This is a genomic window from Sphingopyxis terrae subsp. terrae NBRC 15098, from assembly GCF_001610975.1.
In the GTDB taxonomy this organism is placed as follows: Bacteria; Pseudomonadota; Alphaproteobacteria; order Sphingomonadales; family Sphingomonadaceae; genus Sphingopyxis; species Sphingopyxis terrae_A.
On record NZ_CP013342.1, the window covers coordinates 3,268,995 to 3,716,778 of the forward strand.

Sequence of the window (447,784 nt, forward strand, 5' to 3'; positions counted from 1 at the left end):
TCCTGATGGAGGCAATTATAGTCGCCGGCGCGGTACCGTAGCAGCAGCGGCGTCGGCCGAACCTGACCCGACGCGTGGCAAAGGCGTGTGAAGGCGGACAGATCGGCGGGAAAGGAAGCGCTCGCTCCCAAACGCGCCGCCCATCGGTTCGCAAGCGGCGCCAGGCTTTCATACAGGCGCTGCCGCAACCGTTCGACGACAGCGGGCAAGGGATAAGCAAAGTAGCGATATTCGCCGCGGCCAAAACCATGACGCTGCATCGTCACCGTGCTGCGAAAGCGCTCGTCGGCGTCGAACATCGCGCAAAGATCGGCGCAATCGGAGGGGGTGAGCAGCTTCGGAAGCCGGTGCCACCCCTGCCCCTCCAGGTCGGCATCAAACTGCGGCGTCCGTATTTCCGGCTCGGCGGTCATTGGCATTCTTCCCCTTCGTCGTGCGGTGAGACGCGGCGAATAGCGGGACCGTGCGTCCGATCCGTTCCGTTTCTTGCGGCCAAAAGCCGGCGCGCGACTTTTTTCCAAGGTCGCGCGCGGCGCGCTCCGTCTTGTGTTCGGTTCCGGGCCATCGACCCGGGGGGACATCAAAAGAGGAACTTCATGCGCAAGACCCTGCTGGCATCGACCTGCCTGGCGACGATCATCGCCATGCCCGCATACGCCGAAACGAGCATCACCACCGCGACGACAACGCCGGTCAGCACCTCGACCGTCAAATCGGGCGCAGCCGACGATATCAAGATCGGCTCTGCAGGCTCGATCAAGCCGACGAGCAGCACGGCGGTCACGATCGACAGCAACAACAAGGTCACGAACGACGGCACGATCCAGATCACCAATTCGGACAGCACGCGCGGCATTTTTGCCAATGCGGGCGTGACCGGCACGATCACCAATTCGGCGACCGGCAAGATCATCATCGACGAAAGCTATACCCCCACCGACATCGACAATGACGGCGATCTCGACGGGCCCTTTGCGGTCGGATCGAACCGCGTCGGCATCGCAACCGGCGGCGCTTTTACCGGCAATATCGTCAACAGCGGCGAAGTGACGGTCGAGGGCAATGATTCGGCGGGCATCCGGCTTGGCGGACCGCTCACCGGCAATTTCACGACCGACGGCAAGGTATCGGTCATCGGCGACCGCGCACTCGGCGTCGGACTGCAGGATGTCACCGGCAATGTCCGCCTCGCCGGCACGATTACCGCGCAGGGCGTGGATGCAGTCGCCGCGCGGCTTTCGGGCAACATCAACGGCGCGCTTGTCGTGCAGGGCACGCTCACCGCCACCGGCTATCGCTACACGGCGGCGCCATCCGACCCGGCGAAGCTCGACGCCGACGATCTGCTGATCGGCGGCCCGGCGCTGTCGATCGAAGGCGATGTCAGCGGCGGCATCGTCCTGGCTGTCCCGCCCAAGGACACGAACGCTGCCGACAAGGATGAGGACAAGGACGGCATCGACGACGACAAGGAAGGATCGGCGGTCGTCCGCTCCTTCGGTTCGGCCCCCGCGATGCGGATCGGCTCGGCGGACCGCGACATCGCGATCGGTGCCGTTGCCGGAACGGGAACCGGCTTCGGCCTGATCATCGACGGTTCGGTGCAGGGAAACGGCCTTTATGCGGGCAAGGACGCGACGGCGATCCAACTCGGCGGCATGGGGCATAATGTTACCATCGCCGGCGGCGTGGGTATCAGCGGCAGCGTTCAAGCCACGTCGAAGGATGCGTCGGCAACCGCGATCCGCGCCGGTGCGGGAACGATCACGCCGGAAATCCGCAACGCGGGCAAGATCGAGGCGACGGGCGGCAGCAGCGCGACCTCGTCGATCACCGGCATCCTGGTGGAAGCGGGCGCCGACGTGGCGCTGATCCGTAACAGCGGGTCGATCTCGGCCAAGGCCGGCGGCGATGCCGCGACCGCGCGCGCGATCGTCGATCTGTCGGGCAATGTCGACATGGTCGAGAACAGCGGCGCGATCAGCGCCAGCGGCGCGCTCGCGTCGTCGGATCGCAATGTCGCGATCGACCTGTCGGCCAACGGCGGCGGTGCGACCGTCAAGCAGACGGCGGTTGCATCGGGTGTCACCGCGCCGTCGATTACGGGCGACGTCCGCTTCGGTACCGGCAACGATATCTTCGACATCGCCGACGGTTCGGTGAAGGGGAACAGCTATTTCGGCGCCGGCGACAACCGCCTCGCGCTGTCTGGCGACGCCACCTATGCCGGCAATGCGCGCTTCGGCAGCGGCAATGACACGATGGCGCTGACGGGAACGTCGGTGTTTACCGGCAATGCCGACTTCGGCGGCGGCACGGACATCTTGTCGATCGGCGGCACCGCCCGCTTTGCGGGGCAACTCGCCAATGCGCAGGGTCTTGCGGTGTCGGTCGACGGCGGCACCTTCGACATTGCCAGCGCGGCCACCATCTCGTCGCTCGCGGTGACCAACAAGGGCATCGTCGCGGTCACGCTCGACAGCGGCAGCACCGGCACGGCGTTGCAGGTGACCGGCACGGCCAGCTTTGCCGCCGATTCCAAGCTGGCGCTGAAGCTGTCGAGCATCGAGGATGCCGAGGGTGACCACGTCGTCCTGACGGCAGGAACGCTGACCGGCGCGGACAATCTGACGGCCACATCGACGCTCGTGCCCTTCCTCTACAAGGGCACGCTGACCTCGACGGCGAACGAGCTGCGCGTCAACATCGCGCGAAAGAGCACGAGCGAGCTTGGCCTCAACCGGTCGCAGGCGTCGGCGTTCAACGCGGTCGTCGATGCGCTTTCGGCCGACCAGGTGGTCGAAGGCGTCTTCCTCGACATCGTCGATGGCGACCAGTTCCGCAATCAGCTCAACCAGATGCTGCCCGAACATGAAGGCGGCGTCTTCGAAACCGTCACCTCGGGCTCGCGCGCGCTCGCACGCTATCTGCAAGACCCCAACGCGCCGTTCCAGGACGAGGGCAAATGGGGCTATTGGGTCAACCAGGCCGTATGGGGCACGTCGAAGAGCATCGGCGATACCGCGGGTTATGATGTCAGCGGCTGGGGCATTTCGCTCGGCGCCGAGATCAAGAGCGGCATCGGCAATTTCGGTGCGTCGGCGGCCTTCCTTAGCGGTAAGGACGGCAACAGCAGCAACGACAGCGAGGTCACCTCGACCCAGTGGGAAGGCGCGCTCTACTGGCGCCTGAATTCGAACGACTGGCTGGCCCATGCGCGCGTTTCCGGCGCTCCGATCCGGCTCAAGGGCACACGCGTGTTCAGCGCCGAAGCCGGTGCCGAGGATATTCGCGAAACGATGCGCGGCAAATGGGATGCGACGCTGTGGTCGGCATCGGGCTCGATCGCGCGCGACGCGCAGCTTGGCGGGATCAGCTTCCGGCCCACGCTCGCGGTGGATTATTTCAAGCTCAAGGAAGACGGCTATGCCGAAACCGGCGGCGGTGACGCGCTCGATCTGACCGTCGCCGGCCGCAGCAGCGACGAATTGTCGGTCAGCGGCACCGTCGCGCTTGGGCTCGAGTTCGGGGGCGCCGACGAATATGACGGCTGGACACGCTTCGAAATCGAAGGTGGCCGCCGCCAGATCGTCAGCGGGTCGCTGGGTGCGACGGTCGCGTCGTTCAAGGACGGCACGCCGTTTACCCTGGTCCCCGATGATCGCACGAGCGGCTGGGTCGGCCGCATCCGCGGCATCGTCGGCAATTCGGCCTTTCAGGCCGGCGCCGAAGTGTCCGCGGAAGAACAGCAAAGCCATATCGGCTGGGCGTTCCGTGCAAGCCTGCGCGTCGGCCTCTAAGCCCCCCATCGGGGCCGGTCGCAGCCGCAAGGGGGAGGCACTCCCTACCCCCGCCTCCCCCTTGCAAAGGCCGACAGAATGACAACCCCCGGAACCATGCCGATGCGCGCGTTCGCACTGGTACCGGTGCGTGGCCGCGCTCGACCGCGGTTGCAAGCCTCCTCGCTGCCGCTATATGGCGGCATCAGCGGGGGGGCGTATGGTGCCGGTCGGGCGGGCCGGGATCGAAAAGGAATGGCGTTCCGAAACAAGTTCAGAATGACCGAGGCAAATGACCGATCCGACGCGGCCCACGGCATCGAGGGCGTCCTGCTCGCCAACCGCGACCGGATCATCCGGTTTCTGACGGTTCGCGGCGCGGGCGATGCTGCCGAAGATCTGTTTCAGGATTTGTGGATGCGCCTGACCGAACGCCACAGCGGCCCTGTAGCCGACCCGCTCTCTTATGTCATGCGCGCGGCCAATAATCTGATGCTTGACCGCTATCGTTCGGTGCGTCAGAGCCAGTTGCGTGACAAGGCGTGGGGCGAAGCGAGCGCGGCGCAGAAACCCGGCGCCGAGGCGGTGCTTATCTCGCGCGAGCAATTGGCAATGACCGAGCGCGCCATCGCTGCGACCGGCGATCGCCCGGCACAGGTCTTTCGTCGATTCCGCTTCGACGGGGTATTGCAACGCGATATCGCCGCCGAAATGGGCATCAGCATAAGTACGGTGGAGGCCGATCTCCGCAAGGTCTACGCCGCGCTCGCTGCCGTCAGGAGGCAATTCGATGCCGGCTGACCATGTGACCGCGAGCGAAGCCCAGGCGATCGACTGGATCGTCCGCCAACGCGCGCCCGACTTTGCCGATTGGGACGGCTTTGCCGACTGGCTTGCCGAGGACCCAGGACATGCCGAAATCTACGACGCGTTGGCGAGCCTCGACCTCGATCTCGATGCGTTGCCCCCCGCTGCGCCGTCGGTATCCCCGGCGAATGATCCGGCTGAACTCGATCGGGGCATGCCGCGTCGCTGGTGGCTTGGCGGAGCGGTCGCCGCGGCGATCGTCGGGGTCGTCGCCCTCCCCTCGCTCGACCTGTCGGGCGGCCGGAACGTGATCCAGACCGCCGCGGGTGAGCATCGCACGATCACCCTTGCCGACGGCTCGCGGATCGAGATCAACGGCGGCTCGACCCTGCGGCTCGACAAGGACCATCCGCGCTTTGCCCGGCTGGAAAGCGGCGAAGCGATGTTCCATGTCGTGCACCGCACCGACAGCCCTTTCGTCGTCGAAACGGGCGGAACGCAGATCATCGATCTCGGGACGGCCTTCAATGTGGTGCGCGCCGGCAATCGGACCGCGGTCGCGGTTTCGGAGGGCGTCGTGCTCTATTCCCCCGATCGCAGCAAGCTGCGCCTGGTGGCTGGGCAAGCGATCGACGCGCGCGACGGCGATACGCAGCCGCCACGCATACGGCGCGTCGGTACGGCCACGGTCGGTGGATGGCGGAGCGGCCTGCTGGTCTATGACGGCGCGGCGCTTCAGACCGTCGCCGACGATCTGAAGCGGACGGCTGGGATATCCGTGCAGATCGATCCCTCGGCGTCGCGCTTGTCGTTCCGCGGTACCCTCGTCGTCGACAAGGCGAGCGATCGCACCGTGGCCGACCTTGCGGCGCTGTCGGGCGCCAAAGCCGAGCGGCGCGGCGATGGCTGGGTGGTCAGCCGCTGACGATGCACGCGCGCCTGTCTCTTGCGCTGGGACTCGCGACTATCATCCTGCCCGCGCAGGCGATGGCGGCTGAAGAACGCGCGTTCGACGTGCCGCGCGCCAGTCTTTCGACCTCGCTTCCGTTGCTCAGCCGTCAGGGCGGTGTCAGCATCAGCGTCAGCGACCCGGCGCTGTGGCGGACGCGGATGCGCCCGGTGCGCGGGCGGATGTCGGTCGACGAAGCGATCCGGCAGATGCTCGACGGCACCGGCGTGCGCGCAGTGCGGGTCAGCGCCACAAGCTGGCGAATCGAGAAGCAGGTCGCCCCGCGCTCCGTACGTCGCCCGCCCCCGCCTGCGGTGCCTGCGGCAGCGCCGCCACCCGAAGCGCCGCCGTATGAATTCATCGTGACCGCGACAAAGGCCGACCTGCCCTATTCCAGTTTTGCGGGCGTCGTCACCCGGATGGATGGCGACGATCTGGCATTCGGCGGCGAGCGCGGTACGGAATCCATCCTGTCGCGAATGGCCACCGTGTCGTCGACCCATCTGGGCTCGGGCCGCAACAAGCTGTTCATCCGCGGAATCGCCGATTCCAGCTTCACGGGGCCGACACAGGCAACCGTCGGGCAATATTTCGGCGACATTCGGCTGAGCTACAACGCCCCCGACCCCGACCTGCGCCTCTATGACATCGACAGCGTCGAGGTGCTCGAAGGGCCGCAAGGCACCCTCTACGGCGCGGGATCGCTTGGCGGCATCATCCGCGTCGTGCCGCGCGCACCCGACGCGCGAGAGGCGAGCGTACAGGCGATCGCCGGTCTGACCGCAACCCAGCATGGCGAACCGGGCGGCGACATCGGCGCCATCGCCAATGTCCCGATCGGCGACAGCGGCAGCGCACTGCGCCTTGTCGGCTATATGATCACCGATGGCGGCTATATCGACAATTCGCTGCTCGGCCAGAATGACGTCAATCGCGTCACGGTGCGCGGCGGCCGCGGGACATTGCGCCTTGTCCCGGCGGCCGACTGGACCGTCGATATCGGCGGCGTCTATCAATCGACGACCGCCGACGATGCCCAGTATGCCGACAAGGATGCACCGCCGCTGACGCGCAATTCGCTCGTCGAGCAGAATGCGCGCGGCCGTTACGGGATGGGCACGCTCGTCGTTACACGCGACTGGGACAATCTGCGCCTGCAATCCTCGAACGCCTATATCGATCACCGGCTTTACGAGCGCTTCGACGCCACCCCCGCGGGCGGCGACCCGCGCGTTCTGGACCAGTTCAACGATACGCGCATGTGGGCGAGCGAGACGCGATTGTCGCGCCCCTATAGCGATGGTTGGGGTTGGGTGGTCGGCGCGAGCATCGTCGACAATGAAACGCAGCAGCGCCGCGAATTCGGCGGCATCCAGATGCGGTCGGCACTGACCGGCGTCACCAACCGCGTTACCGAATATACCGGCTATGGCGAGCTGACGGCCGAACTTTTGCCCGATGTGATTGCTACGGCGGGGCTGCGTTACTCGCACGCACGCTTGGGCGGAAGCGGCGAAGACGTCGCCCTCGCTCTGGCGCTCGCAGCGTCGGGCAAGGCGATCACCGCGCATCGCAACGAAAGCGACCTTCTTCCTTCCTTCGCCATTCTCGCGCGGCCGCTATCGAACCTGACGCTTTATGCGCGGTATCAGGAGGGGTTTCGGCCCGGCGGCCTTGCCGTCGACGGCAATTTCGTCCGCCGTTATCGCAACGACCGGGTTCATACGTGGGAAGGCGGCATAAGGCTCGGCGAGCGCGGCCGCACCCCGTTCGATGCCAATATTTCGGTATCGCACACGCGCTGGTTCAACATTCAGGCCGACTTCATCGACGGCAACGGCTTTCCGACGACCGCCAACATCGGCGATGGGCGTATCACCAGCATCTCGGGTTCGCTCGCCGTCCGCGTGACGCCCACTCTCTCCTTCGATCTGGGCGCGGTCTATAACCATAGCCGCGTCGATGATCTGGCTCCCCAAATCGCGCTGGTTGCCGATTTTGCGCCGGGCCGGCTGGGGCGGATCCCCAATGTCGCAAGCCATGCGGTGCGCGGAGCGATCACCTATGCGGCGCCCGTCGGCGACGACGAGGAAATCCGGATCAACGGCTGGGCCAACTATATCGGACCGTCGCGGCTCGGGATCGGACCGGTGCTTGGCGAGGGCCAGGGCGATTATGTCGATACCGGCCTTGCGATGCGGCTCGGCAACGGGCGGCGCGGCCTGTCGGTGACGCTGACCAATCTGCTCGATTTAAAAGGGAATCGGTTCGCGCTCGGAACGCCCTTCGTCGAGGGGAGCCCCGGCTATCTGACGCCGCTGCGGCCGCGGACGCTGCGGGTCGCCGTCGACATCGCTTATTGAGCGCGATGCCGACGGCACACCCTCATTCGGCGAGGGTCAGTTGCTCGAACCTGTCGAGGTGATAGTCAGCGCTGCCGAACTGCCCCTCGATCATCGTCGCACGCTTGAAATAATGGCCGATCGCCAGTTCCTGCGTGATGCCGATGCCGCCGTGCGTCTGGATCGCATTCTGGCCGACGAATTTCGCGCCGCGGCTCACCTTCGACTTGCACGCAGAAACAGCCGCCTTGCGCGCATCGGCCGCGAGGTCGAGCTTCAGCGTGCCCATGATCGTCATCGACCGCGCCTGTTCGACTTCCATGAACATGTCTACCATGCGGTGCTGCAGCACCTGGAACTTGGCGATCGGAACGCCGAACTGCTTGCGTTGCTGGGTATATTCCAGCGTGCCTTCGTGCAGCTTCTGCATCACGCCGGTCGCCTCGGCACAGACCGCGACGGTCGCTTCATCGACGATCTGTTCGATCAGCGGCAGCGCGGCGCCTTCGCCGCCGAGCAGCGCATCGCCCGGGACCGCGACATTTTCGAAATAGATTTCCGATGCGCGGTTGCCATCGACGGTGGGATAATCGCGGCGCACGATGCCGGGAAGATTGGCGTCGATCAGGAACAGCGACACGCCATCCTGGTCGCGCTGGCCGCCGCCGGTCCGCGCCGTGACGAGCAGATGGGTCGCCCAAGGTGCGGCATAGACGACGCCCTTGTGACCGTTCAGGACATAGCCCGCTCCATCCTTCTTCGCAGTCGTGCGTAGATTGGCGAGATCATAGCGCCCCTGCGGTTCGGCGTATGCAAAGGCAACGATGGCGTTGCCGCCGATGATTTCGGGGATCATCGCATCGGCCTGCGCGCCGCCAACGGCCTTCAACGCGCCGCCCGCGATCACGACGGTCGGCAGATAGGGCTCGATCCCGATGACCTTGCCCAGTTCCTCCATGACGATCGCATTTTCCAGCGCCCCGCCGCCAAGGCCGCCCTGTTCTTCCGAAAAGGCAGCGCCAAGCATTCCGAGTTCCTGCGCCAGCGCCGTCCAGATCGCCGGATCGCGCCCGCTGTCCGAATTGATGAACTTCTGACGCGTCTCGAAATCATAGGTGTCCGAGAGGAAGCGCGACAGCGTGTCGCGGATCATGTCCTGCGTTTCGGTATAGGTGAAATCCATTGTCGTTATCCTCGATTTCATCGTCATCCCGGCGAAAGCCGGAATCTCACCGCCGCATCATGGCAACAGGTCGAGATCCCGGCCTCCACCGGGATGACGTTGATTATGTGATCAGAGTCCCAGAACCATCTTCGCGATGATGTTGCGCTGGATCTCGTTCGACCCGCCATAGATCGTGGTCTTGCGCATGTTGAAATAGGTCGGCGCGGCGCGGTGTGCATAGTCGGGACCGATCGGGTGCTCGTTATCGCCTTCCCCGAAGCCGCGGAAATAGGGCGCCCCGTAATGGCCGACCGCTTCCAGCGTCAGTTCGGTGAGCCGCTGCTGGATTTCGGACCCCTTGATCTTGAGCAGGCTCGATTCCGGTCCCGGTCCCTTGCCGGCATTGGCGCCGGCCAGACTGCGCAGTTCGGTGAATTCAAGCGCGGTCAGGTCGATCTCCAGTTCCGCGACCTTGCGCTTGAAGAAGGGGTTCTGAAGCAGCGCCTTGTCGCCGTCGAGTTCGGTGCGCGCGATCGCCTTGACGCGTTCGACGCCGCGCTTCGACGAGGCGACACCGGCGATGCCCGTGCGTTCGTGCGCGAGGAGGAATTTGGCGCAGGTCCAGCCTTTGTTCTCCTCATAGACGCGCTGCTCGACCGGCACGCGCACGTCTTCGAGGAAGACTTCGTTGACCTCATGCTCGCCGCCGAGCGTGATGATCGGACGCACGGTGATGCCGGGCGACTTCATGTCGATCAGCAGGAAGGAAATGCCCTCCTGCTGCTTGGCGTCCTTGTCGGTGCGAACTAGGAAAAAGCCCCAGTCGGCATGCTGCGCCATCGTCGTCCAGGTCTTCTGGCCGTTGACGACATATTCATCGCCGTCCCGCACCGCGACGGTACGCAGCGAGGCAAGGTCCGATCCCGAACCGGGCTCCGAATAGCCCTGGCACCACCAATCCTCGCCCGACAGGATGCGCGGCAGGAAGCGCGCTTTCTGTTCGGGGGTTCCGAAGGTGTAGATGACCGGGCCGACCATCGACAGGCCGAATGGCATCAGGCGGATACAATCGGCGCGCGCGGTTTCTTCCGAAAAGATGAAACGCTGCGTCGGGGTCCAGCCGGTGCCGCCATATTCGACCGGCCAGGCCGGCGCGACCCAGCCCTTTTTGAAGAGAATCTTGTGCCACGCAAGGAAGTCTTCCTTGGTCAGTTCATCCCCTTCGTCCTGCTTGCCGCGCAGCTCGGCGGGGTAATTTTCGGCGATGAAGTCGCGCACTTCCTTCTGGAAAGCGAGATCTTCGGGGCTGAACTCCATGTCCATTTTCTGATTCTCCCTTGGGCTATGGCGCCCTTATAGAAAGCGCTCACGTTTACGTAAAGGTAAGTTGCGCGACGAAACGCAGTCGTCCGGAGACTGCGCCGAACATCGGCCCTTGTCCAGACGCCCGCGTCGTCGCATGAAAGGAGCGGACCAAGGGGCGGGAGAGGAAAATGCGGAAATCTTTGCGGCTGCTCGTCGCGCTTGCGGTGCTGATCGCGCTGTGCGGCGGCGCGGCAATGCTGTTCCAGCAACAGATCGGCATGTGGGTGTTCAAGCGCGGCGTCGAGCGCGGCGTCGGCCGCGACCATCTCGCCGGTCTGCCCGACGGTCTGCATGTGGCGCTGTGCGGCACCGGATCGCCGCTCCCCAACCGCGATCGTGCTGGCGCCTGTACGGTGGTGATTGCCGGCAAGGCGATGTTCGTTGTCGATGCCGGCGAAGGCGGCGCGCGCAACATCTCGCTGATGGGGCTGCCCAATGGCCAGATCAAGGCGCTGTTCCTGACCCATTATCATTCGGATCATATCGACGGCATGGGTCCGATGATGCTGCTGCGCTGGACGGGCAGCGGCAACAAGGCGCCCCTGCCCGTCTACGGCCCGACGGGACTCGATCAGGTGATCGGCGGCTTCGACGCGGCCTATGCGCTCGACAATGGCTATCGCACAGCGCACCACGGGCCGGTCGTGACCCCGCCCGCCGCGGCGGGTGCGACGGCCCTCCCCTTCGCGACGCCCACCGAACCGGTCGTCGTCTATGAAGCGGACGGCCTCCGCGTGACCGCCTTCCCGGTCGATCATCGCCCTGTGCAACCCGCGGTCGGCTATCGCTTCGATTACAAGGGGCGCAGCGTCGTGCTGAGCGGCGATACGGCGCCATCGAAAATGGTAGAACGGGTTGCCAAGGGCGCCGATCTTCTGGTGCACGAAGCGCTGCAACCCGAAATGGTCAAACTGATCGCTGCGCAGCTCAAGGCGTCGGGCCGACCGCAGACCGGGCAGATCATGGACGACATCCTCGATTATCACGCCAGCCCCGCGCAAGCGGCGGACAGTGCGAAGGTCGCCGGGGTGCGAATGCTCGTCCTCAGCCACATCGTCCCGCCCTATCCGTCGCGCTACCTTGACGCCGCGTTTCTAGGTGATGCGAAGCGGCGCTATCCGGGGCCGATCGTCGTCGGCGAAGATGGCGACTTTTACTCGCTTCCCGCGGGCAGCACCGCGATCACGCGGGGGAACTGGTTCTAGCAAATCGGGGACGGGAGTCGGAATGGCGGAGAGCGACCGGTTGCGGACGATGCCAGATGGCCGCGCCTATCGCCTCCGCTGGTGATACATCACGATAACCAATTGTAGCTTGCCGTCATCTGTCCAGCCGTATCGATCTACCATGTTCTGCGGCTGCGGGAGCTCGTTAAGAAAGTGGGCCACAACTTCAAAAGAGCATTCCGGCGCGGCGATGTAATAGTCGCACCGCACATTATTCACAGACACTAAAACGGGCTTCTGCGACGGGCGAGACGCAAATCGAGCAAATCGTGGGCCGTAGTCCGTTTCCCACTGCAAGCGGATATAGGCGGCAACCTCGTCAGACGTTGGAAGCCTCTCTTCTGCACGAGCCTGCTCCATCGAGATTGCATAATTTGCACACCCGGAAAAGCAAAGCAGGGCGAGGACCATTGGGACACTCTTCATTCGCCTAGATGTAGCAGGCATAGGCCGACTTTCCACCCAGTAACCGCCGTTCGCCGCCGATTTGGAGGGAATGACCGGAATCGATCGTTATCGACCGCTCACCCCGCCCGCGGCGACCTTGGTACCGCCACGACCACCGCGCCATCGCTGGCATAGGCGCCGCGCCGTTCGGCGATCGACAAGGTTACGGGCACCGCCTCGCCTTCGCGGCTGATCAGCTCGGCCTCGACGCGCGCGGGTTCGCCGGTGCGGAATACGGTTTCGAGCGCTTCGGCAAAGCAGCGCCGCGTCGCGATCGACAACAGCGCCGAAAAGCGCACGCGCCGGATCGCCAGCGCGTCGACGCCTACCATCGAAATCAGCGCAGAATTGGCGTCCTCGATCGCCTCGCGCACCGAAAGGCGGGCGTGGCCGATCATTCCCTGCGCCTCGATCGCCGCAATCGTCGCGGCGCGCGTGTCGCCTTCGACCGCCCCCTCGAAGGTCGCGCTTGTGTCGCGAAGGATCATCGCGCCGCCCGCGGGAACCGGCACCAGGTCGACGCGCAGCCACTGGCGCGGATGCAAAAGACCAGGCACCTCGCCCGCAAAGCGTTCGCGGCATTCGATCAGCCGGGCGACATGGCTCGCCGCCAGACTTGCCCCGAAACCCGGAAATATCTCGACCAATTGGCGCCCGAGCAGATCGTCATCACCGGCGACCAAATCGCGCGCGGCGGGGTTGAGCGCCACGATGCGCCGGTCGCGATCGAACAGCAGCACCGCATCGCGGATCGCCTCGACGAGGTTCGCAAGCGAGGCCTGCAGCGCGTCGACCGCTTCGCCGCTCGCGGGCTTGCGCAGCCGCCGGTAATCATCGTGCGAGATCAGAACGTGCGCGTCCTTTCCATGGTGTGTCACTACAACCGGCCGCCGCGCCGACCGGAGCCGCCAGCTTGCAAATCCCCGGATGAAGTCCGCCGCCGATACCCGTTCGGGTTCCTGTGCCGTCGCCAAATTCGCCTCCCCTTCGAAGCCATGGACATATTATGGGAGGAACGCGGGGCGGCTGGCGGCGCGGCGTACCGGCAATGGCGCCGAAACGGAGCGATCAGACCAATCGCGCCTTGCCGCACCGCAGCGCGTTGACCCGCGCATCCGCCTCGCCCAGATGCAGCCCCAGCGTCGCGGTGACGCTTTCAAGCACGCCGTCGAGCACGGGCGCGGCCAGCCCGACCGTGTCGCCGACAAGGCTGGTCAGCGCCTTGGCGTTCAATCCGATCCCGAGGATGTTGACCGACAAATCCATCCGATCGGCGAGTGATTTGGCGGCGCCCGATACCAATCCGCCGCTTTCGACCGTCTTGACGCGGCCAACGTCGATGTCGTCGCGCGTGAAGCGTGCGGGCTTTTCGGAAAGATCGGACAGCACCAGTTCGGCCTTTGCGTTTACGCTCGCGAGCGGCAGGCTGAGCAGCTTGACCGGCTGCGGGTTCAGTGGGCGCTGTATATTCTGAAAATCGATCGCATTGACCTTGCCGATCGACAAGGTTGCGGGGGCCGTCTTGATCCCCAGTGTTACCGCGTCGCTGCCGTGGTGGCAGTCGATGTCCGAAATGCGCGCTTCGGCCGATCCCAATTCGGTATAGACCGGGATATCGATTGCGGCGAGCGGCGTGTTGACGCTCGCCGCCAGCTTGAGCCTGACCTGCGCAGTGCGCACGATGACGTCCTGCTTTTCGGTCACCGAGATCAGCGGCGAGTTGGCCGGCGGCTCGCCGATCATCAACGCCACATCGATCCCCGAACCCCCGGGAATGGTGACGCCGGTCGCAAGATCGAGCTGGCGATTGGCGTTGGCGAGCAACAGCATCGTTCGCACCATGCTGAGCGCGTTGACCTTCACCGGATTGGCTGGGTCGATCCGGATGCTCGATGCGCGCGGGCCGAGGTCGATTGCGCGCGACGGCAGGAGGCTACGCGGCAGTGCCGCATCGGCGAGCGTGCCGATCGCTTTTGCCGCCTGCCCGTCGCTTGCCTTGGCGAGCGCGCCCAGCACTTGTGGTAAGGTCGCCTGGGTATCGAGCGTCTGGCCAAAGGTCAGCACGTCGGCATCGAGTTCGGTGCGCAGCGCGTCGGAAAAAGCGAGCAGATCGATGTCGGCATCGGCCAGCGCCTTACAGTCCATTAGGTTCAGATTGACCTGACTCCCCGTGAGCGCCGACAGCAGCGCATTGCGCAGACCGCCGTGCACCGCGGCGACGCGCGAGCCGAGCGAGAACGCGGCATAGCCCTGCCGCGCGGCGGTGGCGCTGGCATATATGACGCTATGGTCGCGTCCGGTCAGAAAGCGCCCGAAGAACAGCGGACGCTCGCGGGTGAGCACGACATGGATTGCGTTGGGAGTGTAGCCGCCGCGGGCGAAGCGCTGTTCGGCGGCTATGCCGGGATCGGCGGTATAGGTTCCGGCTTGGAAGGCCGATATGGTGATCGCGCAATTGCAGTTGGCGGCGATGATCCGGTCGGCCGCCGCCCGTTCGTTGCCGGGGCGTCCCGCCGCCGCCAGCGCGGCGGCATCGGCGATGCCCTGAAGCTTGCGGCGGTCGAGATAGAGCGATCCGAAGTCGACCGCCAGCGCCGCCGAGCCGATCAGCATCGTCATCGCCAGCGCCGATGCGATGCTGATCCCGCCGCGCGTATCGCGCGCCAGCTTTGCGAGGATGCGCCGGCGCATCGTCAATCCGCCGGCAGTTCGAAGGTCGCGCGGGCGCTGATCACATGGCCGGGCGCCGGAACGAAGGAGGAGCGGAGGAAATGGTCGGCGGGAACGGTGTAGGTCAACGCGACGGTCACCGCCTCGCTTGTCTCACTGACCGCTATCGTGCGGTTGGCGGGGCTGTAATCGCCGATGCTCGCCATGCTGCGATCAACCGCGCGGATCGCCACCGCCCGGCGATCGGCGGCGTCGAGGCCGACAATCGCGGCGCGCGCGCCATCGTTCGCAGCTTGCTGCACATTATGTGCGAGGAGGAAATATTGCCCGTAGATCAGGATGCCGATGAGCAGCGTCAGAAACAGCGGCAGCACCAGCGCCATTTCGACGATCGCCGCCGCCCGCTCGTTGCGGGCCAGACGCAGAACCTCGCGAATGACCGTCGGGCGGCGGGCGATGTTTTGGGGGGTATGGACCTGTCATGCGGCCAACATGACCGCTGCGCGTCAAGCATCGCTCAAAGGCGGCGTGTGGGAATTTTGCGCAATTTACCGAATATGGGCGCAGCGGTCGGCGGCGAAATGCACGGCACGCGGGCAGAAGTTAACGATCGCCCGCGCGCCCCGCATGCAAAATGCGCAAAATTATCCGTTCGCTGCCTGCAGCTTGTCCTCAGTGCGGAGGTCGAAATCCGACGCATCGTGGCGTTCGCGCAGCTGGGACGCGGGGTCGCCCATCACCCGATTGACCATGCGCCCGCGCTTGACGGCAGGGCGCGCCGCAAGCTGATCGGTCCAGCGCTGGACATTCTTGTAGTCCTGCACCTGCAGGAACTCGCCGGCGTCATAGATCAACCCCTTGGCAAGCGCGCCGTACCAGGGCCAGATCGCCATATCGGCAATGCTGTAATCGCTGCCGGCGATATATTCATTGTCGGCCAGACGGCGGTCGAGCACATCCATCTGGCGCTTCACTTCCATCGCATAGCGGTTGATCGGATATTCCTGCTTGAAGGGCGCATAGGCATAGAAGTGGCCGAAGCCGCCGCCGAGAAAGGGCGCGCTTCCCATCTGCCACATCAGCCAGGACAGCGTTTCGGCGCGCTGCGCGGGATCGGTCGGCAGGAAAGCTCCGAACTTTTCGGCGAGATGGATCAGGATCGCGCCCGATTCGAACACCCGGATCGGCGTGTCGCCGCTGCGATCGACGAGCGCCGGGATCTTGCTGTTCGGATTGGCGTCGACGAAACCGCTCGAAAACTGGTCGCCCTCGCCGATGTTGATCAGCCACGCATCATATTCGGCGCCCGAATGACCCGCCGCGAGCAATTCCTCCAGCATGACGGTCACCTTCACCCCATTGGGCGTACCCAGCGAATAGAGCTGGAGCGGATGCTTGCCGACTGGCAAATCCTTGTCGTGGGTTGGGCCAGCGATCGGGCGGTTGATGTTGGCGAAACGTCCGCCGCTTTCCTTGTCCCAGCTCCACACTTTCGGCGGCACATAGTCATTCTGGTCGGCCATCGGACACTCCTGCGCTAGATTTCGGTTGTGGTTCGCAACTTAGGAAGGCGATGTTACCCCGTCCACCGCAAGGCGGATCAAATAATCCTTTGCGCGCGCAAAGCGGAAATGCTGGCGGCATCATAACCAAGCTCCGCAAGGATCGCGTCGCTATGTTCGCCCGCCTGCGGTGCGCGCTGCGCTGTGACCTTTGCCGCATCCGACAACCCGATCGGCGCGCGAATTACCGGCGCCGGCGCGGGAGAGCCGGGATAGGCAAGCGGCTCGATCAGGCCCATCGCGGCCACCTGCGGGTGCGCCAGCGCTTCGCCGGGCTTCAGGATCGGCGCGGCAGGAACGCGCGCGGCGCCAAGCTCGGCAATCGCCGCGTCGGTGCTGCGTTCGATGCACCAGCTCTGCATGATCGCGCTTAGTTCGGCACCATTATCGCCGCGGTCGATGTCGCTTGCGTATCGCGGATCGTCGACCAGTTCGGGGCGCCCGACCAGCGCCGCCCAGCGCGCGAAGATCGCGCCGCCGACGATCTGGGTAACAATCCAGCCGTCGCGGGTGCGAAACAGATCGGTGGGCGCCGAGCTGAAACTGCGATTTCCCATCGGCTGACGTTCGATCCCGTTGATCGCATGATCGATCGTCAACGCATTCGAAAAGGCCAGCGCGGTGCCGAGAAGCGAACCCGAAACGCACTGCCCCCGCCCCGTCCGCTCGCGTTCACGCAGCGCCACCATGACCCCGAAGGCGCCGTGGAGCGCAGTGCCGAAATCGACGTAATTGACCTGCGCGCGATAGGGCTGGTCGGGCGTGCCGGTCAGGTGAATCGTCCCCGACATTGCCTGACCCACCGCGTCGAAGCCCACGCTCCCCGAAAGCGGCCCCTCGCTGCCGAAGGCCGACGCGGTTGCAAGAATGATGCGGGGATTGATCGCCGACAGGCTTTCATAATCCAGTCCAAGCTTGCTCAGCACATCGTGCGGCAGGTTGGCGATCACGACATCGGCGCCGGCGACCAATTTGCGTACGATCTCGCGGCCCTCGGGCGTTCCGGGCTTCAGGCTCAGGCTCCGCTTGCCGCGCGCCATCTGCATGAACATCGCGCCCGATCCATCCTCGGCGACGGGCACGGTAAAACGGTCATCATTGCCGCCGGGCGCCTCGATCCGGATGACATCGGCGCCATAATCGGCGAGCAAGGCGGCACAATAGGGGCCCGCAATATAGCGCCCGAAATCGAGCACGCGTATTCCCGTCAGCGGCACAAATCTCTCCCAGTCCTTTATTGCTACCTATCGCGCTAGCAGCCGTCCGTCGACGCCGCCAGCGGCTTCGTCGAAAGCGGCGGCTTGCGCTTTGCGGGGAGCGCCATATGCTCACAGCATAATTACAACAGGGGATAATTTCATGGCGCGCATTGCACTCGCCCTGGCCGCGACTCTGGCCTGTTCGACATCGGTTTTCGCTCAACAAGCAGCCACGCCTGCGGCCGACGCAAAGCCCGAAAAATGGGACGTCAACGCGCCGCCCGGAATGGTAACGCACAAAGTGCCGATCGCGGTCGACGAAGGCAGCTGGATGAACATCGATGTCGCGCCGGATGGCAAGACGATCGCCTTTGACCTCCTCGGCGATATCTACACCATGCCCATCGCGGGCGGCACGCCCACCCGTATCGCCGAAGGGCTCGCTTATGAGCATCAGCCGCGGTTCTCGCCCGATGGCAAGCGCATCGCCTTCGTCTCCGACCGCGGCGGCGGCGACAATATCTGGATCATGAACCGTGACGGCAGCGACAAGCGCCAGCTGTCGAAGGAAGAATTCCGCCTGCTCAACCAGCCGAGCTGGAGTCCCGACGGTGAGTTCATCGTCGCCAAGAAGCATTTCACCACCGGGCGCTCGCTCGGCACCGGCGAAGTCTGGCTCTATCATGTGTCGGGCGGGGCAGGCGTTCCGCTGGTCAAGCGCCCGAACGAGCGGCATCAGAAAGAGCTGGGCGAACCGATTTTTGCGCCCGACGGCAAGCATGTCTATTACACGCGCAACGTCACGCCGGGGCCGATTTTCGAATATGCGCAGGACAGCAACACCGACCTGTTCCATATCGAACGCTATAATCTCGACACGGGAGAGGTCGACACCGCCGCATCGGGCGATGGCGGCGCGGTGCGCCCCACCCCCTCGCCCGACGGAAAGAAGCTCGCCTTCGTCCGCCGCGAGGGCGCGCAGTCGAAACTCTACGTCAAGGATCTGACCTCGGGCGCCGAGAAGAAGGTCTATGACGCGCTCGATCAGGATGTGCAGGAAACCTGGGCGGTCACCGGCGTCTACCCGAATATGGCGTGGACGCCCGATAGCGGAGAAATTCTGTTCTGGGCCGGCGGAAAGCTGCGCCGCGTGGCCCCCGGAGGTGGCGATGCGCGGATCATTCCCTTCCAGATCGACGATGACCGCGTGATCATCGATGCGACGCATCCCGTGGTCAAGGTCGCACCCGACAGCTTCCAGACCCAGATGCCGCGCTGGGCCGAAGTCTCGCCCGACGGCAAGCAGGTGGTTTTCGAGACGCTCGGCAAGCTTTGGGTCAAGCCCGCGACGGGCGGCACCGCGCGCCGGTTGACCGCGGACAAAAGCGCCGCGTTCGAACTCTGGCCGAGTTGGTCGTCCGACGGCAAGCAGATCGTCTTCGTGCGCTGGACCGACGCCGGTCTTGGCGAAATCCATACCATCGCTGCAGGCGGCGGCGCGTCGCGCAAGGTGACGAGCGTCCCCGGCCACTATGCCGAACCGCGCTATTCCCCGGATGGTAAGCTGATCGCATTCGAGCGCCGTTCGGGCGGCGGCTTGACGTCACAGCGCTGGGGCGACGACCCCGGCATCTACAGCGTCGCAGCGACCGGGGGCGCCCCCGTCCGGATCACCGACAGTGGCGCCAAGCCGCAGTTCGGCACCGATAGCGACCGGATCTTCATGGTCGCGTCGGGCGACGGCAAGAACCAGCTGGTCAGCACTGACCTCAACGGTCAGGACAAGCGCGTTCATGCCAGCGGCGACCTGGTCAGCGATTATGAAATTTCGCCCGACGGCCGCACCCTCGCCTTCCGCGAGAATCATGATGCCTATGTCACCCCGCTGATGCCCGGCGGTCAGGACGTATCGCTTTCGACCAAGAGCGGCGCCCTGCCCGTCACGCGGATCAGCGGCAGCGGCGCCGACTATATGCATTGGTCGGACGGCGGCCGGCGTCTCCACTGGACGCGCGGCGCAACGCTGTTCAGCGCCGACCTGGGCGCAATGTTCGCTGACGCTCCCGGCGACGACCGCGCGGTGAAATTCACGCCGCCCACCGAAGGCGTTTCGCTTTCGATGACCCAGGCTGCAGCGAAGCACAAAGGCGTCGTGGTGATCACCGGCGCCAAAATCGTGACGATGGCGACCAAGGACGGCGGCATCATCGACAATGGCGCGATCGTCATCGACGGCGACCGCATCGTTTCCGTAGGGCCCGCGGGCGCCGTGACCGTTCCGGCAGGCGCGGTGACGGTCGATGCGACGAGCAAAACGATCGTTCCGGGCTTTGTCGATGCCCATGCCCACGGCCCGCATGGCGATGACGAGCTGGTGCCGCAGCAGAATTGGTCGGAGATGGTCAACCTCGCGATGGGAACGACGACCAGTCACAACCCGTCGTCGCGCGCGTCCGAAATCTTCGTGTCGTCGGAAATGCAGCGTGCCGGCCTGATCCTCGCGCCGCGCATCTTCTCGACCGGCGAGATCATCTACGGCGCCAAGGCGGCAGGCATCTATGCCGAAATCGACGGCTATGAAGACGCTCTGGCGCATGTCCGCCGCCTGAAGGCCCAGGGCGCGCATAGCGTCAAAAACTATAACCAGCCCCGCCGCGAACAGCGACAGATGGTGGTCAAGGCCGCGCAGGCCGAAAATATGGCGGTCGTGCCCGAGGGCGGCTCGCTCTACACGATGGACCTGACGCTCATCCAGGACGGCAACACGACCGTCGAGCATAATATTCCGCTGCACACCTTCTACAAGGATCTGGTGCAGCTGTGGGGCCAGACGAAGACCGACTATACCCCGACGCTGGTGGTGACGTACGGCGGCCCTGCTGGCGATCCCTATTGGCGCGCGCATACCAATGTGTGGGAACAGCCGATCCTCGCGCGCCACATCCCGCCTGCCATTCTGGCGGCGGACAACAAGCGCCGCGTGATTGCGCCCGAAAGCGACTATGTCGACGATGATTCGGCGCGCGAGGCGGGCAAGATCGCCGCGGTCGGCCGCAACGTGTCGATCGGCGCGCACGGCCAGCAGGCCGGCGTCGGCGCGCATTGGGAGATATGGTCCTTCGTACGCGGCGGTTGGAGCAATATCGATGCATTGCGCGCCGCAACGATCATGCCGGCCACGGCGCTCGGCTATGCAAAGGACGTCGGCTCGCTCGAGGCCGGCAAGCTCGCCGACCTGCTGATTCTCGATGCCGATCCGACCGAAAATATCCGCAACACCGAACAGATCCACCGCGTGATGCTCGGCGGACGGCTCTACGACCCGATGACGCTCAACGAAGCCGAAACCGGCAATCGCAAGCGCGATCCCTATTGGTGGGAGGCCGACCGGCCCTGATGCACCGGTGAAAAATGGCGGCGGGACGCAATTTTGTGACGAAGGGGTTGCAACATATGCGGACCGCCGCTAGGGGCAACCGCCTCAGCGAGGAGAGTTGGCTGAGTGGTCGAAAGCGTCGCACTCGAAATGCGAAGTGCCGGCAACGGTACCGAGGGTTCGAATCCCTCACTCTCCTCCATTTTTCCCCATGTTTCGACCCGTGGCGCGGGCCGTCGCGGGACTGGGGAATGGACTTGAATCCCCCGCGGATCGTCATAAGTTAACGACATGACGATCAAGAATACTTCCCTGCCCGATACGCCCGCCGCCGCTATATCCGCGCCGCTGATCGAACGCGCGCGCTTTGCGCCGGGCGATATCGTGCGGCACCGGATGTTCGATTTTCGCGGCGTCGTGTTCGACGTCGATCCGGTCTTCGCGAACAGTGAGGAATGGTATCAGGCGATCCCCGAGGCGATCCGCCCGGCCAAGGAACAGCCCTATTACCACCTACTCGCCGAAAGCGAGGACAGCGCCTATATCGCCTATGTCAGCCAGCAGAATCTGGTGGCCGACGGCGACGAAGGGCCGGTCGATCACCCGCAGGTCGAGGCGATGTTCGACGGGCTCGATCGCGGTCGCTACCGCGTCCGCTCGATCCACCGCCACTGACCTGACCGGCCCTCGCGGGTCGGTGCGGACTCTTCAGGCCTTGAGCTTCCAGCCTGACGCCAGAAGACGATAGGTGATGACGCCCAGCAGCGCATTTACGCCGATAAGGAACAGCGCTGCGGTCGCGACCGGATTGGCAATCGTCGAATCGACCGTGCCGATGAAGCCGTACCGGAACCCCATGATCGCATAATAGACGGGGTTGCCGTGCGCGACCGACTGGAACCAGGGGGCGAGCTTGTCGACCGAGTAGAACGTCCCGGACAGCAGCGCGAGGGGCGTGACGACGAAGTTGGTGACCGCGGCGGCATGATCGAATTTTTCGGCCCACACCGAGGTCAGCAGCCCGAGGAAGCCCAGCATCATCGCCCCGAGGACGCCGAACAGCGCGACCGCCCATGGATGCTGCGGGGCGACGTGGACGCCGGGCCAGAACAGCATGGCGGCCCAGAGCGCGATACCGACAAGGATCGCGCGCGTCACCGCGGCGCCGACAAGCGCGATAATCAGCTCGCCCACGGCGAGTGGCGGCATCAGATAATCGACGATTGTGCCCTGAATCTTGCCGACGAGGAGCGAGAAGCTCGAGTTGGCGAAGCTGTTCTGCAGCATCGCCATCATGATCAGGCCGGGGGCAATGAAGTCGGCAAAGGGAACGCCGATGACGCGGCGACCCGCACCGCCCAGCGCGACGGTGAAAATGACGAGGAAAAGGAGTGTCGTGACCGCCGGAGCCCAGATAGTTTGGAGCTGGACCTTGAAAAAGCGCCGCACCTCCTTGACATATAGCGCCTGCATCCCCGGAACATTGAGCGTCCGGATATGCGGGACACCGGGTTCCGCGAAATGCGGCGCGGCACGGAAATCGCCTGAGCCTGTGCCCGACTCCGGGCGCGAAATTTGGGGCTGGTCGTTCATGGCGTTCTCGCCTATCGCCTCCCCGATCTTACCGCAAGCTGGGCTGTGACTGCGCGCGTCCTTTCGGGAATGCGATCCGCCCGCGGCGTGGAATGATGAGGAATAAAGATGTCATGGACTGATGAGCGCATCGAACAGTTGCGCAACATGTGGGAAAAGGGCCTGACCGCCAGCCAGATCGCCGACGAGCTCGGCGGGGTCAGCCGCAATGCCGTCATCGGCAAGGCGCACCGTCTGGGGCTGAAATCGCGCCCGTCGCCGGTCAAGGCCACCGACAAGCCGGTAAAGGCGCCCGCGCCCAAGGCGGCGGCGCCCGCTGCACCCAAGCCGGCGGCCGCGCCTGCTGCACCCCGTGCTGCCGCACCGGCGGCTCCGCGTCCGGCAGCTGCACCGCCCAAGGCCGAACCGAAGCCGGTTGCCTCCGATGCCTCGGCCCCGGAAACCGACGCGCCATCCAAGCCTGATGCGCCGCGCATCGTCTCGATCGGCCCGGGAGGCTTCATTCGTCAGGGACCCGGCGACCAGCAGGCTCCGATTCCGCCGGCGCCGCCGCGCCGCCTTGTGCCCGCAAAGCCGAGCCCCGAGATCGCCGACAAGACCAGCCTGCTCGATCTCAACGATCGTATCTGCCGCTGGCCGATGGGCCATCCGGGCGAGCCCGATTTCCATTTCTGCGGTGAGGCGGTGAACCCCGGCTTCCCCTATTGCGTCGAACATTGCGGACGCGCCTATCAGGCACAACTGCCGCGCGGGACGCGCCGCCCGCCGCCGCCGCCGCCCTTCGGGGGGCCGCGCGTCCGGTGAGGCCGTTCGGACAGGATTTCGAATTCGCGCGCTTCATGGGGTTCGAAATGGTCGAACGCGGCGATGGTCGATGCCGGATGGCGATCGACATCGACCGCGCGCGGCACTTCAATCCGCAGGGCGTTGCGCATGGCGGCGTCGCCTATTCGCTCGCCGATACGGCAATGGGCGGGGCGCTGACGAGCCAGATGCCCGACAGCAAATGGTGCGCGACGCTGGAAATCAAGTTCAACTATCATGTCGGCGTGCGCGAAGGCCGGCTGATCTGCGATGCGAGCGTGCTGCATCAGGGCAAACGCATCGCCAATATCGATGCGCGTCTCTATCAGGACGACCGGCTCGTCGCGAGTGCCAACGGTAATTTCGCAATCTTCGACGCCCCGCTCGACCGATAGACTGACCTACGAAAAGGCGCCGGATCGCTCCGGCGCCTTTCCTTCATTTCCAGCCTGTTAAAAACGGAAGCTCAACGTTCCGCGAACGCTGTGCGTCCGGAAATGCGGATCGCTGCGCTGGATATTGGTGCCACCGCCGTTGAGGAGGAACGGGTTGGTTGCGGGCGCGCTGCCCGCGCCGACGTTCACCACATAATCATCGTCCTTCACGTCGGTGTAGAGATATTCGAGCCCGACCGCGATGTTGTTCGTGACCATCACCTCGGCGCCGCCGCCGGCGGCATAGCCCCAGGCGTTGGTCTTGCCATTGTCGGCAAAGCTGTTGGCGGTGTTGGTCGTCGTAAAGCGGTTGTCGAGCCGCGCATAGGCCGGACCGCCAGTGACATAGAAGAGCGCGCCGCCGCCGGGCGTATAACCCGCGCGCAGGCGGGCGCTGGCCTGCCAATCGGCTTCGCGGCTCATCGTATAGCTCGCGGGGGTGGTCGAAAAGCCGGTGACGCTATCGCGGGCGACGCTGTGACCACCCTCGATCAATGCGCCGACGACGAAATTGCCCATACGCTTGTCGAGCCCGAGCCGACCGAAGAATTCGGGGCCGTCCTTGTCGTTGCGGCAGCCGACGTTCGCGGTGCCTGTCGCGGCGCCATTGCAGAAACCGGGGGAGAAAGCGTCGGCGCCGGTCGAAGTCGTGACCTGATCGCCGTAGGTGCCGTCGCGATCGGTATCGAAGACGAGCGTTTCACCGCGATCGCTGCCCTGCAGCGTCGCGCCGCCGCCGACCGAGACATAGGGGCCGTTGAAATCCTGCGACCTGTCGCGCACGGTGGATCCGCTGTCCTGAGCCATGGCCGGGACAGCCAGCATCGTCGCCGCCGAAGCGACGAGGAGAGAGGCGAGTTTCATATATTTTCTCCACTTTTTGAGTGACTTTGCAGTCACCCGATCAACCCGCCGGCTTTCGGCGAAGTTCCTGCCTGTGCTGAAAACGGGATGAGCCGAGCGGCAGGAAATCGGTCCGCGCCGCGCCCTGGATCGCCCGAAAACCGCGCTTGCCAGCGCCCTTCCCAGCCCCCTATAGCAAGGCCATGAGTCACGATTTGTTCGACAGCTCCGCCCCCGCTACCGAAAGCTACAACGCCTCCCAGATCGAGGTGCTGGAAGGGCTCGAACCCGTCCGTCGCCGTCCCGGCATGTACATTGGCGGCACCGACGAGCGTGCGCTGCATCACCTTGCCGCCGAAGTTATCGACAACAGTATGGACGAAGCCGTCGCGGGCCATGCGACGCGGATCGAGATCACGCTCGACGTCGGCAACCGGTTGACCGTAGTCGACAACGGCCGCGGTATGCCGGTCGATCCGCATCCGAAGTTTCCGGGGAAATCGGCGCTGGAAGTCATATTGACCATGCTCCATTCGGGCGGGAAGTTCGAGGGCAAGGCCTATGCGACGTCGGGCGGCCTGCACGGGGTTGGGGTCAGCGTCGTCAACGCGCTTTCGATCGAAACCATCATCGAAGTTGCACGCTCCAAACAATTGTATCGTCAGTCTTTTTCGCAAGGCCTGCCCTTGGGCCCGATCGAGGAACTGGGGCCCACGCCGAACCGCCGCGGTACCAGCGTGACCTTCGTGCCCGATCCCGCGATCTTCGGCGAACATGGCCGGTTCAAGCCGCAGCGGCTCTATCGCATGGCGCGATCGAAGGCCTATCTTTTCGCGGGGGTCGAAATCCGCTGGAAATGCGCGCCCGAACTGATCGGCGACGACACGCCCGCAGAGGCGGTGTTCCAGTTTCCGGGCGGACTCGCCGACCATCTGAAGGAACAGATCGGCACACGCGAATGCGCCACCGCCGAACCTTTCGTCGGGCGGCAGGAGTTCCCCGATGAACAGGGACGCGCCGAATGGGCGATCGCCTGGCCGCTGTGGTCGGATGGCAGCTATAGCTGGTATTGCAACACCATTCCCACCCCCGCAGGCGGCACGCACGAAGCCGGGCTGCGCGCTGCACTGACCAAGGGGCTGCGCGCCTTTGGCGAGTTGATCGGGCAGAAAAAGGCGGCACAGATCACCGCCGAAGATGTCTTCAACGGCGGCGAGATGATGCTGTCGGTCTTCATTCGCGACCCCCAGTTCCAGAGCCAGACCAAGGATCGGCTGTCGAGCCCGGAGGCCGCGCGCCTCACCGAATATGCCGTGCGCGACCATTTCGACCATTTCCTCTCGGACAATATGGATCGGGGCCGCGCGCTCCTCGGGCTGATCCTCGAACGGATGGACGAGCGGCTCAAGCGCAAGGCGGAACGCGAGGTCAAGCGCAAGACCGCGACCAGCGCGCGCAAGCTGCGCCTGCCCGGCAAGCTGACAGATTGTTCGAACAACGGCCCGGAAGGCACGGAATTATTTATCGTTGAGGGCGACAGCGCCGGCGGTAGTGCCAAACAGGCGCGTGATCGCAAGACGCAGGCGATCCTGCCCATTCGCGGCAAGATATTGAATGTCGCCAGCGCCAGCGCGGACAAGATCCGCGCCAATCAGGAAATCGCCGATCTTGCGCTCGCGCTCGGCTGCGGGATGCGCAAGGATTGCGATGCCGACCGCCTGCGCTACGACAAGATCATCATCATGACCGATGCCGACGTCGACGGCGCGCATATCGCGACGCTGCTGATGACCTTTTTCTTCCAGGAAATGCCCGACATCGTCCGCACCGGCCATGTCTATCTGGCGCAGCCCCCGCTTTACCGCATCACCGCGGGAGCAACGTCGGCCTATGCGCGCGACGACGCCCACCGTGCCGAACTCGAAGCGACCCTGTTCAAGGGCAAACGCGTGGAGGTCGGACGCTTCAAGGGGCTGGGCGAGATGAATCCCAACCAGCTCAAGGAAACGACGATGGACCCGGCGACGCGGTCGTTGCTCAAGGTCACGCTGCCGCAGGAGTATGAGGAGCGGCAGATCGTCAAGGATCTGGTCGACCGGCTGATGGGCAAGCATCCCGAGCATCGATTCCAGTTCATTCAGGCCAATGCCGCGACACTGGACGAGGCGGCGATCGACGCCTGAAGCGAATTTTTCGCCTCCCCTGTCAGAAACACGCGCCGCCGGCGACTAACCGGATATTGGCACGGGCTTTTGGGAGATCGGGGTGACCGGAAAGGCGCAAGACAGGCTGTTCGAAGAGGCGATCGACCGCTTCGGCGGCGCTATCGCCCGCATGGCGCGCGGCTATGAAGCCGATCCCGAACTGCAACGCGACCTTCTCCAGGAGTTGCAGGTCGCGCTTTGGCAGAGCTTCGCCCGCTTCGATGCCCGCTGCGCGATGAGCACTTGGGTCTGGCGCGTGGTGCATAATCGCGCCGCCTCGCACGTCGCCGCCCAAGCCCGCAAGCGTCGGCGGCCGTGGGTCGATATCGAGGATCTGGCGCTTGCCGATGAAGCCCCCTCGCCCGCCGAGCGCGCCGAGACCCATCAGGCGCTCGCCTTGATGCTGGCTATCATCGACCGGCTCGGACCGCCCGACCGGCAGATATTGCTCCTTTATCTCGAAGGGATGCCAGCGGCCGAAATCGCCGACGTCACGGGCGTGTCGTCCGAGGCCGTCGCAACCAAGGTCCATCGCTTCAAATCCATGCTCACGCGCCGTTTCGTCGGCCTGGGAGATGCAACATGACCGATTTTTCCGACGACATGACCCTTCACACCCTGTGGCAAAGCGATACGGCCGCGTTCGACCCGATGCCGGTCGAGGAAGTCAGGCGCCGCGCGTCGCGGCTCGGCGACATCGTCGCCCGGCGAAATCGCCGCGAATATATGGCCGCCGCCATCGTGATTGCGGGTTTTGCCGTCTATGCCGTGCTCCTTCCCGGCCTGCTGTTCAAGCTGGGCAGTCTGCTCGTGATTGCCGGGACACTGTTCGTCAGCTGGCAGCTAACCCGCCGAACCTCGCGTCCCGATCCGGCGGCAGAAGCCGCGGACATCCGGTCCTATTACCGCGCGCGCCTCGTTCGTGAAGAGCATATGCTGTCGCGCGTCGGGCGCTGGTATCTTGCACCTTTGCTGCCCGGTATGCTGCTGTTCATGACCGCACAGGCGCTGGATGACCGTTATGGCATGGTTGGTAGCACGGTGCTGATCGGCGGGCCGTTGCTGCTTTTCGGGGCCATCTGGCTCCTCAACCGGCGCGGCGCCGCGCTGCTGCGACGTCAGATTGCGCGGATCGATCGCGATCCGCCCGCCCCTGTTCCCGAACAAGGAGAATGATATGAACCGCCTGCACCGCCTTGCTGCAGCTGCCCTGCTCGCCGTCCCCTTGGTCGCGCTGCCTGTCGGCACCGTCCATGCTCAGCCGGGCACAGCCGCACGCGCCGAACAGAGCGCCTTCGACCGCCGCGCCGGTCAGCTCGTCGCCCTGTTCGAAGGGCGGGTGCCCTATGCCGAATATTTTGCGCCTTCCTTTCGCGCGGCGATCCCAGAAGCGCGATTTCGGGAGATCAGCGAAAATCTGGTCGGCCAATATGGCAAGCCGGTCGCGGTCAAGCGAGCGACATCAGACGACGGTCAATCGGGCACGATACTGCTCCGCTTCGAACGCGGGACCGCGACGATCCGCCTGGACGTCGGCCCGGCCCCCGAAGGGCTGGTGCTGGGACTTCGAGTAACCGGATTTGTGGCTGCCAACGATAGCATCGCCGCAGTTGCAGCGGAAATCGCTGCTTTACCGGGCGATACCGGGTTTCTTGTCGCCGAAGTTGACGGCGACAACATTCGTCAGATTGCGGGTTCGGGCACCGATCGGCAGTTTGCTGTCGGATCGATATTCAAACTCTATGTGCTCGACGAGCTCGCTGCGCAGGTGGCGGCGGGTAAGCGGCATTGGGACGATGTCGTCCCGCTTGCCTATCCCAGTTTCTCGTCGGCGGCGACCGCCAACTGGCCGCTCGACACGCCGGTTACGCTGCAAACGCTGGCGAACTGGATGATCTCGGTCAGCGACAATGGCGCCGCCGACACGCTGATTCATCTGCTCGGCCGCAAGGCGATCGAAGAACGGATGCGCGCCGCGGGCAATAGCGCCCCCGCACGCAACACGCCCTTTCTGACGACGGTCGAGGCCTTCGCGCTCAAGGGCAACAATTTCGCTGATCTCCGTTCAGCCTTTCTCTCCGGCAGCGAAGCGGAGCAACGCAAGATCGTCGATGACAATGCCGATCGCTTCACCCTCGCCAATGTTGACGGCGTCAGCTTCGAAGGAAAACCGCGCTTTATCGACAGCCTCGAATGGTTCGCCTCGCCGATGGATGTGGCGCGGGCCTTTGCCGATCTGCGGGCGCGCGGTTCGGCGCCGACGATGGCGGCGCTGGCGATCAACAATGGCGTCGGCCCCGCAGCGGCGGCGGACTGGTCCTACCTTGGCTACAAGGGCGGGTCGGAGCTTGGCGTGGTGTCGATGAGCCTGCTCGGCCAGCGCAAGGCCGACGGCAAATGGTTCGTCGTCACGGCAAGCTGGAACAATGCGGCCTTGGACCTCGACGGCAACAAGTTCGCCGGTCTCGTCACCCGGCTGCTCGCGCTCGCAGCCAAGGAGGGCGTTACGCCGTCAGCGCCGCCACCAGCGCCTTGACCTTCGCCTGCCGCCATTGCGGGGTCGGCGCGACGAGCCAATAGCCGCGTTTCGTATCCATCGCCTCACCCACTTGGCGCACCCGCCCGGCGGCAATATCGGCCTCGGCGAGCATGGCCGGGACGCAGGCTTGCCCCAGACCGTTGGCTGCGGCGTCGATCGCAAGCCCGGCATCGCCCAGCCGCAACGCGGGCTCACCCTCGGCGACGGGGCATCCCGGCCACGCGATCCGCGTGTCGTTGCCGCCGCCAGGCCCCGCAACGGTGACCATCGATGCCGCCGACAGCGCGACGCCTTCATGGTCGCCGGCCCCATCGGTCCAGAAAATCGCGAGATCGAGATTGGCCTCGGTAAAATCAATGCCGCTATCGGCTGACACAAGCGTGAACCGCACGTCGGGCGCCTGCTGGCTGTACCGCGCGAGACGCGGCGCCAGCCATTTGGCGGTCAGGTCGCGCGGCGCGGCGATGGTCAGCGATTGCGACGACTGCCCCGCCTGCATTGCGCGGACCGATTCCTCGAACTGCAAAAAGCCCTGCCGCAGCGCGTCGAGCCCGGCATGTGCTTCCCCCGTCAGTTCAAGACCCTTAGGGGTGCGGCGGAACAGGACGACGCCCAGCATGTCCTCCAGCGCGCGGATCTGTTGACCGACCGCCGCCGGGGTCACCGCCAGCTCGTCGGCGGCACGGGTAAAGCTGAGATGGCGGGCAGCGGCGTCGAAGACGCGCAGCGCGTTGAGAGGCAGATGGGTGCGCTTCATGACGCGGTCGCGGGGGCCACGAGCGGAAAGGCCGGAATTGCCGCCAGCATCTGCGACCCGTCGGTCATTTCCATCACATAGGTGCCGACCATCCCGCCTTCGGGCGTCGGCAGCGGGCATCCCGAAACATAGTCGAACGACCCGCCGGGCGCGATGAGCGGCTGTTCGCCGACAACGCCTTCGCCCTCAACCTCGCTCACCTGCTCGCGGCCGTCGGTGATCCGCCAATGCCGCGTCAACAGCTGCACCGCGGCCTCACCGTGATTTTCGATGCGGACATGATAGGCCCAGAACCAGCGCCCCAGCGCCGGATGCGACTGTTCGGGCAGGTAGCTGACCGACACGCGCACCGTGATCGGCCCGGTTGTCGCGGCAAAGGGGAAGAGGGAGTCGATCATCGCGCCGCCAGCGTCGCTCAAAGCCCGACCTTGGTCAATGCCTGGTCCAGATCGGCGATCAGATCGCGCGGATCCTCCAGCCCGATATTGATGCGCAGCATCCCCTCCTCGATGCCCATGTCGGCGCGCGCCTCGGCGCTGACGCCATAATGGGTGGTCGACGCAGGATGGCAGCACAGGCTGCGCGCATCGCCGATATTGTTCGAAATATCGACGAGTTCGAGCGCGTTCAGAAACGCCATCGCTTGCGCCCGATCCTCGAGGAAGAAGGAGAAGATCGGCCCGCAGCCATCCATCTGGCGCATCGCCAGATTATGCTGGGGGTGGCTGGCCAGGCCGGGATGCAGAATGCGCCGCACGCGCCCCTCGATCGCCTTGCCGACCGCCAGCGCATTCTCCGACTGGCGGCGGGCACGCAGGTCGAGCGTTTCCAGCCCCTTCAGAACAACCCATGCGTTGAACGGCGACAGGTTCGGGCCGGTATTGCGCTGGAACGGCAGCAGCACCTCGTTGATGAATTTTTCCGTTCCGCACACCGCTCCGGCGAGGACGCGGCCCTGCCCCTCCATCAGCTTGGTCGCTGAATAGGCTACGACGTCGGCGCCGAATTCCAGCGGGCGCTGAAGCGCGGCGGTCGCGAAGGCATTGTCGACGACGGTCGTGATGCCATGCGCCTTGGCGAGATCGCACACCGCCTGCAGGTCGACGATATCCATCGTCGGATTGGCGGGGGTTTCGAAAAAGAAAAGCTTGGTGTTCGGCTTGATCGCTGCCTTCCACGCGTCAAGGTCACGGCCATCGACGACGCTCGTCTCGATCGCGAAGCGCGGCAGCAACGTATCGACGAGCCAGCGGCACGACCCGAAGGCCGCTTTCGCAGCAACAACATGGTCGCCAGCGGACAATTGACACAGGAGCGCCGTCGTCATCGCCGCCATGCCGGTGGCTTGCGTCCGGCACGCCTCGGCACCTTCCATCAACGCGATGCGTTCTTCGAGCATCGCAGCAGTGGGATTTTGCAGGCGCGAATAGGTCATGCCCTGCGCCTCGCCGGCAAAGCGGGCCGCGACTTCCTCGGCGCTGTCATAGGTATAGCCGGAGGTCAGGAACAGGGCCTCGGACGTTTCGCCATGTTCGCTGCGCCACGTCCCGCCGCGCACCGCCTGCGTGGCCGGACGCCAGTTCCTCGTCTTGCTGCGATCGAATCCCGTCGTCTTTTTCATCTCGCTCTATCCGTTCAAAGCCGCGACAACCGCATCGCCAAGCGCTGCGGTGCCCATCGATCCGCCCAAATCGGCGCCGCGGCATCCGTCGGCAAGGATTTTCGCTACCGCACTCTCGATGCGCGCCGCGCTCGCCTCGTCGCCGCCCGAATGGCGAAGCAGCATCGCAAGCGACAGGATCATCGCGAGCGGGTTGGCTATCCCTTTACCCGCAATATCGGGGGCGCTGCCGTGAATGGGCTCGTACAGTCCCTGGCGGCCTTCGCTCAGCGAGGCCGATGCGAGAAGACCGATCGAGCCGACGCACATCGATGCCTGATCGGACAAAATGTCGCCGAACAGATTGCCCGTGACGACCACGTCGAACTGCCCCGGATTGCGCACCAACTGCATCGCGGCATTGTCGACATACATATGACTGAGCTCGACGTCGGGATAGTCGGCCGCAACCTCGATCACGACGTCCCGCCAGAGCTGCGAGGTTTCAAGGACGTTCGCCTTGTCGACCGAGCACAGCCGCTTCCGGCGCCCTTGCGCGGCGCGGAACGCGACATGCGCGATACGCCGCACTTCGCTCTCGCTATATGCCATGATGTCATAGCCTTCGCGCTCCCCGGTCGCGGTCGTGCGCATGCCCTTTTCGCCGAAATAGACGTCGCCGTTGAGTTCGCGCACGATCAGCAGGTCAATCGCCGAGGCGACTTCGGGCCGTAGCGCAGAGCTGTCTTCCAGTCCCGCGAACAGCTTGGCCGGACGAAGATTGGCGAACAGGCCGAGTTCCGACCGGAGGCCGAGAATAGCCTGCTCGGGCCGCAAATGACGCTCGACAGCATCGAAGCGCGGATCGCCGACCGCACCGAACAGGATCGCATCGGCCGCCTTGGCCTTTGCGAGCGTCTCGGGCGGCAGCGGGTGGCCGCTGGCGGCATAGGCCGCACCGCCGACAAGCGCGCGGTCGATCGTGATGGGCAACGCCAGCGCGGCGAGAGTCTTTTCGGCCTCGACCATGATCTCCGGTCCGATACCGTCGCCAGCCAGCAGCAGGATTTGCACGTGCGTCGCCCTTTCCTATCTTCGCGAGCCGCTTAGACAGCGGCGGCCCCTCACGCAACCGCCCTGCCCAGCCTGCCGAGCAATCTTTCCCTCACCGCCAGCAAGTCGCGGTTTCGGCCATCGAGAATGTCGCGGTCGAGGAAATGGCCGGTGATGGCAAGTCCGGCGATGACGTCGGCAATCGACGGATCGGCATCGCGGCCGCGCAAAAAAGGCGGCAGTGGCATCAGCCGCGCTTCATATCCAGCCGCGGCGGCGCGGCCGACCGCCCCGCCTGACTTGGGGCTGACAAAGGCCAGATCGTCGGCGGTGCCGGTCGCCACGCATTCGTCGAGGCTGAGCCCGAAACCGAGCTCGGCAAGCAACAGCAACTCATAGCGCGCGAGCGCCGCTGCCCATAGCCGCGCCGCCGGCGCCACCGCAATCGCCTCCAGAAGCGCCGACAGCGCGGCGTAGAGCGACGGGTAGGGCTGGCTTTCGGGAAGCGCCGCCGCGGTCAGGCTGGTCGCCCAGTCGATCGCGGCGGCCGCCAGCGGTTCGGCGAGCAGTGGCGCGCGGCTGGCGATCATTTCAACCGTTGCGCCGCCAAGCTGATCCTCGGTCCGCGCCCGCAGGTCGAGCGCGACGAGGTTTCCCGGCATAAGTATCGGGCGCAGGCGCCGCGATCGCCCCCCGCGCACATAGCCGGCGACAAGGCCGGCGCGTTCGGTGAGGGCGCGCAGGATCGCGCCATGTTCGCCATGCGCCCGAACCGCGCAGACGATGGCATCGGCGGTCAGGCCGGCCAAAGCACCATCTGCGTCTGGGTGACGAGCGCGACCTCTTCGCCCCCTTCGGTGCGGATACGCGTCTGCCAGACCGACAGGCGCTTCCCGATCTTGACCGGCGTCGCTTCGCCGACGAGCACCGACCCGACCGGGCCGGCGCCAAGGAAATTGGTCTTGCTTTCGATCGTCGTCGTGCCGCTTGCGCCGTCGGGCAAGGTCAGGAAGGCGCCGACCGCGCCCAGACAGTCGGCAAACGCCATGATGGCGCCGCCGTGGACGATATTGCCCGCGGTGCAGATGTCGGGCCGCACGGGCAACCGCCCGGTAACGCGCTCTTTCATCCCTTCCTGTATCGTCACGCCCAGCGTTCCGGCGAGCGGCATGGCGGCTGCGAAATCCACGTTCTTCTCCTCAGCTTCCCGGATTGTAGAAATCATAAACGGCCTGCGCGACCGCCGCGCTGACGCCCGGCGCCTTTTTCAGATCGTCGAGGCTGGCGCTGCGGATCGCGCGCGCGGTGCCGAAATGCATCAACAGCGCCTTCTTGCGAGCCGGTCCGATGCCCGGAACCTCGTCAAGCGGCGAGCTGCCCATCGCCTTCGCGCGCTTCTGCCGATGCGCGCCAATGGCGAAGCGATGTGCCTCGTCGCGCAATCGCTGAATGTAGAAAAGCACGGCATTGTTCGGGGGCAGCGTGAATTCGCGGCCGTCGGGCAAATAGAATGTCTCGCGCCCGGCGTTGCGATCCGGTCCCTTGGCGACGCCCACATAAGGAAGATCGTCGATACCGAGTTCCGCGAGCACGGCGCCCGCTGCGGACACCTGCCCTTTGCCGCCGTCGATCAGCACCAGATCGGGCCATTCGCCCTTGTTGCGTTCGGGATCCTCCTCGAGGGCGCGCGCGAAGCGGCGCTGGAATACTTCGCGCATCATCGCGAAATCGTCGCCCGGCTGCGTTTCCGGGCGCTTGATGTTGAACTTGCGATAGGCGCCCTTGATCCAGCCTTCCGGCCCCGCGACGACCATCGCGCCGAGCGCGTTGGTGCCCTGAATATGGCTGTTGTCGTAGATTTCGATCCGCTGCGGCGGTTCGTCGAGATCGAACAGATCGGCAAGTTCACGCCCCAGTTTCGCCTGACTGCTGCTTTCGGCAAGGCGGCGGTCGAGTTCTTCGCCGGCGTTACGCACCGCCTGTTCGAGCAGTCGCTTGCGATTGCCGCGCTGCGGGACGCTGATCTCGACCTTGCGGCCCGCCGTTTCGCCGAGCGCTTCGGCAAGGACCGCGGCGTCCTCGGGCTCGCGATCGACGAGGATCAGCTTGGGGGGCGGCACGCCCTCGTAAAATTGCATGAGGAAGCTCGCCATCACCTCAGGTTCGGGCACCCCCGCGACATGCGCGGGAAAGAAGCTGCGATGCCCCCAATTCTGCCCGCCGCGAATGAAGAAACCCGCAATGCAGAGCTGCCCGCCCTTTGCGGCCAGCGCAAAGACATCGGCATCGCCCAGCCCGTCGGCATGCACCGACTGGCTACCCTGGATGAAGGTGAGCGCCTTCAACCGGTCGCGGAGCACCGCGGCGAGCTCGAAATCCATGGCTTCGGCCGCGCGCGTCATCGCATCGCCCAGTCGCTTCTGCACCGCGGTCGAGCGGCCTTCCAGAAAATCCTGCGCATCGCCGACGAGTTCGGCATAATCGGCCTTGTCGATACGATCGACACACGGCGCCGAACAGCGCCGGATCTGATAGAGCAGGCACGGCCGCGAACGATTGGCGAAGAAGCTGTCGGTGCAACTGCGCAACAGAAAGGTCTTCTGGAGCGCGTTGAGGGTGCGGTTCACCGACCCCGCGCTGGCGAACGGGCCGTAATAGCGTCCCTTGGCACGGCGGGCGCCGCGATGCTTTTGTACCCGCGGGAAGTCATGATCCATGCGGAGCAGGATGAAGGGGAAGCTTTTGTCGTCGCGCAGCAGGACATTGTAGGGTGGACGATAGCGTTTTATGAGCTGTGCCTCGAGCAGCAGCGCCTCGGCCTCGCTTGTGGTCGTCACGATCTCCATAGCGCGCGTCTGCGCGACCATGCGCTGCAACCGCTGCGGCAGCCGCGCGACCTGGGTGTAGTTGGTGACGCGGTTCTTCAGCGCGCGGGCCTTGCCGACGTACAGAACGTCGCCGCGCGCATCGAGCATCCGATAGACACCGGGGCGCACCGGCAGCTTGCGCACGACGCCGCGAATGACCTGGGCACCGCGCTCCAGATCGGGCTTGTCGGCCCCCTCACCCTCGCCGCGGACGACATAGGTGGCCTTCTCTTCGTTGAATCGTTCGGGAGCGTTGGGACGGACCATCATTTCCATGTAGGCGATGGCCGCACGGCCCGCCATAGTGTGGCAGGTAAAAGCATGGAGGGGGCGATGGAATTACACGGCAAACTGGCGCTGGTGACGGGCGGAAGCGACGGAATCGGGCGCGAAATCGCGCTGCAATTGCAGGCGGCGGGTGCCGAGGTGGTCGTGACGGGCCGCTCACCCGAAAAACTGGCGGGGATGCGGGCGCTGGGTTTTGAAACGATCGCCGGCGATCTGTCCGAGCCGGCGGGAATCGATGCCGTCGTCGCGGGGGTCGCAGGGCGACCGCTGGCGCTTCTGGTCAACAATGCCGGGGTCGGTAGCGATTATGAGCTGGACGAGCCGGCGACTCTCGACAGCGCGGCGCAGTGCATCCGTACCAACCTCGACGCGCCGATCGCACTCTGCACGCGGCTGCTGCCGATCCTGCGCGCCCAGCCCGCCGCCGCGATCGTCAATGTGACCTCGGGGCTCGCGATCGCACCGCGCGCCGGCGGTTCGATCTATTGCGCCACCAAGGCCGGGCTGCGCGCCTATACGCAGGCGATCCGCCACCTGCTGCGCGACAGCAATGTGGCGGTGATCGAGGCGCTGCCGCCGGTGGTGGAAACCAATATGACCGCGGGTCGCGCCGGGAAGAAGATGAGCGCGCACGATTGCGCCGCCGAAATCGTGCGCGGCATCCGCACCGGCAAGCGCGAGGTGAATGCGGGGGCGGTGAAGCTGTTGCAACTCGTCAACAGCGTCTCACCCGCCCTCGCCCGCCGGATCATGATCAAATATTGAGGCCGCCAATTTCGGCTTTGCGCGCCTGAACGGCTGTGGCAGGCCGTGCACGGGGCGCACCATCAGGGGGATATTATGCGCATGATTTTTGTGGCGGCCACGCTGTTGCCGCTCGCCACGCCGGCTGCCGCCGCCGAATGGTATCTGGTCGGCGGCAATGATTCGACCCGCACCTATGTCGACCTTGCGAGCTTGCGCGCGCTGAGCGGCAAGATCGTCGGCGACGTGCTGAGCGTCTATGCCAAACCGCTCAACGGCGGACCGATCGTGGGTGCAAAAATTCGCGAGGAGCTCGATTGCGGTGGCAATTCCTTCCGCACGCTCGAATATAGCTATTACCGCGCCGACGGCAGCTTCATCGAGAGCGAACCGTCCGAGACGATCACCGAACACAAGACGCCCGCCGCCAACAGCATCAACGAGGCGATCATGGATTTCGCCTGTTACCGCAAAGGCGGGACCGCTGTCAGCGATCCGTTCAGCGATGCGGCCGACAATTTCGACGAGTATTGACACGAAAAAGCGGGCGTCTCGCTTAGACGAGACGCCCGCTTTTCATGGCCCGATCGGGAAAGATCAGCTCTTGGCGACGGCCGCGATCGCCTTATCGATCAGCGCCTTGTCGGCGCCCGCGTCATGCTTGGCCGCGATCAGCGCTGCGGCCGCATCGGTCGCCGCCTTGGCCGCCGCGGCACGAACCTCGGCAACCGCGTTGGCTTCGGCCGCCGCGATGCGGTCTTCGGCCATCTGCTTGCGGCGAGCGATCAGCGCGGTCGCATCGCCCTTCGCCTTGGCGACGAGCGCTTCGGCCTCGGATTCGGCACGGGCGCGGAGCTCGTCGGCTTCTTTCGCCGCATCGGCAAGCTTGGCCTCATATTCGGCCTTGAGCGATTCGGCATCGAGGCGAAGCTGTTCGGCTTCGCCGAGCTGCTTCGAAATCTCTGCGATCTTCTTGTCGAGCGACGCGCCGATCATCGCCGGCACCTTCTTCCAGACAAGAATGCCGAGGAAGGCGAGCATCGCGATCGACACCCACACGGTAGCGTTAAGCCCGAAAGCCGTCGGATCGGCATGCGCCTCTCCGGCAGCGCCGGCAGCTTCGGATAGGATCACCAGGAAATCAGCCATGCAGCACCGCCTTCACCGCAGCCTTTGCGTCGGTTGCGGCAACTTTCACGCCCGACAGCTTGGCCACTAGGTCGGTCGCCGCTTCGGCAGCGACCGATTCGATTTCCGCCATTGCCGAGGTACGCGCAGCGCCCACATCGGCTTCGGCCGCTGCCAGCTTTTCCGAAAGCTCGGCATCGACCTTTGCCAGACGCTTTTCGGCGTCGCGAGCGGCCTTGTCCTTGGCGTCCGAAACCGCCTTCTGCGCCGCAGCGCGGCTCGCCTCGCTCTGCTGGCGATAGCTCTCCTCGAGGCCGTCGGCGGCCGCGTGTGCGGCCTTGGCCGCCGCCAGATCGTCGGCGACCTTGCGATCGCGCGCGTCAACCGTCGCCTCGATCTTGGGCAGCATGCCGCGGCCGATGACGATGTAGATGCCGGCAAAAACGACCAGCAGCCAGAAAAGCTGCGAGGCGAGATACCAGTTATCAGCGGTTAGCTGGGCTATCTGGGGCATGAAAGGCGAACCTTAAACTTATGAAAAACCTGCAAATCGGTGCAGCCGGTCCCCATCCGAGAACCGGCCACGCCGGATCGTCCGAAATCAGACGACGAAGAGCAGGATCATCGCGACGACGAACGCGAGCAGGCCGAGAAGTTCGGCAGCCGCGAAGCCGATGAACAGGCGACCCTGCTGGCCGTCTGCGGCCGCGGGGTTGCGCAGCGCGCTTTCGAGGAAGCTGCCGAAGACGTTACCCACGCCGATGGCGGCCATGCCGGCACCGATAGCGGCGAGACCAGCACCGATCAGCTTTGCTGCTTCTGCGTCCATTGTAATACTCCTTGGGTGTAAGCGTTTGGTATAAACGGGATTAGTGAAGGTTGACCGCGTCGTTGATGTAAAGCGAGGTCAACAGGGCGAAAACATAAGCCTGGATGCCGGCGACGAGCAGTTCGAGCGCGCTGATGCCGATCATCAGGATGAAGCTGAGGACCGAGACGATCGAGCCGAGCCAGACGGTTTCGGCGTTGAAGCCGTTGATGACGAAACCCGACAGCACCTTAAGCAGAACGTGACCCGCCGTCATTGCGACGAAGAGACGCAGGCCGAGGCTGAAAGGGCGGACCATGAAGGACACGAACTCGATGGGCGCGATGATCGGAATCATCGGCAGCGGCGTGCCGTGCGGCACAAAGAGCGAGAAGAAGTGCAGGCCATGGCGCCAGAAACCGACGACGAGCACGATCGCAAAGCTGACCAGCGCAAGAACCCCGGTGATCGCGATATGGCTGGTCACGGTGAAGGGATGGATGCCGAAAACACCAAGCGGCAACATGCCGAGCAGGTTGCAGAACAGGATGAACATGAACAGCGAGAAGACATAGGGCGTGAACTTGCGCCCTTCGCTACCGATATTCTGCGTCATCATGCTGGAGATGAAACCCGTGAAGCCCTCGACGGCGGCTTGCCAACGGCCGGGAACGAGCTGACGGCGCATACCGCCCCACATGAAGATGCCGAGCGTGATGGCCGCGACAACCATCCACAGCGCGCTGTTGGTGAACAGGATTTCGTGCCCGCCCAGATGGAAACCGCCGCCGAGCGGGGTCACCTCGAACTGGTGCATCGGGTCGATCTTGCCGGATTCCGCCGCCACTCTTCACTCCACGCGCATTGCGGGGCGGCTCATCGGGCCGTCCCGCCAGAAATTCCCTTTGATCCGCGCTACTTGCGTGGACCCGAAGCGATGCGAATGATGTTCCGGAACGCCACGACGATCCCCATGAACAACATTCCCAACAACCCCCAGGGCGACGTGCCCGCGATGCGGTCGATCAGCCAGCCGAACAAGGCGCCACCGATCAATCCACCCAGCAGTTCCGCCAGCACCCGGTTCCCGAGCCGGTAATTGGCATCGGATTCCGGACTGGCGGCGCCTGCGGTCCGTTTCGCTTCTGCGGCTTCGGCCCGGTCCAATCGCTCTTCGAGCGAGACCAGGCGCGAATCCTCCGAAGTTTGATCCGGATCGCTGCCCTTCCCCGTCATCTTCCGCCATCCTCCTGAAACAGAACCGAAAAGAATCGGTGCCGCCCGCGAAAAAGGCCCGGAAAAAGCCGGGGGACCCCTAAGGCGCGGCCCGTTTAGGAACGCCGCCCGATTAAGTCAATGCCCGTGCGCAGGCGCACAAAAATGCCGCCGCGTTTAGGGGCGCGGCGGCATAATGAGGCACGAAGGCCTGCTGCTAATTCGTCAGTTGGCGGCGCAACGCGGATCGCGCACCGGCGGGCTGCTGTCGCGCGTCAGCCATTTGCCGTCGGGCGTGCGGTATTTCTCGCCCGGCGCGGTCTTCAGGATCAGATTGCAACCCGTCACAAAGGCGAACTGTTCGATCGTGCTGCCCGCCGGCGCGTTGCGCGTATAGGCGTCCTTGCGCTTGATATTGATGTCGCTGACCAGCTTGCGCACTGCATCGGTCGGCGTGGTCACAAAGCCGAGGTAGCCGTCGGGCTGTTCGCCGATCAGGCCCGCAGCGCGCGCATTTTCATAGGCGGGGTCGCGCTGTGCCAGCGCCGGCGTGACCAGCGCGGCGACCGCTCCGGCGGCGGCCAGCGCGGCGATTGCGGGTTTGAACATCTGCTTCATCATCTTGTTTCGTCCCTGTCAGAAGATAGAGCCATTTTGTTCGATCAGCTTTTTCGCGTCGCCGTCGATCCTGTACACCACTTCCTGCTGGATGCGGATATTCAGGTTGATCTCGATCGGCTTGTCGGGCGCTGACACCTGAACGCAGCCGCCGAGGCCCATCGTTCCGATCGTCAGCAACAGACACCGACCGCCTATGGCCGCTCTCCTCATCTTTCCTATCTTCCTTACCGTCATTGCACGGGCTCGCTTGCTGGAGGCTGAACGGGCGCCGCCTTCGCCGCTGCGGCGGCTTCGGCATCGCGCTGGGCTTGCAAGAGCTGCGACAAATTCTGCTCCACCAGGACCGATGGATCGTAAAAGCTCTTTGCAGAGAATATCAGGCCGCGGAAAGGCCCTTCGACACGAATGTTGAAGATCAGCGGGATTTTGGCGACCTGATCGACCAGGAAATTGCGCTTTGCGCCGATACCCTGCCCGATCCCGCCGAAGCGGATTTCGGTCACCATTTCGCCGTCGAGGTTGCCGTTGAGGACAATCGTCAGATCGTCATATTTCAGCGATCGCAGCGCCCCGAACGCAAAATTGGCCATCGTGCCGAGGTTGTGATTGGAAAGTTCGCCAACATAGGCGAGCGTGCCGCCGCCGTCGCGCGCGTCGATCCGTCCGTTGACCACGCGCCCGCCGAGCCCGTCGAACTCGACCGGCAGCGTCCCGTCGAACTTGCCCGTCGCGTTGATATTCTCGAACCCGAACTGCTGAAGGAAAACCGCGGCATCGACGCCGACGACATCGAACATCAGGCGGCGCGGCTGGGTGGCGCTGAAATCGAGCGTAGCGGGGTGCAGCAGAAGCTCGCCGCCAGCGAACGGCCAGCGCCCACCCTCGATCCGCACCCGATTGCCGCCGAGGAGCTGATAGTCGATCTTGCCGTCCACGACAGGAATGCCCGGATTGACTTCCTTCAGCGCGACGGTCTGCCCCGGCGCCGAATGGAGCCCCAGCAGATCGTCGAACGTCAGCGTCGACGTCAGTCCGGTCACCGGGCCGAAAGCCGCGGCGAGGTCGGTATTGGCGGTCGCAAAGGTGCCCCCGCTCGTGACGCCCTCGGCATTCCACTCGATCCGCCCGTCGCCGACGACCGAACCCTGGACATTGGCCACGACGCCTTGCGCAAGCGTCGTGAGCTGTTCGGGCTGGAAATTATCGTCAAAGCGCAATTCCTTGACGATCAGATCGGCGGCGCCGCTGCTGTCGGCAAAGCGATGGCGGATCACCGTATCGAGAATCTTCTTGCCGCTTTCACGTTCGTCGAAACCCGCCCTTGCGTCGATCACGCCGTCGGCGAAACGGAGATGCGCGTCGCGGCTGATCAGCGGCGCAAAGCGCTTGTCCGCCGCCGCATCGGTCAGCACCAGCCCGCCGTCGAGCGTCAGCGCGCCGTCGGCCCAGCGCCAGTTGCCGGCAATCTCGCTCATGCCGAGCGGGACGGCACCGATCTTGCCCTGCGCATCGGCAAGCGTTCCGGCCATCCCCTGTCCGCCCGCCGCGCCCGAAAGGCGTCCGGCGGCGAAATGCGTCATGCTGTCCCCGGCCCCGATCCGGACATCGGCGTTGGCAAGCGACCAGCGCCACCGCGCCAGATCGACCTCGCCGGGACCGCTGTCAAAAGCAAAGGGTGACGCCCCGCTGGTGCCGCGCAGCTTGAGGCCCGGAAGCCGGACGGCACCGCGCACCCCCGCGGATCCCACGCTGAACAGCGGCGCACCGGGGGTGCTGCACAGGTCGATACCGTTATTGACAAGGCGCAGCCCCGACACGTCGATCTTGTTCGCGGTGACACGGTGGCAGCCGCCGTTGAACGCCATCCCGCCGGTCGCGGCGATGGCACCGGCAATCGGCACGCGCAGCCTCTCTACGCGCCCGCCCGCAAGCGGCCCCGACAGGGTGGCGCTAGTCGAAAAGCGCATCGCGGCGCCCGGCGCGCTCGAAAAACGCACCGGATCGAGCGCCAGACGCGCGCCGCCCGCCTGATAGGCGTCGATTTGCGCCAGCCCGGTCATGTGGCCGTCGGCACGGCGGTCGAGTTCCATCGCGCCGACCGGAAGGCCACCGCCGCCGAAGGTCCAGCGCCCCGTTGCGATGACCTCGGGCCGCGGCGCGGCGAAGAGATAGCCGATGCGGCTGTCGGCGCTGCTCGCGAAGCGTGCGCCGCTGCGGCTCGACAGGCTGGGCGCGGCAAGCTCGAAACGGAGCGCCTCGCCCTGCCCGGTCAGCGCGATCGCCGCTTCGCCGCTTGCACCCGCGAGCGCTGCGGCGAAGGCGGTCGCCGCGCGGTCGCCGATCGGGCCGAGCGGGGTACCGCCCAGCGCCGCGGCGCTGTCCGCGACCGACCGGCGCAGACGCGCGCTCGCGCTTGCATCGGCGAAGCGCAGCCGGCCGTCGAAATTGGGGGTGACGTTGCCGACCGCGCCCTTGCCCTCCAGATGCACGCCGCTCGCCGCAAAATCCGGCCCGGCCAGCTTGGCAACATCCGCCACCAAGGTCAGCCCGGTGCGATCGGCGGTGCCGGTGAAGCGGCCCTTCACGCCGACCCGCTCGGCGGCGAGCGCGGGCATCATCAGGCGCTGGACCAGCGCGTCGGCGGTGCCGTCCCATTGCTGCAGATTTTCGGCAAGCGAGACGTCCAGCGCGATCTGCGGCGCGGCGACCGCGACCGGCTGCGCGCCGCCGCAAGTCACGGCCGCGCCGCGCAACGGCCCAGTCAGCCGCGGGCGCACATCGCGCACCGCGAGTTTGCCGTAGAAAGTGATTCCCGTGCCGCGGCAATCGGCAGCGGCGATATGCGGGGCCACGAGCGCGAGGGTTCCCGCAAAATCGCGGCGCAAATTGCCGCCGCCGTTCAGCGCCGCGCCGACATTGCCCCACGGCGTTTCGAGCCGCGCCCGCGCGTCGCTCAGCCGGACCGCCATGTCGGGCAATGCGAACGGACTCTTGTCGGTTGGGTCGCGAAATTTGTCGAGCGCGCCGAGCGACAATTGCCCATCGACGAAGCGGCCGTAGAGCCGCAGGCCGTCGGCGCGCACCGATGCGACATAGGGCCCGGACAAGCCGAGCCCGACCGACACCTCAAGCACCCGCGCGGTCAGGTCGGGATGCGCCGGATTACCGATAACGACATTGCTGAGCCGCTGGGTCGACAGGCCGATGCGTTCGATCGTGTAGCGTGCCGGCACGCCCTTCTTCGCAAGCTGGTCCTGAATGAAACGGTCGGCGATCGGGGCGCGGGCAACCCAAAGTCCGAGCGCCAGCGCACCGAGCGCGCCCCCGACGATCCACGGCGCCTTGCGCCGTCGCCGCGCGCGGACTGTCTCTGCCTCGCTCACCCGCGGCCGAACCCATCGACCGCCTGTGACGTCACGCCGTCATCATATGCCCGGCCAAAGCTCACTGCGCCTACCATTGCTGTCCCATGCCCATCGGCAACGCAGGGCAAGGCCATTCGATGCAGGAAAAAGCGCCGCGACATAGGCGCTTGTGTCTATGAGCGTTGAGTGGTGCCCACAAGGCGGTTATTGCCTTGACGATGGCCGACGCGCCCGCCCCCCTTCCCGATCATGCGGGCCACCGGTCGCGGCTTCGCGCGCGCCTGCTCGGCGGCGATGCCGACGGTATGGCCGATTACGAACTGGTCGAATATCTCCTCGCGCTTGCGATCCCGCGGCGCGATACTAAGCCGCTCGCCAAGACATTGCTGCGCGAATTCGGTTCGTTCGCACAGCTCGTCAGCGCCGATCCCGAATCGCTGCGCCGAATCGACGGCATGGGCGACGGCACGATCGCCGCGCTCAAGATCGTCCAGCAGGCCAGCCTCCGGATGCTGAAAGGCGAGTTCCGCGAAAAGCCCCTATTGTCGAGTTGGGATGCGCTGCTCGACTGGCTGCGCGCCGACATGGGTCCGATCGAGGTCGAGCGGGTGCGGGTGCTGTACCTCAACTCGCGCAACATGCTGATCCGCGACGAGGTCGCGAGCGAGGGGTCGATCGACCAATCGGCGATCTATGTGCGCGAAGTCGTCAAGCGCGCACTCGAACTCGGCGCCGCGGCGATCATCATCGTCCACAATCACCCCAGCGGAAATCCCGAACCGAGCCGCCAGGATATCGCGATCACGCGCGACCTGGCCGATGCCGCAGGGCGGCTGGGTATCGCGCTGCACGATCATATCATCATCGGCGGCAGCGGCCACCGCAGCCTCCGCGCGCTCGGGCTGCTCTGAATCAGGAGGCCGGAAAAGCCGGGCTTTACTTGCCCGGCCTCAGGCGACATCATCGCGTCATGCAGATTCGGCAGCGCCATCTTCGCTTCCGCCTTCACGCGGGTCAGCTTCTCGCGGGCTTCTAGCCCCGGGCTGTGGCGTGCCATGCCCCGGACCGGGGCAAGATTTCCGAACCATCCCGACAGGAGCGCGGCCGCGCCCTGCCCTTTCCATGCGGAAAGCCAATAGAATGACAGTAGCCAAGACCACCTTGACCAAGGCGAGCAAACGCCCGCCCATTCACATGATCGATTCGGAGGCCGATGCGCTTACCGATCTTGCCCTCGGCATCGAAAAGCGCATGCCGCAGGTCAGCGTACTGCTGATGCGCGAGATCGGCCGTGCGACCGTTCACAAAGAACGCCACGTCCCGCGCGACGTCGTGACGATGAACAGCGAGGTCGATTTCGTCGACGAAGCGAGCGGCGCGGTGCGCAGCGTCCGGCTGGTCTATCCGTCGGATGCCGACATCGCGTCGGGACGAATTTCGATCCTGACGCCCATTGGCGCCGGATTGATCGGGATGCGCGCCGGCAGCGCGATCCTGTGGCCCGATCGCGACGGCCACGAACGGGCGTTGACGATCCGGGCGGTCATGCAGCCGCCGCGCGCGGCTTGACGGCCATGGCGATGCAGCCGCCGGATCGCTCCGACGGCTGCATCGCCCCAAGCGGGGAGGACTGCGAAATCAGGCGCCGCGCGAAAGGAACGCGACCAGTTCTTCCTTGGTAACGCTGCCCGACTTGTCGGCGTCGGCCGCGCCATAAGCCTGATCGATCCAGCTCTTCACATCGGCCGATTCGGGATCAACGGCGGGGTCCTGCGCGGTGCGCAGCTTCTTCATCCATGCGCCGAATTCAGCGGCGCTAAGGTCGCCCGACTTGTCGCCATCATAGGTCGGAAATTCGGTTTCGACGATTTGGGCGATCTGCGCGGGGGTCGCGGCCGCGATGCTCGACGGCGCAGGGCTGGCGGGCGCGGTCTGCGCAGGCGCCTCGCCGGCCGGGGCCATCGTATCGGTGGCCGGCTCGATGGGGACGGGAGCTGTCGTGTCGGTCGGTGCCGGCGCACTATCGGGCATCGGCGCAGCCTCGGGCTGCTCGGTCGGCGGCGTGGTCCCCGGCGACGGCGGTGCTTCCTGGGCCAGCGCGGGGAAACTGATCGCGGCGGCGCCGATCAAAAGAACTTGCTTCAACATTATCTATCTCCTGTATCGACGGCGGACCCGCATCTGTTTGCGATCCGCCGCCTTTTCTGAAGGGGCATGGGGGCAACCGTCCGCGTTCGCTGGAAGTTGCGGCGCGCGGGTGATTGGCGAAGCGGTCGACCCCTGCTAGGGGGCGCCCCATCGTGATTCCGCCGCGGTTTTGCGACAAGGCGCCGAACAGCGGCGCACAAAAGGAAGGTATATCAATGGTTCCGCGCTACGCCCGCCCGGACATGACCGCCATCTGGTCGCCGGAAAATCGCTTTCGCATCTGGTTCGAGATCGAGGCGCATGCGACCGACGCGCTCGCGGAACTGGGGACGGTTCCCCAATCCGCCGCGAAGGCGCTGTGGGACTGGTGGGCGACGAACCCCGTCATCGACGTCGACGCGATCGACGCCATCGAGGCGGTCACCAAGCATGACGTCATCGCCTTCCTGACCTGGGTCGCCGAAAATGTCGGCGAAGAAGCGCGCTTCATGCATCAGGGCATGACGTCGAGCGACGTGCTCGACACCTGCCTCGCGGTGCAACTCGCGCAGGCCGCCGACATCTTGCTCGCAGACCTCGACGCGCTGCTCGAGGCGATCAAGCGACGCGCATACGAACATAAGCTGACCCCGACGATCGGGCGCAGCCACGGCATCCATGCCGAGCCGGTCACCTTCGGCCTCAAGATGGCCGAAGCCTATGCCGAGTTCGCGCGCTGCAAGGCGCGGCTGGTCGCAGCGCGCGCGGAAATTGCGACCTGCGCGATTTCGGGCGCGGTTGGCACCTTTGCCAATATCGACCCGCGCGTCGAAGCGCATGTCGCGGCGAAGCTGGGCCTCGCGATCGAACCCGTGTCGACGCAGGTCATTCCGCGCGACCGCCATGCCATGTTCTTCGCAACGCTCGGCGTGATCGCCTCGTCGATCGAACGCCTGTCGGTCGAGGTCCGCCACCTTCAGCGCACAGAGGTGCTCGAAGCGGAGGAATATTTTTCGCCGGGGCAGAAGGGCTCGTCGGCCATGCCGCACAAGCGCAACCCGGTGCTCACCGAAAATCTGACCGGGCTCGCGCGCATGGTGCGCAGCGCCGCCATCCCGGCGATGGAAAATGTCGCACTGTGGCACGAGCGCGATATCAGCCATTCGTCGGTCGAACGCTTCATCGGTCCCGACGCGACGATCACGCTCGACTTCGCGCTCGCGCGACTGACCGGCGTGGTCGACAAGCTGCTCGTCTATCCCGAGCGCATGCAGAAGAATCTCGATCGCATGGGCGGCCTCGTCCATTCGCAGCGCGTCCTGCTCGCGCTGACCCAGGCAGGGGCGAGCCGCGAGGACAGCTATGCGCTCGTCCAGCGCAATGCGATGAAGGTTTGGGAAAGCGACGGCCAGCTTTCGTTGCTCGAACTGCTGAAGGCCGACGCTGACGTGACTGCGCGTCTGTCGGCCGAGCAACTGACCGCGCTGTTCGACCTCGACTATCATATGAAGCATGTCGATACGATCTTTGCGCGGGTGTTCGGCGGCTGAACGCGCCGGGCCTCGCCCAGAGACTCGCATCATGCGCCAAAGTCGCTTAGGGTTCGATGCAGAGGCCGGTAAAGGAGCGCAATAACGTGGGAATCGTGCGAACCGTCATCTGGGTGTTGCTGACCATCATCCTCGTCGTCTTTTCGATGGCCAACTGGAATCCTGTCACCGTGACCATATGGCCGGGACAGGTGCTCGACACCAAATTGCCGGTGCTGATCTTTGCCGCCTTCCTGATCGGCAGCCTGCCGCTGTGGATCGCGCTGCGTACCTCGCGCTGGTCGCTGAAGCGCCGTATCGAAACGAGCGAACGGCAACTTGCCGATTTGCGCGCCATGGCCAACCGCCCGGCCGAGACGCCGCTCACCCCCGAACCGGCGCCGCAGTCGAAGCCCGTCAACGACATCCCACCCTCGCCGCTGGATCCGCAATGAGTTCGCCTGTCTATCTTGCCATCGACACCCCCCACCTCGATGCCGCGCTGACGCTGGCGCAGCGGGTGCGCCACCATGTCGGCGGGTTGAAGCTCGGCCTCGAATTCTTCTGCGCCAACGGCCATCACGGGGTGCACGAAATGGCGAAGCTCGGCCTGCCGATCTTCCTCGACCTCAAGCTGCACGACATCCCGAACACCGTTGCCAAGGCGATCCAGGCGCTGCGTCCGCTCGAACCCGCGATCCTGACCGTCCACGCCGCGGGCGGCCGCGCGATGATGGAAGAGGCCAAGGCAGTCGCGGGAAGCGCGACCAAGGTGGTCGGCGTTACCGTGCTCACCAGCCTCGACGCGCCCGATCTCGATGATATCGGCGTCGGCGGCACCCCGCACGACCAGGTCGTCCGCCTTGCCGCGCTGGCCCGCGAATCGGGTCTCGACGGCATCGTCTGCTCGGGCCAGGAAGTGAAGGCCGCGCGCAAGGCATGGCCCGGCGGCTTCTTCGTCGTACCGGGGGTGCGCCCTGCTGACGGCCGTGCCGGCGATCAGAAGCGTATCGTTACCCCGGCGCAGGCGATGGCTGACGGCGCCTCGATCCTCGTCGTCGGCCGACCGATCAGCCAGTCGCAGGACCCCGACCTCGCGGCGCGCGCGATCGAAGCGACGCTGTAAACACACTTTCATTCAACCATCGTAATTGCGAGGGGCCGAAGGCGACGAAGCAATCTCCAGCTATCGGGATTGTGTTACGCCGATGGCTGGAGATTGCTTCGCTTCGCTCGCAATGACCTAAATGATCGAACCCTGATATATGCCCCCACTTGTCAAAATCTGCGGCCTCTCTACGCCCGAAACGGTTGACGCCGCTATCCGGCTCGGCGCGACGCACATTGGCCTCGTTCACTATGAACCGAGTCCGCGCCACGTCGATCTGAAGACCGCTGCCGCGCTTCGCCAGCGCGCCGGGGGGAAAGTGAAGGTTGCGCTCCTTCTCGTGAATGCCTCGCGACAGGTGACCGGCGAGGCGCTCAGCGCGGTGCGCCCCGACATCGTCCAGTTTCATGGCAATGAAACACCCCAATGGCTCGCCGCGGTCAAACGGCTCGTTCCCGCCGAAGTCTGGAAGGCGGTCGGCCTGAAGGATGCCGGAACGCTGGAACGCGTCCGGCAGTTTGAAGGTGCGGCCGACCGCATCTTGTTCGATGCGCCGGCAGCGGCGTTGCCCGGCGGCACCGGCGCCCGCTTCGACTGGTCGCTGCTCAAGGGCCATCGCCACTCGATCGATTGGGGCGTCGCAGGCGGACTGACCCCGGCCAATGTCGCACAGGCGATCGCCGAAACCGGCGCGCCGCTCGTCGATGTGTCGTCGGGGGTCGAAAGCGCACCGGGCGTCAAGGATATGGACAAGATCGCCGCTTTCCTTAAAGCGGTCGGCAGATGCTGACACCGCAGTTCCTCATGATGCGCATCGGAAAACGATGGCGCTGACCGCTTGAGACCCGATCTTCAAGTGCGCGCCCACCCGTAACCGATGGAAATGACCATGACCGAAGCACCGACCCTGCCCAACAGCCTCCGCACCCAGCCCGACGCGCGCGGCCATTTCGGCGCCTTCGGCGGCCGCTATGTCGCCGAAACGCTGATGCCGCTCATCCTCGACCTCGAACGCCATTATCGCGCTGCGCAGGCCGACCCTGCCTTCAAGGCCGAGTTCGACTATCTGCTCAAAAATTATGTCGGCCGCCCGAGCCCGCTGTGGTTTGCCGAGCGGCTGACGAACGATCTGGGTGGCGCGAAGATCTATTTGAAGCGCGAGGATCTGAACCACACCGGCGCGCACAAGATCAACAATTGCATCGGTCAGATCCTGCTCGCCAAGCAGATGGGCAAGACCAAGATCATCGCCGAAACCGGCGCCGGCCAGCACGGCGTCGCGACCGCGACCGTGGCAGCGCTCTTTGGCCTGCCCTGCACCATTTTCATGGGCGCGGTCGACGTCGCGCGGCAGCAGCCGAACGTCTTCCGCATGAAGCTGCTCGGCGCCGAAGTCGTCGCGGTCGAAAGCGGCGCGAAGACGCTGAAAGATGCGATGAACGAGGCGCTCCGCCACTGGGTCGCGAACGTCGAGGACACCTTCTACATCATCGGCACCGTCGCGGGGCCGCATCCCTATCCCGAACTGGTGCGTGATTTCCAGTCGGTGATCGGCGAGGAAGCGAAGGCGCAAATTCTCGAAGCCGAAGGGCGCCTGCCCGACATGCTGATCGCCCCCGTCGGCGGCGGGTCGAACGCCATCGGGCTGTTCCATCCCTTCCTCGATGACACAGACGTCGAGATCGTCGGCGTCGAAGCCGCGGGCGAAGGATTGGGCGGCAAGCACGCCGCCAGCCTCGCCGGCGGCAAACCCGGCATCCTCCACGGCAACAAGACCTATCTGCTGCAGGATGAGGACGGCCAGATCACCGAGGCGCACAGCATCTCGGCGGGGCTCGACTATCCGGGCATCGGCCCCGAGCATAGTTGGCTGCATGACATCGGCCGCGCGCGTTACGAACCGGTCACCGACGAAGAGGCGCTCGCAAGTTTCCAGAAACTGACCAAGCTCGAAGGCATCATCCCCGCGCTCGAAAGCGCGCACGCGATCGCCGCTGCCGAACGCATCGCGCCGACGCTGGGCAAGGACAAGATCATCATCGTCAATTGCTCGGGCCGCGGCGACAAGGACATCTTCACCGTGGCGGAAGCATTGGGGGTAAAGCTGTGACCCGCTTCGCCGCCGCCTTCGCCAAGCCGCGCCCTGCGCTCGTCGCCTTCATCACCGGCGGCGATGGCGACACCGCCGCGAACCTTGACGCGCTCGTCGCGGGGGGGGCCGATGTGATCGAACTGGGCATGCCCTTCACCGATCCGATGGCCGACGGCCCCGCGATCCAGGCCGCAAACCTGCGAAGCCTCGCCAAGGGGACGACCACCGCCGACCTGTTCGGTATCGCCGCCGCCTTCCGCCAGCGCCATCCCGACACGCCGCTCGTGCTGATGGGCTATGCCAATCCGATGACGATCCGTGGCGCCGACTGGTTCGCCGCAGAGTGCGCGAAAGCAGGGGTCGACGGCGTCATCTGCGTCGATATTCCCTCGGAGGAAGATCCCGAACTCGGCCCCGCGCTCCGCGCTGCCGGGGTCGACCTGATCCGCCTCGCAACGCCGACGACCGACGCGGCGCGCCTGCCAGACGTGCTGAACGGCGCGGGCGGCTTTCTCTATTATGTTTCGGTTGCCGGGATCACCGGGATGCAGCAGGCCGCTCAGGCGAGCATCGAGGATGCGGTTGCGCGCCTGAAAGCCGCGACCGACCTGCCGGTCGCGGTCGGATTCGGCGTTCGCACCCCCGCGCAGGCGGCCGACATCGCCAAGGTTGCCGACGGCGTCGTCGTCGGATCGGCCTTCATCGACATCATTGCCGAGCATGGCGACGCCGCGTCGGCGCATGTCGAGGCCTTCACCCGTTCGCTCGCCGATGCTATCCACAGCGCAAAGGAGATCGCCGCATGAGCTGGCTCGACCGCGTTCGCAACGCCCTGCCCTTCACCGCCAAGCGCGACACCGCCGACAACCTCTGGCACAAATGCCGCCAGTGTCAGCAGATGGTGTTCGTCAAGGAGTGGGAAGACAATCTGAACGTCTGCCCGCGCTGCGACCATCACGACCGCATCGGCGCCAAAGAGCGCTTCGCGCAGCTTTTCGACGGCGGCCTGCACGAGTTGATCGCCGCCCCCGCGGCACCCGAAGATCCGCTGAAGTTCCGCGACACCAAGAAATATGTCGACCGCATCAAGGCCGCACGCGCGCAGACCGGCGACCGCGACGCTTACCAGAACGCCTTCGGCCGCATTTCGGGCCAGGGCGCCGTGATCGGGGTGCAGGATTTCGCCTTCATGGGCGGATCGATGGGCGTCGCGGTCGGCGAAGCCTTCGTCGCCGGGGTCGAGGCCGCGATCAAGCGCGGCGTCCCCTACATCGCGATCACCGCCGCGGGCGGCGCGCGGATGCAGGAAGGCACGCTGTCGCTGATGCAGATGCCGCGCGCTACGGTTGCGCTCCAGCGGCTGCGCCGCGCGGGCCTGCCTTATGTGGTGCTGCTCACCGACCCGACGACGGGCGGCGTGACCGCGAGCTATGCGATGCTGGGCGATGTGCAGATCAGCGAGCCCAATGCGCTGATCGGCTTTGCGGGCCAGCGCGTGATCGAAAATACGATCCGCGAAAAGCTGCCCGAAGGATTCCAGCGCGCCGAATATCTGCTCGATCACGGGATGATCGACATGGTGGTGCATCGCAAGGAGCTGCCCGCGACGCTCGGCCGCCTGATCGGCTATCTCGCGCCCGAAAAGGCGGCTTGATCCCTCCTCCTGACGGACGGAGGGAGAATCCATGCCCGACCACGCGCACAGTTCCGATCCCGCCGTTCAGGCGCAGCTCGACCGCCTCGCGGCGCTGTCGCCGGGTCGCGACATATTGGGGCTGGAACGCATCGGCGAAATGTGCGCGCGCCTCGGCGATCCCCAAGACCGGCTGCCGCGGACCTTCCATGTCGCAGGGACCAACGGCAAGGGATCGACCTGCGCCTATCTGCGCGCAATACTGGAGGCGCAGGGGCGCAGGGTCCACGCTTATACCAGCCCGCACCTCGTCCGGTTTAACGAGCGCATCCGACTGGCGGGCACCCTGATCGATGATGCGGCGCTCGCCGCCTTGCTTGGCGAAGCCCTCGACGTCGCGGAAGGGCTGCACGCAAGCTTTTTCGAGGTGACGACGGCGGCGGCTTTCCTTGCCTTTTCGCGCATCCCCGCCGACGATTGCATCATCGAGGTCGGGCTGGGCGGACGACTCGATGCGACCAATATCATCCCGGCGCCGGCGGTGTGCGGCATCGCCTCGCTCGGCATCGACCATGAGGCCTTTCTGCTCGCGCCCGAAGACGGCACCCCGACGCGCCCTGCCGAACGGATCGCGTGGGAAAAGGCCGGCATAATCAAGCGCGGCGCCGCGCTGGCGACGCTCGCCTATCCGCCGCCGCTGGCGCGGGTGATCGCGGACCGGGCCGAGGCGGCGGGCGTGGTCCCGTTCGTCGAGGGCGAAACCTGGTCGGTCGAAGCCGTCGGCGACGCCTTTCGCTGGCGGTCGATGGACGGGGAACTCCCCGCCTTGATGCGCCCGCGCATGGCGGGCGGGCATCAGATGCGCAACGCGGGCCTTGCGATTGCGATGCTCCATCTCGCGCCGGGACCGAAACCCGATGCGGGCGCGATCGAGCGCGGCATCGCCGCGGCTTACTGGCCGGCGCGGTTGCAACGACTGGAGAGCGGACCGCTCGCAAAGCTGCTCCCGCCCGCCACGACGGTGTGGCTCGACGGCGCCCACAATGCCGATGCAGGGCATCAACTCGCGCAGCATTTTGCGGGCGATGCGCGCCGCATCCATCTGGTCACCGGGATGCTCGCCAACAAGCATCCCTCGGCGTTGATCGATCCCCTCGCCGGCAAGCTCGCCTCGATCACCGTCGTGCCGGTGCCCGGGCACGAGCATCATGGCGCCTCAGCCTTCGGGCCGGAAGCGCTCGCGGCCGATACCGTCGAGGCTGCGCTGGCCGGATTGGCCGTAGACCCTGTGACCGAGATCGTCCTGATCGCCGGCTCGCTTTACCTTGCGGGCGAGGTGCTGCGCGCGAACGGCGAATTGCCCGATTAGGCCGACGCCTCGCGCGCATGCCGGGTACCCGCCGTGCCGACCGATTGGTCAACGAGCCCGCTGCGCATCATCAGCCAGAATAGGACAATACCCGGCAGGGCCGCGGCGACGGTGAACAGATAGAAGTTCACATTGCCCATATTGTCCATCATCGCGCCCGCCGTGGTGCCGGTCAGGAAACGACCGACAATGCTCGCTGCGGAGGAGATCAGCGCATAATGCGCCGCAGTGAAGCGCAAGTCGCAGAGTGCCGAGAAATAGGCGACGACGACGACGCCGCCGATGCCGCTCGCAATATTTTCGAACCCGATCGCGCCGGCGAGGCCCCAATTGCTGTGGCCCGCCGCCGCGAGCAGCGCGAAGCTGAAATTGCTCACCGCCATCAGGATCAGGCTGAGCAGTACCGACTTTTTCATGCCCATCCGCGCGTAGAGAATCCCGCCGATGAAAATGCCGATCAGATAGGCCCAGAAGCCGATACCGACGTCGTAGATCGCAATCTCGTCATTGCTGAAGCCAAGATCGTTGAGCAGCAGGCGCAGCGTCAGATTCGCGAGCGTATCGCCGATCTTGTGGAGCAGGATGAACAGCAGCACCAGCCAGGCGCCATGGCGACTGAAAAACTCGCGGAAGGGACCGATGATACCCGCGACAAGTCCTGGTTTGCCTTCGCGCGAGAGTGCCGCGCGGTGCCGCTCGGGCTCGCCGACCCAAAAGCCCGCAATGACCGCTGGCAATGCAAAAAGCGCACATGCCAGATAGGCCGCCTCCCATCCTTGCCGCGCGGCAAGAAAGAGCGCGAGCGCACCGGCGCCCGCCGATCCGATCCGCCAGCCATATTGCGACATGCCCGATCCGACACCGAGTTGTTCGGGCTTCAATATCTCGATCCGGTAGGCGTCGATCACAATGTCGAACGTCGCGCCCGCTGCACCCACGAGAACCGCACCGACCGCCATTTCGAACAGCGCGGCGAATTCGCCTTCATGGCCAAGCCCGAACCGCTGCATGAGGTGCCCCACGGGGGACTGGCCGACCTGCTGCGGATCGACCAGCGCGAGATTGCCGACCGCCAGCATGACGAGCATGGCCGTCAGGATCAGCCAACTGATCCGTTGGCCGACCACCCCGGCCCCCGGAAGGCGGATCGTATCGACGATCCAGGCCCACAGCGGTTTGAAATTATAGACGAGAAAGGCGAGCGAAAAGGCGGTGATCGATGATTTTTCGAAACCGTCCTGCGACAGTCGCGTCGTCAAGGTGGCACCGATCATCGCATAGGGAAATCCCGACGAAATGCCGAGCAGCAGCGCCGCCAGCGGCGCGCGTTCCAGATAGGGCCGGATGCTGTCCCACCAGCTTTGCGGTGGCGGCGGCGCCATATCTGCCTGCATAGATCCTCCCTGTCGCGCTCGGCTGACCGGCGACGCATCGAACCGTTCGGCCTAAAGCAACAGGACCAAATTGGAAGCATCTATTTGGCGGGGCGCCCGATCCAGCGGACGGCGTGCACGCGCCCGCCGGCGCGGTCCTGCAACAGCACCGCCCAGCGGTCGGCGCCGCGCTGGCCCGCGATCGCTGCGGGTATTGCAGCCGCGCAGGCGCCGCTTGCGGGGCAAGGAACCGCCGCCTCGGCCAGCACCACATTGGTATAGCCCAGCGTCCGGTTGCCATTCTCGCCGCGGGCGACGTCGACCGAGGCGCGGTGCGCGATCGCCAGGAAGCGCAATTCGGCACCCGCTGCGGACCGCGAAGCGACCACACGGCCGCCGTCGAGGCGAAGCGCAGCGTCGCTTGGCGCGGCGCCGAGCATCCGGCGCAGCGCCCGCTCGTCCGATCCGACGGCGGCCGCGCTCCCCTGCACGACGGTTTCGGGGGTATAAACGCCCGCCCCCGGCAGCCCGCGCCGCGCATAGCGGTCCTGAAGCGCATCGTTCGCGGCGCGCGCGAGCGTATCCTTCCATCCCAGCCGGTCCCAATAGGTAACGGGGCGGCTGACCGCGACCACGGAGCCTTCGGCATCCAGTCTTTCGAGCAACCGGTCGGCGGGCGGACAGGAGGAACAACCCTGGCTGGTGAACAACTCGACCAGCACGGGCGCCGCGGGCGGCGTCGAAGCCGCGATGGCGGCGGACGGTCGATCGGATGGCCCGAACAGGAGCGCGGCGGCCGCCCCCAAAGCCAAGCTGAACAGCGGAAGCAATATCTTCAACGGGATCCTCCTCGCGCATCGGCACTCAACCGCCGGTTCGGTGGAGGCAGCGGGCCGGTTACGCGGCCTCGGGACGCCAATAGGTTTGCATCCCGCTCACCTTGCGCGGCATCTTGTGCTTGCACACCATCGTCTCGACGGCGCGAACCGCGTGGAGAAGCGCCGCCGCCCCGTGCGGCTTGGTCAGGCAGGCGAGCGCGATGTCGCCCGCATCTTCGGGACATTGCCCCGTTACCAGCAGTACGGCAACGCCGCGGTCGCGCGCGAGCCGCGCAACCTCGCGTCCCGTCATGTGCCCCGCGAGCTTGAGGTCGAGGATCAGCGCATCGATCGTCTTGTCTGCCAGCATCGCGACAGCCGCTTCGCCCGAATCGACCGTCGCAACGACGTCATAGCCACCATGCTTCAGGGTCCGCTCATTGTCGAAAGCGACCAGCGGATCATCCTCGACGATCAGCAGCCGTTTGAAGCAGGACGGGCGGGACGCGAAGAGCATTTTACCTACCTTCCGTCCGCCGCATGACTCTGCGTGCGCGTCCTCGCAAGATTGCTTTTGCTTGCCATCGACGAAGCGACACTTTTCCGGCTATGAGCGTGGCCATATTACAACATCCCTTTTCCCGAATAACGATATGAAAGCCGCATCCGTTCCGATGACGACACGCCGCCCACCCCGTTCGCCGTCCCGCCCGCCCGCTTCCCCGCAGGGCGACGCTCCGCGTGGCCGCCGCAGCGCGCGCGCTGCACAACCGCCGCGTAAGGCTCCGCCGAAGGAAGAGGAGCGCGAGGACGGGCCGCAGCGCATCACCAAGCTCCTGGCGCGCGCTGGCGTCGGGTCACGGCGCGATGTCGAACGAATGATCGAGGAAGGCCGCATTGCACTGAACGGCGCGGTGATCGTGCAACCGGCGCCGCTGCTCTCATCGCTCGAGGGCTTGACCCTCGACGGCAATCCGGTCGCAAAGCCCGTATCGACGCGCCTCTATCGCTTCTACAAGCCGGTCGGCTGCCTGACCGCGGCGCGCGACCCCAAGGGACGCAAGACGATTTATGACGTGCTGCCCAAGGGGCTGCCGCGGCTGATGCCCGTCGGGCGGCTCGACTATAATACCGAGGGCTTGCTGTTGCTGACCAATGACGGCGAATTCAAGCGCCAGCTCGAACTGCCCGCCAGCGGGGTCGAGCGCACCTATCGCGCCCGCGCGTTTGGCGACATCAGCCAAACGCAGCTCGAGGAACTGGTCGAGGGGGTCGAGATCGACGGGGTCCGCTATGGCAAGATCGACGCCAATCTCGAACGGCGGACGGGGCGCAACCAGTGGATCGAGCTGACGCTGACCGAGGGCAAGAATCGCGAGGTTCGCCGCGTGCTCGAACATCTGGGGCTGCAGGTGAGCCGCCTGATCCGGACGCGATATGGCGCTTTCGAGCTCGACGGCCTCGATGTCGGCGCGGTCGAGGCCGTACCACGCGATGCCTTGTTCCAGTTCCGGCGGCGGATGAGCTGATGCGCGTCATTTCCGGCAAATGGCGCGGTCGCAAGTTGATCGCGCCCAAGAATGATGCCACTCGCCCGACCGCCGACCGCACGCGCGAGACACTCTTCTCCATGCTTGCAAGCCGGCTCGGTAGTTTCGAGGGCTTGTATGTCGCCGACCTGTTCGCGGGGTCGGGCGCGCTGGGGATCGAGGCCTTGTCGCGCGGCGCCGCGCAGTGCCTGTTCGGTGAGCAGGATCGCGAGGCGATCGACGCCCTGCGCAAGAATCTGGCGGCGCTCGGTGCGGCCGGACACGCCGAGGTGCGGGCCGGTTCGGTCCTCGCACTTGGGCCAGCGCCACGCAGTTTCGATCTGCTGCTGCTCGATGCGCCCTATGCAACCGGCGCGGGCAGTGTCGCACTCGACAAGCTGGCGCGGCTCGGCTGGGTCGATACCGATAGCTGGATCTCGATCGAAACAGGCGAGAAAGAAAGCGTCGACGTCGCGGGCTTCGCGATCGAAGCGGAGCGAAAGGTCGGAAAAGCTAAGCTGACGCTGCTCCGTGCCGACTAAAGATAGGGCTTCAGATTGAACTGCGCGTGACCGCGCTTCCCGTCGCGTTCATAATCGAACGCGACTTGATCCCCGGGCTTGCCGCCCAGCCGGCGCAACATCGCGTTCCATTCGACCCCCACAAGCGTATCGCCCGGTTGCAGCCCGGCGTCCTTGGCCGGGCTGCCGTTGCCAACATCCTCGATCACGATACGCGTACCTTTGCGGTCAAGCCACAGCCCCGACATCGGATAGCGCTCGGTTCCTGCAAAACCGAGTCCGTTGGGCGCCATCCATAGCTGTTTGCGCTTGGGATCCGTCGACAGGTGGAAATGGCGGATCATGTCCAACCCGACCAACCCCTCGACATTATCGAAATTGCCGTTCCGCGGGTCGGGCTCAGCAAGTGTGACCAGCGCGCGCGGAAAGGCGAATTTGTGAAGAAGGACCTTGTCCGCCCGGAACATACGGGTCCGCAGACTTCCTTTGCCGAAGCCGCTTGCACGCACGGGAACATAGGGTCGTTCGCTATCCCACCAACCGATGTCGCGCGCCGCCTTGCCATCGAGCAGGATGTTGCGGGGTGCGCCTGTGTCGATCAGGAAGCGCCCAGAAAAATCGCCGATCTGCACGGGCGTGGTCAAACCGTAGCTCGCCCGGCGGGGCATATAGCTTTCGGGTATCAGATACATGCCAGGCCGCTCGCTACGGCCATCGGGATAGATGCGCCACTGGTTCGCCACGAAATCAAGATCGCTGTCCATATCGGTAAACAGCGGCGCGCCGATCAATCCCCGGGTGCTCGAGTCGACGACTGACTTGGTGCCGTGAAATTCCATATAGGGGATGCGAAAGGTGCCGCCGATCACCACATCCTCGACGCGCAGGACCGACGTCCGCTCTACCCCGCCCAGGCCGCCGATAATGCTCGCGCCGCGTTCGCGCAGCTTGACGGAGTTCGCCCAGCTATCCGAAATCAGGCTTTCGGTGGTACCGGTGTCGAGAATGAACGATTCGGGAGGCAAGCCTTCCACCGACACATCAAGCCAGACGCGATTGCCCTGCAGCCTGATCGGTGCGGCGAAGACCATTGGCGCCAAAGCGGCTGCGGAACCCGGCAGCATGAGGCCGGCGATGACCGGCCATGAGGCGATGAAAGAACGCGTGCGATCAAGGACATGGGCAGATCTCGCGATGGTGGGAGACTATCCGTTTGTTAGAGATTCAATGATGACGCCGCAATGACATTGCGCCTCACGCGTCACCGCGTTCAATTTTTGTCACCAAGGCCAGGCCGCAAAAGCTGACCAGTCCGGCGAGCGCCAGATAAAGGCCGACGACCTCGGTTCCGCGCCAGTCACCGAGCGCCTGCGCCGCGATCGGCGCGGCTGCGCCGCCCAATATGCCGCCGACATTGAAGGCGACCGACGCGCCGGTGTAGCGGACGCGCACGGGGAACAGGCCGGTCAGCCAGCTCCCGAGCGGGCCGTAGACGAGGCCCATGACGAACAGCGATGTGGCGAGACCTGCGAAGATCGTCAGCCAGCTCCCCGAGGCCAGCGCCGGACCGAACAGCAAGCCGACGAGCATCGTCGCGCCGCAGCCCCAGCGCAGCACGCGCTGCGCACTCGACGCATCGCTGGCATAGCCCGCAAAGATAATGCCGCCCGCCATGAACAATATCGCACCGAGCTGGATGAGCAGAAACTCCTCCTTCGGATAGCCGAGCGTGGTGGTGCCGTGCGCAAGGGCGAAGCTGGTCGCGAGATAGAAGATCGCGAAACAGGCGACGACCGCGAAGGTGCCGGCAAGCGTCGCGACGAAGTGGCCGCGCAGCAACTCGCCGATCGGCACGCCGACAGGCGCGTCGCGCTCCAACGCCTCCGAAAAGGCCGGCGTCTCACCGATCTTGAGCCGCACCCACAGGCCAAGGCCGACGAGCACGGCGGAAACAAGAAAGGGGATACGCCAGCCCCACGCCGCAAAATCGGCATCGCTCAGCCAAAGGCCGAGGAGCAGGAACAGTCCGTTGGCGGCGATGAACCCGACCGGCGCGCCAAGCTGCGGGAACATGCCGAAGCGCGACTGCCATCCCGGCGGCGCATTTTCGACCGCGAGCAGCGCCGCACCGCCCCATTCCCCGCCCAGCCCGAAGCCCTGCCCGAACCGCAAGATGCACAGCAGCAACGGTGCGACCCAGCCGACCATCGCATAGGTCGGCAGAAAGGCGATAAGCAGCGTCGAGGCCCCCATCAGCATCAGCGAGGCAACGAGCGTCGACTTCCGCCCGATCCGGTCGCCGAAATGGCCGAACACGACGGCGCCGACCGGCCGCGCGAAAAAAGCGAGCCCGAAGCTCATGAAGCTGAGCATCAGCTGCGCCGACGGCGATTCCGAAGGAAAGAAAAGCGGCCCGAAGACCAGCGCAGCCGCGGTGCCGTAGATATAAAAATCATAAAATTCGACTGCGGTGCCGACCAGACTTGCGGTCAAAATTCGGCGATGTCTGCGATATGGCTCCAGATTCACAGTCGCCCTCCCCCCCGGTCAAATCACCCCAGTTATCATCTGTTCCGGTGTGCGATTGCCGACGCGATGTCAAACCGGCGCGGGGCATCGGGGCCCGAGCGCACTGTCGCTACCGTGCAACGCCCCTTGCACTCATCCTCCGAATCGGTCACACCTTTACGTGAACGTAAAGGTAAAGACCGCGAGAGGATTCTTCCCTATGACCGACATACCGACCTTCGACACGATCAAGCTCGCGTGCAGCGACAATGTCGCGAAGATCACGCTCAACCGTCCCGAACGGCTCAATTCGATGCCGCCCGCGATGGCCGACGATATCCGCGCCGCGCTCGACTGGATGGGCGTCCTTGGCGCGCGTGCGCTGCTGATTACCGGTGAGGGTCGCGGTTTCTGTTCGGGCGCGGATCTGGCGGGCGATCGCAGCGCAACCGCTGTCGGCGGCGGCGCGAACAGTCGCAAGGCGCTGCGCAACCATTATAACCCGATGCTGCTCGCGCTCGCCAATCTCGACATTCCGGTCGTGACCGCGGTCAACGGCCCCGCCGCAGGGGTCGGATGCAGCTTTGCGCTGTCGGGCGATTTCGCGATTGCTGGCAAAAGCGCCTATTTCCTCCAGGCTTTCGTCAATATCGGCCTCGTCCCCGACGGGGGATCGTCGTGGCTGCTGCCACGGCTCGTCGGCCTGCCGCGCGCGACGCAGATGATGATGCTCGGCGAGAAAATCTCGGCCGAACAGGCCGCCGATTGGGGACTGATTTACAAGGCGGTCGAGGATGACGCGCTGATGGCTGAAGCCGAAGCGCTCGCAAAGCGGCTGGCCAGCGGACCGACGGTTGCGCTCCGCACGATGCGCAAGGTGCTGCGCGGCGGGTTGACGCAAAGCTATGCCGACACGCTCGACGCCGAGGCGATGGGCCAGTATCTGGCCGGCAACAGCGCCGATGCCGCCGAGGGCATCGCGGCCTTCCTTCAGAAGCGCACGACCGAGTTCAAGGGCAAGTGAACTACTAGTGCTCCCCGGCGAAAGCCGGGGTCCTTTTGCGCGCCTTCTGACCCCGGCTTTCGCCGGGTATTACCCATGAACGCTGGGGCTTACTCCGCCGCTTCTTCGACCATAATCTTCTTGTAGATGCTCGTGCGCGGATAGGAGCAGAGACGCATCACCATCGGCTCGAAGAATTCCAGCGGCTCGCTTTCATAGTCGGGGTCGAACGCTGGCGCGTCATATTTTTCGCAGAATTCGGCGCACGCCGCGTAATAGGGATGGTCCTTGAACTGGTCGCGCATGTCGCGGTCGAGCCCGAGATAGTGGAAGAAATAATGGCCCTGGAAGATGCCGTGGTGCTGGACGATCCAAAGATTTTCTTCCGACAGGAAGGGCTTGAGGATCGCCGCCGCGACATCGGGATGGTTGAATGCGCCCAGCGTGTCGCCGATGTCGTGGAGCAGCGCCATCACCACATATTCCTCGTCGCGCCCATCGCGATGCGCGCGCGTCGCGGTCTGCAGGCAATGCTCGAGCCGAGCAACGGGAAAGCCGCCATAATCGCCGCCAAGCAGTTTCAGATGATCGAGGATGCGCTTGCCGTTCTGCGGCGCGAATTCCTTCTGCTCGCGCGCGATGATATCCCAATCTTCCTGTGTGCCGTCGATCATCGAACGGAAGGACGCGTGATCGTGCGTCATGTCGGTCATGGCTGGCTCTCCCATATATCGGCGGCCAGTCTATGCGTTTCGTTGCGATATGCAACGCTGTTCAGCCGTCGCTATTCTACCGCGTAGGTCACGCCATATTTCAGCGCTTCGTCGAGCGTCAGGCAGCGGCGCGTCGATTTGTCCGGGCCGCTGCCCCTCACCGCCTTCTGCCGATACATGATGTCGGTCAGCAATTTGCGCGACACGCCCATCTTGATCAGGAAATCATTGTCCTCGCTCGCCAGCAGCGCGCTGTCCTGTTCGACGTCGCCGATCAGCTCGGTCGTCGCATCGGTGCCCATCGCCACGCTTTCGTCGATCAGCGAGCGGTCGCCGGTGCTGGTGAACATATGGACGATGAACTCGCCGCCCGGCTCGATCAGCCGCGGCGCGCCGCCCATGAAGACGAAATTGCAGGCGCTGAAACAGGCCCAGCCGCTCGGTATGCGCGTCGCAAGGCCGGGGTTCGACCGGATGATGCGCCCCGCGGCGTTGCCGGCGCGCGCATCGCCGCCGGGCGAACGCAGCCATATCTCGGATACGTCCGGATTGGCCTTCAGCGCGGCGCTCAGCCGGTCGGGCAGTCCCGAATCAACGCGGCCTTCGGCGAGCATCACCTTCATCGCGCCGCGCTTTTCGACCGTCAGCTTCATCGTCGGATTGGCCGACCAATTGGGGTTGAGCGGACAGGTCGGATTGATCGGGTCCATCTCGGTCGCCGCGGTCAGGCTGACGACCGCAAGCGCCGTGAGGGCGAGCTTCGGCAATTCAGGCCGCAAGAACATAGCGCGTATCACCCGGCCCCTTGCACATGCGTTTCGACACACGGGTTTCCTCGCCATCGACGATCACGAAGTCGTTGACGGTCATGCACTTCCTGCCGCCGTCCTCTGTGTTGATCGAAGCCACGGTCGACGACCCGCTGACATTGTCGCGCGTTTCGCTGGTCCAGTTCGACGTCGTGCCGACCGCTTCGCCGCGTGTCACCTCTTCGGTGGCCTTGGCGGCCTGCACCTGTTCGGCGGGGTCGAGGCGGCAAGCGATGGCGTCGGTCAGCGTTCCGCTGACCTCGGCGATCGGGACATAGGAATAGACGCCCGCCTTGCTGGCCGCGTCGCCCACCGCATCGCGGATCACACCGCCCAATATGCCGCGGCCGACGCTGCTGCCCTTCTTGCCCTTGGGACAACCGCCGTTGTCGCTTTCGCTCGACGTCGGGGCGGGGGTCGGCGTCGTGACCTTGCGCAGCAGCCCGCCGAACTGTGCCTGCGCGGGCGCCACCGCCAGCAGGGTGACGGCGGCCCAGGCGGGGACCAACATGATTCGCTTCATATGCGGCTCCAAAAAACCCGTGCCAAAACCTGTGATCGCGACCCCGCTTATCGCCGCGAAACTACGCCGCGCTGTGATTTCAATCAATGGGGCTGGCGCTGAGGCGATAATTGTCATGTCGGGAGGTTGAAATTATCGGCAAAGTGGATCAGACAGCGCGCCATGCTCTCGCAGAAGACCCGCTACACGATACGTGCCTTTCAGCATCTTGCCGATCATTGGGGCAAGGGTCAGGTCCAACTCGCGGACATTGCCGAGGCGCAGAATATCCCGCCCAAATTCCTGACCGTCATCCTGTCGGAAATGGCGCGCGAAGGGTTGCTCATCTCGCAGCGCGGACGCGATGGCGGCTATCAGCTTGCGCTGCCGCCGGTCGACATCAGCTATGGCGATCTTGTCCGGCTGACGCGCGGGTCGCTCGCGCTGGTCCCGTGTGCCAGCCGCAATGCCCACGAAACCTGCAAGAATTGCCTGCCCGAAGCCGAATGCCGGATGCGCACGCTGATGCTGAAGGTGCGCGACGATACCGCCGCGATCCTCGACCGGATCAGCCTGGCCGACCCGATCGGCTTCGAACCCTTGTTCGAAAAGGAAGAAATGGCGCTCTGACGCGCCACGCCAACCGGCACGGCAAAGAAAAAGGCCCGAACGCCGGTGCGTCGGACCTCTTGTTTTCGAGGAAATGGTGGAGCCTAGCGGGATCGAACCGCTGACCTCTACAATGCCATTGTAGCGCTCTCCCAGCTGAGCTAAGGCCCCGTGCCATTTCGTCTGGCCGCCCTGGGTGGTGCGACCGGGACGCCGCCTTTAGCAGCGCCTGCGTTCGATGCAAGGGGCCAAATGCATCTCCGCGATGCTTTTTTGGCCCCTCGCCGAAAAATCAGCTTTCGTCGTCTTCGTCGTCGCCGGTGGCGACGCCCAGATCGTCATCGCCGCCCAGATCGACATCGTTATCCGGCGAATCGCTGTCTTCATCGACATCCACGTCCAGATCCAGATCCTCGTCGATGGCCTCTTCCTTGACCTTGGTCGGCTTCTCGACTTCCTCGAAGGGCATCGGCTGCTTCGATTTCAGCACCGATTCCGGAATCCAGGAATAGCCGCAATTGATGCAGCTGACCGGATCATCCTTGGTCAAATCGTAGAATCGGGTGGCACATTTCGGGCAGCTACGCTTCGTGCCCCATTCAGCCTTTACCATATAAGCCTCGTAACCTTTTGGAAATCGGTTGATATTTCGGAAAAAGATGGGCGCCGGGCCGGCGATCCGTCAAATCGGCGTGCGCCTTGCCAGATTGTCGGGCCGCTGTCAAAAGCCGCACGCCATGACTGACCAGAATGCCCGCCCCCGCAGCTTCGCCGCGTCCGCTCCGCTTAAAGGTAGGATCGCGATTCCCGGCGACAAGAGCATTTCGCATCGCGCCCTGATGTTGTCGGCGCTCGCGGTCGGCACCAGCCGCGTGAGCGGGCTGCTTGAGGGGCATGATGTCCTCGCCACCGCCGCGGCCATGCGCGCGATGGGCGCGAATATCGACCGCACCGGCGACGGCGAATGGGTCATTGAAGGCGTCGGTGTCGGTGGCCTGCTCCAGCCGCGCGAAGCGCTCGACATGGGCAACAGCGGCACCTCGACGCGCCTGCTGATGGGCCTTGTTTCCAGCCATCCGATCACGACCACTTTCGTCGGCGATGCCAGCCTGTCGGGACGCCCGATGGGGCGCGTCATCGATCCGTTGTCGCAGATGGGCGCTGACATCTCGGCCTCGCCGGGTGGCCGCCTTCCCTTGATGGTGCGCGGCCTCGCGCCCGCGGTGCCGATCGAATATCGGCTTCCGGTCGCCTCGGCGCAGGTCAAGTCGGCGATCCTGCTCGCCGGCCTCAATACGCCGGGAATCACCACCGTGATCGAACCCGTGCCGACGCGCGACCATAGCGAACGGATGCTCAAGGGCTTCGGCGCCACGCTGGACGTCGAAGTAGAACCCGACGGCACCCGCTGGATTTCGGTGATGGGCGAAGCCGAATTGCGGCCGCAAACGATCGTCGTTCCGGGCGACCCCTCGTCGGCCGCTTTCTTCATCGTTGCGGCGCTGCTCGTCCCCGGATCGGACGTCACTATTGCCAATGTCGGCCTCAACCCGACCCGCGCCGGCCTGGTCGAGGTGTTGAAGGCGATGGGCGGGGATATCGAACTGCTCGATGCGCGCGAAGTCGGCGGCGAGCCCGTCGCCGACCTGCGCGTCCGCCACAGCCTGCTCCGCGGCATCGCGGTCGATCCGGCAGTCGCGCCGAGCATGATCGACGAATATCCGATTCTCTTCGTCGCCGCCGCGCTTGCCGAGGGGACGACCGTGACGACCGGCCTCGACGAGCTGCGCGTCAAGGAAAGCGACCGGCTGTCGGTCATGGCCGCGGGCCTCGCGGCGATCGGCGTGCGGGTCGAGGAGAGCGAGGACGGCCTCGTCATCCACGGCACCGGCGGCGACCCGCTGCCCGGCGGCGCGACCATCGCCGGCCACCTCGACCACCGCATCTGCATGAGCTTCGCCATCGCGGGCCTCGTCAGCAAGGCCCCCGTGACGATCGACGATATGGCACCGGTCGCAACGAGCTTTCCCAATTTCGAGGCGTTGCTGGAGGGCCTGCAGCGATGAACCGTCGTCCCATCCTGTCCATCGCGGCCCCGATCGCGCTCCTCGGCCTAAGTGCCGGCGCGGCCGGCGCGCAACAGGGCGCCACCCTTCCGACAACCGCCGACACGGCGGGCGCCTTTGCCGATACAGCGCGCGCGCCGGACCCGACGGCATCGGTCACCAGCGCGACGTGCGACGGCGACGTCGAATATTGTCCGAGCGGTGCGCAGCTTCGGGTCGACCGGAGCTTTTCCGATTATCCGATCGATAGCCGTGCGGCAGACGCCGGCAGCGGACTTCGGCCGATCGACGACGAGCCCTGCATCCCCGACGAGGGCTGCGAACGGCGCGACGCCGCCGGTGTGCGTCATTTTCTGTACGGAGACGGCGCCGACGACCTCCGTGTCATGATCAAGACGGTGGAGGCAAGCGAGTTCGAAGGGCGACCGATCGGCGCGCTCGATATCGGGGCGGCGCGCGACCAGTCCGAGGTGAGGGCCCGGGTTCGCCGCTTTCTGCCCGATGTGGCGTTCGACTGCGATCCGTCGCTCGTGTCGGGAAACGTCGGCCCCGTCGAATGCGGCGCGACGCTCAACCCCGGCTGGGTCGAAATCGGCTTCGACCACGATGGCCGGCTGCTCCGCGTGCGATTTGACGGCTATCAATTCGTATGAGCGCCTATATCTCCTCCTTTGCCGCGAACGCGATCGGCATCATCGGCAGCATCCTGTTCATCGCTGCGTTCGCCTATGCAAACATGGCCAAGATGCTGGATCAGTTGCTGTTCAATGCGGTGAACCTTGTCGGCGCGATTTTGCTGCTGATCTCGCTGTCGGTTCATTTCAACTTGGCGGCGTTTCTGCTCGAAGCGGCTTGGGCGCTGATCGCTTCCTGGGGCTTGCTGCGCGCCCTTCGCGCGCGCCGTACCCGCGGTGATTCGGCATGATTATCGCGGTCGACGGCCCTACTGCGTCGGGCAAGGGCACTATCGCCAAGGCGCTTGCCGAGCATTTCGGCCTCCCCGTGCTCGATACCGGGCTGCTCTATCGCGCTGTGGGCTATCAGACGCAGCTCAATTATGGCGATCCGGACAAGGCGGCCGACGCCCTCGTCGCCTGCGATTTTCCGGACGCCTTGCTCGACGATCCCGCGCTTCGCTACGAAAGCACGGGCAGCCTCGCCAGCCGCGCGTCGGTGCATCCTGCGGTGCGCAAGGCGCTGTTCCAGCGGCAGGTCGATTTCGCCAACCAGCCTGGCGGCGCCGTGCTCGACGGGCGCGATATCGGCACCGTGATCGCGCCGCACGCCGACGCCAAACTGTTCGTGACGGCAAGCGCCGAAGAACGCGCCCGCCGCCGCCATGCCGAGATGCTGGGGCGCGGGGTCGAAATCGGCTATGACGCCGTGCTCGCCGACATCCACGCCCGCGACGCCCGCGATATGGGCCGTGCCGACGCCCCCCTGCTCCGCGCCGACGATGCGATGCTGCTCGACACCTCGGCGATGGACCGCGATGCCGCGATCGCCGCCGCCATCGCCTTCGTCACCGAACGGACAAAGGCGCGCGGCTGACGGGAGTCCGCGGCCGACAGGGCTTTTCGCCTTGCCGAAAGCCGCGTTCGCGACTATACGCGCGCCGTCCGACGGGCCTTGTGGCCGGTCGAGGCACGGACGAACCGTCGCTCTCTATCGAGCGTCGGGCGTGATGGGCTATCCCCGTCGCGCCCTTTTTGCTTTGCCCGTGCTTCTGCCGCCAACCGGTCTTGAGGATGTTCTGCTTCGCAATCGGCGGGCAGGACGGATCGGCCACAAGACCAGCGGAACCAACCGCTTGGCCGGAACAAATGAAGTAAGGAAGAACCCATATGGCCTCTACGGCTTTTCCGTCGCGCGACGATTTCGCCGCGATGCTCGACGAATCGCTGGGTGGTGCTGATGGCGGCTTTGAAGGCCGCGTCGTCAAGGGCACCGTGACCGCGATCGAAAATGACCTGGCAGTGATCGACATCGGCCTGAAGAGCGAAGGCCGCGTGCCGCTTCGCGAATTCGCGATGCCCGGCCAGAAGGCCGACCTCAACGTCGGCGACGAAGTCGAAGTCTATGTCGACCGCGTCGAAAACGCCAATGGCGAAACCATGCTGTCGCGCGACCGCGCTCGCCGCGAAGCCGCCTGGGACCGCCTGGAAGAAGAATTCAACAAGGAAGCCCGCGTCGAAGGCGTTATCTTCGGCCGCGTCAAGGGCGGCTTCACCGTCGACCTTGGCGGCGCCGTGGCGTTCCTTCCCGGCAGCCAGGTCGACATCCGCCCCGTGCGCGACGTCGGCCCGCTCATGGATCTGCCGCAGCCGTTCCAGATCCTCAAGATGGATCGCCGCCGCGGCAATATCGTCGTGTCGCGCCGCGCCATCCTTGAAGAAACGCGCGCCGAACAGCGTTCGGGCCTGATCCAGAACCTGGAAGAAGGTCAGATCATCGAAGGCGCGGTCAAGAACATCACCGATTATGGTGCGTTCGTTGACCTCGGCGGCATCGACGGCCTGCTCCATGTCACCGACATGAGCTACAAGCGCGTCAACCACCCGAGCGAAGTCATCAACATCGGTGACACGGTTAAGGTGCAGATCATCCGCATCAATCGCGATACGCAGCGCATCAGCCTCGGCATGAAGCAGCTCGAAAGCGATCCGTGGGAAGGCGTCGCCGCCAAGTATCCGGTCGGTGCGAAGCTCACCGGCACGGTCACGAACATCACCGACTATGGTGCGTTCGTCGAACTCGAACCCGGCATCGAAGGCCTGGTCCACGTCAGCGAAATGTCGTGGGTCAAGAAGAACGTCCACCCCGGCAAGATCGTTTCGACGAGCCAGGAAGTCGACGTCATCGTCCTCGAAGTCGACAGCGACAAGCGCCGCATCTCGCTTGGCCTCAAGCAGGCCCAGTCGAACCCCTGGGGTGCCTTCGCAGAAGCGCATCCGGTTGGCTCGGTTGTCGAAGGCGAAGTCAAGAACGCGACCGAATTCGGTCTGTTCGTCGGCCTTCCGGGCGACGTCGACGGCATGGTTCACATGTCGGACATCGCGTGGGGCATCTCGGGCGAAGAAGCGCTGCACCTCCACCGCAAGGGCGAGAATGTGCAGGTCGTCGTTCTCGACGTCGACGTCGAGAAGGAACGCATCAGCCTCGGCATCAAGCAGCTTGAAAAGGGTGCTCCGGCCGTCGGCGGCGGTGTCGCCGCTTCGGGCTCGCTGAAGAAGAACGATGTCGTCACCGTCTCGGTCCTCGAAGTCCGCGACAACGGTCTCGAAGTCCAGGCCGGCGAAGATGGCGCCACCGGCTTCATCAAGCGCGCCGACCTCGGCCGCGACCGCGACGAACAGCGTCCCGAACGCTATCAGGTCGGTCAGAAGTTCGACGCGATGGTCACCGGCTTCGACCGTTCGAAGAAGCCCAGCTTCTCTGTCAAGGCGATGCAGATCGCCGAAGAAAAGGAAGCCGTCGCACAATATGGTTCGTCGGATTCGGGTGCGTCGCTCGGCGACATCCTCGGCGAAGCGCTGAAGGCCGGCAAGAAGGATTAATCCTTCCCCGCTTTTGCGGTGAAACAAAAGACCCGCAGAGTGTCCCTCTGCGGGCCTTTTTCTTTCAGCGATATGTTTTGAAAGAACCCTGAATCATGATAGGTTCGATGCCGCGTTGGGAGGGGTCCTCACGCTGTGGAACCGGCAAAGACCGGATGGCCTGCGCCCGTGGGGCGCGCGTGATAACTAGGGGAAGCTGATGATCCGGTCGGAACTGGTTCAAATGATCGCGAGTGAAAACAGCGATTTGCGCCTCGAAGAGGTGGAACGCATCATCGATGAATTCTTCGACGCCATCGTCGAGCAGCTTGCGGCGGGGGGCCGCGTCGAGCTGCGCGGCTTCGGCGCCTTCTCAACCCGCGAACGCGAGTCGCGCACCGGGCGCAATCCGCGCACCGGCGCGCCGGTCGCGGTAAGCGCCAAGAGCGTGCCCTATTTCAAGCCGGGCAAGGAAATGCGCGAGCGGCTGAACGGCTGAACGGCCAAGCCAAAGCCAGCCGCAGAAAAGACCGGTTTCGCGGGATTTTTCTGCGGCCTTCCTGTCAATCAACGGAGCGCGGGGGCTCAATGCTTGCGCCGCGCTTCCTGCTTGCCGACATCCCGACAATGCGCACTCCCATATGCTTCCTGATATGGTTGCCCAATGCAGGCGATCAATCCATCGACCACATCGAGATTCAGCGGCCAAGACGGCGGGACACTGACCTGCGATCGATCAAGTGTATCGAAACCCGGCGGCATGGGCGAGTTGGCAAGACGGTCCCGCGCCTCCTTCAGCGCATCCATGTCTCCCTCCAGAAAGGCGATCGTTGCCAAGACATATTGGTTCCAAGGCAGCGCGTAGTCGGTCCAGCCTTCAAAGCCCTCGGGGCCCTTCTCCGGCTTGATCGACTGGCGCATCAGGCGAGTGGCCTGCGAAACCTGTCCCGCCATAGCGCGGAGCTGCGCCTCGTGCCATTTGAAGGAAGGCAGCTGCCACTGTCGCACCAATGTTTCTCGGTGACTTTCGATATATAATGCGATCGCATCAGCGGCGGCAGCTTGGCATCCGTCTCGATTGGCGAGCTCTCGCCAACCGGCCTTGTCATCCTGATCGAACATATTCGGATCAAGTTGCAGTATGGCGTTTCGGTCATAGGCACACGCCGCGCGTTCTTCGGCCTCTACGTCGGCTGTTGTAGGAACGAGGAAGAACGCCAAACCTGCCAACAGAATCTTTGGAGTTTTCATCTCCGCCTACTCCTTAGCGATCTTGACGCTCGCCATGCACGCCCTCAGTTCTTGAGCCGGTAGCCCGTGCGGAACATCCAGAAGATCAGGCCGAGGCACAGCGCCAGAAAGAGCGCCACCGCGCCCATGCTGACCTCGATCGCCACGTCGCCCTGTCCGAAAAAGGTCCAGCGAAAGCCGCTGATCAGATAGACGACGGGATTGAACAGCGTCACCGCGCGCCACGCGGCGGGCAGCATGTCGAGCGAATAGAAGGCGCCGCCCAGGAAGGTCAGCGGATAGACGACGAGCAACGGGATCACCTGCAGCTGTTCAAAGCTCTGCGCCCAGATGCCAATGATGAAGCCGAAGAGGCAGAAGGTCACCGCCATCAGCACCATGAAGCCGACCATCAGCAACGGATGCGCGACCTGAATGTCGACGAACAGATGCGCGGTCGCGAAAATGATCGCGCCGATGATTACCGATTTGGTTGCCGCCGCGCCGACATAGGCGATCAGCAATTCGAGCGGCGACATCGGCGAGGACAGCATCTCGTAGATCGTCCCTGTCCATTTGGGCATGTAGATGCCGAAGCTCGCGTTGCTGATGCTTTCGGTGAACATTGTCAGCATCATCAGCCCCGGCACGATGAACGCGCCATAGGGCACCGAGCTGACGTCGCTCATCCGGCTACCGATCGCCGATCCGAAGACGACGAAATAGAGCGTCGTGGTGATGACGGGCAACATCAGGCTGGTCCACACCGTGCGCCCGAAGCGCGCCATCTCGAACATGTAGATCGCGCGGATACCGCGGACGTTGCCGATCATGTCGCCGCTCCTTCGCCATCCCTGGGTTCGTGTACCAGCCCGACGAAAATATCCTCGAGCGAGCTTTGCCGTGTGTGCAGATCCTTGAAGGCGATGCCGATATCGGTCATCCGACGTAGCAGTGACGGCACGCCGGTCGCCTCGGCCTGGCTGTCGAATTCATAGACAAGCTCATGCCCCTCCTCCGCCAGTTCGAGCGTCCAGTCGCCGAGTTCGGCCGGAATGGCATCGAGCGGTTCGGCAAGATTGAGCGTCAGCGTCTTGCGCCCCAGCTTCTTGATCAGCGCGTTCTTCTCTTCGACGAGGATCAGCTTGCCGCGCGTGATGACGCCAACGCGGTCGGCCATTTCTTCGGCCTCTTCGATATAATGGGTGGTCAGAATGATCGTCACCCCGCGCTCGCGCAGGCCCCGCACCATATTCCACATGTCGCGGCGCAGTTCGACGTCGACCCCCGCGGTCGGTTCGTCTAGGAAGAGGATTTCGGGTTCGTGGCTCAGCGCCTTGGCGATCATCACGCGGCGTTTCATTCCACCCGACAATTCCATGATCTTGCTGCCGCGCTTGTCCCACAGCGACAGATCCTTCAGCAATTGCTCGATGAACGCCGGATCGCGCGGTTTGCCGAACAGACCGCGCGAAAAAGTCACGGTGGCCATCACCGTTTCGAACGAATCCGTATGCAGTTCCTGCGGCACCAGCCCGATCATCGATCGCGCCGCGCGATAGTCGCGGGCATGATCGTGACCACCGACCGTCACCCTGCCCTCGCTCGGCGTCACGATACCGCAGACGATGCTGATAAGCGTCGTCTTGCCTGCCCCATTGGGGCCGAGCAACGCAAATATCTCGCCCTTCTCGATGCTGAGGTCGACACCCGCCAAAGCGCGATGCCCGCTCTTGTAAGTCTTTCCCAGACCGGAAATTTCCAGAACCGCTGTCATGCGCGTCGGTCTAGCCGAGGAGCGCGCCGGGACAAAGCGGCAAAGATGACTTGACCTCCCCTCACCCATCGGCATGACAGGCCGCGGTGCGCGGACGTGGCGGAATCGGTAGACGCAGCAGACTTAAAATCTGCTATCCGAACGGGTGTGCGGGTTCGAGTCCCGCCGTCCGCACCAACCGCTGGCACAGGGGAGGCACAGGGATATGACGCGCCGCAGCCTCCGTTCGCGCCGCGGCGCGCGGTTCGCGGGCACCGCGCTGCTGGTCGCCGCGCTCGCCGGATGCGGCCTTTTCGGCGGTGGCGGGGGTCCGGTGCGGATCGCCGCGATGGGGCCGCTCAACGCCGCGGCGAGCCCGCTCAACGGCGAACTGTCCTCGCCCAATGCAGCGCTGCTCGAAATGACGGCGCAGGGGCTTGTCGGCTATGACGCCGACGGCCAGATCGACACCGGTCTTGCCGAACGCTGGACGGTGACCGGCGACGGGCGCAGCTATATTTTCCGGCTGCGCGAGGCAAAATGGTCGAACGGTCGCGAAGTCACGGCCGACGACGTGGTTTCGGTGCTGCGCGGCTATCTTGGCACGAACAGCCGCAACCTGCTGAAGGACGATTTCCCGGAGATCGAGACGATCCGTGCGATGACCGATCAGGTCATCGAAATCCGGCTCGCAGTGCCGCAGCCCAATATGCTCGAACTGCTCGCGCAGCCTTCGTTGACGATCGTCTACAAGGGCATGGGCTGGGGGCCGATGCGATCGCGCAAGGCCGGACGCGCGCTGCTGCTGACGCCCGCGCCCGACCCGCTCGCCGACGATCCCGAGGCCGCCGAAGCCGCCGCAAACGATCCCGCCGCGTCGGTCGAACTCGTCGGCACGACGCCCGCCGGGGCGCTGGCCCGCTACAATAATGGCTATGCCGACGGGGTGATCGGCGGCCGCTTTTCGACCCTCCCCTATTTCCTCGTGTCCAGCATCGGCCGCTCGCGCCTCATCGTCGATCCGGTGCCGGGGCTTTTCGGCCTTTCTTTCACCAGCGCCGAAGGGTTCCTCGCCTCCGACATCAACCGCGATGCCCTGTCGCGCGTCGTGCGGCGGCAGCGCCTGATCGACGCCTTCGGCCTTGCCGAATGGCAGCCGCAGCGCGCGCTTCGGCCGGCAGTCTACCGCCGCGACGGCGGCCCTGAACCCTTGCAACCCGCCTGGGCCGACTTCGACAATGATTCGCGCTTCGCCCAGTCGAAGCGCGTGGTCGACAGTTGGCGCGCCGCCGGGCGAGAGATTGCGCCGCTCCGCATCGCGGTCCCCCAGACGCCGGGCGGCCGCATCCTCTTTGCCTATGTCGCCGCCGACTTTGCCCGCATCGGTATCGAAAGCCGCCGCGTCGCTATGGATGCGGCATCGGACCTGCGCCTGATCGACGAGGTGGCGCCGAATGACGACGCCCTCTGGGCGCTCCGCCGGCTGTCGTGCCAGCGCGACACGCTGTGCAACCGCGAGGCACAGGCGAAGATCGATCAGGCCGTGCTCAATATCGACAGTGGCCAGCGCGCGCGCCAGATCGGCGAGATCGAAACGATGCTGGGGCGCTACACCCCGTTCATTCCGATCGCCACGCCGCTGCGCTGGTCGGTCGCGTCGCAGCGGCTTACAGGGTTCAAGCCGAATGCGCGGGCGGCCCACCCATTGAATCGCTTGCTCGCCAAACCCAACTAATAATAGGCGCACATCGTCGTGCGCGGTTGGAAAGGACGCCGATGCCCCCCTCGACGCCCAATACGGACGCGATTTTCGAAGCCTTGGTTGCCGATCGCAACAATCCTGCGGCGCTGCGCAAGCGCATCGAAACGCTGGAGCTTCTCCTCGAACGCAGCTTCACCATTCCCGGCATCAACCGGCCGGTCGGGCTCGACGCGATCGTCGGGCTGGTGCCCGTCGTCGGCGATGTCGTGACCGCCGTCATGGGGGCCTATATCATCTGGGAAGCGCGCAATCTGGGCATGCCCAAATGGAAGCTGTGGCGGATGATGGGCAATCTCGGCGTCGACACTGCGCTTGGGGCCATCCCGCTCGTCGGCGATGCCTTCGACTTTCTGTTCCGGTCGAACACGCGCAATCTGCGCATCATCCGGAAACATCTCGACAAGCATCACCCCGGAACGATCGTCATCGACCAGTAGGCGGTTCCCATCGGGTGTCTGATAGTGCTAGCACAGCAGCTTCAGACCCTGCTCATGGAGACCGAGATGATCCGCGCCCGCCTTGCCGCGCTCGCCCTTGCCTGTTCGCTGTCCGCGGCGGCCTTCGCCGCGACCGAGACCGACCCTTGGTTGTGGCTGGAGGATATCGACGGGGCAAAGGCGCTGGCGTGGGTGAAGGCGGAAAATGCCGCGGCCGACAAGCTGATCCTAAATCGCCCCGGTTTCGAACAGGATCGGGCGCGCGCGAAAGCGATCCTCGACGACGACCGCCAGATTGCCGACCCCGGTCAGGTGATGGGCGATACCATCACCAACTTCTGGCGCGATGCGGACCATCCGCGCGGCATCTGGCGGCAAAGTCCGCTGAGTGCCTATCTCGCCGGAACGCCCGAATGGACAACGCTGATCGACGTCGACGCGCTCGGCAAGGCGGAGGGGCAAAGCTGGGTCTGGCACGGCGCCGACTGTCTTGCCCCCACCTACACGCGCTGCCTCGTCTCGCTCAGTCCCGGCGGCACCGATTCGGACATCGTGCGCGAATGGGACCGCACCACCGGCCGCTTCGTGACCGACGGCTTTGCGCTGCCGCAGGCGAAGAGCGCGGTCGTTTGGGAGGACGCAAACACGCTGCTCGTGGCCACCGACTATGGCGAAGGCAGCATGACCGCGTCGGGCTATCCGCGCATCGTCAAACGCTGGAGGCGTGGCACGCTGCTTGCCAGCGCAGCGGTCGTCGCCGAAGGCGAAGCGAGCGACGTCGGGATCAACCCGATCGCGATCGACGACGGCAAGACGCGCTGGATCCTCATCGCCCGCAACAAGAGCTTCTATACCAGCGACTACAGCATCCGAGCCGCCCACGGCGCGGACTTCGTCCCGGCGCCGATTCCCGACACCGCCGACCTACGCGATGTCATCGGCGGTCAGGCAATCATCTTCCTCAACAAGCCCGCCGACGGCTTCGGCGAAGGCTCGCTCGTCGCGCTGTCGCTCGCCGACGCGGCGGCCGGACGCCCCGCGAAAATGGCGGCGGTGATGGCGCCGACCAAGGCGCAGGCGATTGAGGAGGTCAGCGCGACCGACAATATTCTCTGGGTCAAGGCGCTCGACGATGTCGAAGGCAAGCTGTTCGCGCTGCGCCGCGATCCCGCGAGCGGCACCTGGACCCAGCGCGAGGTGCCGCTGGCGGCCAACGCTATGGTGCATCTGGCCGGCGCGATCGCCAAGCGCGACACGATCTTCGCGACTGCCGAAACGATGCTCGACCCGCCGACGCTTTATGCCGTCACCGACAATGCCGCGCCGCGTGTCGTGCAAAGCCTGCCCGCAGCCTTCGACGCCAAGGGCATGACGGTGGAAAAGCGCTTCGCGACGTCGAAGGACGGCACCAAGATCCCCTATTTCCTCGTCCGCAAAGCCGGCGCTAAAGGCCCCGTGCCCGCGCTGATCCACGCCTATGGCGGCTTCCGCGCCGCGCAGACGCCGGGCTATCTGACCGGTCAGCCCTATCGCGCCGGTCCGCTCGGCCTGTTCTGGGTCGAGGACGGCAACGCTTATGTCCTCGCCAATATTCGCGGCGGCGGCGAATATGGCCCCGCCTGGCACCAGGCGGCGCTGCGCGAAAAACGCCAGAACAGTTTCGACGACCTCCACGCCGTCGCGGAGGATCTGGTCAAGACCGGCATCAGCAGCAAGGGCAGGATTGCCATTTCGGGTCGCTCGAATGGCGGCGTGCTGGTCGGCGCCGCGATGACGCAGCGCCCGGATCTCTATGGCGCGGTCATTGCGGGCTCGCCGCTCGCGGATATGAAGCGCTATAACAAGCTGCTCGCGGGCGCCTCGTGGGTCGCTGAATATGGCAATCCCGACGATCCCGCCGACTGGGCCTTCCTGTCGAAATATTCGCCCTATCAGAATGTCCGCAAGGGCGTGAAATATCCGCCGATCTTCCTGTACCTTTCGACGAAGGATGACCGCGTCCATCCCGGCCACGCCCGCAAATTGGCCGCAAAGCTGCAGGATTATGGCAACCGCGTCTATTATCACGAATATCTGGAAGGCGGCCACTCGGTCGGCGCCGACCATGCCGAGGACGCCGTGCGCGCGGCCATGCTCCACGCCTTCTTGCTGCGCGAACTGGTCGAGCGGAAATAGCCGGTCGCTCAGCCGCCGCGATCGTCATGCGCCGCGGCGGCGCGCTGCGGCAGCGCGAGGATCAGCGTGACGATCGCGATGGCAAGCACCGCCGATGCACCGGCGCGGCTCAGCGCCAGCCCGCCATGATCGACCGGCTTGTCCAGAAAATCGCCGACCACGGCGCCGAGCGGACGGGTCAGGATGAAGGCCGCCCAGAACAGTGCGACATGGCTGATCGCGGTGCGATAATAAGCGATGGCGAGCAGCGCGAGCAGCGCACCGAAGATGATCGCCGACCCGAGGTAGCCGAGCGGGCCGTCGGCAATCCAGTCGCCGAGCGCGGTGCCCAGCGTCTGCGAAAAGGTGATCGTCAGCCAGTAATAGAGCTCGGCCCGCGGTTCGTGCACCGACTGGATCGAGATGCTGCCCAGCGCGCGGTGCCAGACCGCGAGCGAGGCCAGTACCGCACCGAGCAACAGCAGCGAACCGCCGGGGTAACCGATGCCGAGCGAGCGCGTCGCAAAGTCGGCCATCGTCGTTCCCGCCGTCGTCGAGGCGATGATCGTCGCCCAATAGAGGAAGGGATGAAAGGCGCGGGCGCGAATCTGCCAGACGATCAGGATCGCCAGCACCGCCGCAAAAATCGCGGTGCCGACCAGATAGCCCAGATTCATCGACATGCTCACCGTGTCGCCCGCGGTCTCGCCAAAGGTGGTCGCCAATATCTTGATGATCCAGAAACCCAGCGTCACCGCCGGCACCTTGGTCAGCACCTGCTTTTCCCTATCGGTCATTTGCATCTCCTTGTGTGGCGCACGATTAGCGCGGCGGAGCGTTTCGCCCTATAAGCAGGCGCTTATTCCCGTCCCGATAAGCGGAAGTGCCATGCCATCTATCCAGTCTGCGCCCGGTAAAAGCCGCTTTTCGTCCCGTCTGATCGGCCCGATCGCCGTGGTGGCGCTTCAAGCCGTCGCCGCGAGCTATTTCGTCGTCGACGGGATCGACGATCTGATCGAACAGGCCGGACGCGGCTTCAGCGTCGAGGTGATGATGGAATGCCTCGTCGCCCTCGCACTGCTCGCCGGCCTCGTACTCGGCGCGCGCCACCTGCGCCGGATCGCAGCCGATCTCGCACGCGCCGACGATGCGCTCGCCCGCGCTCGCGGCGCACTCGCCGACCATATTGCCCATCGCTTCGATGCCTGGTCACTGACGCGCGGAGAGAGCGACGTCGCGCTGTTCGCGCTCAAGGGCTGCGACGTCGCCGAAATCGCTCGACTCCGCGGCGCTGCGTCAGGCACCGTGCGCGCGCAGCTCAGCCAAGTCTATGCCAAGGCAGGCGTCGGCAGCCAGGCCATGCTGATGTCGCTGTTTCTGGAAGACTTGCTCGACACTGATCCCGCCGCGGGGCCGCGACGCGGCAAGTGAGGATCGTCGTCAAAAGCGGTGGTGGCAGGGCTTGTATCGAACCGCACGCTTAGCCATTGATATTTAATTCTTTATTCTTCGATGTCCGCGTCCTACCCCCACATATTTCCCCACATGTTTGGGGCCATAACTGTAGTTCGACTAACAAAATGGTCCAATTTGATATCGATGGAGAGGGCATTTTGACCGCGTTTCGATCGCACAGTTTGGGCCAGGTCATCAAGAGCTACACCCCGTTTCTGGACCACCCTGCTGGCGGCTTTCCAGCGTGCGGGCATCAGGGCGGGCCATGTGCCGCTGACGCCAACATAAGCGATATCGGTGGTTTGTTGCCGATCGCGCTGTGCGGTCGTATCTCGTTGTAGTCTCTACGCCAAGCCTCGCATTTTTGGACCGCATCATCCAGGCTCATGAACCAGTGGGCGTTCAGGCATTCCGCCCGGAACTTCCCGTTGAACGCGTTGTCGGTGGGCTTGCCAAGCCGCAAGAAGCCGAGCGTCACGCCTTTCATGCAGGCCCACAGATCGAGCTCGCAGGAGATAAATTCGATGCCACTGTCAGCCCATATCGAGGCGGGATAACCCACCTGCCCGCAGACCCGTTCCAGCATTTCGACCACGTCCGGTGCCCGGAACCGGAACCGCGGAACCACTGCCGGCGAGAACCGGCGGAAGGTGTCGACCACTGTGAGGATCCGCAGCTTCGGTCCTGTCGCCAACTGGTCCTGGACGAAGCCCTTGGCCCATACATCATTAACGCGGGAGGCCGCACAGCGGCCTTCCCTCAGCTTCGCCTTCACCCGCCGTTTGGACGGCTTATTGCGCAGCCCAAGGCCCATCTCCTTGTAAAGCCGATAAACCTGCTTGCCGTTGATCGCCCAGCCTTCGCGTTGAAGCAGCATATGAATACGGCGATAGCCGTACCGAACCCGCGTCTCCGCGAGCTCCTTGATCCGCTGCTTGAGGTCGGCCTGATCGGCACCCTTGCCACGATAGTGGTAGCTGGATCGTTCTGACCGGAGCACGCTGCAGGCCCGCCGGATGCTGACCTGCCATGTGCTGCGAATATCATCGACGAGTTGGCGCCGCGCCCGGCGCGCTTGTGCCCATTTCTCCCAAATGCTACAAGGTTCGAGCATCACGCGGGGGCGGGGGGCGGTATCATGGCACGATCTGCGACGCGGGAAGATTCCATACCGAAACCGATCGTCGGATCGGCAGCGCCATGGTTCAAGACGCATGTACTGGACGTAAACCCGCAATATACGTTCCATACGGTTGCCGGACGCGCAGTCTTGCTGTTTTTCATGGGCTCAGCGACCGTCGATCGGGTCCGCGCCGCCCATGCCAGGCTGATGGCTGATCCCGATCGTTTCGACGACAGTCGCTGTTCGTTTTTCGGAGTCATTCTGGATGTCGCGGACCATGCGGCCGGGCGGATCACTACGCGGATTCCCGGGATCCGCTACATCCTCGACAGTGATCGTGCGGTCAGCAACGCATATGGCGCCTCTTCGGCAGACAACAACCATTACGAACCCTATATCATCGTGCTGGATCGCCAGTTACGCGTTGCCGGTCGCTATCATCTGGCCGACGCCGACAAGGCGCTGGCGCTGACCGATCGCCTGACCCAAGAGGGCAAGCCCGAAGACTGGGCGCCAGTACTGTCCGTGCCGCGTGTCTTCGACCGCGCGACCTGTCGGCGGCTGATTGAGCTTTATGACGCCGAAGGCGGGCAGGATTCCGGCTTCATGCGAGAGGTTGACGGCAAGACGATATCGGTCATCGATCATGGCCACAAACGCCGGTCGGACGTCACAATCAAGGATCCGGCCTTTTGCCGCGTGCTCAGTGCGCGGGTGAACCATTGCCTTCGTCCGGTGATCCAGCGCGCCTTCAACTTCGACGCGACCCGCATGGAGCGGTACATTGTCGCGTGCTACGACGCATCGGTCGCCGGTCACTTTCGGGCCCATCGCGACAATACGACAATGGGCACCGCGCACCGCCGCTTTGCGGTGACGATCAACCTCAATGATGATTTCGAGGGCGGCGAACTGCGTTTTCCCGAGTTCGGTGCGCGCACATACCGCCCCGCCCCCGGCGGCGCGATCGTGTTTGGCTGCGGCCTGCTGCACGAGGCGACGCCGGTCACGCAAGGGCGGCGCTACGCGTTTCTACCCTTTCTATACGATGACGAGGCGGCCGCGCAGCGTGAGGCGAACAATCAGTACCTCGGCGAAGGGGTAGGCTCTTACCGGCAATAGCCGTGGCGGCGCATTTCAGAGCTCGATCGAAATTTTCACATTCTGCGCCTTGATCCCGGCAAGCGCCGCAATGCTGAGCTTGGCGGCATAGATCATGATGCTGAGCCGCTGCGGATTGGCGATCCCTGCGGGCATGTCGCCATGTTCCCACCCCGTCGCCAACATCGCCTCGACTTCGTTGTCAGGAACCGCTGCCTCGAGCCCGCCGACAAGCTCGAGCTGCGAGATACCAAGGACGTTCGCCAAAACGCGCAGGTTTCTAAGCCGCGGCCGGGTCTTGCCCGATTCCCACGCCCATATCGTCGGCCGACTGAGACCCGTCCGCAGCGCGAGCTCCGAGCGGCTGATGCCGCACAGCTCGCGAAAACGACGAAGCCGCGTCGGAAGAGGTTCGGTCGTGCCATAATAGACGGGGCCGGCCGAGGCACTCATGAACGGCGCAGCTTCCATCCGGTGCGGCCGAGAACGCGGAGCCGCGCGCATCGGCCAAGAGCCGGTTCGATGCGGATTGACAGACGGTCTTTCGTGCCGATGACGTTGCAATTCATTATCGCCCCCAAAGTCCGCCATCATAATCGACCTCACTTGCCAGAAGCGCCGGTTTTCCATCATTCCCAGATGGGGACATCCGAAAATCCGCCGGTCCCGCGATTGTACAGATATGGAGGCTGCGCGCCTTGCGCTCGACCGCTAGAAGGCCGTTCCCAAGGAGATGGAGAATTTCCTTGAACGATCGCCTTCCTGGCGCACGACGGGCTGGGCGAGACTGAACCGCAATTGCCCTGGCCCAGCGTTGAATGCCAGCCCCAAGCCGACCGCCACGCGTGGCTTCGCTGAGTTTCCGATCAGTCGCTCGCCGGTAATCAGCTCGTTCTTCGACGCGCCGAACACGGACCCGGCATCAACGAAAACGCTGGGGATGACACCGAATTTTTGCATCGCGCCTTCCACCCGAAATGCCACTTCCAACCGCCCGGCATAATAGGCACGACCGCCGATCGCCGTCGGCGGGGCAATGGGCGCCTTCAACGGAACGACCTTGGGTCCGATCCCGCGCAGGTCGAAACCGCGCATGCTGTTGCCGCCAATATAGAAACGGTCGAACAGCGGGATTGTCCGCCCCCCGATCGTTTCCATTATCCCCCCCTCCAGTCCCAAGGACACATCAAGCATGTCGCCGATACGGCGGTGGAAGTTACCGGTTGCGCGAAACCGGAAAAAGCGCGACGTGCCCCCCGGTCCGGCGATTTCCGGCGTGAGGCGAAGCTGAAATCCGCGCGTCGGACCGACCGCGCGGTCGCGCCGGTCGAGCGTGAGTCCAACGCTCAATACCGAACTGGTCGACCGGCCCAGCGCATTGCAGAACGGGCTGCCATGCAGGCCGACGTCACATCGCGCATTCTGCTGGCGAATCAGGAAATCCTCGTCCGAATAGCGGTAATTTGCGGCGACCCGCAGGCCCCGGCCGAAGGATTTCGCGGCATAGAAATTAACGCCGCGTGCGGTCTGCCGAAACACAGACGATTTGCTTTGAGCGTCGAAGCCTACCGCGGTGGATCGGGAATAGAAAAATGTCGGCGCCAGTAACAATTTTCTGCCCATGAAATTAGCATCAGCGAGACCAAATTCGAACAGGCGCTGAATTTTCGAGTAGCGCACCGATGCGTTGATGTCGCGGCCCGGCGCGCCGATGTTGGTGCGCGCGATCTTGACGGTACCGATCGGCCCTTCGAGCGACGAATAGCCACCCGAAAAAGCGATCCCTCCCCGCGGCAGCGTCTTGATCGCCAAAAGATCGGTCTCGCTGGCTTGGCCGTCAGCGCCATCAATGCCGGTGACGGCCTCGGACGGCAGGACAGCGCCATCGTCCTCGACGTTGCCGGTCGGCTGCGACGCCATACCCAGCTTCGAAGCTTCGGGCCGCGCGAGGAGCGCGGCCCGGCGCCGCCCCCCGTCGCCGAGCCAGGGGGCGGCAGAGACATCGGCCTCGAAGGCGGGGAATCGGCCCATGCTTGCCGTCGCATCACGGCCAACGCGATTGGCGCTGCCGACGGAAAAGCACGGCGGCCCGGCCCGGTTCTGGGCAGCCACCACGCACGCCAGATTTATCATGTCTGAAGGCAGCGCTGGCGGATCGAAAGTGGTGACGGGAGCGGACGGACCGAAGCGAATAGCAATGCCCGGCCTCAAGCTGTTCGGAATTGCGTTCACCGCGCCGCGTGGAGCCCGGCCGCGCTCCGCCCCTTTCGGGCCGCGCGCGATAGCGGCCGTCTGCCACACCGCGCGCCCCTGCTTATCCGCGAACTTGCCGTCCCGAGGATCGAGGCAGTCGCCACAAATGGCCCGATCCGTGACAGACGTCTCTGCGCGCGCGATCACCGCTCGTCGGCGAAGCCCGGCATTACCCAGCCAATCCGCGCCGCCGACGTCAACATCGACATCGACATTGAGATTGGCCGTTGTTTCGCCGATCGCCCCCTTCGAGGCGGTGTCGAAGCCGACATCGTCAGCCTCTCGCGCGCCGGCCAACGACGAAGGCGAGGCAGCGGCAGTCCTTGGTGCGATCGGCGCGTCCCAGTCGATAGCCAAGGGCGTGGCCTGTGCACTTTTCCGATGCGCATCCGACGCTTCGGTCGGCGGTCCGGCTTCGGCCAAACCTGGCGCAATCGGCGCCGACAAGAAAAGGGTGCCCGAAGCGTCCGCCCGCGCCACGTTGGAAGAATCGGCATCCGCGGGCTCGGGCGGCCAACCTTCCTGGACCGCCAGAACACGCGCCATCGCCGTCGAGTAGCGAAAGGGGGCATAAGGTGGCGCCTGAACGATCGCGCGCTCACGCGCATAGAGCGGCGCGGATTCGCAGACGCAGAATATCGCCGCGACGCCCAGCGCGGCGCCTTGCACCGTCTGACGAAGGCTGCGGAACGATATTCCAGATTCCACCAAGCTCTTCCCCCCATTATGCTGGCCGCCCCCGGCGTTCGCAGTGGACCAAGCCGCGTCGGGGTCATCCCTCGCGGAAGGACCGATTGAAACTGTCGATCATCGGCTGGAACAGATATTGCACCAGCGAACTGGACCCGAGGTCGATATAGACCTCGGCGGGCATTCCCGACATCAACTGGACATCGGGGTATTTCCTGAGCTGCGCTGCCGATACCTCGACAATCACCTTATAGTAGATTTGCTGCGCGTCCTTGTCGTAGATCGCATCGGGACTTACATCCTTGACAGTCCCGAGGAGGTTGGGGATCACCCGTGCCTTGTACGGCGTCAGCTTGATCTCTGCCTTCAACCCCTTGTGTACCACGTCGATGTCGATCGGACGTAACCGTGCCGACACTACGATCTTTTCAGACGTGGGCACAATGTCGAGGATCGGCTGGCCGGCTCCGATCACGCCCCCGGGCGTAATCAGCCGCAGATTGGCAACGCGACCGGCGATCGGCGCGACCACCTGCTGACGCGCGCGAATATCGCTGCTGACCGTCAGCTTCTCGCGTACCTCGGCTATCTGCAATTGCACTTGGCGCTGCTGTCCGGCTGCTTCGAGCACGGCCTGCCCGCGCAGCGACACCATCTGGGCACGCGTCTCGCCAATTGTGTCGCGTAGCCGATCGAGGTTGTTAGCGAGCTTGCCCCGCTCACCGTCAACCAATGCCCTCTGGCGTTGCAGCGCGAGCAGCCGCGATTTTCGCTCCAACCCCTCATCGACAAGCATGTCGACGCTGATCTGTTCATCGTCGAGCAGTTTTGCCTGATCGGTCAGCGCCGCGATTTGCGCTTCTGAGCTGCGGATATCGGCGTTCGACTGACCAACCCGCTGTGAGAGGATCTGCGTCTGCTCGGCAAGACCACGCCGCCGCGACGCAAATTCCGCATTGGAGGCGGCAATGATCTCCCTCACCTGGGGATCGTCCGCCGCCTCCAGCAATTCGGCCGGGTAGCGGACCACCGACAGGCCCAACCGCTCGGCGGTGAGCCGCGCGTCTTGTGCGAGCAGGCCGTACAAGCTGGTCCGCATGGCCACGTCCGATGCCTCGCTCTGCGTCGCGTCGAACAGCACGAGCGGTTGGCCAGCGCGCACCTCCTGCCCTTCCTTCACCAGGAATTTGCGCACGATGCCGCCTTCCAGATGCTGGACCGTCCGGCGCCCTCCGCCTTCGGCCTCCAGAAATCCACTGGCGATCGCCGCGCTGTTCAATGGCGCAGCCCAGCTCCAAGCCGCGAAAACGACCACGAACAGACCGATCGACACCAGCGCGAGACGCATCGATCCTCTCACCCGCGGACCAGCGACATCATGCGCGGGGGGCGGCAGCGCCAGGCGCACCCGATCCCCGTCCTCGCGGAAGCGAAAAGGGATGTTCATGCCTCCATTCCCCCGTGTTTGAACATCGCTGGTTTGGCGTTGCTGGGATCTGCTGGGGGCGCGGCCTCGCCGGGCGCGATGGACCGCCGCTTACCGGCCATCTCTTCGACCACCGTCCGGGCATCGCCGAATTTCGCAACCTGACCGTCCATCATCAGTAATATCTTGTCCGCCAGTTCGAGCAGATTGGCGCGATGCGAGACGATGATCGTCGTCATGTTGAGCGCCTTCAGCTTCTTGATCGTTGCCAGCAGCGCCGCGTCACCGCGCGCATCAAGGCTGGCGTTTGGTTCGTCGAGCACGACTAGCGGCGGCAGCCCGAACAGCGCACGTGCCAGCCCGATGCGCTGACGCTGACCACCTGACAGCTGATGCCCGCCATCGGTGAGGACGCAGTCATAGCCGCCATCGAGGTGCAAGATCATATCGTGGCAATCTGCCAGCTTTGCCGCCGCGATCACGTCAGCATCACGTGCATCGGGACGAAAGCGCCCGATATTCTCGCGGATCGATCCGGGCAGCAGTTCGACGTCCTGCGGCAGATAGCCGATGTTCGGGCCAAAATCGCTGCGCATCCAGTCGAAGGTATCGGCGCCGTCGAGCCGCACATGCCCTGACAAAGGCTTGAGTACTCCGACGAGCAACCGCGACAAGGTAGTCTTGCCCGACGCTGACGGACCAACGATCGCCAGCGACGTTCCTGGCGCGATCGCAAAGCTGACGTTTTTAAGGATCGCACCCTTCATGCCGGGCGCCGAGTAGGTCAGCTTTTCAACGGCCATCGCGCCCGACGGCTTGGGCAATGCCATCTGCGACGGGCGCGGCGTGGGCAGGTCGCAAAAACGTGACAGGCGTTTTAGACTTTCACGCGCCAGCACGAACTGTTTCCAATAGCTCATCGCCGCCTCGATTGGTGCGAGCAGACGCGCAATCAGGATCGATCCGGCAATCATCGCGCCCCCGGTGAGCTGCTGGTCGAGCACGAGCAACGCGCCGATGCCGAGGACGGCGATCTGCACGAGGTTGCGGACAAACTTCATCCACGCCAGGATCTTGCTAGACTGAAACTGGGTGCGGTCGACCGCGTCGGTTTCGGCGATGTAGCGCTCGCGCCAATGTGCGATGGTATCCGGGCCCATCCCCATGGCGTCAATGACTTCGCTGTTGCGGACCAGCGATTCGGCATATTGCATGTTGCTGCTGGCGAGTGACTGGGCCCTACTGATCGCCGCGCGCGTGATCCTTTCATTGTACCAGGTGAGGCCGAACAACACTGCTGCGCCGACCGCGGACAGCAGGCCGAAGACCGGGTGCAGCAAAAAGACGACCAGCAAGTAAAGCGGCACCCACAACATGTCGACGACGCTGAATACCGTCGGGGTCGAGATGAAATTCTTGACCTGCATCATTTCGCGGAGCGCTTCGAGCCGGACGTTCGGCGCGACCAGCCTTTGTTCAAGCGAGCGCAGCAGCAGCGTCGGGCCCAATTGCTGCGCCATCCAGGTGCCAACCCGGTTCGCAACCTGTTGCCGAATGCCGTCGAGCGTCGAACCCAACGCAACGACGAGAGTGATTGCCAGTGCGAGGAAGAACAGCGTGTCTTTGCTCTGACTGGTCAGGACGCGGTCAAAGACCTGCATCATGAATAGTGACATGGCCAGCGCCGCCATGTTGGCGATCGCGGAGAACAGGATGAGCCGAACCGCAATCGGCTTTTGCGGGATCAAAAGCTTTTTGAGCAGATTGTCCGGATTGGCAGACGCCCGCCCAGCGGCGAGAGGGTTCCAAGACATGTCTATTGTCCCAGTCGCGCAGAGCCATCCGCAGCGTTCAGCGGCAGCACCAGACCCGAGATCAATCCGGCCAACTCCATCTGGCGATGAACACCCAACTTTGCGCGCACGCGCTTCAGATACGTCCGCGCCGTCTCCTCCGACAGCCCGCACCCTTCCGCCGCAGTGCACAGGCTGCTCGATTTCAGGAAGTGGCCCAAGAACCGCTGTTCGGACGGCAGCAAGCCGAGCGCTTCGAGCAGCGATGTCGGTGCATCGACCTTGCCCGGACCCATTATGATCACCATGGCACAGCGCGTCATGTTCTCTCCGTTACGCGATTTGGCCGAGATGACGTAGGCGAGTCGCCATTCACCATCGCGGCAATCGAGCCGGAAGACATCTTCGACCGGCGCATCGGGCGATGCGGTGGCGGCGCGGCGTATGCTTTCGCGCAATTGCTTGGCTTGCCTCGGATCTGCGGCGAAAATCGCGCCGTCAGCGGCGCGGATCAGCCATTTTCGCTGTTCGACCAAAATGGTGGCCGCACTGTTTAAAAACAGGGGCTGTGCGTCGGCCGACAACAGCGCCATCGCCATCGAAACCCGGTCAAACATACCCTCCAGCATGGCAGAGCGTTGCGACTGCTGTGCCAGCTGCGCCACCCCGGTGGCCGACTCTGCCAGTAGCGGCGTGATCAGCTGCAGTGATGCCGCATCACGATCGCTGAAATGCGCCTCGCCATCCTGGCGAAAAAACAGCGCGCGAATGTCCTTGCCATCACGCTTCATCTGGATCGCAATGCCGTTGTGGAGCGGACTGTCGACGTGAGCGTCAATCGGTCCAGCTGCCGCGCGGAACAGGGCGCCGGAAAACTGGAAATGATGCACCGGCTGCGCGCCGATCCGCTCCCAGATATCCTGCATCATTACCAGCAGATGCCGAGTAGCGGTGGGGTCGCCGCGCATCTGGTCGAAGCCGATCAAAAAGGAGTGACGTTGACGCCTCGTTCCCGGCAGTGTGACGGTCAAAATCGCCGACCTCACATCAAATTGCAGCAAGTAATCGTGCCAGAGCCGCCGGGTGTTGGCGGCGGCATCGTCCGACAGGCAATGGTCCGCCAAGACGTCATGATCTTCGCCCCCTGCCAACGCCTCAAACAGGTGGACATCGCCGCGGATCGCTTTGTCGCGCGTCGCCTCGTGATATTGGGTTGGAAATTCCATGGTCGCAGACATTAGGGCCCCCAAAAAACATCGTCCCCGAAGCGAGGCCGAGGCTCGCAACAGGCGTTTCACGCGCGACCATGATGTCTGGCGCAATGCTCTGGTTACGGGCCAGAACCTATGCGCCCACCGGGATTGCCCGAAGCAATTGTCACCCGGCGTTGGCTTTCGATTGACGCGAATCTCTCGATAGCGTCGCCGGCCGTGACGGATGCTGGCGACGCACTTTGTCTATTTCGATTCGGCCGATCGAGTCTATTATCCCCTCGGACATATCCGTTAGAGTAGTTTCCCGTTCCGCCGCCGCACATTACTCTTTGATAGCTACGAAAAGAGGGGGTCGGCACTCGAATCTGGAATGATTCAGGAGGGGTGACGTGCGGAAATCAAGGACGTTTTGGGCGAGCACGCTCGGCGCACCCGCTGCCGCCGCGGCGTTCGCCATAGCTCCGACTCCACTGCTCGCGCAGTCGGCGTCGTCCGCGGTCGCGCCATCGAGCACGATGGCCGCGCTCGCGCGTCAAGTCGTCATCTCCAACCCCGAAATCGCGGCACAGCGCCATCAGGTTCGCGTCGCGGCCGCACGGCTACAAGCGGCCGAGGCAAGCTATTTGCCGACGATCGAAGCGAACGGCGTATTGCAGCGGCGTGAGATCGACATCAAAAACGGTAGCAGTACGAACGACGCGCGCTACACCGCCGGACAGGCCGGGATCGAGGCGCGGTTGCGCTTCTATGACGGCGACCGCACTTACAATGGGGTCAAAATCGCCAAGGCCGAACTGGAAGCGACCAGCGCGGGGCTGGACGCTATTATTTCGGACGTACTGCTCGAACTGCTGACCAGCGCCGCGGACGTCCAGCTCAACCGCAAGATCCTGCGATTCACCGAGGCACAGACTGAGGCAATCGGAGAGCAGCTACGCGCGACGTCGCGTCGGCTCGAATTTGGTGAGGCCACCCGTACCGATGAAGAACTGGCGCGCGCGCGGTTCGCGACCTCGCAAGCCGGGGTCCTTTCCGCGACCGAAGAACTGGGCGTCAACGGACATCGGTTTCGCAATATCAGCGGGCAGTCTGGAACGATGGTGCCGCCTCTGCCGCCGCTCGCGGAGGTTCCCTTATCGCTTGCCGCGGCTCAAAGAATTGCCCAGGATGCGGCGCCGCGGCTCCGAGCAGCGCGGCTCAACGCCCAGGCCGGCAAGTCGGGGGTGCAATTTGCCACTGGCGCATTGCTCCCGCAACTCGATGCGGTTACCGGCTATGATTATCTGACCGGCGGCGCGACCAATACATTTACGGGCAAATATCCTGACGATCGCTCGTCGCTCTATTACGGGCTTGAACTGCGCGTGCCAATTTTCCTGCCGCGCGATCATGCCGAGGTTCGCCGCGCTCGCGCGGTCCGCGATCAACGCCTTTCGCAAGTTGATATGGCGGTACGAACGGTAGCGGAGGAGGTCGCGAACGCTTGGGCGCGCTGGCAGTCGGCAAAGAGCACGATCGTCGCAGCTGAGGCAGCGGTCGCGGCCACGCAAGAAGCGGCAGAGGGCATCAAGAAGGAAGCGGTCGGTGGCAACCGGACCCTCACCGACGTTCTGAATGCGCAGAATGAATTGCTGAACGCGCGCGTCACCCTGGAGCGCGCCCATCGCAACGAATTTGTCGCGCGCGCGAGCTTGCTGGCAGCGACAGGGCAGCTCGACACCAAGGCCATTCTCGACGGCCGCTGCTGCAGTTCCGACACGAGCGAGCGCCCGACGATGTCGGCGCTCGGCCGACCTCGCGTGGCCGACGTTAACAAGGCCGTTGCCGATCCCGCAACAGCGCCTCGCCCGCAGACGTCAACGCTGGGTCAGACGCCCGATCGCGACCCCTCCGACACTGCTGCGCCTGCGGGAAGCTCGGGACGCCCGGCAAGCTCGACGCTCGGTCAAAAACTTAACTAGCAAGCACGTTTTCTTTTCGGATTGTGCTGTTTCGGCAAGTGCAGAAAGTGGTGAAAGCCGCGCAGCTCGGGAGAAATCGCGGCATGCGTTCGGCGCCGATCTGCCCCAAAATGAACCACCTCATAAATATATCCCCCATGTCCCCAAGCAGGAATGTCCGGTCCCCCTGCCCCGCCATATCCCATTGTCATGGCCTCGAGTTTTCGGGGTCATTTGGGGGGATGGCAAAGCCGAGTCGGCGAAACCGCATCCCTGCGACCCACCAATGAAGAGGATAGCGAAATGCCTACAGTTGGATCATCTAACGCACCGACCAATCCCAAAAATCCCACGGCTCGTGGCCAGGTATTGGGAACCAATGCGGTCGACTTCATCGATCTGAACACCCTCGTCCACACCGCGAACCTGCCTTATAACGCGCGCGGCAACGGCGGGGCGGACACCGTTTTCGGCAATAATTTCGACAACGATCTTTACGGCGATGCGGGTGACGACAATGTCATCGGCCGCAGCGGCAATGATCGCATCGACGGCGGAAACGGCAACGACACGCTGATCGGCGACCAGGCGAGCGTCTCGGTCCCCGCGCCGGGCCAAGTCCTTTACACCGGCGACGACAACGGTGTTGCGGATGGCAACGACACGCTGCTCGGCGGCGCTGGTGCCGACACCGCGTGGGGCGGCGGCGGGAACGACTTCCTCCGCGGCGATGCCGGAGACGACGTGCTTTATGGCCAATCGGGCGATGACCGCGCCGACGGCGGCGCTGGCAACGATATCGTCGATGGCGGCACCGGCAACGACAATCTCTACGGCGGGACCGAAACCGACGTGGTGACCGGCGGCGACGGCGACGACTATATCGATGGCGGCACCAACACCAATGGCGTCGACCTGCTTTCGGGCGGCGACGGCAACGATGTGATCTTCGGTGACAAGGGCGTCAATCGCAAAGCCGACGAAGATTATGCCTATAATCAGAGCAACTATAACCGCGGCATCGGCCAAGCCGACGAAATTTCCGGCGGCGCGGGCGACGACCAGATCTTCGGCCAAGGCGGCAACGATCTGATCGACGGCGATGCCGGCGATGACCTGTTGTGGGGCGATGATGGCGACGACACCATCTTCGGCGGCAACGGTTATGACCAGCTCGACGGCGGCGAAGGCGACGACTCGCTTTCCGGCGAAAATGGCGATGACGAACTTAACGGCGATGCGGGCAACGACGTCATCCGCGGCGGCGCGGGGTTCGACTTCGTCCAAGGCGGTGCCGACGATGACGACATCGGCGGCGGCGACGACGACGATACGCTGAACGGCAATGACGGCAACGACCTTGTCCACGGCGACGACGGCAACGACGTGATCGCTGGCCAGGGCGGTAACGACACCCTCTATGGCGATGACGGCGACGACGTGATCCGCGGCAACGGGGATCCCTTCTTCGACCCGCTTGATCCGGAGAATACCGATGCCGATTTCATCTCGGGCGGCAACGGCAACGACATCGTCAACGGTGACGAAGGCGATGACGTTATCGAAGGGAATGACGGCGACGACCTGCTCGCGGGTGATGACGGCAACGACAGCATCGCCGGCGGCGATGGCAACGACAGCATCACCGGCAACGACGGCAACGACGTTGTTTCAGGCGGCGACGGCGACGACGTCATTCAGGGCAACAACGGAAACGACAACCTCGCCGGCAACGAAGGTGACGACCTGATCTATGGCGGAGCCGGCAACGACCTGGTCGATGGCGGAGACGGCAATGACCAACTCGCCGGCGACATGGGCGCCGATACCATGTTCGGTGGCGACGGCGATGACGTCATGTATGGTGACACGCTGTACGAAAACCTGGGCAACACCCCGGGCGGCAACGACACCATGTCGGGCGGTGACGGCAACGACTATATGTCGGGCGGCATGGGCAACGACAAGATGAACGGCGATGACGGTGACGACACCATCCGGGGCGACACCGGCAACGACACCATCGACGGTGGTCTTGGCGATGACAATCTGGAAGGCGAAAGCGGCAACGACAAGATCACTGGCGGCGAAGGCGATGATCATATGTCGGGTGGCGCGGGCAAGGATCTGTTCCTGTTCGACGCGACCGATTCGTCGCCCGGCTTTGGCGACGACGTCATCGGCGCACCGTTCAGCCTCGGATCGGGCCGCGACTTCAACCTCGCGAACCGTGACACGCTGGTATTCGATGTCGATGCCGGCTTCGATCCCGCTGCCGACATGTTCGTCATCACCGGCGACTGGGACGGCCAGGGTGACGCGCTCGACGTGTACATCTTTACCGCGGTCGGCTCGGTGCTGATCGAGGACTTCTGGGAAGGCGCCTCGGCCCCGATCGCGGCGATCGCTGCGCTGGGTGGTTATGACACGGTTGATGCGCTCAACGCGTACAGCCAGGGCAATGCGTCCTACGACATGATCACGTTCGTCTGAGGACAAGGCTTCGTACGGGGAGCCACTCCTCGACGGACCTCTGCAAACTGGAGGGCAGGCCGCGGCCTGCCCTCCTTTTTATGTTCGGAAAAATCCGCATATCGCCAATGCCACAACGAATTCGGATCGTCACCGAGCGGCAATTTTTTGCAATGTCCCCATCAGGGAATGGCAAGAAACCGCGCCTTCCGCCAATTTTGACGCAAGGATGACAAGCAAGAATCATCCGGACGACGCCTGCTTCGATCGAGCAGGTCTGCAGAGATTGGGTATAAGAAGAATAGGTTTCTGTCGATATTCGGGCGGCAGTTTCGTCCCTCGGCATTCGGCGGAATTTAGTTCGGTCAGCTCCCGCTGGCTAGCCGTGTCCGCCGCCATGCCCCCTGGCGGCGGCCGGCATCGATTTTCCACCCATTGTCACGTTTGCGCCGCGAACGGCCTGCCCGAAACCTGAGCCCAACCATGATGCACATGTTCATCCTGCCTTTGTCGATGGCGTTCGCGGCATTGCAGCCGCTGCCGCCGGACGGCGCCCCTGCACTCAACCTTCCCGTTGACTGCATTGTCGGCCGTTCCTGCCTTATCCAGAAACTGTTTGATCACGACCCGGGGCCGGGCCGCCGCGACTATCGTTGCGGCCAGTTGACGACGAACGGGCATGACGGGATCGACATTCGCCTGCGCACCATGGCCGACATGCGGGCTGGATTTGCAGTCCTGGCCGCGGCACCCGGCACGGTGCTCCGCACGCGCAACGGCGAACCGGACGTCAGCGTCAACAACCGAGGGGCACTCGATGGCAGGGACGCCGGAAATGCGGTCGTAATCGACCATGGCGGCGGCTGGCAGACCCAATATAGCCATCTTCGCCAAGCCAGCATCGCTGTGCGCCCGGGCCAGCGCGTCAGCGGCGGGGAGCGGATCGGGTTGATCGGTTTGTCGGGAAATAGCGAGTTTCCGCATCTGCATTTCACCGTCCGGCATCTCGGTAGGGCCGTCGATCCGTTTGTCGGCACCGCCCCCCTTCCGCCCTGCAATTCCGAAGTCCGCACGACGGGGCTGTGGACAGCGGTGACGGCGCATTCGCTGGGGTACGAGCCCAGCGCAGTGATCACGGGCGGCCTCGCCTCGGCAGTACCGCCCAAGGCAGTCACCGATCGCGACCCGCCCCCTATGCCGAACGGACGACACGCGCCGCTGATCCTGTGGGTCGATGCGATCGGCGCGCGCGCCGGTGACTATCAGGCATTTTCGATCGCCGGGCCCGACGGACAGATCGTGCATGAACAGCAATCGGTTGTCGAAGGCGGCGGGCTCAGCTGGTTCGCCTATAGCGGCAAACGCGCACCGGCGGCAGGCTGGCCCGCGGGCCGGTACACCGGCCGATATGTGCTAAAGCGCGAAAATGCAATTGTTGCCAGGATCGAAACGACCGCCATGATAAAATGAGATTTTCCATTGAGATCAAATTATCCAATTCTAGAACTAAATAATATAATCATATTTGCAATTACATATTCAATCATCAAATATTGTTACTCGAAGAGATTGAATTAAAACATCTTTCAGGATAATATTCAACATGAGACAAATCATGGGGACATATTTGATATTTTTAATAATATAAATGGAAAATTAATCCATAAGATATTGTTTTAATACAAAAGTATATGTGCCCTTACCGGAAATTGCCATTGCAGAATCGCCCCCCGGGGTTTGTATTTCCCGGTGAGTGACAAGACGTGGGCACAGGTCGCCAAAGAGAACCCAGCACGATCACAAGAGCTTGCATTGTGGCTCCGCCCTATATCCGGCGCGGAAATGCGGTGCAGTTCGCCGGTGTGCGCAGCGGCCCCGTACTGGCTGCTGACCCGTGACCGGCGAACAAAGGTGCAGGGGGCTTTAGGCGATGGGGTTGAAGCGGAACGAACAGGCCGGCGAAATCGCCACCCCCGCGCGCGCCACCCCGCCCGGCGCGGCCTCGATCCTGCCTGTCGATGGCGTGATCCAGCTTCCACCCGGAACACGCCTCGATGCAATCAAGCTTTCGGGAAACGACCTCGTCGTCACGCTGCCCGACGGGCAAGTCCTGGTCATCGTCGACGGCGCGCTGCGAATCCCGCACATCAAGGTCGGCCCGATCAACATCCCGGCGCCCACCGTTGCCGCCCTGATCGCAGATCAGGAGCCCGAACCCGCCGCCGGGCGGCCGCAAAGCTCGGGCGGCAATTTCGCTCAAACCCCAGGCGACATTGGCGATCCGTTCGCGCTCGGCAACCTGCTGCCGCCGACGGAGTTCGGCTTTCCGAAAATTCCTGCTCTCGAAGTCATTCCCGACGCGCTCGACGACAAACCCCGGGTTGTTATCACGACCCCGGACCAGACGGTCGGGGTCACCGCCGCGACCGCCGTGGTTTCTGAAGCGGCGCTGCCCGCGCGCGACGCCGAACCGGCCGGCAGCAATCCAGACTCGCCGGGCGAAACGACCAGCGGGACGATCCAGATAGCCGCACTTGACCAGCCGGTCGTCGTCACGGTCAATGGCACGGCCGTCACCGCGGTCGGCCAGCTTATCCCGACCCCGCTGGGTCAGTTGACCATCACCAGCATCGCCCCGGGGCTGATCGGGTACACCTACACGTTGACCGACAACAGCACCGACCCCGCCGCGACCGATACGGTAACGATCACCGTTACTGACAACGACGGCGACGTCGGGAGCGCGACGCTGACCCTGATGCTCGAGGACGATGCTCCCATCGCTCGCGCTGACATCGACGATATCGAAGCCGGAAGCCGCCTGCCCGAGTCGGGCAATGTCATCACCGGCGCGGGAACCGCAAGCGGTGCGGACGGCGCCGATACGCCCGGCGCCGACGGGGCAATCGTCACGGGTGTCCGGGGAGGATCGGCGACCGAGTTCGGCCCGACAGGAACGCCGGTGCAGGGCCAATATGGCCGTCTGGCAATCGCGGCCGACGGCACCTACGCCTATGTCCGGTCCGCCGGTACGCCCGGCGGAGTCAGTGATGTCTTTACCTACCAGCTCACCGACGGCGACGGCGATGTATCGACGGCGACACTGACGATCCGCATCGGCGACAGCGCGCCCGCGCTGATCCTGCCCGCAGCGGGCGACGACGGCACCCTCGTCGACGAAGCCGGCCTGCCTGAACGCGATGGCGAAAGCCCCGGTTCGCGTTCGGGCGACGATTCCAACTTCACGTCCGGAACGATCCAATTTTCTGCCGGCGACGGTCCCGCCGCGCTGACGATCAACGGGGTCGCGATCACCGAAGAGGGCCAGGAAATCGCGCTCACCACCGGGACTTTCTATATCGTCTCGATCAACCCCGATTCGATCGAATATTTATTTGCGCTTGCCGACAACACGCTCGGCGCCGCGACGTCGCAGCCGATCACCGTCGGCATCACCGACCTGGACGGCGACACCATCTCCGCCAGCTTCGACATCGATATCCTCGACGACGCGCCCGAAGCGGTCGCCGATTACGACAGCGTCGCTGCGGGCAGTTTTGCCCCGGCCACCGGCAACGTAATCACCGATGCCGAGAATGACGGCGGGCGGGACATCCCCGGGGCCGATGGCGCCAGCGTCTCGTCGGTGTCGGGCGGGGGCGCCGCCGTGGCGGCGGGTGACCCGGTTGCCGGCCTGTATGGCGTGCTGACGCTGAACAGCAATGGCAGCTACAGCTATGTCCGAAATCCCGACACGCCGGGCGGCGTGTCCGAAACCTTCACCTATACGCTGACCGACAGCGACGGCACCTTCGCCACGGCCACCCTCAACATCGCGATCGCCGACGACAGGCCAGACGCTGTGGCCGACGAAGGAGAGGTCGGCGAAGGCCAGACGCTCGAGGTCGATGCCGCGGGCGGGTTGCTCGCCAACGATGACCTGGGCGCGGACGGCACCAAAATCCTGGGCGTGCGCGCCGCTGGCGCAGACCCGTCGGCGGCGGCAACAGGCGGCGTCGGCGCGGTCATCATCGGCCTGTACGGTGAGCTGACAGTCGCCGCCGACGGGAGCTATATCTATGTCGCCAATCCGAATATTGTCCCACCCGGCACCGCCGAAGATGTTTTCGTCTATACGCTTGTCGATGGAGACGGCGATCAGTCGACAACCACCCTGACGATCCGTCTGAGCGACTCGGGATTGTATGCGGACGTCGTTCAGTTGCAGGTCGACGAGGCAGCGCTCGCCGCCGGCAGCGATCCCGAGAGTGACGCGGAAACAGCGTCGGGCGACCTCAATGACAATGTCGTCGGCGGCACGGGACCATTCGAATTTGGCTTGGTCGGCAACGGCGTAGGCACTCATGGGGTATTCACGCTCAATTCCGACGGAAGCTATTCCTACACGCTGACCGGCGCGATCGACGGGCCGACGGATGACGATGGCACCAACCTTGTGCCCACGGTCGAAAGCTTCACCTACACTATAACCGACGCGTTCGGGAATGTGACGCAGAGCGAAATCGTCATCGACGTGCTGGACGATGTGCCGGTCGCACGGCCGGCACCGTCGATCACCGTCGCTGAAGACGCCGCTGCAATTTCGGGCGATTTGCTGGGGAACGATACGCTGGGCACGGACGGGGCCATGGTCACTTCGGTCACGATCGGCAGCGCGATCGTAGCGGTCGCCGCAACCGGCATCACCAGTTACAACACCGCCAACGGCACTTACACATTTCAGGCAAACGGCGCTTGGAGCTTTGATCCGGCGCCGCAGGTCAGCGTGTTTCCGATCCACGCCGACTTCACCTACACGATCACCGACGGTGACGGCGACCAGTCTTCGGCAGTACAGCAAATCCGTCTCGCCGACGGAAGCCTGCCGACCGCAAGCGGTCCGATCCAGCTGACCATCGATGACCAGCATCTCGAAACCGGATCGAGGCCGTCGCCAGCGCAACCCGTCTCGGCCAGCGGCACCATCCTTTTCACACCCGGTTCCGATGCGATCGCGTCGATAGGCTTTGGCGACATTTCGGCGCTGGACGGCGGGCTCAGCTGGACTCTGGGATCGGATAACCAGATCATCGGCTGGGACGCCGACGAAAACCCCGTCGTCGTGATCGGCCTCAGCGTTTCCGGCAATGTGGCGACGGTGACCGCCACCCTGCAATATAATTACGCGCTGCACCCCGATACGACGATCGACGATCTGGTCGATCTGGGGGCGATCGAGGTTGTCGCGATCGACGCCGATGGCGATATAGTCGCAGGAACGGTCAGTATCTCAGTTTCCGACGACGTTCCGTCGATCACTGCCCTGTCGCCCACGACGGGTTTGCTCACGGTTGACGAAACCGACCTTGGCTTCGATGCAACCGCCGATTTCACCAAGCTTTTCAAAATCGTGATGGGCGCGGACGAAGGCACTGTCGGCTATAGTTTCGAAGTGACCACCGCGAGCGGGCTGGTCGATGTCGCGACGGGGTCGAAGATCATTCTGCAGGCGTTCGGCAATGTCGTCGAGGGACGATTGCAGGATTCGCCAACGACCGTCGCGTTCCGCTTGACCGTAGCCTCCGATGGGCAGGCAACGCTCAACCAGATCCGCGCCGTCCGGCATCCCGATGATATGAATCCGGACGATGCGATCACGCTGTCGCCGACGATCATCCGGCTGACCGCGACGGTCACCGACGCCGACGGCGACCATGCATCGGCGCTGGTCGCGATCGGCAACGCGCTGGTGTTCAAGGACGATGGGCCGTCGATCGACGCCACCAACGTCGACACGAATGCGATCACGCTCACCACGCAGGACGCCAACACACGCGGCGACGCGTTCGACGTGGCGACCGCCAATTTTTCGGCGGCCTTTTCGACGTCTCTGGTTAATTTTGGCGCCGATGGCTCCGCGGATGCGGGCACGGTGACCTGGACCTATTCCCTCGCGCTGGGCTCGGCGGCCGCGACCTCCGCCCTGACCAGCCACGGCGTGCCGGTCACGCTGGCCATTATCTCCGGCGAGATCGTCGGCAGCGCGGCCGGTACGCCCATTTTTTCCATCGCCGTGAACGCAGCGACCGGCGTCGTCACGCTGACCCAATTTGCCGAGATCGACCATCCGTTACCGGGTTCGCCCGGCGATTATGCCGCGCAGCTCGTCGAACTGGCGGCCAATCTGGTCGAACTGCGCGGCACCGCGACGATCGTCGATCGAGACGGCGACAGCATTTCGGATACGGTGGCGGTGGATCTGGGCGGCAATATCCGCTTTGCCGACGATGGCCCGTCGATCGCCGCCGGCGGGACCGCGTCGCCCTTGACGGTCGATGAAAGCAATTTTGCCGCCGATGCGACCGTCGATCTGTCGGGCCTTTTTGCCGGAACGACCGACGCCGGCGCCGATGGCCCGGGCGCCGTGACCTATGAGCTTGGCGTTGCCGCCGGGGCCAGCGGCCTCATCGATTCGCTGACGGGCGAAGCGGTGATCCTGTCGATCGAGGGCGGCGTCGTTTTCGGGCGCACCTCGACGCACGAAGTCTTCCGCATTTCGGTGGTGCCCGGCGGCCTCGTCACTTTCGACCAGTCGCGCGCGATCCTGCACACGCCCGACAGCGGCCCCGACCAGGCGCTTTTCCTGGCGGGTAGCAATCTGATCACGCTGACCGCGATCGCAACGGACGGCGATGGCGACACCGCGCGAACGACGACCGACATCACCGGGCAATTTGCGATCCGCGACGATGCTCCGAATGCGGTGGATGACCAGGACAATGTATCGCGCGACGGAGAGGTTTTTGCCGACGGCAATGTGCTGACCGGACTTGGCGGGACCGACGCCAATGGCATGGACGGATCGTCCGACAATGCAGGCGCTGATGGCGGGCTGATGGTTGTCGGCGTGGCATTCGGAGCATCCACGGGAACGCCGGGGGCCGTCCTTTCGGGCAACTATGGCTCGATCGTCATCGCCGCGGACGGCAGCTACCGCTACGACCTCGATCCCAGCGATCCAGCGGTTGTCGCGCTCAATCCCGACACGACGCTGACCGAAAGCTTTGAATATACGGTGCGCGACGCCGACGGCGACACGTCGGTCGCGACGCTCACCATCTCTATCACCGGGATCAATGATTTCCCTGTTGCGCGCGGCGATACCAACTGGGTGCTTGACGGCGTCAGCGGTTCGGACCCATTCGCTGCCGGTAATGTGTTGCAGGACATCGCGCATTCCGGTGCGCCCTTTGGCAGCTTTGCCGATGTCGCGGATAATGATCCCGACCTGGAGGTGATCACCGTCACGTCGGCAGGAACATATGTGGGCCTCTACGGCACGCTCGTGATCGATGCTGGCGGCAGCTACACATACACGCTCGACGAGGACAAGCCCGTCGTCAACGCGCTCGACAGCGGACAGACACTGACCGAAAGCTTCGCCTATACGATCAGCGACGGATCGCTGTCGGTCGGCTCCACCCTGACCATCACGGTGTTCGGAAACAACGATGTACCAACGATCGGCACCGCGATCGCGCGGGTGTCGGAAGAAGGCCTGCCGAGCGGGCTGCCAGACACGGCACCGAATGCGACGCTCGACACCACCAACAGCGCCGTAATCAGCGGTACGCTCGCCATAGCCGACGCCGACGCCGGTGAAACACTGACCGCAACCCTCGGCGATCCCGGTGCGGTGCTGACTGCGGGTGGCAGCGCGGTCGCCTGGACCGGCGTCGGCACCGGAACCTTGATCGGTTCGGTCGGCGGATCGGAGGTTATTCGCGTCACGCTGGCATCGAACGGCGCCTATACGGTCACCCTGTTGCGCGCCGTCGACCATCCCAATGTCACGCTCGAGGACCTTAAGGGTTTCTCCGTGCCCGTGTCGGTGTTCGACGGCACGACGACGACGACCAGCGCATCGGCAATCCAGATTGTGATCGAGGATGACGCCCCGACCGCCACCGGCGAAACCGGATCGTCGTCGCAGCCGATGCAGGATGTGAACACGCTCTTCATCCTCGATTTCAGCGCCAGCATCGACGATGGCGAACTCAACACGATGCTCGATGCCGTTCAGGGCGCGCTGACGCAGCTTGATAGCGCCGCGTCGGGCGCATTAGCGATCAAATTCGTGATCTTCTCCTCGGGCTCGTTCGCATCGGAATCCTTTTCGACCGCGGCCGACGCGAATGCGTATCTCGACTCGCTCAATCCGGCAGCGGGCGGCCAGCGGCCGTCGGAGGACGATATCGGGCTCAATACCAATTACTCTGGCGCCATCCAGACGGCGCTGGCCAATTTCGCCGCGATCCCCGGCGCCAGTAACCAGGTCTTTTTCCTTAGCGACGGCAACCCGAACCAGCAGATCCAGTTCGGCGGCATTCCGCCATCGGTTATCAATTCGCTGACGGCAGCCACGGCGACAGCCTGGGACGACTTTGTCGACGGCAATGGCGTTAATGTTACCGCGATCGGTATCGACAACAATCCATTGCAACCACTCAACATACAGCGGTTACAAGACATCGACCTGAACGCGGCACCGGGCAATGCCCCTATCCTGGTCGACGATTTCGAAGATCTGGTCCCGACCTTGCTGTCGGTCATCGTCCCGTCGGCGGTGTCGGGCGATCTCGACGCGAACGATTTCTTGGGTGCCGACGGCGGCCGCCTGCTTTCGATCACCGTCGGCTCGACCACCTATAACTGGGACGGCGCTTCGAGCATCGCCGTATCGAGCGGCGGCAGCATTGCTGGGACGACCCTGAACGCGATAGCGACCCCGATGGGCGGCACACTCACCCTGAACTTCGCGACGGGCCAGTATAACTACCAGCCGCCCAGCCCGATCACGGTGACCGCGACCGAAGTGTTCACCTATGTGCTCACCGACCGCGACGGCGACACCGCAACCGCCAACCTGTCGGTCACCATCACCGCACTCGCGCCGCCGATCGCCGTCGACCTCGACGGTGACGGGGTGGAATTTGTTTCGAACGCGGCCGGGGCCAGCTTTGACTATGATGGCGACGGCATCGCCGAAACCACTGCATGGGTCGGCGCCGATGACGGGCTGTTGGCGATTGACAAAAATGGCGACGGCAAAGTCAACAACGGATCCGAGCTGGTCTTCGGCAGCGGCGTGCTGTCCGACTTGCAGGGGCTAGCCGCCGCCTATGACAGCAACGGCGACGGCAAGCTGGACGCCGCCGATGCCGAGTTTTCAAAATTCGGGATCTGGCAGGATGCCAACGGCAACGGCATGACCGACGCGGGCGAATTCCGCTCGTTGGTCAGCGAAGGCATCATCGCTATATCGCTGACGCCAGATGGACGCGCCTATGTCGCCGCTAACGGACAGGTGGAGGTCCGGGGCGAAGCGCTTTATACGCGCGCCGACGGCATCACCGGCAAGCTGGCGGATGCAGCTTTCGCGACCAACTTCGCCGATCAGCAGCGGATTGCCGCAATCAATGGTACGGCGGGGGTTTCGACTGCAATGCTGGTCGCAGGGCTTGCCGCAACGGCCCCGCTGGCCGCTTACCCACCGGGAGCACCCGACGGCGAAATCTCGGTTTCCGGCCCGCAGGTCCCGGTGTCGAGCGAAGCGGCGGAACAATCACTGACCCTGCCCGAAGCAAAAGCCGACGGCTTGGTCCACGAATTCTATTCTGGCCCCGAGATCGCCCGGATCGAGCGCGAGGATACCTCGTGTCGGATAAGCGACGACGACCGCGATGCGGTGCATGACGACACAGCCGATACGGCGCCGCCCGATCCGGACTACGTCGGGTTGCTAGCGGCAACCGAAATCGACCTTCCACCCGAACCGGCGAGTTCTTCCGCATCGGGCGATCAGATACAGTTGACGACGACGCCGCAACCAGTGACCGCTACCGCTGCGGCGCAGATCGGCACAATCGTCACCGCTGCCCTGGAGGGGCCGGCGGTCGAACTCGACGCCTTGCTGGGACCCGTGGAGCCTGCCGAACCGGTACTCGCCCGCATCATGCTGGGCGTCGGCGGGATCGGCGACGGGATCGGCGGCGGCGCATCGGGCCACTCGTTCATCGCCGATCTCACACAGCAACATGTCGTGGTTCAGCTCGAGCAGATAGCGTCGGCCGGGCACGCCTGAACCACAGGCGGCGATGTCGGTCAGGACGAACCACGGGCGCAGACCAGAGATCACGCAGAAGGATATTCGACTTCGACCGGACAATGCAGGGGAATGATGATGTCGAAATTTCGCACCGCAGCCTTGTCGCTCACCGCCGTGGCGCTTGCCACGACGCACGACGTGGGCTGGGCCCAGCGGATCGAGCTGAAGACTGCAGTCGAGACTGCGGTCCAGACCAATCCCGAAATCAACCAGGCGATCGAGAACAAGACCGCGATCGAATTTGAACGCGAGCAGGCGCAGCGCCTGTTTGCCCCGCGCATCTCGGTCGAGGGATCGGTCGGCATCCGCCGCCTTGAAAATGGCACGCGCCGCGCGCTCGGCATCGCCGATGACGTGCTTTATCCGATGGAAGGCAGCCTCAACGTCGAACAAACCTTGTTCGACGGCGGCGTGCGCCGCAACGAGGTGCGGCGCCAAGCCGCGCGTACCGACGGCGCCGCGTTCCGTGTCGAGGAACGCTCGCAGTTCATTGCGCTCCAAGTTACGCGCCAGTATCTCGACTATCTGTTGCAACAACGGATTGTCGCGGCATCCGAAGACAATATTGATTTCCACAGCAAGCTGGTGACCGACCTGCGCGAAGGCGTCGCGAAAGGCTCGCTCAGCATCGCCGACCAGCAACAGGCCGAGGAACGCCAGCAGGCCGCCCGCGCGCGGGTGACCGAAGCAAATCTTGACCTTGTCAATACCTCGGCCTCATTCCGCACCCTGACCGGCCTCGACCTTGTTGACGGTGCGGCCTTGCCGCCGTCTCTGGCAGACAGCATTCCAGCCACGCTCGAAGACGCGCTTGCCCGTGCCCGCGAACGCAACCCGCGCGTGCTTGAAGCGCAGGCGGACCTTGATGCCGCGCATTTGCTGCTGCGCAAGGCAAAGGCCGAATTATCGCCGACACTGGCGCTTGAAGGCAATGCGCGGATCGGCGACGACATCGACGGTTTCCGCGGCGAAACCAACGACCTGCGCGCCGGGGTGGTGCTGCGTTGGGATGTCTTCAACGGCGGCCTCAAGCGATCGAAGGTGCAGGAAATGCATCGGCGCGAAAAGGAAGCGCGCTATCGGGTGGATCAGATGATCCGCGAAGCCGAAGAGGATGTGCGCGTCGCGTGGAACACCTGGGATGCACAAGGCAAGCTGGTTAAAGAGCTGGAAGAGCAGAGCCGGGTTTCGGACGAATTGCTGCGCTCGTACCGCGCACAGTTCAATGTCGGTCGCCGCTCGTTGCTCGATGTTCTCGACGCGCAGAATACGCGCTACAACGTCCAGGTACGTGCCGAGACCGCGAAGTTCGCGCAATTCTATTCGGAGTTCAAACTGCTTGCGGCGCTCAACGACCTGCTTGCGGCGATGGATGTCCAGCCGCCCGCGGCGGCCGCCGCGACCGCACGCGAGCGCTTCAAGGTTCAGCCAACCCCGGAAATGAACCCCGAAGCGATGCGGGATCCCACATGAACTATCCGGCCGACGCCCGTGGGGCGCGACAGTCGCGCCGAACGTCCCCCGCAATGGGTTTCGAAGCGTGGCGCAGTACCCCGGCGCAAGGCGACGAACTGCTTGCGTCGGTGGCGGCGATTGCCGCGCTGTTCGAGCGCCCTTTTTCTGACCTGAGGGCAAAGAAGGGGCTGGCGCTCGACGACGACGGTCTACTTCCGCTCGATCAGATCGATCATGCGCTCGACGCCGTCGGCCTCCGCTGCCACTTGGTACGCCGACCGCTGTCTGCATGGAATTCGCACGACGTCCCGGCCATTCTGTTGCTAGCCGACGACCGCCCGGTGGTCCTGACCGCGATGGAGGGCAATGACTGTTGGATCCGCCTGCCAGGCGACCCAAGCGACCTTCAGATCGAATGCAGGCTGCTTAAGGCCGACTATTCGGGACGAGGGGTCATTGTGCGCCACAATCCCGCCAGCGAAGCCGTGCGCGAACGCCCGTGGGACGAGGTTACGAGACAGCACTGGTTCTGGAGCGAGGTGTGGAAAGAGCGGAGCCAATTTGGCTATGTGATGTTCGCGTCGCTGCTCATCAATCTGCTCGCTTTCGCGATGCCATTGTTCACAATGAACGTGTACGATCGCGTTATTCCAAACAAGGCGGCGGCCAGCCTGTGGACGCTGGCACTCGGCGCGTTGTTTGCCATCGCGGTCGAATATGGGCTGCGGCTGGCGCGCACCGGACTGATCGACGAGGTCGGGCGCGGGATCGATGCGCGGCTGTCGCAGCGCCTGCTCGACAAGGTTCTCAACCTGCCGATGGCGACCCAGCGCGGCAGCACCGGCGCGCTCGCGCGGCGGGTGACCGATTACGAACAGGTCCGCGATTTCTTTGCCTCGACGACCATTGTGCTGGTGACCGACATCCTGTTCCTGGTCGTGTTCGTTGCGCTCATCGCGGTGCTCGGCGGCTGGCTGGCAGTCATTCCGATGGTGGCGATGGTCGTCATGCTCGCGATGGGCTGGGTGTTGCAGCGTCGGATGAGCGCCGCCGTTGCGGACGCACAGGTCGATTCCAGCATGCTGCAGACAACGCTGGTCGAAACGATTGGAAGCCTGGAAACCGTCAAAGCCTGCCGCGCCGAGGGCCGGATGCTCGGCAAATGGCGGCGCTTGTCGGCATCGAACGCCTATACGCAGGAGGAAATGCGCAAGCTGACTGCAACCGCGGTCAACTTGGCGACACTGTGCCAGCAGGCGACTAGCGTCGCCCTGATCATTGGCGGCTTCTATCTGTTCAACGCGGGAATCATTTCGATGGGCGCGATCATCGCGATCGTAATGCTAGCCAGCCGCTCGCTCGCCCCGGTCGGCCAACTCGCCTTCCTTATGACCCGCGGACGGCAGGCGTTTGTTACGCTGAAAAGCCTGCAACAGTTGATGGATCAAGAGGACGAGCGCGACAAGGGCAGCCGATCGATCACCCCCGAAGTACGCGAGGGACGGTTGCAGCTCGACCATGTCAGCTTTCGCTACCCCGACACCGAACGGGAATCGCTGGCCGACATCAACCTGGTCATCGAGCCCGGCGAACGCGTCGGGCTGATCGGCCGCGTCGCCTCGGGTAAATCCACGCTCGGGCGCGTGCTGTGCGGCCTCTATGATCCCACCAGCGGTAGTTACCGCATCGACGGGCTGGAAAGCCGCCAATATGATCCGCACGACCTGCGTTCGACTTTGCGCTTCGTCGGCCAGGATGCCGAGCTGTTCAGCGGCACTGTGCGCGAAAACCTCTTGGTCGGCGCCAGCGAGGCCGACGACGCCAGCATCATCGATGCCGTTCGCCGGTCGGGCGCCGATGAATTTCTAGGCCGAGACACGGCGGGTTTCGATTTTCATATCGGCGAACGCGGAGCGCGCCTGTCAGGCGGTCAACGCAGCTTTCTCGTCCTTGCGCGCGCGCTGATGGGCCCGGCAAATTTGATGTTCCTCGACGAGCCGACCGGCGCGATGGACAGCCAGACCGAAAAGCATTTCGTCGACCGGCTGAAGGCGGCTATACCTGCCGACCAGACGATGATCATCGCAACCCACCGGATGACCGTGCTGGGTCTGGTCGACCGTCTCATCGTCATGGACCACGGCCGCATCGTCGCGGATGGACCGCGCGACGTAATCCTGGCGCAGCGAGCGGTATCATGACCGCTGCAACTGCCCGGCGATATGGGACCGTTGCCCGCGACGACAGCCGGCGCACCATATTGTGGCTCGTGGTCATGGCGGTGGTGGTGACCCTGCTGACCTCGCGGACGATGTGGAACCAGCTTTTCGACTTCGCAGGCAGCGATACGCCCGAGGCCGAGTACGACAGCGCCGACACCCCCGTGATCACCGACCGGGAAATTGCGCGGCTCATCAAGCTGACCGAAGAACCCGCGACGACACCGATTCTGGCACCCGATACGGCGATGACGCGCAATCAGGCAATCCCCTTTTACACCGGGCCGGTTGCATCGGCGCGACCCTTTCATCCGATAACAGTCGATCGACAGGCGGCGTTGACCGCGCTGCGCTGTCTGACCCAGGCCGTCTATTTCGAGGCGGCGTATGAGCCTATCGCGGGACGACGCGCGGTCGCGCAGGTCGTGATCAATCGTGCTCGGCACCCCGCTTTCCCCAAATCGATCTGCGGTGTGGTCTATCAGGGGGTCAACCGCCCCGTGTGCCAGTTCAGCTTCACCTGCGACGGCTCACTGAGCCGGCGGCCCGATCCAGCCAAGTGGCGAGAGGCTGAAGATGTGGCACGCGCCGCGCTAGCGGGCTATGTCGAGCGTTCGGTCGGTCATGCGACCCATTATCATGCCAATTACGTGTCGCCCTATTGGGCACCGAAGCTGGTCAAGATCGCGCAGCTGGGCGCGCATATCTTTTATCGATGGCCCGGAAAATGGGGTGCCCCTGGGGCGTTTTCGGGCCGCTACAGCGGCGTCGAAGTCATCCCGACGATATTGGCGCGCAGCGCGGTCAAACGACCGCCCGAAGCCGGCGAAGGCGGCGGGAAGATCGAGGGATCATCGGCCAGCGCGCGCGAAGCCATGCAGGACCGCCGCGCAGACAACGACGCCGGCGGCCGGCTCGACCCCGCGCTGGGCTGGCAACTAGCGATTCCCGAAGCCGAGCAGATCAGCCGCGCTTCGCGGATGATGGCGCGGCAACAGGCCGGCGAATTCGATGTCGCCATTAAGGAGAGCGGACCATGATCAGATCACGGCCCTATGTGGGCACGCGCCGGGTCATTCTGGCGTCAGGCGTCGGCATGTTCGTCTTCGTCAGCTGGGCCAGCTTTGCGCAGGTCGATGAAGTCACTCGCGGCCAAGGCCGTGTCATACCGTCGAGCAAGGCGCAGATCGTCCAGTCAGCCGAGCCGGCGACGATATTGGACATCGTGGTGCGGTCGGGGCAGCCGGTTCGCAAAGGCCAGTTGCTGGTGCGGCTCGACGATACTGAATCTTCATCACAGCGGGGCCAGATCGAGGCTGAAAATCGCTCGCTCGCCGCGCGCGCTGCACGGCTGGACCGGGAGGGCAATGGTGGCGCGGCAGCCGATTGCGCCCCGGACCGCCGCGGCATCCGCCCTGCCGAGTGCAGTCAGGAAGCCGATCTGCAATCGGTGCGCGCCGCGACCCAGCGTAGCCGCCGGATGGCATTGTCCGCAGCGGTCGAGCAGCGTCGCCGGGACTATGGCGAGGCGCAGGCGACGATTGCCTCGCTGCGGTCGAGCCTGTCGCTGGCACAAGACCAGGTCGATCTGCTCGCGCCCCTCGCAGCCAAATCGATCGTGCCGCAAACCGAATTGCTCAACGCCCAGCGCGAGGTGACCGAGGTACGCGGCAAGCTTGCTGCCGCCGAGCAAGCGGCTTCGCGCGCCGCCGCCGCGATCAGTGAGGCACAGGCACAGGTTGCCGCGGCTGGGCTGGAGTTTCGTCAGGAGGCGCTCGACGAACGCAGCCAGATCGTCGCCAAGTTGGCAGTCAATTCGGAGTCGCTTCGCGGCGCCGCGGGACGCCAGCAACGCAGCGAAATCCGCTCGCCCGCCAATGGCATCGTCAACGACGTCCAGGTAACAACGGTAGGCGGGTTCGTGCAAGCCGGGCAAAAAATCATGCAGGTCGTGCCGGTCGGCGATAAACTTCTCGTCGAGGCACGCGTCGCGCCGCGCGACATCGCCTTCATCAAGGTCAACGACCGCGCCAACGTCAAGGTCACCGCCTATGATTTTGCGATCTATGGTGGTCTGTCGGGACGCGTCGTCCAGATTTCGCCCGACAGCTTGTATGACGAGACAATGAAGGAAGCCTATTTCACAGTCGTCGTCGAAACCGACGTTGCCTATCTGAAAAGTGGCCGTCGCAAGTTACCGATCACGCCAGGGATGGTTTGCGATGTCGAGGTGCTGACGGGCAAGAAGAGTGTGCTCAGCTATTTGTTCAAGCCGTTCCTGCGTGCGCGCTCGGAGGCGTTTACCGAACGCTGACGAATGCCCGAGACAATTGCGAATGGCGGAGACAGTTGCGACAAGGGAGCTGCGGTAGCTGGCGCAATCCCCTTTTTGATATCACCGCCGAGCTCGATCGCCTCAGGCGGCGCGTCCGGGCAGCGGCGGTGGCCTAAACGGCGCGCGAACGGGTCTTACCTCGCGGAGGTTTAACTGAACCGGCTCCCCCAGGCCATTCTTGACCCCCCAGGTTGCCGCTTGGGTACGATTCTCCACCCCCAGCTTGCGCAGGATCGCCTTGACATGAACCTTGACCGTGGCCTCGCAAATGCCGAGCTGCCGAGCGATGACCTTGTTCGCCATCCCGGCCATGATGCTTTCGAGGATTTCGATCTCGCGGCCGGACAGCCCCACCGAGGCAGCGCTGCTTTTCCAGTCTCCGCCGAGCGCTGCCGGAACCCAGCTGGTCAAATTGTTGACCAGCTGTGATGGGAAAACCTTCTCGCCCAGCGCCGCCAGCTTGATCGATCCGACCAGCGGCGCGCACAGGATTTCCTTGATGATAACGGCATCGACACCAATCTGAAACGCCTCGACTACGTCCTCAAAGACATAATGGTCGAACAGTAACGCCAGGCGTGCATGGTCTTTTTTCGTGGCCAGCCGCCGACAGGCGTCGAGGCCAAAGCCGGTATCGCCGCCATCGACGACGATCACGTGAATATCGACATCATCCGCTACTCGCCCCAACGGGTCGAACAGCGCCGAAGCATCGGACACCGATGCCTGGATCTGAAAGCTTTCGCCGGAAAGGATGTTGCGTAACCCCTCCCTCGCGATCTCATATCTCGCCAATAAAGAAATCTTGATCAACTGCGACATTTCCGCCTCCGCTGAATTACCAGTCAAGGCGACCCCACCGGTCTGGGCCTCGGTCTAAACTCCAGATCCGCTTCGATATTCGTCGCGGTGGATTCCCCGCGTTAAAAAGTTAACTTTTCCATTCTGTTGCCCAAAGATTAACCGAAAGGTTATACAACTAAATGACAGAATCTACGACAATTTTGACAACTACCCACAAAGAGTGATGGTTGATTTCGCGGCAAGGTTGCTCGCGACTGAACCAGATGGCCCGAAGCGACAGTAAGTGCAGGAAACACAAAGGTTTAGGGTTCACTCGCAATGCGGCCATGTCACTAGCCTTTCGAGTGATCGGGATGGCATCACACGGCCGGGTCGCGACTACAAACCCTAACGATTCTGGTTAATGCAAAGCCCTCGGACGATCAATGTTTGGATTCTAACCCATCATAGGCGCGAATCGGCTTTGTTGCGGACTGATTGGGGCGTTTATCTTCTGGCACCCGGCGATCAAGGCGCGAACATTCTTGGGTCAAGACCATTAATTCCCGATCGAAGCGTCGAAATTGCGAAGATATCGGGGTTGGGAAGGTGCCGCGGATTGCATCGCAACCCGCAAGGCCGCGAGGGAGAAGGCCTTCGCCGACGCCTTTGGCGCCGCTGCGGCGGTCCTCACTACGCCCGCCCCAGTGTCCCGGTAGCCGTGAACCCAGCGCCGATCGCCGCTGAACGACATCATGGGGCGCATAGCGATGGCCTGTCGCCCATCCAAGATGCGGTCAGTCATGTTATCGAGCACCACCCAGCCCGCCGCCGATCGCACGAGTAATAATGCATGGTCGGAGCTGACCGCCATGTCGCGCAGCAGGACAAGCTTCATCCGGTCATCGTCGATACCGGCTGCCCGTAACATCTGCATTTTCAAGATCGCGAAATCTTCGCAATCGCCTCTGCCCCGCGCCACCGTCTCTTCAGCGGTCGCCCAAAAGTCTCGTTGCCGATAGTTACTCTCGTCGTCGGCATAGGCGATCTGGCGATTCACCCATTGATTGACACGCTCGAGCGTCGCCTCCTCGCTCAAATCTTGTGTTACCGCAGCGCGATCGAGTTGCGCCCGCATCACGCGCACGGAAGGCGCCCGGCGAACACGCAACCAGCGATCGTCAAAACGCGTTGTTTCAACAGGGATTGCGATGGTCCCAAGCTCGCTGCTGTCGTCCGCCAGCCCCCTTTCCATCGCTGCTAGCGGCGTTGTGCACTCGACGCGAATAGATACAGCATCCGCTCGATCCGCCCCGAACACAGGGTCGGCGTCCCGCGTGAGCGCGCGAACGGCGATCGAATTGCCGGGGGCAGGAACAGCGCCGAGCGTCGCCGCGGGTCGCTCCTGACTCATCCGAACGCGGCTGAGCGCGCTGGGAGCGCCGGCCTCCGACGCACGCTCGCCACCGAAATCCGGACCCGCCGGTGCCAGCAGGGCGCTCCCGCGGCAAGTGTCGGCGATCGCAAAAGCTTTGGCATTGCCAATCTTTGTCGCGGACGATTCAATTGCGGCATGCGCCGCGGCCGGCGCCATCGCCGCACATGCGGTTAACGCCAGTGCGGTTACGCTGGCGATGGTGGAAGAGCGAGACCATCCGAACATGCCGACAGCAATGCCGCAACACCGTGAGAATTCGCTTCATCATCATGGTTAACGTGGAACTTCTTTCCTAACCGGTTCCAGCGATGCACGGCTGGGAAACCGCCGGAATTAACTTGGCGCACTCCTCAACGCATTCCCGTCCCCAACATGGAAATCCGCAAAATGTTTGTCGAGGGACCAAAGGGGCCCCGTCATTGCCGTCATCCCCTCCATCTCAAAAGATGAGAAAAATTTAAGCCGCCATCATCCTATGGGTCTTGTACCACCGTGCGCCCGTGCGGATGGAGAACCTGGCCTGGCATGCAGCTGCTGTCATCGCAGGCGAGAAAGAGGAAGCTTGGCGCCACTGCATTCGGCTCGCCGGGCCGCTTCATCGGTCTGGACTCGCCAAAGCTCGCCATCTTGTCGGCTGGCGGACCGCCGCGCGGGTTGAGCGGAGTCCAGATCTGGACGGGGGCGATCGCATTTATCCTAATGCCGTTTCGGACAGATTTTCGTTCCGACGCTGCAGCACGGCTTGGTCGGCCGAGTGACCCTGCTGGTGGTCGACGGCGACTATCGCCGCCGGTGGATTGGAACGGCGCTTCTTGCCGCGGGCGAGACGGCGCTCGCCAAGGCCGGATGCGCCCTGATTGAGGTCATGAGAGACATAATGATCGACAACGCCACCAATTTCTTTCGCGCGTTGAAGTTCGAGCAGAAGAGTTTCCGGCTCGTGCGCGCGGCAGGATCGCCGCAAAAGCCCCGGCGCGGCTGAGCGCGCGCCAGCCGCCAAGTCTCAAGGCTTTCTGGGACCTTCAATCGCTCAATTCTTGCCTTACGACATCACGACACGGCATCATCGCGGGAACGAAGCGCCGAGCGCCACGTCCTTTTTCCATGCGGCCTACCGGGTCTTCGCATGATCGACCAATGGATGAGATATGTTCGAGCGCCTGAGAATCCTTGCCCAGCACGCGATACCGAAGCGGCGCCTTACCGAATTGGCCGGCCGCGTCGCCGCCTCGTCCGGCCGCCACACTCCCAGGCTTATCCGGTGGTTCGTTGCGAGATATGGCGTCGACATGAGCGAGGCCGAAAATCCGGATCTTCGCAGCTATGCAAGCTTCAACGACTTCTTCACGCGCCCGCTGAAGGCCGGCGCCCGGCCGCTCGCCGACGCCGATTTCATCTGCCCGGTCGATGGCGCCATCAGCCAGTTCGGGTCGATCGACGATCATCACATCGTCCAGGCCAAGGGCCACCGCTTCACTACCGCTGACCTGTTGGGCGGCGACAGCGCGCTCGCCGCGACCTTTCGCGACGGCAGTTTCGTAAACCTCTATCTCTCGCCGAAGGATTATCACCGACTGCACATGCCCTGCGATGGCGAGCTTACACGCATGGTCTACGTCCCCGGGGCGTTATTCTCGGTCAACCCGACCACGGCGCGCGGGGTGCCCGGTCTCTACGCGCGCAACGAGCGCGTCATATGCCTGTTCAAGTCCCCCTCCCACGGGCGCTTCGCGATGATCCTCGTGGGAGCGACCATCGTCGGCAGCATCGCGACGGTTTGGCACGGCGCGGTAAATGCGAAGCGATCCGGCGAGATATCCGAGTGGTCCTACGCCAGCTCTGAAGTCGTCCTGCGCAGAGGCGAAGAGATGGGACGCTTCCTCCTCGGCTCCACGATCGTGATGCTGTTCGAGAAGGACGCCATCGCTTTTAACCCCGAGTGGTATCCCGAGCGACCGGTGCGGCTCGGCGAACCCATGGGCAGCGCTTCTCCGGGCAACCGTAGCCTATAGCCGGCTCTTTGTCGCAAACGGCCTGCATGTGAGCAAACGGCGGCGTGCCTCTTCGATGCCGGACGAGACCGGACGAGACCCGAAGATCGCCGACGATCCGTTCCCGGCACCGAAGCGTTTCGAACCCGCCGACACGACAGGTCGGAACCTCGCCGCCGTCCCGATCATTTCGCCTCGGGGGCCCGAGGAGATGTCATGCCCGATCCGCTCACTGCCACCGCCATCAATTGCACCTTGTCGGCGAAAGGCCGCAAAAGCTCGACCGACGCCATGATCGCGGTGCTCGCCGAGCATTTCGCGAAGCAGGATGTCGTCGTGGGAAAGCCGATCCGTATCGCGGCGCATGACGTCAAATGGGGTGTCTCCTCCGACGAAGGGGACGGCGATGCGTGGCCGCAAATTCGTGAGCAGATCCTCTCGGCCGATATTCTCATCTTCGGGACGCCGATCTGGATGGGCCAGCCTTCCAGTGTTGCGAAGCTCGTCCTCGAACGTATGGACGCGTTCTTCGACGAGACGGACGAGGCGGGCCGCATGCCAAGCTATTCCAAGGTAGCGGTTGCCGCGGTCGTCGGAAATGAAGACGGCGCGCACCATGTGTGCGCAGAGCTTTTCCAGTCGCTCAACGACACCGGCTGGACAATCCCCGCGATAGCCGGCTGCTATTGGGTCGGTGAGGCGATGGGTTCCACCGACTTCAAGGACCTCGAACATCGCCCACGGATGATCACCAAGACAGCGAGCATGGTCGCGAGCAACGCCGCCCATCTCGCCCGGCTGCTGAGGCGCTCGCCCTATCCCGGCTGAACGATCAGGAAAACACCTATGGGCCGACGCGTGCGCCGCGCCTGATGCAATCGACCGATCGCACGGCCAGCTCGGCCGCCCGGACCCGCAACAGCTCCAATCCCGCGTTAGTCGACCCAAAGGCCTCGCGCCCGGTGCCATTCCTCCAGTGCCTCGTCCGGATAGTCTTCGAAGCACTGGTCTTGCGGGCGGATCAGGGGCTCGACCCACGGGGCTTTCGACCCCAGCATCATGTGCACGCTCGACGGAGCCTTAGGGAGGTCGCTGTCGATCGCCGAGGCGAAGGGATGAAAAAGGTCCGGGTACTCGGGGCTGAACACCCATAGCGCGCTGGCGCAGAGGGCGCAGAAATGGCGTTCGGCCGAACTCAGCTCGCAGCCGCCGCGCCCGTCGTCGAGGCCGGCATGAAAAACCGCCGTCTCGCCATCGACGGTCAGCGTATTCCTGTCGGCGTGGAGATTGATCGCATATCCCCCGCCGCCGGCGGTTTTCCTGCAGATCGAGCAATAGCAGCGCATGAACGGGACCGGCGCATGACTGTCGGTGGAAAAACGAACCGCTCCGCAGCGGCACGAGCCTTCGATCTTCAGGGGCATATCGATATCCTCTCGCCTCGAGAACTTGCGAAACGGGACGGGGTTGCGTTCGATTCGCGCCAACACCAGCGACCGGCGGGTTCAAGTCTATCGCGGTCCGGGTCGCGCGCGAGGGAAGCAGCGGCCCAATGTCGTTGCCCTCAGGCAAATTGCCAAGGGAGGCGCAACTGGGCCTCGTTCCGTTCGTTTGCATCGAATGACCAGACTGACGCCAATTGCAGTCGAGAAGCCTTGGGGCCGAACAAGCCTGCCGGCACCATTCGACAGGATGCGAGGCCGCCGCATTGGGGAGATATGGTTTCCGGGTCCCGAGGGGCAGCGGCTGCCGCTGCTAATCAAATATCTGTTCACGTCGGAGAAGCTCTCGGTTCAGGTGCATCCCTCGGATGCACAGGCCATCGCCCTCGGCCTCCCTGCCGGCAAGGAGGAATGTTGGTACATCCTCGACGCGAAACCCGGGGCGCGGCTCGGCATCGGCGTTCGGACGCGGCTATCGAAGGCGCGCTTGCGCGAGGCCGCGCTTTCGGGTGAGATCGAGACGCTGATGCAATGGCACCTCGCGGAGCCCGGGATGTTGTTCCATATTCCGCCGGGTACTATCCATGCCATCGGGGCGGATATCTCACTCATCGAGATCCAGCAGAACATCGACGTTACCTATCGCCTCTACGACTACGGCCGCCCGCGCGAGCTCCATCTCGCCGAGGGCGTCGATGTCGCCGACCCTTCACCCTACCCGCCGTCGCGTCAAACCTCTGTAGATCCGTCGCGCAGCGCTATCCTGCTCCACGCCGAGCACTTCACGCTCGCCCAAATTACCGGTGACGACATGTCCTTCATACCGCGTGATGCTTGTCTATACATCGCTCCGATCGAGGGTCGCATTCGCATTGGCGGAAAGGCAATCAGTGCGGGCGAATGCGCGCTGGCTGCTTCAAACGCAGAAATTGACTTGCGCGATTGCGCGCGCGCACTCGTAGCGTGGTCATGACACCCAAAGCCGGTGGTCGTTCGCTTCCGCCGGTCAACTTTCAGCCCAGGAAGCAGTCCTGCTAATTGCCAGTGCGCCAAGCAGGCCAGAGTCGTTTCCGAGCATGGGGGGAACAATGACCTTTTGCGCATCGCCAGCGAAATAGCCGTTTGATCCGGCGGACGCCTCGTCGCGAATACGCTCGATCAATCCTGGGGTCTCCATCACGCCTCCCCCAAATATGATGCGTGCAGGCTCAAGGATCGCTTGAAAAGTTGTCACCGCTTGCGCGAGGTACCAGGCGATCATCTCGTGACCGACATGATCGGACGGCAAGTGGGACAGAGAGCTCCCCCAACGCGCCTTGATCGATGGACCCGCAGCCAGTCCCTCAAGACAGTCGCCGTGAAATGGGCAGTGTCCGGTAAAATCCCTGTCGGCCGGGTGGCGCGGCATGCGAATGTGCCCCATTTCGGGGTGGCTGACGCCGCGGATTAATTGCCCGCCGACTATCGCTCCGCCGCCGATACCGGTTCCGACCGTAAGGTAGAGCGAGGATTGTGTCCCTGCGCCGGCGCCCCACATCCATTCGCTGAGCGCGGCGCCGTTGACGTCCGTATCGATCGCGACGGGACAGCCAAGCGCGCGGCCGAACGGTCCTGCCATATCGGTATTGCTCCAGCCGGACTTGGTGGTCCCGGTGATATGTCCCCATTTCGGCGATGCGGGATCGAGATCAAGCGGACCGAAGCTGGCAATCCCCGCCGCGCGATAATTGCCGCTCTGCTGCCGAAGCCACTCAATCGCCGCCGGGATCACTTCCTGCGGACAGGTGGTTTCGATGCGCGTCCGCGCCAAGATCCGACGTGAGCCATCCGCGACCCCGACGACAAATTTGGTACCTCCCGCCTCGATGAGTGCAAATTTGCCGTCCATGACCTCGGTAATCCCTCTCCCATTCTCTCGTGACCGAAACCGCGACATCGGCCCCGCCCCTCGCCAGCGCCCCGGCCGCTATCGCGGCGGCCCCTTCGGGGCAAACTACGCAGCAGCGCACGTCTCCGGCGCGCAGCACGTCCAGCATATCGCATTTTGCGTCGATCGGATAAGGCGTAAAGCAGCATTAGAAGCGCGGACTCGGCGCGACCTCCGCGGCGCCAAGCGCCGCCAGCTGTCCGACGGTGCAGCTTTCGGCCGTGACGGAGCGGTTGCGAGCGACATCTGTTCCGACAGCACCGTGACCTTGGCTTCGGAAAACGCGTCGTCGGGCCCGGAGGCAAGGATATCGTTGATGAGCTGTTTCGGGCCGTCATGCTCGACATAGGCCTCCTTCAAGAGATCGTCGTCGATCTTGCCCTTGAGCGCCGATAAAAGACCTCCTCCTCGATCTGGGCGTGGATCATGAGCTCGGTACAGATTGTGTCGGCGATTTTTGCCTTGCGGTCGGCCCCTTGCGCCTTCTCGAATTCCTCGAACAACGCTTCGACTGCGAGATGATCTGCTGCGAGGATATGGGTGGCGTGGTCGCCCCCTGCACCACGGAGCCAAGTCCAAGGCCTCGACGCGCAAAAATGTGAAACACTGCCAACACCTCGGGGCGCATCCTGGTTTTGTGGCCGACGCGAAACTCTGCCTGCCCCGGGGCATTGGGATAAAGGGGAATTGAGAGGTTTATCATGATCTTTGACACATGGGACGAGGTGTTGCGCGTCTTATTCCTGGGCGCCTCGGCTTATATCGCGCTGATTGCGATATTGCGGTTCAGCGGCAAGCGCACCTTGGCGAAGATGAGCGCGTTTGATCTTGTGGTGACCGTTGCGCTCGGTTCGACCCTCGCCACCATATTGCTAAGCCGCGACGTTGCTCTGGTGGAAGGCGTAACCGCCTTGATGACGCTGGTCGTGCTGCAATATGCGATAGCGGCTCTTGCGGTCCGCTGGCGCTTTGCCGAGCGATTGGCAAAATCGGATCCTCGGACGCTGCTCAAGGACGGCGTGATCGACACCGAAGCCTTAAAGCGCGAACGGGTCACCCGGGATGAAGTCCTTTGCGCTATACGAAGCCAAGGTTTTGGTGACATCGCGGACATTGCGTCCGTGGTACTCGAGACGGATGGTAGCTTCAGCGTCGTGTCCCGCGCGCGCGCTGGCACGCGATCCGCGCTACCAACGGCAGGAAGCCGTTAGGAATGAGCGCGCAAGAGCGAACCGACCTTGCCCAAAATCGCACCGAGCTGGCGGAAGACCGCACGGTGTTGGCGCATGAGCGGAGCTTCGCGGGATGGGTACGCACCGGGATGGCAGCGGTGGGACTTGGCCTCGGCTTCAACGCGCTCTTCAGGACGATGGAGCCCAGCTGGATGCCGAAGGCGATCGCCACGAGCTTTCTACTGACAGCCATTTATATTTTCGTTTCGGCCGAGCGGCGCGCGCGCACGATCATTGCCAAGCTGGAGCCGCATAATGTGACTGTCTTGAGGCCCATGCGCATCCGGCTACTCGCTTGGGCCTTGGCAGCGGCCAGGGCAGCTCTCGTCGCTGCGCTCTGGCTTGCCGCTCTAAAATAAAGCTCGTCGTCCCTTAGCGGATGCTCGAAATGCCCGCTCGCCAGGCCACATCTATACACTTCGCGGTTTGGCCACCGGTCGCAACCACTCTCGCGCAGACCGGCGTATTGCGACGTCGCGCTTTCTTGTACGAAGATCGTCGATCAAGCTTGTCGGCGGCGCACGATATAGTCGACGACGGGACCCGCGGTGAAGCCGTGGACGACGGTCGATAGCAGGATCGTGAGCGCGATTGTCGCCCAGATTTGCCCCTCGTTCACCAGCTCCAAGTGGCTGGCCGCAAAGGCAAGATAGTAGATCGAGCCGATGCCCCGCACTCCATAGAAAGCGATCACGAGCCGATCTGACCATGGGAGTCCGGTTCGCAGCAGGCTAATCCAGCCGGCCCCGGGGCGCACGATGAACAGCAGCGCAACCGCAATGGCCGCATGCGCCCAGTCGAGTTCGCCGAACAAGCGCGGAAAGGTAGCGCCGATGAGAATGAGGAGCATCGCGGTCAGCGCAAGTTCGATGGCTTCGTTGAAGCCGTGAAGCTCGGCGTGGAATGCGTGTTCCACTTCGACCCGGCGAAGAACGACGCCCGCGACGAAACAGGCGATGAAGCCATAGCCTTCAGCAAGCTCGGTAGCGCCGTAGCAGAGGAGCACTGCAGCGATGGCCAAAACGCCGGACGCTGTGTCGGCGAGAACATTGTCGCGCGGGATAACGAACAGCACGCGCGCCAGACCCCACCCGACCAAGGCACCGCCCGCAACGCCGACGCCGATCCGATACACAACGTCGACCAGGAGCCATTCGCCGAGCATGGCGGCCGAGAGGCCCGACGTGCCGGCGAGCAACGCAAGATAGACGAACGGGAAGGCAAGCCCGTCGTTCAGGCCCGCTTCAGTCGTGAGAGCAAAGCGCACCGGATGCTCTCCGCCCTCGGTCGGCGGCCCGACCTGAACCTCGCCCGCGAGCACAGGGTCGGTCGGCGCGAGCACCGCGCCTAGGACAAGCGCTCCCGCGAGGGTCATTCCGGCAAAGGCGAATCCCATAACGGTCACCGCGCCAATTGTTAGCGGCATCGCGATCACCAGAAGCCAGATCGTCGGCAGCCACCGCCGATAGTCGGTCACATTGTCGATTCGGATGCCGGTACCGAACAGGGCAACGACGACCGCCATCTCGCTGACCAACTCCCAAAACAGCGGCGCTTCGCGCGGATCGAGGGTCCGCGATAGATCGGGGAGTATCCAGTGGATCGCGATGCCGAACAGAATCAACAGCGCCGACGCCGCCGGCTCGCGCCCGGAGAAGAAGCGGGGAAGCCAGAATGCGGCGATAATACCCGCACCGACAAGCGCCATCGCGAGATGATAGCCGTTAGCACCAAAAAAAGGTTGCTCGTTCATTTATCCCGCGCTGGCATTGAAAGAGAACTGGAAACGATGTGCCGACCAAGACTGTTCCCTAAGATGCGGGCAATTTTTGGTCCTTGCGACCGGTTCGGCCAAACCGTCGAAAGCGTCCAGGGGGCCGTGCATGCGAGGGAAAGAATGATGTCGATCGGGGCAAGGGCCGACGACACGCCGGTCGACAGGACAGGATGGCAGCGCAGTTCATCGGTTTGGATGCGACCAGCGGAGCAAGGCACGACGCGGCGCGCGTGTCGATCTTGACGCCGAGACTTTTCCGATAAGCCTCGCATCTACTGCGCGCGGGGGCTAGGCTGGCTCAGCCCCGCCCGCGGGAAGTGCCTCTCTTGGCGCCCCTCTCTCAACACCCTTGGCTGTCCGCGTCCCTATCGCTCGTTGCCCGTGCGAGCGCGCGGCGCGACGCTCCTTCGCCCTCACCACCTTGGCGGCGCCAGATAAAGCGTGCTTTCAGCCTGCTGCCGTCGGCGGATGAAATGATGGCGGCGCGTTCGCACGATCTGGCGCGGCGCCGTGGAGCTTCCAGAGATTGGCTTCGGTCTTGCTCATCCGGACCAGGAGCTTCTCGCCATCCCACAGTTCGACTTCGCTGCTCCCACGTTCGTTGAGCGCAGCCTGAAACGCCTGATAGGGATCGTCGGCCCGGAATTCGATGCGGCGCGGGTCCGCTTCGCCGCCTTCGAGCAGCACGAGTTGGTAGTGGCGCATATCAGTTCCTTCCCGCCGTGAGCGAGCGCGACCCTGCTCCCAGCACAACGCACCGGCAAAGGAACGCGAAAATATGGAGCGCGGCAATCTGCCGAAATCAAGGGATGCGGACCATAATGGCTCCGACGTCGAGCCTCACTAGCAGATTTGGGCGGTGCTAACGAGAAATTCGTGTTGATCGAGATCAACCGGCGTAGCTTTCAGCGCTGATCTGCCATGGCATGGCCTTCGCCTTCCCGCAGCCAGTTGTGAAGCCGCGTGGCCGCAGCAGCGCCCTGGCCCGTCGCGGTGCTGATCTGGTCGAGCCCAGCGAGCACGTCGCCGGCGCCATAAACGCCGGGCATCAGCGGCTCGGCAAAAGCGTCGGCGGGAAGGCAGCGATTGGCATCGCCGTCGAGCCCCAGCCCTGCGAGCAACTCGCTGCGCGGCTCGGACCCAAGCGCGGGGTAGAGGGTGTCGAAGATCAGCGGCTCGGCCACACCGGCCAGCACGACCTCGATGCGTCCGCCGCGGTGGGCGAGACGCAGCAACTGGCGCTCCTCGATCCGGACGTCGCTTGCCGCAAGCTCGGCGCGCTGTCCGGAGGTCAGCGCAACGCGCCATTTGGGAATCAGCGTCACATCGTCGCTATATTGCTTGAGGAACATGGCCTCGGCGGCGCCGTGAAGGTCTGAGCCGAGCACCGCGATCCTGCGGCCGCGATGTTCGAACCCGTCGCAGATCGGGCAATAGCGCAGCGCGCCGGTGCGAACGGCTTCGTCATGCTCGCCCTCGGCAAGCATGGCCTCATTGGTGACGACCCCGGTCGCGAGGATCAGCCCACGCACCCTATAGCAGCCGCCGTCCGCCAATACCGCCTCGAAGAGATTGCTCTCCGGAATCCGGGCGAGCCTCTCGACCCGGGCGCGTTCGATGATCGCACCATAACGCTCCCCCTGTTCGGCGAGGCGCGCGACGAGCTCGGCCCCCGATATCCCTTCCGGAAAGCCGGGCACGTTCCAGGCCATCGGCGCGCCGAGCGCACGCGAGCGACCGTCGTGAAGCACGCGCACGCGGCGGCGGTAGCGCGCGAGATAAAGCGCCGCCGTAAGTCCCGCCGGCCCAGCGCCGATGACGAGCGCGTCGCAATCGGGTGCCGGGCGCGCGCCGCCCCCGGGCCTGGTGCCGCCCGCCGGCGTCATCCCTGCTGCGGCCTGATGCCGAAGGAGACGATGCGATCATCCTCAGTGAGCGCCGCCGCCAGCGCGTCGGCGCGCGTCTCGCGGTAGCCTGAGGCGACCGCGGTAAAACCGGGCGCGCCGCAAGCGCGGCGCTGATCGACGGTGATCGCCTTCAGCCCATGGTCGTCGAGAAGGGCTCTGACCTCGTCCGAAGCAATGCTCGTCCCCGCCCGATAGTCGAGGGTAACATGGGCGATCCGGCGCTGCGGCGCGTGGCGCTCGGTAAAACTGACCGCCGCGAGCACAAGGAAAGTCGCGGTGCCACCGAAGATCGCCAGCTCGTGGAAGCCGACCCCGAACAAAATACCGAGCGTTGCGGTCATCCAAAGCGATGCCGCGGTTGTGAGGCCGCGGACGTTGAAGCCCTCGCGAAAGATCACCCCGCCGCAAAGAAATCCGATGCCGGTGAGCACGCCATGCGCCATGCGTACCGGATCGATGCGCACGACATCGGTCGGGGTGTCGGTCAGCCATTCCATCTGGTGGACGGCGGAGAGCATCAGCAGGCAGCAGGACAGCGCAACGAGGATATGGGTACGCAGGCCCGCGGGGCTTGCGCGATATTCGCGCTCGCCGCCGATGATCGCGCCGGCGAGCACCGCGCCCACGATCGGCCAGAGCAGGTCGGGGTCGAGCAGGTCGAGTTCAGACACCGCGCATGAGTCCCGGAACCAGCGGCGGAAGTTCACGGGCGAGATAGCCGAGCGCCCCCATGGTTTCGGAGAGGCGCCGGCCCGCTTCGCCATGCAGCCAAATGCCCCATGCCGAGGCCTGCAGGGGCGAGAGACCCTGCGCGCCGAGCCCGGCGACGAGCCCCGCCAATATGTCGCCCGACCCGCTTGCCGCGAGGCCGAGCCCGCCGCCGGCATAAGCGAGGCGGCGCCCCTCCGCGACGAGATGGCTCACCGCGCCTTTCGCCATAACCGCGGCGCCGAAGCGCTCGGCGGCCGCGTTCAGCGCGGCAAGCGGGTCGGCGGCGACCACTTCCTTGTCGATGCCCAGCATAGCGGCGAGTTCTCCCTCGTGCGGCGTGAGCACCGTGTGCGCAGCGCGCGCGCGGATCGCATGGCGATGCTCGGCAGCTGCGCGCAGCGCGAGCGCGTCGAACAGCACGAACATGTCCTCGGGCAGTGACGACAGCAGGGCTCCCAATAGCGTCCGCACACTCTCGGCATCGCTCATTGCGGGACCGAAGACGATGGCGTCATGAAGTGCCATCTCGGGGAGCAGCAACTCGGTCGCTCCGGGGGCGATCTCGCCCGCGTCGGTCTCCGGCAGCGCCACCACGGCGCAAGAGGGACAGGCAATGCCGATCGGAATCACGGCCGAGGCTATCGTGCCGATAGTCACCTTGCCCGCACCAGCGCGGAAGGCGGCCTCGGCGGTGAGCAGCATGCCGCCAGGAACGCGGCGCCCGCCGCCGATGACGAGCACCCGGCCTCGGCCATTCTTGTCGACATTGTCTTGATGATCGGGGAGCGGGTTCGCCTTCAGCCAGGCGGTGTCGAGCGGGACCACCTCAGCCACGCGCGGCCACCATCGCATCGGGTTCGCGGGTGACCGGGACGTCATCCGGCGCGGTGACATTGTAACGCGAGAGAACGAGATTGCCGTCGCGGCCCGCATCGGGGTCGAACCGGTATTCGGTGATCGCGCAGTTGGCGACATCGCCCTCGCGGTCGATGGCAAGGATTTCCTCCTCACCGAGATTCTCGATAATGGTGCGCAGACAAAGCACGACCACCTGGTGGGCGACGATCATCACCCGTCGCCCGCCATAATGAAGCGAGACCGTGTCGAGCAGGGAGCGCAGCCGCAGGATGACGTCGCACCAGCTCTCGCCGCCCGGCGGGCGGTGATAGAATTTACCCAGCGCCAAGCGGAATTCGGCCTGCTCGGGGTGAACATCCTCGATCCCGAGCCGCGTGAGACCGTCGAGGATACCGAACTCTTTCTCGCGCAGCCGCTCGTCGACGCAAATTTTCTCGTCCCGCGCGCAGCCGCCAACGTTGCGGAAAATCTCGGCGGTCTGCACTGCGCGAACATATGGCGAGGCGAGCATGATTTCGGGGCGGTGATCCCTATCGCCCGCGGCGAACCAGGCACCGAGTGCGCGCGCCTGTTCCTCGCCGAGCGGCGACAGCGGGACGTCGACGTCGCGGTGGTCAAGCGCGATGCGAAGGTCCCCCGCCGCGTCGGCGGCATCGCGCGCGACGTTGCCGGCGCTCTGGCCGTGGCGTACCACCCAGAGGAGAGACGGCCAGCGCGGTGTCATCGAATAGTCTCGTTCGTCATCGAGACGCTAACGCCTCTGGCGGCGGACTCGTTGCGTGGCTCCTTCCCCTCGCCGCCCCCGGCGATCGGCCCTCATGCGAAGGAGCCCACACTGCCCGATCGCCGGGTCCGGTCCGGTTTGGCCCGGCCCAAGCGTCTCGTTCCGGGCGACGCGAGTCCCGGCCGGGGGCTGCGCGCCGACCGCGGAGCACAGCGCCCTCGGAAAAGGCCGCCGGAACCACGAGCGCCGCCGAGCGATTGTGTGGCTTTGCCCGCTGCGGGCCGGCGGCAGCTTTGAGAGGAGATCATCATGAAGAAACTCGTCGCCTTCGATCTTGACGGCACCCTCGCCGAGAGCAAGCAACCGCTGTCCCACGAGATGGGCGCCGCGCTCGCGCGGCTGCTCGGCGTGGCCGATGTCGCGGTGATCTCGGGCGGCGACTGGCCGCAATTCGACAAGCAGGTCGCGAGCCGACTACCCGCCGAAGCCGATCGCGCAAGGCTCTGGCTGATGCCGACGACGGGAACGAAACTCTATGTTTACCGTGCGGACGGCTGGACGCCCCTTTACGCGGAGCTTTTCGGCGAGGAGGAGAAAGCGCGCATCCTCGCGGCCTTCGATGCGTCGCTCGAAGCGACGGGCTTCGTGCCGCAGGACGTCTGGGGCGAGCGGATCGAGGACCGCGGCAGCCAGATCACCTTCTCCGCGCTAGGCCAGCAGGCCCCGATCGAAGCCAAGGAAGTCTGGGATCCGGATTTCGCCAAGCGCCGCGTCATCCAGGCCGATCTGCGTACCCGGCTTCCCGGCCTGTCGATCAACATGGGCGGCGCGACCTCGATCGACATCACGCGCGAGGGGGTCGACAAGGGCTATGGGCTGAAGAAGCTCAGCGCTGCGAGCGGCACTGCGCTCGGAGAAATGATCTTCATCGGTGATGCGATCTTCCCCGGCGGCAACGACTATCCGGCAAAACAGCTCGGACTCGACACGGTGCGCGTGCGCGATCCGCAGGAGACAATCGCGGTGATCGAGGGCATCATCGCCTGCCTCGCGTGACTGCACGCTGGAGGATGCCGCAAACGCCCGGCCTGCCCTGCAACCTTTGGCACGGCCGTCCGCCCGTTCTGCTTCCCACGCCCGGGCGGCGCGCCGAGCCGCAGCTGAAACGAGGGGCCGATCCTCAAAAGCGTATAATCTCGATCAATCGGCGGCGTCGCCGCGCAACAAGCGCAGTGAGCGCGAGGTTTCCGCAGTGGTCCGATCGGGGCCGAGAGGAAAAGATGCGTCATGGCACAGAATGGCAAGAAAGACGGCACGCAGCAGGGCGGTTCGTCGGGCAAGGGCGTCCAGCAGCAGCAGGACGGCAACAAGAGCCAACCGGGCTCGGGAAAGCAGTCAGGCAGCAAGGATCAGGGCAAGCAAAGCCGCTGAGCTGTGCCCCTCCCGCATGCAAGACCGGGCCGCGCCAGTCGCGGTCCGGTCTTACGCGCCCGCGATTGGGGAAACGCGTAAACATTCGCGGCGCAACCCGGAGAAGATCGAGGAGAGACGAGATGAAAATTTGGATCGGAGCCGCTGCGACTGCCGCGCTCTTTGCCGCAAGCGGCGCACCCTGAAAAACACCAAGCCGGCACGTTCCGTCCCATCGGGCGGGCATCCGCCCGGTCGCCTTTTCGGCATCCCCGCCCATCTTTCGCCTATCCCTTCCCATATGAGGACCAGAATGACCGAACGGATTCCCCCCCGCAGCGGCGCCGCTTTCCAGCTCGCGAAAGGGGCGACGCTGTGCGTTATCGACCCCGAGGGCGGCCAAGTGAGCGATCTCCTTGCATTCAGCGCCGACGATCCGCGCGAGGTCGTTTCCAACGGTCGCACCTTCGATTATGAAGAGACGATCCGCCTCACTGCCGGAAATCGCCTCTGGTCGAATCGCTCGAACGCGCTGCTCGAGATCGTCGAGGACAGCTGCGGCGTTCATGACTTCCTGCTGACCCCGTGCAGCGAGGCTACCTTCCGTCATTTCTACGCCGACAAGCCCGTTCATCGCGGCTGCTTCGGCAATCTCGCCGAGGCGCTCGCACCCTATGGCATCGATGCCGACGCCATACCGGTCGCGTTCAACCTCTTCATGAATGTGCCGGTCGACGGCGAAGGTAAATTCCGCGTTCTTTCGCCGACGACAAGGGCCGGCGACTTCATCCGCCTGCGCGCGCTCACCGACCTTATCATCGGGCTGACGGCCTGCTCAGCATATGACAGCTGCGGCGGCAGCTTCAAGCCGATCGACTTTCGGATCGAATGACAAGACAAGGGCCAGCGAAACGCGGCACTACCGCACTCGCCGCCCCCTCTTTGCCAAACGGCCTAGCGGCTGCCCCCAACAGGGGCGTCTGCGCCCTTTCCGGGCGGCGGCGTATCAGTCTCGGCCGCCCGTCCGCCCCCGCCCTGCGGGTCACTGTCATAATCCTCGGCATTGCCCTTGCCGCCCGCGCCGGCGCCGCTGCCGCTCACCGGACCGCTGCCCGTACTGCGACGATGGCCGCGGTTGGCGGCGCCTGAGACGTCGCCCGCCTGCCGCTCAGCGGCGGGGTAGCGATCGGGGGTGGTCGTCCCGACATTTTCGCGCCGCTCGACGGGCTCCTGGGGGAGCGAGCCGGCGCCGGCGGACGCGCTGCTTTTGCTTTCCTTCGCATCGGTCATGATTATTTCCTCCTCATGGTCAGGTGCGGGACCGGAGTGTGAGCCCTTATCCCCGATCCCGGTTTGGCGAGCTTGCGATGATGCATATCGCCGGTGGTCGTCTCGCCGGTGACGGTGGCTAGTTTGTGATCAGGCGTGCGCCATCTCCAGCCGGGCCTCGATCGCGCCCTTCTTCCATCCTGGTTTGAGGACGATTTTGGTGTAGAGGTCCTGCTCGTCGTGCCAATGCCGGTACATGTCGGCGGCATCCTCGAGCGGGGCATGGTGCGAGATCAGCGAGATCGTATCGAACTTGCCGTCGCGGATCTTGCTGAGAAGGTCCCCGGTATACCGCTGGACATGCGTCTGCCCGCTCTTGATGGTCAGCCCCTTTTCCATGAGCTGGCCGAGCGGGAATTTGTCGGCGAAACCGCCATAGACCCCGGGGATCGAAAGGCGCCCGCCCTTGCGGCAGGCGAGGATCGCCTGGCGCAACGCGTGGATGCGCTCGGTCGACGAGAGCATCTTCACCTTCACCTGGTCCAGAACATTGTCGGCGGTAAAGCCGTGGCTCTCCATGCCGACGCAATCGATGCATGCGTCGGGCCCGACCCCGCCCGTCATCTCGTCGAGCGCCTCGCGGACATCAACCTGCGTGTAATCCAGGATTTCGGCGCCATATTTGCGCGCGAGCGCAAGCCGCGTGGGGAAATGGTCGATCGCGATTACGCGCCCGGCGCCGAGCAGCAGCGCCGATTGGATCGTGAACAGACCGACCGGACCGCAGCCCCATACAGCAACCGTATCCCCCGGCTCGATGTCGGCATTGACCGCCGCCTGCCAGCCAGTCGGCAAGATATCGGAGAGAAAGAGGACATCATCGTCGGCGAGATCGTCCGGGATGACAACCGGACCCACGTCCGAATAGGGGATGCGCACAAATTCGGCCTGCCCGCCGGCATAGCCGCCGGTCAGATGGGCATAGCCGAAGGCGGAGCCCATCGCATGCCCCATCAGCAGTTCAGAGGCATCGCGCGTCTCGACGGGATTGGCATTGTCGCAGGCGCTATATTGCTGCTTCTCGCAGAAAAAACATTGGCCGCAGCTGATCGTGAAAGGCACGACAACGCGTTGGCCGCGCTTCAGCGTCGAGGAAGCGCCGGTTTCGACGACTTCGCCCATGAATTCGTGCCCGACGATGTCTCCCGCGCGCATGCCGGGGATATAGCCGTCGTAAAGATGGAGGTCCGATCCGCAGATCGCGGTCGATGTGACGCGGATGATCGCGTCCCGCGGATTGACGATTTCGGGGTCGGGCACGGTCTCGACGCTGATCTTGTGGCGTCCTTGCCAGGTGACGGCGCGCATGGTTTTCTCCTTCGAATTGGATTCCATTCAGATATGGGGTTCGGTCGCTGCTTCGGAGGCGCGCGCCGAGGGCGAAGCGTTGGTCGTCACCTCGCCGGTTTCCATGAGCTGCTTGAAGCGATGAAGGTCTCGTCGCGCCTGTACCTCGGGTTCGCGCTGAAGCAGCTTCGCTGCGAGGCGCCCAATCTTCCCTGCGGGCGGATCGTAGGCAAGGATCAGGGTCACGAAGGTGCCGCGTCCGTTGGGCGCCTCGGTGAAGCGCACCTCGCCGCTGTTGACGATGTCGGACTCGGGCGTGCTCTGCCAATAGATCGACTCATTTTCGACGCGCTCGGTGATGCGGTTGACCAGCGTCACCTCGCGGCCTGCCGGCGCCTTGATCGTCCACTGCGACACATCGTCGCCAAGCTCGTCGACCGCGACGACATTCTCCATGAATTCAGGGAAGCGCTCGGGCCTCCAGGCCGCGTAAAGTTCGGCGCGCGGGCAGTTGATGAGCACCGACTTGCCGAACAGCGCGCGCGCCGATGGCTTGCCGAGAGTCCAGTGCGGCGCATCGGTTGCAATCGGTGCATCGTCCTGCACCCTTGCCTGCCTGCGGCGCTGCCAGATCGCTGCCCCGGTGGCGAGCAGCGCGATGCCGGCGCCTGCGGCGGCAAGCAAAAAGGGGGAGGACAAAGGTTTTTCGCTTCGGGACATGGTTCATCTCCCGCCCGGGCGCAGCCCGGACGTCTTGAGGGGAGCGGCGGCTGGGGACGCCGCGGGGTGAGGAAGAGCGGCCCCCGCGGGGGCGACAATCGACTGACGCCCGCTCCCCGCAATTGTTCCGGCCCAATGGATAAAATCTGCGAACTGCGCGACATTGCCGCCGAGCGGCCTCGGCCGCCGCTCATCCAGCGCCCGTCGACGCCCGCTGCAGACAGCAGCTGCCGGGCGACAGGAACTAGGTTCCCTGAGCCGCGACATGCGCCCGCTCCGTTGCCGGCACTGCATCGTGTCGCCTGGTCTGCGGCGGGCGCGCAGGCCAGGCCGCGCTGTCCAGCCTGTCGCGTTTTTCGAACTCCGCCGCGCTCATGAGGAGCACGAGCCCATCGGCATGGCACTCAAACAGCGATGCGGGTACCGCGCGCAAGCTCTCGTCGATACCGCCAATGCCGCCCGAGCTCACGACGACGTAGGAGAGACAGCCGCTCTTGCACTCTATCATCGCGTCGACCGTCTTGCCGATTTCTTCGCCGCGGATGTCGCTCACCGGCAAGCCGGCGAGCGCGCTCGCGGCGAATAGCGAGGGTGCGGCGGCGTCGCGGCTTCGTTCCGCGGCACGTCGCGCGCCGTCCTCATATCCGCGCTGGCGGCCGAGCCAGCGCCAGATTCCGACGAGATTGACCATGGTGAGAAAGAGATTGGTCAGGAGCAGATTCGTCTGGCCGGAGGCGAACCCCACCACAGACCAGGCAAGCGAGCCGAGCGTGAAGACGACGAAGCCCGAACCGGTAACGCGCGCGCCGAGGTTGGCGGCGGTCATCATGGCGGCGATCATTGTCGCGGCAGGCGCAATCAGTCCGGCGGTTTCTTCCACAGGCGGCGTCTCCCTCGCGCTACGCCACGCCGGTCGGCGCAGCTGCCAGGAAAACCCGCCGCCGCGGCGCGGCGTTCCCCTGCCGCTCGCCAAAGCAACATCGATCAATGCGATTTCGGCCGCGCGCGGGGAAGGCGAGGCGCCGTGGGACAGGGACGAAGCGTCATCGCCGCGCCGAAAAGCGCGACCGGCTGATCCCCGCGGAGAACGCGCCTAGCTTTGCTCGCCGGTGAGCTGTTCTTCGGCGAGCGCGGCGGCCGCGATGAGACTCTGACCGGTGCCGCGCGCGGCGGCGGCGGTCATCGTCGCGGCGATGCCGTCGGGTCCGTCGAGCATCACGACGCCACGCTCTGCGGTCGCCACGCCGGGCTCGGTTTCGGGACGCGGCGGAGTGGGCAGGTCAGTCGTCATCGTCGAGGCCTTTGGTCATCGGGCGGGGAAGAATCGGGATCGTCAATATATAGATAGGAAGGATCGAACTGCCCGCGGCGCGCCAGCCTTGCCGGATCGAGGATTTCGACTTTGCCATTGCGGAACGTGCATAGCCCCTCTTCGCGGAGATGGCGCACGACCCGGTTCACATGAACCGTGGTGAGACCACAGATCTCGGCGACATCGGCCTGCGTCAACCCGAGCATGAACTCCCGCCCGTCGCTGAGGCCCGCCGACTGGAGCCGGACATTGGTCTCGCAGAAGAAATGCGCGACGCGCCCGATCGCGTCGAGGCGGCCGAGCCGGAAGAGCCAGGCGCGATGGATCGCTGCGTCGAGCAGCGTCGCGAACCAGAGCTTGCGCGTAAGTTCGGGCATTTCCTCGGTAATCGCGTCGAGCGCGACATGCGGGACGATCGCGATCGACACCTGGGTCATCGTCCCGACGTCGTGATCGAGCCTTTTGAGCGGGTAGGCATGGAGGTCGACGAAGTCTCCCGGAAGATGGATGGCAACGAGCTGGCGAAGGCCGTTCCGATCGTCGAGATAGCGCGACATGATGCCCTCGACCAGCAAGGTGCTCTGACCGAGCCAATCGCCGGCGCGCGCGATGATCCTGCGCGCGTCGACTGTTTTCGTTTCGCTGATGGATGCTTCGAGGCGCGCGCGCTCGCCGGCTTCGAGGCGTACCCCGCGACGGTCTCTCAAGAAGCGATCGGTTAACATGACTGACGTTCCCTGTGCGTCCGAAATGCATGGGCGGACCTGCCCAACTGCGATCGTCCGAAAGCCCGGCAAGCGCCCTCAAGGGAAGCGGAATCGTCATGATCGAGGTTAACTGCAAGCCCGGTGCAGCAACTTTCAAATCACGAACTCGTTCCATGCGTGGGATCGGAGGGGCCGACGCGTGCGCCCTCAAGCCCTCCGCGTGCCGCTGCAACCAGACCGAAAAGCGAGATCAGACATGGCCAAAATCCCCGCCCCCGCCCGCAATTCAGTCGGGAAAGCGAAACAGAAGGCGCGCTCCGGACAGGATGCTGCCTCGGTCGCGGGCAAGGATATGGGCGGAGAATCGCCGCGCAAGGCGGCGCTCTTTCCGGCCGATGCGCCGATCACACAAAGCTTTGCGGAGAATCGCGGGAAAGGCGGCGAGACCCACCAGCAAACCGGCGACACCCATGCGCCGCTAACCACGCAACACGGTGTCCCGGTAGCCGACGATCAGAACAGCCTGAAACAGGGCGGACGCGGTCCGACCCTTCTCGAGGATTTCCACTTTCGCGAGAAAATCTTCCATTTCGACCATGAACGCATCCCCGAGCGCGTCGTCCATGCCCGCGGTTATGGGGCGCACGGCTATTTCGAGCTGACCGACAGCCTCGCCGACGTCAGCCGCGCCGACATCTTCCAGCGGGTGGGCGAGCGAACCCCGGCCTTTGTCCGCTTCTCGACCGTCGCGGGTTCGAAGGGCTCGTTCGATCTCGCACGCGACGTGCGGGGTTTCGCCGTCAAACTCTATACGAAGGAAGGCAATTGGGATCTTGTCGGAAACAATATTCCCGTATTCTTCATCCAGGATGCGATGAAGTTCCCCGATCTTGTTCATTCGGTGAAGCCCGAGCCAGACCGCGCCTTTCCGCAGGCGCAGTCGGCGCACGACAATTTCTGGGACTTCGTCAGCCTGATGCCGGAGAGCTTCCACATGATCATGTGGACGATGTCCGACCGCGCGATCCCGCGCTCGTTCCGTACGATGGAGGGCTTCGGGGTCCACACCTTCCGGTTGATCGATGCCAAGGGAAGGTCGACCTTCGTCAAATTCCACTGGAAGCCGAAGCAGGGTTTGCAGTCGGTGCTGTGGAACGAGGCGGTCAAGATCAACGGCGCCGACCCCGATTTCCATCGCCGCGATCTTTGGGATGCCATCCAGAGCGGCGACTTGCCTGAATGGGAGCTCGGGGTGCAGCTTTTCGACGATGCCTTCGCCGACAGTTTCGAGTTCGACGTGCTCGACGCCACCAAACTCATTCCTGAGGAGCAGGTGCCGATCCGCCCGATCGGGCGCCTCGTTCTCGACCGCGTCGTCGACAATTTCTTCGCCGAGACCGAGCAGGTCGCTTTCTGCACCCAGAATATCGTGCCCGGCATCGATTTCTCGAACGATCCGCTTCTTCAGGGCCGCAACTTCTCCTATCTCGACACGCAGATCAAAAGGCTCGGCGGGCCCAATTTCACCCATATCCCGATCAATGCGCCGAAATGCCCGATGGCGCATTTCCAGCAGGACGGACATATGGCGATGCGGAACCCCGTCGGACGCGCCAATTACGAACCGAACAGCTGGGGCCCCACCGCTGGCGGACCGCGCGAGACCCCGGCGCTCGGCTTCACCAGTTTCGCCGACGAGGCCGACGGCGCGAAGCGCCGCATCCGGCCCGAGAGCTTCGCCGATCATTACAGCCAGGCCCGACAATTCTACATCAGCCAGACGCCGATTGAGCAAAAGCATATCGGCGACGCGCTAGTTTTCGAACTCTCCAAGGTCGAACGGCCCGATATCCGCTCAAGGACCGTGTCGCATCTCATCAACATCGACCGCGGCCTTGCGGCAACCGTCGCAGACGGACTAGGACTGCCGCTTCCGGCCCCAGCCAAGGCGGCGACGAAGCCCCTGACCGACCTTCCCCCTTCCCGGCCGCTCAGTATCCTGCTCAACGGCCCCGCCAGCATCGCCGGCCGCAAGATCGGGATCCTTGCGACCGATGGCGCCGATGCAAAAATTTTCAAGGCGCTGATCAAGGCAGTCGATGCTGCGGATGCGGTCTGGGAGCTCGTCGCGCCGAAGATCGGCGGCATTATGTTATCCGATGGAACGAGCATCGCCGGCCGTCACAAAATCGATGGCGGCCCGTCGGTGCTTTTCGACGCGGTGGCGCTGCTTGCCAGCAACGACGGCGCGGAACTCCTTGCCGGCGATGCCGCGGCCAAGGATTTCGTCAGTGACGCTTTCGCGCATTGCAAGTTCATCGGTTACACCGCCGAGGCAGCGCCGCTCTTCGCGGCCGCGGGGATCCAAGACAAGCTTGACGAGGCCTGTATCGCGCTTGCCAAGCCCGGCGATGTCACCATTTTTCTCGACGCCTGCGCCGCGCTGCGCCACTGGCCGCGCGAGGCAGAGGTTGACCTCGATGCGAAGCCGAAAGCGACCAAGCCACCAGCAAGGACCGGCAGCGAGGCACCCGACGCGACAACGGGTTCGAAGGCCTCGCGGTAGCGCGATGCGAGAGGAAGGAGCCGGGACGGGTTTCGCGGTCGACCGGCTCGTTTTCGGTCCCGATGATGTCGACCTGTCGCGCTCGCCGCTCGCGGGGCAACTCGGGCGCGACACCTACGTGCTCGGTGCGTTCAACCCTGGGCTGTTGCGACTGGGCAATGGCAATCTGCTGATGATGGTGCGGGTCGCCGAAGCGCTCCGCCAGGCCGTCGAGAACGGTCATGTCCATTCGATCCGATGGGAAGCTGGCCGCTACATGATCGACGCGTGGCCGCTTGAACTTTGCGATACGGCCGATCCGAGAAAGTTCATGGTGCGCGGCGGCAGCTGGCGCGTCATGGGGCTGACTTCGCTGTCCTGGCTGCTTCCCGTCGAGCTGACCCCCGACGGGCTGGAGGTGGTCGCTGTACATTATGACAAGGCGGTCGAACCGGGCGCGGACTTTCAATGCTATGGAGTCGAGGACGCCCGCATCAGCCGCGTCGGTCAGCGCTGGCTTATGACGACCTGTTCGGTCAGCCCCGAGCGGCATTCGACAACGCTCTACAGCTCGTCAAACGGCCTCGATTGGACACTCGAGGGTATCGTCCTCGATCATCAGAACAAGGACATGCTGATTTTCGAGGGACTCATCGATGGCCGCTACTGGGCACAGACGCGTCCGCTCGGCGATCTCTATTTCGCCTATCCGCCGGGATCGCCGTGGCGCGCGGGACCTTCGATCAACCTCGCGACGTCGCCCGATGCGCTGCACTGGAAGCCCTATGAGGCACCGGGGATCCGTCCGCACGCCGACACGGTGGCGACCGCGCGGATCGGCGGCGGCACACCGCCCATCCGCACCGATGCGGGATGGCTCACGCTCTGGCACGGGGTCGAACCCAAGGAGCTTGTCGGCATTTACCGCACCTACTGGTCGCTCCTCGATCTCGACGATCCCTCGGTGGTGCTGCGTACCGATCATCGCCCGCTGCTCGAGGCGGCCCCCGAACTCACGCGCCCGCTCGAGGCCAAGCTCTATATTCGCGATGTCGTCTTCACGACCGGCATTACCGATGGAGGCGACCATTATGTCGTCGCCTCGGGCGAAGCCGATCTTGCCTGCCGCATCACCCATATTCCGAAGACATGTTTCGGTAACTGACCAGCGCGTGAAGACCCGCCGCGACATTCGGTCGGCGCCCGATCTTGTCCTCCGCTGAGATCGAGGCGCCCGCCGCCGGCACCGGAAAATGCGCAACATTTGTTAATCGGCGCATTGCGGCGGCAACTCTCGCGCCGTCCCCCCGTTGCCCTCACAGGCTCCCGCATATTCTCGCAACGATGGAGACAGACCATGGCACACGCAATGACGTCACGCCGGCGCTCGTCGGGATTTGGAAAACTTCTCAGCATCGGCGTTCTCGGGGCGCTCTTCTGGTTTACGCGCAAGTCGTCCCGCGCACAGGCGAAGGATGAAGGCCACTCGGCCGCTTTCGCCGATGGTGAGACGCACGCTGAAAATTTCGACCAGACCCGTTCGGCCGGGCCGGACGGCATGCGCGACGGTGTCCGGCGCGAATGGGACCGCGTCGACCAGGCAGCCGACGAGTCCTTCCCGAGCAGTGACCCGCCGGCCTATTGAAGCAGTGACAATGAGCACCCCTCTTTCGGACGAGTCTGCGGCACCGGCACCTGGCGCCGATCCGGCGCCTCTGCGAAAGTCGACACTCGTGCTGCACTATGACGATGACGGTATCGGCCTGGAGAAGCGCCTCTTATTCGAGGCCGCGACCCCGGCGGCGGCGCTCGAAATCGCCGCAGGAGAAGCGGCGGGCCGCCACGCGCGCTTGTTCGTCGACGGCAGGCCGCTCTGCAGCGTGTTGAAGGCCGACGAGAATCATCCCTTCTGGGTCATCGCCGCTTCGGCGGGGCGACCGATCTATGCCCCGACCTCCACATCGCTTCCCGAGGATCTGTCATGATCGATGAAGCAGACGCCCATACCGTAGCCCCCGAGATCAAGGGCCGGCGCGCGGTCGTCACGGGAGGGACGACCGGGATCGGCCGCGCTATCGCCGTTCTTCTCGCAAGCTACGGCGTGAAGGTCTTTATCTGCGGCCGTACGCCTGACCATCTGCACGATGCGCTGCAACGCATCCGCGAAGTGGGCGATGGCGACGGTATCAATGTCGATCTATCGGTGGCCGAGGACGTCGACCGGTTCTTCGAAAGCGCTAGAGACTATCTGGGCGATATCGACATCGCGGTGATCAACGCCGCGGTGCCGGCGGCAGGGCTAGCCGATGCGAGCGAGAGCGAAGCGCGGTATCAGCTCGAGACCGACTTCACCGCCTATCTTGTCTGTGCGCAGAAAGCGGCGCGCTGCATGTCGGCGGGTAGCGATATCATCGTGATCGGATCGATGACGGCGGTTTCGCGCGGCCCCGGCAGTTCAATCTATGTCGCGGCTAAAAGCGGCATACAGGGCTTCGTTCAGGCGTTTCGCAAGGAACTCGCCGAGCAGGATATCAAGGTCGGGCTTATCGAGCCGGGATTCACCGGCGCCGACTTCCAATATCCCGAATTTCCTCCCGAAAAGCAGAAAGAGCTGATCGGCAAGCATCAGATGCTACGAGCCCAGGACATAGCTGTCTCCGCCCATTTCATGCTCGTCCAGCCGCGGCGCGCCGCGGTCTCGCTCATCCGCGTCGAGACCCGGCTCGACCATCCCTGACATCCCGAAGGAGCCTTCCCATGACCCCCAACATATTCAAGACCATGCGAGGCCCACTCGACAACACCGCGGCCCTACTGGGTGCGGCAGCGGCGGGTTTCGCCGTCGGCCTCGTCGCGAACCTCGGCCGAAAGGCCGCAGTGCAGAGTTTGACGACGCTCAAGGGCCAATGGGACGAGGGCCTGAAGGCCGAACACCGACTGACGATGAAGCTCTTCGATGCGCTCGAATCCACTGACGAGAGCGATGCGCGAAAGCGCAAGGCGCTCCTGCTTCAGCTCCAGCATGCGCTCGCGAAACATGCGTTCGAAGAAGAGAATGTCGTCTATCCGGCGATGCGCGACCATGGCCAGATCGTGGAAGCCGACAAGCTTGTCCACGATCATGGCTATGTGAAGCAATATCTGTTCGACCTTTCGGAAATGGATGCCGCCGATCCCGCCTGGATAGCGAAAGTCCGCGAATTTCGCGCCGAGATCGAAGCGCATGTCGAGGAAGAGGAGCAGCGTCTGTTCCCTCGCCTCAAGGCGGCGCTGGGCGACGAGGGCAATAAACATGTTACCGCGGTGATGAACAAGGCTGGATTTGCCGCTGCCTGAGCGCCATAGGCGGGCATGAGGCTCGCCGGACCGCCATGTGTCGTGGTGCAGTGACGAAGGTGCGAGGGCCGTAACGAAACCCGAGGCAGACTTGTGAGTTGCCGAAGGTGGGAGAAGTTGGATGCCCCGTTATTATTTCCACAGCAGCAGCGGCCAGCGCGAGCTCGACGATGAAGGCGTCGAGTTATCGGATACGGCCGCGGCACGGGTCGAGGCGGCCCGCTATGCGGGCCATTTGCTTGGCGATAATCCCGAACTCATCAACGATGTGGACACGCTCCGGATAGAAGTGACCGACGAGGACGGCTGCCTTTGCTGCGTAGTCCTGATCGCGTCGGTCGACGCTCGGCGGAAGATCGAGCGTCCCGCACCTCCCAAATAGCCTCGCCTCGCCTCTTAGCTCATGCTTGCGAGGAGCCGCTCGATCGGCGTCGTGGCAAAACCGATCGCGCTGTCCGAAATACCGTAGGGTATGAACAGGTCGCCGCCAATGCGCATCGCGCCGCAGGTGTAGACGACGTTGGGCACATAGCCTTCGCGGTCACTCTCGGCGGCCGAGAGGATCGGGCATTCGGTGCGCGCCAGAAGCTTCGTCGGATCGTCGCGATCGAGAAGCGCTGCGCCCAAGCTATATTTTCGCATCGCGCCGACGCCGTGGGTGAGGAGGATCCAGCCCTCGTCGCATTCGATCGGGCTGCCGCAATTGCCCATCTGCACGAGCTCCCAGGCAAAGGTCGGCCGCATGAGGATCTGACCTTCGTCATCCCAGTCGGTCAGGCTATCGGAGGCGATGATCGTGACATTCTTCCCGTCCTGCCGGGCGATCATGAGATAGCGGCCGTCGACCTTGCGCGGAAACAGCGCCATGCCCTTGTGGCGCGCGGCGCGCCCCCGAAGCGGTTCGAGCGAAAAGCGCGAAAAATCGGTAGTGCGCAGCAGTTCCGAACCGATCGCCTGCCCCGAATAGGCGGTATAGGTACCGATATATTCTCTCCGGCCGTCGTCATGGACGAAGGGTACGAGCCGCAGATCCTCGATGCCGCCGCGCTGCGCCTCGGTCATCGGGAACAGGACGCTGTTCGAGATGGCGCTATCGGGTTGGCGGTGAACGGTGACTCGGTCGGCCGCCCCCAATTGGTGCCGGTCGTCGGCGACCGCGGCCATGGCGGGGCCCGACTGCGGCCAGAGCATGAAGTCCCCGTTCTCACCGATGATCCCCTCGCGGAAGGCAACCGAGCTGATATGACCCTCGCCGACCGCGCGCATCGACATGATGAAGCGCTGCTGATCGGGCGCAAGACCACTCTGGTCGGGGTGCGGGACGACGCTCGGGTTCATGAGCGCGGCGGCGGCATAGCTATATTCATGGCAGAAATAGGCGCCGATCAGCCGGCGCTTTACCGGCGAAACGCCGGCGGGATCCAGTGCGAGATCCTCGGCCACCTCGGCGAAACGCTCGTCGAAGATGCGCCCGATCTGCCAGTGGCGTTCGGAAAAATCCCTCCATACCAGCCCGAGGTGGGCCTCGGCCTCCTCCTCGTCCATCGCCAGGATATCACCGACGAGCTGCGCCGCGCGCGAGGGCTCGGAGACATTCGATTGCCAGGCGAGGTGGAAAGGCCTGAGCACGACCCGCGCAGGGTCGGCGGCGAGCTTCTCATGAAGAATGTGCAGCGGCGTGTGGTCGGGATTGCAGATCAACATCGCTGGCGCTGGTATCCTTCGTTGTCCCCCGCTTCCAGAATGTATCGGCCATGGCGCGGTGTGCAAGGTGAAAAGCCAGCGCGGATTCGGCGCCGACATTCGAGTTAACCCCGTGACGGGTCAGCCCATCGCAGCAGCGTCCCGTCGCCGAGCTCGCTATCACAGCGCCCCGGTCGTTCGCGCCGAGGAACCAGCCATAGGCCCGCTCGGCGCGGTCGTGCCAGCGCAGCTTGCCGGTCAGCCGGAAAGCCGTGGCGGCGGCATCGACCGTCGCCCAGGCTTCGAGCGGCTGCTGGTCGAAGGGAAAAAGCTCGTGCTCGACGCCGAAGCCTTCGCAGCCCATCGGGCGAAAATGCCCATCGCTGCTCGTCTGAATGTCGCACAGCCAGTCGAGCGCCGCGATGCCGGCTTCCTCGAGCGGGACCGAGCCGAGCCGCCGGCCCGCGCGCAGGAGCGCCTCGGCGAGCCGGGCGTTGTCATAAGCTAGTACGGGTTCGAACCAATCCCAGCCGCTCCGCCGCGCGCTTTTCCAGAGCGCATGCAGAAAGGCGCCGCCGCGCTCGACGATCGCGCGCGCCTCGCTATGATCCGGTTCGCGCGCCAGAAGTTCGTCGGCTCCCAGCAGCGAGAACGCAATCGCCCGCGGGCTCTTGAGGTCGGCCGCGAGCGGCGCGGCGCGCGTGAATAATTCTGCGCACCACTTCCTGAGCCCCTGCGAGCGCGCGTGCTCCGCGCCATGGCCAAGCGCCCAGAGGGTACGGCCATTGCTATCTTCCGAGCCTTCTTCCTCGAGCCAGCGCCGGTCATAGCCCATGAAATTGCGGAAACGTCCGCGATCGGGGTTCCAGCCATGATGAAGGAAGGCGGCGTAGCGCGCGAAGAGCAGTCCATATTCTTCCTCGCCGAGCGACGGGCTGGCGTTGACGAGCATCAGCGCGCGCGCATTGTCATCGATGCAATAGCCGTGGTTCCGGTCGGGGATGAGTCCGGTTCCATGCTGTAAAATGCCGACATCGTCCGACAGCGCGCGGATCGCGGCGAAAGAGGGGAACATACGCCTCGGCTCGCGCCGCGCGGGCGCGGCCGCCACATTTTCGATGAGCGTCGCGAAACGCTCCGCGATGGCCGGCCAGGCAGTCAGCCGGCCCCGCGCATAGGCGCGCTCCTGCATGGAGCGCCGCTCGCCGGGATGCGCGAGCAGCAACAGCACCGCCTCGGCGATGGCGTCGCTGTCGGTGCCACCGAGCAGGATGCCGATATCGTCTGCGAGCAGCTCGCGGGCATGAACGAAGGGAGTAGAGACGACCGCGCGGCCAAGCGCCACGGCATAGGCCAGCGTGCCCGATGTGATCTGCGCGAGATTGGGATAGGGCGCGAGATAAATGTCGCATAGCTCGATCTGCTCGAGAAGTTCGGGCAGGTCGAGGAAGCGATTCTCCCATGCGATATTGTCCGCGACGCCGAGATCCTCGGCGAGGTCTGCGAGGCTTTGCCGATAGATCTCGCCCTCGGCGGCAACCAGATTGGGATGGGTCGCGCCGACGATTCGATAGAGCATGTCCGGATATTGCGCGACAATTGCCGGCAGCGCGCGGATCGCGGCTTCGAGCCCCTTGCCAGGACCCAAGAGCCCGAAGGTCGAGACGACCGGACGGCCCGCGAGACCCAGCTGCTCACGAAGCGGCGAACATTCGGTGAAGACGCGGTCGGGGGTGCCATGCTCGATGAGCTCTATGCGATCGGCCTTCGCGCCATAGACGCGGATCAGTGTCTCGCGGCCGAACGCGCTCATCACCACAAGTTTCGCCGCCTTCGCGACGAGATGCTCCATCACGCGCCGCTGGTCGGCGCCGGGCTCGGCGAGGATGGTGTGGAACGTTACGATCAGCGGCGCAGCCAACCGGTCGACGAGCCCCAAGACGAGATCGCCTGCCGGTCCGCCGAAGATGCCGAACTCATGTTGGAGCCAGACCGCGTCGGCCCCGCTCGCATTGATCGCCTCGGCGGCGGCGCGATAGCCGTCAGCATCGTCTTCCCCGACGCCGGCAACGGCCGCAGCATCGCTCGCATCGCCCGCTCGCGCCGCCATTGCATAGACGTCTATCGCGATATCAGGGCGCGCGGCTTTGAGATGATCGTAAATGTCGGCGGTGAAGGTTGCGATCCCGCACTGGCGCGGGCGGAAGCAGCCGATAAGGGCGAGGCGGCGGGCTCGCGCGGCAATGCCCGCGACGGGACCCGCATGGCCGCTATCTTCACTGTCAAACGCGGTAAGGAAGCTGATCTCGCTGTCGAATTTCATCGTCGTGCCTTCTGTCCGGTCCCCCCGAATGAAGATCAGGCGCGCGCATCACCCTTGCCTTTACCCCCCGCCAAGGGCGTCGTTCCGGGGAAAGGCCAACCCCGAAGGGCGCGCCCGATGTGGCAGGAGAAGCGTGTTGCCTGAACGCCCAACGCTCCCCTCGGCGCGCAGTTGCCGACCCGCCGGCAACAATCGCCATGATCCAGGTTAATTTCGGCCACCGTGCATCAGGCGCTCGCGCTGGGAACAGCAGGACACCAGCGAATGACAAACATGCGCCGCGCCCTCTTCTCCCCTTCCCGCCCCGCCATCTCCCTTCCCACCGCCGGGTCCGCGACCGCTGTCACGGCAGTGTTATCGCTGCGACGGCCAATGCCAGCGCATTGACCTCCGCTCCGCTGTGCGTTGTTGAACCCTCGGTATATTCGGGGGGCAACCTCTACGGCCGGCGTCCGATGAACCGGATCCGCGTCGATCTCGGAATGCTGGACCGCTTTCGAGCGATTACTTGCCCGGCTCTCAGATCGCTGCTTCCCGGCCTCGCCCACCATCGCTGCAGCTATGGCGAAGCTGGCGGCGACGAAACGCCGCGTCTCGGCGGCACCGAACCCGTGCCGGGGCTCGGGCTGGTCCCGCCAGAATCATCGACCAGCTTTCGCCGAGTGCGGTCGTATCGGGCGGCTGTCCGCCACAGTCGCCCATCGTCCCGATCGTCTCGGAATCGGGATCGACGAAGACACGGCGCTTCGCGTCGAGGGTTGTATCGCGCGGGCTATCGGCAGCGGCGGCGTGAGGATCGCCGCCGCATCACGGGCGAGCCATAGCAATGCGGCGGACGCCAAACCGGCGACATATTTTCGCTCCACGGCGCGACTCTGCACGCATCGGGGAGCGGCGACTGCTTCGGCCTGGCCGCGCGCCGCCCCGCAACATGGGCTGTGCCGAAGGCTCAGCGTGCCGCGCTGCGCCCCGAGAAAGGACAACGCCAATCGGGTCCGACGGCCCGCCCTGAATATTGCCGGGCCTCCGACACATCGCCGTGACGCGCGAGCATCGGGTTCGCGCTGCCGGCGAGGGCAACGTCGCGCGCGATGATCTTGCTTCGCATCGTCTCGTAGATGTTTGCATCGCGCAGCTTCTCGAACTGGTCATGGAGATTGAATACCAGCGCCGGGCGCTCGAACCGTCGCGCGGGACGGCTCGCGCGTGGATGAAGGCCAACGACGAAAAAGGCCTCGCCGCCAAAGCTCAAAGAGAAATGTGGATCATCGGGACTGTGGTTCACGCGCGGATCGGGTGGCTGCCCGGCCCAATCATCCTTCCGGCTCAGCGATTCAAGCCGGTGCCAGAGCGAGGTTTCGAACCCTGCCTCGTCGAGCCCGCCATCCTCCTCGAAGATCACGACGAGTGAGTGGAACAGGCTCGGTTCCCGGGCGTAGCTCCAGGCAAGATCGAGGAGATTGGGATAGATGCGCAGATCGTCCCAGGCCGAGCGCATGTCGCGGCCGACGACGAAGCGCATCTGGTCGCGCGCCAGCGCGGACTTCGCGCCGACGCACGGGAAGTCCGCGGCGCGAATGAACGCCTGGAAGCGTTGCGCGAGCGGATGGGAACTGTCGTCGGTTGGCGGAAGCATGCCGCTGAAACAAACACATGCTGTCGCGGTTGCAGTCGATTAACTTGGGTTGGATCGATTTCCGGGGAGAGGCTTACCGTTTGCTCCTGCGGCTCTCGTCACGCAACGGGTCGGGTCGTCTGAACCGCCCCGGGACTGCCGGAGGCCATTTGGTTTAAGTTACGCAGCCATGGAGACGTCGTCCAGCATGGCATAATATCGTTCTTCGGCTTCAGCGGGCGGGATATTGCCGATGGGTTCCAGCAGCCGCCTGTTGTTGAACCAGTCGACCCATTCGAGCGTGGCATATTCGACAGCTTCAAAGGATCGCCACGGACCTCGCCGGTGGATCACCTCGGCCTTGTAAAGGCCATTGATCGTCTCCGCCAAGGCGTTGTCATAACTGTCGCCAACACTCCCGACCGACGGCTCGATCCCGGCCTCGGCGAGGCGCTCGGTATATTTGATCGACACATATTGGCTGCCGCGATCGCTGTGGTGGATCAGCCCGCCACGGTGGGCAGGACGGCGATCATGGATGGCCTGCTCGAGCGCATCCAGGACGAAGCTCGCATGCGCTGTCCTGCTGACCCGCCAACCGACGATATAGCGGGCATAAACGTCGATGACGAAGGCCACATAAACGAAGCCTGCCCATGTCGCGACATAGGTAAAGTCCGACACCCAGAGCATGTTGGGCGCCGGTGCATGGAACTGCCGGTTCACCTGATCGAGCGGGCAAGGCGCGGCTTTGTCGCTGATCGTCGTGCGCACCGGCTTGCCCCGGATTACACCCTGCAAGCCCAGGTCGCGCATCAGCCGCTCGATGGTGCATCGCGCGACGGCGAAGCCCTCGCGGTTCATCTGTCGCCAGACCTTGCGCACCCCGTAAACGCCGAAGTTCTCCGCAAAAACACGGACCACCTCGGGCTTCAGATCCCGATCGCGCCGGGCACGATCTGATAGCCTTTCAGGATCTCGTCGCTGAGCGACCCGCTCGTGGTAAGTGGATGGGGCGATCGGCAGAACCCGGCAGATCGGCTCGACCCCATAAACCTCACGATGCTCGTCAATGAAGGCAGTCATCGCCTGAACGGGCGGTCGAGCTCCGCCTGGGCAAAATATGCTGACGCCTTGCGCAGTATCTCGTTGGCCTGCCGCAACTCGCGGTTCTCGCGCTCAAGGGACTTGAGGCGATCAGCCATCTCGGTCGGCACACCGGCGCGCTTGCCGCTGTCGACCTCGACTTTCTTCACCCATTCATGAAGCGTCTGAGGAACGCAGCCGATCTTCGCTGCGATCGACACAATGGCTGCCCACCGTGATGGATGATCGCCTTCGTGATCTAGGACCATCCGGACCGCACGTGCGCGAACCTCAGGTGCAAATTTGTTCGTTGTCTTACTCATCGTAGGCCCTTCCTCTCAGGAGTTAGGGCCTCCGGCAATCCCGGGGCGGTTCACGACCGACTTCCAAGCGATGCTGAAGCGAGCGTCGGGGGAGCGAGCATGACCGCGCACAGCAAACGCCTGCGTGCTCTCACGATAGTGCCGGACGCGCTATACGTTAACCGCGCGGCGGATCGACAACTCGAACGTGTAATCGAAGAAATGGGCAGACCCGGATACGTTTTGGTCGCGCGCCAGATGGGCAAGACAAATCTGCTTTTGCACATGAAACGGTCACGCGAACGCAACGGCGACACGGTTTGCTATTTTGATCTCTCAACCCGCCACAAAACGCTTCGCTCATTCTTTCGCGCTCTCATCGATGCGGTTTGCGAGTCACTTCCCGAAGACGCGCTAAGTGAGCAGATAAGGCTGGACAGAGAGAAAGGCTGGGAGCCGAATGTCGAGTATGATCGCCATCTTAGGCTGCTGGCCGGCCATCGCCGCGAAGGTCGGCTCGTTATCCTTCTCGACGAGATCGATTCGCTGATCGGTGTCCCCTATTCAGATAAAGTCCTTGCTCAAATTCGGAGCATGTACTTTGCGCGGGCAAATCATCCGATATATGAGGCGGTAACATATGTTCTCTCCGGCGTCGCTGAGCCCTCGGATCTGATAAAGGATAAAAATATCTCTCCATTCAACATTGGGGAGAAGATTTATCTGGAGAATTTCTCTCTATCAGAACTGTCAGAACTCGTCGCGAAATCCGGCCTGATCATCGGCCCCGATATCGTCGAGAGAGTATATTACTGGACTTCCGGAAATCCCCGCATGTCGTGGGACGTTCTGTCAAGCCTCGAGGATGTTCAAAGCTCCGGAGAATTGCTGACACCCCAAAGCGTCGATCTCGCTGTGGAGAAAGTCTATCTTCGAGACTACGATCGGGCGCCTGTCGACCACATCAGGACCCTCGTGCAGTCAGATCGGGTGTTGCGAGACGGCATCATGTCGATTCACTACGGGAAAGGCGATGCCCTTGACGATGTGGTGCGCAGCCGCCTGTATCTTGCCGGAATCACGACCGCTCCGAGCGAGAATATCGAGATCAACAACCGCATAACGTCCGCCGCTTTGACGACCGAATGGCTCTCGCGCATAGGCGCCGGCCCCGCAAGCATATTAGAGGCGGCGAGGCGACACTACGGAGAGCGTGACTTTAGCGGCGCAGTGAGACTTTTCGAAAGCTTTCTTGACGAGGCTTCCGGCAGCGATTCCGCGCTGGGGCGCGTCCCGTTGATGGAGTTCGGAATCGCGCTCTACCATCTGCAGCGATTTGATGAAGCCCAGCGCCAGTTACAGGACAGCCTTAGCGCTGAAGGGCTTGAAGAACTTCGTCCGTCAATCCTGTTTTATCTCGCGTCATCCAAACTGAAAGGCGGAGACCCGGAAGCAAGTCTCGAGACTTTCGAAGCGCTTTCGTCGGAGGCTGGAGACTTCCAGAATCTGGCGCGTCTCGGACTTTGCGCTGCCCTAATAGCAATGTCGCCGAGCGCAAACTCGGCGCGCATTATAGAAATTTCGCAGGATATTATTGCAAGCGCCATTCCTCAGAACGGCAACGAGGACCGGGAATCGGAGTTGGCCTCATCTGCACTCTATAATCTGGCCCAAGGCTATATGGCGGCGGGCAAGATTCCGGAAGCGATCGACGCGTTGGAGACCGCGCTGGGCGTGGCCCCACCGGATATGGCGCCGAGCATATATTTGACCAAGATCAGCGCGCTCGGCAACACCCCAGGCGCGACCGCGGCGTTGAGGCAGATCACCGATATACTCGAGCAAAACCTTCCGATTGCTCGTCGCTATGGCTCCACCACCCTATCATTTTCGAAATTCACTCTCGGCTCGCTGGCCGCCAAGGCGATTTCGCTTGGAGACGAAGATGTAGCCCAACGCCTAATCCTGCTTGCTCAAAAATCGCTCGACGAACCATCGGTCGGCCGCGTTGCAGTGAAAATTCTCGAATCATCTCAGTCGGAGACCGAGCATTCGGCGTTGCTCCCACTCATCGAGGCCGGCCTGTCGAGTGCCAGAGACGACGGGCTGCGGCCTGTGGATATGTTGACCCTGTCAAAGGCGGCCGTCGCATCCTCGCCAGATGCAGGAAAAAGCATAGCCTTTGACAGATATGTAGCGCTGGTTTCCGAGAATATATCGGATTTCTCTTTTGAGTTCTCGGACGGCATCATCTGTATAGGTCAATTTTCTTTCGAAGTAGCATCAGGAGACCGCGGAAGAATTGAAAAGGTCATATCGTTTTTCGATGGCCATCGCGATGCATTCAAGAAGTCTCAGGCGTTAATTTATGCATTCTATTTGAATCAGAAGATCGTATTTTTTCAATCCATACAGAATAATGATGCTGCTAGAATATGCGCTCAAGAGATTGTCGATCTTTTGACAGACCCGACGTTCAGTGCGGAGCTCGCCGAGGCAGGCGTCCAGTCGCTGATAAAGCAGATCCAAGATAATGCACAGAGCCTGCTGCGCATCGGCGCGCCCGACAAATTTAGAAGGCTCAAGCGAAACCAGCTCGTGCGTTACCTTGATACTAGGACCGGTCAGCGCAAGGTTGCCAAATTTAAGAAGATCGAAAAGGAAGTTCGGGCAGGAATCTTCGAACTCGAATTGACGAAAGACTTGACCAGTGAGGAAACCTGATATTCCCGCCGCAGCAATCGCGCTCATGCGGACTTCAGAGCGTCGGCATTACCTTTCTCCACAGCGCTTTCACGTCGCGGCCTTGAGAATTGCGGTTGTATACACGTAGCATGATTGAATGGCTGCTTTCGGGTGCCAGCTTATCGAGCTCAGAACGGCCGACATCGGGCGTATTCTGTTGAAAAACTCCCGCTTGCAGTGAGGCGCGGGGAATGATTCAGTTGTCTTGTTATCGGGAGACGGCTGATGATGGGCGAGCGGACGGTGATGCAGGAGGCGCTGTTTTACAGCTTCAGCCTCGAGGATCATGTGCCGGCGGACCACCTGCTGCGCTCGATCGACCGGTTCGTGGATCTCGGCGGTCTGCGCGAGCATCTGCGCCCCTATTATAGCGAGACGGGTCGGCCCTCGATCGACCCGGAGCTGATGATCCGGATGCTGGTCGTCGGCTATTGCATGGGCATCCGGTCGGAGCGTCGGCTTTGCGAAGAGGTGCATCTGAACCTCGCCTATCGCTGGTTCTGTCGGCTGGGGCTGGAGGGAGCGGTTCCCGATCACTCGACCTTCTCGAAGAACCGGCATGGCCGCTTCCGCGACAGCGATCTGCTTCGCGAACTCTTCGAGATGACGGTGTCGCGCTGCATGGCGGAAGGCCTGGTGGGCGGCGAAGGCTTCGCCGTCGATGCAAGCCTGATCCGGGCGGATGTCTATCGCCGGCGGTCGGTGCCGGGAGATGAAGGCCTGCCGCCCGATGTGACGGGCCGCGCCGTTCGTGAATATCTGGAGGTGCTGGACGATGCGGCGTTCGGCGGTTCAACGCCTGTGCAGCCGAAGCGGATCGCGCTGACCGATCCTGCCGCCCGCTGGACGGCGGCAACGCGTGAGCGGGCCTTTTACTCTTACAGCACCAATTATCTGATCGACCTCGATCATGCGGTGATCGTGGATGTCGAGGCGACAACGTCGGTTCGGCAGGCCGAAGTGACAGCACAGCGACGAATGATCGACCGGACGCAGGAGCGCTTTGGCATCTGGCCGCATCGGCTTGTAGCGGACGCGGCCTATGGCTCCGCTGCGAACCTGTCTTGGCTGGTGGAAGAGAAAGGCATCGAGCCGCATATCCCGGTGTTCGAAAAATCCGGTCGCGATGACGGCACCTTCGAGCGCGCCGACTTCATCTATGACCATGACGACGACAGTTACACCTGCCCGGGTGGCAACCAGTTGCGGCGGTCCAATCGCAACTTCAGTACGCCGCGGACCGGGATCGATAAAGACGGCTCCATCCGCTACCGCGCGCGTCAGCACGATTGCGAAGGATGTGCCCTAAAACCGCAATGCACGCCCAATGCGCCCGCCCGCAAGATCACGCGTTCGATCCACGAAGGCGCGCGCGACATGGCCCGAGATATTGCGACAACCGACGCCTATCTTGTGTCGAGCAGAGAGCGGAAGAAGGTCGAAATGCTGTTCGCCCACCTCAAGCGCATCCTGAAACTGGACCGCTTGCGCCTGCGCGGTCCCAATGGTGCCCGTGACGAGTTCCACCTCGCCGCCGCAGCCCAAAACCTCCGGAAAATGGCAAAGATCTTCCCGATCCAGAACCTCGCCACCGCCTGATCAAGGTGGGGAGGCCGTTCGCGTCCCGTCCGCTTCCACTCTCAGCACAGCGTCCGGGCGACTTCTTCAACAGAATAGGGCGCAAAGTTGCCAAACGGCGTTTAGAGAGCGAACCGTCCTACGAAGCCTTGACGAGGATAAAACAGAAGCGTCATCTACAGTGCCCCTTGCTCTTGCCATTTCAACCAAGGTGACGACAATGCCCCCATTGGCCGCCGTGGGGACTATGAATGCAGGACGAACTCGTCGATCGGATTTACGAATGCTCGGCGGTGCCGGAGGCATGGCCGGCGGTTCTGGACGAAGTGGCAACGCTCGCCGGATCGACGGGTGGGCTCCTCTTCTCGGCGCGCAAGGCGCTCCACTGGACCGCTTCCGAGCGTGTTGCTGACGTCTTTGCAGCCTATGTCGAGGAAGGATGGTTCGGCAAATGCAGTCGGCGCGTCTGCCTGATGGGCCGTGAGGAACCGTCCTTTTTCGTGGAGCATGATTTCTGGAGCGACGAAGAAATCGATGCCGACCCGGTGTATCGCGACTTTTTCCGTCCGCGCGGACTGGGATGGTCGGCGGGAACCGGGGTCCAGGTGCCGACCGGTGACAATATCGTTTTCAGCGTCGAGCGGGCCTATTCTGACGGTCCCGTGGCCACCGAGAGCGTGGACCGACTCAACCTGCTACGCCCGCACCTGGCGCGCAGCGCGCTCGTCAGTGCTCGTATGCAGCACAAGCGCGCGCAGGGCGCCGCCGAAGCGCTGACCGCGATGCAACTGCCTGCCTTCCTGCTTCGCGCTGGCGGGGAAGTTGTCGAGATGAGCCCGCTAGGCGCCGATGTTTCATCGCTTGTGATATTGGGCGCGCACGGCCGCCTGCACCTGGCGGATAGGCAAGCCGATGCGCTTCTCGACGACGCTCTCGCATCGCTGACCTCGGCGCCCGACATCAGTGCGCGTTCCTTTGCCGTGTGCGACTTAGCGGGATTGCCCCGGCAGGTTGCGCATCTGATCCCGGTCCGGCGCGGCGCGCACGATGTTTTCGGGGATTCATACGCCTTGCTGCTGCTGGTGCCGGTCGCATCGGATCGGGTGCCGTCGGCAACGCTGCTGAAGTCGCTTTTTGACCTGACGCCATCGGAAGCGCGCGTTGCCAGTGGTATCGCCCGCGGCCAAACGCCCGAGGCAATCGCCGCATCGGGCAGCGTCGCCATCAGCACGGTGCGCAGCCAAATTCGCAGTGTGCTCGAGAAAACGGGCAGCTCACGACAGTCCGACCTTGCCGGGCTGCTGGCCCGGATCGGCGCAACCGCCCCGAATTAATCGAAAAAGATCGGCCCTATCCTCCATCTGGAGGATGAACCGCGCGCGGGCTTGGGCTCTATTCGCAATCGCTGACGGCGATCTGCGACCCACCGCCGCCACAACCCGCCCGATCACAAAACGGGCTCGGCGGTCGACCGCTCTCGACAGGCATTGGAGGGCGCGCGACGAGGAGCGTCGGTCGCATCGAAACGATGAACGAATTCGAGGGGGGACGTTCAATTTCTTGCGATTGCGAAAATAGGAAGGGCGCGGGCACCGAGCTTTATCGACGGGCAACATCATTCGCAGCCTGGCTGGCGGCGGCACTGTTCGTGGCGAACATTATCGCAACCCCGGCGTCCGCGCAGACGTCCGCCGACCCGTTCGCATTGCATCAGGCCGGGCTTGCGGCGGAAAGGCGCGGCAACATGACGCTGGCAATTGACCGCTTCGACCGCGCCTGCGCCATGAAGCTGGCGCCATCTTGCACGATGGCCGGGCTTGCCAGGCTGGACAGTGCGGAAGGCGGCGAAGCCTTGCTGGCCGCCGCGCGCGATCTTGCGGCCGGGTGCCTCGCGGGAAGTGATTTCGCCTGCGCGAAAATGGGGGTGGCGCTAGGGAAAGCCTCCGCTCACGCAGCCGGCGGTGAAGGCTTCGTCGCAATCGCGTTGCTCCAGATGGGCGAAGATTGCCGCGCGGCGCCCGACGGTGGCGCCTGCCACGACGGCGCCGCCTTGCTGCGTGCCGAGGAGCGTGGCGGCGCGGACATGGACGCGGTCCGCCGCTACGCAGCAAAGGCGTGCGCGCGCGAAGCCCGCTCGGGCTGCTTGCCGGCGGCGGCGTCCACGCGTGACCAGAGCCAAGCTTCGCGCAGCGCATCCACCCGTTGCCGCAGCGGCCGCGCCGATGGGTGCACGGCGCTGCTGGATCTCCTTTTGAAAGTCGACGAGCAACCGGCGGTGCCGAATGCGTTGACGACGCTTGAGCAGGCCTGCGCCGATCGCGTCGGTATCGCCTGTACCAAGCTTGGCCTCTATTATACGCAAGGTCCGGTCGCCGCGCGCGACGATGGCGCGGCTCGCCGCTTTATACGCGCAGGCTGCGACGGCGCAGTCGCGCAGGCTTGTTTCGTCTTCGCGGAGATGCACCGGCAAGGCCTCGGCGGCCCCGTCAATGAGGCGCGGTCGCTCGCGCTGGTGCGCCACGCTTGCGACCTTGGCTCGGCCGAGGCGTGCGAAACATTAGCGGCAATCATCGAGAATGCGCGCGCGCCATCAGGCTGCGGGCAGGACCCCATCGCGCTGCGCCAACGTGCTTGCCGGCTTGGCAGCTACCGCGCCTGCGGAGCGAAAGCTCCACTCTCCCCTCCACCGGCTTGAAAGGCAGGTCATTCCCTTCATGATCAATCCCAAACCGCTGTCTATATTGCCCATCGCTCTCGCGGCCGTGCTGACCGCAGCGGCCACAGACGCGCGCGCGCAGTCCAACGAGGAAAAGCTGCGTTCGATGGCGCAGTTCTATGGTGTGGCGACCTATGCACTGGGTGCCAACGAGCGCTGCGACCTGCTCGATCAGGGCGAGTATCGGGGGCTGATCGTGCTTCGCGACGCGCTCGCCCGCGATCTGTCGCGCGCCACGACCGCCGAAATATTCGCTTCGTTGAACCATTTGCCGACCGGGATGAAAGACTGGGACAAGGGATGCCTTTCGCGCCGCGCGCACGGTACCGAATGGGGTCGCATCGACCGCGCCCTGTTGATCGCGCATGCCGTGCAAGCGGCGCCCGCCGCCATCGCCAGCGACCCCGCGACATGCGCGATGGACGACTATGGTTTCCGCCTGCCCCGCTCGGACTGGAAGATAGCAGCTGCGACGGCCGCCCGCCATCATGGCGGCTCCGACCGCACCACGTTCGAGGGATTGCAAAAAATGTTCGCGGGGCTGGTCGAGGCAGACTGCGCGCGGGCCTCGACCTCACGCCTCATGCAAGCCGGATTCGATACGCTTTGGCACGTCGAAGATAATGCGCAAGCTCTCCCAGGCGCTGGCACCTCGGCAAGTCCCGGTTCGTCGCTCGCGGGCAAATATCAATCGGTGATCGCGGTCAGGAAACTGGGGTCGTGGCGATTGCGACACGGGCCATTTACCGGCGACATGCTACGCGACGGGCTCAATAGCTATCGCCTCGCCGAACGCGGCGACGGCCCCACGGCCTTCATGCACCTGACAAGCGCGGGGCTTTTCGGTGGTCCAGCAGGACAGATCCTGTTCCGCCCGAGCGGCGGCTGGGCCGTCCACTTGGGCGGTAACGCAGCGGCCATTGCAGCACGCCTGAGCGACGGAACGAACATGCCGCTCACCAAAGTAGCGGGAAGCGGATCGGCAGGCCTTGGCTCGGCGCGTTTTGAACTGCCCACGGCGTCGGTAGCAGCGCTGGCCGACAAGGCCGATGCGACCGAAGTTCAGCTCGCCTGGCAGGATGGCGACGGCAAATGGACGCCCTTTCTGGGCTTGGGCCGGAAGCCCGAGGTGCAGAAATTCACGCTCGGCCAAGTGCGACAGGCAATCGCCTGGGCCACGGTGCCTCGGCCCGAATGATGCGCAAGTTGCAGCGGCCTCTCGTCGCCTTGGCATTCGCCGGCTTGTTTGCCTGCTCCTCGCCGTCGGCGGCACAGTCGCGCGACGGCGATACGACAGATCTGACCTCCACATGCGAAGTCGGTCGAGACGCGCAAGCGTGCCTGCGGCAGGCGATCCGGCTTTATGAGGGCAAGAAGCAGGCCAGGGACGACGTCGGCGCTCGCCGTTTCGCCGCCAAGGCGTGTGCCGAAGGAAATGCCGAGGGCTGCAACTTCCTGGCCGCGATGCTCGAGAAGGCTATTGGCGGCCCCGCCGACCGCCCGTCGGCGGTCCGCAATTATCGCCGGGCGTGCTTCGAGGGATACGCAAACGCCTGCTACAACCTTGGCCAACTCTTCTATCGCGAGGCTGCGAGCAATGATGAGGTGGCGGAAGCCCGCGCCTTGTTCGCGCGGGGGTGCGACGCGCATATCGCCGATTCCTGTAACAATCATGCGGTGATGCTGAAGTTCGGCGAGGGCGGACCGCGCGATCTGCCCGGCGCCCGAGCCGGGTTCGATGCCGCCTGTACGGCGGGCAGCAACGAGGGATGCACCAACTACGGCTACATGCTGATGATGGGCGAAGCAGGCCCAAGGGACATTGGGCGCGCCGCCGCGTTGCTCGACGCAGCCTGCACCGCGGGCGCAGCAAATGCGTGCGACAATATGGGGGTCATGCTGATGAACGGCATGAACGGCCCTGCTGACTTCGGCAGCGCAGGCAAGCTGCTTCGCAGGGCCTGCACGCTGGGCAGCCATAGCGGCTGTTTCAACCTCGGCCAGATGCTGACGAAGGGACCGGAGCATATCCGCGATCCCGGCGCGGCCAACGCCGCGCACAAGGAAGCTTGCCGACTTGGTCACAAGCAAGCCTGCACCCTCACCACTGAACCAAGGCAACCAGGAGCATGACAATGTCTTTTTCTTCACCCCTCCGCCCTTTGGTCCTGATCCTCGCGGCCGCAGCGTTCGCGGCGCCGGCATTCGCCCAAAGCGGCGACCCCGATGATCTGGTGGACAGCCTGGCAACCGAATCCAAGGCGGAACTTGCAGCGTCCGAAGCGCGGGTGAATATTTGGTTCGCCAAGGCGGATATCCAAGCGCTGAAGGCGCGCGCTGACGGGGGCAGCGCATCGGCGCAGGTCGAATTCGCCGACAGGATCCGCGACGACCTGCTCGGCGAAGCCTGGGCGCGCGAAAAGACCCGGCAGCAGATGCTGAAATATTATGCGCTCGCGATGGCGCAGAACAATGGGCTGGCGTTCGCGCGGGTCGGCGAAATTGCGGAATCGCCGGACTATAGCTGGAAAATGAAGCGGGGCTCGCGCGACCGCAGCGAGGCGCGGTCCTACTATGAAAAGGGCGCCGCCCTCGGCAACCGCGAGGCGGTCGCCGGCTATCTCAGAATCGCGCTCGATCCCGATTTTTGTAGCTTCTGCGAAGACAAGGGTGAGCTGAAATATGATTTTGAGAAGCTCAAGGCCTTGAAGCTTTTCGACAAGGGACCGGGCGAACATTCTATCGCCTACCGCACCGAAAAGACCGCAGTACTGACCAAAGCCATCAAATTTGCCACCCCCGTTCGGCTGCGACCGGGGGATGCGGCGGCGCACTTGCTGGCCGCAAAATATCTGACCGGCGTGCAATATCCCTGGCGGGCCGGCGTGGGGATCACGCCGTCGCAATCGCCTGCCTGGCAGTCGCTGGCCGGCGACTATCTGCTACCGCGCAACACGGCAAAGGCGATCGAAATTCTGACCGAACTGTCGATGCGAGGCGACAATCTCGCCAGTCGCAAGCTCGCTTCACTCTATTTCACGGGCAAGAATGACGGAGGCGGCGCGGTGCTACGCGATTTTGACAAATATATCTTCTACATGGACCGCGCGGTGACTAACGGCAGCGTGCTCGCAGCAAACGAACTTGGATTTGAGCTGCTGTCCGGACGCAAGCTCCCCGCCGATCACGCGCGCGGCTTCGAATATATCGCGAAGGCCGCGCTTAAGGGATATGGGCCCGCCGAACTATCCGCCGGCTATGCCCTGCGCGACGGGCGCGGCGTGACCAGGAATGAAGCGCAAGCGCTCGAGATGTTCAAGCGCGCCGCCGATCATGGCGAGCTCGACGGGGCGGTGCAGGCCGCCGCGATGTATCGCGCCGGGCGCGGAACGACAAGCGGCCGAGCCGAGGTCCCGAACGCTTATGCATATGAAAAGAAAGCGGAAGCGATGCGAAATCTGACCCCCGCAATGGCCGAACTTGTGCGCCGCGGGCATCAGGACAAGTTCGATTGATCCGACCCCAGACTGGGGAACCGGGCGGCCGATGGCCGCCATATGAAGTTCGGCTACGCTATGCGCATGATCAGCACGTTTTCGCTTCTGAGGCTCTGAATGGTGCCTGACCGACGCGAGCCCCGGGTATTAACGAGATCCATGCTCTTCACGACCGCGGCGATTATGAGGATCGCTGCAGTTCGCCGAACCGCTATACCGCAGCTGCGGCGGCAAAGCTGTCTGCTGATGACAAAACTCTCCGTGGAAACGGGCAGGCAGACATTCGACAGGGCGCGATTTTTCGAGAGCTCGACCGCCTACCGGATCAGCGGGCCGAGATTAATTGCCCGGCAGCGACCGACCACGGCCGGGTGCATCCGCTTTCGGAACACTGCCGAAACTGAGCTTATGACTGATATGAGGCGCGAAGCCGCCCCCTCCTTCAACCTTCGGCGCAGGAACTAGGTCGAGAGAACCACGCCGACGAGCGCCAGGAATGCGCCACACAATAACCCGCCCGTTGCCGCCCAAGTGACCCACCAGTCCTGCTCGTGGGTCGAGCGGCGCTGTTTGATCATGCCCTCGACGCGGCCAAGCATGCACGCCAAGGTGTGGCGTGCTTCGCCGATCGATTTGGCGTCATCGGCTCGGTAGCTCATCAAAGCTTCGTGTATCTCCGTAGCGATCGTTCGCGGCGTGAGCTGCATCGCCGGCTTCCCGTCGATGCTTTTGATGTGCTCCTCGATCTCGCCGAGGCGTGCGTCGATATCGCGCAGGGTGGGCAAATAGTCGGGAAGCTTTTCCTTCGCCGATGTGAGGCCCTGGATCGCGGTTCGCTGCAGGGAGATTTCGCGGCGTAGTTCCTCGAAGGCATTGGCGGCATCGGCGGCGGGCGGGGTTTGGGCGGGTTCCTGGGTCATGTACGCACGCTACATCGATATCCCCATACTGCGTCCACGCCCGAGATATTGCTGGAGATCGTGAGACAGCGATCCTGTCGCAGAGGATTTCAGGCCGAGGTCCGCGCGGCGGCTTTGGAGCAGCGACTCGAGCTGCGGGTCGCGGTGCAGGTTCATCGCCATTTCGTTGAGATTGGCGCGCGCCGCATCGCGCGCGGCATAGGTCGGTGCCTTGCGCGCCTGCATACTCTCCGTCTTCCACGTGGCAACGAACAGCTCGGCGCGCTTATCGAGCTCAGCTGCAAGACGCTTTGCTGCAGCGGCCTGCCGCACCTGCTCGCGCGCGGCGCGGTCGACGGCTGCCCGTTCCGCCGCATGTTCGGCGGCCCGGGCCGCGACCGCGCTGTCCATCGCGGCGATCGCGCCCACGGTTCGTCCTTCCGCTGCCTCGCTGGCCAGTTTGTAGCTCTTCCCGAACGCTTCGCGCAGATCGCTCGCGCCGTCGGGCCGAAGCGCATCGAGCGCATGCCGCGCTTCGCGATAGCGCTCAAGCTCGTGCGGCAGTTCCTTCCCGCCGGCGCGCCGGACATCGACGATCTCCTTCGTCACTCGCGCAAAGCGCTCGATCGCCTTGTTGAGCGCCGACGGCGGCGCAGCCGGATCGAGAGCGCGGGCGCTGACGCGGACGTCCGAGAGATTCGCCGCTCGGCGCAGCCTCGGCTCCTCCTCCTCCGGCAGCGGTTCGCGCGAGACAGTCAGCTTCAGCCCATCGAACATGCTACGCTTCGGTTCGGCCGCCTTGGGCGGCTGCTCGGTCCCCATATTCTTGGCGCGGTAATCGCTCGCCATATCCTTGCCGCGCTCGCGGCCGAGCGTGCGCACAAGCTTTGCCTGACTGGCAAAGTCATCCTTGCCATAATGGACGTCGATTGCCTCGCGATGCCGCGACATCGCCACGTAAGCTCCGTGCCGGTCCATGCCCGGTGTCGCGAGCAGCTGCACGCGATCGACCGTCATACCCTGCGCCTTGTGGATCGTCGCCGCATAGCCATGATCAACATGGGCATAGTCCTTCAGATCGAACGCCACGCGTCGCCCGTCGTCGAGCGTTACCGCAATACGCGCAGGACTGACGCTGTCGACGCTACCGAGCGAACCGTTCTTCACGCCGAGGTCACGTTCATTCTTGAGGAACATAATGCGGTCGCCTGCCGCGAAGCTTCGCTCGCCACGCTCGACAGCGAGCGCAACCTCATTGCCGAGCGCCCCGCCCGCTTTCAGCCGCTCGCGCACCGCCTCGTTGAGCTCACGAACCTCGTCATTGGTGTGGGTGAGGATGATCCGGCTCGCATCGGGATAGGCCTGACGATCCCGATCCCACGCATCGACGAGTTCGGCTCGCGCGCCCTCGCGCGTGTCGGCGACGCGCACAAAGCCTGCCTCTGCATATCGCGCGATCGCCTCGCCGGTCCGCCCGGTGGCAAGCTCGCGCGTCGCATCGCGCTGCCACTCCTCCTGCTGGCGGCGGATGTCCATGATCTCAACAGCGCCGTGACGCTCGGCCGCCGCCCGGAACGCCGCGCCCGCTTCGATCGCCTGCAACTGCTCGGGATCGCCGACGAGAACGACCTTCGCGCCCTGTCGCTCCGCTTCCGACACGACGCGCTCGAGCTGGCGCGTGCCGACCATACCCGCCTCGTCGATGACGAGGATGTGTTTGTCGGTAAGCCGTTCGCGATCATTGGCCCATTGATATTCAAGGCTGGCGAGCGTGCGTGAGCCGATCCCCGAGCCATGCTCTAGCCCCTCCGCCGCAATTCCCGACAGCGCGGCGCCCTGCACCTGATAGCCCGCAGCTTCCCAGACCTCGCGAGCGACACCGAGCATCGTGCTCTTTCCCGTTCCGGCATAGCCGATGACATTGCTGACGCCGCGTGCCGATGTGACATGTTCGAGCGCGCCGCGCTGTTCGGTGGAGAGATCGAGACCGCGCTTCGACGCGCGCGACAAGGCGAGTTCGCGATGACGCTCGGCAACGCCATGATGACGCCGCGCGTCGAGCGTCGCCGTCGCGCGCTCGAGGCGCTGCTCGGTCTCGATCATTGATTTGGACGTGAACCGGTCTTCGCCGCGCCCGTCCTTGCCAAGCGCAACCAGCTCGGGCGATGCCTTCACCGCCGCCATCACCGCATCGAACTGCTCTTTTCCGTCGCTGTGCCGGTGCACGAACATCGCGAGGTCACGGGTCGTGAACGTCGCCTGGCGGTGCGTGATCGCGTCGAGAGCGATGCTTGGATCGGCAAGGATCTTATCGCCGTTCGAGCGCGCAATCTCCAGATGCTCGGCGAGCCGATCGGCCTCAAGCCCCTGCCCCGCCATGCGCGACGCCGCGGCGCCGATCTTGTGCTGCGGCTCAAGGTCGATGCCTTGGGCTTCCAAAGTGCGATGATCGACGCGCGCATCGATGTCGAGCGAAGCCAGCCGTTCGTTCACATGCGCGGCCCAGGCTTCGCGCCAATGGGTCAGCAGTTCGGTGCGGTTCCAGTCGCGCACCTTCGCGCCGAACTCTGCCGACCCATCCTCGCCGATGCGGATCTCGCGCATCGTCAGCATGACGTGCGCGTGCGGTTTCGCCAGGCCATCGGCGCCGACGTCCCAATGGACATTGAGGTCGGCGATCATGCCGCGCTCGACGAATTCGGATTGCACAAAATCACGGGCGAGCGCGATGCCCTGTTCGTTCGTCATCTCGCGCGGGATTGCGAACTCAATCTCGCGTGCGAGCTGGGCATCCTTTCGAAGCTCGGCGGCCTCGACGTCATTCCAGAGCTGTTCACGGTCGAGCCACGCCTCGTCCGTCCCCTCTGGCAGCAAGACCTCGCTGTGCACGACGCCCGTTTTGTTGGAGAAGTCGTGGGCACGGCCGAGGCGCTCATCGTGCAGGCGATCGGCCGAACGATAGGCCGCTGCCGCAACCGCGCTGCTTCCGGCAGCACGCGAAATCACTTTTGCCGAGAAATGGTAAAGCGCCATAGCGGCGTACCATTTACAGCAAAACAAGCACGTCGGCACGACGTATAAGCGCGCCCTTGCCCGATTTGATCGCGCTCGGGATCACAAAGTCGCAAGATATTTCAGCGCCTTGCCGGCCCTTGAGACTCGGCATAGCTGGTTCGTCCGACCCACTCAAATGGAAGGACAGACGATGCGCAAACCCCGTGATTATGACGCCGAGCTCCAGGCCCTCACCGACAAGGCGAAGGCGCTCAAGTCCAGGAAGCAAACCCAGCTCGGCGAGCTTGTCATTGCAACGGGCGCCGATGTGCTGTCGATTGAGCAGCTTGCCGGCGCATTGATCGACGCGGTCGGCGCCGACGCGGTGCGGAAGGAGGCGTGGCGCAAGAGCGGCGCGACCTTCTTTCGCGGGGACGGCGCCCACGCTCGCAAGGGCACTCGCAGCAACGCGGGCGGCGCATCGGCGAGCGATGCAGGCGCGCAATCGCATTCAGGCGAAACGAGCGCTGAATGACACGCGGGCGTGGCAGGTGAAGCGGCGCGAGCGCACGCGCCAGCTGATCGAGCTGGGGGGCCTGGTCGCGAAGGCGGATCTCGTCGAGCTCACCGGCGACGATCGCGCCGTCATTCTGGGGCTACTTGTGGAAGCCGCCGCGACGCTACGCGGCGAAGCGCGCGAGAGGCAGTTGACGCTCTGGCGACAGCGCGGGAAGCGCGCGTTCGAGGCTGCCCCGATGGAGGCCTAGCCGCGCGGCTTGACCGTCACCCAGACATAGATGGGTGCGGCAAATTTGCCAGGCGCCGGTTTGCCGACATCGATGCGTTCCGCGGTGACCAACTCACCGCTCTCGAGGTTGAAGCTCGCCCAGGGCTTGGGCATGCGCCCGAAGCTCATCTTTTGGATTGGCTGGCCGGTGGCCGTGTTCATGATCGTTGCGGTAATACCCATGTCGCGCCGGTAGCGGCGGCAAGTCGATCCTGTCTAGCCATAAGCGGAACAGGATTCAGATTGCTGTTGCCGCGCTATTTTGCCTTGGCGGGGCCGCTGCCGCAGGCTTGCGGCCACCGCCACGCCCCTTGGCGCCGAGCCCAAACCGCTTCGCCAGTTCGCGGCGCTTCTCGGTGTAGCTCGGCGCGCTTATCGGACAGTCTTTCGGGCAGGCGGCGCGATTACTTCGCTTGCGCCTCCAGCAGCGCGATGCGCTCTGAACAAACGGCATGAACCGCGCGGCCCAGCTCTTCGACGCGTTCGCCGAGCCAGCGCAGTTCCTCTTCGGTGATCCGGTAATGCTTGCTGTAGCGCGCCTTCACATAGGCTTCCTTGAGCTTCTCGAAGCGCGAACGGTCGGCTTTCATCTCGCGCGGCCAGGCATCGACCAAACGCATGTCGATGCGCTCGGCCTGCGTGCGAAGGAATCCGAGATTGTGGACATGCGGCGAGTAGAAAGTGCAGACCAGAAGGACGCAGTGATAAAGGCGTTCAGTCGTTTGATGCAGGTCGAATGCGGCCTTCTTCAGATCGCCATCATTTAACGCGTGCTTATAACCGCGGAGGAAACTCTGCGCCGTGGGCAGCCAATCCTCAAAATACTCCTGCGCCATCGCCAGAGCCTGCTGCGGCGTCTTGGGCTTCGGGGTGTGGAGCGGCTTGTCGTCGCTCTCGTAGAGCGCGATCCCGTCGCGCGCGACGTCCATGAAGAAATACCGCCCGTGCGCGAGCCCGTCGTTCACTTCCTGCAGCGTGTGAACGATGAAGTTCACCGGGGTCTTGAGGGTCTGGTCGATCAGAAGCTCCCGGGCAAACCGGTCGTCGAGCTTCGACCAGACATCGACCTTGTCGATGAGCCGCTTGTCGCTGACGATGATGAGCAGGTCGAAGTCCGAGCGATAGCCCTTGGCGGTGTGCGGCTCATCGACCCAGCCGCCGCGCGCATAGCTGCCATAGAGGATGATCTTGTCGATGCGCCCCTTCTTTTTCCAGCTCATCGTCGCGAGCGCGATGCTGTCGGCGAATTCCTCGAAGATGATCGCCTTCACGCGCTCAAGTTCGCGCTGCTTGGCGGCCGGAAGATGATCAAGGTCGGTACGCATGATGATTATCACCCTGTAATCGCGCGGGCCGGATGGCAAGCGCCATCCGGCCCGCCCGCCTTCCTAGAGCCCGAATCGCCACCACCATGGATCCTTTTCGTCCATCGCGATCATGAGGACGCGAAGGGCGCCCGCAAAATGCCATTCGACATCGGCGACCGTGATGCCGAACCGGGCGGCGATCTCGGGATAGCCGAGCTCCTCGACGCGGATCGCAAGGAAGACCTTGCGGTCCATCTCCTCCATCCGATCGACGGCGCGCTCGGCGCGCCACAGGCGAAGCCGGTCTTCGCGGGACATCCGCACGCTCATTGTTCGTCTCCGGCGAACGCCAGCAGATAGTCGCTCGCCTTGCTGGCCGCGCTTGCCGCGCGGAAGATCGCTTTCTCGTCCCCGCGCAGCACCGACAGCCATGAGCCGATGTAATCGGAATGCCGGACCGTCGGCGCGATACCGAGCGAGGCGCAGGTGAACGCGGCCGCCATCTCGGCGACGAGTTCCTCTTTCGCATAGGCCTCCGATCCGAACCCGCCCTTCTGATCGCGGTCCAAGCGGCTGGCGTGCCCGGTCCAATGCCCGAGCTCGTGCAGCGCGGTGCGATACCAGTTGATGGGCTCGTGGAACGCCGCCTGCGGCGGCACCTGCACAAAGTCGTGGCTCGGGCTGTAAAAGGCCTCGCCGCCACCGATCTGGAAGCGCGCGCCGCTTCCCGCAATCAACGCGTCGGCCTCAGCAATCGCCAGCACCGCATCGGGGCTGACCATGGGGGCGGCGTAATCCTGGGGCAGTCCCTCGCACTGATCGACGTTGAACACGACGAAGCGCTTGAGGAACGCAACCTGCCGCGCTTCGCGATCCTCGCCGCGCGCTGCTTCGGCTTCGGCCTTGGGTGTGAACCAGTCAGCGTAACAGACGACCGTGCCCTTCTCGCCGCGCAGGACATTGCCGCCTGCGGCTTCGGCCTGCCGATAGGTGAGCCAGCGCTGCGAGCCATAGCCTTTAGCGATGCCCTCGGCCCAGAGGATCAGCACGTTAATCCCGCTGTACCTGCGCGCCGTTCCGGCATTCTGCGGCATGGTGCATCCGCAGGCTGCCTTGTCCCAAGGCTGCACCCAAGGCAGCCGCCCGTCTTCGAGCTCCGCAATGATCCGGCTCGTGACCTCGCTATAGAGGCTCGCCCGCTCGTTCCTGTCCTTGACCATATCCCTTCTCCTTCCAACCGCGGCCCGGCCCGGAAGGGGCGCAGGGGGGCGGCAGGAAGGAGCCGGCAGACCCGCATGAACGGGCGGGGTGCATCCGCAGGATCGTAACGCAGTGGAGAACCCGCAGCGCGGGTTGCGGCCGGGCCGGGCGGGGCTAGAGGCGAGTGACGCTCCCCTGTGTCCCTCCCGTGCCGGGACCAAATGACGCCGCCGCGAAGCGGCGACCGCATCCGCGCCAGCGGCACCTGCCCCCATGCGAATCAAACCGAATCGGCGCCGCTCGCGGCGCGTCATTTTAGGCGCGGCCGTCCCCGACGGCCTCATTGACGGCCTCAAAGTCCAGCTGCGACGCCGGGGGCGAGACGATTTGAGAAAAATATGTTCGCCTACGCCACAGCACGCTGCAGCCCTCCAGGATACGCCAGCGTACGCCAACCTACGCCGGCGCACCTACGCTAAACTACGCCAGACTACGACGCAATAAATGGCGCTTTTCTGCGGTGTTGACGATGCCCCTCTCAATGGCCTTCAATGCTCTCACGCCGGAACATGATCCCCCTCAACATGGAGAAGCATCACATGGCATATCAGTCCCCCCTTCGCCTCATGCGGCTCACCGAAGTCCTCAACCTGACCGGGCTCAGCCGCGCCACCCTCTATCGGAAGATCCGCGCCGGCACCTTCCCGCCGCAGCACAAGCTCGCGACACGCTGCTGCGGTTGGCGTGTCGGCGAAGTCGACATCTGGCTTCGCAACCCCATGTCCTTCACGCTCGCCGATCTCGAGCGCGCTCGCGACGCTGCCTGACGATTCAACTGTCCCGGCAGGGCAGATCCCCGCGCCGCAGATCGCGGCGCGGGGCGGCTGCCGTCTCAGTCGACCGCGTTCCAGATGATCGCATAGGCGTCATCGCTTTCCTGGCCGGCAGCGCGGCCGAGGTTGGCATAAAGCCGGCGCGGCCCAAACTCGGGCGCGGCGAGGCTCAGCGACACATAGCGTTCGCCTGACTGCTGGCCGACGCGGATCCAGCCGGCACCGATCTCGACGCCTTCGGAATAGACCCGGTAGTCGGGCTGAACGTCACCGCTCTTGCTGCGGTTGGTGCGGATCTCGATCGCCGCGCGGATCGAGAGGGTCTTGAGCTGGCCCGCGAAACCCTTGTCGATGGTGCCGTTCACAAAGCCGATAGCTGCCATTGGTCGTCTCCTTCACTGTGCCGCGGGACCATCCCTGCGGCATGGGCGGACCAGGGACCGGCGCTTGAGGCGCTCGGCGAACCTGCAAGGCCGCAGCGCAGCGGAGGAGTGCGGGCGGCGTGATTATGTGAAGCGAAGCGGCCGCGAGGAGACTGCGCAGCAGGCGGGGACATAATCGCGCCGCCCGCACTTTCGCGGGGCGCCGCGCCGGTCCAGGTCAGATCGCCCGCCGCCGGGTTGGCTCCGGAAGGGTGGAGCTCCCCACTCGGCATCGACGTAAACGGTCACTCTCCAGAAAAATGAGGGGCTCAGCACATGGAAATGACTGCGACCGCAGGGTCCGGTGCGAATTCCGCACTGTTCAGCGGGGCCGATAAGGCTCGCATGCAATACCGTCACCGTCGCCGTCCATCTCCGGACGGTAACCAGGCTGACCACGATAAATGGGCGCAGCTCCTGCGGCGCGGGCCGCCCGGCAATTGGGATAATAGACCGAAGATCGAGGGGTTTGCCGAGGAACAGCCAACGAACGCGGCGGCAGCGACTTCGCCTGAGGTGCGCGGTGCGCCGATCGCCATTCTGAGGGAGCGAAGAATTCTCCCGCCCAAATCCCTCTCGCCGCTTCACGGGCCCGCGCTTCGTCTAGGCCGTAGACTCATAAACGCGGAGCCAAAGCCGCATTGACGCAAGTTGGACCATGGCCAGGAAGTTTTCGGCGAGCTTGTCATATCGGGTGGCCACCCTACGGAAGTGCTTCAGCTTGGAGAAGAAGCGCTCGATCAGGTTGCGCTCGCGGTACAGCCATGTGCTGAAGTACGGTTTCGACCTCCGGTTTGCCTTGGGCGGGATATTGGCGAACGCTCCTTTTCCGTGGAGAGACGCCCGAATGCGATCGGCATCATATGCCTTGTCCGCCAGCACGATCGTTCCGGCGCTGACATGATTGAGTAGTTCGTCAGCAGCTTGGCCGTCATGGCTTTGCCCGGCGGTCAGACTCAGCCGGATCGGGAGGCCTTGCCCATCGACGACCGCGTGGATTTTGGTCGTGAGGCCGCCTCGGGAGCGACCGAGACAATGATCTCGATCCCCCTTTTTGCCGTCGCAGCCTGCTGGTGCGCCCGGATGGAAGTGCTGTCGATCATTTGAATGTCGCCATCATGCGCGGCGGTGATGGCGTCCATCATCCGATCCCACACGCCAGCTTTCCGCCATCGTATGAAGCGGTTGTAGCAAGTGGTGCGTGGACCATAGCGTTCGGGCAAGTCTCGCCACGGCGCACCGGATCGCAGCACCCAGAAGATGCCGTTCAGCACCCGCCGGTCATCAACGCGTGGCACGCCCCTGGGTTTGTTGGGCAGCAGCGGCTCGATCACGCGCCACTCGAAGTCGGTCAGGTCATATCGGCTCATGCCGACGCTGAATCAGAGAAACTCCCTGAGGGAAAGATCTTCCGTTCAAAAACCGTAGGCCTTTGGGTTGGCGAGTACGGTGTCGACCGTAAAATGCGGATCAGTAACTTCCACTTGCTCCAGCAGCGCGAGCATCTCCTGCCGATCTCGCCGCCTCACCGCAGCATCCCACTGACCGAGAATGCCACCATGAAATAGCCGCTCATTGACCGTCATACCCATCAAGCTGGGATCGTGCTGCTCATCCATAAATGCAGGGTGGCACAGCCGAGCCCCAACGCCAACGTTTTATGGGTTCACGGCCTAATACATAAGCGTCGCTATACGGCCTGAAGGCGAGCGCCATGCCTGCTTCGACCATCGCCCGACCCAGGTCGGTGCCGTTGACAGTGCAGACTGCGACGTTGCGACCATAATCATCGATATCGCGCTGCTGGCAGCGAACCGATCCCCGGGCAACGAGTTCGCCAAGCTTCGCGGCAGCCGCTTTCCCGCAATCCCAGGCTTCCCCACCGCGCGTACATTTTTGATCATATTCCGGCGCGTCAATTCCATAGAGGCGCACCGATATGCCCGAAAGCGACAGACTGTCGCCATCAACCGCCTGAGCCGGGCCGCTGATATCCTGGGCCAATGCCGGTGCAACAGCTGCCCCGGCCAGAATATTTGCAAGAGCTAGCCGTATCAGCAGCGTGACCATGCCTTGATCCTGAATTTCGGCCTTCCAGCGATAGTGAGGCGCACACGAAAGGCAAAGCGCGCTCGATCGACTTGCACGCCCCTCCCCTTCTGTATTCGCATAACATGGATTAATTTCTTGTAACATTGCGCCACTGTGGCAAAAGAGCGGCCTCGTTGCTGTGACGTAGCGCTCAAAGGGCGCTTTCTAGGTCGGTCCCCACGCGCATTGCTGGCAAGATCAGCAGGTTGCACCATTCTGGGACAGACTTTTGCGCGCAAAAAAGACTCGCATATCAAGCGATTCGGGTTAAGAATTCCTAATAATTAACATTGCAGGGCGAGTCGCGGGCCTGCCACCACCAAGGAGGATACCGACGATGAGAAAATTTCTTTCCAAAGCGCTTCTAGTTTCGGCTGCGGTCTTGGCCATGCCGGCGGCGGCAAATGCTGCGGTTACGCTCAGCACCGTTACGCCTGGCACCGATCCCTATTCGGGCCCGGCGCCGACCTATGATTTCGAAACCCCTGCCCCGGTCAGCGGCGGGCTTGTGACGACCGGCTCGGCAAGCGGTATCCGCGCGCAGCCCTTCGGCAGCACCGGAAATTACTGGACGGTCGGCCCGAGCGACGGCTCGCCGGGCATTCTGGATCTCTCGTCGATTGCTGATATTTTCAATGTGAGCTTCCTCTGGGGTTCGGTCGATGCCTATAACCTCGTCGAATTCCTCGACATGGACGGCAATGTCATCGCCAGCTTCACCGGCAGCGATATTTTCAACCCGGCCAACGGCAATCAGACCGATCCGAACCTCAACCCGGTCGTTCGCTTCGACATCACCGGCAATGATGTCAGCAATCTGAAGTCGCTGCGCCTCAGCTCGACGGGCAATGCGTTCGAGACCGACAATTTCACCATCAATGCGGTTCCCGAGCCGGCAACCTGGGCGTTGATGCTGCTCGGTTTCGGCGCGATCGGCTTCGGCATGCGTCGTCGGCGTGGAACGGGCGCGCTTCAGTTCGCCTGACGCTCAAGGTTCCAGCAAAGGACCAGAAGAGGCGGCCTTACAGGCCGCCTCTTTTTTTACCATGCGTCTTTGAAACGACGATTTTGGCGAGGGAGTGGGATTTGCGCCCCTCAGCAAACCCGCAGGCTCGACGCGCTATCGGCACGAAACATCCCCGATCCACCCAGACCGAGATTGCGCTTGGACGACACGGACCAAATTCGATGCAGCGATGGAGTCCTGGCACGCAGGCCAAGCCACCCAGCCATGAAGTGACGGGTCACTCGCTTACCGGTCCTGCGTATCGAATAGTCACGAGGCGATCGCCCAGATTCTGATTGTCAGTGTGATTATCGACATCTATCCCGCACTTCACCAGACAAACTTCTCCAAGAGGTCGCATTAGCATTTGCCTGAGGCTTTGCCCCAATCCAGGCGACTTGCCGCAAGCCACGGATTGGCGCCGTAAATTACTGTCGATCTTTCCCAGATTCTGCTATTCGCCAGTGCCGGGAGCGGTGCTGCCGCAGCAAAATGCATCGGGCCTGGACGACCCTATGCCAACTGGTGGAAGGCAGAAAAATCTGCAGCAGACCCGATCATAAACAGCCGCTGCGGCGCAGGGGAGCAATCGTGCCCTGCCATCTGCCAGCCGGGCCGCTGCGGAGCTACGTCATTCTCTCTCAAAACCGTATTTTTGGCGATTCTTAAAATGTTCAAAGAGCATAACTGCAAAAGCCGAATTCGCTTATCGGCTGCGGCGCGCTTCCTCCCGTCAACAAGCGCGAGTTGAACGGCACATGCGAATACTCGGAATAGTCCTTATTCTAATTTCCCTGCCTGTTCTGATCTGGTGGGTGCGTGCTTTTCCCTCGCAAAGGAAATGGGCATATTTTGCAATCGGCATTCTCCCTTTTACGATGAGTTTCGCTAACCTCGATGTGGCATTCATCAACTGGGCGACATGGCCAGGCTTTGCGCGGGGGCTCATCGTCTCCATCCTAGACACGCTAGCAATCGCTATTTTACTCTCTGCGAAAGCGCCCTTCAGGCGTCTACCGCTACTCGGCGCACTCTGCTCCTATATCGCGGCCGTCCTCATGTCTGTTTTCGTATCGCATCAATGGGTCAGCTCGAGCTTCTACGTATTCCAACTCCTACGCGTCGTGCTTGTTTTCGCGGCGGTAGCTTCGGTCGCTGGCAGACCAGGCGCCGTGCGTTGGATTGCCTTCGGCCTCGCTGCAGGCGCGGTTTTCCAAGGCCTCGTAACAATTGAGCAGCGCTTGTCGGGCATTGTTCAAGCTCCGGGCACAATGTCGCATCAGAATCTTCTAGGGTTGATGCTGCATTTCGTAACACTTCCGCTCCTCGCACTATTGCTCGCGGGTGATCGCAGTAAGCTGCTAATGGCCGGCGTAGTCGCGTCTCTAATTGCCGTCGCGCTCGGCGCATCTCGTGGCGCCGTAGCGTTCGTCTTGCTCGGCCTAGGCATACTGCTTGCCCTTTCACTCGCGCGCAAAATGACCCCTCATAAATGGAAAATTGTGGGACTTGCAGTTCTATTTCTAGCAGTTGTGGGTCCTGTAGCCGTCACAAGCTTCGGCGAGCGCTTCTCTAGAGGAACCGCCGCAGCTCTTAGCCCTGACGGGGAGCGCGAAGCCTTTGAAAGAGCCGCAAAGGCAATGTGGCGCGACCACCCAATGGGAGTCGGGGCCAACGAGTACGTTATCGTTGCAAATTCCAAAGGATATTCGCAAAACGCCGGAGTAATATGGAATAAAAATAGCCGAGCTGCCCACGTTCATAATATATACCTTCTAACCGCAGCGGAAACAGGATGGGCGGGCCTAATATCTTTAATTTTTCTGTTTTTCTGGAGCACTTCACGTGGACTGCACTTTGCCTTTTCATTTCGCAAAGACCCCAGGGGGGACATCGTTCTAGGGGCGAGCGTTGCAATATTTGTTACAGCCATACATAGCTTATGGGAATGGATATTTGTTGATTATTTCACTCAGTATGTGTTCGCTATCGCGTTAGGAATTATAGCTGGCACTATTCGACAGGCCAAAACTGACCGGCGACTACTTAGGCTGCAAACCTTGAAAGTGCAGCCAACTACCCGGTGACGTGATGGCGTGGACGGCGCCTGCACCGTAAGCGCTGTTCTCAGCCCACGTGCGTCCAGGTCCGACGTCGACCGACCATCGCACCGAGCAACTCCGGGCGACAAACAGGCTCCCGAGCCACTCCAGTGTAGGTCTCCAGTGCGCTCGCAAGGCTATCGTCATCCATACAGCCCATCATCTAACGCGATCACCCCACGACGCAAGGTGGCCCGGAAACAGCGCTTACCCTGCACCCGCGTGGCCGTGCAATGATGCGGCCGTTGTAGGTCCACGTCTAGGAGTCGTCTTATGAAGCCGGAGGTCGCCACCGTCGGATTGGATCGTGAGCGCGGCCTGGTGGCCGCAGCTACGCGACCTGAGTGATCTGCTGCCGATCGGGGTGCCAATCCCCATTCATCGCCAACCTCCACAAAAGCTGGCTCCCTATGAATCACGCATCTTTACGCGAGGGAATCCAAAAATCACACTTCTGCCAAAGTAGTGCTTTTGCCAGTATTTGCGGTCAAAGGAATTGCTTCATCAATTCAATGCGCCGCTGGATCTCCTTATCCCGATCGAGGCCTTTGCCGCTTTCCGCTGCGGCCGCTATGAGCTCGGCCAAGCGCGAGCGATCTTGATGGAGTGACTCCACTACATGCGCCAAACTCGATGAATCCCCTGGCTCTGCAAAGATTCCGCCGCCGGAAGCATTTGTGAGTCCTCTCGAATAATCCGAGCCAAAACCGACTAACGGAGCTCCTGACGCAAGGGCTTCAACCAAACATCGAGGCGATTCTTTGCCCATGTGACAAAATAAGAATATGTCAGATTCCTGCATCGCCCTAAATACTGAAGGACGCGTCGCGTTTCCTTCTAGCTTGCAGAATTGTTCTAGATTATTATCTCCAACAAAGCGCTCCATCTGCGCAAGCATTTCCCCGCTTCCAAACCACCGCGCCTCAAATGGCACGCCAGCTTCACGGAGTAAGCGCAGCGTTTCTAGCCAATACAACGGGCCTTTCATTGCGATTGCGCGACCCGCATAGACCAGCTGCAAGGGCTGACCCAGACATACCCGCTCTACCTTAGCCTTTAGTGCCACTGCCGATATGCGATCCTCAGAAGTGATTTGAACGTTAAGCACCGAATGTGGATTTTTCGCTACCTGGCGATAGTCCGCCATCACATCTTCACCTTGAAGAAGAGACAAACTACTATTTTTAAGAGCTTTCCAGTACTTGGGATTATAATACGCCATCCACAAGCGCTTGCGAAATTTATTGATTCCGAATGGCATCTCACTCCAAATATACCGCGAAGTTATCGGTACGTTCCAGTCTGCCTCCATGTTGTAATGTCGGCCTTTGCGAATGCAAATGCTGGCAGCCAGAGTCGACCAATCAAACGGCGCGTGAGGAGAGATAAGAATATATCGCGCCATATCGATTTCTCGACTGAGCAATTTCGATATTCTATTCCGAAAGAAAACGTACCGATCTTCTCGATATGGCTCAGGTAAGACGATTATACGCGCTCGCTCGTGACCAGATAAATCTTCTAAAATCCGAGTGCTAGGAAACGACCCTTTTTTACGTGCGGACGGGCAAGCTACCACAACTTTCTCAAACGCAGCCAGATAGGCTTCAAGGTTGTTGGAGAAGTCGCGATCTAGAAGAATTGTACCGTTCTCCTCCTCGAGAACAGTCGGGATTACCATTAACAGCGTTTGGTCAAACCCCTCAATCGCTGTCAACCCCCTACCCTCCGTACTGTCGATATGATTGCTCACAAGATAGCTAAAGCCTTCTCCACTCGCTAGAGACAATTTTTAACGACTTCTGCTCGACATGTCCCTCACTGCTTATGCCTACAGCGATTGGCGCCCAGAAGTTTGAGTGATCTGCTGACATCCCCCAGCTTTTCGCAAGCCTTCTGCGACGGCAAAAGTCAGTATGGGTTGCGGTATTCTTTCCTCAACTTGCCATCGAACGCCTCAACAGGGGTCGGAGAAGCGCAGGGTAGGATTGAGCCGGTGCCCCCCCATAGACTCGATCCCAGAGAAAAACTGAGTCCGTCGTCCAGAGTGTCAGTCACGGCCCCGATCCTATAGCTAAGCCGGGGATCGATAACCATTCAAGACCACGACAGTAAGTTCATCCCCATCAGGATGCGCAAGTTCGAACAATTCGCTGGCGCTCGATCATTGCGTATGGAGGTTGACCCACGGCTAGCCAAGCCGCAGGCTTGCCTCGCTAACAGCACGAAACATCCCCGATCCGCCCAAGCCGAGATAGACCAGTCCGAACTCCTGCATATCGGCGGCGAGCACAGTTCCATTGTCCATGCTCCCTCCCGGATAATGGCCGATCGTTTGCCATTTTGCGGCGCCTGGACGACGCGGATCAAATTCGATGCAGCGGTGGAGACCCCGGAGGCCGGCCAAACCGCCCCAGGCGTAAAGTGTCGGATAATCGCTGCCGGGCGCCGCCTTGCCGAACGCAAAGTCGAGCGGCTCGCGAACGCCAGCGACCCGAGACCAGCTCGAACCCTCGTCGGCACTGAAGAAAAGGCCGATGTCGGAATCCGTATCATTTGCGTCGACGTCGCCAACGCAGAAGAACAGATGGGGAGAACGCCCTGGCGTCATCTTCAATTTGCAGTTGAAGGCGTCTGTTCCGTAAATGGGTCCAATCAGATCCTTGCGCATGCGTCGGAAATTTCGCCCACCATCCTCCGATTTCCAGATCCCCCGGAAACGTTGGCTCGTCTCATCATGTCGTTCATTCCCAACATGGTAGAGAAAGAAAGTACCCGGACGTTCCTTATCGGCGAGAAGCTGGATGCGCTGATAGGAATATTGGTTATGCCAGCGCATTCCGCTATTCTCGGGCTCTGCACCGTCGAACAGGCAATAGGCCCAACTCGCGCCATCGTCGAACGTAACACTCGGCTTATTATTGCCGGTAGGCAGCCAAACCATATTTCCCGGGGGGCCAACAGCGATGTTGCCGCCGAACCCGGTGCCCTCGGTAGCCGGCTGCGGTGCGGTGGCCCGGACATTTCGTGGAACAGTGGCAACCGGTGCCCAGCTCTTTCCGCCATCCCGTGAAATATTGCAGCAGCCATTCTTGCTGCTAACCACGGCAAGATAATCCTCATTACCCGCGGCGTGATCAATGCCGCCGCCATGATCGAGCGGCACCGCATTGCTGACGCCAATGTTGGCGGGATACTGTCGGAACTGCCACCAGTCGCGGGTCGCGACGTTGCGGTCCTGCGTGACATAATGGATCCGGCTGTTTTTCGGCGGCACCAGGATCTGCATCGACACGAGATTTTCGATGCCGACGCTGTCTTCGAGATAGACCGGGACACTACCATCATGCGGCGGGCCGATACATTTCCAGCAGCCAATGCCTTCCGCAATATACAGAATGTCCTCCTCCGTATCCCACACGCAGGCGCCGTTCGACATGTAATTCTCGTTGGTGGTCTCGTGCCAGCCGATATGGACCGCCTTGCGCCGGACCCGCGGCGTGAGAGGACCGAAGGTGGCGCCTCCGTCCAGCGAAAGTCGATAAGCGCTTGAAGCTATCATCGACACAATCCGCTTGCCATCGGGGGATATTGCGATGTGCTTTGCGTCAGGGACGCCGGGGACTGCAATCCAGCCCACCCGCTCGGTCCAGCGGCGCAGCGGCGCGCCGTCACCGCGGGAGGTTCCGCCGGTCCATAAATTACCGTCGCGCGCCACCATATGACCGATATCGGAAGGGCTCCCTTCAATAAGATCGAAATGGCCTTGAATGCCGGAAACCGACCGAAAGATGCCGTGGCCATAAGACCATACATAGACCAGCCGGGTTCGTTCGCCGGTACGACCGCTGTCGGGGTCAAAGGCGATCGCCATCCCGCGATCGGGGGCACTCGGCGCGGGAATTTGGGGATGCGCTGCCCAGCTGTCTCCGCCGTCAAAGCTGATATGCAGCCCACCACGAGCGCCCGTATCGGGATTCCCAATCCCTACAATTAGATGGTTGACCGGATCAACGGCGAGTCGCTCGTTGGTCGCTCTTGAGCCACTGTTGGCGCCATAGCCGTCGTAATAGGGCAGCGTGGTCCGCCGCCATGATTTGCCCCGGTCCAGGCTCACATAGACGAAGCCGCTCTGGCATAGATAAATACATTCGGTGCGGCTCGGCGCAACTGCGGCGTCGTAACAGCCTGCCCCCCGCGGATATTGATAGCGCATCAGTTCGGGATCGATGTTGATCCCCGCTTGAAGTAGCGGTTGCCAGCGATTCTCGGCGGTAAGCCAAATGAAACCTCCGGCGGTATCGGTGCGGCAAACCCGCGTTCTATCGGTGCCTTTTCCGGCTATACGCATTCCGGTCACATAACCGCCGCCACCGATAGCGACACGTTCGTACCGCCAAGTGCCGGTTTGGCTGCTTTCTGCTTCCACGCCTTTGCTCTTCCCTTCAACGCGCCAAGCCTTTTGCGGGGCCGCAAACGCGCTCGACATCTGTGCCGCGAAATGCAGCTGGAGCCGAATGCTGGCAAACGAACCGGCGAGGGGTAGCCTCGCGCAAGCGCTGCACCATTACAATACAATATAAGCATTTGTCATTTAGAGCGCCCCACAAGGCAGCTACCGCAGTTATGTATTCACTGCTATGCTGTGGCCCGGAATAAGAGGCTAGAGCAACCGCGGAAATCTGTGGGCTGGAGCCGGCGAGGGTTCGGGAGGGACTTGTGGAAACGATTTGGGACTGGATCACTGTCATTGCCTTTTCAGGGCTAGTGACCTTGCTGCTGCAGCGATCGGCCGAGGAAACGCCGCGCGACAAGCTTTGGCAATATGCGCCGCCCGCGGTCGGCTGTGCCATCGTCAATTATATTGGCAACGAAGGTTATCCGCTATTTGCCGCAATTCTGCTGGTCGGCGTGATCATCTACATCTTTACCGTGCTCAAGGTACCGAACCCTTTCCAGCAGTCCCGTTAAGCTTTGCCAAGAGGCCTTTCCCCATTCGGGACGGCGTGCCGCGAGTCCCGGAATTGCACTGTAAACGCTGTCGATTTCTCCGCCATTCTGCTATTTGCTTTGCTGGCGGTGATGCCGATAGGTCAACTCGGATCGGGCTTGAAGGGCCGGGTGCCAAGTGGTGAAGGGCGGGAAAATCTACAGCAGGCCTGATCATGACCTGTCGCTCGCGACACCGCCGAACCCGTCGAGCGAGGGCGGCCTCTTTGCGCCGGCGCGCGACAAGCGGACCTTTCTCTATATCTTCTCGCTGGCCCTCGACCTTCTGGCGCTGGTGCTCGGCTATGCTTGCGCGCTGCAAACCCGCGACGCGCAATGGCTCAGCGCCGGCGGTCATTCTATTCTCTTCATAGCCCTTCCGCTGTTCCTGATGTTCGAGATTGCGCGCGAAACTCAGGACGCCGAAACCTTGCAGAACCGGTTACTCGGTACCAAACGCGCGCTTGGCGCGCTTGGGGCGACGGCGTTCGTGATCGTCGGCATCAGCTTTCTTTTCAAGGTCGACGAAATCTCGCGCATCGGCTTTGCGATTACCTTCGGCACGACGGCGATATTTCTGATAGTGTCGAAAATCATTCTCGATCGCGTCGTGAAGCTCGTGATGGGCGACGTCGTGGTCGCCACGATCCTGTTGCTGGACGGCCTCGATGCCGTTCCCGAAGGGTCCGCCGTGGTTGTGGATGTCGGCGCCCAGGGCCTATGGCCCGATCTTGATCGCCCGGACATGATCGATGCCCTCTCCCGGCTGATTGCGCCTTTTGACCGCGTGGTGGTTGCCTCGCAATATGACCATCGCGCCGAATGGTCGACATTTCTCAAAGGGCACGATGTTGGCGGCGAGATTATGCTCGACCGGGACCTCCTGCATGGAGCGGTCGCGCTTGGCCGCTACGACCGGCGCGACACGATCGTTCTGTCGCGGGGGCCGCTCAATCTTATGAATCGTATCCAGAAGCGCGCGCTCGACCTCGTCACGGCTAGTGCAGCGCTGATTCTGCTCGGCCCTCTGCTCCTGCTTGTCGCCTTGGCGATAAAGCTAGACACGCCGGGACCGGTGTTCTTCCGGCAATTGCGCGTGGGCCAGGGCAACCGCCAGTTCAGCATTTACAAATTCAGGTCGATGCGAGTCGAAGCGAGCGACGCGATGGGCGACAAGTCCGCCTCGCGCGCTGACGATCGCGTAACGCGGGTCGGTCGCTTCATCCGCCGCACGAGCATCGACGAGCTCCCGCAGATATTCAATGTCCTCAAAGGCGAAATGAGTATGGTGGGACCGCGTCCGCACGCGCTTGGCTCGACGGCGGGCAATGAATTATTCTGGCATGCTTCACAGAAATATTGGCTACGCCACGCGCTCAAGCCAGGCATTACCGGTCTTGCCCAAATTCGCGGTTATCGCGGGGCTACCGAAAAAGCCGAGGATCTGGATCTGCGCGTGCGCTGCGACCTTGAGTATCTGTCCGATTGGTCCTTATGGAGCGATATCTTGATCCTTTTGAAGACCGTACGCGTGGTAATACATAAAAATGCGTACTGAGTGGGTTTTTGAACGGTCGGAGCTAGTTAGGTGTGATCTGCCCCCTTCTGAGTGGTCCAAAATTGATGATATTTTGGACGACGAAGGAGATATAGAATGCCGAGCAAGAAGCATCGCCCGGAAGAGATTATCGGCAAGCTACGTGAGGCGGAGGTTGTGCTTGCGCAGGGCGCTACGACCGCCGAGGCGTGTCGTCGGATCGCGATCAGCGAGCAGACCTATTATCGGTGGCGCAAGGAATATGGCGGCCTGAAGACCGATCAGGCGCGTCGGATGAAGGATCTGGAGAAGGAGAATGCGCGGCTTCGTCGTGCGATCTCGGACCTGACGCTGGACAAGCTGATCCTGCAGGAGGCTGCCCGGGGAAACTTCTGAGCCCCGCACGCCGCAGGCGCTGTATCGACCACATCAGAATGATGATGCCGGTGTCCGAGCGGCGGCTGTGCCGCGTGCTCGGGCAGCACCGATCGACGCAGCGCAAGGCGCCACGCGGGGCGGATGACGAAGCGGCCCTCACTGAGGATATCATCGCACTGGCCCGGCAATATGGTCGTTATGGCTATCGCCGGGTGACGGCGTTGCTACGCGATGCGGGGTGGCATGTGAACCGCAAGCGGGTTGAGCGTATCTGGCGCCGCGAAGGGCTGAAGGTGCCACAAAGGCAGCCGAAGCGCGGGCGTCTGTGGCTGAACGACGGATCGTGCATCCGGCTGCGGCCAGAATATCCCGGCCATGTCTGGTCCTACGACTTCGTCGAGGGCCGGACGCACGATGGTCGCAAATACCGGATCCTGTCGATCATCGACGAGGCGAGCCGGGAGTGCCTGGCGTTGCCGGTGGCGCGTAAGCTCAAGAGCGACGACGTGCTCGCGGCACTGGCCGAGCTGTTCGTCACGCGTGGGCCGCCGGCGCATATCCGGTCGGACAACGGCCCGGAGTTTATCGCGACGGCGGTGCAGCAATGGCTCGCCCAGATCGGCGTGAAGACGCTGTATATCACGCCCGGATCGCCATGGGAGAATGGCTATTGTGAAAGCTTCAACGGATCCCTGCGCGATGAGCTGCTCAACGGCGAGATCTTCTACTCGCTCGCGGAGGCCCGGATCCTGATCGAGGCTTGGCGGCGGCATTACAACACCGTCCGGCCGCACAGCTCGCTGGGATATCGACCACCGGCGCCGGAGGCCGTTCCATCGCCAGTGTCGCCCGCCGGTTCCGCTTCGCTCCACCTGCGGCCAACACTGGCGATGGACGCGTCAATGCACTAACAATCCCAGCGGACCACTCGGTGGGGGCCGGTCACTATGCGCTGCTGCTCGTGCTGTTCATCGTGCCTGTCGCGCTAATCGCCAATTTCTTCCGCGTGCTCATCCTCATCCTCCTGACCTATCATTCGGGCGAGGCAACGGCGCAGGGCTTCCTGCATAATTTCGCAGGGCTGGTGATGTTCGGGATCGCACTGCTCACCATTTTCGGGATCGACGTGGTGCTCAAACCGCTCTGGGATCGTTTCACCGCGCGTCGCAGCGAGCCGGCCCATGGCTGATGACAGCGCCGCCTCCGGCCCGGCGATCTCGCGGCGAAGCGCCCTGATCGGCGGGACGCTGGCCGCCGCATCGGCTTTTGCTTTCGTCCGCCAGCCGGCGGTCGCCAATCCGATCGTCCCGGAAAAGACCTTCGACACCTGGGTGCCGCGGCAGTTCGGACGGTGGACGAGTATTTCGGAGAGCGGCGTCGTGCTCCCGCCGCCCGACGCGCTGCGCGATCGGCTCTACGACAATCTCGTCACCCGGGTTTACGCTTCGGCGAGCGGCGTGTCGGTGATGATGCTCCTCGCCTACAACAATGCGCAGGACGGCGTATTGCAGCTGCACCGTCCCGAGACCTGCTATCCGGTAGGCGGCTACGCGCTGAGTGACACCCGCGAGGTCGATATTCCGGTTGGCGGACGGCGCATCCCCGCCAATTTCTTCACCGCGACCGGACCCGACCGGGTCGAGCAGGTGCAATATTTCACGCGGCTGGGCGACGCCTTCCCGCGCAGCTGGGCCGAGCAGCGGATGGCGGTCATTCGCGCCAATATCGCCGGCGACATTCCTGACGGCATAATGATGCGGGTCTCGACGCTCGGCATGGACGCGCCCGAGGCGGAAACATTGCTCGACGAATTCTCTCGAAGTTTCATCCTCCATTCCAATGCCCGCCTGCAGCATCTGCTGCTCGGTGCGACCAGCAGTACGTAAAAGGACCTATCGATGCGCACCAAGAACCTCACCGCTATTGCCCTGGCCTGTCTTTCGCTTGCCGCCTGCGACAAGGAGCCGACCGGCCAGGTCGCCGCCGTGGTCAATGGCGAGGAAATCACGCTCCAGGAAGTCAACGCCGAGCTCGGGAGCGTCAATATTCCCGATGGTGTCGACAAGAAGGTGGTGCAGCAGGCAGCGCTCGAGCGTGTGGTCGAACGGCGCCTGCTGGCGCAGGCAGCACGCGACGAGGGCCTCGACAAGACCCCCGATTATCTGCTGCGCGAGCGCCAGCTGCGCGATGCGCTGCTCGTCCAGCTCATGGGCCAGAAGGCGCAGCGCGCGCAGCGCGTTCCCGAGCAGGCCGAGATCGACAAGTTCATCGCCGACAACCCCGACATGTTCGCCGACCGCAAGATTTTTGCGATCGACCGCATTCAGTTCCCGCTGCCCAAGGACATGGCGCAGCTCAAGGCGCTCGAGAATGATCATTCGATGGAAGCGGTCGCGTCGCATCTCCAGGAGCTTGGCATCAAGTTCGCGCGCACCGACGCGCAGATGGATTCGGCGCAAGTCGGCAAGCAGCGCATGCAGCAGATCCGCGCGCTGCCGGCGGGCGAGCCGTTCATCGCGCCTGAGAATGGCATGGTCACGGTTGCAGTGATCAAGAGCGAACGCGCCGTTCCGCTGACCGGCGACGCGGCGCGTCCGTTGGCGGTCCAGGCGATCCAGAATCAGCAGCTGACGAGCGCAATGCAGGATCGCCTCAAGCAGGCCCGCGCCGCTGCCGAAATCAAATACCAACCCGATTTTGCGCCCAAGGGTGCGGCGAAGCCTGCCGCCAAGTAGCGCCGACGTGGCGGCGGCCTTCGCTTAGGCCGCCGGCGTGCGATCAGGCGCTGCGTCTTTGGGTGTGCCGCCTGAGAGAGCAGCCCCCGCGATCGCGGGATAGAAGAGAAAGCTGTTGAACAGCGCGTCGATCGCGGACAGCAAGAGGAGCAATATGGCGAGCCGCGCGCCCGCCGCGTTCGGTCCGCCCGAACGGGCGATGGCGGCAAGACGCACGAGCGCGCCGCCAAACGCCGCGCCAAGCAGCGCAAGCCCAACGAGGCCGTAGGCACCGAGGATGAGAAGCGGGAGCCCCCAGGGGCGCGTGCCCGCGGGCCGGAACCAGTCCCATCGCCCGGTGCCCCAGATTATATCCCTGCGCAGGAGCGGCAGGGTCTTGAGATCCTGGCTGACCCGCCAAGTTGCCGAGCCGCGCCCGCTCGCGCGCAGCACACTGACGATCGCCTGCCCGGGCTCGGTATCGGTGGCGATGCTTCGCAGCGGTACGGCGCCGCTCACATGGAGCGCGCCGACCGCGAGCGCGCCAGCGAGCGCCATCGGCAGGGCGATGCGGAGCGTGCCGAACAGGCGCGGCATGAAAAGAAGCCCCAGCCCCGCCGCCAGGAGGATGATCGCCCCTGCCGATTGCGCGGCAAGCGTTGCGACCGCGAGCAGGACGGCGGCGACGCGCCACCGCGCTGCCGTCCCCTCGCCCGCCGCATCGCGCCATCGCCAGGCCGCTGCGAGCGCTGCCCCGGCAATCCACAGTCCATATTGATTGCCATGTTCGAAAAAGAGTTGCGGCCGGAAGCCGATGTAGCGCTCGATGCCATCATGCGCGAAGGGATTGGCCCCGTAGATCAGCGTTTGAATACGAAAGCGCGTCAGCCCCTCGATCAGCGCGAAGGGAAGAAGGAGCAGGGTCAGGCCGGCGAGCATTTCCGCGAATGCGCGGGCGTCATCGAGGCCGCGAAGATAGAGTTTGCCCGCAAGCCATGGCAAGCCCCAGGCCCCCAGAAGATAAAGCAAAGCCACCGGCGGCGCGGGCGACGCAGTCCCGACGAACGCCCCCTGGAGGAGCGGCCAGAGGCAGAAGCCGGCGATCGGCAGATCCCACCAACGCAAGGCAAGACCGCCCCAGCGCGCGCGATCGAACAGCGCGGACGCCAGGAGGGCAATTGCGGGGGCAGTCCATTGTTTGGTGATGAGCTGCGCCGAGGGCAGCCCGCTGCCCACGATGGTATAGGTGAAGCTGCCGGGCGGAGGTAGCGGCCCATAGGCCGCCGGGGGCAGCAGCAGCCACCCGCCGATCAATGCCGCCCAGAATGCCTGGCGCGGCGGCGCCGTGCGGAAGAGGATGATGGCGACGACGCCCCAGAGGATATGCGCGGCGATCAGCACAAGCTGGTCTTAGCTCCCCGCGAGGGATATTGAAGCCCCTTTGAAGGGCGGGAGGCTTGATGGACGCGACCCAATGGGCGGGCCTTGTGGCATTCGGCGGCGCGGCGGCCGCCTGCCTGTCGCTGCGCGGGCCGTCGGGCCGGATACTCGCGGCGGTCAATGGCTGCCTGGCCGCCGAATGCGCGCTCGGCTTCCGCCACGGACTCCACGATCGCGTGATAGCCCTCCTCGGCGACTATTATCCCGAACGTCAGCCGCTTCAGATCGCGCTTGTGCTAATCGCCGCCTTCACGGGCCTGATTCTCCTCGCGCGGCGTTGGCGGCGCGCCCGCAAAACGTCGGCGAGTGTCCCGCTGATCGCGACCGGGGCGGCCCTCCTCCTCTTTGCGGTCGAAACGATTTCGCTGCACGCGCTCGATCGGTTGCTCTATCGCCCGGCGGGCCCGGTGCTGGTCATCGGATGGCTGTGGGTCGCGATCGGCACGATGACGCTGATCGGCGCAGCGCGCGACTACCACCGCGCGCGGCTATCTTCCTGACTTCCCAGACACCGTCACCATGCCAACAGGTCGACCTTGGTGCGCACGCAAATCAAGCGGCGCAAGCTGCAGGCGGTGCCGACCTACAGGGGGTGCCGCCATCACCACCTATCTCGAGAAGCGGCGCATGATCATGAAGGATTGGGCGAACTATTGCGACCGGAGGAACAGTTGAGCCGCTATACCCGCGCCAAGCGCCACCTGCTCCGTCGGCATGCGCGTGCTGTCGATCGCATCAACGAGAGGATCGGAGCGTTTAGCGCGAAGCATGCTTACAAGTTGCGGAAGTCGTGATAGCAGACACCAATGAACGGGGCCCAGCATAAGCGAATTGGATATCTAGACGGATGGCGCGGCCTCGCTATCCTGTTTGTACTACTCGGTCATTTCGGCAGTGCGGTTGCGCCTGCGCTCGAGAAGATGGGCGGGTTCGGCGTTGAGTTCTTTTTCGTGCTGAGCGGTAGGCTGATGGCGGAAATTCTGTTCGTCCAGCGCATGCCACTTCCGACTTTCTTCTTCCGGCGATTCTCGCGCATCTTTCCTGCGCTGTTGGTGTTTGTCGCGACAATGTGCGCTATTGGCGTCCTCCTTTGGATGGCAAGGGGGCGCACCACTGTCGAACCGTGGATGGCCGCGTCGGCACTGACCTTCACCATTAATTACGCCCAGGCGCTCGGCCAAACGGACGCGTCGGTGCTCACCCATGTCTGGTCACTTTCAGTAGAAGAGCATTGCTACATTCTGCTCGCACTAATTGGAGTCGCACTTGCGCGTAAGCCAGCATCCGCACGCGTTGTGATCGCTGCGATCGGCTTTCTCGCTCTAGCCAATGGGTTAAGGCTGGTCGTGCAAGGCGGGGGTGTCCATGAGGTGTATTGGCGCACCGACGTCCGGCTAGCCCCTGTTTTCCTATCGGCCGCTCTGTATCTGACCATTGGAGTAAGCGCCGACGTGCCGGCTCGTGTGGCATCAATTCTGGGCTGGCTTCCTCTACCCTGCGTCGGACTGACGATCGTCCTTTTCTACCTGACCCCGATCGAGGCTCATTACACGGCATCTGCTATTCTTCTCGCAGTCGCGGTAGTGACGCTGGATTACGCCCCTATGTCTCTGCGGAAATTCCTTTCGATGCGCGCGTTCACGACTTTCGGCATGCTCTCATATTCGATCTATCTCTGGCAGCAGCCCTTTTACTTAGTGCAGGCAGGATCGAGCTTCTGGTTCGCGATGCTCCCCGCCGCGATGGTCGCTGGCGCATTTAGCTATCTGTTTGTCGAACGCCCCTCGCGGCGTTGGCTCAATTCTTGGTTTGCCCAACGCTTGGCCACCATTAAGACAGAGTCCCGCATGCCGAGCCCACTATAGCGCATCGTTATCGCGATGCGGACACCAATTGAGCAAAAAGTACAAACCCAAGACCTCCGTCATTGCACAGTCGCTTTCCAATTATTCGGCTATTCCTCCGGTACGGGGGGTGGTGCGCCGCGGGTAGCCATCCGGTGAAGGCCGCGGATCGGCCTGTCCAGGAGTTGCAGCGCAGCAGCGCACCGGCGGGCAGCCTCCGAAATGGCTCTGGAACGCTGGGGTGACCAGGAGAATTGACCCTGCCCTGGTCCAGCGCCGCGAAGGCTTGACACGTGCCGGGGTAGTGGCAAGCGCCGGGCCCTGCAGCGTTTCTCGAACTGGCGAATATGCGCACGACCTGCGTCCCCACGGGAGCGATCAGATCGTGCGCTGCGAAACCGGGACGATAATGCAGCAAAAGGGCCGCCGATCAACGAGATCGACGGCCCTGCTCAATTTCAGGTAAGCTGGATCAGCCGAACGAGACGCGCACATTCGCGTCCTTGCGACGCGACCGCATCGCTCCGCCAATCAGGCCGAAGCCGAGCAGCATGAGCGTCCAGGTCGCCGGCTCGGGAACCGCGGCGGCGAGCTGGCCGACACCGCCGAGACGCACCTGACGCATGTCATGGATGCCCGTCGTCGACGGATTGGCAATGAAGCCGGCGCTGGTGAAGACTTCGCCGGCATCACCGTAAATGCCGAACCAGTTGTTGCCGTTGGTGGCAACCGACTTGGTGATCGAGGCGGTCGTGCCGTCGGAGAGAAGATAGGTTAGAAACACGCTCGTCGCTTCGTTCCGCGCCCTGCCCGGGACGGGCGAGAGATTGAAGATTGCCGACTCGAAACCATAGCCGCTCTGGATGGTAAAAGTCAGGGCGTTGAGAAGACCGTCAGCCGATTCAACGCGCGCCTGGCCATTGGCACCACCGACCAACGTTGAGTCGGTGCTGCTGGTAAAGGTCAGGCCGACACCGCCCACGCTGCCGGTGACCGTCGAGCCGGTGCCCTTGTTCACAAGCACATTGCCGTCGGTGCTGACGCAGTTCGCGCCTGTGCAGATGAGAACGGCAGCGTTAGCCGGCGCTGCAGAGAGGGTGAGCGCGCAGAGGACGGCCGGAGCCCCAAGTGATTTGAGTGCGAACTTCATGCCAAACGTCCCTTGAGAATTGAAATGCGCGACCCACACGCCTTCGCTCGTCATCCGAGTCAATTTAGGCGCTCTTAACATTTCCTAGGCGCTGCAACACAATTTTTCCGGACGCTTCGGCGCGCTGCCTGTCTCAAATTAACACATCATAAGAATCGGCTAAGTCATGCCGAAGGGCGTAGCGGCCGAGGCGAGCCACCCAAGAAGAGCATCGCGTCGAGCTGAAGCATCCCCGTACGACTGCAAGCCGGCGCGGTGGCATTGATGCGACATTACCGAAGCGGGTGCCCCGCACGAAGCGGTCGGCCTATGTTCCCGCGCGTCAAACCGCGGCGCCAAAGCCACGGCCTGCCGCATCGGCGACGTCCCGCCTTGCGGGACCGGAGCGAGCTTGTATCGCCACGCCCGCAGCCCGCCGAACCCGCCTTCAATCCTTGCTACCGTCACAATCCTGCTGCGGCTCGGAGCTGCCAATAAGGAAGTCTTAACCCAATTTCTCCACTCTATGATCCCAATGGCCGACCATCTTTCCCCCGATCCGAATTTCGCGAGCGAGCGCCGAAGCGCTCGCCGCAATCTCCCGCTCCTTATTGAAGGCCGCCTGAGTGACGGCGAACGGCTCGCGGTTCAGATATACAATATTTCCGAAACCGGCCTGCTTATGGAATGCGACGCCGACCCCAAGGCCGGTGACCGGATCGAGGTGGATTTACCGCATGCCGGGCTGGTTTCAGCCAAGATCGTGTGGACGAGCGGCCTCCTCTTCGGCTGTCAGTTCCGGAAGCCGCTTTCGGCTGCGGCGTTGAGCGCCGTTCAGCTGCGCAGTGCAGCTACGCCGCATCTCGACGCGCTACCCGAAGAACGCCGCACGATTGCCCATTTCGGTGCCCGCTTGCAAAGGCTGCGTGTCCGCAAGGGCCTAAGCCAGGCCGATATCGCGGCGCATCTCGGCGTTAGCGCGCCTTCGATCTCGGGTTGGGAAAAGGGCCGCGCTCGCCCCAAGAACGCGCGCCTTGATGCGCTTGCGGACCTGCTTGGCGTATCGCTCGACGAGCTGATCGACGAACCCGAACCGGAGTCCATCCAGACCGTGATCGATCGCAGCCGCGAGGAGATCGCGCGTGCCGTGGGGACAAGTCCCGAAAAGGTGAAGATTAGCGTCGAGCTTTAACAAAGCGCTCGGCTTACGCGCCTTCCGAAAGTTTGTTCGTTGCGCGGTCTGCCGCGTCGGCGGGTACCTAATCCTGCGCGCCCAATCCGCGCGCGCCATTCAGCGCGCTACTCTGCGGCTGAGATCGACCTCTGCGTTCCATCACCAATCAAGCGCGATGCCCAATATCGCCCCCTCAATGCCCCGTTTTGGCACAGCTGCGCAGCGTGGCGAACTGATTGACTTCCCGCGCAATCTTTCTTAAGTTTTGTTAATCATCATCAGGGGAAGTTAACGATGCGCATCAAGACTCTGCTTTGCAGCGCGGCCCTCGCCGCAAGCTCCGTGCTTCTTGCCGCGCCCGCCTCGGCCGCAACCTCGCTCGATACGACGCAGCCATTTACCGGTGCGTGGAGCCCGTTTGGCGACCCTGATACCTCGGCCTATGGCCAGACCTTCACCGTCGGCGCTGACAATGTCCTGGACAGCTTCTCGCTGTATCTCACCGGAGGGGTCACAAACCCGGTCGATTTCCGCGCCTATATCTACGGCTGGGACGGATCGAAGGCGACCGGCGCGCAACTGTTCGCCAGCAGCCTGCAATCCTTTACCGGATCGCTCTACGACAATCCGACCGAGTTTCTTTTCTCGACCGGAGGCCTTGGCCTGACGACCGGCGCCCAATATGTCGCCTTTCTCTTCGCGGACTTCTCCGGCGCTGAGAGCACCGCATCGATGCCCTACTCGGGTAGCTTCGGTAGCGAACAGATGCCGGGGGGCGGCTTTGTCTACTATAATGCCGGCGACAATTTTGGCGCGCTGACAAGCTCGAATTGGGACAGGTTCGGAGAAGCTGACGACGTCTGGTTCAAGGCGAGTTTCTCGCAAGGCGACGTGGGCGCTGTTCCCGAGCCGGCAACCTGGGCGCTTTTCCTGTTCGGCTTCTTTGCTGTCGGGGGCTTGATGCGCTCGGCGAAGCGCGAGCAGAAAATTCGCGTAACCTACGGCTGAGGCCCTAAGGCCGCTAGCGCTATCGGGGCTCCCTGCCGACCTTCGGCAGGGAAAATCGGCAAATCATATTGCCGGAAAATCCGGCCGATCTTGATGTGGGGCTATGGCGAGATGGCGCCTAATGCCCCGCATTTTCGATCGTCACATCATGCAGCGTCATCCGCGCCCCCTTGCTTGGGGGCAGCGCTAAATCGGCGGGCGCGATTGCTGGCCGCCAGCTACCCAGACCTGCAAAAATCTCTTCGGTAATCCCGTGCCCGAGTTGGCCGCGCTTCAAAGACGCGCAAATGCGGTCGCAAGCTTGAACTCTGCAAGCAAAGCATAGGGACCGTTCGCGCGAGCGGTCGTTGCGCAACGCCTGGCTATCGCCTAGCCAACGCAAGGGCGCGATAGAAAGGCGTAATCCGCCGAACTGTCCGGGCAGAAATCCGGACTATCGATCGCGGCAATGCAGCGATGATCAGGACGCAGACTTCACCGACGATTAAGAAATATTGCGTGTCGATTGGCGCCGCGACGCCAAGGCACTTGGGACGGCCTGTCGCTCACTCGCAAAAATTTATCATCCCGATCATCACGAGACGGCTGATGTCGTCAACTTCAACCAGGTGATCGAAGCCCATCGCAAGCTGCGTGATGCTGAATTGCGGGCAGAATATGATCTACTCTACAAGGCCCATCGTCCCTGGGCTGACGGCGTACAATCGGCGAGCGCCGGCCTTGATATCGACACCCAGGCAGCGCTGGACGATGCGGATGCCCAAAGCCGCATCCTGCGCGAGCTCTACAAGCGTCGCCGACAAAATGCGCAGGACGCAGGCGTCGCGCCCTTCTTCCTGCAGGAAATGCTCGGGCGCAGCGACGAGCATTTCGATTTTCATCAATGGTATCTGAAATCCAAGGGACTGATCGAGACAAATGAACGCGGAACGCTGGCGATTACCATCGATGGGGTCGATCATGTGATCGCCACGTCGCGCGCGACGACCGCAGAACAATTACTGATTGCCCAAACGCGCGAGCGCAAGGGTGAACGAGGGCCATAACTGCCGAGGTCAGCGCTGCGACAGAAGCTGCCGGCGACGAGACCGCTACGCTAGGCACGGCAGCAACGCATGATGACTTGCGAACGAGCTTCATGCCGACCCATCGGCGTGGCTGGCCGCCCGCTCGGCTTCGCCTATCGGTTCAGCGACACTTCAGCTCCCCGCGGTCAATGGCGCGGCCCAGCAGCCCGCCGCCTGCAGCGCCGATGATCGTTCCTACGGTCCGGTCGCGCCCGCTGGCGAGCTCACGTCCCAACAATGCGCCGACCGCAGCGCCGATAATGAGACCGGTTGTTCCGTTGTCGCGTCGGCAATAATAGCGCCCATCCCGGCCGCGCCACACACGATCGCCGCGCGACAGTCTGCGCGGCTCATAATATCGTCCGTTGCTGTCGTAGAGGCTGCGCTCCTTGGCACGTTTGCCATGGGCCGGCGCCCAGGGCGGAGGTTCGGCAAGAGAAGGTGTTGCCGGCGCTACCAGGCTACCGAGCAGAACTGCTGCAATAATCTTCTTCATACTTCAGCTCCCAATCGAGCAAGGCGGGTATCTGCCCCGGACGAGCCGGGCTGTGCTTCGTTGAAGCTAGTACCCGACAAACGTAACACCGAACGCGCACGCCCGACCATTTTGCGATGGTCCTGCAACGGCCAATCCGCCGATAGGTTGCCAGCAGCCGAATGCCTTGTCCCAAGCGGCAGATGGGCACGGCGATACAAGCTGAGGCCGCGTGTTACGGTCTATCGAAAGCAGCCAGGACCGGTCAGACGTCCCTTGAGGCTTCGCTCTGACATCGATCGTCGATGCTTTGAATGCGCCGGTGGGACGACAATCCTGACGATTTCTGGTAATTTCCTCGCCACGGTATCAGCATTGAATGACCATTAGGGTGGGGACGAAGCGGATGACGGAAAATTTTGGAGCGCTAGTAGGCTGGGCCCATCATGATGCGGGCGACAAGATCATGCTCCGGCTCGAGAGCGTCAAATCGTCAGAAGCCGCAAGAAAGCACGATCCTGATCTTAGCCGTTTTGTGATGACGAAGCAGCAAGCTGCCATTCTTGGCAATTACCTCATTCAGATTTCCGGACTGTCGCCGCATCATCATGGAAGGCGCGGATGGGCTCGGCGCCTTTTCGGCTGATGGCCCCTCGGTCTTTCGGCATGCGGCAGGCTTCGATCTCTCTTATCTCGCGATCGCGGTAAGCTGGTGGCGACGATCCGCTGCCAGCGAAAGTCGGAGCCGCGGCGACGCCATCCTTGAGTGATAGAATCATCTCTTATAAATCATGTTATGACCTATTCTGATCGATAGAAGGGTATCTTATCGATCATGCGTTGGAATTGGCAGCAGCCCGATTGGCCGAATTTCAGCTACGATGCTTCGCGGCCGCGGAACCGTGAGGACCAGTTCCTGAAGGGCGCAGGCTTTCTGGTCGGCGCCAGGATCCACCTAGACGCGGATGACCGGCAACATCTCTCCATAGAGGTTATGACGCAGGAAGCCGTCGACAGTTTTGCGATCGGGGCGAGATACTCGACCGTGCCAGCGTACAATCGTCGGTAGCCAAATACCTAGGCGTCAAAGCCAACCATCACCGTGCCAATGCAGCAGAAGCAGGCGCCGCAGAACTGATGGCAAACCTTTTCCAGAGTTATCGCGAGCCGCTCAGCGACAAAATGTTGTTTCATTGGCATAGCTTGCTCATGAACGGCGGGCACGATCTCGCGGACATCGGTCGATACCGGACCCACGCCGATCCGATGCAGATCGTCTCAGGAAATCTGCACACGCCAAAGGTGCATTTCGAAGCACCGCCCTCGCTGGCGGTGCGGCAAGCGATGCGGGAATTTATCGCCTGGTTTAACACCAGCGGTCCAAGCAGCCATTCGCCCATAAGCGCACTGGCTCGGTCGGGTATTGCTCACCTGTGGTTTGAATCCATTCACCCTTTCGAAGACGGCAACGGACGTCTCGGTCGCGCCATTGCCGAAAAGGCGCTAGCTCAAGGCCTCGACGCGCCGGCGATTACCGCTCTTGCGGAGATGATCCAGCGGCATCGCAAAGATTATTACACGCAGCTTCAGCGAGCGAGCGTGCCGAACCGTATAGACGAGTGGCTCGACTGGTTTTTCGATATTGCCCTTGCGGCTCAACAACGCATGCTCGAGCGGGTTCACTTCCTGATTGCAAAAACCAAGCTGCTTGATCGTCTTCGCGGTCGAATCAACGTGCGACAAGAAAAAGCTCTTCTACGAATGTTCGCGGAAGGGCCGGATGGCTTCAGAGGAGGTCTGAGCGCCGCAAATTATCGTACATTAACAGGTGCGGCCACGGCGACAGCCACGCGAGACCTTGCTGAACTGGTGCTGCTAGGCGCGCTTCGAAAAGATGGGGAATTTAAGCACACCCGATATCGCCTGCGCACTTGAGGCGAGCAGGCGGACAAAGCCGACGCTCCGCCGCGAAGTAGAGCATAATGGCCTACAAAGGCTGCAGTTTGCGCGACCGCCGGCTGCGGTGTGATCCCGCCGACGCACGCCTAATCGAGGCTGCTTCCATTTGGTACCTACAGCATCGCCTCGGCAGGGCCTCCGGCACAATAGCTTCCCCACGCGTCCATCAGCCTGACGCGCGCGCCGGGCCGGCCCGGCGTACCAAGATAGGTTGTGCGCCGATAAGCCGCCTCCACGGCATCGGGTGTCTTGTGAGCCAGCGCCGCGTCTACCACCGCATCGGCGAAATCATCGTTCGCCGCCCAGTCGGTAAAGGTGGAACGGAAGCCATGGACATGGAAGGGCACCTCCATGTCGCGTAACACCTTTAGCAGGGTCATGTCGGACATCGGCTTTCCGGCCGCGCCCGGGAAAACGACATTTGTATCGGGAAGGCGAAAGGCATTCGCTTTGGCCAGCACCGCGAGAGCCGCGTCGGACAGCGGAACCATATGTGCCTTGCCCCGCTTCATGTGGTCGGCTGGAATTGTCCAGAAGCGCTCCTCAAGATCGAACTCCGCCCACGTCGCGAGCCGAACTTCCTGGCTGCGCACGCCGGTAAGGATGAGCAGTTCGAGCGCCAACCGTCCGAAAGTAGGCTTTCGCCGCAGGGTTGTGATGAAGTCGGGCAACGCGCTGTAAGGCATGGCCTTGCGATTCTCTCGCGATTTCACCTGACGGGGCAACCCTCGCCCGGCTTTCAGGCTTCCACTGCCCGACGGAGCTTCGGTAGAGCGCCAGCCTTTCGCGTTCGCATAATCGAGAACAACGCAGATACGGTTGCGGATCTGACGCGCCGTATCGGGAATCTCCTGCCAGATCGGCGACAACACCTCGATAATATCGGCGGCGGTGATTTGCCCGGTCGGAAGATCGCCCAATTTAGGAAAAGCGTAGCTCTCCAGAGCTGCGAACCACTGGCGCGCATAGATGGCGCTTTTCCAGCTGGCGGCATTCTCGCTATGATATTTGCGCGCCGCTTCGCGGAACGTCACCTTGGCGGCGGCTTCGGCCTTCCTCTCCGCCAGCACATCGCGTCCGTCGATCTTGACTGCCTTGCGAATTTCATGGGCTTTCAGCCGTGCCTCTATAAGCGGAAGCAGCTTGGCGCTGCCCAGGCCGATATCATGGCGTTTGCCGTCGCGTTGCAGCCGGAGAAGCCACGAGGCGCCTCCCCGCTTATCGACCTTCAGAAACAGCCCGTCACCGTCCTGATAGGTCCCAGGATTTCCCAATGCTGCCTTGACCGCCAAAGCTGTTAGCTTTTTCATAGGTTTAATCCAATTTTTTTCCCCCACACTTCATTTAGGGGTCGAAAAACCTTCCCCCACATTTTCCCCCAACTTTTTTTCGCGCTGCAGTGATATGGCATGGGATGCAGAGGACCGAAAAAGGGATAATACCCCAGCTTTTCTGCGGCTTCCAGCGATTTCAGGAGATGCCCTCGGACCGGAGGGTGGTGGACAGGGCTGGATTCGAACCAGCGTACGGGAAACCCGGGCAGATTTACAGTCTGCTGCCTTTAACCACTCGGCCACCTGTCCATGGGGTCCGCGTTGGGAAGCGGTCCAATGGCGAAAGGAGTCTTGCCTGTCAATGGCAGTCATGGGAAAGGCCGCCGCTATGAGACAATTTTCCCGTCATCGCCGCCCACAGGGGCAGACTCCGCGCGGTCAGGGCGTCCGTTTCTGGGGACGCCACGCCGTTCTGGCCGCGCTCGCGAACCCCGAACGTCGCGTCAAGCGAATCTGGGGGACGCGCGAAGCGCTCGGCCAGCTCGATTTGCCGCCGGTTGTTCCCATCAGTTTTGCCGACGTTGCAGACCTAGCGCGGCTCGTCGCGCGCGATGCCCCGCATCAGGGGCTGGTGATCGAGGTCGATCCGCTCGACGAAATCTATCTCGGCGATCTTTTGCAGGACGAAGTCGATGCGGAGAGCAAGCGGCCGATCGTCGTCCTCGACCAGGTCACCGATCCGCACAATATCGGCGCGGTGCTGCGCTCCGCCGCGGCTTTCGACGCCGCCGCTATCGTCACGCAGGACCGCCACAGCCCGCCCGAAAGCGGCGTGATCGCACGCTCGGCATCGGGCGCGCTCGAAACCGTGCCGTGGGTTCGCGTCGTCAATCTGTCGCGGGCGCTCGAGGAAATCGCCGAAGCGCAATATTGGCGAATCGGCCTGACGGGCGACACCGAAACGACGCTGGGAGACACGCTGGACGGCAGCAAGGTCGCGCTGGTGCTCGGGTCCGAAGGCGACGGCATGCGGCACAATGTCATGGAACATTGCGACGTGCTGGCAAAGCTCCCCATCTCGCCGCGGATGGAGAGCCTCAACATCTCGAATGCTGCGGCGATCGCGCTCTACGCGGTCGCGACGGCTGGAGCCTGAGCCCATGAGCAGTCACCCCGGCGAAGGCCGGGGTCTCAACTTCGCGTTATAGCTGAACCGTCGAGATCCCGGCCTTCGCCGGGCTGACGAATGGAATCAATCTTCGGCGGCGATCCGCACCTTCAGCCCGTCGAGCGCGTCGCTGAACGGGATCTGGCACGACAGGCGCGAGGTGTCGTCGCGGTCGCTGGTCGAATCGAGCAGATCATTCTCGTCCTCGCTCATCGCCGGAAGCGCCGCGGCGTCGCCCGCCTCGACATGGACGTGGCAGGTCGCGCACGAGCAGCAGCCGCCGCACAGCGCGAGCAGTTCGTCGAAACCGGCGTCGCGGATATTTTCCATCACGGTCAGGCTGGTATCGCCCTCGATTTCATGTTCGGTTCCGTCGCGCGTCACGACAATCAGCTTGGCCATGCTCGTCCCCATAGTTTCGATTCGGCTGGGCTATGTCGTGCGTTGCGCGGCAAATCAAGCGTTGCTAATGACAGCATCCGGAACAAAAGGAGAATATCGATGGGGCTGTCGCAGGAGCAATTGAACGCCGGGATCGATGCGCTTGCGGCGCGCGAGCCCAATTTCGCGCGCGCGCTGGGCAATGCCGGCTATCCCGAACCGCGCATCCGCGAGCCCGGCTATACGACGTTGCTGCGTACCATCGTCGGCCAGCAGGTCAGCGTCGCAGCGGCAACCTCGATCTGGAACAAGCTGGAAGCGGGCTTCGGGGCGGGTTGCCCCGCCGAGGTGATGGCGGCCGCGGAGTTCGACGCCCTTCGCGCCTGCGGCCTCTCGGCGCAAAAGCAGGGCTATGCCAAAAGTCTCGCGCAACTCGTGCTCGATGGCGAGCTCGATTTCGCCGCCCTCCCTGCCGATGATGAAGAGGCGATCGCGCTGCTGACAAAGGTCAAGGGCATCGGACGCTGGTCGGCCGAAATCTATCTGCTCTTTGCCGAGGGGCGTCCCGACATCTGGCCCGCCGGCGACCTGGCGGTCCAGGAGGCCGTGGGCCGCATCCTCCGCCTCGACGCACGCCCGAGCGAGAAGCGCGTCCGCGAAATCGGCGAGGCATGGCGTCCCCACCGCGGCGCCGCCGCAATCTTCAGCTGGCATTGCTACAATATGGATGTGATTTAGCCACGCGGTCGGTCCCCCACCCTCGTCATTCCCGCGAAAGCGGGAACCGGGTAGCCGCGCCAAACAAAAAGGCCGGGCGGAGCCTCCTCCACCCGGCCTTCATTGTTTCATCGCCGCAGGATCAATCCTTGGCGGCAGCCTTTTTGGCCGGAGCCTTTTTGGCAGGCGCCTTCTTGGCGGCTGCCGGCTTTTCCTCGGCATCGGCCTTGGCCGCAGCCTTCTTCGCCGGCGCCTTCTTGGCCGGAGCTTCGGCCTTTTCGGCCTTGGCTTCGTCCTTCACCGCGTCCTTCTTGGCAGCGGGCTTTTTCGCGGCCGCCTTTTTGGCGGGCTTGGCGTCATGATCATGGTCGTGGCCACAGCCCGGACCATGGACGTGATCGTCATCGGCTTCGATCGCGGCTTCCAGCTCTTCGCGGGTCACTTCGCGATCGCTGATTTCCGCCTTTTCAAACAGGAAGTCGACGACCTTGTCCTCGTACAGCGGAGCGCGAAGCTGCGCCGCCGCGAGCGCGTCCTGCTGGACATATTCGACGAAGCGCTGGCGGTCTTCGGGGCGATATTGCTGCGCCGCCTGCATGACCAGACGCTGCATCTCCTGCGCGCTGACCTGCACGCCATGCGCCTGGCCGATCTCCGAGAGGAGCAGGCCAAGGCGGACGCGGCGCACCGCGATGCTGCGATATTCGTCGCGATCCTTTTCGAGTTCGGCCTTCGCCGCTTCGGGATCGGCTTCGTGGCTCGCTTCATGTTCGAGCTGCTGCCAGATCTGTCCGAATTCGGCTTCGACCATCGTCGGCGGCACATCGAAATCGTGGCTCGCGGCGAGCTGGTCGAGCAGCTTGCGCTTCATATAGGTGCGCGTCAGGCCATTATGTTCCTGTTCGACCTGGCCCTGCATAAGCTCCTTGAGCTTTTCCAAGCTCTCGAGGCCGAGCGACTTGGCGAACTCGTCGTCGATCGCGGTCTTGGCGGGAACCTTCACTTCCTTCACCTTCACGGCGAATTCGGCGGGCTTGCCCTTCAGATTTTCGACCGGATATTCGTCGGGGAAGCTGACCTTCACGGTCTTTTCGTCACCGACCTTCACACCGACGAGCTGATCCTCGAAACCGGGGATGAGCTGGCCCGAACCGATTTCGACCGCCATGTCTTCGCCCGTGCCGCCATCGAAGGCGACGCCATCGACGCTGCCGGCGAAGTCGATGATGACCTGATCGCCGGTTGCGGCTTTCTTGGTCTTGGGCGCCTCTTCGAAGCGCTTCATCTGCGCGGCGAATTCCTCGATCTTGGCCATCACGGCCGCATCGTCGGCCGCGACGGTCAGGCGCTCGAGCTTCAGCCCGTCGATCGACGGCGCCTCGATTTCGGGCAGCACTTCGAGCGCGACCGTCAACTCGGCGTCCTTGCCGCGTTCATAGCCGTCGTCCAGGCTGACGGCGGGCTGCAGCGCCGGACGAAGCTTTTCCTTCGTCATCAGATCGCGCACGCCGGCATCGATCGCCTTGTTCAGCGCGTCGGCCGACAGCGCTTCGCCGTGCATCTTGCGGATCAGGTTCGGCGGCACCTTGCCGGGGCGGAAGCCGGGCATGCGCACGGTCGGCGCGATCGCCTTGACTTCGTCATCGACGCGCGCGTCGATGTCCTTCGCGGTGATGGTCAGGCGATATTCGCGCTTCAGGCCTTCGTTCAGCGTTTCGACGGTCTTCATTGCCTTGGTCTTATCCTTGCTCAAAATCTCGTATCGCAAACCCGGCCCGAAAGCTGGGTTCTTCTATCCGACCTCGCTCTTACGGAAGTGGTGCGGGCGAAGGGACTCGAACCCCCACATCTTGCGATACTGGTACCTAAAACCAGCGCGTCTACCAATTCCGCCACGCCCGCATGAGCTGTCGGCCGGGTGCACGAATCCATGCGCTGTGCCGCGCACGCCCGTGCGGGCCGGGCGGGGCTATAGCAGACGCGTGGCCGAGGGCAAGGGCGGAAAGCCGCGATATTCCGTGAGCGGAACGATGAACGCGGCTATAGGTTGTTGGAGTCCAAGGAGACGATCATGACCAGCGGCACCAACAGCCTGCCTGACCCCCTTCCCAAGCCCAAGCCCGATATCATCGAGCCGCAGTCGCCGCCCGAAAGACCGGCGCAACCCACGCCACACGAAGACCCCGCGGGGCAGCCGCAGGAAATACCCGGAAGCCCCGGCGGCGGCGATATCGACGAGCCCGGCCGCGGCCCCGATGAAGCGCCGCCGCAGCACATTTAGTTTGCTAAGCGCTTGACCGTTCCCCTTCCCCGCCGCCAAGAAGGCCGGGGAGAGAGGGCTATGAAAAGGACCATTGGGGCGTTCGCGCTTTTCACCGCGCTGACCGCGCAGTCCGCTGGCGCGCAGGATCGTCCGACCATCTATCGCGGCGGACCGATTGTCACGATGGACGGCGACACGCCGCATCTGGCCAGGGCCGTCGTCGCCAGCGACGGCAAGATAATTTTCGTCGGCGATGAAAAGGGCGCACGCCGCGCCGCCGGCAAGGACGCCGTGATCCACGATCTCGCCGGTGCGACGATGCTGCCGGGCTTCGTCGATGCCCATTCGCATTTCGCCGTCGCGCTCCAGATGTCGGGCGGGCTCGACCTGTGGGACAAATCGCTTCCCCCCGTGACCGACATCGCCAGCCTGCAAGGCGTGGTCCGCGATTTCATAGCGCGGCGCGCCATTCCAAAGGGCGGCTGGGTGGTCGTGTGGCAATATAATGACGAAGCGCTGAAAGAGCGGCGTCATATCACCCGCGCCGAGCTCGACGCGGTATCGCCCGATCACAAGATCGTCGTGCTGCACATCTCGCTCCACGGGCTCGTCGCGAACAGCGCAGCACTCGCCGCGGCGGGGCTGTCGGACGCGAGCCAGCCGCCGCCGGGCGGGCTGATGTTGCGCGACGACGCCGGACGGCTGAACGGCGTGCTGCTCGAAAAGGCGATGTACCAGATGCTGCCCGCGATGCCGCAGCCGACGGCGGAGCAGAAGCTCGCGATGCTCGATGCGGCGCAGGCGCGCTATTTCGCCGAAGGCTACACCCATGCGCAGGACGGCGCGACCTCGCCCGCCGACCTGGGCTTTTTCACCAGCGATGCGGCCCGCGCGCGGCTCAAGATCGATCTGGCGCTGCTGCCCATCTACACCGGACTCGACGCGCTGCTCGCGAACCCCGACATCCGCTTCCGCACCTACCAAGGCCATGTGAAGATCGAGGGAGTCAAGTTCATCCTTGACGGCAGCCCGCAGGCACGCACCGCCTATTTCACGCGCGATTACGAACGCGGCAGCCCGAGCGGCGACCACCCGTGGCACGGGCAGCCGATCGTCAGCCAGGAAGAGTTCGACACGCTGGCCCGCAAGGTCAACGACCGCGGCTGGCAGATATTCGTCCACGCCAATGGCGACGCCGCGATCGACATGGCGATCAAGGGCTTCGATGCACTGGGGATCAAGGCCGCCGACGATCGCCGCCCGATTGTCATTCACTCGCAGTTCCAGCGCCCTGACCAATTGCCCGCCTATGTCCGCATCGGTGTCGGCCCGGCCTATTTCTCAAACCACACCTGGTATTGGGGTGACGTCCACCGCAGCAATTTCCCGAAGGAGGTGGTCGATTTCATCAGCCCCTTCCGTGCCGCGCGCGAAGCCGGCCTCATCGCGTCGAACCACAGCGATTTCAGCGTTACGCCGCTCGACACGCGCTTCATGCTCTGGACGTCGATGGCGCGCGTCTCCCCCACCGGCGTCGTCGCCGGCGCCGACCAGCGACTTGACGCCTATGAAGGATTGCAGGCGCTCACGACCGGTCCGGCGTGGCAGGTTTTCGAGGAGAATCGCAAGGGCCGCATCAAGGCCGGGCTGCTCGCCGACTTCGTGATCCTCGACAAAAATCCGCTGGCATCGCCGGCCGATGCCATCAAGGACATCAGGGTGCTGGAAACGGTGAAGGAAGGCCGGACGGTGTGGAAGGCGTCCGCCAACTAAGGGTGGCCGCCCTCCCCTACCAACATTGCCAGCGCCTTCAGGAAAGCGCCTTTTTCAGCAGCTCGTTCACGACCTGCGGGTTCGCCTTGCCCTGCATCGCCTTCATCGTCTGACCGACGAAGAAGCCGAACAGCGCTTCCTTGCCCCCCTTATACTGCTCGACCTTGTCGGCATTGGCGGCAAGAACCTTGGCGATTTCGGCCTCGATCGCGCCCGTGTCGCTCGTCTGCTTGAGGCCCTCGCGATCGACGATCGCGGCTGCGCCGTCGCCGGTTTCGAGCATCTTTTCGAAGACCTGTTTCGCAATCGTGCCCGAAATCGTGCCGTCGGCAACCAGGCCGAGCAGTTCGCCCGCCTGCGCCGGGGTCACCGGGCAATCGCCGATGTCCTTGCCGAGACGGTTTAGTGCGCCGAACAGCTCGCTGGTCACCCAGTTCGCCGCCGCCTTGGGCTCGGCGCCGGTTTCGAGCAGCGCGTCGAACCAGCGCGCGTTTTCGACCTCGGCGGTCAACACGTCGGCATTATAGGCCGAAATGCCCAGCCCCAGGTAGCGCGCGCGCTTGGCGTCGGGCAGTTCGGGCAAGCTGGCGCGGCACTCGGCGAGGAAGTCATCGTCGAGTTCGAGCGGCAACAGATCGGGATCGGGGAAATAGCGATAGTCGTGCGCGTCTTCCTTCGACCGCATTGTGCGCGTCGTTCCCGTGTCGGGGTTGAAGAGGCGCGTTTCCTGGTCGACCGTGCCGCCGGCCTCCAGCACCTCGACCTGGCGCTTTGCTTCATATTCGATCGTCTGCATGACGAAGCGCACCGAGTTCACATTCTTGGTCTCGGTGCGCGTGCCGAATTCGTCGCCGGGCTTGCGGACGCTGACGTTGACGTCGGCGCGCATCGAGCCTTCTTCCATATTGCCGTCGCACGATCCGACATAGCGCAGGATCGCGCGCAGCTTGCGGACATAGGCCCCGGCCTCGGCGGGCGAGCGCATGTCGGGCTTCGACACGATTTCCATCAGCGCGACGCCCGAACGGTTCAAATCGACGAAGGACATCGTCGGATGCTGGTCGTGCATCAGCTTGCCGGCATCCTGCTCGACATGGATGCGTTCGATGCCGATCACCTTGTCGGCGGCGATTCCGGCCTTCTCATCGGCCTCGATATGCAGCGAGCCTTCGCCGACAAGCGGATGATAGAGCTGTGAAATCTGGTATCCCTGCGGCAGATCGGCGTAGAAATAATTCTTGCGGTCGAAGCGCGACCATTTGTTGATCTGCGCATCGATCGCCATGCCGGTGCGCACCGCCTGGCGGATGCACTCGCGGTTCGGCACCGGCAGCATCCCCGGCATCGCGGCGTCGACGAGGCTCACCTGCGTGTTCGGCTCGGCCCCGAACGCCGTCGCGGCGCCCGAGAACAGCTTGGCGTTGGAGGTGACCTGCGCATGGACCTCGAGGCCGATCACGACCTCCCACTCGCCGGTTTCGCCCTTGATGCGATAATCAGACATCTTCGTTCCTTCTTGTATCCCCGCGAAGGCGGGGATCCAGTGCGGGGCAGCGCTAGGCCGCTCTGGGCTCCCGCCTTCGCGGGAGCACACCGCTAAATCACCACCACTTCTCCGCCCGCGCGGTGAAACCCGCGCGTTCCTCGATCGCCAGCCCGGCGTTGAGTACGCCCTGCTCGTCAAAAGCCTTGCCGATGATCTGCAAGCCGAGCGGCAGCCCTTCGCGGTTCAGCGCCGCGGGGACCGACATCGCAGGGAGGCCGGCGAGGCTCGCGGGCACCGCGAATACGTCGTTCAAATACATCGACAGCGGATCGGCGGTCTTTTCGCCCAGACCGAACGCCGCCGACGGCGCGGTCGGCGCGAGGATCACGTCGCACGTCTCGAACGCAGCGGTAAAGTCGCGCGAGATCAGCGCCCGCACCTTTTGCGCCTGCGTGTAATAGGCGTCGTAGAAGCCCGCCGAGAGCACATAGGTGCCGATCATGATGCGGCGCTTGACCTCGGGACCGAAGCCGTCGGCACGCGTCGCGGCGTACATGTCCTGCAAGCCCGCACCCTGCGGCAGATCGCGCAAACCATAGCGCACGCCGTCATAGCGCGCGAGGTTCGACGAGGCCTCGGCCGGCGCGATGATATAATAGGTCGGCAGCGCATATTTGGTGTGCGGCAGGCTGATCTCGACGACCTCGGCCCCCGCATCCTTCAGCATCGCGATGCCGGCGTCCCACATTGCGTCGATCTCGGGATCGATGCCCTCGAGGCGATATTCTTTCGGAATACCAACCTTTTTGCCTTTGAGATCGCTCGACAAAGCCGCTTCCCAATTGGGCACGGGCAGGTCGAGGCTGGTCGCATCCTTCGGATCAAAGCCCGCCATATTTTCGAGCATGATCGCGCAGTCGCGAACATCGCGCGCCATGGGTCCCGCCTGGTCGAGAGAGCTGGCGAAAGCGACGATGCCCCAGCGCGAGCAGCGGCCATAGGTCGGCTTGATCCCCGAGATGCCGGTGAAGGCCGCGGGCTGGCGGATCGAACCGCCGGTGTCGGTCCCGGTCGCCGCAGGGCAGAGCCGCGCCGCAATCGCCGCCGACGATCCACCCGACGATCCGCCCGGCGCAAGCGCGGCATTGCCGCCGTCGTTGCGCTTCCACGGGCTGATCACATTGCCGAAATAGCTCGTCTCGTTCGACGAGCCCATCGCGAACTGGTCAAGGTTGAGCTTGCCGAGCATGCCGCAACCTGCGTCCCACAATTTCTGGCTGACGGTCGATTCATAGCGCGACACGAAGCCTTCGAGCATATGGCTCGCGGCGGTCGTCTGGACGCCGTTCGTCGCGAACAGATCCTTCATGCCGATCGGCACACCCGACAGCGGTTTCAGCGTCCCGGCGGCGCGGTCGGAATCGGCGGCCTTCGCGGCCTCGATCGCGCGGTCGGGCGTTTCCACGATGAAGGCGTTGAGCGCCTTGGCCGCGGCGACGTTCGCGTTGAACGCCTCGGCCACTTCGACGGCCGAAAAATCACCCGCGCGGTGGCCGTCGCGAATTTCTGCAACGGTGAGATTCGTAAGATCTGTCATTTCCCAAACCCGCTCGTGCTGAGCCTGTCGAAGCACCGTTCTTCATTTTTCGAACGGTGAAGAGAAGAACCGCCATTCCCCCGGACTTGATCCGGGGTCAGGGCAAACGGAAAAAGAGCAAGGCGTATCATTCGATCACCTTTGGCACGCCAAAGAAGCCGTGCTGCGGTTCGGGCGCATTGGCAAGAATATCGTCGCGTCGGCCCCCGCCGGTCAGCGGGTCGGCATCAACCACATCGTCGCGCAGGCGCAGCGTGTTCGGGATGACGGCGGTCATCGGCTCGACGCCGGTCACATCGACCTCGCCCAATTGCTCGACCCAGCCGAGGATACCGTTGAGTTCGCCTTCCATCGCCGCCGCTTCGTCATCGGTGATGGCGATGCGCGCGAGCGACGCAATTTTCCGGACTGTTGCTTGATCGATTGCCATGTCTGTCGCCTTATCGGGAGAAGCAGCGCCGCTAGCACCCTCGCCGCACCGCATCAACTATGATCCTGACCGCCGCGGCGCGGCTAGATCCAGTGACGCCCCTATTCGAAATTGCCGCCCACGGCTTTGCCGCCGACGAAAAGCTGCCGGCGCTGAACCGTGCGCAGTTCGACCGGCGCCTTGACCAGATCGTCGATTGTCAGCGCCGTGTCGCCGCGCGAGGGGCTACCTTCGAACGCATAATTCTGGCTCCAGCGGCCCTTGGCGTCGCGTTCGAGCATCATCACCCGCGCTTGTCCCCGTCCGATTACCGCCACGCGCTGATCCGACAGCCAGTAGAGAATACAGGGTGCATCGCGGCACCATTGCTGATCCTCGATCGCATTCTCGACCTCCGGAATCAGGGTCCGCCCGGCCGGCAGGACGCGAACCTTGTCGGCGAGCGGCGTTGCGCGATAGGCGACTTCCGCCGCATCGCCGTCATCGCCGGGGCCCAAGTCCCAGCGGTTCTTCGCGCTCATGGCGATTTTCGCGCGGTTCGCGCGTGCCTTGTCCGGCGACTTGGCGAGACGCGCCAACGCCTGCCGCCCGCTCGGCCCGAAATCGAACGCCAGCGCCGCCCAGTCGAACTTGTCCGCACCGACCTTGCCGCTTTCCAGTCGTGCAAGCTGATCGCGCGTTGCGATCGCGCCGAAATCGACGATAGGAAGCGCCAGAAAACCTGCAAGCAGGACCAGCCCGATCGCCAATTTCTGTTGCAGCGGCCGCAACAGATCGTCGAAATCATGCCGTCCCCGGACGACCGACCACAGCCCCGATATGCCATAGGCGACGGCGATTACCGCCGCGATCACGCCCCACAGCCGCTCGGGCGTCCAGCCATATTGGAGCACGCGCAGGTGCATCGAATAAAAGGCAATGACGGCGAGCGGCAGAACCACCGCGACCAGCGCCGCCGCCGCGACGTGCAGCAGCAGGTTGCCCGCACGCTCTTCGCGGCCATTGCCGATCGCCGCATTCGCGAGCAACACGGCAAAGGCAGCCGCCGCCATCATCAGCGCCGCAGTCGAAAAACCCGATCGCCACAAGGGTTGCAGGCCCGTCCCGACAAGCGACAGCAAAAAGATCAGCAACGCCGCGGCGAGCACCGGGGCGAGCACCGAAAGCACGATCATCACCAGTCGCTGCAGTGTCGCGACGAGCTTGTCGCGTTCACGCAGCAGCCCCACCGCGCCGCCGAACGCCGCCCCTGCGAGCATCCATCCGAACCATTCTCCCCGCAGCAGTTCGCGGATCAGGTCGATGCCGATCAGGTGGAACATTTCGCCGATCAGCACGGTGAGCAGGAAGGAAAGGCCGACGAACGCCAGCGATGCCGCCCCGATCACCGCATCGGTCCAGGCGTGGCTGTGCAGCCTGTCGTAGGGCATCTGCCACAGCTTCCAGAACCGTCCGTCGGGCGCGACGTCACGGCGCGTCTGAAAGAGCGGCGTTGCGACCAGGACCGCCAGCAGCCCCGACCAGAAGGGCCATTCAAAGGGCGAGGCATCGAAATTATAGCCTGCCCCGTTCCACACGATCAGCGCCATGATCGCGCCCCACAGGAGCGCGAAGCCCGCGGCCCAATGCACGCGGCGGATTTCCATGCCGAGCGTGAACACCAGCGTTGCGACCGCGACGAAGGTCGCGAGCGCCATTCGCCAACGGTCAAGCGGATCGCCATAGTCATGGTCGACGCAGGCGTGGAAAAGCAGGCCCGCGGTCGCGCAAAGCGCCGCCATGACCCAGGGGCGCTGCGGCCACGGCGGGTCACTGTCGTCGAGGCGAGTGGAAAGCATGGGCGAATCGGGCGCGGCGCCGCTAGCGATGCTGTCGGTCATGCCCCACATCTGGGCTTGTTTGATGGCGCCGCGCAAGCCAGATAGCACACCCATATCTCCCGCCGCATGGAGCCCCGACTTGGCCCGCAAATTCCTTTATTTCATCGCCGCGATCATTCTGATGATACTCGGTGTCGGCATTGCCTATCAGCTCAATCCCGGCTGGTTCGGCCGCGTTGCCTTCGTTCCGAACACCGAATTCAAACCGCAAGCGGCGGTGGCGGCCAACGCCTATGACGATCCCAAAATGTGGATCGCCCGCCCCGGCCTGCCCGACGACCCGTCGGCCTGGCGTCCGCCCGCTGCCGAAGCGGAGGCCGGAGGCGGCGAAGGCGAGGCAAGTGCCCCTGAACCGGGCGCGCGTCAGCTGATTGCGCCGGCAAAGGCGGCCGAAACAGCGGGAGCCGCACCGATCGCGCCGCTCGGCGATGCCGCGGTCTTTTTCGTCCACCCGACAAGCTATTACAGCAAGGCGAACTGGAACGCGCCGCTGGGCGATGCCGACGCCGATTATCGCGCCACGCTGTTCGTGCGGGGCATGGCAAGCGCATTCGGCGATGCGGGCGCCATATGGGCGCCGCGCTATCGCCAGGCGACGCTCGGCGCGTTTCTGGCCCAAGACCGCGTCACGGCGGGCAAGGCGATCGACGCCGCCTACCGCGACGTCGAACAGGCATTCGACGCCTTTCTCGCGGCGATCCCCAAGGACAAGCCGATCATTCTCGCGGGCCATAGCCAGGGCGCGCTGCATCTGACGACGCTGCTGAAGAACCGTATCGCGGGCACGCCGCTCGCGAAGCGTATCGTGGCCGCCTATGTCATCGGCTGGCCCATCAGCCGCGATACCGATATGGCCGCGCTTGGCCTGCCCGCTTGCGACACGCCCGATCAAAAAGGCTGCATTCTGTCATGGGCAAGCTTTGCCGAGCCCGCCGATACGTCGATGGTCACCGGCGCCTATGATGGCACGATCGGCTTCGACGGGCGGCCGCGCGCCGGCACGCGCATGCTCTGTACCAACCCGCTCACCGGCACGCCCGATGCCGCCGCAGGACCGGAGGCGAACATCGGCACGCTCAAACCGTCCGATGGCTTCCGCAAGGGCGAGCTCATCACCGGCAAGGTTGGCGCCAAATGCGACGACGATCGCGGTTTCCTGATGATCGGGGACGCCGACGCGGCGCAGCATTTCGTCGTTGCGGGCTATGTGCTGCCCGGCAACAATTATCATGTCTATGACATCACCCTATTCTGGGCGAACGTCCGCGCCGATGCGCTGCGGCGTCTCGCTGCGTTCGAGGGGAAGGCGTCGCCGGTGTCGCCCCCGGCAGCGCCGGTTGCGGCGACGACGCCCAGCTCTAAATCCTAACATCGTCATTGCTTCGCTTCGCTCGCAATGACGCGGCTTTAGGGTTAAGGGCAGCCCGATGATTACCACCGCCGCCTCCGATTTTGCTGCCGCCCTGCCCCGCGGCGGCCGCCTGATGGGCCTCGATGTCGGGACCAAGACGATCGGTGTTGCGCTGTGCGACGCGGGGTGGAGCTTCGCAACGCCCGACAAGACGATCGTCCGCAAGAAATTCACGGTCGATCTGGAGGCGCTCAAGGCGCTGGTCGCAGCACAGTCGGTGGTCGGCATCGTCGTCGGCTTGCCGCTCAATATGGACGGCAGCGACAGCCCGCGCACCCAAAGCACCCGCGCCTTCGCCCGCAACCTCGCGCCGCTTGCGCTACCTCTGTTGCTCTGGGACGAGCGCTGGTCGACCGCCGCGGTCGAGCGTGCGATGATCGCGGCCGACGTCAGCCGCGCCAAGCGCGCCGAGCGCGTCGACAGCGCGGCCGCCGCCTTCATCCTGCAGGGCGCGATCGACGCGCTGGTGCGCTGACTTTAACATTTCGCGGGTATTTTGCGGTTATACGGCCGAAAATGACCGCCTATATTCTCTATTGGCTGATCGCCGCCAACCTGATCGCTTTTGCGCTGATGGTAATCGACAAGCAGCGCGCCGACAAAGGGCTCTGGCGCATCCGCGAAGCGACGCTGCTGGACTGGGCAAGGATCGGCGGCGCGATCGGGACCGTCGCGGCGTCACGCCTCGTTCGCCACAAGACGCGCAAACAGCCGTTCGCCGACGATATGCATTTTCTGTTCGCGATGGAACTCGTGCTCCTGGCCTTGTGGGCGCTCGGCCTCTTCGATCCGCTCCTGTCCGAAGCGGCAAGCAAAGTCGGTCCCTCCCTGTCTACGGCGCTTGCCTATTTGCGCGCTGCAACCTAAAGGCTCGGCTTTAATGACAAGCGCAACTCCTCGACCCGCCAGCGACTATCCGCCCGGCGGCGATGCCTTTCGCCATCGCCACCTGACCGGCATCGCCCAGCTCACCCCGTGGGAGATTTCCTACATCCTGGATGCCGCCGAAGAGTGGGTCGAACTCAATCGCAGCGGCGCGGCGAAGCATGACGACCGGCTCAAGGGGCTGACGATCATCAACGCCTTTTTCGAAAATTCGACGCGCACCCTTTTGTCGTTCGAGATTGCGGGCAAGCGCCTCGGCGCCGATGTCGTGAACATGCACGCCGCACAGTCGAGCGTGAAGAAGGGTGAGACGCTGATCGACACGGCGATGACGCTGAATGCGATGCGCGCCGACGCGATGGTGATCCGCCATGCGTCGTCGGGCGCGGTGCAGCTGATTGCCGACAAGGTCGATTGCCCGGTGCTCAACGCGGGCGACGGGCGCCACGAACATCCGACGCAGGCGCTGCTCGATGCTCTGACCATCCGCCGCCGGCTCGGACGCGTCGAAGGGCTGACGATCGCGATCTGCGGCGACGTATTGCACAGCCGCGTCGCGCGTTCAAACATCCTGGCGCTCACTCTGCTCGGCAATGAGGTGCGCGTCGTCGCGCCGCCGACGCTGACGCCGCCCGCGATGGAACGGATGCATGTCGCGACCTTCACCGACATGGACGAGGGGCTGAAAGGCGCAGACGTCGTAATGATGCTGCGCTTGCAGAACGAACGCATGGACGGCGCCTATCTGCCGAGCGCGCGCGAATATCACGCGCTCTACGGCCTGACGCCGCAGCGGCTGGACAAGGCGAAGCCCGATGCGATCGTCATGCACCCCGGCCCGATGAACCGCGGGGTCGAGATCGACAGCAATGTCGCCGACGATCCCGCGCGCTCGACGATTACCGAACAGGTCGAAATGGGGGTAGCGGTGCGCATGGCCTGCCTCGACATATTGACGCGCCGCAAGCGGGAGGTGCCGGGATGGAACTGAAGCCCCTTCTGATCGCCAATGCGCGCCTGCTCGGCGGCGAACCGGGTAGCCTGCTGGTTGCGGGCGGCCGCATCGCGGCGCTGAACCCGTCGGAAACGCCGGAGGGCACCGAAACGATCGACGCCAAGGGCCAATGGCTCGCCCCCGGCATCATCGATTTCGGCGTCTTCGCGACCGACAAGCCGGCCTTTCACTTCGGCGGCATCACGCGCGCGGCGCTGATGCCCGACAGCGGCCCGCTCGACGGCGCGGGTCTGGTCGAACGCGCCGCGAAGGGCGGCAAGCCCGACCTATGGGTTCACCCGCTCGCCGCCGCGACCAAGGGCCTCGCCGGCGCCGAACTCGCCGAGATCGGCCTGATGCAGCAGGCGGGCGCGCGCGCGGTCGCCACCGGACGCGCACGCATCGCCGATGCCGGCGTCATGCGCCGCGTTCTGTCCTACGCCGCGTCGCTCGGCCTTACCGTTATCGCTCATTCCGAGGACGAAGGGCTGACCGCCGGCGCGGTTGCGACCGATGGCGAGATGGCGACGCGGCTCGGCCTTGCCTCAGCGCCCGCGATCGCAGAGGCGATGGCGATCGCACGCGACATCATGCTTGTCGAGGAAACCGGCGCGCCGATCCACTTCCGCCAAGTCACCACGGCGCGCGGGCTCGAAATTGTCCGCGCCGCCAAGGCGAAAGGCCTGCCCGTCACCTGCGGCATCACGCCCGCCCACCTGTTCCTGTCGGACACGGCGATCGGCGATTTCCGCACCTTTGCCCGCCTGTCGCCGCCGCTGCGCAGCGAGGATGACCGGCACGCCTGCCTATCCGCCATCGCCGACGGCACGATCGACGTGCTCGCGTCGGGCCACGATCCGCGCGGCCCCGAAGACAAGCGCCTGCCCTTCGCCGAAGCGCTCCCCGGCATGGCGGGCGCCGAGACGTTGCTCGCGATGGGGCTGCAACTGGTGCGCGACGGTCATGTCACCCCGGCGCGCCTGTTCGATCTCCTCGCCGCGACGCCGGCGAAGTTGCTCGGGCTCGACGCGGGGATGCTGACGGTGGGTAGTGATGCCGACCTGATCCTGATCAACGAGGGCGCGCCGTGGCAGGTCGATGCGAAGCGGATGGCCGCCTGGGCGGGCAACACGCCCTTCGACGGCATGCCGGTGCAGGGCCGCGTCACCGCGCTATGGAAGGGCGGCCAGCGGATTCGCTGACCGCTCCACCGCGCCGGGTCGCAGGAGAGCCCGCCGCCGTTCGTCGATTGTGTCTGGAAAGTTTCATTTGCAACATTAGGGTCGCCCGAAATTTCGGGGAGTGACCATATGACGATTGCCGAGGCGACGCCGGATTTCGAAGAGGGCATGGACCGCGCCGACCGCGCCTTTCTGGGCCATCCCAAGGGACTCGGATATCTGGCTTTCGTCGAAGGGTGCGAGCGTTTTTCCTATTATTCGATGCAGACTTTGCTCGTCCTTTACATGGTCAAATATCTGCTGCTGCCCGAACATGCGAGCGGGGTCTTCGGACTGGAATGGTTGCGCGGCTGGTACGGCGGGATCGACGGCCAGCCCTTCGCGTCGAAGATTTTCGGCGATTATACCTCGCTCGTTTATCTGACCCCGATCGCCGGCGGCTTCATCGCCGACCGCTGGCTCGGGCGGCGCGCGACGTTGATCGCCGGCGGCCTGATCATGGCGATCGGTCATTTCCTGATGGCGTTCGAGGGCGCCTTCCTCTTCGCCCTGCTCGCGCTGATCGTCGGCGTGGGACTGTTCAAGGGCAATATCGCGAGCCAGGTCGGCGAACTTTACAAGCCCGGCGATCTGCGCCGCGCGATGGCGTTCCAGATCTTTTACATCGCGATCAACGTCAGCGTCATCGCCGCGCCGCTGATTTCGGGTACGCTGGGCGAAAAGGTCGGCTGGCACTGGGGGTTCGGCACCGCGGGCGTGGTGATGGTCATCGGCCTGATCCTCTATATCATGGCAGGACCGTGGCTGCCTGCCGACAATCGGCCTGCGAAGGGCGCGGCTGCGAAAGCGAGTGAACCGATGTCGCGGCAGGACTGGCTGCGCGTCGTCGCGGTGCTGACGCTGGTGCCGGTGATGGCGGTCGCGCTGCTCACCAATCAGGAAATCTTCAACGCCTATCTGGTCTGGGCCGATCAGCATTTCCAGCTCACCTTCTTTGGTGAGACGCTGCCGACGAGCTGGATGATCACCATCGACGCGGCGGCGAGCTTCTCGATGCTCGCCGCGGTCGCCGCCTTCTATGTCTGGTACGGCAAGCGCCACCGCGAACCCGACGAGTTGGGCAAGATGATCATCGGCAGCGTCTTCACCATCGCCGGCGGACTCTGCCTCGTCATGGCGGCGGCGACGCAGGGTGACGGCAAGATCGGGCTGTTCTGGCCCGTGATGTTCCATCTGCTCAACAGCGTCGGCTTTGCGCATATCCTGCCCGTCAGCCTCGCGCTGTTCACCAAGCTGGCACCGAAGGCGCTCAACGCGACGATCGTCGGCATTTATTACCTCGCCTTCTTCGGCGCGAACAAGATCGTCGGTGAGGTCGGCACTTGGTATTCGTCGATGCCGACGACCAGTTTCTGGCTGTTCCACGTCGCAACCGCCGCGGTCGGGCTGGTCGCGTTTATCCTCTTCAAGCTGTTCCTCGCGAAAAGGCTGATGGGTGGACCCGTTAAGCATGTGAGTTGAGCCCGGCATGTCGTCGACCAACCTCACACGCATGCGGACGCTGCTCTCTCAAGGCCGTTTTGCGGAGGCGGAACTTCAGGCACGAGATATGCTGGCAACCTCGAACAATGCGTATGAAGCACACGCATTGCTCGGACAATTCGCAGCGCGTCGTGGCGAAACGGCGTTGGCCCTGTATCACCTTGACCGGGGCACGCCGCCAGGTGAAGCACCTCACCCGGATCTGCTCGCTGCGCGCGGCGCTGCACTTGCCCGCGCCGGGCAATACGAACTGGCGGCGATGCAGTTAACGGCAAGCATAGACGGGAGCAGCGACCCGCTTGGGGTATTGCTCCGCTTAGGTTGGGTATTCGAAAGGCTTGATCGATTCGACGATCTCCGCGCAATTTTGGAGAGGGCCGACAAACTCGCCGCGCAATTGGGGCAGGATATCTCAGTTAGGACTGCGATTCTGAAGATGCGCACGGACGAATGGGAAACGGCGCTCGACATACTCGACCGAGCAAGTTCGATTTCCGGATCCGACAGGTTGGCACGCGGTCGACTGCGGGATCGCGCGGGCCGTTACGACGATGCGTGGGGAGATTTTGTCGCCGGCAAAGCGGAGATCGCGGCCTCAGAGAAGTTATCATATCCTGCTGCTCGCCTGACGGCACATCACGATCGAGTCATCGATATATTTTCAGCAGACTTTATCAATGCATTGCCCCGCGCACCGAAGAATGATCGCTTGCCTCAGCCGATCTTCGTCACGGGGCCGCCACGGTCGGGCACGACGCTTTTCGAACAGCTGATAAGCGCTGATCAAATGGTCAGTGCGCGTGGCGAACTTCCCTTCGCGTTCCATCTCGTTCAACATATTTCTACGCAGTTCGGCAGCTATCCCGATGGCTTGGCGTCGCTCGGAAATGTTACGAAAGATCGCTTGGCTGTCGCGCTTCGCGACCTCTATTCAGGACTAGCCTCCGCCGACGCAGATACGGCTCAGGCGCCACACTTCGTAGATAAAATGCCGTTCAACGAACAGTTTTTGCCTCTTCTCACGATGGCGTTTCCGGAATCGCCGTTCATAGTGATGACTCGCCATCCCCTCGACGTTGTCGTTTCAATGATGTCGCATCATCTGACGCATGGATATAATTGCGCACTCAACCCACTCGATGCAGCACATCATCTCGCGGCTATCGATAGACTTACCGCACATTGGGAAGCTGCCGGGTGCCTGCTGTATCGTCAGTCATATGAGCAACTGGTCGCCGATCCAGTAACAGCCGGAGAGCGGCTCAGCGTTGCAACCGGCCTCAGCTTTCCCGCGGCCAATTCCGTCGAAGTTACTTCAACGCCCGCAACGCCCAGCTATGCGCGCGCGCGCGGCCCGATTAGCAAAGATGCGGTGTTTCGCTGGCGAAACTATGGACATCATCTAAGTGCTGCGATGCCGATTATTGCGCCTCTGGTCGCGCGCCACGGATACGAACTTGATTGAACATATTGTGTTAAGCTCATTCAGAACAGCCGAGCTCCATCGGGTACCACACGATCGGGAGCAAAGAGGATCACCTCGCCCGCCGCGTCGGCGAAACCCAGCGTCAGCACTTCGGACATGAACTTGCCGATCTGGCGCGGAGGAAAGTTGACGACCGCCGCAACCTGCCGACCCGGCAAATCCTCGAGCGCGTAGCGCGCGACGATCTGCGCGCTGCTCTTCTTGATACCGATTGCGGGGCCGAAATCGATTTTCAGCTTGAACGCCGGCTTGCGCGCTTCGGGAAAAGGCTCGGCCGCGACGATCGTGCCGATGCGGATATCGACGCAGAGGAAATCGTCGAAGGCGATGGGCTCCGCAGCGGGGGCTGCGGCGTCGTGATTCAGGTGCATTCCAACTCTCCGTCATTCCCGCGCAGGCGGGAATCCAGCTTCCTCACTGCCTTAGCTGGATTCCCGCCTGCGCGGGAATGACGAAAGTGGATTACTCCATCTCCAAAATCACCGCATCGACCGCCAGGCTTTCGCCTTGCGCTGCGTTGACCGTCTTCACGACACCCGATTTTTCGGCGCGCAAGATATTCTCCATCTTCATCGCCTCGACGGTCGCCAGCGGCTGCCCCGCCTCGACTTTATCCCCTTCGCCGACATGCAGCGCGACGAGCAGGCCGGGCATCGGACAGATGAGGAATTTCGACAGATCGGGCGGGATCTTTTCGATCATGTGGCTCGCCAGCGGCGCCACATGCCAGGGCAGCACGCGCACGTCGTGGATTGCGCCGCGCGTCGTCATGCGCCAGCCCGTACGCGTCTTCGCGACCTTCACCGCCAGTTCGCCGTCGCCGATCTCGGCAATCACCAACCGGTCGCCCGGCGTATATTCGAGCGCGATGTCGATCTTGTCACCGTCGACCTTGATATGCTTGTGGCCGAGTTTGACCTTGTGGCTCGTGCCGTCAATCGTCACCTGCCATTTCGCGGGCGGGTCGAGCCGGTCGCCGAGCTGCCCGTCGGTGCGCCGCGCGCGATCGGCCTCGGCCGACGCCATGAAGCCCGCGATCGCCGCGAGCGCGCGCGTCACCGCTTCGTCGGTCGGCGCGCCGTGGAAGCCCTCGGGATATTCCTCGGCAATGAAGCCCGTGGTCAACTCGCCCGAGCGGAAGCGCGGGTGCTGCATGATCGCCGAGACGAAATCGATATTGTGCCCCAGCCCCTCGAGCTCGAAGCGGTCGAGCGCCGCGACCTGCAGGTCCGCCGCCTCGTCACGCGTCTCGCCCCAGGTGATCAGCTTGGCGATCATCGGGTCGTAGAAAATCGACACTTCGCCGCCATCGTAAACACCGTCGTCCACGCGCACGCCGTCGACACCCCGGCGGCCGTTTTCCCCGCCATCGTCGGTCCAGCCCGGCACCGGCGGTTTATAGCGCGTCAGGCGCCCGGTCGAGGGCAGGAAACCGCGATAGGGATCTTCGGCATAAACGCGGTTCTCGATCGCCCAGCCGTCGATCTTGATGTCGTCCTGCGTCATTTCGAGCTTCTCGCCCGCCGCGACGCGGATCATCTGTTCGACCAGATCGATGCCGGTAATCGCCTCGGTCACGGGATGCTCGACCTGAAGCCGGGTGTTCATTTCCAGGAAATAGAAGCTCTCGCCCGTCGGGTCGGCGCCCGACACGATCAGTTCGACCGTCCCCGCGCTGTAATAGCCCACCGCCTTCGACAGCGCGACGCACTGCTCGCCCATCGCCTTGCGCATCTTTTCGGTGACGAAGGGCGACGGCGCTTCCTCGACGACCTTCTGGTGGCGGCGCTGGATGCTGCATTCGCGCTCGTTGAGGTAGAGGATGTTGCCGTGCTGATCGCCGAGAATCTGGATCTCGATATGGCGCGGATTGAGGATGAATTTCTCGATAAACACGCGGTCGTCGCCGAAGCTGTTCAGCCCCTCACGCTTGACGCTCTCGAAGCCTTCGCGGACGTCCTTTTCGTCATAGGCGAGGCGCATGCCCTTGCCGCCGCCGCCGGCGCTGGCCTTCATCATCACCGGATAGCCGATCTCGTTACTGATCTCGACGGCATGTTCGGTGTCGCGGATTTCACCAACAAAGCCGGGGACGACGTTGACGCCCGCTTCCTTTGCAAGCTTCTTCGACTCGATCTTGTCCCCCATCGCGGCGATCGCGTTCACCGGCGGGCCAATGAAGGCGATATTTTCCTTGGCCAGCGCCTCAGCGAAGCTGGTGCGTTCCGACAGGAAACCATAGCCCGGATGCACCGCCTCGGCGCCGGTTTCCTTGCATGCGGCGATGATCTTGTCGGCGATCAGATAGGATTCGGACGCCGGCGACGGCCCGATATGCACCGCCTCGTCAGCCATCTGCACGAAGGGCGCGCGCGCGTCGGCGTCCGAATAGACGGCGACCGTCGATATGCCCATACGCCGCGCGGTCTTGATGACGCGGCAGGCAATTTCGCCGCGATTGGCGATCAGGATTTTCTTGAACATCAATATTCCTCGACAAGTGCCTTGAGTTCGGCGGTCCGCGCCTTGGTCAGTCGTTCCATGCATCCGCTGTGGAGCATCGGTGCCATGCTACCGCCGCGCGCCGCAAAACTCTCGACCAGCCACTGCTGATCGCGATAGGTCAGCCACGCGCGCTGCGCGGCGAGCAAGGTGTCATAATGGGTGGGCTGGGTATCGTAGCGGCGATCGATCATCTTATCGCGCGACCGCATCTCGGCCACGGTCAGCTTCCACTGCGCATTGAGCGTAGCATCGGCGACCTCATAGGCCTTTCCGGCACAATAGTTCATCTCGACCTGATATCGTTGATTGTCGCAATCGACGGGAGGATCCTCCGCGACTGCTACCGCCAAATAGAAAAGGGCGAGGATCACTCCGCGGTCTCCGTCAGCATCCCTTGGCGCATCGGCTCTTCGCTTTCCATCGGCCGCAGCCCCAGCTTTGCGAAGAGCGCCGCGTCGGCATTGTCGCCCGCGTTCGCGGTCGTCAGCAGCTTGTCGCCGGTGAAGATGCTGTTCGCGCCCGCCATGAAGCAGAGCGCCTGCGTCGCCTCCGACATGCTCTCGCGTCCCGCCGACAGGCGGACCATCGATTTCGGCATCGTGATACGCGCGACCGCGATCGTGCGGACGAATTCGATATCGTCAATCTTCGCGAGCGGGGTGCCCTCGAGCATGTCGCCGAGCACGGTGCCCTTCACCGGCACCAGCGCGTTGACCGGCACGCTTTCGGGATGGCGTTCGAGCGTTGCGAGCGCGTGGATGAAACCGACGCGGTCGGCGCGCGTCTCGCCCAGCCCGACAATCCCGCCCGAACAGACGTTGATCCCGGCATTGCGGACTTCCTCCAGCGTGTCGAGCCGGTCCTGAAAGGTCCGCGTGGAGATGATATTCTCGTAATTCTCCGGGCTCGTGTCGATATTGTGGTTGTAATAGTCGAGCCCCGCGACCGCGAGCGTCTGCGCCTGTTCCTTGGTCAGCATGCCCAGGGTCATGCAGGTTTCCATGCCCATCGCGCGCACGCCCTCGACCATCTCGACGATGCTCGCCATGTCGCGGTCCTTGGGGTTGCGCCAGGCGGCGCCCATGCAGAAGCGCTTCGACCCGGCATCCTTCGCCTGCGCCGCAGCTTGCAGCACCGCGCGCACATCCATCAGCTTGGTGGCCTTGAGCCCGCTGTCGGCATGTTTTGATTGCGAGCAATAGCCGCAATCCTCGACGCAGCCGCCGGTCTTGATGCTCAAGAGCGTGCAAAGCTGCACCTCGCCGCGCGCGTGATGGCGGCGATGGACGCCCTGCGCCTCCCACATCAATTCGTCGAACGGCAGGTCGAACAGTGCGGCGATTTCCTCGCGCGTCCAGTCGGTACGGGTTTCGGTCACGCTTCGGTCTCCAATGCCTGTGCCAGGTCAGCGATGATGTCGTCGATATGTTCGATCCCCACCGACACGCGGACGACGTCGGGCCCGGCGCCCGCTTCGACCAGTTCGGCCTCCGAAAGCTGGCTGTGCGTCGTCGATGCCGGATGGATGATCAGCGAGCGGGTGTCGCCCAGATTGGCGAGATGGCTGAACAGCTTGACCGCGGAGACGAGCTTGACGCCAGCATCGTAGCCGCCCTGGAGGCCGAAGGTGAACACGGCGCCGCCGCGCCCGCCGAGATATTTGTGCGCGAGGTCGTGATAGGGGCTGCCCCGCAGACCGGCATAGGAGACCCAGCTCACTGCCGGATGATCCTGCAACCATTTGGCGAGCGCGAGCGCGTTGCTGCAATGCCGGTCCATGCGCAGCGCGAGCGTCTCCATGCCGGTGAGCGCAAGAAAGGCGTTCATCGGCGCGAGCGCGGGGCCAAGGTCGCGCAGGCCGAGCGTCCGCGCGGCGAGGATGAAGGCGAGCGGCCCGAACGCCTCGGTGAAGGTCAGCCCGTGATAGGAGGCATTGGGTTCGCTCAGCGCGGGATATTTGCCGCCCTTTGACCAGTCGAACGTCCCGGCATCGACGATCAGGCCGCCGATCGCATTGCCATGACCGTTCAGGAATTTGGTCGCCGAATGGACGACGATGTCGGCGCCATGCTCGATCGGGCGGCAGAGCATCGGGGTCGCCATCGTGTTGTCGACGATCAGCGGTACGCCGGCATCGTGGGCGACCTTTGCAATCGCCGCGATATCCTGCACGACCCCGCCCGGATTGGCGAGGCTTTCGATGAAGACCGCGCGCGTCCTGTCGTTGATCGCGGCCGCGACATTCGCCGGATCGTCGGCATCGACGAAATGCGTCGTCCAGGCCATCTTGCGAAAGCTCTGCCCCAGCTGGTTGAGCGAGCCGCCATAGAGCTTTTTCGCCGCAACGATCTCACACCCCGGCTCCATGATCGTATGGAAGGCCAGAAACTGCGCAGCATGGCCCGACGCCACCGCGAGCGCCGCCTGCCCGCCCTCCAGCGCCGCGATCTTGCCTTCGAGCGCGCCGTTCGTCGGGTTCATGATCCGGGTGTAGATATTCCCGAATTCCTGCAGGTTGAACAATCGCGACGCATGATCGACATCGTCGAACACATAGGATGCGGTCTGGTAGATCGGCGTGATCCGCGCCTTGGTCGTCGGATCGGGCGCGGTGCCGGCGTGAACGCTCAGCGTTTCAGGTTTATGGTTGCTCATGCAGCATCCTCCAGCGGGGGCATATTGTGGCCGAGCAGGCGCAGGACGTCGGCGGCGCATTCCACCACATTGCTGCCCGGGCCATAGATGCCCTGCACGCCCGCGTCGCGCAGATAGTCGTAGTCCTGCGGCGGAATGACGCCGCCCGCGATCACCTTGATATCGCCGCGCCCCGCCTCGCGCAGCCCCTTGATGAGTTCGGGGATCAGCGTCTTGTGCCCGGCGGCCAAGCTCGACGCGCCGACCGCATCGACCCCGCTTTCGAGCGCGAGCACGACCGTTTCCTCGGGCGTCTGGAACAAGGGCCCGGACACCACGTCAAAGCCCATGTCGCTGAACGCCGAGGCGATGACATTGGCGCCGCGATCGTGTCCGTCCTGCCCCATCTTGGCGACGAGCAGCTTGGGCGCGCGGCCCAGACGGCGTTCGACCGCCTTCACCCCGTCGACGACCTGCGCCCAGCGGTTGTCGCCCTGATAGGGCGCGGCATAGACGCCTTTCACCGGCTTCGGCACCGTGCCGTAGCGCCCGAAGCTGACCTCCATCGCGTCCGAAATTTCGCCCAGCGTCGCGCGCGCGCGCGCCGCATCGACTGCGTGCGCGAGAAGATTGGTCTCGATCGACTGCGGAGCCGCCGCCGCGCGGCGCAGCGCGGTGAGCGCGGCCTGACAAGCGACCTCGTCGCGGCTCGCCTTGACGCGGTTGATCCGCGCGACCTGCGCCTCGCGAACCTTGGTGTTGTCGACCTCGAGCGTTTCGAGCAGATCCTCGTCCTTCAGGCGATATTTGTTCACCCCGACGATGACGTCGTCGCCGCGGTCCACCCTCGCCTGTCGGGCGGCGGCGGCTTCCTCGATCATCGCCTTGGGCCAGCCGGCGGCGACCGCCTTGGCCATGCCGCCTTCGCTTTCGACCCGGTCGATAATCTCCTGCGCCTTGTCAACAAGCTGCTGCGTCAGCGCCTCGATATAATAGCTGCCGCCGAGCGGATCGACGACGTTGCACATACCCGTTTCTTCCTGGATCACGATCTGGGTGTTGCGCGCGATGCGGGCTGAAAAGTCGGTGGGCAGCGCGATCGCCTCGTCGAGTGCGTTGGTGTGCAGCGACTGGGTGCCGCCCAGCATCGCCGCCATCGCCTCGATCGTCGTGCGCATGACATTGTTGTAGGGGTCTTGCTCGGTCAGGCTGACCCCCGACGTCTGGCAATGGGTGCGCAGCATCTTGCTGCGCTCGTCCTTCGCGCCCAACTTCGTCATCGCGCGGTGCCACAGCACGCGCGCGGCGCGCAGCTTGGCGATCTCCATGAAGAAATTCATGCCGATCGCGAAGAAGAAGGACAGGCGACCGGCAAACTTGTCGATGTCGAGGCCGCTCGCCACGCCATATTTCACATATTCGATGCCGTCGGCGATGGTGAAGGCCAGTTCCTGCACCTGCGTCGCCCCCGCCTCCTGCATATGATAACCGGAGATCGAGATGCTGTTGAACTTGGGCATTTCGCGCGACGTGTAGCCGAAGATGTCGCTAATGATCCGCATCGAGGGTTCGGGCGGATAGATATAGGTATTGCGGACCATGAACTCCTTCAAAATGTCGTTCTGGATGGTCCCGTCGAGCAGCTTGCGCTCGACCCCCTGCTCCTCGCCCGCGACGATGAAAAAGGCAAGGATCGGGATGACCGCGCCGTTCATCGTCATGCTGACGGACATCTGGTCGAGCGGGATGCCGTCGAAAAGGATCTTCATATCCTCGACGCTGTCGATCGCCACCCCCGCCTTGCCGACGTCACCGACGACGCGCGGATGGTCGCTGTCATAGCCTCGGTGCGTCGCAAGGTCGAAGGCGACGCTGAGACCCTTCTGCCCCGCGGCGAGGTTGCGGCGATAGAAGGCGTTCGATTCCTCGGCGGTCGAGAAGCCCGCATATTGCCGGACCGTCCACGGCCGCCCCGCATACATCGACGCCCGCACGCCGCGCGTGAAGGGCGCGAAACCGGGCAGGCCGGGATCGGTCTGGACGTCCTCGGCCGTGTAGAGCGGCTTGACATCGATCCCCTCCGGCGTGTGCCAGGTGAGGTCTTTACCCTTTACTTCCTTGTCGGCGGCGGCGGCCCATTGGTCGAGGGTCGGTTTGTCGGTCATATGCGTATCTCTACTCTCTTTTCGTCATGCCGGACTTGATCCGGCATCCATTCCTCGCAGCGACGCAAGAATCGACCCCGGATCAAGTCCGGGGTGACGAGGAAAAATGGGTCAGTGCGCCCCCTTCGGCGTCTCCATGATCTCGGTCAGCACGCCGCCCATGTCCTTGGGGTGCAGGAAGAAGATCAACGTCCCGTGCGCGCCAATCCGCGGCTCGCCCAGCACGCGCTTGCCCATCGCCTCGAATTCGGCCTTGGCGGCGTGAATGTCGGGGACTTCGTAGCACATGTGATGCTGCCCGCCCGCCGGGTTCTTTTCGAGGAACCCCGCGATCGAGGTATTGCCCGGCAGCGGCTCGATCAGTTCGATCTGAGTCCCGTCGAGCGCCCCGCCCGCGCCGGGCGTATCGACGAAGCACACTTTGACGCCCTGATCGGGCAGGTCGAACGGCTCATGGATCTTCGTCGCGCCCATCACGTCGCGATAAAAGACGATGCTGTCGGCGATCGACGGCGTCGCGACGCCGATATGGTTGAGGCGGCCGAGTTTCATCGGGAACTCCATCCAAGATAAATCAGAGCGGCGATAACGAGACCATAAACCGTCAATCCGCCGTAACGCCGAGCCGCTGCGGGCTTTCCCCAAAACAGCGCGGTCGCGAGAGAAGGTCTCTCATTGAAGTTGAGCCAGCCATCCACCAGCAGGAAGCCGACGACGAGGATCCAAAGCGCGGTGTTCATCGCAGCATTCCCTACAGCGGAATATTGTCATGCTTCTTCCACGGATTTTCGAGCTGCTTGTTTCGCAGCTTCCTTAACCCCAGCGCAATCCGCTTGCGCGTCGAGTGCGGATAGATCACCTCGTCGATATAGCCGCGCTGCGCCGCGACAAACGGATTGGCGAAGCGGTCCTCATATTCCTTCGTGCGTTCGGCGATCTTTTCGGGGTCGCCGATGTCGCTGCGGAAGATGATCTCGACCGCGCCCTTCGCGCCCATCACCGCGATCTCGGCGGTCGGCCAGGCATAGTTCAAATCGCCGCGCAGATGCTTCGACGCCATCACGTCGTAGGCACCGCCATAGGCCTTGCGTGTGATGACCGTGATCTTGGGCACCGTCGCCTCGGCATAGGCGAAGAGAAGCTTCGCGCCGTGCTTGATGATGCCATTATATTCCTGCGCGGTACCGGGCAGGAAGCCCGGGACGTCGACGAAGGTAACGATCGGAATTTCGAACGCGTCGCAGAAACGGACGAAACGCGCCGCCTTCTTCGACGAATTGATGTCGAGCACGCCCGCAAGCACCAGCGGCTGGTTCGCGACGATGCCGATCGTGCGACCCTCGATGCGACCGAAGCCGCAGATGATGTTCGCGGCGTGCGCGGGCTGCACCTCGAAGAAATCGCCCTCGTCGACTGTCTTTCGGATCAGTTCGTGCATGTCATAGGGCTGGTTCGCATTGGGCGGGATCAGCGTGTCGAGGCTCATTTCGGCGCGATCGTAGGGATCGCTCGTCGGGCGCACCGGCACGCCGCTGCGGTTGTTTTCGGGCAGATAATCGAAGAAGTCGCGCGCCGCGAGCAGCGCCTCGATGTCGTTCTCGAACGCCAGATCGGCGACCGAGCTTTTCGTCGTGTGGGTGATCGCGCCGCCGAGCTCTTCTTGCGTCACCACTTCGTTGGTCACCGTCTTCACCACATCAGGTCCGGTGACGAACATGTAGCTACTATCCTTCACCATGAAGATGAAGTCGGTCATCGCCGGGCTGTAAACCGCTCCGCCCGCGCACGGCCCCATGATCAGACTGATCTGCGGCACGACGCCCGACGCCAGCACATTTTTCTGGAACACGTCGGCATAGCCCCCGAGGCTGGCGACGCCCTCCTGGATACGCGCGCCGCCGCTGTCATTAAGGCCGATGACCGGCGCACCGACCAGCATCGCCTTTTCCATCACCTTGCAGATTTTTTCGGCGTGACGCTTGGACAGCGAGCCGCCGAAGACGGTGAAATCCTGGCTGAAGACATAGACGAGGCGGCCGTTGATCGTCCCCGATCCGGTCACGACGCCATCGCCCGGAATCTTCTGATCCTGCATGCCGAAATCGACGCAGTCATGCTCGACATAGGTGTCGAGTTCCTCGAACGAGTCTTCGTCGAGCAGTACCAGCAACCGCTCACGCGCGGTCAGCTTGCCCTTGGCATGCTGCGCATCGATACGCTTCTGCCCGCCTCCCAAGGCGGCGGCGGCGCGGCGACGTTCCATTTCGGCAATATTGGCGGACACTCGGCTTCTCCGGTTTTCTGGAGCCTGCCATCTGCGCCCACGGCGCCCGCTATGCAAATGCGAATTTGCAAAGTTGCAAAGTGATAGTTTGCAAAGTAGAATTACCAGCTTCCGTTCGCCCTGAGCCTGTCGAAGGGCCGTCCTTGCCTTGGAGGAAGAAAAACCGGTGCTTCGACAAGCTCAGCACGAACGGAACAAGAGGGGGCGCCTATGACCCGCCAACGCATCTTTGCCGGTACGCGCCTGCGCCAGCTCCGCCTTGAGCGAGGCGTGAGCCAGGCCGATTTCGCCGAAGCGATCGGCATCTCTGCCTCTTACCTCAGCCAGATCGAGCATGACGACAGGCCGTTGACCCCTGCCCTGCTCGACCGGCTGCAAAGGCTTTTCCCGCTCGAATGGGAGGAGGTCGCCGCCGATGCCGGTGACCGCCGTGCCGGGGCGTTGCGCGAGGCGGCGGCCGATCCGCTGTTCGCCGCCGCACCGCTGGCGCCCGAGCAGCTTGAGCGCGCCGCGCTGCAGCAACCGCAGCTCGCCGACCAGTTCGTCGCGCTCCACGCCGCCTATCGCCGCGCGGGCCAGCGGCTCCAGATCATCGACGAAGCGATGACCGGCGGCACCGCCGAGGGCAGCCGTCTGCCGTGGGAGGAGGTACGCGACTGGTTCCACGACGCGGGCAATTATGTCGATAGCATCGACCGCGCCGCCGAGACGCTGGCGGGCCAGCTGCGCGGCCGCGATCCGTCGCCCGCGATCGAGACGATCGAACGACGGCTGCGCGAGGCGCTGGGCATTTCGATCGTCTATCGCCAGCACCAGGTGCTGCGCGATTTCGACGCGACGATGCGCCACCTGATCATCGATCCGTCGCAGCCCGCCGAAACGCGCCGCTTTCAACTTGCGCACCAGCTGGCGGCGCTGGCGCTCGCGCGCGAGATTGCTGCGGTGATCGAGGCGTCGCCGCTGCGCACCGCGGCGGCGCGCCAGTTGCTCCACGTCGGCCTCGCCAATTATGCCGCGGGCGCGGTTCTGATGCCCTATGCCGCCTTTCGCGCCAGCGCCCGCGCGGTGCGGCACGACATCGACCGGCTGCGGCTCGACTATGGCGTCAGCTTCGAACAGGCGTGCCATCGCCTCTCCACGCTCCAGCGCCCCGGCGCGCGGGGCATCCCGATGTTCTTCTGCCGCGTCGACATGGCGGGCAACATTACCAAGCGGCACAGCGCCACTCGCCTGCAATTCGCGCGCTTCGGCGGCGCCTGCCCGCTGTGGATCGTCCACGAGGCGGCGGCGATCCCCGACCGCATATTGTTCCAGCTCGCCGAGACACCCGATGGGCTGCGCTATGTGTCGATGGCGAAGGGGCTCGTGAAACCGTCGGGCAGCTATGCGCGCTCGCCGCGCCGCTATGCCGTGGCGCTAGGGTGCGAGGCGCAATATGCCGCCGATTTCGTCTATGCCGACGGGGTCGATGTGACCGCGCCGCACGCCGCGACGCGTATCGGATCATCGTGCCGGATTTGCCCGCGCGACGACTGCGACCAGCGCGCCTTTCCGCCGAGCGACCGGCCGATCCTGGTCGACCCCGACCGCCGCGACGTGGTGCCCTACCGCATCGGTTAGCGAAATGTCATTGCAAGCGGAGCGAAGTAATGACGAAGACGCTCACACCTTCACGATTCCTCGCTCGATCAGGCTGTGCGCCGTCGCCAGCACCGCCTCCTCGGGCGTCCGCATCGTCCAGCCGAGCGTCTCCATCGCGTGACGGCTATCGCCGCCGCGAACATTGCCCAGCTCGGCGACGAGTTGCTTGAGTTCGGGGCGGAAGATCGCGAAGCCTTTGAGCAGCCAGTCGGGCATCCGCCGCGTCGGCACCTTGCGCGCCTGCTCGTCCAGGTTCGCGGTCAGGATGTTGGCGACGTCGATCATCTTCAGGAACGGTCCCGAACAGACATAGCGCTCGTCCCGGATGCCCGGCGCGGTGAGCGCGCGATAATGAAGGTCGGCAACGTCGCGCACGTCGATGATGCCGAAGCCGACGTCGGGACACATTGGCACCTTGCCCTCGAGCAATTGTTTCACGACCTCGATCGACGTCGACAGATCGTCGGACAGCAACGGCCCGAACACCGCTGCTGGATTGACCGAGGCGAATTCCATGTCGCCGCCCTCGGCCGCCACCCAATCGCGCGCCGCGCGCTCGGCGACGGTTTTCGAGCGCGGATAGGGCATGACCGCCGGATTATCGAGGTTCGTCCAATCGGTTTCGCTGTAGATGCCGCCACCGTCGCCATGCCCATAGGCGATCGCCGCCATCGACGAGGTCAGAACGAAGCGCCGCACCCCCGCTGCCCTCGCGAAACGCAGCGCGCGCAACGCGCCTTCGCGCGCCGGAACCACCAGTTCATCGGCATGCTGGGGAACCCCCATCGGAAAGGGCGAAGCGACATGCGCGACATGGCTGCATCCGGCGATCGCCTCCGCCCAGCCGAGATCATGCTCCAGATCGGCCGCGAAGAACTGAAGCCGGTCGTTGTCGACCGCCAGCCAGCTGCGCACTTCGGCCTCGCGCTTCAGGCTGCGCACCGTCGTGTGAACCGTCCAGCCATTGTCGATCAACTGCCGGATCAGGAAGCCGGCGATATAGCCGCTGCCACCTGTTACCAATATCGTGCCCGTCATCTGCACCGCTCCTCGCCGCATTTGCGAAGAATAGCAGACAGGCCGCGCGGTCGCCGCTTATTTCAGCAGCACCAGTTCCTCGGCCATGCTGGGGTGCAGGGCAACCGTGGCGTCGAAGTCGGCTTTCGTCAGCCCCGCCTTCACGGCGACGGCGGCGGCCTGCAAAATTTCGGGCGCGTCGGGACCGATCATGTGAAGGCCGACGACCTGGTCGGTCGCCGCATTGACGACCATCTTGTACAGCGCCCGTTCGTTGCGGCCGGCAAGGACATTCTTCATCGCCCGGAAATCGCTGGTGTAGATGCGCACAGCGCCCAGCTTGTTGCGTGCCTCTGCCTCGGTCATCCCGACCGCGCCGATCGGCGGATGGCTGAACACCGCGCTCGGGACATTGGCATAATCGACGGTCGTCGGCTTGCCGCCGAAGACGCTGTCGGCGAACGCCTGCCCCTCGCGGATCGCCACCGGCGTCAGCTGGATGCGATTGGTCACGTCGCCGACGGCGTAGATGCTCGGCACCGACGACTGGTTATTGTCATCGACCTTGACCGCGCCAACCTTGTCGAGTTCGACACCCGCCGCTTCCAGACCCAAGCCCTTTGTGTTCGGTACCCGTCCGGTCGCGACGAGCACGGCATCGGCCGCGATCGGATCGCAATTGTCGAGATGGACCATCAGCGATCCGTCGTCCTGCTTCTCGATTGATTTGAACGGCGCATTGAAACGGAATTCGATCCCCTTGGTCATCGAAATCTGGAGCAGGCGGTCCCGGATCTGCTCGTCATAGCCGCGCAGGATCGCGTCGCCGCGGTTGACGATCGTCACCTTGCTGCCGAATTCATTGAAGATACCCGCAAATTCGTTGGCGATATAGCCGCCGCCGGCGATCACCACACGCTTCGGCAGGCTGTCGAGATGAAACACCTCGTTCGAGGTGATCGCATGCTCGCTGCCCGGAAATTCGGGAACGAACGGCCAGCCGCCGGTCGCCACCAGGATGCGTTCGGCGGTGAGTTCGGTCCCGTCGGCGAGCCGCACCTTTTGCGGACCGACGATTGTCGCGCGCGTCTTGAGCAGCGTAACCTTGTGATTATCGAGCGTCTGACCGTAGAGACCTTCGAGACGCGTGACTTCGCCGAGCACATTGTCGCGCAGCCGCTGCCAGTCGAAATGGCAATCGGGAACGTCCCAACCGAAATGCCGCGCGTCCTTCAGATCCTCGGCAAAATGCGCGCCGTAGACGAGCAGCTTCTTGGGCACGCAGCCGCGAATGACGCAGGTGCCGCCAACGCGATACTCTTCGGCGACCGCGACCCGCGCGCCGTGCGACGCCGCGACCCGGCTCGCGCGAACGCCGCCCGACCCGGCGCCGATGACAAATAGGTCATAGTCGAAATCGCTCATGAAACACCCCTGGCAATCGTCGCTGACATTCGCGGCGAGGGCCTATGTGGTTACGCCGCGCCGTCTTGCCAATCGAATATTTGGATTAGCCTGATCGCCTAGTCCCCCAGCGCCGCCTGCATCAGCGCTTCGGTGGCCGGATCGAATTGCACCGTTCCTCCGGCAAGGCCCTTCGCCATTTCCTTGCCTAGCTCGACCCCGAACTGATCGAAGGGATTGATGCCGAGCAGCACGGCGTTGGCGAAAACGCGATGTTCGTAGAAGGCGATCAGCGCACCCAGACTATGCGGCGTCACCTGTTCGAGCAGGATCGTCGTCGATGGACGGTTGCCGGGATAGGCGCGCGCGCCGTCCTCGCTCGCACGGCCGGTCATCAACGCCGCGCCCTGCGCGATGCAGTTCGCGACCAGCGTCTCGTGGTGGGCATCGTCAAGGATATGATCGGGCTCGCGCGCGACGACGAATTCAACCGGGGTCAGATGCGTGCCCTGATGCAGAAGTTGGAACACCGCGTGCTGGGCGTCGGTGCCGACGCCGCCCCAGGTGATCGGCGCGCTCTGCTGCGCGAGCGGCGCGCCGTCGAGCGTCACGCGCTTGCCGTTCGATTCCATTTCGAGCTGTTGCAGATAGGCGGGCAACAGCCGCAACCGTTCGTCATAGGCAAAAACTGCGCGGGTCTGACAGCCCAGCCGGTTGGCGTAAATCTGGTCGGCGAAAGCGGCGAGCAGGCAGATATTGTCGGCGCCGTCGGCGAGCCGGAAATGGCGGTCCATCTCCGCCGCGCCTTCGAGCATGTCCTGAAAAGCGTCCCAGCCGAGCGCCAGCGCCGCCGGAAAGCCGATCGACGACCATAGCGAATAGCGCCCGCCGACGGTTTCGCTGAACGGCAGAATGCGCGTTTCGTCGATACCCCATTCGACCGCGCGTTCGGGATTGGCGGTCAGCGCAATAAAACGGCCGACCGGATCATCGACGCCCGCTTCCTCCAGCCATTGCAGCGCCGAGGCCGCGTTGAGCAGCGTCTCGGTCGTCGTGAAGGTCTTCGACGCGACCGCGACGAGCGTATAGGCTGGATCGAATTTGGCGAAGACTTCGGCGAGCGCGGCCCCATCGACATTCGAGACGATGGCGACGTCGTAGCGCGAGCCATGCCGCCCCAGCGCATCGATCAACAGGTGGGGGCCAAGCGCCGACCCGCCGATGCCGATGTGGAGCAAATGGCGGATTTCGCCGAACGCATCGGCCTCGATCGCGTCGATCAGCATCCGCATCCGCTGATGCAATGCCTGCGCGACATGGACGGACTCGGGCGCCCCTTCGCCGCGCTCGGCGCTGTGCTCTGCAGCACGGTCTTCGGTCGGGTTGGCGATGCCGCCCGCGAAAAGCGTCTTGCGGCGGCCGGCAAAATCCTGCGCTTCGGCAAGCGTCGAAAGGATCGCCAGCGCCTCGCCATCGAGATGCGTCTTTGCGAAGTCGAAGCGAATGTCAGCGACGTTGCGAACGAGCATCTGAAGCCGCGCCTCCGGATCGGCGGCGATCAGGTCGGCGATTGTTTGCGGTTGCCACGCGGAGAGCGCCTGCCACGCATCGGAGGAGGTGGTCATCGAAAACGTCCTTCTAAGGTCCCTTCGTGTCGAGCAAAGTCGAGACACCCCAAGGCGCGAACGACCGATGGGCATCTCGACTTCGCTCGATGCGAACGGGGATGGAGATGTTCGTCAGTTTCATAGGCGCGCCACCGCTCGCGCGCCAGCGTCATCCGCCGATATTTACTTGACGCGCAGACCTATTCACCGTCAATGCGCCCCATGACCGACGCCAGCATCCCCGCCGAAAATCCCGCCCCCGCGACGCCCGAACCCGCGCCCGTATCCGCCAAGGAAGAGGCGGTCGACACGATCCGCTTTCTCGCGCTGCTCGCGATCGCGGTGCTGATCTTTCGAAGCTTCTTTCTCTCGCCCTTCAACATTCCGTCGGAATCGATGCAGCCGCGCCTGCTGATCGGCGACTATCTGCTCGTGAACAAGATGGCTTACGGCTATTCGAAATACAGCCTGCCGTTCAGCGTGCCGCTGATCCCCGGCCGTATTTTCGCGCGTACGCCCGATCGCGGCGACGTTGTCGTGTTCAAGGCGCCGCCGGTCAACGACAACGACTATATCAAGCGCGTGATCGGCCTGCCCGGCGACACGATCCAGGTGAAGGACGGCATCGTCTGGCTGAACGGCAAGCCGCTGAAGCGCGAACCGATGGCCGATTTCGTCATTCCGGTGACGCAGAATATGATCGACGCCTCGCGCGCCAACGGCACCCTGCCCTGCTATTCGCCCGAGTTCGAAGAGATCGGCGCGAACGGCCAGCGTCAGTGCCGCTACAAGCGCTTCAAGGAAACGCTGCCCAGCGGCAAGAGCTACGCCATCCTCGATATCACCTCGATCCCCGAGGATAATACAGCGCCCGTGACCGTGCCTGCCGGCCATCTGTTCCTGATGGGGGATAATCGCGACCGCAGCGCCGACAGCCGCTTCCCCGCCGTCGAAGGTCAGGGCATTGGCCTGGTGCCCGAGGAAAATCTGGTCGGCCATGCGCTGGTGACGATGTTCTCGACCGACGGGTCGGCAAGCTGGCTCAACCCGATCAGCTGGTTCACCGCCGCCCGCTGGAGCCGCGCCGGGGAAGGCTTTTGAACGAAGGCGTATCCGCGGAAACGCTTGCCGCCATTACCGGCGCAACGCCCCGCGACCTTGGCCTCTACCGCGAGGCGCTGACCCACGGCAGCAGCGGTGCGGGTGATTATCAGCGGCTGGAATTTCTGGGCGACCGCGTGCTCGGCCTCGTCATTGCTTCCGAATTGTTCGCCCGCTTTCCGAAGGCGGCGGAGGGCGAATTGTCATCGCGGCTGCACGCGCTTGCGTCGGGCGAAACCTGCGCGCGGATCGCGCAGGCGCTCGACCTTACCGCGCATGTCCGCTTCGGCGCGCAGGCGATCGGCGATGGCGGGCGGCATAGCGACAATATCGCCGCCGACGTGCTCGAAGCGCTGATCGGCGCGCTGTGGCTCGACCTTGGCCAGGACGCCGCGCGGGCATTCATCGTCCGCAATTGGGGCAGCATGATCGAAGGCCAGGTCGCCGCGCCCAAACATCCCAAGGCGGCGCTTCAGGAATGGGCGCTCGCGCGCAAGCGCAAGCCCCCCGAATATCGCCTCGTCCGCCGCGACGGCCCCGACCACGCCCCGCGCTTCCGCGTCGCCGTCGCGATCGGCAAGCTCGCCGAGGCCGAAGGCGACGGCCCGTCCAAGCAGGCTGCCGAGAAGGCGGCCGCCACCGCCCTGCTCGAAATCTTGACCCAGGAAGACGTGAAATGACCCAGCGCTGCGGTTTCGTGGCGGTTGTCGGCGCCCCGAACGCCGGCAAATCGACCCTCGTCAACGCCCTTGTCGGCCAGAAGGTCGCCATCGTCAGCCCCAAGGCGCAGACGACGCGCACCCGCCTGATGGGCGTCGCGATGGACGGCGACACGCAGATCATCCTGATCGACACGCCGGGCATCTTCGCGCCCACCCGCCGGCTCGACCGCGCGATGGTCGCCGCGGCGTGGGGCAGCCTCGAGGAAGCCGAGGCCATCCTTGTCATGGTTGACGCCGCGGCCAAGCTGACGGGCCGCGTCGAACGCGTGCTGGAAGGAGTCGCGAACCGGCCCGAGAAGAAATATCTGGTGCTGAACAAGGTCGACCTGACCAAGAAGGACAAGCTGCTCACCATCGCGACCGAGCTCAACGCCCGGCTCGCCTTCGACGAAACCTTCTTCATCGCGGCGAGCAGCGGCGACGGCGTGCCCGAGCTCAAGGCGCATCTCGCCGCGCTGATGCCCGAGGGGCCGTGGCATTTCCCCGAGGACGAGGTCAGCGACGCGCCCGAACGGATGCTCGCGGCCGAGATCACGCGCGAGCAGCTCTATCGCCAGCTCCATGAGGAATTGCCCTATCAGTCGACGGTCGAGACCGAATTGTTCAAGACCCGCCCCGACGGCAGCGCCGAAATCCACCAGCAGATTTTTGTCGCGCGCGACAACCAGCGCGCCATCGTGCTTGGCAAGGGCGGCTCCCGAATCAAGGAAATTGGCGCAAAGGCCCGCGCCGAACTTGCCGAACTGATGGGCCGCAAGGTCCACCTTTTCCTGCACGTGAAGGTCAAGGAAAATTGGGACGAAGACCGCGGCGTCTATCGCGACATGGGCCTCGACTGGGTCGATTGAACGGCGAAATGGCGCACGATCCCTTCAACACCCCCGGCGACCGGTTCCGAGCGGTCTTCCGCTATTGGCAGGCCTATCTGCTCATCGCCGTGCTGATCGCGCTCGTCATCGAGCGCGATCGTTTCGCGAGCAGCGGCAAGGATCATCTGGTCGCCGGCGAAGTCATGCGGATTGAAACGCCGCCCGGAAAGCCGGAGCAGGCCGTCGTGCGCGTCAACAGCCTGCAGCAGGCGACCGTCGCGCTTCCCGCCAACGCGCATTGCCATAGCGGATCGAAAATCCGCCTCGTTCGTCACGACGACGTCGCCCAGCACGACTTCCGCGCCGCCGACCCGCCCTGCGCGGGATAGGCGATGGAGCTTGGGCCGGTCGCCCAAGCAACATCACGCGTCCTTCGCGGCCTTCTTCTTTGCCGGCGCCTTCTTTGCGGCCGGCTTTTTGGCCGCAGCCTTCTTCGCGGGCGTCTTCTTCTTGCCCTTCGCCGGTCCTTTCGCGGCGCGGGCGTCGATCAGGGCGACAGCTTCCTCGACAGTCAGCGCGTCGGGCTCGACCGTCTTGGGCAGCGTGGCGTTGGTCGTGCCGTCGGTCACATAAGGCCCGAAACGTCCGGCCATCAGCTTCATTTCGCCGCCGCTCGTCGGGTGCGGGCCGAAAGTCTTCAATGGCTCGGCCTTGGCGCGCGTGCCGCGGCCGCCGCCATTCGCCGCATCGGCGATACGCGCCACCGCCGCGTTCATGCCGATGTCGAAGATTTCGGCGGTGCCGGTCAGCTTCGCATATTTGCCGTCATGGAGCAGATAGGGACCATAGCGCCCCAGTCCCGCGACGATCGGCTTGCCACTTTCGGGATGCGTCCCGACGTCGCGCGGCAGGCTCAGGAGCCGCAGCGCATAGTCCAGATCGAAATCCTCGGCCGGAATGTCCTTCGGGATCGACGAGCGCTTCGCCTCCTTGCCATCGCCGAGCTGGATATAAGGTCCGAACCGGCCGCTGCGCTTCGTCACCTCGAGCCCGCTTTCGGGATCGGTACCCAGCGTTTCGGGGCCGCTGTCGGCGCCGTCGCTGCCGCCCGGCTGCGCGAATTTTCGCGTGAATTTGCACTCAGGATAGTTACTGCACGCGATGAACGGACCGAAGCGCCCGCCGCGCAGCGCGAGCCGCCCGGTGCCACAATTCGGGCAGACGCGCGGATCGCTGCCGTCGCCCTTGTCGGGGAAGAGATAGGGGCCGAGAAACTCGTCGAGCGCCGCGGTAATTTCCGACGGCTTCTGCTCCATCACCTCGCCGGTGCGCGGCTTGAAGTCGCGCCAGAAGCGTTCGAGTACCGCCTGCCACTGGGCGCGGCCGCCCGACACGTCGTCGAGCTCTTCTTCGAGGCCCGCGGTGAAATCATATTCGACATAGCGGCCGAAGAAGCGTTCGAGGAAAGCGGTGAGCAATCGCCCGCTCTCTTCCGGCAGGAAGCGGTTCTTTTCGACGCGCACATAGGCGCGGTCCTTGAGCACCTGAAGGATCGAGGCATAGGTCGACGGGCGCCCGATGCCGAGTTCCTCCATCTTCTTGACCAGGCTCGCTTCCGAATAGCGCGGCGGCGGCTGCGTCTCGTGGGCTTCGACCTCGACGCCGGTCTTGGCGGGTGCATCGCCCTTTGCCATCGCGGGAAGCAAGCGCGCATCCTCATCGTCGGCGCTGTCGTCGCGGCTTTCGTCATAGAGCGCCAGGAAGCCGGGGAATTTCACAACCTGACCTGTCGCGCGGAGCATTGTCTTGCCGGTGCCGTCGCTCAGATCGATGCTCGTGCGTTCGAGCCGCGCCGAGGCCATCTGGCTCGCCAGCGCACGCTTCCAGATCAGATCGTAGAGGCGCGCATGATCGCCGCCGCCGACCTTGTCCTTGCCAAAATCGGTCGGACGGATCGCCTCGTGCGCTTCCTGCGCGTTCTTCGCCTTGGTCTGATACTGGCGCGGCTGATCGGGAACATAGCCCCCGTCGTAGCGGTCAGCAATCGCCCGCCGCGCGGCGCTTATCGCGCTGCCGTCCATCTGAACGCCGTCGGTACGCATGTAGGTGATCGCGCCGTCCTCGTAGAGATCCTGCGCAACCCGCATCGTGTGGCTGGCCGAGAAACCGAGCTTGCGCGCGGCTTCCTGTTGCAGGGTCGAGGTCGTGAAGGGCGGCGGCGGATTGCGCGTCAGCGGCTTGGTTTCGACGCTGTCGACGGTGAAATGACCCGCCTTCACATCGGCTTCGGCGGCGCGCGCATCGGCCTCGTTGGTGATCGTCAAGCGCTCGATCTTGTCGCCGCGCCAGCGCGCCAGCCGCGCCTTGAACGGCGTGCCGCCCATTTCGAACTGGCCGGTGATCGACCAATATTGCTGCGCAACAAAGGCTTCGATTTCGCGTTCGCGTTCGACGACGAGGCGCAGCGCCACCGACTGGACGCGGCCCGCCGATTTGGCGCCGGGCAGCTTGCGCCACAGCACCGGCGAGAGGGTGAAACCGACGAGATAATCGAGCGCGCGGCGCGCGCGGTACGCGTCGATCAGATCGTCGTCGAGACCGCGCGGATGCGCCATCGCATCGGTCACCGCCTGCTTGGTGATCGCGTTGAAGGTCACGCGGTCAACCTTTTGCGGCAGCGCCTTTTTCTGGCGCAGCAATTCCTGCACGTGCCAGCTGATCGCCTCGCCCTCGCGATCGGGGTCGGTCGCGAGAATCAGACGGTCGGCCTGCTTCGCGGCATCCTGAATATCCTTCAGCCGCTTCGCCTTGTCCGGATAGAGCTGCCACTCCATCGAAAAACCGTCATCCGGATCGACAGAGCCGTCCTTGGGCGGCAGGTCGCGGACGTGGCCATAGCTGGCCAGCACCTTGAAATCACGGCCGAGATATTTCTCGATCGTCTTCGCCTTGGCGGGCGATTCCACAATCACCAATTGCATCGAAAATTCGTTTCCCCGAAAACTCTTACGTACGTACGCGCGAGGGTGGCGGGCGCCGATCCCTTCCGTCAAGAGGGGAAATAGAGCGCCCGCCGTCGGGGATCAACGCAATGCGCCAAGTCTTCCGAGCAGCAATTCGTTTGCCAGGCTCGCTGCTTTCGCCGCGCCCTCCTCATAATTTCCTGGCTTTGCAGTGAACTGGAATTTACGCGTTTTGCCGAACATCGGCAGGCCGATGTTCGCCGCCGCTGCAAGGCCGCCTGCAACATTGGCAGCCGATTGCACGGCCTTTTCTGTACCGGTCGACGCATCGCTCTTGTCGATGAACTCGCCTTCGACGCCAATTGGGGCCTTGACCGTTATGACAGCCTGCTTGCCCGAGGGCGCAATAAGCGTCATTCGCGAATAATCCGCGCTGACAGACAGGCCGCTGTTTACATTGACCCCGCCGCCGAAGCTGAAAAAGCCCGGGCGCTTCTGATCCGAAAAGTCGATAAGATAGACGACATCAATCACGCCAACACCTGTTTGCCTGGCATAGTTTGACAGGGCCATATTCGCCTGCCCTGCCGACATATTGATCCCCATGCTGCTCATTCCGGAACCCGTAAAGTCCCCCGGGATCATCAACAGCGACGGGAGCGCACTCGGCTTGTAATAGGTTGCCTTGCCCTTGCTACCCTTCTCGAGCGCAATATTGACATCGAGCGGCGCTTCCAGCGACTTGGTCTTTGCAAGGGCCGCATGATCGAACAGGTCGGCGGCGGATTGAACGACATAACCGCGCGCACCCAGCTGCGACACGAAATCGGCATAGGCGGCATCGGTGATGGCCTGCATCATCTCAGGCGTGACGCCGACCAGTTCGCTCTTGGCCTTTGTGGTGCCGCCAAAGGCACCCATCAGACCACCCGTCTTCTTGATCTGGTCCGTAGACTCAAAGATGAAGCCGACATTGAAGGCACCGATCGTTACCGTCGTCACGCCCCTTGCATTGGCCGGCCCCGAAATCTTGACGGGTTCCTGATCCTTCGCAGCGACGACGACAGGCTGAAACAGCATCGCCGCAAGGGCGATGGCCGACAGCAATTTTTTCATGAAAACAAACCTCCGACCTCCCGCGGCCGGAATCGGACCAGCGACGGGAGATTTCCCGACGCAACCCACACCCCTGCATCGGTCAGATGCAGGAGGGTGTCAATGGCTGACGTCCAAGCGTCAGTTGCTGTCCCATTTGAAGTCGGCAGGCAGTACGCATTTGCCGCCGTCATATTGCCCCACGCTGCGGATCACCTCGTCCTTGTCGGGTTCGATGCGGCGGCCACTGATCTGGCTGTCGATCACCCGGCGAACCAGCGCGTCGAGCCGGGTCACGAGATAGCAGTCGATCGCCGGCGGTGCGTGCGGATTGCCCACGCCGCTGTCGTCGGTCAGGAAGAGGTAGCGCGACTGCGTTGCTGCGGCCATTGCGCGCATCGCATATTCGGCCTCGTCCGCAACGCCCGAAGCGGCGACCGGGGTGATATGGATCCGCTTGGCGCGAGCCGCTTCGGCGGCGGCCCAGGTGCGCCCGAACTTGTCGTCGTGCGGCGGCGCATCGGCGACGAGCAGCAGCGATTTGACCGCATCAGGACGCCAGGATTGCCCCACCGCGCGGATCATCGCCTGATCCATCGCTTCGGGATAGTCGCCGCCGCCGTTCGCGTCCTGCTGCGCCAGCACGCCTTGCGCGCGGCCGATATCGCGGTCGAAGCCGATAGTGCGCGTCACATAATCATCGCCGAGGTCGCGGTAGAAGACAAAGCCGACACGGATGTCGAGATCGCGGTGCCGCGTCGTGATCGCATTGATGATCGAACGCAGTTCGGACTGAAGATAGCGGATCTCGTCGCCCATGCTGCCGGTCGTGTCGATCACCAGCATCAGATCGAGCTTGGTGGCCTTCGCCGCCATCTGGTTAGCGGTCAGGCCGACAAGCTGGCCGCCCGGCGCATCGGCGACGAGCACCGGACGCGCGTCGGCAATCGTCCGTCCGCCCTGGCGCGCCGACACCGTAATGCGCTCGCTCAACCGGTCGAGCCCCGGAAAGAAGACTGCGCCGCCGTCGGCCTGCGTCGCCATGGTGATGCTGTTGCCGTCGCTGCACGTCACCACGACATCGGCGAAGGGAATGGGCTGCCCGTTGCGGTCGTTCACCTTCACGGTGACCACGCGCATCGTATCGACGCGCGGAAGATCGCGGATCTGCTGGCCCAGATTGCTGCGACCGACATAGGCCGCGTAAAGTTCCGGATTGAGCAGATCGTCATGCTCGCCGGCGGTCAGGATGCCCGACTGCGGCTGCGGCTGCGGAGAGGGACGCGGCGGCATCACGGCGCCCGGCGCGCGATCGAAATCGGCCGACGATCCCTTTTCCATGGCGACGGGCTCGGCTGCACCGGCGCTGGCGTCACTGCGCGAGCCGGTGACGACGACGTCGCTCGCCGGCGGCGATGCCGCTTCGGCAGCCGGCGCCATCATCGGCGGTGGTGGCGGCGCAGGCGGCGGCGGTGGCGGCGGCGCGGCCATCACCGGTGCCACACTGTCATAGCGTCCACCCTTGCCGCCCGCGGCGGGAACGGGCCGCGGCCGCGTTTCGGGATCGAGCTGCGGCAGCGGCTCGGCATTGCGGCAAAAGCCGTCATTCCAGCCGGGCGCCGCCGCTTGCGCCGCCATGATCGGCAAGGGCGCCGGGCCGGAGGCCAGCAGCGCCGTTAATGTCACACCTGTCAGAAACCTGTTCCGCATCACCCAACTCCCCGCATGTGATACAATATCATCCGCCTGTCGCCGCGCCGCTGAACCGTGGCTGAACCGCGCCGAGCCGTTGCGGACCCTAAAGCAGCGCCCCCCGCGGGCCCATATGCCGCGCCAGCCCCCCGGCGCGTTCGAGTTCGAGCAGGACCGGTTGCACCGACGCGGCGGGATGTCCCGGCTGGCGAACGATCTCGTCGGTTGCCACCGGCGGCGGGCCGAGCCGGCTGGTCACGACATGCGGCGTGCGGATCAGCCGGATCCGCGCCGACCGCTCTGGGTGCGTCACGCAGCGCCCTTCTTTGCGCCGACGCGCGGTTCGGTTCCGGCGCGCAGCCGCGCGATATTCTCCCGGTGGCGCCACAGCACGATCACCGCCAGCCCGGCGAGGCCGACTGCATAGACCGGATAGCCGAAGGCAAGCGCCGCGACCGGCGCCGCGACCGCTCCCGCCATCCCGCCGAGCGACGAAATGCGCAGCAGCAACACAGTCCCCAGCCACATAGCTGCGAACACCAGCCCGACCGGCCAGGCGAGCGCCAGCGCGAGGCCGAGCAGTGTCGCAACCCCCTTGCCGCCGCGAAACTTCAGCCAGACTGGATAGCAATGACCGATCATCGCCGCCGCACCCGCGATCATCGCAGCATGATCGCCGAGCTGGGGAACGAAATGACGCGCGAGCAGCACCGCGACCGCGCCCTTCGCGCCGTCGAGGATCAGCGTCGCCGCGGCGAGTTCCTTGCGTCCGGTGCGCAGCACGTTGGTCGCGCCGATATTGCCCGATCCGATCTGCCGCAGATCGCCGGCGCCGAACGCGCGCGTCAGCAGGACGCCGAACGGAATCGAGCCGAGCAGATAGCCGGCGGCGGTCAACAATAAGATGGTCATGGCGCTCCCGGGCGTTGGTTCGGGAATATTGTGGCGATGTTGCAGCGGGCAATCAATGGATTCGATGAACCTGGACGCCGCAAAGGACCGGATTGACGCCGGGCGGGCGCATGCTAACCGGCTCGCATGCAGACTCCCGCGCCCGACGCGCCTATTCTCTTTTTCGACAGCGGCCTTGGCGGACTGACCGTCCTCGGACCGACGCGTGCGCTGCTGCCGACCGCGCCGATAGTCTATGCCGCCGACTACGCCGGCCTGCCCTATGGCAAGAAAAGCGACGCCGAACTCGCGGCACGCGTGCCGGCGCTGCTCGGCCGGTTGGTCGAACGCTACCATCCCCGGCTCGCCGTTATCGCCTGCAACACCGCCTCGACCATCGCGCTCGCGCATGTTCGCGCAGCACTCGATCTGCCGATCGTGGGAACCGTGCCCGCGATCAAGCCGGCGTCCGAACTGACGCGCAGCGGCGTGATCGGCGTGCTGGGGACCGAGGCGACGGTGCGGCAGCCCTATGTCGATGACCTCAGCGCCAAATTCGCGCGCGACAAAATCGTGCTCCGCCACGGCAGCCCCGAACTCGTCACCGCTGCCGAGAGCAAGCTGCGCGGCGAACCGGTCGATCCCGCCGCGATTGCACGCGCGCTCGCCGGGCTGACCGATCAGGCGGGCGGCGGTGCCATCGACGTCATCGTCCTGGCCTGCACCCACTTCCCGCTGCTGCAGGACGAATTGCAGGCAGCTGCCGGACCCGGCGTCACGCTCATCGACGGCGCTGCAGGGATCGCGCGGCGGATCGCGCACCTCACCCAAGGGCAGGCGTGGCCCCAGACGGCGGCGCCCGGCATCGCGGTCTTCACGCGCAGCGACGATCGCCTGCCCCCGCCGCTGGCCGCGCTGGCGCCTTATGGCATCGGGCGAATTGAGACAATTTGACCCAGATCTGCGAATCGTTCGCACTGGATTTCACGGAAAATCGCGCGTATTGCCGCCCGGTTATCGCGCCGGCGGGGGCCGCGCACCCGAAACTGCGGGGCATGCAAGTGAACTACGACGATATTTTCGCCCGGGCCATCGACCGCCTTCACGAAGAAGGCCGTTACCGCGTGTTTATCGATATTCTGCGCAACAAGGGGGCCTTCCCCAACGCGCGCTGCTTTGCCGGGCATAACGGGCCGAAGCCGATCACCGTCTGGTGCTCGAACGACTATCTCGCGATGGGCCAGCACCCGAAGGTCATCGCCGCGATGGAAGAGGCGCTGCACGACGTCGGCGCCGGATCGGGCGGCACGCGCAACATCGGCGGCAACACCCACTATCACATCGATCTCGAAGCCGAACTCGCCGATTTGCACGGCAAGGAAGGCGCGCTGCTCTTCACCTCGGGCTATATCTCGAACGAAGCGACGCTCGGCACGCTCGGCAAGCTGCTCCCGAACTGCATCATCTATTCGGACGAACTCAATCACGCCTCGATGATTGCGGGTATCCGCAATTCGGGCTGCGAAAAGCGCGTTTGGCGCCACAACGACCTCGCGCATCTCGAAGAACTGCTCGCCGCCGACGATCCCGACGCGGCGAAGCTGATCGCGTTCGAAGGCGTCTATTCGATGGACGGCGACGTCGCCCCGATCCACGCGATCTGCGACCTTGCCGACAAATATAACGCCCTCACCTATTGCGACGAGGTCCATGCAGTCGGCATGTACGGCCCGCGCGGCGGCGGTATCACCGAACGCGACGAAGCCGCGCACCGCGTAACCATCATCGAAGGCACGCTGGGCAAGGCATTCGGCGTGATGGGCGGCTATATCGCTGCCGACAAGAATATCGTCGATGTGATCCGCAGCTATGCGCCGGGCTTCATCTTCACAACCAGCCTGTCGCCGGTGCTCGTTGCCGGCGTGCTCGCCAGCGTCCGCCACCTCAAGGGGTCGAGCGAGGAACGCGATGCGCAGCAGGCCGCCGCAGCTTACCTTAAGCGATGCTTCCGCGATGCCGGCCTGCCGGTCATGGATTCGGTGACGCACATCGTCCCGCTGATGGTCGGCGATCCAGTGCGCGCAAAGAAGATCAGCGACATATTGCTCGCCGAATATGGCGTCTATGTGCAGCCGATCAATTTCCCGACCGTGCCGCGCGGCACCGAACGGCTGCGCTTCACGCCCGGCCCGGCGCATGACGAAGCGATGATGCGCGAGCTGACGCAGGCGCTGGTCGAAATCTGGGGCCGGCTCGAACTCGAATTCAAAATCGCCGCGTGACGCAAGTCGAAGCGTATGACGCGGTCGTTCGCGGCCGCCGCTCGATCCGCGGCTTTCTCGACAAGCCCGTTCCGCGCGAACTGATCGCCGAAATCCTCGGCGTCGCGATGCGCGCGCCCTCGTCGTTCAACAACCAGTGCTGGAATTTCTCGGTCGTCACCGGCGACGCGCTCGCCGCAATCCGCCGGGGGAACACCGAAGGTATTCTTGCCGGCAAGCCGGACAGCCGCGAGTTTCGCCGTTTCGACGGCATTGCCGAGGAGCATCGCTTCCGGCAGATCGAAATCGCCAAGCAGCTCTTCGGAGCGATGGGGATCGCGCGCGACGACAAGGACGCGCGGCAGGATTGGGTGCTGCGCGGCTTTCGCCAATTCGACGCGCCGGTCAGCATCGTCGTCACCTATGACCGGGTGCTGCTCGGCAGCGATATCGCGCCTTTCGATTGCGGGGCGGTGACCAATGCGCTGGTCAACGCCGCCTGGTCGCGTGGGCTGGGGTGTGTCATCAACAGCCAGGGGATAATGCAAAGCCCGGTCGTGCGCGAACATGCGCAAATCCCCGACGATCAGGTCATCATGATCTGCGTCGCCATGGGCTGGCCCGACGAGGCGTTTCCCGCCAACGCCGTGGTATCGAACCGCAAGAACATCGACGAGGCGGTGCGCTTCGTCGGCTTCGACGACTGATCGCAAGCGCCCCGCCTTTCGAGAGCCCTCTGTAACGTTGGAGCCGCAGGCGCCGAATGACGGCCATGCGCATCCTGATCGTCCACGCCCACCCTGAACCCCGCAGCTTCAACGGCGCGCTAACCGATAGCGCCCGCGCATTATTGCCGACAATCGGTCACGAACTGATCGTGTCCGACCTCTATGCCATGGAGTGGGATCCGGTATCGGATCGACGCAATTTCAGGATACGCGCCAATCCGGAGCGATACGATCAGCAGGCCGAAGAGCGTTTCGCCGCATCCGCCGGCAGTTTCTCAAGCGACCTGCGCGCAGAGATGGACAAATTGCTGTGGGCGGACACGGTAATCTTTCAATTCCCTATCTGGTGGCTGGGAATGCCCGCGATCATGAAAGGGTGGATCGACCGCGTGTTCGCCGTGGGCGTCGCCTATGGCGGCGGCAAATGGCTTGACCAAGGGCGCCTGGCGCCGCGGCGAGCGATGCTGTCGGTTACGACCGGCGGCGGGGCGGCACCCTATTCGGATGACGGCCTCTACGGCCCGATCGATCCCATACTCTATCCGATCCATCACGGAATTTTGCGGTTCACCGGTTTTCAGGTGATCGAACCATTTATCGTATACGGTCCATCGCGAATGACCGAGCTTCAGCGCGCGGCGACGCTTGCCCAGTATCGGTTGCGACTGATGAACCTCGTGTCGGCGCCGACACTCCCTGTCATACACGCCGCCGACTATGAGAATTTCGTCCGACGCCAGGCCTAGGTCAGGACCGGTTGCCGCATCATGCCCCAGAAATGGGGGCCGCCGCCCGCAACGTCCCATTCGGCCTCGATCACGAAGCCAAGCCGCTCGTACAGCGGCACATTCTCGGGCGTCGCCGTTTCCAGCCAGCAAGGAAGGCCATCGGCATCGGCCACCGCCGTCTGCGCCCGGATGATCCGCCCGCCGTGCCCCTTTCCCTGATGATCGGGGCGCACGCCAACATAATGGAGATACCAGAAGCGCCCTTTGGGCCGGTGCGCGTCGATGCTGCCCTGAACCTTCAGTCCGCGCGGGAGCGCCGTGCCGAAGGTTGCGATGAGTGGCAGCACCGTGCGCAAGAATTCCAGCCCGCCGCTGTGCGCTCGTTCCGGCCCACGCCACAGCGCCGCCGCCTCGCCCGCATCGGATCGCAGCGCTACGCCCGCGCGCATATCTGCGGGGACGAGCGTGCGGAACAGTCCGCGCAAGGCCCGCGCGCGATGGGCGGGGTCCGGCAGTATCCACGACAAGGCGGGATCGGTCTGGAATGCCTGCGCCAGCGTTTCGCCCACAACCGCTGCATCGCCGGGCTGCGCCGTCACGATTGCCTGCTCCATTGCCCACTCTCCCCCTGTTGCGCGCATGGGGATAGCAGTTTTTCAGCGCCGCGCGAGGCCCGCGCGGATCGCATATCCACGATAGAGCCGATCGCAGTTGACCCGTGCGGCGTCGGCCTCCCCCGCCAGGTTCGCGACCGCGATCGGCAGATCGGCGCGCGGCGCAACGTGAAAATGCGACAGCCAGCCGAACAGCAATCGGCGCCACAGGCCGGGCAATTCGTCCTGCTGGCCGAAATCGACAATCTCAAGCCGTCCACCCGGTGCGACGCAGCGCGCCGCTTGGGCGAGTGCCGCCCGCCAGTCGGGGATCATCGAAAGCGCATAGCTGATGAAGACGCGGTCGAAGGTAAGACGACCGAACAGCGCCACCGGGTCGAAATCGCACGCGTCGCCCCGAACGAGCGATGCCGCAATCGCGGCCTTTGCAAGCGATGCGTTGGCCTTTTCCAACATGTCCGCCGATATATCGATCCCGAACAGCTCCGCCTCGGGCCATGCCCGTCCGACGGCGATCAGATTGCGGCCCGTCCCGCAACCGATCTCGAGCACGCTGCCACCAGCCGGCGGCGCCAGATCGGCGATCAGCGCATCGCGGCCGAGCAGATAATATTTGCGCGTAGCATCATAGATGTGGCGCTGACCGCGGTAGACGCGGTCCATCAACGCCCCATGGCTGCTCATATGCCAGCGCCCCGAAGCACATAGAGATGCACACCGCCATATATCGCCGAGCGGTCGCGGCGCGCGAAGCCGGCCGAGTCCTCGGCCCGATAGTCCCAGCGGCGCAGCAGATCGTCGGGCAGGCGCCCCGGCAGCAGGCTGGGTTCGGCCGCGGTGCGGAACAGCACGCGCGCGCCCGGCCGCGCGGTGCGCGTAACCTCGGTCCACAACGCCGCAAGCTGCGCGTTGCTCATCCAGTCCTGCGCGTCGAGGAAGACATAACGATCGAAGCTCGCGGCGTCCGACGCTGCCAGCATGTCGGTCATATTCGCGTGGAGCATCCGCACGCGCCCCGCCCGCGCCTTGACCGCATCATAATGGCGGGCCTGAAGATAGGGCGGCAGCGGCGCCCTATCATCCTTGGCGTAGCCGCGCCCGAACGCCTGCCAGGCGAAATAATTTTCGGCGAGCGGGAAATCGCAGGCCAGCTTTTCGAGCCGCGCGCGCAGGACGTCGGCCATCGGCTTGCCGCCCGCCAGGGCATCATATTGCGCCGGCGGAATGCCGAGCCCGAAAAGAGATGACCGCTGTGCCGTGACCCAGCGAATGAAGCCGCGGTCGAAAAAGGGCGCGAATTTCGCGTCGAAGATTGCCCGCTGTTCGGCGACGCTTTCCGCGGTCAGCAACACACGCGGATCAACGCCGTTCAGCCGCGCCGCCAGATGCGCAAGGCTGATGAAACTGCCGAGCAGGCCGCGCCGATAGACCCCGCGTGCGAAGCCCCCGATCCGGCGCCGTCCCGCGAGATCGCGCCCCTCCCAATAAGCCCGGCTGACCGCGTCGAGATGCGGCGCGATATAATGCTGGTAGTCGGCGATATTCGCCTTGCTGTCGGCATCGCCGAAAAAGCGGCGAAGGCTGGCATGATGAGGCAGACGCTCAACCGCCGTGCGCTTCAGATGATTGAGCGCGACATGCGCGGTGTTGAGATCCACCGCGACGATCTTGCCGGGGTCAGCGGTGAGATAGGAGAAGACGTTACAGCCGCCGCTCGCGATCGTCGCGATCCGGTTGCCCGGTTCGATCGCAAGCGCCTCCATGTCGACCACCGGGTCTTCCCATATCTGGGCATAGACAAGACCCTTGAAGGCTAGCGCAAAGGCGCGGTCGAGCAGGCGCTGCTTCTGGTCGGCATCCTCGCGGACGACGGCGGTGGCGATCTTGCGGTTTGCTTGGCTGGCCATCGGTCATGGTCTCCCGGAAAAGCAATGTATCCGGGGCCGCGCATGGCAGCCTATGTTGCAATTCCCGCGTCGTTTCGATGACAAATCGGCGACACGGACGAAAATTATGATCCTATCCCGACATCCCGGCAGAGGTCGGGCTGCCGGGATGGAGGCCAATTAGTCGCGGCAATAGCCCTCGCCGCTATTCACGATCAGGCATTCTTTCTTGCCCGCCAGATATTTGAGGCCGGTATCGTCGCCGTTGCCGCGATGCAGGCTCAATTCCTCGTCGCCGCGCTTGAACTTAATGCCATGCTCGCTGTCCCAACCGTCATATGTGCCCTTGGTGTCGAGATCGGATTGCATCTCCAGCTTGTAATGCTCGGGTTCGGTCGGGGTGATGGTGACGTACATGCCCTCTACCCCCGTCCACTTTCCAGCCCAACTGGCAAAGCGGTGCGGTGCAGTAGCCGGATCGCTCTCGGCTGCGGTGTCAGCAGCATCAGCCGGCATTGCGGTTTCGACCGGAACCTCGGTCGTTTCGGTCTGTGTCGGGGCGGGCGCTTCGGCCTTCTGACAACCCGCGAGCAGGGCCATCGCCGCGGCGCTGGCCAGAACCATGGTCTTCGTCATCTTGCGTCTCCTTCGCCTTCATAAACGCGCCAGCGCCGACAAATATCCTTGATGGCTCAGCCGGCAATGATCTCGGCATATTTTTGCGGATCGACATTACCGCCCGACAGGGTCACCAGCGTCGCATCGCCCGGCTCGACCTTCCCCGCAAGGATCGCCGCCAGCGCCGCCGCGCCGCCGGGTTCGACGACAAGATGAAGCTTTTCGAACGCAACGCGCATCGCGTGGCGCACTTCCTCGCGCGTCACGACCACGCCGCGCACGCCGCGCGCCTGCAGCACCGCAAAATTGATCGGCCAGGTCTGCGGCGTCTGCAAAGCGTCGCATTCGGTCGGTGCCGCCAGATCCTCTACCGACAAGATTTCGCCGGCGGCGAGGCTGCGGGTTACATCGTCCCATCCTTCGGGTTCGACAGCGACGATCTCGGCATCGGGACAGGCGAGCGCCAGTCCCGCCGACAAACCGCCGCCGCCGCAGCAGGCCACGACCTTGTCGGGCCCCACAATGCCGCGCGCGGCCAGTTGAGCGCGCGCCTCGATCCCCACGCTCCCCTGCCCTTCGATGATCCACGGGTCCCCATAGGCATGGACGAGTGTGCCGCCCTTTTCCTCGATCAGCCTGGCCGCGACGGCATCGCGCGATTCGGTGACGCGGTCATAGAGCACGACTTCGGCGCCAAGCGCGCGGGTCGCCGCAAGCTTCATCTGCGGCGCGTTGCTCGGCATGACGATCGTCGCCTTGATGCCGAGCCGCTTCGCTGCCCATGCGACGCCCTGGGCATGGTTGCCGCTCGATACGCCAACCACACCTGCCGCCGCCTGATCGGGGGTCAGGTCGGTAAGCCGGTGCCACGCCCCGCGAATCTTGAACGCGCCGACCGGTTGCAGGCATTCGGCCTTGCACCAGATCGTGCGCCCGCCGACATCAAGCGGCAGGAGCGGCGTTTGCGGCAGGAGTGCAGCGACTTTGGCCGCCGCGCGTTCCACTCCGGCGAGGCTCGGCGTACGGTCGGGGCTGAGCAAGGGATCGGGGCTTTGCTGAGTCATGGCTTCGTCCTATAGGGCGCGGCATACAAGACAAGCGGCGATGATCGCCGCGACAGGAGATTTTCGAATGACCAAGGTTCTGGTGATCGGCGCCGGTGGCGTCGGATCGGTTGCGGTTCACAAGATGGCGATGAATCCCGACATCTTTCCCGACATCACCCTTGCCAGCCGCCGCAAGTTCAAATGCGATGCGATCGCCGAATCGGTCAAGGAACGCACCGGCGTGACGATCAAGACCGCCGAGGTCGACGCCGACCATATCGACGCGACCGCCGCGCTGATCCGCTCGGCAGGAGCGACGCATGTCGTCAACCTTGCCCTTCCCTATCAGGATCTCACGATCATGGAGGCGTGCCTGTCGACCGGCGCGCACTATCTCGACACTGCCAACTACGAGCCGCGCGACGAGGCGAAGTTCGAATATCACTGGCAGTGGGCCTATGACGACCGGTTCAAGGACGCCGGCCTGATGGCGCTGCTCGGTTCGGGCTTCGACCCGGGGGTGACGAGTGTGTTCACGACCTGGCTTCGCAAGCATCATTTCGACCGCATCGACACGCTCGACATCCTCGACTGCAACGGCGGCGACCATGGTCAGCATTTCGCGACCAACTTCAATCCGGAGATCAACATCCGCGAAGTGACCGCGGTCGCGCGCCACTGGGAAAATGGCGACTGGGTCGAAACACCGCCGATGTCGGTGAAGCAGCAATTCGACTTCGAGGCGGTCGGCCCGAAGAATATGTACCTCATGTATCATGAGGAAATCGAAAGCCTCAAAACGCATCTGCCCGAGATCAAGCGCATCCGTTTCTGGATGACCTTCGGCGATGCCTATATCCAGCACCTGACCGTGCTTCAGAATGTCGGCATGACGCGGATCGACCCGGTGATGTATGAAGGCAAGGAAATCATCCCACTGCAGTTCCTGAAGGCCGTTCTCCCCGAACCGTCGAGCCTCGGCGAGACGACGAAGGGCAAGACCAATATCGGCGTCATCGCAACCGGCCTTGGCAAGGACGGCAAGGAAAAGACGCTCTATCTCTACAATATCTGCGATCATGAAGACGCCTATGCCGAGACGGGCAATCAGGCGGTCAGCTATACGACCGGTGTCCCCGCGATGATCGGCGCGGCGATGATGGTCACCGGCACCTGGTCCGGCAAGGGGGTGTTCAACATGGAACAGATGGACCCCGACCCCTTCATGGACATGCTAATGAAGCACGGCCTGCCCTGGCAGGTGAAGGAACTCGACGCGCCGCTGGATTTCTGACGCCACGTCTTTCAATTTCGTCATTCCCGCGACAGCGGGAACCCGGTAGCAACGGCTGAACTGGGTTCCCGCTTTCGCGGGAACGACGAGGGTTGGATAATCGATGAGACTTCGAATAGCCGCACTTGCTCTGCTCGCGGCCTGCGTCGCCCCCGCTGCCGCCCAAACCGACGACGCCTATGCTCCCGCGCGCGCCATTGTTGCCGACATCGGCAAGATCGTCACGCCGAACGGTGTGCAGGAGACGTTCGAAGCGACGCTGGGCGGCGCGCGGCAGGTTGTGAACGTGCGCGGCGCGGACCGCGACAACCCGATTCTCGTTTTCGTTCACGGCGGCCCCGGCGCCGTCGAAATGCCTTTTGCATGGGCATTCCAGCGGCCGTGGGAGGACGTTTTCACGGTCGTCCAGTACGACCAGCGCGGCGCCGGGCGCAGCTATCCGCTGAACGATCCGGTGGCGCTCGCGCCCACGATGACGCCCGAGCGTTACCGCGACGACGCCATCGAATTGATCGAACTGCTGAAGACACGCTATGGCAAGCGCAAGGTCGTCCTGATGGGCCACAGTTGGGGCTCGATCGTCGGCCTGTCGGTTGCGGTCAAACGCCCCGATCTGCTCTACGCCTATGTCGGCGTCGGCCAAGGCATAGATTTTCGCGAGGGCGAGAAAGCCGGCATGGCCTGGACACGTGCAAAGGCGCTGGCCGCCGGGAACAAGGAGGCCGTTGCAGCGATCGACGGCCTCGCGCCCTATCCGCAGGGCAACTTCACGATCGAGAAAGCCGATGGCTGGCGCAAATATGCGATCCCCTACGGCTCGCTGATCTACAACAAGCCCGATCTGAAATATTATTTCCAGACCCCACGGCTTTCGCCCGAATATTCCGCCGCCGACGTTCAGGCGTGGGGCAAGGGCAGCGAATTTTCGGTAAAGACGCTGTGGCCGCGTCTTGCCGATGTGAGCTTCCGGGGTGTGCACAGGATGGACGTCCCGGTGATCTTCCTGCTCGGTCGCCACGACTATACCGTTCCTTCACCGGTCGCCGCCGACTGGTTCGCGCAGGTCAAGGCGCCGTCGAAGACGCTCGTGTGGCTCGAACATTCTGCGCATATGCCGATGGTCGAAGAGCCGGGACATTTCTTTGCCGCATTGCTGAACGACGTGCTGCCGCTGACGAAAGAGAAGAAATGATCGCCTATCTTCTGCCGATCGGCCTGCTGTTCGTCTCGAACATCTTCATGACCTTCGCCTGGTACGGCCACCTCGGCGACATGTCGCGGCCGATCTGGCTCGCGGTGCTGCTCGCCTGGGGGCTGGCCTTCTTCGAATATTGCCTGGCCGTTCCGGCGAACCGGATCGGCTATAGCGTCTACACCGCCGCCGAACTCAAGACCTTGCAGGAAGTGATCACGCTCATCATCTTTGCGGGCTTCGCGGTCTTCTGGCTCGGCGAGAAGCTGACGGTGAATCATCTCGTCGGCTTTTCACTGATCGCGGCGGGCGCCTTTTTCATCTTCAAGGGGCCGATCGCGGCCTGACAGGAACGATATCATGGAAACCCGTGCCGGCGACCCCGGAGCCTTCGCCCGTTTTGACCTAAACCGCGTCCCTTCACCGGCCTTCGTCGTCGATGCGGCGAAGGTTCGCGCGAACCTGTCGGTCCTCCGCCACATCGGCGACGCGTCGGGCGCGCGGGTGCTTGCCGCGCTCAAGGCCTTTTCGATGTGGCCGCTCGGCCCGACGGTTGCGCACTATCTCGACGGGGTGTGCGCCTCGGGGCTTTACGAAGCCAAGCTCGGCCGCGAGGAATATGGCGGCGAGGTTGCAACCTATTGCGCAGGCTACAAGGAAGTGGATCTGCCCGAAATAGCGGCGCTGTCCGATCATCTGATCTTCAATTCGCCGGGACAGATTGCACGCTTCCGTCCGCTGCTCGCCGAATTGCGCGCCAAGGGTGTGACCTTCGATGTCGGGCTGCGCATCAATCCGCAGCATAGCGAAGGCGATGTCCCCAAATATGACCCCGCGGCGCCGTGCAGCCGGCTCGGTTTTCCGATCAGCCAGCTTTTGCCCGAACATATGGACGGCGTGGATGGCGTGCATATGCACACGCTGTGCGAGCAGGATTTCCCTCCGCTCGCGCGCACCTGGGCGGCGGTCGAACCGATGCTGCGTCCCTTTTTCCGCCAGCTCAAATGGATCAATTTCGGTGGCGGCCACCATGTGACGCGCGCCGACTATCAAACGGATGACCTAATCGCCTTCCTGAAGCAGGTGCGCGCATCGACCGACTGCGACGTGATGATCGAACCCGGCGAAGCCGTCGCGCTTGATGCGGGCATCCTCGTCGGAGAAGTCCTTGACCTGTTCGACAATGGCATGGCGATCGGCATCACAGACATTTCCGCAACCTGCCACATGCCCGACGTCATCGAGGCGCCCTATCGCCCGGCGATGCTGGGGGAGGAAAGCACGGGCAAGCCGGTTCGGCTCGGCGGCCCGTCCTGTCTCGCCGGCGATGTGATCGGCGATTACCGGCTGCCCGGTGGCGCGCGCATCGGCCAGCGCTTCGCCTTCCTCGATCAGGCGCATTATTCGATGGTGAAGACGAACAGCTTCAACGGCGTCCCGCTGCCATCTATCTGGCTGTGGGATAGCGAGAGCGACGAACTGACGGAGATACGGCGCTTTTCCTATGAGGATTTCAAAGCGCGGCTCGGTTGAACGCCAGAAGTTAACGCGCGGTCCGATAAGGGTCTTTACAGGGGGGACCCCCCGCCATATATGCGCACCCCGCTGCCCCAGGGGGACTTCCAATAACCGCAAGGCAGCCTTTGATGTTTAACGTTAATTTTGGGGGTCCCTTGAGTTGCACCAGCATCATAGCGCCCACGGGCTGATTCAGGCACTTTCGCCGGTCGAACCTGTTACGCTTGTCCGCCCGCACGCCGCGCGGCGCGCAGCGCGTTTCTTCATCGAGCGATTTCCCGGCACGACCATGTATGCGGTCAAGGCGAATCCGTCGCCCGATCTGCTGCGCGTGCTGTGGGATTCGGGCGTCACCCATTTTGACGTCGCCTCGATCGCGGAAGTGCGTCTCGTTGCCCGCACGCTGCCCGGCGCCACCTTGTGTTTCATGCACCCGGTCAAGGCCGAAGAAGCCGTCCACGAAGCCTATTTCAAATATGGCGTGCGCACCTTCTCGCTCGACACGATGGACGAACTTCAAAAGATCGTCCGCGCGACCGAGGGCGCGCAGGATCTCAACCTGCTCGTCCGTCTGCGCGTCTCGTCCGATCATTCGAAGCTGAGCCTCGCCGCCAAATTCGGTGCCGAGCCCGAAGATGTCGCCGAACTGCTGATGGCGACCCGTCAGGCGGCCGATGCTCTGGGGATCTGCTTCCACGTCGGCAGCCAGGCGATGACGCCGCACGCCTATGCGCAGGCGATGGAACGTGTGCGCGCGGCAATCGTGGCGGCCGCGGTGACGGTCGATATCATCGATGTCGGCGGCGGCTTTCCGTCGTCCTATCCGGGCATGGAGCCTCCGCCGCTCGACGCCTATTTCGACACGATCCACCGCAGCTTCGAGAGTCTGCCGATCAGCTATTCGGCCGAGCTGTGGTGCGAACCCGGCCGCGCGCTGTCGGCTGAATATAGCTCTCTTATCGTGCGCGTGGAAAAACGCCGCGGCGAAGAGCTTTATATCAACGACGGTGCCTATGGCGCGCTGTTCGATGCCGCGCATGTCGGTTGGCGCTTCCCCGTTTCGCTGATCCGCGAGACGGCGAGCGACGAGATGACGGCGTTCAGCTTCTATGGCCCGACGTGCGACGACCTCGACCATATGGCCGGCCCCTTCTATCTCCCGGCCGATGTGAAGGCCGGCGATTTCATCGAGATCGGCATTCTCGGCGCCTATGGCTGCGCGATGCGGACGCGGTTCAATGGCTTCGGTGCCGAGGAAACCCACGTCGTCAGCGACGAACCGATGGTGAGCCTCTACACCGGCGAAGTCGAGCAGGAACGCCGCAGCGCGACGGTGACCAAGCTCTTCTGAGCCAGCGGAAAAAGCCAAACGAAAAAGGGCTGGCGCAGCGATGCGCCAGCCCTTTTTCCATTGCGCCCGCAGGTCGGGCTACCGCGCTTTCGCCTTTTGCCCCAATGCCTGCAGTTCGGCCTTGCTGACCTGATTGTCGCGGTTGCTGTCGGCGGCATCGAACATCGGCATCGGCCCGCCGACGAACTCGGCGCGCGAGATGCGACCGTCGCGATTCTTGTCGAAATCGCGGCGCAGCTGCGTCATGCGGTCGCCATCCCAGCGCGACCGCGCCAGCGCGGGCAAGTCGTCCCTGCTGAAATAGCCATCGCCGTTGCGATCCATCTTCGCCCAGCGGCCGACGCGATAGTGCTGAAACTCGGCGCGGCTTACGGCGCCGTCGCCATTGCGGTCGGCGTCGCGCAATTCCTGCGCAGCGCGTTCGAAATCGCCGCCGGGCGCGGCCAGCGCACCCATTGCCGGAAGAAACGCCGCAAAGGCGGCAAGCGGCAAGACAGTCCTGATTCGCATAAATATCCTGATAGCGTCTCGATGCCGTTACGGGAGGGGCGATGGGGACGCCCCTCCCAACCGGGGTGGGTCTGGAGGGGGGAGGCCCCGGTTAACGGCAGGGGATGACGGCGCCCGACGCGTCGGTGCAGGTTCCGCTGTGAACAGGCTTGCCCGTCGCGGGATCGATCGTCGTCGATCCCGAATAGCTGGTGCCGGTTGCCGAATTGGTGGCGCTCGTCGAACGACCGCCCGACCAGCTTCCGTCGGCTGCGCGCGCGACGGCGCCGCTGCTGTCGAAGGTGCCGCGCGCGCCGGTGGCCGACGCGCTGCCGCTGTGGGACAGCGAACCGTCGGGGTTGACCGTCGTCGTCGACTGGCGCCTGCCCTTGCTTCCATTGGCACCGCGGAACGCACCGCCCGAGCGCGTGGTCACCGATCCATCGCCGTTCTGTACAGCGCCGCGGCCGCGGATCACGCCGCCCTTGGGACCGGCGCTGCCGGCGACGACGCCGTTCGAACCGCGGGCGCGGAACGAACCCTGCCGGGCCTCGGCGGTGGTAACGGCGGCAAGCGCAGCGGTCGCGACGAAGGCGGTCAAAATGCGGGAGGGGGTGTTCATCGGTTTCATCCTTCCTGATGGTGAAGACCAGCGTCCAATGCCCCTGCCCTGTATCGCGGCGATGTCGGCCAAACGCGACTGTGCGGCAAAATGCGACACAGGTGCCGCTTCGACATGCTTTGTCACATCTTTGGCTCTGGCGACGGTGCCACCGGGCTGGCATGTCGGGTCCATGGACGCCAAGGCACCCCGCATCCTGATTGTCGACGACGATCCCGAACTGCGCGCATTGCTCCAGCGCTTTCTGGCCGAGCATGGTTTTGCCGTACGCGCGGCCGACGGCGGCAAGGCGATGGATATCAGCCTGACGCGCGATCCGGCCGATCTGATCGTGCTTGATCTGATGATGCCGGGCGAAGACGGGCTGGCGATCGTGCGCCGGCTGCGCGAGCGCGACGAGACGATCCCGATCATCATGCTGACCGCGCGCGGCGATCCGGTCGATCGCGTGCTCGGCCTGGAAATGGGCGCCGACGATTATCTTGGCAAACCCTTTCTCCCGCGCGAACTGGTCGCGCGCATCAATGCGCTGCTTCGACGTCTTTCGACCGACCGGGCAACGCTGCGCGATGAGGTGGTGACCATCGGGCCCTTCGTCATCAACTTTTCCGCCATGTCGGTGCGCCGCGAAGATCAGGCGCTGACGCTCTCGTCGCGCGAATTCGCACTGCTCGCCGCGCTCGCGCGGAGCGCCGGACGGCCGCTCAGCCGCGCGCAGTTGATCGACCGCGCGCTCGGGCGCGACGCCGAAGTGACCGACCGGGCGATCGACGTGCAGATCGGCCGTCTCCGCAAGGCGATTGGCGATGATGCCGCCAATCCCCGCTTCATCCGGACGATATGGGGCGTCGGCTATGTGCTGGCGCCGGGCACCGATGCTTAGGCGGCTGTTCAGTCGCAACGTCGCGATGCTGATCGGCGTCGTGCTCGCGGGGCAACTGCTCGCCGGCCTGCTGGTGCAGATATGGGTGATCGGCCCGCAAACGACACGCGTCGCCGACGTGACCGCCGACATGATCCACGCGCTGTCGACGACAGTGGGAAATCTGCCCGCCGATCGCCGCGCAGCCGTGATCGCCGACCTCAGCGACGGATCGCATTTGCTGATCCGCCCCGTTTCCGCTCCCCCGACCGACGGGCAGCGTTTTCCCACCTTCATCGAATATAGGTTCATGCGGGCGCTCGCCGCGCGCCTGACGACGCAGCACAAGCTCGACTGGATTACCGACACGCGCGGGCGGCTGTGGATCAGGCTTGCGCTCGGCCCCGATGATTATTGGGTCAGCGTGACACCGCCGCGTCGGCGCAGCGCGATGACCAGCCTGCTCGCCGCGCTTGCGGCGGCCTTCCTCGTCGCGACAATCGCCGGCCTGTTCCTGCAGCGCCGGCTCGATCGCCCGCTGCGCCGTCTCGCCGCTTCGGTCGACGCCTATGACCCCGAACGCCTGTCGCCGCCCGTTGCGACCGACGGCCCGGCCGAGGTCGCGGCGGTTGCGACCGCCTTCAACCGGCTGACCCAGCGCCTGGCCCGCAACGATGCCGACCGCGCGTTGATGCTGGGCGGCGTCAGTCACGACCTGCGCACCCCGCTTACCCGTCTTCGCCTGTCGCTCGAGATGATCCGCGGCGACGACGAGCTCAAGAATGTCGCGGTGCGGCAGGTCGACCGCATCGAAGCCATGCTCGGCCAATTTCTCGATTTCGCGCGGGGGTTCGAATCCGAAACGATCGCGCGCACCGATCTCGCGCCGCTGCTGCGCCAGATCGTCGCCGATTGCGGGGCAACGGACGGCGCGACAATATCGCTCGGCGACAATATCGTCATCCGTACGCGCCCGCACGCGCTGGCCCGTGCTGTCGCCAACCTGCTCGGCAACGCGCTGCGCCACGGCGCCGCACCGATATCGCTTACCGCCCGGATCGCGGGCGACCGGCTGCGCATCGTGGTCCGCGATGCCGGGCCGGGGCTGTCCGCCGGCCAGGCCGAAGCGATGCTGCGCCCCTTCGCCCGCGGCGATAGCGCACGCGGCGGCGACGGTGCGGGGCTCGGGCTGGCGATCACCGACCGCGCGGTCCGGGCGATCGGCGGACGCTTGCACTTTGCCCGCGACAGTGAGGGCTTCGCCGCGACCATCGACCTTCCGCTCGCAATAGACAATTGATCCGCTGGCGGATTTGCCCTTCCGTTTTGTTCCGCAACCATTCTATCGTGGCGGCGCAAAGCAGATGGGAGGACAAGCAATGCGGACGTCATCAGCACGATCGAGATGGCGGCGTGCGCAGGCAGGGCGCGCGCGGGCATGACCATGTTGTCAGGCATCCGCATCATCGACCTGACCACGGTCATCTTCGGCCCCTATGCCACGCAGATGCTCGCCGATCTTGGAGCGGAGGTCATCAAGGTCGAGGCCCCGGGCCTCGGCGACGTATCGCGCTATCTGGGGTCCGCGCGCAGCGACCCGACGATGGGATCGATCCATCTGACCGTCAATCGCGGCAAGCGCTCGATCGCGCTCGATCTCAAGCAGCCCGCCGATGCCGCCGTGCTGCGCGATCTGATCGCCGGGGCTGACGTCTTCTTCCACAACGTCCGCAGCAAGGCGATCGAGCGGCTCGGTTTCGACTATGCGAGTTGCAAGGCGCTGAAGGACGATATCATCTACGTCCATGGCACCGGCTTCGGCCAGAATGGCCCCTATGCCGACCTCCAGGCTTATGACGACGTCATCCAGGCGGCGACGGGGACGACCAGCCTCTTGCCGCGCGTCGATGGCGACCCGCGGCCCCGCTATTTTCCCTCGCTGATCGCCGACAAGATCGCAGGCCAGTTCGGCGCGCAGGCGATTCTCGCCGCGCTGGTCCACAAATTGCGCACTGGCGAAGGCCAGGCCGTCGAAGTCCCGATGTTTGAATGTTTCGCGGCCTTCATGCTCACCGAACATCTGCGCGATGCCGCGCTCGACCCGCCGATCGGACCTGCCGGCTATCCGCGCCAGCTCGATCCGAGCCGCCAGCCCTTCCCCACCGCCGACGGCTATCTGGCGATCGTACCCTATACGCCCGAATCGACCGCGCGGCTGATGACCTTGCTGGGCAGCGAGGCGCTGCTCGCAAGTCCGGCGTTCGAGGCGGCGCGCGCCGCCGGAACCCATATGTCGCTCGTCTATGCCGAAATCGCGCGCAAGACGCCGGCGAAGACCAGTGCCGAATGGCTGGAAATCTTTGCCGCCAACGATATCCCGGCGATGGTGGCGCGCGATCTCGACGATGTGATCGACGATCCGCATTTGCGCGCCTCGGGCTTCTTCCACCGGCGCGAGCATCCCGACGTCGGCTCCTTTTTCGAGATGCGCTCGCCCGTGCGCTATGGCTCCGCGCCGCATGTCGAACCCCGCTTCGCGCCGCGGATCGACGGCGACGGAGCCGCGATCCGCGACGAATTGGCGCGCGGCGCTCCCTGACATCAGTTTCCGTTGCATATTGCGACGCACGCCCTAGCATCGCGCGCAGGCGGCCAGGTCGTGAACGAGCCGCGAGGACAAGGGGGACTTTATGCCAGGAAATCTGCTGGCGGCCGGCGCGGTGCTCGTGCTCTGGACGCTCATCATGCTCGTCTGGGTTGCGGCAACGCGCTTCCCGGCGATGGCGAAGGCCGGAATCGACGTCAAAACGGCGCAGCCCGGCGGTCGCGGCGCCGATCTGGAGCCGGTGTTGCCGCCCGGCGTGAACTGGAAATCGCACAATTACACGCATCTGCTCGAACAGCCGACGCTCTTCTATGCGGTGATCGTCTTTCTGCACCTGTCGGGTGGTGACACGGCGCTGACGCAGGGCTTCGCCTGGGCTTATGTCGTGCTGCGCATCGTGCACAGCCTGTGGCAGGCGACGGTCAACCGGGTTCCGGTGCGTTTCGCGCTGTTTGCACTATCGACATTCTGCCTGCTCGCGCTGTCGGTGCTGGCCGTTATCGCAACCTTGGGCTGAGGGGGATATCATGGACACGAATGCAATATTGGGGCCGGTCGCGACGCTCGCGCTCTGGTCGATGGTCATGTGGGTGTGGATGTATGCGACGCGCATCCCCGCGATGAACCGCGCCAAGATCGACGCGAAGAATCTGGTCGGTACGACCGGGCGCGGGCTCGACGAGGTGCTTCCGCCCGAGGTGCAGTGGAAAGCCCATAATTATAACCATCTGATGGAACAGCCGACGGTCTTCTATGCCGTCGCGCTAGCGCTCGCGGTCGGCGGCATGGGCGGCGGGCTGAATGCCCAGATCGCCTGGGCCTATGTCGGCCTGCGTATCGTCCACAGCATTGTGCAGGCGACGGTCAACCGCGTGATGTGGCGCTTTGCCATCTTCGCGCTCGCCAGTCTCGCGCTGATCGCGCTATGTCTGAATGCCTTCATGGGTTTCGTGCTGCATTGATCAGCGACTGAACCGCGCGGCCAGTTCCACATGGGTCGACCAGCGGAACTGGCCGACGGGTTGCGCCCAGTCGAGTCGATAGCCGCCCGCGACAAGCAACTTCGCGTCGCGGGCAAAGCTCGCCGGATTGCAGCTGACATAAGCGATCACGGGCGTCGCCGCGGCGGCAAGCTGCTTCACCTGCTCCTCGGCGCCGGCGCGCGGCGGGTCGAGGATCACGGCGCCGAAGCGGTCGAGCTCCGCAGGCACCAGCGGCCGCCGGAACAGGTCGCGATGCTCGGTCGCGACCAGCGCCCGCGCGCGGTTTGCGGCCCCCGTCAGCGCAGCGATCGCATCGCGCGCGCCCTCGGCGGCGTAGACTTTCCGTCCCGCCTGCACCGATAGCGCGAAGGTGCCCACGCCCGCGAACAGATCGGCCACCGCATGCGCATCGCCGATTGCCTCGCGCACCGCGCCGAGCAGAGCCGCTTCGCCCGCAGTCGTCGCCTGCAGAAAGGCAAAGGGCGGCACTTCCACGGCAATGTCGCCGAAGCACACCGTCGGCGGTTCGGGTTGCCACAGGATTTCGAGCCCGTCGCCCTGATCGATGGCGAACCGCGCGAGCGCATGGGCGCCGGCAAAATCCTGCAGCGCCATCGCGGCATCGAGCCCCTCGGCCTTCACGCCTTCGAGGATGAGTTCGACGCCCTGATCGAGCCGTTGCAGCTTGACCTTCACCGGGCGCCGCTGCGGCGCGATAAGTCCGAGCAGATCGCGGATCGGAGCGATCAGCGCGAAGAGTTCGGGCACGAGCAACGGACATTCGCGCATGTCGACGATCTGATTGCTCTGCGCGGCGTTGAAGCCGATCGCGACCTGTCTGCCCGCCTTGATCGCGGTGAGGACCGCGCGGCGGCGGCTATGGGGCGGCGACAGACGCGCGAGGCGGACATCGCCCGCCGTCACCTGCTGACCGGCGAGCGCCCCGGCAACGCGCTCGCGCACGAAATCGGCAAGCGCCGCCTCGCTGACATGCTGGAGCTGGCAGCCGCCGCATTTGCCGAAGTGTCGGCAGACCGGAACCGCGTGGTTCGGCCCGGCGACGAGCGTTCCGTCGGCGGCCACTTTGTCGCCCGGAACCCCGCCCGCGACATGGCGACCGTCGGCGGTTACGCCGTCGCCGCGCGCGGCGATGCGGACAATCAGGTCGGTTTCGGTCACGGGTATAGCTTTCGTCAGAACGGCGCGGCAACAAGATCGTCGGCGACAAGGCCGGCGCCTATACGCCGCGCCTGCGCAATATGCCAGCCGACGGCTGCGACCGCGGCATCGAAGGGGTCGCCGCCGCGCGCCAGCATCGCGCCGCACGCCCCCGCCAGGACATCGCCGGTCCCCGCCGTCGCAAGCCAGGGGCTCCCGGGCCAGGCCGCGCATATCCGCCCATCGGGCGCGGCGACCACCGTGTCGGCGCCCTTGTAGATCACGACGGAGCGCGCCCGTGCCGCCGCGGCACGCGCTCGGTCGATCTTGCTGCCGGTCGCTTCCGGAAAGGCGCGCGCGAACTCGCCCGCGTGCGGGGTCAGGATCGCGCTCCTGTCTCCGCCTTCGAGATTCGGAAGCGCGGCCGGGATCGCCGCCGCATCGAGCACCACCGGCGTCCGGCTTGCCAGCGCGGCGGCTAGTTGTTCATCGAGTGCATCGCCGGCGGGAAAGCCGGGGCCGATGACGAACGCGCCGACACGCGGATCGCCGAGCCGCCGGGCAAAGGCGTCGCCCTCTTCGGCGATGATCGCCGACAGCGGCGCCGGGCGATCGCTTTCGAGCACGACATAGCCCGCCCCGGCGCGCAGCGCCGCCGACGCACTCAGCGCCGCCGCGCCCGGCATCGGACCGGACGCGACCAGGACCATGCCGCGGCTATATTTATGCGCATCGGCGGCGGGCGCCCCGCGCGTCGGAGCAGGCAGCGTCTGCATATGGCGGTCCGCCGCAATCCCGATCGGTGCCAGCAGACAGCGCCCGCAGGCGGGTGCGGTCGGCAGCAGCACATGCGCGGGCTTGAGCGCGCCGAGCGCCAACGTCACGTCGGCAGCGAGCGGCGGCAGCCAGTCGGCGTCGCCGTCGCTCGCAACCCCGCTCGGCACATCGACGGACAATATCCGCCGCTCGGAAAAGCGCCGCAACATCGCTGCCAGATCATCGGCCAGCGGCCGCGTCAGCCCGGAGCCGAACAGCGCGTCGACGATCAATGGCGCCGCAGCCGTTTCGTCGCTCAGGCGTTCGACGGGTCCGTCCCAGGCATCGCGCGCGGCCTTGGCCAGATCGGTGGTGGGCAGGCCAAGCGCGGCAACCCTCACCGCCGCGCCGCGCGCCTTGAGCCGGCGCGCCGCGACATATCCGTCGCCGCCATTATTGCCCGGCCCGCAAAGGATCAGGATCGGCGCGCCTGCCGTCATGCGCCAGGCGAGATCGGCGACCGCGGCGCCCGCGCGCTCCATCAAATCCCCAAGCGACACGCCCGCGCGCACCGTCGCGGTCTCGGCCTCGCGCATCGCGGCAGCGGTCAGGATCGGTGCATCGGCGGGAACGGACATGCCCTTTCCTACCATGCGAGCGGGAAAAGTCGCGCTACTTCGCTCCGCCTGTGTTGGCAGGCAGCCGGTAGCGGTCGGGGCCAACCGCAACCTCTATCACCCCGTCGCCGATCACCGTCACCTTCGCCGGATCGACGCCATCGGCCGAAACGACCCCGCGGCCATCGGTTGTCACCTGCAGGCGGCGGTAGCCGCTGTCGCTGCGGCCGACGATCAGGATGGTGCCGTCGGCGCTGCTCATTTCGGCGATGGTGCAGGTGCGGTCGAACAGCTTGGCGCCGCCAAGCGCGCAGTCGATCCGTCCGCTGATCGCGGCGTCCTTCGACCCCTGCGCTTCGGCCTCTGCCAGCGCGCCATTGTCGGGACCGGCATTGCAGCCCGCCAGAACGAGCAGCAGCCCTGCCCCCGCGATAGATTTCATCCCTTGCCCTTCAACTGCGACAGGTCGCGCACGGCGCCGCGCGCCGCACTCGTCGTCATCGCAGCATAGGCCTGAAGTGCTACCGAAACCTTGCGCGGGCGCGCCTTTTCGGGTTGCCAGGCAGCCTCACCTTTGGCCTCCATCGCGGCGCGTCGCGCCGCCAGTTCGGCGTCGGGGACCGCCAGCGTGATTGTGCGGCTCGGGATGTCGATCTCGATCCTGTCGCCATTTTCGACCAGTCCGATCGTGCCGCCTTCGGCCGCCTCGGGCGACACGTGGCCGATCGACAGCCCCGACGTGCCGCCGGAAAATCGCCCGTCGGTGATCAGTGCGCATGCGGCGCCCAGCCCCTTCGATTTGAGGTAGCTCGTGGGATAGAGCATTTCCTGCATCCCCGGCCCGCCCTTGGGCCCTTCGTAGCGGATGACGACGACGTCGCCCGCCTCGACCTGTCCGGTCAAAATGCCCGCTACCGCCGCATCCTGGCTTTCATAGACCTTCGCCGGGCCGGCAAATTTCAGAATCTTCTCGTCGACCCCGGCGGTCTTCACGATGCAGCCGTCGAGCGCGAGATTGCCCGACAAGACGGCGAGGCCGCCATCCTTGCTGAACGCGTGGGTGGCTGAGCGGATCACGCCATTTTCGCGGTCGAGGTCGAGCGAATCCCAGCGCCGGTCCTGACTGAACGCCGTCTGCGTCGGCACTCCCCCGGGAGCCGCGAGGTAGAAGGTCTGCACCGCCGGATCGTTGGTGCGCGCAATGTCCCATTTATTGAGCGCGTCGCCCAGCGTCGCGCTGTGCACCGTCGGCAGATGCGCGTGGAGCAACCCCGCGCGTTCAAGTTCGCCAAGGATCGCCATGATCCCGCCCGCGCGGTGAACATCCTCCATATGGACGTCGCTCTTCGCAGGCGCGACTTTCGACAGGCACGGCACGCGGCGCGACAGCCGGTCGATGTCGTCCATCGTGAAATCGACCTCTGCCTCATGCGCGGCGGCAAGCAGGTGGAGCACGGTGTTCGTCGATCCGCCCATCGCGATGTCGAGGCTCATCGCATTTTCGAACGCCTCGAAACTCGCGATGCTGCGCGGCAATACCCGCTCGTCCCCTACTTCATAATAGCGGCGGCACATGTCGACGATCATCGCGCCGGCGCGCAGGAACAGGGCCTTGCGATCGGCATGCGTCGCGAGCTGCGATCCATTGCCGGGCAGCGACAGGCCCAGCGCTTCGGTCAGGCAGTTCATCGAATTGGCGGTAAACATGCCCGAACAGCTGCCGCAGGTCGGACAGGCGGACCGTTCGACCGCCGCAACCTCTTCGTCGCTATAGGCTTCGTCGGCTGCGACGACCATCGCATCGACCAAGTCGAGCGCGACCTCCTTGCCCTTCAGAACCACCTTGCCGGCCTCCATCGGCCCGCCCGACACGAACACCACGGGAATATTGATCCGCAGCGCCGCCATCAGCATCCCGGGCGTAATCTTGTCGCAGTTGGAGATGCAGATCATCGCGTCGGCGCAGTGCGCGTTGACCATATATTCGACGCTGTCGGCGATCAGGTCGCGGCTCGGCAGCGAATAGAGCATGCCATCATGCCCCATCGCGATGCCGTCATCGACCGCGATGGTGTTGAATTCCTTGGCGACACCGCCCGCCGCTTCGATCTCGCGCGCGACCATCTGCCCCAGATCCTTGAGGTGGACGTGGCCGGGCACGAACTGGGTGAAGCTATTGACCACCGCGATGATCGGCTTGCCGAAGTCGCTGTCCTTCATTCCCGTTGCGCGCCACAGGCCGCGCGCGCCCGCCATGTTGCGGCCGTGGGTGGTGGTTCGCGAACGATAAGAAGGCATTTTAGCGTCTTTCTGATAATTTTATTTCATAAAATGGCGACAGAAGGCGCCTCTACACGCCTAACGCGGTAGAATCAAACCCAGTTTCCGGCCCATATTGGACAGCCGCTGCGCCCAGAGCGCATGCCCCGGCGGATCGCCGACCAGGTCCTGCCGCATCTCGATCCCGACATAGGGGATGTCATTCGCCTCGGCGTGGCGGTTCATCGTCGCGTTGAGCAGCTTGCCCGAATAGGGAAGCTGGTCGCCGACGATCAGCCCCTCGTCGCCGAGCGCTGCGATCGCTGCGGCCGCCAACCGCGCGTCCTCGTTATAGAGAACGCCGACATGCCACGGCCGCGCCTGCGCCGGATCGCTGGCGAGCGTGGGGGTGAAGCTGTGCAGCGAAAGGATCATCGCGGGCCGGCGCGCGGCGATCACCGCCGCGATATGATCGTGATAGGGGCGGAAAAAGCGCGCAATCCGTGCCTCGCGTCCGGCATGATCGAGCGCGTTGCCGGGGATCGCATGGCCGTCGCTGGCGATAGGCACCGCGCCCGGCGCATCCTCGTCGCGATTGCAGTCGACGACCAGCCGCGACACGCCGCCCAAAATCGCCGCGTCGACCGCGCCGTTCCGGACGAGCAACGCCGCGACTTCCGCAACGCCGATGTCGATCGCGATATGCTGCGACAGCAGCGCGGGGTCGATGCCGAGGTCGATGTCGGGCGGCACGGCCGCCGACGCATGATCGCCGATCAACAGCACCCCGCCGACGCGCGGCGTACCTAGTTGTTGCCACGCCTCGCTCATCGCAGCGCCCCCGTCATCTGCCACCAGCCGGGATGGCGCACGGCGATTGCCGCCGCCGCGGCATCGCGTTCGGCGGGCGCGTCGAACAGCGCGAAACAGGTTGCCCCCGATCCCGACATGCGCGCGAGCCACGGGCCCAGCCCGCCAAGCTCGGTCAATATGTCGGCGATCGCCGGGCATTGCGCGATCGCCGGGCGCTGCAAATCATTGCGCGCCGCAAACAATTGCGCGCGCAGGTCGGCGCCGGTGAACAGCGGGCCGCGATCAGTGCCGTCCCAGGCCGCGAACACCGGCCCAGTCGCGACGGGTGCGCGCGGATTGACCAGCAGCACCGGAGTCCCGCCCAGCGCCAGTTCGGGCACAGGGCTGAGTTCGGCGCCGGTCCCGACGCCAAGGCAGGTCGCACTGGCGACGCAGGCGGCGATATCGGCGCCGAGCGTACCGACGATCCGCGCCAGCGCGGTTTCGCCGACATCGGGCAGGAAATGCGCCCGCACCAGCCGCGCCATCGCCGCCGCATCGGCCGAGCCGCCGCCGATCCCCGCCGCAACGGGCAATGTCTTGGTCAGGCGGACGGCAAGCGGCGGCACGCGAGCCGCGCCATAGCGATCGCGCAGCAAGGCGAGCACGCGCAGCACCAGATTGTCGGCGCCGGCGCTCAGCCCGTCGCCGAACGGCCCTTCGATGGTCAGATCATCGGCGTCCGACACCGCCGCCGCAATCGCATCGCCGCCGTCGACGAACGCGAACAATGTCTCGATCTCGTGATAGCCGTCGGCGCGCCGCGCCCGGACGTGCAGCGCGAGGTTGATCTTTGCCCAGCCGGTCTCGTGGAACAGGGTCATGGCGCGATCAGGGCGCGGTCGTCTGCGGCGTCAGCCCGCCATCGAGCTTTGCCGCGACGCGCGCCGCCATATCCTCTTCGGCGAGCAGTGCCGCGGCCCGCCACGTATAGCGCGCGCGGAAGCGTTGCCCCGCCTTCCAATAGGCGTCGCCCAGATGCTCGACAATCACGGCATTTTCGGGCTCGCCCTGCTGCGCCTGTTCGAGCAGTTCGACGGCCTTGTCGGTGCGTCCGGTCAGAAAATAGGCCCAGCCGAGCGAGTCGGTGATGCTCGCATTCTGGGGCTCGGCCTTCCATGCCGCCTCGATCTGGCCGAGCGCGCGATCGACATCGATCCGCCGCTCCAGCGCGGAATAGCCGACAAAATTCAGGATCGTCGGGTCGTTTGGGCGCAGCGCGAGCGCGCGTTGCATCAGCGGCGCCGCCCCGTCCCAATCCTTCGCCTGCAGCCGCAGTTCGGCGCGCGCCACAAGCAAGGTCGCACGCAGCGGAGCGCTGTCGTCGCCATCGCCGAGCGCGGCTTCGAGCCGCGCATAGGCCCGCTCGGCCGCCGCGGCATCGTCGCTCTGCCGCGCCAGATCGGCGAAACGGACGAGCAGGCTGCGCGGCGCATCGCCCGCGACGGCGTCCTCGGCCATCTTCACCGCCGCCGCACGATCACCCTCCTCCGCCGTCAGTTCGGCAAGGCGCATCCGCAACACCGGCGGCAGGGGTCCGCGAAGACCGGCAAGAAAGGCAGCGCCGTCGGCGGCACGATCGCTGCGCGCCAAGGCGTCGGCGAGCGCGCTGCGCGCGGTCCAGTCCTGATCGTTGAGCCAGGTCGCGGCGCGCGCGAAAGTCAGCGGCAGGCGTGCATTGCTCCTGGGTAACCGCGCAAGCGTGTCGGCGACGAGCGCCAGCCAGTGGGCGGCGCCGGCCCGCGGGTTGGCCACCGCCTGTTCGGGCAGCAAGAGCAGAGGATCCTCGCGCTCACCCGCCGCCAACGCGATACGCGACCGCAGCGTCCCCGCCGCATCCTTCTCCCGGGCAGCATCGAGGCTGGCGACAAGGCGCAGAGCGACGAGCTGGCTCAGCCAGTCGGTCGGGGTTGTTTCCAGGGCAGCGGCCACGGCGGCATCACTTTGTCCGGCCGCAAGCTGAACCAGCGCCGCTTCGAGCGCATAGGCGGGTTCGGGGCGCCCGCGCGTCGCGGCGGCCACCAGCGCGCGTTCGGGCTGGCGCGCGCGCTGCCCGGCATCGACCCATGCTCCCAGCGCCGGATCGATCAGGCGCGATATCGCATCGCCGCCCGACTTGTCGTCCTGCGCCGTCCCCAGAAGGGCGCGCGCGCCCTTCCAGTCGCTGCGCCGCATCGCGTCGACGACGAGCACGAGCCGCGCGTCGAACCGCTGCTCGCCGCTCGCCCACAGCGCCGCCGCTGCACTGCGCGCTGCGATGAGGTCGCCGGCGTCGATGGCGCGCTCGAGCATTTCGGCGCGCAAGCCCGGCAGATCGGGCGCCTGGCTTGCGAGCGATTGCAGCGCCGCCAGCGCCTCGGCGGGATTGCCTGCTTCTTCGGCAAGCCGCGCCCGGACAAGCGCGTCGAGCGCTGCCTGATCGGGATCGACCGCCGCCATCGCAGCGGGCGCCGCAGCCACCATCAGGGTGGCCGCCAGCGGCGCAAGAATCGATCGGCGAGCGAACTTACATATTGGGATAATTGGGGCCTCCGCCGCCTTCGGGGGTGACCCAGTTGATATTCTGGGTCGGATCCTTGATGTCGCACGTCTTGCAATGCACGCAATTCTGCGCGTTGATGACGAAGCGCGGTTCGCCCTCATCCTGACCGACAACCTCATAGACGCCGGCCGGGCAATAACGCTGCGCGGGCTCGTCATACATCGGCAGATTATATTCGATCGGGATCGTCGGATCCTTGAGCTGCAAGTGGATCGGCTGATCTTCCTCATGGTTGGTGTTGGAGAGGAACACCGAGGACAACCGGTCAAAAGTCAGCACCCCGTCGGGCTTCGGATATTCGGGCTTGGGCATCATATCGGCGCGATAGAGCGTCGTGTTGTCGGGGTGATGCTTCATCGTGAACGGCATGCGGATGCCGAAGCTTTCGAGCCACATGGTCATCCCCGACAGGACCGTCCCCGCCAGATCGCCGAATTTTTCGACCAGCGGCAGCACGTTGCGGACGACACTCAGCTCCTTCTTCACCCAGCTGTCGTCATAGGCGTCCTGATAGGCGGTCAGCGTATCGCCCGAACGACCGGCATTGACCGCAGCGAAAGCCGCTTCGGCCGCCATCATCCCCGACTTCATCGAGGTGTGCGTGCCCTTGATGCGCGGCACGTTGAGGAAGCCGGCGCTGTCGCCGATCAGCGCGCCGCCCGGAAAGGCGAGCTTCGGCACCGACTGGTAGCCGCCGTCGCTGATCGCGCGCGCGCCGTAAGAGATGCGCTTGCCGCCCTTCAAAATCTTCGCGATCTCGGGGTGCGTCTTCCACTTCTGCATCTCCTGGAAAGGGGAGATGTGCGGGTTGCGGTAGTTGAGCCAGGTCACGAAGCCCAGCGCCACCTGCCCGTTCGCCTGATGATAGAGGAAACCGCCGCCATTGGCGTTGGCATCGAGCGGCCAGCCCTGCGTGTGGATGACGCGGCCGGGGGCGTGATTTGCGGGATCGATGTCCCACAATTCCTTGATGCCGATGCCATAGACCTGCGGCTCGCAATCGGCGTCGAGTGCGAACTGCGGCTTCAGCATCTTGGTCAGGTGGCCGCGCACGCCTTCGGCAAAGAAGCTATATTTCGCATGGAGCTCAAGCCCCGGCGCATAGTCGGGCTTGTGGCTGCCGTCGCGCGCGATGCCCATGTCGCCGGTGGCGACGCCCTTCACCGACCCATCGTCGTTGTACAGGATTTCCGCGGCGGCAAAGCCGGGGAAGATTTCGACGCCCAGCCCTTCGGCCTGTTCGGCCAGCCAGCGGCAGAGATTGCCGAGGCTGCCCGTATAGGTGCCCTTGTTGTGCATGAAGCCGGGCGTAATCAGATGCGGGACGGAGATTTTCTTCTTCTTCGTCAGCACCCAATGCTGATTATCGTTCACCGGCACCTCGGCGAGCGGACAGCCCTGCTCGCGCCAGTCGGGAAGCAGCTCGTCGAGCGATTTGGGATCGATCACCGCTCCCGACAGGATATGCGCGCCGACTTCGGACCCTTTTTCGAGCACGCAGACCGACAGCTCACTGCCCGCTTCGTTCGCGAGTTGCTTCAGGCGGATCGCCGCCGAAAGGCCCGCCGGCCCTGCCCCGACGATCACCACGTCATAAGGCATCGATTCCCGTTCGCTCACCTCAAAGCCCTTTCTGCCGTCCCCGCCGCGATCATTCATCGTAAGCGGCGCTCATTCTGTCACGATTTGCGATGCCTTCCAATTGACGCGCGCGTCAACCTCCTGTTTCAACATTTTCATGGGTGGGCGGAATTCAGCCTTGCTGGCGGAAAGCTATTGCGACTGGTGGTCGCTGGCCGGCGTCGATGCTCTGGTCGGCGAAGTGCCGGCCGGCTGGCTCGACGTGCCTGCCGCCAATGACGCTGCGGCACCGCGGCGAAGCCCCGTCCTTGCCGAACCCGAGGTCGCCCCGCTGCCCGCCGCGCTCCAGCGCGTCGAAGCGCCCCAAAATGACGAACCCAAGGGGCCGGTCGCCTTGCCGGGCGAATGGGACGAATTCCAGCTTTGGCTCGCCGAGCACCCCGACGTGCCGGGCAGCCAGTGGGACGCGCGCCGCGTGCTGCCGCAGGGAATGCCGGATTCGGCGCTGATGGTCCTCACCGCGTGGCCCGAGGTCGATGATCAGCGTGACGGGACGCTCTTTACCGGACCGGCGGGTCCCTTACTCGACGCGATACTGCGCGCGATCGGGCTGACGCGCGGCGACTGTTATATCGCCAGCCTCGCAGTGACGCGCCCGGCGGGCGGCCGCTGCGACGAAAGCGACGCTGCAGAGCTCGACCGACTGCTGCGGCACCATGTCGCGCTGGCGCGGCCGCAGCGGTTGCTGCTCGTCGGCAGCGACATGCTGCGCATTGCGACGGGACGCCCGCTCGCCGATTTGCGCGGAAAGTTACTCGATCTTAACCATGATGGCGGCAAAGTGGAGGCGGTGGCAATCGCGCATCCCGCGATGCTCCTCGCCCGGCCAGCGCACAAGGCGGCGGCCTGGGATAGTCTCAAACTGCTCAACCGGGGACGTTGACAGATGACAAAAGCGAAATGGGCGCTCGGCGCCTCGATCCTGATTTTCCTTGCGGCCGGAACCGTCCCGGCGATGGCCGCCGACGCGCCCGATCGCGATTTTTCGGCTCCGTCGCAAACGGTGCCCGAAATCCTGTCGGCGAAGCAGAAGCAATTCTACACGCAAGTGCTGACCGCCATTCGCGGACAGCGCTGGGCCGATGCGAAATCGATGCTCGACGGCGCCGACAAGGGCCCGCTCAACGATTTCCTGCGCGCCGAATTGCTGCTCGCGGCAAACAGCCCGCGCGCCGAAGTGTCGGACCTGATGCCGGTTCTCGCACGATCGCCCGAACTGCCGCAGGCCGACCGTCTGGCAAGCCTTGCCGCGAAGCGCGGCGCCACCGATGTGCCGGTCCTGCCCAACCAGAATCGCCTGAGCTGGTCGGGCAGCGCCCCGCGCCGGCTCGGCGCCGACAGCGTGGGCGGCGATCCGGTCGCCGCCGGGCTGGCCCGCACCATCCCGGACCGTATCAAGAACGACGATCCCGCCGGCGCCGAGGCGCTCTATGCAGCGGTCGCCGACCAGCTGACGCCCGAGGCGCGCGACGAATGGCGGCAGAAGATTGCTTGGTCCTATTATATCGAGAATGACGACGCCAATGCGCTTCGCCTCGCGGCGGAATGCAGCGCGAGCCAGGGCGCCTGGCCGGTGCAGGGCGCGTGGGTGCAAGGCCTCGCTTCGTGGCGCCTGCGCGACTATCGCACCGCACTGGGCGCCTTCGACCGCGTCGCCAAGGAAGCCCCCGACAGCGAGCAGCGCGCCGCCGCTTATTATTGGGCCTCACGCGCGGCGATCGCATCGGGCGAGCCGCAGCTTGTCGAGCCGCGCCTGCGCGCCGCGGCGAGCAATGAGGAAACCTTCTACGGCCTCCTCGCCGCCGAAACGCTGGGTCTGGAAACCAATATCCAGCGCGAGAATGTCCGCGCCGACCGCAGCGCCTTCCGCGCGCTCGAGGAACTGCCCAATGTCCGCGCCGCGGTTGCGATGGCCGAGATTGGCGAGGACGGCTACGCCGACACGCTGCTGCGCCAGCAGGCGCGCATCGGCGACCCGCGCCAGCACGAACAGCTCATTGCCCTGGCCCAGGCGCTCAGCCTGCCCGAAACCCAGCTCTATCTGGCCCACAACACGCCGCGGGGCCGCAAGCTCGCCGCCGCGACGCGTTATCCGCAGCCGCGCTGGGAGCCCAATGGCGGGTGGAAGGTCGATCCGGCGCTGGTCTTTGCCCACACGCTGCAGGAATCGCGTTTCCAGCGCACGGTGGTCAGCCCGGCGGGCGCCTATGGCTTGATGCAGGTGCGCCCCGGCACCGCCAAGGATCTGGCGCGGTGGCGGGGCGAAAGCGTCAATCCTGCCGATCTGCGCATCCCCGCGGTGAATATGGATTTCGGCCAGAGCTATCTGCAGTATCTGAGCAAGGATTCGTCGACCGGCGGCCTGCTGCCCAAGGTGATCGCCGCCTATAATGCGGGCCCCGCGCCGGTTGCGCGCTGGTCGACCGAAGTGCGCGACAATGGCGATCCGCTGCTCTTCATGGAATCGATCCCCTATTGGGAAACGCGCGCCTATGTCGGCATCGTGCTACGCAATTACTGGATGTACGAAGCCGAACAGGGCAAGCCGTCGATCAGCCGCGCCGCCCTCGCGCAGGGCAAATGGCCGCGCTTTCCCGACAGCAAGGACCGGGTACGGCTGACCTACGCCGGTCCCGCCGGTCTCGCCAATGCCGATTGATCCGGCGCGCCCGTTCAAGCCCGTTCGCATCGCCATACTGACGATTTCGGACAGCCGCAGCAGCGACGACGACACATCGGGCGACAAGCTCGCTGAACTTCTGACCGGCGCGGGGCACGAGCTTGCGGCGCGCGCGATCATTCGCGACGAAACCGATCTTATCGTATCGCGGTTGCACAACTGGATTGACGACCCTGCGGTCGATGTCGTCATTGCGACCGGCGGCACGGGCCTGACCGGCCGCGACGTGACGCCCGAGGCGCTGCACCGCCTCGATGGCAAGGATATTCCGGGCTTCGGCGAACTGTTCCGCTGGATCAGCTTTCAGAAGATCGGCACCTCGACGATCCAGTCGCGCGCCTGCGCCGTCGTCGCACGCGGGACCTATATCTTCGCGCTGCCCGGGTCGACCGGCGCCGTCACCGATGCCTGGGAGGGCATTTTGGAAAGCCAGCTCGACAGCCGGCACCGCCCCTGCAACTTCGTCGACCTGATCCCGCGCCTCACCGAATAGCCCAAATGTCGCCACCGGCTTCCCGCGGGCGACGATATTTGTTCTTTATATGTTCTCGATGTTCCACTAGATTGCGACAGTGGAACCGACCCGTCCCCTTCCCGCGATTTCAGGCCGCGGCGCCCCGACCAACCTCCGCCCGACGCGGACCGGATCGCTCGACCGCGCGGCCGATGGCGACTGGCTCGACACGGCCGAAGACATCGACGGCACCGCGCCGGCGCTGCGCACCACCGTCACCGTCGAACATCCCAGGACGATCATCGCGCGCAACAACTCGCCAGACATCGGTTTCGACCGTTCGATCAATCCGTATCGCGGCTGCGAACATGGCTGCATCTATTGCTTCGCGCGCCCCACCCACGCCTTCCACGACCTGTCACCGGGGCTCGATTTCGAAAGCCGGCTCTTTGCCAAGCCCGATGCCGCCGCCTTGCTGCGAGGGGAACTGGCCAAGCGCGGCTATGTGCCCGCCCCGCTTGCCATCGGCACCAACACCGACGGCTATCAGCCGATCGAACGCGAATGGGGCGTGACGCGCGCGGTGGTCGAGGTGCTGGCCGAAACGCGGCATCCGCTGATCGTCACGACCAAGTCCGATCGCATCCTTCGCGATATCGATCTGCTCGCCGACATGGCGCGCGACAATCTGGTCGGGGTAGCGATTTCGGTCACGACGCTCGATCCCGCAGTCGCCCGTACATTGGAGCCGCGCGCGCCGCATCCCAAGCGGCGGCTCGCGGCGATCCGCAAGCTGATCGACGCGGGCGTCCCGACGCAGGTCAATATCTCGCCGATCATTCCCGCTATTACCGCTCACGAGATAGAGGCGATCATGGCTGCGGCGGCAGAGGCCGGCGCGATCCGCGCCTCCTATATCCTTCTCCGCCTCCCCCACGAAGTCGCGCCGCTGTTCCGCGCCTGGCTCGACGCCCATTATCCCGACCGCGCCGCCAAGGTGATCCACATGGTGCAGGACATTCGCGGCGGCCGCGACAATGACCCCGACTATTTTTCCCGCATGAAGGGGCGAGGCGTTTGGGCGCAGCTCATCCGCACCCGTGTCAAGCGCGCGGCGCGCGAACATGGCCTCGACAAAAGCTTTCCGCCGCTCCGCAGCGACCTGTTCAGGCCGCCGGAACGCGACGGACAGATGGAATTGTTCTAACCGGCTGCAAAAGCCAATCGTCATTGCGAGCGAAGCGAGGCAATCCCCAGTTATTCGCTTGCCCTGTCGCGGTTGGCTGGAGATTGCTTCGTCGCTGCGCGCCTCGCAATGACACCCATAGGGGGTTACGCCTCCGCCAACGACTTCAGCTTGTAATCCTTGTAATCGTCGCGGATCTGGCGCTTCAGGATCTTGCCCGTCGCGGTGTGCGGCAGTTCTTCGACGAAGACGATCTCGTCGGGCAGCCACCATTTCGCGACCTTGTCCTTCAGATAATCGAGGATGCTCGCTTCGGTCGCCTCGGCGCCGGGTTTCCTGACGATCAGCAGGATCGGTCGTTCGTCCCATTTGGGGTGGAATACGCCGACCGCGGCGGCTTCCTGAACGCCGGGGGCGCCCACCGCGGCATTTTCGAGTTCGATCGACGAAATCCACTCGCCGCCCGATTTGATGACATCCTTCGCCCGGTCGGTGATTTGCATGACCCCGTCGGGATGGATCACCGAGACGTCGCCGGTATCGAACCACCCGTCGCTGTCGGCGGCATCGGCGTCAGCCTTGAAATAGCGCTGGATGATCCAGGGGCCCCGGCATTGCAGCCGCCCGCTCGTCACCCCGTCGCGCGGCAGGACATTATCCTCCTCGTCGACGATGCGCAGTTCGACGCCAAAGGGCGGGCAGCCCTGGCGGCAGACGATATCGACGCGCTCGTCGAAGCTCATTTCGTCCCAATTCCACGGCCGCTTGCCCATCGTTCCGATCGGCGAGGTTTCGGTCATGCCCCATGCGTGGCCGACGTCGATCCCCGCCTTCATGAAGCGTTCGATCATCGCACGCGGCGCCGCCGAGCCGCCGATGATGACGCGGTAAAGCTTGCCATAGTCGATCCCGGTCGCATCCATATGCGCGAACATCGCGAGCCACACCGTCGGCACGCCGGCGCTGTGCGTCACCCCTTCGGCGTGCATCAGTTCGCAGAGCACCTGCGCATCATTGGTCGCCGAAAAGACGAGCTTCGCCCCCACCGTCGCGGCGGCGAAGGGAATGCCCCAGCTGTTGGCGTGGAACATCGGCACGATCGGCAGGATGACGCTGCGGTTCGACATGTCGAAGACATCGGGTTGAATCTCGGTGATCGCATGGATGACGTTCGAGCGATGTTCGTAGAGCACGCCTTTCGGATTGCCCGTCGTTCCGCTGGTATAGCAGAGGCCCACCGGATCGCGCTCGTCGAGATCGACCCATTCGAAGCTGCCGTCTTCGGCGTCGATCAGATCCTTGTAGGAAAGATAGCCGTCGCGCGCCGGCGCATCGAACAGCACGAAATGCTCGACGGTGGGAAGCTGATCGCGCAGCCGTTCGACGATCGGCAGAAATGCCGCGTCGAAGAAGAGAATGCGGTCCTCGGCATGATTGACGATATAGACAAGCTGTTCGTCGAACAGCCGCGGGTTCACCGTGTGCAGCACCCCGCCCATGCCAGCGGTCCCGTACCAGCTCACCAGATGATGGCCATGGTTCATCGCGAGCGTCGCGATACGGTCGCCCTTCGTCATCCCCAGCCGCGTCATGGCGGCAGCGAAGCGGCGGGCGTCCTTGCCGACCTCGCCCCAGCTCGACCGCGTCATGCTGCCGTCGGCCCAGCGCGAGACGATTTCACGTGCGCCATGTTCGCGCGCCGCATGATCGATCAGGCTTGTAACGAGCAGCGGCTGGCCCTGCATTCCCATATGCATCTCTCCCGTGTCTTTCGTCAGGGATAGGGCCGGAAATGCGCGGCACGCAAGAGGGGGCGAGCCTAGCGGACGCGAAAATCGCGCGGCGGGACCAGCGAAAGCGCCACATCGGTTACACCTGCAACCATTTGGAGCCGCGAGACGGTGTCTGGGCCGAGCGCGAAGCCGCGTCCCAGCTCGATCCGGATGTCCTCGCCCGTCAGCGGATCGGTCGTCGATACGATCACCCGCCCGCGCGCATCCTCGCGCCGTTCGAGATAGCGGAGCATCTCGCCCGGCGCCTCGGCGAGTTCGACGCGGCAATCGAGTTGCAGCGCGGCACTCGCCGCAATGTCGGCGAGCGACTGCGCCCCGCGCACCGTCACGCGCGGCGTTTCCTCGCCCTCGAGCAGATCGAGTTCGACGTTGAGCAGCGCGCAGCCGCCGTCGACCGCCAAGGCCTCCAATATCTTGCCCGTCTGCTCGTCGAAGCAGCTCGACTGAAATTGTCCGCTGCGGTCCGACAGCGTCAGGTTGAGGAAGCGATTGCCGCGCTGCGACACGCGCGGGCGCGCGCTTTCGACCATCGCCGCCATCACCATCGGGATGCGGGTTCCGGGCGTCATTTCGACCGTTTCGCAGATATTGCCGTAGGTCCGCGCACCGCGCGCCGCGATCACCGCCTCATATTGTTCGACCGGGTGAGCCGAGAAATAAAAGCCGAACGCGTCCTTTTCCTTCGCCATCCGCTCGGCAAGCGTCCAGGGTTCGGCAGCGGACAGCTGGAGCACCGGCGCGATCGCGACATCACCGCCGAACAACCCGCCCTGCCCCGTCGAGCGTTCGTGCGCCGAACTATTGGCGCAGGCCAGCAACGCCTCGGCTCCAGCAAAGGCGCGCGGTCGGTCGGGTTCGACGCAGTCGAACGCGCCGCCCCCCGCCAGCGCCTCGATCTGGCGGCGGTTGAGCAGCTTGGGGTCGATGCGCGCGGCAAAATCGTCGAGACTCGCAAAATCGCCCTTGGCTTGACGCTCGGCGACGAGAGCCTCCATCGCCTTTTCGCCGACACCTTTGAGCGCGCCGAGCGCGTAGCGGACCGCGAGCCCGTCTTCGCTGCGCCCGACCGAAAAATCGGCCTCGCTGTCGTTGATCGACGGCGGCGCGATCGCGATGTCGAGGCGGCGCATATCGTCGATGAAGATCGACAATTTGTCGGTCTGATGGCTGTCGAACGACATCGACGCGGCGAAGAATTCGTGCGGATAATGCGCCTTCAGCCACGCCGTCTGATAGGAGAGCAGCGCATAGGCCGCCGCATGGCTCTTGTTGAAGCCATAGCCCGCGAATTTGTCGATCAAGTCGAACAGCTCGTTCGCGGCCTTGGCGTCGATGCCATTATGCTCGCCGCAACCTTTGACGAAGGTGTCGCGCTGCGCGTCCATCTCCGCCTGCACCTTCTTGCCCATCGCGCGGCGCAACAGGTCCGCGCCGCCGAGGCTGTAGCCGGCCAGGATCTGCGCCGCCTGCATCACCTGTTCCTGATAGACGAAGATGCCGTAGGTTTCGGCGAGGATGCCTTCGAGCAGCGGGTGCGGATAGGCGATCGGCTCGCGCCCGTTCTTGCGCGCGCCGAATAGCGGAATATTGTCCATCGGCCCTGGCCGATACAGCGCGACGAGCGCGATAATGTCCCCGAAATTGGTCGGCTTCACCGCCGACAGCGTGCGCCGCATCCCTTCGGATTCCAGCTGGAACACCCCGACGGTGTCGCCGCGCTGGAGCAACTCATAGACCGCGGGATCGTCCCAGCCGAGCGTATCGAGATCGACATCGATCCCGCGCAGCGCGAGCAGGCGCCGCGCTTCCTTGAGCACCGACAGCGTCTTGAGGCCAAGAAAGTCGAACTTCACCAGCCCCGCCGTCTCGACATATTTCATGTCGAACTGCGTGACCGGCATATACGAGCGCGGATCGCGATAGAGCGGGACAAGCTGGTCGAGCGGCCGGTCCCCGATCACGACCCCCGCCGCGTGGGTCGAACTGTGCCGCGGCAGGCCTTCGAGCTGGCGCGCCATGTCGAACAGGCGGCGGACGCCGTCATCCTGCTTATATTCGGTCATCAGCTCGCTGACGCCGTTCAATGCGCGTTCGAGCGTCCAGGGATCGGTCGGATGGTTCGGTACCAGCTTCGCGAGCCGGTCGACCTGCCCATAGCTCATCTGGAGCACGCGGCCGGTGTCCTTCAGAACCGCGCGCGCCTTCAGCTTACCGAAGGTGATGATCTGCGCGACGGTGTCGCGGCCGTATTTCTCCTGCACATAGCGGATCACCTCGCCGCGGCGGGTTTCGCAGAAGTCGATGTCGAAGTCGGGCATCGACACGCGCTCGGGATTGAGGAAGCGTTCGAACAGCAGCCCGAGCTTAAGCGGGTCGAGGTCGGTGATGGTCAGCGACCAGGCGACGAGGCTGCCCGCACCCGATCCACGCCCCGGCCCCACCGGAATATCGTGCGCCTTCGCCCATTTGATGAAGTCGGCAACGATCAGGAAGTAGCCCGGAAAGCCCATCTGCGTGATGACGTCGACCTCGAAGTCAAGCCGCGCGACATAGGCCTGCTTTTCTTCCTCGGTAAGGTCCGGATAGAGCGCAAGCCGTTCGGCCAGCCCTGCGTGGGCATCGACCTTGAGCTGCGCCGCCTCGCCCTCGCGGTCGCCGGCAAGGCTCGGCAGGATCGGTTTGCGCTTGGGCGCCATGAAGGCGCAGCGCTGCGCGATCACCAGCGTGTTGCGGATCGCCTCGGGCAGGTCGGAGAAACTGTCCTCCATCGCCTCGGCCGATTTCAGCCAGGCTTCGGGGTTGGACGAGCGGCGATCCTCGCTTTCGACATAGGCCGACTGCGCAATGCACAGCATCGCATCATGCGCGGGATGAAATTGCGGATCGACGAAATTGGCGGGATTGGTCGCAACCAGCGGCAACGCGCGCGTGTAGGCCAGCTCGATCAGCGCCTCCTCGGCGGCCTTTTCAGTCGCATCGCCCCGCCGCGACAGTTCGATATACAGCCGATCGGCGAAAAGCGCTTCCAGCTGCTCGACATACTCGTCGGCGGCCGTCTTCTGCTCGCCGGCCAGCAAGCGCGCCAGAGCGCCCTCGCCGCCCCCGGTCAGGCAGATGAGCCCGTCGGTCTTGCCGGCGAGGTCCGAAAGCAGGACATGCGGCTCCTGCTCGACCGGTCGGCCGAGGTGCGCCGCAGACACCAGCGCGCAAAGATTATTGTAGCCCGCATCGTCCTGCGCATAGAGCGCAATCCAGTCGATCAGCGGTGCGCCGCTCGCCAGCCGCTGCCCCGGCCGCGCCACGCTCAGCAGCGCACCGACGATCGGCTGGACACCCGCCGCCTTGCACGCGTCGCCAAAGGCCATGACACCGTACAGCCCGTTGCGATCCGCGACCGCTATCGCCGGAAAGCCCCGCTCGCGCGCCGCTTTCGCGATCGCCTTGGGCTCGATCGCCCCCTCCAGCATGGTGAAACTGGAAAAGACGCGCAGGGGAACAAAGGGGCTGTAGGCCATCGGATGACGCTAGGCACATGTGACGATTCGGGGAAGCGTCCGTGTGCAAAATATGCACATTGGCCGCGCACCCGAACCGTTCGTTCTGAGCTTGTCGAAGCACCGTCCTATTCTTCACCGCCGCAAAGTGAAGTACGACCCTTCGACAAGCTCAGGTCGAACGGCTTTGGCTTGGGGGTTCCTAACCCAGCAATTCCTCAATCTCCTTGCGCAGCTGCTCGGGCTTGGTTGTCGGCGCATGGCGCGAGACGACATTGCCGTCGCGGTCGACGAGGAATTTGGTGAAATTCCACTTGATCCCGCTGCCGAGCAGGCCGGTCTTTTCCTTCTTCAGATGCTTGAAGATCGGATCGGCGTCGTCGCCGTTGACGTCGATCTTCGCCATCAGCGGGAAGCTGACATCATAGGTCAGCGAGCAGAAATTCTTGATTTCCTCGGCATCGCCCGGCTCCTGCGCGCCGAACTGGTTGCAGGGGAAGGCCAGAACCTCGAACCCGCGATCCTTGTAATCGCGGTAGAGCTCCTCCAGCCCTTCATATTGCGGGGTAAAGCCGCATTTGGAGGCGGTGTTGACGATCAGCAGCACCTTCCCCTTGTAGTCGGCCATCGCCTGCGATCCGCCGCCCGGCAGTTTCGCTGAGAAATCGTAGAGCCCCATATTCGCTTCCCCTTCGGCTGGGCGTCGGCAATCGCTTCCAGCTTTGCCTACGCCTCGATCTGTCCTTCGTGCAAGCGCCACACGCGATCCATTCGCGCCGCCAGCCGTTCGTTATGCGTCGCAACCAGTGCGGCAGAACCATGATCGCGGACGAGTTTGACGAACTGGTCGAACACGCGGTCCGCCGTCGCTTCGTCGAGATTGCCCGTGGGTTCGTCGGCGAGCACGAGCAGCGGCCGGTTCGCCAGCGCGCGCGCCACCGCAACGCGCTGTTGCTCGCCGCCCGACAGCTTGCTCGGCTTGTGGTGCAGACGCTCGGCAAGTCCGAGCCGGCCGAGCAGGTCGGCAGCGCGCTCTTCGGCTTCGGCCTGGCGCGCGCCGCGAATGAGCTGCGGCAGCACGACATTCTCGACCGCGCTGAAATCGGGGAGCAGATGGTGGAATTGATAGACGAAGCCGATCTTCTCGCGCCGCGTCGTTGTCCGCGCGCCCTGATCGAAGCGCGTCACATCCTCGCCATCGATGCGGATCGTGCCCTCGAAACCGCCTTCAAGCAGGCCGACCGCCTGCAGCATCGTCGACTTGCCCGATCCCGACGGGCCGAGCAGCGCGACGATTTCGCCGCGCTTCAGCGCCGCATCGATGCCGCGCAGCACATGGATGGTAACGTCGCCCTGCGTAAAGCTGCGCTTCAGGTCGACAAGTTCCAGGACGACATCATTCATAGCGCAGCACCTGCACGGGATCGGTATTCGCGGCCTTCAGTGCCGGATAGAGCGTCGCGAGGAAACTGAAGACGATCGCCATCACCGCAATGCCGACGATTTCGAACGGATCGGGCTTCGACGGCAATTCGGTCAGAAATCGGATCGACGGATCCCACAGCGGCTGCCCGGTGATGAATTCCGCTCCGCGCAGCACGCCGGCGCGGAAGTAAAGCAGGCTGAAGCCGATGATCATGCCGACAATGGTTCCCGCAACGCCGATCGACAGGCCGATCGCCATGAAGATGCGCATCACCGCATCGCGCGGCGCGCCCATGGTGCGCAGGATTGCCATGTCGCGCGTCTTGGCGCGGACGAGCATGATGAGCGAAGAGATGATGTTGAAAGCGGCAACGAGCACGATCAGCGACAGGATCACGAACATCGCGACGCGCTCGACCGACAGCGCCTCGAACAGACTGCTGTTCATCGACCGCCAGTCCGAAATCACCGCCTGCGCCGCGACCTTTTCGGCCAGCGGCTGCAATATCTCGCCCACCTTGTCGGGATCGGTCGTCTTGATCTCGATCATCCCCACCTGATCGCCGGTGAGCAGCAGCAGCTGCGCATTCTCCATCGGCATCACGACATAGGCCTTGTCGAAATCATAGACGCCGATCTCGAAGATCGCCGACACGCGATAGGCAATCTCGCGCGGCACCGTTCCGAACGGCGTCGACCGGCCTGCGGGATTGATGATCGTGATCATCGACCCGACCGTCGCGCCCAGATTACGCGCCAGTTCGCTGCCGATCGCGACATTGTCGGTGCCAGGCTTCAGCGAATCGAGGTTGCCCTGCAAAACCTTGCCGTTGAGCACGCCGTTGCCGCGAATGTCGGCGACGGTCATCCCGCGCACCAGCACCCCCTCGACGCGCCCGTTGAAGGTGGTGAGCAAGGGTTGCTCGATCAGCGGGGTTGCGGACACGACGCCCGGCGTCGCCTTCACCTCCTTGAGCAGATCGCGCCAGTCGTCGAGACGGCCGCCGAAGCCCTGCACCACCGCATGGCCGTTCAGCCCGACGATCTTGTCGAACAGGTCGGAGCGGACACCGTTCATCACGCTCATCACGATAACCAGCGCCGCGACCCCCAGCATCACCGCGGTAAAACTGAACGCCGCCGCGACGAAGATGAAGCCTTCGCCGCGTTGCGGGAGCAGATAGCGTTTGAAGATGGCGCGTTCGTAAGGACGCAGGATCATCGGGCGGACGCCCCTTCAGGCGCGGTGCGCGTTGCGGTCATGCCGCCGCTTTAGGGGGCGTCCGGGCCGCTGGCAATGGTCACCGTGGGGCGCAATTCGCTGCGAATGATTCGCAGAATATGTTGCCGAACGGCCACAGGGCGGTGCAAAAGCGCCGCAGCCTGTCGACGAATGGGTGACAAAGCCCGGCGCGGCGCATAGCCCAATGGCTTCTGGTTCAACGCGGCGCAAGGCCCGGTTCCAGGGAGTGCAGGCCGGTCGCCTGGCCTGCGCACAAGGGGGATGGCGACGTTCGTCACAGGCGCCCGGGTCTCGAATGAGGCCCGGGCGTTGTGATTCCGGGCCATCGTGCGGCCGGACCTCCGCGCCGCCCTCATTAGCGCCCGCACAGCTTCTCCACATCGTCCATCGCCAGCTTCACCCCAGCCAACGCACAAGAGGTGCCAGCTTTTCCGCCGAAGCTGGAGTAGAAATTCCCGATATGGGGATAGGAAGCGGACGAGAGACCGTCCTATTCGGCATTGGCGGCTAAGCCTTGATGCCATCCAGTATCGACTGTGCTTCGGCCCGGATTTGCTCCATTTCAGCTGCTGCGAGCATGGCCTCGGCATCACCGGAAGTTACATCGACGAGGTCGCAAAATCTTTCCGCAAGAGCCATGATCCGCGCATCCCAATGACCGAATACCGGTCTTCCGGACTTGAAATTCAGCGCCAAGTTGCTGCTGAACAGAATGGAATGGCATAGCTCTTCAGGAACGCATACTACGCTCTGGTCTCGCCCCATCCAGTAGTATTCTTGAAAGCCTTTGTCGCTTAGCTCTCCAAGAGCCTCTAAAACTATTCCCTTGTTTGGTTTAAACATGTCGGGGAATGCCTGCTACGATGATCGGTAACGACATCTTGGCAAATTGAGCCAAAGTCCGCAATGTCGGTCCTTTGCAGTCATCAATCATAGTCGTCCAAGCTATCAACAATGATCAATTAAAATAGCAACACGCTAACCCATTCATTTACGCCCAAAAAGTCGCTCAACGTCCGCCATCTGCAATTTCACCCAGGTCGGACGGCCGTGGTTGCACTGGCCCGAATGGGGCGTCACTTCCATCTGTCGGAGCAAGGCGTTCATTTCGGCGACATTGAGCGGACGCCCGGCGCGCACCGACCCATGACACGCCATCGTCGCCGCCACGAGTTCGAGCCGCTCGGAGAGGCCCAGCGCTGCGTCATAGCCCGCCAAATCGTCGGCGATATCGGTGACGAGTTTGTGGCAGTCAATCGCGCCCAGCATCGCGGGCGTCGCGCGCACCATCACCGCCGCGGGGCCGAAGCGCTCGATCTCGACCCCCAGCGCGGAAAGCTGACCTGCAGCCGCTTCGAGGCGATCGCACGCCGGCTCGTCGATCTCGACGATCTCGGGCAGCAGCAAGCCCTGCGACGGCACCGCCTGCCCCGCCATGCCGCGGCGCAATTGTTCGAGCACCAGCCGCTCGTGCGCCGCATGCTGGTCGACGATGACCAGACCGTCCTCGGCCTCGGCAACGATATAGGTGTTGGCGATCTGTCCGCGCGCGATGCCTAGCGGATGGTCGGCGGCGACCGGCGGCGGCGCTTCGGCCACTTCGGCTCGCCCTGCGATCGGCGCGGCGGCGCCCGCAAAGGTCATCATCCGGTCATAGACGCGCGCCGCGTCGGCGGGCGGCGGCGCGGCATCGGCGCCGAACAGATGCACCGCGGGCTCGCTGCGCTGGCCGAACAGAAATCCGGTCGTCGGCGCCGGTGAGGCCGGTTCCTGCTGCCACGCCGCGAGCGCGGCTTCGGCAGGGCGCTGGACGCTGCGAAACCCCTGTTCGTCGAGCGCGCGGCGCAGCCCGCCGACGATCATCCCGCGCACAAGCTGCGGATCGCGGAACCGCACTTCGGTTTTCGCCGGATGGACGTTCACATCGACCTCGCTCGTCGGCAGATCGAGGAAGAGCGCGACGACCGGATGGCGATCACGCGCGAGCAGATCGGCATAGGCGCCGCGCAATGCCCCGACAAGCAGCCGGTCCTTCACCGGACGGCCGTTGACAAACAGATATTGATGATCGGCGATGCCGCGGTTGTAGGTCGGCAGGCTGATCACGCCGCCGAGCCGGACCTCGCCGCGCTCGACATCGACGCCGATGCTGTTCGCCGCCAGGTCGCGCTGGGTCAGTGCCGCGACACGGCTGAGACGATCCTGGCCGCCCTGCACGTCGAGCACGCGGCGCCCGTCATGCTCGACGGCAAAACCGACGTCGGCGCGCGCCATCGCCAGACGTTTCACGACATCGAGGCAGGCGGCATATTCGCTGCGCGCGCTACGCAGAAACTTGCGCCGGGCAGGCACGCGCGCGAACAGATCCTCGACCATCACCCGCGTGCCCTTGGCGAGCGCCGCCGGCCCTTCGGCGATGAGGCTGCCATTATCGATCACACGGCGCCACCCGTCCGCGCCCGCAACGCGGCTTTCAAGCGTCAACCGCGCAACGCTGGCAATCGACGGCAAGGCTTCGCCGCGAAAGCCCATTGTCGTCACTTCCTCGATCGCATCGGTCGGCAATTTCGAGGTCGCATGGCGCTCGAGCGCGAGCGCCATGTCGGACGCGGTCATCCCGCACCCGTCGTCATCGACTTCCAGCCGCAGAATTCCGCCCTCGGCGATTCGCACCGCAATGCGAGTCGCCCCCGCATCGAGGGCGTTTTCGACGAGTTCCTTGAGCGCTGCGGCGGGTCTTTCGACCACTTCACCGGCTGCGATCCGATTTACTAGCTTTTCCGGCAGGCGGCGTATTGACATGGGGGCTGTCCTAGCGCAGTCGGACGCAAATCGCGACCCATCCGCTCAGCCCTGATCATTTTGTCCAGCCACCCCGTCCGGGAAGAGCCGGAATCTCCCCCTGATTGGTCCTGTGCCGGTAGGCGCGCGGGTTCACATTCGATGGCGGCAGGACCAGACCGACCCGGCTGGCACGTGCCGATGACAGGAAGCAGTATCGATGTCCTTCTTTTCCCGTTTTCTGAAGTTCAATTCCCAAGACATGGCAATCGACCTCGGCACCGCGAACACGGTCGTTTACGTGCGCGGCAAGGGCATCGTGCTCAATGAGCCCTCGGTCGTCGCGGTCGAGACGCTGAACGGGATCAAGCGGGTCAAGGCGGTCGGCGACGATGCCAAGCTGATGATGGGCAAGACGCCCGACAGCATCGAGGCCATCCGCCCGCTGCGTGACGGGGTCATCGCCGACATCGATGTCGCCGAACAGATGATCAAGCACTTCATCACCAAGGTGCACGGCGGCAAGGCCAACGCGTTTCGCAGCCCCGAAATCGTGATTTGCGTGCCGTCGGGTTCGACCAGCGTTGAACGCCGCGCGATCCGCGACGCCGCATCGAACGCCGGGGCAAGCCAGGTGTGGCTGATCGAGGAACCGATGGCGGCCGCAATCGGCGCCGACATGCCGGTTACCGAACCGATCGGCTCTATGGTCGTCGACATCGGCGGCGGCACCACCGAAGTCGCGGTGCTCTCGCTGCGCGGCCTGGCTTACACGACCTCGGTCCGCGCCGGCGGCGACAAGATGGACGAAGCGATCGTCTCCTACGTTCGCCGCCATCACAATCTGCTGATCGGCGAATCGACCGCCGAGCGGATCAAGAAGGATTTCGGCATCGCGCGCGTGCCCGCCGACGGCGTCGGCATGACGATCCACATCAAGGGCCGCGACCTCGTCAACGGCGTGCCGAAGGAAATTTCGATCAATCAGGCGCAGATCGCCGAAGCACTGTCCGAACCGATCGGCACGATCGTCGAAGGCGTGCGCATCGCGCTCGAAAACACCGCCCCCGAACTCGCAGCCGACATTGTCGACCAGGGCATCGTGCTCACCGGCGGCGGCGCTTTGATCCGCGAACTCGACGAATTGCTGCGCGACGCAACCGGCCTGCCGGTGACGGTCGCGGAAGACCCGCTGACCTGCGTCGCGATTGGCACCGGCCGCGCGATGGAGGATCCCGCCTTCCGCGGCGTGCTGCAGCAAGCCTGATCGCGGACAGACGGTCCATGGTTCGCCCGGCACATCGGCGTCCGGGGCAATCCCGAAAGGCCCAGTACAGCCTCTTCGCTGCCTATGTTATTGCGATAACGGGCGCGCTTGCGGGGCTGCTTCTGGCGATCCTTTCGGTCGCCGACCCCGTCGGCTTTGCCGCCCTGCGCGTCGCCAGTCAGGAAATAACCGCGCCGATCGCGCGCGGCACGCGGTCGGTGATCGGGTCGATCTCGGGCGTCGACGACACTGTGTCGGCCTACGTCGGCGCGGGATCGCAGAACCGCCGCTTGCGCAAGGAACTGGCCGAGGCGCGCCGCCGTCTCGTCGCGACCAGCGCGCTCGAAGAGGAAAATCGCCAGCTCAAGTCGCTGCTCGGTCTGCAGCAGACCGATCGCTCGGCGCTCGCCCATGGCTATCTGCTCACCTCGACCTCGACGAGCAGCCGCCGCATCGCGCTGCTCAGCCTCGGGCGCAACCGGGGTGTATTGGCGGGCCAGCCGGTACGCGGCGCCGACGGCCTGATCGGCCGCGTGCTGACCGCCGGGCCATCGGTGTCGCAGGTGCTGCTCCTTACCGACGTCGAAAATGTCGTGCCGGTGCGCCGGGCGCGTGACGGCCTGCCGGCGCTCGCAACGGGCCGCGGCAACGGCGATCTCGACGTTCGCACGCTCAACATCGCGAACAATCCCTTCAAGCCCGGCGACATCCTCGTGACGTCGGGAACCGGCGGCCTTTATCCTCCGAACATTCCGGTCGCCATCGTCGTGCGGCGCCAGGACGATGGCGCGCTCGCGCGTCCGCTGGCCGACCCGGCAAAGGTCGACGCGGTAGCGGTGCTGCGCCCCTATACGCCCGATAATATCGAGGCGCAGGCGGTGCCCGCCCAATCCTCCACGGCAGCCGGCGCGCCATGAACCGGCACGGACAGCGGATCGGCGAGCCAGCCTCGCGCTGGCGGATGCAGGTCGTGCCGATCGCGACGGTGATGATCGCGTCGGCGCTGCCGTTGATGCTGCCGCTCGTCGCCAGTTCGCCCGTGCTGCCCCCGCTCGGTCTCCTCTTCTTCCTGAGCTGGCAACTTCTGCGCACCGAAATGTGGCCGGTGTGGATCGGTCTGCCGCTCGGCCTGTGGGACGATCTGTTCAGCGGCGCGCCGATCGGCACAGCCATCGCGCTGTGGACCGCCGCGAGCATCGCGATCGCCTATCTCTCGCAGCGCATCTATTGGCGCGGCTTCCTGCACGACTGGGCGATCGGCGCGCTGCTCGTCGCCGCTGTTCAGGCGCTTGCGGTGCTTATCACCTTTCCACACGCTCCCGCCGGGCATATGCTCGGCCTCGTGCTGCCGCAGATCATCATTTCGGTGCTGCTGATGCCGCTGTTCCTCCGCCTGACCGGCAAGTTTGACAATTTCCGTCTCAAGCGCCGATAATCGCCCGCCTCCCGCCCCCGCCTTAGCCTTCGCCCCAGATTGCCAACGAATTTCCGCTTTCATGTCCCGCAAGAAAAGTCCGCCCATTACCGAAGCCTGGAGGGGCCTCACCTTCACGCGCCGCACCCTTGTCGTCGGCGGCGGACAAATCGCCGTGGGCGCCGCGCTCGCGGCGCGGATGGGCTATATCTCGATCATCGACAATGATCGCTATGTCCTCGAATCCGAAAGCAACCGCGTCAATCTGACGCTCATCCCGCCGCGTCGCGGCTGGATCGTCGACCGCCACGGCAAGGCGCTTGCCAACAACCGCGTCTCGCTCCGCATCGACATCATTCCCGATCGCATGCACAGCAAGGAACTGGTGCTGGGCCAGCTCCGCACGTTGTTGCAGCTCGACGGCGACGCAATGGCGCGCATCGAACGCGACCTCAAGGCGGCATCCGGATTCCAGCCGGTTGCGGTTGCGGAGGACGTGACCGAGCAGCAATATGCATCGATCCTCGTCCGCCTCCCCGACCTCCCCGGCATTGCCCCGACGCGCGGTTTTGCCCGCAACTATCCCACCGGCGCCGCGGTCGGCCACCTGATCGGCTATGTCGGCGCCCCGACCGCCGAGGAATATGAAAAGGTCAAGGATCCGCTCTTCATCACCCCCGGCTTCAAGACCGGCAAGGACGGGCTGGAGAAATATTTCGAGGAATTGCTGCGCGGCAAGGCCGGCGCCAAGCGCGTCGAAGTCACCGCGCGGGGCAAGGTCGTGCGCGATCTCAGCACCCAGCCCGACACGCAAGGCAAGACCGTCCACCTGACCATCGACGCCGATCTGCAGGAATATGCCGCGCGCCGCATGGGCCCCGAATCAGGGGCGGCGGTCGTCATCGACTGCCTCAATGGCGACATCCTCGCCTTCGTTTCGATGCCGTCTTTCGATCCGAACAGCTTTTCGGACGGGATCAGCAATGCCGAATATGGCTGGCTGCGCGCCGACGATCACCAGCCGCTGATCAACAAGGCGACCCGCGGCCTCTACCCCCCGGGATCGACGCTGAAGCCGATGGCCGCGATCGCCGCGATCGAACATGGCATGGACCCGAGCGAACGCCACACCTGCATCGGCGGCTATCGCCTCGGCAACCGTTTCTTCCGCTGTCTCGGCACCCACGGCAGCGTCGACATGCCGACCGCGATCATGAAAAGCTGTAACAGCTATTTCTATTGGGTCGCCGACCGGCTGGGCTATGACGCCATCGCGCCGACCGCGAAGATGATGGGGCTGGGCGAGGAATTCCAGCTTGCCGGAAGCAACCAGCGATACGGCACGATTCCCGACAGCGCGTGGAAGATGAAAAAATACGGCCAACCCTGGTCGGCGTCCGATTCGCTGAATGCGGTGATCGGCCAGGGCTATGTCAGCGTGAACCCGCTCCAGCTCGCCGTCATGGCGTCGCGTATCGCCTCGGGCCGCAAACTCTACCCCCGCCTCGTCAGCCGGCAATTCTCGAACGAGCCTTTGCCCTTCTCAGCCGAAGCCTTTGCGACCGCGCGCGAGGGGATGAACCGCGTCGTCAACGCCCCCGGCGGAACCGCGGGGCGCAGCCGCCTGCCGCTCGACGGCATCCAGATGGCGGGCAAGACCGGCACGGCCCAGGTTCGCGGCCTCAACACCGGCAACGGCAAGGGCGGCACGTGGAAATTTCGCGATCACGGCCTGTTCATCTGCTTCGCGCCGGTCGAAAATCCGCGCTATGCCGCGTCGGTCATCATCGAACATGGCATGGGCGGCAGCCGCGCGGCGGCGCCCGTTGCCAAGGACATCTTCACCTTCCTCTACGACCGTGAAAAGGCGATGGAGGCACTGACCGCCTTTGAGGCCGGCTGGGGCGGCACGATCAAGGAGCGGATGGACCGCGACTATGCTGCGTGGAAGGCGGGTATCGCGCGCCCCGATCCGGGGCTCGCGCAATGATCCCGGTTCCGCCCGCCGTCCAGCGCATCCCCTGGAAGCTGATCGCACTCCTGTCGGCGATCACCGGCTTCGGCCTGCTCGTCCTCTATTCGGCCGCCGGCGGCAGCGTGACGCCCTGGGCGCTCCAACAGGGGGTGCGCTTCATCGTCTTCCTGCTCGTCGCGCTCGCGATCGGGCGCATGCCGATCCGCATTTTCGAAGATTTCTCTTACCTTGGCTATCTGGGCGTCGCGCTGCTTCTGCTTGCGGTCGAAGCGCTGGGTTTTGTCGGCGGCGGCAGTCAGCGATGGCTCAATCTCGGATTCATGAACCTCCAGCCGTCGGAACTGATGAAGGTCGCGATCGTCCTCGCTCTCGCGCGCTTCTACGCCCAATTGCCGCCGGGCAGCACGCGCACCTTCAACGCCTTGTGGCCCGCGCTGGTGATGATCGGCATCCCCGCCGCGCTCGTGATGCTCCAGCCCGACCTCGGCACGGCGCTGGCGATCTGCGCCAGCGCGGCGATCGTGATGTTCGTCTCGGGCCTTCCGCTGTGGTGGTTCGGCAGCGCCGCGCTCGCGGGACTGGCCGCGTTGCCGATCCTCTTTTCGATGCTGCACGACTATCAGCAGAAGCGCGTGCTGATCTTTCTCGACCCCGAAAGCGATCCGCTGGGCGCCGGCTATCACATCAGCCAGTCGAAGATTGCGATCGGATCGGGCGGACTGTTCGGCAAGGGCTTCCTCAACGGGTCGCAAAGCCACCTCGATTATTTGCCCGAAGGGCATACCGACTTCATCTTCGCCACCATGTCGGAGGAATGGGGGCTGGTCGGCGGGCTGTTGCTGCTCCTCGGCTTCTTCTTCCTGCTGCGCTGGTCCACGCGCGTCGCGCTCAACGCGCGGACGCGCTTCGGCCAATTGACCGCGACCGGCCTCACCATGACGATCTTTTTCTACATCGCAATCAATCTGGGAATGGTGATGGGGCTGGCGCCGGTCGTCGGTATCCCGTTGCCGCTCTTCTCCTATGGCGGATCGTCGATGCTGACGATCATGACCTGCATCGGCATCATCCTCGCGATCGAGAGTGACAGCAAGAAGCGGCACAGCCGGCTGAGCTGACGACGCCAGCGGCGCCGCGACCGCGCGTGCCGCTTATTCGTGCCGCAGCGCGTCGATCGGATCGAGCTTCGACGCCCGGCGCGCCGGATAATAGCCGAATGTTATCCCCATCAAGGCGGAGAACAGGAAGCTCATCACATTGACGACCGGATTGAAGATGAAGGGCACGTCGATCACGCTCGCCATCCCCCAGGACAGGATGAAAGCGAAGGCGATGCCGACCGCACCGCCGAAACAGCACAGCACGACGGCCTCGGTCAGAAACTGGAGCTGCACCTCGCGCGCCAGCGCCCCGATGGCGAGACGGATGCCGATCTCGCGCGTCCGTTCGGTGACCGAGACAAGCATGATATTCATGATCCCGATCCCGCCGACAAGCAGGCTGATCCCCGCGATCACCGCAACCATCGCGGTCAACGCGCCGGTTGCCGCACCGAGCGCCTGATTGACCTGCGCGGTATCGACGATGTTGAAGTCGTTGGTGGCCGCGCCCTGCAACAGGCGCCGCTCGCGCAGCAGGCCGACGAGCGAATCCTGAATGGCGGTGCTGGCGTAGGCGCTGTCATATTTGATCACGAAATATTGGATATCGTCGCTGCCGGTGAAGCGGCGCTGCGCCATTTTCAGCGGGACCATCACGACATTGTCGCTGTCCTGATCGGGACCGCCGCCCTCGCCGCGTTCCTTGAGAACGCCGATCACGGTGCAGGACACGTTGTTCAACCGGATATTTTCGCCGAGCGGACTGCTCCCGGCGACGAATATCGCCTTTTGGACCTTGGGCCCGATCAGGCACATATTCTTGCCCGCGCTTTCCTCCTCGTTCGTGAACGCGCGGCCGCTTTCGATCTCGATCGACCGGGCGCGCAGGAAGTCATTGCCGACGCCCTGCACGGTCGTGCGCCAGCTCTGCCCGTTATGAAAGGCCGTGACGCTGGACGAAACGCTGCCCGACACATCGACGACGCCGGCGATCTGCCTGCTCACTGCATCAACATCGGCTTGCTTGAACGGCCGCGGCCTGCCGCGATCGCCCTGCACGGGAAAGACGATCAGCACGTTAGACCCCAGCGAGGATATCTGGTCCTTGATCGATGCCGTGACGCCATTTCCGAGCGTCACCATCGTGATCACCGCCGCGACGCCGATGATGATGCCGAGCGTCGTCAGGAACGAACGCAGCAGATGGCGCCGTATCTCGCGAAAGGCGAGCAGGAGCGTTGCGCCGAACATCAGGCGGGTTCCTCGCTGCGGGTGCGCCTGCCGCGTTCGACCCGTTCGACCAGCCCGTCGCGAAAGCGCACGATGGTGTTGGCAAAGGCTGCCATTTCCTCCTCATGCGTGACCATCAGGATGGTGATGCCTTCGCCGTTCAGGCGCGTGAGCAACTGCATGATCTCGATCGAGCGTTCGGTATCGAGATTGCCCGTAGGCTCGTCGGCGAGCAGCACGTCGGGCTGGGTGACGAGCGCCCGGGCGATCGCCACCCGCTGCTGCTGGCCGCCCGACAATTCGGCCGGCGTGTGATCCGCCCAGGGCGCAAGACCCACCTGATCGAGCGCGCGCATGGCTGCGGCGTGGCGCTCGCTCTTCTTTTCGCCGCGATAGAGCAGCGGCAGTTCGACATTTTCGACCGCGCTGGTGCGGGCAAGGAGATTGAAGCCCTGAAAGACGAAGCCCAGATATCGCCGCCGCAGCAGGCTGCGCTGATCGCGATCGAGCGCCTGCACCTCGACCCCGCGAAAGCGGAACACGCCGCTCGTCGGGACATCCAGGCAGCCGAGGATGTTCATCGTCGTCGATTTGCCCGAGCCCGACGGCCCCATCACCGCGACGAAATCGCCGCGCTCGATCCGCATGTCGACGCCCTTGAGCGCCTGAAAGGCCGCCTCGCCCCGGCCGAAGGTCTTCGTTATCCCTTCGAGTTCGATCAGCGGGATCTCGGGGGGCGTCACTGGCCCGTCGCCCCCTTGCCCGTCACCACCTTCATGCCGGGCCGAAGCCCCTTGGCCGTCACGGCGGTCAGGCGGCCGTCGCTCTGCCCCGTCACAACGTCGACGGGCTTCAGCGTCCCGTCGGCCTGAAGCACCCAGACGCGCTGCTGGCTGCCCACGCCGATCGTCGCGCGCTGTTCATTCTTTTCCAGCCCGATTTCGGGATTGAGCACGCCGCCCTTTTCCTTTTCCTTCGCATCGGGCTGAAAGCGCAGGGCCCCGTTCGGAACCAGCAATTGTTTGCCGGTGCTGCCCGTCGCAATGGTCGCCGTCGCGGTCATCCCCGGACGCAGCAGCCCGTCGCCGTTGGCGACCGCCAGCCTCGCCTCATAGCTGACGACCGCATTGGCGGTTGCGGTGGCCGTCTGCTGGCTCGCCTGCGAAGCCGTGTTGCTCGACGCCTGATCGACGCGCTCGACGACCGCGGGAAAGCGACGACCGGGATAGGCATCGACCGTGAAGTCGGCCTTCTGTCCGGTCTGGACCTGTCCGACGTCGGCTTCATCGATCTCGACGCGAAGCTGCATCGCCGACAGATCTTCGGCGATGATGAACAGGGTCGGGGTGTTGAAACTTGCCGCGACAGTCTGCCCGGGCTCGACCTGGCGCGCGAGCACGACACCCGAAACGGGCGAACGGATCTCCGCGCGGTTGCGGTTGGTCACCGCCGACGACAATTGCGCCTCGACAGCGCGGACATTCGCCTGCGCCGCGGCAACGGCGGCGGTATCGCGCTTCACTGCCGCGCGACCCTGATCGAGTTCGACCCCTGAGGGAACCTTGCCGCCCGAGATCTTGAACACATTTTCCAGCCGCGCGAGCTGCGCCTTGTCGACGTCAAGCGTCGCCTGCGCCTGCGCCACCTGCGCGCGCGCCGCGTTGAGATTGGCCTCGGCCTGGGTGATCTGGTCCTCGATCACGTCGGTGTTGATCTGGGCGAGGACCTGCCCCTTGGAGACGCGGTCGTTCACATCGACATAAATGTGATCGATCTTGCCCGACACTTCGGACCCGACCTCGACCTGATTGGTCGGCCGCAGATTCCCCGTCGCCGTGACGCTGAGCGTCAGCGACTTCTCGGTCACCGGCTCGGTGATATATTTGGCCTCGTCTTTCCCGCGCGAACAGGTTGCCATCGCCAGCAATATGACGAGTATCAGCGCCGCTGGCAGCCAGTATTTCATCCAGCGCCGCCACTTGGGGCGCGGCCTCGCGCCAAGAAAATCCTCGAGTTCCTGCGTCGCAGTGCCGGTATCGGTCATTCGCTAGTCCCCTGTGTCCGAACGCCGGCATCCGGATCGAAATTGGTCCCGTCCCAACCGCCGCCGAGCGCCTGGTTGAGGCTGATAAAGGCGTTGGCCCGCTCGGCCTGGCTCGCCGCCAGCGCGTTGCGGGCCGCGAGCAACTGGTTCTCCGCAGTCAGCAAAGTTTGAAAGTCGATCAGCCCCGCCTGATACTGGCTGCGCGCCAGCAGCGCGGCATTGCTCGCCGCATCGCGCGCCGTTTCGAAAAGGCTAACGCGCTCGCCCGCCGCGCGCTGGGCGGCGGCGGCGCTCTCGACATCCTCAAGCGCGCCAAGGATCGCCTTTTGCCAGGCCGCAAGCGAAGCCTGCGCGGCTGCATTGGCGGCGTCGACACCCGCGCGCGCACGGCCGCCGTCAAAGATAAGCTGGCTGATCCCCGCAAAGAGCCGCCCGGTTATCACATCGAACAGATTGCCGATCCCGAACGAGGCGGTGCCGAGGTTGCCGGCGAGGTTGACAAGCGGTAGCATCTGCGCGCGTGCAACGCCGATGCGCGCCGTGTCCGCGAGCAGCGTCGCTTCTGCCTGGCGGACGTCGGGGCGGCTGCGCAGCACGGCGGCCGGCGCATCGAACCCCACTGCGTCCGGCGGAGCCGGAATTGCTCCTTCTTCGCCCTCGATCGCCGTCCGCACCGGGCCGGGCGCTTCGCCGATCAGGGTCGAAATGCTGTTCGCCGCCTGCGCGAGATCGCGTTCAAGCGCCGGAATGCTCGCCGCGGTCTGCGCCCGCTGCGCGGCGGCCTGCTCGACATCGAGGCTCGATACGAGGCCGGCCTCGCGTCGCCAGCGCGCGATCTGGAGATTATCGTCCTGAATGGTCAGCGTTTCGCGCGCGATCGCGAGTTGTACCGCGAGCGTTCGCGCCGAAACGGTGGTCTGCGCCACCTGTCCCACGATCAGGCGCTGCAGGTCGGCAAGGCCATAGCCTGCGGCGGCAAGATCGGCCCGCGATGCGGCGACATTGCCGCCGATGCGTCCGAAAAGATCGATCTCCCACTGCGCGTCGGCGCCGAGCGAATATTGCAGCCGCTCGTCGGCCAGATCGCCGACATCGCGCTGAAGCCCCCCGGAGGCCGTGACCTGCGGGAAATAGCCTGCCCGCGCCGCGCGCACGCCCGCGCGCGCCTGCACCAGGCGGGCGGCAGACTGGGCAATGTCACGATTGTTCGCCAGCGCCCGCGCGACATAGGAATCGACCAGCGGATCGCTCAGTCGCGTCCAATAGGATGCCGTCGCGGCGGGATTGCCTCCCGATTCGACCGACCATTGCTCGGGAACGGGAATGCCCGGCCCGGATGGATATTCGGTCGGCGCCGAAACGCAGCCCCCAAGCCCGCCCGCCAACAGGGCTATTGTAAGCCAACGCCGTCCCGTCTGCATGCGCCCCTCAAAGTCCCACCGCGGATGCAAAAATTACCGCGCTTGCTGGACGGCAGACCATAAATTGCTGGAATGCGCAAGCTTTCGGGCGCCGCGCAAGCCACCCGATGCCTCCATTTTGCTCGCCGACGCTCCCCCATTCCCGACATTTCCCGGCGCCGCCGTCCGACGCCCTCAACGCAAAAGCCCGATCGCACGCCTTACCCAAGCGACGTAAATTGCCTTTTGCGAAAAAATATTGCCGAAGCCCATTGCCATGCCCGAACGAGCATGATAGCGGGCCGCTCTCTTCGCAGCACAAAGCCTTTTTGGCCGCCGCGAAGTCCGCCGAAAACCGGCATGTGGACGCATAGCTCAGTTGGTAGAGCAGCTGACTCTTAATCAGCGGGTCCTAGGTTCGAGCCCTAGTGCGTCCACCATTTCTTTCCTTGGTATTCAGATAGTTACGCCACCCTAGGCCACCAGACGAAGCTCGTTTTCGGTGAGCTTTGTAGGTGATTTTGTGTCGTAACCTCCCTCGGCGCGGCGTGTCCGCCGTCAGCGCCAATGGCACAGATTTGAGGTTGTGATTTAAGGAGGATTTGGGCTTCGTCGTAGTGACGAAGGAACGAAGATGAAGCCCAAATCCTCCTTGAAAAAATCGGCGCCGAAGGCCCCAGCGGAGCGGGTGGTGAAGGACATACGGCGTGCGACGCGCCGGCACTTCTGTGCAGAGGACAAAATCAGGATCGTGCTGGAGGGGCTGCGCGGCGAAGACAGCATCGCCGAGCTGTGCCGCAAGGAAGGCATCGCCCAGAGCCTGTATTACACCTGGTCGAAGGAGTTCATGGAAGCGGGCAAGCGTCGTCTGGCCGGCGATACCGCCCGAGCTGCGACCACCGGCGAGGTGCACGATCTGCGCCGCGAAACCCGTGCCCTGAAGGAATGCGTGGCCGACCTGACGCTGGAAAACCGTCTGCTCAAAAAAAGCATGATCGCGGATGGGGGCGACGAAGAATGAGGTATCCCGCATCTGAGAAGCTCGAGATCATCAGGATCGTCGAGCAGTCGCATCTGCCCGCCAAGCGGACGCTGGACCAGCTCGGCATCCCCCGCCGGACCTTCTATCGATGGTATGACCGCTACCTCGAAGGCGGGCCGGAGGCGCTAGAGGATCGGCCATCGGCGCCGAGCCGGGTGTGGAATCGCATCGGCAACGATATCCAGCAGCAGATCGTCGAGATGGCGCTGGACGAGTCCGAGCTATCGCCCCGCGAGTTGGCTGTGCGCTTTACCGACGAGAAGCGCTACTTCGTGTCGGAATCGACGATTTACCGGCTTCTGAAAGCCCATGACCTGATCACCAGCCCGGCCTTCATCGTGATCAAGGCGGCCGATGCGTTCCACACCAAGACGACGCGGCCGAACGAGATGTGGCAGACCGACTTCACCTACTTCAAAATCATCGGTTGGGGCTGGGTGTATCTGTCGACCGTGCTCGACGACTTCTCCCGCTATGTCATCGCCTGGAAGCTTTGCACCACCATGCGCGCCGGGGACGTCACCGACACGCTGGAACTGGCGCTTGAAGCCTCGGGCTGTTCGTCAGCCAGGGTCGTGCAAAAGCCCAGGCTGCTCAGCGATAATGGTCCGAGCTACATCGCCGAGGAGCTGGCCCAATGGATCGGTGCCAACGGTATGAGCCATGTCCGCGGCGCCCCGATGCATCCCCAGACCCAAGGCAAGATCGAGCGCTGGCACCAGACCCTCAAGAACCGGATCCTGCTGGAAAATTACTTCCTGCCCGGCGATCTGGAGACCCGGATCGAGGCCTTCATCGACCACTATAATCACCGCCGATATCACGAAAGCCTCGGCAATGTGACGCCCGCCGACACCTACTTCGGCAGGGCAGACGCCATCATCCAACAGCGCGAAAGGATCAAACGGAAGACCATCGAACACCGACGCTTGCAGCACCGCAAGCTCGCCGCTTAATATCAACCCCAGGACGAGGCCCGCGCTCCGCTAATCAACGCCGCGATCTGCGCCAAATGTTCTGACGACAGACAGTCCCGACCTACGTCACCTACTTCGGCCCCTATCGCCAGACGCTCACCCCCTATGCCCCGCCGCGGACCTATGGCGTGACGCTGGCATTCGGCATCTGACGTCGGGCGCGGCGGGATCATCTCCCGCCGCGGCGACCGTTTCAACGAGAGGATGAACGATGGATAGTCCCGAATTCCGCTACCTTTGCTCCTACCGCGCCGCCTTTACCGAGCCGCAGCAACAGATCGGAACCGCCCATTTCGGGCGCCGGATGATCGCAGCGCTCACGGGCGGCGAAGTCGAGGGCGAGCGTTTGCGCGGCCGCGTGATGCCGAGCGGCGGCGACTGGGCGACGATCGACAGCAAGGACACGCTTCGCCTCGATGCGAGGATCACCTTCGAAACCCATGATGGGGCGTTGATCTACGTATCGTATCGCGGCGTCTTGCGACCGCTGTCGGTGGCGCATCGGCACGCCCGGAACGGCGGGCCGCAAACCGCCGACGAGCGCAAGGAAATCTATTTCCGCACGACTCCGATGTTCGAAACCGGCGACGAACGCTATGCGTGGCTCAACGACATCGTCGCCGTAGGCTTGGGCGCGAGTGTCGGCGGCGCCGTCCGCTACGACGTCTTCGAACTGCTATAATGTCGCGCGAGGCGGTGCCCGACCGAGCGCGCGCCGTCCGGCAGCGTGGCCGGAAAGCGCGCTAACCTTCGCTTTCGCTGATGTCCTCGAGCAGATCGGCGTCGAGGACGCGTACGCGCCCCTGTTCGAGCGCGATGATCCCCGATTCCTCCCAGCTGCGAAGCTGGCGGTTGATATGTTCGCGGCTCATGCCCGCGAAATTGCCAAGTTCGGTCTGGCTGAGTTCGACCTTATGCTCGGCATCGACGCTATCCTTGCGGATCAGGCGCTTGAGGTAGCGCGCCAGGCGCGGTCCCGAGGCATAGGCGCGGTCGCTTTCGATCGTCTGGTCGGCGGTGCGCAGGCGGCGCGCAAGCTGCTGGAGCAGCGACCAGGCGAAGTCGGGATGGCTGGCGGCGAAATCGCGCATCGCGTTGCGTCCGAGTTGCAGCGCGCTGCCGGCGCTGGTCGCGACCACCGACGCGGTGCGTTCGCCGCCGTCGAGTAAGGCGATCTCGCCCAGGACGGCGCCCGGCTCGGCATAGGCCAGCACGATCTCGCGCCCGCCTGCGGTCAGCATCGATACGCGCGCCGTGCCTTCGGTCAGGATCAGCATGATGTCGCCCGGGTCGCCCTGGACGAGCAGTTCCTTGCCCTTGGCAAAGTTGATCTGCACCGCGCGGCTGGCGATATCGGACCAGTCCTCCAGCGACAGGCCGGAAAAGATGCTGTCAGGCCCCTGAAGCTCGGCGAGTTTCGCGTGATCCATGGGCCCCCTTCCCCTGTTGATCCGTCAGACGAGCCGGCTCTGCTTCACCGCGGCCTCGATGAATCCCTTGAACAGCGGATGCGGATCGAAGGGCTTCGACTTCAGTTCGGGGTGAAACTGCACCCCGATGAACCACGGATGGTCCGGACGTTCGACGATTTCGGGTAACATGCCATCGGGCGACATGCCAGAAAAGACGAGACCGCCGCTTTCGAGCCGGTCGCGATAGGCGCCGTTGACTTCGTAACGGTGGCGGTGGCGCTCGCTGATGTCGTTCGCGCCATAGATGGTCGCGACATGGCTGTTGGGCGACAGCTTCGCCTCATAGGCGCCAAGCCGCATCGTACCGCCAAGATCGGTGTTCGCGCCGCGCTTCTGCAGCCCCTCGGCGCTCATCCATTCGGTGATCAGGCCGACGACGGGTTCGTCGGTCGGGCCGAATTCGGTGCTCGAGGCTTTCTCGATCCCGCTCGTGTTACGCGCCGCCTCGATGCACGCCATCTGCATGCCGAGGCAGATGCCGAAGAAGGGGACGCCGCGCTCGCGCGCGAATTTGACGCTCTCGATCTTGCCTTCCGAACCGCGCTCGCCGAAGCCGCCGGGCACGAGGATGCCGTGCATCGGCTCGAGCTGCGCGGCGAGATCGTCGCCGCGTTCGAACATTTCGGCGTCGAGCCAGCGGATATTGACCTTCACCCGGTTCGCCATTCCGCCGTGCGCCAACGCCTCGTTGAGCGATTTATAGGCATCGGGCAGCGACACATATTTGCCGACCACCCCGATCGTCACCTCGCCTTCGGGGTGCCGCTTGCGGTCCATGATGTCGTACCAGGCGGTCAGGTCGGGTTGGCGCACGTCGTGCAGGCCAAACGCGCGCAGCACTTCGCTGTCGAGTCCTTCGCCATGATATTGCACCGGCACCGAATAGATCGAGTCGGCGTCGAGCGCCGGGATCACCGCTTCCTTCCGCACGTTGCAGAATTGCGCAATCTTGGCGCGTTCGCCCTCGGGCAGCGGCTTTTCGCATCGGCAGAGCAGAATGTCGGGCTGGACGCCGAGCGAAGCAAGTTCGCGGACGCTGTGCTGCGTCGGCTTGGTCTTCAATTCGCCCGCTGCGGCAATATACGGCACCAGCGTGACATGCACCGACAGCGTCTTGTCGCGACCCTCTTCGTTGCGAAGCTGACGGATCGCCTCGATGAATGGCAGCGATTCGATATCGCCGACGGTGCCGCCGATTTCGCACAGAACGAAATCGAGATCGTCGGTTTCGGCGCGCGCGAAGGCCTTGATCGCGTCTGTGACGTGCGGGACGACCTGCACGGTCGCGCCCAGATAGTCGCCGCGGCGCTCCTTAGTGATGATGTCGCGATAGATGCGGCCCGAGGTGACATTGTCGCTCTGCCGCGCAGCAACGCCGGTAAAGCGTTCATAATGGCCGAGATCGAGGTCGGTTTCGGCCCCGTCGTCGGTCACATAAACCTCGCCGTGCTGATAGGGCGACATCGTGCCCGGATCGACGTTGAGATAGGGATCGAATTTCCGAATGCGGACGCGATAACCCCGCGCCTGCAACAGAGCCGCAAGGCTAGCCGCCATCAAACCTTTGCCAAGGGAGGAGACCACGCCGCCGGTGATAAAAATGAACCGCGCCATGGGAGGAAAGACTTACTCAAAGGGTGGGTGACGGCGCAAGCCGTCGAATCGCATCCCGCGGAAAAAATTCCGCAGCATGCGGGGACGAAGCTGGAAGCCGAGCTTCCGGTTATTTCTTGGCGGGAGCCTGCTCGGCCGGAGCGTTCTGATTTGCAGCGGCAGCGGCGGCGGCAAGCGGATCGTCGCTTACCGGCGCGGCCGGAGCACCTTGAGCGGGCTGCTGCGCCGGGCCGGTCAGCGGCGCTGCGCCCCCGCTCGGCTGCTGCGCGGTCTTCGACAAAGAGGTGTCGAGCGCTGTAGTGCCGGCGCTGCCGACCGACGCCATGGCGGCCAGAACGATCGAAAGGCCGACGAACAGCGTCGCCAGCACGGTCGTCGCGCGGGTCATGAAGTCTGCGGCGCCGCGGGCCGAGAGCAGGCCTGCCGGGCTACCGCCGACACCCAGGCCGCCACCTTCCGACTTCTGCATCAGGATGACGCCGATCATCGCGGCGGCGACGAGCGCCTGAACGACGAGCAGGAAGGTAAAGAGGCTGGACATCGAATTTTCCCGAAAGCGTTGGTTGGCGCCGGATGGGCCGTGCTTGCGGCGCACATAGAGACGAAGCGCCTCCGCTTCAACCCACAGCGTGCGCCGCGCGTCAGCCGAGCGTCGCCGCCGCCGCGACGATCGGCAGGAATTTCTCCGCGGTCAGGCTCGCCCCGCCGACAAGCGCGCCATCGACGTCGCCCGCCCCAAGCAGTTCGGCGGCATTGTCGCCGTTGACCGAACCGCCGTAGAGCAGCCGCATCATCGCCGCCGCATCGGCGCCGACCTGCGCATCGAGCTGCGCGCGGATCGCGCCGTGCATCGCCGCGACATCGCCGACCGTCGGCACCAGTCCGGTACCGATCGCCCAGATGGGTTCATAGGCGATGGCGAGCCGCGCCGGATCGAATTCGGCGGGCAGCGACCCCGCGACCTGCGCCAATACATAGTCGATCGCGCCGCCCGATTCGCGCACGCCGCGCGGTTCGCCAACACAAAGGATCACCGCAAGTCCGGCTGCCATTGCCGCCTCGGCCTTGGCCCGCACATCGGCGTCGCTCTCACCAAAACCTTCGCGGCGCTCGCTATGGCCGACGATGACGAGTACGGCCCCGGCATCGGCCAGCATCGGCGCCGACACCGATCCCGTGTAGGCACCCGATGCCGCGCTGTGGCAATCCTGCCCGCCGACCGCCCCGCCCGCCGCCGCCGCCGCCATCGCGGCCACCAGCGTGAAAGGCGGGCACAGGGCGACATCGACCGCACCGTGTGCGCGCGCGCCATCGAATATCGCCCGCGCCTCGTCGATCGAGGCAGCAAGTCCATTCATCTTCCAGTTGCCGACCACATATTTGCGCCGTGCCATCATTTACTCTCCTGCGATCGAGCCGTCGCGCCGAGCCCTAGCGGCGGTGGGGATCGAAAGGCAAGCCGCGCCTCACCACAGCGAGAAAAGGGGCTTTCCCGCCTTGATGCCCGCCGCCTCCCCGCCTAAAGCAACGCCGAAACCGCGCGCAATGCGCCACGCCGAAAGAAATGCTCCTCCATGATTACCGCAATCCGTCGCCTTTTCGGATCCCGGCTGGGCAAGGCCCTCGCATTGGGCTTCGTCATCCTCATCGGCGTCGGCTTTGCGCTTGCCGATGTGACCGGCAATTCGAGCTTCGGCGGGCTCGGCGGCGCCAATGTCGCGCGGGTGGGCAAGGAGAATATCGGCATCGGCGATCTGCGCGAGCGCGTTCGCAACGCCTATAATCAGGCGCGCCAGCAACAGCCGACGCTAACCATGGCTGCGTTCGTCGAATCGGGCGCGGTCGATCAGGTGCTCGACCAGATGATCGACGGGCTGGCGTTCGAACAATTCGCCGACAAGCTGGGCTTCGGCGTCAGCAAGCGGCAGATCGACGGGCGCATCGCCGATATCCCCGCTTTCGCCGGCGTATCGGGCAAGTTCGACCAGACCCGCTACGAAGCCTTTCTGCGCGAGAATAATCTGAACGAGGCGCAGGTGCGGACCGAGATCAAGCAGCAGTTGCTGCTCGAACAGCTGGGCGCGCCGATCGGCAAACTGCCAACGATCGCGCCGGGCGTTGCGCAGCCCTATGCCGCGCTGCTGCTCGAAAAGCGCGCCGGTCAGGCCGTCTACATCCCCTCTGCGCCCTTCGCGCCGACCGCCGACCCCGGCGATGCCGCGCTCAAGACCTTCCTGTCGCAAAACAAATCCAAATTCACCGTGCCCGAACGCCGCGTACTGCAATATGCGCTGTTCGACCGTAGCGCGGTCCCGGTTCCGGCAGTCACCGACGCCGAGATCGCCGCCGCTTACAAGGCCAATGCCCCCCAATATGCAGCGAGCGAGACGCGGCGCTTTGCGCAGGTCATCGCGCCCGATCAGGCGACCGCCAACAGCATCGCGGCGAAGGCGCGGGGCGGCGCCACATTGTCGGCAGCGGCGCAGGGTTCGGGCCTCGCGGCTTCGACCAGCGGCGAACAGACGCTGGCCGCCTTCACCAGCGCGACGTCGGACGCAATCGCTAAGGCGGCCTTTGCGGCCAAGCGCGGCGAAATCGTCGGGCCGCTGCAGACCGGGCTTGGCTGGACCGTGCTGCGCGTCGAGGATGTCATTGCCAAGCCCGCGCGCACGCTGGCCGATGCGACCCCCGAAATTCGCGAGGAACTGGCCAAGAACAAGGCGAATGAAGCGATCGTTGATTATTACAACCAGGTCCAGGACGCCGTGAACAGCGGCGCGTCGATCGAGGAGATCGCAGCAGACCGCAAGCTCAAGCTGGTTCAAACGCCCGCCATCCTGCCGAGCGGCCGCGCGCCGAACGAACCCGGCTTCGCGCTGCCCCCTGAACTCGCGCCGATGGTTGGTCAGGCCTTCCAGGTCGCCGGCGAAGGCGAATCGCAACTTGCAACGCTGGTCGAGAATGAGAAATTCGCGGTCTATTCGGTTAAGTCGGTCGTCGCCGCGGCGCCGCCGCCCTTCGACCAGATCCGCAGCGCCTTGCTCGCCGAATGGCGCCTGTCCGAAGGCCAGAGGGTCGCGCGCGACAAGGCCCGTGCGATCGTGAAGGCGGTCGAAGGCGGCAAGAGCCTGGCCGATGCGACGCGCGCAGCCGGCCCCAATCTGGGCAATGTCCAGACCATCGGCGGGCTGCGCGGCGACATGGGCCGCGATGGCAAGCCGGTGCCGCCCGAACTCGCCCTGCTCTTCTCGATGGCGAAGGGCAGCGTCAAGACGCTCGAAATCCCCGGCAACCGCGGCTGGATGGTCCTGTCGCTGACCGAGGTGAACCGCCCCGATCCCAAGCAGATCGAACCCGCGCGCATCGCCGCGATGGCGCAGCCGCTGTCGCAGGCCTTCGGCAACGAACTGGTCGAACAGCTCGCTGCCGAGGCGAAGCGCCGCATCGGCGTGAAGATCAACAAGGATCTCGTCACCCAGCTCACCAGGGAGCTGACCGGCGCGTCGCCGGTCGGCGAATAACCCCGGTGGCGCTGGAAGGCAGGGCCGCCGCGCTCGAAGCGCTGGCCGCAGGGCGCGGCGCCGTCGTCTGGCAACGGATGATTGCCGACGTCGAAACCCCGGTTTCGGCGGCGCTCAAACTTATCGAGCCCGGCCGCGGCGACTGGGTGCTCGAATCGGTTGAAAGCGGCGAGACGCGCGGACGCTACAGCCTGATCGGCCTCGACCCCGACCTGCTTTTCGAAGTCACCGGCGACGCGGCGCGGATAAACCGCGAATGGCGCCATGACCGCGAGGCCTTTCGCCCGGTCGAGGCGGGGGCGCTGCAAGCGCTACGCGATCTGGTCGCCGAATGTCGCTTCGACGTTCCCGAAGTGCTGCCGAAGGCGCTCGCAACGCTCGTCGGCTTCTTCGCCTATGAAACGATCGGCCTCGTCGAGCGCATCCCGCGCGCCGCGGGGGCGGGGCTCGACCTGCCCGACATGGTGTTCGTGCGCCCGACGACGATCCTCGTCTTCGACCGCTTGGCCGACGAGCTGTTCCTGATCGCGCCGATCTGGCCCGATCCCGACGCGCCGATCGACCGGATGATCGACGGCGCGCAAGACCGGCTCGACACCATTGCGGCCCGCCTGTCGAGCGCGAACGCGCACAGCGCGAAGGCAGAAACGGCACTGACCCCCGACATGGTCGCGGCGCAGCCGGCAACGACGCCCGAGCGCTTCGCCGAAATGGTCGCGGCGGCGAAGGAATATATCGCGGCGGGCGACATTTTTCAGGTGGTGCTGTCGCAGCGTTTCTCGACACCTTTCGACCTGCCTCCCTTCGATCTCTACCGGGCGTTGCGGCGCATCAACCCCTCGCCCTTCCTCTATTTCCTCGACCTGCCGGGCTTTGCGCTGATCGGTTCATCGCCCGAGATATTGGTGCGCGTGCGCGATGGCGAGATCACCATTCGCCCTATCGCGGGCACGCGACCGCGCGGCCGGACCAGCGCCGAGGATGCCGAAAATCGCGAAAGCCTGCTCGCCGACCCCAAGGAGCGCGCCGAGCATCTGATGCTGCTCGATCTTGGCCGCAACGATGTCGGCCGCGCCGCGGTCGGCGGCAGCGTGACGGTCACCGACAGCTATACCGTCGAATTCTACAGCCATGTGATGCACATCGTGTCGAACGTCATCGGCCGCATCGCGCCCGACAAGGATGCGATCGACGCGCTGTTCGCGGGCTTTCCGGCGGGAACCGTCAGCGGCGCGCCCAAGGTGCGCGCGTGCCAGATCATCGCCGAACTCGAGGCCGAAGCGCGCGGGCCCTATGCCGGCGGCGTCGGCTATTTCGCGCCCGACGGCAATATGGACAGCTGCATCGTGCTGCGTACCGCGATCGTGCAGGACGGGACGATGTACGCGCAGGCTGGCGCGGGCATCGTCGCCGACAGCGATCCCGCCTATGAACAGCGCGAATGCGAGGCCAAGGCGGGCGCGCTGTTCGCCGCCGCGCGCGAGGCGGTGAAGCTGGCCGGCACGCCGGGTTACGGACAATAGCTTGACCGGCGGGTGCGGTGCGTTAGCGTCGCGCTCATGCTGAAACGCCTCCTCCCGCTCGCCCTGCTGCTCGCCGCTTTTCCCGCTCAGGCCCAGATTGTCGAGGGCGCGACCGACGGCGATGCAATACTGAAGGATTTCACCTTCCGTTCGGGCGAAAAACTACCCGAACTCAAGATGCATTATACGACGCTCGGCAAGCCGCAGCGCGACGCGACCGGCGCAATCGTCAATGCGGTGATGATCCTCCACGGCACCGGCGGCACGGGAAAACAATTCCTCCAGCCCCAATTTGCGGGCGAATTATTCGGTCCCGGCCAACCGCTCGACACCGCAAAATATTACATCATCCTGCCCGACAATATCGGTCATGGCGGATCGTCGAAGCCGAGCGACGGGATGCGCATGGCTTTTCCCAGATATGACTATGACGACATGGTGGCGGCGCAGCACCGGCTGCTCACCGAAAAGCTGGGAATCGGCGAGCTCCAGCTCATCCTCGGCACCTCGATGGGGTGCATGCACGCCTTTGTCTGGGGCGAAAGCTGGCCGGGCTTTGCAAAACGGCTCGCGCCCTTCGCTTGCCTGCCCGTCGAAATAGCGGGCGAAAACCGGATGTGGCGGACGCTGATCATCGATGCGATCAAGGCCGACCCGGAGTGGAACGGAGGCAATTACGCGCAGCAGCCTGCCGCGGGTCTGCGGACCGCCGCCTCGATCGGCCTGATTGCGGGATCGAACCCATATGCGCTGCAGGCGCAATATCCGACCCGCGCCGCCGCCGAAGCCTATAAGGATGCCGCCTTTGCGCGCAGCTATGGCCGCAACGATGCCAATGACGTTATTTATCAGTTCGATGCCTCGCGAACCTATAATCCCTGGGCGGGGATCGAAAAGATCGACGTGCCCCTTTTGTGGGTCAATTCGGCCGACGATTTCATCAATCCGCCGGGCTATGGCATCGCCGAAAAGGCGGCCGCGCGCATGCCCAGGGCCCGCTATGTCCTGATCCCCGCGTCACCCGAAACCAAGGGGCACGGCACGCATAGCTGGGCGAAATTCTGGAAGGATGATCTCGCGAAGCTGATGGCCGAATAAAGCCCGCTTTGGAGCCGCCGAAGCTTCTATCCCTTCCCCCCGCTACGCAAAAGCATTAGGGCCGCGCCATGATCCTGGTCATCGACAATTACGACAGCTTCACCTTCAACCTCGTTCATTATCTGATCGAGCTCGGCGCCGAGGTGCGCGTGGTGCGCAACGACGATCTGACCGCCGCCGAGGCGCTGGCGACCGGGGCCGAAGCGATGCTGATCTCGCCGGGGCCGTGCACGCCGAACGAAGCCGGGATCAGTCTCGACCTCGTTGCCGCCTGCGCCGCCGCGCGGCGACCGCTGCTCGGCGTCTGCCTGGGGCATCAGGCGATCGGCCAGCATTTCGGCGCGACCGTCCAGCGCGGGCATCTGATGCACGGCAAGACCTCGCCGGTCTGCCACGATGGCACGGGACTGTTCGCCGGCCTGCCCTCGCCCTTCACCGCGACCCGTTATCACAGCCTCGAGGTCGTCGACATTCCCGACTGCCTCGCGATCAATGCGACGAGCGACGATGGGGCGGTGATGGGGTTCCGGCACGTCGACCTGCCGATCCACAGCGTGCAATTTCACCCCGAAAGCATCGCGACCGAGCATGGTCATGCGATGCTCGCCAACTTTCTCACGATCGCCGGGCTGCCGGTTCGCGCCCGCCAGGCGGCATGAGCCGCTTCGGTCCCTTTCCCGACCCGACGGGACAGCTCGCGCCCGATGAGGCGGCGCGCGCGTTTGCGACGATGCTCGATGGCGGCGGCAGCGACGAGGAGGTCGCGGCCTTTCTGGTTGCGCTGTCCGAGCGCGGCGAGACGACGGTCGAAATCGTGGCCGCCGCGCAGGCGATGCGCGACCGGCTGATCCCGATCGCCGCGCCCGAGGGCGCCATCGACGTCTGCGGCACCGGCGGCGACGGCCACCACACGCTCAACGTCTCCACCGCCGTATCGCTGGTCGTTGCAGCATGCGAAGTACCCGTTGCAAAGCACGGAAATCGCGCGGCTTCGTCAAAGGCAGGTGCCGCCGACACGCTCGAGGCGCTCGGCCTCGACATGGCGCGCGCGGGCCGGATGGCCGAGGCCCAGCTCGCCGACCTTGGCATCTGCTTTCTGTTCGCGGCGAACCACCATCCCGCGATGGCGCGCATCCAGCCGATCCGCAAAGCGATCGGCCGCCGCACCATCTTCAACCTGATGGGGCCGCTCGCCAATCCGGCGCGCGTCACGCGCCAGCTCGTCGGCATCGCGCGTCCCGCCTATGTCCCTGTCTATGCCGGCGCGCTGCACCAGCTTGGCACCGATCATTCGCGGGTCGTCTCGGGCGACGAGGGGCTCGACGAACTGTCGCTCGCGGGCGGCAACGAGGTGGCGGTGGTCACACGCGCCGGGGTGCAGATGCAGCGCAGCAGCGCCGCCGACGCCGGACTGCCGACGCATCCGATTGCGGCGATCCGTGGCGGTGACGCAAGCTATAATGCCAAGGCGCTGCGCGCGCTGCTCCAGGGGGAACCCGGCGCCTATCGCGATGCCGTTCTCTACAATGCCGCCGAAGCGCTCATGGTCGCGGGCGCGGTCAACACGCTGGCGGACGGGGTCGAGGAGGCCGCCGAAGCCATCGAAAAGGGGCTCGCCAACGCGCTGCTCAACTGCTGGATCGCGTATAAATGAACAAGCTCACCCAGATCCTCGAAACCAAGGCCGGCGAAGTCGCCGCGCGCCGTGCGCAGCGCACGCTCGCCGATCTCGATGCCGTCGATGCCGGGCCTGTGCGCGGCTTTGCCGCCGCGCTGCGCCGCAAGATCGACGCGGGCGGCTACGGCCTGATTGCCGAAGTCAAGAAAGCCTCGCCGTCCAAAGGGCTGATCCGCGAAGATTTTTCTCCCGCCGACCATGCCCGCGCCTATGCCGCCGGCGGCGCGGGGTGCCTGTCGGTGCTGACCGACGCCCCCTATTTTCAGGGGCATGAGGATTATCTGATCGCCGCGCGCGCGGCCTGCCCGCTACCCGTGCTGCGCAAGGATTTCATGATCGATCCGTGGCAGGTCGCCGAAGCGCGCGCGATCGGCGCCGATGCAATCCTGATCATCGTCGCGGCGCTGGATGACGGCGCGATGCGCGAGATCGAGGCGGCGGCGGTCGAACGCGGCATGGACGTGCTCGTTGAAGTGCATGACGAGGCCGAACTCGACCGCGCGTTGACGCAGCTCAGGTCGCGGCTCATCGGCGTCAACAATCGCGACTTGCGCAGCTTCGAAACCGATCTTGGCGTCTCCGAACGGCTGGCGAAACTTGTTCCCGCCGAAACCCTGCTCGTCGGCGAAAGCGGCATCGCGAGCCACGCCGATTGCGCACGGCTTGCGCAGAGCGGCGTTCGCGCCTTTCTGGTCGGGGAAAGCCTGATGCGCCACGCCGATGTCGAAGCGGCGACGAGGGCGCTGCTGCTCGGCTAAGCTTCGCGCGCGGGCAGGCTCAAGGTGAAGCGGGCGCCCTGGCCGGGGGCGCTGTCGACGGTGAGGTCGCCGCCCATCGCGCGCGCCAGGCGGCGCGCAATATAGAGGCCAAGCCCCGATCCGCCGCTGTCGGTGCGGCCAAGCCGTTCGAATTTTTCGAACACCACCGCCTGCTGGTCGGTGGCAATCCCCTGCCCCTGATCGGCGACCGTCACCATGGCGCGGTCGCCTTCGCGGTCGACGCGAATCCAGATTTGCGACTGTTCGGGGGAATAGCGGATCGCATTGCCGAGCAGATTGAGCAGCACCTGAAGCACGCGGCGGAACTCGCCATAGGCGGGCATCCGGTCGTCGGTACGCGGCGCGTCGATACGGATACCCTTTTCCTCGGCTTTCATGCCGAGCAGGCCGACTGCGCGGCGCGCCAGATCGCCCAGGTCGATTTCATCGCGCGCCGCCTTGAACCCCGGGCGTTCGATATTCTGCAAGTCGGCAAGATCGTCGACGAGACCGAGCAAATGCCGGCCCGCATGCGCGATATCGCCGGCATAACGGGCATAGTCGGCGCGGATCGGGCCGTCGAACTGGCCATGGATCGTCTCCGCAGTCGCGATGATGCGGCTGAGCGGACCGCGCAGCGCGCCGTCGATCCGCCGCCCGAATTGCGGATCCGACAGCGGCAGCGAGCCGAAGGCGGGATCGATGGTGCCGGACGTCGGCGCAGCGCCCGCCGTTTCGGTATCGCGTGTCGCCATGCCGCGAAAACCGGTAAAGCCCCCCGCTGCGTCGAAGAGCGCCTCGCCCGCCACGGTCATCGTCAGCGGCGCGCCGCCGATCTCTACGCGAACGCGCTGGCCTTCGAAGCTTGCCTGCCGCGCGAGCGCGCGCAGCACCGCAAAGCGCCCGTCGGCATCGGGTTGAAGCTCGAACAATTCGGACAGCGACCGCCCCTCCCAACCGGCGGGGATCGACGGAGCCTCCGCCCCGGCGCGCAGCGCCACGACGCGCAGATGCTGGTCGCATTCCCACGCCCATCCGTGCGGAACAATTCCCACGTCGGCGACCGGCGGCGTCTGCGGCATCACGACCGGGCGTGTGCGCCAGTCGCTGATCTCGATCGCCGCGCCATCGGCATCGGGGGCAATGCGCACCAGCGCATGAATGTCGCTATGATCGTCGGCGGCATAGAGCGGCCGGCTGATGTCGCGCTGGAGCCGCTGCGCCAGCGCGACGAGCCGCGCGAGCTGCGGCAGCGCCAGCGGACGGCCAAGCCCCGCCCCGGCGCGCTGTTGCAGCCGCAGCAGCGACGGATCGGCGCTGACGAGCGCCCCGCTGGCGTCGACGCGGCCGCGAATGATGCGTTCGCCGCTCATACCGCGGTCCCTGAACCGGCATCATCGCCGGCCAGCGCCCGCGCCGGCAGCATCGCGAGCGACGCCTCGAGCGGCGCCAGCGCAGCCGAATCGAGACGCAACGGTGCAAGAAGGACCGGCAGTGCGGCCGCTTCGGCAGTGATCAGCGCCAGTGCCATGTCGACATAGCGCCGTTTGCCCGCCGCCGCGGCCAGCGCAACAAGCGTCGGCCAGTCGTTTCGCGCGATGGCTCCCGCCGCCACTGCGGACAAATCTCCATTCGCGATCAGTAGGGCGTGATAAGCCTTTGCTTCGGCGTCGATTCCGGTGGCGCTCTGCTGTGCCTCGCCGGTCGTCCTTACCGCGTCGCCGAGCGCCGCCGCGCGATCGCCGTCGCCTTCGTCCCGCGCCAGCCACCACGCCGCAATATCGAGCAGCAGCGCGCGGAGCAGGTCGGGATCGAGATCGGCGACCGCGATCGCCGGGTTTCCGAGCGCGTCAAAGCGGCGCCCGTCCGCAATCCGCAGCGCAAGAAAGGCCCGATCGGTATCGCTGAGCTCGCTTTCGTCCGCAGCCGGCGCAGCCTCAGCGGTTTCGGCTGCGCCCGGCGACACCGTCGGCGCGCGCTGCGCCGATTGCTGCCGCCAGCGATGTTCTTCGGCGCGCGCGAAACAGGCCGGGGCCAGTCGCTCGGCCGAGGGAATTCCGCCCGCAAGCCAGTCGTCCCACAGCGCCGCGCCATCGATCCCGACATCCAGTTCAGCCGCCAGCGTCGTGACGAGCCGCCGGGCAATTCCCAGCGACAGCGCGCGCTGTTCCTCGGTCAGATGCCCCGCGGTCGGCGCCGCCAGATAGGCTGCCAGTTCGCGCAGCCGCGTCGACAGCGTCGGCGACGGCAGATCGAGACCGGTCGAGGGGAAGGATTCAGCCATGCACGCTCGCGGATAGCAGCATGTCGTTAATAGGCATTAAACCTTGAAGGCCTTTGTTCTACTTGGCCTCCGGTCGCCGCGCGAGGCGCATCCAGAGCAAAATCTGGAACAGCGCCAACAGCGGCAAGATCGCGAACATCAGCGGCGCCGCGCCGAAAACCAGCGCGGGGGCGAGCATGATCCATGCCTGATCGGCGTCGGGAAGCAGCCAGTGAAAGCGCCGCTTTTCGCCCGCATCCTCATAGAGCAGGCGCGCGAGCAGGATCGTCGCGGCAAGGCATGGTGCAAGCGCCGCTTCCGAAAAGCGCGGCATCGCGTGCCCCGCCCCGCCGAGCGAGAGCAGCCAGGGAAAGGCCGCCAGCAACAGCCACGCAAAACTGCGGATGGTCGCGCGTACCCGGTCGTGCGCCGCGCTCTGGGCGCGAAAGGAGGCAAGAAAGCGCATCGCGGCGAGGCAGAGGCCGCCGAACACCGCGACGAGCGCCCCCGCCGCCGCCAGCCCGCTCGCGGCGAGCAGCGCAACGCCGATCCAGAGCAGAGCGGTCGCATAGGGCAGATAGCGCGCGGTTTTCGGCGATCGCACGAGCAGCGGCCCCGCAAGCCGTATCAACGGCATCATGATCGCCGAGCGGCCGAGCCCCATGCCGCCATAATCGACCTGTTGCAGGCTCGATTGCTCGATCAGCGCTGCCGTCGGCCGGTCGGTGACGATCGCGATGTCGCCCTGTTCGAACAGCGCGGGTTCGCAATAGAGGCGGCGCGCGCCGGTCTGCACCGCCATGCGCAGCAGCGTCAGCATTACGTCCCACTCGCCGGGCATCTCGGCGAGATCGCGCACCATCGCATCCGAAATACAGGCAAGCCCGCCCCAGCGCCGGGTCGCGTCGATGCGTTCGAACCCCTGCGTCAGCAGCGTATCGGCGGTGACGAGGATCGCCGGCGAACCGGGCTTGGCGATCGCGGCATAATGGGCGCTGCCCGCGCGCAAACCGTCGGCGACGAGGATGATGCGATCGTCGCCCTCGACCAGCGCCATCAGGTCGCTCGCCTCGCGCACCGGCGTCACCTTCATCCCGCGGCGGCGGATCCGGTCGCACGTTGCCAGCAGGTCGGCCGGCACCGCCGCGACGGCCACGGCGATATGCGTGACCCCGACGTCGGCAAGCCGCACCGCCTGCCGCTCGATCAGTGTCTCGCCCGCAATCGCGACGAGCGCGCGCAGGCCGCCGTCGGGCAGCATTTCGCTGGCGCCGACCAGCGCGATCAAGGCCATCGGCGCCCCCCATTTGCAGCACAGCTCATCGCCGCCGACCTTTAGGCGCGAAGGATCGATTGGCAAGCGATCATCTGCGCAAGCACCGCCATGACGTCATCCTTCCCGCCCCGCGCAAAAACGTTGCCGAGCCACGAAAAAATCACGCTGAAAGGCACCGAATCGCTGGCAAAGACACCGGTCATGGGCTAGGCCCGAAGCATCTCCCGATAGCGCAACAGAAGGCCGGGCTTTGACCGAAGAAAATACGCATTTGCCGCCGTCCGACGACGGCATTTCGCCGATCAACATCGTCGACGAAATGAAGACGTCTTACCTCGATTACGCGATGAGCGTAATCGTCAGCCGCGCGCTGCCCGACGTGCGCGACGGGTTGAAGCCGGTGCATCGCCGCATCCTCTATGCGGCGCAGGAAGGCGGCTTCATTCCCGGCCGCCCCTACAAGAAATCGGCGAAAATCGTTGGCGACGTCATGGGTAACTACCACCCGCACGGCGACAGCGCGATCTACGACGCTCTCGCCCGCATGACGCAGGACTGGTCGCTCCGCGTGCCGCTGATCGACGGCCAGGGCAATTTCGGCTCGATGGACCCCGATCCGCCGGCGTCGATGCGCTATACCGAAGCGCGCCTTGCCAAGACCGCGATGGTGCTGCTGAACGACCTCGACAAGGATACCGTCGACTTCCAGCCCAATTACGACGCGAGCCGCGAAGAGCCGACGGTGCTCCCGGCGCGTTTCCCGAACCTTCTCGTCAACGGCGCGGGCGGTATCGCGGTCGGCATGGCGACCAACATCCCGCCGCACAATCTTGGCGAAGTCGTCGATGCGACGCTCGCGATGATCGACCGCCAGCTCGAGGGCGGTCCGGACATCACCCTCGAAGAACTGATGGCGATCGTCCCTGGCCCCGATTTCCCGACCGGCGCGATGATGCTCGGCCAGGGCGGCGCGCGCAACGCCTATGCCACCGGCCGCGGCTCGATCATGATGCGTGCGACGCATATCATCGAGGAAGGCAGGAACGACCGCCAATCGATAGTTCTGACGTCCATTCCTTTTCAGGTCGGCAAGTCCGGACTCGTCGAGAAGATCGCCGAGGCGGCGCGCGACAAGCGCATCGAGGGCGTCGCCGACATCCGCGACGAATCGAACCGCGAGGGCGTTCGCGTCGTTATCGAGCTGAAGCGCGACGCCACCGCCGAGGTCGTTCTGAACCAGCTCTGGCGCCACACCCCGGCGCAGTCGAGCTTCCCCGCGAACATGCTCGCGATCCGTGGCGGCCGCCCTGAAATGATGGGGCTGAAGGATATTCTTTCGGCCTTCATCGCCTTCCGCGAAGAGGTCATCACCCGCCGCTGCAAATTCGAACTCGCCAAGGCGCGCGACCGGGCGCACATCTTGCTCGGCCTTGTCGTCGCGGTCAGCAATCTCGACGAGGTTGTGCGCATCATCCGCGGCTCGAACTCGCCCGCAGCGGCCCGCGAAGCGCTGCTCGCGCGCGAATGGCCGATCGGCGAAATCGCGCCCTATATCCGCCTCGTCGAAGCGATCGAGGGCGAGATGGAGGACACCGCGACCTATCGTCTTTCCGAAATACAGGTGAAGGCGATCCTTGACCTCCGCCTGCATCGTCTGACCGCACTCGGTCGTGACGAAATCGGCAAGGAACTCGGCGAGTTGGCGACCGAGATTGAGGAACTGCTTTCGATCCTCGCCGACCGCGTCAAACTCTATGGCGTGATGCGGGAAGAGCTGGTCGCGGTGCGCGACGAATTCGCCACCCCGCGCAAGACGCTCGTCGCCCCCGCCGCCGATGGCATCGACGACGAGGATCTGATCGAGCGCGAGGAGATGGTCGTTACCGTCACCCTCGACGGCTATATCAAGCGCACCCCGCTCGACACCTTCCGCGCCCAGCGTCGCGGCGGCAAGGGCCGCGCCGGCATGGCGACTAAGGACGAGGATGTCGTCACCGAATTGTTCGTCACCTCGACGCACACGCCGGTGCTGTTCTTCTCCACCGCGGGCAAGGTCTATCGCATGAAGGTATGGCGCCTGCCCGAAGGCGGGCCGGCCACGCGCGGCCGACCTATGATCAACCTGCTCCCGCTCGCGCAGGGCGAGACGATCTCGACCGTCCTCCCATTGCCCGAGGACGAGGGTGAATGGGGCAAGCTCCACGTCATGTTCGCGACCGCGAAGGGGAGCGTGCGTCGCAACAGCATGGACGCTTTCACCAACGTTCCGTCGAACGGCAAAATCGCGATGAAGTTCGAAGGCGAGGACGAAGACGACCGCTTGATCGGCGTCGCGCTGCTGGACGAAAGCGACGATGTGCTGCTCGCGACGCGGCAAGGCAAGGCGATCCGCTTCGCCGGTGACGATGTGCGCGAATTCCAGAGCCGTAATTCGACCGGCGTGCGCGGTATGCGTCTGGCCGACGGCGACGAGGTGATCTCGCTCTCGATCCTCCACCGCGTCGGCACCAGCAGCGAGGAGCGCGAAGCCTATCTGCGCGCCGCCCCGTGGAAAGACAATGAAAACGCGCCGACGCTGCCGGCCGACCGGATGGACGAGCTCGCCGCACGCGAACAGTTCATCCTGACGATCTGCGCCAACGGCTATGGCAAGCTGTCCTCCGCCTATGAATATCGCCGCACCGGTCGCGGCGGCCAGGGGATCACCAATATCGACAATATCGGCCGCAACGGCCCCGTCGTGGCGAGCTTCCCGGCAACGCAGGCGCATCAGCTGATGCTCGTGACCGATCAGGCGAAGCTCATTCGCATGGGGCTCGACAGCCTGCGCGTCATCGGCCGCGGATCGGCGGGCGTGCGGCTGTTCGACGTTGCCAAGGACGAACATGTCGTATCGGCGGCGCTGATCGAGGATAGCGAGGACGAAGCACTCGATGCGGCCGACGCCCCGGCGGAGGCAACGGAAGCGGTCGCCGGCGGGACCACCGACGCGGGACCGGACGGCGCCGGCGAATGACCGCCGGCACCGCCTTCAAGGTGCTGACCGCCGACCAGTGGATGGATTTCGAGCGCGAAGGCCTGTTCCACGGCGCCCCCGTGGACCATGCCGACGGCTATATCCACATGTCGACCGCCGAGCAGCTTGCCGAAACGCTCGCCAAACATTTTGCCGGGCAGCAGGGGCTGGTGATCGCCGAGGTCGACCTCGCGCAGCTCGGCAAGGCGGTGCGCTGGGAAGAGTCGCGCGGCGGCCAGCTTTTCCCACACCTGTACGGCACGTTGCCGATGACGGCGGTCATCCGGGTCGAGAGCCGCGACTGACGGCAGCGCTCGCGGCGAGCCTCAGGCCATGCCGCGCGCCAGGTCGAGCCGCGATGCGTCGCCCACCTGGCTACCGCCATCGCAGTCGAGGATCGTTCCGGTGATATAGCTCGCGGCGGGCGAGCAGAGGAAAACCGCCGATTCGGCGACCTCCGAAACCTTGCCCCAGCGCTTCATCGCGATGCGGGCATAATGCGCCTCGCGCGTCGCGTCGTCGGGCGCGAGCCGTTTCATGCCCTCGGTGTCGGCGATCGGTCCCGGCGAGATGCCGTTGACGCGCACATCGGGGCCCCATTCGAGCGCCAGCACCCGCACGAGCTGGTTGATCCCCGCCTTCGCCGCACAGGCATGCGCCTGCAGCGCCGAGGCATTGACCGCCTGCCCTGCGGTGATCGCGATCAGCGAGGCACCCGGCTTGTTGAGCAGATCGTGGCAGCCCCGAAACACGTTGAAGGTGCCATTGAGATCGATATCGACCACGGTGCGAAAGGCGTTGGCCGACATGCCGAGCACCGGCGCGAGGAAATTGCCCGCGGCGCCCGATATGACGATGTCCATCGGGCCGAACTTGTCCGCGACCGTCTCCATCACCCCGCGAATCGCGCCATAATCGCGCACATCGCCCGACAGCCCGATCGCGTCATGGCCGATTTCGTCGGCGGCGCGGCGCGCCTTGTCGGGATCGCGCCCCGCGACGGCAACGCGCGCGCCCAATTCGGCAAAACGCTTGGCAATGCCAAGGTTGATGCCGCTCGTGCCGCCCGCGACGAAAGCGGTCTTGCCGGCGAGCAGATTGTCGCGAAAACTGGTCATGGCCTCACTCTTCCCTTCGCTGTTTCAGCGCCTTCGCCCCGCGCCGCCGCCCCATGCGGGGTTGACGGATCGGATTCGGTCGCCTTTTGAAACGCAACCAGACAGCAAGGATGATCAGATGGCAAGTGGCCCCACGTCGCACTCCTACATCTCGCAGCGGTTGAAGCTGCACTATGTCGATTGGGGCAATGCCGACGCGCCGCCCTTGCTTCTCGTGCATGGCGGGCGCGATCATTGCCGCAACTGGGACTGGGTCGCCGAAAAGCTGCGCGATCGCTATCATGTCATCGCGCCCGACCTGCGCGGCCATGGCGACAGCGCCTGGTCGCCCGACGGCAATTACGACATGGACGCCTTCGTCTATGACCTGGCGCAGCTCATCCACCAGCTCGATCTGTCGCCGGTGACGATCGTGTCGCATTCGATGGGCGGCAATGTCGCATTGCGCTACACCGGGCTCTATCCGGACACCGTATCCAAGCTCGTCGCGATCGAGGGGCTTGGCCCCTCGCCCAAGCTGATCGCCGAACGCCTCGCAACCCCGGTCGCCGACCGGTTCCGCAAATGGATCGACGACAAACGACAGGCGGCGGGCCGTTCGCCGCGCCGTTATCCGACGCTCGACGATGCGCTGGCGCGGATGATGGGCGAAAATGCCTATCTGACCCCCGAACAGGCGCGTCACCTGACCATCCACGGCGTCAGCCGCAACGAGGATGGGACGTGGAGCTGGAAGTTCGACAATTATCTCAACATCTGGTCGGTTTTCGATCTGTCGCACGACGAAATCGCGTCGCTGTGGGCGGAAATCACATGCCCGACGCTACTGCTCTATGGCGCCAACAGCTGGGCGTCGAACCCGGCGAAGGACGGTCGGATCACACATTTCAAGTCCGCGCAGGTCATCGAGTTCGAGAACGCCGGCCACTGGCTGCACCACGACCAGTTCGAGCGGTTCATGTCCACGCTAGACGATTTCCTCTAATATTGGCCCCGAAGCCGCGCGATGGGCGCGCGCCGGGATCGGGCGATGGCATATAGCGGACAGCTTCCGGCGCGGCAGCGCGCCCTGGCAGGCGGCGGCGCGGCCCTGGCCGCGCTGCTGGTCGGCGCCGCGCTCGTCAGCAGCCTCGACATTGCGGTAATCCGCAAGGCCGGCGAGGCGATCAGCGCCATCGCGCTCCCCGCACCGAAACCTCCGCCGACACCCGCGACCCCCGCTCCGGCGAAAAGCGACGCGGCGAGCGGCAAGGCGTCGGCGGCGAACCGCTTTGCCAAGGCCGCGGCGGTCGCAGCGCCCAAGCCCCGGATCGTCCCGCCCGAGCCGCCTCCGGTCGCGGCGGCACCGCAGCCCGGCAGCGGCAGCGATCCATCGGCGGGCGCGACCCCAACCCCGGGCCCCGGATCGGGCGCGGGCGGACGCGGCGACGGCACCGGGTCCGGCGGTGCAGGCAGCGGAACCGGCGGCGGCACGCGCGCCGTGTGGCGCAGCGGAACGATCGAAGATAATGACTATCCCCGTGAGGCGCGCCGCGCGCATATCGGCGGGGTCGTCGAAGTACGCTTCACCATCGAGGCCAGCGGCCGCGTCAGCGGATGCCGGGTCAGCCGATCGAGCGGCGATGCCTCGCTCGATTCGACCACGTGCCGGCTGATCGAGGCGCGCTTTCGCTTCCGGCCCGCGACCAATGCGCGCGGCGAACCCGTCGCCAGCCCCTATGGCTGGCGGCAGAGCTGGTGGCTCGAGCCACGGCGCTAGTCACCGCCCCGCAGGCGAAGCCACACCCCGATCACTACCGCCACCTGCGACAAAGTCTCGACATTATCGCGAACGATTCGCATTATTGTTGACTCTGCGAACGACTCTCAATAGCGGACCCCCAACAACAACCATAAGGGGGTAACACCGTGAAGCCTGTTTCTTTCCTCGCTCTCTCCTGCGTCGGCAGCCTCGTCAGCGCGCCCGCGCTTGCCGCGACCGCCGACGATGCGCAGGATGCGCCCGGCTATCGGGAAAATATCATCGTCACCGGCACCAATGGCGTCGCGGTGGAAACGCCCAAATCGACCGCGCCGATCGTCGACACGCCGCAGACGGTGACCGTGGTGTCGGAGGAACAGATCAGGCAGCAGAATCTGCTCACGCTGCGCGACGCGCTTTCGACGATTCCGGGCATCACCTTCGGCGCGGGCGAAGGCGGCGGCGGCTATGGCGATTCGATCAACCTGCGCGGCTATTCGGCGAGCAACGACATCACCGTCGACGGCGTGCGCGACAGCGCACAGTACAGCCGGACCGACCCGTTCAACCTCCAGCAGATCGAAGTCTACAACGGCGCCAACTCGGTCTTCAACGGATCGGGCAGCGTCGGCGGAACGATCAATCTCGTCAGCAAGATTCCCTTCGCGCGCGATGCGACGACGGTGCAGGCCGCGGTAGGCACCGACAATTATTATCGGGCGGCGGTCGACAGCAACTGGCGGCTCAGCGAGCTGATCGCGGTGCGCCTCAACGCCATGTATCATGAAAATGACGTGCCCGGCCGCGACGTCGAATCCTATCAGCGCTGGGGCGTGGCGCCATCGATCACCATCGGCGTCGACAGCGACACCAGCCTGACCCTCGCCTATATTCACCAGGATGACGACAACACGCCGATCTATGGCGTCCCCTATTTCCTGAGCGGCGTGAACGATGGCCCGCTGCCGGGGGTCGATGACAGCTCCTATTTCGGCATCGTCAATCTGGACGAACAGAAGACCAAGGTCGACCGCTTCACCGCAACCTTCCGCCACGCGTTCAGCGATGCCGTGTCGATCCGTAACCTCACGCGTTGGCAGCGCGTCCACCAAGATAGCCAGACGAGCGCGCCGCAGGGTGTCTTCTGCCTGGCCAGTGGCCTGCAGCCGATCGGTGCGGCGCCCGATGCGACCGTCGGCGTCCCCTGCCCCAGCGGCCAGGATATGCCGGGCAATTATTACCCCGCCGGACCGCGCGGACTGGTCCGCGATCAGCTAAACGAACTGCTCTACAACCAGACCGACCTCACCATCGTCAGCGGTACCAAGGGCGGCATCCACAACACGCTGGTCATCGGCGGCTCGCTGAGCCAGGAGGATTATTCGATCGAGGTTGCGCAATTGCTGCGCAACGCGGGCGGCGCCACGCCCAATCCCGTGCAGGGACCGATCAGCTTGTCGAACCCCGACACCTATTGGTCGGGCCCGGTCAATTATGTCCGCACCGGCAACAGCTATGGCGATACGCGCGGCTGGGCGATTTACGCCTTCGACACGCTCGAGCTGTTGCCGATGTTCGAACTGAACGCCGGGCTGCGCTATGAAAATTCGCGCGCCAAATTCCGCGCGGACACCATAACGACGCCCGCAACCGGCGCGGTCTACACCCGCGGCGCCGACCAGATAAGCGACGAAAATCTCTTTTCCTATCGCGTCGGCGCGGTGTTCCACCCGGTCGAAAATGTCAGCCTCTATGCTGCCTATGGCAACAGCAAGACGCCGTCGTCGGCGACGGTCCGGCTCGGCTGCGGCACCAATTGCGATGTCGCGCCCGAAACCGGCCGCACTTACGAGATCGGGGCGAAGGCCGAGCTCATGGACAAGAAGCTGCTGCTCACCGCCGCTCTGTTCCGCAACGAACGCAGCAATTACCGCGTGCCGTCGAACGACGCCTCACTGCCCAGCTCGCTGCAGGTGCTCGACGGCAAGTCGCGCGTCGACGGCTTCGCGCTCGGCCTGACCGGCGCGATCACGCCCAACTGGTCGATCTTCGCCAATTACACCTATCTCGACGGAACGGTGCGGCAGAGCGTGTCGGACTATTGCATCGCCAACCCCGGCGGCGGCACCTGCACCAACAGCGCCGCGCTGCCCGATCCGCAGGCGGGCGACCGGCTGATCCAGACCCCGAAACATTCGGGCAGCCTGTTCACCACCTACACGCTGCCGTTCGGGCTGCAGATTGGCTATGGCCTGACCTATCAGGGCAGCTTTGCGACCAGCCAGCGCAACATGGCGCAGCGCTCGCAATATTTCGTCGACGATTATCTGATCCACCGCGCGTTCGTGTCCTATGAATTCGGCAACGGCCTGGTGGCGCAGCTCAATGTGTCGAACCTGACCAACGAGGATTATTACACCGGCGTGCGCAACAATGTGAACAGCACCACCGGCGTCGTCACCGGCGGCTGGGCGACGCCCGGCGAGGAACGCTCGGCGGTCCTCAGCCTCTTCTACCAATTCTGATTGCAACCCCGGGCGCGGCGATTGCCGCGCCCGGGCTTTTCGGCTTAGTAACGCGCATGATCCGCATCATTCCCGACCTCATCGATGCCGAGGGCGTCAAGGCGCTCCGCACCATCCTCGACCGCGCCGACTGGATCGACGGCAACGAGACGTCGGGACCGCAGGCGGCACTGGCCAAGCGCAACCAGCAGCTTCCCGAATTCGGCGACGCGGCGGTCGAGGCGGGCCGGATGGTGATCGACGCGCTCGGCCGCTCGCCGCTGTTCATGGCGGCGGCGCTGCCGCTCAAAATCTATCCGCCTTTCTTCAACCGCTATTCGGGCGGCGAGGCGTTCGGCGATCATATCGACAATGCCGTGCGGATGCGCCGCGGCACCGATTTCCGGATTCGCAGCGACCTGTCGGCGACGCTGTTTCTGGCCGACCCAGACAGCTATGAAGGCGGAGGCCTGGTCATCGACGGCATGGCCGATGCGCCCGGCGTCAAGCTCCCCGCCGGCCACCTCATCCTCTATCCGTCGAGCACCGTTCACCGCGTCGAACCGGTCACGGGCGGCGTCCGTGTCGCCAGTTTCATGTGGATTCAGTCGATGATCCGCGATCAGGCGCAGCGCAACCTGCTGTTCGACCTCGACCTGGGGGTTCAGGGCGCCGCCGCGGCAATGGGTCAGGGCGATCCGACCGTCGTCCGTCTGACCGGCGTCTATCACAATCTGCTGCGCCAATGGGCCGACGCCTGAAGGCCTGGCGTTCCTAATCCAGCATCGCGCGCCACTCACGCGAGACATATTCGCGGCCGTCCGCGATCATCTGCATCGCAAGACCCTGCGCATCGGCAAGCGCCATGCCCTGCTCAGGACCAACGACGGTGAGCGCGGTCGCCCAGCCGTCGGCGATCATGCAGCTGCGATGCACCACCGTCACCGACGCCACGCCGTTGACGAGCGGGCGCCCGCTGCGCGGATCGAAGCTGTGCGAATAATGGCGGCAGCCGTCGGTAAAGCCGCGCCGGTAATTGCCCGAGGTCGCGACCGACAGGTCGTGCAGCGCGAGCCGCCAGGGCGCGAGCGACTGGCCGGGCGGCGGCTCGACATCGACCCACCAGGGCTGTGCGTCGGGCTGCAGCCCCTCGCCGCGCAATTCGCCCCCGACTTCGATCAGGAAATGGCGCACCCCGCTCGCGAGCAGCTGCTCGGCAGCAAGATCGGCGCCGAATCCCTTGGCGATCCCCGACAGGTCGAGCGCCGCCCCCGTCCCGCGCCGGACGCGCGCCGCCGCGGCATCGAAGGCAATGTCAGGCGGTGCATCGGGCGGTGCGATCTCCGGCACCGCAGCGACCGGCCCCGCCGCACCGAAGCCCCAGCGTTCGGTCAGCAGCCCCAGCGCCGGATTGAACGCGCCGCCGCTCGCTTCGGCGATCGCGGTCGCCGCAGCCATCACGCGCGCAAATTCGGGCGGGATCGCGTGCCATTCCCCCGCGGGCGCGCGGTTCAGGCGCGACAGGTCCGATTCCGCTTCCCACTGGCTCATCTGCCGCACGACGCGATCGAGCGCGCGCCGGACGCTTTCGCCCGCCGACGCCGGTGCGTCGACCACCTGCAACGACCAGCTCGTGCCCATTGTCCGTCCCGAAAAGCTCCGGACCGGCACCCCCGGACGGCGCGCCGCAAAGGCGGCCGGCGTCAGCGCCCGGGGGATCAATATCCGGTCGGTCAGGGCGCCATGACCTCGAGCGTCGTCACATAGCTTGCGCGGCGGGCAAGCGGCGGCGGGCCGCCCTCGCCCTCTTCGCGCTCCGCCTGCGGCGTGGTGACGTTGAGCCAGTACATACCCGGTTCGAGCCAGCTGATCGCGACCTTGCCGTCAGCACCGGTCTTGAGGTCCATCTGGCCCAGCTGGTCGCGGTAGCGGATACCGCCCGGGATCACCGTGACGGGCAGGCCCGCCGCGGGCTTGCCGTCGAGCAGGAACTGAAAGGTCGCGGTTTCGCCCGCGAACAGATCATTGGGGTGCGTCACCGGCACCAGCTCGATCCCCTTGCCGGTCGGGGCGAACAGCGTCGTCGTCGGCTCACCCACCGTCACGAAAATCTCGTTGCGGTTGTTCGCCTCGGCGGTTCGCACATTGGTCGCCCCGGCGGGCAGGCGCTCGGCCAGATTGGCCGCCGTCGTCCCGCGCGGCAGGCGTTCGGTCTTGCCGTCCAGATCATAGCTGCCCATCAGCATGTCGGCGACCGAGGCGATGCGCCACGTCCCCTTCTGCGTCAGATGCACGTCGAAGGTGCTGCGATAGCGGCCGGTCGTCTTGTTCTCGATCGGCGCTTCGCTGCCGTCGGGCGCCCATGCCTTCATCGCGTCGAGCCGCAGCGGCTGATGCTCGAAATAGAACAGGTCGTTCGAAACGGCGGCATCGACCGTCACCCACGCATCGTCGCCCGACAGCACGGTCGAGGACGGCAGCATCCATTGGCGGTGCGCCTGCGCGGGCGCTGCGGCGAAAAGGGCCAGCGCGGCACTCGCGGCGATCAGCAATCGGGTCTTCATGATCGGTCCTCTCTGGATCAACGGAAGGAAATCGAAACGGTGCCAAGTTCGGCCTTGCCCGCCGCGCGCCCCCCGGCGCCGGCCTTGGCGGGCCAGCGGAACGGAATGCGCAGCAACTCGCGCCCGCCGACTTCGCGCGCAGCCTCGATCACCAGGACATAGTCGCCGGACGCCTGCGCGCCGAGCTGCGCGCGGCTGAAGGATATCCTGTGCGTGCCCGGCGCGCGCGTCGCACCCGTCACGCCATTGGCCGGAAAACGCATCGAACGGCCCGAGGCGCGCCACCACTGCCGCACGTCGCGCAGCCATTTGGTGCCCTCGTTATTCTTCATGTCATGGTCGTACCAGATCGCGACGGTCCTCGCGGGCGCGCCGGCCTTCTCTACCCAGATGGCGACATAGGGCCGATGATATTCGGCGACCTTGATCTGCGGGATAGTGACGCTGACCTCCATCATCCCCGGATCGGCGGCGAGCGCCGGCGCCGACAGCGCCGCGCCCAGCCCCAGCGAGGCGCCGGTCAGGACGGATCGAAACTCGGTTTGCATGGCATCTCCTTAATGGATGAAGAGGATCGCGATGGTGGCGGGGATCGCCACCCCCGCGCCGACGAGCGGCCAGGTGCTCTTGCGCTTGGCCGAATGAAGCTGAAGCAGCACAAGCCCGGTCAGCGCGAACACCAGGCAGGCAAAGGCGAATATGTCGATGAACAGGCTCCACGCGCCGCCCGAATTGCGCCCTTTGTGCAGATCGTTGAGATAGGAAATCCAGCCGCGGTCGGTGATTTCCGCGGTGGCGGCGCCCGTCGCGCGATCGATCGCGACCCAGGCATCGCCGCCGGGACGCGGCGCGGCCATGTAGACCTCGTCGGCGGACCATTCGGCTTCGCCCGCACGGACCGGAAAATTCGCCTCGACCCACGCCGCAACCGGCGCGGGGAGCGTCCTCTTGCCGTCCGCCGGGTCCGCCGCCGCCAGCGCTTCGAGCAGCGACGCCGGCAATTGCGCGCTACGCTCGGCGACGCGCGGTGCCCCCTCTATATCGGCGGCATGGTTCAGCGTGAAACCGGTGATCGCGAACAACAGCAGCCCGATCAGGCTGATAGCCGAGCTCATCCAGTGCCACATGTGAAGCTGTTTGAGCCAGAAGGCGCGGCGGCTCTTCTTGGTCGGCGTGCGCGTTGGGGTCGGTGCGTGCATGGAGGAGAGAGGCCCTTGAAATTTGGCCCTCACTATCGCGAACGATTCGCATTTACAATAGATAAGCGGGCGAAATTTGCGCGCATGCCCGCAGCCGCGGGCGACCGCCGCGAGCTGCTCGAGACAGATGGAAGGAAGAGGTGGCGGAGACGGAGGGATTCGAACCCTCGGTACGGTTCCCCGTACGACGCTTTAGCAAAGCGTTGGTTTCAGCCACTCACCCACGTCTCCGCATGGTCTGCCGCGCGAACGGCAGGTTGGCCTGAGCGGGCGCTATAGCCAGACCGATCCCGCCCCGCAACGCCTAACATTGGCCTTTTTGTCACTTATTCCCCTATTGGTCGGTGGAAATGATTCGGTCCGGCGCAAAATCGACTCAAGTCATCGCCCGTTCATTGCCGCGCCGACAGGATGAGTCATGGTTAACCCGGCTTGCGGCGCCCGAAGCCGCCGATTTTTGGGGGATTATATGCGGAATGCGCTCACCAATCTTGCCGTTGCGGCTCTCGCCTCGATCGGGCTGATGCTCGCCGGGCCGGCGGCGCACGCACAGATGACATCGGTCGATCCCAATACGGCGATCGATTCTGACCTCAACAATCCGGCGCCCCCGCCGCCTCCCCCCCCCGCCACGACGACCAGCGACCCGTCGCTCGACAGCGACCTTGCGACCGGTGCCGAACAATATTCGGTCACCTCACCCGACGCGAGCACGACCACCGCTGCGCCTGCAACGGGAACGACGGCCGCCGATGGCACCACATACAAGGAAGACGATCTGATCGGCGCCGCCGAAGGCGTCTTCGGCAAGGGCGCGCAGGGCCTCGCCGGCCTCATCGAAGATATTCTGAAGAAGCAGGGCGAGCCCAACGCTTATATCGTCGGCCGCGAAGCTGGCGGCGCGCTTGGTATCGGGCTGCGCTACGGATCGGGCACACTGTACCACAAGATCGAGGGTGAACGCCCCGTCTACTGGACCGGTCCCTCGATCGGCTTCGACGCGGGCGCCAATGCCGGCAACACCTTCGTGCTGGTCTACAATCTGTTCGACAGCGAGGATCTCTACAAACGTTATCCGGCGGGCGAAGGCGCCGCCTATCTCATTGGCGGCTTCAATGCGAGCTATCTGCGGCGCGGCGACGTAGTCCTCATCCCGATCCGCGTCGGCGTCGGCGCGCGGCTCGGCGCCAATATCGGCTATATGAAATTCCGCAAAAAACAGAGCTGGGTGCCCTTCTGAAGCACCCGCCACCCCCAAAGGGCGATGGGCCCGCGTCTCCGGACGCGGGCCTTTTTCTTTGGAGGGAAGCCGCGTTGCGGCGCGGTGGGATATGACTGGAATCGGCCCTTAAGCAGACTCTAGCTCAATCTTTTGATCCGCCTCTCGGGGCACGATCCATCCGAATATCACTGGCACCAAGCTGATGATTGATCCGCCGATGTTGAAAGCTACATGATCCGAAAGATGCCATGTTGGTCCGATGCCAAACTGGAGGATCATCAAAAGCAACCACGCAGTGGATAGCTTCGCATCGCGAAGGCGATGATAAGTCATTATCGTCAGGGCAATCCCGGCAACGACTGCAACGAGAAAGATAAACCACGCGGGAATGCCGGCCGATATTTGCCGACGCTAAAGCAACGCCAGTAATTGCTACAAGCGCTGCCGAACCAATCCGGTAGCGCGACCTCTCCCCGTAGCGTCTCACATTCATCGGCATCATCAACAGCCTAAGATATGATCCGTCCACTGACCACTTCAAATCCGCCGCACCTCAATCGCCGTCGAAGGCGATCAGCGTTTCGCATGCGAGGCCCGCGGCCTCGAGCCGCTGCGAGCCGCCAAGGTCGGGAAGGTCGATGACGAACAGCGCCGCGGCGACGTCGGCGCCGACGCTGCGCATCAATTCGGCGGTCGCGAGAATGGTCCCGCCGGTGGCGAGCAGATCATCGACCAGCACGACGCGGTGGCCCTCGGTGACGGCGCCTTCGTGCAGCTCGAGCCGGTCGGTGCCATATTCCAGTTCATAGTCGACGCCGATGGTCACGCCGGGCAGCTTGCCGGCTTTGCGCACCGGCACCAGCCCGATACCGAGCGCGGTCGCCATCGCCGCGCCGAACAGAAAACCGCGCGCCTCTATCGCCACGATCAGGTCGGGGCGATAGCGGGCCGCGCGGTCTGCCAGGCGGCGGACGCTTTCGGAAAAGCCCGCCGCGTCGCCGATCAATGTCGTGATGTCGCGAAACTGGATCCCGGGTTTCGGGAAATCGGGGATCGTGCGCACCAGCCCCGAAAGGTCGAGGTCGGGACGCGGCGGAACGGCGATCATCCTCGACCGCCCTTCGCTATGCCCGCGTCCCCAATCCTCAATGTTCCTTGCCGGCCCAGATGTTCCGGTACGACAGATAGGCAAGGATGGTGAAGATCAGAAGGTAGAGGAACACGGCCCAGCCGGTCCACACGCGCTTCACCAGCTTGGGTTCTGCCGTCCACACAAGGAAGGCGGTCACGTCCTTTGCCATGCTCTTGAGGTCGTTCGGCGAACCGTCCGCGAAGGTCACCTGACCATCGGCCAGCGGCGGTGCCATCGCGAGGTTGAGGTTCGCGAAATAGGGGTTGTAGTGCAGGCCGGTCGCCGGCTGCAGTTCCTTCGGCAGGTTCGCCGGCGGGTTCTGGAAGCCGGTGATCAGCGAATAGACGTAATTCTTGCCGTCTTCGCGCGCCTTGGTGATCAGCGAAAGATCGGGCGGCAGCGCATTGTTGTTCGCCGCGCGCGCCGCGGTTTCGTTCGCATAGGGCGCCGGGAAGTGATCCGACGGCAGGCCGGTGCGGGTCGCCGGCTCGCCCGTGTCGGGGTTGATCGACGGGATATTATCATAGCTTTTGGCAAAGCTCTTCACCTGACCCTCGGTATAGCCGAGTTCGGCGATGTCGCGGAACGCGACGAGATTCAGGCTGTGACAGGCCGAGCATACTTCCTTGTACACCTGCATCCCGCGCTGCAGCTGGGCCTTGTCCCAATGCGGGAACATGCCGTCGCTGGCGAGCGCGAGGTGGCGCGGGTGCTTGTGGAATTCATGCACCGCGTTGGGCTCGTTCGAGAGCGGCGTGGTGAAGATCGCGCACAGCAGCGCCAGGATGAAACCCAGGCCGACGAGAAATCCGAGCGGACGAACCATGGCTGTATCAGCTCCTATAAAAGTCCGGCGCTCAGGCCGTTGCCGGGGCCGACGACGCGTCGGCATTCTTGGCGAGGACCGCCTCGGTGATCGAATTCGGCATCGGAAGCGGCCGTTCGATCCGCGAGATGATCGGCAGGATGATCAGGAAGTGCGCAAAATAATAGGCCGCGCACAGCTGGCTGAGGATCACATAGGGCTGCTCCGCCGGGCTCTTGCCGCAATAGCCCAGGATGAACACGTCGACGACGAGGATCCAGAAGAAGATGCGGTTGAGCGGACGATAGTTCGACGACTTCACCGGCGAGCTGTCGAGCCACGGCAGGAAGAAGAGCAGCGCGATCGCCGCGAACATCGCGATGACGCCCCACAGCTTCGCATCGATCCACAGGAAGTTGAAGGTGAAGGCGCGCAGAATCGCGTAGAACGGCCAGAAATACCATTCGGGAACGATGTGCGCCGGCGTCGAAAGCGGATTCGCCGGGATATAATTGTCCGGGTGACCGAGCAGGTTCGGGCTGAAGAAGGTCAGCGCCACGAAGATCATCAGGAACACGCCGAGGCCGAAACCGTCCTTCGCGGTGTAATAGGGATGGAAGGGGACGGTGTCCTGTTCGTCCTTCACCTCGATACCGGTCGGGTTCGACGAGCCCGGGATATGCAGCGCCCAGATGTGCAGGATGATGACGCCCGCGATCACGAAGGGCAGCAGATAGTGGAGCGAGAAGAAGCGGTTGAGCGCGGCGTTGTCCGGCGCAAAACCGCCGAGCAGCCAGACGCGGATCGGTTCGCCCACGGCGGGTATCGCCGAGAAGAAGCCGGTGATCACCTGCGCGCCCCAGAAGCTCATCTGGCCCCAGGGAAGGACATAGCCCATGAAGGCGGTCGCCATCATCAGGAGGAAGATCACGACGCCGAGCAGCCACACCATTTCGCGCGGCGCCTTATACGAACCGTAATAAAGGCCGCGGAAGATGTGCAGATAGACGACGATGAAGAACATGCTCGCGCCGTTCATATGCGCGTAGCGCAGGAACCAGCCGGCGTTCACGTCGCGCATGATATGCTCGACCGAGTTGAACGCGACGCCCGCATTGGCGGCATAATGCATCGCCAGCACGATGCCGGTGATGATCTGGATCGCGAGCGCGGCCCCGGCGAGGACGCCGAAGTTCCAGAAATAGTTGAGGTTGCGCGGCACCGGATAGCCGGCCCCGATCGCATTATAAACGAGACGCGGCAGCGGCAGCTTCGCGTCGAGCCACTTCATCAGCGGCTGCTGGGGTTCATAGTTCTTGGCCCAGGGAAAGCTCATCTTATCTCGCTCCTCAGCCGATCGTCACGACGGTGTCGCTGTTGAATTCATAAGGCGGCACGAACAGATTCTTCGGCGCCGGGCCTTTGCGGATACGCGCCGCGGTGTCGTAGTGCGAACCGTGGCACGGGCAGAAATAGCCACCATAATCGCCGCGCGGCTCGCCCTCGGCGGCGCCGAGCGGCACGCAGCCCAAGTGGGTGCAGACGCCTAGCGTGATCAGCCAGTTTTCCTTGCCGGGCTTGGTGCGCTCGTCGAGCGTCTGCGGATCGCGCAGATCGCTCAGTGGCACCTTCTTCGCCTCGGCGATTTCGACGGGCGTCAGGTTGCGGACGAACACCGGCTGCTTGCGCCAGCTCGTCTTGATCGCCTGACCCGACTGGATCGCGGAAATGTCGATTTCGGTCGACGACAGCGCCAGCACGTCCGCCGACGGATTCATCTGGTTCACCAGCGGCAAAACGACGGTGGCCGCACCAACACCCGCGAAGCTGACCGCCGCGATATTGATGAAGTCCCGGCGCCGCACGCCATCCTCGATGCCGGCGTTAAGATTGGATTCACTGGCCATTCGATTGCCCTTGCGCTGGGTGAACTGACAATGGTTCTCGGAAAACTGGCCACCCCGTTTTACGCGCGCAAAGCGTCGCAAATCCCGGCGGCCCCTCCGGGAATTGCGGGCCTGATAGCCGCACACAACAGCCTTGCCAACAGGCAATTTCCGCTTTGTGACCGCTATGTTGCCCCCTCTCGATTCCGCAGGCGCGCGAAGCTAAGGCGGAGCGATGCAAATCGCCCTGTTTCAGCCCGACATCGCCGGTAACGTCGGCACCATCCTGCGAACCGCGGCCTGTCTCGGCGCGCGCGCGCACATCATCGAACCGTGCGGCTTTCCTTTTTCCGACCAGGCACTGCGCCGCGCCGGAATGGATTATGCCGTGCGCGCCAATGTGCAGCGGCACGCCGATTGGGCGGGCTTCGGCGACTGGAACCGGGCCGAAGGCGGGCGGCTGGTGCTGATGACCACCGCGGGCGCGACCGCCCTGCCCGATTTCGTGTTTCAAGAGGGCGACGTGCTGCTGCTCGGCGCGGAGTCGTCGGGCGTCCCCGCGCATGTCCATGCCGCCGCGGCGGCGCGGGTCGCGATTCCGATGCGGCCGGGCTTTCGGTCCTTGAATGTCGCGGTCGCGGCTGGCATCGCGCTGGCCGAGGCACTCCGGCAGACGAAAGGCTTTGCGTCATGATTTCGCTCGATCCCCAGCAACAGGCGGCGCGCGACTGGTTCGAGTCGCTGCGCGACCGGATCTGCGCCGCGTTCGAGGCGATCGAGGCCGAGGCGGGCAGCGACGCGCGCTTTACCTATACGCCGTGGGACCGCGAGGCCGAGGGTATTGCGGCGGGCGAAGGCGGCGGCGGCGTGCGCGGGGTGATGACCGGCCAGGTTTTCGAGAAAGTCGGGGTCAATGTTTCGACCGTCGCGGGCGAGTTCGCGCCCGATTTCGCCCAGTCGATCAACGGCGCCGAAAGCGACCCGCGCTTCTTCGCCACCGGCATCAGCCTCGTCGCGCATATGGCCAATCCGCATGTTCCGGCGGTGCATATGAACACCCGCTTTCTCGCGACGACTAGGCGCTGGTTCGGCGGCGGTGCCGACCTCAACCCGCCCATCCCCTATGCCGAGGACACCGACGCCTTTCATGCGCGGCTGCGCGCCGCCTGCGCGCCCTTCGGTCCCGATGCCTATGCCCGCTATTCGAAATGGGCGGAGGATTATTTCTATATCCCGCATCGCGGCGTCCATCGCGGCGTCGGAGGGATCTTCTACGATCATCTCGAATGCGCCGACGATGCAGGCTTCGACCGCAATTTCGAGTTCACCCGCGCCGTGGGCGAGGCCTTCCTCGACATCTTCCCTCATATCGTGCGGCGCCGGATGGACCAGCCCTTTACCGAAGCCGAGCGCGAGGAGCAACTGGTGTGGCGCGGTCGCTACGCCGAATTCAACCTCGTCTACGACCGCGGCACGCTGTTCGGGCTCAAGACCGGCGGCAATATCGACGCGATCCTGATGAGTCTGCCGCCGCTCGCCAAATGGAGCTGACGAAAAAGGGGCGCCGCGTCGGCTGCGGGCGCCCCTGAATCTTGCGATATTGACCGTCGATCAGGCGAATACGCTGCCCGCATCGACGGGCCCGAGCGCGCGGTAGATGCCCGCCGGAATCCCGACCTGCAGATAGGCGACGGGAATGCTCATCACGATGCTGCCGACGATCAGGCCGACCATCGATCCCGCGCCCGGCATCCCGCCGCTCGCAAAAACCGAAAAGCCGACCACCGCGCCAAGGATCATCGCGATCACCAGGAAGGCGATGCCCAGCAGGATGAAATAGGCAAAGATCTTCCACTGCGCCGCGCCGGTGATCCGCCACGATTCGGACAGGCCGGTCAGGACGTTGAAGGTCCGCTTGTCGGCCATGATCGGCCCGGTGCAGCACAGCCGCGCCGCGAGCCAGACGATGAACAGCAGGAACAGCGGCACGAGGATCAACATCGCGAAGCCCATCCCTGCCAGCGCCGATTCGCTCGGCTGGCGGCCGCGAAGCAGCGCCGGCGCAAAGGCGCCGCCGAAGAGCAGAAAACCGATGATGCCGATCACGAAGAGGATCGCCGCCGTGAAAAGCAGCACGGGCAGCGCGGCGACCAGCCCATAGCCGAGGGCCCCCCCGACATTTTCCTGACCATCGCTAAAGCCCAACCGCCACGAAGCAAAATAGCTGCCCGTCTGGAGGATGTAATTGACCAGGCCCAGCAGCATCGCAAAACCGCTGAACGCGGCGAAAGCCCCTGCCCCGCTCGTCATCCGCGCCGGATCGAAGGCGGCCATGCCGCCGCCGAGCGCGAGTTGCAGGATCAGCGGCACCGCGATGCCGACGCCGATCAGCGCGATGGCATGCTCGGCGGCACGGCCGCTGAAAAAGCTGGTCGCATAGGACCAGGCCTGACTGATGCTGATATTATTCACATCCATTCTCCCCTGTTGGACATGGTCAGGCGAAAATATCTCCCGCCTGGGTTGTCGCCAGCTGCCGATAGGCGGCCGCCGAAATCGCGATCGAGATCATCGTCGCGACGAGCCCGAAGCCCGCTTCGACCAACCCGCCGAGCATCTTGCCGACGCTGCCCGCGCCGCCGATCATGCCGACGAGCCCGCCCACCAGCGAGGCGGCGATGATGACGACCAGCGTGACGAGAAACAGGAAGAGGAAAATGCGCCAGCCATTGCCGCGCGTCATCTGCCAGCTCGTCGCGATCACCTCGACCGGATTGCGGATCGCGCGGTCGGCGACCAGCGGCGCGACGAAAGCGAGCCGCCCGATCAGATAAAGCCCCGGAATGACGAGCAGCAGAAAGCCGACGCCCAGCATCAGGCCGGTCAATATCTGCACCGCCACGATGGTGAGCAGCATCGAGGCGGCAAAGCCCAGCGCCTCGCCGACGCTGGTGCTCGACCGCGACAGCCACAGCCGCATGATCGCCACTGTCCCGAACATGGTGAACAGCGCAACGCCGATCTGATACGGCAGCATCTGAAGGATATTCTGCCGCATTGCTGCGGTCAGCTGGTCGATCGTCGCTTCGGCGGGCGGCTCGATCGGCGCCGGGCCGAACCAGGCCACCGCAAGCGCCGGCAGGAACAGGAAAACCGCCGCGATGGTGCCGGTGAGCGGGCGGTGCGCCTTCAGAAGCTGAATGGCATCGTCCCACGCCGCGCCCATATCGAATTTTGCCATTGATACCCCGTCATTTATCGCTTCGGATTGGCGCTGAACCTGACTGGCTTCGCGGCCAAAGTCCAGCCCCGTTCGGTGCGGTTGCCGCCCCCTTGCGCTTCGCGCCCGCGCGGGGCAGAAGCCGCGCGATGTCCGCGCTCCCGCCTCCCGAATGGACCGTTTCGCCCGGCCTTGTCGATTATCCCGCCGCGCTTGTCGATATGGAGGCGCGCGCCGCCGCGATCCATGCAGGCACGGCGGGCGAGCGCATCTGGCTGCTCGAACATCCGCCGCTCTATACCGCCGGGACCAGCGCCGACCCCGCTGAGCTGCTCGACCCGCGCTTTCCGGTCTATGACGCGGGCCGCGGCGGGCGCTACACTTATCATGGCCCCGGCCAGCGCGTCGGCTATGTTCAGCTCGACCTCGCGCAGCGCGGGCGCGACGTGCGCGCCTATGTCCATGCGCTCGAAGGCTGGGTGATCGACGCGCTCGCGCGGCTCGGCGTCGAAGCGCGCCGCGCCGAGGGGCGGATCGGCATCTGGACCGATGACCGCGACGGCCGCGAGGCCAAGATCGGCGCGATCGGCGTCCGCGTCCGGCGCTGGGTGACGCTCCACGGCTTTTCGCTCAACGTCGCGCCCGACATGACGCATTTCGGCGGCATCGTACCATGCGGCATCGCCGAATTTCCGGTGACGAGCCTGGCGGAGCTTGGTCGCCCCGCTGATTTCGCCGCAGTCGACGCCGCGCTCGCCGACGCCCTTCCGGCCTTTCTCGACAAGCTCGCGGCCAGCGATTAGGACCGGCACATGACGCGGATCATCCTCACCTCGCTCCTCACCCTGTCGCTCGCCGCCTGCGGAGGCAGCGAAGGCAGCAAGACCACGACCAAGCTCGACGCGGTCGAGGTCGAACCCGGCGCGATCAGCGACTCGATGATCGTCCTCGACAATGCGGCGAGCGACGGCACCGCGGTCGACACAAGCGTACCGAGCGACAATATGAAAAAGCCCGACAGCAAGGCCGACGACGAAAGCGCCGACAGCAGCAGCAGCGATGCAGCGCCCGCGGATCAGAGCGACAATCCCGACGCCGTTCCCGCTCCGGCGGCAAAGAAGGCCCAGGTCGACAGCCAGTAGGGCGGTCGCGAGCCTCTTCGCTCAGCGCAGCCCCAGCGTCTTGTGCGTCTGGAGCGACAGGCGCCAGCGCGGATCGCGCATCACCAGATCGATACAGTTCCGGACATTGTCCGCGGCATTGGCATCGTCGAGCGGCTGGATCAGCCGATGCGCAAAATCGAGTTCTGCGAGCCGTTCGACATCGCTTCCCGGCTGCGGCCACACCAGCTTGAGTTCGTCGCCGCTCGTCTGGACCAGTTCGCTGCCTGCCTTGGGACTGATACAGATCCAGTCGATCAGCCGCGGCACCGGCAGCGTACCGTTGCTTTCGATCGCGACGGTGAAGCCCTCGCCATGCAGCGCCTCGATCAGCGCATCGTCGACCTGCAACATCGGCTCGCCGCCGGTGAGCACGACATAGCGGTCCCCTTGCGCCGCCCCCCATGTTTCGCCAATCCGCTCCGCCAGCGCCGCAGCATCGGCATATTTGCCGCCCAGCGTCCCGTCGGTGCCGACGAAATCGGTGTCGCAGAATTTGCAGATCGCCCTGGCGCGGTCCTGCTCGCGCCCCGTCCACAGGTTGCAACCCGCAAAGCGGCAGAAGACCGCGCGCCGTCCGGCCTGCGCCCCCTCGCCCTGCAGCGTCAGGAATATTTCCTTGACCGCATAGGTCATGGGTCAGGCCTCGACTGCGTAGCGCGTCGGGTCGGCGAGCCCGGCGTCGGCGAAGCCCTTGCGGCGCAGGCGGCAGCTGTCACACAGGCCGCAATGCAGTCCCTCGGGCGTCGGGTCGTAACAGGACCAGCTCATCCCCGCATCCATGCCGAGCCGCGCCGCCTCGGCCGCGATGTCGGCCTTGGTCATATGCTGCAGCGGCGCATGGATCACAAAATCGACCCCCTTGTCGCCGTCGCGCGTCGCGAGCTGCGCGAGATGCTGGAAGCCCGCGATGAATTCGGGGCGGCAATCGGGATAGCCTGAATAGTCGAGCGCGTTGACGCCGATGAAGATGTCCTGCGACCGCCGCGCTTCGGCGAGGCCGAGCGTCAGCGACAGGAAGATCAGGTTGCGCGCGGGAACATAGGTGACGGGAATATCCTCGCACACGCCGTCCTTGGGCACATCGATGTCGGCGGTCAGCGCCGACCCGCCGAAGCGCCGCAGATCGAGCGGCAGCACGATATGCTCGGCCGCGCCCACCGCCGTCGCAATCCGCGCCGCCGAGTCCAGCTCGACGCGGTGCCGCTGGTTGTAATCGACGGTCAGTGCAACGATCCGTGCCCCCGCCTCGCGCGCCAGTCCTGCGCAAACCATCGAGTCCAGACCGCCCGACAGAAGGACGATCACCGTTTTTCCGGAAAGATCCTGCATCGCGGCGCGATACGCCCGCGCCGCGCTTCGCGCAAGACCGCGATTTGTGCGGCGCACCAAAGAAAATGGGCCGCGCGTCGTTCGACGAGCGGCCCAGTGCGGCATGAATGCCGTTAGGGAGAAGGACACACATCGGCGTGTCGCAATCCCCCTTCTAGCGAAGGATGGTTAACAAAAGGTTTGTTTCAGCAGCCGCCGGCGCGGCGCGCCTCGATCGCCTGCGAGAAGGGCTTGCCGTCGGCGATCCCCTGCGTGTCGATCTGAACGAGGCGGTTCGTTTCGCTGCGGATCGTGGTGCGGCCATGCCCGGCGCCGGGGCAGGTGTAATGCACCGTCACCGATGTCGGCGTATCCTCGATCACATAGCGCGAGCAGGTCGCGCGCGGATGATAGACCTGGATCAGGCGGCGCGCGTCACCCAGACATACGGTCTGGAGTACCGCATCCGTGCCGCGCTCGCGCAGCTGCCAACTGCCCTTTTCCAGCCGGTCGAGCATGGCCAGCGTCGGCGCCTGCGCAGGCACCGCGCTCGCCGCTCCGGTCAGGGCAAGCGCCATCGCCGATATGCGAAACATGGGAGAGAAGATCGTCATTTTCACCTTGTCCACCGGCCGTTCCGTGTGGAACGGCAACGACGCCGCGCATCACCTAATCATCAAACCCGCATATTTCAACCATTCAGCGCACGCATGCCTCGCTTCATCGACGGCCCGTGCGTCAGTGGCGGGTCGCGATCTCGGCGAGCGGGACGGGGAACAACCGCGAACAAAAGGCGCAATCGACCTGGATGATCCCCTCTTCGTCGGCCATTTCCTGCCGTTCGGCTTCGGGAAACTGTGCCAGCACCCGCGCATAATGGTCGATGTTGCAGCGGCAGCCGCGCGACACCGCCACGCCGGGTTCGACGCGCACTTCCTCTTCGTGGAACAGCCGCCACGCCAACGTCTCGAGCGAGGCCGCGGCGTCGGTCAGTTCCTCGTCCTTCAGCGTCGCCGCAATCGTGCGCGCATGGTCCCATTCGGGATGATCGGCGCGCGCTTCGATCCGGTCGCGCCCGACCTCGCCGTCAGGCAGATGCTGCAGCAGCAGCCCGCCGGCGACACAGCCGAGCTCAGCGTCGTGCCGCGCGCAAAGGCGGACGAGGCTCGGTATCTGCTCGGACTGCTCGAAATAATGTTCGGCGGCATCGGCGATCGACGATCCTTCGAGCGGGACGATCCCCTGCCAGCGCTCGCCGCTCACCGCCTGATCGAAGGTGATCGCCAGAAAACCCTCGCCGAACAGACCGAACAGCGTCGGATCGGGGCCGACCTCGGCCAGTCGTTCGACATCGAACTTCAGATAGCCACGCAGCTCGCCAGCGCGATAATCGCAGACGAGCAGATCGACGGGACCGCCGCCGGTCTGCGCCTGCAGCGTCATCTGGCTTTCATCGTCCTTGAGCGTCGAACCGAGCAGCACGGTCAGCACTAGCGCCTCGGCGAGCAGCTTTTCCATCACCGGCGGATAGCTGTGCGCCGCCATGATGCGGTTGAGCACCGGCCCCAGCCGCACGAAGCGGCCGCGGACATGCCGCTCGGCGATGGTGAAGATCAGGGGTTCGTCGAACCAGGTTTCGCGCGTCTCGCTCACAATTTCCCCAACGCCCACAAAAGAACCGATTTCTGTGCATGGACGCGGTTTTCCGCCTCGTCCCACACGCGCGACTGCGCGCCGTCGATCACCGCATCGACCACCTCTTCGCCGCGATGCGCGGGCAGGCAGTGGAGGAAGAGCGCATCGCCCTTCGCCTTGCCCATCAATCGCTCATCGACCTGATAGGGCGCCATTGCGGCCAGTTTGTTGTGGGCATGGTCCTGCCCCATCGACACCCAGGTATCGGTGACGACGATATCGGCGCCCGCGACCGCCTCGGCCGCGTCGCGCAGGATGTCGATGCGCGCGCCCTGTGCGCGGGCCGCCTCGACGAAGCGCATGTCGGGGTCGTAGCCTTGCGGCACCCCGGCGCGAACATTGAAGCCGAACAGCCCCGCCGCCTCGATCAGCGAGGCGAGCACATTATTGCCATCGCCAAGCCACGCGAGCTCAAGGCCGGGCAAGGCCTTGCCGCCCTCGACGATCGTCAGCAGGTCGGCAACGATCTGGCACGGGTGCGACAGGTCGGTCAGCCCGTTGATCACGGGGACGCTGGCATGTTCGGCCAGCTCCTCGATCTTCGCATGATCATCGGTGCGGATCATGATCGCATCGACATAGCGCGACAGGACGCGCGCCGTATCGGCGATGGTTTCGCCGCGGCCGATCTGCATCGACCCCGCTTCCATCACCATCGCGCTGCCGCCGAGCTGGCGGATCGCCATGTCGAACGACGCGCGCGTGCGGGTCGAATTCTTCTCGAAGATCATCGCCAGCACATGGCCCGCAAGCGGCGCGTCGGCATCGACCCGGCCCTTGGGCCAGGCTGCGCGCGCCGTCTTGCGGTCGATCGCGTCGGCGAGCATCGCCGCGATGGCATCCCCGCCCGCGTCGGACAGGTTCAGGAAATGCCGCAGCGCGGGTGCGCTCATGCTTCCGGCGGCGTGTAGCTCGCCGCCCCCGCCGAGAGTTTCTCGATACATTCGTCGATATGACCCTGTTCGATGTTCAGCGGCGGCAGTATGCGCACGACATTGTCGCCCGCCGCGACCGTCAGCAGCCCGTGGTTGTCGCGCAGATGCGCGACGAAGGCACGGCTGTCGGACTTCATCTTGATGCCGAGCATCAGGCCCATGCCGCGGATGCTTTCGAACAGATGATCGTGATTAGGGATAAGCTGTTCGAGCGCGCCGCGCAGCCGCTCGCCCGTCGCCTTGACCTGATCCATGAAGCCATCCTCCAGGATGACGTCGAACACCGCCTGCCCCGCCGCCATCGCCAGCGGATTGCCGCCATAGGTCGATCCGTGCGTGCCGATGACCATGCCGCGCGCCGCCTTTTCGGTGGCAAGGCAGGCGCCGAGCGGGAAGCCGCCGCCGATGCCCTTTGCGGTCGCCATGATGTCGGGCGCGACGCCGAACTGTTCATGGGCATAGAGCGATCCGGTGCGCGCGACGCCGCACTGGACCTCGTCGAACACCAGCATCAGGTCGCGTTCGTTGCAGATGTCGCGCAGCCCCTGCAGGAAGGGTTGCGACGCCGGGCGGATACCGCCTTCGCCCTGCACGGGTTCGAGCAGGAAGCCCGCCGTGCTGTCGTCGACCAGATCGAGCGCGGCGTTGAGATCGTCGAAGGGCGCATAGGCAAAGCCCGGAAGCAACGGGTCGAAGCCCTTGCGCAGCTTTTCCTGATTGGTCGCCGAAATCGTGCCGAGCGTGCGCCCATGAAACGCATTGTTGAAGGTGATGAGCGTGTGCTTGTGCGCATTGCCCGCGCTTGAATGATAGGCGCGCGCGGTCTTGATCGCACATTCGACCGCCTCGGCGCCCGAATTGGTGAAGAACACCGTATCGGCGAACGTATTGTCGACCAGCCGCTGCGCAAAGGCTTCGCCCTGCGGGCTGCCGTAAAGGTTCGACACATGCATCAGCGTCGCCGCCTGATCCTGGATCGCCTTCGTCAGATGCGGATGGCCGTGACCGAGGAGGTTGACCGCGATGCCGCTCGCGAAATCGAGATAACGCTCGCCGCGCTCGCCGATCAGATAGGCGCCCTCGCCTCGCACCGGACGCACACCGCACCGGGGGTAAACGGGCATCAGCGGCGTGATCGACATATCGGGCACCTTTCCAAAAAGCCTAAAGTAAAAAGGCGACCCCAAAGCGGGCCGCCCTTGCACGGGCCGCCCCTATACCGCCGCCGCCAGAGGCGCGTCAACACGGCGCCTGACCCTGTCCTGTTCGATGCAACCAAGCCCTTTGATCCGCGTTCGCCCAATGATGCGAAAGATGCCCGCGCTCCTGTTGCTGCCCCTGCTACTCGCCGCATGCGACGGCATGCCGCGCGATGTCGGCGGCACCAGCGAACGCATTTCCCGCACCGGCACGATGCGCGTCATCGTCCTTCCCGCGACACCCGACGCCGCGCCCGCGCTCGACCTGCTCGGTCGCTACGCTGCGGCGCATGGCGCAACCCTCGCGCGCGTCGAGGCGCATGGCGAGCACGCCCTCCACATGCTTGAAGAAGGCGATGTCGATGCGGTGGTCGGCCATTTCGCCAAGGCCTCGCCGTGGAAGACCGAAATCGCGCTGTCGAAGCCGCTGACGCATGGCGAGCCCGACGATGCCGACACGCCCGTCCTGCGCATCGCGCGCCGCAACGGAGAAAATGCCCTCGTCCTCGCTACCGACCGCATGGTCGCAGAGGCGCGGCGATGACCGTCCACGGCGGTATTGATCCCGTCATCGCCGCCGACGTCCGGCGCGGCGAACGGCTCGAATGGTGGACGCTGTTCTGGATGAGCAGCGTGATCGTGCTGATGTGGCTGACGATGGGCGCCAGCCAGGCGATGAAATCGGCGGTGATCGAAGATTTTCTGAGCCTGGTGCCCGCGATCGTCTTCCTGCTCGCGGCGCGATGGGAACGCCGCGATCCGAACCGGCGCTTTCCCTTCGGATATCGGCGGGGCAACAGCCTGGCCTTTCTGATCGCGGCAACCGCGCTGCTCTCGGTCGGTGCCTTCCTGTCCTATGAAAGCATCACCACGCTCATCCGCCGCGAGCATCCCACCGTCGGCGGCGTCACCCTCTTCGGCCACACGGTCTGGCTCGGCTGGCTGATGATCGCGGCGCTGGTCTATTCGATCGTCCCGCCGATCATCCTCGGCCGGATCAAGCAGCCCGTTGCCGAACGCATCAAGGACAAGGTGCTGCACACCGACGCGCTGATGCAAAAGGCCGATTGGCAGACCGGGCTGGCGGGCATCGCGGGCATCGTCGGCATCGGTCTCGGCTGGTGGTGGGCCGATGCGACGGCAGCGCTGTTCATCGCGCTGTCGATCGTCAAGGACGCGATCGGCGCGCTCGATCAGGCGGTCGCCGAACTGCTCGACGGGACGCCGCGCAAACTGGCCTCGAACGAACTGTCAGACGATGCCGAGGATCTGATCGCGGCGCTCAAGTCCCGCTATGGCGATGTCAGCGTGCGGCTGCGCGAAACCGGCCGCTATATCGATGCCGAGGTCGATTGCCCCTCGCCCGCCGACGTGCCGACCGCCGCCGACCTGATGGGCGACGACGCGGCGTGGCGCCTCGCCAGCCTGAGCTTCCGTCCCGAACCGAGCGATCCGCCCGCCTGATCAGAGGCGCTTCGCCGCCTCGATCGCGATGGCGAGCGAGCGCTTGCGGGCGGCATGGTCGTACATCGACGACGCGACGATCACCTCGTCGGCGCCGGTGCGCGCGGCAAAACTCTCTAGGCCCGCGGCGATGTCGTCGACCGTGCCGACCGCCGAACATTGCAGCACATGGTCGAGGATCGCGCGCGCATTGGGCGGAAGGCTGTCCTTGTAACCCGCCAGCGGCGGCTTCATCTTGCCCGGATTGCCGGTGCGAAGTGCGACGAACGCCTGCTGCTGCGACGAGGCGAGCAATTCGGCCTCCTCGCGCGTGTCGGCGGCGAAGACGTTGAACGCGGCGGCGGCGTAGGGCTCGGCCAGCTGCTCCGAGGGCCGGAACTGGCGGCGATAGATGTCGAGCGCCTCGTCGAGCGCGTCGGGCGCGAAATGACTGGCAAAGGCATAGGGCAGCCCGAGCATCGCCGCGAGCTGCGCGCCGAACAGGCTCGACCCCAGGATCCACAGCGGCACATTCGTCCCCTCGCCCGGCACCGCGCGGATACCCAGCCGGTCGTCCCCGGCAAGGAAGGCCTGCAATTCGACGACATCCTGCGGAAACTGGCGCTCGTCGCTCGCAAGATTGCGGCGCAGCGCCTGCGCGACGCGGCCGTCCGATCCCGGCGCGCGGCCAAGGCCCAGGTCGATGCGGCCGGGAAACAGCGCCTCCAGCGTGCCGAATTGTTCGGCGATCACCATCGGCGCATGATTGGGCAGCATGATTCCGCCGGCGCCGATCCGGATGGTCGACGTCGCCTGCCCGATATGCGCGAGCACCACCGACGTCGCCGCACTCGCGATCCCCGCCATCCCGTGATGCTCGGCCACCCAGTAACGCGCATAGCCGAGCGCTTCGGCATGGCGGGCAAGATCGGCGGCATTGGCGAGCGACTGGGCGATCGTGCCCGTGTCGGTGACGGGGACGAGATCGAGGAAGGACAGTTTCAGCATGAAACCGATATGCGGTGGCGGACGATGAGGTTCAAGGCGTTACCCTCGATCAAGCCCGCTCGTCCTTCGGCGAATCCATCAGCACATAGGTGGTGATCGAATGGACCTGCGGCAGCACGCCGAGCACTTCGGTATGGAAATGCTTGTACGCCGCCAGATCCTGCGTCTCGACGCGGAGCAGATATTCGATCGTCCCGGTAATATTGTGGCATTCGCGCACTTCGGGTGCGAGCGCCATCGCCGCTTCGAAATCGCTCTGCGACTTCTTCGTGTGCGACGACAGGCCGACGGTCACATAGGCCAGAAAGGTCAGCCCCAGCTTCGCCGAATCGACCACCGCGCGATAGCCCTTGATGACCCCGCTGCGCTCGAGTTCCTGCACGCGGCGCAGACACGCCGAGGGCGACAGCCCGACGCGGTCGGCGAGCTCGATGTTGGAGATTCGCCCCTCGCTCGCAAGTTCGCGCAATATCTTGCGATCAATCTGATCCAGTCCAGCCATAAGTTGCAAAACTTAACACATTGACGCCCAAATTTGCAACCCGCCGGGACAGTTTCGCCCTTATGTTGCGCGGCATGCAACAGACCACCTTCGCCGCGCTTGCCGCCTTTGCCCTCGTCTCGTCGATCACGCCGGGGCCGAACAACATGATGCTGATGGCGTCGGGCGCCAATTTCGGACTGCGCCGCACCGCGCCGCATGCGCTCGGCGTGGGGTTCGGCTTCACGCTCATGATCGTCCTCGTCGGCGTCGGGCTGATGGGCCTGTTCGACCTGTTTCCGGTGCTGAACCTCATCCTCAAGATCGTGAGCGTCGCCTATCTGCTGTGGCTGGCGTGGAAGATCGCCAACGCCGGCGCGCCGAGCGGCGGCGACAGCCCGCGCGGCAGACCGATGAGCTTCGGGCAAGCGGTGCTGTTCCAGTGGGTCAATCCCAAGGCCTGGTCGATGGCGCTGACCGCGATCGCGCTCTATGCGCCCGATCGCAATATCGCCGCGGTCCTGCTCGTCGCCGCGATCTTCGGCGTCATCAACCTGCCCTCGACCAGCCTGTGGGCGGTGATGGGCGTTTCGCTGCGCGGCTGGCTGTCATCGCCCGCACGGCTGCGCGCCTTCAACTGGACGATGGCGGCGCTGCTCGTCGGATCGCTCGCGTTGCTGATCTGATTGCAAGGTTGCGATCCGCAACCTATGCACGGGCCAGCTACCCCTCTCGAGACCGGAGATCCGCCCCATGAAAACGCGCCGCCTGGGCCAGAGCGCCATCCACGTCACCGACATCTGCATGGGCACGATGACTTTCGGCAGCCAGACCGATGAGGCCGAGGCGCTGCGCATCCTCGACCGCTGCTTCGACGAGGGGATCAATTTCTACGACACCGCCGAAGGCTATCCGGTACCGCCGGACATCAAATGGGTCGGCCGCACCGAAGAGATCGTCGGTCGCTGGCTCAAGACCAAGAACCGCGACGCGATCATCCTCGCGACCAAGGTCTCGGGACCGAGCCATGTCTGGTTCAAATCGCCGTGCCGCGGCGGCATGACCGCGCTCGACCGCCACAACATCCGCACCGCGATCGAAGCAAGCCTAACGCGGCTGCAGACCGACTATGTCGACCTCTACCAGACGCACTGGCCCGACCATGACGCGCCCTATGACGAGATCATGGACGCGCTCGACGAGCTGGTCCGCGAAGGCAAGGTGCGCATCCTCGGCTGCTCGAACGAGACGAGCTGGGGCCTCATGAAATCGCTCGCGGCGTCGGAAAAGCTGGGGGTCGCCCGTTATCACACGATCCAGAATAATTTCAGCCTCAACAACCGCCGCTTCGAGGACGAGCTGGCGCAGGTCTGCCGCCAGGAGGGCGTCAGCCTGATCCCCTATTCGCCGCTCGCCGGCGGCGTCCTGTCGGGCAAGTATCAGGGCGGCGCGACGCCCGAAGGCGCGCGCTTCTCCCGCTATCTGGCGATGGAGGGGCGGCAGGCCGCAATGGGCCGACGCTTCGTCAACGACAAGTCGCTCGCCGCCACCGAACGCTATCTCGCAATCGCCGCCGAGGCCGGCATCGACCCGGTGACGATGGCGACCGCCTGGTCGAAGCAGCATGACTTCGTCGCCTCGACCATCGTCGGCGTCAGCGGCTACGACCAGCTCGAACCGATCCTCGCCGCAAAGGAGCTGGTGCTCGACGCCGCGCTGATGAAGACGCTCGACCGCGTCGGCAAGGACATACTCTACCCGATGGGGTGATCGACACGGCGAAGCGTCGGCCATTCGAGGACGAGCGCCTCCCCACACCGTAAGCCCCGCCATGCCTTCGACACCGTATCGAAGGCAGCAAACACGTCGACTTGGACAGCGTCGATCCGCGCGCGCTCGTCGCTGCTGAGCGTTGTGCGCACGCGCGCAGCCTCGTCCACCGCCGCGCGCTGCGACGCGCTGTCCGAACGGGTCCGGCTGCGCCAACCGATGTCGAACAGGAAAGCGGCGAGCTCGGACAGTTCGCCTTCGCGCCCCTGCCCCTTCATCAGCGCTGCACCCTTCGCTGCCTGTTTGCGCGCCGCGCGGCAATGGGTCCTGGCATCGGCGCCTTCCGGGGCGCCGATATGAAAGGACCCGGCATCCCCGCCCGCCGCAATCTGGCCGAACACGCCGCCTTTCAACCCGAGAAGCGCTTCGGCGACAAAATGCACCATGTCGTGCGGCAAGTCGGGATCGAAACCCGGCGCGGGATCCATCACCAGGGCCGGCGCCGACGCGCGATCGATCCGCATCGCGTAACGCCGCTCGCCCGACCGAATGAAATGAACCCTCATCGCATCATCGGCGGCGTCAGAGCGCCGCCTTGAACAGCTCGAGCATCCGCCCCCACGCCTTTTCGGCTGCCGCCTCGTCATAGGCCCGGCCGTCGGGCGGGCACCAGCCGTGCATCGCGCCCTTATAGACCTCGACCTCGTGCCACTGCTTGCGCGGCAATAGGACCGCGTTCAGCCGGGTCTTTTCTTCAGGGTCCTTCGCATCGTCATTATCGGCGATCGCAAAGAGATACCCGGCGTCGCTCGCGGGGATCAACAGATGCGGGCTCTCGGGCTTGTCGGTCGCGACCGATGCGCCGTGAAAGCTCGCCGCCGCCTTGACGCGCGCCGGGTTCAGCGCCGCGGTATAGATGACCATCGGCCCGCCCATGCAATAGCCCGCGGTGCCGACCCCTCTCGCCGTATCGACCTCCGCCTGCGCATCGAGGAAGGCGAGATGCGCCTTGGCGTCGGTCTGCACGAGCGCGCGGTTCAGTTGCTTGAGATAGCCGAACAGCGTCTCGCGCACGCCGGGATCGTCGAAATCATGTCTTGCATAAACCACCGGCGCCTTCGCCCAGCGATAGAAGGGGTTGACGCACAGCACGGAATAGCCCGCCCCGGCAAGCCGGTCAGCCATCTGGCGAAAGGCGGGGCGCAGCCCGCGAATGTCGGGCCACATCAGCACACCGGGATGCTTGCCCTCGCCGGGCGCGACGAAATAGGCGTCGACGGTGCCGTCGTCGGTCGTGATCGTGACGTCGCGTCCCTTGATCGTCCCAGCCGCACAGGCCGCGGCGGGCAGCATTGCCGCCACCGCCCCGACGCCCATCAGCGCGCCGAAGTCGCGGCGCCGCACGGGCAGACCGGCACGGTCAAGGTCGGCTTCGGTAAATTCATCGCACATCGCATCTCTCCTCGGGTGGGGTGGGCCGTGAGAAACGGCAGGAAACCGCCGCTCGTCACGCGCGATCAGGGTTCGCGCGGACGGATCGCCGGGTTACCCGCAGCCTAACCGGCCTTTCCCTTGCAGGACAGCAATTTATGCGGTGGCTGCAATCGGCAGGCGGTGCAGCGTGGCGAAGTCCTCCGCAACATGGTGGACGCCAACGGCGCGCAGCATCGCGCCATGCGCGCCGCGATCGACGATATGCCCGGCGCCGCAAAAGCCAACGACTGTCATCCCCGCGGCAAGCGCCGCCTGCGCGCCCGTCGGCGAATCCTCGATCGCCAGACAGGCGGCGGGATCGGCGCCGATACCCTTCGCCGCCGCCAGATAGATGTCGGGATGCGGCTTGCCGCGATCCCAGCCGTCGGCGCTGTAGACGTGCCGGCCGAAATGATGCGCAAGCCCGAAGCGGTCGAGCGACATGGCGATATAGGCAGGGCTGCTCGACGAGGCGATCGCGCGCGGCCGGTCGCCCAGCGTCGCCAGAAACTCGGGCGCGCCCGGCACCGGCGCAAAGCCCTCGGCAAAGCGCTCGCGCGCCCGCGCCCGGTGCTGCTCGCGAAAATCAGGTGGCAGCGGCCCGCCGAGCCGCACCTCGATCCGCCGCTGCGTCTCCTGCCAATTATGGCCGTAATAGTCGCGCAGACACTCGTCATAGCTCGTCGGCAGGCCGATCGCGGTCAGGCTTTCGGCAAGCGTCGTGTTGGCGCGCACCTCGCTGTCGGCGATGACGCCGTCGAAATCGAAAATGATGGCGGTGGGCATTACGCGAAACTCATTATCTTCATACTTCACCGACAGAGCGGCCGGGGTCAGGAGACACAGTCATGAAATTCATTACCCTGAAATCGCGCGGCGGCGACTATCTCCTCGTTGCCGAAAATGTCGCCTGGCTTCGCGACTATGAAAATGGCCAGACGCAGGTCGGTATGGTCGGCGGTGCGCCGCTTCTGGTCGCCGGCAAGATCGACGACATTGCGGCGTCGATCCTGGCGCAAGCGAACGCGGCGGAGTGAACCACCGGCCTCAAGGCATCACCGCGGCATCGCGCGCATAGCCCCACGCCCCCTCGCCGGACCAGCCGCGCCCGTCGGGATAGACGAGCTTCAACCCGCTGAGCCGGTCGGGCGCGAACAGCCGCATGTTGACCCCCATCAGATCGACCGCGCCGCCCATCCGCTCGATCAGCCCTGCGGTCGCCGACCAATGCGTCGAACAGCCGCAGGTCGTACAGAAATGCAGATCCGAATTGGGGTTCACCCGGTCGGCGCGATTATAGGTCCGCGTTTCGCCCTCGATCGCGACGTCCTTCGGCGAATAATAGGCCCAGAGGATGCCGTGCGAAAGGCAGAGCGAGCAATTGCACTCGGCCACCTCTTCGGGCGCCTTGGCAAGACGCACCGAGACGGCGCCGCAATGGCAGGTCGTGTTCCAGGTCACTCCACCGTCACCGATTTCGCCAGATTGCGCGGCTGGTCGACGTCGGTCCCCTTCGCCACCGCCACGTGATAGGCCAGCAGTTGTACCGGCACCGCATAGACCAAGGGCGCGATCAGCGGGTGGACCTTGGGCATCTCGATCGTTGCCATGCAGCCGTCGCCGGCTTCGGCGAGGCCTTCCGCATCCGAAATCAGTACGACCTTCCCGCCGCGCGCCATCACTTCCTGCATATTGCTGACGGTCTTTTCGAAGAGCGGCCCGCTGGGCGCGAGGACGATCACCGGAACCGCCTCGTCGATCAGTGCGATCGGTCCGTGCTTCATCTCACCCGACGCATAGCCTTCGGCGTGAATATAGCTGATTTCCTTGAGCTTCAGCGCCCCTTCGAGCGCCAGCGGATAGTCGGGGCCGCGCCCCAGATAGAGGACGTCGCGCGCCGGGGCGATCAGATGCGCCATCGCTGCGATTTCCTCGTCATGCGCGAGCGCCGCATTCAATGCGGCGGGCGCTTCGATCAGATGCTTCACGATCTCGCGCTCGTCAGCCTCGCTGAGCTTGCCCTTCTTGAGCGCGAGGTGCGCGGCGAGCGCCGCGAGCACCGCGAGCTGACAGGTGAAGGCCTTGGTCGACGCGACGCCGATTTCCGGCCCGGCGTGCGTCGGGAGAAGCAGGTCGGCCTCGCGCGCCATGCTGCTCGTCGGCACGTTGACGACCACCGCGATCGTCTGGCCGTTGGCCTTGCAGTGGCGCAGCGCGGCGAGCGTGTCGGCGGTCTCGCCCGACTGCGAGATGAAGAGCGCGAGCCCGCCCGGTTGCAGCACCGGATCGCGGTAGCGGAACTCGCTCGCGACATCGATGTCGACCGGAACCCGGGCAAAGGTCTCGAACCAATATTTGGCGACCATGCCGGCATAATAGCTGGTGCCGCACGCGACGATGGTGATGCGGTCGATCGCCGACAGGTCGAAATCCATCTGCGGCAGCGCCACCGTCTGTTCGAGCGGGCGGATGTAGGAGGAGAGCGTCTGCGCGACGACGGTCGGCTGCTCGAAAATCTCCTTCTGCATGAAGTGGCGGTAATTGCCTTTTTCGACTGCCGCGGCGGTGACGCCCGACGTCGTGATCTCGCGCGTCACCGGATTGTTGTCGGCGTCGTGGATCTGCGCGCCGCCCTTCGTGATGACGACCCAGTCGCCCTCTTCGAGGTAGGAAATCTTCTGCGTGAGCGGCGCGAGTGCGAGCGCGTCCGAACCGAGATAGGTCTCGCCTTCGCCATAGCCGACGACAAGGGGCGAGCCGAGGCGCGCGCCGATCAGCAGGTCGGGATGCTGGCGAAACGCGATCGCGAGCGCGAAGGCGCCGCGAAGCTGCGGCAGCACCGCCTGCACTGCCTCCTGCGGCGACTTGCCCGCCTCGACCTGTTCCGAAACGAGGTGCGCGACGACTTCGGTGTCGGTTTCGCTTTCGAACACCCGGCCGCGCGCCTGCAGCGCCTCGCGCAGCGGCTTGAAATTCTCGATGATCCCGTTGTGGACGAGCGCGACTTCCTGCGTCGCGTGCGGGTGCGCATTGCTCGTCGTCGGGGCGCCGTGGGTCGCCCAGCGCGTGTGCGCGATCCCGACGGTGCCGGGCGCCGGATGGCCCGCCAGTTCCTTGACGAGATTATTAAGCTTCCCCTCGGCGCGGCGGCGGATCAGCTGGCCATCCTCGACCGTGCACACCCCCGCCGAGTCATAACCGCGATATTCCATGCGCCTCAGCCCGTCGACGAGGCGATCCGCCACTTGGGCCTGGCCGATAATTCCGATAATTCCGCACATGGGGATTCTTTCTGCTTAGCGAATTTGAGGGACGCGAATACCCGGCATATTTGCCGGGAAATCCTTGACATTTCGGGTCACGAGGATGCGATGATTAACCTGCGCCGACGCCAGGATCATGGCATCGGCAAGCTTCAGGCGCGGACGCTCCCTGCGCAAAGCAGCCGCATGTGCCGCGATGCGCGTATCGACTTCATCGATCGAAAAGCCGCCCAGAAAATTTTCGATGATCTTGAGCGTGCCGCCGGGCTCTTTCGACAACACCTCGATCCATGTGATGCGGCTGATCCAGGGACGGTCGACGCGCGCAATTTCCGCATGCGCAATCCGGTCCCCGGTCAGCGCATCGATCAGGATGTTGCTGTCGAATGAGTAGCCGCTCACTTTTTCTTCTGCTTGCGCGAAGGCTTCTTGCCCGACTTTCGGGGCGCCTTCATTTCAAGGTAACGCTGACGCTCCCGGCCATCATCCTCGTCGAACAAATCGGGGAATTCAGCCTTCACTTCCTCATAATCATCGTCCCACGGACGAGTCCAGGATGCCCGCTCGCGACGCTGCCATTCAACGGCGTCGCCGATGTCATCCCGATCATTCCATGCGCCGAAGGCCTGATCGAGCCAATGCTTCGAACCGGCATCGTGCGATTGCGCCTTATAGGTGGCCACGACATCGCGGAGAATCGACGCGCGCGACTTGCCCTGCTCGGTCGCAAGCTGGTCGAGCCACTTGATGTCCTCATCGGGCAGGTCGGCAAGTATCCGCGTCATTGATATACTGATATCATATCATGATATCATGTCAATCCTCACGCGCGCCCGAAATTGCGGTCGACGAAGGTCATTGCAAATTGCACCGGATCGGCAGGGCGGCCGTGCGCGGCAGCGAATTTGACGCGGCCGTCGTCCCAAATCTTGCGGATCTGCGCCGCAAGGTCGGGCGCGAATTTCATCTGCTGCGCAACCATCTCCTGCCAGCTTCCGGCAAGGCCCAGGCTGTGGCGCAGCGTCGGTTCCATCGCCGCACAATAGCTGCGCGTCGGCTCGTCGAGATGCCCGATCGCGTCGAGCACCCAGGCGTCGACATAACGCAGGAAGGGCTTGTCTTCGTAACGGTCGCTCATGCCTTTTTCTCCGCCGCCTTCTTCTTGCGCATCGCGTCGTGGAAGCGGTCGGCCCAGCCGGGCTTTACCGACTGTTCGGCGCGGACAATGCGCAGCTCGCCATCCATCACGTCGCGCGTCACGGTGCTGCCCGCCGCGACGATCGCGTCGGCGCCGATCTTCACCGGCGCGACCAGCGCGCTGTTCGACCCGATGAAGGCGCGTTCGCCGATCACCGTCTGATATTTGAAATAGCCGTCGTAATTGCAGGTGATTGTGCCCGCGCCGATGTTAGCGCCCGCCCCCACCGTCGCATCGCCGATATAGCTGAGGTGGTTCGCCTTCGCGCCCCTGCCGAGCACCGCCTTTTTCACCTCGACGAAATTGCCGACCTTCGCCTTGTCTTCCAGCACCGCGCCGGGGCGCAGCCGGGCATAGGGGCCGACCTCGCACCCCGCGCCGATACTCGCGCCCTCGATATGGCTGAAGGCGCGGATCGTCGCGCCGTCGGCGACGCGGACGCCGGGGCCGAAGACGATATTGGGCTCGACCGTCACGTCGCGGCCGATTTCGGTGTCCCAGCTGAACCAGACGGTTTCGGGCGCACGCAGTGACGCGCCGCCCGCCATCGCCTCCTCGCGCTTGAACGCCTGCCACTGCGCCTCGGCAGCGGCGAGTTCGGCGCGGCTGTTGATCCCCGCGACGTCGGCAGCGTCTGTCCTGACCACGGCGCAGTGCCGACCGTCGGCATTGGCGATATTCACGATATCGACGAGATAATATTCCTTCGCCGCGTTGTCGTCGGTTACGCGTGCGAGCAGCGCGAATAGATCGGCCGCCTTTGCCGCCATCAGTCCCGAATTGCAGAGGCGTACCGCGCGTTCGGCCTCGCTCGCGTCCTTGTGCTCGACCATTTTCACGACGCGATCGCCATCGGTGATCACGCGGCCATATTGCAGCGCATCATCAGGCTCGAACGCGAGGACGACGACTGCGGGCGCATCGGCAGCGTTCAGACGGTCGACCATTGCCTGCATTGTCGCGCTGGGCACAAAAGGCACATCGCCATAAAGGATCAACACATCGCCGGCGAAGCCCGCAAGCGCACCTTGCGCCTGCTGCACCGCGTGCCCCGTGCCGAGCTGCGGCTCCTGCACCGCCAGCGCCGCGCTGCCCGCGAGTGCCGCCTCGATCTGGTCGGCCTTGTCGCCGACGACGACGACCTTCTTCGCGGGCGCCAGCGCGTCGACCGCGGCCATCAGATGCATCAGCATCGGCCGCCCGGCAATGGGGTGCAGCACTTTGTGGAGATCGGACTTCATGCGGGTGCCCTTGCCCGCGGCAAGGATGACGGCGGCGATGGAATTGCTCATGCCGCGTGCCATGCCAGCAAATCATTGCGGTTTCCAGAGCGAGCGGCCATGCGGACCGGCATGAGCGACTTTCCCTTCCGCATCGTCGGCTTCGATCTCGACGGCACGTTGATCGACACCGCGGGCGACCTGACCGCCGCGGTGAACCATGCGCTGGCGCGGATAGACCGCGCGCCGCTTGCCGAAACAATGGTGCGGCCGATGATCGGGCTCGGCGCGCGTCACATGCTCGAACAGGGGCTGATCGCGACCGGCGGCGTTCCGGCGGAGGATTTCGATCGCTTGCTCGGCGAACTTCTTGCCTATTACGAAGCGCATATCGCGATCGAGAGCCGCCCCTACCCCGGTCTGATCGCGGCGCTCGACGCGCTCGAGGCGCGCGGGGTGCGCTGCGCGGTGGCGACCAACAAGGCCGAACATATGGCGCGCAAGCTGCTCGGCGAACTGGAACTGGCGGATCGCATGGCTGCGATCGTCGGCGGCGACACGCTCAGCGTCCGCAAGCCCGCGCCCGACCCCATCATCGCGATGATCGAGCGGAGCGGCGGCGGGCGAACCGCCTTCGTCGGAGATTCAATCTATGACGTCATGGCGGCGCGCGCCGCCGGGGTGCCCAGCGTCGCGGTGCGTTTCGGCTTTCTCGATCGCCCCGCCGAAGCCTTGGGCGCCGACCATCTGATCGGCCATTATGACGAGCTTCTGCCGCTGCTAGCGGGACTCTAGCTCTTCCGCCACTTCGTCCAAAGGTGCTTCGCCAGCAGCACCGGCGACATGCGCAGCCAGTGCGAGCGGATGTAGAAAGCCTGTTGCAACGCGAAATTCGTGGGTCGCCCCCAATCGTCGCGCGCGAGCAGGCGGCGGACGAACCAGCCATCGCCCGGCTCGCGCCGGTCCCAGCCGGGCGGCAGCGCCGCACCATAAAGATCGCGCGCCAGCCGGGCGGCGCGCTGCACCGGCGCGCGCAGTCCATGAAGCGCGGCGCGCGCTTCGAGCTTAGCCCAGAAATCCGCATCGGCGGCCGCGAAGTCGCGCGTCAGGCAATGGAAATCCCACAGATTGCGCAGGCCGCCCTGCAAGTCGCCGTCGGCGAGCAGATGCGCGGCGCAGTGGCACGCCATGTCGCTCGGACACAGCACGGCAAAACCGCCATCGACCAAGACTGCATCGCCGATCATCGCCAGCGCATCGGGCGTCACCCGGTGCGTGCGCGGCAATATCGTGTGGTGGACGTCGATCATCCGGTCTCGGCCCGAGTGGATCAAGGGCGGCAACTCGTGCATATGCTCGCGGTAATAGGCGTCGTCATAGGGATCGGGCTTCACCCATTCCCAGCCGGCCTCGATCAACTCGTTTTCGGCGCGGCCGATGTCGTGCCAGCCGACCAAAATGTCGAGGTCGCCGATCTGGCGCCCCTCGGCGCAAGACAGGCCCGCCGCCGCATATGCGGTGCCCTTCAGCAGCACGAACGCGATCCCTTCGGGCGCGAGCGCGCGGCGCGTCATCTCGGCCTCCCACAGCGCCTGCGCCCGCGCGACCGCGGCGGCGGCGCGCTGGTCGGCAAGCAGCGCCGCGACGGGCGGCGGCAGCGCCGCATCCGCAAGCCGGTGGGCGAGCGTCGCGAGCAGCGCCTCGGCGCGCGCGGCGCCGATCACTCCGTCCCAGTCGCGCGGCGCTAGGCCGTCCGCATCGCGCCGCCCCGCGAGCAGATCGATCAGCGTGCGCACCGCGCTCATCGCGCTGCCTCCGTCCATAATTGCTCGACCAGCGCCATGCCGGCCGCGCTGTCGGGATAGCTGATGCCGAAAGCGGGGGTCTCGCGGACCAGCCGCGCCAGTGCGGCAAAGCCCGCCTCGCCGAGCGCGACATAGTTCGTCGATGCTTCGGTCAGGCGGACGAACACCTCGCCCGGCGCCATCGGCTCGATCGCCGCCGTGCCGCCGAAGCGCGGAAACAGGATCAGCGCGGGCCGGGCCGGTTCGTGCATCGCTGCGATCGCATCGGCGCGCGGGATCAGATGGCGGATATCGCCCTTCGGCGTTCCGGCAAGCAGCGGGCCGAGCCGTGCGGGGTCGACGCGCACCGCCATTTCGGCGATCGCCGCATTCTTCAGGCTTACGGCGCGCGGAAAGCCCAGCGCATCGCCGCTTGCGGGTTCGATCAGCGTGAATTCGTCGCCCATCAGCCGCCACGCGCCCTCGCCGAGCAGCGCCGCGAGCGTCGATTTCCCCGACCCCGATTCGCCCGACAGGATCACCGCTCGCCCGGCGCGCACCACTGCGCTCGCGTGGAGCAACATGTGCCGCCGCCAGCCGAGCGCGACCTGCAAATTCATCCCCATTTCGGCGGCCAGCAAGCCCATCGACAGCGGCAGCGGCAGAGCGTCAGGAACGATAAAATCGCCGCCGATATGCACCGACGGGCGCAGCCAGCGGCGCCACGGGCGCGCGGCGAACAGCCGCACCGTCGCATCGGCGGGGCGCGCCCTGTCCTTGGGATAGCCCGCATAAAGGCGGTCGAGCGCCTCGATCGGCGCGCGCCAGTCGCTGCCGATGCGAAACTGGACCGGCCCTACCGCGATGCGCGTGCTGTGCCTCACGCCGGCGCCACCAGCCCCAGCGCCGCAAGCTCGGCGAGCCGCTCGCGCAAGGCCGCCGCGATATCGGCGCCGCCCGCGTCCCCCAGGTCGAACATGGCGGCAAGCCGCTCCGCCAGCGCGCCCGCATCGCAGGGCGTATCGCCCATTGCGGCAATTATTTCGGGCATGGGCGCGACGACAAGGTGCGTCTGCATCGATCGCCGGTCGAAGATCGCGGTCAGGTCGCCAAGCGGCTCGATACGCAGCGCGCCGGCTTCGGGGGCACGATAAAGCCTATCCGCCATAATCTTCCGCGGCGCTCGTCAGCTTGGCGAGGATCGCCATCAGCGCGGCGCGCTCGCCCGCGTCCAGCGCCGCCTCCAGCTTCGCCTCGCTGGCGAGCGCAGCGGGCACGATCGCGTCATAGAGCGAGCGGCCCTCCGCGGTCAGTTCCAGATGGTGCGAGCGTCCGTCGGCCTCGTGCGCCTGGCGCGCGATAAGCTGGCGGTCGGCCAGCGCCTTGGCGGCGCGATTGACCGTCACCTTGTCCATCCGCGTCGCGGCGACCAGTTCGCGCTGGGTCAGCGGTCGCCCTTCGCCGAGCACCGCCATCAGTCGCCATTCGGGGATCTTCAGGCCGAAGCGGCTCTGATATTCGGCGGCAATCCGGCTCGATACCGCGTTCGACGCAATCGACAGCCGATAGGGCAGAAATTCCCCGAGATTGAGTGTCTTCGCCGCCATGCCCCTATCCTTATCGCCTCTGCGCCGCCTGCGAAATCAATAAGCGGCGCGTATACCTACCCACAAGGTCCGCGGCGTCGCGCGTTCCAATATGCCCGCCGACGACAGTGCCGCCGGAACGAGCGCGTCGAAGATATTCTCGCCGCGCGCCTCGATCCGCAAGCCCTGCGTCAACCGCAACGACATCCCGGCATCGACGGTCAGCGCATCGCCGAGCGGTTGCAGCCCCAGATCATCCTCATTCTGCCTGCCGATATAGCGCAGGGTCGCGAAGCCGCCGAACGGTCCCGCATCGCCTGCGCGCAGCGACAGGCTGGCGCCATGTTTCGCGATCTGCGCCGGCCGCTTGCCGTCGAGCGCAGCCGCGGCGCCCGACGCCGCGACGCGCGCATCGGTGAAGGCATAGGTGGCGCGCAGCGTCAGCGGGCCGGCGCGCTGTTCGGCGCTGACTTCGGCGCCCTTGCTGTCGATCGCATCGAGATTCTGGCGCTGGCTATAGCTCGCCCCCGCCGCGACGAAGCCGACGCCGGGGAAATTGCCCGGACCGGTGCCCAGCGTGACATTGGCGATCGCATTGTCGAGCCGGTTCGCGAACAGCGTGACGCTCAGCTTCGTACCGCCGCGCCTCCAGTCGGCGCCGATCTCGCCGCCCCACAACCGTTCAGGAGCCAGCGCCTCGTTCGCGGCCGTCGCATCGGCGCCGACGCGGAAGGGCCGGTAGAGTTCGTTGAGCGTCGGCAGGCGCCAGCCGCGATAGGCGGCGGCGCGCAGCGCCACATCGCCCGCCGACCAGCGGACACCCGCACGCCCACTGCCTTCCCAGCCCTGTCGCGCCGCAAAGCGGGCGTCGGTGATCGTCGATCCACCGAAATTATATTCGTGCCGGTATCCGATGCCGATCCACCAATGATCGACCCGGCCGCTGAGCGTCCACAGCAAGCCGTCATCTTCGCTACCCGACGTCCATTCGGCGAAGGCGCCGACGGTGTCGCTGCTGCCCCCCGCGCTGCGGTGACGGCCGGGATTGAGGCCAGTGAAGAAATAATCCTCCTCGGTCCGCCCGACGGTGCGGCGCCAGTCGGCGCCGATACGCAGCGGATTGGCCGCGCCGAACGCAGGCCGCAATTCGACGCGCGCGCCGAGCCCGGTCGCCGGCACCTGCTGAAAGAGCGCCGGCGCCACGCTGTTGCGGTTCGCCGCGACGCTGGCAAAACCTGTGTCGAAATCGCGGACCTGGACATAGCCGAGCGCGAGCCATTGCAGCCCGTCCGCGGGTTCGTGCAGGTACCGCAAGCTGGCATCGATCCCGTCGACCGTGCTGGTCGTGAAATCAGTGCCGCGGTCGCGCCTGTCCGAAAAGCCGCGCACGCTCGCCTCGATCCGGCTGTCGGGGCCGGTATCGAAGCGCAGGCGTACGCCCAGCCCGCCTTGCCGATAGGGCGCGGCGCGATCGGCGCTGCCCCGCTGTCTTTCGACGACGGGCACAAAGCCATCGCCGCGGCTGTAGCGGCCGTCGACCGCGACCTGTCCGTCGCCAAGCCGCGTGCCGACGCTGAACGCCGCATCCCAGCCGTCACGGCTGCCATAGGCAAGGCTCGCCTCGCCGCCGTCGGTCATCTGCGAATAGAGCGCAACGGTGCCCGCCAGCGCGCCCGGTCCGTCGGCGCCGCTGCCGCCGCCACGGGTAATCGCGACGCCGCCCAGCCGGATCGCATCATAGGCGCTCCACGCCACCCAGCCGCCGAACGGGTCGGCCTGCGGCACCCCATCGAGCGTCACCAGCGCGCGGCTCGACGCATTGCCGCCCAGCCCGCGCAGCGTGACGCCTTGGCTCGTCGGATGCGCCGATCGGCTGTCGCTGCGGCGAAACTGGACCAGCCCCGCCTCGTCGCGCAGCCGGTTCTCGACGCGCGCGCCAAGGCCGGGATCAAGGTCGGTCAGCACGGCCACCGTCTGCCCCGCGTCGCCGCTCCCGCTGAGCAGGCCGCCACCGGTCACGATGATGTCCTGCGGCTGCGGGCGACGATAGTCGGCGATCACAATGTCGCTATCGGACGCCGCCTCCTGCGCCAGCGCCGCCGCCGGCATCGCCAGCGCGGCCACCCCCAACACCAGCCGGATCACGCGGGCTTCACCGCATCGGGATGCGCGCGCCGGAACGCCTCATGCTCCATGCACGCAGCGTCGATTTCCATGAGGCGCGGATAATGATCTAGCGGCACCTCGAACCGGCGTGCATTGTACATCTGCGGCACCAGACAGCAGTCGGCGATCCCCGGTTCGTCGCCGCCAAGATATGGGCCTTCGCCGGCCATTGCCTCCAGCGCATCGAAGCCTTGCAATATCCATTCGGCGATCCAGCGATCCTTGGTCTGTTCGTTGAGCCCCAGGTCGCGGGTCAGATATTTGAGCACGCGCAGATTGTTGAGCGGGTGGATATCGCACGCGACGACATAGGCCTGCGCCAGCGCTACCGCGCGCGCCATCGGATCGTCGGGGATCAGCCGCGGTTCGGGGTGCGCGCGGTCGAGCCAGTCGATGATTGCAAGGCTCTGGATGATCGGCTCGCCGTCGGCGACGAGCATCGGCACGAAGCCCTGGGCATTTTGCGCAAGATAGGCGTCGCTCTTCTGTTCGCCGGCGATCAAGCTGACCTCGACGCGCTCGTAATCGAGACCTTTGAGGTTCAGCGCGATGCGAACGCGAAAGCTGGCCGACGAGCGGAAATAATCATGGAGGATGAGAGCGGTCATCGGGCCAGCCTAATGCGCGCCTTTGGGCATCGCCGCAATCCATTCCCGCAACAGCGCCGCGCCTTCCTTGTGAACCGTCGAGCGGCCAAGTTCGGGCATCGCAATGCCGGGGTCGAGACTTTCGAGGCGGTAGATCAGGAAACTGTGGTCGGGATCGCCCGGCTGGATCGCGAAATCCATGCCGCCGCTTCCGCGCCCGGCCGCTGTCGGACGCTTGCCGATGCCGTAGTTGACCCCGACCGGGTCGGTCCAGCGCAGGAACAGCCCGCTGTTCGACGCGCTGCCCTCGGGATTGTGGCAATGTGCGCAATTGGCCTCGAGATAGGCGCGCGCGCGGTCCTGCAGCGTGCCGCTCGCCGGATCGTCCCAGCGCGGCATCGCCGGCTTCAGCGCCGCGGGGTTGGTGAAATAGAGCGCGCGCGTATCGGCGCCGACCGTATCCGCCAGCACCATGTTGCGGGCCTTGGGGCCGATCGGGACGATCGCACCCGCGCGGCTGTGGCATTCCTTGCACTGGTTGCGGTTGGGCACGCCATATTGGATCGCATGCGCCGTCCCGTCGGGGCTTTTGAACGCCACCGGCACGCGCCGCCCCGCGATGGCGAGCGAGGCGTCCCGGCCGTCGGCGTCCCAGATATAGGGCAGCGCCACCCAGCCGCTCGCGCGGTGGATCAGCAGCCGCGTCTCGACCGGACGGCCATCGTTGAAGTCGGGCCAGCCGAAGCTTTTGACGATCACAGTGCCGACCGGAAAATCGACCGTGCCGTCCGCCAGCACCGTCGCCCGCTTGCCCGCCGGGATCGACACGAACCGATGCTTTTCGGCATAGTCGCTGAACAAGGGCGTGCGCAGCGTGTAGGCAAAGCTCGCGACCGGCCGCGCCGGATCATTCCCCGCGAACAGCCCAAAGGCGGAGAGCTTTGCGGGCATCGCGCTGCCCTCGATCAAGGCCTGATCGACCGCGGCCGGCGCCGCCCCGCCGCCCGCGCTGGCGCAGAGCAGCGCCGCGATCAGCGCGGCGGCGATACGCTTCACTGGACCTTGGCCTCCATGCCCTCCGGCAGCACGATGGCGGGCAGCGCGGGCGGCGGCGTGCCGCCCAGCTTGACCGGCACCGGCTTCGCTTCGCTCTGCGGCGTCGTCACGTCGGGCAGGCCGAGCGACAGCACGCCGACATCGTCGAGGACGATCGCGTCGCCCGCGCCGTCCCACAGCACCGGCGGAATAGCTCCGCCCATCGCCGCCGCGATCTCGGCTCCGCCCGGAAAGGCTGGCGCGAAGCCCGCCTTGCCATGCGCATTGTCGCGCACGACGATCTGCCGCGGCAGCGGCTGATATTTGGGGTCTTTCTGGTCGTAGCGATAGCCGACGATCATCACATTGGCGGTGCCATTGTCCTCGAACACATTGTCGAAAACCTCGACATTGCGGTTCGCCATCACCAGAACCCCGGTCCCCGTCGGCACGCTGGCGACGATATTGCCCTTCGGCGCGAAATTGGGCGTGCTGTTGTCGCTGATGACATTGTCGAAGACGCGGACATTATGCCCGCCTTGCTGCGGCAGATTGGGCAGGTCGAACACCAGGATCCCGCCGGTATTCTTGTTCGCGATATTGTCGTGCACGTCGGCGTCGAAACAGTTTTCGATCTCGATCCCGGCGACATTTTCGGTCGCGATCGAATCGCGCACGACGATGTTGCGCGACTGGCCCACATAAATGCCGGCGTCCGACGCGCCGCGCACATAGACGCTGTCGATCAGCACATCCTGGCTTTCGACCGGATAGATGCCATAGGCGCCGTTGGTTTCCTTCGGGCCCGCGGTCCATTCGACGCGCAGTTCGTTGTAGACGATGCGGTCGGCACCTTTCGACTTGATGCCGTCGCCGCGCGTGTTGAGCACCGCGAAATTGGTCAGCAGCACATCGTCGGAGGTAACGAGCAGCCCCTCGCCCGCTCCCTGCTGCCCTGAAAAGTCCAGGATCGATCCGCCCTCGCCGGTCCCCGCGCCGCGCACCGTGACGTTATCGACATCAAGCGACAGCCCGTCGGTCAGCTTCCAGGTGCCCGCACCCAGTTGCACGACATCGCCGGGTTCGGCGAGGATCAGCGCTTCCTGCAGTTTCTCGTTGGCGTCGGCGCCCTCGGCCGAGACATTGATCGTCTTGGCCGCGGCCGGACTGGCGGCGACCGCGACCATCGCGGCGGCCAGCGACAGGACATGGAATCGCATTGCACACTCTCCCTTGTTTTGCTCGAGCATGCGGCAAGACTTGACGGATGCCAAGCGGCTTGCTGACAAGCATGTCATTGGCGTGCCGGCACGCGCGCGGGAGACAGGCCGATGATCGACAATCGCTTTGTGCAGATGATGGCGCGCTACAACGGGTGGCAAAACCGCGCCGCCTATGCCGCCGCCGACACGCTGACCGATGCCGAGCGACGGCTGGATCGCGGCGCCTTTTTCGGGTCGATCCACGCGACACTCTCGCACCTTCTGTGGGCCGACCGCATCTGGCTGTCGCGCTTCGACCGCTGCCCGCCGCCCGATTGTCCGGGCAATGAAAGCGGCGGCTTCGTCGCCGACTGGGACGATCTGAAGGCGCAGCGCACCGCGATGGACACGCTCGTCGTGACCTGGGCCGACGCGATGGCGCCGGGCGCCGTTGCCGGCAATCTCGACTGGTACAGCGGCGCCGCGGGCCGGGACGTCTCCGCCCCGCTCGGCATCGTGCTGCCGCATATCTTCAACCATCAGACGCACCACCGCGGTCAGGTGCACGCGATGCTGACCGCCGCCGGGTGCCGCACCGAAGACACCGACCTCTTCCTGATGCCGACGGCCGACTGGCTGGGCTTCGATCACAGAAGCTAGGCGCCGGAGACTGGGCCGCGTAGACAAATTCCAGTGCTGCGAGGACGGCAGCTAACCTCCATTTCGTTCCGAAAGCTGCCTTTCCGGACACGACCGATTGTAGACGTCCGGCCGCTCAACTGACTGCTATTTTGTGTCCCCGCTTTGAAAAAGCTTCATTCGAGCGAGCCAGAAAAGCCATATCATTCCAGAATAGGTTGCTATCGCCAGCATCCGTCCCGGCCAAAGCACCTCGAAAACAATCTCGGAGTCAGGTCGGAAAAACGGCAGACCGATCCACGATCCCAGCGGCGCATAGTAGAGCTGATGAAGGGCAAACAATATCAGATTTGGAAAAAGCTTTAGTAGCAGGAGCAAGGCCGCGGGTGCCGCCAATATGGCTATCGTGATGATCCTGATGGACATACTGCCTTTTTTTAAGCGCGAAATCTTAATGGCAGCTCACCACCCCGGTTTTCGCCATCGGGTGCAGTTCGGGACGAGATGGCAGCTAAAGACCATTGCGGACGTCGCATCGCAGCGGCATTAAGCGTCGATGAAACCAAGCCTTCTGATCGCCTTTATCGCGCTAGCGGTCATTTTAGCATGGATGGGGTGGGCTTTCCGGGGGTTACTTGTCGTTGATGCATGTCTTGACGCGGGCGGCAGATGGCAAGCCAATGGGCAATATTGCCAAAGTGCTCGCTGACCGGTGCTACGACAGCATTCGACAGATACTGTTGAAAAAGTCGGCCGCCGCACGGCGCCCATCGAATTTCGGTAATAATGATTCATGAAGTCTCGGCCGCGCGAACGATCGATGCGCATAGGCAACTATACTTGGTTCCAATATGGCCCGCCAAAACCCCTTTCGGACTTTTTCAACAGTATCAACCGATCTTAGGCCATTCCAATCGAGACGAGGGTGCGCCAATAGCCGTCATACGTTGACGCCCCCGGGGGGGGGGCATCGCGGTGCTTGAATATCGTGTGGCCGGAGGCCTGAATCCCTAGTCGCCGAGCGGACGCTCCGCTTGGGTTTTCACATAGCGTCCCATGAACAGGATCAAACCAGTCCGTAGGTCGCGCAGCAGGAAAAAGAACGGCTTGTCCGCCCGGAATATGAACGGCGGCGGAGGTGGTTCCCTTCGGGCGCTGGAGACGACGATATCCCCGACCGCAGTGGCGGCCGCAGCCTCCGCACCGACCTCGTCCACATCAAGATATGTCTTGTGAATGACGCGAGCGATTTTCAGTCCGACGGCTTCGGGAACCTCGCCGGGGTATGGAATTGTGGCCATTCCCGAAAAGTCGGCATGGTCTGAAAATGCTGTGGGTGCGCCCATCGAGATAAGAGAATTCTTGAGGTCCTGCCGCAATTCTACATGCATCTTGGGTATCGTCAGGATGGTTTCGCGCCACTCGGCGTTGGCGAGGTCGGTAAGCCAATTTGCGAGATCAGCGGCGGTGAGCTCTTCTTCGAATTTCGGCAGGCCCTTTGCCGAATTGGGCAGAAACACAACCATTTCGACTTCGTGTCCCACGTACGGCAGCGAGATCGCCTTGAAGTCGCCCCGCTCGATCAGCCGAAAGTTGGACTGCTGGCGCATGAGCGGCGTGGAAACCTGATCGCCACTCAATTGCGTGAAAGGCTCCGTTTTTGTCTGCTTTTTATCGAAAGCGCCAGCCCATGCGCCCTTCCAGTAGATGGCATTGACGAGGATCGCGCGAGTTCGTTTTGTGATGTCGTCCGGCAGCAGCAGGTCTTTGATCTTGCCCCGAGTGCTTTCTGCAACCCAGCTATTGATCTGGATGCGCGCGGCATTCGCTCCTCCGCGAAAGTTCACACGCTGCAACCCTGCCTGCGCAAAAGCCGTCACGTCCTTCTCATACTCGGGCAGAAGCGGCATCTCGTCCTGCAACCAGACGGCATTCGCCGTTCGTAGTTCGCGTCGCGGTCCGGAAAAATTCATCGTGTCAAGCACTTGCCCGTTGGCACGCAGATAGTCCCACGGCGGCTTGGTGAAATGGAATGTCTTCTCAAGCTCCCCCGCCGTCGTACCGCGCGCGCCGCGATAGGCAAGACCTATGGCAACCGAAACGCTGGCGGGCGAAAGGAAATGGTTTTCATCAGCGGTCAGCGTGCGCCGATAAAGGTCAAGCGAGAACGTGTTGATCCCTGAAATAGCTGCTTTCGCATCTGAATCGACCACTGCCGAAATGGTGCGGATTGGCTCGTTCGACGAGACATCCGCGTCCTGGCAAAAAGCTGGCGAGGCCGTTGTCGTCGCCGCAATAACAACGATCTCTGCGATCCTGCGGAATGACATTTCTTGCTCCCACCCCTTATTCAGCGCTACCCTTGTGCAAATTTCCTATGACTGCGTTAATTCTAGCTTGGCTGATAATTATTAAGTCGTGGCACCATCGGATACTTGTAGCCAAATCCCGGCAACATTTGCCTATAGAAGACGCAGAGCAGCCTTTCAGCTCCCCATCCCATCCCGCTCATTCAGCTCGATGCCGAACATTCGCGAAAGCGGACGCTTTATGAGGTTGGTTTTTGTCCATGCGCCTTAGCTCCCCGACGCTAGCGCCCCGTCTTCGTCGTCCACCTTCGTCTGCCATCGGCTCGGTCCCCTTGCCTTCCTCTCATGCGACCGCGACGCATATAATCGACGAAGTCACTCGAAATTACCAATCCGATTGCTATATTCGATCAATGCAATATTACCTGCCCTCGCTAAAGCAGATGCAATATCTCGTCGCGCTGCACGAGCATGGCCATTTCGGCCGCGCCGCCGATGCATGCAACGTCACCCAGTCGACGCTGTCGGCGGGCATCCGCGAGCTGGAAACCTTGCTCGGCCAGACCCTCGTCGAACGCACCCGCCGCGTCGTCCGCTTTACCGGGCTCGGCGACGCGATCGTCGAAAAGGCGCACCGGGTGCTGCGCGAGGCGGAGGAGCTTGCCGACATGGCCGCCGCCGCCTCGGCGCCGCTAGTGGGCGAATTGCGGATGAGCGTGATCCCGACGATCGCGCCTTTCCTGCTGCCCGACCTGTTGCCGCGGCTGCGCAAGGAACGCCCGTCGCTCAAGCTGTTCCTGCGCGAAGAGCCGAGCGCGCAGGCGTGTGAATCGCTGCACCACGGCCAGGTCGATTGCGTGCTGCTCGCCCTGCCCTACGCCTGCGGCGATGTGGAGAGCGAGGCGCTGTTCGACGACGCGCTGTTCGTCGCCTTCCCCGGCGATCAGTCGGAGGATCTTCCCGCAATGGTCAGCGCCGACCAGATCGACCCCGCGCAGATGCTGATGCTCGAGGACGGCCACTGCCTCAAAGACCACGCCCTTGCGGCGTGCAACCGCCCCGAACTGCGCGCGGGCGCACGCATGATGGGCACTTCGCTCCATACGCTCGTGCAGATGGTCGACAACGGGCTGGGTATCACCATGTTGCCGCAGATGGCGATCGAGGCGGGCATACTCGACCACACCGACATCGACACCCGCCCGCTCGATTCCGACCACGACTGGCGCACCATCGCCCTCGTCTGGCGCAAGGGCAGCCCGCGCGCCGACGAATTCCGCATGCTCGCCGACATTTTCCGCAAACACCGGGCAAATTGACCGACAGACCGCAACCGCGCCAAGGGCGCGCAGCAGTAAAGCGCCCGGCCGACAGCAGCCCCAATTATAAACTTATGAAAGTCCCGCGTCGATATATTGGTCCCCGGCGATCGAATGATCGCTAACGACCCCATGGCAGTCGCGGCGAATATTGATTATCGAACGCCCGATGCGGCTTATGATTTCGGCCTTTTCTTTGCTCGCGGCGTCCGTCGTGATCACCTGTGTTATCGCGAGCGAGATGGAGCGAATCCCGGAGATCACGCGAGATCTCCCAGCAACATACGCCGAGGGTGAGCCGATCTTCGATGCGAGGCTGAAAGCTCGCTTCCCCCTCGGCACTGCTGAAAACGCCATCATCGAGGAGTTGGAGCGACAAGGTTTCTCAATCAAAGAGGGGCCACATGGTCGGTTCGCCACATTCGTAGAGAAGAAGCTGATCGTCTCAAACATATGGAATGTCGGCTGGGAGGCCGAAAACGGGGCGGTCTCGAAGATATGGGGGGTATATGGTGGTCGCGGCCCGTAAAGCAGCTAACCATCCCAAGCCGTCCCTTCCGCCCGCTCCCTAATCCCAGCCCTCCGCGCGCTCTTGATCGGCCGCGCGCGGTTCGACCCAGCGGACGGCGCCGTCAGCCAGCGTCTCGCGCTTCCACAGCATGACGTCGGTCTTCAGCCGGTCGATCAGAAAGGTGCAGGCAGCGAGCGCTTCGGCGCGGTGCGGGCTGCTGGCGAGGACGAGCACGATCGCCTCGCCCGGCGCCATCGCGCCGACGCGGTGGATCAGCGTCAGCGCCGGCAGCCGCCAGCGGTCCGCGGCGGCGTGCGCCAGGTCGGCGAGGCCGCGCTCGGTCATTTGGGGGTGATGTTCGAGGAACAATTGGATCACGCCGTCGTCGCCGCGCACCCGGCCGACGAAGCTAGCGGTAGCGCCGTGCCCGCCCGCGTCGTGGCGGTCGGTCTCGGTCGCAAAGTCGATCGCCGCGTCCTGGACGACGACGCGGATCATCCGCCCGTCACCGGCGGGAACAACGCGACGTCGCGGGCGCCGGCAAGCGCCGCGTCATTGCCCATCATCTGGCCGTCGATCGCGACGCGAATCCGCGCCGGATCGGCAAAGGCCCGGGCGCCGCGGTCGTCGCGCGCGGCGAGCCATGCGATCAGGTCGGACGCGGTCGCGACATTGGCGGGCGGTTCGACCTGCTCCTCGCCGCATCCCATGCGTTCGCGCACCCAGGCGAAATAGGCGAGCTGCAGCGCCACCGGCGTCAGTCCATATGCTTCAGGCCGACGCGCAGATAATCCCAGCCGGTGATCATCGTCAGCACCGCCGCGCCCCACAGGGTGGCCAGGCCGACGCTGCGGACCCATTCCATAGCGGGCAGCGCGCCCGCCAGGATCAGCGCGCCGAACGAGACAAGCTGAAAGGTCGTCTTCCATTTGGCGAGCCGGGTGACCGGCATCGACACCTGCAAGGTCGCGAGGAATTCGCGCAGCCCCGACACGATGATCTCGCGCAGCAGAATGACGAGCGCGGCGATGACGTGGATGCCGGTGATGTCGCGCGTGAAGACGAGCAGCAGGATCACCGCCGCGATCATGATCTTGTCGGCGATGGGATCGAGGAAGGCGCCGAGCCGCGACACGGTGCCGCGCGCGCGGGCAACATAGCCGTCGAAATAATCGGTGATGCCCATCAGGCAGTAGAGGACGAAGGCCAGCGCATAATAGAGCGGCGCCGGCTGGTGCGTCCCCTCGCGCGCGCCCGGCCACAGCAGCGCCAGCAGGATCGGAACCGTCAGGATGCGCGAAAGCGTCAAGATGTTCGGTAGGCTGAGCATGACCCCTGATCGCGCGAAAGTTCCAAAATGGGCTTTGACCGTCCAAGCCCTAACCGATAAGCCCCCCGGGCGACAACCGAATTGCCCCTTTGGCGCGGCCGGGTCGCTATGTCGGACTGCAATGATGGAATTTCAATGACCGGATCCTTTGCGCTTTTGAAGCAACGCCGGTTCCTTCCCCTGTTCGTCACGCAATTGCTCGGCGCGTTCAACGACAATCTGTTCAAGAATGCGATGGTGCTGTTCGTCGTCTACGGCGTCTTCAACGACGAAGCGTCCGAAACGCTGTTCAGCGCGGTCGCGACCGGGCTGTTCATCCTGCCCTTCTTCCTCCTGTCGGCGCTCGCCGGGCAGCTTGCCGACACGCGCGACAAGGCGATGATCATCCGCATCGTCAAATTCTGCGAAATCCTCATCATGGCGGTCGGCGGCACCGGGCTCGTCCTCGCATGGATGGGCTGGGCGGTGCATCTGGTCGCCATTCCGCTGATGATGCTGGCGCTGTTTTCGATGGGCATCCACTCGACCTTCTTCGGTCCGATCAAATATGCGATCCTGCCGCAGCATCTGGAAAGCGACGAGGTGCTGGGCGGCACCGGGCTGGTCGAGGCCGGCACCTATATCGCGATCCTCGCGGGCACGATCCTCGCAGGTATCATCGACGTCGAATGGGCGGCGCTCGGCGTCGTGCTCGTCGCCTTCATCGGCTACTGGACCGGGCGCAAGGTGCCGCCCGCGCCGCCGCAGCACGAGGAAACGGGGATCGACTGGCACATCGTCCGCTCGTCGATCGCGCTGGTGCGCGGCACGATGCATATCAAGCGGCTCTATCTCGCGATCCTGTCGATCAGCTTCTTCTGGACGATTGGCGCGGTGCTGTTCATCCAGTTCCCGCCGCTGGTGAAGAATATCCTCCACGCCGACAAGAGCGTCGCGAGCCTGTTCCTCGCGGTCTTCTCGATCGGCATCGCGATCGGCTCGGTCGCGGTCAACCGGCTGCTCAAGGGCGAGGTATCGGCGCGCTACAGCCCGGCGAGCGTCGTCGTGATGGGCGCGTTCGTCGTCGCCTTCTATTTCGTCTGCCGCAACTGGGAGCAGGATCCCGCGGGCACGCTCTACGGCATCGGCGGCTTTTTAAACCACGCCGATGTCATCCCGCTGCTCGCCAGCCTGATGGGCATCGCGATCAGCGGCGGCATGTTCGTCGTGCCGCTCTATGCCTTCCTGACCACCACCGTGCCCAAGGACCAGACCGCGCGCACCGTCGCGGCGAACAATATCGTCAATTCGGGCGCGATGGTCGCGGGCTCGCTGCTCGCTATCGGGCTCGGCTTCGCGGGCGTCGGCGTCGTCGATCAGCTGTTGATGAGCGCGGTCATGTGCCTGATCTCGGCGTGGCTCGCGGTCAAGCTCCACCGCGCCTGCGACTGACGCCCGCCGCCCTCTTTCGCCTCAGCGCTCCCCCGCCGCCAGCCGCGCGCGCAGCGCCGCAAGCTCGCGCGGTGGCAAGGGGGCGAGCGCCGCCGCCGGCTTGCCCTTGCGCAGCCGAGCGCGATCCTCGTCGGACGGTTCGACTCGCCGCACGCGCACCGGCACCACGCCATGGCGGTGCGCGCCGAGAGCTTCGGCGGCGCCTTTCGACAGGTCGATGATGCGCCCGCCGCCGGCGAACGGCCCGCGGTCGTTGACGCGCACGACGATCCGCCGCCCGCTGTCGAGCGCCGTCACCTCGACATAGGTCGGCAGCGGCAGCGTGGTATGCGCGGCGGTGATCCAGCCGGGCCGGAATTTCTCGCCATTTGCGGTGCGATTGCCCGATTCGCTGCCGTACCAGCTCGCATAGCCGACGGCGTCATAGGCAGGCGCGGCGGCGGGGACATAGGTCGCTCCGCGGACCGCATAGGGCTTGCCGATCCGCACCGGCGTATCGGCCACCGGGCGATATTGGCCGCCCGCGCAGGCGGCCAGCGCCAGCATGGCAAGCCCCGCCCCCGCCGCGCGCAGCATCGCCTATCCCATCACCCACTGGCGCCGCGCATAGCCCTGCGCCCACAAAAGCGCGGTCAGGTCGTGGTGGCGGATCGCCGCATCGGCGGCCGCGGCGGCGGCGGGATGCGGGTGATAGCCGATCCCGAGCCCCGCCGACGTGATCATCGGAATATCGTTCGCGCCGTCGCCGACCGCCAGCGTGTCGCCCAGCGTCAGCCCGCGCGCCGCGGCCTCGGCGCGCAGCGTTTCGAGCTTCGCCGAGCTGTCGACGATCGGTTCGGCAACCTTGCCGGTCAGCTTGCCGCCGGCGATCTCCAGCTCGTTCGCGACCACCTTGTCGAAGCCGATCGCTTCGGCAACCGGCGCGGCAAAGGGCAGGAAACCGCCCGACACCAGCACCGACCAGGCGCCATTCGCCTTCATCGTCTGGACCAGCGTGCGCGCACCGCGGGTCAGTCTGACGCGTTCCGCCCGGCATTCGGCGATCGTCGCCTCGGCCATGCCGCGGAGCAGCCCGACGCGCTCGATCAGCGCGGCGCGAAAATCTAGTTCGCCGCGCATCGCGCGTTCGGTGATCGCGGCGATCTGCGGCTTGATCCCGGCATAGTCGGCCAGTTCGTCGATGCATTCGACGGTGATCATTGTCGAATCCATGTCGGCGATGATCAGCTTCTTCGTCCGGTCGCCAAGCGGCTGGACGACGACGTCGAGCGCGCCATGATCCATTTTTGCCAGTTCGGCGCGCGCGCTGACCAGACTGCCCTGAAAGAAGATGTCCGCGGCGTCGCCCTCGTCGATCCAGTGCGGCGCGCCCACCTCATGTCCTGTCGCATCGAGACGGTCGATCGCTTCGCGGACCACCTCGCCCGTCAGCTTCCCGGCTGCTATCAGCGTTGCAACGAACATGGCATCTCCTTCTTCTTCCTTCACGCACCGTCCACCGGTGGCGCTTATCGCTGGCCCCACCGCCAGCGGCAAGAGCGCATTGGCGGTCGCCCTCGCCCAGGCGCTCGGCGACGCAGAGGTCGTCAACGCCGACGCGAGTCAGGTTTATGTGGACATCCCCCTCCTCTCGGCACGGCCGGACGCGGCGGAGATGGCCGGCATCCCGCATCGCCTCTTCGGTCATGTCGATGGCGGGTCCGCCCACAATGCGGCGCGTTGGGCCGAAGAAGCGCGCCGCACCCTGTCCCACGCGCACGCCGCGGGGAAGGTTCCCATCCTCGTCGGCGGCACCGGCCTCTATCTGCGCACGCTGCTCGACGGCATCGCCCCGGTGCCCGAAATCGACCCGGATATTCGCGAAGCAGTGCGCGCCCTGCCCGTCGCCGACGCTTATGCCGCGCTCGCCAAAGCCGATCCCGCCGCTGCCGCCCGGCTCAATCCTGCCGACACGACCCGCATCGCGCGCGCGCTCGAGGTGGTGCGCGCGACCGGCCGGACGCTCGCTGCGTGGCAACAGGAACGCAGCGGCGGCATCGCCGAGGCGATCACGCTGGTGCCGCTCATTCTGCTGCCGCCGCGCGACTGGCTGCGCGAGCGCTGCGACACCCGCCTTGTGCGTATGTTCGACGGCGGCGCGATCGAGGAGGTCAGCGCGCTGCTCGCGCGCGGGCTCGACCCCGATCTGCCTGTCATGCGCGCGATCGGCGTGCCGCAGGTCGCGGCGCATGTCCGCGGCGAAAGCAGCCGCGAGACGGCGCTCGAGGCGGCGCAAGCGGCGACCCGCCAATATGCGAAGCGGCAATATACCTGGTTCCGCCACCAGCCCCCCGCCGGATGGCCGCACCACGAAGAGTCATTATCCATCGATTCTATCAATCAAATCGCAATATTATTACGTGATAGACTGTTGACAGGATAGAATCATATACCTATTGCCCGCTGCCTGCTGCGGCGCAACAAGGCCGCGGACAGGCTGCGCCCAGCATCGGGCCGCACGAAGAAAGGAGCGCATGTCGTGAAGGAAATGAGTGGTGCCGACATGGTGGTTCAGGCGCTGGTCGACCTCGGGGTCGATACGGTGTTCGGCTATCCGGGCGGCGCGGTACTTCCGATCTACGACGCCCTCTTCAATCATCCCTCGATCAAGCATGTCCTCGTTCGCCACGAACAGGCCGCGACCCACGCGGCAGAGGGCTATGCGCGCTCGACCGGCAAGCCCGGGGTCGTGCTCGTCACCTCGGGGCCCGGCGCGACCAACGCCGTCACCGGCATCACCGACGCGCTGCTCGATTCGATCCCGATGGTCGTGCTGACGGGTCAGGTGCCGACGACGCTGATCGGCACCGACGCCTTTCAGGAATGCGACACGGTGGGCATCACGCGCCACTGCACCAAGCATAATTATCTGGTCATGGACCCCGACCGGCTGGGCGCCGTGATTCACGAGGCTTTCTACATCGCGACGCACGGCCGCCCCGGCCCCGTCGTCATCGACATTCCGAAAAATGTGCAGGTCGCGACGGGCAGCTATAGCGTGCCCGAAAAGATCGAGCATCAAAGCTATCGTCCGCAGGTCGAACCCGATGCCGGCGCCATCGCGCAGGCGATCGACATGATCGCCGCGGCCGAACGCCCGATCTTCTATACCGGCGGCGGCGTCATCAACGCCGGCCCCGACGCCAGCGCGGCGCTGCGCCAGCTCGTCAGCCTGACCGGCGCACCGATCACCTCGACCCTGATGGGGCTGGGCGCCTTTCCGTCGGACGATCCGAAATGGCTGGGCATGCTCGGCATGCACGGCACCTATGAATCGAACATGGCGATGAACCGCGCCGACCTCATCATAGCGGTCGGCGCGCGCTTCGACGACCGCGTCACCGGCCGCCTCGACGCCTTCGCGCCCGAGGCGAAGAAGATCCACATCGACATCGACCGCAGCTCGATCAACAAGATCGTCCCGGTTGACATCGCGGTCGTCGGCGATGCCGGCCGCGCGCTCGACGCGCTGATCGCGGCCTGGGCCGACAAGGGCCACAAGGCGCGCGACCTTGGCGAATGGTGGCGCCGCATCGACGGCTGGCGCGCGACGCGCTGCCTCGACTTCCCCGAAAAGAAGGACGCGGGCGCCGAAATCATGCCGCAGCGCGCGGTCAAGGCGCTCTTTGACGCGACCCGCGGCCGCGATCCGATCATCACGACCGAGGTCGGCCAGCACCAGATGTGGGCGGCGCAGCATTTCGGCTTTGCCGCGCCCAACCGCTGGCTCACCTCTGGCGGGCTCGGCACGATGGGCTACGGATTTCCCGCCGCCGTCGGCGCACAGATCGCGCACCCGAACCGCCTCGTCGTCTGCATCGCGGGCGAAGCCTCGCTGCAGATGAACATCCAGGAAATGGGCACGGTCAGCCAGTACCGCCTGCCGGTGAAGATCTTCATCCTCAATAATGAATGGATGGGGATGGTCCGCCAGTGGCAGGAACTGACCTACGAAAGCCGCTATTCGAACAGCTATTCGGACAGCCTGCCCGATTTCGTGAAACTGGCCGCCGCCTATGGCTGGACCGGCCTCAGGATCGACACGCTAGGCGAGCTTGAGGACGGCATCCGGCAGATGATCGAGACGCCGGGTCCGGTGATCGTCGACTGCCGCGTCGCCAAGCTCGCCAACTGCTTCCCGATGATCCCGTCGGGCGCGGCGCACACCGACATGATCCTCCAGCCGAGCGACGTCACCGGGACGATGGACGACGAAGCGAAAGCGCTGGTGTGATGATGGCAGACGCTCTTCATCCCCTCCCGCCTGCGCGAGGGGCAGCAAGGCTTGCGAACTTGTTCGCTCGCCGCAGCGGGGTGGGCACCGCAACGCCGCCTGCTCGATGCGCTCGCCCCCACCCCTCGATCCCCTCCTGCAAGCGGGAGGGGAAGGAATAACGATGAAAATCACCACCGAAACGGGCGAGCGCCACGTGCTCGCCGTCACCGTCGATAACGAGGCGGGCATCCTCGCCAAGATCACCGGGCTCTTCTCGGCGCGCGGATATAATATCGAAAGCCTGACCGTCGCCGATATCAGCGCCGATCATGCGCTGTCGCGGATCACCATCGTCACCTCGGGTCCGCCCGCGGTGATCGACCAGATCATCGCGCAGCTCGACCGGCTGGTGCCGGTGCATCAGGTCACCGACCTCACCGATCAGGGCGCGCATGTCGAACGCGAGATCGCGCTGGTGAAGGTCGCCGGCACCGGCGAAAAGCGCATCGAGGCGCTGCGCCTTGCCGACGTCTTCCGCGCCAAGGTCGTCGACACGACGCTGACAAGCTTCATTTTCGAAATCACCGGCAACAGCGACAAGGTCGACCGTTTCATCGCGCTGATGCGCGAATGCGGTCTGGTCGAGGTCGGCCGCACCGGCATCGTCGCCATCGCCCGCGGGCCGGAGGCGCTCTAGTTTCACTTTCGCGTTCCCCCGCGAAGGTGGGGGTCCAGTCAACGTCAAATGGGTCCCCGCCTTCGCGGGGACACACTATGGGGAAGAAGAAAATGCAGGTTTACTACGATCGCGACGCCGACCAGGATCTGATCAAGAACAAGAAGGTCGCCATCCTGGGCTATGGCAGCCAGGGCCACGCCCATGCGCAGAACCTGCGCGACAGCGGCGTCAAGGATGTCGCGATCGCGCTGCGCCCCGGCTCGGCAACCGCGAAGAAGGCCGAAGGCGCCGGCTTCCGCGTCCTGTCGAACAAGGAAGCCGCCGCCTGGGCCGACGTCATCATGATCGCGGCGCCCGACGAGCATCAGGCAAGGATTTATTACGACGATCTCGCCGACAATCTGAAGCCCGGTGCCGCGCTCGCCTTTGCGCACGGCCTCAACATCCATTTCGGCCTCATCGAGGCGCGCCCCGACATCGACGTCTTCATGGTCGCGCCCAAGGGCCCCGGCCACACGGTGCGCAGCGAATATCAGAAGGGCGGCGGCGTTCCCTGCCTGATCGCGGTTGCGCAGGAAGCATCGGGCAACAGCGGTAACGGCCACGCCAAGGCGCTCGCCCTCAGCTACGCCTCCGCCGTCGGCGGCGGCCGCAGCGGCATCATCGAAACGACCTTCAAGGAAGAGTGTGAAACCGATCTTTTCGGCGAACAGGCGGTGCTGTGCGGCGGCATCACCCACCTCATCCAGGCGGGTTTCGAAACGCTCGTCGAGGCGGGCTACGCCCCCGAAATGGCCTATTTCGAATGCCTCCACGAAACCAAGCTGATCGTCGATCTCCTCTATGAAGGCGGCATCGCGAATATGCGCTATTCGATCTCGAACACCGCCGAATATGGCGACATCAAGACGGGTCCGCGCATCATCACCGACGAGACCAAGGCCGAAATGAAGCGCGTCCTTGCCGACATCACCTCGGGCCGCTTCGTCAAGGATTTCGTCCTCGACAACCAGGCCGGCCAGCCCGAACTCAAAGCCAGCCGCAAGGCCGCCGCAGCGCATCCGATCGAACAGACCGGCGCCCAACTGCGCGCGATGATGCCGTGGATCGCCAAGAACAAGCTGGTCGACAAGGCGGTCAACTGATCGACGACGGGGGAAAGCGTTCCCTCTCTTTCCGCTCGTGCTGAGCCTGTCGAAGCACCGTTCTTCCTTCTTCCATCGTCGAAGAATAGAACCGCCCTTCGACAGGCTCGGGGCGAGCGGATTTTCCTGTTGTGAGATTATCATCCTTGCCCCCACGGCCTAATCCCTTTCACGCCCACCGTGCCGACCTCGAAGCCCTCGCCGCCGCCGACCGCCGCCGCGCGCTCGCGCCGCGCGCCGGGATCGATTTCTCCTCGAACGACTATCTCGCGCTCGCGGGTTCCTACGCGCTCGCCGAAGCATTGGCGCAGGGCGCCGCGCGCGGCATTCCGGCTGGCTCGGGCGGCTCGCGGCTGCTGCGCGGCAACCATGCCGAGCATGAAGCGCTCGAGGCGCATGCGGCGCGCCACTATGGCACCGAGGCGGCGCTCTTCTTCCCCACCGGCTTCGCCGCCAACGCCGCGCTGTTCGCGACGCTGCCGCAGCGCGGCGACCTGATCGTCCACGACGCGCTGATCCATGCGAGCGCGCACGACGGGATGAAACTCGGCCGCGCCGAGCGCACGGCGGCTGCGCACAACGACCCGCAAGCCTTTGAAGACGCGATCCTTCGCTGGCGCGCGGGCGGCGGCACCGGCACGCCATGGATCGCGGTCGAAAGCCTCTATTCGATGGACGGCGACAGGGCCCCGCTCGCCGACCTCGCCGTCCTCGCCGACCGCCACGACGCGGTACTGATCGTCGACGAAGCGCATGCGACGGGCGTCTATGGCCCGGCAGGACAGGGGCTTGCCCACGCGCTCGCGCCGCGGGCCAATCTGATCACGCTCCACACCTGCGGCAAGGCGCTGGGCTGCGAAGGCGCGTTGCTCTGCGGCCCCGCGATCGTGCGCGACTTCCTCGTCAACCGCGGCCGTCCCTTCATCTTCTCGACCGCGCCCTCGCCGCTCATGGCGTGGCTCGTCCGCCAGGCGCTCGAAATCGTCGCCGAACAGCCCGAGCGCGCGGCGCGGCTCTCGGGGCTCGTCCGCCACGCCGAAAAGCGGCTCGCGGCGCTCGGCATCGCGCCGAGCGGCAGCCAGATCATCCCCGTCGTCATCGGCGACAACGCCCGCACGATGGGGATCGCCGCCATGCTGCAGGCCGAGGGTTTCGACATCCGCGGCATCCGCCCGCCGACGGTGCCGCAGGGCACGGCGCGGCTGCGCATCGCGATCACCCTCAACGTCTCGACCCGCGACATCGACGCGATGGTCGATGCGCTGTCGGCGGCGATGGCGGCGGCATGACCCGCTTCGTCGTCACCGGCACCGATACCGGCATCGGCAAAACTGTCTTTTCGGCCGCGCTCGCGGGCGCGCTCGGCCTGCCCTATTGGAAGCCGATCCAGTCGGGGCTCGAAGAGGAGACCGACAGCGAAGCCGTCGCGCGCCTCGCCGGCGTTCGCGTCCATCCCGAAGCCTGGCGCCTCGTCACCCCCGCCTCGCCGCACCTGGCCGCCGAAATCGACGGCGTGACCATCGACGCCGACGCGCTCGCCCCGCCGCCCGGCGACCTGTTGATCGAAGGCGCGGGCGGCGCGCTCGTCCCCGTCACCCGCACGATGCTCTACGCCGACCTGTTCGCGCGCTGGCAGATTCCGGTGATCGTCTGCGCGCGCACCGCGCTCGGCACGATCAACCACAGCCTGCTCACGATCGAGGCGCTGAAGGCCCGCCACGTCCCCATCCACGGGATCGCCTTTGTCGGCGAGGCGGCCCCCGACAGCGAAGCGATCATCGCGGCACTATCGGGCGCAAAGCGTCTCGGCCGCCTCCCCCACCTTGACCCGCTGACCCCCGAGGCGCTCGCGGCGGCTTTCGCGGCCAATTTCAACATCGCGGATTTCTCCTGACTCCAATTCCCGTTCGCCCCCGAGCTTGTCAAAGGGCCGTCCTTGTCTTTATCGGGCATCCGACGAAAATGCGGTGTTTCGACAAGCGCAGCGCAAACGCAAAAGAGAGAAACCGCCAATGTCCCCCGTCTGGCACCCCTTCACCCAGCACGGCCTCGGCGAGCCGATCCCGCTGATCGACCGCGCTCGCGGCGCGCGCCTTTACGACGCCGAGGGCAATAGCTGGATTGACGCGATCTCAAGCTGGTGGGTGACGACGCACGGCCATGCGCACCCGCAAATCATGGCCGCGATCCGGGCCCAGACCGAAAAGCTCGACCAGCTCATTTTCGCGGGCTGGACACACGAACCCGCCGAAAGCCTCGCCGCCGAACTGATCCGCATCACCCCCGACCCGCTCACCCGCGTCTTCTTTTCGGACTCGGGTTCGACCAGCGTCGAGGTCGCGCTCAAGATGGCGCTCGGCTACTGGTTCAACATCGGCGAGGCGCGCAGCCGCATTCTCGTCCTCGACCACAGCTATCATGGCGACACGATCGGCACGATGTCGGTCGGCGAGCGCGGCGTCTACAACCGCGCGTGGCAACCTTTGCTGTTCGACGTCGACGCCATCCCCTTCCCCCATGAAGGTATGGAGCAGGCCGCGCTAGACGCGCTCGAAGCCGCCTGCCTGCAAAAGCCCGCCGCCTTCATCGTCGAACCGCTGATTCTCGGCGCCGGCGGCATGCTGATCTATCCCGCGTGGGTGCTCGCCGAAATGCGCAGCATTTGTGCGGCGCACGGCGTTCTCTTCATTGCGGATGAAGTGATGACCGGCTGGGGCCGCACCGGCACGCGCTTCGCCTGCGACCAGGCGGGGGTGATCCCCGATATCGTCTGCCTGTCGAAAGGCCTCACCGGCGGCGCGATGCCGCTCGCGGTGACGCTGTGCAGCGAAGCGATATTCGCGGCGCATTATTCGCCCGACCGCGCAAAGACCTTCTATCATTCGTCGAGCTATACCGCGAACCCCATCGCCTGCGCCGCCGCCAACGCCAATCTCGCCATCTGGCGCAACGAACCGGTGCAGCAGCGGATCGACGCGCTCGCCGATGCGCAGGCCGCGCATCTCGCGATGCTGGCGGCCGATCCGCGCATCACCAACACGCGCCACCTTGGCACCATCGCCGCGCTCGATCTCGTGGTTCCCGATGCGGGCTATCTTTCGGCGCTCGCTCCCCGCCTCACCGCCTTCTACCGCGATCGGGGCGTGCTGCTGCGCCCGCTTGGGAACAGCGTCTACGTCATGCCGCCCTATTGCACCGGCGCTGACGAACTCGCTGAAATATGGGCCGCCATCGCCGCGTCGCTCGATATCGCCTGAGCCCGGTTCGGCTTGCGTTCATCTTCGCGTGCCTATTGCGGATACGGGGATGGTCAGAGGGAACGCCATGTCGATTTCAACCGCCGCCCCGTCGCTGCTGCTCGCCGCCGCCATGCTGCTGGCCCCGCTACCCGCCGCCGCGCAGGACGAAAGCCTCGCGCAGCACAGCGAACCGCCCGAACGCATCTCCTTTCTCGTCACCTATGGCGACGACCATTGTCCGGTCGCCGAGGGTGAGGACATCGTCGTCTGCGCCCAGCGCCCTGAATCGGACCGCTACCGCGTGCCGAAGGAGTTGCGCGGCAAGGACGAGGACACGTCGGTCGGCGGCAGCGCCTGGGGCGCGCGGGTCGAGGATTATGACAATGTCGCCCGCCTGACGCGTCCCGACAGTTGCTCGGTGATCGGCTCTTACGGCTTCACCGGCTGCACCGCCGCGATGCTGCGCCAATGGTTTGCGGAGCGCCGCGCCGCGGGGCAATAACCCTCGCTTCCCGCCAAAGCCGCCCAAGCTCCCCAAAGCCCTCTACGCCCGATTTGCGCCGCGTCGCAATTTTGCCTAACACTTTGGCTTCCGGCTTCGCCGCCTTGCCGGCGCGGCCGTTCGCGGGGGGCGGGATATGCGGCGGATGCGGACGATGCTGGCGGGGATATGGGCGGTGTTCTGGCTCGTCGCCGCGCTACCGGCCGCGGCGCAGATCGTCCCCGACCTGTCACCGGCGACCGCCGAGAAAGTTGCCGAGAATGACCGCAAGGAACTGGCGGCCGATCTTGCCGACCGCGCCGCCATCTCCGAACGCACGCTCAAGCTGATCGCCGCCGACCGCGGCGAGAAGAGCGCTCCCTATCTCGCCAAGCTGCTCGTCCACGCGAATAATCTCAGCTGGGCGCACCGGGCACCCGAATCGCGGCAGGCGCTCGTACGCGCCGTCGAAATCGCCACCGCGCTGTACGGTGCGGGCACCTATGCGACCGCCGATGTCGAACGCCAATATGCGATCGCACTGCGCGTCAACGGCTACCGCGAAGAGGCGATCGAGCCCTTCTCCCACTATGTCCACGCGTTGACCGAGGAAGCCTATGGCTGCGGCCGCCGGGTCCCCGGCATGGTGATGGGCTGCGCGCGCGATGATACCGATCTTGGCGATACCCTGCTCGAATATGGACAGATGCTCAACGACGTCGGGCGCGGCGGCGAAGCCGTCGCCGCTTTCGATACCGTCATCGCGCGCTTCGAACCGCGCTGGGCGGGGTGCGAGGGCCCGGCATGGGGCACGCGCTGCGACCGCGCGCGCGACAAGCGCGCCGACATGCTGTCGAGCTACGCTGCGCTGCTCGCCCTCGTCGGCCGCGCCGACGACGCCGGGGCGCTGCGCAAACGGCTGTTCGACGACAGCCTCGCCGCGATCGATGCCTGCACCGGCGACGATTGCGAAGGCCCCGATTTCCGCCTCGTCCGCCGCTATTACGACTATCGCGCCGCGCTTGCGGGCGCGAACCACCCCGACGACGCGCTTGCCCTCGACGAACGCATCCTCGCAATCCTGGTCGCCAGCCCGCATTATACGAAGGGCAAGGCGGGCAGCGGCGAATATTTCGACAAGGATATGGTCAATGATGTGACCGGCATCGCCGAAGCCTATGCCAAGGCGGCGGTCGCGGCGGGCAAGGCCGACCGCGCCCGCGACCAGCTCGCCCGCTATGGTTTCGGTGCGCTCGTCGGCACCCAGCTCGCCGGGATCGATTTCGACGCCGAGCAAAAGGCGATCGAGGCGGAGAGACGCACCCTGTCGAGCTATGGCGACGAGATCGAACGCATCGCCAACAGCCGCCGCAAGGTGGCGCTGTTCGCCGGCCATTACGGCAAGGACAGCGACGAATATGCCAAGGCGCTGCGCGACCTTGCCTGGGATCTCGACGATCTGCCCGTCAATGATACCGAAGCCGAAGCCGTCTACCGCGAGGCGCTGGCCGTCGAACGCAAGGCGTTTGGCGCCGGTGATTTCCGTACCCTTCATGCGCTCGACAATCTCACCACCTTCCTCAAGAAGCGCGATCGCAGCGCCGCCGCGATCGCAGTGCTGGCCGATGTGCTGGGCGATCCCGCCAACGACCATCTCGCCCTCTATCTCGACCCCGACCGGCGCTCGGCGCGGCGCGGCAGCTTCGGCGATCCCGACGACACGCTCAACGCGCTCAAGGCCGATCTTTCCGAACTGCTGCTGCGCAACCGCGGCGATCCGGCACTGGCGCTCGCCGCGGCGCGCCATGCCGCGCTCGGCATGACCAGTTTCCGCGATGCGCTCGGCTTCGACCGCTTCGACGAAATGAAGCTCGACTGGGTGACCGCCGATCCCTGGGCATGGCTCGGCGAACGCCGCTACGCCGATTATTTCCTGCTCTACGCCGACGCCCTGTGGGCGAAGGGCGTGCATGACGGCGCTGCCGCCGAACAGGCTTTCACCGCGTTGCAGGATGCGATGGCGGGAACGACCAGCCGGGCCGTCGCGCGGGCCGCCGCCGAACGCGCCGCGGCGCGCGCTTCGGTCTCGCCGCTCGTCGAGGAACGACGCCGGATCGATGCAGAGATCGCGGCGCTCAACACGAAGCTCGAAACGCTCCCCGACGACCCCGCCGAACGCCAGCGTCAGTTCTCGACGCTGCAATCCGAAATCGCGCGCAAGGACGATCGGCGCGCGCAGGTCGATGCCGCGATTACCGCGGCGACACCCGACTATTTCGCGCTGATCCGGCCGCGTCCGCTCGCCATCGCAGAGGCGCAGGCGCTGCTCGCGCCCGACGAAGCCTTCGTCATGCTCGTGCCGTCCGAATTTGGCACCCATGTCCTGCTCGTCACCCATGACGCGCTGCGCTGGAATCGCGCCGACATGCCCGCGGCAGAGGTCAACGCGCATGTGCGCCGCCTGCTGTGGGACGTCGGCGCCAGCATCGACGTCACCGCCGAAGAGGATGCAAAATGGTCGGCCGAAGGCGAAGGCGATTTTCCCTTCGATCGCGGCACCGCCTGGCTGCTCTACGACCGGCTGCTCTCGCCCTTCGCCGCCGATCTTGCGGGCAAGCGCCATCTCTTCACCGCCGCGACCGGGTCGCTTTCCTCGCTGCCGCTCGGCATCCTCGTCACCGAAAAGCCGACCGGCGCCGATGGCGATCCTGCGGTGCTGCGCGCGACGAAATGGCTCGCCGACGGCCCCGCGCTGCTTCAGCTTCCTTCGCTCCAGTCGCTGCAATTGCTGCGCGCTGTCGCGGCGCGCGACGAGGGCCAGGCGGGCACGCGCATGGTCGGCTTCGGCGATCCGGTGCTCGAGGGTCGGGCGGCCGCACGCGGCATTGCCAGCGCCCGCGCGCGCGGCACGCGCAGCAGCGGACTCCCCGTCACCGCCGGGCTGCAACCCGCGATCGGCGATGCGCAGCCGCTCGCCGATCCCGCGGCGCTGCGCCGCCTTGCCCGACTGCCGGGGACCGAGGCCGAATTGAAGGCGATGCAGGCGCTGCTCGGCGCCGACGCCGCGCGCCTCTATCTCGCCGGCACCGCTACCGAAACCAATCTCAAGCGCAGCGATCTCGAACATCTCTCGGTGCTTTTTCTCGCGACCCACGGGCTGATCGCGGGCGAGGTAAAGGGGCTCGCCGAACCCGGCCTGGTCTTCACCCCGCCCGCCACCGCGACCCCGCTCGACGACGGGCTGCTTACCGCGTCTGAAGTCGCGGGGCTGCACCTCGGCGCGCGCTGGGTCGTGCTGTCGGCGTGCAACACCGCCTCGGGCGACGGCAGCGAAGGGGCGCCGGGGCTGTCGGGGCTGGCGCGCGCCTTCTTCTTCGCGGGCGCCGAAAGCATGCTCGCCTCGCACTGGCCGGTGCGCGACGACGTCGCCTCGGTACTCACCGTGCGATTGTTCGAACTGATGCAGAAGAACCCCGGCCTCTCGCGCGCCGAGGCGTTACAGCACGCGATGCGCGATATCCGCAACGATCCGCGCGCCGACGACTTCCTCAAAAGCTGGTCGCACCCCAGCGCTTGGGCGCCCTTCTCGCTGATCGGCGACGGGATCGACTGAGCGGACGAAACGCTGCGTTTCCGGGCGACGCGATTGACGGCGACGCGCGCCCTCGCCTAGCATCGCGTCTCCCCAACAGGAGGCTCCCGCTCATGCGCCGTATCGCATCGCTCACCACGCTTTTCGCTCTTGCCGTCGTTGCCGTTCCCGTCGTCGTCGCCCAGGCGCCCGGCGCCCCCGGCGCGCCCGACAAGACCGGCGTTACCGCCGGCACCTACGCCGCCGATCCTGCGCACACGATGGTCGTGTGGCGCGTCGATCACCTCGGCTTCAGCAACTATACCGGCATCTTCGGCGACGTGACCGGCACCCTCGTGCTCGATCCCGCCAACCCTGCCGCCGCAAAGGTCGACGTCGTCATCCCGGTGTCGAAGGTCACCACCGCCAGCGCCGGCTTGACCGCGCATCTGCTGCGCGCGGGCAAGGACGGCGGCAAGCCCGACTTCTTCGGTCCCGCCCCCGCCGACGCCCGCTTCGTTTCGACTGCGGTCGTCCTCGACGACGACGGGACAGAGGCAAAGGTCACGGGCAACCTCACCCTCAATGGCGTTACCCGCCCCGTCACCCTCGACGTCGAATTTCACGGCGCCGGCATGGGGATGAGCAAGAAGGATACCGTCGGTTTCGAAGCCGAAACGACGATCAAGCGCAGCGATTTCGGCGTCCTCTACGGCATCCCCTTCGTCAGCGACGAGGTGAAGCTCGACATCCACGCCGCCTTCGAAAAACAGTGACGCATCAATCTGTCACACAGCGCCGCTAGCCAGGGGGCGGGGTCCGGTTGGGGCCCCGCCCTTTTCGCAGGAGTCGGCACGATGAGCGAACTGGTTCGCGAAATAGTCGAGGTGGCCGCCATGGTCGGCGGCGATGCGGACGATCCGCTGCTGATTGTCGAGGCCGACGGCCTCGCCCCCACCGCCGGATGGACGCATGTCCGGCTCGAACCCCATGTCTACATCACCCCGCCCGACGACGGGGTGCAGGATTTCGACCTTGTCGGCGATCGCCCGGCGGGCAGCGCCGCCGATGCGCTCGCCCCGGTCGAGGCGGGCTGGGAAGGCCCGCTTGCCGACTGGCTGATCGGCGTGCGCATCCACGCCGCTGACAATATGGTCGAGGAGGAAGTCTTCGAATTCGGCGATGATTTCGATGACGATGACGACGACGACGCGCGCGATCCCGCCGAAGGCCACGTCCGCGACAACGAAGACGCCTGAGGGGGCAACGCCCTCTCCCACCGTTAACCCCACCCTGCGCCGGGCCGCCGCCCATCCTCCCGGATGGCGGTCCGGCGACATTTTCGCACGTTGCCCTTGCCAAGCGCGACATTATGCATCATGGGGGCGCCATGCGCGGCAACGCTCTTCTTCTTCTGCGACTTACACGCCCTTGGGCGTGACACTGGCTGCGCGTTAGTCGCGGCCACCCGCTCAAGGGTCCGATCGACACAGCCAGCCAATCCCAGCAGAAGAATTTCACCCCATGACCATGCTCCGCGACCCTTCGGTCAAATACCGCCCCTTTCCCCAGATTCCGCTGACCGATCGCCAGTGGCCCTCGCGCACGATCACGCGCGCGCCGATCTGGCTGTCGACCGATCTGCGCGACGGAAACCAGTCGCTGATCGATCCGATGGATGCCGAGAAAAAGACGCGCTTCTTCGACCTGCTCGTGCGCTGCGGGCTGAAGGAGATAGAGGTCGGCTTCCCCGCCTCGGGCGCGACCGATTTCGACTATATCCAGAACCTCGTCCGCTCGGGCCGCGTCCCCGATGACGTCACGCCGCAGGTGCTGACGCAGAGCCGCGCCGACCTCATTCGCACCAGCTTCGACAGCCTCGCGGGCGCGAAAACCGCGATCGTCCACGTTTACAACGCCGTCGCGCCCGCGTGGCGCAAGATCGTCTTTGGCATGGACAAGGCCGATATCAAGGCGATCGCCGTCGAAGGCGCGAAGCAGCTGCGCGACAATGCCGCGCGCCTGCCCGGCACCGACTGGCGCTTCGAATATAGCCCCGAATGCTTCTCGACGACCGAGATCGATTTCTCGATCGAGGTCTGCGCCGCGGTGATGGACATTCTCCAGCCCAGCGCCGACAAGCCGATCATCCTCAACCTGCCCGCGACGGTCGAGGCGGCGACCCCCAATATCTACGCCGACCAGATCGAATATTTCAGCAAGCATCTGCCGAACCGCGACGCCGCGCTGATCAGCCTGCACACGCACAACGACCGCGGCACCGGCGTCGCCGCGGCCGAGCTCGGCCTGCTCGCCGGCGCCGACCGCGTCGAAGGCTGCCTGTTCGGCAATGGCGAGCGCACCGGCAACACCTGCCTCGTCACCATCGCGCTCAACATGTACACGCAGGGCGTCGATCCCGAGCTGGATTTCTCGGACATCGATCAGGTCATCCAGACGGTCGAATATTGCAACAATATCCCCGTCCACCCGCGCCATCCCTATGGCGGCGATCTGGTCTACACCGCCTTTTCGGGCAGCCATCAGGACGCGATCAAGAAGGGTTTCGCCGCACGCGAACGCCAGAATGACGAAGCGTGGGAGGTGCCCTATCTGCCCATCGACCCCGCCGATCTGGGCCGCAGCTACGAAGCGGTGATCCGCGTCAACAGCCAGTCGGGCAAGGGCGGCGTCGCCTGGGTGCTTGAACAGGACAAGGGACTGAAGCTGCCCAAGAAGATGCAGGCGAGCTTCAGCCATGTCGTCCAGGCGCTCGCCGACGAAACGAGCCGCGAACTCGCCGCCGACGATATCTGGCAGGCGTTCGAACGCACCTATCTCGCCACCGAAGGCAAGCGCTTCCAGCTCGTCGACTGGTCGGAGACCCATTCGGGTGCCGACCGCATCTTCGCCGGCAAGCTAACCATCGACGGCACCGAACGCAGCGTAAGCGGCCGCGGCAACGGCCTGATGAGCAGCGTCATCGCTGCGCTCGCCGAATCCGGCGGCCCGCTGATGGACATCGTCGATTACAGCGAACACGCGATCGGCCAAGGCAGCAATGTGCAGGCCGCAGCCTATGTCGAATGCCGTACCGCCGACGGGAAAAGCCTGTTCGGCTGCGGCCTCGATACCGACGTGGCGACGGCGAGCGTGCGGGCGATACTTAGCGCGGCGAATGGGGCTTAAAGAAGTCATCCATCACTCGCCTCCTCGCAATCTCCCACTGGAAATCTCAGCTACAGCGGGCGAAGGTCGGCATGTCGCCGTCCGCCGCCTATCAGTTGAAACAGCGGCCCTAAGGGGCGACGTTTCGCATCGGCTGCGCGGCGGCGGTGCTGATTGCGCGGACGCGGCTCGCTGACGAGTTTCTCGACTGCGCGATCCGGGGGCATGACGAGCCGGTGGAGATGCTGCGCGAAGAGGGGCGCAGTTTTGCCAAGCGCCGCCGCACCGACGCGCGGCTCGACCGCATGGTCGAAACGCGGGCGCGCGCTAACGATCGCGCGGTCGGTCCGCCCCCCGCCGCCGGGCGCGCGGCGCACGCCACGTAAAACGGCGCCGCGCGGCTGAATAATGGCGAATATTGTGGCGATCGTGGAAAATAGAATGGCGCGTCTTGCTTATATTCCGCCGGCTCGGGATGACTTAAAATCGGGGGGCGTTGCGGCGCGCAATTTTACCGCCATTTGCGCGGCACCTTGACTTTTCGGGAACAATCCTCCATATCGGCCTCGCTAACGTCGCCTGCGACGGAATTTGACGGCCCCTTGGGGCAGACTCTTCCCTTCACACGCTACCAGCTCCTCCGGTGCTTTTGCCGGGGGATTCCCGTTTCTCGTGAAAGGAAACACCCTATGCCGATCGGCACCGTAAAATTCTTCAGCCAGGACAAGGGCTATGGCTTCATCGAAAATGAAGATGGCTCGGGCGACGCATTCGTCCACATCACCGCCGTCCAGAACGCCGGCATGACGACGTTGGACAAGGACCAGCGCGTCCAGTTCGAACTCGAAACCGGCAAGAACGGCAAGACGTCGGCAGTCAACCTCCAGTCGGCCTGATCTTGGCCAAAGAGGAAGTCATGACCTTCGAGGGGCAGATCAACGAGATCCTGCCCGACGGGCGCTTCGGCGTCACGCTCGAAAACGGTCATCGGCTCATCGTCTATACGGCGGGCCGGATGCGGCGTTTCCGCATCCGGTCGGTCGTCGGCGACGCCGTGCGCGTCGAAGTGACGCCCTATGACCTCAGCAAGGGCCGCCTTGTCTACCGCGAACGCGGCGGCGGGCCGGTTCCGCCCAGCCAGCGCAAACGGCGCGGGCTCTGATCCTTCAAGGATCAAACGATACGGGATCGGCGCAGTGGCGCCGGTCTCCAAAAACCACAACATTCAAAGCAAAGATAAAGATGATGACGAACTTCTATAACAACCCTTCGATTTTTCCCGCTCTGCCCGCGCTGTCGCTGGCCGGCCGGGCGCAGACGGCCCGGATTTCTCCGGCCCGCGCGCCGCGCCGCCGCCCGACGCTGTCGCGCCGCGAGCTTCGGCGCCTGATCGCCGATATGGTCGATTGATCGACCGTAACGGATAACCGTACAAGGAAGAGCAGCCATGTCGGCCACCACCGAATTCTACATCGCCCAGGCGGACAAGTGCCGCACCGATGCCGACGCATCGTCGTTGACGCAGGTGCGCGACCGCAATCTGCGCGCCGCCGCGGCGTGGCAGGCGATGGCCGACAAGCTGCTCCACTCCGAACGCCTGCGCGCCGAAAAGGAAGCGCGGGTCGTGGAGGAGGCTGAAGCCAGAACGACCGCGCCCGCGCCCTGACAGGTGCGCCGTGCGGGGCGCCGCTCAGCCGATGGTGCGCCACTCCTCATGCACGATTTCGCGGGCAATCCGTCCGCCGCGCATGTGAAAGACATGCACCAGCCGGAGCTCGACCCGCGCCCCGATCGCCACCGGTGCATTGACCATCCCGTCACCCGTCAGGCGAAAGCGCACCTTCATGTCATCGACGACGCGAGTTTCGGTGGCAAAACGGTCGAGCGGCTCCAGTTCGACCTCGGCCAGCGAGGCGAACATGCGGCGGTAATTGGCCTCGATTGCCGACTTGCTGTCGAGATATAGCCCCCGTCCCGGCACTTCCAGGACGATGTCATCGGTATAAAGATCCATCACCGACGCCGGATCGCGCGCCTCATTCTCGATATGCTCCGCCGCCACCGCCAGATTGCGGGCCACCATCGCGTCGCTGCGGTCCATCGCGGCCACCACCTGCTCCATTGCCGTCACTTTCTATCACAGCCTCCGGCGGATCGCCGATATAGGCAGTTATTCTGTCTAATAGCGCAATAGACAGTTAATCTGTCTTGTGTCAAGAGGCTGCAATGACCGAAAATCTCCCTCCCCCGCCATCCGGCGACGGCCAACGCCTCGCTCAGCTCTTCCACCTTGCCTACGACCGGCTGCGCACCCGCATCTACGGCCAGGCCCGCGACGCCGGCTTCGCCGACCTCCGCCCCGCTCACTCCAGCCTGCTACGCAACATCGACCCCGCCGGGTCGCGGGTCGTCGACCTCGCCGAGCGGGCCGGCATGACGAAACAGAGCATGGCCTATCTGACCGACAGCCTGGCCAAACTCGGCTATGTCGCCGTCGGCGCCGATCCCGACGACGGGCGAGCGAAACGGGTTGTGCTTACCGAACGAGGCAAAGCCGCGGTCGACACCCTTGCCCGTCTAAGCCGCGAGGCCGAGGCCGAACTGACGAAAACGCTGGGCGAAACGGAAATGATGCGGCTTCACGCCACGATGCGCCAGCTGGTCGCAGCGCTCCACTGATGCAGCGCCGGACTAATCGACCGACCAGTAATCCGCGGCCCCCAGTGCCCCGCCGCGGCGGCAGATGAGCACGCCTTCACCATCACTAAGCTCGGCCCAGCTACCAACCGGCTCGCTCTCAGCTAGGGCTAGCGCTGCAACGAGATCTGCCGCCTCGAAAGCGACGTGCTTCTCGATGCCGAACCATCGATCTTCGTAACGCAGGACGTATGTGTTTGGCGGCGGCATAGCGGGCGCATCACCGGCCGGTCGCGGCAGGCAGTCGCAACCGCCGCGCGGCACACCGTTATTTGGGGAGGGGATAGGCATGGTATAAATCCTTCGGCGGGGGGAAACGAAGGGGTCCGGCAGGCTTGTCAGGCCAGCCCGCGACCTGGGCAGGGCAATATCTCGACGCGCGAACTCCGAATCGCATACCGCCCAACCGGCACACGCTTAGTCCAACTTATAGAAAGATAGAGATATTTTTGCTTTATCTACTAAGCATCGTCTCTTCGACGGGCCGACGCTGCGGCTCGACGAACGACGGCACCATCCTTCCAAACAACGGCGCAAGTCTGTCTTGATGCCCAACACGCTCGGTGCCCCCAGACGCGGCCACGCCAAGCAGAGCGCGGCGCTTCATGCTTGCGCCACCTTCCGTTTACGTTAGGGTAAGCTCAAGACCATCTTGGAGAGACTGATTCATGGCCCTTCCCCCGATTTTCGACCGCCTGCGCCTGCCCGTCATCGGCTCGCCGCTGTTTATCGTTTCGGGCCCCGATCTGGTCATCGCGCAGTGCAAGGCGGGGATCGTCGGCAGCTTCCCGGCCCTCAACGCCCGGCCGCAATCGCTGCTGGACGAGTGGCTCCACCGCATCACCGAGGAATTGGCGGCGTGGGATCGCGCCAACCCCGACCGGCTGTCAGCCCCCTTTGCCGTGAATCAGATCGTTCACCGCTCGAACGATCGGCTCGAGGCGGATATTGCAACCTGCGAAAAATGGAAGGTGCCGATCACCATCACCTCATTGGGCGCCCGGGAGGAATTGAACCAGGCGGTCCACGGGTGGGGCGGCATCACCTTGCACGACGTCATCGACGACCGCTTCGCGCGCAAGGCGATCGAAAAGGGCGCCGACGGACTGATCCCCGTTGCCGCGGGCGCCGGCGGCCATGCCGGCACCCAGTCGCCCTTTGCGCTGGTGCAGGAAATCCGCGAATGGTTCGATGGCCCGGTGGCGCTTTCGGGCGCCATTGCCCACGGTCGCTCGATCCTCGCTGCCCAGGCGTGCGGCGCCGACCTGGCCTATATAGGCAGCGCTTTCATCGCCGCTGCCGAAGCCAATGCCGACGACGGCTACAAGAACGGTATCGTCGAAGGGCGCGCGGCCGACATTGTTTATTCAAACCTCTTCACCGGCGTGCACGGAAATTATCTGCGCCAGTCGATCGTGGCCGCGGGGATGGATCCCGACAATCTGCCGGAAGGCGACGTCAAGACGATGAACTTCGGGTCTGGCGGCAACACCAAGGCGAAGGCATGGAAGGATATCTGGGGCTCGGGTCAGGGGATCGCCTCGGTCCGCGGCGTGCGCCCGGTCGCCGAATTCGTCGCTGAACTCGAAGCGCAATATCAGGACGCATGGTCCGAATTGCAGGGCAAGGTGCGGCTCCAAGGCTAACCGAACAGCCGCGTGATCGCTTCGTCAAGATATGGGCGATCCGCGAACAAGCGCATGGGATCGCGCCGGTTAAAGCCGGTGCCACGGCGGTCGGTGAGCGCGCGGCGCAAGCTGTCCTGCAGCAACGCCAGACGCATCGCGGCCGTGCGCCGTGCCGCGGGGGCGTCGCGATTGATCTGCCGCTCGAAACATATCCGGATCCTATCGACCCGCGCCGTCATCACATCATGATAACCATGGTGAGGGCCGCGGCTTTTGGGCATGGCCGCACGACAGCGCCAGCGGCTCCGAGCGAGGCCCCGTATGACTCAGCGCGACTTCGGCGCCCGCCGGCAGGGTCGAAAAGTCAGTTCCCGCAATCAGCGCGAAGGGCGCCGGCGCGGCGGGCCGTAACGAGGCGGAGCTAATCCCTGCTTGCATGTCGCGCGTCCCGATGGGTTCGCCCCAGCATCGCACGACGCGCGCCGATGTTCAGACGCCTGTCTGTTCAGAGCTGACGATCAGATGGCAACCTGGCTTCCCAGTTCGACCACGCGGTTGGTCGGCAGACGGAAATACTCCATCGCGCTTTCCGAATTGCGCAGCATCCATGCGAACAGCTTTTCGCGCCAGATCGGCATGCCGGGCTTCTTGGCGGCAATCAGCGTCTGACGCGACAGGAAGAAGCTCGTCTCGATCATCTTGAATTCGCCGCCGCACGCGGTCGTGCGTTTCAGCGCATCGGGCACGTCGACCGGCTGCATGAAACCATAGTGCAGGATCAGGCGGTGAAATCCCTGCCCCAGATCGTCAAGCTGGCAGAGTTTCGTTTCCGGCACGAACGGCACGTCGGCAATCTTGATCGTCAACAGGATGATGCGTTCGTGCAGCACCTTGTTGTGCTTCAGATTGTGAAGCAGAGCGTGCGGCACCCCATCGGAGGTCGACGTCATGAAGACAGCGGTGCCCGGAACGCGCGTTGCGCTGTTCGCCGCGGACTTCACGAACACCGGGATCGGCATCGCGCTTTCCGCCATTTCCTGCTGCATCAGCTTGCGGCCGCGGGACCAGGTCGTCAACATGGTGAAGATCGTCAGACCGATCACCAGCGGCACCCAGCCGCCATCGGGCACCTTGATCAGATTGGCGCCGAAATAGGCGACATCGACGATAAAGAATACCGCGAGCACGGGCAGCGCTTTCCACGCCGGCCAGCGCCACAGGCTGAACAGCACCACGCTCATCAGACAGGTGTCGATGAACATCGCGCCGGTCACGGCGATACCATAAGCCGCAGCCAGATTGCTCGACGAACCGAAGAACAGCACGAGCAGAATGACCATGACCATCAGGCCCCAATTGACGACGGGAATGTAAATCTGCCCCTGCGCCGACGCACTGGTATGTTCGACCCGCAGGCGCGGCACGAAACCGAGCTGGATGGCCTGCTGCGTCAACGAAAAGGCGCCCGAAATGACGGCCTGACTGGCAATGATCGTCGCCAGCAGCGCGAGCAGCACGACGGGGACGCGCCACGCGTCGGGCATCATCAGGAAGAAGGGATCCTGGATCAGTTGCGCCGTAGGTGCGACCTGTCCGGCAAGCACCATCGCGCCCTGCCCCATGTAATTGAGCATCAGCGCGGGTAGTACGAAACACAACCAGCTCAGCCCGATCGGCGCGCGGCCGAAATGGCCCATGTCGGCATAGAGCGCCTCCGCCCCCGTTACCGCGAGGACGACGGCTCCAAGCGCGATGAAGGCGGTGAAGCCGTCATAATAGAAAAAGCGCATCGCGTTGATGGGGTTCAGCGTGTGCATGACGATCGTCGGATGATCGACGATATGCATGACGCCCAACACCGCGAGCATCAGGAAGTAGCCGAGCATGATCGGCCCGAAAAGCATCCCGACCTTCGCGGTTCCGCGCGACTGGATCGCAAAGAGGCCGATCAGGATCGCAAGCGCGATCGGAACGATATAGGGTTCGAAACCGCGGCTGACATATTGCAGCCCCTCGGTAGCCGACAACACCGACATCGCCGGAGTGATCATGCTGTCGCCGTAAAAGAGCGCGGTGGCAAAAACGCCGAGCAAAACGATCGGCCAGGTCCAGCGAGCACCGCCCGACGAGCGACTTATCAGCGCGAGCAGCGCCAGACTGCCCCCCTCGCCCTTGTTGTCGGCTTTCATGATCGTCATCACATATTTGAAAGTGACGACCAGCATCATCGACCAGAAGACGAGACTGAGCACGCCATAGATGTGCAGCTGGTCGGCTTCGATCGAATGATGGCCGGCGAAGGTTTCGCGGAAAGCGTAGAGCGGGCTGGTGCCGATATCGCCGAAAACGACGCCGACGGCGCCGACCGCCAGCTTCAGCGTGCCGTCACCGTGATGGCCGTGACCCGTTTGGCCCGCTTCGATTCCGGTGGGCGCGGCGCTTTCGGCGCTTGCCTGACCCTGTTGCGACTCGACAGTCATTGGCGCGCCTTAGACCAGCGGGAGAGACAGGAATAGCATTGAATCAAGGCCCGGTCGGCGCATCGGGGGACAGGTCCGGCCCCATCGCCTGTCGCAATTGGGCCAGCCGCATCTCGAGGTCCGCGCGCCACGGCGCATCGGGCGGGGTGCGCGCCAGAAGCTGGCTCCATACCGCGTCCGCACCCTTCAGATCGCCGCTCTGCGCCATCGCAAGGCCTGCAAAGAAAGGCGGCGCGGGATGGTTCGGGTCGCGCTTTGCGGCCTCATCGAACGCGAGCGCGGCGGCGGGCGACATCACGCCGCCGCCATGCGCAACAAGCGCATTGCCCAAGCCGACCCAAAGATCGACATTGTCGGGATAACGCTCCAGCCCCTTTTCAAGCGTTTGCGCAGCCAGCGCCGTCTTGCCGGTTCGCGCAAAGCCGTCCGACATCGCGATCCATTGTGCGGCCGGTCCAAAACGGTCGGCCATACCCTGCTGACGATCGGTGATCGCCTCGCCGAACCCTTCAAGCTGTTCGGGCGCCACGATCGGCTTGCCGGGCAAGGATGGGCTACCCTGCAGAGCATAACCGGCGACGCCCACCATGACCGCAGCGACAGCAAGCGGCCGAGCCGCCGCCGGCAGCTTGCCGAACAAGAAGATGGCGCCCAGCGTGACCAAGCCGACAAGCAATATCCACATCCAGATCATGGAGCGTTCTCCGCATCGCCTGCGTCGCGGCGGAAACGCCCGAAGGCCAGCCATCCTCCGAGCAACAGGAAAGCGAGCGGGCCGAGCCACAACAGGGCGGTGGCCGCATCGAACGGCGGATCGTAACTGACCCAATTGCCATAGCGCGCCACCAGCCATTGGCGGATCGCATCGGGGCTTTCTCCCGCGGCAATCTTGGTGCGCACCTCATGCCGCATGTCGCCGGCGAGCGGCGCATCGCTGTCGGCGATCGACTGCCCCTGGCAGACGAGGCAGCGCAACGTTTCCATAAGTGCCTTGGCTTTTTCTTCCTGCGCGGGATCGGGAAGCTGCTGATAGGCATAGGGCGCCGGCGGCAGGCGATCCTGCGCGGCCGCAGGCGCAGCGGCCAGAACAAGCGAGGCGAGCAGGATGGTCCAGCCCCTCACTTCATCTTCTCCAGCTTGGCGACGATTTGCGGCACCTGTTCCTGAAGGATTACGCCCTGTATCTGTTCACGGATGATCCCCTTGCCGTCGATCAGGAAGGTTTCGGGGACGCCCGACGAGCCGAGCGCGATCTGGACGCTGCTTTGCACATCCGACCCGATGCGGTCGAAGGGATTGCCGTTTTCCCGCAGGAATTGCGCCACATCGTCGGGCCGGTCGCGGATCGCGATGCCGTCGATCGGAACGCCCGCGGCCTTCAGCGCCTCAAGCTGCGGCGCCTCGGCACGGCACGGGATGCACCAGCTGGCAAAGACGTTGACGAGGCGCGGCCGCCCGTCGGCGAGGTCGCTGCTTTTCAGGCCCTCGACGCCGGCGGTTGCGGGCGGCAGGTCGAACAACGGCATCGGCTTGTTGATCCACTGCGACTGGATCAGCGTTTCGGGCGGAGTCGTCAGGCGATAGATGAAGGCCCCAAACAGCAGCGCGGTAATCGCCAAAGGTACGAACAGGATCCAGCGGGTCTTCATGCGTAGCGTCCCTCGGCCTTGCGCGCGCGGTGACTGTGCCACAGGGCCAGCAATTGCGCACGGCCGAGCAGCGACAGCGCCGCGCCGATCGCGATCAATGCCCCACCCAGCCAGATCCACCAGACGAGCGGCTTCCACCACAGGCGAAGCTGGTAGCGGTCGGCGCGGCCATCGGCGCCCGTGACCGGCTGGCCGAGCACGGCATAAAGCTGTCCGCCCGGCCGCGTCAGCAATGCGGCCTCATTGGTTTCGGTTGGCGCGCCGCCCATCAGGCCCGGAAAAGTTCGCGCCTCGGGCCGCAGGGTGAAGCTGTGTCCGGAGGGCGTTGTCGCGATCAGCGTTCCTTCGACCGCGGTGTAATTGGGGCCAGCGATCGGGCGGACGCCGACGAACTTCACCGTGAAATCATCGACGGTGACCGTCTCGCCCGGCGCCGCAGCCACCAGCCGTTCCTTGATGAAAGCGCTTTCGGCGGCCATCCCGGCAAGCGCGACCGCGACGCCGAAGTGCGCGATCACCATGCCCCATGTCGGCAGCGGCGTCCGGCGCAGATTGCGGCCCCACAGTGGCGCCAGGCTGGCAACCGCGACAATCCCGGCGACCGTCATGCCAAGCAGCGGCAGCACGCCGACCTTGCCGCCGAACAGGATCAGGCCGAACAGCACCGCCGACCCGGCAAGAATCGCGGCAGGAAGTCGCGACCACAGCTTGCGCCCGTCGTCCTTGCGCCAGGCGAGTAGCGGACCGGCCACCATGACCAGACACAGGATCAGCGCAAGCGGGCCCGCAACCTTGTTATAATAGGGCGGTCCGACCGAAATCTTTTCGCCCATGGCCTCAGCCACGATCGGATAGAGCGTACCGAGCAGCACGAGCGCAAGGATCGTCGTGAGCAGCAGATTGTTGATGACGAGCGACCCCTCGCGACTGAGCAGCGCGAATTTCTTGCCTTCGGCGACGCTGCTGGCGCGCAACGCGAACAGCGTCAATGCGCCGCCGATGTAGATCGCCATCAGCGCGAGCAGGAAGGTTCCGCGTTCGGGGTCGACGGCAAAGCTGTGCACGCTGGTCAGCAGGCCCGACCGCACGATGAACGTGCCGACCATTGACATCGAGAAAGCGACAACCGCCAGCATCACCGTCCATGCGCGCAACGCGTTGCGCGTCGCGGTCACGCTCACCGAGTGGAGCAGCGCCGCGCCTGCAAGCCACGGGATGAGCGACACATTTTCAACCGGGTCCCAGAACCACCAGCCGCCCCAGCCCAGCTCGTAATAGGCCCAATAGCTGCCGGCGGTAATTCCCAGAGTCAGGAAAATCCAGCTTCCCAAGACCCACGGCCGCATGGCGCGCGCGAAGGCCGGGCCGATCTCGCGCGTGATCAGCGCGCCGACCGCAAAGCTGAAGGCGACCGACAAACCGACGTAGCCGACGTAAAGCGTCGGCGGGTGAAAGGCGAGCCCGGGATCCTGCAACAGCGGGTTCAGCCCCTGCCCGTCGGGCGGCGCGATCGGCAGCCGCTTGAAGGGGTTCGATGAAAAGAGCAGAAACGCAAAAAAGCCGAGGCTCAGCGCTGCCTGCGCGGCAAGCGTTGCGACCAGCGTATCCTCGCGCAGCCGCTTTTCGAAGATCGCAACGAGCGCGCCCGACAGGCCGAGGATCGTGAGCCACAGGAGCATCGACCCTTCATGATTGCCCCAGGCGCCCGCGACCTTGAACAGCATCGGCTTCAAACTGTGGCTGTTGCGCGCCACCAGTTCGACCGACATGTCGGACCGCACGAAAAGCGCGATCAGCATCGCGAAAGCCGCCGCGGTCAAAACGCCCTGCGCGACGCTCGCCGGCCGGACGAGGGCCGCAAGATCGCCTTTGCCGCTCCGCAGATAGAGGCTGCCCGCGACGAGCGACAGGCAGGCGAGCGCCGCAGCCATCCACAACAGCGCGAGACCCAGTTCGGCGATCATGCTTTCGGCGCTGCTTTCATAGCCTTGGGCATATCGCCCATTTGCGGCGGCATATAGCGTTCGTCATGCTTGGCCAGGATACGGTCGGCCACAAAGGTGCCATCGGCCCGCATCCGGCCGTCGGCGACCATTCCGGCATTTTCGGCAAACAGATCGGGCACGATGCCCTTATATTCGACGGGGATCGATGCCTTTCCGTCGGTGGCGACGAAGCGGATCGTCACGCCGTCGGGCTGATGCCTGATGCTGCCGGCCGCCACCATTCCGCCCAGCCGCATTGCTTCGCCCACTTCGGCTTTGCCCGCTTGAATTTCGGCAGGCGTGCGGAAATAGGCCGCCTCGTCGCGCAGCGCGCTCGCCGCGAGAACCCCCGCGCCGCCGACGCCGCACAGCGCCACCGCCGCCAGGATCAGTCGTTGATGTTTCGCCTTCATGTCCGGTCCCTGCGCAGCGCAGCGCTGCGCTTTTCAGCCTTCGTCATCGTCCGCCAGCTATGCCAGACCACCGCTCCGGTCAGGAGCGCGGTCAGCATATAGGCAGCCGCGACATAGGCCCATTGGCCGTCTCCGGTTATGACGCCGGTCAAAATTCGGTCCCCTCATCGTCCGCCAACCGGCGCAGGCGCGCCGCGACGCGATTGTCGGCAATGATCCGCCGCATGCGCATCAATACGATCGCCCCGAATAGCAGCGAAAATCCGGCCAAGGTCAAGCCCAGCGGCCACAACAGGCTGCCGTCGATGCTCGATCCGCGCATGGTGATGCTCGGCCCTTGATGCAGGCTGTTCCACCACACGACGCTGCGATTGATGATCGGGATGTTGATCGCGCCGACCAGCGCATAAATCGCCGCACCGCGCGAAAGCGTTCCGCCCTGCCGCTCGCTTTCGTCGCCCGTCGTCAACGCGACGAAACCGGCATAGAGAAAGAGCAGCACGAGCATCGACGTCATGCGGCCGTCCCATTCCCACCAGGTCCCCCAGGTCGGCTTTCCCCAGATCGATCCGGTCGCGAGACACAGTGCGGTGAACAGCATGCCAGGAACCGCGATCGCGCGCGCCGCAATCCCTGCCAGCGGGTGCCGCCACACGAGCTGCACCAATCCTGCAAGAGCGAGCGACGTCCAGCCCCCCATGCCGAGCCAGGCGGCGGGAACATGAACATAGAGAATGCGCGCCGTCTCGCCCTGCTTCGCTTCGCCCGGCACCATCGTCAGTCCGGCCCATGCCCCGGCGAACAAGAACGCCAGTCCCAGCCACAGCAGCCACGGCGTCAGCGGACGCGCAATGGCCAGAAAACGGGTCGGATTCGCATAGGCGTGCATCGCGCGCCGAGCCTTAGGCGAGCGCACGGCCGCGGTCTAGACAATTGACGCCATCGGCGTCGCGCACGAATGATATCGATAGCAATGGTGGGAAGACATAAAATTACTTAGCATGCGGCGATTGTGTGGCTCAATTGCCACATATGTCACCAAAACGAAATAATAGCGCCCCGCTCGGCCGCGTGAGGGGTGGAAGCGTCGGCATTTCTCATCAAACCTGTGCAGGTCGTTTCTAGGGGCAATCAACAGGGAAAGATGACCATGAAAAACACGACCCAATTATCGAGTCTCGCGCTCGCCACCGCTCTTGTCGCAAGCGGTTGGACTGCACCGGCTTTCGCCCAGGAAGGCGCCAACGACGCGGATGCGAACGAAACGATCATCGTAACCGGCACCCGCCGGACCGACCGGACGATCGCCGACAGCACCGTGCCGATCGACGTGATCTCGAGTGAATCGCTGCAGAATAGCGGGACGACCGAAACGAACCGGCTGCTCAACCAGCTCGTTCCTTCGTTCAATTTCCCTCAGCCGTCGCTGACCGACGGCACGGACTCGCTGCGTCCGGCCACGCTGCGCGGCCTCGCGCCCGATCAGGTGCTCGTGCTCGTGAACGGCAAGCGCCGCCATCTTTCGTCGCTGCTCAACCTGAATGGCTCGATCGGACGCGGCTCGGCGGGCGTCGACATGAACACGATTCCGCCGCTGGCAATCGAGCGTATCGAGGTGCTGCGCGACGGCGCGTCCTCGCAATATGGCTCGGACGCGATTGCGGGCGTTATCAACATCCAGCTCAAGAAAAGCGTCGGGGGCCGTGCGCAGATCAGCTTCGGCAAATATATCACGACGATGGAGGATGTCGCGCAGGTCGCCAGCGTCGCACCGACGACGGGCGCGTCCGACGATCCGGCAATCACCTACACGGGCGAGGATCGCAAGCGCCGCGACGGCGACACCTGGACCATCGGGACCAATATAGGCCTGCCGATCGGCGATGCGGGCTATTTCAACTTCACGGCCGAATATAAGGACCGTTCGCCGACCAACCGCTCGGGCCCCGATTTGCGGCGCAACTATGCCGCTGCAGGGGATCCGCGCGAGGTGACCTTCAACCGCTACGAACACCGCTTCGGCGATGGCGAATCGAAGGACATGAACTTCTTCTTCAACGCCGGGATGGATGTTGGCGAAAGCTTTGAGCTCTACAGCTTCGGTAGTTACGGCATCCGTGACGCCAATGGCGCGGGCTTCTATCGCCGCTCGCTCGACTCGCGCAACGCCGACTGGGACAATGGCGGCCAGCCAATCTATCCCGACGGCTTCCTGCCGCTGATTACCAGCACCATTCAGGATATCGCCATCGCCGGCGGGCTGCGCGGCGAAACCGCAGGCTGGAATCTGGACCTGTCGGTCAACTATGGATCGAACCGGCTCGACTATGGCGTCGAGAACAGCGTCAACACCTCGCTCGGCAGCCTGAACAGCCCGCGCAAGTTCGACGCAGGCGGTCTCCGCTCGGGGCAAACCTCGGTCAACCTCGACGCAAGCCGTGACCTGAACCTCGGTATCGGCAGCACCACGCTGGCGCTCGGCGCGGAATGGCGGAACGAGAATTACCGCATCGTTCCGGGGCAGCTCGAAAGCTATATCGCCGGCCCTTACACCTTCTCCAACGGCGCGGCGCCGGGTTCGCAGGTGTTCCCCGGCTTTTCGCCGACCACCGCGATCGACAAGTCCCGCGACAGCTTTGCCGGCTATCTCGAACTCGATGCCGATATCAGCGATATGTTCAACGTCCAGGCCGCCGGCCGCTACGAACATTTCTCGGACTTCGGCGACACGGTGAACGGGAAGCTTGCGGCGCGGTTCGAGCCCATCGACGGTCTCGCTTTCCGCGGGTCGGTTTCGACCGGTTTCCGCGCACCGGGGATGGCCCAGCAGTTCTTCTCGACCACCTCGACGAACAATGTGAACGGGACGCTGATCGAGATCGGCACCTTCCCGGTTGCATCGCCGATTGCCGTCGCACTCGGGGCGCAGCCGCTGAAGCCGGAAAAATCGGTCAACTTCGGCGGCGGCTTCGCCTTCAACATGGTTCGCGGACTCAGCCTGACAGTCGATTATTACCGCATCAAGATCAACGATCGCATCACGCTCACCGAAAACCTGCAGGGCGCAGACGTCGTCGCGATCCTTCAGGCAGCCAATGTGCAGGGCACATCGGCACGCTTCTTCATCAACGGAATCGACACCCGCACGCAGGGTGTCGATATCGTCGGAAGCTATCGCCTGCCCGATTTCGGGATCGGCAAGGTTACGCTCACTGCCGGCTATAATCTCAACGATACCAAGATCACCGATCGCCGAACGTTCAGCGGCTTTACGGCGCAGCGGCTGTTCGCTCGCCCCGAAAGCTTCCGCCTGACCGACGGCCAGCCCTCGAACAAGCTGAACGTCGGGGTCGATTGGGAGGCGGGTCCCGCCGGCATGACGCTCCGTGCCAATCGCTATGGCAAGGTCTTTCTGCCCGGCCCCAGCCTCGACATCACCATCCCGAAGGGTGCCGCTCCTGGCGATATCACCCTGACCCCGAAATGGGTTGTCGATCTGGAGTTCCGCTTCCGCCCGATCCAGCCGGTGCAGATCGCCGTCGGTGCCAATAATCTGCTCGACGAATATCCGGACCGCCTGCCGTTCGGGGTTGTCGATGGCTATAACTATGGCCTGAACAACAGCTTCCTGCCCTATTCGTCGCAGTCGCCGTTCGGCTTCAGCGGTCGCTTCGTCTATGGGCGTGTGTCGGTCGACTTCTAAGCTCGGACGACATTGCTGAAAGGGACAAGGCCGGGGGCTATGCCTCCGGCCTTGTCCATATCCAGCTTCCCGTTACGACGGCCGCGATGATCGGCGCCATCATCCACGGCCAGGGCGCAAAGAGCAGCGCCAGCGCAATGCTGAAAACAAAGGCGGCACTTGCGGCAAGCTTGCCGCGACGGCTGATCGCTCCCTTCTCGCGCCATGCAACAATATGGTGTCCGAAGGTCGGATGCGTGAGCAGCCAGGCCTCGAGCCGCGGTGACGAGCGCGCGAAACAGAAGGCGGCAAGGATCACGAAAGGCACGGTCGGCAGCAGCGGCAGAAACGCGCCGAGCGCGCCGAGCCCCAATGAGGCCCATCCCGAAACCAGATAGAAATGCCGCTTCATGGGAGCGGCTTAGCGCGTTTTCGCGCGCACGCCATCCCATGTTGCAACCAGCCGCTGGTCAGCGCCGCCCGATCAGCTTTTGCGCCATATGGTCCGCCACCGTCGATGCCGGCGTGCCGCTTGCCTTGCTCTCGGCCCAGATCTCGGCGAGGCGACCCGGGATCAGGTGGATGCGGCTTTCGACCTCCTCCTGACTGCCCTGCCCCAGATATTCGAGCGCCACGTTGATGATGCCGCCGGCGTTGATCACATAATCGGGCGCGTAGACGATGCCGCGATCGTGGATGCGCTGGCCGTCGGCGGCAGTTGCGAGCTGGTTGTTCGCGCCGCCCGCGACGATCGGCACGCGCAACTTTTCGATGCTGCGTTCGGTGAGGATCGCCCCCAGCGCATTGGGACTGAGCACATCGGCTTCGATTTCCATGATCGCCGCCGAGTCGGCGAGATCGGCACCCAATTCCTCTGCCAGTGCTTTTGCGCGCGCCAGATTGACGTCGGCAAGGGTCAGCTTCGCGCCTTCGGCCGCGAGCCGCCGCGCAACGCCGCCGCCGACGCTGCCGACGCCCTGGATCGCGATCCGCACGCCCGCGGCGCTGTCGGTACCCAGCCCTTCGCGGATCGCCGCCTTGATACCCAGATAAACGCCAAGCGCGGTATAGGGACCGGGGTCGCCCCCGGCCTCGCCGCTCGCGACCGGAAGGCCGCTGACATGTTTGGTCTTCTTCGCGATCTGGACCATGTCGGCGTCGGTGATGCCGACATCTTCCGCGGTCACATAGGCGCCGCCCAGCGATTCGACCGCCCGACCGAAGGCCGCAAGCAGTTCGGGGGTCTTGGTGCCGGCTTCGTCGGCCAGGATTACGCCCTTGCCGCCGCCCATCGGCAGCCCCGCCATCGCATTCTTATAGCTCATGCCGCGCGACAGGCGTAGCGCATCGACGATCGCGGCCGACCGCTGCGGATAATGCCAGAAGCGCACTCCGCCCGCACCGGGGCCGAGGTGGGTCGAATGCACGGCGATGACCGCCGTCAGTCCGCTGTCGCGATCGCGGAACATGTGAACATGTTCATGATCGTCGAAATCGGCGAAATCCCAGACTGCGGACATGGCGTCACCCTCGCGTTAAAAAATTACGTAGGGGCGTAATAATGAAATAGCCGGCGCGAGTCACCCCCAAAGGGATCGCCACGGTTCCGATCAACGAAAAGCTTTGAAAATGGGGCGATCGACGGGACTTGAACCCGCGACCCCCGGTACCACAAACCGGTGCTCTAACCAACTGAGCTACGATCGCCATATGCCGGGCGAGACCGCCTGCGACAGCGCGCGGCGATAGGCGTGACCACCCCTTTCGTCAAGCATTGTTCGCATGGCCAACGCCGCCTAAAAGAGGCCATGTCCGGAAACGAGCATGTCGATATGGCGCTGTCGGGCGCCGACCGTACCGCCGAGCGGCTGTCGCTGCTTCCTGGCATCCGGCGCGCACCGACGACCAAGCTGCAGCAATTCATGCTGGTGGGTTTTCTCGATCCCGCAACATGCGCCGGGCTGATGGCGCAGATCGACCGCGACGTGCGCCCTTCGACGATCGCCGATCCCAATGGTGACGAAGCTTTCCGGACCAGCACGACCTGCGACCTCGATCACCGCGATCCGCTGGTGCGGGCGGTCAACGCGCGGCTGCATGATATCACCGGAATACCGCTGGATCATGGCGAGCCGCTACAGGGGCAGCGCTATGATGTGGGGCAGGAGTTCAAGGCGCATACCGACTATTTCGACCCGCACGGCGCCGACTGGGAGACCTATTGCGCGATTCCCGGACAGCGAACCTGGACGTTGATGGTCTATCTCAACCAGCCCCAGGCGGGCGGCGCGACGCGCTTTCTCGCCACGGGCAAGATGCACCAGCCTGAAACGGGCAAACTCGTCGCGTGGAACAATGTCCGCGCGGACGGAAAGCCGAACCCCGAGACGCTCCATCACGGAATGAAGGTGCGCAAGGGCCGCAAATATATCATCACCAAATGGTTCCGCGAACGCACCTGGCCATGGGCCGAGGGCGAGCTAGGCTGATCCGGCCGACCGTGCCTCGGCGTCTGCCGAGACACGGCCCAGACCTTTAGCGTACCAGCCGATACTGGAAACTCAAAGTCAACGTGTTGCCGACCTGACCCGGCTCGACCGGCGTCGATTTGGCCTCTGCGGCCATCATCTGCACGCGCGGCATGGGGACCGGCCCGCCGACAGCACCGCCTTCGCTGATCGAAACCAGCTCGGCGGCGCGATAGCCGGCCAGCTTGGCATAGTCCGCCGCCTTCGCTTCGGCAGCCTTGATCGCCGCGCCGCGAACGCCGACAAGCTGCGCATCGGGATCTTTCATCGCGAACCAGGGGCCATCGATATTGGTCCCGCCCGCCGCGACGAGCGCATCGAGCAGCGGCCCGATATCGTCGATCTTCGGCGTCGTCGCGCGCACGCTGTTGCTGACCTGATAGCCCAGGAAGCGCGGCGGCTGACCGTCGCTACGATTATTATAGTCATATTGCGGCGACAAGCTGATGCCGCTTGTCTGAATATCCTCGGCCTTGATCCCGCGCGCCTTGGCAGCGGCGATCAGCTTGTCCATCGCGGCGGCGTTCAGCCGCATTGCTTCGACTGCGGTTGGCGCGGTCGTCGTCACGCCGGCGCCCACCGTCGCCTCATCGGGCCGCGAACGGACCTCCTCGCTCACGCTGAAGCTCAGGATCGGTCCTTCCGTCGTCGCTGTCGTCACCGTCGAACCTCCCTGCTGTGCAATGGCCGGCGTCGCAGCCAGCAGCGCGATGCCGGTCGCCATGGCGGTGAACATATGCTTGGTCATATCAAACTCCTGTAGGCCGGACCCCCGGCCGATCGTGGATACCCACCCCATACGCAGGACGGAGTGGGCCCGTTCCCGCCTTTGGGCGCTCGGCGCTTGCATGACGCTGAACGCCTATGTAGCGAGCCGTTCATCATGGCAGCTCCCATTCTCTCTTACGAAGGCCTGGCCCTGGTGCAGGGCACCGGCTGGCTGTTTCAGGATCTCGACATCTACGTCGGCGCGCGCGATCGGCTTGCACTGATCGGCCGCAATGGTGCGGGCAAGACGACGCTGCTCAAGTTGCTCGCCGGACGTATCGAGCCCGACAAGGGCAAGCGGACGATTGTCCCCGGCACCCACGTCGTGCTGCTGGAGCAGGAGCCCGATTTCACGGGCTATGCGACGCTGATGGACTATGCGATCGGCGGCGCGAACCCGCCCGCCGAACATGAGGTGGCGGCGATCGCCGACCAGCTTGGCATCGAAATGGCGCGCGAAGCGGCAAGCGCCTCGGGGGGCGAGCGTCGCCGCGCCGCCATCGCGCGCGCGCTGGCGCAGAACCCCGACGTGTTGCTGCTCGACGAGCCGACCAACCACCTCGACCTAGCGGCGATCGACTGGCTCGAAGGCTGGCTGTCACGCTTCTCCGGCGCCTTCGTCGCCATCAGCCACGACCGCACCTTTCTGACGCGCCTGACGCGCCAGACCCTTTGGCTCGACCGCGGCGGCATCCGGCGCAAGGAAATCGGCTTCGGCGGCTTCGATGCGTGGATGGAGGCCATCTATGCCGAAGAAACGCGCGCCGCGGAAAAGCTCGATGCGAAGCTGAAGCTGGAGGCACACTGGCTCCAGCGCGGCGTGACCGCGCGCCGCCGCCGCAACCAGGGCCGGCTCGAAAAGCTGATCGAGATGCGGGCCACGCGCGCGGCGATGATCGGCGGCCCCGGCGTCGCCAAGCTCGGCCTCGCCAACGACGACGTCCGCTCGAAGTCGGTGATCGTCGCCGACCATATCAGCAAGCGCTTCGGCGATCGCACGATCATCAAGGACTTCGACTTTCGCGTCCAGCGCGGCGACCGCATCGGGATCGTAGGCGCCAATGGCGCGGGCAAATCGACGCTGCTGAAGCTGCTCACTGGCGAAATCGAACCCGACAAGGGCAAGGTCACCCTCGCCCCGACGCTCGATGGCATCGTCATCGATCAGCAGCGCAGCCTGCTGTCGCCCGAAAAGACCGTGCGCGACATCCTCGCGGACGGCGGCGACTGGGTCGAGGTGCGCGGCGTGAAGAAGCATGTCCAGGGTTACCTCAAGGACTTCCTCTTCCATCCTTCGGTTGCCGAGGCCAGCGTCGCCGCGCTTTCGGGCGGCGAACGCTCGCGGCTTCTGCTCGCGCGCGAATTCGCGCGCGAATCGAACCTGCTCGTCCTCGACGAACCGACCAACGATCTGGACCTCGAAACGCTCGACCTCTTGCAGGAGGTCATCGCCGACTATGCGGGAACCGTGCTGTTGGTCAGCCACGATCGCGACTTCCTCGACCGCACCGTGACGGTCACCCTCGGCCTCGACGGATCCGGCAAGGTCGATATCGTCGCGGGCGGCTATGCCGACTGGGAAGCCAAGCGCAGCAAGCCCTCGTCGGCGAAAGCCAAGGCGGCCGGCGCCGATACCGCGCCGCCCCCACCGCCCCAGGCACGCCGGAAACTCTCCTACAAGGACCAGCGCGACTATGACCTGCTTCCGGGCCGTATCGAGGAGATTGAGAAGGAGATGGCCGGCATCGAAACCGAATTGTCCGACGGCAGCCTGTTCACGCGCGACAATGCGCGTTTCAGCGCCCTGACCGCAAAGCTCGACGCGTTGCGCTCGGAAAAAGCCGCAGCCGAGGATCGCTGGCTAGCGCTGGCCGAAGAAGTCGACGCGCTGGGATAAGTCCTGCACCACAGGCAAAGAAAAAGGGCACCGCGTTGCCGCGGCGCCCTTCTACGAAACAGGATTTCGTATCGAAGACGGTCTTACTTGATACCGTCGCGTTCCATCCGCTTGCGCTCCATCTTGCGGGCGCGGCGGACGGCGGCGGCGCGTTCGCGCGCACGCTTTTCGCTCGGCTTTTCGTAGTGACGGCGCAGCTTCATTTCGCGATACACGCCTTCCCGCTGCAGCTTCTTCTTGAGCGCGCGGAGGGCCTGGTCGACATTATTGTCGCGAACGATGATCTGCATACGCCGTGTCGTCTCCTGTTCGTCAGACGGCCGAGGCTTCCGGCGGAAATCCGGGTTGCCATAGGTCGCCGATATTCGGGCAATAAAAAGAGCGTCGCAAAGGCGCGACGTTCCGTTGGGGCGGCCACTAGAGAGATTCGCGCCAAAATGCAAGCCCCCACGCGGCAAATCGTCGCTCTTCCGCGCGCGGATGCCCGCCGCCGCCATTGCGCGCGCCCGCTCGCCTGTGGCATAGGTAGCAAGACGAAACCGACAGGAAGAGGATCGCCCGATGGCAACCCAGCTCAAGCGCAACAGCAAATATAGCGAAGCCGAATGGACGGCGCGGCTCGAACTCGCCGCCTGCTACCGAATTTTCGCGATGATGGGCTGGGACGAAATGATCTTCAACCACATTACGGTGAAGGTGCCGGACGAGGACGGCAGCTACCTCATCAACCCCTATGGCATGCACTTCAGCGAAGTGACTGCGTCGAGCCTGATCAAGATCGACATCGACGGCAACAAGGTCGACGTGGATAATCCGTGGCACGTCAACAAGGCGGGCTTCGTCCAGCACAGCCTGTTCCACCGCGTGCTGCCCGACGCCCATGCGATCATCCACACCCACACGACCGCGACAACGGCGGTCTGTTCGCTCGAGGGTGGGCTCCAGCCTGTGAACTTCTATGCCTGCAATTTCATGGGCCAGCTTGGCTATCATGATTTCGAGGGTGTGACGGTGCGCGAGGAAGAGGGCGAACGCCTCGTCGAAAATCTGGGCGACAAGCGCATCCTGATGCTGAAGAATCACGGTCCCGTCGTGATGGGCAAGACGCTGACCGACGCCTTCATCAAATATTGGGCGCTCCAGCGCGCCTGCGAAATCCAGCTCGCAACGATGAGCATGGGCAAGCCGATCACCGTCCCCGAAGACGTGATCAAGGTCCATCAGCGCGACCTATACATGGCCGCAATTCCCGGCCAGTCGGGCAAGGCCGAATTCGACGCGATGGTGCGCAAGGTCGACAAGATCGACACGAGCTGGCGTGACTAATCACCGCGTTCGGCTAAGACGGGCGGCATGACAAAATTCTCGGTCAACGACCGCCCGGTCGAATATCGCATGGATCCCGAAACGCCCCTGCTCTGGGCGCTGCGCGATGCGTCGAACCTGACCGGGACCAAATATGGCTGCGGCACCGGCGACTGCGGCGCCTGCACCGTCGATATCGACGGTGAGGCCATCCGCAGTTGCCTTGTGACCATTGCCGAATGCGAAGGCCGTTTCGTCACCACGATCGAGGGATTGTCACGCGACCGCAGTCACCCGGTCCAGCAAAGCTGGGTCGCCGAACAGGTGCCGCAGTGCGGCTTTTGCCAGTCTGGGATGATCATGACGGCCGCCGCGTTGCTGCGCAAGAACAGCAACCCCAGCGACGCCGAAATCGACGCCGCGATGACGGGCATTTGCCGCTGCGGCAGCTACCCCCGCATGCGCGAAGCGATCCGCCGCGCCGGCCGGGTGATCCGGGGTGAGGAGCGCATCGCCGCCGCACCGCCGCCGGGCATCCGGCCCGACGACGCTGCTCGCGCCGTCCCGGCGCTGCGCCCGGCGGAGGGAAACTGAACGACAGGCAACAGTCCGGTTCAGCGCTCACTCATCTGATCGGCGGTAATTTCCGATTCATCATCCCGATCGGCCGGGTGCCGCATGGGACATGGATCTGGAGTGTGCCGAAATGAAGAAGACATTCGGAGGATTGCTGATCGCAGCGACGATCCTCACCCCCATCGCGCCCGCCGCCGCTCAGGCGAATGGCGAGCGCATTCAGATTGCCCAGCGCGGCGATCGCGGCGACCAGCGCGGCGATCGCGGTGACCACCGCGGCTCGCGTGGGACCGATGGCCGCCGTGGCGACTGGAACGGCGGCAATCGCGGCCAGAACCGGACCGCCCAGCCCGCACCGCAACCGCAGGCCCAGCCGCAGCAGCGCAATTACCGCACTGACCGGCGCGCGCCGCAGGGGCAGCAGTGGCAGGGACAGCGCAACGATACGCAGCGCGAGCAGCAATGGCAGGGTCAGCGCGGCGAAAGTCAGCGCCAGCAATGGCAAGGCCAGCGCGGCAACACGAGCGACCGCAGCCGAGATCGCAGCGGCCAGCCCGACCGCCGTTTCTATCGTCAGGACAATGACCGGAACGACCGGCGTTACGACCGCAACGATAATCGGCGCTATGACCGGAACGACAACCGCCGGTACGATAACAACCGGCGCTATGATAACGACCGTCGTTACGACAATCGGCGCGGCAGCAACTGGAACCGCGACTGGCGCAGCGACCGTCGCTACGACTGGCGCGGGTATCGCGACCGCAACCGGAGCTATTACCGGATGCCGCGCTATTACAACCCGTACCGGGGCCGCAATTACACGCGCTTCAGCATCGGTTTTTCGCTGGGTTCGCTCTTCTACAGCCAGCGCTACTGGATCAACGATCCCGGCTATTATCGCCTGCCGCCCGCTTACGGTCCCTATCGCTGGGTGCGCTATTATGACGATGCGCTGCTCGTGAACACCTACACGGGCCAGGTGGTCGATGTGATCTACGACTTCTTCTGGTAATATTCCTTTCGGTTATCAGAAGCCAAACTGAAGGGCCGGTTCGTCCGGCCCTTCTTTTATGCACCCTCCCCTTGCCCTCGCGCTCCGGCCGCGCCACGGTGGGCGAAAGACAGGGGAGATATCATGCTGAAGAAAAGCCTGCTCGCCGCCGCAGCGGTTGCCGCCATGCTGGGCGGCGTTGCCGCCGAAGCCAAGACGACGCTCGTATATGCCGCGCGCGTCATCACCGATCCCGACAAGCCCGCGCTTGGCCCGTCGACCGTGACCGTCACCGATGGCCGGATCATGACGATCGAGCCGGGCCGAGCCGCCGCTCCGGCAGGTACCGAATTCATCGATCTCGGCGACAAGACGCTGCTTCCCGGCCTGATCGACCTCCACGTTCATCTGACCGGCGATCCGGGAGGTGATTTCCGCAACGAAGCGGTCGATCCCGACGAATGGGGCGTTGTCGTCGGCGTCAAAAATGCCGCGATCACGCTGCGCGCCGGCTTCACCACGGTGCGTGAGGCGGGGTCGGGGCAATATACCGCCTTCTCGCTGCGCCGCGGTACCGCCGAAGGGTTGATTGAAGGGCCGCGGATCATAGCCGCCGGTGTGCCCTTGTCGATCATCGGCGGCCATGGCGACGTCACTGGCTTCCGCGAAGATGTCCACGCCATACTCGATCAGGGCTATACCTGCACGGGCGCCGTGGAATGCGCCGAAAAGGTGCGCAAGGCATCGCGCGCCGGCGCCGATGTCATCAAGATCACCGCGACCGGTGGCGTCCTGTCGCAGCAGGGCCGCGGCCTCGGTGCGCATTTCTCGAATGATGAACTCGTCAGCATCGCCGATACCGCCCATTCGCTGGGCCTCAAGGTCATGGCGCATGCGCATGGCGAGCGGGGGATCGAGGCCGCCGCCGCCGCCGGGATCGACAGCATCGAACATGGCACCTTCGCCGATGATGCCGCGCTCAAGGTCATGAAGGCCAAGGGCACCTATCTCGTCCCGACCCTCATGGCGTTCGAGGGCGTGCGCGAACGGCTCGGCAAGGGCATCTACACCCCCACTGTCGAGGAAAAGGTCCGCATGACGCTCGGCCGCGTGGGTCAGGCCGTGACGCGGGCAAAGGCGCTGGGCGTGCCGATCGCGTTCGGCACCGACGCCGGTGTGTTCGAACATGGCCGCAACGCTGGCGAGTTCGCGCTGCTCGTCAAGGCGGGACTGACCCCGCGCGAGGCGTTGGCGAGCGCGACGACCACCGCCGCCCGGTTGCTGTCGATGGAAAACGAGATCGGCCGCATCGCACCGGGCATGTCTGCCGACATGATCGCGGTCGATGGCGATCCGCTCGGCGATGTGACGACCCTCGAACATGTGCGCTGGGTCATGGCGCGCGGGCGTATCGCCGACTGACGACAGGAGATCAGGCGGCGCGGTCGATCCGCCCGCCTGTCCGGCGTTCCTTCGCCCCGGCGCCGCCGACCAGCGCGCCGATGTCGACCATTTGTGCAAAACGGACGCCGACGCGGTTCCCGTCGGACCAGCGCGCTTCGGCGTCCATCACCACATCAGCGCCGAATTCGATCAGCAGCGACGTTCCTGCGGGGACATTCCACAAACCTTCAATCAGCGCGCCGCGCGACGACAGATTGCGCACAATCGCTTCATAGCGATAGCCGCCGCTCGCGATCTGGATCGTCCGGAAGGTCCGCATCCGCGCTTCGCGCGCGCTCTTGTAACCCTGCGCGACCGCCTTGCCATTGCCGTCGGCAAGCAAAGCCAGCACTTCCTCGACGGTCATCGGCTTGCCGTAGATATAGCCTTGGACATGGCTGCAGCCGAGGCCGCGGATCAGCGCCAGATCGTCGTGCGTTTCAACCCCCTCGGCGGTGGTTTCCATCTTGAGCGCCGTCGCCAATCCGACGATCGACGAAATGATCGCGGCATTCATGCTGCTGGGATCGGCCGCGCCGAGCACGAAGCTCTGGTCGATCTTGATCTTGTCGAACGGCGCCTTCTTCAGATAGCCGAGCGCCGAGTAGCCGGTGCCGAAATCGTCGAGGGCTAGCCGCACCCCGGTACGCTTCAACCGTTGGAACATCTCCAGATTTTCGGGACTTTCGTCGAGGAAGACACCTTCGGTAATTTCCAGCTCGAGCTGATCGGGACGAATACCCGCGGCCGCGACAGCGCTGAGGATCGTCGCGGGCAATTTTTCATTGGCAAACTGTCGCGGCGACACATTGACGGCAACGCGATACTCCTGCCCCAATCGCGCGATCGTGGCGCAGGCGGTGCGGATGATCCATTCGCCGATCGGGACAATCAGGTTCGATTCTTCGGCGATCGGAATGAACTTCGAGGGGCTGATGACTGCATCGCCGCCCTGTTGCCAGCGGATCAGCGCCTCGAAGCCGCTGATGCGTTCGCTGCAGACATTGACGATCGGCTGGTACAGCAGCTTCAGTTCGTCCTTCGCCAGCGCATCGCGCAACGCATCTTCTATCGCCTTGCGTTCGCTTGCCTGGTTATGCATCGCGTCGGCATAGAAGCGATAAACCCCGCGCCCGGCGTCCTTCGCCGCATAGAGCGCAAGATCGGCGTTGCGCACCACCGCCGACGAGCCGATCCCGTCGCTTTCCGAAATGGCGATGCCGATCGACGATCCGATGCGGATGCGCTCGCCCTCAATCAGAAAGGGCTTGGCAAGGCTCAGGATGATCGCATTGGCGATCCCCGCGAGCTTTTCGACCTGGGTGATCTGGGGCAGCACGATCTGGAACTCGTCGCCGCCCAGTCGTCCCACCTGCCCTTTGTCGCCGACGACCTGCGTCAGCCGCGCCGCGACCTGTTGCAGCAATTGGTCGCCGACCGGATGCCCCATCGTGTCGTTGACCGCCTTGAACCGGTCGAGGTCCATCAGCAGAAGCGCGCAGGGCTGCGCCTGCCCGAGATGATTCTTGAGCGCGCGCTCGAGCAGATCGGTGATGTGCAGGCGGTTCGCGAGGCCGGTTAGCGTATCGTACCGCGCGAGCTGATTGATCTGCTGTTCGGACTTGCGCTTTTCGGTGAGGTCGGTGCCGCTGCCGCGAAAGCCCTGAAAATTGCCGAGCGCGTTCGAAATCGGATGGCCTGAAATCGACCACCAGCGCTCCTCGCCCGCGACCGCTGCCTGGACCGTCAGGTCGTTGAACGGCGTCCGCGACGACAGGCTGAAGCCCAGCGTGCGCTCCTCGCTCTCGTCGGCGCCGCCGCGCTTGCGGATCATGTCGGTAAACGGGCGCCCGAGCAGATCTTCGGCCGGCCGATCGAGCTTCGCCGCGACGGTCGGCGAAATATAGACGAGGTCGCCGTTGCGGTCGGTTTCCCAGAACCAGCCGCGTCCGGCACGCTCGAAGTCGCGCATCAGCCCAAGCGCCCGCTGCTGCTCGCTTCCCGACTGGCGTCGCACGCGCGTCGCGCGCCGCTGATGCCGGACATCCTCGCGCATCATCACGACCAGCATTCCCAGGAAGATGATACCCGCAATCCCGAACGGCCAGGACGCGATACCGACCGCGCCGCCGATCGCGGTGCCGCCGGCAAAGGCAAAGAAGGCGGGACGCACAATCGCCGCCGCGGCCGCGGCTACGAGGACGGTACCAAGCCGGATTGCCGAAAAGGCATCGAGGTGGGACAGCGCGTCAGGTGTCGCGAGCGCTGCGAAGGTGCCGATGGAAACGAAGAATGTTCCTGCGCCGACCAGCGCAAGCGAGGCGGCGGCAAGCGTCGGCAGCCATTCGGTCCGGTGCGGCCAGCGCAAGCGCGAGCATTGCCCGATCACGGTAAGCGCGACATCGCACAGCAGTCCAGCCACCAATGTGGCCCATTGCAGCGGATGCGATAGGAAGCCCGACAGGCCGGGGACGAAAGCGAAAGCGAAGAAGGCCACGGTCCGGCCGATCAGCACATAGTGCCACAGCTGCGCGACGCGCATCATGCGCCCCACGAATTCGGGGGTCTGCAACAGCGATTCGTTGTCGGATGACCCGCCGCTTGCGCCCCGGCTGATGCTGTGCCTAACCCCCAATGTGTTTGCCAATCCCGCTATCTGGTTCCGCCAGCCGCTCTGTCGCCGACGGGGTTTCCAAATCCTTACCGCGGACGGATCGTTAACCCCATTGCTGTGCCAAAATGGAAGGGGTTGGGTTTCGCTTCGCAACGGGTTACACCGGGACATGCCCGCCGTCCGCCTCTTGCCGCCCGATCGCTTTTTCGACCGCCAGCAGTGGGCGGCGATCACCAAGCCCTCCGCCTGGTGCGGTATCTGGCTCGTCGCGCACGGCTGGATCGTCAGCGTCGCTGCCATCGGCCTGGCGGCGTGGAGCGGCAATCCCCTGGCCTGGCTGCTCGCCATCATCATTGTCGGCGGACGCCAGCTCGGCTTTGCGATCCTGATGCACGACGCCGCGCACGGCGCGCTGCACCCCGATCGCAAGATCAACAATTTTCTGGGGCAGTGGCTCACCGGAGCCGCGGTGGGGTCCGATCTGATCGCCTATCGCACCTATCATCTCCAGCACCACAAATACACGCAGCAGGCCGAAGACCCCGACCTTGCGCTGTCCAAGCCATTCCCGACCACCCGCGCCAGTCTGATACGCAAGATCATCCGCGACCTGACCGGACAGACATTTTTCAAACAACGCGTCGCCCAGTTCCGCTTCGCGCTCGTCGGATTGAAGGCGATGCTCCGCGGCGAAAGGGCGGAGAAAAGAGGCGCGAGCACCAAGGCTGGAACGCCGTTCAACAAGCAATCCGACGACGGCGTAACATCGCCCATGATCGATCTTGCCGGCGCGATGACGATCACACGGTCCGTCGGCCGCTTTCTACTCGTTCAAGCCATACTGCTCGCGGCGTCGCTGCTGCTCTACGGCTGGACGCCCTATCTGCTCTGGCTTGCCGGACTGGCGACGACGTTTCAGCTCTATCTGCGCATCCGTAACATCGCCGAGCATGCCTGCACCGCGACGGGAAGCGACGATCCCTTCAGCCACGCGCGCACGACGCACGCCGGCTGGCTGGCGCGCGCGACGGTTGCGCCCTATTGGGTGAATTATCATGCCGAGCATCACCTCTTCATGGGCGTGCCCTGCTATCGCCTTCCGCAAGTCCATGCCGCGCTCGGCCGCGCCGGCAAGCATGATGCGATGACGATCGCGCCGAATTACGCTGCGGTACTGCGTCAAGTTACCGCTGCGGCCTGATCGGCCAGTATCAGCACGCCGTCGGCAAGCCACCGGGCGAGCAGCGCGGCCAGCGTTTCCATCGCGGTCGCCTCCCCAACTTCGTCCACTATATGCGCGCTGATATCCGCGAAACTGGCGCCGCGCCCGATCCGCACCAGCGCAGCCGCCTCAACCCCGGCAAGGCTGCGAAACTGCGGCTGCAGCCCGCTGCGCCACACCAGCACATCGACAGGCGGGTCAAGGACCGCGAGCGCCGGAGGGGCTTCGCCGGCGCCGAGGGCGCTCCACAGGGCGGCGCTGTTATGGTGCATGGTGAGCAGCCGCGCCGAGGGATGCAGCGCTAGGCCGGCCCCGATCCATCCGTCGCCGAGCACGCCGATCGCGCCGGCATCGAGCGGCGATGCGTCGAGCGCGTCGAAGGCGTGGCGCAGGGCCCAGTCCAGCCGGGCAAGTTCGGCCAATTCGCCGTCTTCCGGAAAATGATGCGCGATAAAGCCGGGCAGCGCGGCGCCGTAATAGCGCAGATTTCGGGTCGTCGACGGGTGCGCCTTTACATAGGCGTCGGCGATATGGCCAAATTGCGCATCGCCCAGATAGGCATGCAGCCGCTCGAAATGATCGGCGAGGACGCCGGTCAGGCTCACGCGGTAATTGTTGCGATAAATGCCGATCCGGCGGGCCGCGCCGACGCGCGCGTCATCGACAATCAGGGCTTCGGCATCCGCATCCTCGCCCATGATCGCGGCGAGAAAGCGTTGCTGGATGGCGTGCAGTGCGTCAGCCACCGACCGGCTCCAGCGCCGCCTGCGCCAGCTTGCGGGCCCGTTCGAGTTCGGACAACAACGCCGCCAGCGGCGGAATGTCGTCATCGCGTTCGATCATCGTCGCGACGGGGCCGACCATCGCAATGGCGCGGGCGTAAAGATCCCATACCGCATCGCATACCGCTGCATCGTGCGTGTCGATGACATAATCGCCCATGTCGCTGTGGCCCGCGAGATGGATTTGCTGGATACGCCCGGCGGGCAAGCCGCTCAGATAGTCCAGCGGATCGAAGCCATGGTTACGCGCGCTGACGTAGATGTTGTTGACGTCGAGCAGCAGCAGGCAGTCGGCGCGTTCCGCCATTTCAGCCAGAAAATCCCATTCGCTGCGATCGGAGGCGCGAAAGCTGACATAGCTCGACGGATTTTCGATCAGGATCCGCCGCCCCAGATAATCCTGCACGCGGCCGATATTGTCGACGACGCACTGCAATGTCGGTGCATCATAAGGCAGCGGAAGCAGATCATGGCTGTTATGCGCGTTGATCCCGGTCCAGCACAGATGATCCGAAATCCAAAGCGGATCGACCCGATCGGCGAGCGCTTTCAGCGCTGACAGATAGATGTGGTCGAGCGGCTCGTCGGACCCGATCGACAGCGACACACCGTGCATGACGATCGGATAATCGGCGCGAATCCGGTCGAGCGTCGCCATCGGGCGTCCGCCCGGCACCATATAATTTTCCGATATGATCTCCAGCCACTCGACCGGTTGGCGCCGCGCCAGGAAATCGGGATAGTGGGCGGGGCGCAGTCCCAGACCAAAGCCGGGCGAAGGGATCGCGATCTGCTGATCTTGAGACATGACCGGGCTCGGTTATTCCCTCCCGCACGGAGCCGGAGCGCCGCGCGGGAGGGAATGGCATCAGCCGACGTCGCCGATGACGCCGCCGCCGGTCAGGCACTTGGCGGCGGCCATGGCCTTGAAACCATGGCCCTTGCATTCATTCTGACCCTTGCATTCGTTGGCCGAGGTCTTGCAGTCGGCCGTACCCTTGCAGCTGTTGACGCCATAGCAATGCACGGTGTCCTTGGCGCCGACCGCGGCGCCCGAGCTGCCGGCAGGCGCCGGAGCGGCCAAAGCGGCGCCGGCGAGCGCGAGGGCGGTGGCCGAAGCGGCGATGGCAGCGGCGAATTTCGTGTTGGTCATACTATTCTCCGAAGACGGGATGGAGGGACAATATGTCCGTCCATGCTCCTATATTCGGAGACGCGCGCGCGAGGTTACAGCCGGCGCTATTCGCCCGCCGCGACGAAACGCCCGCCCGCGCGGTCCTTCACCGTGGTCTCGGGATCGAAGATCATGCCGTTCATCGCGACATAGACGCCGGGCGGCAGCGTCTGCACTGCCGCCAGCGCAAAGCCCACATTGAACTCGGCGGCGCTTGCCCGCACCGATGCGGGCTGCATCGCGCCGGTCAGCACAATCGTCTTGCCCGCGATTCCCGCCAGCGCCCGGCCGGTCACGACCATCGTGTCGGTGCCATGCGTGACGAGAACATGTGCCGAATCGCTCGCGGCGACCGCAGCGCGTATCGCCTCGCGGTCGGCATCGGTGAGTTCCAGGCTATCCTTGCGCATCAACTGGGTGACGCGGTGGGGCACATGGACATTATTCTCTCGCAGCATGTCGGGGATCGCCGCCGGGCCGATCTGGAACTCTGACAGCGCGTCGAAATAGACTTTGTCGATCGTCCCGCCGGTGGTGAAGATGTCGATCATGCCAAGGCTTCCGCAATCAGGCGCCGCGTGTTGTCGATCCCGAACAGCGCGATGAAGCTGCCCATGCGCGGACCTGCGCTCGACCCGAGCAGCGTTTCATAAAGCGCCTTGAACCAATCGCGCAGATTTTCAAAGCCATAGGCTTCGTTCTTGCCGATCTCATAGACGATATTCTGGATATCGTCGGCCGACGCATCGGCAGGAAGCGCCGCGAGCCGCCCGTCGAGTTCCTTGAGCGCAGCGCCCTCGCCCCCCACGGGCTTGCGGCGCTTCAGCGTCGGGGCGACATAGTCGCGATTGTACGTTATCGCATTGTCGATCAGCCGGTCGAGTTCGGGCCAGGTCGCCGCGTCGGCGCCCGCGACATATTGACCGAGGTAGCGCCAGATCTGGTCCTTCGCCGCATCGGCGCCCATCACGGCGACAAGGTTGAGCAGCAGCCCGAAGGTCACCGGCAGCACCGCGTCGGGCACATCTTGGCCGCGCGCGACATGGACGTGATGCACGGGGTTACCCAGCTTCTTGTCGGGTTCCTGCGCCGGATAGCTTCCGCGCATCTGCAGATATTCGTCGACCGCCTTCGGGATGACGCCGATATGAAGCTGCTTCGCCGCCTTGGGCTCGCGATAGGCATAGAAAGCCAGGCTCTCTTCGCTGCCATAGCTCAGCCATTGTTCGATCGACAGGCCATTGCCCTTCGACTTCGAAATCTTCTCGCCCTTTTCGTCGAGGAACATTTCGTATATCAGCCCCTCGGGCTTGCGTCCGCCTAGCGCCTTGGCGATCTTGCCCGACTGGATGCCGCTGTCAGTCAGATCCTTGCCATACATCTCGTAATCGACGCCGAGCGCGACCCAGCGCATCGCCCAGTCGACCTTCCACTGCAGCTTGGCACCGCCCGACAGGATGCTGTGGGTGATCGTCTCGCCCTCATCCTCGAACGATACGAGCCCCGCATCGGGATCAACAACCGTCACCGGCACCTGCAGCACGATCCCCGACTTGGGACTCACCGGCAGAATCGGCGAATAGGTCGCGGCGCGCTCGGCACGCAGCGTCGGCAGCATGATGTCGAGAATATCCTGATTGTGGCGCAGGACATTCTTCAAAGCATCGTCGAACGCGCCCGACCGATAGCGTTCGGTCGAGCTGACGAATTCATATTCGAAGCCGAAGCGGTCGAGAAATTCGCGCAGCATCGCATTGTTGTGATGCGCAAAACTCTCATACTTGCCGAAAGGATCGGGAATCGCGGTGAGCGGCCGACCCAGATGCTCGCGCAGCATGTCGCCGTTCGGCACATTGTCGGGAACCTTGCGCAGCCCGTCCATATCGTCGCTGAACGCCACGAGGCGCGTCGGCGCGCCGCCCGTCAGCGTTTCATAAGCGCGCCGCACCATCGTTGTGCGCAGCACTTCGTTGAAGGTGCCGATGTGCGGCAGGCCCGACGGACCATAGCCGGTTTCGAACAGCACCGGCGCGCCGCCCGGCTTGCCGTCGGGATAGCGTTTGATGAGCTTGCGCGCTTCCTCGAACGGCCAGGCCTTGGACGTTTGCGCGGGCTCGCGCAGCGAAGGATAAAGGTGCAAGTCGGTCATCGGGCGCCCATAGCGGCAAGCGCCCCCGAATCGAAAGGCAAAATTGTCCGCACACCGCAAAGGAACCGCGCCAGACATGGTTACGCCAAATTAACCACGTCCGTCCTAGCCTCGGGCCATGACGAGTCCCCACACTCCCATCACCCGCGCTCACAAGCGCACCCCGGTCACGATCGAGGTGGTCGTCAACGGCGTGCTCAACCAGATCGAAGGGCGCATCTGCGACCTTTCGGAAGGCGGCGCCCGCATCGACGGCGCGAGCATGCCGGCGCGATCCCGCTGCGAAATCCACTATGGGGGCCAGGTCGTCTATGCGATCGTCATGTGGTCGGAATTCGACCGCATGGGCGTGCGCTTTCCCTACGAGCTGTCGCACGGACCGCTGTTCAACGCACTCGAACGCGCGCGCGGCGCCGCCAGCGCGCATCCTGCGCAGATATTTCTGTCCAACCGCAGCGCAGGTTTCGGACGGCGCGGGCTGAGCTGAGCGATCAGAAGGGCGCGATGGTGACGCCGTCGCGCTCATTGTCCCAGATCATCGCCATGATACGCCACCCGCGTTCGGGATCTTTGAATAGCTGGATCGAATTGATGCCGCGCCTCTCGGGCAGGGGGTCGTCGAGCGCCGAACGCGCTTCATAAGCACTCCATACGTGCGCCATGTTGCCGAGTACGTCGATCCGCCGCGCAATTTCGAGCTCAAAGAAATCATTCTCGGCAAAGAAGGGCGTCGTATCGCGAGCATAGTCGGCGAGGCCCATGCTACGAAATATCGCGCGGCCATCAGCATCAACGCCCGTTCGTATCTGACGCGCATCGGGATGGAAGCAATTATCCTGGCGCGACCAGTCGCGCGGCCCCTTCGGGCCCGAAATCATCGCATACATTTCGTCGACCACCGCGCCGATCGCAGCCTCTTCACCCATTGTGTCGTCCCTCTCATCAATCGCCCGCCGAAGGATGGTCGTTTTTCACGCCGCTGCAACCCGAAAGCGTGTCATATTGATTGCCCGCCTTGCCGCGTTCGCCTTTTGTGCCTAGCGTGGGGCAATGGCGCCCGATCCGCTCTCCCTCCCCGCAATCCACGCGAGCCATGTCGGCATCTGGATCGCCGACGCCTCGGGCCGCGTCCAGCGCGTCGGACGCGGCGAAGCGATCGCGGCGGTCGCGGCAACTCCGCATGTCCTGCTCGGCGCGACGCTGACAGGCGACCGGCTCGGCTATCCCGAGCTGTCGGGGCTCGATCTGCTCGAACTCTTCGCCTTCCTGTTTCCCGCGCGCTTTGCGGTGCCGACGCCGGCGGGCATCGCCGCCGCGACGGACATCGCCCCGCCCGCTAGCGAAGCCGATGTTGCGGCGTTCCTGCCGCGCGCCGCCGCAGCGATGCTCGATCGCGCGGGCGATGCCGCGTGGCCCGAGCGCGAGGGCGCGTGGCACGGCCTGCAGGCGCTGTCGCGCCAGCGCTGGCCGTGGGCGCCGCTTCTGCAGCCGCGCATCGGCGCGCCCGAACGCAGCGAGCGCTGGCTGTTCGCGCGGCTGCCCGAATGGGAGGAAACTGCCCCGCGCCCGCAGCCGCGCCAGGTAACGGTCAATCCCGACGATGTGACCGCCCGGCTCGACGGGCTCACCGGCGATGGCGCCGAACGCCGTGCGGGACAGCGCGACTATGCCCGCGCCGCCACCGCGATCTTCGAACCGCGCGAACGCCGCGACCGACCGCAGATGCTGGTCGCCGAGGCGGGCACGGGGATCGGCAAGACGCTGGGCTATCTCTCCCCCGCCAAGCAATGGATCGATCAGTCGGGCGGCAGCGTCTGCGTGTCGACCTATACCAAGGCTCTGCAACGCCAGCTCGCGCGCGAGACCGAGCGGCTGTATCCCGATGCACGCACGCACCGCGAAAAGGTGGTGGTGCGCAAGGGACGCGAAAATTATCTCTGCCTGCTCAATCTCGAGGATGCGCTGCAAGGCGGCTTTTCGGGCCGCGCTGCCGTTCTGGCGCAGCTCGTCGCGCGCTGGGCTGCGTATACGCGCGACGGCGACATGGTTGGTGGCGATCTGCCCGGCTGGCTGCCCGCGCTGTTCCGCCGCAACGGCACGACCGCGCTGACCGATCGGCGCGGCGAGTGCATCTATGCGGGCTGCCCGCATTTCCGCAAATGCTTCATCGAACGCTCGACCCGCGCGGCAGCGCAGGCCGACATCGTCATTGCGAACCATGCGCTGACGATGGTGCAGGCCGTCCGGCCCCGCGACGGCGGCGCCCCCGCAACGCGGCTGATCTTCGACGAAGGCCACCATCTGTGGGATGCCGCCGACAGTATGTTCGCCGCTGCTCTCACCGGGCAGGAAGCGATCGAGATCCGCCGCTGGGTGTTGGGGCCGGAGGGCAAGTCGCGCGGCCGCCGCCGCGGTCTCGCGGCGCGGCTGGCCGATGTCGCAAGCTATGACGAGGCTGGCGACAAGGCGATTCACGCGGCGATCGAGGCCGCGGGCCAGCTTCCCGGCGACGGGTGGCTCGCGCGCATTGCCGAGAACGACCCCTGGGGCGCGATCGAGCGGCTGCTCGTCGCCGCACGCGGGCAAGTCTATGCACGCGGCACCGATCCGAAAAATGCCGACAGCGGCTATGGCCTTGAAACCGAACTTGCCGATCCCGGCCCCGATCTGGTGGCGGCTGCCGCCGACGCGAGCGATGCGATCGAGGCGCTGCTGCGGCCGCTGATGACGCTCGGCAAGCGGCTCGACGCGTTGGTCGATGATCCGCCCGACTGGCTCGACGGACAGGCCCGCGCCCGCGTCGACGGCGCCCGCGCCAGCCTCGGCACGCGCATCGACACGCTCGGCGCGTGGCTGTCGCTGCTCGGGCGCGTCGGCGGCCCGGCCGATCCCGACTTTGTCGACTGGCTGGCGGTCGACCGCTTCGACGGGCGCGAATATGATATCGGCCTGCACCGCCACTGGCTCGATCCGGCGCGCCCCGTCGCCGATATCGTCTACGCGCCGGCGCAGGGCGTGCTCGTCACCTCGGCGACGTTGCGCAGCGGCGCGCAGGCGACCGGCGATGCAGGAAGCGGCTGGACTGACGCGGATATCCGCACCGGCGCACGGCACATCGACGGCGGCGTCCGCCATTTCGCGGTCCCGAGCCCGTTCGACTATGCGCGGCAGGCCGAGGTGCTGATCGTCACCGACATCGCGCGCGGCGATCTTCCCGCCCTTGCCGGCGCCTACAGCCGCCTGATTGAAGCATCGGGTGGCGGCGCGCTCGGCCTGTTCAGCGCGATCCGCCGGCTGCGCATCGTCCACGCCCGCATCGCCGACCGCCTTGCGCGCGCCGGGCTGCCGCTCTACGCCCAGCATGTCGACCCGCTCGACACCGGCACCCTCGTCGACATCTTCCGCGCCGATCCGCACGCCTCGCTGCTCGGCACCGACGCGCTGCGCGACGGAGTCGACGTGCCCGGTGAATCGCTTCGGCTGGTGATCATGGAAGGGGTGCCATGGCCACGCCCGACGATCCTTCACGCGGCGCGGCGCGCGGCGCAGGGCGGCGGCGCCTATGACGACGGCGTCATCCGGGCCCGCATCGGGCAGGCGTTCGGCCGCCTGATCCGCCGCGCCGACGATTTTGGACAGTTCGTCATGCTGTCGCCCAGTTTCCCGTCGCGGCTGCTCAGCGCCTTTCCCGCCGGGACGCCCGTCCGCCGCCTGCCACTCGACGAGGCTGTGAACCATGTTGCGGCGGCGAACGGCGAACAGCGAAAAAGAGCGTTTGCTGCCTTTTCACCGTCATGAGTTTCCGGCAGAAGGCAGCGCAGCAAGGCTATTGGGCTTAGGGGCTGGCGCAGCGGCGCAGGGAGAGATTTTGAAGACTTTGACTATCCTGCGTCATGCGAAATCGGGCTGGGACGCGACCGTTGAACGCGACTTCGACCGCCCGATCAACGCGCGCGGCCGTCGCGGCGCCGAACTCGTCGGCCAATATGCACGGCGGCACGCGATGGCGATCGACCGCATCATCGCCTCGCCCGCGGTGCGCGTGACCGAAACGCTCGATCTGTTTCAGCCTGCCGCGGGAATCGACGCAATCGAGCCCGATTGGGACCGCCGCATCTACCTTGCCTCGTCTGCGACGCTGATCGATGTCATCCGCGACATGGGCAAGGACTCGCAGAATTTGCTGATCTCGGGCCATAATCCGGGGCTGGAGGACCTGATCCTCGAACTCGTCCCCGAATCGCCCGACGACGAACTGCGCGCCAAGGTCGAGGAGAAACTGCCGACATCGGCACTCGCCCGCCTCGAACTCGACATCGCCGACTGGCGCGACCTCGATACAAAGAGCGCGCGTTTCGTCGCTTTCATCCGACCCCGCGACCTCGACGCATCACTTTCCCCCGCGATGGACGACGACTGAGGGGATTTGGCGGCTTCGAGATGGGAAGCGGTAATTTTTGACCCAACCTCCAGTATCAACCCTTTCAGGCCTTCGGGCGTGTCACCTCACCGAGCCAATCCCATGCACGTTCAGTGACACCGTTCGCGGTATGCGACTTGTGGCTGGACATGTCGGAAGGTGGATATAACCAGACGTTCCTCGGTGACATGCCTGATGACGTCAATTCGTTGCCCGCCGAATCATAGTCTTTTGTGAAAACCAGATCGCCGTCCATTATCTCCAGTATCTCTTTGATCGCGCCAACGGCAATACGAACGGCACGCTGGTCTTCATTCAACTCGCCCTGCCCAAATCGCCAACCCTCAATATGGGTGTGACTGATTTTCGTCGAAAGCATAATCTCGCTCTCTAGGATATGCGCGTTCAGACATTCCAATGCACTGCAGGGCGACTGCCAAGAATACCTCAACGCACCGTTGTTTAGGCGAATGATCTCAACTTCCCTGGCGGGAAGAAAAATTGCCGCCGCCGGAATGAACAACCGTTCAATACTGTTTGTTGGTTCGAGCGCTTGCATCTGACAAGCATTGCATCTCCTGGTGAAGGGAGTCCTAATTGCCAGGCACGATCGCGATCGTTCCCGGCCGCCCAAATTTCCCAATGCCAGCATAGGCTAACGCGTCGTGAGACCGGGCACGCCCCGATGCGGGTGCAGCGCATAGCCTTCGCCTTTGACTGTGTGCAGCATAGGGAAGTCGAAGCCGCGGTCGATCTTGGCGCGCAGCCGCGCGACATGAAACTCGACGCGGTTAGTACCGGGATCGAAATCGAGCCGCCACACCGCCTTGAGCAGCGCGGCGCGCGACATCGGGCGGCCGGGAACGCGGGCGAGGGGGGCGAGCAGGTCGCATTCGCGCTGCGGCATGCGGATCAGCTTTCCAGCGCGCTCGACGCGGCGGTCGATCAGGTCGATACGCAGATCGCCAGCGCCAAGCTGCCCGGCCGCCATCTGGCTGCACCGGAGCAAAGCGGCGATCCGCGCCGTCACCTCGGGGAGGTTGCAGTGCCAGCCGAGCGCGTCGTCGGCGCCGCCGGAAAGCGCGGTCAGCCGGGCGGCGCGCGAATCGCAATCGGTCAAAACGAACAGCAGCCGGCGTCCTGCGACCGAGCGCGCGAGGCGAACGGCCGCAAGCGGATCGGCCGCCGCGGCGCCAGCCGATGAGCCCAGGAGCAACAGATCGAAACACTGGCCGAGCCAAGGGCGCAGCCCAGCGTCGGGATCGGGCAGGACATCGATCGCATAGCCCGCCGCGACCACCGCCGCGGCGATCCGTGCCGCAACAGCAGGCTCCGGATGATAAAGGGTGACGGGCAACTTCGTGTCGCCTTCTGTCACCTTCCCCGATGGATGCATCGTTCCCCCCTGCCGTGACGCAACTTCTTGTCGCGCCGCCGCCCCACCGGCATTGCACCGCCCCCCTGCTGTGCTAACCGGTTGCCATGACCAGTATTGAATTGCTTGATAGCGCCTTCGCCACCCTGCCCGATCTCGTTCGCGCCCATGCCGCCGAACGTCCCGATGCCGTAGCGGCCGCAGACCCGGCGCGACGACTGAGCTGGTCCGAACTGGATCAGATGGCCGACCGAATCGCCGCGCGGTTGCAGCAGGATGGGCTGGCGAAGGGCGACCGGACCGCGATTGCGGGCCTGAACAGCGTCGAACAGATGGCGGTCATTCTCGGCACGCTGCGGGCCGGCGGCGTCGCCGGGCTGATCACCAACAGCGCGACGGGCGAGCAAATGGCAGCGATGATCGCCGATACCGGCGCGCGCCACCTCTTCCTCGACAGCGCGGCGTCCGCAAGCCTCGAAGGCCAGACGGTCACAGCCAGCGATCGCCTCGCGATGGACGGCAGCGACGTCGGCGTCGCGCTGGTCGAATGGATGGCGCCCGCAGGCACCACACCTGCAGCGGTCCCGATCGATCCGCTCGACGGCTTCAACATCATCTATTCGTCGGGGACGACCGGAACGCCGAAAGGGATCGTCCACAGCCACGCGATGCGCTGGCAGCACATCCAGCGCGGTGTCCCGGCCTATGGCCCTAACGCGGTGACGATCCTGTCGACGCCCCTCTATTCGAACACGACGATGGCAAGCTTTCTGCCCACGGTCGGTTCGGGCGGTCAGGTCGTGCTGATGAAGAAGTTCGATGCCCGCGGGTTTCTGGAACTGGCAGAGCGCGAACGCGCCACGAACACCATGCTCGTTCCCGTCCAGTATCGCCGCATCATGGCGCTCGAAGATTTCGACCGTTTCGACCTGTCCAGCTTCGTGATGAAATATTGCACCTCGGCGCCCTTCGCCGCCGCACTCAAGGCCGATGTGCTGAAGCGCTGGCCAGGCGGCCTCGTCGAAATCTATGGGATGACCGAAGGCGGCGCGGCCTTCATTCTCGAGGCGCATCAATTCCCCGACAAGCTGCACACCGTCGGCAAGCCCGCACCGGGCCATGTCGCAAAGGTCATCGACGAAGAGGGGCAGGAACTACCGCAAGGGTCGGTCGGCGAAATCGTCGGTCGCAGCCCGGCGATGATGACCGGCTACAACAACCGTCCCGATGCAACCAAGGCGATGCACTGGCACGATGCGGAGGGGAATCTCTTTTATCGTCATGGCGACATCGGCCGCTTTGACGAGGACGGTTTCCTGACACTGATGGACCGCGCCAAGGACATGATCATTTCGGGCGGGTTCAACATCTTCCCGAGCGACCTCGAGGCGATCCTGCTTGCCGACGAGCGCGTGGTCGAGGCGGCGGTGGTCGGCATGCCGAGCGAGGAGTGGGGAGAAACCCCCGTCGCTTTCGTTGTGCTGAAACCCGGCACCGATGCAGAAAGCGTGCGCGCCGATTGCAACGCCAAGGTCGGCAAGACCCAGCGGCTGAGCGCGATCACCACCGTCGACGAACTGCCGCGCAGCCCGATCGGCAAGGTGCTGAAGCGCGAATTGCGCGACGCCTACGCCCGATAGGCGGGCCGCGGGTCGTTCAGATGGGGCTTGGCTGGCTCAGCGCAGTGCAGCCGCCAGCCGCTCCCGCAGTGCCACCAGCGCCGCCACCGGAATGCCCTTCGCTGCGCTGTGCGTCGCCCGCGCGACCGGGACATCGCGGGGTGTCGCGGCAGCGCCGTCGGGTTCCGACGACAGCGCCTTGCGGGCGCCATCGACCGTATAGCCCTTGACGTGAAGCAGGTGATGGATGCGCTCCGCCAGCGCAATATCATCGGGCCGGTAATAGCGCCGACGGCCCGACCGCTGGAGCGGCCGAAGCTGCGGAAAGCGCGTTTCCCAGTAGCGCAGGACGTGGGTCGGCACCCCGATGCGGTCCGCGAGCTCGCCAATGGCAAGCATCGCTCCGACCGCCTTGCCGTCCCCGTTGCGGCTATCGTGATCGCCCATCGGATACGACCGGCTTATTTGCCCGCAACGCGGGCGCGCATTGCCTGGCTGGCGCGAAAGGTCATCACCCGGCGCGGGAGGATCGGAACCTCTATCCCCGTCTTGGGATTGCGACCGACGCGTTCGGCCTTGTCGCGCAGCACAAAGGTGCCAAAGCCCGAAATCTTCACATTCTGGCCCGCGGCCAGCGCGTCCGACATATGCGCGAGAATCGATTCGACGATCGTCGCCGATTCGTTTCGCGACAGGCCGACTTGCTGATTGATGCGCGCGGCAATGTCGGCGCGGGTAAGCGTTCCTGCTGTCATAATTAACCCCTCCCCTCCTGAAGCGGATGCACAAGAGGAACCCAGACAGCCCCCACCGTCGCGAGTCCCGGGATTATATGTAACAAAAGCGAATTAATCCGCCAAACTTAAACGGATGGAGCGTGGAGTTGATGCGACGAGCGTCGAACGCCCGTTCGTGGACTGCAAAAACTAGACGCGCAGGACCGCCGCACCCCAGGTAAAGCCGCCGCCCATCGCCTCCAGCACGACCAGATCGCCGCGCTTGATGCGCCCGTCGCGTACCGCAAGATCGAGCGCCAGCGGGACCGACGCCGCCGACGTATTCGCATGCTGATCGACCGTCAGCACGACTCGGTCGGCGGGCAGGCCCAGCTTTTTCGCGGTTGCGTCGATGATGCGCTTGTTCGCCTGATGCGGAACGACCCAGTCGATATCCTCCGCCTTCAGCCCGACGTCGGCCAGCACCTCGCCCAGCACACTGGCAAGATTGGTGACGGCATGGCGGAACACTTCGCGGCCCTGCATCCGGACATGGCCAACGGTGCCGGTGGTCGAGGGACCGCCATCGACATAGAGCATGTCGCAATATTGCCCCTCGGCGTGCAGCCGCGTCGCGAGGATGCCCTGGTCGTCCGCCACGTCCTTTGCCGACAAGATCACCGCCCCCGCACCGTCGCCAAACAGGACGCAGGTCGTGCGGTCCTCCCAGTCGAGGATGCGACTGAAGGTTTCGCTGCCGATCACCAGCGCATGTTCGGCCGCACCGGTGCGCAGCATCGAATCGGCGACCGAGACGGCATAGAGAAAGCCCGAACAGACCGCCGCCACGTCGAACGCGATGCAGTCTGGCGCGCCGAGGAGCGCCTGGACCTTGGTGGCGGTGGCGGGGAAGGTGTTGTCGGGCGTCGCGGTCGCGACGATGAGCAGGCCGATGTCCGCAGGCGACAGACCCGCCGCCTTCAGAGCCTCGCGCGCCGCATCGGCGCCCAGCGTCGCTGTCGTTTCATCGGGTTCGGCGATATGGCGAAAGCGGATACCGGTGCGTTCGACGATCCATTCGTCGCTGGTATCGACGCGTTCGGCCAGTTCGGCGTTGGAAACGCGGGTGCGCGGGAGCGCCGAGCCGGTGCCGGCGAGGACAGCGCGCCGGGTCATGCCGCGGCGTCGCTGCGGAAATTGGCAAGATCCTCGGTCACCTGGCGTGTAATGTCCTTTTCGACGAGTTCGGCGCACAGATGCACCGCGTTCGCGACGCCCTTTGCATCGGCGCTGCCGTGGCTCTTGAGTACCACGCCGTTGAGGCCGAGGAATACCGCGCCATTGTGATTATTGGGGTCGAGATGGTGGCGCAGCAGTTCGGTCGCCGGCCGCGAGATCAGAAAACCGATCTTCGACCGCACCGAAGAGGTGAAGGCGCGCCGCAGCAGATCGGTCACGAACCGCGCGGTGCCTTCGATCGTCTTGAGCGCGATATTGCCCGAAAAACCGTCGTGGACGACGACGTCGACATTGCCGCGCGACAGCTTGTCGCCCTCGATGAAACCCGCGAACTCCATCGGCAGCCCGGTGGCATCGCGCAGGATCGCGGCGGCGTCGCGAATTTCGTCGGTGCCCTTGAGTTCTTCAGTGCCGATATTGAGCAGCGCGACGCGCGGACGCTCCAGCCCCATCGCGGTGCGCGCATAGGCAGCGCCCATGACCGCGAACTGGACGAGGTTGTTGGCGTCGCAGTCGGTGTTCGCGCCGAGATCGAGCATGACGACGTCATTGTCGCCGAGCGACGGCAGCAGTGCCGCGAGCGCCGGCCGGTCGATGCCGGGCATGGTGCGCAGCGCCAGCTTCGACATCGCCATCAGCGCGCCGGTGTTGCCCGCCGAAACGGCGCCGCCGGCATCGCCGCGCTTCACCGCATCGATGGCGAGCCCCATCGAGCTGCCGCGGCCACTCCGTAGCGCCTGGCTGGGCTTGTCCTCGCCGGACACGACCTTGTCGGTGTGGATGATGTCCGACGCGGCGCGCAGATTGGGGTGATTGTCGAGCGCAGCCTTGATCTGCTGCTCGTCGCCGACGAGCAGAAACCGCAGGCCATCGTGCCGGTGGCGCGCCATGGCCGCGCCGGCGAGCATCACGCGCACGCCGACGTCACCGCCCATCGCATCGATCGCGATTCGCGGTGTAAGGCTCATACCAACGCCCTCCGGCTAATGCTTAGGCGCCAGCCGAAACCACTTCGCGGCCGTTATAATGGCCGCAGGCGTTGCAAAGGTTGTGCGGACGCTTCAGTTCGCCGCAGTTCGGGCATTCCTGATAGGCCTCGACCTTCAGGCTGTCGTGGCTGCGACGCATGCCGCGCTTCGAGGGCGAGGTTTTTCGCTTGGGGACGGCCATTTTAAATCCTGCATTCTCAAATGTTTATACGAATCGGCAAACCCGGTGTTGTCACCCCCCGATGCCGGGGAATGACTGGCCCGCCCGCCGCGCCGAAAACCATAACTGCCTTGGAACTGCAGTATAATCTTCCGCCGGAAGGTGCCTCAACGCCTGATGGTGTCGGGTGCCGGATCGGGCGCGGCTATAGCGTTTTTGCCCGCAAAGGCAACCCCCTCGCCGCGCGTCGGAGTACGGACGGATGCTCCTTCCCCGTCCCCCCTTGCCGCAGACGCGCGCCGGTGCCACATCTGCACCCGGTCGCGCCAGCACGAGCGCCGGCCGATAACAAGAGGGGGAATTTCATGTTCATGTTGCCGATCAGCCTGACCATCGCCGCGGGCGCCGCCCTGCTCAATCTCTGGCTCGCGACCCGGGTCGGGCGCGTGCGTGGACAGGAAAAAGTCTCGATCGGCGACGGCGGCAACGACAGGCTGATTCGCCGCATGCGCGCGCAGGCCAATTATGTCGAGAATACGCCCTTCGTCCTGATCCTGCTTGCGCTGATCGAACTGGGGATCGGCTCGTCGATCTGGCTGTGGGCGGTGGGCGCGCTCTATCTCGTCGGGCGCATCCTGCACGCGATCGGCATGGACGGCATGATGTGGGGCCGCATGGTGGGCACCGTTATCACCATGCTGACCCTGCTCGGGCTTGCGATCGCCGCACTGCTGTCGGTCTATCTGACCCCGACGAAATTCGTCAGCACCGAAGTCACCGAAACCGTTGCCATCCAGCCGCAATAGAATGACGCAAGCGGGGCGGCCGCTTCAGCCGCCCACAACGCCGTCGGCGACATAGGGATTGGTGCGCCGTTCCTTCGCAAAGCTGCTGTGCGGACCATGGCCGGGCAGGAAGATGGTATCGTCGCCGAGCGGCCACAGCTTGCCGGTGATCGAATCGATCAGTTGCTGGTGATCGCCGCGCGGAAAATCGGTGCGGCCGATCGACCCCTGGAATAGCACGTCGCCGACGATCGCGAGCTTCGAGGGGCCATGATAGAAAACAACGTGGCCGGGGGTGTGACCGGGGCAATGGATGACGTCGATCGTCAGATTGCCGACCTTCACCGTATCGCCATCGACCAGCCAGCGGTCGGGCTCGAACACCTCGCCCGTCATGCCGAAGCGCGCGCCATCCTCGCCCAGCCGCTCGATCCAGAAACGATCGTCCTCGTGCGGCCCTTCGACCGGCACGCCCAATTCCCGGGCGAGCACCCCCGCCTGCCCGCAATGATCCATATGACCGTGGGTGACGAAAATCTTTTCGACCTCCACCCCCGTCTGCCGGATCGCCTCGCGCAGCTTGGGCAGGTCGCCGCCGGGATCGACGAGCGCCGCCTTGTTGGTTTCGGTGCACCACAGGAGAGTGCAATTCTGCTGAAAGGCGGTGACCGGGATGATGGCGGCCTTGAGCGGCGGGTTGGGAGCGTTCATGCTCGCAGATGTGGGGAAATGCCGCGCAAATGGCAAGCAGGCGCGAGCCCTGAAGAAGAGCCGCCCGCGACCGATGCCGCTGCGTCAGGACTTGAAGGTTCCCGAACAGTCCCCATTTATCCGGTGCGGGCCGGGCCCCTCTGGCGATCCCAGGATCGTGATGTCGGACCGCATCGAGCGTGCTCGGTGCGTGATCGGCCATGGCCTTCGCTCTCCGCGCATCCTCGATGGATCGAAATCTTTCCACGAGGTGACCATGACATCTGCCCACAATATGCCCTGCCCCATCTGCAAGGTTCCGCTCGCGATGAGCGACCGGCAAGGCGTTGAAATCGACTATTGCCCGCAATGCCGCGGGGTATGGCTCGATCGCGGCGAACTCGACAAGATCATCGAACGGAGCGCTGCCGAAGCCGCGCCCCGCCCGGCAGCGCCGCAGGCCACGCCGCCGCCAGCTTACGGCCATGGCAACGACTATCGCCGCGGCTATCCCAAGCGGCGCAAGTCATTCCTGGAAGAATTGTTCGACTGATTCCCGGCGACGGGCGCGCCATTCGGATGGCGCGTCCGTCGTACTTTAAGCCGACGGCGAATACCCGGCGACTGGCTTGGCGCCCTAGCGCAGCGTCATTGTGTCGCCTTCGACATTCACCGCAGCGAGCTTTGCAAGATAGCTTTGGCCGAGCAGCGACACCCCCATGTTGGCATCGACCACTGCCGCCTCGACATTGCGGATCGTGATGCCGTCGACCTCGACACTGTCGAGAAGGACCGTCCGCATCGGCACGGTGCCACCCGCGGTCTGGGCGGTGCCGCCGATCGGCAGACGGTCGACATCGATGCCGATCGCCTCGGCATCGTTCCGCGTCAGCGCGACGAGCGATGCGCCGCTGTCGACCAGCATGCGAACCTGCCTGCCCTGGACACGGGTGTCCGCATAGAAGTGCGAATCGGATGCCCGCCGGATCCGTACTTCGCTGGGCCGCGAGGCGGCGTCGCTGGCAGTCACGGCGGCCTTATCGCGCGCGCCGGTCGTCCAGTTGCTCTCGCCGGCATAAGGATCCACAGGCGCTTCGGGCACATCGGCGACCTGCCGGCCGGCGATGCTCGCCATGCCGATCGATATGCCCGCGATCCCGGCTACCAGGGTAATGAAACGCCTCACCATGCCCGGTTTATTCGCAAATCGGGGTTGGAGAATGGTTAAATGGCGCCGCGATTTTGTGGTTCGGCAAGACCGCCTTCCGCCTGATCGATGAAGGCGCGCCATTGCGGCTCCCCGCCGCGGATGCTGTAGGAGATCCGCGCGCAGGCATAGGGGCGTCCCGGCCGGTTGTCGGCATCGAAGGCGGCGATCGGCCACAGGCGTTCGGCATCGACACGATCGGACCAGCACACGATCGCCTCGGCCTCCTGTCCCGCATCGACCAGCGCCCGTTCGCCCGCATCGAGCGTGGCCGCGTCCCAACCCAAAATCACGCGCTGCAGCTTCGCCGGAGCGCGCAACGCCGATGCAAAGGGGCTTGCCTGCGCGCCGAGCAGGCGCTCGACCCGCGCGCGGTCGGCGGCGGTCAGCCAGCGCCCGCCAAGCAACGGCACCCATTGCTTCGGATCGCCCGAGCGCAACGCGGGAAACAGCGCATCGGCCGCCGCGGCAAAGCGCGCCGTCCACGGCGAATCCGCAGCAAGCGGGCGAAGCTTCCATGCAGCCGGCGCGACGTCGGCGCGCAGTCGCCGTTCCACCGGCCGGTCACGAACCCTGTCCGCCCCCACGATGTCGAGCGTCGGCGCCGCTTCGGCCGCGCATTGCACGCCCGTGCAGCGCGCCGTCAGCGCGGTCAGGTGCAGCCATTGGGGCATCGACGCACGCGGCGCACCGGAATTTCCCGCATCGACAAATTCGCGCGAGGCCGGGTCGAAGACCATCCGCGCGGGCCCGCCGCGCATAGGGCGGCCCGGTACGTCGCCGCGATAGGCAATCGACACCCCGGCATAGATGGCGCCCACATCGGCGTAGAGGCGGCCGTTCCACGCGATGGCCTCGAGCTGCACGCAAAGCCCCGGCTCCGCCGCAGCGGCTTCGGCCAGCGTCATCGTGCGCGCATGATCGTCCGGGCAGGAGGCCGGACCGGCGGCGGCCAGCGCGGCGGGAGCAAGCAGGGCGAGCGGCGCGATCATCATTCCCCTCTACCCCGCCCGCGCTGCACCGGTCATGAACCGGGCGAAAGAAGGGCGCTGTGCATCCAGGCGGGTGCTTTCGCCGGATCAATGCCCTCGACGCGCCGATGCTCCACCGACCAGCCGAGTTCGGGATAGGCAATGACCTGACGCTTTTCGTCGGCTTCGGCGATCGGCACGACTAGGAGTCGGCGATTGACCTTCTGCCGCCAGTTCATCCGCGCGGTATTTTCCTGTCCGACGTAGCAGCCCTTGGTAAAGCTGACGCCGTTCAATTCGGCGGCATTGCATTCGAGCCACAGCGTCGTGCCGTCGCCGAGTTCGGCCTGCCCTTCGGTGACGCCGAGCGCCAGGCGGTGCGCGCGCCATGCCGCCTCGACGCCCGCCGCGCCGCCTTCGTCGGCGGGAGCGAGCCAGCGCTGCCCCAATTCGGCAAGCCGCGGGTCGATGACGCCAAGATCGCCCTCGGGCGCCCAGTGAACCCGCAAAACCTCCTCGCGCTCGATCGTAATCGCGCGGCGCAGGCGATAGAGCGTCAGGCGCCGGGTCAGATCGTCCGCTGCCGCCGCCTCGCAATCGATCAACACATCCGCCTCGTCGGCCCAGATCAGAAAATCGAACAGCGCCTTGCCCTGTGCGGTCAGCAGCGCCGCCCAGACCGGCAGATTGCCCGACACATCATTGGTGACAAGGCCTTGCAGAAAGCCGCGGACATCATCGCCCGACAATCGGATCAGCGCGCGGTCGTTGAGGGTGGTATTGGCCATGCCGATAATTTAGGGGCGGGGCAGCCAAAGCCAAGCCACGATTTGCCCGAGGGCCCGCCATGACCGATCGCCTGACCATACGCCGCCCCGACGACTGGCACGTCCATCTGCGCGATGGCGCGATGCTGGCGCATGTCACGCCCTATACCGCACGCCAATTCGCGCGGGCGATTGTCATGCCCAATCTGTCGCCGCCGGTGACGACCGTGGCCGAGGGCCGCGCCTATCGCGAGCGGATCGTCGCAGCGATCCCCGCGGCGCTCGATTTTACCCCGCTGATCGTCGCCTATCTGACCGATGGCACCGATGCGGAGGAAATGGCGCGCGGGCACGCCGAGGGCGTGTTCACCGCCGCCAAGCTCTACCCCGCGCATGCAACGACGGGCAGCGCCCACGGCGTGACCGATGTCGCGAACATCATGGGCGTGCTCGAACGCATGGCCGATATCGGCATGCCGCTCCTGATCCACGGCGAAGTCACCGACCATGACGTCGATATCTTCGACCGCGAGGCGGTATTCATCGATCGCACGCTCGCACCGCTCGTCGCGCGGCTGCCCGAACTCAAGATCGTGTTCGAACATATCACGACGGCGGAGGCGGCGCAGTTCGTCGCCGGTGCGCCCGCCAATGTCGCCGCGACGATTACGCCGCAGCATCTTCACATCAACCGCAACGCGATGCTGGTCGGCGGCATCCGTCCGCACGCCTATTGCCTGCCCGTCGCCAAGCGCGAGCATCACCGGCTCGCGGTGCGCGCCGCCGCGACCTCGGGCTCGCCCAAATTCTTCCTCGGCACCGACAGCGCGCCGCACGCGGTGCATACCAAGGAAGCGCCGTGCGGCTGTGCCGGCATTTTCAACGCCCCCTTCGCGCTCGAAAGCTATATCGCGGCGTTCGACGAAGACGGCGCGCTCGACCGGTTCGAGGGTTTTGCGAGCGAACATGGCCCGCGCTTCTATGGCCTGCCGCTCAATCAGGGCACGATCACGCTCGAACGCGGCGCGACCGTGGTTCCCGACCGGATCGGCGATGTGGTGCCGTTCCATGCCGGAGAAACGCTCGGCTGGCGGATCGTCTAAACCCTAGGCGATCTCATAGGCCCTAGGCGATCTCGACCATCCGGTCGGCGCGCATCTTGCGCCACATGTCGAAACTGAACACCGCAATGCTGATCCAGATCAGCAGGAAGCACGCCAGTTGCACGGGCTTCAGCGGTTCGGCGAAGACGAACAGGCTGAGCAGGAATTGCAGTGTCGGCGCCAGATACTGGACGAAGCCGAGCGCTGCATAGCTCATCCGCCGCGCGGCGGTGGCGAAGAGGAGCAGCGGCACCGCGGTGACGATTCCCCCGGCCATCAGCAGCAGGCTGATTTTCGGGTCCGATCCGAAACCGCGCCCGTCGCCGATCCACAGATACCAGGCCGACGCCGCGAGCGCCAAGGGCATGAGCAGCGTCGTTTCGATCGCGAGGCCGGGCAGCGAGCCCACGGGCACCACTTTTCGCAGCAGCCCATAGAGGCCGAAACTGAAGGCGAGCGTCAGGCTGATCCACAGCGTGTCGAGCGCACCGCCGAGCAGGATCGCCACCCCGACGGCGGCGATCGCGACCGCCACCATCTGCAATCGCGACAGGCGCTCGCCCAGGAAGACCATTCCCAGCATCACATTGACGAGCGGATTGAGATAATAGCCGAGGCTGGCGGCGAGGACATGATCGGTGAAGATCGAATAGATATAGACGAGCCAGTTCACTGCGATCAGCAGCGCGCTCGCCAACAGCATGCGCAGCACTCGCCAATCGCGCAAGGCGACAAGATAGTCGGCGATCTGCCGCCGGAATGCCATGATGAAGAAACAGAGCGGCAGCGACCAGACGATGCGCTGCGCCAGCACCTCGACCGGCGGCACGCTCGCAAGCAGCTTGAAAAACAGCGGGACGAAGCCCCAGATGCCATAGGCGGCGAGCGCGAAGGGCAAGCCGTTCTGCTGGCTCTCCGACGGAGCGGCGGGCGCTGACATTCTATGCGCGCTTAGAGCAGACCGCCGCCGAGCATCAGCCGGACGACGCCGACGACGATCACGACGATGTTCAGATTGCGCCCGCTCGTGCGGCTCGACATCGCACCAAGGGCGAGCCCGACCACGGCGATCGGGATGATGACCCAGTTCGCCCAGCCCAGAAACGGAATGAACGCGGGGATCGCGAGAATCAGCGCGACCAGACCGATGAAAATCGAAGCAATGTTCAGCATTTCCAATGTTTCGCACGCCGCCGGACGGCGGACAAGTGCCTTTCGGTTCGTCGATGACAGCACTCATTTCGTCTTGTTGCCGAAGGTTCATGCAACGCTGTGCGGACCCTTCTCGTTGTTTCGGGTGAAGCGCTCGTTCCTGAACGGTCGAGGCGCGAACCAGGAAAGGACAGGATATGGCTATTCTTACCAAAGGCATGATGGGCGCAATTGCGGCCGCCAGTGTCGTCGCGACCGCCCCCGCCTATGCCGGCATGGCAAGCGCCGTTCCGGCGCAGGGCTTGCACAAGAGCGAAATCACCGCTGACTTTTACAAGCGCAAGCATCACGACCGTCGCTATTATGCGAGCCGCGACCAGCGCGTCGGCGCCAACACGCGGATCTGGCGCGGTAACGACGGCCGATATTACTGCAAGAAGGACAATGGCACCACCGGCCTGCTGATCGGTGCCGCGGTCGGCGGCCTTGCCGGTCACGAAATCGCTGGCCGAGGCGACAAGCTGCTCGGCGTGGTTCTCGGCGCAGGCGCCGGTGCGCTCCTCGGCCGCGAGATCGACCGCGACAAATATCGCTGCCGCTAATTGACAGAAACCGTCCGGGTGCGGGTCCGAGACCCCTCCATCCGCACTCTGTGATGGCGAGGGCGTCGGTTCGAACCGACGCCCTCAAGGCCGATCGCGCGTTCGCGGTGCGTGTTTCAGCTTGCCCGCCAGCCTCCTTTCTCCCAGAAGCGATGGCCACTGCTGCGGGAGATTATCGATGCTAAACGGCCCTCTGCTCGTTACCGAGCGGCTGATCCTCCGCCCGCCCGCGACCGAAGATTTCGACGCCTTCGCCGAAATGTGCGCCGAAGAAGACACGATGACCTTCATCGGTGGCAGCTGCGCCCGATCGCAGGCGTGGCGCCAATGGTGCACGCTCGCGGGGGCATGGCATATCCGCGGCTTTTCGATGTTTTCAGTCCTCGAACGCGCAAGCGGCGAATGGGTCGGGCGGCTCGGCCCGTGGGAGCCCGACGGCTGGCCCGCGCCCGAGATTGCCTATGGCGTGCGCGCCAAATTCGCCGGGAAAGGCTATGCGTTCGAGGGGGCGGTCGCCGCCTGCGACTTCGCGGTCGAATTCCTCAAATGGCCCGAGCTGATGCACAGCATCGCCCCCGACAATGTCCGCTCGCAGGCGCTGGCCAAAAGGCTGGGCGCGACCAACAGCGGCCCGACGCACCTCCCCGCCCCGTTCGAACAGACCCGCGTCGACGCCTGGACGCAGAGCGCCGAAGCATGGCGGGGCAAACGCAAGGAGTTCCAGCCATGAGCGATCGTCACATCGACCCCGAACGCGCGCAGTTCGACACTTTCAAGGCATTGCCGCGCGATACGCCGATCCACATGCTCAATCTCGTCCGCTTCAAGGACAGGGCGACCTATCCGGACGATCACCCCCTCGCCGGCAAGGCACTGACCGGCGCGGAAGCCTATGCCAATTATGGCAAGGACAGCAGCGCCGTTTTTTCGCGCGTCGGCGGCAGTGTCGTTTGGAGCGGCATGATGGAGGCGATGGTGATCGGCCCAGCAGATGAACATTGGGACGCGATGTTCATCGCCCGCTATCCGAACAGCGGCGCCTTCATGGAAATGGTCACCGATCCGGTCTATCGTCAGGCGGTTGTCCACCGTCAGGCGGCGGTCGAAACCTCTCGCCTGATCCGCTGCGCGAGGAATCCGTCTCGGTCCGAGACAGTTTTCGGCTAACAAAGTCTTACCAATTAACGCTTTTTGCTCACATCTTCTTAACCAGCTTCCGGCAAGTCCGGGTGAGAGATTAAGGGAGTGTTAGCAATGATCGTCCGGGGAAAATGGCTGATTGCCGGCCTGCTGATGGCCGCGGCCCCGCTCGCGGGGTGCCGCGACAATCCGCAGGCAAAGGCCGACCTCAATCCGCTCGACGACGGGCTGACCAATGAAGACCCCGCGCTGAAGGGCGCGCTCGAAGACAAGATCATGGTTGACCCCAAGCTGGCCGGGCAGGCGAACCGTAATGCGGCGACGCCGGGCAACCAGCCCGTCGACGGCGGCGTTCCGGGCGTAGCGAGCGGCAAGGCGGCCGCGGCGGCCGAAGCGGCGGCGGCGCAGGCTGCGGGCAAGCTGCTCACCGCGCCCAAGGCGCTGCCGTTCGAGGAAGGTTGCAACGGCGATTGCGCCGCCAAGCGCCCGGTCACCATCGGCGCGCTGGCGCGTGAACAGCAAAAGGGCAGCTGCGACGCCAAGCTGACCTACGGCAACCAGTGGGCCGACCGTCTGCCGCCAGCGTTCAAGCTCTATCCGCGCGCGACGCTGCGAGAGGCGGCGGGGGTGGCCGGCGGAAAATGCAACATCCGCGTCGTCAATTTCCAGACCGCCGCCTCGATCCAGGGCGTTCTCGACTATTATCACACGATGGCGGTGCGTGCGGGTTATACGAGCGACCACCGCGTGCGCGGCAACGAACATATTCTGGGCGGGACAAAAGGCGACCTCGCCTATGTCCTGTTCCTGCGCACCGACGGCGGGATGACCGACGTCGATCTGGTGGCATCCGGCGGCAAATAACGCCGCGTTCCCGAACCAACAAAAAGCCCCCGGGATCGCTCCCGGGGGCTTTTTGTTGGCCGGTGGCCAGAGCGGGTCGGTCAGACCTTGTCGCCGAGCGCGCCCTGCACCTTGCCTTTGATGTTCTGGGCTTCGCCCTTGCGTTCCTGAAGGTCGCCTTCGGCGCGCAGGCGTTCATTGTCGGTCGCCTTGCCGATCGCCTGTTTGGTGTTGCCGATCGCTTCGTTCGTCAGGCCTTTCGCCTTTTCCGTCAGTTCGCCCATGGGGAGTCTCCTTTGCTGCAAAGAGGCGATCGCGCCTCTCGTCAAATCAACGACTTGCCACCCCTCATTGTTCCTTGGTCGCGGGACGAAACGAGACGAAGCGTCGACCGAGGGGCTTAGGCTGCACGCGCGTCCCGCTGCTGCATGAGCAGCGCGCGCAGGCCCATCCGAACCGGCGGCAGCGCGCCAAGCCGCAGCGCCGCATGGCGGAGCGCCATCGCCGGATGGCGGTTGTCGGTGAAGAGGCCAACGATCGCACGCGTCGCCTGAAACAGCGGCCAGGTCTCGGCACGATGCGCGGCAGCGTAGCGCGCAAGGCGGCGCGCATCGCCGACATCATCCGCAAACGCCAACAGCTTCGCGAGCCGGACCGCGCCCGCCAGCCCGAAGTTGAAGCCATGGGCGGTCACCGGATGCATGCCCACCGCCGCATCGCCGATCAGAACCGCACGCGGCGCCGCAAAGCGATGCGCGAAGGTCGTCGTCAGCGGATAGGCATGAAAATCACTCGCCAACGCGACCGCGCCCCATCTGCCGCGCGTCATCGCCGCAATCCGGCGCGCCTTTACCTCGCCGGATTCGGCCATGAAGGTATCGGCGGCTTCGGGCATCAGGGTGATGACTGCCGACGAAAGCCCCTCCCCCAGCGGCAGCATCGCCAGCGTGTGGTGCCGGGCGAACCATTCGGTCGCGACGCCCGCCTTGCAGGGCGCGTGACCTACCCGGCCGACGAGCATCGTCTTGCCGACCGGCCCGACGTCCACGCCGATGCCGAGCTGGTCGCGTATCGCCGAAAAGCGCGAGTCCGCCGCGACCAGAAGATCGGTCTCGATCACAGCGCCATCGGCAAGGGTCACGGTGGCGCCGCCGCGCCCTGCCTGAACGCGCTCCACCGCGCATCCCGCGCGCAGATCCATATTCGCCTGTCCCGCAACGCTTTCGAACAGCGCCCGGCGCAAATGATGGTTCGACACGAGATTGCCGAGCGGCCGCGCGTCGTCGGCCCCCGGATCGATCCGCATCGCAAACCGCGCCCGGCCGCTCAGCACCTCGGCGCGGTCAAGGCGGTGAATGTCCGCCGCCGGAATCCGCGACCAGGCATCCAGGTCGCGCAGCGCGCGTTCGGACCGATGCGTCAGCGCAATCTCGCGCCCGTCGAAGCGCGGTTCGGCCAGTGCGGCAAGCGGCGCGCGCTCGATCAGCGTAATCTCGGCGGGCGTGTCCGCCAGCGCGCGCGCGAAACTCAGCCCCGCCGGTCCCGCCCCGACGATGACGATCCGGCGCCGCGTGCCACCCATGCCCATGCCTCCTTGTCAGAGACACGGGCATGGCAGCGCCGCGCGGGCGGCGCATTGCGCTGGATCAATATCAGATGAGCCCGGCGAGCGGGCTCGACGGATCGGCGTAGCGACGCTGGCCCATACGGCCGGCGAGATAGGCATCGCGCCCCGCCTCGACCGCGAGCTTCATGGCGCGCGCCATGCGGATGGGGTCTTTGGCTTCGGCGATCGCGGTGTTCATCAGCACGCCGTCGCAGCCGAGTTCCATCGCCACCGCCGCATCGCTCGCCGTCCCGACGCCCGCATCGACCAGCACCGGCACCGACGCCCCCTCGACGATCAGGCGGATCGTCACCCGGTTCTGGATGCCCAGCCCCGACCCGATCGGCGCGCCGAGCGGCATGATCGCAACCGCGCCCGCATCTTCCAGCTGCTTGGCGGCGATCGGATCATCGACGCAATAGACCATCGGCAGAAAGCCTTCCTTGGCCAGCACCTCGGTCGCCTCCAGCGTTTCGCGCATATTGGGATAGAGCGTCTTCGCTTCGCCCAGCACCTCCAGCTTCACCAGATCCCAGCCGCCCGCCTCGCGCGCCAGCCGCAAGGTGCGGATCGCGTCGTCGGCATTGAAGCAGCCGGCGGTATTGGGAAGATAGGTGATCTTCTTCGGGTCGATATAATCGGTCAGCATCGGCGCGGTCGGGTCCGACACATTGACGCGCCGCACCGCAACGGTGACGATTTCCGCACCCGACTCGGCGACCGCCGCTGCATTTTGCTCGAAATCCCTGTACTTGCCGGTGCCCACGATCAGGCGCGAGCTAAAGGTCCGTCCGGCAACGCTCCACTGGTCGGTCAACAACCGCCTCCTACAAAATGAACGATTTCCAGCGCATCGCCCTCGGCAAGCGCGACGTCGGCGAGCGTCGAGCGCGGTACGATCTCGCGATTGCGCTCGACCGCGACCTTCTTGACGTCGAGGCCCAGCGACGCGACCAGATCGGCAATGCTGCCTGCGCGCACCTGCCGCGGATCGCCGTTGAGAATGATGGAAATCACGAGTCCCGCCTGCTTTGCCTTTTGACGTGCAGCCCATATAGGGGGAGCGACCCGCGTCGCAACCGAAAGACCGTGCCCTTGTCCAACGAGTGTTCCGAAACGCCCGCCGTCTTTGTCCTTTCGGGGCCCAACCTCAACCTGCTGGGCACGCGCGAGCCCGAAATCTATGGGCATGACACGCTGGAGGACATCCACGAGCGGCTCGCCGAGCGTGCGGCGGCACTGGGTCTGCGCGTCGATTGCCGCCAATCGAACCACGAAGGCACGCTGATCGACTGGCTGCACGAAGCGCATTTCGCCAGCGCCAAGGCGGTGCTGCTCAATGCCGGGGGCTATACGCACACATCGGTCGCGCTGCACGACGCGATCAAGTCGATCCGCGTTCCGGTGATCGAGGTCCATCTGTCGGATCCGATGAAGCGCGAATCCTTTCGCCATATCAGCTATATCGGCATGGCGGCGGCCGCGCATTTTGCAGGCCACGGCGCAGACAGCTATATGCTGGCGCTGGACGCCGCCGCGCGCTTCTGACAAGAGGCGCGATCAGAAACGGGGTCAAGGCACGCGATCAACAGTGCCGCAACAACAGGAAATATCTCATGGGTGACCATAAAGAGCACGGCATCAACATCGATCCGGCCTTCGTCCGCGCGCTCGCGGAACTGCTCGACGACACGCAGCTTTCCGAAATCGAGGTCGAGGACGGCGAGCGCAAGGTGCGCGTTGCGCGTACGCTGACCGCCGCCGCGGCGCCGGTCGCTTTCGCGCCGGCCCCGGTTGCCGCGCCCGTCGCTGCCGCACCCGCAGCCGCCGCGCCGGCCGCCGTAGCTGCCCCCGCCGCCGACAGCTTCGCCGACGCCGTGAAATCCCCCATGGTCGGCACCGTCTATCTTGCTGCCGAACCGGGCGCGCCCAATTTCGCAAGCGTGGGTTCGGCGGTGAAGGAAGGCGATACCATCCTGATTATCGAGGCGATGAAGGTGATGAACCCGATCACCGCGCCCACCTCGGGCACGCTCAAGGCCGTGCATGTCGAGAACAGCCAGCCGGTCGAATATGACCAGCCGCTGTTCACCATCGGCTGAGGGACCGCCGATGGCCATCGAGAAACTGCTCATCGCCAACCGCGGCGAGATCGCGCTGCGTATTCACCGCGCCTGCCACGAAATGGGCATCAAGACGGTCGCGGTCCATTCGACTGCCGACGCCGATGCGATGCATGTCCGCCTGGCTGACGAAGCGGTCTGCATCGGCCCGCCGGCGGCGAAGGACAGCTATCTCAACATCCCGGCGATCATTTCGGCTGCCGAAGTGACGGGCGCCGACGCCATCCACCCCGGCTATGGCTTCCTGTCGGAAAATGCGCGCTTTGCCGAGATTATCGAAGCGCATGACATGATCTTCGTCGGGCCGAAGCCCGAACATATCCGCACCATGGGCGACAAGGTCGAGGCGAAGCGCACCGCGGTCGCGCTCGGTCTCCCGGTGGTGCCGGGTTCGCCCGGCGCCGTCACCTATGGCGAGGAAACGAAACGGATGGCCGAGGAAATCGGCTATCCGGTGCTGATCAAGGCCGCGTCGGGCGGCGGCGGCCGCGGGATGAAGGTCGTCCCCGACCCCTCCGGCCTCGAAAGCCTCATGGGTCAGGCATCGAGCGAGGCTGCGGCGGCGTTCGGCGATCCGACCGTCTATATGGAAAAATATCTCGGCAACCCGCGCCACATCGAATTTCAGATTTTCGGCGACGGCAAGGGCAACGCCATCCATCTCGGCGAACGCGACTGTTCGCTGCAGCGCCGCCACCAGAAGGTGCTCGAAGAAGCCCCCTCGCCCGTGATTTCGGCCGAAGAGCGCGCCCGCATGGGCGGCATTTGCGCCGATGCGATGGCAAAGATGGGCTATCGCGGCGCGGGGACGATCGAGTTTCTGTGGGAAAATGGCGAATTCTATTTCATCGAAATGAATACGCGCATCCAGGTCGAACATCCGGTGACCGAGATGATCACCGGCTTCGACCTCGTCCGCGAACAGATCCGTATCGCCGACGGCATGGGTCTTTCGGTGCAGCAGAACGAGCTGGAATTCCGCGGCCATGCCATCGAATGCCGGATCAACGCCGAAGATCCGCGTAACTTCCTGCCCTCACCGGGCAAGGTGACCAATTATCATGCCGCCGGCGGCATGCATGTGCGCGTCGATAGCGGGCTTTATGCCGGCTATTCGATCCCGCCTTATTACGACAGCATGATCGGCAAGCTGATCGTCTATGGCCGCACGCGCGAAAGCTGCATGATGCGGATGCGCCGCGCACTCGAGGAAATGGTTATCGGCGGGGTGAAGACGAACATTCCGCTGCATCAGGCGCTGCTCGCCGATCCCGACGTCATCCACGGCGATTATACGATCAAGTGGCTGGAGGAATGGCTGGCGAAGCAGGATGCCGACAACAAGGCCTGACGCTGCCCCCATCGACGCCGGGTTCGCGCGCGGACACGACGGATTGTGTCCCAGCTCACTTTCGCACGGGGGGATTATTGGCTATGGGCCTTAACCATGGCCAGAAATCTCCCCCTTTACGCGCGCCCGGCCGCGGCGCTTATCCTCCCGCTGACCCTGCTTGCGGCGCCCGTCGCCGCACAGACGAGCGTCAAGGAGGACTCGGTCGTTCTGCAACCCGACAAGGTGACCGATGACGCGCCCGAGATCGAAACGGTCGCCGAGGCCAATCTGCCGAGCTGGAGCGTCGACAATGCCAGGGCGCTGCTCGCCTTCATCCAGTCGGCGGGCGATGAAGGCCTGTTCCCCAAGGATTACAATCCCGAAGCGCTGAAGGCCGCGATCGACGGCGGCAATCAGATCACGCTCGACAAGGTCGCGACCGATAGCTTCCTGCTGCTCGCCACGCACATGCGCGACGGCCGCACGCCCAACGCTGCTCGCAAACAATGGTTCATGACCGATGGCGACGCGCAGACCGAACCGCTGATCCCGCTGCTCGGCAGCGCGCTCACCGCGAACGACGTCGCGCAGGCGCTGGTCAGCCTCGACCCCGTCCATCCCGATTTCGCGGTGCTGAAAGCCGCGCTCAAGACCGCAAAGACGCCCGCCGACGCCAACGCGATCCGCGTCAACATGGAACGCTGGCGCTGGATGCCGCGCGATCTTGGCGAAGGCTATGTTGTCAGCAACGTGCCCGAATATCTGACCCGCGTCGTCCATGACGGCGTCGTCATCGCGACGCACAAGGCGGTCGTCGGCAAACCGTCGACCCCGACGCCGCAGCTCAACCCCATGGCGACGGGGATCATCGTCAACCCGACCTGGACGCTGCCCAAGAGCATCATCGCCGAAGGCATCGGATCGACGATTGCGACCAATCCGGCGCGCGCCCGCGCGCAGGGCTATACCTGGACGGGCAGCGGCAAGGCGCTGTCAGTGGTGCAGCAGCCGGGTGCCAACAATGCGCTGGGCGTCATGAAGCTCGAAATGCTGAACCCGCACGCCATCTATTTGCACGACACGCCCTCGAAGGGCGCGTTCTCCGCGGATTCGCGCGCCTTCAGCCACGGCTGCATCCGCACCGAAAAGGCGCTGCATTTCTCTGGCCTGATGGCGGTGATGTTCGCCGGCCGCACGCCCGAGGAATTCGGCGATGTCGTCGCTAGCGGCAAGACGACGCGCTTCGGCTTCGAAAAGCCCTTCCCCGTCTATGTCGCTTATTGGACCGTCGTCCCCGACGGCAAGGGCGGCATCAAGAAGCTGAACGACCTTTACGGCCGCGACGCGCCGGTGGTGACGAGCTTCGCCAAGCCCGGCCGCGCCGCTGCCGTGGTGATTTCGCCGACGCCGCCCGCGGTCGTTCCGACGACGCAGACGGTGCAGGCGCCCAAACCCGAAAAAGGCGCAATCTACTGATCAAGCGGCGACCGGGCGGCGATGCCCCCGGCTCCGTTCTTCCTTGCGGAATCGGATGACATTGCGTTGACATCCTCGGGCAAGAAACCCGAGAATTCTCAATCAGCCTTGGTCGGCATCGATCCCTGGGTGGCGCCGGTGCGGATGATATTGTCGGCGACCGGCGGCAATTCGAAGGGCGGCGGAGACGCGGGCGCTACGCTCAGCTTGTCGGCGTAGAGCAATCGGCCCGGCCCGAGCTTGTATAGAATTTGCGGCAGCAACTCCTCTCCGAATACGAAACAGCCCTCGCTGCGCCCCAGCTTGCCTTGCGTCGCGATCAGCGACGGCTCGGCGTACCAGGCGCCATGCACGACGATCGCGCGCATGTCGGCATTGCTGTTGTCGGCCTCCAGCCCCGCGAGCCGCATCGACGATCCGTTCGATCCCCAATAATAATCGCTCGTGCGATAGGCGCCGCGCGACGAAGCGAGTGAGCCGGGGACGTTCGAAAAGGTCTTGAGCCATCCGTCATGCTGCGGGTCCGATCCGCGGCCATGGGTGACCGGATACATGTCCACCTTGCCGGCGATCAGATCGACGAGCGCAAAGCGCGGGCGATAGGAGGGCAGCCCGAAATCGACGATCCCGACACGGTCGGCCTGCGCGATCCGGTTGCCCTGCCGCGCCAGCTGTTGCCGCGCGACGGCCAGATAGTCGACCGGCGGCGGTGTCGTCGCCTGCCCATGCCCGGTGATCCAGTCCGGAAGTGGGGCTGCGCGCGCCGATGTCGCGGCCAGCGCCCCCGCGCCCGCCATCGCCGCCAGCATAGCCCTGCGATCGATCAATTCTTTCACGTGCAACCCAGCCCTCATTGCCGCCTTTGGCGGTCCCTCGGCCGACTATAAGCCGTGGTTCGGGCGCCAAAGGCAAGGAGTCCAAGCCTCTTCATGCGGGCAAATGTGCCATATATGCCATGAATAGTGCGTTTACGTTCCATTACGCTCCCGTTAGGAACTGCGCCATGAAGGCAACCATCTGGCATAACCCCGCCTGCGGCACTTCGCGCAAGACGCTGGCGATTCTCGAGGAAACCCCCGGCGTCGATGTCGAGGTGATTCAATATCTGACAACGCCCTACAGCGCCGACAAGCTGCGCCAGCTGTTTCGCGACGCGGGTCTGAGCGCGCGGGACGCGCTGCGCCTGCGCGGCACCGATGCCGAGGAACGCGGCCTGCCCGACGCCGACGAAGAAGCAATTATCGCGGCGATGGTCACCAACCCCGCCTATGTGAACCGCCCCTTCGTCGAAACCGACAAGGGCGTCCGCTTCTGCCGCCCGCAGGATGTCGTGCGCGAGATTCTCTAGCAGTGTGGCCCAATCGGCGGTCCGCCGTCAGATCAGGAACATCATCGCCGCGGTAAAGAAGATCGCGAAGCTTTCCGCGAACAGACGAAAATCGCTGTCGCGCGACCAGAGCGCGGGACGCTCGCGCTGCGCCGCAAGCGCGCCACGCAATTCGCCCTGCCAATCCTCCGGCGCGCTCAGCCGCGCAAGGACCAGTTGCCGGGCGCCATAAGCGCGGATGCGCTCGCGGATGTCGATATGCTCGTCCGAATCCATGCCCGGCAGGCTAGGCGCCCGTTAACGAGTCGATAAGGTTAAAAGAGTGTTAACATCGCCGCCGTCCCGGCGCGGGACGCCTTGCCCTGCAGGTGTTAATCCATCGGCCGCACGCGCACCGCGCGCGCATCGGCGAGGCCGCGCTGAAAGGGTTTGCACGCCTGCGGCCGCATCCGCGGCCCCAGGCACAGCCGTACCTCGGTCAGCCAATCGCCGCGATCGGTCGCGACCGCGATCATCCGCTCATCGATGCCGCGATTGACCTTCGCAAAGGCGCGCCGCACGTCGCCCGCGGTGCGGACGTGCCCCGACAGCGCTTTCATGTCGGGGAAGCGCACGGCGCGGAACAGGATTTCGGCGGCGCGAAAATAGGCGGCGGGGTTGGAACTCATGCAGGTGCCGTGCTTCGCCCATTCATGCTGCAAAAGCTGCGCCGAAGGGGTCATGCACATATGGCGGCGCAGCACTGGCGCAGGGACGATCTTCGCGGGACGGCACCATTGGGGATAGGCCGGTGTATCGGTCTCGGGCCACAGACCGTGGAGCACCCATCCGAAACGCCCGTTTTCGCCCGAACATTGGAACCGGTCGCGTGCATCCTTGGGATTGCGCGCGCCTGCGCAATGCTGCGGGGACCAGCTCATGCTCAGCAGATAGCCGGTCGTCGACGGCTTGCGGACGGGTTCGCCGCGCGCGGGCCGCTCGATCCGCGGCACCGGCGTCCGGTCGGGCGCGGCACAGGCCAGCGATTGCGCCTGCGCCGCCGCGGGGGCGAGCAGCAGAGTCAGCGCCAGAAGCGCCTTTCCTATCTTCCGCTCGTGCTGATCCTGTCGAAACACCGTTCTTCCTTGCCAAGGATGATGAAGGTCCACCCTTCAAACAAGCGCAGGGCGAGCGGATAGGGAGGGCGTATCAGACGAGCGCAAAATCGAGCCCGATGTCGGCCGCCGGCGCCGACTGGGTCAGGCGCCCGACCGAAACAAAGGTGACGCCGGTCGCGGCGATGGCGCCAATCGTGTCGAGCCGCACCCCGCCCGACGCCTCGGTCGGAACGCGCCCGGCGACGAGCACCACCGCCTCGCGCAGTTGGTCGGGGGTCATATTGTCGAGCAGCAGATGCGTCGCGCCCGATGCCAGCGCGGCCTCGACCTGGTCGATACGGTCGACCTCGACGATGATATCGGCGATTCCCGCCGCCACCGCGCGGCGCACCGCCTCTTCGACCGATCCCGCGACCGCGACATGATTGTCCTTGATCATCGCCGCGTCCCAAAGGCCCATGCGGTGATTGGTCGCGCCGCCCATGCGGGTTGCATATTTCTCCAGTACGCGCAGGCCGGGGATCGTCTTGCGCGTATCGAGCAGCGTCGCGCCGGTGCCGGCGATCGCATCGACATAGCTACGCGTCATCGTCGCAATGCCCGACAGATGCTGGACGGTGTTGAGCGCCGACCGTTCGGCGGTCAGCATCGCCCGCGCATTACCCGAAAGGCGCATCAGGTCGGTGCCGGCGGGAACGCATGCGCCCTCCTCGACCAGAATCTCGATGACCATATCGGGCGCCAGCGCGCGAAAGAATCGCTCGGCGATCGGCAGCCCCGCAACGCTAATCGCATCGCGGCTGTCCATCACCCCGGTGAAAACGGCGTCGGCGGGGATGACGGCCATCGACGTGATGTCGCCGCCGCTCCCCATATCCTCGGCAAGCGTCGCACGGACGAAGGCGTCGAGGTCGAAATCGGGTAAGGAAAATCCGGTCATGCCCCGGCGATAAAGCGTGGCGGGCGCAAATCAACTTGACGTTTACGTTAACTGGCGCTGACATGGGTGCAAATAGCAAATTGGAGAGAGAGACATGCAATCGCCCATCTGCGCCATGCTCGGCATCGAATTTCCGTTGCTCGCCTTTTCGCATTGCCGGGACGTCGTCGTCGCTGTGTCGAAAGCCGGCGGCATGGGCGTGTTCGGCGCCGCTTCGTTGCCGCCCGAGCGACTTGAGGAAGAGCTTGCGTGGATCGACGCGCACATCGGCGGCAAGCCCTATGGCGTCGACCTGATCGTCCCCAACAGCTTCGCCGGCAAGGGCGAGGCACCGGCGGCGGGCGCGGCGCGCGTGCCCGAGACGCATCTCGGCTTCGCGGCCGATGTGCTCGACAAATTCGGCGTCGATGCGGCCGGCCTCGACGGTGCGACCGAAGCGCGGCAGAGCTTCGGCGACAATATGCATGAAGAAGGCGCGGCGAAGCTGCTCGAAGTTGCGTTTCGCCATCCGATTCGCCTGATCGCCAACGCGCTCGGCGTGCCGCCGCAACTGATGCTCGAACTCGGCAAGCGGCACGGCGTGCCGGTCGCCGCGCTCGTCGGCACCCGCGATCATGCGCTGGCGCAGGTCCGCGCCGGGGTCGATATCCTTGTCGTTGCGGGCGGCGAAGCGGGCGGCCATTGCGGTGAGGTCGCAACGATGGTGCTGGTGCCTGAGGTGGCTGCGGCGCTCGATGCCGTCGGCGCGACGACGCCGATCCTCGCTGCGGGGGGCATCGTCACCGGGCGTCAGATGGCCGCAGCGATGGCGATGGGCGCGCATGGCGCCTGGTGTGGATCGGTGTGGCTGACCACGTCGGAAGCCGAGACCAATCCGGTGGTGAAGGAAAAAATGCTCGCCGCCTCGTCGCGCGACACGGTGCGATCGAAGAGCCGGACGGGCAAGCCGTCGCGCCAGCTCCGCTCGCCCTGGACCGATGCGTGGGAGGCCGAGGGCGCGCCGAAACCGCTCCCGATGCCGCTGCAATCGCTGGTCAGCGAACCCGCGCTGCGCAAGGTCGACAAGCTGTCCGAAGGCGGTCACGAAGGCGCCAAGCAGCTCGCAACCTATTGGGTCGGCCAGGGCGTCGGCCTGATGAACGAGGCGATGAGCGCGGGCCAGGTCGTCCAGGCGTTCAAGGAAGACTGGATCGCCGCTTGCGAACGGTTGAACGGGTTCGTGGGAGAATGATGAAAGCCAAATCGTCATCGCGAGCGCCCGCAGGGCGCGTGGCGATCTCCAGCCATCGTAACGTCATGCCGACAGCTGGAGATTGCGTCGTCGCCTGCGGCTCCTCGCAATGACGGAGCGAGTTACGCAACCGTCGCCTTGACGATCTTGCCGGGCTCGCGCGGCGGCTCGCCCTTGGGCAGCGCGTCGACATTTTCCATGCCTTCGATCACTTCGCCCCACACCGTATACTGGCGGTCGAGGAAGCGCGCATCGTCGAAGCAGATGAAGAACTGGCTGTTCGCGCTGTTCGGATTCTGCGCGCGCGCCATCGAACAGACGCCCCGGACATGCGGTTCGGCGTTGAATTCGGCGGGCAGGTCGGGAAGCTTGCTGCCGCCCATGCCGGTGCCGGTCGGATCGCCGCCCTGTGCCATGAAGCCGGGGATGACGCGGTGGAAGACGACGCCGTCGTAAAAGCCTTCCTGCGCGAGCTGGGTGATGCGTTCGACATGCTGGGGCGCGAGGTCGGGGCGCAAGCGGATGACGACGTCGCCGGTCGACAGCGACAGGGTAAGGGTCTGTTCGGACATGGTGTCTCTCCTTCGAATGAGTTGGCGCCGCCATAGCGGCGCGCCGCGCCAATGCCACGCACTAAATTCGGCTGCAGCGTTGCCATGACGCGCGTCCGCGACTAGTGGAGGGCCTTCGACGCCGTAGCAGCCAGGGAGGACCGCGCGATGGACAAACGCGAAGATTCCCTGCCGCCCGAAGACGTGCTCACCGCCGACGGGCTCGATCATGACCCCGGCCATCCCCCGCGCGAAACCGAAACCGAACTCGACGAAGACGATCGCCTGAAACCCGCGTTCGTGCGCGACGTCATCGATCTCGCCGAAGAGGGCGAGGTCGAGGCGGCGCGCGAACGCGTCGGCCGCCTGCACCCTGCCGACATCGCCGACCTTTTCGAGCTCGTCTCTGACGAAGACCGCCCGCTCCTGGCGCAGGTGCTCGGCGACCTTCTGTCGCCCGACGTGCTGGCGGAAATGAACGATTATGTGCGCGAGCGGCTGATCGATCTGCTCGCGCCCGAACAGGTCGCCGAAATCGCGTCCGAACTCGACACCGACGATGCCGTCGCGATCATCGAGGATATGGAGGAGGACGAGCAGCAGGCCGTTCTCCGCGCCATGGAGCCCGAAGATCGCGCCGCGATCGAGGACGCCCTCTCCTTTCCCGAGGAGTCCGCCGGACGCCTGATGCAGCGCGAATTCGTCGCGGTGCCCGAACATGTCACCGTCGGCGACGTCATCGACCGGCTGCGCGAGGATGTCGATCTCGCCACCGACTTCTGGGAAATCTTCGTCGTCGACCCGATGCACCGCCCGGTCGGCACCTGCCAGTTGAGCTGGATATTGCGGGCGCCGCGCAGCGTCGCAATCAACGACATAATGAGGCGCGAGCAGACGCTGATCCCGGTCGACATGGACCAGGAAGAGGTCGCGCTGCGCTTCCAGAAATATGCGCTCATCTCGGCCGCGGTGGTCGACAGGGCGGGGCGGCTCGTCGGGATGATCACGGTCGACGACGTCGTCCACATCATCCAGGAAGAGGCGGGCGAGGATATTTTGCGCCTGTCGGGTGCCGGCGACGGCGACATCAACGAACCGATCACGCTGACCATCCGCACCCGGCTGAGCTGGCTGGTCGTCAATCTCGGCACCGCGATGCTCGCAGCATCGGTCGTCGGCATCTTTGAAACCGCCATTGCCAAATATGCGCTGCTCGCGGTGCTGATGCCGATCGTCTCGGGCATGGGCGGCAATGCCGGAACCCAGACGCTCGCCGTGACCGTGCGCGCGATCGCCACCAATCAGCTTACCGCGTCGAACACGATGCGCATGATCCTGCGCGAATTTCGCATCGCGACAGTCAACGGCCTCTCGCTCGGCATTCTGATCGGCGCCGGCACCGCGCTCATCTTCGGCAACCCGCTTCTGGGTGCGGTGATCGCCTCGGCGATGCTCATCAACAATCTGGTTGCGGGGCTCGCGGGCATATTGGTGCCGGTAACGCTCGACCGTTTCGACATCGATCCGGCGGTGTCGTCGGCCGTCTTTGTAACGACGATGACCGACATGATGGGCTTTTTCTCGTTCCTCGGGCTGGCGGTGCTCAGCGGCCTGACGGCGATGGGCTGACCCAAATCGCTGGATTTGCACGCCTCGCCGGGCTCCCCGAAAAATTTTTCATCGCGGCGATTTTTTTGCGGAACTTATCCCTCGCAACGCGGGTTTCCCATTTGAGCAGCGATCATCGCCCCCCCGCAGCGCTGCTCAGCAACATTGGCCCGGCTCGCATTCCCTCCCCCCCCCCTCGAAGCGCGCCGGGCCATTTTGCAAAAAATCCCGTGAGAGGTGACAGACTATGACGAGTGCTCGCGTAATCCTTCTTACCCTGCTCGCCAGCTTTCTGGTCGCTGGCTGCAACACGGTGAAGGGCGTCGGCCGCGATATCGAATCGGTCGGCCAAGCCGGCGACGACGCCATTCACTGATCGGCGGGTTACTTACCCTTTAGCCTCTTCCGGAGGCTCGACAGGCGCCGCTTCGGCGCCTGTTTTGCGTCGGCGCTGGGTAAACCAGATCGCAAAGATCGAAATCTCGTAAAGGAAGACAAGCGGCACCGCGAGGAGGAGCTGGCTCATCACGTCCGGCGGCGTGAACACGGCGGCGATCGCGAACGCCGCGACGATCATGTAGCGGCGCGCGCCAATCAGCTGCTGGCGCGTCACCAGCCCGGCGCGCTCGACCAGCATCAAAAGGATCGGCAACAGAAAGGCGATGCCGAACGCCATGATGAACTGCATCACGAAGCTCAGATAATTGCCTACTGACGGCAGCGCTTCCTGCGTCACGCCGCCGATCTCGCCCTGATAGCCGAGCAGGAATTTCAGCGCGATCGGGATCGTGATGAAATAGGCGAAAGAGGCGCCGATCGCGAACAGGACCGGCGTTGCGAAGAGGAAGGGCAGCAGGGCGCGCTGCTCCTTGCGATAAAGGCCCGGCGCGACGAATTTCCACAGCTGATTGGCGATCACCGGAAAGGCGATCATCATCGCCGCAAACAGCGCAACCTTGATCTCGACGAAAAACGCCTCGAACAATTGCGTGTAGATCAGCTTGCCCTGCCCCGCCGCGACGAGCGGGTGCACCAGCACGCCGAAGATCGGTCGCGCGAAATAGAGGCACACGCCGAATGCGAGCGCGATCGCGAGTAGCGATTTCAGCAACCGCGACCGCAGCTCGATCAGATGGTCGAGCAGCGGCATCTTGCCGCCCGCGCCATCCTCATCCTCTTTATGAACCGGCGTATCGGCGCTCATGGTAACGGGCCGTCCTTCGGCGGAACGGCGTGGGTTTCCGGCGGAGTTTCGGTCGACGTACCGGACGGGGCGGCGGTAGGCGGCGTCAGGGCCGCGGAATGATCGGGATCGACGGGCGGCGTTTCGCCGGCGTCGGCCGCCGCCGCGTCGGGCAGCGAGGTCGCCGGAATCATCGGCGGCGCATCGACGCCATCGAGGCGCGGGAACTGGCGCATGATCGCGTCATTCTGTTCGCGCCACTGCTTTTCCAGCTCCTCAAGCTCGGCCTCGCGCATCATCGTGTCGAGTCCCGAACGGAAGTGACGCGCCATGCCGCGGGCCTTGGCGACCCATTTGCCGACAAAACGCATCGCCTTCGGCAGATCCTTGGGTCCGATGACGACCAGGGCTACCACCACGACGAGCAGCAACTCGGTCGGCGCGACGTCGAACATCGTTCAGGCCTTCCCCCGCGTGCGGGCCGCGATCAGCGGTTTTCGGTTTCCGCGGTGGGGGTCGGGGTGGCCTCGGGCGCGCGCTGACCGTCGATCTGGCGCGGTGCGGGCGGCGGCACATCGTCTTCGGCCATGCCCTTCTTGAAGCTTTTGATGCCCTTGGCGACGTCGCCCATCATGTCCGAAAAGCGACCCTTGCCGAACAATAGCAGGACGAGAATCCCGACCACGAGCCAGTGCCAGATGCTGAAGCTACCCATCTCAAATTCTCCTTGAGGCCGCTATCTAGGCTTCCTCGCCGTCTTTTACTAGGTCCAGTTCGTCCATCGCCGCATCGAAGGCGAGATCGACCGGGTCGAGCAGGCCCGCCGCGCGCAGATCCTCGATCCCGGGCAGATCCTTGCGGCTCGCGAGCCCGAAATGCTGCAGGAAAGCGTCGGTGGTCTTGTAGATCAGCGGCCGCCCCGGCACCTCGCGCCGCCCGGCAGGCGCGATCCATTCGGCCTCCATCAGCACGTCCAGCGTCCCTTTCGACGTCTGAACGCCGCGGATCGCCTCGATCTCGGCGCGGCTCACCGGCTCGTGATAGGCAATGATCGCCAGCACTTCCGCCGCGGCGCGCGACAGCTTGCGCGGATCGTCGCGTTCGCGGCGGAGCAGATGCGCAAGATCGGCGGGGGTCTGGAAATGCCAGTGGCCGCCGCGCTCGACCAGTTCGATACCGCTCCCCGCGTGGCGCGCCGCGATCGCCTGCAGAATCGCGCGCACTTCGCCCGGCGTCAGTTCGTCGTGGAAACGCCCGGCAATCTGTCGCGCATCGAGCGCTTCGTCGCTGGCAAAGACCATTGCCTCTATCGCGCGTTCGCGGTCGTCGATCTCGCTCATCCCTGGCTCGCTTTCAGATAGAGGGGCTCGAACGCCGCCTCCTGCCGCAATTCGACCCGCCCCTGCCGCGCCAGTTCGAGCGCGGCGACAAAGCTCGACGCGATCGCCGACCGGCGCAGCGGCCCTTGATAATCGGGGGGCAGAAAGGCCGACAACTCGGCCCAATCGAGCTGGACGCCCAGCATCCGCTGCAAGTGGGTGAGCGCCGCGTCGAGCGTCACCACGGGACGCCGCGCGACCATATGCACGACGGGTTCGGTGCGCAGCTTGACCTGCCCATAAGCCGAGAGCAGATCGTACAGGCTCGCATCCCAGCGCCGCACCTTCACATCCTGCAACCCCTCGGGATTCGGACGCAGGAAGACGTCGCGGCCGATCCGGTCACGCGCCAGCAGCCGCGCCGCCGCCTCGCGCATCGCCGCGAGCCGCTGCAAGCGCAATTGCAAACGCAGCGCCAGTTCGTCGGGCGACGGGTCTTCGGCCGGATCCTTGGGCAGCAGCAGCGCCGATTTCAGATAGGCAAGCCACGCTGCCATCACCAGATAATCGGCCGCAACCTCCAGCTTTGCGCGCATCTCGGCGATGAAAGTCAGATATTGTTCGACCAGCGCCAGGATCGAAATCTGGCGCAAGTCCACCTTCTGACTGCGCGCGAGCGTCAGCAGCAGGTCGAGCGGCCCTTCCCAGCTTTCGAGATTGAGCTGGAGCGCATCCTCGCGCTCCGCCGCTGCCGGCACGACTTCATATTCGAGCGGCAGTTCCTCCATCGATGCCTCAGCCCGCCATCACGCCAGCGCCAGCAGCGCGTCGCGCTGGTCGATCAGCGCCGCGAACTGGCGCTCGTCGTGCATCCCGGCGATCCGCTCCATCGCGCCTTCGAGCCGGGCGAGCGAGTCCGCGCCGATGGGGTCGAGTGCGTTGGCGATGCCGACCATGTCGTCCATCTTCGCCCAGCAGTTGAGCGCCAGGTCGCAGCCCGCGGCGATCGCCGCCGCCGCGCGCGTCGGGACGTCGCCCGACAGCGCCTCCATATCGAGGTCGTCGGTCATCAACAGGCCGTGAAAGCCGATGCGCTGACGGATCACGCTGCCGATGATCGTCGGCGAAAGCGTCGCGGGCAGATCGGGATCCCACGCCTTGAAGATAACGTGGCAGGTCATCGCCATCGCCGCGTCACGCAGAGCAGCAAAGGGCGCAAGGTCGGTCTGCAACTCGCGGTCGTGGGCATCGACGACGGGCAGTGCCTTGTGCGAATCGATCAGCGCACGGCCATGCCCCGGAATATGTTTGACAACCCCGACGACGCCGCCGTCCTGCAATCCGCTCAGGATCGCGCGGCCCAGCGCCGCAACGCGCATCGGCTCGCTGCCCAGCGCGCGATCGCCGATCACATCGCTTGCCCCCGGCTGGCGCACGTCGAGCAGCGGCAGGCAATCGACGGTGATCCCCACTTCGGCAAGCATGGAGGCGAGCGCCATCGCATTGAGCCGCGCCGCCTCGATCGCGCTCGCCGGCGCGCGTTCGTACAGCGCATCGAACGCCGCCCCGCTCGGAAAATCGGGCCATTCGGGCGCCTTCATGCGCGCGACGCGGCCGCCTTCCTGATCGATCAGGATCGGCAGATTGGCGCGCCCGTCAAGCTCGCGCAGCGTGTCGGTCAGGCGGCGAAGCTGGGTGCGGTTCTCGATATTGCGGCCGAACAATATATAGCCCGCGGGCGCGCTGTCGCGAAAGAAAGCGCGCTCGTCGTCGGTCAGCGTCAGGCCCGACAGGCCGAAGATCGCGGGTATCATCGTACGTCAACCTCCACCGGCGGACGCCCCCTCAGGCATCGGCCAAGGGATCGACTATGCCATAGCCGGTGCGGCGAACCAACGGCGGGTGCGGCAAAACGGGCGATATCAACGAACGACGACGCAATTTTCGCCCGCAACACGCAATTTTCCGCACAAATTCGATGCGTTAGCCGCCGTACCCGTCGCCACGCGCAAACGGTAGACGGTGCCGCTCCCGGTCTTCACCGGCGAAACGAACCGGCTCAATTCGGACAGATAGGCAAAGCGCTTGCTCAGATTGCCCCACGCCTTGTTCGCCGCCGCCTCGCTGCTGAACGCGCCAAGCTGAACCAGTCCGGTCGCGGCGCCAGCCGCCTCGGCCTGCGCGCCTGTCGCTTCGCCGGTCTTGACCGACATCGCCGCGGGCTTGGGCTTGCCCTTGTCAGCCGCCGCGATCCGCGCCGCTTCGGCCTTTGCGGCGGCGGCCTTGTCGGCCTGCGCCTTCGCGGCCTCGGCCTGCGCCATCGCGTCGCGTTCGGCGGGTGTCACTGCGGGTTCCTCGGGCATGCGGCTCGGATCGACCTTGCCCCCGGGGGTCAATCCTTCACTCGCCGCAAAACTCGCTGCGCCCTCACCCTCGAACGTCTTGGCGCCGTCGGTCTTTGGCGGCACTTTGTAGTCGCCCTTGTCGGCGACGATCAGCTCGCCCTGCCCGCGCGCGCCGCCGTTCTGGACCCACCACAGCCCGCCGAGCACAGCACCGATCAGCAGAAGCCCGCCGAGCACCATGATGAGCAGGCGCGCGGGCGAGACTTCGGCATCATCCTCGAAACCTTCGGCGGGTTCCAGCCACGGCAGGCGATCCTCGTCCTCCAGCCCCAATCCCGCATCCGTCGCCATCACGCCATCTCCTCGAGCGCCTCCACCCCCATCAGGTGCAGCCCGTTGCGGATAACCTGCCCGATTCCATCGGCCAAATAAAGGCGGGTTGCGGTCAGTTCGGCGTCATTTGCCAAAATGATACGGGCGTCGGGCCGATCGTTGCCCATGTTCCACCACGCATGAAAGGCCGCGGCGACATCGCCCAGATAAAAGGCGATGCGATGCGGCTCGCGCGCCGTCGCCGCCGCCTCGACCGTGCGCGGGAATTGCGCGAGCAGCTTGACCAGCCCCAGCTCATAGGCGTTGAGCCGCGCGATGTCGGGCGCCGCCGCAGCGATACCCGCATCGGCGAGCTTGCGCTTCAGCGATGCGATCCGCGCATGGGCATATTGAACATAGAAGACCGGATTGTCGCGCGACGCCTCGACCACCTTGGCAAAGTCGAAATCCATCTGCGCGTCAGCCTTGCGCGTCAGCATGGTAAAGCGCACCGCATCCTTGCCGACCTCATCGACGATGTCGGCGAGCGTGACGAAATTACCCGCACGCTTCGACATCTTGAACGGCTCGCCATTCTTGAGCAGCCGGACCATCTGGACCAGCTTGACGTCGAACTTCTTGGCGCCGCCGGTCAGCGCCGCGACCGCCGCCTTGATGCGCTTGACCGTCCCCGCATGGTCGGCGCCCCAGATGTCGATCAGCTCGTCGGCATCCTGCGCCTTCTGATAATGATAGGCGAGGTCGGCGCCGAAATAGGTCCAGCTCCCGTCCGATTTCTTGATCGGCCGGTCCTGATCGTCGCCGAACTTGGTCGAGCGGAACAGCGGCAGTTCAACCGGCTCCCAATCCTCGGGCGTCTCGCCCTTCGGCGCTTCGAGCACACCGTCATAGACCAGGTCATGCTCGCGCAGCCATTTTTCGGCGGCGGCGGGCTTGCCCTCGGCCTGCAGCTCGGCCTCCGACGAGAAGAGATCATGATGGATGCCCAGCTTGGCGAGGTCGGCGCGGATCATGTCCATCATCGCGCTCACCGCCTCGGCGCGGAACAGGCCGAGCCACGCACTTTCGGGCGCGCCGACATAACGGTCGCCATATTCGGCGGCGAGCTTTTCAGCGACGGGCTTCAGATAATCGCCGGGGTAGAGCCCCTCGGGAATCGCGCCGATATCTTCGCCCAGCGCCTCGCGGTAGCGCATGTGGACCGAGCGCGCGAGCACATCGACCTGCGCACCGGCGTCGTTGACATAATATTCGCGCGTGACCTTGTGCCCCGAATATTCGAGCAGCGCCGCCAGCGCGTCGCCCACCACCGCGCCGCGGCAATGGCCCACGTGCATCGGGCCGGTCGGGTTCGCCGACACATATTCGACATTGACGCGCCGCGCGGCGCCCATCGCCGAGCGGCCATAATCGCCCGCCTCGGCATGGATCAGCGCCAGTTCGCCGCGCCAGCTATCGTCGGCGACGCGCAGGTTGATGAAGCCCGGTCCGGCGACGCTCGCTTCGGTCACTTCGCCGATTGCCGTCAGTTCGCCGACGAGCAGTTCGGCGAGCGTGCGCGGGTTCGTCCCTGCGGGCTTGGCGAGCACCATTGCGGCGTTGGTCGCGACATCGCCATGCGCCGGGTCGCGCGGCGGCTCGACGCTGATCGCCCCGCGATCGAGCCCGGAGGGCAGTGCCCCGCGCGCGACAAGCGCATCCAGAGCGGTATCGATATGGTCGGAAAAACGGCTGAACAGGGTCATGGGTCAGGTCAATCTTCGGTCAAAAGGTCGGTCGGCGCCCTACCGCAGCTTGGCAGGCACGAAAAGCCCCGCGTCGCCCGGATGGCGGCGCAGGGCGAAACGGATGCGAACGGCGCGCGCATGCGCGCCGCCGCGACGCCTATCGTCGGACGTTATATTCGAGCTGTTCCTGCGTCAGTTGAAAGCCGACGAGCAGTTCGAAGCTCGCGCGCTGCACCGCGGCGCGCACTTCGGGGATGCTCAGCGGGTCGATCGCGGCGTCGGCATCGCCGGCGCGGCGCTTGCGGTTGATGCGTTCCTGCACATCAGCGGGCAGCGTCGCGGCGGCGCGGTCGACATAGGCGGCCGCCTGGGCATGGCCGCTGCCGCGCGTCTGGCCTTCGGGGAAGGAGACGGTGACGGTGCCGAGCCGCTTGGCCACGACCGCGGTGCCGCCCTGGACGACAGTCGCGAAATAGGGAAGCTCGACCGTCCGGGCCGGGCCGGCATCGCGGCGCGTCGCCACGACGTCGAAATCGGCAAGCTGATAGACTTTCTCCGCCTGGTCGTTGCACTGCGGCACAACATGGGTGATCGTCGCGACGACGTCGACCGCGCTCGCATCGCGGCTCGTCGCCGGATCGAACAGCGTGATGTCGCCGGTGTGCAGCGGCACGGCAACCGCCGGACAAGCGCTGCGCGTCGCGGTGATGCCGACGCCCGACGACAGGTCGATATCATTGTCCTTCGCGCACCCCGCGACCATGACCATGGCGGCCGCGCCGCACAGCATGGCGATTGATTTACGGGGCGGGACGAAACTGGGCATCATGATATAGCTTTCCAATCAGGCGCGGGCCGCGGAGGACGAACGTCACCGCTCCATGCGCGCCGCTTCTTATCGGTGCGATGAACAAGGCGCAACATGGACGAAGCGGCTTTACCTTGTCACGGCCGCTGCGCTAGAGCGCGCGGGTCATGACAGATCTTACGCAATCCGCCGCCGAAGCCCCGGAACTCAAGGTTTTGGTGGCCGCCCCACGCGGCTTTTGCGCCGGCGTCGACCGGGCGATCCGCATCGTCGAGCTCGCGATCGAGCGTTATGGCGCGCCCGTCTATGTCCGGCACGAGATCGTCCATAACCGCTATGTCGTTGAATCGCTGAAGGCGAAGGGGGCGATTTTCGTCGAATCGCTCGATCAGGTACCCGACGGCGTTCCGGTCGTGTTCAGTGCGCACGGCGTTCCCAAGGCGGTTCCGGCAAAGGCCGAAGCGCGCGGGCTCGACTATATCGACGCGACCTGTCCGCTGGTATCCAAGGTCCACAAACAGGCCGAGCGCGCCAACGAACAGGGCCGTCACATCATCTTCATCGGCCACGCCGGCCACCCCGAAGTCATCGGCACGCTCGGCCAATTGCCTGATGGCGCAATGACGCTGGTCGAATCGGTCGACGATGTCGCCGCGCTGTCGCCCGCCGATCCCGATAATCTCGCCTTCCTGACCCAGACCACATTATCCGTCGACGACACGCGCGACATCGTGGCGGCGCTGCAGCATCGCTTCCCCACCATCCAGGGGC

441 protein-coding genes, 8 tRNA genes, 2 pseudogenes and 1 other annotated feature (2 of these 452 only partly in view) are annotated in these 447,784 nt (G+C 64.5%); of the genes and pseudogenes, 209 read left to right on the forward strand and 242 right to left on the reverse strand.

Annotation, left to right across the window (positions count from 1 at the left end; all coding sequences use genetic code 11):
• On the reverse strand, positions 1-413 hold the 5' portion of the coding sequence (locus tag AOA14_RS15560; protein WP_062903206.1) for a 2OG-Fe(II) oxygenase. It extends 286 nt beyond the left edge of the window; 413 of the gene's 699 nt are visible here — the first part of the coding sequence; the start codon lies at positions 411-413; its stop codon lies off the left edge, out of view.
• A gap of 183 nt (positions 414-596) precedes the next feature.
• Here AOA14_RS15560 and AOA14_RS15565 point away from each other — a divergent pair, with 183 nt between their 5' ends.
• The 4 genes from AOA14_RS15565 to AOA14_RS15580 all read left to right on the forward strand — a co-directional run bounded on the left by AOA14_RS15565 (position 597) and on the right by AOA14_RS15580 (position 7,898).
• Complete coding sequence (locus tag AOA14_RS15565) at positions 597-3,800, forward strand: autotransporter outer membrane beta-barrel domain-containing protein (RefSeq protein ID WP_062902450.1); 3,204 nt, start codon at positions 597-599, stop codon at positions 3,798-3,800.
• A gap of 96 nt (positions 3,801-3,896) precedes the next feature.
• The gene (locus AOA14_RS15570) at positions 3,897-4,580 is read left to right on the forward strand and encodes an RNA polymerase sigma factor (RefSeq protein ID WP_313906801.1); all 684 of its coding nucleotides are present in this window, start codon (positions 3,897-3,899) and stop codon (positions 4,578-4,580) included.
• Positions 4,570-5,511, forward strand: a complete 942-nt coding sequence (locus AOA14_RS15575) for a FecR family protein (RefSeq protein WP_062902452.1) — start codon at positions 4,570-4,572, stop codon at positions 5,509-5,511. The genes AOA14_RS15570 and AOA14_RS15575 overlap by 11 nt, the downstream gene beginning before the upstream one ends.
• 2 nt (positions 5,512-5,513) lie before the next feature.
• Positions 5,514-7,898, forward strand: a complete 2,385-nt coding sequence (locus AOA14_RS15580; protein WP_062902453.1) for a TonB-dependent receptor — start codon at positions 5,514-5,516, stop codon at positions 7,896-7,898.
• Between the two features lie 22 nt (positions 7,899-7,920).
• Here AOA14_RS15580 and AOA14_RS15585 read toward each other — a convergent pair whose 3' ends face one another.
• Both AOA14_RS15585 and AOA14_RS15590 read right to left on the reverse strand, forming a co-directional pair.
• Positions 7,921-9,060 carry an acyl-CoA dehydrogenase family protein gene (locus AOA14_RS15585; RefSeq protein WP_058811631.1) on the reverse strand — a complete coding sequence of 380 codons (1,140 nt, stop codon included), beginning with the start codon at positions 9,058-9,060 and terminating at the stop codon, positions 7,921-7,923.
• 111 nt (positions 9,061-9,171) lie between these two features.
• Positions 9,172-10,365, reverse strand: coding sequence for an acyl-CoA dehydrogenase family protein (locus tag AOA14_RS15590; protein ID WP_062902454.1), 1,194 nt, complete (start codon positions 10,363-10,365; stop codon positions 9,172-9,174).
• A gap of 170 nt (positions 10,366-10,535) precedes the next feature.
• Here AOA14_RS15590 and AOA14_RS15595 point away from each other — a divergent pair, with 170 nt between their 5' ends.
• On the forward strand, positions 10,536-11,612 hold the full coding sequence (locus AOA14_RS15595; protein WP_062902455.1) for an MBL fold metallo-hydrolase: 1,077 nt from the start codon (positions 10,536-10,538) through the stop codon (positions 11,610-11,612).
• A gap of 66 nt (positions 11,613-11,678) precedes the next feature.
• Here the strand turns inward: AOA14_RS15595 and AOA14_RS15600 are convergent, their stop codons facing one another.
• The 6 genes from AOA14_RS15600 to AOA14_RS15625 form a co-directional block, all read right to left on the reverse strand.
• Positions 11,679-12,044 carry a hypothetical protein gene (locus AOA14_RS15600; protein WP_202988286.1) on the reverse strand — a complete coding sequence of 122 codons (366 nt, stop codon included), beginning with the start codon at positions 12,042-12,044 and terminating at the stop codon, positions 11,679-11,681.
• A 113-nt stretch (positions 12,045-12,157) separates the two neighbouring features.
• Positions 12,158-12,958: a PAS domain-containing protein gene (locus AOA14_RS15605; protein WP_238929674.1), complete on the reverse strand. Its 801-nt coding sequence runs from the start codon at positions 12,956-12,958 to the stop codon at positions 12,158-12,160.
• A gap of 190 nt (positions 12,959-13,148) precedes the next feature.
• Positions 13,149-14,771 carry a TadG family pilus assembly protein gene (locus AOA14_RS15610; RefSeq protein WP_062902458.1) on the reverse strand — a complete coding sequence of 541 codons (1,623 nt, stop codon included), beginning with the start codon at positions 14,769-14,771 and terminating at the stop codon, positions 13,149-13,151.
• 2 nt (positions 14,772-14,773) lie between these two features.
• Positions 14,774-15,133: a TadE/TadG family type IV pilus assembly protein gene (locus AOA14_RS15615; RefSeq protein ID WP_082819954.1), complete on the reverse strand. Its 360-nt coding sequence runs from the start codon at positions 15,131-15,133 to the stop codon at positions 14,774-14,776.
• 261 nt (positions 15,134-15,394) lie between these two features.
• Positions 15,395-16,273 carry a glutathione-dependent disulfide-bond oxidoreductase gene (yghU, locus tag AOA14_RS15620; RefSeq protein ID WP_003044038.1) on the reverse strand — a complete coding sequence of 293 codons (879 nt, stop codon included), beginning with the start codon at positions 16,271-16,273 and terminating at the stop codon, positions 15,395-15,397.
• Positions 16,274-16,350: 77 nt separating this feature from the next.
• Positions 16,351-17,529 (reverse strand): CaiB/BaiF CoA transferase family protein, encoded by a 1,179-nt coding sequence (locus AOA14_RS15625; protein ID WP_062902460.1) that lies wholly within the window; start codon positions 17,527-17,529, stop codon positions 16,351-16,353.
• A gap of 142 nt (positions 17,530-17,671) precedes the next feature.
• Between AOA14_RS15625 and AOA14_RS15630 the strand changes: the two genes are divergently transcribed.
• The 3 genes from AOA14_RS15630 to hspQ all read left to right on the forward strand — a co-directional run bounded on the left by AOA14_RS15630 (position 17,672) and on the right by hspQ (position 21,562).
• On the forward strand, positions 17,672-20,908 hold the full coding sequence (locus AOA14_RS15630) for an amidohydrolase family protein (protein ID WP_062902461.1): 3,237 nt from the start codon (positions 17,672-17,674) through the stop codon (positions 20,906-20,908).
• A 91-nt stretch (positions 20,909-20,999) separates the two neighbouring features.
• Positions 21,000-21,089 (forward strand) — tRNA-Ser (locus tag AOA14_RS15635).
• An 89-nt stretch (positions 21,090-21,178) separates the two neighbouring features.
• Complete coding sequence (gene hspQ, locus AOA14_RS15640) at positions 21,179-21,562, forward strand: heat shock protein HspQ (RefSeq protein WP_062902462.1); 384 nt, start codon at positions 21,179-21,181, stop codon at positions 21,560-21,562.
• Between the two features lie 33 nt (positions 21,563-21,595).
• Here hspQ and AOA14_RS15645 read toward each other — a convergent pair whose 3' ends face one another.
• Positions 21,596-22,480 carry an ABC transporter permease gene (locus AOA14_RS15645; protein ID WP_003044048.1) on the reverse strand — a complete coding sequence of 295 codons (885 nt, stop codon included), beginning with the start codon at positions 22,478-22,480 and terminating at the stop codon, positions 21,596-21,598.
• Positions 22,481-22,588: 108 nt separating this feature from the next.
• On the opposite strand from AOA14_RS15645, the gene AOA14_RS15650 reads away from it, so the two are divergent.
• Complete coding sequence (locus AOA14_RS15650) at positions 22,589-23,284, forward strand: GcrA family cell cycle regulator (RefSeq protein WP_062902463.1); 696 nt, start codon at positions 22,589-22,591, stop codon at positions 23,282-23,284.
• Positions 23,281-23,679: a PaaI family thioesterase gene (locus AOA14_RS15655; RefSeq protein WP_062902464.1), complete on the forward strand. Its 399-nt coding sequence runs from the start codon at positions 23,281-23,283 to the stop codon at positions 23,677-23,679. Before AOA14_RS15650 ends, AOA14_RS15655 begins: the two co-directional genes overlap by 4 nt.
• A 57-nt stretch (positions 23,680-23,736) precedes the next feature.
• Here AOA14_RS15655 and AOA14_RS15660 read toward each other — a convergent pair whose 3' ends face one another.
• Positions 23,737-24,582, reverse strand: a complete 846-nt coding sequence (locus AOA14_RS15660) for an outer membrane protein (RefSeq protein ID WP_062902465.1) — start codon at positions 24,580-24,582, stop codon at positions 23,737-23,739.
• 182 nt (positions 24,583-24,764) lie between these two features.
• Here AOA14_RS15660 and parE point away from each other — a divergent pair, with 182 nt between their 5' ends.
• From parE to AOA14_RS15680, 4 genes are all read left to right on the forward strand, one after another.
• Positions 24,765-26,744 carry a DNA topoisomerase IV subunit B gene (gene parE, locus AOA14_RS15665; protein WP_062902466.1) on the forward strand — a complete coding sequence of 660 codons (1,980 nt, stop codon included), beginning with the start codon at positions 24,765-24,767 and terminating at the stop codon, positions 26,742-26,744.
• Between the two features lie 82 nt (positions 26,745-26,826).
• Positions 26,827-27,351, forward strand: coding sequence for an RNA polymerase sigma factor (locus tag AOA14_RS15670; RefSeq protein ID WP_003044063.1), 525 nt, complete (start codon positions 26,827-26,829; stop codon positions 27,349-27,351).
• Positions 27,348-27,941 carry a hypothetical protein gene (locus AOA14_RS15675; protein WP_062902467.1) on the forward strand — a complete coding sequence of 198 codons (594 nt, stop codon included), beginning with the start codon at positions 27,348-27,350 and terminating at the stop codon, positions 27,939-27,941. Before AOA14_RS15670 ends, AOA14_RS15675 begins: the two co-directional genes overlap by 4 nt.
• A gap of 1 nt (position 27,942) precedes the next feature.
• Positions 27,943-29,301, forward strand: a complete 1,359-nt coding sequence (locus AOA14_RS15680) for a serine hydrolase (protein ID WP_062902468.1) — start codon at positions 27,943-27,945, stop codon at positions 29,299-29,301.
• Here AOA14_RS15680 and AOA14_RS15685 read toward each other — a convergent pair.
• The 7 genes from AOA14_RS15685 to uvrC form a co-directional block, all read right to left on the reverse strand.
• A complete protein-coding gene (locus AOA14_RS15685; RefSeq protein WP_062902469.1) occupies positions 29,270-30,061 on the reverse strand; it encodes a LysR family transcriptional regulator in 792 nt (263 codons plus the stop codon). The genes AOA14_RS15680 and AOA14_RS15685 overlap by 32 nt on opposite strands.
• Positions 30,058-30,459 (reverse strand): Co2+/Mg2+ efflux facilitator ApaG/CorD, encoded by a 402-nt coding sequence (apaG, locus tag AOA14_RS15690; protein ID WP_040590068.1) that lies wholly within the window; start codon positions 30,457-30,459, stop codon positions 30,058-30,060. Before apaG ends, AOA14_RS15685 begins: the two co-directional genes overlap by 4 nt.
• 17 nt (positions 30,460-30,476) lie before the next feature.
• Entirely contained in the window at positions 30,477-31,682 is a 1,206-nt protein-coding gene (locus AOA14_RS15695) for a trans-sulfuration enzyme family protein (RefSeq protein WP_062902470.1), read from the reverse strand.
• A 6-nt stretch (positions 31,683-31,688) separates the two neighbouring features.
• Complete coding sequence (gene leuB / locus AOA14_RS15700) at positions 31,689-32,690, reverse strand: 3-isopropylmalate dehydrogenase (RefSeq protein ID WP_238929784.1); 1,002 nt, start codon at positions 32,688-32,690, stop codon at positions 31,689-31,691.
• Between the two features lie 95 nt (positions 32,691-32,785).
• Complete coding sequence (gene recO, locus AOA14_RS15705; protein WP_058811392.1) at positions 32,786-33,523, reverse strand: DNA repair protein RecO; 738 nt, start codon at positions 33,521-33,523, stop codon at positions 32,786-32,788.
• Complete coding sequence (locus AOA14_RS15710) at positions 33,511-33,903, reverse strand: PaaI family thioesterase (protein ID WP_082819955.1); 393 nt, start codon at positions 33,901-33,903, stop codon at positions 33,511-33,513. Before AOA14_RS15710 ends, recO begins: the two co-directional genes overlap by 13 nt.
• A gap of 10 nt (positions 33,904-33,913) precedes the next feature.
• Positions 33,914-35,848 (reverse strand): excinuclease ABC subunit UvrC, encoded by a 1,935-nt coding sequence (gene uvrC, locus AOA14_RS15715; protein WP_062903207.1) that lies wholly within the window; start codon positions 35,846-35,848, stop codon positions 33,914-33,916.
• A 66-nt stretch (positions 35,849-35,914) separates the two neighbouring features.
• Here uvrC and AOA14_RS15720 point away from each other — a divergent pair, with 66 nt between their 5' ends.
• Together AOA14_RS15720 and AOA14_RS15725 are read left to right on the forward strand one after the other, a co-directional pair.
• Entirely contained in the window at positions 35,915-36,634 is a 720-nt protein-coding gene (locus AOA14_RS15720; protein WP_058811863.1) for an SDR family oxidoreductase, read from the forward strand.
• A 75-nt stretch (positions 36,635-36,709) separates the two neighbouring features.
• Positions 36,710-37,147 carry a surface-adhesin E family protein gene (locus AOA14_RS15725; protein WP_062902472.1) on the forward strand — a complete coding sequence of 146 codons (438 nt, stop codon included), beginning with the start codon at positions 36,710-36,712 and terminating at the stop codon, positions 37,145-37,147.
• Between the two features lie 63 nt (positions 37,148-37,210).
• Here the strand turns inward: AOA14_RS15725 and AOA14_RS15730 are convergent, their stop codons facing one another.
• The 8 genes from AOA14_RS15730 to AOA14_RS15765 all read right to left on the reverse strand — a co-directional run bounded on the left by AOA14_RS15730 (position 37,211) and on the right by AOA14_RS15765 (position 43,768).
• Positions 37,211-37,762, reverse strand: coding sequence for a F0F1 ATP synthase subunit B family protein (locus AOA14_RS15730; RefSeq protein WP_062902473.1), 552 nt, complete (start codon positions 37,760-37,762; stop codon positions 37,211-37,213).
• Positions 37,755-38,255 (reverse strand): F0F1 ATP synthase subunit B family protein, encoded by a 501-nt coding sequence (locus AOA14_RS15735; protein ID WP_003044101.1) that lies wholly within the window; start codon positions 38,253-38,255, stop codon positions 37,755-37,757. The genes AOA14_RS15730 and AOA14_RS15735 overlap by 8 nt, the downstream gene beginning before the upstream one ends.
• Before the next feature lie 87 nt (positions 38,256-38,342).
• A complete protein-coding gene (locus AOA14_RS15740; RefSeq protein ID WP_003044110.1) occupies positions 38,343-38,570 on the reverse strand; it encodes a F0F1 ATP synthase subunit C in 228 nt (75 codons plus the stop codon).
• 40 nt (positions 38,571-38,610) lie between these two features.
• A complete protein-coding gene (locus AOA14_RS15745) occupies positions 38,611-39,396 on the reverse strand; it encodes a F0F1 ATP synthase subunit A (protein ID WP_003044113.1) in 786 nt (261 codons plus the stop codon).
• Positions 39,397-39,464: 68 nt separating this feature from the next.
• Positions 39,465-39,785, reverse strand: coding sequence for an AtpZ/AtpI family protein (locus AOA14_RS15750; protein WP_062902474.1), 321 nt, complete (start codon positions 39,783-39,785; stop codon positions 39,465-39,467).
• Positions 39,786-39,989: 204 nt separating this feature from the next.
• A complete protein-coding gene (locus AOA14_RS15755; protein WP_062902475.1) occupies positions 39,990-40,385 on the reverse strand; it encodes a YdbL family probable chaperone protein in 396 nt (131 codons plus the stop codon).
• A gap of 15 nt (positions 40,386-40,400) precedes the next feature.
• Positions 40,401-40,562: a YnbE family lipoprotein gene (locus AOA14_RS15760; protein WP_371830003.1), complete on the reverse strand. Its 162-nt coding sequence runs from the start codon at positions 40,560-40,562 to the stop codon at positions 40,401-40,403.
• A gap of 53 nt (positions 40,563-40,615) precedes the next feature.
• On the reverse strand, positions 40,616-43,768 hold the full coding sequence (locus AOA14_RS15765) for an intermembrane phospholipid transport YdbH family protein (RefSeq protein WP_062902476.1): 3,153 nt from the start codon (positions 43,766-43,768) through the stop codon (positions 40,616-40,618).
• A 200-nt stretch (positions 43,769-43,968) separates the two neighbouring features.
• Between AOA14_RS15765 and radC the strand changes: the two genes are divergently transcribed.
• Positions 43,969-44,661, forward strand: coding sequence for a RadC family protein (gene radC / locus AOA14_RS15770; RefSeq protein ID WP_062902477.1), 693 nt, complete (start codon positions 43,969-43,971; stop codon positions 44,659-44,661).
• A 229-nt stretch (positions 44,662-44,890) separates the two neighbouring features.
• Positions 44,891-45,319: a nucleoside diphosphate kinase regulator gene (rnk, locus tag AOA14_RS15775; RefSeq protein WP_082819956.1), complete on the forward strand. Its 429-nt coding sequence runs from the start codon at positions 44,891-44,893 to the stop codon at positions 45,317-45,319.
• 69 nt (positions 45,320-45,388) lie between these two features.
• Here rnk and AOA14_RS15780 read toward each other — a convergent pair whose 3' ends face one another.
• Entirely contained in the window at positions 45,389-45,898 is a 510-nt protein-coding gene (locus tag AOA14_RS15780) for an EF-hand domain-containing protein (RefSeq protein WP_062902478.1), read from the reverse strand.
• Positions 45,899-46,113: 215 nt separating this feature from the next.
• Here AOA14_RS15780 and purB point away from each other — a divergent pair, with 215 nt between their 5' ends.
• From purB to AOA14_RS15820, 8 genes are all read left to right on the forward strand, one after another.
• Entirely contained in the window at positions 46,114-47,427 is a 1,314-nt protein-coding gene (gene purB, locus AOA14_RS15785) for an adenylosuccinate lyase (RefSeq protein WP_062903210.1), read from the forward strand.
• A gap of 86 nt (positions 47,428-47,513) precedes the next feature.
• The gene (locus AOA14_RS15790) at positions 47,514-47,861 is read left to right on the forward strand and encodes a lipopolysaccharide assembly protein LapA domain-containing protein (protein ID WP_058811860.1); all 348 of its coding nucleotides are present in this window, start codon (positions 47,514-47,516) and stop codon (positions 47,859-47,861) included.
• Positions 47,858-48,532: an orotidine-5'-phosphate decarboxylase gene (gene pyrF / locus AOA14_RS15795; RefSeq protein ID WP_003044140.1), complete on the forward strand. Its 675-nt coding sequence runs from the start codon at positions 47,858-47,860 to the stop codon at positions 48,530-48,532. The genes AOA14_RS15790 and pyrF overlap by 4 nt, the downstream gene beginning before the upstream one ends.
• Before the next feature lie 139 nt (positions 48,533-48,671).
• Complete coding sequence (locus tag AOA14_RS15800) at positions 48,672-49,304, forward strand: phosphoribosylanthranilate isomerase (protein WP_062902479.1); 633 nt, start codon at positions 48,672-48,674, stop codon at positions 49,302-49,304.
• A gap of 99 nt (positions 49,305-49,403) precedes the next feature.
• Entirely contained in the window at positions 49,404-50,624 is a 1,221-nt protein-coding gene (trpB, locus tag AOA14_RS15805; protein WP_062903211.1) for a tryptophan synthase subunit beta, read from the forward strand.
• Entirely contained in the window at positions 50,621-51,412 is a 792-nt protein-coding gene (gene trpA, locus AOA14_RS15810; RefSeq protein ID WP_062902480.1) for a tryptophan synthase subunit alpha, read from the forward strand. The genes trpB and trpA overlap by 4 nt, the downstream gene beginning before the upstream one ends.
• Positions 51,409-52,260, forward strand: coding sequence for an acetyl-CoA carboxylase, carboxyltransferase subunit beta (gene accD, locus AOA14_RS15815; RefSeq protein ID WP_003044151.1), 852 nt, complete (start codon positions 51,409-51,411; stop codon positions 52,258-52,260). The genes trpA and accD overlap by 4 nt, the downstream gene beginning before the upstream one ends.
• A gap of 31 nt (positions 52,261-52,291) precedes the next feature.
• Positions 52,292-53,608, forward strand: a complete 1,317-nt coding sequence (locus AOA14_RS15820) for a bifunctional folylpolyglutamate synthase/dihydrofolate synthase (protein WP_062902481.1) — start codon at positions 52,292-52,294, stop codon at positions 53,606-53,608.
• On the opposite strand, the gene AOA14_RS15825 is transcribed toward AOA14_RS15820, so the two are convergent.
• The 3 genes from AOA14_RS15825 to AOA14_RS15835 form a co-directional block, all read right to left on the reverse strand.
• Positions 53,605-55,002, reverse strand: coding sequence for an MFS transporter (locus AOA14_RS15825; protein WP_062902482.1), 1,398 nt, complete (start codon positions 55,000-55,002; stop codon positions 53,605-53,607). The two genes, AOA14_RS15820 and AOA14_RS15825, sit on opposite strands and share 4 nt — an antisense overlap.
• An 80-nt stretch (positions 55,003-55,082) precedes the next feature.
• Positions 55,083-55,820, reverse strand: coding sequence for a DUF1223 domain-containing protein (locus tag AOA14_RS15830; RefSeq protein ID WP_202988287.1), 738 nt, complete (start codon positions 55,818-55,820; stop codon positions 55,083-55,085).
• 58 nt (positions 55,821-55,878) lie between these two features.
• Positions 55,879-56,316, reverse strand: a complete 438-nt coding sequence (locus AOA14_RS15835; RefSeq protein WP_003044165.1) for a response regulator — start codon at positions 56,314-56,316, stop codon at positions 55,879-55,881.
• A gap of 157 nt (positions 56,317-56,473) precedes the next feature.
• Between AOA14_RS15835 and AOA14_RS15840 the strand changes: the two genes are divergently transcribed.
• Together AOA14_RS15840 and rsmD are read left to right on the forward strand one after the other, a co-directional pair.
• On the forward strand, positions 56,474-57,328 hold the full coding sequence (locus AOA14_RS15840) for a pseudouridine synthase (protein ID WP_082820064.1): 855 nt from the start codon (positions 56,474-56,476) through the stop codon (positions 57,326-57,328).
• Positions 57,328-57,870: a 16S rRNA (guanine(966)-N(2))-methyltransferase RsmD gene (gene rsmD / locus AOA14_RS15845; RefSeq protein WP_062902485.1), complete on the forward strand. Its 543-nt coding sequence runs from the start codon at positions 57,328-57,330 to the stop codon at positions 57,868-57,870. Before AOA14_RS15840 ends, rsmD begins: the two co-directional genes overlap by 1 nt.
• On the opposite strand, the gene AOA14_RS15850 is transcribed toward rsmD, so the two are convergent.
• Positions 57,867-58,973, reverse strand: coding sequence for an aspartyl protease family protein (locus AOA14_RS15850; protein WP_082819958.1), 1,107 nt, complete (start codon positions 58,971-58,973; stop codon positions 57,867-57,869). The two genes, rsmD and AOA14_RS15850, sit on opposite strands and share 4 nt — an antisense overlap.
• A gap of 130 nt (positions 58,974-59,103) precedes the next feature.
• Positions 59,104-60,372 carry an MFS transporter gene (locus tag AOA14_RS15855; RefSeq protein WP_062903212.1) on the reverse strand — a complete coding sequence of 423 codons (1,269 nt, stop codon included), beginning with the start codon at positions 60,370-60,372 and terminating at the stop codon, positions 59,104-59,106.
• A gap of 205 nt (positions 60,373-60,577) precedes the next feature.
• Between AOA14_RS15855 and AOA14_RS15860 the strand changes: the two genes are divergently transcribed.
• Entirely contained in the window at positions 60,578-61,381 is an 804-nt protein-coding gene (locus AOA14_RS15860) for an enoyl-CoA hydratase-related protein (RefSeq protein WP_062902487.1), read from the forward strand.
• Positions 61,382-61,470: 89 nt separating this feature from the next.
• On the opposite strand, the gene AOA14_RS15865 is transcribed toward AOA14_RS15860, so the two are convergent.
• From AOA14_RS15865 to AOA14_RS15875, 3 genes are all read right to left on the reverse strand, one after another.
• Positions 61,471-62,073: an HD domain-containing protein gene (locus tag AOA14_RS15865; RefSeq protein WP_062902488.1), complete on the reverse strand. Its 603-nt coding sequence runs from the start codon at positions 62,071-62,073 to the stop codon at positions 61,471-61,473.
• Positions 62,074-62,144: 71 nt separating this feature from the next.
• Complete coding sequence (locus AOA14_RS15870) at positions 62,145-62,858, reverse strand: COG3904 family protein (protein ID WP_062902489.1); 714 nt, start codon at positions 62,856-62,858, stop codon at positions 62,145-62,147.
• Entirely contained in the window at positions 62,842-63,405 is a 564-nt protein-coding gene (locus tag AOA14_RS15875) for a hypothetical protein (RefSeq protein WP_058811854.1), read from the reverse strand. Before AOA14_RS15875 ends, AOA14_RS15870 begins: the two co-directional genes overlap by 17 nt.
• A 162-nt stretch (positions 63,406-63,567) precedes the next feature.
• Between AOA14_RS15875 and AOA14_RS15880 the strand changes: the two genes are divergently transcribed.
• Positions 63,568-64,014, forward strand: a complete 447-nt coding sequence (locus AOA14_RS15880; protein WP_058811379.1) for an RrF2 family transcriptional regulator — start codon at positions 63,568-63,570, stop codon at positions 64,012-64,014.
• Positions 64,015-64,088: 74 nt separating this feature from the next.
• Here the strand turns inward: AOA14_RS15880 and AOA14_RS15885 are convergent.
• Positions 64,089-64,164: transfer RNA gene (locus AOA14_RS15885), tRNA-Ala, on the reverse strand.
• A 121-nt stretch (positions 64,165-64,285) separates the two neighbouring features.
• Positions 64,286-64,606 (reverse strand): TIGR02300 family protein, encoded by a 321-nt coding sequence (locus AOA14_RS15890; RefSeq protein WP_003044196.1) that lies wholly within the window; start codon positions 64,604-64,606, stop codon positions 64,286-64,288.
• Between the two features lie 124 nt (positions 64,607-64,730).
• Between AOA14_RS15890 and aroA the strand changes: the two genes are divergently transcribed.
• From aroA to AOA14_RS15920, 6 genes are all read left to right on the forward strand, one after another.
• A complete protein-coding gene (aroA, locus tag AOA14_RS15895; RefSeq protein WP_062903213.1) occupies positions 64,731-66,059 on the forward strand; it encodes a 3-phosphoshikimate 1-carboxyvinyltransferase in 1,329 nt (442 codons plus the stop codon).
• A complete protein-coding gene (locus tag AOA14_RS15900; protein WP_062902490.1) occupies positions 66,056-66,712 on the forward strand; it encodes a hypothetical protein in 657 nt (218 codons plus the stop codon). Before aroA ends, AOA14_RS15900 begins: the two co-directional genes overlap by 4 nt.
• On the forward strand, positions 66,709-66,984 hold the full coding sequence (locus tag AOA14_RS15905; protein ID WP_238929675.1) for a CBU_0592 family membrane protein: 276 nt from the start codon (positions 66,709-66,711) through the stop codon (positions 66,982-66,984). The genes AOA14_RS15900 and AOA14_RS15905 overlap by 4 nt, the downstream gene beginning before the upstream one ends.
• Complete coding sequence (locus AOA14_RS15910; protein WP_062902491.1) at positions 66,981-67,610, forward strand: (d)CMP kinase; 630 nt, start codon at positions 66,981-66,983, stop codon at positions 67,608-67,610. The genes AOA14_RS15905 and AOA14_RS15910 overlap by 4 nt, the downstream gene beginning before the upstream one ends.
• A gap of 293 nt (positions 67,611-67,903) precedes the next feature.
• Positions 67,904-69,616: a 30S ribosomal protein S1 gene (rpsA, locus tag AOA14_RS15915; protein WP_003044206.1), complete on the forward strand. Its 1,713-nt coding sequence runs from the start codon at positions 67,904-67,906 to the stop codon at positions 69,614-69,616.
• A gap of 199 nt (positions 69,617-69,815) precedes the next feature.
• Positions 69,816-70,094, forward strand: a complete 279-nt coding sequence (locus AOA14_RS15920) for an integration host factor subunit beta (protein WP_003044209.1) — start codon at positions 69,816-69,818, stop codon at positions 70,092-70,094.
• An 86-nt stretch (positions 70,095-70,180) separates the two neighbouring features.
• Here the strand turns inward: AOA14_RS15920 and AOA14_RS15925 are convergent, their stop codons facing one another.
• From AOA14_RS15925 to AOA14_RS15935, 3 genes are read right to left on the reverse strand one after another with little or no spacing between them, the layout of a single operon-like run.
• Positions 70,181-70,846 carry a hypothetical protein gene (locus AOA14_RS15925; RefSeq protein ID WP_202988289.1) on the reverse strand — a complete coding sequence of 222 codons (666 nt, stop codon included), beginning with the start codon at positions 70,844-70,846 and terminating at the stop codon, positions 70,181-70,183.
• Positions 70,847-70,890: 44 nt separating this feature from the next.
• Entirely contained in the window at positions 70,891-71,658 is a 768-nt protein-coding gene (locus AOA14_RS15930) for an ABC transporter permease (protein ID WP_003044212.1), read from the reverse strand.
• Positions 71,655-72,602, reverse strand: coding sequence for an ABC transporter ATP-binding protein (locus tag AOA14_RS15935; protein WP_062902493.1), 948 nt, complete (start codon positions 72,600-72,602; stop codon positions 71,655-71,657). Before AOA14_RS15935 ends, AOA14_RS15930 begins: the two co-directional genes overlap by 4 nt.
• A 90-nt stretch (positions 72,603-72,692) precedes the next feature.
• On the opposite strand from AOA14_RS15935, the gene AOA14_RS15940 reads away from it, so the two are divergent.
• From AOA14_RS15940 to AOA14_RS15955, 4 genes are all read left to right on the forward strand, one after another.
• Positions 72,693-72,779: transfer RNA gene (locus AOA14_RS15940), tRNA-Leu, on the forward strand.
• A 28-nt stretch (positions 72,780-72,807) separates the two neighbouring features.
• Positions 72,808-74,316 carry an ABC transporter substrate-binding protein gene (locus AOA14_RS15945; RefSeq protein WP_062902494.1) on the forward strand — a complete coding sequence of 503 codons (1,509 nt, stop codon included), beginning with the start codon at positions 72,808-72,810 and terminating at the stop codon, positions 74,314-74,316.
• A 41-nt stretch (positions 74,317-74,357) separates the two neighbouring features.
• Positions 74,358-74,780 carry a DUF4112 domain-containing protein gene (locus tag AOA14_RS15950; RefSeq protein ID WP_003044221.1) on the forward strand — a complete coding sequence of 141 codons (423 nt, stop codon included), beginning with the start codon at positions 74,358-74,360 and terminating at the stop codon, positions 74,778-74,780.
• Between the two features lie 66 nt (positions 74,781-74,846).
• The gene (locus AOA14_RS15955; protein ID WP_062903215.1) at positions 74,847-76,955 is read left to right on the forward strand and encodes a prolyl oligopeptidase family serine peptidase; all 2,109 of its coding nucleotides are present in this window, start codon (positions 74,847-74,849) and stop codon (positions 76,953-76,955) included.
• Between the two features lie 8 nt (positions 76,956-76,963).
• On the opposite strand, the gene AOA14_RS15960 is transcribed toward AOA14_RS15955, so the two are convergent.
• Positions 76,964-77,731, reverse strand: a complete 768-nt coding sequence (locus AOA14_RS15960; RefSeq protein WP_062903216.1) for a COG4705 family protein — start codon at positions 77,729-77,731, stop codon at positions 76,964-76,966.
• A gap of 91 nt (positions 77,732-77,822) precedes the next feature.
• Between AOA14_RS15960 and AOA14_RS15965 the strand changes: the two genes are divergently transcribed.
• Positions 77,823-78,365 carry a helix-turn-helix transcriptional regulator gene (locus tag AOA14_RS15965; RefSeq protein WP_062902495.1) on the forward strand — a complete coding sequence of 181 codons (543 nt, stop codon included), beginning with the start codon at positions 77,823-77,825 and terminating at the stop codon, positions 78,363-78,365.
• Between the two features lie 277 nt (positions 78,366-78,642).
• Here AOA14_RS15965 and AOA14_RS15970 read toward each other — a convergent pair.
• Positions 78,643-79,452, reverse strand: a pseudogene (locus tag AOA14_RS15970) (IS3 family transposase); the annotation flags it as partial.
• Between the two features lie 75 nt (positions 79,453-79,527).
• On the opposite strand from AOA14_RS15970, the gene AOA14_RS15975 reads away from it, so the two are divergent.
• On the forward strand, positions 79,528-80,634 hold the full coding sequence (locus AOA14_RS15975) for a 2OG-Fe(II) oxygenase (RefSeq protein WP_062902496.1): 1,107 nt from the start codon (positions 79,528-79,530) through the stop codon (positions 80,632-80,634).
• A 15-nt stretch (positions 80,635-80,649) separates the two neighbouring features.
• Here the strand turns inward: AOA14_RS15975 and AOA14_RS15980 are convergent, their stop codons facing one another.
• The 5 genes from AOA14_RS15980 to AOA14_RS20165 all read right to left on the reverse strand — a co-directional run bounded on the left by AOA14_RS15980 (position 80,650) and on the right by AOA14_RS20165 (position 88,001).
• Complete coding sequence (locus AOA14_RS15980; RefSeq protein WP_186401929.1) at positions 80,650-81,066, reverse strand: helix-turn-helix domain-containing protein; 417 nt, start codon at positions 81,064-81,066, stop codon at positions 80,650-80,652.
• A 258-nt stretch (positions 81,067-81,324) separates the two neighbouring features.
• A complete protein-coding gene (locus AOA14_RS15985) occupies positions 81,325-83,574 on the reverse strand; it encodes a BamA/OMP85 family outer membrane protein (protein WP_238929785.1) in 2,250 nt (749 codons plus the stop codon).
• Between the two features lie 64 nt (positions 83,575-83,638).
• Positions 83,639-85,003, reverse strand: coding sequence for an HlyD family type I secretion periplasmic adaptor subunit (locus AOA14_RS15990; RefSeq protein WP_062902499.1), 1,365 nt, complete (start codon positions 85,001-85,003; stop codon positions 83,639-83,641).
• Positions 85,000-86,796, reverse strand: coding sequence for a type I secretion system permease/ATPase (locus AOA14_RS15995; RefSeq protein WP_062902500.1), 1,797 nt, complete (start codon positions 86,794-86,796; stop codon positions 85,000-85,002). The genes AOA14_RS15990 and AOA14_RS15995 overlap by 4 nt, the downstream gene beginning before the upstream one ends.
• A 2-nt stretch (positions 86,797-86,798) precedes the next feature.
• The gene (locus AOA14_RS20165; protein WP_062902501.1) at positions 86,799-88,001 is read right to left on the reverse strand and encodes a helix-turn-helix transcriptional regulator; all 1,203 of its coding nucleotides are present in this window, start codon (positions 87,999-88,001) and stop codon (positions 86,799-86,801) included.
• Positions 88,002-88,378: 377 nt separating this feature from the next.
• Between AOA14_RS20165 and AOA14_RS16005 the strand changes: the two genes are divergently transcribed.
• The 8 genes from AOA14_RS16005 (at position 88,379) to AOA14_RS16045 (ending at position 108,557) form a co-directional block, all read left to right on the forward strand.
• Positions 88,379-89,950, forward strand: a complete 1,572-nt coding sequence (locus AOA14_RS16005; protein WP_202988293.1) for a TolC family protein — start codon at positions 88,379-88,381, stop codon at positions 89,948-89,950.
• Between the two features lie 282 nt (positions 89,951-90,232).
• Positions 90,233-92,422 carry a calcium-binding protein gene (locus tag AOA14_RS16015; protein ID WP_202988294.1) on the forward strand — a complete coding sequence of 730 codons (2,190 nt, stop codon included), beginning with the start codon at positions 90,233-90,235 and terminating at the stop codon, positions 92,420-92,422.
• A 471-nt stretch (positions 92,423-92,893) separates the two neighbouring features.
• Positions 92,894-93,871: a M23 family metallopeptidase gene (locus AOA14_RS16020; protein WP_202988295.1), complete on the forward strand. Its 978-nt coding sequence runs from the start codon at positions 92,894-92,896 to the stop codon at positions 93,869-93,871.
• A 460-nt stretch (positions 93,872-94,331) separates the two neighbouring features.
• Positions 94,332-102,545 (forward strand): DUF5801 repeats-in-toxin domain-containing protein, encoded by an 8,214-nt coding sequence (locus tag AOA14_RS16025; RefSeq protein WP_062902506.1) that lies wholly within the window; start codon positions 94,332-94,334, stop codon positions 102,543-102,545.
• 93 nt (positions 102,546-102,638) lie between these two features.
• The gene (locus tag AOA14_RS16030; protein ID WP_238929676.1) at positions 102,639-104,042 is read left to right on the forward strand and encodes a TolC family outer membrane protein; all 1,404 of its coding nucleotides are present in this window, start codon (positions 102,639-102,641) and stop codon (positions 104,040-104,042) included.
• Positions 104,039-106,225, forward strand: a complete 2,187-nt coding sequence (locus AOA14_RS16035) for a type I secretion system permease/ATPase (protein WP_238929677.1) — start codon at positions 104,039-104,041, stop codon at positions 106,223-106,225. The genes AOA14_RS16030 and AOA14_RS16035 overlap by 4 nt, the downstream gene beginning before the upstream one ends.
• Positions 106,222-107,283 (forward strand): cell wall hydrolase, encoded by a 1,062-nt coding sequence (locus AOA14_RS16040; RefSeq protein WP_082819963.1) that lies wholly within the window; start codon positions 106,222-106,224, stop codon positions 107,281-107,283. Before AOA14_RS16035 ends, AOA14_RS16040 begins: the two co-directional genes overlap by 4 nt.
• Entirely contained in the window at positions 107,280-108,557 is a 1,278-nt protein-coding gene (locus AOA14_RS16045; protein WP_062902508.1) for an HlyD family type I secretion periplasmic adaptor subunit, read from the forward strand. The genes AOA14_RS16040 and AOA14_RS16045 overlap by 4 nt, the downstream gene beginning before the upstream one ends.
• A 102-nt stretch (positions 108,558-108,659) precedes the next feature.
• Here AOA14_RS16045 and AOA14_RS16050 read toward each other — a convergent pair whose 3' ends face one another.
• The 3 genes and pseudogenes from AOA14_RS16050 to AOA14_RS20170 form a co-directional block, all read right to left on the reverse strand.
• Entirely contained in the window at positions 108,660-109,400 is a 741-nt protein-coding gene (locus AOA14_RS16050) for a response regulator transcription factor (protein WP_062902509.1), read from the reverse strand.
• 520 nt (positions 109,401-109,920) lie between these two features.
• Positions 109,921-111,024, reverse strand: a complete 1,104-nt coding sequence (locus AOA14_RS16055; protein ID WP_062902510.1) for a transglutaminase-like cysteine peptidase — start codon at positions 111,022-111,024, stop codon at positions 109,921-109,923.
• Positions 111,025-111,272: 248 nt separating this feature from the next.
• Positions 111,273-111,512 (reverse strand): annotated as a pseudogene (locus AOA14_RS20170) (SDR family oxidoreductase); the annotation flags it as partial.
• A gap of 41 nt (positions 111,513-111,553) precedes the next feature.
• Between AOA14_RS20170 and AOA14_RS16060 the strand changes: the two are divergent.
• The 3 genes from AOA14_RS16060 (at position 111,554) to AOA14_RS16070 (ending at position 113,618) form a co-directional block, all read left to right on the forward strand.
• Positions 111,554-111,781, forward strand: a complete 228-nt coding sequence (locus AOA14_RS16060) for a GNAT family N-acetyltransferase (protein WP_062902511.1) — start codon at positions 111,554-111,556, stop codon at positions 111,779-111,781.
• A gap of 166 nt (positions 111,782-111,947) precedes the next feature.
• On the forward strand, positions 111,948-112,811 hold the full coding sequence (gene asd, locus AOA14_RS16065) for an archaetidylserine decarboxylase (RefSeq protein ID WP_062902512.1): 864 nt from the start codon (positions 111,948-111,950) through the stop codon (positions 112,809-112,811).
• Between the two features lie 195 nt (positions 112,812-113,006).
• Positions 113,007-113,618, forward strand: coding sequence for a flavodoxin family protein (locus AOA14_RS16070; protein WP_062902513.1), 612 nt, complete (start codon positions 113,007-113,009; stop codon positions 113,616-113,618).
• Between the two features lie 107 nt (positions 113,619-113,725).
• Here AOA14_RS16070 and AOA14_RS16075 read toward each other — a convergent pair whose 3' ends face one another.
• Entirely contained in the window at positions 113,726-114,214 is a 489-nt protein-coding gene (locus AOA14_RS16075) for a GFA family protein (protein WP_062902514.1), read from the reverse strand.
• A 196-nt stretch (positions 114,215-114,410) separates the two neighbouring features.
• Between AOA14_RS16075 and AOA14_RS16080 the strand changes: the two genes are divergently transcribed.
• Positions 114,411-115,205: a class I mannose-6-phosphate isomerase gene (locus AOA14_RS16080; RefSeq protein WP_062902515.1), complete on the forward strand. Its 795-nt coding sequence runs from the start codon at positions 114,411-114,413 to the stop codon at positions 115,203-115,205.
• Positions 115,206-115,238: 33 nt separating this feature from the next.
• Here AOA14_RS16080 and AOA14_RS16085 read toward each other — a convergent pair whose 3' ends face one another.
• Complete coding sequence (locus AOA14_RS16085; protein ID WP_202988296.1) at positions 115,239-116,120, reverse strand: ROK family protein; 882 nt, start codon at positions 116,118-116,120, stop codon at positions 115,239-115,241.
• A 740-nt stretch (positions 116,121-116,860) separates the two neighbouring features.
• Between AOA14_RS16085 and AOA14_RS16090 the strand changes: the two genes are divergently transcribed.
• Both AOA14_RS16090 and AOA14_RS16095 read left to right on the forward strand, forming a co-directional pair.
• Positions 116,861-117,370 carry a DUF421 domain-containing protein gene (locus AOA14_RS16090; RefSeq protein WP_062902516.1) on the forward strand — a complete coding sequence of 170 codons (510 nt, stop codon included), beginning with the start codon at positions 116,861-116,863 and terminating at the stop codon, positions 117,368-117,370.
• Between the two features lie 2 nt (positions 117,371-117,372).
• Positions 117,373-117,750 (forward strand): DUF202 domain-containing protein, encoded by a 378-nt coding sequence (locus AOA14_RS16095; protein ID WP_062902517.1) that lies wholly within the window; start codon positions 117,373-117,375, stop codon positions 117,748-117,750.
• 143 nt (positions 117,751-117,893) lie between these two features.
• Here the strand turns inward: AOA14_RS16095 and AOA14_RS16100 are convergent, their stop codons facing one another.
• From AOA14_RS16100 to AOA14_RS16125, 6 genes are all read right to left on the reverse strand, one after another.
• Entirely contained in the window at positions 117,894-119,144 is a 1,251-nt protein-coding gene (locus AOA14_RS16100; protein WP_062902518.1) for a cation:proton antiporter, read from the reverse strand.
• 471 nt (positions 119,145-119,615) lie between these two features.
• A complete protein-coding gene (locus AOA14_RS16105) occupies positions 119,616-119,873 on the reverse strand; it encodes a hypothetical protein (RefSeq protein ID WP_202988298.1) in 258 nt (85 codons plus the stop codon).
• 200 nt (positions 119,874-120,073) lie between these two features.
• The gene (locus AOA14_RS16110; RefSeq protein ID WP_062902520.1) at positions 120,074-121,054 is read right to left on the reverse strand and encodes an NAD(P)/FAD-dependent oxidoreductase; all 981 of its coding nucleotides are present in this window, start codon (positions 121,052-121,054) and stop codon (positions 120,074-120,076) included.
• Positions 121,051-121,746, reverse strand: a complete 696-nt coding sequence (locus tag AOA14_RS16115; RefSeq protein WP_062902521.1) for an MgtC/SapB family protein — start codon at positions 121,744-121,746, stop codon at positions 121,051-121,053. The genes AOA14_RS16110 and AOA14_RS16115 overlap by 4 nt, the downstream gene beginning before the upstream one ends.
• The gene (locus AOA14_RS16120; protein WP_238929678.1) at positions 121,739-122,620 is read right to left on the reverse strand and encodes an NAD(P)H-hydrate dehydratase; all 882 of its coding nucleotides are present in this window, start codon (positions 122,618-122,620) and stop codon (positions 121,739-121,741) included. The genes AOA14_RS16115 and AOA14_RS16120 overlap by 8 nt, the downstream gene beginning before the upstream one ends.
• Entirely contained in the window at positions 122,613-123,368 is a 756-nt protein-coding gene (locus AOA14_RS16125; RefSeq protein ID WP_062902523.1) for a histidine phosphatase family protein, read from the reverse strand. The genes AOA14_RS16120 and AOA14_RS16125 overlap by 8 nt, the downstream gene beginning before the upstream one ends.
• A 309-nt stretch (positions 123,369-123,677) precedes the next feature.
• Between AOA14_RS16125 and AOA14_RS16130 the strand changes: the two genes are divergently transcribed.
• From AOA14_RS16130 to AOA14_RS16135, 3 genes are all read left to right on the forward strand, one after another.
• On the forward strand, positions 123,678-124,424 hold the full coding sequence (locus AOA14_RS16130) for an HAD-IIB family hydrolase (RefSeq protein WP_062902524.1): 747 nt from the start codon (positions 123,678-123,680) through the stop codon (positions 124,422-124,424).
• Positions 124,425-124,655: 231 nt separating this feature from the next.
• Positions 124,656-124,799, forward strand: coding sequence for a hypothetical protein (locus tag AOA14_RS19890; RefSeq protein WP_186401954.1), 144 nt, complete (start codon positions 124,656-124,658; stop codon positions 124,797-124,799).
• Between the two features lie 292 nt (positions 124,800-125,091).
• Positions 125,092-125,670, forward strand: coding sequence for a DUF1989 domain-containing protein (locus AOA14_RS16135; RefSeq protein WP_062902525.1), 579 nt, complete (start codon positions 125,092-125,094; stop codon positions 125,668-125,670).
• 62 nt (positions 125,671-125,732) lie between these two features.
• Here the strand turns inward: AOA14_RS16135 and AOA14_RS16140 are convergent, their stop codons facing one another.
• From AOA14_RS16140 to AOA14_RS16165, 6 genes are all read right to left on the reverse strand, one after another.
• On the reverse strand, positions 125,733-126,068 hold the full coding sequence (locus tag AOA14_RS16140) for a hypothetical protein (RefSeq protein ID WP_062902526.1): 336 nt from the start codon (positions 126,066-126,068) through the stop codon (positions 125,733-125,735).
• 129 nt (positions 126,069-126,197) lie between these two features.
• Positions 126,198-127,415, reverse strand: coding sequence for a zinc-dependent alcohol dehydrogenase (locus tag AOA14_RS16145; protein WP_062903221.1), 1,218 nt, complete (start codon positions 127,413-127,415; stop codon positions 126,198-126,200).
• A 27-nt stretch (positions 127,416-127,442) separates the two neighbouring features.
• Complete coding sequence (locus AOA14_RS16150; RefSeq protein ID WP_082819966.1) at positions 127,443-128,114, reverse strand: SRPBCC family protein; 672 nt, start codon at positions 128,112-128,114, stop codon at positions 127,443-127,445.
• 244 nt (positions 128,115-128,358) lie between these two features.
• Positions 128,359-128,955 carry a PRC-barrel domain-containing protein gene (locus AOA14_RS16155; RefSeq protein ID WP_062903223.1) on the reverse strand — a complete coding sequence of 199 codons (597 nt, stop codon included), beginning with the start codon at positions 128,953-128,955 and terminating at the stop codon, positions 128,359-128,361.
• 252 nt (positions 128,956-129,207) lie between these two features.
• Positions 129,208-129,405 (reverse strand): hypothetical protein, encoded by a 198-nt coding sequence (locus tag AOA14_RS16160; protein WP_062902527.1) that lies wholly within the window; start codon positions 129,403-129,405, stop codon positions 129,208-129,210.
• On the reverse strand, positions 129,402-130,151 hold the full coding sequence (locus tag AOA14_RS16165) for a Crp/Fnr family transcriptional regulator (RefSeq protein WP_062902528.1): 750 nt from the start codon (positions 130,149-130,151) through the stop codon (positions 129,402-129,404). The genes AOA14_RS16160 and AOA14_RS16165 overlap by 4 nt, the downstream gene beginning before the upstream one ends.
• Before the next feature lie 334 nt (positions 130,152-130,485).
• Here AOA14_RS16165 and AOA14_RS16170 point away from each other — a divergent pair, with 334 nt between their 5' ends.
• The 7 genes from AOA14_RS16170 (at position 130,486) to AOA14_RS16200 (ending at position 136,396) form a co-directional block, all read left to right on the forward strand.
• Positions 130,486-132,699, forward strand: a complete 2,214-nt coding sequence (locus AOA14_RS16170) for a catalase (RefSeq protein WP_202988494.1) — start codon at positions 130,486-130,488, stop codon at positions 132,697-132,699.
• Positions 132,700-132,703: 4 nt separating this feature from the next.
• Complete coding sequence (locus AOA14_RS16175; RefSeq protein WP_062902529.1) at positions 132,704-133,843, forward strand: glycoside hydrolase family 130 protein; 1,140 nt, start codon at positions 132,704-132,706, stop codon at positions 133,841-133,843.
• A 192-nt stretch (positions 133,844-134,035) separates the two neighbouring features.
• Entirely contained in the window at positions 134,036-134,323 is a 288-nt protein-coding gene (locus tag AOA14_RS16180; RefSeq protein WP_202988299.1) for a hypothetical protein, read from the forward strand.
• A 10-nt stretch (positions 134,324-134,333) separates the two neighbouring features.
• The gene (locus AOA14_RS16185) at positions 134,334-134,663 is read left to right on the forward strand and encodes a hypothetical protein (RefSeq protein ID WP_202988300.1); all 330 of its coding nucleotides are present in this window, start codon (positions 134,334-134,336) and stop codon (positions 134,661-134,663) included.
• Positions 134,660-135,415: an SDR family oxidoreductase gene (locus AOA14_RS16190; protein ID WP_062902532.1), complete on the forward strand. Its 756-nt coding sequence runs from the start codon at positions 134,660-134,662 to the stop codon at positions 135,413-135,415. Before AOA14_RS16185 ends, AOA14_RS16190 begins: the two co-directional genes overlap by 4 nt.
• Positions 135,416-135,435: 20 nt before the next feature.
• Positions 135,436-136,014 carry a hemerythrin domain-containing protein gene (locus tag AOA14_RS16195; protein WP_062902533.1) on the forward strand — a complete coding sequence of 193 codons (579 nt, stop codon included), beginning with the start codon at positions 135,436-135,438 and terminating at the stop codon, positions 136,012-136,014.
• A gap of 121 nt (positions 136,015-136,135) precedes the next feature.
• The gene (locus tag AOA14_RS16200; protein WP_062902534.1) at positions 136,136-136,396 is read left to right on the forward strand and encodes a DUF6894 family protein; all 261 of its coding nucleotides are present in this window, start codon (positions 136,136-136,138) and stop codon (positions 136,394-136,396) included.
• Positions 136,397-136,410: 14 nt separating this feature from the next.
• Here the strand turns inward: AOA14_RS16200 and AOA14_RS16205 are convergent, their stop codons facing one another.
• From AOA14_RS16205 to AOA14_RS16220, 4 genes are all read right to left on the reverse strand, one after another.
• A complete protein-coding gene (locus AOA14_RS16205) occupies positions 136,411-137,718 on the reverse strand; it encodes a glycoside hydrolase family 130 protein (protein ID WP_062902535.1) in 1,308 nt (435 codons plus the stop codon).
• The gene (locus AOA14_RS16210; protein ID WP_082819968.1) at positions 137,672-140,020 is read right to left on the reverse strand and encodes a glycosyltransferase family 4 protein; all 2,349 of its coding nucleotides are present in this window, start codon (positions 140,018-140,020) and stop codon (positions 137,672-137,674) included. The genes AOA14_RS16205 and AOA14_RS16210 overlap by 47 nt, the downstream gene beginning before the upstream one ends.
• A 949-nt stretch (positions 140,021-140,969) precedes the next feature.
• Complete coding sequence (gene gntA, locus AOA14_RS16215) at positions 140,970-141,656, reverse strand: guanitoxin biosynthesis heme-dependent pre-guanitoxin N-hydroxylase GntA (RefSeq protein ID WP_062902536.1); 687 nt, start codon at positions 141,654-141,656, stop codon at positions 140,970-140,972.
• 159 nt (positions 141,657-141,815) lie between these two features.
• Positions 141,816-143,044, reverse strand: a protein-coding gene (locus AOA14_RS16220) for an IS3 family transposase (RefSeq protein WP_148650883.1) whose coding sequence is annotated in 2 segments (ribosomal slippage) — positions 141,816-142,756 and positions 142,756-143,044 — 1,230 coding nt in all. Because the reading frame shifts where the segments join, the coding sequence is not laid out codon by codon here.
• Positions 142,647-142,763: a sequence feature (AL1L pseudoknot), on the reverse strand. It overlaps the preceding gene by 117 nt.
• A 99-nt stretch (positions 143,045-143,143) precedes the next feature.
• Here AOA14_RS16220 and AOA14_RS16230 point away from each other — a divergent pair.
• From AOA14_RS16230 to AOA14_RS16260, 7 genes are all read left to right on the forward strand, one after another.
• A complete protein-coding gene (locus AOA14_RS16230; RefSeq protein WP_082819969.1) occupies positions 143,144-145,747 on the forward strand; it encodes an AAA-like domain-containing protein in 2,604 nt (867 codons plus the stop codon).
• A 246-nt stretch (positions 145,748-145,993) separates the two neighbouring features.
• On the forward strand, positions 145,994-147,367 hold the full coding sequence (locus AOA14_RS16235; protein ID WP_062902538.1) for an IS1182 family transposase: 1,374 nt from the start codon (positions 145,994-145,996) through the stop codon (positions 147,365-147,367).
• Between the two features lie 452 nt (positions 147,368-147,819).
• Positions 147,820-148,680, forward strand: a complete 861-nt coding sequence (locus tag AOA14_RS16240) for a helix-turn-helix transcriptional regulator (RefSeq protein WP_202988301.1) — start codon at positions 147,820-147,822, stop codon at positions 148,678-148,680.
• Positions 148,681-148,874: 194 nt separating this feature from the next.
• On the forward strand, positions 148,875-150,041 hold the full coding sequence (locus tag AOA14_RS16245) for a tetratricopeptide repeat protein (RefSeq protein ID WP_062902540.1): 1,167 nt from the start codon (positions 148,875-148,877) through the stop codon (positions 150,039-150,041).
• A 19-nt stretch (positions 150,042-150,060) separates the two neighbouring features.
• Positions 150,061-151,260, forward strand: a complete 1,200-nt coding sequence (locus AOA14_RS16250; protein WP_062902541.1) for a hypothetical protein — start codon at positions 150,061-150,063, stop codon at positions 151,258-151,260.
• Positions 151,155-152,195, forward strand: a complete 1,041-nt coding sequence (locus tag AOA14_RS16255; protein WP_202988302.1) for a tetratricopeptide repeat protein — start codon at positions 151,155-151,157, stop codon at positions 152,193-152,195. Before AOA14_RS16250 ends, AOA14_RS16255 begins: the two co-directional genes overlap by 106 nt.
• Positions 152,192-153,577: a tetratricopeptide repeat protein gene (locus tag AOA14_RS16260; protein ID WP_082819970.1), complete on the forward strand. Its 1,386-nt coding sequence runs from the start codon at positions 152,192-152,194 to the stop codon at positions 153,575-153,577. Before AOA14_RS16255 ends, AOA14_RS16260 begins: the two co-directional genes overlap by 4 nt.
• Positions 153,578-154,020: 443 nt before the next feature.
• On the opposite strand, the gene AOA14_RS16270 is transcribed toward AOA14_RS16260, so the two are convergent.
• Positions 154,021-154,479 carry a hypothetical protein gene (locus AOA14_RS16270; RefSeq protein ID WP_062902545.1) on the reverse strand — a complete coding sequence of 153 codons (459 nt, stop codon included), beginning with the start codon at positions 154,477-154,479 and terminating at the stop codon, positions 154,021-154,023.
• A 9-nt stretch (positions 154,480-154,488) separates the two neighbouring features.
• Positions 154,489-157,491 (reverse strand): Ti-type conjugative transfer relaxase TraA, encoded by a 3,003-nt coding sequence (gene traA, locus AOA14_RS16275; RefSeq protein WP_062902546.1) that lies wholly within the window; start codon positions 157,489-157,491, stop codon positions 154,489-154,491.
• A 172-nt stretch (positions 157,492-157,663) separates the two neighbouring features.
• Between traA and AOA14_RS16280 the strand changes: the two genes are divergently transcribed.
• Positions 157,664-157,987, forward strand: a complete 324-nt coding sequence (locus tag AOA14_RS16280; RefSeq protein WP_062903224.1) for a conjugal transfer protein TraD — start codon at positions 157,664-157,666, stop codon at positions 157,985-157,987.
• Positions 157,988-158,003: 16 nt separating this feature from the next.
• Complete coding sequence (locus tag AOA14_RS16285) at positions 158,004-158,219, forward strand: conjugal transfer protein TraD (protein ID WP_062902547.1); 216 nt, start codon at positions 158,004-158,006, stop codon at positions 158,217-158,219.
• On the opposite strand, the gene AOA14_RS16290 is transcribed toward AOA14_RS16285, so the two are convergent.
• From AOA14_RS16290 to AOA14_RS16305, 4 genes are all read right to left on the reverse strand, one after another.
• Positions 158,216-158,422: a hypothetical protein gene (locus tag AOA14_RS16290; RefSeq protein WP_082819971.1), complete on the reverse strand. Its 207-nt coding sequence runs from the start codon at positions 158,420-158,422 to the stop codon at positions 158,216-158,218. The two genes, AOA14_RS16285 and AOA14_RS16290, sit on opposite strands and share 4 nt — an antisense overlap.
• A gap of 221 nt (positions 158,423-158,643) precedes the next feature.
• Complete coding sequence (locus AOA14_RS16295; protein ID WP_062902548.1) at positions 158,644-159,564, reverse strand: nucleotidyltransferase and HEPN domain-containing protein; 921 nt, start codon at positions 159,562-159,564, stop codon at positions 158,644-158,646.
• 63 nt (positions 159,565-159,627) lie between these two features.
• Entirely contained in the window at positions 159,628-159,864 is a 237-nt protein-coding gene (locus tag AOA14_RS16300) for a sigma factor-like helix-turn-helix DNA-binding protein (RefSeq protein ID WP_202988303.1), read from the reverse strand.
• A gap of 8 nt (positions 159,865-159,872) precedes the next feature.
• Positions 159,873-160,766 carry an ArdC family protein gene (locus AOA14_RS16305; RefSeq protein ID WP_062902550.1) on the reverse strand — a complete coding sequence of 298 codons (894 nt, stop codon included), beginning with the start codon at positions 160,764-160,766 and terminating at the stop codon, positions 159,873-159,875.
• A 579-nt stretch (positions 160,767-161,345) separates the two neighbouring features.
• Here AOA14_RS16305 and AOA14_RS16310 point away from each other — a divergent pair.
• The gene (locus AOA14_RS16310; protein ID WP_062903226.1) at positions 161,346-161,573 is read left to right on the forward strand and encodes a helix-turn-helix transcriptional regulator; all 228 of its coding nucleotides are present in this window, start codon (positions 161,346-161,348) and stop codon (positions 161,571-161,573) included.
• A gap of 65 nt (positions 161,574-161,638) precedes the next feature.
• Here AOA14_RS16310 and AOA14_RS16315 read toward each other — a convergent pair whose 3' ends face one another.
• From AOA14_RS16315 to AOA14_RS16335, 5 genes are all read right to left on the reverse strand, one after another.
• Positions 161,639-161,962 carry a DUF736 domain-containing protein gene (locus tag AOA14_RS16315; RefSeq protein WP_062902551.1) on the reverse strand — a complete coding sequence of 108 codons (324 nt, stop codon included), beginning with the start codon at positions 161,960-161,962 and terminating at the stop codon, positions 161,639-161,641.
• Positions 161,963-162,323: 361 nt separating this feature from the next.
• A complete protein-coding gene (locus AOA14_RS19895; RefSeq protein ID WP_238929679.1) occupies positions 162,324-162,488 on the reverse strand; it encodes an excalibur calcium-binding domain-containing protein in 165 nt (54 codons plus the stop codon).
• A 116-nt stretch (positions 162,489-162,604) separates the two neighbouring features.
• Positions 162,605-163,371 (reverse strand): IS5 family transposase gene (locus AOA14_RS19400; protein ID WP_202988304.1). Its coding sequence is split into 2 segments (ribosomal slippage): positions 162,605-163,059 and positions 163,059-163,371, totalling 768 coding nucleotides; the frame shifts between segments, so codons are not numbered across the junction.
• A 45-nt stretch (positions 163,372-163,416) separates the two neighbouring features.
• Positions 163,417-163,620, reverse strand: coding sequence for a hypothetical protein (locus tag AOA14_RS16330; RefSeq protein ID WP_062900746.1), 204 nt, complete (start codon positions 163,618-163,620; stop codon positions 163,417-163,419).
• Entirely contained in the window at positions 163,613-164,071 is a 459-nt protein-coding gene (locus AOA14_RS16335; RefSeq protein WP_062902552.1) for a thermonuclease family protein, read from the reverse strand. Before AOA14_RS16335 ends, AOA14_RS16330 begins: the two co-directional genes overlap by 8 nt.
• 409 nt (positions 164,072-164,480) lie before the next feature.
• On the opposite strand from AOA14_RS16335, the gene AOA14_RS16340 reads away from it, so the two are divergent.
• Positions 164,481-165,077, forward strand: coding sequence for an Npun_F0296 family exosortase-dependent surface protein (locus tag AOA14_RS16340; protein WP_062902553.1), 597 nt, complete (start codon positions 164,481-164,483; stop codon positions 165,075-165,077).
• Positions 165,078-165,856: 779 nt separating this feature from the next.
• The gene (locus AOA14_RS19405) at positions 165,857-167,185 is read left to right on the forward strand and encodes an O-antigen ligase family protein (RefSeq protein WP_082819974.1); all 1,329 of its coding nucleotides are present in this window, start codon (positions 165,857-165,859) and stop codon (positions 167,183-167,185) included.
• Positions 167,186-167,687: 502 nt separating this feature from the next.
• Here the strand turns inward: AOA14_RS19405 and AOA14_RS19410 are convergent.
• A complete protein-coding gene (locus AOA14_RS19410) occupies positions 167,688-168,953 on the reverse strand; it encodes a glycosyltransferase (RefSeq protein WP_082819975.1) in 1,266 nt (421 codons plus the stop codon).
• A gap of 438 nt (positions 168,954-169,391) precedes the next feature.
• Positions 169,392-171,689, reverse strand: a complete 2,298-nt coding sequence (locus AOA14_RS16345; protein WP_062902554.1) for a beta propeller repeat protein — start codon at positions 171,687-171,689, stop codon at positions 169,392-169,394.
• Between the two features lie 230 nt (positions 171,690-171,919).
• Between AOA14_RS16345 and AOA14_RS16350 the strand changes: the two genes are divergently transcribed.
• The 6 genes from AOA14_RS16350 to AOA14_RS16380 all read left to right on the forward strand — a co-directional run bounded on the left by AOA14_RS16350 (position 171,920) and on the right by AOA14_RS16380 (position 176,839).
• Positions 171,920-172,171, forward strand: coding sequence for an XrtV sorting system accessory protein (locus tag AOA14_RS16350; RefSeq protein ID WP_062902555.1), 252 nt, complete (start codon positions 171,920-171,922; stop codon positions 172,169-172,171).
• A gap of 313 nt (positions 172,172-172,484) precedes the next feature.
• Positions 172,485-173,747, forward strand: coding sequence for an exopolysaccharide biosynthesis polyprenyl glycosylphosphotransferase (locus tag AOA14_RS20175; RefSeq protein WP_238929680.1), 1,263 nt, complete (start codon positions 172,485-172,487; stop codon positions 173,745-173,747).
• Between the two features lie 96 nt (positions 173,748-173,843).
• A protein-coding gene (locus AOA14_RS16365; protein WP_095387322.1) for an IS3 family transposase occupies positions 173,844-175,015 on the forward strand; the annotation gives its coding sequence in 2 pieces (ribosomal slippage) (positions 173,844-174,108 and positions 174,108-175,015; 1,173 coding nt in all).
• A gap of 20 nt (positions 175,016-175,035) precedes the next feature.
• Positions 175,036-175,293 (forward strand): archaeosortase/exosortase family protein, encoded by a 258-nt coding sequence (locus AOA14_RS19905; RefSeq protein WP_062902557.1) that lies wholly within the window; start codon positions 175,036-175,038, stop codon positions 175,291-175,293.
• The gene (gene epsI / locus AOA14_RS16375; RefSeq protein ID WP_062902558.1) at positions 175,286-175,990 is read left to right on the forward strand and encodes an exosortase-associated protein EpsI, V-type; all 705 of its coding nucleotides are present in this window, start codon (positions 175,286-175,288) and stop codon (positions 175,988-175,990) included. Before AOA14_RS19905 ends, epsI begins: the two co-directional genes overlap by 8 nt.
• 12 nt (positions 175,991-176,002) lie before the next feature.
• The gene (locus AOA14_RS16380) at positions 176,003-176,839 is read left to right on the forward strand and encodes a hypothetical protein (protein WP_062902559.1); all 837 of its coding nucleotides are present in this window, start codon (positions 176,003-176,005) and stop codon (positions 176,837-176,839) included.
• Positions 176,840-176,863: 24 nt separating this feature from the next.
• Here AOA14_RS16380 and AOA14_RS16385 read toward each other — a convergent pair whose 3' ends face one another.
• The gene (locus AOA14_RS16385) at positions 176,864-178,219 is read right to left on the reverse strand and encodes a hypothetical protein (RefSeq protein ID WP_062902560.1); all 1,356 of its coding nucleotides are present in this window, start codon (positions 178,217-178,219) and stop codon (positions 176,864-176,866) included.
• Positions 178,220-178,278: 59 nt separating this feature from the next.
• Here AOA14_RS16385 and AOA14_RS16390 point away from each other — a divergent pair, with 59 nt between their 5' ends.
• Genes AOA14_RS16390 through AOA14_RS16395 form a run of 3 tightly spaced genes read left to right on the forward strand, consistent with a single transcriptional unit; the run spans position 178,279 to position 180,123 of the window.
• On the forward strand, positions 178,279-178,758 hold the full coding sequence (locus AOA14_RS16390; RefSeq protein ID WP_062902561.1) for a hypothetical protein: 480 nt from the start codon (positions 178,279-178,281) through the stop codon (positions 178,756-178,758).
• A gap of 36 nt (positions 178,759-178,794) precedes the next feature.
• A complete protein-coding gene (locus AOA14_RS20180; RefSeq protein WP_238929681.1) occupies positions 178,795-179,052 on the forward strand; it encodes a hypothetical protein in 258 nt (85 codons plus the stop codon).
• A gap of 12 nt (positions 179,053-179,064) precedes the next feature.
• The gene (locus AOA14_RS16395) at positions 179,065-180,123 is read left to right on the forward strand and encodes an acyltransferase family protein (RefSeq protein WP_062902562.1); all 1,059 of its coding nucleotides are present in this window, start codon (positions 179,065-179,067) and stop codon (positions 180,121-180,123) included.
• Between the two features lie 451 nt (positions 180,124-180,574).
• On the opposite strand, the gene AOA14_RS20185 is transcribed toward AOA14_RS16395, so the two are convergent.
• Positions 180,575-181,252 (reverse strand): PEPxxWA-CTERM sorting domain-containing protein, encoded by a 678-nt coding sequence (locus tag AOA14_RS20185; protein WP_238929682.1) that lies wholly within the window; start codon positions 181,250-181,252, stop codon positions 180,575-180,577.
• A 391-nt stretch (positions 181,253-181,643) separates the two neighbouring features.
• On the opposite strand from AOA14_RS20185, the gene AOA14_RS16405 reads away from it, so the two are divergent.
• Both AOA14_RS16405 and AOA14_RS20190 read left to right on the forward strand, forming a co-directional pair.
• Complete coding sequence (locus AOA14_RS16405; protein WP_202988306.1) at positions 181,644-182,423, forward strand: helix-turn-helix domain-containing protein; 780 nt, start codon at positions 181,644-181,646, stop codon at positions 182,421-182,423.
• Positions 182,424-182,699: 276 nt separating this feature from the next.
• Entirely contained in the window at positions 182,700-183,413 is a 714-nt protein-coding gene (locus tag AOA14_RS20190; protein ID WP_062902565.1) for a PEPxxWA-CTERM sorting domain-containing protein, read from the forward strand.
• Positions 183,414-183,531: 118 nt separating this feature from the next.
• Here AOA14_RS20190 and AOA14_RS19920 read toward each other — a convergent pair whose 3' ends face one another.
• A complete protein-coding gene (locus tag AOA14_RS19920) occupies positions 183,532-183,690 on the reverse strand; it encodes a hypothetical protein (RefSeq protein ID WP_202988307.1) in 159 nt (52 codons plus the stop codon).
• Between the two features lie 217 nt (positions 183,691-183,907).
• Between AOA14_RS19920 and AOA14_RS16415 the strand changes: the two genes are divergently transcribed.
• Complete coding sequence (locus AOA14_RS16415) at positions 183,908-184,459, forward strand: J domain-containing protein (RefSeq protein ID WP_062902566.1); 552 nt, start codon at positions 183,908-183,910, stop codon at positions 184,457-184,459.
• Positions 184,460-184,601: 142 nt separating this feature from the next.
• Here AOA14_RS16415 and AOA14_RS16420 read toward each other — a convergent pair whose 3' ends face one another.
• The gene (locus AOA14_RS16420) at positions 184,602-184,976 is read right to left on the reverse strand and encodes a glycine zipper 2TM domain-containing protein (RefSeq protein WP_062902567.1); all 375 of its coding nucleotides are present in this window, start codon (positions 184,974-184,976) and stop codon (positions 184,602-184,604) included.
• 358 nt (positions 184,977-185,334) lie between these two features.
• On the opposite strand from AOA14_RS16420, the gene AOA14_RS19925 reads away from it, so the two are divergent.
• The 3 genes from AOA14_RS19925 to AOA14_RS16425 all read left to right on the forward strand — a co-directional run bounded on the left by AOA14_RS19925 (position 185,335) and on the right by AOA14_RS16425 (position 186,890).
• On the forward strand, positions 185,335-185,601 hold the full coding sequence (locus AOA14_RS19925; protein ID WP_202988308.1) for a hypothetical protein: 267 nt from the start codon (positions 185,335-185,337) through the stop codon (positions 185,599-185,601).
• Positions 185,602-185,790: 189 nt separating this feature from the next.
• Positions 185,791-186,024: a DUF4172 domain-containing protein gene (locus tag AOA14_RS20305; RefSeq protein WP_322787182.1), complete on the forward strand. Its 234-nt coding sequence runs from the start codon at positions 185,791-185,793 to the stop codon at positions 186,022-186,024.
• A gap of 68 nt (positions 186,025-186,092) precedes the next feature.
• Positions 186,093-186,890 carry a Fic family protein gene (locus tag AOA14_RS16425; protein ID WP_322787183.1) on the forward strand — a complete coding sequence of 266 codons (798 nt, stop codon included), beginning with the start codon at positions 186,093-186,095 and terminating at the stop codon, positions 186,888-186,890.
• A gap of 137 nt (positions 186,891-187,027) precedes the next feature.
• On the opposite strand, the gene AOA14_RS16430 is transcribed toward AOA14_RS16425, so the two are convergent.
• A complete protein-coding gene (locus AOA14_RS16430) occupies positions 187,028-188,251 on the reverse strand; it encodes a tyrosine-type recombinase/integrase (protein ID WP_238929683.1) in 1,224 nt (407 codons plus the stop codon).
• A 159-nt stretch (positions 188,252-188,410) separates the two neighbouring features.
• Positions 188,411-188,497: transfer RNA gene (locus tag AOA14_RS16435), tRNA-Tyr, on the reverse strand.
• Positions 188,498-188,576: 79 nt separating this feature from the next.
• Between AOA14_RS16435 and rlmB the strand changes: the two genes are divergently transcribed.
• Positions 188,577-189,344: a 23S rRNA (guanosine(2251)-2'-O)-methyltransferase RlmB gene (gene rlmB, locus AOA14_RS16440; RefSeq protein ID WP_040589946.1), complete on the forward strand. Its 768-nt coding sequence runs from the start codon at positions 188,577-188,579 to the stop codon at positions 189,342-189,344.
• 96 nt (positions 189,345-189,440) lie between these two features.
• Here rlmB and AOA14_RS16445 read toward each other — a convergent pair whose 3' ends face one another.
• Positions 189,441-189,758, reverse strand: a complete 318-nt coding sequence (locus AOA14_RS16445; RefSeq protein ID WP_003043571.1) for a 2Fe-2S iron-sulfur cluster-binding protein — start codon at positions 189,756-189,758, stop codon at positions 189,441-189,443.
• Between the two features lie 99 nt (positions 189,759-189,857).
• Here AOA14_RS16445 and AOA14_RS16450 point away from each other — a divergent pair, with 99 nt between their 5' ends.
• Positions 189,858-190,475, forward strand: coding sequence for a DNA-3-methyladenine glycosylase family protein (locus AOA14_RS16450; RefSeq protein ID WP_003043574.1), 618 nt, complete (start codon positions 189,858-189,860; stop codon positions 190,473-190,475).
• 121 nt (positions 190,476-190,596) lie between these two features.
• Here AOA14_RS16450 and tig read toward each other — a convergent pair whose 3' ends face one another.
• The gene (gene tig, locus AOA14_RS16455) at positions 190,597-192,183 is read right to left on the reverse strand and encodes a trigger factor (protein ID WP_062902569.1); all 1,587 of its coding nucleotides are present in this window, start codon (positions 192,181-192,183) and stop codon (positions 190,597-190,599) included.
• Between the two features lie 88 nt (positions 192,184-192,271).
• Positions 192,272-192,356: transfer RNA gene (locus tag AOA14_RS16460), tRNA-Leu, on the reverse strand.
• Positions 192,357-192,525: 169 nt separating this feature from the next.
• Between AOA14_RS16460 and AOA14_RS16465 the strand changes: the two genes are divergently transcribed.
• Both AOA14_RS16465 and AOA14_RS16470 read left to right on the forward strand, forming a co-directional pair.
• Complete coding sequence (locus AOA14_RS16465; RefSeq protein WP_062903227.1) at positions 192,526-192,735, forward strand: hypothetical protein; 210 nt, start codon at positions 192,526-192,528, stop codon at positions 192,733-192,735.
• A 60-nt stretch (positions 192,736-192,795) separates the two neighbouring features.
• Positions 192,796-194,490, forward strand: a complete 1,695-nt coding sequence (locus AOA14_RS16470; RefSeq protein WP_062902570.1) for an amidohydrolase — start codon at positions 192,796-192,798, stop codon at positions 194,488-194,490.
• Positions 194,491-194,527: 37 nt separating this feature from the next.
• Here AOA14_RS16470 and gatB read toward each other — a convergent pair whose 3' ends face one another.
• The 4 genes from gatB to AOA14_RS16490 form a co-directional block, all read right to left on the reverse strand.
• Positions 194,528-195,994 carry an Asp-tRNA(Asn)/Glu-tRNA(Gln) amidotransferase subunit GatB gene (gene gatB / locus AOA14_RS16475; protein ID WP_062902571.1) on the reverse strand — a complete coding sequence of 489 codons (1,467 nt, stop codon included), beginning with the start codon at positions 195,992-195,994 and terminating at the stop codon, positions 194,528-194,530.
• A 97-nt stretch (positions 195,995-196,091) separates the two neighbouring features.
• On the reverse strand, positions 196,092-197,573 hold the full coding sequence (gene gatA, locus AOA14_RS16480; RefSeq protein ID WP_062902572.1) for an Asp-tRNA(Asn)/Glu-tRNA(Gln) amidotransferase subunit GatA: 1,482 nt from the start codon (positions 197,571-197,573) through the stop codon (positions 196,092-196,094).
• A 127-nt stretch (positions 197,574-197,700) separates the two neighbouring features.
• Positions 197,701-198,003, reverse strand: a complete 303-nt coding sequence (gatC, locus tag AOA14_RS16485; RefSeq protein WP_058811578.1) for an Asp-tRNA(Asn)/Glu-tRNA(Gln) amidotransferase subunit GatC — start codon at positions 198,001-198,003, stop codon at positions 197,701-197,703.
• A gap of 101 nt (positions 198,004-198,104) precedes the next feature.
• Positions 198,105-199,883 (reverse strand): DUF4153 domain-containing protein, encoded by a 1,779-nt coding sequence (locus AOA14_RS16490; RefSeq protein WP_062903228.1) that lies wholly within the window; start codon positions 199,881-199,883, stop codon positions 198,105-198,107.
• A 79-nt stretch (positions 199,884-199,962) separates the two neighbouring features.
• Between AOA14_RS16490 and AOA14_RS16495 the strand changes: the two genes are divergently transcribed.
• The 7 genes from AOA14_RS16495 to AOA14_RS19420 all read left to right on the forward strand — a co-directional run bounded on the left by AOA14_RS16495 (position 199,963) and on the right by AOA14_RS19420 (position 207,361).
• Entirely contained in the window at positions 199,963-201,252 is a 1,290-nt protein-coding gene (locus AOA14_RS16495; protein ID WP_062902573.1) for a DUF3089 domain-containing protein, read from the forward strand.
• Positions 201,253-201,310: 58 nt separating this feature from the next.
• Complete coding sequence (gene ruvX / locus AOA14_RS16500; protein WP_062902574.1) at positions 201,311-201,769, forward strand: Holliday junction resolvase RuvX; 459 nt, start codon at positions 201,311-201,313, stop codon at positions 201,767-201,769.
• Between the two features lie 41 nt (positions 201,770-201,810).
• Complete coding sequence (locus tag AOA14_RS16505; RefSeq protein ID WP_202988309.1) at positions 201,811-202,161, forward strand: DUF1294 domain-containing protein; 351 nt, start codon at positions 201,811-201,813, stop codon at positions 202,159-202,161.
• A gap of 13 nt (positions 202,162-202,174) precedes the next feature.
• Positions 202,175-203,170: an aspartate carbamoyltransferase catalytic subunit gene (locus AOA14_RS16510; protein WP_062902575.1), complete on the forward strand. Its 996-nt coding sequence runs from the start codon at positions 202,175-202,177 to the stop codon at positions 203,168-203,170.
• Complete coding sequence (locus AOA14_RS16515; protein ID WP_062902576.1) at positions 203,161-204,375, forward strand: dihydroorotase; 1,215 nt, start codon at positions 203,161-203,163, stop codon at positions 204,373-204,375. The genes AOA14_RS16510 and AOA14_RS16515 overlap by 10 nt, the downstream gene beginning before the upstream one ends.
• Positions 204,376-204,483: 108 nt before the next feature.
• Positions 204,484-205,875, forward strand: coding sequence for a peptide MFS transporter (locus tag AOA14_RS16520; protein ID WP_082819980.1), 1,392 nt, complete (start codon positions 204,484-204,486; stop codon positions 205,873-205,875).
• 31 nt (positions 205,876-205,906) lie between these two features.
• Complete coding sequence (locus AOA14_RS19420) at positions 205,907-207,361, forward strand: tetratricopeptide repeat-containing sulfotransferase family protein (RefSeq protein WP_202988310.1); 1,455 nt, start codon at positions 205,907-205,909, stop codon at positions 207,359-207,361.
• 20 nt (positions 207,362-207,381) lie between these two features.
• On the opposite strand, the gene AOA14_RS16530 is transcribed toward AOA14_RS19420, so the two are convergent.
• From AOA14_RS16530 to AOA14_RS16570, 9 genes are all read right to left on the reverse strand, one after another.
• Complete coding sequence (locus tag AOA14_RS16530) at positions 207,382-207,753, reverse strand: tRNA-binding protein (protein ID WP_062902578.1); 372 nt, start codon at positions 207,751-207,753, stop codon at positions 207,382-207,384.
• A gap of 91 nt (positions 207,754-207,844) precedes the next feature.
• The gene (locus tag AOA14_RS16535) at positions 207,845-209,866 is read right to left on the reverse strand and encodes an acetyl-CoA carboxylase biotin carboxylase subunit (protein WP_062902579.1); all 2,022 of its coding nucleotides are present in this window, start codon (positions 209,864-209,866) and stop codon (positions 207,845-207,847) included.
• Positions 209,866-210,258, reverse strand: a complete 393-nt coding sequence (locus AOA14_RS16540; RefSeq protein WP_062902580.1) for a lysozyme inhibitor LprI family protein — start codon at positions 210,256-210,258, stop codon at positions 209,866-209,868. Before AOA14_RS16540 ends, AOA14_RS16535 begins: the two co-directional genes overlap by 1 nt.
• Complete coding sequence (bioB, locus tag AOA14_RS16545) at positions 210,255-211,265, reverse strand: biotin synthase BioB (protein WP_202988311.1); 1,011 nt, start codon at positions 211,263-211,265, stop codon at positions 210,255-210,257. Before bioB ends, AOA14_RS16540 begins: the two co-directional genes overlap by 4 nt.
• Positions 211,262-212,542, reverse strand: a complete 1,281-nt coding sequence (locus AOA14_RS16550) for an O-acetylhomoserine aminocarboxypropyltransferase (RefSeq protein WP_062902582.1) — start codon at positions 212,540-212,542, stop codon at positions 211,262-211,264. The genes bioB and AOA14_RS16550 overlap by 4 nt, the downstream gene beginning before the upstream one ends.
• Positions 212,539-214,686 (reverse strand): methylmalonyl-CoA mutase, encoded by a 2,148-nt coding sequence (scpA, locus tag AOA14_RS16555; RefSeq protein WP_062902583.1) that lies wholly within the window; start codon positions 214,684-214,686, stop codon positions 212,539-212,541. Before scpA ends, AOA14_RS16550 begins: the two co-directional genes overlap by 4 nt.
• 111 nt (positions 214,687-214,797) lie before the next feature.
• Positions 214,798-215,238: a methylmalonyl-CoA epimerase gene (gene mce, locus AOA14_RS16560; protein ID WP_062902584.1), complete on the reverse strand. Its 441-nt coding sequence runs from the start codon at positions 215,236-215,238 to the stop codon at positions 214,798-214,800.
• Positions 215,235-215,426 carry a hypothetical protein gene (locus AOA14_RS16565; RefSeq protein WP_062902585.1) on the reverse strand — a complete coding sequence of 64 codons (192 nt, stop codon included), beginning with the start codon at positions 215,424-215,426 and terminating at the stop codon, positions 215,235-215,237. Before AOA14_RS16565 ends, mce begins: the two co-directional genes overlap by 4 nt.
• 11 nt (positions 215,427-215,437) lie before the next feature.
• Complete coding sequence (locus AOA14_RS16570) at positions 215,438-216,970, reverse strand: acyl-CoA carboxylase subunit beta (RefSeq protein WP_062902586.1); 1,533 nt, start codon at positions 216,968-216,970, stop codon at positions 215,438-215,440.
• Between the two features lie 210 nt (positions 216,971-217,180).
• On the opposite strand from AOA14_RS16570, the gene AOA14_RS16575 reads away from it, so the two are divergent.
• Positions 217,181-218,590, forward strand: a complete 1,410-nt coding sequence (locus AOA14_RS16575) for a helix-turn-helix domain-containing protein (protein ID WP_062902587.1) — start codon at positions 217,181-217,183, stop codon at positions 218,588-218,590.
• A 42-nt stretch (positions 218,591-218,632) separates the two neighbouring features.
• Here AOA14_RS16575 and AOA14_RS16580 read toward each other — a convergent pair whose 3' ends face one another.
• The 3 genes from AOA14_RS16580 to pgi form a co-directional block, all read right to left on the reverse strand.
• Positions 218,633-219,649 (reverse strand): NAD-dependent epimerase/dehydratase family protein, encoded by a 1,017-nt coding sequence (locus AOA14_RS16580; RefSeq protein ID WP_062902588.1) that lies wholly within the window; start codon positions 219,647-219,649, stop codon positions 218,633-218,635.
• A gap of 57 nt (positions 219,650-219,706) precedes the next feature.
• The gene (gene gor, locus AOA14_RS16585; protein WP_062902589.1) at positions 219,707-221,053 is read right to left on the reverse strand and encodes a glutathione-disulfide reductase; all 1,347 of its coding nucleotides are present in this window, start codon (positions 221,051-221,053) and stop codon (positions 219,707-219,709) included.
• A 98-nt stretch (positions 221,054-221,151) separates the two neighbouring features.
• On the reverse strand, positions 221,152-222,657 hold the full coding sequence (gene pgi, locus AOA14_RS16590; RefSeq protein ID WP_062902590.1) for a glucose-6-phosphate isomerase: 1,506 nt from the start codon (positions 222,655-222,657) through the stop codon (positions 221,152-221,154).
• Between the two features lie 204 nt (positions 222,658-222,861).
• Between pgi and lepB the strand changes: the two genes are divergently transcribed.
• From lepB to AOA14_RS16610, 4 genes are read left to right on the forward strand one after another with little or no spacing between them, the layout of a single operon-like run.
• Complete coding sequence (gene lepB / locus AOA14_RS16595; protein WP_062903230.1) at positions 222,862-223,740, forward strand: signal peptidase I; 879 nt, start codon at positions 222,862-222,864, stop codon at positions 223,738-223,740.
• Positions 223,737-224,420, forward strand: a complete 684-nt coding sequence (gene rnc / locus AOA14_RS16600) for a ribonuclease III (RefSeq protein ID WP_003043654.1) — start codon at positions 223,737-223,739, stop codon at positions 224,418-224,420. The genes lepB and rnc overlap by 4 nt, the downstream gene beginning before the upstream one ends.
• On the forward strand, positions 224,417-225,310 hold the full coding sequence (gene era / locus AOA14_RS16605; RefSeq protein ID WP_062902591.1) for a GTPase Era: 894 nt from the start codon (positions 224,417-224,419) through the stop codon (positions 225,308-225,310). The genes rnc and era overlap by 4 nt, the downstream gene beginning before the upstream one ends.
• Before the next feature lie 8 nt (positions 225,311-225,318).
• The gene (locus AOA14_RS16610) at positions 225,319-225,660 is read left to right on the forward strand and encodes a hypothetical protein (protein ID WP_062902592.1); all 342 of its coding nucleotides are present in this window, start codon (positions 225,319-225,321) and stop codon (positions 225,658-225,660) included.
• 33 nt (positions 225,661-225,693) lie between these two features.
• On the opposite strand, the gene topA is transcribed toward AOA14_RS16610, so the two are convergent.
• The 5 genes from topA to plsY all read right to left on the reverse strand — a co-directional run bounded on the left by topA (position 225,694) and on the right by plsY (position 231,933).
• Positions 225,694-228,252 (reverse strand): type I DNA topoisomerase, encoded by a 2,559-nt coding sequence (topA, locus tag AOA14_RS16615; protein WP_062902593.1) that lies wholly within the window; start codon positions 228,250-228,252, stop codon positions 225,694-225,696.
• Between the two features lie 102 nt (positions 228,253-228,354).
• Positions 228,355-229,236: a hypothetical protein gene (locus tag AOA14_RS16620; protein ID WP_234178776.1), complete on the reverse strand. Its 882-nt coding sequence runs from the start codon at positions 229,234-229,236 to the stop codon at positions 228,355-228,357.
• A 234-nt stretch (positions 229,237-229,470) separates the two neighbouring features.
• A complete protein-coding gene (locus AOA14_RS16625) occupies positions 229,471-231,039 on the reverse strand; it encodes a VWA domain-containing protein (RefSeq protein WP_062902595.1) in 1,569 nt (522 codons plus the stop codon).
• Positions 231,040-231,127: 88 nt separating this feature from the next.
• Positions 231,128-231,334 (reverse strand): DprA-like winged helix domain-containing protein, encoded by a 207-nt coding sequence (locus AOA14_RS16630; RefSeq protein WP_062902596.1) that lies wholly within the window; start codon positions 231,332-231,334, stop codon positions 231,128-231,130.
• The gene (gene plsY / locus AOA14_RS16635) at positions 231,331-231,933 is read right to left on the reverse strand and encodes a glycerol-3-phosphate 1-O-acyltransferase PlsY (protein WP_062902597.1); all 603 of its coding nucleotides are present in this window, start codon (positions 231,931-231,933) and stop codon (positions 231,331-231,333) included. Before plsY ends, AOA14_RS16630 begins: the two co-directional genes overlap by 4 nt.
• A gap of 126 nt (positions 231,934-232,059) precedes the next feature.
• On the opposite strand from plsY, the gene murI reads away from it, so the two are divergent.
• The 4 genes from murI (at position 232,060) to AOA14_RS16655 (ending at position 235,647) form a co-directional block, all read left to right on the forward strand.
• Positions 232,060-232,866 (forward strand): glutamate racemase, encoded by an 807-nt coding sequence (murI, locus tag AOA14_RS16640; protein ID WP_062902598.1) that lies wholly within the window; start codon positions 232,060-232,062, stop codon positions 232,864-232,866.
• Positions 232,867-232,973: 107 nt separating this feature from the next.
• Positions 232,974-234,194, forward strand: coding sequence for a 5-aminolevulinate synthase (gene hemA, locus AOA14_RS16645; protein WP_062903231.1), 1,221 nt, complete (start codon positions 232,974-232,976; stop codon positions 234,192-234,194).
• Positions 234,191-234,880, forward strand: coding sequence for a nitroreductase family protein (locus AOA14_RS16650; protein WP_062902599.1), 690 nt, complete (start codon positions 234,191-234,193; stop codon positions 234,878-234,880). The genes hemA and AOA14_RS16650 overlap by 4 nt, the downstream gene beginning before the upstream one ends.
• Positions 234,881-234,936: 56 nt before the next feature.
• Positions 234,937-235,647, forward strand: a complete 711-nt coding sequence (locus AOA14_RS16655; RefSeq protein WP_082819982.1) for an NAD(P)H-dependent oxidoreductase — start codon at positions 234,937-234,939, stop codon at positions 235,645-235,647.
• Here the strand turns inward: AOA14_RS16655 and AOA14_RS16660 are convergent.
• The 5 genes from AOA14_RS16660 to AOA14_RS16680 form a co-directional block, all read right to left on the reverse strand.
• The gene (locus AOA14_RS16660; RefSeq protein ID WP_062902601.1) at positions 235,644-236,243 is read right to left on the reverse strand and encodes a GNAT family N-acetyltransferase; all 600 of its coding nucleotides are present in this window, start codon (positions 236,241-236,243) and stop codon (positions 235,644-235,646) included. The two genes, AOA14_RS16655 and AOA14_RS16660, sit on opposite strands and share 4 nt — an antisense overlap.
• A gap of 42 nt (positions 236,244-236,285) precedes the next feature.
• Positions 236,286-236,927 (reverse strand): class I SAM-dependent methyltransferase, encoded by a 642-nt coding sequence (locus tag AOA14_RS16665; protein WP_062902602.1) that lies wholly within the window; start codon positions 236,925-236,927, stop codon positions 236,286-236,288.
• Positions 236,924-238,150, reverse strand: a complete 1,227-nt coding sequence (locus AOA14_RS16670) for a BtaA family protein (RefSeq protein WP_062902603.1) — start codon at positions 238,148-238,150, stop codon at positions 236,924-236,926. The genes AOA14_RS16665 and AOA14_RS16670 overlap by 4 nt, the downstream gene beginning before the upstream one ends.
• A 159-nt stretch (positions 238,151-238,309) precedes the next feature.
• Positions 238,310-238,765: a hypothetical protein gene (locus AOA14_RS16675; RefSeq protein ID WP_062902604.1), complete on the reverse strand. Its 456-nt coding sequence runs from the start codon at positions 238,763-238,765 to the stop codon at positions 238,310-238,312.
• A 56-nt stretch (positions 238,766-238,821) separates the two neighbouring features.
• Positions 238,822-239,811: a threonine ammonia-lyase gene (locus AOA14_RS16680; RefSeq protein ID WP_062902605.1), complete on the reverse strand. Its 990-nt coding sequence runs from the start codon at positions 239,809-239,811 to the stop codon at positions 238,822-238,824.
• Between the two features lie 67 nt (positions 239,812-239,878).
• Here AOA14_RS16680 and AOA14_RS16685 point away from each other — a divergent pair, with 67 nt between their 5' ends.
• The 5 genes from AOA14_RS16685 to AOA14_RS16705 all read left to right on the forward strand — a co-directional run bounded on the left by AOA14_RS16685 (position 239,879) and on the right by AOA14_RS16705 (position 245,148).
• The gene (locus tag AOA14_RS16685; protein ID WP_062902606.1) at positions 239,879-241,087 is read left to right on the forward strand and encodes a saccharopine dehydrogenase family protein; all 1,209 of its coding nucleotides are present in this window, start codon (positions 239,879-239,881) and stop codon (positions 241,085-241,087) included.
• 103 nt (positions 241,088-241,190) lie between these two features.
• Positions 241,191-242,279 (forward strand): alpha/beta fold hydrolase, encoded by a 1,089-nt coding sequence (locus AOA14_RS16690; RefSeq protein WP_062902607.1) that lies wholly within the window; start codon positions 241,191-241,193, stop codon positions 242,277-242,279.
• A complete protein-coding gene (locus AOA14_RS16695; protein ID WP_003043688.1) occupies positions 242,276-242,626 on the forward strand; it encodes a DMT family protein in 351 nt (116 codons plus the stop codon). Before AOA14_RS16690 ends, AOA14_RS16695 begins: the two co-directional genes overlap by 4 nt.
• A gap of 13 nt (positions 242,627-242,639) precedes the next feature.
• On the forward strand, positions 242,640-243,812 hold the full coding sequence (locus tag AOA14_RS16700) for a carboxynorspermidine decarboxylase (protein ID WP_062902608.1): 1,173 nt from the start codon (positions 242,640-242,642) through the stop codon (positions 243,810-243,812).
• 145 nt (positions 243,813-243,957) lie between these two features.
• Entirely contained in the window at positions 243,958-245,148 is a 1,191-nt protein-coding gene (locus AOA14_RS16705) for a type III PLP-dependent enzyme (RefSeq protein WP_062902609.1), read from the forward strand.
• Between the two features lie 78 nt (positions 245,149-245,226).
• On the opposite strand, the gene AOA14_RS16710 is transcribed toward AOA14_RS16705, so the two are convergent.
• Positions 245,227-245,658, reverse strand: a complete 432-nt coding sequence (locus AOA14_RS16710) for an EF-hand domain-containing protein (protein WP_062902610.1) — start codon at positions 245,656-245,658, stop codon at positions 245,227-245,229.
• Positions 245,659-245,749: 91 nt separating this feature from the next.
• Entirely contained in the window at positions 245,750-246,259 is a 510-nt protein-coding gene (locus AOA14_RS16715; RefSeq protein ID WP_062903232.1) for a hypothetical protein, read from the reverse strand.
• A gap of 172 nt (positions 246,260-246,431) precedes the next feature.
• Here AOA14_RS16715 and AOA14_RS16720 point away from each other — a divergent pair, with 172 nt between their 5' ends.
• From AOA14_RS16720 to AOA14_RS16740, 5 genes are all read left to right on the forward strand, one after another.
• Positions 246,432-247,142, forward strand: a complete 711-nt coding sequence (locus tag AOA14_RS16720) for a response regulator (protein ID WP_062902611.1) — start codon at positions 246,432-246,434, stop codon at positions 247,140-247,142.
• Entirely contained in the window at positions 247,114-248,421 is a 1,308-nt protein-coding gene (locus AOA14_RS16725; RefSeq protein ID WP_062902612.1) for an ATP-binding protein, read from the forward strand. The genes AOA14_RS16720 and AOA14_RS16725 overlap by 29 nt, the downstream gene beginning before the upstream one ends.
• A gap of 138 nt (positions 248,422-248,559) precedes the next feature.
• Positions 248,560-249,720, forward strand: coding sequence for a CaiB/BaiF CoA transferase family protein (locus tag AOA14_RS16730; RefSeq protein ID WP_062903233.1), 1,161 nt, complete (start codon positions 248,560-248,562; stop codon positions 249,718-249,720).
• Positions 249,721-249,811: 91 nt separating this feature from the next.
• Positions 249,812-250,243 (forward strand): MAPEG family protein, encoded by a 432-nt coding sequence (locus tag AOA14_RS16735; RefSeq protein ID WP_058811540.1) that lies wholly within the window; start codon positions 249,812-249,814, stop codon positions 250,241-250,243.
• A gap of 10 nt (positions 250,244-250,253) precedes the next feature.
• Positions 250,254-250,688, forward strand: coding sequence for an MAPEG family protein (locus tag AOA14_RS16740; RefSeq protein WP_062902613.1), 435 nt, complete (start codon positions 250,254-250,256; stop codon positions 250,686-250,688).
• On the opposite strand, the gene AOA14_RS16745 is transcribed toward AOA14_RS16740, so the two are convergent.
• From AOA14_RS16745 to AOA14_RS16780, 8 genes are read right to left on the reverse strand one after another with little or no spacing between them, the layout of a single operon-like run.
• Complete coding sequence (locus AOA14_RS16745; RefSeq protein ID WP_062902614.1) at positions 250,689-251,888, reverse strand: class I SAM-dependent RNA methyltransferase; 1,200 nt, start codon at positions 251,886-251,888, stop codon at positions 250,689-250,691. It lies immediately after the preceding gene.
• 14 nt (positions 251,889-251,902) lie between these two features.
• Complete coding sequence (locus tag AOA14_RS16750) at positions 251,903-253,261, reverse strand: NAD(P)H-hydrate dehydratase (RefSeq protein WP_062902615.1); 1,359 nt, start codon at positions 253,259-253,261, stop codon at positions 251,903-251,905.
• A gap of 34 nt (positions 253,262-253,295) precedes the next feature.
• Complete coding sequence (locus AOA14_RS16755) at positions 253,296-253,682, reverse strand: hypothetical protein (RefSeq protein ID WP_058811537.1); 387 nt, start codon at positions 253,680-253,682, stop codon at positions 253,296-253,298.
• Positions 253,679-255,538 (reverse strand): dihydroxy-acid dehydratase, encoded by a 1,860-nt coding sequence (ilvD, locus tag AOA14_RS16760; protein ID WP_062902616.1) that lies wholly within the window; start codon positions 255,536-255,538, stop codon positions 253,679-253,681. Before ilvD ends, AOA14_RS16755 begins: the two co-directional genes overlap by 4 nt.
• Before the next feature lie 60 nt (positions 255,539-255,598).
• Positions 255,599-256,330 (reverse strand): N-formylglutamate amidohydrolase, encoded by a 732-nt coding sequence (locus tag AOA14_RS16765; RefSeq protein WP_062903234.1) that lies wholly within the window; start codon positions 256,328-256,330, stop codon positions 255,599-255,601.
• Positions 256,327-257,175 carry a 4-(cytidine 5'-diphospho)-2-C-methyl-D-erythritol kinase gene (locus AOA14_RS16770; RefSeq protein ID WP_062902617.1) on the reverse strand — a complete coding sequence of 283 codons (849 nt, stop codon included), beginning with the start codon at positions 257,173-257,175 and terminating at the stop codon, positions 256,327-256,329. The genes AOA14_RS16765 and AOA14_RS16770 overlap by 4 nt, the downstream gene beginning before the upstream one ends.
• Before the next feature lie 7 nt (positions 257,176-257,182).
• Positions 257,183-258,814, reverse strand: a complete 1,632-nt coding sequence (locus tag AOA14_RS16775; RefSeq protein WP_062902618.1) for a tetratricopeptide repeat protein — start codon at positions 258,812-258,814, stop codon at positions 257,183-257,185.
• 43 nt (positions 258,815-258,857) lie between these two features.
• Positions 258,858-260,513 carry an electron transfer flavoprotein-ubiquinone oxidoreductase gene (locus AOA14_RS16780; protein ID WP_062903235.1) on the reverse strand — a complete coding sequence of 552 codons (1,656 nt, stop codon included), beginning with the start codon at positions 260,511-260,513 and terminating at the stop codon, positions 258,858-258,860.
• A 118-nt stretch (positions 260,514-260,631) separates the two neighbouring features.
• Here AOA14_RS16780 and AOA14_RS16785 point away from each other — a divergent pair, with 118 nt between their 5' ends.
• The 4 genes from AOA14_RS16785 to AOA14_RS16800 all read left to right on the forward strand — a co-directional run bounded on the left by AOA14_RS16785 (position 260,632) and on the right by AOA14_RS16800 (position 264,875).
• Positions 260,632-261,417: a uracil-DNA glycosylase family protein gene (locus tag AOA14_RS16785; RefSeq protein WP_062902619.1), complete on the forward strand. Its 786-nt coding sequence runs from the start codon at positions 260,632-260,634 to the stop codon at positions 261,415-261,417.
• Between the two features lie 3 nt (positions 261,418-261,420).
• On the forward strand, positions 261,421-263,193 hold the full coding sequence (locus AOA14_RS16790; RefSeq protein WP_062902620.1) for a lytic transglycosylase domain-containing protein: 1,773 nt from the start codon (positions 261,421-261,423) through the stop codon (positions 263,191-263,193).
• Positions 263,183-263,707, forward strand: a complete 525-nt coding sequence (gene moaB / locus AOA14_RS16795; protein WP_062902621.1) for a molybdenum cofactor biosynthesis protein B — start codon at positions 263,183-263,185, stop codon at positions 263,705-263,707. The genes AOA14_RS16790 and moaB overlap by 11 nt, the downstream gene beginning before the upstream one ends.
• A gap of 79 nt (positions 263,708-263,786) precedes the next feature.
• Positions 263,787-264,875 (forward strand): PA0069 family radical SAM protein, encoded by a 1,089-nt coding sequence (locus AOA14_RS16800; protein ID WP_062902622.1) that lies wholly within the window; start codon positions 263,787-263,789, stop codon positions 264,873-264,875.
• Positions 264,876-265,000: 125 nt separating this feature from the next.
• Here AOA14_RS16800 and AOA14_RS16805 read toward each other — a convergent pair whose 3' ends face one another.
• From AOA14_RS16805 to mutL, 7 genes are all read right to left on the reverse strand, one after another.
• Positions 265,001-266,605, reverse strand: a complete 1,605-nt coding sequence (locus tag AOA14_RS16805; protein ID WP_409372271.1) for a long-chain fatty acid--CoA ligase — start codon at positions 266,603-266,605, stop codon at positions 265,001-265,003.
• Positions 266,606-266,673: 68 nt separating this feature from the next.
• Positions 266,674-270,162: a DNA polymerase III subunit alpha gene (dnaE, locus tag AOA14_RS16810; RefSeq protein WP_062902624.1), complete on the reverse strand. Its 3,489-nt coding sequence runs from the start codon at positions 270,160-270,162 to the stop codon at positions 266,674-266,676.
• Positions 270,163-270,343: 181 nt separating this feature from the next.
• Positions 270,344-270,820, reverse strand: a complete 477-nt coding sequence (locus AOA14_RS16815) for a glutathione peroxidase (RefSeq protein ID WP_062902625.1) — start codon at positions 270,818-270,820, stop codon at positions 270,344-270,346.
• Positions 270,821-270,867: 47 nt separating this feature from the next.
• A complete protein-coding gene (locus tag AOA14_RS16820) occupies positions 270,868-271,545 on the reverse strand; it encodes an ABC transporter ATP-binding protein (protein WP_062768337.1) in 678 nt (225 codons plus the stop codon).
• A complete protein-coding gene (locus tag AOA14_RS16825) occupies positions 271,538-272,788 on the reverse strand; it encodes a lipoprotein-releasing ABC transporter permease subunit (RefSeq protein WP_062902626.1) in 1,251 nt (416 codons plus the stop codon). The genes AOA14_RS16820 and AOA14_RS16825 overlap by 8 nt, the downstream gene beginning before the upstream one ends.
• A gap of 528 nt (positions 272,789-273,316) precedes the next feature.
• Positions 273,317-273,652 (reverse strand): hypothetical protein, encoded by a 336-nt coding sequence (locus tag AOA14_RS16830; RefSeq protein ID WP_062902627.1) that lies wholly within the window; start codon positions 273,650-273,652, stop codon positions 273,317-273,319.
• A gap of 144 nt (positions 273,653-273,796) precedes the next feature.
• Complete coding sequence (gene mutL / locus AOA14_RS16835; protein ID WP_062902628.1) at positions 273,797-275,611, reverse strand: DNA mismatch repair endonuclease MutL; 1,815 nt, start codon at positions 275,609-275,611, stop codon at positions 273,797-273,799.
• Positions 275,612-275,810: 199 nt separating this feature from the next.
• On the opposite strand from mutL, the gene AOA14_RS16840 reads away from it, so the two are divergent.
• The 5 genes from AOA14_RS16840 (at position 275,811) to rodA (ending at position 281,364) form a co-directional block, all read left to right on the forward strand.
• A complete protein-coding gene (locus AOA14_RS16840) occupies positions 275,811-276,857 on the forward strand; it encodes a rod shape-determining protein (RefSeq protein ID WP_003043744.1) in 1,047 nt (348 codons plus the stop codon).
• A 17-nt stretch (positions 276,858-276,874) separates the two neighbouring features.
• The gene (gene mreC, locus AOA14_RS16845) at positions 276,875-277,774 is read left to right on the forward strand and encodes a rod shape-determining protein MreC (RefSeq protein ID WP_062902629.1); all 900 of its coding nucleotides are present in this window, start codon (positions 276,875-276,877) and stop codon (positions 277,772-277,774) included.
• Entirely contained in the window at positions 277,771-278,292 is a 522-nt protein-coding gene (mreD, locus tag AOA14_RS16850) for a rod shape-determining protein MreD (RefSeq protein ID WP_062902630.1), read from the forward strand. The genes mreC and mreD overlap by 4 nt, the downstream gene beginning before the upstream one ends.
• A gap of 61 nt (positions 278,293-278,353) precedes the next feature.
• Positions 278,354-280,261 (forward strand): penicillin-binding protein 2, encoded by a 1,908-nt coding sequence (gene mrdA / locus AOA14_RS16855; protein ID WP_062902631.1) that lies wholly within the window; start codon positions 278,354-278,356, stop codon positions 280,259-280,261.
• Entirely contained in the window at positions 280,258-281,364 is a 1,107-nt protein-coding gene (gene rodA, locus AOA14_RS16860; protein ID WP_062902632.1) for a rod shape-determining protein RodA, read from the forward strand. The genes mrdA and rodA overlap by 4 nt, the downstream gene beginning before the upstream one ends.
• A gap of 33 nt (positions 281,365-281,397) precedes the next feature.
• Here the strand turns inward: rodA and AOA14_RS16865 are convergent, their stop codons facing one another.
• Genes AOA14_RS16865 through AOA14_RS16880 form a run of 4 tightly spaced genes read right to left on the reverse strand, consistent with a single transcriptional unit; the run spans position 281,398 to position 286,005 of the window.
• Positions 281,398-282,597, reverse strand: coding sequence for an ABC transporter permease (locus AOA14_RS16865; RefSeq protein ID WP_062902633.1), 1,200 nt, complete (start codon positions 282,595-282,597; stop codon positions 281,398-281,400).
• Positions 282,597-283,319, reverse strand: coding sequence for an ABC transporter ATP-binding protein (locus tag AOA14_RS16870; RefSeq protein ID WP_003043762.1), 723 nt, complete (start codon positions 283,317-283,319; stop codon positions 282,597-282,599). Before AOA14_RS16870 ends, AOA14_RS16865 begins: the two co-directional genes overlap by 1 nt.
• The gene (locus AOA14_RS16875) at positions 283,316-284,620 is read right to left on the reverse strand and encodes an efflux RND transporter periplasmic adaptor subunit (protein ID WP_062902634.1); all 1,305 of its coding nucleotides are present in this window, start codon (positions 284,618-284,620) and stop codon (positions 283,316-283,318) included. The genes AOA14_RS16870 and AOA14_RS16875 overlap by 4 nt, the downstream gene beginning before the upstream one ends.
• The gene (locus AOA14_RS16880; RefSeq protein ID WP_238929684.1) at positions 284,617-286,005 is read right to left on the reverse strand and encodes an efflux transporter outer membrane subunit; all 1,389 of its coding nucleotides are present in this window, start codon (positions 286,003-286,005) and stop codon (positions 284,617-284,619) included. Before AOA14_RS16880 ends, AOA14_RS16875 begins: the two co-directional genes overlap by 4 nt.
• 379 nt (positions 286,006-286,384) lie before the next feature.
• Between AOA14_RS16880 and AOA14_RS16885 the strand changes: the two genes are divergently transcribed.
• The 3 genes from AOA14_RS16885 to AOA14_RS16900 all read left to right on the forward strand — a co-directional run bounded on the left by AOA14_RS16885 (position 286,385) and on the right by AOA14_RS16900 (position 288,721).
• Positions 286,385-286,460: transfer RNA gene (locus AOA14_RS16885), tRNA-Lys, on the forward strand.
• Between the two features lie 194 nt (positions 286,461-286,654).
• Positions 286,655-288,018 (forward strand): IS3 family transposase gene (locus AOA14_RS16895; RefSeq protein WP_409372272.1). Its coding sequence is split into 2 segments (ribosomal slippage): positions 286,655-287,002 and positions 287,005-288,018, totalling 1,362 coding nucleotides; the frame shifts between segments, so codons are not numbered across the junction.
• A 232-nt stretch (positions 288,019-288,250) separates the two neighbouring features.
• Positions 288,251-288,721 (forward strand): DUF3237 domain-containing protein, encoded by a 471-nt coding sequence (locus AOA14_RS16900; protein WP_062765218.1) that lies wholly within the window; start codon positions 288,251-288,253, stop codon positions 288,719-288,721.
• A 61-nt stretch (positions 288,722-288,782) separates the two neighbouring features.
• Here the strand turns inward: AOA14_RS16900 and AOA14_RS16905 are convergent, their stop codons facing one another.
• The 4 genes from AOA14_RS16905 to tpiA all read right to left on the reverse strand — a co-directional run bounded on the left by AOA14_RS16905 (position 288,783) and on the right by tpiA (position 292,519).
• Positions 288,783-289,469, reverse strand: a complete 687-nt coding sequence (locus AOA14_RS16905) for a Crp/Fnr family transcriptional regulator (protein WP_003043848.1) — start codon at positions 289,467-289,469, stop codon at positions 288,783-288,785.
• Positions 289,470-289,493: 24 nt separating this feature from the next.
• Entirely contained in the window at positions 289,494-291,125 is a 1,632-nt protein-coding gene (locus AOA14_RS16910; protein WP_062902638.1) for a CTP synthase, read from the reverse strand.
• 109 nt (positions 291,126-291,234) lie between these two features.
• Positions 291,235-291,666, reverse strand: a complete 432-nt coding sequence (gene secG / locus AOA14_RS16915; RefSeq protein WP_040589980.1) for a preprotein translocase subunit SecG — start codon at positions 291,664-291,666, stop codon at positions 291,235-291,237.
• Positions 291,667-291,766: 100 nt separating this feature from the next.
• Complete coding sequence (gene tpiA, locus AOA14_RS16920) at positions 291,767-292,519, reverse strand: triose-phosphate isomerase (RefSeq protein WP_062903236.1); 753 nt, start codon at positions 292,517-292,519, stop codon at positions 291,767-291,769.
• Between the two features lie 180 nt (positions 292,520-292,699).
• Here tpiA and AOA14_RS16925 point away from each other — a divergent pair, with 180 nt between their 5' ends.
• The 6 genes from AOA14_RS16925 to trpC all read left to right on the forward strand — a co-directional run bounded on the left by AOA14_RS16925 (position 292,700) and on the right by trpC (position 299,703).
• Positions 292,700-294,646, forward strand: a complete 1,947-nt coding sequence (locus AOA14_RS16925) for a peptidylprolyl isomerase (protein ID WP_062902639.1) — start codon at positions 292,700-292,702, stop codon at positions 294,644-294,646.
• Positions 294,647-294,651: 5 nt separating this feature from the next.
• A complete protein-coding gene (gene trpE / locus AOA14_RS16930; protein WP_062902640.1) occupies positions 294,652-296,169 on the forward strand; it encodes an anthranilate synthase component I in 1,518 nt (505 codons plus the stop codon).
• A 36-nt stretch (positions 296,170-296,205) separates the two neighbouring features.
• The gene (locus AOA14_RS16935; protein ID WP_062902641.1) at positions 296,206-297,267 is read left to right on the forward strand and encodes an alpha/beta fold hydrolase; all 1,062 of its coding nucleotides are present in this window, start codon (positions 296,206-296,208) and stop codon (positions 297,265-297,267) included.
• A 68-nt stretch (positions 297,268-297,335) separates the two neighbouring features.
• A complete protein-coding gene (locus AOA14_RS16940) occupies positions 297,336-297,926 on the forward strand; it encodes an anthranilate synthase component II (RefSeq protein ID WP_003043867.1) in 591 nt (196 codons plus the stop codon).
• The gene (gene trpD / locus AOA14_RS16945) at positions 297,923-298,921 is read left to right on the forward strand and encodes an anthranilate phosphoribosyltransferase (protein ID WP_062902642.1); all 999 of its coding nucleotides are present in this window, start codon (positions 297,923-297,925) and stop codon (positions 298,919-298,921) included. The genes AOA14_RS16940 and trpD overlap by 4 nt, the downstream gene beginning before the upstream one ends.
• Positions 298,918-299,703: an indole-3-glycerol phosphate synthase TrpC gene (gene trpC / locus AOA14_RS16950; RefSeq protein ID WP_062902643.1), complete on the forward strand. Its 786-nt coding sequence runs from the start codon at positions 298,918-298,920 to the stop codon at positions 299,701-299,703. The genes trpD and trpC overlap by 4 nt, the downstream gene beginning before the upstream one ends.
• Here the strand turns inward: trpC and AOA14_RS16955 are convergent.
• Genes AOA14_RS16955 through AOA14_RS16965 form a run of 3 tightly spaced genes read right to left on the reverse strand, consistent with a single transcriptional unit; the run spans position 299,700 to position 303,260 of the window.
• On the reverse strand, positions 299,700-301,076 hold the full coding sequence (locus tag AOA14_RS16955) for a sensor histidine kinase (RefSeq protein WP_062902644.1): 1,377 nt from the start codon (positions 301,074-301,076) through the stop codon (positions 299,700-299,702). The two genes, trpC and AOA14_RS16955, sit on opposite strands and share 4 nt — an antisense overlap.
• On the reverse strand, positions 301,073-301,987 hold the full coding sequence (locus tag AOA14_RS16960; RefSeq protein ID WP_062902645.1) for a hypothetical protein: 915 nt from the start codon (positions 301,985-301,987) through the stop codon (positions 301,073-301,075). Before AOA14_RS16960 ends, AOA14_RS16955 begins: the two co-directional genes overlap by 4 nt.
• A 58-nt stretch (positions 301,988-302,045) precedes the next feature.
• Positions 302,046-303,260 (reverse strand): hypothetical protein, encoded by a 1,215-nt coding sequence (locus AOA14_RS16965; RefSeq protein WP_062902646.1) that lies wholly within the window; start codon positions 303,258-303,260, stop codon positions 302,046-302,048.
• A gap of 232 nt (positions 303,261-303,492) precedes the next feature.
• Between AOA14_RS16965 and gyrA the strand changes: the two genes are divergently transcribed.
• Positions 303,493-306,258 carry a DNA gyrase subunit A gene (gene gyrA / locus AOA14_RS16970; RefSeq protein WP_062902647.1) on the forward strand — a complete coding sequence of 922 codons (2,766 nt, stop codon included), beginning with the start codon at positions 303,493-303,495 and terminating at the stop codon, positions 306,256-306,258.
• Positions 306,255-306,563: a DUF952 domain-containing protein gene (locus AOA14_RS16975; RefSeq protein WP_058811416.1), complete on the forward strand. Its 309-nt coding sequence runs from the start codon at positions 306,255-306,257 to the stop codon at positions 306,561-306,563. Before gyrA ends, AOA14_RS16975 begins: the two co-directional genes overlap by 4 nt.
• A gap of 21 nt (positions 306,564-306,584) precedes the next feature.
• Here the strand turns inward: AOA14_RS16975 and AOA14_RS16980 are convergent, their stop codons facing one another.
• Positions 306,585-307,376: an SDR family oxidoreductase gene (locus AOA14_RS16980; protein ID WP_062902648.1), complete on the reverse strand. Its 792-nt coding sequence runs from the start codon at positions 307,374-307,376 to the stop codon at positions 306,585-306,587.
• Between the two features lie 118 nt (positions 307,377-307,494).
• Here AOA14_RS16980 and AOA14_RS16985 point away from each other — a divergent pair, with 118 nt between their 5' ends.
• From AOA14_RS16985 to AOA14_RS17000, 4 genes are all read left to right on the forward strand, one after another.
• Complete coding sequence (locus AOA14_RS16985) at positions 307,495-308,361, forward strand: alpha/beta fold hydrolase (protein WP_062903237.1); 867 nt, start codon at positions 307,495-307,497, stop codon at positions 308,359-308,361.
• A gap of 45 nt (positions 308,362-308,406) precedes the next feature.
• Positions 308,407-309,135 carry an energy transducer TonB gene (locus AOA14_RS16990; RefSeq protein ID WP_238929685.1) on the forward strand — a complete coding sequence of 243 codons (729 nt, stop codon included), beginning with the start codon at positions 308,407-308,409 and terminating at the stop codon, positions 309,133-309,135.
• A 149-nt stretch (positions 309,136-309,284) separates the two neighbouring features.
• Positions 309,285-311,642 (forward strand): TonB-dependent receptor, encoded by a 2,358-nt coding sequence (locus tag AOA14_RS16995; protein WP_062902650.1) that lies wholly within the window; start codon positions 309,285-309,287, stop codon positions 311,640-311,642.
• 56 nt (positions 311,643-311,698) lie between these two features.
• Positions 311,699-312,382: a Fe2+-dependent dioxygenase gene (locus AOA14_RS17000; RefSeq protein ID WP_062902651.1), complete on the forward strand. Its 684-nt coding sequence runs from the start codon at positions 311,699-311,701 to the stop codon at positions 312,380-312,382.
• A 13-nt stretch (positions 312,383-312,395) separates the two neighbouring features.
• Here AOA14_RS17000 and AOA14_RS17005 read toward each other — a convergent pair whose 3' ends face one another.
• The 5 genes from AOA14_RS17005 to AOA14_RS17025 form a co-directional block, all read right to left on the reverse strand.
• Positions 312,396-313,343 (reverse strand): FAD:protein FMN transferase, encoded by a 948-nt coding sequence (locus AOA14_RS17005; RefSeq protein WP_062902652.1) that lies wholly within the window; start codon positions 313,341-313,343, stop codon positions 312,396-312,398.
• Between the two features lie 11 nt (positions 313,344-313,354).
• Complete coding sequence (locus AOA14_RS17010) at positions 313,355-314,185, reverse strand: DUF4198 domain-containing protein (protein WP_062902653.1); 831 nt, start codon at positions 314,183-314,185, stop codon at positions 313,355-313,357.
• Positions 314,186-314,202: 17 nt separating this feature from the next.
• Complete coding sequence (locus tag AOA14_RS17015) at positions 314,203-314,733, reverse strand: DUF2271 domain-containing protein (RefSeq protein WP_062902654.1); 531 nt, start codon at positions 314,731-314,733, stop codon at positions 314,203-314,205.
• Positions 314,734-314,742: 9 nt separating this feature from the next.
• Positions 314,743-315,384 (reverse strand): PepSY-associated TM helix domain-containing protein, encoded by a 642-nt coding sequence (locus tag AOA14_RS17020; protein WP_062902655.1) that lies wholly within the window; start codon positions 315,382-315,384, stop codon positions 314,743-314,745.
• A 141-nt stretch (positions 315,385-315,525) separates the two neighbouring features.
• Positions 315,526-315,615: transfer RNA gene (locus tag AOA14_RS17025), tRNA-Ser, on the reverse strand.
• 238 nt (positions 315,616-315,853) lie between these two features.
• Here AOA14_RS17025 and AOA14_RS17030 point away from each other — a divergent pair.
• Positions 315,854-316,624 (forward strand): DUF1134 domain-containing protein, encoded by a 771-nt coding sequence (locus AOA14_RS17030; protein ID WP_062902656.1) that lies wholly within the window; start codon positions 315,854-315,856, stop codon positions 316,622-316,624.
• 535 nt (positions 316,625-317,159) lie between these two features.
• Here the strand turns inward: AOA14_RS17030 and AOA14_RS17035 are convergent.
• The 4 genes from AOA14_RS17035 to petA are packed head-to-tail and all read right to left on the reverse strand — an operon-like array spanning position 317,160 to position 320,450.
• Positions 317,160-317,714 carry an adenine phosphoribosyltransferase gene (locus tag AOA14_RS17035; protein ID WP_062902657.1) on the reverse strand — a complete coding sequence of 185 codons (555 nt, stop codon included), beginning with the start codon at positions 317,712-317,714 and terminating at the stop codon, positions 317,160-317,162.
• 37 nt (positions 317,715-317,751) lie between these two features.
• The gene (locus AOA14_RS17040; protein WP_003050484.1) at positions 317,752-318,564 is read right to left on the reverse strand and encodes a cytochrome c1; all 813 of its coding nucleotides are present in this window, start codon (positions 318,562-318,564) and stop codon (positions 317,752-317,754) included.
• Between the two features lie 31 nt (positions 318,565-318,595).
• A complete protein-coding gene (locus AOA14_RS17045) occupies positions 318,596-319,879 on the reverse strand; it encodes a cytochrome b (RefSeq protein ID WP_062902658.1) in 1,284 nt (427 codons plus the stop codon).
• 13 nt (positions 319,880-319,892) lie between these two features.
• A complete protein-coding gene (gene petA / locus AOA14_RS17050; protein WP_003050479.1) occupies positions 319,893-320,450 on the reverse strand; it encodes a ubiquinol-cytochrome c reductase iron-sulfur subunit in 558 nt (185 codons plus the stop codon).
• A gap of 214 nt (positions 320,451-320,664) precedes the next feature.
• On the opposite strand from petA, the gene AOA14_RS17055 reads away from it, so the two are divergent.
• Positions 320,665-321,123, forward strand: coding sequence for a tRNA (cytidine(34)-2'-O)-methyltransferase (locus AOA14_RS17055; protein WP_062902659.1), 459 nt, complete (start codon positions 320,665-320,667; stop codon positions 321,121-321,123).
• Entirely contained in the window at positions 321,120-321,980 is an 861-nt protein-coding gene (hemF, locus tag AOA14_RS17060) for an oxygen-dependent coproporphyrinogen oxidase (RefSeq protein WP_062902660.1), read from the forward strand. Before AOA14_RS17055 ends, hemF begins: the two co-directional genes overlap by 4 nt.
• Before the next feature lie 60 nt (positions 321,981-322,040).
• Here the strand turns inward: hemF and AOA14_RS17065 are convergent, their stop codons facing one another.
• Positions 322,041-322,901, reverse strand: coding sequence for a hypothetical protein (locus AOA14_RS17065; RefSeq protein ID WP_202988314.1), 861 nt, complete (start codon positions 322,899-322,901; stop codon positions 322,041-322,043).
• Positions 322,902-322,926: 25 nt separating this feature from the next.
• The gene (locus tag AOA14_RS17070) at positions 322,927-323,670 is read right to left on the reverse strand and encodes a glycerophosphoryl diester phosphodiesterase membrane domain-containing protein (protein ID WP_062902662.1); all 744 of its coding nucleotides are present in this window, start codon (positions 323,668-323,670) and stop codon (positions 322,927-322,929) included.
• A gap of 128 nt (positions 323,671-323,798) precedes the next feature.
• On the opposite strand from AOA14_RS17070, the gene lipB reads away from it, so the two are divergent.
• Both lipB and AOA14_RS17080 read left to right on the forward strand, forming a co-directional pair.
• Positions 323,799-324,452: a lipoyl(octanoyl) transferase LipB gene (gene lipB / locus AOA14_RS17075; RefSeq protein ID WP_062903238.1), complete on the forward strand. Its 654-nt coding sequence runs from the start codon at positions 323,799-323,801 to the stop codon at positions 324,450-324,452.
• 9 nt (positions 324,453-324,461) lie between these two features.
• Entirely contained in the window at positions 324,462-324,791 is a 330-nt protein-coding gene (locus tag AOA14_RS17080) for a hypothetical protein (protein WP_062902663.1), read from the forward strand.
• A 21-nt stretch (positions 324,792-324,812) separates the two neighbouring features.
• Here AOA14_RS17080 and queE read toward each other — a convergent pair whose 3' ends face one another.
• The 6 genes from queE to AOA14_RS17110 form a co-directional block, all read right to left on the reverse strand.
• On the reverse strand, positions 324,813-325,445 hold the full coding sequence (gene queE / locus AOA14_RS17085; protein WP_062902664.1) for a 7-carboxy-7-deazaguanine synthase: 633 nt from the start codon (positions 325,443-325,445) through the stop codon (positions 324,813-324,815).
• A gap of 3 nt (positions 325,446-325,448) precedes the next feature.
• Positions 325,449-326,141, reverse strand: a complete 693-nt coding sequence (gene queC / locus AOA14_RS17090) for a 7-cyano-7-deazaguanine synthase QueC (protein WP_062903239.1) — start codon at positions 326,139-326,141, stop codon at positions 325,449-325,451.
• A 185-nt stretch (positions 326,142-326,326) separates the two neighbouring features.
• Positions 326,327-326,749 carry a hypothetical protein gene (locus tag AOA14_RS17095; protein WP_082820066.1) on the reverse strand — a complete coding sequence of 141 codons (423 nt, stop codon included), beginning with the start codon at positions 326,747-326,749 and terminating at the stop codon, positions 326,327-326,329.
• Between the two features lie 109 nt (positions 326,750-326,858).
• The gene (gene hslO / locus AOA14_RS17100) at positions 326,859-327,773 is read right to left on the reverse strand and encodes an Hsp33 family molecular chaperone HslO (protein ID WP_062902665.1); all 915 of its coding nucleotides are present in this window, start codon (positions 327,771-327,773) and stop codon (positions 326,859-326,861) included.
• The gene (gene argF, locus AOA14_RS17105; RefSeq protein ID WP_062902666.1) at positions 327,770-328,708 is read right to left on the reverse strand and encodes an ornithine carbamoyltransferase; all 939 of its coding nucleotides are present in this window, start codon (positions 328,706-328,708) and stop codon (positions 327,770-327,772) included. The genes hslO and argF overlap by 4 nt, the downstream gene beginning before the upstream one ends.
• Positions 328,705-329,892, reverse strand: coding sequence for an aspartate aminotransferase family protein (locus AOA14_RS17110; protein ID WP_062902667.1), 1,188 nt, complete (start codon positions 329,890-329,892; stop codon positions 328,705-328,707). The genes argF and AOA14_RS17110 overlap by 4 nt, the downstream gene beginning before the upstream one ends.
• A 172-nt stretch (positions 329,893-330,064) precedes the next feature.
• Between AOA14_RS17110 and AOA14_RS17115 the strand changes: the two genes are divergently transcribed.
• Together AOA14_RS17115 and AOA14_RS17120 are read left to right on the forward strand one after the other, a co-directional pair.
• Complete coding sequence (locus tag AOA14_RS17115) at positions 330,065-330,493, forward strand: hypothetical protein (protein ID WP_202988315.1); 429 nt, start codon at positions 330,065-330,067, stop codon at positions 330,491-330,493.
• Positions 330,490-331,413 carry a cation diffusion facilitator family transporter gene (locus AOA14_RS17120; protein WP_062902669.1) on the forward strand — a complete coding sequence of 308 codons (924 nt, stop codon included), beginning with the start codon at positions 330,490-330,492 and terminating at the stop codon, positions 331,411-331,413. The genes AOA14_RS17115 and AOA14_RS17120 overlap by 4 nt, the downstream gene beginning before the upstream one ends.
• Here the strand turns inward: AOA14_RS17120 and AOA14_RS17125 are convergent, their stop codons facing one another.
• Positions 331,414-332,400: an LLM class flavin-dependent oxidoreductase gene (locus AOA14_RS17125; protein ID WP_062902670.1), complete on the reverse strand. Its 987-nt coding sequence runs from the start codon at positions 332,398-332,400 to the stop codon at positions 331,414-331,416.
• A 49-nt stretch (positions 332,401-332,449) separates the two neighbouring features.
• Positions 332,450-332,902 carry an Lrp/AsnC family transcriptional regulator gene (locus AOA14_RS17130; protein ID WP_062902671.1) on the reverse strand — a complete coding sequence of 151 codons (453 nt, stop codon included), beginning with the start codon at positions 332,900-332,902 and terminating at the stop codon, positions 332,450-332,452.
• A 74-nt stretch (positions 332,903-332,976) separates the two neighbouring features.
• Between AOA14_RS17130 and AOA14_RS17135 the strand changes: the two genes are divergently transcribed.
• Both AOA14_RS17135 and AOA14_RS17140 read left to right on the forward strand, forming a co-directional pair.
• Positions 332,977-333,567: a LysE family translocator gene (locus AOA14_RS17135; protein WP_062903241.1), complete on the forward strand. Its 591-nt coding sequence runs from the start codon at positions 332,977-332,979 to the stop codon at positions 333,565-333,567.
• Positions 333,568-333,634: 67 nt separating this feature from the next.
• Positions 333,635-334,651: an aldo/keto reductase gene (locus AOA14_RS17140; protein WP_062902672.1), complete on the forward strand. Its 1,017-nt coding sequence runs from the start codon at positions 333,635-333,637 to the stop codon at positions 334,649-334,651.
• On the opposite strand, the gene AOA14_RS17145 is transcribed toward AOA14_RS17140, so the two are convergent.
• The 3 genes from AOA14_RS17145 to AOA14_RS17155 all read right to left on the reverse strand — a co-directional run bounded on the left by AOA14_RS17145 (position 334,636) and on the right by AOA14_RS17155 (position 336,910).
• Positions 334,636-335,217: a hypothetical protein gene (locus AOA14_RS17145; protein ID WP_202988316.1), complete on the reverse strand. Its 582-nt coding sequence runs from the start codon at positions 335,215-335,217 to the stop codon at positions 334,636-334,638. The genes AOA14_RS17140 and AOA14_RS17145 overlap by 16 nt on opposite strands.
• Positions 335,218-335,233: 16 nt before the next feature.
• Positions 335,234-336,103: a dienelactone hydrolase family protein gene (locus tag AOA14_RS17150; protein WP_062902674.1), complete on the reverse strand. Its 870-nt coding sequence runs from the start codon at positions 336,101-336,103 to the stop codon at positions 335,234-335,236.
• 135 nt (positions 336,104-336,238) lie between these two features.
• Entirely contained in the window at positions 336,239-336,910 is a 672-nt protein-coding gene (locus AOA14_RS17155) for an HAD family hydrolase (RefSeq protein ID WP_062902675.1), read from the reverse strand.
• A 62-nt stretch (positions 336,911-336,972) separates the two neighbouring features.
• Between AOA14_RS17155 and AOA14_RS17160 the strand changes: the two genes are divergently transcribed.
• Positions 336,973-337,161 carry a hypothetical protein gene (locus AOA14_RS17160; RefSeq protein WP_058811798.1) on the forward strand — a complete coding sequence of 63 codons (189 nt, stop codon included), beginning with the start codon at positions 336,973-336,975 and terminating at the stop codon, positions 337,159-337,161.
• A gap of 10 nt (positions 337,162-337,171) precedes the next feature.
• Here the strand turns inward: AOA14_RS17160 and AOA14_RS17165 are convergent, their stop codons facing one another.
• The 6 genes from AOA14_RS17165 to glmU are packed head-to-tail and all read right to left on the reverse strand — an operon-like array spanning position 337,172 to position 341,889.
• Positions 337,172-337,585 carry a GFA family protein gene (locus AOA14_RS17165; protein WP_062902676.1) on the reverse strand — a complete coding sequence of 138 codons (414 nt, stop codon included), beginning with the start codon at positions 337,583-337,585 and terminating at the stop codon, positions 337,172-337,174.
• A complete protein-coding gene (gene glmS, locus AOA14_RS17170; protein ID WP_062902677.1) occupies positions 337,582-339,405 on the reverse strand; it encodes a glutamine--fructose-6-phosphate transaminase (isomerizing) in 1,824 nt (607 codons plus the stop codon). The genes AOA14_RS17165 and glmS overlap by 4 nt, the downstream gene beginning before the upstream one ends.
• A 15-nt stretch (positions 339,406-339,420) precedes the next feature.
• Complete coding sequence (locus AOA14_RS17175) at positions 339,421-339,789, reverse strand: type II toxin-antitoxin system VapC family toxin (RefSeq protein WP_062902678.1); 369 nt, start codon at positions 339,787-339,789, stop codon at positions 339,421-339,423.
• Positions 339,786-340,172 carry a ribbon-helix-helix protein, CopG family gene (locus AOA14_RS17180; RefSeq protein WP_062902679.1) on the reverse strand — a complete coding sequence of 129 codons (387 nt, stop codon included), beginning with the start codon at positions 340,170-340,172 and terminating at the stop codon, positions 339,786-339,788. The genes AOA14_RS17175 and AOA14_RS17180 overlap by 4 nt, the downstream gene beginning before the upstream one ends.
• Before the next feature lie 38 nt (positions 340,173-340,210).
• A complete protein-coding gene (locus tag AOA14_RS17185) occupies positions 340,211-340,525 on the reverse strand; it encodes a hypothetical protein (protein WP_062902680.1) in 315 nt (104 codons plus the stop codon).
• Positions 340,522-341,889 (reverse strand): bifunctional UDP-N-acetylglucosamine diphosphorylase/glucosamine-1-phosphate N-acetyltransferase GlmU, encoded by a 1,368-nt coding sequence (gene glmU / locus AOA14_RS17190; protein WP_062902681.1) that lies wholly within the window; start codon positions 341,887-341,889, stop codon positions 340,522-340,524. Before glmU ends, AOA14_RS17185 begins: the two co-directional genes overlap by 4 nt.
• A gap of 48 nt (positions 341,890-341,937) precedes the next feature.
• On the opposite strand from glmU, the gene AOA14_RS17195 reads away from it, so the two are divergent.
• Positions 341,938-342,600, forward strand: a complete 663-nt coding sequence (locus AOA14_RS17195) for an HAD-IA family hydrolase (protein WP_082820068.1) — start codon at positions 341,938-341,940, stop codon at positions 342,598-342,600.
• On the opposite strand, the gene AOA14_RS17200 is transcribed toward AOA14_RS17195, so the two are convergent.
• The 8 genes from AOA14_RS17200 to AOA14_RS17235 are packed head-to-tail and all read right to left on the reverse strand — an operon-like array spanning position 342,597 to position 350,183.
• Entirely contained in the window at positions 342,597-343,610 is a 1,014-nt protein-coding gene (locus AOA14_RS17200) for a nucleotidyltransferase domain-containing protein (protein ID WP_062903242.1), read from the reverse strand. The two genes, AOA14_RS17195 and AOA14_RS17200, sit on opposite strands and share 4 nt — an antisense overlap.
• Entirely contained in the window at positions 343,607-344,473 is an 867-nt protein-coding gene (locus AOA14_RS17205) for an HprK-related kinase A (RefSeq protein WP_062902683.1), read from the reverse strand. Before AOA14_RS17205 ends, AOA14_RS17200 begins: the two co-directional genes overlap by 4 nt.
• A complete protein-coding gene (locus AOA14_RS17210; RefSeq protein WP_062902684.1) occupies positions 344,470-344,757 on the reverse strand; it encodes an HPr-rel-A system PqqD family peptide chaperone in 288 nt (95 codons plus the stop codon). Before AOA14_RS17210 ends, AOA14_RS17205 begins: the two co-directional genes overlap by 4 nt.
• Positions 344,747-345,196: a MarR family winged helix-turn-helix transcriptional regulator gene (locus AOA14_RS17215; RefSeq protein ID WP_062902685.1), complete on the reverse strand. Its 450-nt coding sequence runs from the start codon at positions 345,194-345,196 to the stop codon at positions 344,747-344,749. Before AOA14_RS17215 ends, AOA14_RS17210 begins: the two co-directional genes overlap by 11 nt.
• A 36-nt stretch (positions 345,197-345,232) precedes the next feature.
• Positions 345,233-347,320, reverse strand: coding sequence for a TonB-dependent receptor (locus AOA14_RS17220; protein ID WP_062902686.1), 2,088 nt, complete (start codon positions 347,318-347,320; stop codon positions 345,233-345,235).
• Positions 347,317-347,949, reverse strand: coding sequence for a maleylacetoacetate isomerase (maiA, locus tag AOA14_RS17225; RefSeq protein WP_062902687.1), 633 nt, complete (start codon positions 347,947-347,949; stop codon positions 347,317-347,319). Before maiA ends, AOA14_RS17220 begins: the two co-directional genes overlap by 4 nt.
• 9 nt (positions 347,950-347,958) lie before the next feature.
• On the reverse strand, positions 347,959-348,984 hold the full coding sequence (locus tag AOA14_RS17230; protein ID WP_062902688.1) for an SO2930 family diheme c-type cytochrome: 1,026 nt from the start codon (positions 348,982-348,984) through the stop codon (positions 347,959-347,961).
• Complete coding sequence (locus AOA14_RS17235; protein WP_062902689.1) at positions 348,981-350,183, reverse strand: parallel beta-helix domain-containing protein; 1,203 nt, start codon at positions 350,181-350,183, stop codon at positions 348,981-348,983. The genes AOA14_RS17230 and AOA14_RS17235 overlap by 4 nt, the downstream gene beginning before the upstream one ends.
• A 111-nt stretch (positions 350,184-350,294) precedes the next feature.
• Between AOA14_RS17235 and AOA14_RS17240 the strand changes: the two genes are divergently transcribed.
• Complete coding sequence (locus tag AOA14_RS17240) at positions 350,295-350,825, forward strand: DinB family protein (protein WP_062902690.1); 531 nt, start codon at positions 350,295-350,297, stop codon at positions 350,823-350,825.
• Between the two features lie 126 nt (positions 350,826-350,951).
• On the opposite strand, the gene AOA14_RS17245 is transcribed toward AOA14_RS17240, so the two are convergent.
• Together AOA14_RS17245 and AOA14_RS17250 are read right to left on the reverse strand one after the other, a co-directional pair.
• Entirely contained in the window at positions 350,952-351,230 is a 279-nt protein-coding gene (locus AOA14_RS17245) for a hypothetical protein (protein WP_062902691.1), read from the reverse strand.
• A gap of 584 nt (positions 351,231-351,814) precedes the next feature.
• Positions 351,815-353,134: a serpin family protein gene (locus tag AOA14_RS17250; protein WP_082819985.1), complete on the reverse strand. Its 1,320-nt coding sequence runs from the start codon at positions 353,132-353,134 to the stop codon at positions 351,815-351,817.
• 392 nt (positions 353,135-353,526) lie between these two features.
• Between AOA14_RS17250 and AOA14_RS17260 the strand changes: the two genes are divergently transcribed.
• Both AOA14_RS17260 and AOA14_RS17265 read left to right on the forward strand, forming a co-directional pair.
• A complete protein-coding gene (locus tag AOA14_RS17260) occupies positions 353,527-354,432 on the forward strand; it encodes a hydrogen peroxide-inducible genes activator (protein WP_003050383.1) in 906 nt (301 codons plus the stop codon).
• A 151-nt stretch (positions 354,433-354,583) separates the two neighbouring features.
• Positions 354,584-354,961: a hypothetical protein gene (locus AOA14_RS17265; RefSeq protein ID WP_202988317.1), complete on the forward strand. Its 378-nt coding sequence runs from the start codon at positions 354,584-354,586 to the stop codon at positions 354,959-354,961.
• Positions 354,962-355,000: 39 nt separating this feature from the next.
• On the opposite strand, the gene AOA14_RS17270 is transcribed toward AOA14_RS17265, so the two are convergent.
• Genes AOA14_RS17270 through pgsA form a run of 3 tightly spaced genes read right to left on the reverse strand, consistent with a single transcriptional unit; the run spans position 355,001 to position 356,273 of the window.
• The gene (locus AOA14_RS17270; RefSeq protein ID WP_062902695.1) at positions 355,001-355,441 is read right to left on the reverse strand and encodes a molybdenum cofactor biosynthesis protein MoaE; all 441 of its coding nucleotides are present in this window, start codon (positions 355,439-355,441) and stop codon (positions 355,001-355,003) included.
• The gene (locus AOA14_RS17275; RefSeq protein WP_202988318.1) at positions 355,438-355,695 is read right to left on the reverse strand and encodes a MoaD/ThiS family protein; all 258 of its coding nucleotides are present in this window, start codon (positions 355,693-355,695) and stop codon (positions 355,438-355,440) included. The genes AOA14_RS17270 and AOA14_RS17275 overlap by 4 nt, the downstream gene beginning before the upstream one ends.
• A 5-nt stretch (positions 355,696-355,700) precedes the next feature.
• The gene (pgsA, locus tag AOA14_RS17280; protein ID WP_062902696.1) at positions 355,701-356,273 is read right to left on the reverse strand and encodes a CDP-diacylglycerol--glycerol-3-phosphate 3-phosphatidyltransferase; all 573 of its coding nucleotides are present in this window, start codon (positions 356,271-356,273) and stop codon (positions 355,701-355,703) included.
• Positions 356,274-356,408: 135 nt separating this feature from the next.
• Here pgsA and AOA14_RS17285 point away from each other — a divergent pair, with 135 nt between their 5' ends.
• The gene (locus tag AOA14_RS17285; RefSeq protein ID WP_062902697.1) at positions 356,409-357,704 is read left to right on the forward strand and encodes an MFS transporter; all 1,296 of its coding nucleotides are present in this window, start codon (positions 356,409-356,411) and stop codon (positions 357,702-357,704) included.
• Between the two features lie 21 nt (positions 357,705-357,725).
• Here the strand turns inward: AOA14_RS17285 and AOA14_RS17290 are convergent, their stop codons facing one another.
• Together AOA14_RS17290 and serB are read right to left on the reverse strand one after the other, a co-directional pair.
• Positions 357,726-358,280: a septal ring lytic transglycosylase RlpA family protein gene (locus AOA14_RS17290; protein ID WP_062902698.1), complete on the reverse strand. Its 555-nt coding sequence runs from the start codon at positions 358,278-358,280 to the stop codon at positions 357,726-357,728.
• Positions 358,281-358,283: 3 nt separating this feature from the next.
• On the reverse strand, positions 358,284-359,168 hold the full coding sequence (serB, locus tag AOA14_RS17295; RefSeq protein ID WP_062902699.1) for a phosphoserine phosphatase SerB: 885 nt from the start codon (positions 359,166-359,168) through the stop codon (positions 358,284-358,286).
• On the opposite strand from serB, the gene miaA reads away from it, so the two are divergent.
• The 17 genes from miaA to AOA14_RS17375 all read left to right on the forward strand — a co-directional run bounded on the left by miaA (position 359,167) and on the right by AOA14_RS17375 (position 375,908).
• Complete coding sequence (gene miaA / locus AOA14_RS17300; RefSeq protein ID WP_062902700.1) at positions 359,167-360,126, forward strand: tRNA (adenosine(37)-N6)-dimethylallyltransferase MiaA; 960 nt, start codon at positions 359,167-359,169, stop codon at positions 360,124-360,126. The two genes, serB and miaA, sit on opposite strands and share 2 nt — an antisense overlap.
• A gap of 96 nt (positions 360,127-360,222) precedes the next feature.
• A complete protein-coding gene (gene ilvB / locus AOA14_RS17305; protein ID WP_058813435.1) occupies positions 360,223-361,977 on the forward strand; it encodes a biosynthetic-type acetolactate synthase large subunit in 1,755 nt (584 codons plus the stop codon).
• 163 nt (positions 361,978-362,140) lie between these two features.
• Entirely contained in the window at positions 362,141-362,656 is a 516-nt protein-coding gene (gene ilvN, locus AOA14_RS17310; RefSeq protein WP_062902701.1) for an acetolactate synthase small subunit, read from the forward strand.
• Between the two features lie 92 nt (positions 362,657-362,748).
• Complete coding sequence (gene ilvC / locus AOA14_RS17315) at positions 362,749-363,783, forward strand: ketol-acid reductoisomerase (RefSeq protein WP_062903244.1); 1,035 nt, start codon at positions 362,749-362,751, stop codon at positions 363,781-363,783.
• Between the two features lie 146 nt (positions 363,784-363,929).
• Positions 363,930-365,072 carry an 8-amino-7-oxononanoate synthase gene (locus AOA14_RS17320; protein WP_082819986.1) on the forward strand — a complete coding sequence of 381 codons (1,143 nt, stop codon included), beginning with the start codon at positions 363,930-363,932 and terminating at the stop codon, positions 365,070-365,072.
• On the forward strand, positions 365,069-365,677 hold the full coding sequence (gene bioD / locus AOA14_RS17325) for a dethiobiotin synthase (RefSeq protein WP_062902703.1): 609 nt from the start codon (positions 365,069-365,071) through the stop codon (positions 365,675-365,677). Before AOA14_RS17320 ends, bioD begins: the two co-directional genes overlap by 4 nt.
• 118 nt (positions 365,678-365,795) lie before the next feature.
• Positions 365,796-367,040, forward strand: coding sequence for an adenosylmethionine--8-amino-7-oxononanoate transaminase (locus AOA14_RS17330; protein ID WP_062902704.1), 1,245 nt, complete (start codon positions 365,796-365,798; stop codon positions 367,038-367,040).
• Positions 367,041-367,107: 67 nt separating this feature from the next.
• Complete coding sequence (locus tag AOA14_RS17335) at positions 367,108-367,524, forward strand: hypothetical protein (RefSeq protein ID WP_062902705.1); 417 nt, start codon at positions 367,108-367,110, stop codon at positions 367,522-367,524.
• A gap of 145 nt (positions 367,525-367,669) precedes the next feature.
• Entirely contained in the window at positions 367,670-371,116 is a 3,447-nt protein-coding gene (locus AOA14_RS17340; protein ID WP_062902706.1) for a CHAT domain-containing protein, read from the forward strand.
• Positions 371,117-371,208: 92 nt separating this feature from the next.
• Complete coding sequence (locus AOA14_RS17345; RefSeq protein WP_062902707.1) at positions 371,209-371,850, forward strand: YceI family protein; 642 nt, start codon at positions 371,209-371,211, stop codon at positions 371,848-371,850.
• Between the two features lie 81 nt (positions 371,851-371,931).
• Entirely contained in the window at positions 371,932-372,333 is a 402-nt protein-coding gene (locus AOA14_RS17350; protein ID WP_062902708.1) for a hypothetical protein, read from the forward strand.
• A 265-nt stretch (positions 372,334-372,598) separates the two neighbouring features.
• Entirely contained in the window at positions 372,599-374,263 is a 1,665-nt protein-coding gene (gene leuA / locus AOA14_RS17355) for a 2-isopropylmalate synthase (protein WP_062902709.1), read from the forward strand.
• A 146-nt stretch (positions 374,264-374,409) separates the two neighbouring features.
• Positions 374,410-374,628, forward strand: a complete 219-nt coding sequence (locus AOA14_RS17360; protein ID WP_062902710.1) for a hypothetical protein — start codon at positions 374,410-374,412, stop codon at positions 374,626-374,628.
• Positions 374,629-374,931: 303 nt separating this feature from the next.
• On the forward strand, positions 374,932-375,138 hold the full coding sequence (locus AOA14_RS17365; RefSeq protein ID WP_003047572.1) for a cold-shock protein: 207 nt from the start codon (positions 374,932-374,934) through the stop codon (positions 375,136-375,138).
• Between the two features lie 2 nt (positions 375,139-375,140).
• Entirely contained in the window at positions 375,141-375,404 is a 264-nt protein-coding gene (gene infA / locus AOA14_RS17370) for a translation initiation factor IF-1 (protein WP_040590296.1), read from the forward strand.
• A gap of 80 nt (positions 375,405-375,484) precedes the next feature.
• Positions 375,485-375,652 (forward strand): hypothetical protein, encoded by a 168-nt coding sequence (locus AOA14_RS19930; RefSeq protein WP_156001238.1) that lies wholly within the window; start codon positions 375,485-375,487, stop codon positions 375,650-375,652.
• A gap of 37 nt (positions 375,653-375,689) precedes the next feature.
• The gene (locus AOA14_RS17375) at positions 375,690-375,908 is read left to right on the forward strand and encodes a hypothetical protein (protein WP_062902711.1); all 219 of its coding nucleotides are present in this window, start codon (positions 375,690-375,692) and stop codon (positions 375,906-375,908) included.
• A 24-nt stretch (positions 375,909-375,932) separates the two neighbouring features.
• On the opposite strand, the gene AOA14_RS17380 is transcribed toward AOA14_RS17375, so the two are convergent.
• Positions 375,933-376,343, reverse strand: coding sequence for a nuclear transport factor 2 family protein (locus tag AOA14_RS17380; RefSeq protein ID WP_238929790.1), 411 nt, complete (start codon positions 376,341-376,343; stop codon positions 375,933-375,935).
• A gap of 125 nt (positions 376,344-376,468) precedes the next feature.
• Here AOA14_RS17380 and AOA14_RS17385 point away from each other — a divergent pair, with 125 nt between their 5' ends.
• Positions 376,469-376,921: a MarR family winged helix-turn-helix transcriptional regulator gene (locus AOA14_RS17385; protein WP_082819988.1), complete on the forward strand. Its 453-nt coding sequence runs from the start codon at positions 376,469-376,471 to the stop codon at positions 376,919-376,921.
• A 12-nt stretch (positions 376,922-376,933) separates the two neighbouring features.
• Here AOA14_RS17385 and AOA14_RS17390 read toward each other — a convergent pair whose 3' ends face one another.
• Entirely contained in the window at positions 376,934-377,230 is a 297-nt protein-coding gene (locus AOA14_RS17390) for a hypothetical protein (protein ID WP_186402269.1), read from the reverse strand.
• Between the two features lie 377 nt (positions 377,231-377,607).
• Between AOA14_RS17390 and AOA14_RS17395 the strand changes: the two genes are divergently transcribed.
• Positions 377,608-378,585: an NAD(P)H-dependent flavin oxidoreductase gene (locus AOA14_RS17395; RefSeq protein WP_062902714.1), complete on the forward strand. Its 978-nt coding sequence runs from the start codon at positions 377,608-377,610 to the stop codon at positions 378,583-378,585.
• Here AOA14_RS17395 and AOA14_RS17400 read toward each other — a convergent pair.
• From AOA14_RS17400 to ccmC, 9 genes are all read right to left on the reverse strand, one after another.
• Positions 378,582-378,806, reverse strand: a complete 225-nt coding sequence (locus AOA14_RS17400) for a hypothetical protein (RefSeq protein ID WP_062902715.1) — start codon at positions 378,804-378,806, stop codon at positions 378,582-378,584. The genes AOA14_RS17395 and AOA14_RS17400 overlap by 4 nt on opposite strands.
• Positions 378,807-379,085: 279 nt before the next feature.
• Complete coding sequence (locus AOA14_RS17405) at positions 379,086-381,047, reverse strand: potassium transporter Kup (RefSeq protein ID WP_062902716.1); 1,962 nt, start codon at positions 381,045-381,047, stop codon at positions 379,086-379,088.
• A 43-nt stretch (positions 381,048-381,090) separates the two neighbouring features.
• Positions 381,091-381,741: a tetratricopeptide repeat protein gene (locus AOA14_RS17410; protein ID WP_062902717.1), complete on the reverse strand. Its 651-nt coding sequence runs from the start codon at positions 381,739-381,741 to the stop codon at positions 381,091-381,093.
• Entirely contained in the window at positions 381,738-382,169 is a 432-nt protein-coding gene (locus AOA14_RS17415; RefSeq protein ID WP_062902718.1) for a cytochrome c-type biogenesis protein, read from the reverse strand. The genes AOA14_RS17410 and AOA14_RS17415 overlap by 4 nt, the downstream gene beginning before the upstream one ends.
• A complete protein-coding gene (locus tag AOA14_RS17420; RefSeq protein ID WP_062902719.1) occupies positions 382,166-382,696 on the reverse strand; it encodes a DsbE family thiol:disulfide interchange protein in 531 nt (176 codons plus the stop codon). The genes AOA14_RS17415 and AOA14_RS17420 overlap by 4 nt, the downstream gene beginning before the upstream one ends.
• A complete protein-coding gene (locus AOA14_RS17425; RefSeq protein ID WP_062902720.1) occupies positions 382,693-384,660 on the reverse strand; it encodes a heme lyase CcmF/NrfE family subunit in 1,968 nt (655 codons plus the stop codon). The genes AOA14_RS17420 and AOA14_RS17425 overlap by 4 nt, the downstream gene beginning before the upstream one ends.
• A complete protein-coding gene (gene ccmE / locus AOA14_RS17430; RefSeq protein ID WP_062902721.1) occupies positions 384,657-385,094 on the reverse strand; it encodes a cytochrome c maturation protein CcmE in 438 nt (145 codons plus the stop codon). The genes AOA14_RS17425 and ccmE overlap by 4 nt, the downstream gene beginning before the upstream one ends.
• A complete protein-coding gene (locus AOA14_RS19935) occupies positions 385,091-385,246 on the reverse strand; it encodes a hypothetical protein (RefSeq protein WP_202988319.1) in 156 nt (51 codons plus the stop codon). The genes ccmE and AOA14_RS19935 overlap by 4 nt, the downstream gene beginning before the upstream one ends.
• Positions 385,243-385,983: a heme ABC transporter permease CcmC gene (gene ccmC, locus AOA14_RS17435; protein WP_062902722.1), complete on the reverse strand. Its 741-nt coding sequence runs from the start codon at positions 385,981-385,983 to the stop codon at positions 385,243-385,245. The genes AOA14_RS19935 and ccmC overlap by 4 nt, the downstream gene beginning before the upstream one ends.
• Positions 385,984-386,244: 261 nt before the next feature.
• Between ccmC and AOA14_RS17440 the strand changes: the two genes are divergently transcribed.
• Complete coding sequence (locus AOA14_RS17440) at positions 386,245-388,797, forward strand: TonB-dependent receptor plug domain-containing protein (RefSeq protein WP_082820070.1); 2,553 nt, start codon at positions 386,245-386,247, stop codon at positions 388,795-388,797.
• A 37-nt stretch (positions 388,798-388,834) separates the two neighbouring features.
• Here AOA14_RS17440 and AOA14_RS17445 read toward each other — a convergent pair whose 3' ends face one another.
• The 3 genes from AOA14_RS17445 to AOA14_RS17455 all read right to left on the reverse strand — a co-directional run bounded on the left by AOA14_RS17445 (position 388,835) and on the right by AOA14_RS17455 (position 390,483).
• Positions 388,835-389,188, reverse strand: a complete 354-nt coding sequence (locus AOA14_RS17445; RefSeq protein WP_058812693.1) for a YbaN family protein — start codon at positions 389,186-389,188, stop codon at positions 388,835-388,837.
• A 58-nt stretch (positions 389,189-389,246) separates the two neighbouring features.
• Positions 389,247-390,296: a Glu/Leu/Phe/Val family dehydrogenase gene (locus AOA14_RS17450; protein WP_062902724.1), complete on the reverse strand. Its 1,050-nt coding sequence runs from the start codon at positions 390,294-390,296 to the stop codon at positions 389,247-389,249.
• Positions 390,297-390,406: 110 nt separating this feature from the next.
• Positions 390,407-390,483: transfer RNA gene (locus AOA14_RS17455), tRNA-His, on the reverse strand.
• 101 nt (positions 390,484-390,584) lie between these two features.
• Between AOA14_RS17455 and AOA14_RS17460 the strand changes: the two genes are divergently transcribed.
• Positions 390,585-391,265 carry a prolyl hydroxylase family protein gene (locus AOA14_RS17460; protein ID WP_062902725.1) on the forward strand — a complete coding sequence of 227 codons (681 nt, stop codon included), beginning with the start codon at positions 390,585-390,587 and terminating at the stop codon, positions 391,263-391,265.
• Between the two features lie 46 nt (positions 391,266-391,311).
• On the opposite strand, the gene AOA14_RS17465 is transcribed toward AOA14_RS17460, so the two are convergent.
• Positions 391,312-392,052 carry an SIMPL domain-containing protein gene (locus AOA14_RS17465; protein ID WP_062902726.1) on the reverse strand — a complete coding sequence of 247 codons (741 nt, stop codon included), beginning with the start codon at positions 392,050-392,052 and terminating at the stop codon, positions 391,312-391,314.
• Between the two features lie 135 nt (positions 392,053-392,187).
• On the opposite strand from AOA14_RS17465, the gene AOA14_RS17470 reads away from it, so the two are divergent.
• A complete protein-coding gene (locus AOA14_RS17470) occupies positions 392,188-393,969 on the forward strand; it encodes an ABC-F family ATP-binding cassette domain-containing protein (protein ID WP_062902727.1) in 1,782 nt (593 codons plus the stop codon).
• Between the two features lie 83 nt (positions 393,970-394,052).
• Here the strand turns inward: AOA14_RS17470 and rpsU are convergent, their stop codons facing one another.
• Positions 394,053-394,259: a 30S ribosomal protein S21 gene (gene rpsU, locus AOA14_RS17475; protein WP_003047635.1), complete on the reverse strand. Its 207-nt coding sequence runs from the start codon at positions 394,257-394,259 to the stop codon at positions 394,053-394,055.
• Between the two features lie 271 nt (positions 394,260-394,530).
• On the opposite strand from rpsU, the gene AOA14_RS17480 reads away from it, so the two are divergent.
• The 4 genes from AOA14_RS17480 to AOA14_RS17495 all read left to right on the forward strand — a co-directional run bounded on the left by AOA14_RS17480 (position 394,531) and on the right by AOA14_RS17495 (position 398,266).
• Positions 394,531-395,295 (forward strand): class II aldolase/adducin family protein, encoded by a 765-nt coding sequence (locus AOA14_RS17480; RefSeq protein WP_062902728.1) that lies wholly within the window; start codon positions 394,531-394,533, stop codon positions 395,293-395,295.
• Between the two features lie 27 nt (positions 395,296-395,322).
• Positions 395,323-395,868, forward strand: a complete 546-nt coding sequence (locus AOA14_RS17485) for a (2Fe-2S)-binding protein (protein WP_003047638.1) — start codon at positions 395,323-395,325, stop codon at positions 395,866-395,868.
• Positions 395,869-395,980: 112 nt separating this feature from the next.
• A complete protein-coding gene (locus AOA14_RS17490) occupies positions 395,981-396,865 on the forward strand; it encodes an RcnB family protein (RefSeq protein WP_082820071.1) in 885 nt (294 codons plus the stop codon).
• A 123-nt stretch (positions 396,866-396,988) separates the two neighbouring features.
• A complete protein-coding gene (locus tag AOA14_RS17495) occupies positions 396,989-398,266 on the forward strand; it encodes a metal-dependent hydrolase family protein (protein ID WP_082819989.1) in 1,278 nt (425 codons plus the stop codon).
• Between the two features lie 10 nt (positions 398,267-398,276).
• Here the strand turns inward: AOA14_RS17495 and AOA14_RS17500 are convergent, their stop codons facing one another.
• Entirely contained in the window at positions 398,277-400,859 is a 2,583-nt protein-coding gene (locus AOA14_RS17500; RefSeq protein WP_238929686.1) for an EAL domain-containing protein, read from the reverse strand.
• A 211-nt stretch (positions 400,860-401,070) separates the two neighbouring features.
• Here AOA14_RS17500 and AOA14_RS17505 point away from each other — a divergent pair, with 211 nt between their 5' ends.
• Positions 401,071-402,102 carry a fatty acid desaturase family protein gene (locus AOA14_RS17505; protein WP_062902731.1) on the forward strand — a complete coding sequence of 344 codons (1,032 nt, stop codon included), beginning with the start codon at positions 401,071-401,073 and terminating at the stop codon, positions 402,100-402,102.
• On the opposite strand, the gene AOA14_RS17510 is transcribed toward AOA14_RS17505, so the two are convergent.
• The 5 genes from AOA14_RS17510 to AOA14_RS17530 form a co-directional block, all read right to left on the reverse strand.
• On the reverse strand, positions 402,081-402,869 hold the full coding sequence (locus tag AOA14_RS17510) for an HvfC/BufC N-terminal domain-containing protein (protein WP_062902732.1): 789 nt from the start codon (positions 402,867-402,869) through the stop codon (positions 402,081-402,083). The genes AOA14_RS17505 and AOA14_RS17510 overlap by 22 nt on opposite strands.
• Positions 402,862-403,713: an MNIO family bufferin maturase gene (bufB, locus tag AOA14_RS17515; RefSeq protein WP_062902733.1), complete on the reverse strand. Its 852-nt coding sequence runs from the start codon at positions 403,711-403,713 to the stop codon at positions 402,862-402,864. The genes AOA14_RS17510 and bufB overlap by 8 nt, the downstream gene beginning before the upstream one ends.
• Positions 403,714-403,773: 60 nt before the next feature.
• Positions 403,774-404,058, reverse strand: coding sequence for a BufA2 family periplasmic bufferin-type metallophore (bufA2, locus tag AOA14_RS17520; protein WP_062902734.1), 285 nt, complete (start codon positions 404,056-404,058; stop codon positions 403,774-403,776).
• Between the two features lie 86 nt (positions 404,059-404,144).
• The gene (locus tag AOA14_RS17525; protein WP_062902735.1) at positions 404,145-404,630 is read right to left on the reverse strand and encodes an asparaginase domain-containing protein; all 486 of its coding nucleotides are present in this window, start codon (positions 404,628-404,630) and stop codon (positions 404,145-404,147) included.
• Positions 404,627-406,228 carry a lysine--tRNA ligase gene (locus AOA14_RS17530; RefSeq protein ID WP_062902736.1) on the reverse strand — a complete coding sequence of 534 codons (1,602 nt, stop codon included), beginning with the start codon at positions 406,226-406,228 and terminating at the stop codon, positions 404,627-404,629. The genes AOA14_RS17525 and AOA14_RS17530 overlap by 4 nt, the downstream gene beginning before the upstream one ends.
• 118 nt (positions 406,229-406,346) lie before the next feature.
• Here AOA14_RS17530 and AOA14_RS17535 point away from each other — a divergent pair, with 118 nt between their 5' ends.
• Positions 406,347-406,715, forward strand: coding sequence for a PilZ domain-containing protein (locus tag AOA14_RS17535; protein WP_062902737.1), 369 nt, complete (start codon positions 406,347-406,349; stop codon positions 406,713-406,715).
• 4 nt (positions 406,716-406,719) lie between these two features.
• Here the strand turns inward: AOA14_RS17535 and AOA14_RS17540 are convergent, their stop codons facing one another.
• Positions 406,720-407,154 carry a hypothetical protein gene (locus tag AOA14_RS17540; protein ID WP_062902738.1) on the reverse strand — a complete coding sequence of 145 codons (435 nt, stop codon included), beginning with the start codon at positions 407,152-407,154 and terminating at the stop codon, positions 406,720-406,722.
• Positions 407,155-407,278: 124 nt separating this feature from the next.
• On the opposite strand from AOA14_RS17540, the gene AOA14_RS17545 reads away from it, so the two are divergent.
• Positions 407,279-410,026 carry an ATP-dependent DNA helicase gene (locus AOA14_RS17545; protein ID WP_062902739.1) on the forward strand — a complete coding sequence of 916 codons (2,748 nt, stop codon included), beginning with the start codon at positions 407,279-407,281 and terminating at the stop codon, positions 410,024-410,026.
• 70 nt (positions 410,027-410,096) lie between these two features.
• Positions 410,097-410,648: a SixA phosphatase family protein gene (locus AOA14_RS17550; protein ID WP_062902740.1), complete on the forward strand. Its 552-nt coding sequence runs from the start codon at positions 410,097-410,099 to the stop codon at positions 410,646-410,648.
• 64 nt (positions 410,649-410,712) lie between these two features.
• Here AOA14_RS17550 and AOA14_RS17555 read toward each other — a convergent pair whose 3' ends face one another.
• Together AOA14_RS17555 and AOA14_RS20195 are read right to left on the reverse strand one after the other, a co-directional pair.
• Positions 410,713-411,207, reverse strand: a complete 495-nt coding sequence (locus AOA14_RS17555) for a hypothetical protein (RefSeq protein WP_062902741.1) — start codon at positions 411,205-411,207, stop codon at positions 410,713-410,715.
• A gap of 96 nt (positions 411,208-411,303) precedes the next feature.
• Positions 411,304-412,005: a response regulator transcription factor gene (locus tag AOA14_RS20195; protein ID WP_238929687.1), complete on the reverse strand. Its 702-nt coding sequence runs from the start codon at positions 412,003-412,005 to the stop codon at positions 411,304-411,306.
• Between the two features lie 125 nt (positions 412,006-412,130).
• Here AOA14_RS20195 and AOA14_RS17565 point away from each other — a divergent pair, with 125 nt between their 5' ends.
• On the forward strand, positions 412,131-413,663 hold the full coding sequence (locus AOA14_RS17565; protein ID WP_062902743.1) for a class I adenylate-forming enzyme family protein: 1,533 nt from the start codon (positions 412,131-412,133) through the stop codon (positions 413,661-413,663).
• A gap of 36 nt (positions 413,664-413,699) precedes the next feature.
• Here AOA14_RS17565 and AOA14_RS17570 read toward each other — a convergent pair whose 3' ends face one another.
• The 5 genes from AOA14_RS17570 to rpmF form a co-directional block, all read right to left on the reverse strand.
• Positions 413,700-414,089, reverse strand: coding sequence for a MerR family transcriptional regulator (locus AOA14_RS17570; protein ID WP_062902744.1), 390 nt, complete (start codon positions 414,087-414,089; stop codon positions 413,700-413,702).
• Positions 414,090-414,103: 14 nt separating this feature from the next.
• Positions 414,104-414,397: an integration host factor subunit alpha gene (locus AOA14_RS17575; protein WP_003047685.1), complete on the reverse strand. Its 294-nt coding sequence runs from the start codon at positions 414,395-414,397 to the stop codon at positions 414,104-414,106.
• A 171-nt stretch (positions 414,398-414,568) separates the two neighbouring features.
• Complete coding sequence (locus AOA14_RS17580; protein ID WP_062902745.1) at positions 414,569-415,534, reverse strand: beta-ketoacyl-ACP synthase III; 966 nt, start codon at positions 415,532-415,534, stop codon at positions 414,569-414,571.
• On the reverse strand, positions 415,531-416,565 hold the full coding sequence (gene plsX, locus AOA14_RS17585; RefSeq protein ID WP_003047692.1) for a phosphate acyltransferase PlsX: 1,035 nt from the start codon (positions 416,563-416,565) through the stop codon (positions 415,531-415,533). Before plsX ends, AOA14_RS17580 begins: the two co-directional genes overlap by 4 nt.
• Before the next feature lie 22 nt (positions 416,566-416,587).
• Positions 416,588-416,767, reverse strand: a complete 180-nt coding sequence (gene rpmF, locus AOA14_RS17590; protein ID WP_003047695.1) for a 50S ribosomal protein L32 — start codon at positions 416,765-416,767, stop codon at positions 416,588-416,590.
• A gap of 344 nt (positions 416,768-417,111) precedes the next feature.
• Here rpmF and AOA14_RS17595 point away from each other — a divergent pair, with 344 nt between their 5' ends.
• The gene (locus AOA14_RS17595) at positions 417,112-417,552 is read left to right on the forward strand and encodes an MAPEG family protein (protein WP_062902746.1); all 441 of its coding nucleotides are present in this window, start codon (positions 417,112-417,114) and stop codon (positions 417,550-417,552) included.
• Positions 417,553-417,576: 24 nt separating this feature from the next.
• Here the strand turns inward: AOA14_RS17595 and AOA14_RS17600 are convergent, their stop codons facing one another.
• On the reverse strand, positions 417,577-418,242 hold the full coding sequence (locus AOA14_RS17600) for an MBL fold metallo-hydrolase (protein WP_062902747.1): 666 nt from the start codon (positions 418,240-418,242) through the stop codon (positions 417,577-417,579).
• Between the two features lie 256 nt (positions 418,243-418,498).
• Here AOA14_RS17600 and AOA14_RS17605 point away from each other — a divergent pair, with 256 nt between their 5' ends.
• A complete protein-coding gene (locus AOA14_RS17605) occupies positions 418,499-418,774 on the forward strand; it encodes a TFIIB-type zinc ribbon-containing protein (protein ID WP_062903246.1) in 276 nt (91 codons plus the stop codon).
• Positions 418,775-418,858: 84 nt separating this feature from the next.
• Here the strand turns inward: AOA14_RS17605 and AOA14_RS17610 are convergent, their stop codons facing one another.
• The 3 genes from AOA14_RS17610 to ygfZ are packed head-to-tail and all read right to left on the reverse strand — an operon-like array spanning position 418,859 to position 421,187.
• A complete protein-coding gene (locus tag AOA14_RS17610) occupies positions 418,859-419,410 on the reverse strand; it encodes a retropepsin-like aspartic protease family protein (RefSeq protein ID WP_062902748.1) in 552 nt (183 codons plus the stop codon).
• A gap of 35 nt (positions 419,411-419,445) precedes the next feature.
• Positions 419,446-420,423: a hypothetical protein gene (locus AOA14_RS17615; protein ID WP_062902749.1), complete on the reverse strand. Its 978-nt coding sequence runs from the start codon at positions 420,421-420,423 to the stop codon at positions 419,446-419,448.
• A gap of 29 nt (positions 420,424-420,452) precedes the next feature.
• The gene (gene ygfZ / locus AOA14_RS17620) at positions 420,453-421,187 is read right to left on the reverse strand and encodes a CAF17-like 4Fe-4S cluster assembly/insertion protein YgfZ (protein WP_062902750.1); all 735 of its coding nucleotides are present in this window, start codon (positions 421,185-421,187) and stop codon (positions 420,453-420,455) included.
• A gap of 59 nt (positions 421,188-421,246) precedes the next feature.
• Here ygfZ and pyrC point away from each other — a divergent pair, with 59 nt between their 5' ends.
• Positions 421,247-422,269: a dihydroorotase gene (gene pyrC / locus AOA14_RS17625; RefSeq protein WP_062902751.1), complete on the forward strand. Its 1,023-nt coding sequence runs from the start codon at positions 421,247-421,249 to the stop codon at positions 422,267-422,269.
• Between the two features lie 22 nt (positions 422,270-422,291).
• Here the strand turns inward: pyrC and rarD are convergent, their stop codons facing one another.
• Entirely contained in the window at positions 422,292-423,209 is a 918-nt protein-coding gene (rarD, locus tag AOA14_RS17630) for an EamA family transporter RarD (RefSeq protein ID WP_062902752.1), read from the reverse strand.
• Positions 423,210-423,220: 11 nt separating this feature from the next.
• Complete coding sequence (locus AOA14_RS17635) at positions 423,221-423,442, reverse strand: hypothetical protein (protein WP_003047722.1); 222 nt, start codon at positions 423,440-423,442, stop codon at positions 423,221-423,223.
• 176 nt (positions 423,443-423,618) lie between these two features.
• Between AOA14_RS17635 and AOA14_RS17640 the strand changes: the two genes are divergently transcribed.
• The 4 genes from AOA14_RS17640 (at position 423,619) to AOA14_RS17655 (ending at position 426,027) form a co-directional block, all read left to right on the forward strand.
• A complete protein-coding gene (locus tag AOA14_RS17640) occupies positions 423,619-424,023 on the forward strand; it encodes a glycine zipper 2TM domain-containing protein (RefSeq protein WP_062902753.1) in 405 nt (134 codons plus the stop codon).
• 178 nt (positions 424,024-424,201) lie between these two features.
• The gene (locus tag AOA14_RS17645) at positions 424,202-424,753 is read left to right on the forward strand and encodes a GNAT family N-acetyltransferase (protein ID WP_062902754.1); all 552 of its coding nucleotides are present in this window, start codon (positions 424,202-424,204) and stop codon (positions 424,751-424,753) included.
• The gene (locus AOA14_RS17650) at positions 424,750-425,190 is read left to right on the forward strand and encodes a DUF1330 domain-containing protein (RefSeq protein ID WP_062902755.1); all 441 of its coding nucleotides are present in this window, start codon (positions 424,750-424,752) and stop codon (positions 425,188-425,190) included. Before AOA14_RS17645 ends, AOA14_RS17650 begins: the two co-directional genes overlap by 4 nt.
• Before the next feature lie 87 nt (positions 425,191-425,277).
• Entirely contained in the window at positions 425,278-426,027 is a 750-nt protein-coding gene (locus AOA14_RS17655; RefSeq protein ID WP_062902756.1) for a hypothetical protein, read from the forward strand.
• Positions 426,028-426,107: 80 nt separating this feature from the next.
• Here AOA14_RS17655 and AOA14_RS17660 read toward each other — a convergent pair whose 3' ends face one another.
• The 4 genes from AOA14_RS17660 to thiS form a co-directional block, all read right to left on the reverse strand.
• On the reverse strand, positions 426,108-426,290 hold the full coding sequence (locus tag AOA14_RS17660) for a CsbD family protein (protein WP_062902757.1): 183 nt from the start codon (positions 426,288-426,290) through the stop codon (positions 426,108-426,110).
• A gap of 116 nt (positions 426,291-426,406) precedes the next feature.
• Positions 426,407-427,588 carry a 5-demethoxyubiquinol-8 5-hydroxylase UbiM gene (gene ubiM / locus AOA14_RS17665; protein WP_062902758.1) on the reverse strand — a complete coding sequence of 394 codons (1,182 nt, stop codon included), beginning with the start codon at positions 427,586-427,588 and terminating at the stop codon, positions 426,407-426,409.
• A 70-nt stretch (positions 427,589-427,658) separates the two neighbouring features.
• On the reverse strand, positions 427,659-428,429 hold the full coding sequence (locus tag AOA14_RS17670; RefSeq protein WP_062902759.1) for a bifunctional sulfur carrier protein/thiazole synthase protein: 771 nt from the start codon (positions 428,427-428,429) through the stop codon (positions 427,659-427,661).
• Positions 428,426-428,629, reverse strand: coding sequence for a sulfur carrier protein ThiS (gene thiS / locus AOA14_RS20310; RefSeq protein WP_062902760.1), 204 nt, complete (start codon positions 428,627-428,629; stop codon positions 428,426-428,428). Before thiS ends, AOA14_RS17670 begins: the two co-directional genes overlap by 4 nt.
• 78 nt (positions 428,630-428,707) lie before the next feature.
• Between thiS and AOA14_RS17680 the strand changes: the two genes are divergently transcribed.
• The 4 genes from AOA14_RS17680 (at position 428,708) to AOA14_RS17695 (ending at position 432,544) form a co-directional block, all read left to right on the forward strand.
• Positions 428,708-429,160 carry a type II 3-dehydroquinate dehydratase gene (locus tag AOA14_RS17680; RefSeq protein ID WP_062902761.1) on the forward strand — a complete coding sequence of 151 codons (453 nt, stop codon included), beginning with the start codon at positions 428,708-428,710 and terminating at the stop codon, positions 429,158-429,160.
• 68 nt (positions 429,161-429,228) lie between these two features.
• Positions 429,229-429,714, forward strand: coding sequence for an acetyl-CoA carboxylase biotin carboxyl carrier protein (accB, locus tag AOA14_RS17685; RefSeq protein ID WP_003047748.1), 486 nt, complete (start codon positions 429,229-429,231; stop codon positions 429,712-429,714).
• Positions 429,715-429,724: 10 nt separating this feature from the next.
• Complete coding sequence (gene accC / locus AOA14_RS17690) at positions 429,725-431,086, forward strand: acetyl-CoA carboxylase biotin carboxylase subunit (RefSeq protein ID WP_058812720.1); 1,362 nt, start codon at positions 429,725-429,727, stop codon at positions 431,084-431,086.
• Between the two features lie 96 nt (positions 431,087-431,182).
• The gene (locus AOA14_RS17695; RefSeq protein WP_062902762.1) at positions 431,183-432,544 is read left to right on the forward strand and encodes a L,D-transpeptidase family protein; all 1,362 of its coding nucleotides are present in this window, start codon (positions 431,183-431,185) and stop codon (positions 432,542-432,544) included.
• A gap of 98 nt (positions 432,545-432,642) precedes the next feature.
• Here the strand turns inward: AOA14_RS17695 and AOA14_RS17700 are convergent, their stop codons facing one another.
• Positions 432,643-433,380 (reverse strand): murein L,D-transpeptidase catalytic domain family protein, encoded by a 738-nt coding sequence (locus tag AOA14_RS17700; RefSeq protein ID WP_062902763.1) that lies wholly within the window; start codon positions 433,378-433,380, stop codon positions 432,643-432,645.
• Positions 433,381-433,547: 167 nt separating this feature from the next.
• Between AOA14_RS17700 and AOA14_RS17705 the strand changes: the two genes are divergently transcribed.
• Positions 433,548-433,892 (forward strand): arsenate reductase family protein, encoded by a 345-nt coding sequence (locus AOA14_RS17705; protein WP_062902764.1) that lies wholly within the window; start codon positions 433,548-433,550, stop codon positions 433,890-433,892.
• Between the two features lie 27 nt (positions 433,893-433,919).
• Here AOA14_RS17705 and AOA14_RS17710 read toward each other — a convergent pair whose 3' ends face one another.
• From AOA14_RS17710 to nadC, 3 genes are all read right to left on the reverse strand, one after another.
• The gene (locus AOA14_RS17710; protein WP_062902765.1) at positions 433,920-434,147 is read right to left on the reverse strand and encodes a hypothetical protein; all 228 of its coding nucleotides are present in this window, start codon (positions 434,145-434,147) and stop codon (positions 433,920-433,922) included.
• A 95-nt stretch (positions 434,148-434,242) separates the two neighbouring features.
• On the reverse strand, positions 434,243-434,986 hold the full coding sequence (locus tag AOA14_RS17715) for a ribonuclease T2 family protein (RefSeq protein ID WP_238929688.1): 744 nt from the start codon (positions 434,984-434,986) through the stop codon (positions 434,243-434,245).
• 73 nt (positions 434,987-435,059) lie between these two features.
• The gene (nadC, locus tag AOA14_RS17720; RefSeq protein ID WP_062902766.1) at positions 435,060-435,908 is read right to left on the reverse strand and encodes a carboxylating nicotinate-nucleotide diphosphorylase; all 849 of its coding nucleotides are present in this window, start codon (positions 435,906-435,908) and stop codon (positions 435,060-435,062) included.
• A 94-nt stretch (positions 435,909-436,002) separates the two neighbouring features.
• Here nadC and AOA14_RS17725 point away from each other — a divergent pair, with 94 nt between their 5' ends.
• Complete coding sequence (locus tag AOA14_RS17725; protein ID WP_003047772.1) at positions 436,003-437,139, forward strand: NAD(P)H-dependent flavin oxidoreductase; 1,137 nt, start codon at positions 436,003-436,005, stop codon at positions 437,137-437,139.
• 122 nt (positions 437,140-437,261) lie between these two features.
• On the opposite strand, the gene AOA14_RS17730 is transcribed toward AOA14_RS17725, so the two are convergent.
• Positions 437,262-437,711, reverse strand: coding sequence for a peptidylprolyl isomerase (locus AOA14_RS17730; protein ID WP_058812727.1), 450 nt, complete (start codon positions 437,709-437,711; stop codon positions 437,262-437,264).
• 147 nt (positions 437,712-437,858) lie between these two features.
• Here AOA14_RS17730 and mgtE point away from each other — a divergent pair, with 147 nt between their 5' ends.
• A complete protein-coding gene (gene mgtE, locus AOA14_RS17735; RefSeq protein WP_186402310.1) occupies positions 437,859-439,319 on the forward strand; it encodes a magnesium transporter in 1,461 nt (486 codons plus the stop codon).
• 226 nt (positions 439,320-439,545) lie between these two features.
• On the forward strand, positions 439,546-439,674 hold the full coding sequence (locus AOA14_RS17740) for an entericidin A/B family lipoprotein (RefSeq protein ID WP_003047780.1): 129 nt from the start codon (positions 439,546-439,548) through the stop codon (positions 439,672-439,674).
• Between the two features lie 12 nt (positions 439,675-439,686).
• Here the strand turns inward: AOA14_RS17740 and tatC are convergent, their stop codons facing one another.
• From tatC to AOA14_RS17785, 9 genes are all read right to left on the reverse strand, one after another.
• The gene (gene tatC, locus AOA14_RS17745) at positions 439,687-440,502 is read right to left on the reverse strand and encodes a twin-arginine translocase subunit TatC (protein ID WP_003047782.1); all 816 of its coding nucleotides are present in this window, start codon (positions 440,500-440,502) and stop codon (positions 439,687-439,689) included.
• Positions 440,499-440,936 carry a Sec-independent protein translocase protein TatB gene (gene tatB, locus AOA14_RS17750; protein ID WP_062902767.1) on the reverse strand — a complete coding sequence of 146 codons (438 nt, stop codon included), beginning with the start codon at positions 440,934-440,936 and terminating at the stop codon, positions 440,499-440,501. The genes tatC and tatB overlap by 4 nt, the downstream gene beginning before the upstream one ends.
• Before the next feature lie 32 nt (positions 440,937-440,968).
• The gene (locus AOA14_RS17755) at positions 440,969-441,196 is read right to left on the reverse strand and encodes a twin-arginine translocase TatA/TatE family subunit (RefSeq protein ID WP_062765399.1); all 228 of its coding nucleotides are present in this window, start codon (positions 441,194-441,196) and stop codon (positions 440,969-440,971) included.
• A gap of 25 nt (positions 441,197-441,221) precedes the next feature.
• Complete coding sequence (gene scpB / locus AOA14_RS17760) at positions 441,222-441,821, reverse strand: SMC-Scp complex subunit ScpB (RefSeq protein WP_062765402.1); 600 nt, start codon at positions 441,819-441,821, stop codon at positions 441,222-441,224.
• Positions 441,818-442,588 carry a segregation and condensation protein A gene (locus AOA14_RS17765; RefSeq protein WP_062902768.1) on the reverse strand — a complete coding sequence of 257 codons (771 nt, stop codon included), beginning with the start codon at positions 442,586-442,588 and terminating at the stop codon, positions 441,818-441,820. The genes scpB and AOA14_RS17765 overlap by 4 nt, the downstream gene beginning before the upstream one ends.
• 18 nt (positions 442,589-442,606) lie before the next feature.
• On the reverse strand, positions 442,607-443,614 hold the full coding sequence (gene nagZ, locus AOA14_RS17770) for a beta-N-acetylhexosaminidase (protein ID WP_062902769.1): 1,008 nt from the start codon (positions 443,612-443,614) through the stop codon (positions 442,607-442,609).
• 108 nt (positions 443,615-443,722) lie between these two features.
• The gene (locus tag AOA14_RS17775) at positions 443,723-444,496 is read right to left on the reverse strand and encodes an SPOR domain-containing protein (protein WP_062902770.1); all 774 of its coding nucleotides are present in this window, start codon (positions 444,494-444,496) and stop codon (positions 443,723-443,725) included.
• On the reverse strand, positions 444,496-446,223 hold the full coding sequence (gene argS, locus AOA14_RS17780) for an arginine--tRNA ligase (protein ID WP_062902771.1): 1,728 nt from the start codon (positions 446,221-446,223) through the stop codon (positions 444,496-444,498). Before argS ends, AOA14_RS17775 begins: the two co-directional genes overlap by 1 nt.
• A 139-nt stretch (positions 446,224-446,362) precedes the next feature.
• Entirely contained in the window at positions 446,363-447,034 is a 672-nt protein-coding gene (locus tag AOA14_RS17785; protein ID WP_003047809.1) for a hypothetical protein, read from the reverse strand.
• A gap of 146 nt (positions 447,035-447,180) precedes the next feature.
• Here AOA14_RS17785 and ispH point away from each other — a divergent pair, with 146 nt between their 5' ends.
• Positions 447,181-447,784, forward strand: the 5' portion of a protein-coding gene (gene ispH, locus AOA14_RS17790; protein ID WP_062902772.1) for a 4-hydroxy-3-methylbut-2-enyl diphosphate reductase. It continues 371 nt past the right edge of the window; only the first 604 of its 975 coding nucleotides appear in the window; its start codon is at positions 447,181-447,183; the stop codon falls past the right edge of the window.

Excerpts from the sequence above, each read along its gene's own strand:
- AOA14_RS16660 (WP_062902601.1), bottom strand. The coding sequence starts at position 236,243 with ATGGAGCAGGCAATCGTGACGGCGCAGCCCGGCGATGCAGCGGTTGTG.
- AOA14_RS16165 (WP_062902528.1), bottom strand. The coding sequence starts at position 130,151 with ATGTTAACCGATCGCTTCTTGAGAGACCGTCGCGGGGTACGCCTCGAA.
- AOA14_RS15890 (WP_003044196.1), bottom strand. The coding sequence starts at position 64,606 with ATGGTAAAGGCTGAATGGGGCACGAAGCGTAGCTGCCCGAAATGTGCC.
- AOA14_RS17605 (WP_062903246.1), top strand. The coding sequence starts at position 418,499 with ATGACATCTGCCCACAATATGCCCTGCCCCATCTGCAAGGTTCCGCTC.
- AOA14_RS17375 (WP_062902711.1), top strand. The coding sequence starts at position 375,690 with ATGTCGGCCACCACCGAATTCTACATCGCCCAGGCGGACAAGTGCCGC.
- AOA14_RS16420 (WP_062902567.1), bottom strand. The coding sequence starts at position 184,976 with ATGAAGAAGATTATTGCAGCAGTTCTGCTCGGTAGCCTGGTAGCGCCG.
- AOA14_RS16260 (WP_082819970.1), top strand. The coding sequence starts at position 152,192 with ATGACAATGTCTTTTTCTTCACCCCTCCGCCCTTTGGTCCTGATCCTC.
- ruvX (WP_062902574.1), top strand. The coding sequence starts at position 201,311 with ATGATTACCACCGCCGCCTCCGATTTTGCTGCCGCCCTGCCCCGCGGC.
- AOA14_RS17765 (WP_062902768.1), bottom strand. The coding sequence starts at position 442,588 with ATGGAGGAACTGCCGCTCGAATATGAAGTCGTGCCGGCAGCGGCGGAG.
- AOA14_RS15580 (WP_062902453.1), top strand. The coding sequence starts at position 5,514 with ATGCACGCGCGCCTGTCTCTTGCGCTGGGACTCGCGACTATCATCCTG.
- AOA14_RS17130 (WP_062902671.1), bottom strand. The coding sequence starts at position 332,902 with ATGGCTGGACTGGATCAGATTGATCGCAAGATATTGCGCGAACTTGCG.
- gatA (WP_062902572.1), bottom strand. The coding sequence starts at position 197,573 with ATGACAGATCTTACGAATCTCACCGTTGCAGAAATTCGCGACGGCCAC.
- AOA14_RS15755 (WP_062902475.1), bottom strand. The coding sequence starts at position 40,385 with ATGATGAAGCAGATGTTCAAACCCGCAATCGCCGCGCTGGCCGCCGCC.
- pgsA (WP_062902696.1), bottom strand. The coding sequence starts at position 356,273 with ATGCTCAGCCTACCGAACATCTTGACGCTTTCGCGCATCCTGACGGTT.
- AOA14_RS17145 (WP_202988316.1), bottom strand. The coding sequence starts at position 335,217 with ATGAGGGTTCATTTCATTCGGTCGGGCGAGCGGCGTTACGCGATGCGG.
- scpB (WP_062765402.1), bottom strand. The coding sequence starts at position 441,821 with ATGAGCGAGATCGACGACCGCGAACGCGCGATAGAGGCAATGGTCTTT.
- AOA14_RS15660 (WP_062902465.1), bottom strand. The coding sequence starts at position 24,582 with ATGAAACTCGCCTCTCTCCTCGTCGCTTCGGCGGCGACGATGCTGGCT.
- AOA14_RS15730 (WP_062902473.1), bottom strand. The coding sequence starts at position 37,762 with ATGGCTGATTTCCTGGTGATCCTATCCGAAGCTGCCGGCGCTGCCGGA.
- AOA14_RS17365 (WP_003047572.1), top strand. The coding sequence starts at position 374,932 with ATGCCGATCGGCACCGTAAAATTCTTCAGCCAGGACAAGGGCTATGGC.
- AOA14_RS16070 (WP_062902513.1), top strand. The coding sequence starts at position 113,007 with ATGCCCGATCCGCTCACTGCCACCGCCATCAATTGCACCTTGTCGGCG.
- AOA14_RS17710 (WP_062902765.1), bottom strand. The coding sequence starts at position 434,147 with ATGGATTCGGACGAGCATATCGACATCCGCGAGCGCATCCGCGCTTAT.
- AOA14_RS17080 (WP_062902663.1), top strand. The coding sequence starts at position 324,462 with ATGACGCGGATCATCCTCACCTCGCTCCTCACCCTGTCGCTCGCCGCC.
- era (WP_062902591.1), top strand. The coding sequence starts at position 224,417 with ATGACCCAGCGCTGCGGTTTCGTGGCGGTTGTCGGCGCCCCGAACGCC.
- AOA14_RS17260 (WP_003050383.1), top strand. The coding sequence starts at position 353,527 with ATGCAATATTACCTGCCCTCGCTAAAGCAGATGCAATATCTCGTCGCG.
- tatB (WP_062902767.1), bottom strand. The coding sequence starts at position 440,936 with ATGTTCGACGTCGCGCCGACCGAGTTGCTGCTCGTCGTGGTGGTAGCC.
- AOA14_RS16830 (WP_062902627.1), bottom strand. The coding sequence starts at position 273,652 with ATGTTTAAACCAAACAAGGGAATAGTTTTAGAGGCTCTTGGAGAGCTA.
- AOA14_RS17045 (WP_062902658.1), bottom strand. The coding sequence starts at position 319,879 with ATGAGCTTTCCCTGGGCCAAGAACTATGAACCCCAGCAGCCGCTGATG.
- mce (WP_062902584.1), bottom strand. The coding sequence starts at position 215,238 with ATGAAACTCGGCCGCCTCAACCATATCGGCGTCGCGACGCCGTCGATC.
- bufB (WP_062902733.1), bottom strand. The coding sequence starts at position 403,713 with ATGTCTCAAGATCAGCAGATCGCGATCCCTTCGCCCGGCTTTGGTCTG.
- AOA14_RS15595 (WP_062902455.1), top strand. The coding sequence starts at position 10,536 with ATGCGGAAATCTTTGCGGCTGCTCGTCGCGCTTGCGGTGCTGATCGCG.
- AOA14_RS16535 (WP_062902579.1), bottom strand. The coding sequence starts at position 209,866 with ATGTTCAAGAAAATCCTGATCGCCAATCGCGGCGAAATTGCCTGCCGC.
- lepB (WP_062903230.1), top strand. The coding sequence starts at position 222,862 with ATGACCGACGCCAGCATCCCCGCCGAAAATCCCGCCCCCGCGACGCCC.
- AOA14_RS17420 (WP_062902719.1), bottom strand. The coding sequence starts at position 382,696 with ATGAAGACCCGCTGGATCCTGTTCGTACCTTTGGCGATTACCGCGCTG.
- AOA14_RS17150 (WP_062902674.1), bottom strand. The coding sequence starts at position 336,103 with ATGTGCGATGAATTTACCGAAGCCGACCTTGACCGTGCCGGTCTGCCC.
- rpsU (WP_003047635.1), bottom strand. The coding sequence starts at position 394,259 with ATGCAGATCATCGTTCGCGACAATAATGTCGACCAGGCCCTCCGCGCG.
- lipB (WP_062903238.1), top strand. The coding sequence starts at position 323,799 with ATGTCCGCGCTCCCGCCTCCCGAATGGACCGTTTCGCCCGGCCTTGTC.
- AOA14_RS15850 (WP_082819958.1), bottom strand. The coding sequence starts at position 58,973 with ATGCTGCCGGGTTCCGCAGCCGCTTTGGCGCCAATGGTCTTCGCCGCA.
- mutL (WP_062902628.1), bottom strand. The coding sequence starts at position 275,611 with ATGTCAATACGCCGCCTGCCGGAAAAGCTAGTAAATCGGATCGCAGCC.
- AOA14_RS16935 (WP_062902641.1), top strand. The coding sequence starts at position 296,206 with ATGCTGAAACGCCTCCTCCCGCTCGCCCTGCTGCTCGCCGCTTTTCCC.
- AOA14_RS16125 (WP_062902523.1), bottom strand. The coding sequence starts at position 123,368 with ATGACACCGCGCTGGCCGTCTCTCCTCTGGGTGGTACGCCACGGCCAG.
- AOA14_RS20190 (WP_062902565.1), top strand. The coding sequence starts at position 182,700 with ATGCGCATCAAGACTCTGCTTTGCAGCGCGGCCCTCGCCGCAAGCTCC.
- AOA14_RS17030 (WP_062902656.1), top strand. The coding sequence starts at position 315,854 with ATGCGGAATGCGCTCACCAATCTTGCCGTTGCGGCTCTCGCCTCGATC.
- AOA14_RS17490 (WP_082820071.1), top strand. The coding sequence starts at position 395,981 with ATGAAGAAGACATTCGGAGGATTGCTGATCGCAGCGACGATCCTCACC.
- AOA14_RS15575 (WP_062902452.1), top strand. The coding sequence starts at position 4,570 with ATGCCGGCTGACCATGTGACCGCGAGCGAAGCCCAGGCGATCGACTGG.
- AOA14_RS16055 (WP_062902510.1), bottom strand. The coding sequence starts at position 111,024 with ATGTTCGGATGGTCTCGCTCTTCCACCATCGCCAGCGTAACCGCACTG.
- rnk (WP_082819956.1), top strand. The coding sequence starts at position 44,891 with ATGACAGTAGCCAAGACCACCTTGACCAAGGCGAGCAAACGCCCGCCC.
- AOA14_RS17650 (WP_062902755.1), top strand. The coding sequence starts at position 424,750 with ATGAGCGATCGTCACATCGACCCCGAACGCGCGCAGTTCGACACTTTC.
- AOA14_RS17655 (WP_062902756.1), top strand. The coding sequence starts at position 425,278 with ATGATCGTCCGGGGAAAATGGCTGATTGCCGGCCTGCTGATGGCCGCG.
- AOA14_RS16280 (WP_062903224.1), top strand. The coding sequence starts at position 157,664 with ATGCGCAAACCCCGTGATTATGACGCCGAGCTCCAGGCCCTCACCGAC.
- AOA14_RS16040 (WP_082819963.1), top strand. The coding sequence starts at position 106,222 with ATGACCGCTGCAACTGCCCGGCGATATGGGACCGTTGCCCGCGACGAC.
- AOA14_RS16490 (WP_062903228.1), bottom strand. The coding sequence starts at position 199,883 with ATGACCGACAGCATCGCTAGCGGCGCCGCGCCCGATTCGCCCATGCTT.
- AOA14_RS15650 (WP_062902463.1), top strand. The coding sequence starts at position 22,589 with ATGTCATGGACTGATGAGCGCATCGAACAGTTGCGCAACATGTGGGAA.
- accB (WP_003047748.1), top strand. The coding sequence starts at position 429,229 with ATGGGTGACCATAAAGAGCACGGCATCAACATCGATCCGGCCTTCGTC.
- AOA14_RS17035 (WP_062902657.1), bottom strand. The coding sequence starts at position 317,714 with ATGATCGCCGTTCCGCCGCGTCCCGACCTCGACCTTTCGGGGCTGGTG.
- AOA14_RS16955 (WP_062902644.1), bottom strand. The coding sequence starts at position 301,076 with ATGAGCGGCGAACGCATCATTCGCGGCCGCGTCGACGCCAGCGGGGCG.
- AOA14_RS16110 (WP_062902520.1), bottom strand. The coding sequence starts at position 121,054 with ATGACGCCGGCGGGCGGCACCAGGCCCGGGGGCGGCGCGCGCCCGGCA.
- gatC (WP_058811578.1), bottom strand. The coding sequence starts at position 198,003 with ATGGCAATCGATCAAGCAACAGTCCGGAAAATTGCGTCGCTCGCGCGC.
- AOA14_RS15995 (WP_062902500.1), bottom strand. The coding sequence starts at position 86,796 with ATGTCTTGGAACCCTCTCGCCGCTGGGCGGGCGTCTGCCAATCCGGAC.
- argS (WP_062902771.1), bottom strand. The coding sequence starts at position 446,223 with ATGACCCTGTTCAGCCGTTTTTCCGACCATATCGATACCGCTCTGGAT.
- AOA14_RS17755 (WP_062765399.1), bottom strand. The coding sequence starts at position 441,196 with ATGGGTAGCTTCAGCATCTGGCACTGGCTCGTGGTCGGGATTCTCGTC.
- AOA14_RS15740 (WP_003044110.1), bottom strand. The coding sequence starts at position 38,570 with ATGGACGCAGAAGCAGCAAAGCTGATCGGTGCTGGTCTCGCCGCTATC.
- AOA14_RS15735 (WP_003044101.1), bottom strand. The coding sequence starts at position 38,255 with ATGCCCCAGATAGCCCAGCTAACCGCTGATAACTGGTATCTCGCCTCG.
- trpC (WP_062902643.1), top strand. The coding sequence starts at position 298,918 with ATGAACAAGCTCACCCAGATCCTCGAAACCAAGGCCGGCGAAGTCGCC.
- AOA14_RS16330 (WP_062900746.1), bottom strand. The coding sequence starts at position 163,620 with ATGGATGAGCAGCACGATCCCAGCTTGATGGGTATGACGGTCAATGAG.
- AOA14_RS15920 (WP_003044209.1), top strand. The coding sequence starts at position 69,816 with ATGATCCGGTCGGAACTGGTTCAAATGATCGCGAGTGAAAACAGCGAT.
- AOA14_RS17485 (WP_003047638.1), top strand. The coding sequence starts at position 395,323 with ATGACAAAATTCTCGGTCAACGACCGCCCGGTCGAATATCGCATGGAT.
- AOA14_RS15935 (WP_062902493.1), bottom strand. The coding sequence starts at position 72,602 with ATGACAGCGGTTCTGGAAATTTCCGGTCTGGGAAAGACTTACAAGAGC.
- mreD (WP_062902630.1), top strand. The coding sequence starts at position 277,771 with ATGAACCGGCACGGACAGCGGATCGGCGAGCCAGCCTCGCGCTGGCGG.
- AOA14_RS16175 (WP_062902529.1), top strand. The coding sequence starts at position 132,704 with ATGCGAGAGGAAGGAGCCGGGACGGGTTTCGCGGTCGACCGGCTCGTT.
- AOA14_RS15875 (WP_058811854.1), bottom strand. The coding sequence starts at position 63,405 with ATGAAGCGAATCATGTTGGTCCCCGCCTGGGCCGCCGTCACCCTGCTG.
- ilvD (WP_062902616.1), bottom strand. The coding sequence starts at position 255,538 with ATGCCTTCTTATCGTTCGCGAACCACCACCCACGGCCGCAACATGGCG.
- AOA14_RS15645 (WP_003044048.1), bottom strand. The coding sequence starts at position 22,480 with ATGAACGACCAGCCCCAAATTTCGCGCCCGGAGTCGGGCACAGGCTCA.
- AOA14_RS16090 (WP_062902516.1), top strand. The coding sequence starts at position 116,861 with ATGATCTTTGACACATGGGACGAGGTGTTGCGCGTCTTATTCCTGGGC.
- AOA14_RS19420 (WP_202988310.1), top strand. The coding sequence starts at position 205,907 with ATGCGGACGCTGCTCTCTCAAGGCCGTTTTGCGGAGGCGGAACTTCAG.
- AOA14_RS15825 (WP_062902482.1), bottom strand. The coding sequence starts at position 55,002 with ATGCAGGCAGATATGGCGCCGCCGCCACCGCAAAGCTGGTGGGACAGC.
- AOA14_RS17390 (WP_186402269.1), bottom strand. The coding sequence starts at position 377,230 with ATGCCTATCCCCTCCCCAAATAACGGTGTGCCGCGCGGCGGTTGCGAC.
- AOA14_RS15720 (WP_058811863.1), top strand. The coding sequence starts at position 35,915 with ATGGAATTACACGGCAAACTGGCGCTGGTGACGGGCGGAAGCGACGGA.
- AOA14_RS16550 (WP_062902582.1), bottom strand. The coding sequence starts at position 212,542 with ATGAGCAACCATAAACCTGAAACGCTGAGCGTTCACGCCGGCACCGCG.
- glmS (WP_062902677.1), bottom strand. The coding sequence starts at position 339,405 with ATGTGCGGAATTATCGGAATTATCGGCCAGGCCCAAGTGGCGGATCGC.
- AOA14_RS15585 (WP_058811631.1), bottom strand. The coding sequence starts at position 9,060 with ATGGATTTCACCTATACCGAAACGCAGGACATGATCCGCGACACGCTG.
- AOA14_RS16695 (WP_003043688.1), top strand. The coding sequence starts at position 242,276 with ATGATCGCCTATCTTCTGCCGATCGGCCTGCTGTTCGTCTCGAACATC.
- AOA14_RS15925 (WP_202988289.1), bottom strand. The coding sequence starts at position 70,846 with ATGAAAACTCCAAAGATTCTGTTGGCAGGTTTGGCGTTCTTCCTCGTT.
- AOA14_RS16710 (WP_062902610.1), bottom strand. The coding sequence starts at position 245,658 with ATGCGAATCAGGACTGTCTTGCCGCTTGCCGCCTTTGCGGCGTTTCTT.
- AOA14_RS17535 (WP_062902737.1), top strand. The coding sequence starts at position 406,347 with ATGACGAGTCCCCACACTCCCATCACCCGCGCTCACAAGCGCACCCCG.
- AOA14_RS16100 (WP_062902518.1), bottom strand. The coding sequence starts at position 119,144 with ATGAACGAGCAACCTTTTTTTGGTGCTAACGGCTATCATCTCGCGATG.
- AOA14_RS16990 (WP_238929685.1), top strand. The coding sequence starts at position 308,407 with ATGGCATATAGCGGACAGCTTCCGGCGCGGCAGCGCGCCCTGGCAGGC.
- AOA14_RS16725 (WP_062902612.1), top strand. The coding sequence starts at position 247,114 with ATGTGCTGGCGCCGGGCACCGATGCTTAGGCGGCTGTTCAGTCGCAAC.
- AOA14_RS16390 (WP_062902561.1), top strand. The coding sequence starts at position 178,279 with ATGGACGCGACCCAATGGGCGGGCCTTGTGGCATTCGGCGGCGCGGCG.
- AOA14_RS17470 (WP_062902727.1), top strand. The coding sequence starts at position 392,188 with ATGGCAGCTCCCATTCTCTCTTACGAAGGCCTGGCCCTGGTGCAGGGC.
- AOA14_RS17580 (WP_062902745.1), bottom strand. The coding sequence starts at position 415,534 with ATGACCCGGCGCGCTGTCCTCGCCGGCACCGGCTCGGCGCTCCCGCGC.
- parE (WP_062902466.1), top strand. The coding sequence starts at position 24,765 with ATGAGTCACGATTTGTTCGACAGCTCCGCCCCCGCTACCGAAAGCTAC.
- ccmE (WP_062902721.1), bottom strand. The coding sequence starts at position 385,094 with ATGAAGGCGAAACATCAACGACTGATCCTGGCGGCGGTGGCGCTGTGC.
- AOA14_RS15910 (WP_062902491.1), top strand. The coding sequence starts at position 66,981 with ATGATTATCGCGGTCGACGGCCCTACTGCGTCGGGCAAGGGCACTATC.
- moaB (WP_062902621.1), top strand. The coding sequence starts at position 263,183 with ATGCCGATTGATCCGGCGCGCCCGTTCAAGCCCGTTCGCATCGCCATA.
- AOA14_RS16050 (WP_062902509.1), bottom strand. The coding sequence starts at position 109,400 with ATGTCGCAGTTGATCAAGATTTCTTTATTGGCGAGATATGAGATCGCG.
- AOA14_RS17155 (WP_062902675.1), bottom strand. The coding sequence starts at position 336,910 with ATGCCCACCGCCATCATTTTCGATTTCGACGGCGTCATCGCCGACAGC.
- AOA14_RS15565 (WP_062902450.1), top strand. The coding sequence starts at position 597 with ATGCGCAAGACCCTGCTGGCATCGACCTGCCTGGCGACGATCATCGCC.
- AOA14_RS16750 (WP_062902615.1), bottom strand. The coding sequence starts at position 253,261 with ATGTCCGTTCCCGCCGATGCACCGATCCTGACCGCTGCCGCGATGCGC.
- ilvN (WP_062902701.1), top strand. The coding sequence starts at position 362,141 with ATGAAAATCACCACCGAAACGGGCGAGCGCCACGTGCTCGCCGTCACC.
- AOA14_RS16965 (WP_062902646.1), bottom strand. The coding sequence starts at position 303,260 with ATGGCCTTGATCGCGCTGGTCGGCGCCAGCGAAATGCTGCCCGACGGC.
- AOA14_RS15675 (WP_062902467.1), top strand. The coding sequence starts at position 27,348 with ATGACCGATTTTTCCGACGACATGACCCTTCACACCCTGTGGCAAAGC.
- AOA14_RS17340 (WP_062902706.1), top strand. The coding sequence starts at position 367,670 with ATGCGGACGATGCTGGCGGGGATATGGGCGGTGTTCTGGCTCGTCGCC.
- AOA14_RS15695 (WP_062902470.1), bottom strand. The coding sequence starts at position 31,682 with ATGAAAAAGACGACGGGATTCGATCGCAGCAAGACGAGGAACTGGCGT.
- radC (WP_062902477.1), top strand. The coding sequence starts at position 43,969 with ATGGCCGACGCGCCCGCCCCCCTTCCCGATCATGCGGGCCACCGGTCG.
- secG (WP_040589980.1), bottom strand. The coding sequence starts at position 291,666 with ATGTCCAGCCTCTTTACCTTCCTGCTCGTCGTTCAGGCGCTCGTCGCC.
- AOA14_RS17400 (WP_062902715.1), bottom strand. The coding sequence starts at position 378,806 with ATGACGGCGCGGGTCGATAGGATCCGGATATGTTTCGAGCGGCAGATC.
- AOA14_RS17285 (WP_062902697.1), top strand. The coding sequence starts at position 356,409 with ATGACCGGATCCTTTGCGCTTTTGAAGCAACGCCGGTTCCTTCCCCTG.
- glmU (WP_062902681.1), bottom strand. The coding sequence starts at position 341,889 with ATGGCACGCGGCATGAGCAATTCCATCGCCGCCGTCATCCTTGCCGCG.
- accD (WP_003044151.1), top strand. The coding sequence starts at position 51,409 with ATGAGCTGGCTCGACCGCGTTCGCAACGCCCTGCCCTTCACCGCCAAG.
- AOA14_RS15955 (WP_062903215.1), top strand. The coding sequence starts at position 74,847 with ATGATCCGCGCCCGCCTTGCCGCGCTCGCCCTTGCCTGTTCGCTGTCC.
- AOA14_RS16505 (WP_202988309.1), top strand. The coding sequence starts at position 201,811 with ATGACCGCCTATATTCTCTATTGGCTGATCGCCGCCAACCTGATCGCT.
- AOA14_RS16315 (WP_062902551.1), bottom strand. The coding sequence starts at position 161,962 with ATGGCAGCTATCGGCTTTGTGAACGGCACCATCGACAAGGGTTTCGCG.
- AOA14_RS16295 (WP_062902548.1), bottom strand. The coding sequence starts at position 159,564 with ATGCGTACCGACCTTGATCATCTTCCGGCCGCCAAGCAGCGCGAACTT.
- AOA14_RS17495 (WP_082819989.1), top strand. The coding sequence starts at position 396,989 with ATGCTGAAGAAAAGCCTGCTCGCCGCCGCAGCGGTTGCCGCCATGCTG.
- trpD (WP_062902642.1), top strand. The coding sequence starts at position 297,923 with ATGAGCCGCTTCGGTCCCTTTCCCGACCCGACGGGACAGCTCGCGCCC.
- AOA14_RS16740 (WP_062902613.1), top strand. The coding sequence starts at position 250,254 with ATGGACACGAATGCAATATTGGGGCCGGTCGCGACGCTCGCGCTCTGG.
- AOA14_RS16840 (WP_003043744.1), top strand. The coding sequence starts at position 275,811 with ATGTCCTTCTTTTCCCGTTTTCTGAAGTTCAATTCCCAAGACATGGCA.
- AOA14_RS17040 (WP_003050484.1), bottom strand. The coding sequence starts at position 318,564 with ATGGTTCGTCCGCTCGGATTTCTCGTCGGCCTGGGTTTCATCCTGGCG.
- aroA (WP_062903213.1), top strand. The coding sequence starts at position 64,731 with ATGACTGACCAGAATGCCCGCCCCCGCAGCTTCGCCGCGTCCGCTCCG.
- AOA14_RS17555 (WP_062902741.1), bottom strand. The coding sequence starts at position 411,207 with ATGCAAGCGCTCGAACCAACAAACAGTATTGAACGGTTGTTCATTCCG.
- tpiA (WP_062903236.1), bottom strand. The coding sequence starts at position 292,519 with ATGGCACGGCGCAAATATGTGGTCGGCAACTGGAAGATGAATGGACTT.
- AOA14_RS16190 (WP_062902532.1), top strand. The coding sequence starts at position 134,660 with ATGATCGATGAAGCAGACGCCCATACCGTAGCCCCCGAGATCAAGGGC.
- AOA14_RS17250 (WP_082819985.1), bottom strand. The coding sequence starts at position 353,134 with ATGTCATTCCGCAGGATCGCAGAGATCGTTGTTATTGCGGCGACGACA.
- pyrF (WP_003044140.1), top strand. The coding sequence starts at position 47,858 with ATGAGTTCGCCTGTCTATCTTGCCATCGACACCCCCCACCTCGATGCC.
- AOA14_RS16255 (WP_202988302.1), top strand. The coding sequence starts at position 151,155 with ATGGACGCCCTTTCTGGGCTTGGGCCGGAAGCCCGAGGTGCAGAAATT.
- AOA14_RS17635 (WP_003047722.1), bottom strand. The coding sequence starts at position 423,442 with ATGCTGAACATTGCTTCGATTTTCATCGGTCTGGTCGCGCTGATTCTC.
- hemF (WP_062902660.1), top strand. The coding sequence starts at position 321,120 with ATGATTTCGCTCGATCCCCAGCAACAGGCGGCGCGCGACTGGTTCGAG.
- AOA14_RS17235 (WP_062902689.1), bottom strand. The coding sequence starts at position 350,183 with ATGCGATTCCATGTCCTGTCGCTGGCCGCCGCGATGGTCGCGGTCGCC.
- AOA14_RS15945 (WP_062902494.1), top strand. The coding sequence starts at position 72,808 with ATGACGCGCCGCAGCCTCCGTTCGCGCCGCGGCGCGCGGTTCGCGGGC.
- AOA14_RS15800 (WP_062902479.1), top strand. The coding sequence starts at position 48,672 with ATGCCCCCACTTGTCAAAATCTGCGGCCTCTCTACGCCCGAAACGGTT.
- AOA14_RS16020 (WP_202988295.1), top strand. The coding sequence starts at position 92,894 with ATGTTCATCCTGCCTTTGTCGATGGCGTTCGCGGCATTGCAGCCGCTG.
- murI (WP_062902598.1), top strand. The coding sequence starts at position 232,060 with ATGCAGACTCCCGCGCCCGACGCGCCTATTCTCTTTTTCGACAGCGGC.
- tatC (WP_003047782.1), bottom strand. The coding sequence starts at position 440,502 with ATGAGCGCCGATACGCCGGTTCATAAAGAGGATGAGGATGGCGCGGGC.
- AOA14_RS17775 (WP_062902770.1), bottom strand. The coding sequence starts at position 444,496 with ATGGCGACGGATGCGGGATTGGGGCTGGAGGACGAGGATCGCCTGCCG.
- bufA2 (WP_062902734.1), bottom strand. The coding sequence starts at position 404,058 with ATGACCAACACGAAATTCGCCGCTGCCATCGCCGCTTCGGCCACCGCC.
- AOA14_RS16625 (WP_062902595.1), bottom strand. The coding sequence starts at position 231,039 with ATGCGGAACAGGTTTCTGACAGGTGTGACATTAACGGCGCTGCTGGCC.
- AOA14_RS15680 (WP_062902468.1), top strand. The coding sequence starts at position 27,943 with ATGAACCGCCTGCACCGCCTTGCTGCAGCTGCCCTGCTCGCCGTCCCC.
- AOA14_RS16380 (WP_062902559.1), top strand. The coding sequence starts at position 176,003 with ATGCGCACCAAGAACCTCACCGCTATTGCCCTGGCCTGTCTTTCGCTT.
- gor (WP_062902589.1), bottom strand. The coding sequence starts at position 221,053 with ATGAGCGATTTCGACTATGACCTATTTGTCATCGGCGCCGGGTCGGGC.
- AOA14_RS16345 (WP_062902554.1), bottom strand. The coding sequence starts at position 171,689 with ATGTCGAGCGCGTTTGCGGCCCCGCAAAAGGCTTGGCGCGTTGAAGGG.
- AOA14_RS17465 (WP_062902726.1), bottom strand. The coding sequence starts at position 392,052 with ATGACCAAGCATATGTTCACCGCCATGGCGACCGGCATCGCGCTGCTG.
- AOA14_RS16450 (WP_003043574.1), top strand. The coding sequence starts at position 189,858 with ATGGGGCTGTCGCAGGAGCAATTGAACGCCGGGATCGATGCGCTTGCG.
- AOA14_RS16700 (WP_062902608.1), top strand. The coding sequence starts at position 242,640 with ATGGAAACCCGTGCCGGCGACCCCGGAGCCTTCGCCCGTTTTGACCTA.
- AOA14_RS15860 (WP_062902487.1), top strand. The coding sequence starts at position 60,578 with ATGACCGACATACCGACCTTCGACACGATCAAGCTCGCGTGCAGCGAC.
- AOA14_RS16335 (WP_062902552.1), bottom strand. The coding sequence starts at position 164,071 with ATGGTCACGCTGCTGATACGGCTAGCTCTTGCAAATATTCTGGCCGGG.
- AOA14_RS16340 (WP_062902553.1), top strand. The coding sequence starts at position 164,481 with ATGCCGGCGGCGGCAAATGCTGCGGTTACGCTCAGCACCGTTACGCCT.
- AOA14_RS17410 (WP_062902717.1), bottom strand. The coding sequence starts at position 381,741 with ATGATCTGGATGTGGATATTGCTTGTCGGCTTGGTCACGCTGGGCGCC.
- AOA14_RS17010 (WP_062902653.1), bottom strand. The coding sequence starts at position 314,185 with ATGAAGACCCGATTGCTGATCGCCGCGAGTGCCGCGCTGGCCCTTTTC.
- AOA14_RS17200 (WP_062903242.1), bottom strand. The coding sequence starts at position 343,610 with ATGAGCGCGGTGCGCACGCTGATCGATCTGCTCGCGGGGCGGCGCGAT.
- rpmF (WP_003047695.1), bottom strand. The coding sequence starts at position 416,767 with ATGGCCGTCCCCAAGCGAAAAACCTCGCCCTCGAAGCGCGGCATGCGT.
- argF (WP_062902666.1), bottom strand. The coding sequence starts at position 328,708 with ATGAGCGCACCCGCGCTGCGGCATTTCCTGAACCTGTCCGACGCGGGC.
- AOA14_RS20305 (WP_322787182.1), top strand. The coding sequence starts at position 185,791 with ATGCGTTGGAATTGGCAGCAGCCCGATTGGCCGAATTTCAGCTACGAT.
- AOA14_RS17785 (WP_003047809.1), bottom strand. The coding sequence starts at position 447,034 with ATGATGCCCAGTTTCGTCCCGCCCCGTAAATCAATCGCCATGCTGTGC.
- hspQ (WP_062902462.1), top strand. The coding sequence starts at position 21,179 with ATGACGATCAAGAATACTTCCCTGCCCGATACGCCCGCCGCCGCTATA.
- AOA14_RS16170 (WP_202988494.1), top strand. The coding sequence starts at position 130,486 with ATGGGCGGAGAATCGCCGCGCAAGGCGGCGCTCTTTCCGGCCGATGCG.
- ubiM (WP_062902758.1), bottom strand. The coding sequence starts at position 427,588 with ATGGGTGGCACGCGGCGCCGGATCGTCATCGTCGGGGCGGGACCGGCG.
- trpB (WP_062903211.1), top strand. The coding sequence starts at position 49,404 with ATGACCGAAGCACCGACCCTGCCCAACAGCCTCCGCACCCAGCCCGAC.
- AOA14_RS16160 (WP_062902527.1), bottom strand. The coding sequence starts at position 129,405 with ATGACGACTGACCTGCCCACTCCGCCGCGTCCCGAAACCGAGCCCGGC.
- AOA14_RS16520 (WP_082819980.1), top strand. The coding sequence starts at position 204,484 with ATGACGATTGCCGAGGCGACGCCGGATTTCGAAGAGGGCATGGACCGC.
- AOA14_RS16465 (WP_062903227.1), top strand. The coding sequence starts at position 192,526 with ATGACCAGCGGCACCAACAGCCTGCCTGACCCCCTTCCCAAGCCCAAG.
- AOA14_RS15870 (WP_062902489.1), bottom strand. The coding sequence starts at position 62,858 with ATGTTCTTGCGGCCTGAATTGCCGAAGCTCGCCCTCACGGCGCTTGCG.
- AOA14_RS17570 (WP_062902744.1), bottom strand. The coding sequence starts at position 414,089 with ATGGGCGATCACGATAGCCGCAACGGGGACGGCAAGGCGGTCGGAGCG.
- AOA14_RS16245 (WP_062902540.1), top strand. The coding sequence starts at position 148,875 with ATGAACGAATTCGAGGGGGGACGTTCAATTTCTTGCGATTGCGAAAAT.
- AOA14_RS16075 (WP_062902514.1), bottom strand. The coding sequence starts at position 114,214 with ATGCCCCTGAAGATCGAAGGCTCGTGCCGCTGCGGAGCGGTTCGTTTT.
- AOA14_RS16765 (WP_062903234.1), bottom strand. The coding sequence starts at position 256,330 with ATGAGCGAGGCGTGGCAACAACTAGGTACGCCGCGCGTCGGCGGGGTG.
- AOA14_RS17070 (WP_062902662.1), bottom strand. The coding sequence starts at position 323,670 with ATGGCAAAATTCGATATGGGCGCGGCGTGGGACGATGCCATTCAGCTT.
- AOA14_RS19925 (WP_202988308.1), top strand. The coding sequence starts at position 185,335 with ATGACCATTAGGGTGGGGACGAAGCGGATGACGGAAAATTTTGGAGCG.
- AOA14_RS16730 (WP_062903233.1), top strand. The coding sequence starts at position 248,560 with ATGACCATGTTGTCAGGCATCCGCATCATCGACCTGACCACGGTCATC.
- rpsA (WP_003044206.1), top strand. The coding sequence starts at position 67,904 with ATGGCCTCTACGGCTTTTCCGTCGCGCGACGATTTCGCCGCGATGCTC.
- AOA14_RS16785 (WP_062902619.1), top strand. The coding sequence starts at position 260,632 with ATGGGTGGGCGGAATTCAGCCTTGCTGGCGGAAAGCTATTGCGACTGG.
- AOA14_RS17290 (WP_062902698.1), bottom strand. The coding sequence starts at position 358,280 with ATGCTGCGCGCGGCGGGGGCGGGGCTTGCCATGCTGGCGCTGGCCGCC.
- AOA14_RS15630 (WP_062902461.1), top strand. The coding sequence starts at position 17,672 with ATGGCGCGCATTGCACTCGCCCTGGCCGCGACTCTGGCCTGTTCGACA.
- AOA14_RS16230 (WP_082819969.1), top strand. The coding sequence starts at position 143,144 with ATGACCGCGCACAGCAAACGCCTGCGTGCTCTCACGATAGTGCCGGAC.
- AOA14_RS16305 (WP_062902550.1), bottom strand. The coding sequence starts at position 160,766 with ATGGTCAAGGACAGGAACGAGCGGGCGAGCCTCTATAGCGAGGTCACG.
- AOA14_RS16905 (WP_003043848.1), bottom strand. The coding sequence starts at position 289,469 with ATGGATCACGCGAAACTCGCCGAGCTTCAGGGGCCTGACAGCATCTTT.
- AOA14_RS17445 (WP_058812693.1), bottom strand. The coding sequence starts at position 389,188 with ATGAAGCGGCATTTCTATCTGGTTTCGGGATGGGCCTCATTGGGGCTC.
- uvrC (WP_062903207.1), bottom strand. The coding sequence starts at position 35,848 with ATGGTCCGTCCCAACGCTCCCGAACGATTCAACGAAGAGAAGGCCACC.
- leuB (WP_238929784.1), bottom strand. The coding sequence starts at position 32,690 with ATGGTCGAGGCCGAAAAGACTCTCGCCGCGCTGGCGTTGCCCATCACG.
- AOA14_RS16135 (WP_062902525.1), top strand. The coding sequence starts at position 125,092 with ATGACCGAACGGATTCCCCCCCGCAGCGGCGCCGCTTTCCAGCTCGCG.
- AOA14_RS16185 (WP_202988300.1), top strand. The coding sequence starts at position 134,334 with ATGAGCACCCCTCTTTCGGACGAGTCTGCGGCACCGGCACCTGGCGCC.
- AOA14_RS17575 (WP_003047685.1), bottom strand. The coding sequence starts at position 414,397 with ATGACAGCAGGAACGCTTACCCGCGCCGACATTGCCGCGCGCATCAAT.
- AOA14_RS16045 (WP_062902508.1), top strand. The coding sequence starts at position 107,280 with ATGATCAGATCACGGCCCTATGTGGGCACGCGCCGGGTCATTCTGGCG.
- AOA14_RS16925 (WP_062902639.1), top strand. The coding sequence starts at position 292,700 with ATGATTACCGCAATCCGTCGCCTTTTCGGATCCCGGCTGGGCAAGGCC.
- AOA14_RS17505 (WP_062902731.1), top strand. The coding sequence starts at position 401,071 with ATGCCCGCCGTCCGCCTCTTGCCGCCCGATCGCTTTTTCGACCGCCAG.
- AOA14_RS16685 (WP_062902606.1), top strand. The coding sequence starts at position 239,879 with ATGACCAAGGTTCTGGTGATCGGCGCCGGTGGCGTCGGATCGGTTGCG.
- AOA14_RS16655 (WP_082819982.1), top strand. The coding sequence starts at position 234,937 with ATGACGGCCATGCGCATCCTGATCGTCCACGCCCACCCTGAACCCCGC.
- AOA14_RS17440 (WP_082820070.1), top strand. The coding sequence starts at position 386,245 with ATGAAAAACACGACCCAATTATCGAGTCTCGCGCTCGCCACCGCTCTT.
- AOA14_RS17185 (WP_062902680.1), bottom strand. The coding sequence starts at position 340,525 with ATGAGCGACCGTTACGAAGACAAGCCCTTCCTGCGTTATGTCGACGCC.
- AOA14_RS16105 (WP_202988298.1), bottom strand. The coding sequence starts at position 119,873 with ATGCGCCACTACCAACTCGTGCTGCTCGAAGGCGGCGAAGCGGACCCG.
- AOA14_RS16690 (WP_062902607.1), top strand. The coding sequence starts at position 241,191 with ATGAGACTTCGAATAGCCGCACTTGCTCTGCTCGCGGCCTGCGTCGCC.
- AOA14_RS20165 (WP_062902501.1), bottom strand. The coding sequence starts at position 88,001 with ATGGAATTTCCAACCCAATATCACGAGGCGACGCGCGACAAAGCGATC.
- AOA14_RS16235 (WP_062902538.1), top strand. The coding sequence starts at position 145,994 with ATGATGGGCGAGCGGACGGTGATGCAGGAGGCGCTGTTTTACAGCTTC.
- AOA14_RS16300 (WP_202988303.1), bottom strand. The coding sequence starts at position 159,864 with ATGTCCCGCGAAGACCGGCTTCGCCTGTGGCGCGCCGAGCGCGCCGTC.
- AOA14_RS16975 (WP_058811416.1), top strand. The coding sequence starts at position 306,255 with ATGACCGCCGGCACCGCCTTCAAGGTGCTGACCGCCGACCAGTGGATG.
- AOA14_RS16985 (WP_062903237.1), top strand. The coding sequence starts at position 307,495 with ATGGCAAGTGGCCCCACGTCGCACTCCTACATCTCGCAGCGGTTGAAG.
- bioD (WP_062902703.1), top strand. The coding sequence starts at position 365,069 with ATGACCCGCTTCGTCGTCACCGGCACCGATACCGGCATCGGCAAAACT.
- AOA14_RS16820 (WP_062768337.1), bottom strand. The coding sequence starts at position 271,545 with ATGAATGATGTCGTCCTGGAACTTGTCGACCTGAAGCGCAGCTTTACG.
- epsI (WP_062902558.1), top strand. The coding sequence starts at position 175,286 with ATGGCTGATGACAGCGCCGCCTCCGGCCCGGCGATCTCGCGGCGAAGC.
- AOA14_RS17245 (WP_062902691.1), bottom strand. The coding sequence starts at position 351,230 with ATGTCCATCAGGATCATCACGATAGCCATATTGGCGGCACCCGCGGCC.
- AOA14_RS17610 (WP_062902748.1), bottom strand. The coding sequence starts at position 419,410 with ATGGTGAGGCGTTTCATTACCCTGGTAGCCGGGATCGCGGGCATATCG.
- AOA14_RS16155 (WP_062903223.1), bottom strand. The coding sequence starts at position 128,955 with ATGATCGCCGCCATGATGACCGCCGCCAACCTCGGCGCGCGCGTTACC.
- AOA14_RS16270 (WP_062902545.1), bottom strand. The coding sequence starts at position 154,479 with ATGACCCAGGAACCCGCCCAAACCCCGCCCGCCGCCGATGCCGCCAAT.
- AOA14_RS15930 (WP_003044212.1), bottom strand. The coding sequence starts at position 71,658 with ATGATCGGCAACGTCCGCGGTATCCGCGCGATCTACATGTTCGAGATG.
- nagZ (WP_062902769.1), bottom strand. The coding sequence starts at position 443,614 with ATGATACCCGCGATCTTCGGCCTGTCGGGCCTGACGCTGACCGACGAC.
- AOA14_RS17195 (WP_082820068.1), top strand. The coding sequence starts at position 341,938 with ATGAGCGACTTTCCCTTCCGCATCGTCGGCTTCGATCTCGACGGCACG.
- ygfZ (WP_062902750.1), bottom strand. The coding sequence starts at position 421,187 with ATGGCCAATACCACCCTCAACGACCGCGCGCTGATCCGATTGTCGGGC.
- AOA14_RS20185 (WP_238929682.1), bottom strand. The coding sequence starts at position 181,252 with ATGAAGTTCGCACTCAAATCACTTGGGGCTCCGGCCGTCCTCTGCGCG.
- AOA14_RS16425 (WP_322787183.1), top strand. The coding sequence starts at position 186,093 with ATGGCAAACCTTTTCCAGAGTTATCGCGAGCCGCTCAGCGACAAAATG.
- AOA14_RS16770 (WP_062902617.1), bottom strand. The coding sequence starts at position 257,175 with ATGACCCTGTTCCACGAGACCGGCTGGGCAAAGATCAACCTCGCGCTG.
- AOA14_RS16580 (WP_062902588.1), bottom strand. The coding sequence starts at position 219,649 with ATGACGGGCACGATATTGGTAACAGGTGGCAGCGGCTATATCGCCGGC.
- AOA14_RS17425 (WP_062902720.1), bottom strand. The coding sequence starts at position 384,660 with ATGATCGCCGAACTGGGTCTCGCGCTGTTGTGGATGGCTGCGGCGCTC.
- AOA14_RS17615 (WP_062902749.1), bottom strand. The coding sequence starts at position 420,423 with ATGATGATCGCGCCGCTCGCCCTGCTTGCTCCCGCCGCGCTGGCCGCC.
- AOA14_RS17385 (WP_082819988.1), top strand. The coding sequence starts at position 376,469 with ATGACCGAAAATCTCCCTCCCCCGCCATCCGGCGACGGCCAACGCCTC.
- tig (WP_062902569.1), bottom strand. The coding sequence starts at position 192,183 with ATGAAGACCGTCGAAACGCTGAACGAAGGCCTGAAGCGCGAATATCGC.
- leuA (WP_062902709.1), top strand. The coding sequence starts at position 372,599 with ATGACCATGCTCCGCGACCCTTCGGTCAAATACCGCCCCTTTCCCCAG.
- AOA14_RS17180 (WP_062902679.1), bottom strand. The coding sequence starts at position 340,172 with ATGACGCGGATACTTGCCGACCTGCCCGATGAGGACATCAAGTGGCTC.
- AOA14_RS17705 (WP_062902764.1), top strand. The coding sequence starts at position 433,548 with ATGAAGGCAACCATCTGGCATAACCCCGCCTGCGGCACTTCGCGCAAG.
- AOA14_RS17020 (WP_062902655.1), bottom strand. The coding sequence starts at position 315,384 with ATGCACGCACCGACCCCAACGCGCACGCCGACCAAGAAGAGCCGCCGC.
- AOA14_RS17565 (WP_062902743.1), top strand. The coding sequence starts at position 412,131 with ATGACCAGTATTGAATTGCTTGATAGCGCCTTCGCCACCCTGCCCGAT.
- yghU (WP_003044038.1), bottom strand. The coding sequence starts at position 16,273 with ATGGCCGACCAGAATGACTATGTGCCGCCGAAAGTGTGGAGCTGGGAC.
- AOA14_RS17270 (WP_062902695.1), bottom strand. The coding sequence starts at position 355,441 with ATGATCCGCGTCGTCGTCCAGGACGCGGCGATCGACTTTGCGACCGAG.
- AOA14_RS15570 (WP_313906801.1), top strand. The coding sequence starts at position 3,897 with ATGCCGATGCGCGCGTTCGCACTGGTACCGGTGCGTGGCCGCGCTCGA.
- AOA14_RS16035 (WP_238929677.1), top strand. The coding sequence starts at position 104,039 with ATGAACTATCCGGCCGACGCCCGTGGGGCGCGACAGTCGCGCCGAACG.
- AOA14_RS16565 (WP_062902585.1), bottom strand. The coding sequence starts at position 215,426 with ATGAACACCGCGCTTTGGATCCTCGTCGTCGGCTTCCTGCTGGTGGAT.
- AOA14_RS16025 (WP_062902506.1), top strand. The coding sequence starts at position 94,332 with ATGGGGTTGAAGCGGAACGAACAGGCCGGCGAAATCGCCACCCCCGCG.
- AOA14_RS16670 (WP_062902603.1), bottom strand. The coding sequence starts at position 238,150 with ATGGCCAGCCAAGCAAACCGCAAGATCGCCACCGCCGTCGTCCGCGAG.
- AOA14_RS16205 (WP_062902535.1), bottom strand. The coding sequence starts at position 137,718 with ATGTTGATCTGCAATCCCGACCACACGCCGCTGCACATTCTTCATGAG.
- accC (WP_058812720.1), top strand. The coding sequence starts at position 429,725 with ATGGCCATCGAGAAACTGCTCATCGCCAACCGCGGCGAGATCGCGCTG.
- AOA14_RS15750 (WP_062902474.1), bottom strand. The coding sequence starts at position 39,785 with ATGACGGGGAAGGGCAGCGATCCGGATCAAACTTCGGAGGATTCGCGC.
- maiA (WP_062902687.1), bottom strand. The coding sequence starts at position 347,949 with ATGACCGCTCTCATCCTCCATGATTATTTCCGCTCGTCGGCCAGCTTT.
- AOA14_RS15610 (WP_062902458.1), bottom strand. The coding sequence starts at position 14,771 with ATGCGCCGGCGCATCCTCGCAAAGCTGGCGCGCGATACGCGCGGCGGG.
- AOA14_RS16735 (WP_058811540.1), top strand. The coding sequence starts at position 249,812 with ATGCCAGGAAATCTGCTGGCGGCCGGCGCGGTGCTCGTGCTCTGGACG.
- AOA14_RS16470 (WP_062902570.1), top strand. The coding sequence starts at position 192,796 with ATGAAAAGGACCATTGGGGCGTTCGCGCTTTTCACCGCGCTGACCGCG.
- AOA14_RS16015 (WP_202988294.1), top strand. The coding sequence starts at position 90,233 with ATGCCTACAGTTGGATCATCTAACGCACCGACCAATCCCAAAAATCCC.
- AOA14_RS16085 (WP_202988296.1), bottom strand. The coding sequence starts at position 116,120 with ATGGACGGCAAATTTGCACTCATCGAGGCGGGAGGTACCAAATTTGTC.
- AOA14_RS17530 (WP_062902736.1), bottom strand. The coding sequence starts at position 406,228 with ATGACCGACTTGCACCTTTATCCTTCGCTGCGCGAGCCCGCGCAAACG.
- petA (WP_003050479.1), bottom strand. The coding sequence starts at position 320,450 with ATGGCCAGTGAATCCAATCTTAACGCCGGCATCGAGGATGGCGTGCGG.
- apaG (WP_040590068.1), bottom strand. The coding sequence starts at position 30,459 with ATGATCGACTCCCTCTTCCCCTTTGCCGCGACAACCGGGCCGATCACG.
- AOA14_RS17240 (WP_062902690.1), top strand. The coding sequence starts at position 350,295 with ATGATCGACAATCGCTTTGTGCAGATGATGGCGCGCTACAACGGGTGG.
- nadC (WP_062902766.1), bottom strand. The coding sequence starts at position 435,908 with ATGACCGGATTTTCCTTACCCGATTTCGACCTCGACGCCTTCGTCCGT.
- AOA14_RS19930 (WP_156001238.1), top strand. The coding sequence starts at position 375,485 with ATGATGACGAACTTCTATAACAACCCTTCGATTTTTCCCGCTCTGCCC.
- AOA14_RS17740 (WP_003047780.1), top strand. The coding sequence starts at position 439,546 with ATGACGAGTGCTCGCGTAATCCTTCTTACCCTGCTCGCCAGCTTTCTG.
- AOA14_RS16395 (WP_062902562.1), top strand. The coding sequence starts at position 179,065 with ATGAACGGGGCCCAGCATAAGCGAATTGGATATCTAGACGGATGGCGC.
- AOA14_RS16825 (WP_062902626.1), bottom strand. The coding sequence starts at position 272,788 with ATGATCCTGCGTCCTTACGAACGCGCCATCTTCAAACGCTATCTGCTC.
- AOA14_RS16180 (WP_202988299.1), top strand. The coding sequence starts at position 134,036 with ATGGCACACGCAATGACGTCACGCCGGCGCTCGTCGGGATTTGGAAAA.
- AOA14_RS17660 (WP_062902757.1), bottom strand. The coding sequence starts at position 426,290 with ATGGGCGAACTGACGGAAAAGGCGAAAGGCCTGACGAACGAAGCGATC.
- dnaE (WP_062902624.1), bottom strand. The coding sequence starts at position 270,162 with ATGGCCTACAGCCCCTTTGTTCCCCTGCGCGTCTTTTCCAGTTTCACC.
- AOA14_RS19405 (WP_082819974.1), top strand. The coding sequence starts at position 165,857 with ATGCGAATACTCGGAATAGTCCTTATTCTAATTTCCCTGCCTGTTCTG.
- AOA14_RS15965 (WP_062902495.1), top strand. The coding sequence starts at position 77,823 with ATGCCATCTATCCAGTCTGCGCCCGGTAAAAGCCGCTTTTCGTCCCGT.
- AOA14_RS17135 (WP_062903241.1), top strand. The coding sequence starts at position 332,977 with ATGCAACAGACCACCTTCGCCGCGCTTGCCGCCTTTGCCCTCGTCTCG.
- AOA14_RS15990 (WP_062902499.1), bottom strand. The coding sequence starts at position 85,003 with ATGAACATCCCTTTTCGCTTCCGCGAGGACGGGGATCGGGTGCGCCTG.
- AOA14_RS16815 (WP_062902625.1), bottom strand. The coding sequence starts at position 270,820 with ATGGGGCTCTACGATTTCTCAGCGAAACTGCCGGGCGGCGGATCGCAG.
- AOA14_RS16775 (WP_062902618.1), bottom strand. The coding sequence starts at position 258,814 with ATGGTGGCTGCGGCGCCCGCTGCGATGGCGGCGGTCGATCCCGATCAG.
- AOA14_RS16960 (WP_062902645.1), bottom strand. The coding sequence starts at position 301,987 with ATGGCTGAATCCTTCCCCTCGACCGGTCTCGATCTGCCGTCGCCGACG.
- rodA (WP_062902632.1), top strand. The coding sequence starts at position 280,258 with ATGATCCCGGTTCCGCCCGCCGTCCAGCGCATCCCCTGGAAGCTGATC.
- AOA14_RS15900 (WP_062902490.1), top strand. The coding sequence starts at position 66,056 with ATGAACCGTCGTCCCATCCTGTCCATCGCGGCCCCGATCGCGCTCCTC.
- AOA14_RS16195 (WP_062902533.1), top strand. The coding sequence starts at position 135,436 with ATGACCCCCAACATATTCAAGACCATGCGAGGCCCACTCGACAACACC.
- AOA14_RS15615 (WP_082819954.1), bottom strand. The coding sequence starts at position 15,133 with ATGGCGCTGGTGCTGCCGCTGTTTCTGACGCTGCTCATCGGCATCCTG.
- ccmC (WP_062902722.1), bottom strand. The coding sequence starts at position 385,983 with ATGCACGCCTATGCGAATCCGACCCGTTTTCTGGCCATTGCGCGTCCG.
- AOA14_RS16510 (WP_062902575.1), top strand. The coding sequence starts at position 202,175 with ATGACAAGCGCAACTCCTCGACCCGCCAGCGACTATCCGCCCGGCGGC.
- AOA14_RS16095 (WP_062902517.1), top strand. The coding sequence starts at position 117,373 with ATGAGCGCGCAAGAGCGAACCGACCTTGCCCAAAATCGCACCGAGCTG.
- AOA14_RS17540 (WP_062902738.1), bottom strand. The coding sequence starts at position 407,154 with ATGGGTGAAGAGGCTGCGATCGGCGCGGTGGTCGACGAAATGTATGCG.
- AOA14_RS16875 (WP_062902634.1), bottom strand. The coding sequence starts at position 284,620 with ATGACCGATACCGGCACTGCGACGCAGGAACTCGAGGATTTTCTTGGC.
- mreC (WP_062902629.1), top strand. The coding sequence starts at position 276,875 with ATGGTTCGCCCGGCACATCGGCGTCCGGGGCAATCCCGAAAGGCCCAG.
- rarD (WP_062902752.1), bottom strand. The coding sequence starts at position 423,209 with ATGTCAGCGCCCGCCGCTCCGTCGGAGAGCCAGCAGAACGGCTTGCCC.
- AOA14_RS17545 (WP_062902739.1), top strand. The coding sequence starts at position 407,279 with ATGGCGCCCGATCCGCTCTCCCTCCCCGCAATCCACGCGAGCCATGTC.
- miaA (WP_062902700.1), top strand. The coding sequence starts at position 359,167 with ATGGCATCTCCTTCTTCTTCCTTCACGCACCGTCCACCGGTGGCGCTT.
- AOA14_RS16515 (WP_062902576.1), top strand. The coding sequence starts at position 203,161 with ATGGAACTGAAGCCCCTTCTGATCGCCAATGCGCGCCTGCTCGGCGGC.
- plsY (WP_062902597.1), bottom strand. The coding sequence starts at position 231,933 with ATGACCATCTTATTGTTGACCGCCGCCGGCTATCTGCTCGGCTCGATT.
- AOA14_RS17055 (WP_062902659.1), top strand. The coding sequence starts at position 320,665 with ATGCAAATCGCCCTGTTTCAGCCCGACATCGCCGGTAACGTCGGCACC.
- AOA14_RS17115 (WP_202988315.1), top strand. The coding sequence starts at position 330,065 with ATGCCCGCGCTCCTGTTGCTGCCCCTGCTACTCGCCGCATGCGACGGC.
- AOA14_RS17000 (WP_062902651.1), top strand. The coding sequence starts at position 311,699 with ATGATCCGCATCATTCCCGACCTCATCGATGCCGAGGGCGTCAAGGCG.
- AOA14_RS15950 (WP_003044221.1), top strand. The coding sequence starts at position 74,358 with ATGCCCCCCTCGACGCCCAATACGGACGCGATTTTCGAAGCCTTGGTT.
- AOA14_RS17645 (WP_062902754.1), top strand. The coding sequence starts at position 424,202 with ATGCTAAACGGCCCTCTGCTCGTTACCGAGCGGCTGATCCTCCGCCCG.
- AOA14_RS16805 (WP_409372271.1), bottom strand. The coding sequence starts at position 266,605 with ATGGGAATGCAGGGCCAGCCGCTGCTCGTTACAAGCCTGATCGATCAT.
- AOA14_RS15835 (WP_003044165.1), bottom strand. The coding sequence starts at position 56,316 with ATGCTCTTCGCGTCCCGCCCGTCCTGCTTCAAACGGCTGCTGATCGTC.
- topA (WP_062902593.1), bottom strand. The coding sequence starts at position 228,252 with ATGCAATTGGTGATTGTGGAATCGCCCGCCAAGGCGAAGACGATCGAG.
- AOA14_RS17525 (WP_062902735.1), bottom strand. The coding sequence starts at position 404,630 with ATGATCGACATCTTCACCACCGGCGGGACGATCGACAAAGTCTATTTC.
- rsmD (WP_062902485.1), top strand. The coding sequence starts at position 57,328 with ATGCGCGTCATTTCCGGCAAATGGCGCGGTCGCAAGTTGATCGCGCCC.
- AOA14_RS16150 (WP_082819966.1), bottom strand. The coding sequence starts at position 128,114 with ATGTCCCGAAGCGAAAAACCTTTGTCCTCCCCCTTTTTGCTTGCCGCC.
- AOA14_RS15905 (WP_238929675.1), top strand. The coding sequence starts at position 66,709 with ATGAGCGCCTATATCTCCTCCTTTGCCGCGAACGCGATCGGCATCATC.
- AOA14_RS16675 (WP_062902604.1), bottom strand. The coding sequence starts at position 238,765 with ATGACGAAGACCATGGTTCTGGCCAGCGCCGCGGCGATGGCCCTGCTC.
- AOA14_RS17125 (WP_062902670.1), bottom strand. The coding sequence starts at position 332,400 with ATGCTGAAACTGTCCTTCCTCGATCTCGTCCCCGTCACCGACACGGGC.
- AOA14_RS16445 (WP_003043571.1), bottom strand. The coding sequence starts at position 189,758 with ATGGCCAAGCTGATTGTCGTGACGCGCGACGGAACCGAACATGAAATC.
- AOA14_RS17460 (WP_062902725.1), top strand. The coding sequence starts at position 390,585 with ATGTCCGGAAACGAGCATGTCGATATGGCGCTGTCGGGCGCCGACCGT.
- AOA14_RS16900 (WP_062765218.1), top strand. The coding sequence starts at position 288,251 with ATGGATAGTCCCGAATTCCGCTACCTTTGCTCCTACCGCGCCGCCTTT.
- AOA14_RS16980 (WP_062902648.1), bottom strand. The coding sequence starts at position 307,376 with ATGACCAGTTTTCGCGACAATCTGCTCGCCGGCAAGACCGCTTTCGTC.
- AOA14_RS15780 (WP_062902478.1), bottom strand. The coding sequence starts at position 45,898 with ATGTTGAAGCAAGTTCTTTTGATCGGCGCCGCCGCGATCAGTTTCCCC.
- AOA14_RS15975 (WP_062902496.1), top strand. The coding sequence starts at position 79,528 with ATGGCACGATCTGCGACGCGGGAAGATTCCATACCGAAACCGATCGTC.
- AOA14_RS16310 (WP_062903226.1), top strand. The coding sequence starts at position 161,346 with ATGGCATATCAGTCCCCCCTTCGCCTCATGCGGCTCACCGAAGTCCTC.
- AOA14_RS17110 (WP_062902667.1), bottom strand. The coding sequence starts at position 329,892 with ATGTCGATCACGCCGCTGATGCCCGTTTACCCCCGGTGCGGTGTGCGT.
- AOA14_RS16130 (WP_062902524.1), top strand. The coding sequence starts at position 123,678 with ATGAAGAAACTCGTCGCCTTCGATCTTGACGGCACCCTCGCCGAGAGC.
- AOA14_RS16910 (WP_062902638.1), bottom strand. The coding sequence starts at position 291,125 with ATGGCGCGGTTCATTTTTATCACCGGCGGCGTGGTCTCCTCCCTTGGC.
- AOA14_RS16240 (WP_202988301.1), top strand. The coding sequence starts at position 147,820 with ATGGGCCGTGAGGAACCGTCCTTTTTCGTGGAGCATGATTTCTGGAGC.
- AOA14_RS16715 (WP_062903232.1), bottom strand. The coding sequence starts at position 246,259 with ATGAACACCCCCTCCCGCATTTTGACCGCCTTCGTCGCGACCGCTGCG.
- scpA (WP_062902583.1), bottom strand. The coding sequence starts at position 214,686 with ATGACCGACAAACCGACCCTCGACCAATGGGCCGCCGCCGCCGACAAG.
- AOA14_RS16140 (WP_062902526.1), bottom strand. The coding sequence starts at position 126,068 with ATGACCGATGCGAAGGAAAGCAAAAGCAGCGCGTCCGCCGGCGCCGGC.
- AOA14_RS16755 (WP_058811537.1), bottom strand. The coding sequence starts at position 253,682 with ATGAAATCTATCGCGGGGGCAGGGCTGCTGCTCGTTCTGGCGGGCTGC.
- AOA14_RS17595 (WP_062902746.1), top strand. The coding sequence starts at position 417,112 with ATGTTCATGTTGCCGATCAGCCTGACCATCGCCGCGGGCGCCGCCCTG.
- AOA14_RS17380 (WP_238929790.1), bottom strand. The coding sequence starts at position 376,343 with ATGGACCGCAGCGACGCGATGGTGGCCCGCAATCTGGCGGTGGCGGCG.
- AOA14_RS16575 (WP_062902587.1), top strand. The coding sequence starts at position 217,181 with ATGACCCGCCAACGCATCTTTGCCGGTACGCGCCTGCGCCAGCTCCGC.
- AOA14_RS16720 (WP_062902611.1), top strand. The coding sequence starts at position 246,432 with ATGGACGCCAAGGCACCCCGCATCCTGATTGTCGACGACGATCCCGAA.
- pgi (WP_062902590.1), bottom strand. The coding sequence starts at position 222,657 with ATGACCACCTCCTCCGATGCGTGGCAGGCGCTCTCCGCGTGGCAACCG.
- queC (WP_062903239.1), bottom strand. The coding sequence starts at position 326,141 with ATGCAGGATCTTTCCGGAAAAACGGTGATCGTCCTTCTGTCGGGCGGT.
- AOA14_RS15865 (WP_062902488.1), bottom strand. The coding sequence starts at position 62,073 with ATGACCGACATGACGCACGATCACGCGTCCTTCCGTTCGATGATCGAC.
- mrdA (WP_062902631.1), top strand. The coding sequence starts at position 278,354 with ATGTCCCGCAAGAAAAGTCCGCCCATTACCGAAGCCTGGAGGGGCCTC.
- AOA14_RS17335 (WP_062902705.1), top strand. The coding sequence starts at position 367,108 with ATGTCGATTTCAACCGCCGCCCCGTCGCTGCTGCTCGCCGCCGCCATG.
- AOA14_RS17015 (WP_062902654.1), bottom strand. The coding sequence starts at position 314,733 with ATGCAAACCGAGTTTCGATCCGTCCTGACCGGCGCCTCGCTGGGGCTG.
- AOA14_RS17330 (WP_062902704.1), top strand. The coding sequence starts at position 365,796 with ATGTCCCCCGTCTGGCACCCCTTCACCCAGCACGGCCTCGGCGAGCCG.
- AOA14_RS16200 (WP_062902534.1), top strand. The coding sequence starts at position 136,136 with ATGCCCCGTTATTATTTCCACAGCAGCAGCGGCCAGCGCGAGCTCGAC.
- plsX (WP_003047692.1), bottom strand. The coding sequence starts at position 416,565 with ATGAGCCTTACACCGCGAATCGCGATCGATGCGATGGGCGGTGACGTC.
- AOA14_RS16250 (WP_062902541.1), top strand. The coding sequence starts at position 150,061 with ATGATCAATCCCAAACCGCTGTCTATATTGCCCATCGCTCTCGCGGCC.
- gatB (WP_062902571.1), bottom strand. The coding sequence starts at position 195,994 with ATGTCTGATTATCGCATCAAGGGCGAAACCGGCGAGTGGGAGGTCGTG.
- serB (WP_062902699.1), bottom strand. The coding sequence starts at position 359,168 with ATGTTCGTTGCAACGCTGATAGCAGCCGGGAAGCTGACGGGCGAGGTG.
- AOA14_RS15725 (WP_062902472.1), top strand. The coding sequence starts at position 36,710 with ATGCGCATGATTTTTGTGGCGGCCACGCTGTTGCCGCTCGCCACGCCG.
- AOA14_RS17395 (WP_062902714.1), top strand. The coding sequence starts at position 377,608 with ATGGCCCTTCCCCCGATTTTCGACCGCCTGCGCCTGCCCGTCATCGGC.
- AOA14_RS17695 (WP_062902762.1), top strand. The coding sequence starts at position 431,183 with ATGGCCAGAAATCTCCCCCTTTACGCGCGCCCGGCCGCGGCGCTTATC.
- gntA (WP_062902536.1), bottom strand. The coding sequence starts at position 141,656 with ATGCTTCCGCCAACCGACGACAGTTCCCATCCGCTCGCGCAACGCTTC.
- AOA14_RS15600 (WP_202988286.1), bottom strand. The coding sequence starts at position 12,044 with ATGGTCCTCGCCCTGCTTTGCTTTTCCGGGTGTGCAAATTATGCAATC.
- AOA14_RS17450 (WP_062902724.1), bottom strand. The coding sequence starts at position 390,296 with ATGTCCGCAGTCTGGGATTTCGCCGATTTCGACGATCATGAACATGTT.
- AOA14_RS16665 (WP_062902602.1), bottom strand. The coding sequence starts at position 236,927 with ATGAGCAGCCATGGGGCGTTGATGGACCGCGTCTACCGCGGTCAGCGC.
- AOA14_RS15980 (WP_186401929.1), bottom strand. The coding sequence starts at position 81,066 with ATGAGTGCCTCGGCCGGCCCCGTCTATTATGGCACGACCGAACCTCTT.
- AOA14_RS16940 (WP_003043867.1), top strand. The coding sequence starts at position 297,336 with ATGATCCTGGTCATCGACAATTACGACAGCTTCACCTTCAACCTCGTT.
- AOA14_RS17480 (WP_062902728.1), top strand. The coding sequence starts at position 394,531 with ATGGCAACCCAGCTCAAGCGCAACAGCAAATATAGCGAAGCCGAATGG.
- AOA14_RS17345 (WP_062902707.1), top strand. The coding sequence starts at position 371,209 with ATGCGCCGTATCGCATCGCTCACCACGCTTTTCGCTCTTGCCGTCGTT.
- ilvC (WP_062903244.1), top strand. The coding sequence starts at position 362,749 with ATGCAGGTTTACTACGATCGCGACGCCGACCAGGATCTGATCAAGAAC.
- AOA14_RS17730 (WP_058812727.1), bottom strand. The coding sequence starts at position 437,711 with ATGTCCGAACAGACCCTTACCCTGTCGCTGTCGACCGGCGACGTCGTC.
- AOA14_RS17210 (WP_062902684.1), bottom strand. The coding sequence starts at position 344,757 with ATGGCGGATAGGCTTTATCGTGCCCCCGAAGCCGGCGCGCTGCGTATC.
- AOA14_RS16290 (WP_082819971.1), bottom strand. The coding sequence starts at position 158,422 with ATGGGTATTACCGCAACGATCATGAACACGGCCACCGGCCAGCCAATC.
- AOA14_RS15880 (WP_058811379.1), top strand. The coding sequence starts at position 63,568 with ATGCTCTCGCAGAAGACCCGCTACACGATACGTGCCTTTCAGCATCTT.
- AOA14_RS16145 (WP_062903221.1), bottom strand. The coding sequence starts at position 127,415 with ATGCGCGCCGTCACCTGGCAAGGACGCCACAAGATCAGCGTCGAGACC.
- AOA14_RS15840 (WP_082820064.1), top strand. The coding sequence starts at position 56,474 with ATGACGACACGCCGCCCACCCCGTTCGCCGTCCCGCCCGCCCGCTTCC.
- AOA14_RS15960 (WP_062903216.1), bottom strand. The coding sequence starts at position 77,731 with ATGACCGATAGGGAAAAGCAGGTGCTGACCAAGGTGCCGGCGGTGACG.
- AOA14_RS17405 (WP_062902716.1), bottom strand. The coding sequence starts at position 381,047 with ATGACTGTCGAGTCGCAACAGGGTCAGGCAAGCGCCGAAAGCGCCGCG.
- AOA14_RS17140 (WP_062902672.1), top strand. The coding sequence starts at position 333,635 with ATGAAAACGCGCCGCCTGGGCCAGAGCGCCATCCACGTCACCGACATC.
- AOA14_RS16865 (WP_062902633.1), bottom strand. The coding sequence starts at position 282,597 with ATGTTCGGCGCAACGCTCCTGCTCGCCTTTCGCGAGATACGGCGCCAT.
- AOA14_RS19890 (WP_186401954.1), top strand. The coding sequence starts at position 124,656 with ATGGCACAGAATGGCAAGAAAGACGGCACGCAGCAGGGCGGTTCGTCG.
- AOA14_RS16610 (WP_062902592.1), top strand. The coding sequence starts at position 225,319 with ATGGCGCACGATCCCTTCAACACCCCCGGCGACCGGTTCCGAGCGGTC.
- rlmB (WP_040589946.1), top strand. The coding sequence starts at position 188,577 with ATGAGACAATTTTCCCGTCATCGCCGCCCACAGGGGCAGACTCCGCGC.
- AOA14_RS15820 (WP_062902481.1), top strand. The coding sequence starts at position 52,292 with ATGCCCGACCACGCGCACAGTTCCGATCCCGCCGTTCAGGCGCAGCTC.
- AOA14_RS17120 (WP_062902669.1), top strand. The coding sequence starts at position 330,490 with ATGACCGTCCACGGCGGTATTGATCCCGTCATCGCCGCCGACGTCCGG.
- AOA14_RS17640 (WP_062902753.1), top strand. The coding sequence starts at position 423,619 with ATGGCTATTCTTACCAAAGGCATGATGGGCGCAATTGCGGCCGCCAGT.
- AOA14_RS17725 (WP_003047772.1), top strand. The coding sequence starts at position 436,003 with ATGCAATCGCCCATCTGCGCCATGCTCGGCATCGAATTTCCGTTGCTC.
- AOA14_RS15590 (WP_062902454.1), bottom strand. The coding sequence starts at position 10,365 with ATGGACATGGAGTTCAGCCCCGAAGATCTCGCTTTCCAGAAGGAAGTG.
- asd (WP_062902512.1), top strand. The coding sequence starts at position 111,948 with ATGTTCGAGCGCCTGAGAATCCTTGCCCAGCACGCGATACCGAAGCGG.
- mgtE (WP_186402310.1), top strand. The coding sequence starts at position 437,859 with ATGGACAAACGCGAAGATTCCCTGCCGCCCGAAGACGTGCTCACCGCC.
- AOA14_RS17600 (WP_062902747.1), bottom strand. The coding sequence starts at position 418,242 with ATGAACGCTCCCAACCCGCCGCTCAAGGCCGCCATCATCCCGGTCACC.
- AOA14_RS17160 (WP_058811798.1), top strand. The coding sequence starts at position 336,973 with ATGAAATTCATTACCCTGAAATCGCGCGGCGGCGACTATCTCCTCGTT.
- AOA14_RS17215 (WP_062902685.1), bottom strand. The coding sequence starts at position 345,196 with ATGGCGGCGAAGACACTCAATCTCGGGGAATTTCTGCCCTATCGGCTG.
- AOA14_RS15685 (WP_062902469.1), bottom strand. The coding sequence starts at position 30,061 with ATGAAGCGCACCCATCTGCCTCTCAACGCGCTGCGCGTCTTCGACGCC.
- AOA14_RS16030 (WP_238929676.1), top strand. The coding sequence starts at position 102,639 with ATGATGATGTCGAAATTTCGCACCGCAGCCTTGTCGCTCACCGCCGTG.
- AOA14_RS16210 (WP_082819968.1), bottom strand. The coding sequence starts at position 140,020 with ATGAAATTCGACAGCGAGATCAGCTTCCTTACCGCGTTTGACAGTGAA.
- AOA14_RS16680 (WP_062902605.1), bottom strand. The coding sequence starts at position 239,811 with ATGACTCAGCAAAGCCCCGATCCCTTGCTCAGCCCCGACCGTACGCCG.
- queE (WP_062902664.1), bottom strand. The coding sequence starts at position 325,445 with ATGACCTATGCGGTCAAGGAAATATTCCTGACGCTGCAGGGCGAGGGG.
- AOA14_RS16790 (WP_062902620.1), top strand. The coding sequence starts at position 261,421 with ATGACAAAAGCGAAATGGGCGCTCGGCGCCTCGATCCTGATTTTCCTT.
- AOA14_RS16530 (WP_062902578.1), bottom strand. The coding sequence starts at position 207,753 with ATGCACCTGAATCACGACGCCGCAGCCCCCGCTGCGGAGCCCATCGCC.
- pyrC (WP_062902751.1), top strand. The coding sequence starts at position 421,247 with ATGACCGATCGCCTGACCATACGCCGCCCCGACGACTGGCACGTCCAT.
- AOA14_RS16080 (WP_062902515.1), top strand. The coding sequence starts at position 114,411 with ATGACCAGACTGACGCCAATTGCAGTCGAGAAGCCTTGGGGCCGAACA.
- purB (WP_062903210.1), top strand. The coding sequence starts at position 46,114 with ATGGTTCCGCGCTACGCCCGCCCGGACATGACCGCCATCTGGTCGCCG.
- AOA14_RS17350 (WP_062902708.1), top strand. The coding sequence starts at position 371,932 with ATGAGCGAACTGGTTCGCGAAATAGTCGAGGTGGCCGCCATGGTCGGC.
- traA (WP_062902546.1), bottom strand. The coding sequence starts at position 157,491 with ATGGCGCTTTACCATTTCTCGGCAAAAGTGATTTCGCGTGCTGCCGGA.